General features: G+C 42.8%; 320 protein-coding genes, 2 tRNA genes and 1 other RNA gene (1 of these 323 only partly in view). 127 read left to right on the top strand and 196 right to left on the bottom strand.

The genetic code is table 11. The features are described from left to right. The 5 genes in view from FHW89_RS28610 to FHW89_RS01590 are tightly spaced (at most 36 nt apart) and all read left to right on the top strand, a layout consistent with a single transcriptional unit that may run on beyond the window. Positions 1-281 carry the 3' portion of a glycosyltransferase gene (locus FHW89_RS28610; protein WP_216650443.1) on the top strand. The gene continues 925 nt to the left of window position 1, outside the view, so only the last 281 of its 1,206 coding nucleotides appear in the window; the start codon falls outside the window, past its left edge; its stop codon occupies positions 279-281. A 36-nt stretch (positions 282-317) separates the two neighbouring features. Beyond that, on the top strand, positions 318-1,601 hold the full coding sequence (locus FHW89_RS01605; protein WP_172333257.1) for a condensation domain-containing protein: 1,284 nt from the start codon (positions 318-320) through the stop codon (positions 1,599-1,601). Beyond that, positions 1,598-2,878 (top strand): condensation domain-containing protein, encoded by a 1,281-nt coding sequence (locus FHW89_RS01600; protein ID WP_172333256.1) that lies wholly within the window; start codon positions 1,598-1,600, stop codon positions 2,876-2,878. The genes FHW89_RS01605 and FHW89_RS01600 overlap by 4 nt, the downstream gene beginning before the upstream one ends. Continuing rightward, on the top strand, positions 2,875-4,149 hold the full coding sequence (locus tag FHW89_RS01595) for a condensation domain-containing protein (protein WP_172333255.1): 1,275 nt from the start codon (positions 2,875-2,877) through the stop codon (positions 4,147-4,149). The genes FHW89_RS01600 and FHW89_RS01595 overlap by 4 nt, the downstream gene beginning before the upstream one ends. Continuing rightward, a complete protein-coding gene (locus tag FHW89_RS01590; RefSeq protein ID WP_172333254.1) occupies positions 4,142-4,663 on the top strand; it encodes a hypothetical protein in 522 nt (173 codons plus the stop codon). The genes FHW89_RS01595 and FHW89_RS01590 overlap by 8 nt, the downstream gene beginning before the upstream one ends. 6 nt (positions 4,664-4,669) lie before the next feature. Here the strand turns inward: FHW89_RS01590 and FHW89_RS01585 are convergent, their stop codons facing one another. The 11 genes from FHW89_RS01585 to FHW89_RS01535 all read right to left on the bottom strand — a co-directional run bounded on the left by FHW89_RS01585 (position 4,670) and on the right by FHW89_RS01535 (position 23,938). Next, positions 4,670-7,954 (bottom strand): GH92 family glycosyl hydrolase, encoded by a 3,285-nt coding sequence (locus FHW89_RS01585; RefSeq protein WP_172333253.1) that lies wholly within the window; start codon positions 7,952-7,954, stop codon positions 4,670-4,672. 17 nt (positions 7,955-7,971) lie between these two features. Continuing rightward, positions 7,972-9,099, bottom strand: coding sequence for an acyltransferase family protein (locus FHW89_RS01580; protein WP_172333252.1), 1,128 nt, complete (start codon positions 9,097-9,099; stop codon positions 7,972-7,974). Between the two features lie 15 nt (positions 9,100-9,114). After that, positions 9,115-12,060, bottom strand: coding sequence for a beta-galactosidase (locus FHW89_RS01575; RefSeq protein ID WP_172333251.1), 2,946 nt, complete (start codon positions 12,058-12,060; stop codon positions 9,115-9,117). A 3-nt stretch (positions 12,061-12,063) separates the two neighbouring features. Continuing rightward, positions 12,064-14,265 (bottom strand): alpha-N-acetylglucosaminidase, encoded by a 2,202-nt coding sequence (locus tag FHW89_RS01570; RefSeq protein WP_172333250.1) that lies wholly within the window; start codon positions 14,263-14,265, stop codon positions 12,064-12,066. Positions 14,266-14,401: 136 nt separating this feature from the next. Continuing rightward, a complete protein-coding gene (locus FHW89_RS01565) occupies positions 14,402-15,886 on the bottom strand; it encodes a RagB/SusD family nutrient uptake outer membrane protein (RefSeq protein WP_172333249.1) in 1,485 nt (494 codons plus the stop codon). A 4-nt stretch (positions 15,887-15,890) separates the two neighbouring features. After that, on the bottom strand, positions 15,891-19,100 hold the full coding sequence (locus FHW89_RS01560) for a TonB-dependent receptor (RefSeq protein ID WP_172333248.1): 3,210 nt from the start codon (positions 19,098-19,100) through the stop codon (positions 15,891-15,893). Between the two features lie 361 nt (positions 19,101-19,461). Then, positions 19,462-20,535, bottom strand: a complete 1,074-nt coding sequence (locus FHW89_RS01555) for a FecR family protein (RefSeq protein ID WP_172333247.1) — start codon at positions 20,533-20,535, stop codon at positions 19,462-19,464. A gap of 87 nt (positions 20,536-20,622) precedes the next feature. Then, entirely contained in the window at positions 20,623-21,162 is a 540-nt protein-coding gene (locus tag FHW89_RS01550) for an RNA polymerase sigma-70 factor (protein ID WP_172333246.1), read from the bottom strand. Positions 21,163-21,351: 189 nt separating this feature from the next. Next, the gene (locus FHW89_RS01545) at positions 21,352-22,080 is read right to left on the bottom strand and encodes an esterase family protein (protein ID WP_172333245.1); all 729 of its coding nucleotides are present in this window, start codon (positions 22,078-22,080) and stop codon (positions 21,352-21,354) included. Between the two features lie 32 nt (positions 22,081-22,112). After that, the gene (locus FHW89_RS01540; protein WP_172333244.1) at positions 22,113-22,724 is read right to left on the bottom strand and encodes a GDSL-type esterase/lipase family protein; all 612 of its coding nucleotides are present in this window, start codon (positions 22,722-22,724) and stop codon (positions 22,113-22,115) included. Positions 22,725-22,846: 122 nt separating this feature from the next. After that, complete coding sequence (locus tag FHW89_RS01535) at positions 22,847-23,938, bottom strand: phosphatidylinositol-specific phospholipase C1-like protein (protein ID WP_172333243.1); 1,092 nt, start codon at positions 23,936-23,938, stop codon at positions 22,847-22,849. Positions 23,939-24,193: 255 nt separating this feature from the next. On the opposite strand from FHW89_RS01535, the gene FHW89_RS01530 reads away from it, so the two are divergent. Then, complete coding sequence (locus tag FHW89_RS01530; RefSeq protein WP_172333242.1) at positions 24,194-25,066, top strand: nucleoside phosphorylase; 873 nt, start codon at positions 24,194-24,196, stop codon at positions 25,064-25,066. Between the two features lie 20 nt (positions 25,067-25,086). Here FHW89_RS01530 and FHW89_RS01525 read toward each other — a convergent pair whose 3' ends face one another. Further along, positions 25,087-25,716, bottom strand: coding sequence for an HAD family phosphatase (locus tag FHW89_RS01525; RefSeq protein ID WP_172333241.1), 630 nt, complete (start codon positions 25,714-25,716; stop codon positions 25,087-25,089). Positions 25,717-25,780: 64 nt separating this feature from the next. Here FHW89_RS01525 and FHW89_RS01520 point away from each other — a divergent pair. Further along, positions 25,781-25,854, top strand: a tRNA-Ile gene (locus tag FHW89_RS01520). Between the two features lie 64 nt (positions 25,855-25,918). On the opposite strand, the gene FHW89_RS01515 is transcribed toward FHW89_RS01520, so the two are convergent. Further along, on the bottom strand, positions 25,919-26,269 hold the full coding sequence (locus FHW89_RS01515; protein WP_172333240.1) for a hypothetical protein: 351 nt from the start codon (positions 26,267-26,269) through the stop codon (positions 25,919-25,921). A 283-nt stretch (positions 26,270-26,552) separates the two neighbouring features. Here FHW89_RS01515 and nirB point away from each other — a divergent pair, with 283 nt between their 5' ends. The 6 genes from nirB to FHW89_RS01485 all read left to right on the top strand — a co-directional run bounded on the left by nirB (position 26,553) and on the right by FHW89_RS01485 (position 37,891). Continuing rightward, a complete protein-coding gene (gene nirB, locus FHW89_RS01510; RefSeq protein ID WP_172333239.1) occupies positions 26,553-29,042 on the top strand; it encodes a nitrite reductase large subunit NirB in 2,490 nt (829 codons plus the stop codon). 51 nt (positions 29,043-29,093) lie between these two features. Further along, positions 29,094-29,444: a nitrite reductase small subunit NirD gene (gene nirD / locus FHW89_RS01505; RefSeq protein ID WP_172333238.1), complete on the top strand. Its 351-nt coding sequence runs from the start codon at positions 29,094-29,096 to the stop codon at positions 29,442-29,444. Between the two features lie 574 nt (positions 29,445-30,018). Beyond that, positions 30,019-31,560, top strand: coding sequence for an alginate export family protein (locus FHW89_RS01500; RefSeq protein ID WP_172333237.1), 1,542 nt, complete (start codon positions 30,019-30,021; stop codon positions 31,558-31,560). A 24-nt stretch (positions 31,561-31,584) separates the two neighbouring features. After that, complete coding sequence (locus FHW89_RS01495; RefSeq protein ID WP_172333236.1) at positions 31,585-32,880, top strand: MFS transporter; 1,296 nt, start codon at positions 31,585-31,587, stop codon at positions 32,878-32,880. Positions 32,881-32,885: 5 nt separating this feature from the next. After that, complete coding sequence (locus tag FHW89_RS01490) at positions 32,886-36,419, top strand: nitrate reductase (protein ID WP_172333235.1); 3,534 nt, start codon at positions 32,886-32,888, stop codon at positions 36,417-36,419. A gap of 2 nt (positions 36,420-36,421) precedes the next feature. Beyond that, on the top strand, positions 36,422-37,891 hold the full coding sequence (locus FHW89_RS01485; RefSeq protein WP_172333234.1) for a rubredoxin domain-containing protein: 1,470 nt from the start codon (positions 36,422-36,424) through the stop codon (positions 37,889-37,891). Between the two features lie 35 nt (positions 37,892-37,926). Here FHW89_RS01485 and FHW89_RS01480 read toward each other — a convergent pair whose 3' ends face one another. The 20 genes from FHW89_RS01480 to FHW89_RS01385 all read right to left on the bottom strand — a co-directional run bounded on the left by FHW89_RS01480 (position 37,927) and on the right by FHW89_RS01385 (position 70,184). Then, on the bottom strand, positions 37,927-38,571 hold the full coding sequence (locus FHW89_RS01480) for a response regulator transcription factor (RefSeq protein WP_172333233.1): 645 nt from the start codon (positions 38,569-38,571) through the stop codon (positions 37,927-37,929). Between the two features lie 65 nt (positions 38,572-38,636). Next, positions 38,637-41,741 carry a two-component regulator propeller domain-containing protein gene (locus FHW89_RS01475; RefSeq protein ID WP_172333232.1) on the bottom strand — a complete coding sequence of 1,035 codons (3,105 nt, stop codon included), beginning with the start codon at positions 41,739-41,741 and terminating at the stop codon, positions 38,637-38,639. Between the two features lie 187 nt (positions 41,742-41,928). Further along, positions 41,929-42,813, bottom strand: coding sequence for a hypothetical protein (locus tag FHW89_RS01470; RefSeq protein ID WP_172333231.1), 885 nt, complete (start codon positions 42,811-42,813; stop codon positions 41,929-41,931). Between the two features lie 14 nt (positions 42,814-42,827). Next, complete coding sequence (locus FHW89_RS01465) at positions 42,828-43,106, bottom strand: hypothetical protein (RefSeq protein ID WP_172333230.1); 279 nt, start codon at positions 43,104-43,106, stop codon at positions 42,828-42,830. Positions 43,107-43,182: 76 nt separating this feature from the next. Next, a complete protein-coding gene (gene soxC / locus FHW89_RS01460) occupies positions 43,183-44,463 on the bottom strand; it encodes a sulfite dehydrogenase (protein ID WP_253952133.1) in 1,281 nt (426 codons plus the stop codon). After that, positions 44,441-45,058 carry a c-type cytochrome gene (locus FHW89_RS01455; RefSeq protein ID WP_172333229.1) on the bottom strand — a complete coding sequence of 206 codons (618 nt, stop codon included), beginning with the start codon at positions 45,056-45,058 and terminating at the stop codon, positions 44,441-44,443. The genes soxC and FHW89_RS01455 overlap by 23 nt, the downstream gene beginning before the upstream one ends. Before the next feature lie 12 nt (positions 45,059-45,070). Beyond that, entirely contained in the window at positions 45,071-46,324 is a 1,254-nt protein-coding gene (locus tag FHW89_RS01450; RefSeq protein ID WP_172333228.1) for a YeiH family protein, read from the bottom strand. Between the two features lie 42 nt (positions 46,325-46,366). Then, positions 46,367-47,986 (bottom strand): hypothetical protein, encoded by a 1,620-nt coding sequence (locus FHW89_RS01445; protein WP_216650442.1) that lies wholly within the window; start codon positions 47,984-47,986, stop codon positions 46,367-46,369. Positions 47,987-48,010: 24 nt separating this feature from the next. After that, entirely contained in the window at positions 48,011-49,372 is a 1,362-nt protein-coding gene (locus FHW89_RS01440) for a DoxX family protein (RefSeq protein ID WP_172333227.1), read from the bottom strand. A 29-nt stretch (positions 49,373-49,401) separates the two neighbouring features. Continuing rightward, positions 49,402-49,472 (bottom strand) — tRNA-Cys (locus FHW89_RS01435). Positions 49,473-49,486: 14 nt separating this feature from the next. After that, a complete protein-coding gene (locus tag FHW89_RS01430) occupies positions 49,487-50,377 on the bottom strand; it encodes a cyanophycinase (RefSeq protein ID WP_172333226.1) in 891 nt (296 codons plus the stop codon). 19 nt (positions 50,378-50,396) lie between these two features. Continuing rightward, complete coding sequence (locus FHW89_RS01425) at positions 50,397-51,740, bottom strand: RagB/SusD family nutrient uptake outer membrane protein (RefSeq protein ID WP_172333225.1); 1,344 nt, start codon at positions 51,738-51,740, stop codon at positions 50,397-50,399. A gap of 18 nt (positions 51,741-51,758) precedes the next feature. Next, complete coding sequence (locus FHW89_RS01420) at positions 51,759-54,866, bottom strand: TonB-dependent receptor (RefSeq protein WP_172333224.1); 3,108 nt, start codon at positions 54,864-54,866, stop codon at positions 51,759-51,761. Between the two features lie 679 nt (positions 54,867-55,545). Further along, positions 55,546-56,499, bottom strand: coding sequence for a family 43 glycosylhydrolase (locus FHW89_RS01415; protein WP_172333223.1), 954 nt, complete (start codon positions 56,497-56,499; stop codon positions 55,546-55,548). Between the two features lie 190 nt (positions 56,500-56,689). Next, a complete protein-coding gene (locus tag FHW89_RS01410) occupies positions 56,690-58,135 on the bottom strand; it encodes an SGNH/GDSL hydrolase family protein (RefSeq protein WP_172333222.1) in 1,446 nt (481 codons plus the stop codon). Between the two features lie 176 nt (positions 58,136-58,311). Further along, positions 58,312-60,045, bottom strand: a complete 1,734-nt coding sequence (locus FHW89_RS01405) for a glycoside hydrolase family 71/99-like protein (RefSeq protein WP_216650441.1) — start codon at positions 60,043-60,045, stop codon at positions 58,312-58,314. 309 nt (positions 60,046-60,354) lie between these two features. Further along, positions 60,355-63,981, bottom strand: coding sequence for a glycoside hydrolase family 2 protein (locus tag FHW89_RS01400; protein WP_172333221.1), 3,627 nt, complete (start codon positions 63,979-63,981; stop codon positions 60,355-60,357). An 89-nt stretch (positions 63,982-64,070) separates the two neighbouring features. After that, positions 64,071-65,201, bottom strand: a complete 1,131-nt coding sequence (locus FHW89_RS01395) for a glycoside hydrolase family 99-like domain-containing protein (RefSeq protein ID WP_172333220.1) — start codon at positions 65,199-65,201, stop codon at positions 64,071-64,073. Positions 65,202-65,215: 14 nt separating this feature from the next. Then, positions 65,216-66,943: a SusD/RagB family nutrient-binding outer membrane lipoprotein gene (locus tag FHW89_RS01390; RefSeq protein ID WP_172333219.1), complete on the bottom strand. Its 1,728-nt coding sequence runs from the start codon at positions 66,941-66,943 to the stop codon at positions 65,216-65,218. Positions 66,944-66,947: 4 nt separating this feature from the next. Beyond that, positions 66,948-70,184, bottom strand: a complete 3,237-nt coding sequence (locus FHW89_RS01385) for a SusC/RagA family TonB-linked outer membrane protein (RefSeq protein ID WP_172333218.1) — start codon at positions 70,182-70,184, stop codon at positions 66,948-66,950. Positions 70,185-70,591: 407 nt separating this feature from the next. Between FHW89_RS01385 and FHW89_RS01380 the strand changes: the two genes are divergently transcribed. Further along, positions 70,592-73,201, top strand: a complete 2,610-nt coding sequence (locus FHW89_RS01380) for a galactose oxidase (protein WP_172333217.1) — start codon at positions 70,592-70,594, stop codon at positions 73,199-73,201. A 68-nt stretch (positions 73,202-73,269) separates the two neighbouring features. Here the strand turns inward: FHW89_RS01380 and FHW89_RS01375 are convergent, their stop codons facing one another. From FHW89_RS01375 to FHW89_RS01345, 7 genes are all read right to left on the bottom strand, one after another. Next, positions 73,270-74,553 (bottom strand): glycoside hydrolase family 71/99-like protein, encoded by a 1,284-nt coding sequence (locus tag FHW89_RS01375; protein ID WP_172333216.1) that lies wholly within the window; start codon positions 74,551-74,553, stop codon positions 73,270-73,272. Positions 74,554-74,653: 100 nt separating this feature from the next. After that, entirely contained in the window at positions 74,654-76,201 is a 1,548-nt protein-coding gene (locus FHW89_RS01370) for a RagB/SusD family nutrient uptake outer membrane protein (RefSeq protein WP_172333215.1), read from the bottom strand. 37 nt (positions 76,202-76,238) lie between these two features. Continuing rightward, positions 76,239-79,265 carry a TonB-dependent receptor gene (locus FHW89_RS01365; RefSeq protein ID WP_172333214.1) on the bottom strand — a complete coding sequence of 1,009 codons (3,027 nt, stop codon included), beginning with the start codon at positions 79,263-79,265 and terminating at the stop codon, positions 76,239-76,241. 343 nt (positions 79,266-79,608) lie between these two features. Then, entirely contained in the window at positions 79,609-82,665 is a 3,057-nt protein-coding gene (locus FHW89_RS01360) for an efflux RND transporter permease subunit (protein ID WP_172333213.1), read from the bottom strand. Further along, positions 82,662-83,738 carry an efflux RND transporter periplasmic adaptor subunit gene (locus FHW89_RS01355; protein ID WP_172333212.1) on the bottom strand — a complete coding sequence of 359 codons (1,077 nt, stop codon included), beginning with the start codon at positions 83,736-83,738 and terminating at the stop codon, positions 82,662-82,664. The genes FHW89_RS01360 and FHW89_RS01355 overlap by 4 nt, the downstream gene beginning before the upstream one ends. 5 nt (positions 83,739-83,743) lie before the next feature. Next, positions 83,744-85,123 carry a TolC family protein gene (locus FHW89_RS01350; protein ID WP_172333211.1) on the bottom strand — a complete coding sequence of 460 codons (1,380 nt, stop codon included), beginning with the start codon at positions 85,121-85,123 and terminating at the stop codon, positions 83,744-83,746. Between the two features lie 144 nt (positions 85,124-85,267). After that, the gene (locus FHW89_RS01345) at positions 85,268-85,879 is read right to left on the bottom strand and encodes a TetR/AcrR family transcriptional regulator (RefSeq protein WP_172333210.1); all 612 of its coding nucleotides are present in this window, start codon (positions 85,877-85,879) and stop codon (positions 85,268-85,270) included. A gap of 422 nt (positions 85,880-86,301) precedes the next feature. On the opposite strand from FHW89_RS01345, the gene FHW89_RS01340 reads away from it, so the two are divergent. The 13 genes from FHW89_RS01340 to FHW89_RS01280 all read left to right on the top strand — a co-directional run bounded on the left by FHW89_RS01340 (position 86,302) and on the right by FHW89_RS01280 (position 103,583). Then, a complete protein-coding gene (locus FHW89_RS01340) occupies positions 86,302-86,889 on the top strand; it encodes an RNA polymerase sigma-70 factor (protein ID WP_172333209.1) in 588 nt (195 codons plus the stop codon). Between the two features lie 107 nt (positions 86,890-86,996). Then, positions 86,997-88,124 carry a FecR family protein gene (locus FHW89_RS01335; RefSeq protein WP_172333208.1) on the top strand — a complete coding sequence of 376 codons (1,128 nt, stop codon included), beginning with the start codon at positions 86,997-86,999 and terminating at the stop codon, positions 88,122-88,124. A 252-nt stretch (positions 88,125-88,376) separates the two neighbouring features. Beyond that, entirely contained in the window at positions 88,377-91,850 is a 3,474-nt protein-coding gene (locus FHW89_RS01330) for a TonB-dependent receptor (protein ID WP_172333207.1), read from the top strand. 27 nt (positions 91,851-91,877) lie between these two features. Next, positions 91,878-93,803 (top strand): RagB/SusD family nutrient uptake outer membrane protein, encoded by a 1,926-nt coding sequence (locus FHW89_RS01325; RefSeq protein WP_172333206.1) that lies wholly within the window; start codon positions 91,878-91,880, stop codon positions 93,801-93,803. A gap of 35 nt (positions 93,804-93,838) precedes the next feature. Next, entirely contained in the window at positions 93,839-95,068 is a 1,230-nt protein-coding gene (locus FHW89_RS01320) for a DUF5000 domain-containing lipoprotein (protein WP_172333205.1), read from the top strand. A gap of 53 nt (positions 95,069-95,121) precedes the next feature. Continuing rightward, positions 95,122-96,336: a DUF4998 domain-containing protein gene (locus tag FHW89_RS01315; RefSeq protein WP_172333204.1), complete on the top strand. Its 1,215-nt coding sequence runs from the start codon at positions 95,122-95,124 to the stop codon at positions 96,334-96,336. A 265-nt stretch (positions 96,337-96,601) separates the two neighbouring features. Continuing rightward, positions 96,602-96,967: a transmembrane 220 family protein gene (locus tag FHW89_RS01310; RefSeq protein WP_172333203.1), complete on the top strand. Its 366-nt coding sequence runs from the start codon at positions 96,602-96,604 to the stop codon at positions 96,965-96,967. A gap of 102 nt (positions 96,968-97,069) precedes the next feature. Next, positions 97,070-97,900: an EboA domain-containing protein gene (locus FHW89_RS01305; protein WP_253952132.1), complete on the top strand. Its 831-nt coding sequence runs from the start codon at positions 97,070-97,072 to the stop codon at positions 97,898-97,900. A gap of 89 nt (positions 97,901-97,989) precedes the next feature. Next, positions 97,990-98,895: a TatD family hydrolase gene (locus FHW89_RS01300; protein WP_253952131.1), complete on the top strand. Its 906-nt coding sequence runs from the start codon at positions 97,990-97,992 to the stop codon at positions 98,893-98,895. Positions 98,896-98,902: 7 nt separating this feature from the next. Beyond that, a complete protein-coding gene (gene eboC / locus FHW89_RS01295) occupies positions 98,903-99,787 on the top strand; it encodes a UbiA-like protein EboC (protein ID WP_253952130.1) in 885 nt (294 codons plus the stop codon). A gap of 42 nt (positions 99,788-99,829) precedes the next feature. Continuing rightward, complete coding sequence (locus tag FHW89_RS01290; protein ID WP_172333200.1) at positions 99,830-101,014, top strand: 3-dehydroquinate synthase; 1,185 nt, start codon at positions 99,830-99,832, stop codon at positions 101,012-101,014. Then, a complete protein-coding gene (gene eboE / locus FHW89_RS01285) occupies positions 101,011-102,222 on the top strand; it encodes a metabolite traffic protein EboE (RefSeq protein ID WP_172333199.1) in 1,212 nt (403 codons plus the stop codon). Before FHW89_RS01290 ends, eboE begins: the two co-directional genes overlap by 4 nt. A gap of 11 nt (positions 102,223-102,233) precedes the next feature. Continuing rightward, on the top strand, positions 102,234-103,583 hold the full coding sequence (locus FHW89_RS01280) for an alkaline phosphatase family protein (RefSeq protein ID WP_172333198.1): 1,350 nt from the start codon (positions 102,234-102,236) through the stop codon (positions 103,581-103,583). A 31-nt stretch (positions 103,584-103,614) separates the two neighbouring features. On the opposite strand, the gene FHW89_RS01275 is transcribed toward FHW89_RS01280, so the two are convergent. Together FHW89_RS01275 and FHW89_RS01270 are read right to left on the bottom strand one after the other, a co-directional pair. Beyond that, the gene (locus FHW89_RS01275; RefSeq protein WP_172333197.1) at positions 103,615-105,000 is read right to left on the bottom strand and encodes a DNA/RNA non-specific endonuclease; all 1,386 of its coding nucleotides are present in this window, start codon (positions 104,998-105,000) and stop codon (positions 103,615-103,617) included. A gap of 344 nt (positions 105,001-105,344) precedes the next feature. Then, a complete protein-coding gene (locus FHW89_RS01270) occupies positions 105,345-106,547 on the bottom strand; it encodes a proline dehydrogenase family protein (RefSeq protein WP_172333196.1) in 1,203 nt (400 codons plus the stop codon). A 58-nt stretch (positions 106,548-106,605) separates the two neighbouring features. Between FHW89_RS01270 and FHW89_RS01265 the strand changes: the two genes are divergently transcribed. The 9 genes from FHW89_RS01265 (at position 106,606) to FHW89_RS01225 (ending at position 116,027) form a co-directional block, all read left to right on the top strand. After that, on the top strand, positions 106,606-106,812 hold the full coding sequence (locus FHW89_RS01265; protein ID WP_172333195.1) for an RNA-binding S4 domain-containing protein: 207 nt from the start codon (positions 106,606-106,608) through the stop codon (positions 106,810-106,812). A gap of 2 nt (positions 106,813-106,814) precedes the next feature. Beyond that, complete coding sequence (aroB, locus tag FHW89_RS01260) at positions 106,815-107,873, top strand: 3-dehydroquinate synthase (protein ID WP_172333194.1); 1,059 nt, start codon at positions 106,815-106,817, stop codon at positions 107,871-107,873. Between the two features lies 1 nt (position 107,874). Beyond that, positions 107,875-108,798: a sterol desaturase family protein gene (locus tag FHW89_RS01255; RefSeq protein ID WP_172333193.1), complete on the top strand. Its 924-nt coding sequence runs from the start codon at positions 107,875-107,877 to the stop codon at positions 108,796-108,798. 70 nt (positions 108,799-108,868) lie between these two features. Further along, positions 108,869-109,735: a hypothetical protein gene (locus FHW89_RS01250; RefSeq protein WP_172333192.1), complete on the top strand. Its 867-nt coding sequence runs from the start codon at positions 108,869-108,871 to the stop codon at positions 109,733-109,735. Positions 109,736-109,996: 261 nt separating this feature from the next. Then, complete coding sequence (locus FHW89_RS01245; protein WP_172333191.1) at positions 109,997-110,905, top strand: prephenate dehydratase; 909 nt, start codon at positions 109,997-109,999, stop codon at positions 110,903-110,905. A gap of 81 nt (positions 110,906-110,986) precedes the next feature. Beyond that, positions 110,987-112,114: a chorismate mutase gene (locus FHW89_RS01240; RefSeq protein WP_172333190.1), complete on the top strand. Its 1,128-nt coding sequence runs from the start codon at positions 110,987-110,989 to the stop codon at positions 112,112-112,114. A 12-nt stretch (positions 112,115-112,126) separates the two neighbouring features. Then, positions 112,127-113,431 carry a 3-phosphoshikimate 1-carboxyvinyltransferase gene (gene aroA, locus FHW89_RS01235; RefSeq protein ID WP_371742415.1) on the top strand — a complete coding sequence of 435 codons (1,305 nt, stop codon included), beginning with the start codon at positions 112,127-112,129 and terminating at the stop codon, positions 113,429-113,431. Positions 113,432-113,574: 143 nt separating this feature from the next. Then, positions 113,575-114,669 (top strand): chorismate synthase, encoded by a 1,095-nt coding sequence (aroC, locus tag FHW89_RS01230; RefSeq protein WP_172333189.1) that lies wholly within the window; start codon positions 113,575-113,577, stop codon positions 114,667-114,669. Positions 114,670-114,791: 122 nt separating this feature from the next. Next, positions 114,792-116,027: an MFS transporter gene (locus FHW89_RS01225; RefSeq protein ID WP_172333188.1), complete on the top strand. Its 1,236-nt coding sequence runs from the start codon at positions 114,792-114,794 to the stop codon at positions 116,025-116,027. On the opposite strand, the gene FHW89_RS01220 is transcribed toward FHW89_RS01225, so the two are convergent. Continuing rightward, positions 116,024-116,539 (bottom strand): DinB family protein, encoded by a 516-nt coding sequence (locus FHW89_RS01220; protein WP_172333187.1) that lies wholly within the window; start codon positions 116,537-116,539, stop codon positions 116,024-116,026. The genes FHW89_RS01225 and FHW89_RS01220 overlap by 4 nt on opposite strands. A 934-nt stretch (positions 116,540-117,473) precedes the next feature. Beyond that, positions 117,474-118,985 carry an alpha/beta hydrolase-fold protein gene (locus FHW89_RS01215; protein WP_172333186.1) on the bottom strand — a complete coding sequence of 504 codons (1,512 nt, stop codon included), beginning with the start codon at positions 118,983-118,985 and terminating at the stop codon, positions 117,474-117,476. A gap of 303 nt (positions 118,986-119,288) precedes the next feature. Between FHW89_RS01215 and FHW89_RS01210 the strand changes: the two genes are divergently transcribed. Beyond that, positions 119,289-120,833, top strand: coding sequence for a L,D-transpeptidase family protein (locus FHW89_RS01210; RefSeq protein ID WP_172333185.1), 1,545 nt, complete (start codon positions 119,289-119,291; stop codon positions 120,831-120,833). 26 nt (positions 120,834-120,859) lie between these two features. Here FHW89_RS01210 and FHW89_RS01205 read toward each other — a convergent pair whose 3' ends face one another. From FHW89_RS01205 to FHW89_RS01195, 3 genes are all read right to left on the bottom strand, one after another. Continuing rightward, positions 120,860-121,645 (bottom strand): murein L,D-transpeptidase catalytic domain family protein, encoded by a 786-nt coding sequence (locus FHW89_RS01205; RefSeq protein WP_172333184.1) that lies wholly within the window; start codon positions 121,643-121,645, stop codon positions 120,860-120,862. A 490-nt stretch (positions 121,646-122,135) separates the two neighbouring features. Beyond that, a complete protein-coding gene (locus tag FHW89_RS01200) occupies positions 122,136-122,717 on the bottom strand; it encodes a nitroreductase (RefSeq protein WP_172333183.1) in 582 nt (193 codons plus the stop codon). A 267-nt stretch (positions 122,718-122,984) separates the two neighbouring features. Beyond that, on the bottom strand, positions 122,985-125,417 hold the full coding sequence (locus tag FHW89_RS01195; RefSeq protein WP_172333182.1) for a thiamine pyrophosphate-dependent enzyme: 2,433 nt from the start codon (positions 125,415-125,417) through the stop codon (positions 122,985-122,987). 158 nt (positions 125,418-125,575) lie between these two features. On the opposite strand from FHW89_RS01195, the gene FHW89_RS01190 reads away from it, so the two are divergent. Continuing rightward, positions 125,576-125,974 carry a DUF1573 domain-containing protein gene (locus tag FHW89_RS01190; protein ID WP_172333181.1) on the top strand — a complete coding sequence of 133 codons (399 nt, stop codon included), beginning with the start codon at positions 125,576-125,578 and terminating at the stop codon, positions 125,972-125,974. Positions 125,975-126,108: 134 nt separating this feature from the next. Further along, positions 126,109-127,335 (top strand): pyridoxal phosphate-dependent aminotransferase, encoded by a 1,227-nt coding sequence (locus tag FHW89_RS01185; protein ID WP_172333180.1) that lies wholly within the window; start codon positions 126,109-126,111, stop codon positions 127,333-127,335. A gap of 103 nt (positions 127,336-127,438) precedes the next feature. On the opposite strand, the gene FHW89_RS01180 is transcribed toward FHW89_RS01185, so the two are convergent. Further along, entirely contained in the window at positions 127,439-128,359 is a 921-nt protein-coding gene (locus tag FHW89_RS01180; RefSeq protein WP_172333179.1) for an NADP-dependent oxidoreductase, read from the bottom strand. A 273-nt stretch (positions 128,360-128,632) separates the two neighbouring features. On the opposite strand from FHW89_RS01180, the gene FHW89_RS01175 reads away from it, so the two are divergent. Then, a complete protein-coding gene (locus tag FHW89_RS01175) occupies positions 128,633-131,032 on the top strand; it encodes an ABC transporter permease (RefSeq protein WP_172333178.1) in 2,400 nt (799 codons plus the stop codon). Positions 131,033-131,052: 20 nt separating this feature from the next. Here FHW89_RS01175 and FHW89_RS01170 read toward each other — a convergent pair whose 3' ends face one another. Both FHW89_RS01170 and FHW89_RS01165 read right to left on the bottom strand, forming a co-directional pair. Continuing rightward, on the bottom strand, positions 131,053-132,237 hold the full coding sequence (locus tag FHW89_RS01170) for a DUF1624 domain-containing protein (RefSeq protein ID WP_172333177.1): 1,185 nt from the start codon (positions 132,235-132,237) through the stop codon (positions 131,053-131,055). Positions 132,238-132,444: 207 nt separating this feature from the next. Further along, positions 132,445-133,197: an SDR family NAD(P)-dependent oxidoreductase gene (locus tag FHW89_RS01165; protein WP_172333176.1), complete on the bottom strand. Its 753-nt coding sequence runs from the start codon at positions 133,195-133,197 to the stop codon at positions 132,445-132,447. A gap of 110 nt (positions 133,198-133,307) precedes the next feature. Here FHW89_RS01165 and FHW89_RS01160 point away from each other — a divergent pair, with 110 nt between their 5' ends. From FHW89_RS01160 to ssrA, 3 genes are all read left to right on the top strand, one after another. After that, positions 133,308-133,670 carry a helix-turn-helix domain-containing protein gene (locus FHW89_RS01160; RefSeq protein WP_172333175.1) on the top strand — a complete coding sequence of 121 codons (363 nt, stop codon included), beginning with the start codon at positions 133,308-133,310 and terminating at the stop codon, positions 133,668-133,670. A 104-nt stretch (positions 133,671-133,774) separates the two neighbouring features. Next, positions 133,775-134,836: an acyltransferase gene (locus FHW89_RS01155; protein ID WP_172333174.1), complete on the top strand. Its 1,062-nt coding sequence runs from the start codon at positions 133,775-133,777 to the stop codon at positions 134,834-134,836. Between the two features lie 86 nt (positions 134,837-134,922). After that, positions 134,923-135,291: a transfer-messenger RNA gene (gene ssrA, locus FHW89_RS01150) on the top strand. A 113-nt stretch (positions 135,292-135,404) separates the two neighbouring features. On the opposite strand, the gene FHW89_RS01145 is transcribed toward ssrA, so the two are convergent. The 4 genes from FHW89_RS01145 to FHW89_RS01130 all read right to left on the bottom strand — a co-directional run bounded on the left by FHW89_RS01145 (position 135,405) and on the right by FHW89_RS01130 (position 142,153). Further along, entirely contained in the window at positions 135,405-136,319 is a 915-nt protein-coding gene (locus FHW89_RS01145) for an AraC family transcriptional regulator (RefSeq protein WP_172333173.1), read from the bottom strand. A 30-nt stretch (positions 136,320-136,349) separates the two neighbouring features. Beyond that, entirely contained in the window at positions 136,350-137,387 is a 1,038-nt protein-coding gene (locus FHW89_RS01140; RefSeq protein WP_172333172.1) for a hypothetical protein, read from the bottom strand. Positions 137,388-137,495: 108 nt separating this feature from the next. Next, a complete protein-coding gene (locus tag FHW89_RS01135; protein ID WP_172333171.1) occupies positions 137,496-139,040 on the bottom strand; it encodes a RagB/SusD family nutrient uptake outer membrane protein in 1,545 nt (514 codons plus the stop codon). 26 nt (positions 139,041-139,066) lie between these two features. After that, positions 139,067-142,153 carry a TonB-dependent receptor gene (locus tag FHW89_RS01130; RefSeq protein ID WP_172333170.1) on the bottom strand — a complete coding sequence of 1,029 codons (3,087 nt, stop codon included), beginning with the start codon at positions 142,151-142,153 and terminating at the stop codon, positions 139,067-139,069. Between the two features lie 681 nt (positions 142,154-142,834). Here FHW89_RS01130 and FHW89_RS01125 point away from each other — a divergent pair. From FHW89_RS01125 to FHW89_RS01115, 3 genes are read left to right on the top strand one after another with little or no spacing between them, the layout of a single operon-like run. Beyond that, positions 142,835-143,647: a phytanoyl-CoA dioxygenase family protein gene (locus FHW89_RS01125; protein WP_172333169.1), complete on the top strand. Its 813-nt coding sequence runs from the start codon at positions 142,835-142,837 to the stop codon at positions 143,645-143,647. Positions 143,648-143,684: 37 nt separating this feature from the next. Next, positions 143,685-146,186 carry a hypothetical protein gene (locus FHW89_RS01120; protein WP_172333168.1) on the top strand — a complete coding sequence of 834 codons (2,502 nt, stop codon included), beginning with the start codon at positions 143,685-143,687 and terminating at the stop codon, positions 146,184-146,186. Further along, a complete protein-coding gene (locus tag FHW89_RS01115; RefSeq protein ID WP_172333167.1) occupies positions 146,183-147,037 on the top strand; it encodes a sugar phosphate isomerase/epimerase in 855 nt (284 codons plus the stop codon). The genes FHW89_RS01120 and FHW89_RS01115 overlap by 4 nt, the downstream gene beginning before the upstream one ends. Here FHW89_RS01115 and FHW89_RS01110 read toward each other — a convergent pair. Then, positions 147,024-148,472, bottom strand: a complete 1,449-nt coding sequence (locus FHW89_RS01110) for an arabinose isomerase (protein WP_172333166.1) — start codon at positions 148,470-148,472, stop codon at positions 147,024-147,026. The genes FHW89_RS01115 and FHW89_RS01110 overlap by 14 nt on opposite strands. A gap of 440 nt (positions 148,473-148,912) precedes the next feature. On the opposite strand from FHW89_RS01110, the gene FHW89_RS01105 reads away from it, so the two are divergent. The 16 genes from FHW89_RS01105 (at position 148,913) to FHW89_RS01030 (ending at position 174,693) form a co-directional block, all read left to right on the top strand. Continuing rightward, positions 148,913-150,487: a family 43 glycosylhydrolase gene (locus tag FHW89_RS01105; protein ID WP_172333165.1), complete on the top strand. Its 1,575-nt coding sequence runs from the start codon at positions 148,913-148,915 to the stop codon at positions 150,485-150,487. 178 nt (positions 150,488-150,665) lie between these two features. Beyond that, on the top strand, positions 150,666-151,607 hold the full coding sequence (locus tag FHW89_RS01100; RefSeq protein WP_172333164.1) for an AraC family transcriptional regulator: 942 nt from the start codon (positions 150,666-150,668) through the stop codon (positions 151,605-151,607). Positions 151,608-151,678: 71 nt separating this feature from the next. Next, positions 151,679-152,260, top strand: coding sequence for an RNA polymerase sigma factor (locus FHW89_RS01095; RefSeq protein WP_216650440.1), 582 nt, complete (start codon positions 151,679-151,681; stop codon positions 152,258-152,260). A gap of 61 nt (positions 152,261-152,321) precedes the next feature. Then, complete coding sequence (locus FHW89_RS01090) at positions 152,322-153,437, top strand: FecR family protein (protein ID WP_172333163.1); 1,116 nt, start codon at positions 152,322-152,324, stop codon at positions 153,435-153,437. A 258-nt stretch (positions 153,438-153,695) separates the two neighbouring features. Then, complete coding sequence (locus FHW89_RS01085) at positions 153,696-157,271, top strand: SusC/RagA family TonB-linked outer membrane protein (protein WP_172333162.1); 3,576 nt, start codon at positions 153,696-153,698, stop codon at positions 157,269-157,271. An 18-nt stretch (positions 157,272-157,289) separates the two neighbouring features. Beyond that, on the top strand, positions 157,290-158,858 hold the full coding sequence (locus FHW89_RS01080; protein ID WP_216650439.1) for a RagB/SusD family nutrient uptake outer membrane protein: 1,569 nt from the start codon (positions 157,290-157,292) through the stop codon (positions 158,856-158,858). A 73-nt stretch (positions 158,859-158,931) separates the two neighbouring features. After that, positions 158,932-159,834 carry a substrate import-associated zinc metallohydrolase lipoprotein gene (locus FHW89_RS01075; protein WP_172333161.1) on the top strand — a complete coding sequence of 301 codons (903 nt, stop codon included), beginning with the start codon at positions 158,932-158,934 and terminating at the stop codon, positions 159,832-159,834. 68 nt (positions 159,835-159,902) lie between these two features. Next, positions 159,903-161,204: a DUF4302 domain-containing protein gene (locus FHW89_RS01070; RefSeq protein WP_172333160.1), complete on the top strand. Its 1,302-nt coding sequence runs from the start codon at positions 159,903-159,905 to the stop codon at positions 161,202-161,204. Between the two features lie 232 nt (positions 161,205-161,436). Continuing rightward, positions 161,437-162,153, top strand: coding sequence for a hypothetical protein (locus FHW89_RS01065; RefSeq protein WP_172333159.1), 717 nt, complete (start codon positions 161,437-161,439; stop codon positions 162,151-162,153). Between the two features lie 675 nt (positions 162,154-162,828). After that, the gene (locus tag FHW89_RS01060) at positions 162,829-163,944 is read left to right on the top strand and encodes a FecR family protein (RefSeq protein ID WP_172333158.1); all 1,116 of its coding nucleotides are present in this window, start codon (positions 162,829-162,831) and stop codon (positions 163,942-163,944) included. Between the two features lie 158 nt (positions 163,945-164,102). Further along, complete coding sequence (locus FHW89_RS01055; protein ID WP_172333157.1) at positions 164,103-167,438, top strand: SusC/RagA family TonB-linked outer membrane protein; 3,336 nt, start codon at positions 164,103-164,105, stop codon at positions 167,436-167,438. A gap of 12 nt (positions 167,439-167,450) precedes the next feature. Next, a complete protein-coding gene (locus FHW89_RS01050) occupies positions 167,451-168,893 on the top strand; it encodes a RagB/SusD family nutrient uptake outer membrane protein (protein WP_172333156.1) in 1,443 nt (480 codons plus the stop codon). A 95-nt stretch (positions 168,894-168,988) separates the two neighbouring features. Beyond that, a complete protein-coding gene (locus FHW89_RS01045; protein WP_172333155.1) occupies positions 168,989-170,167 on the top strand; it encodes a TlpA disulfide reductase family protein in 1,179 nt (392 codons plus the stop codon). A gap of 8 nt (positions 170,168-170,175) precedes the next feature. After that, entirely contained in the window at positions 170,176-170,700 is a 525-nt protein-coding gene (locus FHW89_RS01040) for a hypothetical protein (protein WP_172333154.1), read from the top strand. Then, entirely contained in the window at positions 170,700-171,884 is a 1,185-nt protein-coding gene (locus FHW89_RS01035) for a TlpA disulfide reductase family protein (RefSeq protein ID WP_172333153.1), read from the top strand. The genes FHW89_RS01040 and FHW89_RS01035 overlap by 1 nt, the downstream gene beginning before the upstream one ends. Positions 171,885-171,897: 13 nt before the next feature. Next, positions 171,898-174,693 (top strand): pitrilysin family protein, encoded by a 2,796-nt coding sequence (locus tag FHW89_RS01030; protein WP_172333152.1) that lies wholly within the window; start codon positions 171,898-171,900, stop codon positions 174,691-174,693. A gap of 92 nt (positions 174,694-174,785) precedes the next feature. Here FHW89_RS01030 and FHW89_RS01025 read toward each other — a convergent pair whose 3' ends face one another. The 20 genes from FHW89_RS01025 to FHW89_RS00930 form a co-directional block, all read right to left on the bottom strand. Next, complete coding sequence (locus FHW89_RS01025; protein WP_172333151.1) at positions 174,786-175,367, bottom strand: RNA polymerase sigma-70 factor; 582 nt, start codon at positions 175,365-175,367, stop codon at positions 174,786-174,788. A gap of 216 nt (positions 175,368-175,583) precedes the next feature. Further along, entirely contained in the window at positions 175,584-177,695 is a 2,112-nt protein-coding gene (locus FHW89_RS01020; RefSeq protein WP_172333150.1) for a glycoside hydrolase family 97 protein, read from the bottom strand. A gap of 163 nt (positions 177,696-177,858) precedes the next feature. Further along, the gene (locus tag FHW89_RS01015) at positions 177,859-179,697 is read right to left on the bottom strand and encodes a RagB/SusD family nutrient uptake outer membrane protein (protein WP_172333149.1); all 1,839 of its coding nucleotides are present in this window, start codon (positions 179,695-179,697) and stop codon (positions 177,859-177,861) included. Positions 179,698-179,707: 10 nt separating this feature from the next. After that, a complete protein-coding gene (locus FHW89_RS01010; protein ID WP_172333148.1) occupies positions 179,708-182,851 on the bottom strand; it encodes a SusC/RagA family TonB-linked outer membrane protein in 3,144 nt (1,047 codons plus the stop codon). A 423-nt stretch (positions 182,852-183,274) separates the two neighbouring features. Continuing rightward, a complete protein-coding gene (locus FHW89_RS01005) occupies positions 183,275-184,876 on the bottom strand; it encodes a DUF6377 domain-containing protein (RefSeq protein ID WP_253952129.1) in 1,602 nt (533 codons plus the stop codon). A 234-nt stretch (positions 184,877-185,110) separates the two neighbouring features. Beyond that, positions 185,111-187,267 carry a GH92 family glycosyl hydrolase gene (locus FHW89_RS01000; RefSeq protein ID WP_172333147.1) on the bottom strand — a complete coding sequence of 719 codons (2,157 nt, stop codon included), beginning with the start codon at positions 187,265-187,267 and terminating at the stop codon, positions 185,111-185,113. Positions 187,268-187,472: 205 nt separating this feature from the next. Continuing rightward, positions 187,473-188,570 carry a bile acid:sodium symporter family protein gene (locus FHW89_RS00995; RefSeq protein ID WP_172333146.1) on the bottom strand — a complete coding sequence of 366 codons (1,098 nt, stop codon included), beginning with the start codon at positions 188,568-188,570 and terminating at the stop codon, positions 187,473-187,475. A gap of 39 nt (positions 188,571-188,609) precedes the next feature. Further along, on the bottom strand, positions 188,610-189,533 hold the full coding sequence (locus tag FHW89_RS00990) for an RraA family protein (RefSeq protein WP_172333145.1): 924 nt from the start codon (positions 189,531-189,533) through the stop codon (positions 188,610-188,612). Continuing rightward, positions 189,530-190,840 carry an amidohydrolase/deacetylase family metallohydrolase gene (locus FHW89_RS00985; RefSeq protein WP_172333144.1) on the bottom strand — a complete coding sequence of 437 codons (1,311 nt, stop codon included), beginning with the start codon at positions 190,838-190,840 and terminating at the stop codon, positions 189,530-189,532. Before FHW89_RS00985 ends, FHW89_RS00990 begins: the two co-directional genes overlap by 4 nt. A gap of 104 nt (positions 190,841-190,944) precedes the next feature. Further along, complete coding sequence (locus FHW89_RS00980) at positions 190,945-192,156, bottom strand: aminotransferase class V-fold PLP-dependent enzyme (protein WP_172333143.1); 1,212 nt, start codon at positions 192,154-192,156, stop codon at positions 190,945-190,947. 12 nt (positions 192,157-192,168) lie between these two features. Continuing rightward, a complete protein-coding gene (locus FHW89_RS00975) occupies positions 192,169-192,624 on the bottom strand; it encodes a RidA family protein (protein WP_216650438.1) in 456 nt (151 codons plus the stop codon). A gap of 51 nt (positions 192,625-192,675) precedes the next feature. Beyond that, positions 192,676-194,208: a SusD/RagB family nutrient-binding outer membrane lipoprotein gene (locus FHW89_RS00970; RefSeq protein WP_172333142.1), complete on the bottom strand. Its 1,533-nt coding sequence runs from the start codon at positions 194,206-194,208 to the stop codon at positions 192,676-192,678. Positions 194,209-194,226: 18 nt separating this feature from the next. Further along, the gene (locus FHW89_RS00965; RefSeq protein ID WP_216650437.1) at positions 194,227-197,475 is read right to left on the bottom strand and encodes a SusC/RagA family TonB-linked outer membrane protein; all 3,249 of its coding nucleotides are present in this window, start codon (positions 197,473-197,475) and stop codon (positions 194,227-194,229) included. A 321-nt stretch (positions 197,476-197,796) separates the two neighbouring features. Beyond that, positions 197,797-198,762 (bottom strand): FecR family protein, encoded by a 966-nt coding sequence (locus tag FHW89_RS00960; RefSeq protein WP_172333140.1) that lies wholly within the window; start codon positions 198,760-198,762, stop codon positions 197,797-197,799. A gap of 208 nt (positions 198,763-198,970) precedes the next feature. Further along, the gene (locus FHW89_RS00955) at positions 198,971-199,540 is read right to left on the bottom strand and encodes an RNA polymerase sigma factor (protein ID WP_172333139.1); all 570 of its coding nucleotides are present in this window, start codon (positions 199,538-199,540) and stop codon (positions 198,971-198,973) included. A 407-nt stretch (positions 199,541-199,947) separates the two neighbouring features. Continuing rightward, positions 199,948-200,517 carry a DUF6620 family protein gene (locus FHW89_RS00950; RefSeq protein WP_172333138.1) on the bottom strand — a complete coding sequence of 190 codons (570 nt, stop codon included), beginning with the start codon at positions 200,515-200,517 and terminating at the stop codon, positions 199,948-199,950. Between the two features lie 11 nt (positions 200,518-200,528). After that, positions 200,529-201,362: a hypothetical protein gene (locus FHW89_RS00945; RefSeq protein ID WP_172333137.1), complete on the bottom strand. Its 834-nt coding sequence runs from the start codon at positions 201,360-201,362 to the stop codon at positions 200,529-200,531. Positions 201,363-201,365: 3 nt separating this feature from the next. Next, positions 201,366-201,614 carry a hypothetical protein gene (locus FHW89_RS00940; protein ID WP_172333136.1) on the bottom strand — a complete coding sequence of 83 codons (249 nt, stop codon included), beginning with the start codon at positions 201,612-201,614 and terminating at the stop codon, positions 201,366-201,368. A 12-nt stretch (positions 201,615-201,626) separates the two neighbouring features. After that, the gene (locus FHW89_RS00935) at positions 201,627-202,568 is read right to left on the bottom strand and encodes an SPFH domain-containing protein (RefSeq protein WP_172333135.1); all 942 of its coding nucleotides are present in this window, start codon (positions 202,566-202,568) and stop codon (positions 201,627-201,629) included. A 67-nt stretch (positions 202,569-202,635) separates the two neighbouring features. Further along, positions 202,636-204,915 carry a hypothetical protein gene (locus tag FHW89_RS00930; protein WP_172333134.1) on the bottom strand — a complete coding sequence of 760 codons (2,280 nt, stop codon included), beginning with the start codon at positions 204,913-204,915 and terminating at the stop codon, positions 202,636-202,638. A gap of 417 nt (positions 204,916-205,332) precedes the next feature. Here FHW89_RS00930 and FHW89_RS00925 point away from each other — a divergent pair, with 417 nt between their 5' ends. From FHW89_RS00925 to FHW89_RS00895, 7 genes are all read left to right on the top strand, one after another. Continuing rightward, the gene (locus tag FHW89_RS00925; protein WP_172333133.1) at positions 205,333-205,995 is read left to right on the top strand and encodes an adenylate/guanylate cyclase domain-containing protein; all 663 of its coding nucleotides are present in this window, start codon (positions 205,333-205,335) and stop codon (positions 205,993-205,995) included. A gap of 551 nt (positions 205,996-206,546) precedes the next feature. Further along, the gene (locus FHW89_RS00920) at positions 206,547-209,627 is read left to right on the top strand and encodes a TonB-dependent receptor (protein ID WP_172333132.1); all 3,081 of its coding nucleotides are present in this window, start codon (positions 206,547-206,549) and stop codon (positions 209,625-209,627) included. A gap of 19 nt (positions 209,628-209,646) precedes the next feature. Then, a complete protein-coding gene (locus FHW89_RS00915; RefSeq protein WP_172333131.1) occupies positions 209,647-211,269 on the top strand; it encodes a RagB/SusD family nutrient uptake outer membrane protein in 1,623 nt (540 codons plus the stop codon). Between the two features lie 407 nt (positions 211,270-211,676). Then, positions 211,677-212,687, top strand: coding sequence for a winged helix-turn-helix domain-containing protein (locus FHW89_RS00910; RefSeq protein WP_172333130.1), 1,011 nt, complete (start codon positions 211,677-211,679; stop codon positions 212,685-212,687). Positions 212,688-212,698: 11 nt separating this feature from the next. Then, on the top strand, positions 212,699-214,297 hold the full coding sequence (locus FHW89_RS00905) for a solute:sodium symporter family transporter (RefSeq protein ID WP_172333129.1): 1,599 nt from the start codon (positions 212,699-212,701) through the stop codon (positions 214,295-214,297). Positions 214,298-214,367: 70 nt separating this feature from the next. After that, positions 214,368-215,831: a hypothetical protein gene (locus tag FHW89_RS00900; RefSeq protein WP_172333128.1), complete on the top strand. Its 1,464-nt coding sequence runs from the start codon at positions 214,368-214,370 to the stop codon at positions 215,829-215,831. Between the two features lie 33 nt (positions 215,832-215,864). Next, entirely contained in the window at positions 215,865-217,916 is a 2,052-nt protein-coding gene (locus FHW89_RS00895) for a hypothetical protein (RefSeq protein WP_172333127.1), read from the top strand. 254 nt (positions 217,917-218,170) lie between these two features. Here the strand turns inward: FHW89_RS00895 and FHW89_RS00890 are convergent, their stop codons facing one another. The 20 genes from FHW89_RS00890 to FHW89_RS00795 all read right to left on the bottom strand — a co-directional run bounded on the left by FHW89_RS00890 (position 218,171) and on the right by FHW89_RS00795 (position 252,113). Further along, the gene (locus FHW89_RS00890) at positions 218,171-220,651 is read right to left on the bottom strand and encodes a mechanosensitive ion channel family protein (RefSeq protein ID WP_172333126.1); all 2,481 of its coding nucleotides are present in this window, start codon (positions 220,649-220,651) and stop codon (positions 218,171-218,173) included. 113 nt (positions 220,652-220,764) lie between these two features. Continuing rightward, positions 220,765-222,909: a TIM-barrel domain-containing protein gene (locus FHW89_RS00885; RefSeq protein ID WP_172333125.1), complete on the bottom strand. Its 2,145-nt coding sequence runs from the start codon at positions 222,907-222,909 to the stop codon at positions 220,765-220,767. A 4-nt stretch (positions 222,910-222,913) separates the two neighbouring features. Continuing rightward, positions 222,914-225,493 carry a glycoside hydrolase N-terminal domain-containing protein gene (locus FHW89_RS00880; protein WP_172333124.1) on the bottom strand — a complete coding sequence of 860 codons (2,580 nt, stop codon included), beginning with the start codon at positions 225,491-225,493 and terminating at the stop codon, positions 222,914-222,916. A gap of 1 nt (position 225,494) precedes the next feature. Next, the gene (locus FHW89_RS00875; RefSeq protein WP_253952128.1) at positions 225,495-226,337 is read right to left on the bottom strand and encodes an ATP-binding protein; all 843 of its coding nucleotides are present in this window, start codon (positions 226,335-226,337) and stop codon (positions 225,495-225,497) included. Between the two features lie 20 nt (positions 226,338-226,357). After that, on the bottom strand, positions 226,358-228,415 hold the full coding sequence (locus FHW89_RS00870; RefSeq protein WP_172333123.1) for a hypothetical protein: 2,058 nt from the start codon (positions 228,413-228,415) through the stop codon (positions 226,358-226,360). 21 nt (positions 228,416-228,436) lie between these two features. Next, a complete protein-coding gene (locus FHW89_RS00865; RefSeq protein WP_172333122.1) occupies positions 228,437-230,044 on the bottom strand; it encodes a glycoside hydrolase family 28 protein in 1,608 nt (535 codons plus the stop codon). A 2-nt stretch (positions 230,045-230,046) separates the two neighbouring features. After that, positions 230,047-231,264, bottom strand: coding sequence for a glycoside hydrolase family 105 protein (locus FHW89_RS00860; protein WP_172333121.1), 1,218 nt, complete (start codon positions 231,262-231,264; stop codon positions 230,047-230,049). A gap of 35 nt (positions 231,265-231,299) precedes the next feature. After that, complete coding sequence (locus FHW89_RS00855; RefSeq protein WP_172333120.1) at positions 231,300-231,737, bottom strand: cytochrome c; 438 nt, start codon at positions 231,735-231,737, stop codon at positions 231,300-231,302. Between the two features lie 8 nt (positions 231,738-231,745). Further along, positions 231,746-233,029 (bottom strand): sorbosone dehydrogenase family protein, encoded by a 1,284-nt coding sequence (locus FHW89_RS00850; protein ID WP_172333119.1) that lies wholly within the window; start codon positions 233,027-233,029, stop codon positions 231,746-231,748. A 95-nt stretch (positions 233,030-233,124) separates the two neighbouring features. After that, on the bottom strand, positions 233,125-234,834 hold the full coding sequence (locus FHW89_RS00845) for a RagB/SusD family nutrient uptake outer membrane protein (protein WP_172333118.1): 1,710 nt from the start codon (positions 234,832-234,834) through the stop codon (positions 233,125-233,127). A gap of 11 nt (positions 234,835-234,845) precedes the next feature. Continuing rightward, entirely contained in the window at positions 234,846-238,250 is a 3,405-nt protein-coding gene (locus tag FHW89_RS00840; protein WP_253952127.1) for a SusC/RagA family TonB-linked outer membrane protein, read from the bottom strand. A 137-nt stretch (positions 238,251-238,387) separates the two neighbouring features. After that, on the bottom strand, positions 238,388-239,266 hold the full coding sequence (locus FHW89_RS00835) for a FecR family protein (RefSeq protein ID WP_172333117.1): 879 nt from the start codon (positions 239,264-239,266) through the stop codon (positions 238,388-238,390). Between the two features lie 107 nt (positions 239,267-239,373). After that, positions 239,374-239,910, bottom strand: coding sequence for an RNA polymerase sigma factor (locus FHW89_RS00830; protein WP_172333116.1), 537 nt, complete (start codon positions 239,908-239,910; stop codon positions 239,374-239,376). 37 nt (positions 239,911-239,947) lie between these two features. Beyond that, positions 239,948-240,754 carry a DUF4350 domain-containing protein gene (locus tag FHW89_RS00825; protein ID WP_172333115.1) on the bottom strand — a complete coding sequence of 269 codons (807 nt, stop codon included), beginning with the start codon at positions 240,752-240,754 and terminating at the stop codon, positions 239,948-239,950. A 20-nt stretch (positions 240,755-240,774) separates the two neighbouring features. Continuing rightward, entirely contained in the window at positions 240,775-242,643 is a 1,869-nt protein-coding gene (locus FHW89_RS00820; protein WP_172333114.1) for a glycoside hydrolase family 97 protein, read from the bottom strand. Between the two features lie 60 nt (positions 242,644-242,703). Beyond that, a complete protein-coding gene (locus FHW89_RS00815; RefSeq protein ID WP_172333113.1) occupies positions 242,704-244,236 on the bottom strand; it encodes a RagB/SusD family nutrient uptake outer membrane protein in 1,533 nt (510 codons plus the stop codon). A gap of 17 nt (positions 244,237-244,253) precedes the next feature. Further along, positions 244,254-247,667: a TonB-dependent receptor gene (locus FHW89_RS00810; protein WP_216650436.1), complete on the bottom strand. Its 3,414-nt coding sequence runs from the start codon at positions 247,665-247,667 to the stop codon at positions 244,254-244,256. A gap of 258 nt (positions 247,668-247,925) precedes the next feature. Further along, positions 247,926-249,110 carry a FecR family protein gene (locus FHW89_RS00805; protein ID WP_172333112.1) on the bottom strand — a complete coding sequence of 395 codons (1,185 nt, stop codon included), beginning with the start codon at positions 249,108-249,110 and terminating at the stop codon, positions 247,926-247,928. Between the two features lie 286 nt (positions 249,111-249,396). After that, on the bottom strand, positions 249,397-249,957 hold the full coding sequence (locus tag FHW89_RS00800) for an RNA polymerase sigma factor (protein WP_172333111.1): 561 nt from the start codon (positions 249,955-249,957) through the stop codon (positions 249,397-249,399). A gap of 314 nt (positions 249,958-250,271) precedes the next feature. Further along, positions 250,272-252,113 (bottom strand): alkaline phosphatase, encoded by a 1,842-nt coding sequence (locus tag FHW89_RS00795; RefSeq protein WP_172333110.1) that lies wholly within the window; start codon positions 252,111-252,113, stop codon positions 250,272-250,274. Between the two features lie 364 nt (positions 252,114-252,477). Here FHW89_RS00795 and FHW89_RS00790 point away from each other — a divergent pair, with 364 nt between their 5' ends. From FHW89_RS00790 to FHW89_RS00780, 3 genes are all read left to right on the top strand, one after another. Further along, positions 252,478-252,990 (top strand): hypothetical protein, encoded by a 513-nt coding sequence (locus FHW89_RS00790; RefSeq protein WP_172333109.1) that lies wholly within the window; start codon positions 252,478-252,480, stop codon positions 252,988-252,990. A 52-nt stretch (positions 252,991-253,042) separates the two neighbouring features. Then, the gene (locus tag FHW89_RS00785) at positions 253,043-253,615 is read left to right on the top strand and encodes a Crp/Fnr family transcriptional regulator (protein ID WP_216650435.1); all 573 of its coding nucleotides are present in this window, start codon (positions 253,043-253,045) and stop codon (positions 253,613-253,615) included. Positions 253,616-253,680: 65 nt separating this feature from the next. After that, complete coding sequence (locus FHW89_RS00780) at positions 253,681-254,040, top strand: DoxX family protein (RefSeq protein WP_253952126.1); 360 nt, start codon at positions 253,681-253,683, stop codon at positions 254,038-254,040. Between the two features lie 354 nt (positions 254,041-254,394). Here the strand turns inward: FHW89_RS00780 and FHW89_RS00775 are convergent, their stop codons facing one another. Next, entirely contained in the window at positions 254,395-255,018 is a 624-nt protein-coding gene (locus FHW89_RS00775; protein ID WP_172333108.1) for a CGNR zinc finger domain-containing protein, read from the bottom strand. 101 nt (positions 255,019-255,119) lie between these two features. Between FHW89_RS00775 and FHW89_RS00770 the strand changes: the two genes are divergently transcribed. From FHW89_RS00770 to FHW89_RS00760, 3 genes are all read left to right on the top strand, one after another. Beyond that, positions 255,120-256,049 carry an EamA family transporter gene (locus FHW89_RS00770; RefSeq protein WP_172333107.1) on the top strand — a complete coding sequence of 310 codons (930 nt, stop codon included), beginning with the start codon at positions 255,120-255,122 and terminating at the stop codon, positions 256,047-256,049. A gap of 122 nt (positions 256,050-256,171) precedes the next feature. After that, on the top strand, positions 256,172-258,088 hold the full coding sequence (locus FHW89_RS00765) for a twin-arginine translocation signal domain-containing protein (RefSeq protein ID WP_172333106.1): 1,917 nt from the start codon (positions 256,172-256,174) through the stop codon (positions 258,086-258,088). A gap of 412 nt (positions 258,089-258,500) precedes the next feature. After that, positions 258,501-259,799 carry an NAD(P)/FAD-dependent oxidoreductase gene (locus FHW89_RS00760; protein WP_172333105.1) on the top strand — a complete coding sequence of 433 codons (1,299 nt, stop codon included), beginning with the start codon at positions 258,501-258,503 and terminating at the stop codon, positions 259,797-259,799. 372 nt (positions 259,800-260,171) lie between these two features. Here FHW89_RS00760 and FHW89_RS00755 read toward each other — a convergent pair whose 3' ends face one another. From FHW89_RS00755 to FHW89_RS00745, 3 genes are all read right to left on the bottom strand, one after another. After that, entirely contained in the window at positions 260,172-261,419 is a 1,248-nt protein-coding gene (locus tag FHW89_RS00755) for a hypothetical protein (protein WP_216650434.1), read from the bottom strand. A 225-nt stretch (positions 261,420-261,644) separates the two neighbouring features. Next, the gene (locus tag FHW89_RS00750; RefSeq protein WP_172333104.1) at positions 261,645-262,295 is read right to left on the bottom strand and encodes an HD domain-containing protein; all 651 of its coding nucleotides are present in this window, start codon (positions 262,293-262,295) and stop codon (positions 261,645-261,647) included. 68 nt (positions 262,296-262,363) lie between these two features. Next, complete coding sequence (locus FHW89_RS00745) at positions 262,364-263,227, bottom strand: helix-turn-helix domain-containing protein (protein ID WP_172333103.1); 864 nt, start codon at positions 263,225-263,227, stop codon at positions 262,364-262,366. 165 nt (positions 263,228-263,392) lie between these two features. Between FHW89_RS00745 and FHW89_RS00740 the strand changes: the two genes are divergently transcribed. Beyond that, on the top strand, positions 263,393-264,661 hold the full coding sequence (locus FHW89_RS00740) for an FAD-dependent monooxygenase (RefSeq protein WP_172333102.1): 1,269 nt from the start codon (positions 263,393-263,395) through the stop codon (positions 264,659-264,661). Positions 264,662-264,685: 24 nt separating this feature from the next. Here the strand turns inward: FHW89_RS00740 and FHW89_RS00735 are convergent, their stop codons facing one another. Beyond that, the gene (locus FHW89_RS00735; RefSeq protein ID WP_172333101.1) at positions 264,686-265,051 is read right to left on the bottom strand and encodes a response regulator transcription factor; all 366 of its coding nucleotides are present in this window, start codon (positions 265,049-265,051) and stop codon (positions 264,686-264,688) included. 211 nt (positions 265,052-265,262) lie between these two features. On the opposite strand from FHW89_RS00735, the gene glgX reads away from it, so the two are divergent. Next, complete coding sequence (gene glgX / locus FHW89_RS00730) at positions 265,263-267,413, top strand: glycogen debranching protein GlgX (protein WP_172333100.1); 2,151 nt, start codon at positions 265,263-265,265, stop codon at positions 267,411-267,413. 329 nt (positions 267,414-267,742) lie between these two features. Here the strand turns inward: glgX and FHW89_RS00725 are convergent, their stop codons facing one another. Next, positions 267,743-268,360: a TetR/AcrR family transcriptional regulator gene (locus FHW89_RS00725; protein WP_172333099.1), complete on the bottom strand. Its 618-nt coding sequence runs from the start codon at positions 268,358-268,360 to the stop codon at positions 267,743-267,745. A 176-nt stretch (positions 268,361-268,536) separates the two neighbouring features. On the opposite strand from FHW89_RS00725, the gene FHW89_RS00720 reads away from it, so the two are divergent. Further along, a complete protein-coding gene (locus FHW89_RS00720; RefSeq protein WP_172333098.1) occupies positions 268,537-269,640 on the top strand; it encodes a mechanosensitive ion channel family protein in 1,104 nt (367 codons plus the stop codon). Between the two features lie 80 nt (positions 269,641-269,720). Here the strand turns inward: FHW89_RS00720 and FHW89_RS00715 are convergent, their stop codons facing one another. From FHW89_RS00715 to FHW89_RS00700, 4 genes are all read right to left on the bottom strand, one after another. After that, positions 269,721-273,140: an efflux RND transporter permease subunit gene (locus FHW89_RS00715; protein ID WP_172333097.1), complete on the bottom strand. Its 3,420-nt coding sequence runs from the start codon at positions 273,138-273,140 to the stop codon at positions 269,721-269,723. Positions 273,141-273,164: 24 nt separating this feature from the next. Further along, complete coding sequence (locus FHW89_RS00710; protein WP_172333096.1) at positions 273,165-274,271, bottom strand: efflux RND transporter periplasmic adaptor subunit; 1,107 nt, start codon at positions 274,269-274,271, stop codon at positions 273,165-273,167. Between the two features lie 35 nt (positions 274,272-274,306). Next, a complete protein-coding gene (locus FHW89_RS00705; RefSeq protein WP_172333095.1) occupies positions 274,307-275,656 on the bottom strand; it encodes a TolC family protein in 1,350 nt (449 codons plus the stop codon). A 91-nt stretch (positions 275,657-275,747) separates the two neighbouring features. Beyond that, on the bottom strand, positions 275,748-276,359 hold the full coding sequence (locus FHW89_RS00700) for a TetR/AcrR family transcriptional regulator (RefSeq protein WP_172333094.1): 612 nt from the start codon (positions 276,357-276,359) through the stop codon (positions 275,748-275,750). A 257-nt stretch (positions 276,360-276,616) separates the two neighbouring features. Here FHW89_RS00700 and purB point away from each other — a divergent pair, with 257 nt between their 5' ends. Together purB and FHW89_RS00690 are read left to right on the top strand one after the other, a co-directional pair. Then, positions 276,617-277,963 carry an adenylosuccinate lyase gene (gene purB / locus FHW89_RS00695; protein WP_172333093.1) on the top strand — a complete coding sequence of 449 codons (1,347 nt, stop codon included), beginning with the start codon at positions 276,617-276,619 and terminating at the stop codon, positions 277,961-277,963. 193 nt (positions 277,964-278,156) lie between these two features. Beyond that, complete coding sequence (locus FHW89_RS00690; protein WP_172333092.1) at positions 278,157-278,708, top strand: NifU family protein; 552 nt, start codon at positions 278,157-278,159, stop codon at positions 278,706-278,708. Positions 278,709-278,799: 91 nt separating this feature from the next. Here FHW89_RS00690 and FHW89_RS00685 read toward each other — a convergent pair whose 3' ends face one another. The 6 genes from FHW89_RS00685 to FHW89_RS00660 form a co-directional block, all read right to left on the bottom strand. Beyond that, on the bottom strand, positions 278,800-279,591 hold the full coding sequence (locus FHW89_RS00685) for an inositol monophosphatase family protein (RefSeq protein ID WP_172333091.1): 792 nt from the start codon (positions 279,589-279,591) through the stop codon (positions 278,800-278,802). Further along, positions 279,569-280,042, bottom strand: a complete 474-nt coding sequence (locus FHW89_RS00680; RefSeq protein ID WP_172333090.1) for a GtrA family protein — start codon at positions 280,040-280,042, stop codon at positions 279,569-279,571. Before FHW89_RS00680 ends, FHW89_RS00685 begins: the two co-directional genes overlap by 23 nt. Further along, a complete protein-coding gene (locus tag FHW89_RS00675; RefSeq protein WP_172333089.1) occupies positions 280,035-281,204 on the bottom strand; it encodes a prolipoprotein diacylglyceryl transferase in 1,170 nt (389 codons plus the stop codon). Before FHW89_RS00675 ends, FHW89_RS00680 begins: the two co-directional genes overlap by 8 nt. 29 nt (positions 281,205-281,233) lie before the next feature. Continuing rightward, complete coding sequence (mtaB, locus tag FHW89_RS00670) at positions 281,234-282,553, bottom strand: tRNA (N(6)-L-threonylcarbamoyladenosine(37)-C(2))-methylthiotransferase MtaB (RefSeq protein WP_172333088.1); 1,320 nt, start codon at positions 282,551-282,553, stop codon at positions 281,234-281,236. A gap of 316 nt (positions 282,554-282,869) precedes the next feature. Beyond that, the gene (locus FHW89_RS00665; RefSeq protein ID WP_172333087.1) at positions 282,870-283,304 is read right to left on the bottom strand and encodes a carboxymuconolactone decarboxylase family protein; all 435 of its coding nucleotides are present in this window, start codon (positions 283,302-283,304) and stop codon (positions 282,870-282,872) included. Between the two features lie 87 nt (positions 283,305-283,391). After that, positions 283,392-284,888 carry a PLP-dependent aminotransferase family protein gene (locus tag FHW89_RS00660; protein ID WP_172333086.1) on the bottom strand — a complete coding sequence of 499 codons (1,497 nt, stop codon included), beginning with the start codon at positions 284,886-284,888 and terminating at the stop codon, positions 283,392-283,394. Positions 284,889-284,934: 46 nt separating this feature from the next. On the opposite strand from FHW89_RS00660, the gene FHW89_RS00655 reads away from it, so the two are divergent. Both FHW89_RS00655 and FHW89_RS00650 read left to right on the top strand, forming a co-directional pair. Next, the gene (locus tag FHW89_RS00655) at positions 284,935-285,576 is read left to right on the top strand and encodes an FMN-dependent NADH-azoreductase (RefSeq protein ID WP_172333085.1); all 642 of its coding nucleotides are present in this window, start codon (positions 284,935-284,937) and stop codon (positions 285,574-285,576) included. After that, positions 285,577-286,479 (top strand): DMT family transporter, encoded by a 903-nt coding sequence (locus FHW89_RS00650; protein WP_172333084.1) that lies wholly within the window; start codon positions 285,577-285,579, stop codon positions 286,477-286,479. A 12-nt stretch (positions 286,480-286,491) separates the two neighbouring features. Here the strand turns inward: FHW89_RS00650 and FHW89_RS00645 are convergent, their stop codons facing one another. The 3 genes from FHW89_RS00645 to ppk1 all read right to left on the bottom strand — a co-directional run bounded on the left by FHW89_RS00645 (position 286,492) and on the right by ppk1 (position 290,164). Beyond that, a complete protein-coding gene (locus tag FHW89_RS00645) occupies positions 286,492-287,058 on the bottom strand; it encodes a UbiX family flavin prenyltransferase (protein WP_172333083.1) in 567 nt (188 codons plus the stop codon). Positions 287,059-287,238: 180 nt separating this feature from the next. Next, a complete protein-coding gene (locus FHW89_RS00640) occupies positions 287,239-288,114 on the bottom strand; it encodes an ethanolamine ammonia-lyase reactivating factor EutA (RefSeq protein ID WP_172333082.1) in 876 nt (291 codons plus the stop codon). A gap of 4 nt (positions 288,115-288,118) precedes the next feature. Next, positions 288,119-290,164, bottom strand: a complete 2,046-nt coding sequence (ppk1, locus tag FHW89_RS00635) for a polyphosphate kinase 1 (RefSeq protein WP_172333081.1) — start codon at positions 290,162-290,164, stop codon at positions 288,119-288,121. A 313-nt stretch (positions 290,165-290,477) separates the two neighbouring features. Between ppk1 and FHW89_RS00630 the strand changes: the two genes are divergently transcribed. Next, positions 290,478-290,969, top strand: a complete 492-nt coding sequence (locus FHW89_RS00630; protein WP_172333080.1) for a YajQ family cyclic di-GMP-binding protein — start codon at positions 290,478-290,480, stop codon at positions 290,967-290,969. Positions 290,970-291,154: 185 nt separating this feature from the next. Here the strand turns inward: FHW89_RS00630 and bioB are convergent, their stop codons facing one another. From bioB to ribD, 5 genes are all read right to left on the bottom strand, one after another. Continuing rightward, entirely contained in the window at positions 291,155-292,159 is a 1,005-nt protein-coding gene (bioB, locus tag FHW89_RS00625) for a biotin synthase BioB (RefSeq protein ID WP_172333079.1), read from the bottom strand. 186 nt (positions 292,160-292,345) lie between these two features. Beyond that, positions 292,346-293,701, bottom strand: coding sequence for a magnesium transporter (gene mgtE, locus FHW89_RS00620; protein WP_172333078.1), 1,356 nt, complete (start codon positions 293,699-293,701; stop codon positions 292,346-292,348). A gap of 155 nt (positions 293,702-293,856) precedes the next feature. Continuing rightward, entirely contained in the window at positions 293,857-294,471 is a 615-nt protein-coding gene (locus FHW89_RS00615; RefSeq protein ID WP_172333077.1) for a YigZ family protein, read from the bottom strand. Positions 294,472-294,573: 102 nt separating this feature from the next. Further along, entirely contained in the window at positions 294,574-295,443 is an 870-nt protein-coding gene (locus FHW89_RS00610) for an EamA family transporter (protein WP_172333076.1), read from the bottom strand. A gap of 114 nt (positions 295,444-295,557) precedes the next feature. Then, positions 295,558-296,604, bottom strand: a complete 1,047-nt coding sequence (gene ribD / locus FHW89_RS00605; protein WP_172333075.1) for a bifunctional diaminohydroxyphosphoribosylaminopyrimidine deaminase/5-amino-6-(5-phosphoribosylamino)uracil reductase RibD — start codon at positions 296,602-296,604, stop codon at positions 295,558-295,560. Positions 296,605-296,637: 33 nt separating this feature from the next. Here ribD and prmC point away from each other — a divergent pair, with 33 nt between their 5' ends. Then, positions 296,638-297,516, top strand: coding sequence for a peptide chain release factor N(5)-glutamine methyltransferase (prmC, locus tag FHW89_RS00600; protein ID WP_216650433.1), 879 nt, complete (start codon positions 296,638-296,640; stop codon positions 297,514-297,516). Between the two features lie 67 nt (positions 297,517-297,583). Here the strand turns inward: prmC and FHW89_RS00595 are convergent, their stop codons facing one another. Both FHW89_RS00595 and xerD read right to left on the bottom strand, forming a co-directional pair. Continuing rightward, complete coding sequence (locus FHW89_RS00595; protein ID WP_172333074.1) at positions 297,584-297,922, bottom strand: hypothetical protein; 339 nt, start codon at positions 297,920-297,922, stop codon at positions 297,584-297,586. A 152-nt stretch (positions 297,923-298,074) separates the two neighbouring features. Then, complete coding sequence (gene xerD, locus FHW89_RS00590; RefSeq protein ID WP_172333073.1) at positions 298,075-298,974, bottom strand: site-specific tyrosine recombinase XerD; 900 nt, start codon at positions 298,972-298,974, stop codon at positions 298,075-298,077. A gap of 41 nt (positions 298,975-299,015) precedes the next feature. Between xerD and aroQ the strand changes: the two genes are divergently transcribed. Then, on the top strand, positions 299,016-299,435 hold the full coding sequence (aroQ, locus tag FHW89_RS00585; RefSeq protein ID WP_172333072.1) for a type II 3-dehydroquinate dehydratase: 420 nt from the start codon (positions 299,016-299,018) through the stop codon (positions 299,433-299,435). 142 nt (positions 299,436-299,577) lie between these two features. Further along, entirely contained in the window at positions 299,578-302,124 is a 2,547-nt protein-coding gene (locus FHW89_RS00580) for a mechanosensitive ion channel family protein (protein WP_172333071.1), read from the top strand. On the opposite strand, the gene FHW89_RS00575 is transcribed toward FHW89_RS00580, so the two are convergent. After that, positions 302,093-303,178, bottom strand: a complete 1,086-nt coding sequence (locus FHW89_RS00575; protein ID WP_172333070.1) for a glycosyltransferase family 2 protein — start codon at positions 303,176-303,178, stop codon at positions 302,093-302,095. The two genes, FHW89_RS00580 and FHW89_RS00575, sit on opposite strands and share 32 nt — an antisense overlap. Then, on the bottom strand, positions 303,175-304,059 hold the full coding sequence (locus tag FHW89_RS00570; RefSeq protein ID WP_172333069.1) for a lysophospholipid acyltransferase family protein: 885 nt from the start codon (positions 304,057-304,059) through the stop codon (positions 303,175-303,177). The genes FHW89_RS00575 and FHW89_RS00570 overlap by 4 nt, the downstream gene beginning before the upstream one ends. A gap of 14 nt (positions 304,060-304,073) precedes the next feature. Here FHW89_RS00570 and FHW89_RS00565 point away from each other — a divergent pair, with 14 nt between their 5' ends. Then, positions 304,074-304,715, top strand: a complete 642-nt coding sequence (locus FHW89_RS00565) for a WbqC family protein (protein ID WP_371742414.1) — start codon at positions 304,074-304,076, stop codon at positions 304,713-304,715. Then, positions 304,716-305,840, top strand: coding sequence for a magnesium/cobalt transporter CorA (corA, locus tag FHW89_RS00560; RefSeq protein ID WP_172333068.1), 1,125 nt, complete (start codon positions 304,716-304,718; stop codon positions 305,838-305,840). It begins immediately after the preceding gene. A gap of 107 nt (positions 305,841-305,947) precedes the next feature. Here the strand turns inward: corA and msrA are convergent, their stop codons facing one another. Continuing rightward, positions 305,948-306,592 (bottom strand): peptide-methionine (S)-S-oxide reductase MsrA, encoded by a 645-nt coding sequence (msrA, locus tag FHW89_RS00555; protein ID WP_172333067.1) that lies wholly within the window; start codon positions 306,590-306,592, stop codon positions 305,948-305,950. 81 nt (positions 306,593-306,673) lie between these two features. Then, positions 306,674-306,922 (bottom strand): putative quorum-sensing-regulated virulence factor, encoded by a 249-nt coding sequence (locus FHW89_RS00550; RefSeq protein WP_172333066.1) that lies wholly within the window; start codon positions 306,920-306,922, stop codon positions 306,674-306,676. 175 nt (positions 306,923-307,097) lie between these two features. Here FHW89_RS00550 and FHW89_RS00545 point away from each other — a divergent pair, with 175 nt between their 5' ends. Continuing rightward, the gene (locus FHW89_RS00545) at positions 307,098-307,331 is read left to right on the top strand and encodes a hypothetical protein (RefSeq protein ID WP_172333065.1); all 234 of its coding nucleotides are present in this window, start codon (positions 307,098-307,100) and stop codon (positions 307,329-307,331) included. Positions 307,332-307,382: 51 nt separating this feature from the next. Here FHW89_RS00545 and FHW89_RS00540 read toward each other — a convergent pair whose 3' ends face one another. The 8 genes from FHW89_RS00540 to FHW89_RS00505 form a co-directional block, all read right to left on the bottom strand. Continuing rightward, positions 307,383-308,690 (bottom strand): MFS transporter, encoded by a 1,308-nt coding sequence (locus FHW89_RS00540; RefSeq protein ID WP_172333064.1) that lies wholly within the window; start codon positions 308,688-308,690, stop codon positions 307,383-307,385. A gap of 131 nt (positions 308,691-308,821) precedes the next feature. Beyond that, positions 308,822-309,481 (bottom strand): bifunctional 4-hydroxy-2-oxoglutarate aldolase/2-dehydro-3-deoxy-phosphogluconate aldolase, encoded by a 660-nt coding sequence (locus FHW89_RS00535; protein WP_172333063.1) that lies wholly within the window; start codon positions 309,479-309,481, stop codon positions 308,822-308,824. Next, positions 309,478-310,518 carry a sugar kinase gene (locus FHW89_RS00530; protein WP_172333062.1) on the bottom strand — a complete coding sequence of 347 codons (1,041 nt, stop codon included), beginning with the start codon at positions 310,516-310,518 and terminating at the stop codon, positions 309,478-309,480. Before FHW89_RS00530 ends, FHW89_RS00535 begins: the two co-directional genes overlap by 4 nt. Then, on the bottom strand, positions 310,518-311,927 hold the full coding sequence (gene uxaC, locus FHW89_RS00525) for a glucuronate isomerase (protein WP_172333061.1): 1,410 nt from the start codon (positions 311,925-311,927) through the stop codon (positions 310,518-310,520). Before uxaC ends, FHW89_RS00530 begins: the two co-directional genes overlap by 1 nt. A 138-nt stretch (positions 311,928-312,065) precedes the next feature. After that, positions 312,066-313,265, bottom strand: coding sequence for a mannonate dehydratase (gene uxuA / locus FHW89_RS00520; RefSeq protein ID WP_172333060.1), 1,200 nt, complete (start codon positions 313,263-313,265; stop codon positions 312,066-312,068). 243 nt (positions 313,266-313,508) lie between these two features. Next, positions 313,509-315,209 (bottom strand): sodium/sugar symporter, encoded by a 1,701-nt coding sequence (locus FHW89_RS00515; protein ID WP_172333783.1) that lies wholly within the window; start codon positions 315,207-315,209, stop codon positions 313,509-313,511. Positions 315,210-315,261: 52 nt separating this feature from the next. Beyond that, positions 315,262-316,590 carry a xylose isomerase gene (gene xylA, locus FHW89_RS00510; protein WP_172333059.1) on the bottom strand — a complete coding sequence of 443 codons (1,329 nt, stop codon included), beginning with the start codon at positions 316,588-316,590 and terminating at the stop codon, positions 315,262-315,264. Positions 316,591-316,694: 104 nt separating this feature from the next. Then, entirely contained in the window at positions 316,695-318,173 is a 1,479-nt protein-coding gene (locus tag FHW89_RS00505) for a xylulokinase (RefSeq protein ID WP_172333058.1), read from the bottom strand. Between the two features lie 130 nt (positions 318,174-318,303). Here FHW89_RS00505 and FHW89_RS00500 point away from each other — a divergent pair, with 130 nt between their 5' ends. From FHW89_RS00500 to FHW89_RS00490, 3 genes are all read left to right on the top strand, one after another. Next, a complete protein-coding gene (locus FHW89_RS00500; protein ID WP_172333057.1) occupies positions 318,304-319,335 on the top strand; it encodes a LacI family DNA-binding transcriptional regulator in 1,032 nt (343 codons plus the stop codon). A 251-nt stretch (positions 319,336-319,586) separates the two neighbouring features. Then, the gene (locus tag FHW89_RS00495) at positions 319,587-320,894 is read left to right on the top strand and encodes a cytochrome ubiquinol oxidase subunit I (protein ID WP_172333056.1); all 1,308 of its coding nucleotides are present in this window, start codon (positions 319,587-319,589) and stop codon (positions 320,892-320,894) included. 12 nt (positions 320,895-320,906) lie between these two features. Then, positions 320,907-321,935: a cytochrome d ubiquinol oxidase subunit II gene (locus FHW89_RS00490; protein ID WP_172333055.1), complete on the top strand. Its 1,029-nt coding sequence runs from the start codon at positions 320,907-320,909 to the stop codon at positions 321,933-321,935. Positions 321,936-322,046: 111 nt separating this feature from the next. Here the strand turns inward: FHW89_RS00490 and FHW89_RS00485 are convergent, their stop codons facing one another. After that, positions 322,047-323,705: a glycoside hydrolase gene (locus FHW89_RS00485; RefSeq protein ID WP_172333054.1), complete on the bottom strand. Its 1,659-nt coding sequence runs from the start codon at positions 323,703-323,705 to the stop codon at positions 322,047-322,049. A gap of 171 nt (positions 323,706-323,876) precedes the next feature. Between FHW89_RS00485 and FHW89_RS00480 the strand changes: the two genes are divergently transcribed. Further along, a complete protein-coding gene (locus FHW89_RS00480; RefSeq protein ID WP_172333053.1) occupies positions 323,877-324,905 on the top strand; it encodes a GntR family transcriptional regulator in 1,029 nt (342 codons plus the stop codon). Between the two features lie 82 nt (positions 324,906-324,987). Here FHW89_RS00480 and FHW89_RS00475 read toward each other — a convergent pair whose 3' ends face one another. The 4 genes from FHW89_RS00475 to FHW89_RS00460 form a co-directional block, all read right to left on the bottom strand. Further along, complete coding sequence (locus FHW89_RS00475) at positions 324,988-325,809, bottom strand: alpha/beta fold hydrolase (RefSeq protein ID WP_172333052.1); 822 nt, start codon at positions 325,807-325,809, stop codon at positions 324,988-324,990. A gap of 318 nt (positions 325,810-326,127) precedes the next feature. Next, on the bottom strand, positions 326,128-327,492 hold the full coding sequence (locus FHW89_RS00470; protein ID WP_172333051.1) for a DUF1080 domain-containing protein: 1,365 nt from the start codon (positions 327,490-327,492) through the stop codon (positions 326,128-326,130). Between the two features lie 71 nt (positions 327,493-327,563). Next, positions 327,564-328,892, bottom strand: coding sequence for a Gfo/Idh/MocA family protein (locus FHW89_RS00465; RefSeq protein WP_172333050.1), 1,329 nt, complete (start codon positions 328,890-328,892; stop codon positions 327,564-327,566). 224 nt (positions 328,893-329,116) lie between these two features. Beyond that, positions 329,117-329,935 (bottom strand): peptidoglycan-binding protein, encoded by an 819-nt coding sequence (locus FHW89_RS00460; protein WP_172333049.1) that lies wholly within the window; start codon positions 329,933-329,935, stop codon positions 329,117-329,119. 310 nt (positions 329,936-330,245) lie between these two features. On the opposite strand from FHW89_RS00460, the gene FHW89_RS00455 reads away from it, so the two are divergent. Next, positions 330,246-330,962 carry a hypothetical protein gene (locus tag FHW89_RS00455; protein ID WP_172333048.1) on the top strand — a complete coding sequence of 239 codons (717 nt, stop codon included), beginning with the start codon at positions 330,246-330,248 and terminating at the stop codon, positions 330,960-330,962. Positions 330,963-331,063: 101 nt separating this feature from the next. Here the strand turns inward: FHW89_RS00455 and FHW89_RS00450 are convergent, their stop codons facing one another. Together FHW89_RS00450 and FHW89_RS00445 are read right to left on the bottom strand one after the other, a co-directional pair. Continuing rightward, positions 331,064-331,420 (bottom strand): MmcQ/YjbR family DNA-binding protein, encoded by a 357-nt coding sequence (locus FHW89_RS00450; protein WP_172333047.1) that lies wholly within the window; start codon positions 331,418-331,420, stop codon positions 331,064-331,066. Between the two features lie 115 nt (positions 331,421-331,535). Continuing rightward, positions 331,536-332,567, bottom strand: a complete 1,032-nt coding sequence (locus tag FHW89_RS00445; RefSeq protein ID WP_172333046.1) for an aldo/keto reductase — start codon at positions 332,565-332,567, stop codon at positions 331,536-331,538. Positions 332,568-332,879: 312 nt separating this feature from the next. Here FHW89_RS00445 and FHW89_RS00440 point away from each other — a divergent pair, with 312 nt between their 5' ends. Together FHW89_RS00440 and FHW89_RS00435 are read left to right on the top strand one after the other, a co-directional pair. Then, positions 332,880-333,104 (top strand): CDGSH iron-sulfur domain-containing protein, encoded by a 225-nt coding sequence (locus tag FHW89_RS00440; RefSeq protein WP_172333045.1) that lies wholly within the window; start codon positions 332,880-332,882, stop codon positions 333,102-333,104. A gap of 633 nt (positions 333,105-333,737) precedes the next feature. Further along, entirely contained in the window at positions 333,738-335,048 is a 1,311-nt protein-coding gene (locus FHW89_RS00435; protein WP_216650432.1) for a DEAD/DEAH box helicase, read from the top strand. Here the strand turns inward: FHW89_RS00435 and FHW89_RS00430 are convergent. Further along, a complete protein-coding gene (locus FHW89_RS00430) occupies positions 335,045-335,266 on the bottom strand; it encodes a VF530 family DNA-binding protein (RefSeq protein WP_172333044.1) in 222 nt (73 codons plus the stop codon). The two genes, FHW89_RS00435 and FHW89_RS00430, sit on opposite strands and share 4 nt — an antisense overlap. A 224-nt stretch (positions 335,267-335,490) precedes the next feature. Between FHW89_RS00430 and FHW89_RS00425 the strand changes: the two genes are divergently transcribed. Continuing rightward, positions 335,491-339,804, top strand: a complete 4,314-nt coding sequence (locus FHW89_RS00425) for a hybrid sensor histidine kinase/response regulator (protein ID WP_172333043.1) — start codon at positions 335,491-335,493, stop codon at positions 339,802-339,804. A 153-nt stretch (positions 339,805-339,957) separates the two neighbouring features. Here the strand turns inward: FHW89_RS00425 and FHW89_RS00420 are convergent, their stop codons facing one another. Then, positions 339,958-340,617 carry a YceH family protein gene (locus tag FHW89_RS00420; protein ID WP_172333042.1) on the bottom strand — a complete coding sequence of 220 codons (660 nt, stop codon included), beginning with the start codon at positions 340,615-340,617 and terminating at the stop codon, positions 339,958-339,960. Between the two features lie 109 nt (positions 340,618-340,726). On the opposite strand from FHW89_RS00420, the gene FHW89_RS00415 reads away from it, so the two are divergent. Continuing rightward, positions 340,727-341,545: an MBL fold metallo-hydrolase gene (locus FHW89_RS00415; RefSeq protein WP_172333041.1), complete on the top strand. Its 819-nt coding sequence runs from the start codon at positions 340,727-340,729 to the stop codon at positions 341,543-341,545. A gap of 262 nt (positions 341,546-341,807) precedes the next feature. On the opposite strand, the gene FHW89_RS00410 is transcribed toward FHW89_RS00415, so the two are convergent. Further along, on the bottom strand, positions 341,808-342,578 hold the full coding sequence (locus FHW89_RS00410; protein ID WP_172333040.1) for a zinc-dependent peptidase: 771 nt from the start codon (positions 342,576-342,578) through the stop codon (positions 341,808-341,810). 68 nt (positions 342,579-342,646) lie between these two features. Further along, a complete protein-coding gene (locus FHW89_RS00405; protein ID WP_172333039.1) occupies positions 342,647-343,354 on the bottom strand; it encodes a DUF92 domain-containing protein in 708 nt (235 codons plus the stop codon). Positions 343,355-343,637: 283 nt separating this feature from the next. Between FHW89_RS00405 and FHW89_RS00400 the strand changes: the two genes are divergently transcribed. Both FHW89_RS00400 and FHW89_RS00395 read left to right on the top strand, forming a co-directional pair. Further along, positions 343,638-344,327, top strand: coding sequence for a bifunctional 2-polyprenyl-6-hydroxyphenol methylase/3-demethylubiquinol 3-O-methyltransferase UbiG (locus tag FHW89_RS00400; RefSeq protein WP_172333038.1), 690 nt, complete (start codon positions 343,638-343,640; stop codon positions 344,325-344,327). Positions 344,328-344,639: 312 nt separating this feature from the next. Next, a complete protein-coding gene (locus FHW89_RS00395; RefSeq protein ID WP_253952123.1) occupies positions 344,640-345,644 on the top strand; it encodes a pirin family protein in 1,005 nt (334 codons plus the stop codon). Here FHW89_RS00395 and FHW89_RS00390 read toward each other — a convergent pair. The 10 genes from FHW89_RS00390 to FHW89_RS00345 form a co-directional block, all read right to left on the bottom strand. Continuing rightward, positions 345,641-346,144: a cupin domain-containing protein gene (locus FHW89_RS00390; RefSeq protein WP_172333037.1), complete on the bottom strand. Its 504-nt coding sequence runs from the start codon at positions 346,142-346,144 to the stop codon at positions 345,641-345,643. The genes FHW89_RS00395 and FHW89_RS00390 overlap by 4 nt on opposite strands. Before the next feature lie 11 nt (positions 346,145-346,155). Beyond that, positions 346,156-346,572: a VOC family protein gene (locus FHW89_RS00385; RefSeq protein ID WP_172333036.1), complete on the bottom strand. Its 417-nt coding sequence runs from the start codon at positions 346,570-346,572 to the stop codon at positions 346,156-346,158. A gap of 82 nt (positions 346,573-346,654) precedes the next feature. Further along, positions 346,655-347,236, bottom strand: a complete 582-nt coding sequence (locus FHW89_RS00380; protein ID WP_216650431.1) for a Crp/Fnr family transcriptional regulator — start codon at positions 347,234-347,236, stop codon at positions 346,655-346,657. A 64-nt stretch (positions 347,237-347,300) separates the two neighbouring features. Beyond that, entirely contained in the window at positions 347,301-348,125 is an 825-nt protein-coding gene (locus FHW89_RS00375) for a DUF4097 family beta strand repeat-containing protein (protein WP_253952122.1), read from the bottom strand. A gap of 13 nt (positions 348,126-348,138) precedes the next feature. After that, entirely contained in the window at positions 348,139-348,987 is an 849-nt protein-coding gene (locus FHW89_RS00370) for a hypothetical protein (RefSeq protein WP_172333035.1), read from the bottom strand. 9 nt (positions 348,988-348,996) lie between these two features. Next, positions 348,997-349,812 (bottom strand): zf-HC2 domain-containing protein, encoded by an 816-nt coding sequence (locus tag FHW89_RS00365; protein ID WP_172333034.1) that lies wholly within the window; start codon positions 349,810-349,812, stop codon positions 348,997-348,999. Between the two features lie 11 nt (positions 349,813-349,823). Then, entirely contained in the window at positions 349,824-350,375 is a 552-nt protein-coding gene (locus FHW89_RS00360) for an RNA polymerase sigma factor (protein ID WP_216650430.1), read from the bottom strand. 428 nt (positions 350,376-350,803) lie between these two features. Then, positions 350,804-353,488 (bottom strand): glycoside hydrolase family 2 TIM barrel-domain containing protein, encoded by a 2,685-nt coding sequence (locus FHW89_RS00355; protein WP_172333033.1) that lies wholly within the window; start codon positions 353,486-353,488, stop codon positions 350,804-350,806. A gap of 13 nt (positions 353,489-353,501) precedes the next feature. After that, positions 353,502-354,599 (bottom strand): alginate lyase family protein, encoded by a 1,098-nt coding sequence (locus tag FHW89_RS00350; RefSeq protein ID WP_172333032.1) that lies wholly within the window; start codon positions 354,597-354,599, stop codon positions 353,502-353,504. A 3-nt stretch (positions 354,600-354,602) separates the two neighbouring features. Then, positions 354,603-355,814 (bottom strand): glycoside hydrolase family 88 protein, encoded by a 1,212-nt coding sequence (locus FHW89_RS00345; protein WP_172333031.1) that lies wholly within the window; start codon positions 355,812-355,814, stop codon positions 354,603-354,605. A gap of 284 nt (positions 355,815-356,098) precedes the next feature. Between FHW89_RS00345 and FHW89_RS00340 the strand changes: the two genes are divergently transcribed. The 6 genes from FHW89_RS00340 (at position 356,099) to FHW89_RS00315 (ending at position 367,220) form a co-directional block, all read left to right on the top strand. After that, positions 356,099-357,136 (top strand): LacI family DNA-binding transcriptional regulator, encoded by a 1,038-nt coding sequence (locus tag FHW89_RS00340; RefSeq protein ID WP_172333030.1) that lies wholly within the window; start codon positions 356,099-356,101, stop codon positions 357,134-357,136. Between the two features lie 581 nt (positions 357,137-357,717). Next, positions 357,718-360,879, top strand: a complete 3,162-nt coding sequence (locus tag FHW89_RS00335) for a TonB-dependent receptor (protein ID WP_172333029.1) — start codon at positions 357,718-357,720, stop codon at positions 360,877-360,879. Between the two features lie 25 nt (positions 360,880-360,904). Next, positions 360,905-362,362, top strand: a complete 1,458-nt coding sequence (locus FHW89_RS00330; protein ID WP_172333028.1) for a RagB/SusD family nutrient uptake outer membrane protein — start codon at positions 360,905-360,907, stop codon at positions 362,360-362,362. Between the two features lie 6 nt (positions 362,363-362,368). Beyond that, positions 362,369-363,565, top strand: coding sequence for an alginate lyase family protein (locus FHW89_RS00325; protein WP_172333027.1), 1,197 nt, complete (start codon positions 362,369-362,371; stop codon positions 363,563-363,565). Between the two features lie 16 nt (positions 363,566-363,581). Further along, entirely contained in the window at positions 363,582-366,041 is a 2,460-nt protein-coding gene (locus FHW89_RS00320; protein ID WP_172333026.1) for a glycoside hydrolase family 2 TIM barrel-domain containing protein, read from the top strand. Between the two features lie 3 nt (positions 366,042-366,044). Further along, the gene (locus tag FHW89_RS00315; RefSeq protein ID WP_172333025.1) at positions 366,045-367,220 is read left to right on the top strand and encodes an alginate lyase family protein; all 1,176 of its coding nucleotides are present in this window, start codon (positions 366,045-366,047) and stop codon (positions 367,218-367,220) included. A gap of 60 nt (positions 367,221-367,280) precedes the next feature. Here FHW89_RS00315 and FHW89_RS00310 read toward each other — a convergent pair whose 3' ends face one another. The 20 genes from FHW89_RS00310 to FHW89_RS00215 all read right to left on the bottom strand — a co-directional run bounded on the left by FHW89_RS00310 (position 367,281) and on the right by FHW89_RS00215 (position 389,542). After that, complete coding sequence (locus tag FHW89_RS00310; RefSeq protein ID WP_172333024.1) at positions 367,281-367,754, bottom strand: hypothetical protein; 474 nt, start codon at positions 367,752-367,754, stop codon at positions 367,281-367,283. Between the two features lie 66 nt (positions 367,755-367,820). Beyond that, complete coding sequence (locus FHW89_RS00305; protein WP_172333023.1) at positions 367,821-368,639, bottom strand: MBL fold metallo-hydrolase; 819 nt, start codon at positions 368,637-368,639, stop codon at positions 367,821-367,823. A gap of 23 nt (positions 368,640-368,662) precedes the next feature. Further along, positions 368,663-369,106 carry a carboxymuconolactone decarboxylase family protein gene (locus tag FHW89_RS00300; RefSeq protein ID WP_172333022.1) on the bottom strand — a complete coding sequence of 148 codons (444 nt, stop codon included), beginning with the start codon at positions 369,104-369,106 and terminating at the stop codon, positions 368,663-368,665. A 104-nt stretch (positions 369,107-369,210) separates the two neighbouring features. Next, entirely contained in the window at positions 369,211-370,428 is a 1,218-nt protein-coding gene (locus tag FHW89_RS00295; protein WP_172333021.1) for a DUF2264 domain-containing protein, read from the bottom strand. Between the two features lie 10 nt (positions 370,429-370,438). Beyond that, positions 370,439-371,806, bottom strand: coding sequence for a sulfatase (locus tag FHW89_RS00290; RefSeq protein ID WP_172333020.1), 1,368 nt, complete (start codon positions 371,804-371,806; stop codon positions 370,439-370,441). Between the two features lie 223 nt (positions 371,807-372,029). Beyond that, on the bottom strand, positions 372,030-373,607 hold the full coding sequence (locus FHW89_RS00285) for an arylsulfatase (RefSeq protein ID WP_253952121.1): 1,578 nt from the start codon (positions 373,605-373,607) through the stop codon (positions 372,030-372,032). A gap of 128 nt (positions 373,608-373,735) precedes the next feature. Beyond that, complete coding sequence (locus tag FHW89_RS00280; protein ID WP_172333019.1) at positions 373,736-374,473, bottom strand: thioredoxin domain-containing protein; 738 nt, start codon at positions 374,471-374,473, stop codon at positions 373,736-373,738. Positions 374,474-374,644: 171 nt separating this feature from the next. Then, the gene (locus FHW89_RS00275; RefSeq protein ID WP_172333018.1) at positions 374,645-376,519 is read right to left on the bottom strand and encodes an arylsulfatase; all 1,875 of its coding nucleotides are present in this window, start codon (positions 376,517-376,519) and stop codon (positions 374,645-374,647) included. A gap of 77 nt (positions 376,520-376,596) precedes the next feature. After that, complete coding sequence (locus tag FHW89_RS00270) at positions 376,597-378,477, bottom strand: arylsulfatase (RefSeq protein WP_172333017.1); 1,881 nt, start codon at positions 378,475-378,477, stop codon at positions 376,597-376,599. A gap of 26 nt (positions 378,478-378,503) precedes the next feature. Continuing rightward, complete coding sequence (locus FHW89_RS00265; RefSeq protein WP_172333016.1) at positions 378,504-378,914, bottom strand: rhodanese-like domain-containing protein; 411 nt, start codon at positions 378,912-378,914, stop codon at positions 378,504-378,506. Positions 378,915-379,271: 357 nt separating this feature from the next. Further along, the gene (locus FHW89_RS00260; RefSeq protein WP_172333015.1) at positions 379,272-379,748 is read right to left on the bottom strand and encodes a hypothetical protein; all 477 of its coding nucleotides are present in this window, start codon (positions 379,746-379,748) and stop codon (positions 379,272-379,274) included. Positions 379,749-379,862: 114 nt separating this feature from the next. Further along, entirely contained in the window at positions 379,863-381,419 is a 1,557-nt protein-coding gene (locus FHW89_RS00255) for a RagB/SusD family nutrient uptake outer membrane protein (protein ID WP_172333014.1), read from the bottom strand. 10 nt (positions 381,420-381,429) lie between these two features. Next, a complete protein-coding gene (locus FHW89_RS00250; protein ID WP_172333013.1) occupies positions 381,430-384,516 on the bottom strand; it encodes a TonB-dependent receptor in 3,087 nt (1,028 codons plus the stop codon). Next, entirely contained in the window at positions 384,513-384,686 is a 174-nt protein-coding gene (locus tag FHW89_RS00245) for a hypothetical protein (protein WP_172333012.1), read from the bottom strand. Before FHW89_RS00245 ends, FHW89_RS00250 begins: the two co-directional genes overlap by 4 nt. A 268-nt stretch (positions 384,687-384,954) precedes the next feature. Beyond that, complete coding sequence (locus FHW89_RS00240; protein WP_172333011.1) at positions 384,955-386,106, bottom strand: formylglycine-generating enzyme family protein; 1,152 nt, start codon at positions 386,104-386,106, stop codon at positions 384,955-384,957. Positions 386,107-386,219: 113 nt separating this feature from the next. Further along, positions 386,220-387,185, bottom strand: a complete 966-nt coding sequence (locus FHW89_RS00235) for a sterol desaturase family protein (protein WP_172333010.1) — start codon at positions 387,183-387,185, stop codon at positions 386,220-386,222. Between the two features lie 11 nt (positions 387,186-387,196). Then, positions 387,197-387,385: a hypothetical protein gene (locus FHW89_RS00230; RefSeq protein ID WP_172333009.1), complete on the bottom strand. Its 189-nt coding sequence runs from the start codon at positions 387,383-387,385 to the stop codon at positions 387,197-387,199. Continuing rightward, the gene (locus FHW89_RS00225; RefSeq protein ID WP_172333008.1) at positions 387,382-387,555 is read right to left on the bottom strand and encodes a hypothetical protein; all 174 of its coding nucleotides are present in this window, start codon (positions 387,553-387,555) and stop codon (positions 387,382-387,384) included. The genes FHW89_RS00230 and FHW89_RS00225 overlap by 4 nt, the downstream gene beginning before the upstream one ends. 1,211 nt (positions 387,556-388,766) lie before the next feature. Beyond that, positions 388,767-389,096, bottom strand: coding sequence for a hypothetical protein (locus FHW89_RS00220; protein WP_172333007.1), 330 nt, complete (start codon positions 389,094-389,096; stop codon positions 388,767-388,769). Positions 389,097-389,104: 8 nt separating this feature from the next. Beyond that, the gene (locus FHW89_RS00215) at positions 389,105-389,542 is read right to left on the bottom strand and encodes a hypothetical protein (protein WP_172333006.1); all 438 of its coding nucleotides are present in this window, start codon (positions 389,540-389,542) and stop codon (positions 389,105-389,107) included. Between the two features lie 54 nt (positions 389,543-389,596). Here FHW89_RS00215 and FHW89_RS00210 point away from each other — a divergent pair, with 54 nt between their 5' ends. After that, entirely contained in the window at positions 389,597-390,199 is a 603-nt protein-coding gene (locus FHW89_RS00210; protein ID WP_172333005.1) for a trans-aconitate 2-methyltransferase, read from the top strand. A 272-nt stretch (positions 390,200-390,471) separates the two neighbouring features. Continuing rightward, positions 390,472-391,245 carry an HAD-IIA family hydrolase gene (locus FHW89_RS00205; protein WP_172333004.1) on the top strand — a complete coding sequence of 258 codons (774 nt, stop codon included), beginning with the start codon at positions 390,472-390,474 and terminating at the stop codon, positions 391,243-391,245. 280 nt (positions 391,246-391,525) lie between these two features. Here the strand turns inward: FHW89_RS00205 and FHW89_RS00200 are convergent, their stop codons facing one another. The 7 genes from FHW89_RS00200 to FHW89_RS00170 form a co-directional block, all read right to left on the bottom strand. Continuing rightward, positions 391,526-393,061: a DUF5689 domain-containing protein gene (locus tag FHW89_RS00200; protein ID WP_172333003.1), complete on the bottom strand. Its 1,536-nt coding sequence runs from the start codon at positions 393,059-393,061 to the stop codon at positions 391,526-391,528. A gap of 39 nt (positions 393,062-393,100) precedes the next feature. Beyond that, on the bottom strand, positions 393,101-394,591 hold the full coding sequence (locus FHW89_RS00195; RefSeq protein WP_172333002.1) for a SusD/RagB family nutrient-binding outer membrane lipoprotein: 1,491 nt from the start codon (positions 394,589-394,591) through the stop codon (positions 393,101-393,103). An 11-nt stretch (positions 394,592-394,602) separates the two neighbouring features. Then, positions 394,603-398,052, bottom strand: coding sequence for a SusC/RagA family TonB-linked outer membrane protein (locus FHW89_RS00190; RefSeq protein WP_253952120.1), 3,450 nt, complete (start codon positions 398,050-398,052; stop codon positions 394,603-394,605). 6 nt (positions 398,053-398,058) lie between these two features. Next, positions 398,059-399,027 (bottom strand): FecR domain-containing protein, encoded by a 969-nt coding sequence (locus tag FHW89_RS28755; RefSeq protein ID WP_172333001.1) that lies wholly within the window; start codon positions 399,025-399,027, stop codon positions 398,059-398,061. A 144-nt stretch (positions 399,028-399,171) separates the two neighbouring features. Next, positions 399,172-399,759 (bottom strand): RNA polymerase sigma factor, encoded by a 588-nt coding sequence (locus FHW89_RS00180; RefSeq protein WP_172333000.1) that lies wholly within the window; start codon positions 399,757-399,759, stop codon positions 399,172-399,174. Between the two features lie 149 nt (positions 399,760-399,908). Further along, a complete protein-coding gene (locus tag FHW89_RS00175) occupies positions 399,909-402,485 on the bottom strand; it encodes a BamA/TamA family outer membrane protein (RefSeq protein WP_172332999.1) in 2,577 nt (858 codons plus the stop codon). Positions 402,486-402,628: 143 nt separating this feature from the next. Continuing rightward, positions 402,629-403,255: a hypothetical protein gene (locus FHW89_RS00170; protein ID WP_172332998.1), complete on the bottom strand. Its 627-nt coding sequence runs from the start codon at positions 403,253-403,255 to the stop codon at positions 402,629-402,631. A gap of 541 nt (positions 403,256-403,796) precedes the next feature. On the opposite strand from FHW89_RS00170, the gene FHW89_RS00165 reads away from it, so the two are divergent. Then, complete coding sequence (locus FHW89_RS00165) at positions 403,797-404,123, top strand: YegP family protein (RefSeq protein WP_172332997.1); 327 nt, start codon at positions 403,797-403,799, stop codon at positions 404,121-404,123. Between the two features lie 89 nt (positions 404,124-404,212). On the opposite strand, the gene FHW89_RS00160 is transcribed toward FHW89_RS00165, so the two are convergent. The 5 genes from FHW89_RS00160 to FHW89_RS00140 all read right to left on the bottom strand — a co-directional run bounded on the left by FHW89_RS00160 (position 404,213) and on the right by FHW89_RS00140 (position 417,750). After that, on the bottom strand, positions 404,213-408,298 hold the full coding sequence (locus FHW89_RS00160; protein ID WP_172332996.1) for a hybrid sensor histidine kinase/response regulator transcription factor: 4,086 nt from the start codon (positions 408,296-408,298) through the stop codon (positions 404,213-404,215). Between the two features lie 89 nt (positions 408,299-408,387). After that, on the bottom strand, positions 408,388-409,851 hold the full coding sequence (locus FHW89_RS00155) for a hypothetical protein (RefSeq protein ID WP_172332995.1): 1,464 nt from the start codon (positions 409,849-409,851) through the stop codon (positions 408,388-408,390). A 434-nt stretch (positions 409,852-410,285) separates the two neighbouring features. Next, the gene (locus FHW89_RS00150; protein WP_172332994.1) at positions 410,286-412,547 is read right to left on the bottom strand and encodes a glycoside hydrolase family 2 protein; all 2,262 of its coding nucleotides are present in this window, start codon (positions 412,545-412,547) and stop codon (positions 410,286-410,288) included. A gap of 109 nt (positions 412,548-412,656) precedes the next feature. Then, positions 412,657-414,423 carry a RagB/SusD family nutrient uptake outer membrane protein gene (locus FHW89_RS00145; RefSeq protein ID WP_172332993.1) on the bottom strand — a complete coding sequence of 589 codons (1,767 nt, stop codon included), beginning with the start codon at positions 414,421-414,423 and terminating at the stop codon, positions 412,657-412,659. Positions 414,424-414,441: 18 nt separating this feature from the next. Then, positions 414,442-417,750 (bottom strand): TonB-dependent receptor, encoded by a 3,309-nt coding sequence (locus FHW89_RS00140; protein ID WP_172332992.1) that lies wholly within the window; start codon positions 417,748-417,750, stop codon positions 414,442-414,444. Between the two features lie 411 nt (positions 417,751-418,161). Here FHW89_RS00140 and FHW89_RS00135 point away from each other — a divergent pair, with 411 nt between their 5' ends. From FHW89_RS00135 to FHW89_RS00110, 6 genes are all read left to right on the top strand, one after another. After that, positions 418,162-419,094 (top strand): ketopantoate reductase family protein, encoded by a 933-nt coding sequence (locus FHW89_RS00135; protein ID WP_216650429.1) that lies wholly within the window; start codon positions 418,162-418,164, stop codon positions 419,092-419,094. Positions 419,095-419,402: 308 nt separating this feature from the next. Continuing rightward, positions 419,403-421,109, top strand: coding sequence for a ribulokinase (locus tag FHW89_RS00130; RefSeq protein ID WP_172332991.1), 1,707 nt, complete (start codon positions 419,403-419,405; stop codon positions 421,107-421,109). A 4-nt stretch (positions 421,110-421,113) separates the two neighbouring features. Then, positions 421,114-421,812, top strand: a complete 699-nt coding sequence (locus tag FHW89_RS00125; protein ID WP_172332990.1) for an L-ribulose-5-phosphate 4-epimerase — start codon at positions 421,114-421,116, stop codon at positions 421,810-421,812. An 8-nt stretch (positions 421,813-421,820) separates the two neighbouring features. Beyond that, positions 421,821-423,191 (top strand): glycoside hydrolase family 27 protein, encoded by a 1,371-nt coding sequence (locus tag FHW89_RS00120; RefSeq protein WP_172332989.1) that lies wholly within the window; start codon positions 421,821-421,823, stop codon positions 423,189-423,191. A gap of 54 nt (positions 423,192-423,245) precedes the next feature. Continuing rightward, positions 423,246-424,736, top strand: coding sequence for an L-arabinose isomerase (gene araA, locus FHW89_RS00115; protein ID WP_172332988.1), 1,491 nt, complete (start codon positions 423,246-423,248; stop codon positions 424,734-424,736). Positions 424,737-424,830: 94 nt separating this feature from the next. Beyond that, positions 424,831-426,537 carry a sodium/solute symporter gene (locus tag FHW89_RS00110; RefSeq protein ID WP_172332987.1) on the top strand — a complete coding sequence of 569 codons (1,707 nt, stop codon included), beginning with the start codon at positions 424,831-424,833 and terminating at the stop codon, positions 426,535-426,537. A gap of 94 nt (positions 426,538-426,631) precedes the next feature. On the opposite strand, the gene FHW89_RS00105 is transcribed toward FHW89_RS00110, so the two are convergent. Together FHW89_RS00105 and FHW89_RS00100 are read right to left on the bottom strand one after the other, a co-directional pair. Next, positions 426,632-427,477 (bottom strand): family 16 glycosylhydrolase, encoded by an 846-nt coding sequence (locus tag FHW89_RS00105; RefSeq protein ID WP_172332986.1) that lies wholly within the window; start codon positions 427,475-427,477, stop codon positions 426,632-426,634. 14 nt (positions 427,478-427,491) lie between these two features. Then, positions 427,492-429,324: a beta-galactosidase gene (locus FHW89_RS00100; RefSeq protein ID WP_172332985.1), complete on the bottom strand. Its 1,833-nt coding sequence runs from the start codon at positions 429,322-429,324 to the stop codon at positions 427,492-427,494. A gap of 299 nt (positions 429,325-429,623) precedes the next feature. On the opposite strand from FHW89_RS00100, the gene FHW89_RS00095 reads away from it, so the two are divergent. Then, a complete protein-coding gene (locus FHW89_RS00095) occupies positions 429,624-429,893 on the top strand; it encodes a CHC2 zinc finger domain-containing protein (protein WP_172332984.1) in 270 nt (89 codons plus the stop codon). Between the two features lie 74 nt (positions 429,894-429,967). On the opposite strand, the gene FHW89_RS00090 is transcribed toward FHW89_RS00095, so the two are convergent. Next, entirely contained in the window at positions 429,968-430,534 is a 567-nt protein-coding gene (locus FHW89_RS00090) for a thioredoxin family protein (protein ID WP_172332983.1), read from the bottom strand. Between the two features lie 334 nt (positions 430,535-430,868). On the opposite strand from FHW89_RS00090, the gene FHW89_RS00085 reads away from it, so the two are divergent. The 8 genes from FHW89_RS00085 to FHW89_RS00050 all read left to right on the top strand — a co-directional run bounded on the left by FHW89_RS00085 (position 430,869) and on the right by FHW89_RS00050 (position 445,937). After that, entirely contained in the window at positions 430,869-434,951 is a 4,083-nt protein-coding gene (locus FHW89_RS00085) for a hybrid sensor histidine kinase/response regulator transcription factor (protein WP_172332982.1), read from the top strand. Positions 434,952-435,211: 260 nt separating this feature from the next. Continuing rightward, positions 435,212-438,397: a TonB-dependent receptor gene (locus FHW89_RS00080; RefSeq protein WP_172332981.1), complete on the top strand. Its 3,186-nt coding sequence runs from the start codon at positions 435,212-435,214 to the stop codon at positions 438,395-438,397. 18 nt (positions 438,398-438,415) lie between these two features. Further along, positions 438,416-439,885 (top strand): RagB/SusD family nutrient uptake outer membrane protein, encoded by a 1,470-nt coding sequence (locus FHW89_RS00075; RefSeq protein WP_172332980.1) that lies wholly within the window; start codon positions 438,416-438,418, stop codon positions 439,883-439,885. Positions 439,886-439,896: 11 nt separating this feature from the next. Beyond that, the gene (locus FHW89_RS00070) at positions 439,897-441,330 is read left to right on the top strand and encodes an agarase (RefSeq protein ID WP_172332979.1); all 1,434 of its coding nucleotides are present in this window, start codon (positions 439,897-439,899) and stop codon (positions 441,328-441,330) included. Positions 441,331-441,512: 182 nt separating this feature from the next. Continuing rightward, on the top strand, positions 441,513-442,385 hold the full coding sequence (locus FHW89_RS00065; RefSeq protein ID WP_172332978.1) for a hypothetical protein: 873 nt from the start codon (positions 441,513-441,515) through the stop codon (positions 442,383-442,385). A gap of 287 nt (positions 442,386-442,672) precedes the next feature. Beyond that, positions 442,673-443,641: an NADP-dependent oxidoreductase gene (locus tag FHW89_RS00060; protein ID WP_172332977.1), complete on the top strand. Its 969-nt coding sequence runs from the start codon at positions 442,673-442,675 to the stop codon at positions 443,639-443,641. A gap of 5 nt (positions 443,642-443,646) precedes the next feature. Further along, complete coding sequence (locus FHW89_RS00055; protein WP_172332976.1) at positions 443,647-444,564, top strand: AraC family transcriptional regulator; 918 nt, start codon at positions 443,647-443,649, stop codon at positions 444,562-444,564. A gap of 263 nt (positions 444,565-444,827) precedes the next feature. After that, complete coding sequence (locus FHW89_RS00050) at positions 444,828-445,937, top strand: XdhC family protein (RefSeq protein WP_172332975.1); 1,110 nt, start codon at positions 444,828-444,830, stop codon at positions 445,935-445,937. Positions 445,938-445,969: 32 nt separating this feature from the next. Here the strand turns inward: FHW89_RS00050 and FHW89_RS00045 are convergent, their stop codons facing one another. Continuing rightward, positions 445,970-446,335 carry a helix-turn-helix domain-containing protein gene (locus tag FHW89_RS00045; protein ID WP_172332974.1) on the bottom strand — a complete coding sequence of 122 codons (366 nt, stop codon included), beginning with the start codon at positions 446,333-446,335 and terminating at the stop codon, positions 445,970-445,972. Between the two features lie 262 nt (positions 446,336-446,597). Between FHW89_RS00045 and FHW89_RS00040 the strand changes: the two genes are divergently transcribed. Then, positions 446,598-447,074, top strand: coding sequence for a group II truncated hemoglobin (locus FHW89_RS00040; protein ID WP_172332973.1), 477 nt, complete (start codon positions 446,598-446,600; stop codon positions 447,072-447,074). A 121-nt stretch (positions 447,075-447,195) separates the two neighbouring features. Here the strand turns inward: FHW89_RS00040 and FHW89_RS00035 are convergent, their stop codons facing one another. Beyond that, positions 447,196-447,588, bottom strand: a complete 393-nt coding sequence (locus FHW89_RS00035; protein WP_172332972.1) for a hypothetical protein — start codon at positions 447,586-447,588, stop codon at positions 447,196-447,198. Positions 447,589-447,637: 49 nt separating this feature from the next. Further along, entirely contained in the window at positions 447,638-449,845 is a 2,208-nt protein-coding gene (locus FHW89_RS00030; protein ID WP_172332971.1) for a TonB-dependent receptor domain-containing protein, read from the bottom strand. A gap of 463 nt (positions 449,846-450,308) precedes the next feature. On the opposite strand from FHW89_RS00030, the gene FHW89_RS00025 reads away from it, so the two are divergent. Both FHW89_RS00025 and FHW89_RS00020 read left to right on the top strand, forming a co-directional pair. Then, positions 450,309-451,778, top strand: coding sequence for a hypothetical protein (locus FHW89_RS00025; protein ID WP_172332970.1), 1,470 nt, complete (start codon positions 450,309-450,311; stop codon positions 451,776-451,778). A 37-nt stretch (positions 451,779-451,815) separates the two neighbouring features. Next, positions 451,816-456,378: a molybdopterin cofactor-binding domain-containing protein gene (locus tag FHW89_RS00020; RefSeq protein ID WP_172332969.1), complete on the top strand. Its 4,563-nt coding sequence runs from the start codon at positions 451,816-451,818 to the stop codon at positions 456,376-456,378. Positions 456,379-456,593: 215 nt separating this feature from the next. Here FHW89_RS00020 and FHW89_RS00015 read toward each other — a convergent pair whose 3' ends face one another. The 4 genes from FHW89_RS00015 to FHW89_RS00005 all read right to left on the bottom strand — a co-directional run. Further along, the gene (locus tag FHW89_RS00015) at positions 456,594-458,174 is read right to left on the bottom strand and encodes a glycoside hydrolase (RefSeq protein ID WP_172332968.1); all 1,581 of its coding nucleotides are present in this window, start codon (positions 458,172-458,174) and stop codon (positions 456,594-456,596) included. Positions 458,175-458,184: 10 nt separating this feature from the next. Continuing rightward, positions 458,185-460,050, bottom strand: a complete 1,866-nt coding sequence (locus FHW89_RS00010; protein WP_253952119.1) for a TIM-barrel domain-containing protein — start codon at positions 460,048-460,050, stop codon at positions 458,185-458,187. 115 nt (positions 460,051-460,165) lie between these two features. Beyond that, on the bottom strand, positions 460,166-461,032 hold the full coding sequence (locus FHW89_RS28750) for an alpha-glucosidase domain-containing protein (protein WP_253952118.1): 867 nt from the start codon (positions 461,030-461,032) through the stop codon (positions 460,166-460,168). Positions 461,033-461,068: 36 nt separating this feature from the next. Beyond that, on the bottom strand, positions 461,069-461,373 hold a 305-nt coding region (locus tag FHW89_RS00005; RefSeq protein WP_172332967.1), incomplete at its 5' end, for a winged helix-turn-helix domain-containing protein.

Here is a 461,373-nt window from a genome sequence, read left to right as displayed (position 1 = left end):
TTATCAATGGATTACCTATGCTGATCACCCCTATCGCTTATGATCATTTCCACACTGCAAAACTGATCGAGAACTCAGGTGCCGGTGTGAGTATACGGTATAAGCGCTTGCGTATTGCTGATCTGCGCGATACCGTTTTTGAGCTATTACAAAACCCGAAATACCGGGAGGCTGCCATAAAGGTAAATGAAACCTTTGTAGCCGCCGGTGGTAATGATAAGGCTGTACAGCTATTGGAAGATTTTGCCGCGGCAGAATCTGTCCTGGCGCCTTTGAACTAACCACCAACCTAAACCTTTTATCACAATTTGTTGCCTATGAGAAGAAAATTACTTTTGATTGAACGCGTTATGCATGGAGATGGGAACTACGTATTTAACGCGCTTTTACCGGTACGAGTACGCGGTAATTTTTCAGAAACAGACATCCGGCTTGCGCTGGCAAGTCTGCAAAAAACACACGCCATGCTGAATGCGGTGGTGAAAAATGATAAGAATGGAGAGCCCTGGTTTGTAGTTGATGACGAACACCCGGTTAATATCCCACTACGTATTATGGAACGTATAGACAGTGATGATTGGCAAACAGAATCGGTAAAAGAGTGGTCGGTACCTTTTAACAGCTACCAGGAACCGCTGATGCGCCTGGTATGGATCAAAGGCGAACCGGTTTCAGAATTTTTGCTGGTGATGCATCATTGTCTTTTTGATGGCCGTTCGGCATTGGTTATGCTCGAAGAGTTTTTACAATTCCTGGATGATCCTGATGCCCGCATAGCTGTCGAAGTCCCCATAGCCGATATTGGAGATATTGTTCCGCCGGCGATGCTGAATAATAAGATCCACCAGTTTATGGCCAAATTGCTGTTTGGTATGGCTTCCATAGCCTTATCACTCATACCAGCTAAGGATAAACCGGTAGAGAAAAAAAGAGATTTCCTGATCCATTGGCGACTGGATAAAGAGCTTAGCTCGGCCCTGCTGGCCTGCTGCAAAGCCGAAAACATCAAGGTAAACACCATCATGTGCGCTATTCTCTTAGATTCCTTTAAGCAGGTTCTGCCCAAAAAAGCGCTTAACAAGATCATGTGTCCGGTTGATATCCGCAATTTTAACCCGCAGATAAAAAAGAACAACATCTTTGCCTTTCCTTTAATGATACTGGTAACCACTTTTCCGGGTCTCGACTTTTTCAGCAACGCGCGGGCTATGCAAAAAGATATCGAGCACAAAATGACCAAGCTTGATCCGTATAAACTCATTATGCTGTTAGAGGCGGCCCACGGATCTTTACGTAAAATAATCAAGTTTCTACGTAATCAAAAAGCCAATAAAGATTGCATGTTTTCTAACCTGGGTAAGCTGGACATTCAGCAGCATTATAAACAATTTGAGGTGGAAACCATATTTAGCCCATCGGTTATGGTCCCTGAAGGGCACGCTACAGCGTTTACCACAACCACTTATAGCGGAGAGATGGATTTTTCGTTCATCAGCAATGAAGGAAGCCTGACATATGAAGACGCGATGGCTATCAAACATAAAATGATGGAAACAATTTCAACATTAACCGGAACAACGGAAGAACTTAGTGTGGCATGAGAAGAAAACTACTATTTGGCGAAAGAATGTTACATGGCGACGGTACGCTGCCTTTCAATGGTGTTATACCATTCAGGCTGCGCGGCGTTTTTGCAGAGGCCGATATACATTTCGCTTTAGGAAAAGTACAGGAAAAACATCCCTGGCTAAATGCCTTTGTGCAAAATGATAGTAAGCAGCGGCCCTGGTTTATTATTGATGAAACCAAACCAGTTAAGATTCCGGTAAGAATTGAGAACCGCTTAAGTGATAACGATTGGCAGGCAGAATCAATGAGGGAATTGCTTACGCCATTTGATACGGCCAAAGGTCCGCTTTTACGTGTAGTATGGATAAAGGATGAAACCGTATCTGACATGATCATTACCATTCACCATTGTTTATGCGATGGTGGCTCGGCCATGAGCATATTAGCCGAATTGCTGCAGATTTTGGATGATCCGGCTGCAGATATCGGCAAAGAAGACCCGATAAAAGGTGTAGAAGATATTATTCCATCGGCTATTTTAAATAACAAAACCAAACAATTAAAGGCTAAATTCATTGGTGGCCTTGCCGCTGTAGCGCTGAAGCTGATACCAGTGAAAAAAAACGGCATCGACAGGAAAAGGGATTATCTCATACATTGGAAATTTGATGAAGCGATCAGCAAAGAGCTGATAGTTTATTGTAAATCGGCAGGCATAACGGTAAACACCATGCTTTCCGGGGTATTGTTGGATGCCTTTAAGCAGGTAAGAAAAGACCAGGCGCATAACAAGGTATCATGCCCGGTTGATATCCGCAGATTCGCTCCCGAGATCAAGAAAGACCAGATATTCGCGTTCGGTTTGATGATCGTGGTTTCGGCTCATGCTGGTTTGAGTTTTTTAGATAATATTAAGGCTATGCAGAAAGATGTTGATCAAAAGTCAGCCAAACTTGATCCTTATGCTACGATGATGATGATGGAATCGGCACACTCTGCGATGGATAATTTTACCAACCTGCTAAAAAACGGAAAATCAACTAACGATTGTATGTTTTCTAACCTTGGTAAGGTTGATATCCCGCATCAATACCGCTCGTTTGAACTGGAAACTATATTCAGTCCGGCGGTGATCGGTCCATTGGGTAACACAACCACCATGGTAACCTCTACTTACCGCGGCCAAATGGATTTTTCATTTATTGCCAGCGAGGGCTTTGTTCCTTACGAAGATGCCCTGGCTATAAAAGATAAAATGATAGCCATGATCAAAGAACAGATTAATCATATAGCGGTAGCCGTAGCATGAAGAGAAAACTAATGATGGTGGAAAGAATTATGCACGTAGATGCTTCTACGCCGCTTAATTGTGTGTTTGCCGTTAAAATAGCCGGGAGCATCAATCCCGAGAATCTGCATACCGCCCTGGCAAAGGTTCAGCAAAAACATCCGTTACTAAGGGTAGGTATAGACGAAGAACAGGAAGGCGGCCCCTATTTTGTTACCAATGAATATGTACGATCGATCCCGGTACGTATAGCTGAGCGCCTTACCGACAACGATTGGCTAAAGGAATCGGAAACAGAATGGTATAAGTTATTTGACGGCGACAATGTACCGCTGGCGCGCGTGGTATGGATAAGATCAGCTGCTGTATCAGAGCTTTTACTGGTGATGCCGCATTGTGTTTGCGACGGAGGCACCTGTGTAGCTTTGCTTAGCGAGATATTAAGCCTGCTGGATAACCCGGCACAGGAATTGGATACCTATATACCATTCAATTCGGTACAGGAATTAATGCCCGATAGCTTTGATATCGCTAAAAACAAACGCAAAGGCAGGATCTATTCGTTTTTAGGCCGGTTATTTTTTCTGCTTAAGAACACCCGTAACAAATTTGGAACCGGCAGAAACTACGCCATACATTGGAAAGTGGATGAAGAACAAACTCTTGCCATAGCCGAAGCTACTAAAAATGCAGGTACATCAATGCACGCGGCTTTATGTGTGGCTTTTCTCAAGGCATTTCAAAAAGTAAGAGGAGCTAAGGCCCGCGGTAAGCTGATCAGCCCGGTAGATATCAGGCGTTTTATACCCGAGATAAAAGCGGATACGATGTTTGCCTTTGCGCCTATTGTGGAGTTGACTATTGATAAAAAAAATCCCAATATGGATTTTTGGGAACAGGCTCGTAAAATAAAAACTGATCTGACTGCCAAAATCGAAACCATGAACGCCTATGAAATGTTATGGATGGGCGAATACATGCACAAAACAGTGAACAGGATGGTGAAATTTTTAAAGTCCACGGATGGATCGCACGATGTTACGCTATCAAACATGGGCAGGCTTCCTATTGCAGAGAAGTACCAGAATTTTGAAGTGGAAACTATTTACAGTCCAACGGTGGCATTTCCATGGCGCAATCCTAATACGTTGGTAACAACCACTTTTAAAAACAAGATGGATTTTACTTTTATGTCAAACGATAATTTCCTGGAGGAGACCGAAGCATTGAAAATAAAAGATGCCGCAATGGAACTATTATTTGCCAACTTACAGCAATTAACGCATGCCTGAAAAACCAATACAAAAAACTACCTTACGACGGTTTGTACAAAAGAAACTGCTGCAATACATCATTCCTAATATTTTCTTCAATACCATCATTGCTTATGCCAGCTTTGCCAAATTAGGCTATACCCATCTGTTTGAAGGCGAACAAAGTATGGCGAGGCTTACACTGCCCATGTCGTTATTTTTACCCTTTATACTCAGCCTCGATATCCTCAAAAAAACGATCCTGGCCGTTGAACAAGGAGTGCTTGACCTGACAATTAGTGACGATCTGAATAAAAACAGATTTGCCATGCAAACAGCCATTATCAATGGCGTTGGTAGTTTTCTGATTGTTTTAGCTGTAATGTTAATAGCACAAGTAAGCTTACCTGCTCATTATAAATTCAACGGACCAATAATGGCCTATCTGGATGGTTCGCTGGCGGCCGCCTATTCCATCATCTTTACTTATTTCCCGATCAGGAAATTAAGGAAGTATATGTCCAAACAGGTGGAGGTTCCGGTATCGGCTTAAATAGGTTCAGTTTTCAGGCTTGTCTTTATAAAGACTTTGCTCCTTGTTAAAAATTTCCTGGATTCCGGCGGTTGAAAGCGGTTGGGCAAAAACTTTGATACCGTCCATATAGCCATGAAATATCCGCTCTGACGGAAACTCTTCATTCCGTCCTATCTGCCATTTATTGGCCACAGATAGATTCACTGGCCCTTCTACCGTTGACATACCTACCAATTTACCATCAATGTAGAGAAACAAAATATTACCATTGCAAACACCTGCTATATGGTGCCAATTCTGTTTCCAATTTGCAGGTAGTTTTACTGTACAATCGCCGCGTCCCCAGCCACCGGCAAAAAAGGTAAGCGTTTCGTTATTATTCATTTGTAAAACATGGGTATCGCCTTTGGTAAGCATATCCGTAAGCCCAGTTTCTTTTCCTTCGGGATAAACCCAGGTCATCATGGTAATAGTTTGCCCAAGCTTATCCAGGCTCGGCGCATTAGGTACTTCAACGAAGCGATCATCACCCAGCAGTAACCTTTTTCCTTTTCCGATTTCCACGCGCTTGGGCTGAATGATATGCGCGTTGTTCTCAAATCCCGAATGATCTGCAATAAGCTGATCATTATCTTTTGCAACGAGCGTAAGATCAAGCAGCAGCGAACCCGCATCATCACTAAATACTTTATATATTGATGATATATTGTTGATCAGCAATATTTTAATACCATTTACTTTATCTTCAAACTGATGATTCTGCATCTTACTTTCTCCTGGGGCAAGCTGTAGATGATCAGTATATAAAAGAGAGTCATTCAACTTTACAGGGATAGAAAATGATTGATCCCTACCAGTCAGATTTTTAATGGTGTAACCGATCTGCTGCTGGCTGTCGCGATGTATCAATGGTTTAGCCTCGATTCCTGATATTTCAAAAGGATGTTGTACTTGTTGTTTAGGTTCAATAACCTCTACCATATCATCGCCTGCCTCATTCAGGCTCACTTTTGTTTTTCCTAATCTATATAATCTGCAGCTGATAGAATCAGCGACTGTGCTTCCTTGCGGAATAAGATAGTTTTTGCTGGCGACAACCCTTCCATCAGCATATATCCTGATATTCTTAGTACCGGCCGAGCCCCTGTTTTGCACTGTAAACCGCAACCATAACTGCTCATTCGGTTCGACTCTTGTTTTTTGCAAGTTATAGCTGATAATTTTTATATCCGATGCCGTTTTAGTCTCCGATAATATGATGGGATTTTTATCGGCAGGCCATTTTTGCAGCTTATCGCTCATAGTAAACTGCATTGCTCCGCCACCGGTAATTGTCGCGTGGGGCAAAACCAATTGTTCATATGCCTTACCATTAACAATTAATGAGTTTACATATTTGTTGCCAGCCGATTGTTTTTTAGCCTCAATTGTCCATGTTTTATGATTTGCCAAATGCAGGGTTACCGATTGAAACAAGGGCGCGCCAATAGCATATTCCGGTTTGCCCGGACTCATGGGAAATATCCCCAATGCATTAAATATATAAGCGCTCGACATCGCTCCAAGGTCATCATTCCCCGGCAACCCTTGCGGATTATTTTGATAACGTTTCAGCATAATATCCCGGCACCAGGCTTGTGTAAGATCGGGCCTGCCAGCTGCATTAAACAGATAAGGAACATGTATAACCGTTTCATTATCAAACAATATTACATCATTCCTTAAAGCAGAATCTAAACAATTGGCAAAGGCATTATTACCGCCCATCAGGTTAACCAGGTCCTTGGCATTGTGAGGTACAAAGTATGAGTACACCCACTTGTCGCCCTCTTTGTAGCCAGACATGCCCGGGTTCACCTTAAAATCATTTCCAGCCCGGGGTAACATAAACAAATCATCAGGATGAAACAGGTTCCGGTAATTGAGACCTCTTTGTTGCAAAAGCTGATAGTCTGCCTCGTTGTTCATGACCAGTTTGGCATATTGCGATAGTGCCCAATCATCATAAGCATACTCTACCGTACGGGTAACCGATTCTGAATTGGTATACGGCACATAACCTAAACGGTGATATATGCTCATATCCTTCTGCACAAAAGGCGAATCAATAATATTACTATTCATGGCTTTATAAACCAACGCTTTATCGTAGCCGGTGATACCTTTTAAATAGGCGTCTACAATAATGGGGATCGCGTGGTTACCGGTCATGCTTTCGGTGGGTAAATGGCCGGTTTGCTTATAAATATCCAGCATGGACAAGATGACGTCCTTCTGCTTTTCGGGATACAATAAACTCAACAAAGGGTGCAGCGACCGGAAGGTATCCCATGGAGAAAACCCGCCGTATTGATACTTACCCGAAGCATGGTGAACAACACCGTCCTCACCCCTATAATTCCCATCCACATCAGAAATTACCCAGGGAATCAGTAGCGAATGGTAAAGGGCTGTATAAAATATGGTCTTATTGTTTTCGTTGCTATCTATAATATCAACAGTAGATAATTGTTTACTCCAATCACTGGCCGTGCGTGCAGCAAAGGCCTTAAAACTGAGTTGAGCTATTTCTTTATCGATATTGTGTTGAGCACTCGCGAAGTCCACTGTTGATGTGCTCAGCTTTAACTCAATAACTTTTGCCAAGGCAGTTGTTTTAAAGGTAAATAGGTAACCGTCTTTTACTTGCTTCTTTTCATTAAAAGCTTCACTAAAATTGATCACCGTATTCAAAGCAGCGCCATGTATAATTTTTCCGGAGACAACGTTTATATCCCCTGTATTACCTATAAAGATCTGTGCTTTTGTTTTAGCAGGGAATGTAAACCGCAGTATACCTGTGCGGGTAGATGTGCTTGCTTCGGTTATGATATGATTATTGGTGAATTTTACCCGGTAGTATCCTGGACTCGCGATCTCATTCTGGTGCGAGAAACGGCTCTTATAAATGCCCGGTTCAAAACCTTGTCCGGCTATTATAGGCATAATAAATAAACGCCCCGCCGAACCTTCGGGAAAACCACTATGGTGGCCTAAACAGCTGAAATAATAAATGGATGAATCGGCATAGTTATACCCTCTTGCTCCGCTAACCCGTGTTTCCGGACTGATCTGGATAAATCCTGATGGAGATACTGCGCCAGGATACGTACCACCATCACCACCCCAATGGGTAGGTACACCACTTTTGGTAGTGCCGATGAAAGGGTTTACATATGATAAATTCGACTTGTTTTGCGCTTTTGTATTGGAAATTAAAACAAGCGATAGCAACAGCAGTCCAACGACCTTTTTTGTTACGAGGGGCATTTTAAACATATGTAAACTTATATTTTGATATAGATCTTTCTTTTATCCATCACATAACCAACAAACCAGCAAAGCATCATATAACATAGGGCAAAAACCAGCGTACCAAATGCACCCGGAAAAAGCGGCTGATAAAATACCTGGTTCACCCAATCATAAAAGCTGAGGTTTGGCTTCACCCAAACAGTTGAAATAACGGTAAATAGCAATTCCGACAACAGGTATATCGCCAGCGAATTCCGGCCAAAAACCAGGAAAAAGTTGGTACCCCGCTTGATATTCTTTAGTTCGATGGCGTAGATCAATACACCAATAATCACCAGGTCGATACCGGTGGTAAGCAAGGTAAATGTGCTTGTCCATAACTTTTTGGCCAATGGGAAAAACTGAGCCCAGAACAAGGCTATCCCAATGAGGCAAACCCCGGCTATTAATAGCTTTGCTACCGATTCATAGTTACGTCCCTTGCGTTGTATGTATGCCCCTGCCAGGTAACCTGCTATTACATTTACAATGGCAGGTAAAGTGCTCAGCAACCCTTCCGGGTCAAAAGCTATAGGGCCGCCTTTATCATGGTATAAATGCACGTTGCCCATAATTAATATATCCAAACGGGTGCCCGCATTGCCCAGCATGGTCAACTCTTTGCCCGGTTCGCCGAGCAGCAGTAAAAACACCCAGTATCCCAATAAAAGTAAAACGGAGATAATAACAGCCGTACGCTTGGAACAATAGTGCACGATAAGCGAGCCAAAAAAGTAGCAAAGCGCGATACGCTGTAACACCCCCATAATACGGGTATTGCCCAGCGGATTAAATGCCCAGCCACCGGCTTCGCGGTGAAAGAAGGGAAACCAGTACATCAGGTAACCCAACAAGAATATGATGAACGTACGTTTGCCTATTTTACGCAGAAAAGCGCTGTTACTTTCAAATTTATTTTTAGAAAAACTTAAGGCGTTGCCCACTGCGAACAAAAAAGACGGAAAAACAAGGTCTGTTGGTGTAAAACCAAACCATGCTGCATGATCCAGCGGCGCCCATTGAACCGCGCCAGAACCGGGAGCATTTACAATGATCATGAAGCATATGGTCATGCCCCTGAAAATATCGAGCGTTATAAACCTGTCTTTTGCTAAAGCCATATCTTTTTAATTTTATTATAATTTTCCCTGAAGTATATAAGTTACCCTACCGGCCTCTTTCTCTGATCTGATGCTTACCTTATCTGGCCGGTTACCATTTTCGTCATAAATTACCACTTGATTGATGCCAGCTTTTAACCAGCATTCGGGTATGTACATGCCAATATTGCCCACCTTTTCGGGGTAACGGCCCAGGTTATAGCCATTCACCCAAACAGAACCATAACTCAAGCCATCGGTATAAACCCGCCATATCAAATGTTTACCTTTTGGTTGTGGCACAGTAAATTGTGACCGGAAAAACTGTGGACCTGCGAATGAGGTTTTAAGCACTGGTTTATTCCAGCCATCAACAGCATCCGGATTGCCCGGCCCCCCAAACATTTTCCAATTATTGATGATCATAGCATCACCTATGCTGTTTATTTTTACAGGCTGATCAATACCGCCTTCGTTGGAGTAGTTTTCGATGAATAGTGTAAGCATGATCGGCTTTTTAAGCGTAGCGGTATCATTAATTTCCACAGCAAATGGCGAGTTCCAGCCTTTATGTTGTGCTACCTGCTTACCGTTGATAAATACGGTGGCGTCTTCGTCCACACTTCTGAAATTGATGGTAAGCTTATTAGGATTGCCTGCCTGAACCGGGATAGTAGTTTGAAACCAGCCAAAGCCCTCCTGCTTGTTAAATACATCATCACCAATTTTATATTTTTTCCAGCTGATAGTGTCAAAAACCGGGATGTTGTTTTTTACATCGATAGCTTTTTCGGCTTTGGTAAAATACCAATTGTTGATAGCAGATATAAATGGACCACCCTGTTTGAGCTGAACCTGACCCGATAAGCCTTTCTTATCCACATCAGTTATCGAACCGATGTATGCAGCCAGCTTATCGCGACCATCGTGCGCAGTAAATACAGCCAGTGTGTGTTTGCCTTTTTCCAGATCAAATGTCACCTCGCCGTCCCTAACTTTCCATTGAACAGTCTTCCTGCCATCAACAAAAGCTGTAGCCCTGTCTCCGCCATCAACCTGCATGGTGTACTTTCCCGATACCGGAACATCTACCCTGGTACGATACCAGGCATCGGCAGTCAGGTTGCCATCAGCGCCCATTTGTTGAGGATCGGCGGAACTAAACCAGTTGGTATCATTATAAGCTGGCGCCGCATAAACAGCCCCATCTTTGTTTTGCCATGGAGATAAACTTATGTTTAAATTATATTTTATATCATGCTGATATACAGATTTTAAAAGAGATGAACTATTATTTTGATATAACCAGATCTGCCCATCTTTTTTACCTGTTAAAGGATATTCGGCAGTGGCTTGTAACTGGCCATTTTGCAGTTTAACATCGGCCAGGTAAGATACACCGCTGATAATAGCATTTGAACCCGCCTGCTCTACTATCCAGGTTTTATCCATTGTTTTGGCATCCATGGTTAAAATACGAACACGCTGCCCACCTACTTCAAATGAATATTCGCCTGGTTTGTCTGACTGAGTAGTTAACAGATCGATATTACCATCGCTTACTTTAAATCCGGTTGTTCCTTTAGGTACGATCGCTTTTCCTCCCACCTTAAAATAAAGCGCTACAGGACTGCCTTTTTCGGTTTCGGCCAAGATGGTTGTGGTATTACCTTGCTTTACCAGCCCATATATACGTGTAAACGCCCAATTAAGCGTTATCTGGTTATTGATGATGTAATTGTGCACCAAAGGATATATCTCACCCGGAGCCAGCATTACAGTGGCTACAGGTATGTTATTATCAACTTTAACAACCGCTTTGAGTGCCTTCTTACCTTGATTATCTAAAAAGACCAGATCACCAATATCGGCCGATCTTGCGGTAACTTTTAAACTGCCGTCTGTTGCAATATCTTTATAGGCGGCAGTTGCATCGGTACAATTTTCCAATACATCCTGAAAACTACGGGCAAAAAAGGCCGCTCGTTTAAAACCGTAATAGATGGGCCTTAGATCGCCAGCCTGCCCAACTGCCGAACCGTAATCGTAGGATGCTGCATCTTCATCATTATTGGTATAACCGAAATTTGAGCCCCCATGAGCCATGTAATAGTTATATCCGCCACCACCGTGCGTTATTATTTTCCAGGTACGCCGGGCATACACCGCCGAATCTGTTGGCTTAGCGCCATATTGAGAGTACCATACACTCCAAAACTCGGTTGAAAACCATGGATTAGGTCGTTTTGGGTCATCCAATGTACCATCGCCTGCAGGGTCACTGGCATGGTGCAGGCCGCTAAAAAAATACGGCACTTGTAAACCTAAACTTAGTGCCTTGCTTTGCAGATGTTTAAAATAATTATCGGGCATTACCGTTCCCCATCCATTATTATGCTCATTCTCCAGCTGCACTAAAATTACCGGGCCGCCTTTGTTAATCTGCTGGTTAAAAACAATGGGTAATAACTTATCAAAGAAACGGTCAACGTATTTCTCAAACTCCGGGTTATCTTCCCGCACACGGAGGCCTGGTTTAAATTTCAACCATAATGGATAGCCGCCCAGATCCCACTCGGCACAATAGTAGGGTCCTACCCTAACTATGGCATACATACCCAGGCTCTTAACCGTAGTTAAAAATGCGTTCAGGTCATGATCGCCTGCGAAATTGAATTTACCTTCCAGTGGTTCATGAAAATTCCATATCGTGTATACTTCCACGCAATTAAAGCCGGCCCTCTTTAATCGTAACAATCTATCATACCATAGCTGCCGTGGAATACGCGCGTATTCTAAGCCTGCCGATGCCAGGAAAGTACGTTTTCCATTTATTAAAAACCCTTTACTATCAAAATTGATGAAGGGCTTAGCTGTTTCCTGCGCAGGAAATATATGATCATTTATAGCCTGGCTGTAACCCCGATTGCTTCCAGCCAGCATTGCAACAACCAAAAGCGCGGTATAAAAACGTTTGTTCATTATTTACCGTTGATAAGCTTGCTGAATTATAGGGCTATATTTCTTAAATAATTGCTTGGCTTTTTCTACAGAATTACCGCTGATAGTATTTGGATATGCATTATCGTGTTTGTTTACCCATTGCCATTCCCAGTCTTTTACCTGCTTGTCAAAAGCAAGCTCATCAAATTTACTGCCCGAAGCCAGTGATTTATTTAACTGGTCAAAAAACAGAACCCAACGCTGTTTATAATATCCGTTGATCAATCCAGCCCATTGACGGTTGGAATATTCTCGCAAGCCACTTTCTTTATCGCCCCAAAGTGTAACCAGATCGCGGGCGTTAAACTCATACAGGTTCTTTTCTTTTTCGGTGATGCCGTTAGCTCTGGCTTCAGCTATCCATTTACCCAACAGGAAATCTTTACGGGTACTCAACAGCGCATCCATATCATCCATGAGTTGTAAAAACTGGCTGCTGTATAACTTAAATTGTGCCTTATCCCCCGTATGGTATGCCTTTACCATTTGCTGTTGCAGCGGACTTGCATAGTTGGCCAGCACTTGTCGCGTAATATCAACCAGATCATATTGAAAGCCATCGCTTTGTTTTAGACTGTCCGAAGCGTTGATGAACAGCCCCCAGGCTTTAACCAGTTGCGCAGGGTCATAGTCCAGTTTGGTTAGTACCCTATCGATAGTTTTCTTAAAGGTAGGCCGGGCCACGATAATAGATTCCGGGCCACCTTCTGTTAGGCCCCCGGAATACACGGTATTTAATAATATTTGCCAGGCTTCATTTACCTGTGTGTTGCTTTGGCCATAACGTCTTTGCGCGTAGTTAGTCAACCATTTATCCGCATCAATCGGGGTATCAGTCCAAACATTTTCCAACATCAGGGCAAACAGCGCTGGGTTTTGCTCGATACCTTCGGGAGTAATGCCTATGCCCCGCATATTTTTTGATTCGGGATCATGCAGGGCTATCGCCGGATCGGCCGCCACATGGCGCATACGACCAAACAGACTGATATTGCCGCCAAAGTTTTGCAGCATGCTCCAGATCCATGGTTTGCCGTAATATGCTTCGGTACGGTTCCAAACCGGATGTGCGTCGCTATACAGATCCAAAACGATCATTTGTTCGTTAGGTACCGCGTTTAGCAGCGCCTTGATCTGCTGGGGCTGCCAGAATTTGTTGTTATAGTGGAACATCCAGCCTTGCATCACCCAAATTGCTTTGGGATCAGCTGCGGCCATGGAATTAAAAACCTTTTTACTCATGCCATCCAAGTAAGTAGAATCATTTGTTGGCGGCACGTTTTCATTAAAAGTATCGGCAGAGTACAGGTGATCTGTACCAAACTCTTTGGTTTGCGCCTCTATATATTTTTTACCGATGGTTTCAAACATCGGATCGTCGGGGTCGAGTATATAAACATCCGGAAAACCGGCATCCCAGTTGGTTTTTTTAACCTTTGCATCGGGGAATTTTTCTTTAAAGGATGGCGGAACGTGTCCTGTAAATGAAGACAGTACAGGTTTCATACCAAAGGAACGTTCACGCTCCAATATTTTCTTTTGCAGCTCTTTGTGGGAGTCCATCCAATGCTGTGGCAGCGGACCACCCCAGGCATCAATGTTACCCATCCAAAACCAGGCAAAATAAGCAGGACCGCTAAAAAACTCATCCAGTTGTTTATCGGTAAAGCCCATGCTTTTGTATACGTTTTGCCAAACGGCTTCTTCGCCGGTAATGGCCAATGGCAGATTGATGCCGTTTAGGGCCATCCAATCAATTTCTTTTTGCCAGCGGGCCCAATCCCACCAGGCCATGGAATAATTGTAGGTACAATAATTTAAATAATAGCGATATTGATATGGCGTGGCTTTCTGTACCAGTCCCTTTACTACAGGCAGTGTCGCCGGTAAATTCAGGTTGGTACCATTCCACCCGATATCACTAAAACAATAAGTTTTAAGATAGTAGTTTAATGCCGAGGCTACGGACAAGCCATTATCACCCCGTAAAACTATTTTACCATCCTTGTTGTCAAGTTCAAAAACATTTTTACCATTTTGCTGTGGAATAGCCTCGATAATAAAGGAACTGCTTTTGCCGGGAATAACCCGTTCTATAAAGGCATACAGTGCCTTTTGATCAACCTGGGCACTAACCTTAAAGGCAGATGCCATAACAACGAGTACAAGTAAATACTTTCTCATTTAATAATTTTATTGAATAATAATCGTGATGATACGAGAATAACGTAGATGTGTTTTATAAAATGCCGGCAACCAAAATAAAAAATCCTGCGGGAGACTCCTTATCCTGATTACCGGCAATTTATACTATCATCTTTTAGAAATTAGGATTTTGTTTCAAAACACCTTTACTCTTGTCAATTTCAACCTGAGGAATTGGGTAGTAGTAATGTTTCGGCCTAACAAAAATTACATTCTTATTTTGATCGATTGGAGCTTTAGATATCGATAAATTGTAGATAGCGGCAATATCAACTATTTTGTCTTTATCCCAACGCATCAGGTCCTGGTGACGCTCGCCTTCGCCGGCAAGTTCCACACGACGCTCATGGATCAGTTCTTTCATGCCCGCGCCTGATACCGGTTTTAGCAAAGGCGATGCGCGATGCCTCACCTGGTTGATCAGGGCATCCCCTGCCCCTGCTCCTTGCGTACGGATCAAGGCTTCGGCAACCAACAGGTAAATATCTGCAGAACGCATTAATGGTACGGCAAAAGAGTGATCAACACCACCACCTGCCGTTGCACTGTTAAATACCGCGTATTTACGGAAAACATAACCAGTGGCAGAAAGATCTGACGTAAATGTAGTCAACCCTTTACCATCACCAATATCAATTTGGTCACCAACCCCTAAAAGCGTTGCTTGCTTACGTGGGTCATTGGCTTCAAACTCATCGGCCAGTCCTTGTAATGGCTGACTAAAGCCGTAGCCGCCCCATGGACGAGGAATGTAATACACGGTAAAGTCGTTTTGTATTACATTTTGAATGGCTTGTATGGACAATAATAATTCTGTGTTATTGGCAGGAAGTTCATTGGCACGGGTAAAATTCGACTGGTAATTAGCAGCTAACGCATAGTTAGGATTGCTTACCACTTGTTGCCCGGTTGCTATAGCTTCCGGGAATTTTTCCCAGTACATATACAATTTGGTTAACAGACCAAGCGCTGTGCCCTTGTTTACACGACCGCGATCGGCCGGGCCGTAGCTTTCGGGCAAATTGGCAATAGCGAGTTTCAGATCTGATTCAATTTGTTTGCGTACATCCTCAATAGGCGATTTAGGCACATTGAAGTTTTGTTTGGTGTAGTCATCCTCGGTAATAATGGGTACATCGCCATAAATTACCATCAAACGCCAGTAACCAAAAGCCCTGAAAAAATATGCTTCGCCCATGCTGCGTGTTTTGATGGCAGGGGTTATATTGGCGATCTTAGGGATATTGATGATACAATTGGTAGATCGGTTGACTGTTTCATACTTCCATTTCCAGCTATAGTTAACCTGCGCATTGGAGGCATCGTATGTTAAATTCTCTATAGCTTCGTCCTCACTGTGGTCACCTGAGCGCCAGTAATCATCAGAGGCCACATCAAAAGTAGTTTCGGCATGGGCTATATAATCTTCTCCCTCCAGTAAACTGTATATACCGGTTATAGCGCTAACCGCCTGTGCTTCGTTCTGGAAATAATTATCGCTATTGTAAGCACCTTTCTGATTCAGGTCAAGTGCTTTTTTACAGCTGCTTGTAAATAACAGTGCCGCTGTTGCTATATATAATATGTTTTTTGCTTTCATGAGGTTATAGTTTTGCGGTTATACCAAATGTTATTGTGCGTACTGCCGGATACTGGGCCACATCAACCCCTCTTTGCAGGTTACCACCATTGTTGTAACCCAACTCAGGCGTATAACCGGAGTATTTGGTGATGATAAATACATTTTGACCCGATGCATATAACTTTATACTGCTAAAGGTTGCCTTTTTGCTCCATTCTGCTGGCAGTGTGTAACCGAGGGTTACATTTTTAAGCGAAAAATAGTTACCACTCTCAACAAACAGATCAGATGTACGATAGTTATCATTTGCACGATCTAAAGACATGCGGGGGATAGTATTGCTGGTACCCGGTCCGGTCCAGCGACCCAACGTTGATGCGTACATATTAAACGGATAGGTTGGGTCAATACCCTGCATCCTATCGGCATTGTATAAACTAACACCAAAAACACCCGTAAAATTTGCCGACAGATCAAACCCTTTGTACGATAAGCTTCCCTGCAAACCTGCTGTTACATTTGGATTTGGATTGCCCAGGTTGGTACGGTCGTTACCATCAATCAGCCCATTGCCGTCCAGATCCCGGAAACGTACGTCGCCTGGTTTAATATTTCCTTTACGCGGGTCGTTTTTCAGGGCCGGATCATTGTCGATATCGGCCTGAGTCTGGTATAAGCCATTGGTTTTCCAACCATAGAAAGACGCGATCGGCTGACCTTGGTAAGTTCTGGAGATCTCCTGATTAGAGCGTCCGTAAAGAACCGATCCAATATATGAACCCTCGCCATCAAGATGGGTAACCTTGTTTTTAATAAATGATGCGTTAGCACCAACACTAAACTTTAATTTGTTACCGCCCTGATAATTTGCTTCAACCTCAATACCCTTGTTATTCATGGAACCAACATTTTGGCTCGGAATATTAACAAGGCCAAAAGTCCCTACCGTAGGCGGAGAGTAAAGCATGTCGCTGGTATTTTTATTAAAATAAGTAATGGTGGTGTTAAGCTTATTGTTTAAAAAGCCCGCTTCCAAACTTACATTGGTCATGGCGGTAACCTCCCAATGTATGTCGGGATTGGCTATCCGGGTAACGGCTCCTCCGCTGGCGCTTGTTCCGCCAAAGGCATAGCCGCCGTTGCCATAGGTATTGTTAACCTGTATTAAACTTAGGTACTGAAACGTATCGACACTTTGGTTACCCAAGCGGCCATAGCCTCCGGTTAGTTTCAGGTTACTGATCCAGCTGATATTTTTGATAAACTCCTCCTGTGATAAGCGCCAGCCCAGTGAAAAAGCCGGAAAATAACCCCAGTGATTGGTAGGTCCGAATCTTGATGAGCCGTCAGCACGGAATGTCGCGGTAGCTAGAAACCTGTCATCGTAGTTATAAAAAGCCCTTCCAAAAGCCGATTGCAATGACGATTGATCGGGTGGCAAAGCTGTAGCAAACTGATCTTGACCCAGGTAAAGGTACCGCTGATCGGGTGAAGTATCATCAAACCCAATCCTTTGCGCGGTAAAGCCGTTATTGGTATTAAACTTTTGGTACGAATAACCGCCCGTAACCGTTAGGTGACTTTTTCCGAAGACTTTATCATACGTAAGAAAAGCTTCCAGCAATTGGGAATATTCGTCTGTTTCAGATTGCTTTAGTGAAGAACTGTTGGTAGGTCGTGCCTGGTTAATATCCTTAATATCAAACTCATACTGACGGCCTATATCGCCATCAAAGGCATAGTTGACACGCAATTTCAGATCTTTGATAAACTGCACTTCGGCAAAAGCGTTTGCTAATGTCCGGTATTTGCGTTTATAGGCGTCCGTTTCCTGAATGGTTGCATACGGGCTATTGATATCGCCCAATTGATTGGCAAAATTTCTTGATGTTCCAAAGCTGCCGTCAGGATTTACCAATGGTATAGCCGGATTAAAGCGAAGTGCCGAGAAAACCAAACCTGTTTGTGAGCTGTAAGTATCATACCCGTTATTATCAGTATAAGTTAACTGTATGTTTTCGCCCACTTTTAACCATGGTTTCAGTTTATGCTCAGAATTGATCCTTACGCTGTAACGCTTAAAGTCGCTTTTGTCAATGATCCCCCTTTCATCGTAAATAGAGGTTGAGAAGTAATAGTTTGATACCTCATTACCACCATTTATATTGATATCGCCGCTGCTTACATGGCCTGTTCCCATAATAGCGCGTTGCCAGTCGGTTCTTTGGGTGGCATAATAACTATCATTCCATGGCGCGTCAATAGCAACACCATCATTGGTATAACGTTCTCTTTTCAGTTTATACAAATCAGGGGCTGTGAGTAGGTCCAGGTACTTAACCGATTTTGAAAAGCCGTTATAAAAATTAACTGTAGTGCTTAGTTTCTGGTTATAAGTACCTTTTTTAGTAGTTACCATCACCACCCCGTTTGCCGCCCTGGTACCATAAATAGCGCTTGAAGATGCATCTTTCAAAACGTCAACGCTGGCAATATCATTGGGGTTAAGATCGCTAAATGCATTAGGGTCAAATGTAGGTACACCATCAATTACAATTAATGGATTGGCGTCATTGATAGTACCAGTACCGCGAATACGAATACTTGGGGCTGCTCCCGGTGAACCATTGTTGCTTACAATGTTTACACCGCTGGCACGGCCATCCAAAGCCTGTGCTGCCGAAGCTACCGGCAAATTTTGAATATCACTACCCTTAACATTGGCTACTGAACCTGTAAGGTCTACTTTTTTACTGGTACCATATCCAACCACAACCACCTCATTTAGGGCTGATGGCAAAGCATCCATAGTAATAGTTAAGCTTTTGTTGCCGGCAATGGGTACTATTTTTTTGGCAAAGCCGATATAAGTTAGCTCCAGCGTACCATCGTCGGGCGCGTTGATACTGAAATTGCCATTCACATCTGATGTTACACCAATATTTGTTCCTTGCAACTTAATGCTTACACCAATTAAAGGCTCGCCTGTTTTATCAACTACTTTACCTTTAATAATAGCCTGACGATTGGCATCTTCCTGGTTGGATATGATAATCACATGATCATCCGCCATTTTGTAGGAAAGTTTACTATCAATAAGGCTGTTCAATATCTGATCTATCGTGGCATCTTTTACATCCAGATCAACCTTGCCCAATTTTTTGATGGCCGAGTAGTTGTAAAAGAAACGATAATCACTTTGTTTTTGAATCTTGGTTAAAATATTGCTCACATCGGTTTGCTTTACGCTGAGTGTAAACTTTTGTTGAGAATACACTGTTGCCGAAACTTGCATGCATGTAACCAGAATTAGGAGGAAAACTGCTTTCATCAGCAAAATAACTTTTAGACATACGGGAGCCCCCTGAAGCGGAAATACCCTTCTTGTTTTTTTCATTACATTTGTTTTGAAAATTAAATGGATAGAGTAAGCACTGTGTTACAATACCTTACTCTTGTTAATAAGTCCTATTTGTTTTTACAGGGAGGAGTGCCAGCTCTTCCCTTGTTATTTGGAGATGTCAGGAATCTGATAAGTAATTTTTCAATGTCATACGCGTTAGTTTTAGGGGTTAGTTAAATTGATTTTGTTTTTATTTTTTTGACAAGTAAACCATCTTCCCATCCATGCGGTAATTGAATGGGGTTGTTATTTCAATGATCCTAAGAGCATCCTGTAATGATTCTTTATCCAACAGACCACTTATTTGTTCTGCTTTAAGTACCTGGCTTTCAAACACAATCTGTACATTATATTTTCGTTCTATCTGTTTAGCAACATCTTCAAACAGCTCATTAGTAAATAATATCCGGTTATCAAGCCACGCGGTTTCTTTGATCTCATCGACCTTTACAATGGGCAATGTAATTACCTGGTATTCTATTTTGGCTTCCCTGAGATCACCAGAACGCTGTGAATTAGTTTGTGGTTGATTAGCTACCAATAGCTTTTCGTTGGGTAACAGTACTATATTCTTCTCGGGGTTATTTTTCAGTTCAACCTGTACTTTACCCTTGAGCAATGTGGTCTCGATGTTTTTGTCGTTATTATAGGCTTTAACATTAAATACTGTTCCCAGTACTTTTATAGTTAGTTTATTGGTATGTACAAAAAATGGCCGTTTAGCATTATGGGTTACTTCAAAAAAGGCCTCTCCAGTCAGGCTCACTTCCCTGGTATTTTTTGAGAAGGTTTCGGGATAAACCAGCGTGCTTCCTGCATTCAGCATAACCTTAGTACCGTCGGGCATTATTAACTTTTGAGTTTTGCCATAGGGAACGCGTGCCTCATGTTCAACCAGTTTTGCAGCCTCATCTGTTCGGTTAGTGTTCCGGGTATACCATAAACCACTTACGATACCTAGCACAACTACAGCCGCTGCTGCCCACCGCCAATAAAACAGGAATCTTACTTTGTTTTTAAGAGTGCCGGAGTTTTCCTCGGTGTTTTTTATTTTATACCAGAGCTCTTCAAGTTTAGTGCTGATATCTTTCTGTTTTGTTGCGTCGGCTTGCTTTGTGTTGCCTTTTAAAGCATCAGTTACCTGGTGCAGTTTTTTAGACTCCGGAAATTGTTCAAGAAATGTGTTAAGTTCGGCTAATTCTTTAGCAGTGGCGGTTTTGCCCATGCTTTTAGCCATTAACTCAATAAACCTGGATTTGCCCATAATAATTAGTATACCCCGTAAGGACACACAACTCTTAGGTTTTTCCTAAAAGAAATAAAAAAAAATTGAAGAAGACATTTTAGAATATTATTTACCCCTAAGCGCGTCATCTAACTTTTTAAGGGCGATGGCCAATTGCGCAAAAACAGTTTTATTGGAAAGGCCAAGAATATCGGCAACTTCATTGCAGGACAAATCGTCCTCCTTAACCATTTTAAATATAAGTTTGCAGCGCGGCGGTAATTGATTAACAGCATTTAAAACCCGGGCCTCCAATTCCTTGCTGATCAATAAATGAGAAGGATCAACTGATAATCGAAAATAATAGGTTTCAACAAGCTGAAGTTCTTTTATTTTTTTTGTAGATGTGTTGCGCAGGTGATTCAGACAGGCATTTTTTATTAATACATACAGATACACCTGCACATTCCGGATAGTATCCAGATCTTGACGACCTATCCATATTTTCAAAAATGCATCATTTACAATTTCCTGTGCAACTTCCCGATCGCCAAGAATCGAATAAGCAAATTTATTAAGCCTGGATTCATTCAGTGTGTACAGCTCACTAAATGCAGTCTCGTCTCCATGAATCTGAATACGACGAATATGTTCCTGTGTATCCACAACAGACGACATTTTTAACAGGGGCTTAATTAATTGAGAAATGCTTTTACAAGCAAAAGTGTAAATTTATTATAACATAATAATGGACTATATTGGCATATTTATACATCAAGCAAAATATAATCCATCATTTTATAATAATTAGGTAACACGCATGTGGGTTGGTATGCTCAGCTAAATTTAGGCGCATCATAAATAGTTGGCTACCATTTGTCGCCATGCACGAGCCTGATGTGCTTCGTTATCCCATATGTACAAGGAATTGCTAATCCCTTTACTTGTTAGCAGATTACTTAAGGTTTGATTATTATCTAATAAAACATCTGCATTTCCAACAGCCAGAACAATGTACAGTTGCCTTAATATTTCAAGTTTGCTTTCATCTGTTAAATTGGGGATATATTGTAAAGGCATGTTAAAATATACATTTTCATCCCAATACCCCTCTAACAGATCTTCGTAATGACCTATCTTGCTGGCAAGATCATACCTCCCGCTCATGCCAACAACCTTATTAAATACCCCGGGATGCCTTAATGAAATATTTACCGCATGATATGCGCCCAAACTACAGCCTGCCGCTATTTTAAAGGAGTTAGGATTTTTAACATCCATGTATGGTATAACTTCCTGGAGGATATATTCTTCGTATTGAATATGCCTCGATATTTTCACTGAGGGATGAAAGCCAGTGCTATAAAAGCTTTCGGTGTCGAAACTATCAACACAATAAACCTGGATATATCCGTTTTCAATTTTAGGCCTTAGTGCTTCGATCACGCGCCAGTTCTCATAGTCATAAAACCGCCCCATTCTTGCCGGAAAAAACAAAACAGAAGCTCCGCCATAGCCAAATATCAGCATCTCCATATTTTTTTGAAGAACCGGGCTATACCATTGCGTGTATTCTCTGTCCATACCTTATGCAAGATGCCTCTATGGTGTGATATTTATATTAATTCTGCATGAAAATTCTCCGAAAGCCTGGCATAAATTGCTTGTTTCCATAAAGCATAGCCCTTTTTACTTAGATGGAGTCCGTCTGACTGAAAATATTCTTTATCAGGATACCCATCTTTATTTAACATTTTATGATATATATTGATAAATTTCCAGTTATCATCACGTTTGATGATCTCATTTTCAATAATATTATTGGTGTATCTGAGCGAATTAATCAGATCCCAGCGGGCTATGCTAGGTTTAATGGATACATAATAACAGGGTATAGTCCCAAATCTTTGTGCTATTTGATTGGCAAGTTGTTCAAAAAAAATAAATATTTCTTCCGGATGCCTTCCATCACCTAAATCATTATCCCCCGCATAAATTACTATGGATTTGGCATCGTAAGGCGCAACAATGCGATCAAAGAACCAGGAGCAGGCAGCAAGTGTTGAACCTCCAAAACCTAAATTAATTGGATTAAAGGATTTAAAATCGTCAAATAAAGTATCCCATAACCTTATAGATGAACTTCCATAAAACAACGTCGACGGCTCATGGGTTAGTTTTACCCTTTCTTTCTCAAGCCCCTTAACCTCATCTTCATACCAATACATACACTTAGCTATAATAATATAGGGATAAAAGTATAAAATTACAGCTAAATGCCAAGATGTACCGCGTTGTTACTTTGTATTTACTGTCTTTGATCAGATCAGAAACCTATTACAAGCCAGTCTTATTTTCCGGTTCCGTTGTTTTGCCTGCTGCTATTGAATGCAGGGTTTAAACGAAAATATCTATTACCCTCGTCAAAATTCACCACATAATCAGATCTAAAATGCGTACTTTTTAGATAATAATCGGTAGTGATGATTTGCGCTCCTGAATTACATGCTGCAATAAAATTGCTTTTATCGTTTGCACGGGCCTGTTCCGTATCAGAATCGGCACGAGTGCGGATGATATAACCTTTTTTAACCAGCTCCTTAATTTCGGGATCATTGGGGTTGTTTCTGATCATCATAGCAGCCTCCGGATTACCTGGATCTGTATTGGTAAACAAAACTCGGCCCTTTAAGGATGGATGGGCTTGAATATACAAGGTTCTGTCCTCCTTGGTGTTATCCATTATAAAGACAAACTTCCCCCGGGCGGCTTTTAATATTGGCCAATTGCCATGTAATACCGCTGCTTCAAGCGTTGCATACTTACCCCTAACCATATCCGGAGTAATCAGGCTGTTACCTAAACCATCCCTGATATCTTTATCTAACTCATCGAGGGTTTGCTCAGTAAATTTTTCAGGGACAGTACGATTAGGGTCTTTCGGCGTTTCATCCTTGGGCTCCAAAGTAATAAAAATTGGGTTGTGATCAGGGTGCGCATCAGACCATGTTTTTAATTGCTTTAATCCATCTTTAAACGTTAAGCAATGGCTGCGAAAATCGAGATCAATAATGTGAAATACCTTAAAGCCCGGTTGTTTCATCTCACCGTTAGGGTCAAAAGATGGTTGATCTTTAACCCAATCTAAACCCTTAGGATGCGCATATTTACCACCTTTTGAGTCTGCATAAATATCGATCTCTAAATTCAACAATCCCATATCCAATTGATCCGATAAACCAATATGTTCATAATCGATCTTATCGGCTGCTTCAGGATTCTGTTGCTTAAAAGCTTTAAACAAAGTAGGATATATAGCTTCCTTATAACTATTGTGCGACCCTATTACCTGTATTTTATTCATAGGCACATTATCATCACCATCACTCCACTGGCGCAGAGGTAAAATCAGTATCAGGAATACGCTTAAAAGGGTTTTCATGTTTATTATAGAGTTGTTACTTAGTTTAGCAATTTACAACTATCCACTTTTATTGTGGTGTTGTAATCAAAATTAAAAATTGTGTCAAAATTGCCCCTCAAATGTTTAATTGAAGTTAACTGTTCATTAAAAATGATAATTGTTGAAATTACAATATAAAGTCTATTCAATAAGGATAATTACATCGCAACATCCGGTATTTCAAAACCCATTGATTTTATTTGATTAATTTTATATCAACCAATAATAAACCACGTGGAAAGAATTTCAGAAACCGATCTAATTTTAAATAGTGATGGCAGTATTTATCATTTAAACCTACTTCCCGAAGATATAAGTGACACCATTATCCTGGTTGGTGATCCGGACAGAGTGCCCCGGGTTAGTAGTTTTTTTGATCATATTGAATTAAAAAAAGGCAAACGTGAGTTTATAACCCATACAGGCTGGATTGGCAACAAGCGACTTACGGTTATTTCCACAGGCATAGGCACTGATAATATAGATATTGTGCTAAATGAACTGGATGCCCTGGTAAATATCGATCTTAGCACTCGCCTATTCCACCCTCAGTTTCGCAGTATCGATATTATTCGCATCGGTACTTCCGGTGCCTTACAAGCAGATATCCCCATCGATAGCCTTTTGGTATCGTCCGGGGCTTTTGGTTTAGATTCCCTTATGCATTTTTATGAACACCAACTAAATAATAACGATGAGCAACTTTTAAAAGAATTCCATGAGGTGATTACCTCTCACTTCAATCTTAAACCCTATTATGCACCTGCTGGAAAAAAATTGCTCGACCTGCTCGGCAATATAGCTCCACATGGAATAACCCTTACCGCTCCAGGGTTTTATTCCCCGCAGGGCCGGCAGGTGCGTGCAACATCATCTACTCCTAACCTTCTATCCAGGCTTTCATCTTTCAAAAGCTCCAACGGCTCACAAATTACTAATCTGGAAATGGAAACCGCAGGAATATATGGTCTTGCAGCCTGTTTAGGACATCAGGCACTTTCCTGTAATGTTATTCTTGCAAACCGTTCTACAAATAAATTCAGTAATGATCCGCTTACCACAATGGATAATTTTATAGCGTTAATATTAGATACCATCAGCGGGTAAATCTAAATCGTTTACTGAAATTAAAGTTTCTCTCTTTTAAAAAACTGTTGTAAAGTATCGGGCGCTGTCATTAAAAACGTTTGTATACCCAGTTTTTGCGCAGTTGCCAAATGCTGAGGGCTATCATCAATAAATAACGTTTCGGATGGATTAAGATTATTTTCATTTAATACCATCTCAAAAATCGCAGGATCGGGTTTACGCTTACCTGTTAAATGGGAATAGTAAGTTTTTTCAAAAATGTGATCGTTACCATCATACCCGAAATCATTTTTCAGATAGTTCATGATATACTCATAATGGATCTCGTTGATATTACTGAGCAAAAAGGTGCGGTACTTATTCTTTAAACGCAGCAATAATTCATGGTTCCCGGACTCAATTCCGAGTAGCATACTGTTCCAGGCTGCATTAATTTGATCATTGGTTAGCTCAAGATTGCCGATCTTTTTCCTGACATAGTCTCTGAATTGATCGGCAGTGACTTCTCCCCTATCAAATTTATCAAAAATTTCATCCTGCTGTTTATGCCCAAAAAAATCCGCGGGATTATTGATTCCCAACTGTTTCCAGGCGGCTTGCCCTTTCAAAAAGTCGAGACTGAATATAACGTTACCATAATCGAAGATGATATTTTTAATGTTTTCCATAAAAGCGTTTTGTAATTTGACGGCAAATATGTAAAATTGCACCCGCAAACAAAAACAAATAACCGCGCCTATAGCTCAGTCGGTTAGAGTAGAAGACTCATAATCTTTTGGTCCCTGGTTCGAGCCCAGGTGGGCGCACAAAAGGCCTTAGCATCCGCTAAGGCCTTTTTTATTTCTTATACAACTACCAATTTCTTTCTATTTAACAATGTAATAAAGGATTAGGGTAGTTATCACTTTGATCTTCGGCTACATTATCTAAACATTTAAAATCTTTTTCGATGAGCAGGTGAAGCGGCGCAATGATGTCTTCAAATCCTACCTTATCTGTCGTCACCCAACTTTCAACCATAGTATCTGGCATAAAAATGGTTATTTTATTATCTTCAAAACTCGCCGAAAGCTGATTGGAGTCAAAAACTTGCAAAGCGTAAGTTAATACACCATTACCAAAAACCGTTTGCTCTTGCAAATATCCATTATTCGAAAAACGTTCCACATCGGTTTTAGTGAGCCGATAGCGTATTGAATTTCCTTTTATTCTAATTTTCATATCCTAAAAAACAACTAATTCAAACAAAAATTCAAATTTCTATCAATTATAATCAATTTAAACTATGCAAAAACGACCAAAATCATAAAAAAATTCAATTTTAAAAATAAAAAAACATTTAAATATTATAAATATCATAAAAATGTTCAAAAAATTAATTTTTTACCGCCTAAAAAATTGAAATATTAATTTAATTGGTTAATATTGTTATCATAATGCATTAAGGTCGCAACTACAATGCATTATAGATACAGTTTTTGCTTTAACATTTAAAAAAAACATTATGTTTCAACCAACCATCGTAGTTGTTGGCAATGGAATGGTGGGTTACAAGTTTTGCGAAAAATTATTAACCCGATCATCTCATTTCAATGTCATTGTTTTCGGTGAAGAGCCCCGTATTGCTTACGATAGGGTGCATCTTAGTGAGTATTTTAACGGCAAAACAGCAAGCGACTTATCGCTATCTACTAGCTCATGGTATACCGACAACAATATAGAACTACATCTTAATGATCCCGTTCAGGAAATAAATCGCTCAGAAAAAACAATCCACTCCCTCAAAGGACTTACCATCAAATATGATTATCTGGTATTAGCCACGGGATCATCAGCTTTCGTCCCCGACATCCCGGGTGTCGAAAAAGAAGGCGTATTTGTTTACCGTAGCATTGATGACCTGGAACTGATCAAAACTTACGCCACCAATGCTAAAGTTGGCGCCGTAATGGGCGGAGGGTTATTAGGCCTCGAAGCAGCAAAAGCATTGATAGATCTTGGCGTCGAAGAAACACACGTAATTGAATTTGCCCCTCGCCTAATGCCCCGACAAATAGACTCTACGGGCAGCGGGATGCTTTTATCTAAACTAAAAAACCTGGGTTTAAATATCCACCTCAATAAAAACACTGCAGCATTTGTTGGAGACCACAAAATTGAAGCGCTGAAATTTAATGACGATACCAGCCTCCCCATTGACATGATGGTCATCTCTGCTGGTATCCGTCCCCGTGATGAATTAGCCAAACTAGCAGGCCTGCATACAGGTACCCGTGGCGGAATTATCGTTAACGAAAAGATGCAAACCAGCGACGAGCACATCTTCGCTATTGGCGAATGCGCCCTTTACGAAGGTATGATATATGGCCTTGTTGCCCCGGGTTATGAAATGGCTGATGTGGTGGCCTCTTATTTAACAGGGCATGAGAAAGGATTTTACGGCTATGATATGAGCACTAAGCTCAAACTGATCGGGGTTGATGTAGCAAGCTTTGGCGATGCTTTTATCACAGAGCCAGATTGTCGTACCATCATATTTGAAGATACACACAAGGGTATATATAAACGTATCAATATCAGTAATAATGGCAAATACCTACTGGGTGGCATTTTAATTGGCGATGCAGATGCCTATAATATGCTGCTGCAAACCGTTAATAATAAAATCACCCTGCCGCCCAATCCGGAGGATCTAATATTGGGCTCCAGGGGTACTGAGGATAGCGAGGGTACTGGTGTAATAAGTTTGCCTGATGATGCATTGATCTGCTCATGCGAAGCGGTGAGTAAGTCGGCTATCTGTTCGGCAGTTAATGATGGAGCCTGTAGCATTGATGATATTAAAAAATGCACTAAAGCAGGTACGGGCTGTGGTGGCTGTGTACCATTGGTAAAAGATCTTATAGCCGGCACTATGAAGAAAAATGGTCAATATGTTAAAAATGTAATATGCGAGCATTTTGAATATTCCCGTCAAGAATTGTTTGATCTGGTTAAAATAAACAAAGTTAAAAATTACGACCTAGTACTTGACCATTTCGGCAAAGGAGATGGCTGCGAAATCTGTAAACCCGCCGTGGCCAGCATTCTGTCAAGCTTATGGAATGATGTAATCGTAAAGCAGGATACCATCCAGGATAGCAATGACCGCTACCTGGCCAATATACAAAAAGGCGGCACTTACTCGGTAGTGCCTCGAATCCCCGGCGGTGAGATCACCCCTGACAAGCTGATCATAATCGGACAAGTAGCTAAAAAATACGGTCTTTATACTAAAATAACGGGCGGCCAACGTATAGATATGTTTGGAGCTCACTTAAATGACCTGCCCGAGATATGGAAAGAACTAATAGACGCCGGCTTTGAGAGCGGACACGCCTACGGCAAGGCACTACGAACTGTCAAAAGTTGCGTGGGCAGCACATGGTGCCGATTCGGCTTACACGACAGCGTATCCTTTGCTATTGAAATTGAAGAAAGATACAAAGGCATCCGTGCCCCCCACAAGATCAAGGGTGGCGTAAGCGGCTGCATCCGCGAATGCGCTGAAGCACAATCAAAAGACTTTGGCATTATAGCTACCGAAAAAGGCTGGAACCTATACGTTTGTGGCAATGGAGGCTCCAAGCCGCAACATGCACAACTACTGGCCACAGATATTGACAGCACCACCTGTATCAAATACATAGACCGGTTCCTGATGTTTTATATCAAAACCGCCGACCCGCTAACCCGTACTGCTACCTGGCTCAATAAAATGGAAGGCGGCATGAGCTATCTCAAAAATGTGGTAATCAATGACAGCCTGGGTATTGCCGAAAAGCTGGACGAGGAAATGCAACAACTGGTTAACACCTATCATTGCGAATGGAAGGAAGTTATTGGAAGCCCCAATCTGCGCAAGCGCTTCGCTCACTTTATCAATGCGCCCGAAGAAAAAGATCCTTCTATAAAATTTGAAGCCATGCGCGAGCAGGTAAAAGCGCAATGGTAAATATCATAAATCTTTAAAAAAAAACAAACTTCCGGACTAAAGAATACTATCATGGAAACAGTAACAGATATTGAATGGATATTAGCTTGCTACACAGATGACGTACCCGAAAACGGGGGTGTATGTGTAAAACACGGCAATGAGCAAATAGCGTTATATAATTTCTCCCGCAGGGGAGAATGGTACGCTACACAAAACCTCTGCCCTCATAAACAACAGATGGCGCTTTCGCGCGGGATGATTGGCAGCACCGGTGATGATTGCAATCCCAAGGTGGCTTGTCCGTTTCATAAAAAAACATTCTCGCTTTTAACAGGCGAGTGCCTAACAGATGAAGACTATCAAATTAAAACTTATCCCGTAAAAGTAGATAACGAAAGGGTCTATATTGGCATTATTTAGCTTAAATTTACTTGAAATTCAAATCACTTCTATCTTTTACAAATAAAAATCCCTCAAAGTTCGAATTTTTTGAGGGATTTTTATTTTAATCTATTTTTAAGCCACAAAAACAATACAATTATCGATATAAATCTAATTTTATTGAAAATAACACAAATTTAAACACAATTAATCAACAATATTAACAATTCATAATAAATTAAATCAAAAAAACACATTATTTATTAAATAAAACAAACATAATGATGATTTTTATTTAACAATTATGAAATTATTATTATGAAAATGTTATTTACATGATTTTTACGATGTAATAAATTGATAATTTTATAAAAAAATTAGTTTTTATGATTTAAATCATAAAAATTTCAAATTAACATTATAAAAATTGATACATAACATCAATTTGGATATATTTATGACAATTAAAATTTAAAAAAGAAAGAATAGCAAAATAAATGCCTATGGATATAAACATTTAGACACAAAACATAAAAAAGCCCTGCCGGGAGGTCGCATTCCCAGACAGGGTTAAACAGTTTTCATTGCTTTAACAAATAAAAAACTATCTCAAATGTACAAAAATGTATTAAACCAATACACTATTCCTGCTATTGCATTTTTCTTAATCTGTTTTTCTTTTTCTGATGCAAATGCACAGCTATCGTTCGCGGGGCAGTTACGCACCAGGGGCGAATTCAGGGATGGGTACGGTACCCTGCAAACCAGCGGGTACAAAGATGCAGCGTTTGTTTCCCAGCGAACGCGTTTAACGCTTGATTATAAATCGAGCAAACTTATTTTTCACACCTCGGTTCAGGATGTCAGGCTATGGGGTCAGGATGCATCTACCATAACCCCTGCTGATGGCAATAAACTAAGTCTGCATGAAGCCTGGGCCGAAATTATTTTATCCAACAAAAAAGACACTTCCTTTAAGATCTCCCCAGTTGATTATTTTGCCATCAAAGCCGGGCGGCAGGAACTGGTTTATGATGATGAACGCTTGCTGGGTAACCTGGATTGGACACAACAGGGACGGCGCCATGATGCCATTGTATTAAAATTATTGCAAAATGGCTGGCAGCTTGATCTTGGTGCGGCATTTAATCAAAACTCCGATGCTATTAATTATAATGGTACCTTTTATACTCCCGCAAATATCCCCGCTACAGTAAAAGACAGTAAAGGGAATCTGGTCAATACCCCAGCAAACCTGATCCCGCTGATCAACAGTGCCGGACTGAGCGCTAAAAATGGCAGCCCCGCTTATTTAAACTCTCCCGGCAGTAACGCGGCAACTCAAAACTATAAAGCTTTGGAGTATTTGTATGTGGCCAAAAAATTCAGTAAAACCAAAGTGTCAGGTTTGTTCCTGGCCGATCAGTTTAGTAAATACATACTGGATTCGGTTAAAAATACTTCAGGTACCGATGTGGGTTATGTATATGGTAAACGTTTTAACCAAACGGGTGTCAATACCCGTTATACCACCGGGCTGTTAATCAATCCGGCCTTTGGCGATAAAAATCAGCTGGCATTAACCGGCGGGTTTTACTACCAGGGCGGTCATGATCGCGATGGATCGGAATTAAGCGCGTATACTTTTACGGCTTCGGTGACCTATAAACCCAATGTGTTAAGCTATACGGCTGGTTGGGACTATCTTTCTGGTAACGATGCTTTTTCTACTTCAAAAACCAACCACCGTTTCGATCCCTTGTATGGCACGCCCCATAAGTTTTGGGGATACATGGATTATTTTTATGCGGTAAGTGGTTCGCCAACGGGTGGTTTGAGTAATCCGTATTTAAAAATAAAGTATACCTCATCAAACAGTAGGTTTACAACAGAGTTGGCCAACCATTATTTTATGCTGGCTAAAGATCAGAAAGACATTAATGGCCAACCGGTAAGTAAATACCTCGGTACTGAGTTTGACCTCACTACCGGCTATAAGCTCAATAAGTTTACAGGAATCGACCTTGGCTTTTCCTACATGGCGGCTACCCGCAGTATGGAGTACGCCAAAAATATCACACCCGGCGCCGCTAATTTAAAACCAGTATGGGCCTACCTGCAGCTTAACATCAAACCCGAATTTTTAAATAAATAACCCCTGCTTTTAAAATTCAGAATTATGGAAAATCAACTTACTAAACTCAATATATTCTCAGTAAAAGGCGTGCAAATGCGCACATTCCACATTACCTGGCTCATGTTTTTTGTGTGCTTTTTTGGCTGGTTTGGCCTGGCTCCGCTGATGCCCACCATTCGCGCCGAACTACATTTAACCAAGGGCCAGGTGGGTAATATCATCATCGCTTCAGTATCGGCAACTATTATAGCCCGTTTGATTATTGGTAAACTTTGCGATACCTGGGGGCCGCGTAAAACCGCCATCAGGTTATTGCTGGTGGGTTCATTGCCTGTATTTTTTGTAGGGCTCGCACACGATTACACCACCTTTTTATTGTTCAGACTGGCTATTGGCATTATCGGAGCCTCATTTGTGATCACGCAGTTTCATACCTCTATGATGTTTGCACCACAGTTAAAGGGTACGGCAAATGCGGTAACCGGCGGCTGGGGCAACCTGGGCGGAGGTGTAACCAATATGGTGATGCCGTTAATATTTGCAGCCATAGTGGGTTTTGGCTATACCAAGGCAGAAGCCTGGCGATATGCCATGATCGTACCCGGAGTAATGATGCTGGTTATCGCCTACCTATATTATAAATACACCAAGGATACCCCCAATGGTAACTATGATGAAATTGGATATACCCAAGGCAAATCAACTAAAACCGACTGGAGGGTATTGGCCGACTGGCGTATCTGGGCCCTGACCATGGCTTATGCTATGTGTTTTGGTATGGAGATCACTTTTGATAACGTGGCCTCCCTTCACTTTGTAGATTCATTCCACCTGTCGCAAAGCCAAGCCGGTTTTTGGGCGGGCATATTCGGCTTTATGAACCTGTTTGCCCGTGCATTGGGTGGCATTGTATCAGACAAGGTTGGTCGTAAGTTTGGTATGCGCGGCAAAGGTTTGCTGTTGGCCGGTGTATTATTGTTTGAAGGCCTGGGCCTGACACTGTTCGCGCAATCGGGCACCTTGCTGGCGGCTATCGTTTCCATGTTATCATTCGCGCTTTTCCTTAAAATGGCTAACGGTGCTACCTATGGTATAGTGCCATTTGTAAATACCAAAAATGTGGGGTTGGTAAGCGGCATAGTTGGCGCCGGAGGAAATTTTGGAGGAATGCTGTTCGGTTTCCTGTTCAAATCTAACGCTATTACTTATGTGCAGGCATTTACCTATATCGGCTACACGGTTATTGCTGTGGCCGTAATTGTTTTCATTACCCGTTTTTATAAACAAACTATTCCCAGTACAGAAACTGACCCGGTAATAGCGGGCAGTATGGCATAAACATAATGAGCGTAAAAGCATCATCATCAAAAAACAGGTTAACCGTCAATGCCGTAACCTCTACCTGCTGTTATTGTGGGGTGGGTTGCGGCGTTGTGCTGAATAAAGAAAAGAATGGCAATGTTACACTACAGGGCGATAAAGATCATCCGGTAAACAAGGGGATGCTTTGTAGTAAGGGCATGAACCTGCACCATACCGTGAATGATAAAAGTGACCGCCTGCTGTACCCCCAAATGCGTTACAATAAAAGTATGCCCATGCAACAGGTAAGCTGGGATGAAGCGCTCGATCGCACCGCTGCTGTTTTTAAAACTTTTATCGATAAATATGGCCCTGATTCAGTTGCCTTTTATGCTTCGGGTCAATGTTTAACCGAAGAGTACTATGTGATTAATAAACTGATGAAGGGTTTTATCGGCAGTAATAACCTGGATACCAATTCGCGTTTATGTATGAGCAGTGCTGTAGCCGCTTACAAAATTGCTTTGGGCGAGGATAGCGTACCGCTTTGTTATGATGATATTGAACTGGCCGATTGCTTTTACATAATGGGCGGCAACCCGGCCTGGTGCCATCCCATTTTATGGCGCAGGGTTGAGGCCCACAAAGCCGCCAATCCCGATACAAAAATCATTGTGGTTGATCCGCGCGCTACGGATACCTGCGCCATTGCCGATTTGCATTTACAGATCAATCCCGGAACCGATATTACGCTCAATCACGCCATTGGTCGCCTGTTGATCGAAAATGGAGACATCGACATTAATTTTATAAATAATCACGCCGAAGGTTTTGAACAATATAGCGCCATTGTTTTTGAAAGAACATTGACCGAAGCTGCCCTTATTTGCGGATTGAGCGAAAGCAGCATCCGCCTGGCTGCAAAATATATTGGCGAGGCCAAAGGCTTTATTACCATGTGGACGATGGGGCTTAATCAAAGCGCTATAGGGGTAAATAAAAACCTGAGTTTGATTAATCTAAACCTGATCACCGGGCATATTGGTAAACCCGGCTCTGGCCCCTTATCATTAACGGGGCAGCCCAATGCTATGGGGGGCAGGGAAGTTGGTGGATTGTCCAACATGCTCCCGGCCCATCGCAACCTGGCTGATCCGCTACACCGGGAAGAAGTGCAAAAATTTTGGGGTGGTACAACCATTCAACCCAAACCGGGATTAACAGCAACTGAAATGTTTGAGGCCTTAAACGATGGCCGCTTAAAAGCCATCTGGATCATGTGCACCAATCCGCTTACCAGCCTGCCCAACGTTCGCATGGTCGAAGAAGCCTTAAAGAAAGCGAAGTTTGTGGTGGTACAGGAGATCAGTAACAAACCCGAAACGCTGGCTTATGCCGATGTAATTTTGCCAGCTGCTGCCTGGGCCGAAAAGGAAGGTACCATGACCAACTCCGAGAGGCGTATCAGTTATTTAAATAAGTTAATTGATCCCCCCGGTGAAGCCCTTCCCGACGCCGAGATCATTTGTCGTTTTGCCCGCAAAATGGGTTATAAAGGTTTTGATTTTGAAAACCCGGCAGCTATTTATGCCGAACATGTAAAGCTTACCGCCAAAACCAATATCGATATCAGCAGATTGAGTTACGAGATCCTGAAAGAACAAAAAACAGTGCAATGGCCTTATAAAAAGAAAAGCCCGGTCAAAGGCACAACACGTTTATTTACAGATCATATTTTTTATACCCCCTCAACAAAAGCGGTGATCAGTCCGGTTGCAGATACTTTAACCAGTGAAGCACCGGACGTTGATTACCCCTTTATCCTCACCACGGGCCGCATCCGCGATCAATGGCATACCATGAGTAAAACGGGCAAGGTAAACAAGCTTAATCAGCACTATAAACAGGCTTTTTTAGAGATCCATCCTGATGATGCAGCTGCTTTACAGCTTAATGAAGGTGATATTACTGTGATTACCTCTCGCCGTGGCGAGGTACGCGTACAAGCCCGGTTAACCACGCAGATAAAGCAAGGTGTGGTCTTTTTGCCCATGCATTGGGGTAAAATTTTAAATAATGATTTAAACCGGGCTAATAATGTCACCAGCGATCAGGTTGATCCCATATCTAAAGAGCCCGATTTTAAGTACTGCGCCGTAAATCTTAAAAAGTATAAGAAACCTTTTCAGCATATTGTGGTGGTGGGTGCTGGTGCGGGGGCCTATGGCTTTGTAAAATCGTACCGCGAGCTAAACCCCGACGATGAGATCACCATATTCAGTAAAGAAAACCACCCATTTTACAACCGGGTGATGTTACCCGATTACATCAGTGGTGAACAATCCTGGGAACAATTGATAAAAATGAAAGATTCGGAAGAGCCTGCCTATAACATTAAAATGCTGCGGGGTGTAAGTATCGAGAAAGTTGACCGTGCTACTAAACAAGTCATCGATTCGCGTGGGATTAAAACTTCATATGATGTGCTGTTGCTGGCTACAGGCAGTCGGGCATCAGTGCCCAAAAATGTGCCGTCACTGCCAGGCATATTCACCATGCGCAGCCGTAACGATGCCGATGGCTTTATAAAACATGTACCGCAGGGTGGCCATGTGGTTATTGTAGGTGGCGGCTTACTCGGGCTGGAAATGGCTGCGTCATTGCGCGAAATTGGTATGCGTATCACCATTGTACAGCGGGTGTCGCGCTTTTTAAACCGGCAGCTGGACGTATTGGGTAGCCAGTTATTGGCCGAAGAAATGACCGACCAAGGTTGCGATATTTATTATGATGATGAAGTGCAGCTGTTCTACGGTCGATCGAAATTAACCGGGGTGGGCCTAAAAAGTGGTAACAAAATAGATTGCGATGCCATGATCCTGGCTATAGGAACCACGCCCAACCTCGAAATAGCTAAGGATTGCGGTCTGGAATGTAAACGTGGCGTTATCGTAAATGAACGCATGCAAACCAGCGATCCTGACATTTATGCTATAGGCGAAATAGCCGAATTTGAAGGCACCATGTACGGCATTACCGCCGCCGCCGAGCAACAGGCCGAAGTAATGGCCAAATACATGAATGGTGACATTGCCAGTTATTACAAGGGCACACTGTTTATGAATATCATCAAAATTCATGGTTTTGATCTGTGCAGTATCGGCTTATCTGAGCGCCCTGATAATCAACACTATGAAGAGATTGTATTTATTGATAAAGCCAAGCGGTATTATAAAAAGTGTATCGTTCACCAGGATAGATTGGTTGGCACCATCCTCATAGGTGATAAAAGTGAATTTCTGGAATTTAAAGAACTGATAGCCAACAAAACTGAACTTAGTGAAAAACGCATCCAACTGTTACGCAGCGGCAACAAGGCCGAGCCGGTACTGGGTAAGCTGGTTTGCAGCTGTAATAATGTGGGTAGCGAAAATATCCAGAACAAAATAGCCTCAGGCTGTAATAATCTAAAAGATCTGTGCGCAGCTACAGGTGCTGGGACGGGTTGTGGATCATGTCGCCCTGAAGTAAAACGCTTACTGGAAGAAATGCTTAAAGATGTTTTGGTAAAATAACCATGGACGAGAAAGAAACTTATTGCATCAAAGTAAACCTGCCTGGTGGTGTAGTATCTGCCGGCGATCTTTATGAGCTTTTGTTGATAGCCGAGAATGCTGGTTCACAGTCTATTCGTATCGGAAACAGGCAACAGTTATTTTTTTGCATCGATGCAAGTCAACTGGAAGATCTGGAAATGGATATGCTGCGGGCCGAAATCAGTTATGAAATAGATGAAGATGAGTTTCCAAACATCATTAGCTCCTATGTTACTGACGCTATTTTCAACACAGAAAGCTGGATGAAGGAAGGTGTTTATAAAGATATATTTGACCTGTTTAATTTTAAACCCCGATTAAAGGTCAACCTGGTTGATCAGCATCAAACCTTTGTCCCTTTTTTTAGTGGCAACTTCAATTTCATTACCTCTACAGTAAGCAACTACTGGCACCTATATATCCGTTTCCCTAAAACAACCGATATTTACTGCTGGCCATCGCTGGTTTACTCGGACGATATTCCTGTATTGAGCCGGATAACCGAAAAAACAATCATGGACCATAAAGCATTGTTTTATGACCGGCAAAAGATCAATCATCAAAAATTCCACAACCTTGTTATCGCTCAGCAGGCTCTGGTTACCCAACCCATCACAGAGGCATTAAAACTCCCGGAGTTTCAACTCCCCTACTATGAAGGCTTTAACCGGTATGCGAACAATAAACACTGGCTGGGTATTTACCGGCGCAATGAACTGTTCCCACTGGAATTCATGAAAGATATCTGTACCATATGCCTTAAAAACCGAATCGGGCAGGTGTACACTACACCCTGGAAATCGTTACTGATCAAAGGTATCAGCGAAAGTAACCGTAAAGATTGGGGCATCATCCTCAATAAATACCGCATCAATGTACGCCATGCATCTAACGAACTAAACTGGCAGCTCGAAAACCTGAATAGCGAGAGCCTGGAGCTTAAACGGCAGCTTGTACGTGAATTTGAAGAATATGACTTACGCACCCACCGGCTTTGTTTTGCCATCAAAATGCAGCCCAAAACAGGGTTAACCGGTGCTATCATTATCAAGAAAAAGGAGCCCGGTGTTTTTGATATTTTACATACACGGGATTTTAACCCGAACTCGAAAGATGATGTTATTTACAAGGAAAAAGTACCGATAACCAACCTTGGACAATGTTTAATAGAGCTATGCAACTACTTTTATGGCATTTTAATTAATGACAACATCGTACTATCCGTTACTGAAAAGGAAGCTGAAGAAAAACCCGGCAAAGAAGCTCCCCCCGTCTATCAATGCAAAAATTGTTTCAGTATATATGACCAAACCTACGGCGATGCCGTGAACAATGTTGCTCCCGGAGTAGATTTTGAATCATTAGCGAATTATTCATGCCCTATTTGTGAATCATCAAAAAGCAGTTTCAATCGTATTGAAAAAAGCTTTAATCCTAACCCATTGAACTAATGTCAGTTCTTTTAAAGTAGCAGGCTCGTAAATAATTAAACTATGTTTTGATTAATAGCTTTTGCAACAACCTCTGTAAGCGAGGCTACATGGAGCTTATCATATATTTTTTTGATGTGGCTGCGTACCGTTTCATAGCTGATATTCAACTCATATCCAATCATTTTATAACTCAACCCATTTACAATACCACTTAATACTTCTTTTTCACGTGCGGTTAGGTTGTATTCTTCTGATGGCACTTTTTTATTTTGATACCCCTGCTGCAGCATGTTTAGCACACGCCTGGCAATAGAAGGACTCATGGGCGAACCACCTGTTTGCAATTCTTTAATAGCGTCTGTTAAAGAACTGTTTAACTGATTTTTCAAAATATAACCAGAGGCGCCGGCACATATCGAATCAAAAACACGTTCATCATCTTCAAATACGGTTTGTATCAGGATCTGGATATGAGGAAACTCCTTAGTTAGAATTTTTACAGCTTCAATGCCATTTATACCGGGCATTTCAATATCCATTAAAACCACATCGGGTCTTGAGGTTATTACATTATCAACGCAGTGTTGAGCATCACTAAAAGTACCCACTACTTCAAAAGCCGGGTCGGTGTTTAACAACAATATTATGCTGTTACGGATGTTTTTATTATCATCAAATATGGCTATTCGAATACTCATTCTTTCGATTTATTTTATGATTATTAGGGTAATTATAAAATTCAAAAACATTTTTAGTATGACTTTTAGAGGATACTAAATGCCAGGCTCACTTTAGTACCTTGTATTCCACTATCTATTTTAAGCCGGGCATTCAATTCATCGGCCCGCGACTTAATATTAAATAAGCCATTGCCCCCTGTGGTGCTTCCTCCCTCGGCGTCCTTTCGTGCCAGATCAAAGCCTACACCGTCATCTGTTATTTGCAACTCAATATCGTAATTAGTTAGCCGGATATCAACTGTTAAATTTTTACAACCGGAATGCTTTATAGCATTATTCAACGACTCTTTAAGTATCAGGAAGAAATTTTTCCGGGCAGCCATTTCAAGCGTAAGTCTCAATAACTTATTATCACAATTAAAGGCAAAATGGATGTTTTGAGCCACACAAAGAGGCTGGGCATAAGATCGTATCTTCTGCACAATACTATCCATGTGATCGTTTTTTGGATTGATAGTCCAGACAATATCCGACATTTCACTGATGGTTTCATTTGCGGTATCACCTATAGTATTTAATAACTCACTCAACTTATCTGCTTTTTGCTGTTGCTGGTAAATTTTAGCTACCTGACTATAAATGGATATACTACTTAGCGTTGATCCTATATGATCATGCAGATCCTGGGCTATACCGTTCCTGATGGCCTGCCTTTTCATATATTCATTGATACGGTAGCGGTAAAGGAAATAACCAATTGGCACTATAGTAATAATTATCAGCAGGTAAAACCACCATTGACGCCAAAATGGAGGCCTTATGATAATGGTAATACATGTAAATTTATTTACTACATTACCCTTCCAGTTGCAGGCCCTTACCTTGAACAGATATTTACCGCCGGGCAGATTGGAGTAGCTTGCAAAGTTACGTTTGGTAGCCTCGATCCAGCCCTTGTCAAATCCCTCCAACATGTAATCATAATGCACATGGTTGCTGCTGTATTCGGGAGCTGAAAACTCCAGCGAAAAATAGTTTTCGCGATAATTTAGTTTAATGGTTTTATTTTCGAGCAAATGACTAAAAGAGGTATTGAATATCTTAAAATCGGTAAAGTAAACATCTGGGTCGCTGGTTATTTTGTGGATATTGGCAGGATTAAATTCAATATAAAAATTTGAGCCGCCGGCATACATGTTATTGTATTTATCAGTATAAACATAACCTTTAACGCCGCCATTCTTTTGAAGGTTGGGCAAATCGTAACAGCTATATATACGTGTAAGTGGGTTATATTGATGCATATGCCCGTTACATATCATCCAAACATTACCGCTCGGGTCCGATTGCATACCCTCGGTTAAGTTACTCGATTCTTTGATATGGGTAAACTTACCATCGACGGTATTAAAATAATTAAGTCCGCCGCCGTAGGTACTTATCCAGAGATTACCTTTTTTATCTCCCTCAATATCATAAACATCGTTACTGCTAATAGAGGTATTATCACCACGGTCAGCAGTAAAATATTTAATGGAAGGAATATTTTGCGACCAGTCACCCAAACCAAATTTATTAGTGGCCAGCCACAAACCACCTTTTTTATCCTTGTAGAATTTTTTGATCAGGTTATCCTTGATATTTAGTTTACTTATAATTTTTTTTACCGAATCAACTCTTGAAATCCATTTTTTATCAGTAAGGTCATAATAAGTGATGTAATGCCCGTAGGGTGAAACCACTAGTACAGGGTGAGCATCAATCGTATCGCGAACAATGGATACTATGCGCGAGTTGATGAGCCTTTTCATCACCACATCGGATGAAGTGTTGGGCAAAAGAGTTACCCTATTGCTTATCGCGTCATATGTAAACAAGGTATAATCGGTACCTAAATAAAACGTTTTATCTTTATCAATAAAAAACTTAGTTACAGCCAAGGGTTCCCCATCAAAGGATAATTTACGGTATTCAAATTTTTCTGCTCCGGGCAGTTTGGTAAATATCCCACGGCTGGTAGCTATCCATAGCTTATCATGCTCATCTTTATAAAAATCATAAACAGTGGCATCCTTATCGATGGGTAAATAATATTGCTTAAACGGCGAATAAACCGGATCATGAATGCTTACGCCATTATTGGTACCTATCCATACAATACCGCTGCGGTCAATAAAAACGGTATTTACATGATTATCAATCAGTGATCCATCCGTAAAACGATCATGCTGATAGCTGATAAATTTATGTTCGGGCATATTATAAACCAGAACGCCCGTATTTTTACAAGCCATCCAGATGTTTTTATGCTTGTCTTCGGTAAATGAGGTTACCTCATCCTGAGATAAGGGAGTTGATCCTATTACCGGTTTGATGTTTTTTTCGATGTGCGTTACCGGGTCGTAATGATATAATATGTTGTCCCAATCGCTAAACCACATATTATGATTACTATCCTGGAAAATAGAAGAGATAGAGGTATGTGGCATTTTGGTATAATAATTCTTATAATGCTCATCAACCTTATATTGCAGCGTATGGACATTAATTTTCAAAAGCCCACCACCAGCGCGGCCAACCCAAAGCGTATCAGTGCCCGCCATAGCCAATGATAAAATACCGCTGCCACCTTTTTTTACCGGGATATCAAATTTTTCTGTTTGTTTATTAAACCTTACTGCATAATTATTGCCCGTTGCCAGCCACAAATTACCTATTCCATCGTCTGCTATTTTGCTAATGCCATTATCAGGAATGCCGTCGGGTTTACGTGGATTATACTTAAACTGTTTAAACTGCCTGGAGGCAGATAAATGATAATTATAGCAGGTTAATCCACCATCAGAGGTGGCTATCCAGATAATGTCGTTTTTATCTTCGTGCATATCAGTAATGATATTGCCCGAAATGCAGGTGGTATCATTAGGCTGGCTTTTAAATATGGTGACGTACTGACCGTCATACCTGTTTAAACCATCTTCGGTGCCAAACCATAAAAAACCGCGTTTATCCTGCATTATGCAATTCACTTTATCATGTGACAGGCCATTATCTGTCCCAATGTTTCTAAAAAAAGGCTTCTCGGTTTGTGCTGAAGCTGTATTAATTAATAAAAAGATGGTCAGGGATAATAAACTGATACAGTTGATGATCAAACTGATCAGTCGCGGAGCGGAACGATGTTTCATTAAAGCCAGGGGTATTATGCTATTTCGAAATAGGTGTATATTTTACTTCTATCACGTAATCGGCAAAGATATAGTTGCCTGCGACTTTAATTTATATTATCTGCTTTTTTTACAATCCCTGAGTTTAAATAACAATACAGGCAGTTAATAAACCAGCCTGTATTGCTATTATAAGTTAAAAAAGAGATTAGTTTGCTGGTGCCGCTGCTGTAACAGTATTTTCAACAGGCCATGTACCCGGACCTACGCTAACACCTTTGTTGTTTCCTTTTATTCCGCCATCGGCGCCAAAGAAATACATTGGCCAGCCTTTAAAAGTTAACTGTGTTTTTCCAAAAACAGTAATTGTTCCAAACTGTGATTTATCCAAAATTGAAGGCACGTTTAAAACTTTAGCGATTTCGAAAATAGGCCAAACACTGTTGTTTGAAAAATCAGCTTTGGTGTAGGTATTGGTATTGGCTTTGTCTTTTTTAAAGCTGTATAGCGTTCTGCCTCTGTCGTCAGTAATGTATTGCACAACTTCGGTTCCGGCAACGTATTGACTGGTGTACTGAACGCCGTCATTTCCGGTTAGCTGCTCATTAGCCAGCATTACAGTATAATCGGGTTTTGATACAAACCAGGTTTTACCAATTCCATCGCCATTGGTATCGCCGGCTTTGGTGTCACCAGAGTAATAATATAGTGGCCATCCTTTGTAGGTAGTTTGTTTACTGCCATCGGCACGGGTGATGGTACCAAAATCGGCAGTATTAAGGCCTGTCGCTACCGAAGCATCGGCGGCGTTAAAGGCAGGCCAGGTAACCGCGCAGTTACCGTTACAGTTTGATTTATCTGCTGCATCAACAGCAAAACTATATAAAGTACGACCGCTTTTATCGGTTAATATGCTGCCGAATTTAGCATTGTTAGCTAATTGAACTGTAGCTGCTGGCTGATTTTGTGGCTGACTTGGTGGAGGATTACCCTGGTTGTATCCGTTGTTGTTATTATCTTTTGAGCATGAAGCCAGGCCAACAACCAGTGTTAAGGCAAAAAAGGTGCTTGATTTTAATAAGTTAAGTTTCATGGTTAAATGGTTTTTCAAATTATTTTTTTTTCTGCTTGATATAAAAATTCTTGCTGGCCAGCCTGATCATTTTTATGTTCATATTTAGTTACTCCAAGCTCGTTCTTATAAGGGTAACTTTTGTTAATTATTACATCACAAAGGTGGCTCATTATCCCTATCCCTACTGCCACCAATTCAGGGGCATCGGTATCACCACAATTAGGGATACATCCCCCAAAATGGGGATGCTTATTAACCAGGCTCTTTAAAACAAAACCTGCCCGGTATAAAATACCAAGGCAGGTGTACACGCATAGATGTGTTGTTATCAATTTGCCTATTGCAAAATGCAGGTCATGAGGGTATGAAATTTAGAGCTGGAAATTTTTAATTTATGTACTTAAACAATACCCGGCCATCACGTTTGATCTGCCAGGCGGTTATTGGGTTCATATGATACCCATTGATCTGGGATCCCCTGGCATCAATTAGCTGTTGAAGTGTTGGTTGAGTATAATTAGTTTCGTCAATTGCCCGGCTCATGATCTCTGTTTCATCGCCTTTCCATTGCCATAAATAACGAAAATATGTGTGGGCTTTATCCAATACCGGTTCCTGCAGCCGGGCGGCATTCCAGGTTTTACCAGCATCGGTACTTACCTCAACCTGAACCACCTTACCCCTGCCCGACCAGGCTATACCGCGTATCTCTACCCACCCACGTTCCAATTGATTGGGGTATGCCGGATAAGTAATGATGGAGCGTGCATCCATCTCGAAACTAAACTGGCGTATACGGTCTTTTACCGGGTAAGTATATTTTGAGGTTTCTTCCCGGGTCATGAAGGGAGCGTCAGACAGTTCCAATCTGCGTAACCACTTGATGCAGGTATTCCCCTCCCATCCTGGCAATAATAAACGCATGGGATAACCTTGCTCCGGTCGTATAGCCTCACCATTTTGTGCATAAACAATCATAGCGTCATCAAAACCCTTTTTTACGGGGATGCTGCGAGTCATCACTGCTGCATCCGAGCCTTCAGCTAAAAACCAGGTGGCTTTGGGCTGCACGCCTGCCTCGCGAAACAAAGTGGAAAGCATTAACCCTGTCCACTCACTCTGACTTGTAAGACCACAGATCTCCTGTGGGTTCATCGTTTCTTTACCCGACCGAAAATTACCTGAACACTCCAGAAAACAGGTACGCGTTACAGAAGGGAAACGTTTCAGATCGGTCAGCTTAAAAACCATGGGGTTATCGACCATGCCATGTATCAACAATTCATGTTTTTCCGGATCGATAAGTGGCACACCCGCGTGATGACGTTCATAATGCAGATCGGATGGGGTTAACGAACTGTACAGATCCTGCAAAGGTGTACGTGATGATGTATCAGACTTTATACGCACCGGATGCTCAAATGGTGAGCGTTTGCCTGCCACACTTGGCCCGGGCCCTATTCGTTTAGTAGGGTCATCAATTTTTAATAATGGTTGCTGGGCCGATACCTGTATCCACTTACCCAATGAGGACTGCATAGCTACAATGGCCGTGGTTGCGGCCCCGCCCAATAGTAAGCGCCGACTTATCTTTTTATGGGTAAATGGTTGATCTTCTTTCGCTTTGTTGTCCTGACTTTCCATATCAACGTACTTCGGGGCCGCCATGACGGTCGTCATTAATAAACAATTGCTGAGCTGGCATTACTATCTGCGGCAGGCTTTTAGCATCAAGCATGGCATCAGCCTTAATAATTTTATTGGCGTTGAGCAAATATGCGGTTACACTATATACCTCATTATCTGTCAACGAGCCTGGTAAATTGTAAGGCATAGCCCGGCGGATATAATCAAATACAGTACTAGCGTAGGGCCAATAATTTCCTATGGCCTTTACCTTTGAAGTGCTATCACTTACCAAAACAGGCGCAGGTAACTTCGCGTCTGGTGGTAAAGCTTTTTCTAGCGATCCATGACAGGCCATACACTTAGTATTATAAATCACTCTGCCTTGAACTACAGTACCTGATCCCGGAGGCAGGCCCAATCCATCTGACCTCACATCAATATCCCAAGCCATTATTTGCTGCTGGGTAGCTGGTTTACCAAAGCCAAAGCTGGTGGGCCATTGTGTAGTATCAGCCCCAAAACCGGAGACGTTTACAGTCGCCAGTTTATTATTGTATGCCCCAAGTATGACAATAACACACAAGCCCAGGGCAATTGCCAAAAATGTATTACCAATATTAAACCGCTTTGGCATAATTCATTGACATCAGAATAAGATAAAGGCGATAGCCAGCGTAATAAATATATTAAAGGTTTGTGCTATCAAAAAAGCGTACAAAGGCTTTTTACTATTTTGATCAAACAGTTCTTTAAAGTTGGTTTCCAGGCCAATGCTGGTAAACGCAAGCGCAAACCATAGACCTTGTAAGTTTTTTAAGCTGTCTTTTACATGGGCGCCGGTTTCCGGCGAAATAAAGAAGGAGAATAATAGTGATGCGCTAATAAAGCCCAAAACAAACTTGGGGAAACGCTCCCAGATCACTTTTAGCGTAGGCTTTTTATCCGGATCAGTACCAGCAGGATGTTTGGTATATGTCCAGTAGATGGAGATAGCAAAAGCAGCCAAACCTAAAAGCACATTTTGTGAGAATTTAACGATGGTACTTATCTTCAAAGCTACTTCGCCCACTAATGATCCTGATGCTACAACGGCCCCCGTGGTATCAATACTACCGCCCAGCCATGCACCGGTTACTTCATCCTTAAAATGAAAATAATGGGCGATCATCGGCATAAATATCATCATAGGTACCGCCGTAATAAGTACCATAGATATTACATACGATAGCTTTTTGGAATCACCTTTGATAGCTCCGGCCGTGGCAATAGCCGCGGATACACCGCAAATAGATACCGCGCTGGATATCATCATGGCTATTTCATCGTCGACCTTAAGCTTTTTACAAACCCAGAAAGCGAAATACCAAACTGAAGTTACCACCAATAAGGCTTGAATAAGCCCTAATGAACCAGCTTTTAATATATCTGAAAAGATAACGCTGGTACCCAACAAAACCAAACCTATTTTGACGTAAAGCTCGGTTGACAAAGCCGATTTAAACCAATCGGGCAGCTTGAAGAGATTGCCAATGAGCAATCCGATCACCAGGCTGAATATCACAGCTTCCAGTCCATAATATTTGATCTGTTTATTACCCGCTATAATTAGTGCAATAATGGTAAGCACGTAAACCAAAGGAAACATGATCAGGAAGTTTTTGAGCGATTTGCCCATAATTAAAGCACCGACAGCGGCGATCACAAAAACAAACAGGAATTGAACGCCGACAGCACCCAGATTTGCGGGCTTGAGCACATCACTAAATAGCTGATCGGTAGTGGCCCAGCCAAATTTGGGCACAGTTAGAGTAAGGCCGCCGATACTAAGCAGGATGATCAGCGAGCCAAGGATTACTACCGTCCAGTCTTCGTGTAAGGTTATTTTTTTGGTGGATGACATAAAATTATTATAAGTTAATTTGGTGCTAATTAATTGACAGGTTTAATATTTGCCTGCCTGCAATTTACTATCTTTTAAAGCATAAGGCCTGTTCACTTTATCAAGCACTACATAAATGGAATCCTTACATTCATTGATGCCTTTTAAAATAACATGACTGCCATCGGTAGTAGTGTAGCTCAATATCATGTGATTTCGCTTACGTTTGTCTTTTAATTCTTCTGCAATGCCCAGGGTACGACGGTTGGAGAGAGCAATTTTATCAATAGCTGTATTTTCATCGCGAATGTTTACCCGGGCTTCCTTAGGTATCCAGTCTTTTTTATCGCCTTTACCTTTTTTCCCTTTTGCACTGGCTTTATCCCATTTTCCCTTTCCCTTTTTCCCCCGGTTTGATGCTACATATTTATCCTGTAGGTAAAGCACGTGATTTACAGTATCAGCCTCATAATAAAACACCCGCTGACCACCGGCTACACCCGTAAGTTCAAATGTCCGGTTAATATCTCGCATGGGTGAACCGCCTCCATTCGAAAGATCAAGAGGCACAGGCCTATTGACTTTAAATGTGAGTGTAGACCAGTTTTCAAACGTAGCTTCACTCCATCGTACAGAATCCAGTGGTGAATAAGATATCTCCTGATTATTGATCTTAAATGTACTTACCTCATAATTACCTCTTAATTCTTTTACCCCTGTTGTTGCGGGTTGTTTGTAAGGGTCATATCTGAAGTTGATGTACTGGATATAAAACAACACAACCAGGAATATCCAGATGGTGGCTACCTTTAAAACTACGCGGGTATATTTCAACCACTTTTGAGAGATGACCGGGTAAAAATTTGTTGGTATTGTGTCTCGTTCTAATATCAGCAGATTATATAGCTTCGGTACATCGTAAATAATTAAGAATGTCGCAAACAGTACAAAATACGAAGCATAAACATGTACGCCTCCATCATAAGAAAAGTTCACAAAGGTAATATCGCCTAAAGCACCGAAAAGCAATATAGCGCCCAGCAAAGTGGTTTTTCTGAAAAATAATAAAGCACCGGCCAATACTTCAACCACGCCGGCGAATACCTGGTACCAAGGTACAATGCCGATAGACAGCCAATATATTTTTTGCGCCGTCAAATCGCCAAAATTGGTATTCAATATACCCAGCGAAGGATAAGGTAGCTGCACCGGGAATAATTTGGTAAAGCCAAAACCAATAATGCCAATACCTGCCCGGTAACGTACAATTACCCGCAGCCAATAATACAAAGTTTCATAGTTTTTGGTTTTACCACGATCAATAGCTGTCCATATCAAACCGCCAACAATACCTATAGCTAATACAGCCAACCAATCGGCATAGCCCATCAAATTATAGGCCGGTGTTTGGAAACGCACCAATGAAGGTTGGAAACGGGCAATATCATACAGATCCCGGTAATGCAAATGAAACCAGTTGATCCCGATCAGGTTCTTATACCATTCGCTCGTCATAGGGATACTCATGAGCACAAAAAACACAAAGGCAATACGGAATAGCACTTTTTGATATGGCTTCCATACTTTCTTTACTGTCTGTGCCGAGATAGTTGCAGATGCTGTCTGATACCGCCCGGATACTTCTGAAATATTGATATCGTTTGATTGAATTTCTACTGACATGATAAATTCTTTAAATGGTGGTCATTAAAGTTTAATTGCCCGGTTGCGGCCACTTGCGGCTTCCTGCAAAAGATATTTTTTATTGATCTTATGAAGTACTGCATAAATTGTATCGCGTCCGTCGACGCCTGTTAATACCAGACTTGAGGTATCAGGCCTGGTATAGTTCAATACCAGCTTATCATTAGGATAATTGTGGTTTTTATTCTGCAGAACAAGCTGCTGTTTGGCTGCATCAATCTGATAACTATAGTATTGCCTTCCGATGGAACCCGCTTCTTCATATCTGCGGTCGGCATCTTTATCATTAACTTCCTCTGTAACAGCCGAATCAATTTTCACCTGTTTATTGGTACCGATACTGATTGTTGCCCATTTTTCAAATACCACATTCTTCCAGCGGCTGGTATCTGTTGCCGAATAAGCTAATACTTTACTGTTTACTCTAAACTCGCTTACATCATACAAACCGGCAGCATCTTTTAAACCCGCTGTTTGCGGATACTGGTAAACCGACTGATGATAAGCAGACCAGGTTTTATAGCCGTATAAGAACACAAAAAAGAAAATGAATGCTGTTTTGATTACTAACCGGTTGCGTTTCCAATTGACTGATAATTCCAATTTAAAATGATTTGCCTTTACCTTCTTTTCTAAACCTATCAGCACAAACAATCTGATTATATCAAAAGCCAGCAGGAATAGTCCCAACGTGATCAGGTAAAGGCTATAAACAGCCTCTCCCCCTTCATAAGCAAGGTTTGACATAAACACGTTACCCGTAAACACTACTACTATCAGGGCACCAATAGTTGATGTTTTGCGGAACAATAGCAGCCCGCCTGCCAGCAACTCAACCAAACCCAGGAATGATTCATAATTGGGTACAATACCCAAGCTTAACGAAAATAACTTCCAGCGACTAAATTCGCCATAATGGGTATTCAGGTTGCTGATAGAAGGATATGGCGATTGCAGTGGAAAAAACTTAATAAAACCATAGGCAATGATCCCTATAGCCAGGCGATAACGTACAATAACTCGCACCCAATAATAAAGGCGGTCATAGTTTTTTACATTTCTATCGCGGTAATTCCATATAACCGCACCAATAATGGCAATAAGCAATATCATCAACCAATCAGCATAAGAGTTAAGCCCCCAGCCAGTTGTTGTACCATTCCCGAATATTTGCGGCGTATACCGGCTGATATAAAATATATCACTAAAACGCAGGTGCAGCCAATTGATGGAGAATAGATTACGATAGTACTTCCAGTCGAGCGGAACAGCTTGTAACAGGAAGTAAATTGAAAAGATGCGAAAAGCCCATTTCTCATATCCTTTCCAGTCTGTTTGAGGTAAGCCCCCTTTTAGTGCATTCATGGTTATAATTTGCTTTGGTAGTTTTGTAGACGCCGGAGGCAGGTTCGAACTGCCGTTAAGAGTTTTGCAGACCCTCACTTAGCCACTCAGTCATCCGGCTATTATGTCCTGTTATTATTGATTGTTTGCTGTTTTAGTTGATGCTGGTGAGGGCAATATGGCCTTGCGGTTTAGCAGGTCGAATTTTTCCCCTTTTTTGAGATAGTAGAAAGGTCCGTTGTTGCCCGAATCACTGGATGGATTTTTTACCGCCCCGGCAAAGTTGCGGGCATCATAGATTCCGACATAGGATACGCCAATCACTTCAAAAGTATTTTGATGCACCACGATGGCTGTACTTTCGTCAATACCAATACCCAGCAGATCGGGGCGGCTTTTGATAAAACTCAACAGATCAAACTGGCGGTTGCGTTTCAGGATATGCTGGTCGATAGCTACATTATGGATAAAATCCAGGCCTTGGGTATGATCACCCACTAATATTGTGTTCCCCTTGGTATCGCCCCTGAATAGGTACGAACCCTGTATGGTGGCCCCTGCTGAGGTACCGCCGATAACACCACCACGATCCAATAAAGCTTTAAATTCTTTTTGGGTCAATGTTCCCAGATATGCATCCGCGATTTTCCATTGACGACCGCCCTCAAACCAAACACCAGTGGCCTGGCGAATGGATTCTACAAACTTTTCGGTATTGGCCACTTTCGGATCGCGGGTATGCAGCGTGGTTACATTTTTAACACCGAGCTCCTGAAGTTTTTTAACAGTTTTATCGTTCTTTACTACGGTGGAGTCATCACCCGCGGTAGGCACGTAAATGATATTTGCATTGGCCCCACCGGCCAGCTCCACAAACCTGGTCCAGATCTCCGGACCAACATTACCTCCACCTACAATAACCAACGAGCCTTTTTCGGGACCAACAGGGTTGGTTTTGTTTTGTGCTAATACACTAGCTGCGTTAAAAAATGCCAGGGCTAAGAATAAATTGATGATCTTTTTCATTATAATAATGTTTTGATGATTAATATCCAGGGTTAGGTGTCAGATCGGGATCGGCCAATAATTCGCTTGCCGGTATCGGGAACAGGTATTTGGTTTGATCGGTAATACCCAATACTGCAGCCACACGATTGGTACGCACCATGTTAAACCAACGATCGGTCTCGAATGGAAATTCTACTCTCCTTTCCGCTTCAATAGCCAACAGGATATCAGCTTGAGTAATTGCAGTAGTAGCAGCCACTCCAGAGCGATCACGAACGGCATTCAGATCCTGTAAAGCACCAGAAAGATTTCCTTGTTGTGCACGGGCTTCTGCTCTGATCAGGTAAACCTCGGCCACACGAATAATATAGGCCGGGTCTGTTCCCAAAGGATTGCGATAATATAACTTACCATACCATAAGTTACCCGGAGGCGCAGTTTGTGCTATCAAAGCGCTGCGTCCGCCGCCTATAGTTGGATCATTCAATAAAGAAACCAATGTGCTTGATGGCGCCCATTCCCTGCGGCCGCCCAATGCCGGTGGCAAAAACCATACGCTATGGCCATTTTTGAAGGAGGTACTATAAGCGATCTCAAAAACTGACTCCGATGTAGCGACAGCATTATTGGCAAAAAACGCGCTGTATGGTTTCAATAAATTGTAATTGGCATTATCACTAATGATCTTGGTAGCGTATTGCTCAGCCAGATCCCATTGTTTATTGTACAGATAAAATCTGGCCTTTAAAGCCCAGACGGTTTTCTGTGTAAAGCGGTTGCGGTTGGTAGTAGCCGGCAATAACCCTTCGGCTGCATTAAGGTCTTTTAAAATCTGGGCATAGGTATCAGCCAAACTACTGCGTTTAATCCCGGTATGATCTGACGGTGTATGCGTTGGCGTTAATATCAATTGTACACCGCCCCAGCCACGCGCCAGGTCAAAGTACGATAATGCCCTAACCGCATATGCTTCGCCAAGGTATTGATTTTTGGTAGCCGTGGTAAACAGCGGATCAGTAACCTTTGGAACTGCTTCTAAAATATAGTTGGCTGATAAAATAGTTTTGTAGATGGCGCCCCAGGCATTACCAATATAGCTGTTAAAAGCGGTGGTTTTATGCGCCGATATTTCCTGTGGCGCCGCTTGTGAACCCGTCCATACCACATCACTGCCATACAAGTAAGATATAGCCGGAAAGTTAGAACCATAATAGTTATCGGTCCCCAAGCTGTTGTACATGCCATTAACCGCAGTACCAGCGCTACCGGCATCAGTTATGGCCAGCGATTCATCCACCTGTTGCTGTGGCTGCACATCCAGGAACTTTTTGCAGGATGAAAATATCAGCAAAATGGGGAGTATATAAAGTATTCGTTTCATGTCTTATTCATTAATTCATTAAAAGGTGATATTAGCGCCAACTTGGAGTGTACGCGGAATTGGCGGTGTACCCAGATCGTACCCCTGCACGTTAGGATCGGCCGTTACATTGATCTCCGGGTCAGGGCCTTTGTAGTGTGTTAACAGCCACAGGTTCGACCCGCTAAAATAAATGCGCACCGATGCGGCTTTGATCCGTTCGGCAACAGTTTTAGGTAAGGTATAACCCAGGTTTACATTGCTCAATCTCAGGAATGATCCATCCTCGATAAAACGGCTCACCGGACTTAAAGTATAATTAGAGCCCAGGGCAGTTAAGCGAGGCACATCGGTAATATCACCCGGCTTTTGCCAGCGTTTAAGCTGGTAAGTATCCATAGCCCGACGGTCGTCACGTGTACCTCCGCCCTCCAGAAAGTAAGCGTTGTTATTATATACCTTGTTACCGGTTTCAAAATTGAAGAAGATGCTCAGGTCAAATCCTTTATAAGTAAAAGTATTGTTGATACCGCCAAAGAACTTAGGTAAGCCGCTACCATCAAACACTTTGTCAGCAGCAGTTACGGTTGGGCCGCTGGTACCATCAGCATGCTGATAAATAGCATTACCTGTTTGCGGATCAACATACAATTGCTTATATACATAAAAAGAGTTCATGGACTGCCCCTGTTGCATCCGTATAGCCGCGTACGAAGCATCGATAGGAATAGGTAGCTTTTCAATCTTGTTGGCATTGTGCGAGATATTGAAACTGGTTTGCCAGGTAAATCCCTGGTTCTTGATATTGACGCTGTTAATAGCCAGTTCAAAACCTTTATTGCTCATCTCCCCCGCATTTTTGGTTATGGTAGCAAAGCCCGAGCTTTGAGGCAGTGGCAGGTTTAATAATAAGCCGGTAGTATATTTATCATATACATTAAATTCCAGGCTTAAACGATTATTAAAAAAGCCTGCATCCACTCCAACATTGATCTGACGGGTACTCTCCCATTTCAGATCGGGATTGGCTAACTGGTAAGGTACCGTACCGGGGTTGTCCTGATAGTTGGAGCCTGCCTGCCATAAGCCGCGTGATGCAAAATTGCTGATACCATTCTGGTTACCGGTTAAACCGATACTACCACGTATTTTCAGGTTACTAAGGAAATTGACATTCTTCAGAAAATCCTCTTCCTTTGCCTGCCAGGCAACACCTGCCGACGGGAAATATCCCCAGCGATGATCTGCACCGAATTTGGAAGACGCATCTGCACGGAAATTACCTTCTATAAAATATTTACCGGCGTAGTTGTAGGTAATCCTGGAGAAAAAGGACGAGAGGTTGTATTTATTTTCTGTTGATGAGGCTGTTGTAGTAGCAGCAGAAGCGATCTGCTGGAAAGAATCATTAGGGAAGTTTGTTCCTTGCGCAAAGGTTTGGGAATTCACACTGCCTTGCAGCGTATTACCAATCAGCGCGCTGAAAGCATGTTTGTTGGCGAAAACTTTATTATAGGTAAGCGTTTGTTCATTTGTCCAGATAGAATTGGTACTGATACTTGATGTACCCAAGTTATGATTAGCCGCCCCCAGGTTGGTCAGGCTGTTCCAGTATTGATATTCGTTGTAAGTGTTATAATCCACGCTCCAACTGGTGCGGAATTTCAGGTCGGGTGTAATATTGGCATCTGCATAGATATTACTGATCAAACGATCACTTTTGGAGTGCATGTTAGTATTATTGATCAGCACATCCAGGTTGTCAAAACCTGCCCATTTAGCCGGACTGCCATCTGCATTTACTTTTGGCAAATAGGTTGGTGTATGCAAGGCAGCCTGTAAAATTCCTCCCTGAGGCCCATCACCTACACGGGCGTTAGTACGATAAGTTTGTGATAATAAAGTACTGGTGCCGATACTAAAAACATTGCTTATTTTTTGATCAAGATTGAACTTAAAACTCCCGCGATTAAAATCGTTGGTTTTCAAGTCGGCCTGTTGGCTGTTATAACCACCGCCTACATAATATCGTGTTTTGTCGTTACCACCGGAGATCGAGGCGTCATAATTTTGCAAAAAACCAGTCCGGAACACATCATGCAAACGATCATAAGTAGGTTGATCCTGTGGTAATCCACGCGGAGCAGGCGAAGCGCCAGGGTTATCTGTTAGTGCCCTAAAAGGTTGGTATTTATAAGTAGTAGCTGCCGATGTATTACCCGTGGCAATAGCATCAGCCTCGGTATTGCGGTAAAGTTCGTTTACCAGTTCCGCATGTTCCGGACCAGTTACAAGGTCCCACAGTTTAGGGGCTTTAGCAAATCCAAAATAGGTATTGAAGCTCACCTTTGGAGCAGTGTTGTATTTACCCCGTTTGGTAGTGATCAGTACCACGCCGTTAGCCGCACGTGCGCCATAGATTGCAGTAGCATCGGCATCTTTCAATATACTGATGCTTTCGATATCAGCAGGGTTAATGTCTGACAACGGATTATTAGCCTGGCCCTGGGTAGTAATCTTTTGTAGCGATTGATTATTGATAAAAACACCGTCAATAACATACAAAGGATCATTACCGGCATTGATAGATGTACTCCCTCTGATTCGGAAAAACAAACCATCACCGGGAATCCCGGTGCCGGCAGATACCTGTACACCTGCCGCCTTACCTTGTAATTGCTGATCAAAACTGGCTACTGGTTTGTTACGTACCTCATCGGCACTAACAGTGGATACTGAACCTGTTAATGATTTGCGGCTTTGAGTTCCATATCCCACCACAACCACATCATTTAATGCACGCACAGATTGCTTTAAAAGTATAGTAACCGGGCTGCCATTTGCTGTAACTTCTTGCTTATCATATCCTATATAAGTAATTATAAGTGTGTACGGAAATTTCTGTCCGGTTACAAAAGAGAATTTACCATCCCTATCTGTCGCTACCGAATGTGTTGTACCCAGTATCAATACTGCCGCACCGGGTAATGGTTCACGGGTAATAGCGTCAACTACAGTACCGTTTAAATGAGAATTGATGGTGGGTTGCTGTTCTGTTTGCGCAAACGATAAAACGGGGATAAAGAAGAGTAGAAGTAACTTAAAGAGCTTTTTATAAAATGATTTAGCATGGATATATATTTCCATATATTTAACAGGTTTTATTAATAATTTAATTATTAGGTGAAACTTAGCGGAAGGGTCAGTAAGTGATTGGCGTTACGTAGCTGATCTTTTCCGGAAAAATGAACCGGCGAGGCTTCCTTGCCGGTTTTTCTGTTGTTTTATAACTTCATCTGGAGATTTTTTTGCATAGTTATGCACTCAAGGCAACTTGACCTTAAAAGCACATTTAAGTGTTTTTTATCAGGAAAAAAGTATTAGTTGAAAAAGTAATTACCAGCAACAACAACACATGACCAGCATTGCCTTATGGTAGCTCATCATCATTTTTGAAGTATGTACCAGTGGTCTGTTTGAAGACGTTAACATTACTTATGTTTTTAATTTGACGCGACAAACATAGAAATTAATTTAAATACTACAAAATCTATAGATAAAATATAATTTATGTAGAAGATTTGTTACATAACAATATTAAGCGTTCAACAGATCTTTGCTCAACTACACCAATGCTTAGCATTTAATTAAATCCTAAGAAATAAAGTAGATTAAACTACTCTGAGGCGTAAAAGAAAAGCCTGATACTGTGTTAAACAATATCGGGCTTTTACACTATCTATAAAGAAATTGTACAGGCAACGTTGAAATAGTGAAGATCATGACGAAACATAAGCCACAATTCGCCCGGAAATAAAAAATACAATTATTGGCTTAACATGCCCGTTTGAATTACTTTTTGGATTGATCCATCTTTGTTAAAATACAACTTATCAACACAAACCGACCTGAGATTCCCACGACCGGAGATAACGCTATTGTGATAAAAAGCATACCATTGGCCTTTATACTCCACTACAGAACCATGACTGGTGTCGCAACCCGTTGGGTCAAGATAGACGCCTCCATAAACCCAGGGTCCTAAAGGGCTTTTGCTTGTCGCGTAATTCAGTCTGTTGGCTCCTTTGCCATTTATCGTGTGATTATCCGCATAAGTCAGATAATAGATTTTATTTCTCTTGAATATCCAGGTAGCTTCATGAAAATCCTTTAATCCATCCATTGTCTTTAACGGCTCAGCTATTTCCGTCATATTGCTTTTTAATTTCGTGCCGACACATCTACCGCCTCCGCCGTAATAAAAATAAGCTTGCCCATCGTCATCAACAAATACACATGGATCGATCATAGAGCGGCTATCATCACCCAGATCAAGGTATCCTTGCGAAACAAAACCCTCAGCAGGCTTTGAACTGGTAGCAATGCCAACTTTCCAGGTTTTATTCCAATCGGTTCCACTGGGATGCGGAAAATAAAAATAATACTTATCGTTTTTATAGGCACAATCCGGCGCCCACATAAAACCACCCTCCTTTCGCCCCCAAGAGACATCACTTGCGCTAAGTATTTCACCATGATCTTTCCAGTGTACCATATCATCTGTCGAAAACACATGGTATTTATCCATCAGGTCGCATCCTCTTGGAGGGTCGACATCATGAGATGGATAAACATATAGTCTTCCGTCGCTCCAAACATGCGCAGACGGATCGGCTGTATAAATGTTCCTTATAATTGGATTTTGTGCCTTACCGGTCAAAGGAAAAAAAAGATAAAAAGTTAGGAATAGCCCAACTAGCGTTGTTCTGTTTATTTTCATATTGTATCACTTGAGCTTAGCTCATCCAGCTTGTTTGTTATTACAGGTTAATTGTATTGGAGCCAAATGATCTGGCCACTCGTTTCATGAGCAAATAACCTTCAGCTAATTAAAAAAAAGTTAATATTCCCTTAATATGAAGGCTTATCAGGTAATAAAACACCTTTTAATACCTGTTTTCGATAAAGTATTAATGCAATATTTGTATAGCATCTATCCTGGTAATAACGCTACCTGTTTTGGCATGATAGATACGGAGCCAGTTAATAGCATTCAGATTTGGCGTACCGCCTGTTGTACCTGCGCTGGCGAAAGTTTTAGTGATCAGATTCCATCCATTGTTTAGCGGACCAATATCCCAATTATATTCGTTAACATCGTTATTGCCACCACTGCCTAACTCTACCTGATTATTGGAACCAAGCAAACTGGCATCAGACACATAATACCAAAATCTGATAGATCCATTAGTTATTGCAGCACCGGTATTTATCGGCGTAAATACTTTTTGAAAATCAAGTATGCTGCTTCCAACTGCCTGTAGTGCGCCACTCCCCTCTTTTTTATCCGAGGTATTTAAACTCAAAGTGTTTCCAGATGCCCATCCACTGATGGCATCGCAATGGTCAAGGTATACCGAAACGGGCGGTGTACCGCCTGTTAAATATGGCGCTAAAATGGGTTTTAACAAATTGGCTACCTTAATATGACCGTCTACACTGGGGTGCACGCCCGAGTTTCCGGTATAGTCGGCACTATTGGGAGTTAACCAACCGTTAGTATCAATATAATGCAGCCTGGTATCGCCTGTAGCTACCCTTGCGTTCACGGCGGCCAAAGTTGGGGCCACTTTAACGCCCGCAAGTGTACGCATCACAAATATTTCGGCATTGGGGAATTTTGCACGTACATTGGCCAAAAACGATATATAATCAGCCTGGAATGTATCGTCTGGCACACTCGTGCTATTATCATTCTGCCCCAGGTTAATTACGATTATCTTCGGTGTGTATGTGCCGAAATCCCATGCAGGCGAATTTGCATTTGCCAGTGAACGTGCTTTAAAATACTGTAAATCCATGCCTGTTTTATCAGCATTTAAGCCAAACCCATTTACTAAAGCAATACCAGGATAGGCTATCTGCGTATGTTCGGTACCCAGGGCTTCGGCACAAACCCAGGCGTAGTCAGATACGTTAGCCTGCGGGTCGGTATATCCTGCTGTAATGGAATCACCAATATATTCTATCAGATCGGTACCAGTTGATGGTGCATTGGTAACCGCCCCGTCATCCAATATCAAACCTTGAAAGTTGAAGACGTAACTGTAATCTTTACCTTGTGCCACGCTGAGCGTATGGGTCCCAGCCGCTAATGGTGTGGATGTTAAATCAATAGTTCCGCTGGCACCAATATAGCTTACCCATGGACCATTATCAATCCGGGCATAGTAGTTGGTGGTATTACCTACTTTAAACTTCACGGTAGTACCGGTAAAATTCACCTTGATGTAGGCTCCCCCCCAATAACTTATATACTGTGTGGTGCTGCTAAAATCCCAACGGCCAAAATATTTAATATTAGTGTCGCCAAGAGAACCATTGCCTGGCACCACATTAATGGCTACATTTTTCATTATTGATGTACTCTGCTTATGCGATAAAGTCAATTCTTTTTTTGCACAGCTCATGCACAGATAGCCAATTACAACTAAAAGAGTAAGTGTTATTTTTTTCATTATTGAATGGATACCATAAACAGGAAGAACCGTTTCCGGTTCTTCCTGAATTAGATTTTTATGTTAATAAACTATTAGTGTATAACTGTTACAGCATCGACATGGGTAGTAATACTGGCTGTTTTTACATGATAAATGCGAAACCAGTTGATAGCTGCCAAATTAGGCGTTCCTCCTGTTACAGTAGCCGTATTAAATGATTTGGTGATCAGATTCCAGCCGTTTACCAGTGTACCGATGTTCCAACTGTATTCATTTACATCTGCCGCGCCACCGCTGCCCAATTCTATCTGGTTGTTGGTGCCAAATTGACTGGCATCAGATACATAATACCAGAACTGGATAGACCCATTAGCTGCCGTTGCGCCCGTGTTGACCGCAGTGAAGCTTTTCCTAAACTCATCTGTTCCGCTACCAACCGACTGTAAAGCGCCAGTTCCCTCCTTCTTGTCTGTAGTGTTCACCGAAAGTGTGTTACTGGATGTCCAACCAGTAGCAGTATCGCAATGATCAATAAATACAGTGGTTGTTGTACCGCCTACAACAAAAGGTGTAGGATGTGTAAAAGTAAGTGGTATCTGGCCCTTGATCATCTTGCCCCCATCATTGGTAAGCCGCAGATAATAATCGGACGATACATGTACACCATCGGCATCAAGCGTTAAAAAATATTGGTTGGTTGGTATCATCGATGCATCCTCAGCAGCTTTGGCGATGGCTGTAGCTTCATCGTACTCATCAAACATACCTACATATACATTGCCTATACCTTGATTGCGAACGTTGGCAAATTGCTCCCACATCAAGTCGCCATGCTGGCGAGGGATCTGGTTTTGCGCACCGCCGTTCCAGTTTGACCATGAAAAACCAGGGAATACTTCTGCCTGATAGTCTATACCGTTTGTGTTACAATAGGCAAAATCAGCACTTAATGTAGGCACATAGGAATCAGCCCCGGCAACATCCCCAAAAGTACCGGTAGCCCAGGGCATAATCATATTGGCCAGATTAAAGGCAGGCAGATTAGCAGTTTGTGATCGCCAATTGCGCGGCCCCCCAATAATAACATAGCAACCCAGATTTTTAAAGTAGTTGATCACATCGGTATAAGAATTCACGTCGCCTGGCCGCCCGGATACGCCAAAACCCCAAATACAAATCACCGGCTTGCCATTTTGCATGGCATAGGCAGATGACGAGGTAAGATGGAGCGTACCTACAATATCATTTGTCCAATCGGTTTTTATTTCGGACTGGAAGTTAGTCCAGCCAGAGATATCATACATCACATAAAATTTGCGACCATAGGTTTGAGCTGCATTCATTACCCGGGTGGCAATACCATCCAACTGTGCGTTGCCTTTGCCAAAGCGCTGCAGGGCGGCACAATCAATACCATATTGCTGCATCCACGAAAAGTGTGTATTTACCGTTTGCACATCCCATGGCGAAAACAGCTTGGCTGGCTGCCCGTTGCCCAGGTTGGCATATCCTGTTTGATAGGAGTTGGTATATTCGCGCATGTCGGGCCAAAGCTCAAAGGTTTGGTGCCCGGGTGATGGTGCCGCTCCTCCGGCATTACCAGCCCAGTGCACCCAATGGTTATTAGGCGATCCATCTCCGGTAGCCGAAAACCAGCCCTGATAGCCTACCACCAGTTTACCTACTACGTCGCCCGGAGGCGATCCTTGAGTGTTCAGTTTACCCGATTTTGCAGCATTAAGCGCATCGGCGGGCGCGTTTTTTTTAGTACAGCTAACGGACAGCCCCATGATGGCCGCCAGGCATAAAATGTTCATTTTTCTCATTTGGTTTGTATTTATTGGTTAGTAAATGCAAAAGATTATTCCTATCGGTAAAGCGCAACACGATCTTAAGACCGGAGGCCACTACCAATCACGTACATAAACCACCATCTTCACGACGGGAAGTAGAACAAACACTATTAATTAAGGTTAGCACACGCTGTCAAGGTATCATCACAGACAGCATAATAATTGGTTATAACTGCTAATTTCTTTTAAAACATTAATCAATACTTAAAAAAATCTTAATAAGATATATGATATAATAAATTTCAATATTATTTATTTTGAGATTTAGATGCCCCAATGTGTTTACCTGGTTAAATCAAGCAGCATATTGATCAACAGCCTACCTGCAACAGGATCGGTAATCGCCTTATCAAGTCTTATCTCGGACAATAGCACTGCTCCCTTGCCGTCGTTGATTTTAACAATCGGAAATCCTTTGATCTTATCAAGCGCACGCATTCTTTCATTAACATTACCCGAGAGATAACCGTGTATTTTGATGAATGATGCCAGTGCCTCCACATGCGCATCACGATTAATCCGATAAGCACCTGATATCACCGACGGACTTTCGGGCTGGTTATTATTCAGATAACGTATTTCCAAAGGTTCAATGCCATCAAATATGGAAGACTCGGGAATATCTATATTGGTGATCTCGCCTTTCTCTTTAAGCAAACTCCTGATATATTCCGGATATAAAATGTGCGCCACACTACCCGAACCAGACAGCAAAACCTTCCGTCCGTTATGAACCAACTGCCTGATCTGTTCAATATCAGACGTTGTGGTGCTCAGCGAGTCAAGTCCGGAGAGTAAGTATACATCCGCCTTTTGTTTCAGCACATCTGCCAACGTGGGTAAAGCCGTATACTGAATGCCTAAATATTTCAACACAGTAGTTATGTTGCTAAAGGCATCAAATACAACTATTTTTTTATCTGCCAGTTTACGAGCCTGCAGACTGGGTTTCGCCGCCAACAAAACTTCATAACTGTTTACTGAAACAGTTTTATCATTGACTATTAATTGCAGTTGTAGTTGGGCATTTTGTTTTTGCTGAGGCAGTTTATCTGGAATATCGATCTGCGGCTCTATCCAGTGACGGCTATAATGATCAACCTGTAGCACAGCTATATTTCCACTCGCTAATACAGCATCCTTGTCACCCATAAGCTTCCATTGCAGTGTTGATGCGGGCAATACAGAACCATCCTCCTGGTCGTTTATAACACAAAAGCGTACAGGCAATTTTGTACCAGCGTAAAAGTGCCGTCCCCAAAGCTCAGCAGATACCAGCACAGGCTGCAAGGCCTTTTGCATATCGTAAAATACCGGGAACGGCTTGATATGATCATGCTGATAAACATTGGTAAACCAGGTGATCAAGGCGAAATGCAATATCCCGGCAGAACGGTCATCGCTACGGCGTAAAGCTTCAGCCAGTTCTTTGGTAATAAAGGCCTGCGGTTTCATGAAATAAGCAGGATCGCTATATTCATAAGTAAATTTGCCAGCCAGCGACTCCGGGTTTTGGTGAACATAGTTATAAAAACGCGTGGCATGACCGGTTTCATCCGTATAACCGGTCGACATTTCCTGGCTGATAAGCGGACGGCCGCTGTTTTTGTACTTTTGTTGCCACTCGCCTTTAAAATAATCGAATATAGAATAGTCGTACCAGTTGAGATAGGCGTGTTGATCATCGATATCACCGTCATCAATATCTTTATAAAAATCGTCACCAAAACGTTTGGTATTGCGATGGTAATTAGAGTCAAATACTATTGGGCGTGTAGGGTCAATCTGCCGCATATGTTTTACCACATCAGAGATGATCTTCATTTTTACTTTGGCGCGCTCCGTGTCGGGGTCGTTATCATAAAACTTCATTTCATTATTTACCGTCCAGATCCATAAGGAAGGATGGTTGCGATATTTTTTTAACAGATCATAAAATTCCTGTTTCCACAGATCGATAAGATTTTGTGAAGGCATACTGCTACTCAGAAACAGCCACGACCAAGTACCCTCATAACTTACACCAATACCATTTTTATCAAAGGCATCCATCCAGGTTTCAGTACCGGGTACAGTATGCGTACGGGTAACCAGCATATTGCCTTTATTCATGAGTTTGGTAAAGGTATCTGCCAACAAAGTGTCATTGGGGGCTAATCCTAGTGGTGTTTGATTAGCACCCCGCAACCAATAGCGCTTGCCGTTCAGGTATAAGTAATCACCTTCGGCCTTAAACACGCGGAAGCCGGACCGGATAACCTTCGAATCAGTTTCATGACCATCGGCCGTTGTAAGCTTAAAATTAAAATCATACAGGTCAGGATGTTCTGGCGACCAGATTCTGGGTTGTAGCCCCTTTATGGTTGCGGTAAAAGTCCGTTCCTCGCCTGGTTGAAGTTGCTGCTGATCAAGTATGGTATGGTTATATAATGCATCTTTAAGCGGCACACCATGTATATCAGCGGCAACTGAAAACGGCACCGCCTTATCGGTGTAATTTTTCACCGTGATGTCCATATCAGCACCACTAAGATTGGGTTTAATAAACACATCCTGTATCCGCATCGGATCGCTAATGATCAACGATACAGGTTGCCAGATACCGGCGGGGTCATCGCCAAAAAACCCATGTGCCAGATCCTTCATCATTTTTTGGGTAACAGGTACGGTAACTGCGACGTCCATTACTTTATCTGCATCTTTAATGTCCTTTACATAATCCCTGATTACTTTTACTGCCACCAGGTTTTTCCCCGGTTTAAATAAACCCGTACCATCTAATTCAAAATTGCCAAACATACCAATGTGGCTTCCGGACTTATGTCCATTGATATATACCTCGGCTACTTTAGATACCGCATCAAATGAAAGCTGCAGATTTTTGGCATCGATATCGTTTGGCAGAGTGATCCATTGGCGGTACCAACCTACATTTGTTTTTTTATAATCAAATGTGTAAGCCTCACAACGGGCAGTTTCTTTTTGATAGTAGTTATCGGCCACACCTTTGCTGTCATTATTATATTTTTCTCCGTGAAGCCAAACGCGGGTGGGGTTCCAAAAATTGGGAACGGTTAATACATGCCAGTTTCGATCACTTTCTTCGGGGTCTACTGCTTTAGTTTGTTCTGTTGCTTCATACCCCGGCGAAAACAGCCATTGACCATTAAGAGAAACAACCGTACGACCACTTTTCATCTGTTCAACAGAAATCGGTTTATAAGTACTGCGCTGTTGCCGACGTAATACCTCTTTGTTTTTTACGGCTACTGAATATTCCTCTATACGCGTATTTTTTAACTGATCTTCCCCTAATGGTTTAATCACCAGATCATCAAACTCATTGGTAATCCAACTGCCACCTAAGGTTACCTGCCCTTGTGGCGATAAATAAGCTAATGAATCGGCAATATCAATACGCGGCAAATTTTCGTTGTTTAAAAACACTCTGATACGTTTGCCGCATGCCTGTACTCTGAAATTATACCATTTTCCCGGTTCAGGGTGAAAATCCAATCGGCGCAGGGCCAGGAAGTCATCACTACCCATATAACCCAACCGGGCGAGGTAGATATCCTGCTGAATTCCTCCTTTGAGCATGAGTATATACCAGTCGTCGCGGTTACCGGCCCGAAATCCTGCACATATCTGGACATGTTTTACCGTATCGGGTACCCTCGCTCTGAAACTGATCTCATAATTTTTCCAATTGGCATCGCCAAAACTCAGGTAGGCATCTTTGGTGGTTAATACCCCATTGGAGATACGACATTCCCCCCGACCTGTTTTTTGATAGTGATGACCGGGGTTTTCAAAGTTTTCAGTTAATGTATTATCCTGTGCGTATAATCTACTGGTAGTTAAACCCAGCAATACCAGCGTGCTTAAAGTTTTTGTAAGTACATTCATTAGGTAGATATATTAATGTTATTGCAGCTCTCCGGATGCTATGAGCAAGAAGCAGACATGCTAATAGCATGCCTGCTTCTTGCTTTATTTTAGTTCAATTTAAAAGCCTTTCGAGTAATATCCAGGTAAGTGTTACCGTAAGCTTGTGTGGGTTCAATTTGCGAATCGACCGAGAAATTATTGAACGAGTCGACAAAAATGAGCCTGCTTTTAGAGGCGTTACGTTTGGCTACATTGGTAAATGTTTTGTACCAGCTACCATCAGCGGTACGTTGAACGCTGAGCTGATTGGTAGTTGGATTATTGATCTGGTAATTGTAACCGCCCATTACGCAAGGCACAAATTCCATGTTCCAGGCCTCGATGGTCTTTTTCCAGTAAGCCCAGTTCTGATCGGTATATTGGGGAAAATTCCAATAACGGTCATTATCTCCAGCCACATCACCCATGTTGGCCTCATACATAGCATCCGTACAGTTTTGAAAACGATAATAATAACGCTCAGGCGGCGACCACCGGTTTTGCATCCCTACGATGTACAGATCAAAACCCAAGATCGATAAATTAACCCGGAGTTGTTTATACAAAGCCACGTTATCTTTGGAATTCAGATCCTGCGCATTGTTGATGATCAGCAGATATTTTCCGTTAACTTTTTGATAATTAGTTTTGCCAAGAAAAAAGGCCAACCTTTTAAAATCATTATAAAATGCAGCCAGTTTTACCGGGTCAGTTTCGATGGTTACGCCATTACCCGTAGTACCACCAGAATTGGTAATACCCAGCAGCCCCGTATTGAGGTTATAGGAAAGTGCAAAGTTTATGCCCGCACTGTTTGGAGCTGTTAAAAATGCGTTCACTGTGGTTGAATCAACCAGGTAGTTTTTGTTATCCAATGTAGGAGAGCGTACCGAAAATATAAAATAATCAATTTTAGCTATTCCCGCATCGGCTATATGTTGCTGCATTATTCCGGCAGGCGGCAAGCCGTTGGTATAGCCATATTTGCCAACCGTTGGTATCTGCGTAACATTGGCATTAAGTGTAGTAAAGGTGTAATAGAACGCCCCTACCGTATAATTGGAAGTTACAGGAACATCGGGTATCTGATAGTTTAAAAAATTATCTTTTACACTGGGATCGTTTTTTTTACAGGAAAATAACCCTGCCGATATTAACAATAGCAGCAGACTGTAGCGATATATGTGTCTCTTTTTCATTTTATTATCATTGATTAGTAAGTAGATAGTACAGTGTATTTGATACCTGCCGCGGTAAGATCTTCAATGTTGTTGCCATACCATTTTTGCACAAAACTCAGATCTACAAACGCATGCGCCTTCGTCCAATCAGTTGGAGTGTACTGTGGTTCTATCTTCAAGGGAGTAAATACATAATCGCCGGCCCCCCCCAGTAACTTTACACCGTTGGCATAACCTATTGGATTATTCTGCACTTCATTCTTTATAGGATAAGCCCAACGATCGTTCAGGTTAGAGTAAGTTGTAAGGACGTTAACGCTACCTGGATTGGTATGCGGTGGCAGCACTAAATTGCGTGTGCGACGCTGTAATACCCAGGCCTCAAAAGCTTCATCGTCAAAAAAGTTTATCCACTCCTGTATCCATATTTTGGTCAGGTTATCGGCGGGAATACTGGTATTGATAAAACCCAGATCATAGTTAAACCCTTTACCCGCGGTATTCCATTTAATACCATCCTGCGCCTGGTAGGCGGCAGCCTGAGCTGGCGTTAATCCCCAAAAGGCAAAGTTAGCGTTGATGCCAGCATAGTAATACTGATCGGCGGTTTGCGAACCTCCGTATCCGCGCTGGGCTGCTTCGGCTTTCATAAAGCAAACCTCGGCATAGGTCATCATATAAAACGGCCTGGTTGCAGCCGTCAATGCTGCTGGCAGCGTGCTAAAGTTAACCGGCACCGTAGACCCGGCAAAAGGCGGATTTTGAAGTCCCCATTGGCTTAATAGCGCGAGTGATTTAGGTTGCCCCAGGTGCGGAATAGGATAAATAACCACATAATGCAGGTTGTCATTTTTACTGGTCAGCGTATCCTGGATATTAAAAGGTGTTGCAGCCTTGTTAAAATAAGCATCCAGACGCGGATCATGATAGGAACGGAAATAAGTGAACACATAATCGCTCATAACGGGCGTAGCCGTACCTTGATAAGATGTGCCCTGAACCAACATCACGTTATAAGGCGATTGGCTACCTGTAGCTGTGCCATAGGTTAGTTTAGGATCATCAGCCTCTGAACTAATCAGCGTGCTTTCATTACCCATCAGTTCTTTGATGTTAGCAGCAGCCACATCGGGCAGATTATTTTGTACCGTTAAAGCTATCCGTAAGCGTAGGGTATTGGCAAATTTTATCCATTTGGTCATATCGCCGTTGTATATCACATCCGGATTAAATTTATCTCCGGAGGTGTTGATGGTTGCAGCATCAGCTTTAAGACGGGCAAGCAGCGAAGTATAAATACTATTTTCATCGTTGTATTCCACATCGGTGTTGTCTGTTTTACCTGCATTATCATAGGGTATCGGGCCATAACAACCCACTAGGTAAGTGTATACATAACATTCCCATATATCGGTGATAGCCATGCGATTGGTATAGGCCGGATTGCCCTGGTATAGTTTTTTTAGCTGACGTGTAGAACCTAATACATTGGCATAAAATAAGGTCCAGGTGGCGCCACCACCATCATCACCACCAATATAGCGACCAACAGGATCGATCAAATGGGAATATTCCCATAGATAAACCACATTGTTGGATTCAAACTTATTGATAGTATTTACAAAGGCACTGGTTAAAACAGCTTCGGGTGCTGCTGATGTGAAACTGGCCGGGTTTGTATTGATTTTGGTAAAATCCTTGGTACAGGATACGGTAAAGGCAACAAGTAATACCGTTAAATATATGATGATCTTTTTCATGATTTTATAGCGAAAATTTTAAGTCGGCACCATAGGTTGCATAAGGAAGCGATCCACCCACTTCAAGTCCCTGGGCGTTGCCCGAATAAGCAGCGGATTCCGGATCGATACCGCGCGGCGTTTTCTGGAAGATTGTCCACAAGTTACGCCCTACTAATGACAGCGTAGCCAATCGGAACGGCGTACCCCTGAGCAGTCTTGCTGGCAATGAGTAGCCCACAATTACTTGCGATAACTTCACATAGGAGGCATCATAGGTGTATAGATGCGATATATGATTAGTTTGTTGCCAATAAGTTTGTGGCGAGATATATTTGGTATTTGGTGCTGACAAGTTAGCTACGTAATTACCGTTGGCATCCACAATAGGCTGTCCGTTACTACCCAATACAGGATAGTAACCAGGGTAAATGGAACCTTTTACACGACCAGCTGCCAGATATGGCAGGTTATATATACTGGTTATACCCGTTTGCTCGTTGGCATTTTCACCTAACACGCCATCGCTAAATAGCCAGGCATCACGTCCGCCCAACGTTTGTGTCGCCACACCAGATATGAAGTAACGATATCCCGTTCCGGAAAATAATGAACCACCAATACGGCTTGACACCAGGAAGTTAAACGAGAAATTCTTATATCTAAAATTTGATCCAAATGACATCAAAGCACGCGGACTTGCGTAGCCTACAATAGGATTTATAGAAGTAAAATAAGGTATCCCTGTGGTTTGATTAATGATGGCATAACCATCTGACGAATAGGCCTGATCCTGCGCCCTGATTACACCTATGGGTTTACCAACCTCGGCATAAACACCTGCAGTAACCGCTCCACCCAGGTATACAGATGGTATACCCGGAGTTAAAGACTTAACCAGGTTCCGGTTGAGCGAGAAGTTGTAGGTAGCATCCCAGCTAAAGTTTTTGGTGCGGATGGGGGTTCCGGTGAGCGTAACTTCCACACCCTTATTTTGAATCTCGCCGGCATTTAATATTTGCGTAGTAAAACCAAACTCGGGTGGAGTGTTACCGGTAAGCAATTGGTTTATAGTTTTTGATTTATAAACATCGGCATCAATGCTAAGGCGATTATTCATAAAGTGCAGCTCCAGCCCCAATTCGGTTGAGGTAGTGAGCTCCGGTTTCAGGTTTTTGTTTTTTAGTTGCGACTCAAACGTCATATAATTAATACCGTTAAAGTTGCCTGAGTTTACAAAAGCGTTATACAAATTGTACGGACTTGTGTCATTACCCACACGTGCTATAGACGCCCTAATTTTACCAAAATTCAAAAAGTTAGGTGATATACCTTTCCAAAGCTCCGTAAATACAAAGCTGGCGCTTGCCGATGGATAAAAGAACGATGCGTTTGCAGGAGGCAGCGTTGACGACCAATCGTTTCTGCCGGTCAGGTCAAGATAAAGAAAGTCCTTATACCCCAAATTGGCGGTGCCATATACGGAGTTTACCTGAGATCTTAAAAAAGATTCATTAGCCGTAATAATACTGGTAGTATTGGCCAAACTGCGAACATCATGAACCGCCAGCGATGATGTACCAGCGCTGGTATTGTAATAATCTGTTTTGCGTAGGTTGCCACCCACATTAGCTACAATCGAAAAATCGGAGATCCGTTTATTGTACATCAACAAGCCTTCGGTATTCCATACCCTATTATTTTGCTGAAATTCGTTATATGATCCGTTAATGTTGGACAGTGAGCCTTTCTGAATAAAAGTATACCGGTTGCCCCACAATAAATTACCTGATTGCTGTGCGCGAAATTGCAAATCTTTAAAAATCTTAACCGTAGCAGTTACCCCGCCGATAATGGTATTGTGCACATCCTGGTTACCATTCTCATTGATATCCCAATATGGATTTTCAATCCCTCCGTTACCACCTCCGTTAAAAGCATTTCCATTGGCATCTTTCCAGGGGATCAAGCTGCTCAATGGTATGCTGGTTACCGCGTTGATCAGATAATTTAGTGGGTTTGCCGGATCCTCATTACGATAGGTACGGTTGGTTACCCTTTCCTGTATATATTGGAGGCGTGTTTCGATCTTAATAAATGGGGTAAAATCTTTGCTGGTACTTAACTGAAAATTATTCTTAGCCACCTGGTTTTGCTTTTGCACCACATCATTAGCATCATACCGGGTATAAGAAAAACGAATAGCTGAATTATCAGTAGCGTTACTGAAAGCCACGTTTTGTGATGATGCTACTCCCACCTTATACAACCCGGTAACCGTTTCTGGATTTGGCGAGTAGGTGGTTTGTTTACCGTCAAAAGTTAAATATGGTTGCCCCAGCATGGGTACCCCCCAGTTACGACCGCCACCAGTACCGGCTTGTATCACACCAGATCCTAATGGCCCTACCAACGTACCTGATAACCGGCCGTTCCCCCCTTCGCCGTAAACATTCTGAAATTCGGGAAACTGCAATACCCTTGACGCCATGTAGTTGCTGTTCACTGAAATGCCCATGCCAGCATTTTTCTTGCCTTTTTTTGTGGTGACCAAAATAGCTCCGTTAGCGGCTTTTGAACCATAAAGCGCCGCGGCATTCGGGCCTTTCAGCACCTCGATGCTTTCAATGTCATCGGGGTTAAGGTCGGCTGCATTATTGCCATAGTCAAGGTTACCTACCTGGCCATTGGAGTCATTGTTGTCGATAGGGACGCCGTCAACCACCCACAACGGCTGGTTATTACCTGTAATGGAATTAGCACCACGAATCTGTACCCTTGTTGATCCCGTCGGCTGGCCACTGGTTGATATCTGTAACCCGGAAACCTTGCCGTCAAGCAGATCGGCAATATTGCCCGCGCGAGCCTCTGTCATCTCGTTTACGTTTACACTTTGTTGCGCAACACCTAATGATTTTTTTGCCCGGGGAATGTTTAGCGCGCTGATCACCACCTCGCTGAGATCTTTGGAATCGGGCAGCAGCTTAATGTCAATTACCGTTTTCCCAGTAATACTTACTTCCTGGGTCTGGTAACCTACAAATGAAAATACCAGCACATTATTGTTAAGAGTTCCCAAATCAATGGCGTAAATACCGTCTTTATCGGATGCCGTACGGCGTTGGGTTTGTTTGAGGGTGACAGTAACCCCGGGCAAGGGAACCCCGGTTTCATCAATCACCTTTCCTTTAATAACATGGCTTTGTGCAAAACTGCTTAACGCAGACCATGTTAAACACAGAATACATAAAAGTTTCTTCATGTTTAAGATTTAATAGGTTTAAAATTGGACTAATTGGTGTCGCTAAATAAACCGCAATCCTTAATGAAACCTTAAACATTCCTTAACCAGCAAAAAATCACAATAATATTTCACTTTACATAAAACAAAGGCAATCAACACGTTACAACACAAAGCCAGAATTTAAAACCTCAACAAACATTAATCAAACAATATAACTCACTGATAATAAGCGCATGTTAGTGTACCGGATGTATTAAATTGCCATTATTGTAAATATGTTCGCTACGTTGTGATTGTGAGTTTATACTTTTAATTTTGAGTATATAGATTCTGCGATATCTAAACCTAAGGGAAGGTCATTTTATCTGACTTAAACTTTAAGGAAAAATTTAATAAACCAATTAAAATTGTTAATATAGTTATTAATGAAACTCCCCTCTTATTGCTATAAGTTTACCATTTCCTGTTTCTTAATAATTATACTTTGCCACTTAAAAATCTGGGGGCAACAATCTTATGGTTTAGGCTTTTACAGTCATGAGGTAGTAGCCGATCAACGTACCAGCCTTGATCTTTTCCCCGGACAAGGATTTACCCCCACACAAAACTTCCGGTTATCTTTTGAGATCTCTTTTTTACCTGATCAGATCGATTATTTCGGATATATCTTTCGTATCATCGAAAACAGCAACCGCAATATTGATCTCATTTATAACAAAAGGGATATGGTGGAAGATGGTCCTGACACAGACCATAATCACTTTAAATTAGTAGTTGACGATCGTTTCACTAAAATTGGATTTGATATCCCCCAAAAGCAACTATTAAGCCAATGGAGTAAAGTGGTGCTGGAGTTTGATATTGATCATGATCAACTATTGCTTAATGTAAATGGACATACATATGTAGAACCTAATGCTCACCTTAATAAAAAGGACATTTATAAACTATGCTTCGGTATTAATAACTATCCTAATTTTAAAACCACCGACGCTCCCCCATTCAAGCTCAGGGATATCAGGATCGATGTTGGTGGCGAACCTCGCTTTCACTGGCCCTTAAATGAGGCGCAAGGATATATAGCGCATGATATATTAAACAATCAGCAAGGCATTATAAATCACCCGCTTTGGATCAGGGCCCAGCACCACAACTGGGCACAGATAAGAACCGTAAAGGCACAGGGTATGGCCAGCATGGCCTTTAATCCGTTAACTGCCGAAGTGTATGTGATAGGCAGCGACTCCTTGTGGAGCATTTCGGTTAAAAATGGCAAGCAAACTGCTACTGCCTACGGTAACGGCCGGTTTAACCTCAAACCCAGTAATGAGTCGGTATATAACATATATGACCACAGGCTGTATAATTACTATATCGACCGCAAAAATGCCACTGTAGCAACCTATAATTTCAATACGCATATCTGGAACAGGGACGAACCCTATTTTCCCATCATTGATTACTGGCACGCCAATAATTTTTTTTCTGTTGCTGATACCTCCTTATATGTAGTTGCCGGATACGGGCAGCTTACCTATAAAAATAATGTACACCGCTATCATATCCCCACGGGGAAATGGGCTGAGGTAAATACCGGGGGCGACAGCTTTTGCCCTCGTTATTTGGCTGCTTGCGGAGTTACAGACAGTGGTCGCTACGCTTACTTTTTAGGTGGGTATGGCAGTTTAAGTGGTCAGCAAATGTTAAACCCAAAGAATATTTACGACCTGGTAAAATATGACGTAAAAGCCAAAACTTTTAAAAAGATCTATACCCTTAAAACGCCTGATGAAGATTTTGCCCTGGCCAACTCCATGATCATCGACGAAAAAGCGCAAACCTATACGGCACTGGCCTTCTCCAACCATAAATATAACACCTATCTTCAACTGATGATCGGTTCATTGAACCAGCCCTCCTACCACACTATCAGCAGTAAAATACCCTTCAGTTTTTTTGATACACATGCGTTCGCCAATTTGTACTATAGTCCTTTAACGCAGCAATTTGTTGCCCTGACATTAGCCCGGTCTATGGATAATGTATCCACCGTGAGTGTTTTCACGCTGTCGAGTCCTCCTGATGCGCAACCGCTGGCCATAGTTCTGCCAACAAATAAATCCGGTATCAAATACTATATAGCCGGGTTCTTATCGATCATCATCGCGGTGGCCGGCTTTGTTTATTATAAACGACGCAAATCCATATTACAGCCGGAGATTTCGGATACAACCGGAAAAGTTAATTCAGAAGAATACTTAGCACCTACGAAGCTGCTTCAGGAAATTACTGCGACAGGTATTACTACACCCCCACAAAGAACCATCCTGCTTTTTGGTGACCTAAAACTTTATACCCTTAAAGGCGATGATATTACAGGGCAGTTTACCTCGCTGATAAAAGAGCTATTCTTGGTTATTTTGATTTATAGTTTAAGATCTGGTCGGGGTATTAGTCCTGAGAAACTGATTGAACTGCTTTGGTTTGATAAATCGGAAAACAGCGCAAAAAATAACCGCTCGGCAAATTTATCCAAACTCAGGAGCCTATTAACCCAAATAGAGTATGTGCACCTATCAAAAGAAACCGGTAACTGGAAAATAGAAATTGATTTTAATGAGGTTTACGTGGATTACTATAACTATTTGCAGTTAATGGCTAATCGCAAACCGATAAATGAGGAAAAAATAACAGCGCTGATAGAAATTACACAACGCGGCGGCTTTTTACCCAGCGCTGATTACCCATGGCTTGACCAGATCAAATCTGATCTATCTAACGAAATTATTGATATCCTGCTGCAATATGCAAGCCAGATAAACCTGGAAAACGACCCGGAAATGCAGATCAAACTGGCTAATTGCATATTTAATTTTGACTTGGTGAATGAAGAAGCTATGACCATGAAGTGTAAAGCCCTATCGTTCCTCGGTAAACACTCCTTGGCCAAATCTACCTTTCAAGCTTTCAATAAAGAATATTTAGCCCTGTATGGCGAAGAATTTAAGAAGGATTTTCATTCGATAGTTACGTAATGATAAATGATACTGCTTTGGCAATATCATTTATCAAACATTATTAATTAATCTTTGGGGTGTAATGATTAATTAGCGCGTACTGGCATGGTATAGCTTAACGGCTTTTCATTACGCAACATTTTAGCGGCTTCGCCGGTTAGCCATAAATAATGATCGCTGGGTTTGCCATCCATATCAATAAATTTGGCACTGTTACTTACAGGTGGTTTATCAGTTACTTTAAATATCGCGGTACCTTCATTAACCTCATCAAACATCGCTACATAAAGCATGGATGCACCGGCCTGCAAAGCGGTAGATATCTGCTGCCAATAAAAGCGTCCTCCCTGCCTTGGTATAGATGCTACAGGTTTTACATCATCCGGAAACTCATAGGTACTGAGGTTATGCCAGCTAAAGCCAGGATAAACACAGGGTACATACTCTAAATGATTGGCTTTGCACCATTGCATATCACCCATCATCAAGTCGCGGTAGCGATCCATATCGTTATGCAGTAAGGGCGAAAAACGCTGTACTGTCCAGGGTAAAACGATATCTGCTTGTTTGATTACCTCATGCAAGAAAGGGTCGTTCAAACAGTCGGCATTCAGATCTCGCCAAAAAGTTGGCACACCCAGCATCACCGCGCAACCACCATAAACCGGATCATTCTTCAAAAAATCTATCAACTTCAGGATACCAATATTGCGGGTATTATACGGCCTGTCCGGAAAGCCAAGGCCCCAGATAGCCACTACAGGTTTACCATTGTTATTCAGATATGTTTTATTACCGGGCTGGTTGGTCACCTTTAACGAATCAACCAGGTATTTCCAGTCGGCTATAATAGCCGAACAATCTTCGCCTGTAGCATTAAGTCCAGAAAGATCATACATAATAGCAATGGCTCTGTTATATTTTGAAGCGGCATCCAGCGCATTCTTAATAACCACACCTGTTTCACGACGATCTTTTACGTTTTTGGCATAGCCCATGAAACGCTGCATAAAAACACCATCAACACCATATTGCTGCATCCATTTAAAATGCAGATCAACTGTACTTTTATCATGAGAGCTAAATAACTTGGCGTTACTGCCATCGGCAAGCTTAAATGGTGTGGTATAAGTATTGATATATTCGGTTACATCGGGCCAGGCATCAACACCGCAATGGCTTTCAGATGCAAAATAGTGACTGAAAGCCGATTTTGTGCCATCACCCTCGGCCCTAAACCAACCCTGGTAGCCGGCCATCACCAGACCATGATAAGTAGGATAACGAGTAACTTTTGAATGCCTGCTTTGCGCGTAGACGGCTACATTTAACATTAAAAAACACATGACTACAAAGGGTATTTTTTTCATAATTGTATGAGGTTTATTAGGTTATTGTTTTAGTATTCAAAATGCTTGTCCATGTTTTTCGCACGAACAAGCATTTTTTATAGTGATAAGGTTTGCGTGATCAATAACCCGGGTTTTGTGACCAGGAAGGATTGATGTACATATCGTTTTGAGGTATTGGCGCCAGATAACGCTGGGTTATATCGCCGGTGAAGTTGATAGGATTTTCATTAGTGGTTGCCCGTGCTGCTATAACTTCCGAAAGCAGTTGTAATCGCACAATATCAAACCAGCGTATACCAAACTCACCAGCAAATTCATAGGCGCGTTCATTAACTACGGCTTTCTGAAAGTCGGTTGCTGATAATCCAGTTTGCAGATTAGGCAGACCCGCTCTCGTCCTCACCTGGTTAATTGCCGCGTAAGCTGCTGCCGATGGCCCACCAGCCGACATGGCTTGTGCTTCAGCATAATCCAGTAACACTAATGGGTATCTGATAATGTCAGTAGTTTTATTGGTACTCGGGTTAATGGATTGCAGTGTGGTTGCTGTTTCAACTACCCCATCGCCCAATGCTGCCCTGAATTTTTTGTAATACGGGTGACCAGCATGCGTTTCGGATGAGTTCCATGGCACCAATTTAAAGGTAACGTTGCTACCGGATCCCTGTCTTAATTTAAGCGTGGTATAAAAAGTAGCATCAGTACGGACACACTTGGGTGCGTTAAGGAAGAAGTTTATTTCCGGGTAATAATCATCCCAGCCACTTGAGCCATCGGCAGCCACTTCATCTAAAGGTACACTTGATGCTCCGTAAGTACGATTTGGTGAACTACCACCGACATTAAACTGCAACCCGAATACAGACTCGGAGTTATTGTTTGTTGTAAACACAGATGCATAGTTGCTCATCAACGTATAGCCGCCGGATCGGATAACAGTATCAGCCTCAGACGCTGCCAAGGCATAATTGGCTGTTTGCTTTAGTGGCCAGCCGGCCATAGTTAAATATACATCAGCAAGCATAGCCCTGGCAGCCATTTGGTTAGCCCTTCCTATCTGTTTAGGATCGTTGTAACTAACCGGCAACCAGCTTTTCGCTATCTTTAGATCGCTTACAATCAGATTATAGATATCGCCTACGCTAGCACGTGGTGGCCTGTCGTTCACAGAGATCAACTTATCAACCAAAGGAACACCGCCAAAGGTACGCACCAGGTTGTAATATCCCCAGGCGCGCAAAAAGTAAGCTTGTCCTGCCGCCTTACGCTTCAGGTCATCAGTTGAATTTACCTGTGCGTAATTGGTAATTACGTTATTAGCCTGGTAAATGGCCGTCCACGGGCCATTCCATTGAGCCAGCATACTGGAGTTGGTGCTGCTGCCGTTTAGTTGATCAAAGGCTCGCATATCACCCTTATTAAGTCCGGGATCGGTTGTTAAATCGTCGGCTCCGAAATAGGAAGTACTTTTATTGGTAAATGCATAAGCGCCATCCACCGCATATTTGGCATAAATAGATGCTACAGCCGCATCCAGGTCTGCCTGTGTTTTGAGGTAATTAAGCGGTGTAAGATTACCTTTGGGATCTTCGGTAAGCTGTTTTTTGCATCCGAATATGTATGTCGCCAAAAATAAAACTACCGTTATGGAATATCTTGTTTTCATCTTTTATAATTTATATAGAAAGCAATTGGTTAGTGAATTATAAAGTGGCTCTTAAACCCAATGTATAGGTCTTGGGGTTGGGTATAACACCTGTTTCCAAGCCTTGCGTAATAGCATTGGTTGAGTTAGAAACTTCCGGATCATAACCCGGGTATTTGGTGATCGTCCAGATATTCTGTCCGCTCACATAAACTTCAACACTTTTAAATCCTGCGCGACTTAAAACGTTGGTAGGTATAGTGTAGCCTAATGACAGGTTTTTGAGCTTGATATAGCTTGCATTATAAACAAAGCGACTGCTGTTGATAAAGTTCTGGCTGGTACTACTGAATGTGGGGTTGTCCGTTTGATTTGTCGGTGTCCAGATATTTAATGCCGTTGTTGATGTAGCATTACGGGCATCACCTAAACCGCCTAAAGTATAAGGAATGGTACCACTATAGATCTGGTTGCCATGCGTTCCCTGGAACATAAAGCTTAAGGTAAAATTACCATAGCTTACATCATTAATAAAGCCAAAACTGTACTTAGGTGTACCATTACCAATAGGCATCAAATCGGCGCCAGTATATTTATGATCTCCATTAACATCGGTGTATTTGGCATCCCCTGGTTTCATACCAAATTGTGCAGCTTGTGCAGCTTCGTTTGTTTTCCAGGTACCTAAAAATTGATAGCCATAAAACTCGCCCAATGGCATGCCCACTTTTAATATGGATACACCAGTTTGTGCCGAACCGATGTTATTTACCACAATATTATCATCGCCACCTAAACTGGTTATCCTATTTTTATTAAAGGAAATAGTAAAGTTAGTTGACCAACGCACTTTACCGGCTAAGGGAGTTCCGCCTAAGGCAAACTCGATACCCTTATTGTCCAAACTGCCTATATTAGCCAGATAGGTGCCACCGCCATCATAGGACGGCACTTGTTTGGCGTACAACAAATTGCTGATTTTTTTATGATAAGCATCAACCGTAAATGTTAAACGGCCCTTAAAAAACGACATATCTAAACCAGCATCCGTGGTAGTAGTAGTTTCCCATTTCAGCGTGTTAGATACCGGTGTGCCTAATGGTGTCGTGATAGATGAGGTTGTGCCATCAAAATAATAGGCCGGTCCACCTGTTACGTACTGCGGTATAGTAGCATAGGGAGCTACGGCCTGGTTACCGGTTTTACCCCAGCTTGCACGTAATTTCAAGTCGGAGAAAACGTTCCATTTTTCAACAAAACTTTCCCGGGCTGCATTCCAGCCCAAAGCTACAGAAGGGAAAGTACTATATTTTTGAACAAGGTGCGACGAACCATCGGAACGTAAACTGGCAGTCAGCAGATACTTATCTTTATAAGTATAATTTACTCTACCCATGAATGATTGCAAGGCGTCCTGGTAATAACCAGATGTGGTGAGCTGGGTGGTACCTAAACCCAGGTTATAATAACCCAATGCATAAGTTGACAGATTTTTTGATTGCGCATTAATATTGGTGTTCTGATGATTCTGAAACTCATACAGTGCGGTAACCGTTAATGAATGATCACCCAGTTTTTTCTTGTATGTTAAGAAATCACTGGTTTGATAAGCACGGTACCGGCCGGTTGCCGCGGCAGCATAATCACCATTGGCCAAACCTAAGCCAGTTTGTGGCCCATACAGCGTTTGGGTTAACTGTGATTGATTTTCATAGGTATTATTAGATGTAAGCGTCAGATCGTTGGTGATGCGGTAAATAAACACACCGGTACCTGTGATATTGGTAGTATTTACATCAACCAACTGGTTATTAGCCTGGGCCACAGGATTTATTTGAATGGACCCATATTGTGCCCGTAAAATATAATTACCATTGGCATCACGTATGGGCGATGTAGGATCCCACTGGGTAGCCTGCGCAAACGGATCAGTGATATCTCCCGAATAACCGGTGTTACGACTTTGTGGTAATAAAGCGGTCAGGTTTACTTTAAGGTCCATCCTATCGTTCAATTTGATACCCAGGTTGGCACGCAGTGTGGTTCTTTTGTAATACTGGTTCAGGATCAAACCCGGCTGATCAAGATGATTGAATGATACCAGGTAATTCACATTTTCGCCACCACCTGATATATCACCCTGGTAACTCCTTATCCAGGGCTTTTGCTGTACTGCTTTTTGCCAGTCGGTACCCGGATTGTTTTTAAAATTATTCAAAGCGTCATCAGAAAACGCGGGAGGGTTTCCTGTTGTAGCAAATTGTGCGTTTACCGTCCGGGCAAAATCGTAGGCATTCATCAGGTCAAGTTCTTTGGGAACACTTGCCTTACTAACCCAGGTGTTGATGTTGATAACCGGCTTGCCTATTTTACCGGTTTTGGTAGTGATCAAAACCACGCCATTGGCACCTCGTGACCCGTAAATAGCTGTCGCGGATGCATCTTTCAATATCTCCAGTGACTGAATATCACTCGGGCTTATAGATTCGATATTACCTCCGATATACCCATCTATAACGTACAAAGGTTCTGTAGAGCCGGTGATAGAGTTGGCCCCGCGTATTTTCACACTCAAGCCTGTACCGGGCTGACCGCTGTTACTGGATACGGTTACGCCTGCGGTAGTACCTTGCAAGGCTTGTTCAACCCTAACCAGGGGCCGCTTAGCTATCTCTTTAGATGTAACCGTACTGGTCGCTCCGGTCACGTCTCTTTTTTGTTGAATACCGTAACCTACGGCTACTACCTCATTTAAGCCTATGGTTTTCTCTGCCAGGGTAATATCCAAAGTAGTTTGGCCATTCAAAACAACTTTCTGGTCTTCGAAACCCACATAGGTGAATAATAACGTAGCACCAGCTGGCGCATCTATCTTAAAACCCCCATTTACATCGGTTAAAGCCACAGTATTGCTTCCCTCTATTTTTACCGATACACCGGGTAGCGGTACGCCTTTACTGTCCTTAACCTTACCGCTGACGGGCGCAGCAGCTATGGTATATTTATTACCTTTTAAGTGTGTGGCCGTGGCATAACTGCTCCATGTTATACAACATACCAACAGCATACAGAAAAATCTTTTCATGCTCTATTGAAATTAGGGTTATTGAAAATTGGTTTATTTAACTGGGAGTAAATAACCTCTCGGGCATTAATAAAATCTTAATAACAGATTAATGTAGCGATAACAGAAAAGCAATAAACACAACGCACTTAAATTCAAATATTTATATCACTAATAAATTTAGAATTTACTTTAAATGCTTCTGCCGGGCATTGACATATCGTTCTATTTTTGTAAGAGACTATTGGCGATAAAGCTTCGTGATCAAACCTATTTAGACAAAAAAGATATATGAAACGACAAAGGGCACAATAGTTTTGACTATTGTACCCTCATTAGCTTTCAGATTTATTTATCTTCAGATCTATTTGTCTTTAACCCCATCTATCGCCGGCGGGATCAGTTCGTAAACAATCGGTGTTACGATCCGGGATAGCAACGTAGAACTTATTAATCCACCGATAAGCACTATAGCCAATGGGGATATTAAAGGATTGGTGGATGTGGCAATTGGGATCAGCCCGCCTATCGCGGTAAGAGATGTCAATACAATAGGTAAAAACCGCACCTCACCAGCTTCGCGGATGGCATCCTGCAATCCCTTACCCTGCTGTCTTAACTGGTTGGTAAAATCTACCAGCAGAATCGTGTTCTTTACTTCGATCCCAGCCAGGGCTATTAACCCGATGATAGCCACAAATGACAAAGAATTACCCGTAACCCAAAGCGCTACCGCCGCTCCTACTACTCCTAATGGTATCACCGAAAGGATGATCAGCGTACTTTTAAATGTTTTAAATAATAGTACAAGAACCGCTATAAATACAAATACCGTAACCAGGATAATGCTCATAAAACCACCAAAGGAATTGTTTTTTGATTCTACTTCACCTCCCATTTCATAGCTGTAACCAGCAGGGAGCTTTAGCTTATCCATGTTTTGAGTTACATCATCTATAACACGGCTAACCAGAAAACTTTTCTGCACATTGGCCTGTATGGATACAACCCGCTTTTTTTCCTGGTGATTAATAACCGCAGGCGAAGCTTCCAATTGCAGATCGGCAATTTGCTTCAAGGGTAAAGCACTCCCCTGAGCGTTATTTACATACAGATTCCGGAAGGCATCAATACTTGGGCGACCTTCTTTTATCCGGGTAAGTAAAACAGTGTAACCGTATTTGTTATCGTTATTGTAATATGTCCCCATATCCAAACCGGTAACCGCCAGTCTGGCAATCTGATCTACTGCTAAAGAATTTACGCCCAGTTGCTGGGCTTTCTCCTTGTTAACCGCTATACGTATATCACTTTTCAATAAACTTACCGGATTATTGATATACATGGTACCTGCTGTTTGGTGTAGCAATTGTTCAACTTTTAAGGAGTAGGCCCGAAGCGTATCCAGGTTATCGCCAAACAAACGTACTTCTATAGGGGCCACCACCGGTGGCCCTTGTTCAAAGTTCTTCACTTCCACTTTGGCGCCCAGGTAATGCGCCCATCTGTGCTGTAAGCGCTGAATTAAGGCTAATTTTTGATCGGGCTTGGTATCGTTGTCGAACTGTACAAAAAGCTGGGCAAAATCGCTACGGTTATTTTCTGCATTTACATTATAGTAAATACGTGGGTTACCATGCCCTACGTTAGTAGCATAATATTGAATAAGCGGTTCTTTTTTTAACTGCTTTTCAATTTCCCGAGAAACGCTATCTGTATAAGGCAAATTGGATTGATTAGGCGTAGTAATATTGATCAGGAATTGCGGCTTTTCTGACGACGGGAATAGGCTGAACCCAATAACACCAAACAGATAGATGGCAGATACAAACAAAACAACCGCTACACTTATGGTTAAAAATGGGCGTTGAAGCGCTTTATCCAGCAAACGGGCATAACTTCCATGGATCAATCTTTTCAAAGCGCGCATCAGGAAGTTTCCCTCGGGATTGCCGGTATGATTTTTTAATAACCTGCTTGATAAAAACGGAATAATGGTTAAGGATACCAGCATAGATGCTAATACACAGAAAATAACAGCCAATGGCAAACACCTGATAAAATCTCCCGATCCTTCGGGTAAAAATACCAAGGGCATAAACGCGATGATTAGGATAACGGTACACCCCACTACGGCCTTCCCTATTTGACCGGTTGCCTTCAAGGTCGCTTCCAAACGGCTATGGCCTTCCAGCATCCAGCGCTCTATATTTTCTACTACCACGATGCTGTCATCAACCAGAAGTCCCAAGGCAACCACCAAACCCACAATACTTAACTGGTTTAAATTAAAGCCAAACAATTGTAAAAGCACAATGCCAATTGCAAGTGAAAGCGGAATAGAGATCATCACAATAATCGCCGGACGGATACCCAGAGGCAACAAAGTAACAGCCACCAGTAAAATAGCGATAATAAAATCATGGCTCAAACCGGTTAAGCGCCTGCTTACATTATCCGCCTGATCAAAATTTTGTACCAGATCGATATTGGCGGGTAATAACTTTTTGAAACTAGCAAGCACCTTACTATAATCTGCCTGGGTTTTATTGATATTTTCGCCATCCTTCTGGGCCGCGGTTACAAATACACAGCGATGCCCATTCAATCTGGTGATATGCTTTTCTTCACCATAGCCATAATACACGTGGGCAATATCTTTTAGTAGAATATTTTTACCATTCGCAGCATAAACAATCGTACTGTTTACCGCGTCGAGTGTACGATAATCATTACTCTTAATATTAAAGGTAAGATGGGCAGCATCGATACTACCACCAGGAACACTGGCCATTTCACTGTGTAAACTGTTAATTACAGCACTTACAGGTAAATGCATTTGAGCCATTTTTTCGAGATCAAGTTCTATCCTAACCTGTTGCCCCGGTAAACCAAAGATAGACACCAGTTTTAATGAAGATACCTTTTCCAATTCGTCCTGCAATTTCTCGGCAAAATGCTGCAATAAGCTACGGGGAGCATTTTCTGATACCAGGGCAACCTGTAATACATTTACATCGGTTGGCTGTTGTTTTTGAATCTCAATACTGGTAATATCGGCGGGGAGCTCACTTCGTTTATTATTTACCTCCCGTACTATCTCCTGGTATTTAGAGTCGATATTACTACTATACTTATATTCAATCCTTAATACAGCAACCCCGTTGGAGATATTGGTACGGATGCGTTTAATATCATCTAACCCTCCTATCGTTTTTTCTAATGGTGTTACCACCCTATCTTCAATATCACGCGGACTTGTTCCCGGATAATTAACAATAACCAAAAAAGCAGGCGGATGCATCTCGGGGTCTTCCGACCGGGGCATATTTAACATGGTGGTTATCCCCAAAGCAATAATCATAATAAAGATCACCAGCGTAAACTGGCTGTTCTTTACAGCATATTCTGATATTTTCATTTGCTTGCGGTTTTAGGTGATTGAACAACAATAGCACCGTTATCGGTAAGATAAGCCGAACCTGAAATAATCAGCGCTTTAGCATCTTCCAACCCGGCGCTAATGGTAACCGTGTTTTTATTGATTCCGGCAATAGCTACTTTTACCTTGTGCGCTGTTTTATTATCGTTGGTAATAAATACATAACCGGCGGTACCATCTCCATCAAGCAATGCCTCGTAAGGAATTTGCCACTCACTTCCACCCACCGTTGTTCGCGACGGTGTAATGACGGCTTTACCAAACATACCTGCCGCTATCCCTTTAACTTTTTTACCGTCGAGCGTAATATCGGCGCTAAAAGTACCGGTAACGGCATCAACCCCTTCGGATTTACGACTGATTGCTCCCTGAAGCATTTGGCCAGGTAATGCCGTGGTTTGAATCTGGGCACGATCATTCAATTGCAGTCTTGCCCATTCATTATCGCTAATACCGACACGTAATATCCATTTACTGGTTTCTGCGCCGTTGGTTTGCAAAACGGCTGTTCCTGCAGCTACCAATTGCCCGGCATTAGCCAGTTTACGTAATATATAACCATCCTTGGGCGCGTGTATTTCTGAATATTGGCGATTGTATTTAGCCATATTCCATTGCTGCTGTGCCTGTTGCAACGTGGTTTTACTATTTTGTAGCTGCTCCAACGTGGCTACACTATCCTTATACAAATTTTGTGTGCGCTGATAATCGCGCTGTGCTTTTTCAACAGAAAGACTTGCCTGTTGTACCTGTGCATCAATTTCGGTAAGATTTAGGGTGGCTAGCAGCTGGCCTTTTTTTACCGCATCGCCTTCTTTAACATTGAGGCTATTAATAATCCCTCCTGTTTTAAAAGATAGCATTACTTCATCATCGGTAGTGAATTGCCCGGATACATTCATAGCAGCATTATTATTCTGTTGCTTTAGTGGTAGAGTTTGCACGGGGATAGTATCAGTTCCTTCATTTTTATTTACGAATGCCGGGTGCGATTTGCAGGCATACATCAAAGGAATGCATAATAATAAACTGGTGTATTTAAAGGTTTTCATATACTTTATTGCTGATTAGGATTGTTAATGGGATAAGTAGCCTGCTCGCGTTCAAGTTCGGCAAGGGCAATTTGTACGTTAGCTTCCGCGTCTGCCATTTGCAGGCGTGCATTGGTTAGTTGATCTTGCGCATCTACCAGTTCCAGGTAAAGCAATTGCCCTGCCCGGTAGGCTTTTAACTGATCGTTATAGTATTTGCCTGCAAACAAGAGCTGTGCAGTGATACTTTTATAAGTCGCTATGGCAGATTGATAGTTATTAAAGCTTTGATCAAGTTGTAATTGTAAAGATTGCTGGGTTTGATCGAGCTGGGCAGTTGTTGCATTTACATTAGCTCTTGATTGTTCGGCACGATATTTACGCTGCCCACCGGTAAAAATATCCCATTGCAGATTTACACCCCATAAATAATACCGGGTTTTGTTGTTCACATTAAAATCATTTCCCTGTGAACCGAGGTCTATAAAAGTACTAACCTTAGGTATAAAACCTGATTTCTGCAAGCGATAATCAAGCGTGTAAACCTGCTGCATGGTACGTAGTTGTTTTATTTCCTCACGACGACTGGTACCAAGGGAAGTATCGGGTATCGCAACTACAGCTGTAACCATTTTACTTTCTATAATTATAGAATCCTGTAACGGGCGATTGAGTAGAAAATTGAAATACAATTTCGCATTTTGCATAGCATGCTGCGCCTGTATCAAAGCAGCATTGTTTTTTTCCTGTTCGGTTTTTGACCGCAATAATGCAGTGCCGTTACGAACACCATTTCGTAGCATGCTTTCGTTTTCCCGGATGTTTTCTTTTATCAATAACATAGCGCTGTTATAGGTAGCAATACTCTGTAATGATTGATAGTACCGGTAATAAGCGGTCTTAATATCCTTTACCAAAGCCCTTTTATAAACATTTACAGCCGCTTGCTGACTGGTGATGAGCTGCTGCTTAATCAGCTTATTATAGCGGATCTCCGCATTAATAAGCGGCAACGAGGTACGCACCTTGGCATCGTAAAAGTTGTTGGGGCTTAGCAGAAAAGACTCATTTTTAAGTTGAGGGAATCTGGTTGAATTGGTTAACTGATTGAGCGCGGTGTAAACCGGATTTACCAGATCACCAACCGGTACATCTATGGTACGCCCCCCTGCCGACTTGGTATAACTTCCAAGTAAACTTACGGTTGGCAAATACATAGCTTGCGCCTCCTTTAAGGCAAACATGGCTTTGTCCAGATCAAACTGTTGCTCTTTTAGTCCCTGATTTTGTGCGAATGCTATATTCACATATTCGTCAAGTTGCCGATGATCGCTTTGGCCAAATGCACTTATATGGCATAGCGATAAAAAAACAGGAATTAATCCTTTTATGAACCTCGTATACATAATGAACTATGTTTAGTTAAAAAGTAAAAAAATTATTAAATATTACTTGGTATGGTGTTTCACATACTTTTATTCTATCAACTTATTTTAAAAATATTCAATGTTTATATAATGAACACTGTTTATTAATAGATTAAAAAAAATCTATTTTGTTACAGCCGCTAAATAATCTTCCATCGTTTTTATTAATACCAGAGGCACAGCTTCCTCCGATTCGACCATAATTTTTAAACGGCAACGTAAATTAAGGGATACCAACCCGTGTACAGTACTCCAAATTTGTAAAGTAGCTTGTTGCACATCGGTCATACGAAGCAGATCTTTATTAATACAATCTGTAAGGCAATCGATCAAAAAATTCAGACAGTTCGCTCCATTAACTTTGTGAAGTTCCTCGTCTACGTTCATCGGAGCACGAATGATAAACATCAAATCATAAAGTTCGGGGTTGTTTAACCCAAAATTGATATAGGCACGGGCAAGCTGATTGAGTTTTTCAAGCGGATCGGTGCTTGTTGCTTCTTTTTTAAACACTTCAAACAAACGGCCATAGGCATCAGCTTGTACTTCATACAATAGCTCATCCTTATCTTTAAAATACAAATAAATGGTACCCGGACTATATTCTATTGCATCAGCTATGCCCCGGATGGAAGTTTTAGCATAGCCATCCTCCAGGAACATTTTCATGGCTGCAGCTGTGATCAGCTCCCTCATCTCCGTTTTTTCCCGTTCTTTTCTTTCTGTAACTCCCATGAATGCTAAAATGTCGCGCAAATATACTGAACGTTGTTCATTATCCAAATAATGGTTTTTTCTGCTTTCATTCTGTTCATCATTTAAAAAACGATTATGATTTCCCGAATTTTACTATATTAGCCATCTGACTTGTTCGTTCATAACCAATTTTAAACCATTACAAGCAAAAAGTAATTAGCTCATACATAATCAATAAGTTTGAAATTGCTTTGGAATTTTAATTTACTACTCAGGTAAAATCATCTTGATAGTATAATTGCCATTACAGATGCAGATATAATTATATTCACCCCTAATAAAAATTATGATAAAACTTTTACTTGAAACAAAAAGCGCTATTTATTTGAATGCATGGAATGTTATGCCATCTTTAGGCTGTTAGGTACTCTTTAATGTCTCTTAATTAGAGTTGTACTTTTATGCCAGATTATAGCACATACAGCGATGAAAGATTAGCCCTTTCCTTAAAAAAGGATGGGCAGGCCGCGTTTACCGAAATTTATAATAGATATTGGAAACAAATGCTGGCCATTGCATGGAATCATTGTAAGGATAGTACTGTTTCTAAAGATATTGTACATGATGTGTTTATTTCATTATGGGAAAAACGTCATCTTACCGATATTCAAAACCTACCCGCTTTTTTGGCGGGCTCCATTAAGTTAAGTATATACCATTACTATCAGAAAGAGCAACGACGGGCTGCGCTTGCCAATAAAAATATTGAATTTGAACTTTTCACCAACGATGAACACAAATTAGACGCGCGCTTTTTGCAGCTATACATTGATAGTATAGTGGAGGAACTTCCTGAAAAGTGCCGGATTGTATTTCGGTATAGTCGCGAAATTGGCATGAAGAATTCAGAGATTGCCATCCAGATGCAAATTTCCGAAAAAGGTGTCGAAGCCAATCTGACCCGGGCTCTCAAGATTATCCGAGGTGGACTCAAAAAATACGGCATATTAGCATTGACATCTATTCTATTATACCGTTCCCTCCTTTAAGACTGCCATTTTAACATCACTCCTCAAAATTTTTAAATTTATTTTATCACCGATGTAGGGTAACGCCCTTTTCATGTAACATACCATTATATAAAGCGCAATACCAATTGAACCGCGAAACCATTTATAGCTTAATACAAAAACACCAGCAAGGGATAGCCACGGATGCCGAAAAACAGGCGCTGGCAAACTGGTATAGTTCTGTTTCCAGTCAGGATTCAGAGTTCCCTGAGGAGGAAGACGATGTTCACGAAGAAATATTGATGCGCCTCCTCGATGAGATAGATTTTCAAAAAAAACGCTCCGTTAATTATAAGGGATGGGCCGTTGCGGCATCGCTGTTGATTATGCTTACTGCAGGTACTATTTTATTTTTTAATAAATACAAAACAGCCCAAAACCAGACGATAGCACAGGAACATCCTATTAGACCTGGTGGCAATAAAGCCATTTTAGTATTGGCAAATGGATCTAAGGTGCTTCTGACCGATGTAGCAACCGGTAAAATAGCGCAACAAAGTGGAAGCCAAATCACCAAAACAGCCGATGGTAAACTGGTTTATAGCGCCAACCCCAATGCTGTTAAAAATACCCTTCCGCAGTATAATACGATGCAAACCCCCAAAGGTGGCCAATATCAATTGCTGTTATCAGATGGCACGCGGGTATGGCTTAATGCGGAATCATCAATAAAATATCCGGTAAGTTTTGACTCGTTCAATGAACGCAGGGTTGAGCTTACCGGGGAGGCTTATTTTGAAGTAGCACATAATAAAGCTCTCCCGTTCAGGGTAGTGTCCAATAAACAGGTAATTGAGGTTTTAGGAACTCATTTTAACGTAAATGCCTATCCGGATGAGCAAAACACCACAACCACACTTTTAGAGGGGGCTGTTAAAATTATAGCAGGAGATAAAAATGCAACATTAAAACCGGGGCAGGAAGCTGATCTTACAACAACGTTTAAAATATCAACAGTTGATCCACGTGAAGCCATAGATTGGAAGAATGGTAATTTCAGGTTTAATGAAGAGCCGCTGGAAAGCGTCATGAGGCAGATAGCCCGGTGGTACGATGTAAAAATTGTATATGAAGATGAAAGTGTAAAAAAAGAAACGATCGTTGCGGTTACTACCCGCTTTGCTAATCTATCAGCCTTGTTAAAAATAATGGAGCAGATCACAAATGACCGGTTCATCATTAGCGGATCTACAATCAGAGTTGCTAAAAAATAAATAAACCAAATTAATTATAAACTTTTTAAACCATTTAAACCGAGAAGAAAATGAAAGATTCCAGCTAATAAAAAGGAAATAGTTTAAAAGCAGGACCAGAGACACTCGCGATGTCTCTGATCTTAAAGCTTATTAAACTAAAACGCTATTGGAGATAACAATTTTAACATTAACCAGCCTAAACAAATGTACAAAAATTTTACTACAAACATTTGTAAGCCTTCGTGCTACACCAAGAAATTCCTTCTTATAATGAAAATAACGAGCCTTATACTCCTGCTTGCATTTATGCAGGTTAGTGCATCGGTCTTTTCACAAAAAATAACTTACAAACAAAACGATGTCACATTAAAACAGCTATTCAGTGAAATAAATCGCCAAACTGGGTATAATGTATTCTGGTCGCCCAAAGGGCCTCAAAAGAACTATACACTGAGTGTCGACTTTAAAAACACATCTCTTGAAGAAGCGTTGAACACTGCTCTGAAAACCTTCCATCTCTCTTATATTATTGATGGCAAATCTATCATCATTAAAGAGTCGGCAGTAGCAAAACCAACAGTTACACCAGCTTTAATTGTTGCCGACGTAACCATAACAGGGACGGTCAAGGATAACAAGGGTGTACCGCTGCCGGGGGTGAGCATTTCGGTGGTTGGTAATTCTAAGCTGGGTACAGTGACAGATGTTAATGGTAAATTTATTTTAGATGTAAAGGACAATGCTGTAATTAAAATAACCTTTGTTGGTTTTAAATCACAAACGCTCACAGTAACCCCACAAAATAAGGTGTTTAATGTAGCGCTGGAAGAAGACGTACAAGCCGCTGACGAAGTGGTTGTAACCGCTTATAGCCGAAAACAATCACGTGAGGCCATTGTAGGATCTGTTACTACAGTAAAACCCGCCAATTTAAAAATACCTGCAAGTAACCTTACCAACGCGTTGGCAGGCCAGGTTGCAGGTATTATAGCCTATACACCTAGCGGGCAACCGGGACAGGATAACGCGCAATTTTTTATTAGAGGGGTAACTACATTCGGATATCGTCAAAGTCCTTTAATACTGATTGATAACGTGGAGTTAACGTCAAATGATCTGGCCCGGCTAAATGTGGATGATATTGAAAGCTTTTCGATATTAAAAGACGCGAGTGCCACCGCCTTATACGGTGCCCGGGGAGGTAATGGTGTTATTCTGGTTAAAACAAAAGAAGGTAAAGCGGGTAAAGCACAAATTAATGTCAGGGTCGAAAACGCCAGATCGCAATCTGTAAAAAGCATTGAGCTTGCCGACCCCATCACTTACATGAAACTTTATAACGAGGCTACCATTACCCGTAATCCATTAGCCGAACGCCCCTTTACGGCAAACAAAATAGCCAACACAGAGGCAGCTATGAGAGGCGATCCAGGAAGCAACTCCTTTGTTTATCCTGCTGTCGACTGGCTCGGTTTGTTATTTAAGAAACATACAAATACGCAGCGTGCCGATATGAGTATACAAGGCGGTGGTGGCGCAGCACGCTACTATGTTGCCGGATCATACAGCAATGATAATGGTATATTAAGAACCGATATCAGGAATAATAATAACAATAACGTTAAGTTCACCAATTATCAGCTGCGTTCAAATGTAAATATAAACGTAACCAATAAAACCGAGCTTGTTGTTCGTCTATCAGGCACATTTAACCAGTATAATGGGCCGCAAAGTGCCGACGGAGGCTTTTCAACCGACCTTTATAATGAGGCCACACACACCAGTCCAGTTTTATTTCCAGCCTATTTTGAGCCGGATTCTGCAAACCTTAATGTTAAACACATCCTTTTTGGTAATGTTCCGGGAACAAGCCCCAATACCACACAAACCCGTAATCCTTATGCCGACCTGTTAAGAGGGCACAAAAATTCAAACGAATCAAGACTTCTGGCTCAATTGGAGTTAAATCAAAACCTCGATTTTGTAACCCAGGGATTAAATTTTCATGCCATCTTCAGTACAAACCGTTATGCTTATTTTGAATCAAGCATGGCTTATAACCCTTTTTATTACACAGTGGGCAATTATGATAAAGCATCAAACCAATACACATTGCAATGGATAAACTCCCAACCTGGTCAAGCTCAGGAATATCTGAATTACAACCGGGATCCAGGATCAGATAATTTGCAAACCCAGCTTTATCTGCAGGGGGTATTAGAATACAACAAAACTTTTGGCACTAATCATACCATAAGCGGAGCATTAATTGGCACCCGTCAGCAACAAGTATATTCAAATAATAAAGATCCTGATCTTAATCAATATACGCTGCAATATTCATTGCCTTACCGTAATCAAACACTTGCCGGCAGGGCAACCTATTCCTACAAAAGCAAATATTTTCTGGAGTTTAACTTTGGGTATAACGGCTCCGAAAGATTTTCAGATAACCACAGGTTGGGATTTTTCCCAACTATCGGCGCATCATGGATCCTTTCGGAGGAGAAGTTTTGGGGAGACCTGTATAACGTGTTTGACCGTTTTAAACTGCGTGCCAGTTACGGTTTAGTAGGTAACGACCAGATCAGTAACCGTAGATTTTTCTACTTATCTGATGTGAATCTTAATGGCGGCGGTGGCGCATCCTTCGGCACCAATAATAGTTATAGCCATGGGGGCGTTAAGATCAATAACTATGAAAATGATGATGTAACCTGGGAAAAATCCAAACAACTTAACCTGGGTGTGGAATTCACTGTTTTGAAAAGCTTCAATGTAACTGCCGAGGTTTACAAAAACGATAAATATGATGTACTGCAAAACCGGAACAATATTCCTTCAACCATGGGATTGGAAGCACCCATAGCTGCAAACATTGGTAAAGTAGAATCAAAAGGAATTGATATTCAGATTGATGGTAAAAAAAGTATTGGTAATGGAGGCTTTTTATCAGCACGAGCAAACTTTACTTATACCGCAAACAAATATGTTCAGTATGAAGAGCCCGCTTACAACGAAAAATACAGGCTTTTAACCGGGCAACCACTTAACCGTAATTATGGCTACGTAGCCGAGCGCTTATTTGTTGATGATGAGGAAGCACGAAACTCGCCAACACAAATTTTCAGTACAAACGGCTTCCCGCCTCAGGGAGGTGATATTAAATACCGCGACCTCAATGGTGACGGTAAAATAGACGGCGCCGATCAAACATTTTTGGGCGATCCGTATATTCCGCAAATAGTGTATGGTTTTGGTGTAAGCGGAGGCTGGCATGGCTTTGACCTTTCGGCATTTTTCCAGGGACAAGCCAAGGTTTCCTTCTTTATCGACCCTGCACGTACCAGCCCTTTTATACAAAGTCCGGATAACTATTACAATGGCAATACACAATTACTAAAAGCTTATGCCGATAATCACTGGTCAGAAGATAACCAGAATTTGTATGCCTTATATCCAAGATTAGGTATTAACGGCGCTCAAATCGAAAACAACAGGCAACAGAGTACCTGGTGGATGCGCGATGGTAGCTTTTTGCGCCTCAAATCGGCCGAGATCGGTTATACCCTGCCTGATAGAATTGCTAAAAGCTTAGGAGTAAGAAAAACCCGCGTATATTTTAATGGATTGAATCTGCTAACCTGGAGCCCTTTTAAAATGTGGGATCCTGAATTAGGTGGTAATGGTTTTGCCTATCCTATACAAAAGGTATTTAACGTAGGTATAAATGTTAACCTATAATCATTAACTGACTACTAGTTTAAGAATATGAGATCATATTACAAATATTTACTCGTGATAACACTGGCCATGGTGGGTGTATCATGTAAAAAGTATCTTGACGTTGTACCTGACAATGTCGGCACTATTGATTACGCCTTCAGAAACCGTAACGAGGCCGAAAATTATCTTTTTGGATGTTACAACGCGCTGCAAAACTTTGCTGACGTAAAAACCAATGTAGGCTTTGTAACTTCGGGTGAAGTTCTTTTTCCTAATGACCTTCAGGATAACAATAGCGTTAACCCCATTGGTTTTAACCTTATCCGCGGAACTCAAAGTGCTCAAAATCCAGCACTTAATTATTGGGATGGGCAGAATAGCGGCCAGGCATTGTTTGTAGCCATCAGGAAATGCAATACCATGCTCGAAAATATTAACAAGCCCATTGATCTGAGCCCGTCTGAAAAGGAAAGATGGATTGCTGAAACAAAATTTTTAAAAGCTTACTACAATTACTACCTGTTCAGGATGTATGGCCCAATCCCTATTATTGATGTAAACCTGCCTATTACAGCCACTACAGAAGAAACAAAAGTAAAAAGGGCGCCTGCCGATTCTGTAGTAAATTACATAGTCAGACTGCTGGATCAGGCTATACCTGGCCTACCTCCAATTATCCAGAACCAGACAGAGGAATTGGGTCGGATAACCAAAACAATTGCCTTATGCGTAAAGGCCGAGGTTCTGACAACCGCTGCCAGCCCCCTGTTTAATGGTAATCCCGATCTGGCATCATTAAAGAACAAAGATGGTCAGGCGCTTTTTAATGCGGCTTATGATGCTACAAAATGGGACAGAGCGGCCACAGCATGTCTGGATGCCATTAAAGCGGCAGAGGCAAACGGATACAGGCTGCATGTACCGAGTGATCTTACAGCTAACATTCCCGCAACCCTTACCGATTCATTAAAAAAAGTATTAAACCTACAAACTACCATTACCGATAAATGGGAAACAAACCCCGAACTGATATGGGCATTGAACGGGCATTTCGGGTTTGGTAACCAGGAGTATTTTATGCCGAGGCTAACAGCCGGAGCAGCAGGTAATTTAATCGCCCAGGGCACAATTGCAGCTCCAATAAGCCAGCAGGAACTGTTTTATACCAATAATGGGGTACCCATTAATGAAGATAAAACATGGGATTATGCAAATCGGTATGACAAACAAATCGGCAACGACGCTAATAGATTTTACATCCACAATGGTTACGAAACCGTAAAAGCACATTTTAACCGCGAACCCAGGTTTTACGCTGATTTGGCCTTTGATGGCGGCGTATGGTATGGTAATGGAGTTTTAGGAGATGGTGAAAACGCCTTGTATGTTGCAGGCAAAGGCCCATCATCATTCGCGGGCCCTAAAGATAACATAAGGATAAATGTAACAGGATACTGGCCCAAAAAACTGGTTAATTATTTAACAGTCTATGATAAAACCATGACCTGGGAAGATTTTCATCTTCCGGTAATAAGGCTTGCTGGTATGTATCTGCTCTATGCCGAAATACTAAATGAGCAGGGAAAATCATCTGGAGAAGTTATACCCTACATTGATAAAGTTAGAATCAGGGCAGGTTTACCGGGTGTTGTTGAGGCGTGGACAAATTATTCCAAAACTCCAACTAAGTTTACCAATAAAGATGGTTTACGTCAAATAATACACCAGGAAAGACGTATTGAGCTGGCCTTTGAAGCGCAAGCCGGATGGGACCTGCGCCGTTGGAAGGAATTACAAAATGTAATGACCAGGCCCCTGCAGGGATGGAGCGTTTTTGAAGAATCATTTGTAAACTATTACCGTCCGCGTACCATTTTAACGCCTGTTTTCAATAACAGGAACTACATGTGGCCAATAAGGGCTGATAACCTGATAATTAATAATAACCTCGTTCAAAATCCAAACTGGTAGGCCTACAAAGGATTTCAACAGATAATTGAAAAGTCATGAAAAATATAAATAGATATTCGTTGCAGCTCCTTATGGGTTTGCTAATGATAGGTATAATTTCCTGTAAGCGAAACGATGGATTTAATACCGGCCCCATCTCTACAGATAAAACAAAACCCGGGGTAGTTACCAATATTAAAGTAGATAATTTTAATGGTGGTTCATACATAACATATAACCTCCCAAATTCAGAAAACCTGCTTTATGTATTAGCCAAATACAGCATAAGAGATAAGGTTGCCAGGGAAACCAAATCATCATACTATAAAGATACGGTGGAAGTTAACGGTTTTGCCGAATCAAAGGATTATCAGGTTACCCTTTATGCTGTAAGCAAAGCAGAAGTAATGTCCGATCCGGTTACGGTTACCGTACACCCTAAAACCCCTGTTTATCAATTAGTAAGACCAACCGCAGCTATATCGGCAGACTTTGGTGGGGTTAATGTAAAAGCATTGAATCCGCTAAAAAGAGATATCGGTATAATAGTTACCGCTTTTGATGACGTAACAAAATCAATGGAGGTACAGGAGCAGCATTTTACTAAGGGCGATACCATTGATTTTTCTATCAGGGGCTTTAAATCAACTCCAAGAAATTTTGGTGTGTACATCACCGATGAATGGGGTAATATCTCAGATACTTTGAAAAAGAATTTGACCCCATTATACGAAGAGTTACTGGATAAGGGGCTGTTTGCTACCTATGCGCTGCCAAGTGATGATGAGCTTTATGAAGGCGGAGGCTGGACGGTGAACAAATTGTGGGACGGTAGTTTAGATGACCCCGGATGGCACACCAATTCAAATTCAACACCACCTTTTACCTGTACTTTTAGCGTAGGTAAAACCTATAAATTAAGCCGCTTTAAGATGTGGGGGCGCAAAGGTTTTGAATATGGACATGGTAATCCGCGTGATTTTAGTATCTGGGGCTCCAACAAAACCTTACCTGCCGATGCTGTACTACCAATTAGTGCTCCGGTAGGAACGGTTATAGGCGACTGGACAAATCTGGGTAATTACCACTGGCCGGCACCTCCATCGGGTTTACCACCAACAGCTGTTAACCAAAGCGATAAGGATTTCTTTAATCAGGGTGCGGAGTTCAATATTCCATTTGATGCTCCTTCAGTTAAATACTTACGTATCTCTATAGCTAAAACATGGTCAGGCGGTACGCTTGCACATATAATTGAAGTATCATTTTATGGTAAACCTGATTGATATTCCGGCTTAAAAAAGCAGGAATAAATTAATTACTTATTAAAAATAAGAGTATGAAAAATCTTCTATATACGCTGTTTGGCTGTATATTATTAATAACAATATACGGTTGTAATAAAACGCAAACAGATTTTAAAAAATTTCTGGGCAATCAGGAAATTGTTTATACAGGAGCGGTGGGCGCTGTAATTACGCAGCCCGGAGATCTGCGGATAGGCCTTAAATGGAAATCAAGCTCAGACCCAAGCATTGTTAAATATGTAGTATACTGGAACAATAAAGCTGACTCTCAAATAGTTAAAATTTCAACTAAAACAGATAGTGTACGCACCACTATAACGGGGCTTAAGGAGTTTGTTTACACTTTTACCATTTACTCATTTGATGCAAAAGGTAATAAATCAATTCCGTTCGAGGTAAATAACGTGAAGGTTTATGGCCCTGTTTATGCCAGCACCTTACTCAACAGGGCCTATAACGGAACACGCCCGTTTAAAAATAATGCCGACGGATCAGTAAACCTGATTTTTAATAGCCCTGATACCATCAATATAAATACAGTGATCAGATATACCAACACTTCTGGTGAAACCGTTTCCATGAACCTTTCGCCCGATAGTAATTCTATCACGCTTCCCCATTATAAGCAGGGAACCAAGATTCAGTACCAATCATCATATATACCCGAAAGAACAGCTATTGATACCTTCGCAGTTGACAGGTTTGATGATTTTCCGGATATCACGTTGCTTTACGTTCAATGCGATAAAAAATTGTTTAATGAAAATTCACTCCCTAATGATGTGGGGACTTATGAGGGGCAGACAAGTATAAGTAAACTTTGGGACGGAAGCGTTGGCCCGCAATCTTATCCGAATATTTTCCATAGCGATGGCGATCACCCCTTACCGCATCACATTACATTTGATATGGGCGCCATTTATACCAATTTAGGTAGAATTGAAGAAACAGGCCGAAATCAATCTCACAACCCCATCGACTTTGAAGTATGGGGCATTGCAGATATTAAAAATGCTGCTACAACTTTAAAAGGAAATGATCCGGGCTGGGAAGCGGAGATGGTATCAAAAGGCTGGACCAAGCTTAAGGAATGCGTAAGGACAGACGATGGTCAGCAAGCCATGAAGTTTGATCTGAAAAGCAATCCGCCGCCGGTGCGTTACATCAGAATAAGGATCTTAAAAACAGCAAGCGGCGATCCTAACTATAGCAACATGAGTGAACTAACTTTTTGGAATATAGAGTAAGTATGGTATGAACTAACAAAAAAGGTTCCCGGGAATGATTTCCCCGGGAACCTTTTTTGTTTTATTGAATCATCATATTTTCCTTTTAGAGGATACTAAGGAGCCCGAAAAATCATCTTTGATTCCAAGTAAAAAAATTGAAATTTTCTTTTCAGATTTTTTACTCTCATATTAGCTTTTGCAATCGATAGCAAGATGGATCTCACAGCATTTAGGATGCATGGTTTCCAGCACTGTAGTTGCATACCGCATTAATTCAAATTTTATGATCCTAATTATTTTAAACATTTTTTTTTGTTTATCATTTCTGGTATTTGCATACCTTAATTTAAATGATGTTGACCCCTGGCTTTGGGTGCCTATCTACCTGAGTGCATCTGTTAGCTGCGGACTGGTTGTCTTTGGCAAATACTATCCTACCATATGGCTTTTATTAATAGCTTTTTACCTGATTTATGCGATAATCCTGTTTTTTGCGAAAGATGGCGTACGTGATTGGATAACAAAATATAAGAAACCAAGCCTGGTTGAAAGCATGCAGGCAACCAAACCTTACATCGAGCAAACGCGCGAGTTCTTCGGACTATTGATCATTTCGGCAGCTTTGCTGATCAATTATTTTATTGCATGAGTACTTCATGGGCTTTTTTACACACCCTCAATATTTCATTACGCTCATCCCTTGATTTGACTTTTTATGCTTGTTTATGATATAACAAAAGTGGAAGCCTCTATGGCTAATATTATCGGGGCTAATGTTTCATCGGATACCTGGTCGTGGCTTCAACAATTCCATGAGTTGCCCAATAATTATTCGGCTCTGAATACAGGATTTATGATCATTCCCAGAAAAACTGGAAAATCCACGATTACAATAAACAATCCACAATCCGCCCCGTCTACCGAAGTAACTACAGGCCCATTTACAAATTGGACTATTGACAGGTTATGTCGGGTATGGTTGCTTTTGCAATGGGACACATCAGATAAAGACAAATATTATCAAACCATCGAAAATCTGTTTTTATCGGCCGAAATGAATGAGGCAGTAGCATTATATTCAGCTTTACCTTTTCTTGCTTATCCCGAGATGTGGACGAAGCGATGCGCCGAAGGCATCCGCAGTAATATCGGCTCGGTTTTAGAAGCCATTATGTATAACAATCCGTATCCATCACAATACCTGGATGAGGCCGCCTGGAACCAACTGGTGCTAAAGGCCTTCTTTACTGAAAAAAATATACCATCAATAGTTGGTTTGGATGAACGGACTAATAAAGAGCTAGCTCTGGTATTGAGCGACTATGCCCGTGAACGTTGGGCTGCCGGGCGCAAAGTAAATCCAGCATTATGGCGATTGGTATCGGGATTTATTGATGAGAAAATTTTTGAAGATATTAAAATAGGCGTCGCCCGCGATGATATGATAGAAAAAGAAGCTATAGCGTTGGCCATTTCAGAATCCAGATTTGAGCCTGCAAAGCAATGGTTAAGTAATATTCCTGAGCTAAAGATGGTAGTTTTTGATAAAGCATTAAATTGGACTAAGGTATCTGTAAATTAAAATATATTATGTGTTGTAGTCATTCGATAGAAAAAGATAAGGAGGAGAGAAAAACTCTTGAGGCATTTGATTTAAATTCGGTAAAAGGGATGAAGTTTTTTGACCCACATGTCCATATGACTTCCCGCACTACCGATGATTATCAGGCTATGGCCGATGCCGGTGTTGTGGCTCTCATTGAGCCGGCGTTTTGGCTCGGTCAACCGCGCACCGGGCTGGACAGCTTTAGAGATTATTATAGCAGCTTGATAGGTTGGGAAAGATTTCGTTCATCTCAGTTTGGCATCAAACATTACTGTACAATCGGGTTAAATTCAAGAGAAGCAAATAATGAACCTTTAGCCGAACAGGTGATGGAGCTTTTACCATTATTTGTTTACAAAGATGGCGTAGTTGGTATTGGCGAAATAGGTTTTGATGATCAGACTGCAGCCGAAGAAAAATATTATCGGCTACAATTAGAGCTTGCTAAAGAAGCTGGTCTGCCTGTACAAATTCATACCCCGCACCGCGATAAAAAGAGAGGCACGCAGCGCAGTATGGATATTGCCCAGGAACATGGCCTGGATCCGTATATGGTGATTGTTGATCATAACAATGAAGAAACCGTTAAAGAAGTGCTCGACCGTGGCTTTTGGGCTGCTTTTACCATCTATCCATTCACAAAAATGGGAAATGAGCGCATGGTTGACATCGCCATCCAATACGGACCGGAGCGTATCATGATCAATTCAGCTGCCGATTGGGGTATTAGTGATCCGTTGGCAGTGCCTAAAACTGCCGCATTGATGAAAATGCGGGGCCTGAGCGATCAGGATATTGAACTCATAACCTATCGCAATGCCATAACCGCATTTGCCCAAAGCGGCCAGATCGACGAAGCCGATTTCACAAACCAAAAAAGCATCGATCAAAGCGGAAAATTTGAGGGAAATACCATTTTACGCGGAGGGCAGCAACCACGTATCGATAAATCTTCTATTATCATCAGTTAAAACGGCGTTGAAAAAGTTATTCATTTATTTACGGATGATGAGGCCTGCCAATATCGTCACTTCGGTGGCTGATATATTGGCTGGTATTGCTATTGCCGGTGTGTTTACAGCTACGGTTACAGATCATTGGCTTTCCATAGTATTGTTGTGCTGTTCAACAGCCTGTTTATATGGTGGCGGGATAGTTTTCAACGATGTTTTTGATGCCGATTTAGATCGTATAGAACGCACTGAACGAGCCATCCCAAGTGGGCTGGTAACTTTAACAGAAGCGGCGCTACTCGGTACAATATTGCTTTTAACAGGCGTGATCCTGGCAGCACTACATAACTTAACATCAGGTGTGCTTGCTCTCGCTATCGCATTTTTTGCTTTATTGTATAATAAGGTCGGTAAGCATCACTCCTTTTTTGGCCCATTAAGCATGGGAATCTGTAGAGGTTTGAATCTGTTACTGGGCGTAAGTATCATCCCCGCCATGCTCTACAGCCATTACTGGCTTGCCTTGATACCCGTTATTTACATATTCTCTATCACCATGACAAGCCGGGGCGAAGTGCATGGCGGTAACCAAAAAAACCTGTATATAGCGGCCTGCCTTTACGCACTGGTTATAGGTTCCATTCTGTATTTTTCCTTTATCAACCAACAATGGTTATGGTCACTTATTTTTCTGTTGCCATTTGCATGGATGATATTTAAGCCCCTTAGCAAAGCCATACAGCAACCTATTGGTAAAAATATAGGCGCGGCAGTTAAAGCAGGGGTTATATCACTCATATTGATGGATGCTGCCTGGGCAGTTACTTTTAGTTCCATCTACCCGGCTTTAGGCATCGCTGCCTTATTACCGGTATCTATGTGGTTGTCTAAGCTTTTTGCTGTTACCTAATTTCATAATGCTCATTAATAATCATTCCCAATACCATACTATATGGATACGCTACACCAATCATTTACGGTAAAATTTAGTTACAACGTCTTTTTCACATCGGCACTTTTTGATCCTGCTAATAAACTTATTAATGACTTTTTAACGGGTAACAATCCTTCCGTTTCTGTAAAAAAGATACTTTTTGTGATTGACGAGGGTGTAGCAAATAATCATCCTGCTTTAATTGGCCAGATAAAAGACTATTTTATTCAGTATAACCAAACGCAGTTAGTGCAGGATATATTGATTATTCCGGGTGGCGAAACGGTAAAGAACGATACCTGCTATTTGGACCTGGTTCTGGAAGCCATTAACAGCTATAGTATAGACAGGCATTCTTTTGTTGCTGCAATTGGAGGTGGTGCCGTACTGGACATGGTTGGCTATGCGGCTACTATTAGCCACAGGGGCGTTAAGCATATTCGGATACCCACTACCGTTCTGTCGCAGAATGACTCCGGTATAGGGGTTAAAAACGGCATCAATTATTTTAACAAGAAAAACTTCCTGGGTACATTCTCCCCTCCTGTCGCGATTTTTAATGATGACCTGTTTTTGGAAACACTATCCGATCGCGACTGGCGATCGGGCATAGCTGAAGCCATAAAAGTCGCCCTGATCAAAGACAAAGTTTTTTTCACTTGGTTAGAAGAAAACGCCACCTTATTAGCTCAGCGAGACCGGGATGCTATGAACTATCAAATATGGCAATGCGCCAAATTGCACCTGGAACATATCCGCAGTGCCGATCCTTTTGAAAGCGGCTCTTCACGCCCGCTTGACTTTGGGCATTGGAGTGCACATAAATTGGAGTACCTCACCAATTATGAGATCAGGCATGGTGAAGCCGTGGCTATGGGGATCGCTTTAGATACCGTATATTCCAATTTATCAGGTCGTTTATCAAGCGATGAATCAGACAGAGTACTAAACCTGATCCAAAAGTTAGGGTTTGAACTTACCCACCCTTTACTTCAGGTTGAACATGATAACAGCCCTATATTATTAGGTTTACAGGAGTTCCGCGAACATCTGGGCGGGCAGCTGACCGTCACCTTACTGACAGCTATAGGCAAAGGCGAAGAAGCTCATGAAATTGATGCCGCGCTGGTTAAAAAAGCAGGTGAAATTTTATTTGAGCTCAACCAGCAAACAGCGCACAATCTTTCATCTTCTGTCTTATGAAATTAAATTCAGGCCATTTAACTTTCTGTACAAACATCTACGCAGGTGAAAGCTGGGCCGCGCATTTTACCCTTTTAAAAGAAAGTTTTCCGATAATTAAAAAATCGCTATCTCCCCATGAACCCATGGGAATCGGTTTGCGTCTTTCTAACCAGGCCAGTGTAGAAATATTAGACGACGGTCATCTTGAAGAGTTTAAACAATGGCTGCAAGTTGTTGGTGGCTATGTTTTTACCATGAACGGCTTTCCCTATGGTGGCTTTCATCATACCCGGGTTAAAGATCAGGTACATGCGCCCGATTGGACTACGAAGGAACGCATGGCTTATACCATCCGGTTATTTAATATACTGGCAGTGCTATTACCCGAGGGAATGGATGGCGGCATTTCAACCTCTCCCCTTACTTATAAGCCCTGGTTTACAACCGCCGAAGAAAGTGAACAAGCTAAAAATATTGCCACACAAAATATTCTGTCTGTTGTAGAAGCGTTACATTATATCTATGAATCTACCGGTACTTTGTTACACCTCGATATTGAACCAGAACCAGATGGTTTCCTGGAATCGGGACCGGAGTTTATTAACTGGTTTGAAAACGATCTGCTTGCGAAAGGTAAAATCTACTGTTCGGAAAAGTTGGGCATAACCCAAGATGAAGCAGTGGAGCTACTGAAAAGGCACGTTTGTTTATGTTATGATGTTTGTCACTTTGCTATTGGTTATGAGCCGCACACAACCATCATTGAACAGCTCAGGACAAAAGGTATTAAGGTCGGCAAAATTCAAATCAGCGCGGCATTAAAAGCACAGCTTCCGGAGCTGTTAGAAGAAAGATCGAAAGTAACCAATGAGCTTTCAAAATTTGACGAGCCAACCTACCTCCATCAGGTTATCGCTAAACGCAATGATAGCTCATTGATACGCTATCCTGATCTTTCAGAAGCATTAGCTGATGCTCCTGATCCTGAAGTTACAGAGTGGCGGGCTCATTTTCACGTGCCTATCTTTGTCGAAGACATGGGCCTGGTTAAATCTACCCAGTCAGATATTACAGAAGTACTTTCGCTTCAAAAAAGCAGCCCTTTCACCAACCATCTGGAAGTAGAAACTTATACCTGGGAAGTTTTGCCTTCGTCGTTAAAAGTCCCTCTGAATGAATCGATCATCAGGGAGCTGGCGTGGGTTAAAACAAAACTATCATCATAAAAACAAATACCATGAATAAAACAGTAGTGATTGATATTGTAGGATTATCATCTTCAGTAATAGGGCAACACACTCCTTTTCTTCAAAAATATATTAGTCAAAGGCATCTTACTACCATTGAGCCGTTATTACCTGCAGTTACCACCGCGGTTCAATCCAGCTATTTAACAGGGAAATTCCCCTCAGACACGGGTATTGTGGGTAATGGCTGGTATGATCATGCCGATAGTGAGGTAAAATTCTGGAAACAATCCAACAAACTTGTTCATGGCGAAAAAATATGGGATAAAGCCAAAAAAGAAGATCCGTCTTTTACCTGTGCCAATATGTTTTGGTGGTACAATATGTATTCGTCGGCCGATTATTCGGTAACCCCACGCCCTAATTACCTGGCAGATGGACGTAAAATACCTGATTGTTATTCCCATCCCGCTGAACTACGCGACCAATTACAAAATAAACTGGGACAATTCCCCTTATTCCAATTTTGGGGACCCGGTGCCAACATTAAATCAACCCAGTGGATAGCGGATGCGGCCATGATGAATGAAGAGTTGAACAACCCTACACTTACATTGATCTATCTCCCCCACCTTGATTATTGCCTCCAGAAATTTGGGCCTGATCTTTCTATGATCGGTAAAGAGCTGCAAGAAATTGACGCGGTAGTTGAGCAACTGGTAACCTTTTATCAGAATAAAGGAGCCCGTATTATCCTGCTTTCTGAGTATGGCGTTGCCCCGGTAAATAATCCCATTCACCTTAACCGCATATTGCGGAAACATGGCCTTTTACAGATCAGAACAGAACGAGGTTTAGAGTTATTGGACGCCGGCGCATCCAAAGCATTTGCCGTGGCCGATCACCAGGTAGCCCATATTTATATCAATGACAAAACAGTAACCGAACAGGTAAAAACATTATTGCAAAACATATCCGGTGTAGAGTTGGTGCTAGACAAATCTGCACAGGTTGATCATCATATTCAACACGAGCGTTCAGGAGATCTGGTACTGATGGCTGCCGAGAACAGTTGGTTCACCTACTATTTCTGGTTCGATGATGCCAAAGCACCCGATTACGCACGGGTGGTCGATATCCACAAAAAACCGGGCTATGATCCGGTAGAGATGTTTATGACCTCAAAGCTAAGAGCCGGATATAAACTTTTAAGAAAAAAAGCAGGCTTAAGATATGTAATGGATGTAATACCGCTTGATGCCACTTTAATAAAAGGCTCACATGGCCGAATTGGTATTCCAGAAGCTTATAAACCCGTTATTATTACCGACAAGGAAAATGATATCAAAAACATCAATGCTGCTGATGTTTTTGATATCATATGGCAGCACCTGCATTAATCAGGGGATTATTTCTGATTAATGCAGCTTATTAGTTAGCCGTACCGGCATCCCGTTTTGTTTCAAGCGCGGTACGTATACTGGCCGGTAAATTAGAGAACAAAGTGTAACCAGTAGCATTCTCAATATCTTTTACCGTAGTAATATACTGACTCCAGTCGGAACTGATCGAATTGATGTTTGGCGTATTTACGGCTATCACGCGGGTATCAGTGGTAATACGGCTAAGGTCGTTATTGCCATTAGGTATAACCACAATCACTTTCCAGATATTGGAAGGCACAACCACATGGCCGCCATCAACGGTGGTAGCAGAACCACTGGAACCCGTACCACCCGAACCATAACTGCCCATCACTACATAGATCTCGTTACCTGCATTGACCAGCGATCGGCCGTAAGCTTCCAGATTAGCCCAGGTGTGCTCATTATTATTCGGGGCTTGTGGAATCATATTATCCATTAAAAAGGTAGATTGGTTAGCCGCCGTAGAAGACGTACGGTCGGCACTCGGGCAATTATGCCCACGGTCAAAACCCGAACCGGAATAGCTGGTATTGGAAACTTCATACCAACCGGCTGGTAAATTGGTATCTGCACGAAAATCATTCGAACGATCTATAGCACCCAGAGAGGTACTACCTACATACCAGCTTACCCAATTGGGTACACCTTTATCCCGATTATAACTTTCTGTATAATAAGTCTGATCGATCAGGTAATTATCCGCGTTAGCAGTATTGTTTGTAGCACCCGTCGGGTTACCTAACAATAAATTTGTATTATCAGCGGTTGAACTTCCCGATCCGCCACCTGTTCCACCGCCGGAACCAGAATCAAAGCTGTTAATAATAAAGTCGTCAATGTTGATCCGGTTAACGCCGCCTGAGGTCTTTCTCAATTGAAAACGTAAAGAACCAGATTGGTTAACAGTAAAAGTGACAGTATTTAAAGTGGTGCTTGATGCGGTTATCTCAATAGAGCCAACCTGTGTATAACTGCTTCCCCCGTTAGCCGAAACCCACAATTGAAATGCAGAAGAGCCATCGGTGCCATAAACCCCGTAATTCATGGTAACGGTCGAGGCACCAGTACTCACATCAAAACTCATACTTAAAGTACCTGTGTTACGGATGCGAACAGAGCGGCTACCGTTTTTCCGATCAGAGGTACTGGTTCCGATCAATGCATCGTCAAGATTCCAGGAACCGCTATTCAATGAAACATCAGCCGCCGCATACCCGGTCTTTGATCCGGACTCAAAATCTTCATCAAAAGTTTGTACCACAGCCTGAGTTTTTGCTTTGGTACCGATCGTTGCAGGATCCGTTGGAATTGGGCTTACTAATGATTTCTGGCAGGATATCAGTAGCAATGATGAGATAAGGAGAACAAATGAGGACCGTTTTAATTGCATAATATTAAATTTAGTTTATAATGCAATAAATTTAAACCCGGCAATATTAGCCCTTGATTAAATGATTGTTCTTTAATTATTAAGAAAACGAGATGACATCTCAATAAAATTATCTCCGATTCAACAGGCGCTTATATACCCAAAAACACGGTTTACACTTTTCCAAGGAAATAAAACATAAACAATTGATTGATAGAAATTTAACATCACGTTGACCATAAAAAGTGTAAACCATGTAAACCCACTTTTTTGTTAATGGAGTATTGATGACGCTATTTTTAATGACAATAAAAAAGCCATTCCCTTTTAAAGAAATGGCCTTTTTGATATTGTCGTAAACGTAGTTACTGTTTCCGTCTTTTCCGTTCTTTCACAATCAGGCTAAGCTCGCGGCTCATTTGACCGGCTATAGCTGTATTTTCCTGGGCCCTTCTGAATAAGTACGGCAATACAGCTTTAATCGGGCCATACGGAACATATTTGGCTACATTATATTGAGCATCGGCCAGGTTAAAGCTCAAATTATCGCTCATCCCTAACAGCTGCGAAAAGTATACATGCGGGTGTTTGTGGTCGATACCTTTACTGTCTAAAAGCTCGGCCAGTAAACGGCAGCTCTCCTCATTGTGGGTACCGGCAATAAAGGCAATTTTATCGATATGGGTGGTGCAGTAATCCAACGCGGAATCATAATCCAGGTCGGTAGATTTTTTATCAGGCTGAATAGGTGATGGATAACCATTTTCCTCGGCACGTTTACGCTCTTTTTCCATGTAAGCACCACGCACAATCTTAGCTCCCAAAATAAAGCCTTCACTAACGGCTATTTCATGATCGTTCAATATAGATGCCAGCTTATCATGCCTGTACATTTGGTAAGTATTATAAACTATGGCAGTTTTGGTATTAAAACGGCTCATCATGGTTAAAGCCAAAAGATCAATGGTTTCTTGTATCCAGCTCTCTTCGGCATCAATCATCACGGGTACATTGTTAACATGAGCTTTATCACATATAGCCAATACCCTATTTTGTACCCTTTGCCATTCTTTTTCTTCTTCGGCATTAAGAGCCAATTTAGCATCCAGTTTTTCCAGTAATGCAAAACGGCCAACACCGGTTACCTTGAAAACAGTAAGTGGTACAGCCTTATCTGAAGTTGCCCGTTCTATAGTACGGATGATCTCATCACGTGTGCTGTCAAAAACAGCCTCGTCATCCTCTCCTTCTATCGAGTAATCCAGTATGGTACCTACTCCGCCGCTGTTTAAATTTTTAATGGTATTATTACACTCGTTAATAGTTTCACCGCCGCAAAAGTGTTTAAATATGGTAGCCTTGATCAGGCTTTTAATAGGTAAACCTATCTTGATAGCAAAATTAGTTACCGGGGGACCTATCTTTACTAAAAAGTTAACATTGATTATCCTGAATAACCAGTAAGCCCGGTTAAGATCAGCATTGGATGAGTGACGGAAAGCGATTTCGGTATTTTCAAAAGAGGGCTTAACCTGTTTGGATTTGTTGTTCGTTTCGTTAGAAAGCATCTGCAAAATTATAAAATGATATCTCAATATTCCATGAATAGTTTATTTTTGCCGCTCCATGACAGAATTTAAATTAACAGGCGATTATATTCCGATGATACAACTGCTAAAAGCTACCAATCTGGTATCAACCGGCGGAGAGGCTCAAATAGTTGTAAGTGAGGGCGAAGTGAAATATAATGGCGAGGTTGATTATCGAAAACGCCTTAAAGTTAAGCGTGGTGATACCGTTGAATTTAGGGGAAATAAAATCCTGGTAATATGACAATGAATACCATCCAAAGCGACAATTACCCTATATATTTCAATAACAGTATTGATGAGTTAGCCGATTTTGTAAAAAAAGGCGCCTATTCTAAATTTTTTATTTTAACCGACGAAAATACCGGCGTTCACTGTTTGCCTCTTGTAAAAAGTAAATTAGACGTACTTGGTGATTACGATCTTATCGAAATAAACGCTGGCGAGGAAAGCAAGGATATTGATTTTTGCATCGGCGTATGGAAAATGTTGATAGATTTTAGTGCCGACCGCAAAAGTTTAATGATAAACCTTGGAGGTGGCGTTGTGACCGATCTGGGTGGTTTTGCTGCTTCGACATTCAAAAGAGGGATTGATTTTGTACATGTACCTACTACCCTGTTATCACAGGTAGATGCCTCCGTTGGCGGTAAAACAGGTATCGATATTGATAGTATCAAAAACATTGTGGGTACTTTTACTCAGCCCAAAGCTGTATTTATTGAGTATGATTTTTTAAAGACCCTGCCGCCTCGACAAATACTTTCGGGTTTAGCAGAAATGCTTAAGCATGGCCTTATTGCCGACGCCGCATATTGGGAAGAGCTAAAATCAAGCGATCTGAAAAACCCTTCGGTGCAGTTGGTTTATCGTTCTGTAGAGATAAAAAACGTGATCACCATTGAAGATCCTACAGAAAAGGGTATCAGGAAAGCATTAAATTTTGGCCACACCATTGGTCACGCTATTGAAACCAATTCGTTGATCAATGATACTGACCCACTATCACACGGCGAGGCCATAGCCATCGGCATGATCTGCGAATCATATCTTGCATACAAAAAAACAGGTTTAAGCGCAGAAGAATTAAGCGAAATAACCCGCGTGTTCAACGATCTTTATCCAAGATACACGATCAAAGAGGATAGTTTTGATACCCTGTTTGCCATTATGCAAAAGGATAAAAAGAACCAGGATAATAAAATAAATTGCACGCTGCTGAATAAAATCGGGGAATGCAATATTGATAATATCTGTACAGAAGCCGAACTTCGTGAAAGTTTAATGTATTACATTAATTTGTAAAATGTCTGCTTTAGATCCCCGGAATAAGGCCGCCCTGGTGCTGATGGGTTTGCTGGTGGTATTAACCATTGTGGAGATGGGTTTAAGCTACTGGGAAAACCGCAAATATTATGAAAAGCGCGATACCTTTAATAATATTTACCTTACATCATTAGCCGTAGTTACTAACCTTATAGTTAAGGCCAGCACATTTTTTATGCTGAGTTTTGTCTATCAGTTCAGGCTTTTTCAGATCCACAACGTTTATCTGTATTGGATTATATTGGTTGTGGTGCAGGATTTTTTATACTGGGTGCTGCACTACACAGGGCATTACTGCAGGCTTTTTTGGGCCATGCATGTAACGCACCACTCGTCTGAGCATTTTAATCTAACCACAGGATTTAGATCGACAGTTTTTGAGCCTTTTTATCGCACTTTCTTTTATCTGCCACTGGCATTGATGGGCTTTAATGCTCTTGATATTTTATATGCCTATCTCATTACCCAACTTTACGGCAATATTGTACATACGCAGTATAAAGTGTCACTGCCCAAATGGTATGGATGGCTGTTTGTAACACCAGCACATCACCGGGTACACCACGCCTCCAATATTCCATATTTGGATAAAAATATGGGCATGGTATTGATCATCTGGGACAGGATGTTCGGTACTTTCCGCGATGAAAATCTGCCCGAACCAGTTAAATATGGCCTCACCAAGCAGCCCGAAGATATGGGCCCTGTGAATATTATCTTTCACGAGTGGAAAGCTCTGATCCATGATGTTAAACTTGCTCCGGGTTTCAAAAACAAGTTGGGGTATTTGCTAAATCCACCCGGATGGAGCCATGATGGTAGTTCGCAAACCGCGCGTGTACTGCAGCGGGAATACGAAAACCAGCAACTTACCTTACCTGAAGAACAGAAACATTCTGCTTAATTAGGAGTATACTATCTATTTAGGGTAGTATATTTGAATGCAGGCAAACTAATGCCTGTACTTATACCCTATGCCACAATTTGTATCAAAACTTCAGCATAATACCTACGAAAAAGGTGAGTTTTCTGATGAGCAGCCAAGAAACTTTGATAATACGATAGACCTCATTAAAAACTTCCCCTGGGATCAGGAACGTTCATTAACCGATATACAGTTAACAGGCCCCTCTGTAACCATTCAGGATAATGATCTGAACTATTTAAAACTAGGCTTATATTTTGGCGGTAAATTCTGTGTGTATTACCTGGATAAAGGCAATCACCTATATGAATACCACACTCCTGATCTTGATTCAGTGAGTACTTTGGTCAGCGATTTCTTTACTCAAAAATTGGATCTGAAATTATTTGAAAAACATTTCTTTAATGTAGGTAACCGGGCGCATTTTATAACTAAAAATTTCATTTACAGACTAAGCACCTGGTATTTCCTTACATTGATGTCCCTCTTTTTTATTTACCTGTGCATAATTTTACTATCCTCTATTAATAAAAATAATAGTGGCTCATTATTCCTCCTCTGCTTAACGCTATTCATATTTGGATCATTCCTGCTATATGCATCATCCCGATATTTTAAAAACCGGCAACAATACCTGCAAATATCCAAAGGCAACAACCGGTTTTCTTTTGGGTACAATGACCAGCAAATTGTAACCTATAATAAAAGCGACGTTCAACAAATCATATATTATGCTGGCAAGGGCAACAGCAGCCGTAATTTAAGTGACGATGTAGAAGTGTATTTTAAAGATGGCAGCGCTATTAAAATTTCAAATATGCTCATTTCGGCTATCGATCTGCTAGCAAAATTCAAAGACCCGGCAGATAATTATACCGTGCCTGTTAATTTTAAAACCAAAAACTTGTTCAAATAGCCGTAAAATCAATTCAAACAGAATAAAGTTTTGTTCAGCCTGTTTATTTTACAAAAAATAAAATTTTCTATTGACAAAAACATTTTTTACCGTACATTTACAGCGTAATAAAAAACAAATGAAATTTACAAGCGCATATTACTTCGGTTACTACTTTTACTTTAACAGTATGAGCCGGGACTAATATGTACTTAACACACACATAAAGAACTTAAAAAGTCCCGGCACAAAATGCCGGGACTTTTTGCTTTAACAGGGGTTATGAAAATAGAAAGACCAAGAGTTGCAATCCAGGGAATACGTGCTTCTTTTCACGAAGAAGCTGCCTTAAAGTATTTTGGAGAAAACACGCAAACCATTGAATGCAACACATTCAAACAAACTTTTGAGACCCTAAAAAACAGGGAGGCCGATTATGTGGTGATGGCTATTGAGAATAGCATCGCCGGAAGTATATTGCCTAATTATACCCTGTTGCTTGATTATGGCTTCCCGGTAGTTGGCGAAATTTACCTGCCTATTCAACTGCATTTAATGGCATTGCCCGGTGTAAAGTTCGAGGATATCAAATATGTAACCTCTCACCCTATCGCCCTACGTCAGTGTGTTGATTTTTTTGATGAATACCCTCACCTTAAAATTGTAGAAAGTAATGATACCGCGGCCTGTGCCAAACGTATCAGAGAGGAACAATTAACCGATACCGTTGCTATTGCTAATGCCCTTGCCGCTAAACTTTACGGATTGGATGTGTTGGAACGCCGCATAGAATCAAACAAAAAGAACTTTACCCGTTTCCTGATCCTTACCCATCATGATAATGTGGAAAAAAAGAACTCTAATAAGGCTTCGCTTTGTTTCCAGGTAAGCAATAAGGTTGGAGCATTAGCCAAAGTACTTAATATTTTTGCCGAGGAGGGCGTGAATATGAGCAAAATACAATCTATGCCTATCCTGGGTAAACGTAACGAATATAACTTTTACGTAGACATTGAATGGGATGAGCCAAAACAATACGATATATCGATAAGGCAAATACTTAAATACACGCATAACTTTAACATACTTGGTGAATATGAAAGACATGATGATGAATTAACAACCACACCCCCCAAACCCCAAAAAAACGACCGCATAAGGAAGTACATCAATATTCGCAGGAATATTTGACCCTCTTAATTAACAACTGAAGATTTAAACAAAATATAAAACACACCGGCAAAACAAAATACCGGACAAACAACAAAAACGATGAAATTGAATTTGAACATACAGCCGCTTCACACCTGGATCAAAACCGGAAAAGAACCATTGGTAATAGCAGGCCCCTGCAGTGCAGAAACCGAAGATCAATTAGTAGCTACGGCTCATTTATTAGCTCAAACCGGTCGCATTTCTGCATTACGTGCAGGTATATGGAAACCACGTACCCGTCCAGGTGAGTTTGAAGGTATTGGCAGCATAGGTTTAGAATGGCTTAAACGCGCAAAAGAAGAAACTGGCTTACCGACCGCTGTTGAAGTAGCAACTGCAAAACATGTGGAAGAAGCATTAAAAGCAGGTGTTGACATTTTATGGGTTGGCGCACGTTCAACCGTTAACCCTTTCACCGTACAGGAAATTGCTGATGCTTTACAAGGTGTTGATGTACCAGTGATGGTTAAAAACCCGGTAAATCCAGATCTTTCTTTATGGATAGGTGCTTTGGAACGTATCAACAATGCTGGTATTACTAAACTGGCAGCTATACACCGTGGTTTTTCATCTTACGAGAAATCAGCTTTTCGTAATGAGCCAATGTGGGATATTGCCATCAACTTAAAAACATTGGCCCCTGAATTGCCTATCATTAACGATCCAAGCCACATTTCGGGTAACCGCGACCTGATCGGTTACATCTCACAAAAAGCATTAGACCTTGACATGCAGGGCTTAATGATCGAATCGCATATCGATCCAAGCGTAGCCTGGACAGATGCCAAACAACAGGTTACCCCTGCTGCCTTAGCTGATATTATCGATCACCTGGCTTTACGTAAACCAGAGATCCGCAATGCTGAGTTAAATGACAAGCTTGCCGAGCTACGCAGCCAGATAGATAAAATTGACGACCTGGTTATCCAGAAAATTGCCGAGCGTATGCAAATTGCCGAGAAGATCGGTAACTACAAAAAAGACAACAACATTACCATTTTGCAGGTAGGCCGTTGGGATGAGATTGTTCAAAAACGTACCAACTACGCGAAAGCCTTAAAATTAGGATCTGAATTTACAGAGAAACTGTTAGAGCTTTTACATAGCGAGTCGATCCGCAGACAAACCGAGATCATGAACACCAATGAAGCCGGACAAGCTGCAGAAAAACTTACCCACGTATAATAGAATATCCTGATGCAAAACGTCATCCTGACAAGGAATAATAAGCAAGTAAACGGCACGGTAAATCTCACAGGCTCAAAAAGCGAGTGCAATCGTGCATTAGTGATCGAGGCTTTAAGCAATGGTAAGGTTAAGGTAGAGAACGTATCCGATGCCGCTGATGCGGTGTTGCTGGCGGGTATATTGAGAAAGAATCAGGAGCCAAGAATCAAGAATCAAGAAATTCTTGCAGGCGGCGAACCATTCACCACTCACGACTCACAACTCACTACCGTCGACATCGGCCCTGCCGGTACGGCCATGCGTTTTTTAACCGCCTACTTTGCCATACAGGATAATGAAGTCATATTAACCGGCAGCCAGAGGATGAAAGAAAGACCGATAGGTATATTGGTCGATGCGCTGAGAGAGTTAGGTGCCCATATTGATTACGAAGAAAAAGAGGGCTATCCCCCTATAAAACTAAAAGGCAGTTTCGCACAGCTAACTAGTAAGATCAGTATTAAAGGTAACATTAGTAGTCAGTATATTACTGCCTTGTTGCTCATCGCTGCACGGCTGCCTTTTGGTTTGGAGCTGCACATACAAGGAGAGTTAACCTCTCGGCCTTACGTCGAAATGACGCTGGCTATGTTGACCTCAACAGGCATTCAGCACCGATGGGAGGATAATGTGATCTCCATTGCAAACCAGGAATTTTCCACTACCTCCATACATGTTGAACCGGATTGGAGCGCGGCATCATACTGGTATGCCATAGCAGCACTTGCGGATAAAGCAGAGTTATTCCTGACCGGCCTTACCCCGTACAGCTTACAGGGCGACAGCGTGATCACCGAGATCATGGCCAATTTTGGCATCACCTCGCAGTTCAAAGATGGCGGTGTTCAGCTAACCAAAGAAAACAAGCCTTTTAATCACAAGGTGTTCGATCTGAAAGAGTGTCCCGATCTGGCTCAAACCATTGTTGTGGTATGTGCGGCTTTAGGGCATGAAACAGCTTTTACCGGTTTGGAAACGTTAAAAATTAAAGAAACTGACCGTATTTTAGCATTACAGACCGAGCTGGCCAAAATGGGCGTAAAACTCATCGAGAATAACGAGGTATACCAACTGGATTGCAGTGGCAAGTTTATTCCGGAGCGCATGTTTATCAATACCTATCACGATCACCGTATGGCTATGGCATTTGCCCCACTCGCGCTTATCGTTCCGGAATTGGAGTTTGAGAACGGGCCTGTGGTTGATAAATCGTATCCCGCATTCTGGACCGATCTGGCTAAACTTGGCTTCAAGGTTCAGGAAATAGAGGCATAGCACTAAAAATAACCACCAAGCGTCATTGCGAAGCCGTTCTGTACATCATAAAGATTACTTCGTACCTCGCAATGACGATTTAAATAAATAGATTTGTGGTGAGCCGTCTCAAATCTCATATCTAACATCTCATATCTAAAATAATGGCAGGCAACTCATTCGGGCAAATATTCAGAATAACCACCTTTGGCGAATCGCATGGCGAAGCAATAGGGGTTATTATTGACGGTTGCCCAGCGCAATTAACCGTTGATCTGGATTACATTCAGGGCGAACTGGATAAACGCAAACCCGGTCAGTCAAAAATAACTACACAACGTAAAGAAAGTGATACCGTAAAGATCCTATCAGGTGTATTTGAAGGTAAAACTACAGGAACGCCTATAGCTATGCTGATCCCCAACGAAGATCAGCGCTCCAAAGATTACAGTCATAATGTGGACGTATTCCGCCCCTCCCATGCCGACTATACTTATCAAACTAAATATGGTATACGCGACCATCGCGGTGGGGGCCGGTCATCAGCCCGGGAAACCGCGGCACGTGTTGCTGCGGGTGCTTTGGCCAAGCTTTTGCTCAAAAGCCAGGGTATCGAGATAGCGGCCCATGTAAGCAGTGTAGGTACTATTAACGCCCCTAACGTAAGTATCAACAACGTACAGGAGTTTATTGACGAACGTGAAAAAAACATCGTACGCTGTGCCGATCCGGCCACTGCCGAGGAAATGATCGCCTTTATTGACAGTGTGCGTAAAGACGGCGATACTGTTGGCGGTAAGATAAGCTGCCATGTAAAAAATTGCCCTGTAGGTCTCGGTGAGCCTGTATTTGATAAGCTTCATGCCGATCTGGGGAAGGCGATGCTAAGCATCAACGCCGTTCATGGCTTTGAATTTGGCTCGGGCTTTGCCGGCAGCGAGATGCGCGGATCGGAACATAACGACATCTTTGTAAAATCACATTTAGGCGATATTAGCACCATTACCAATTTTTCTGGTGGTATACAAGGCGGTATCAGTAATGGTATGCCTATTGAGTTTAAAGTAGCCTTTAAACCGGTAGCTACCATCATGAAAAATCAGGCCACTATTGATAGCGAAGGCAATGCGGCCGAAATATCAGGTAAAGGTCGTCATGATCCTTGCGTCGTCCCTCGTGCCATCCCTATTGTTGAAGCCATGGCCGCACTGGTCCTGGCTGATCATTGGCTCCGGAACCGAAACTCTATTTTAAGCTAAAAGCTCAGGGCACAAAGTCCTGAAGCCATTTAAATAGTTCGAAAGCCCGAAGCCATAAAAAGCTTCGGGCTTTTCCATTTTAGCTTTCTGCTTATAATTACCTTTGCAAACCATAAAAACCTATGTTAACCTCTGTCATCCAATTATACAAACAAGCTTATAGCGGACTATCAAAAAACAGCTGGTACCTGAGCATCGTAATGCTCATTAACCGGAGCGGCACTATGGTGGTACCTTTTATGAGTATTTATACCATTCAGCAGCTGCATTTTACCATTGTGCAATCTGGCTGGGTGATGGCGTTTTTTGGCATTGGAGCTATATCGGGCGCCTTTATCGGGGGCAAACTAACCGACAAGATCGGTTTTTACGACATTCAGGTGGGCGCATTGTTTATTGGCGGTATATTATTCCTGGTGTTGGGCTATCAGCGTACCTTTTTAAGCGTGAGTATAGGTACTTTCATACTCAGTATCTGCAACGAATCATTTCGTCCGGCAAACTCCACAGCTATAGCTCATTACAGCAACGACGAGAATAAGACTCGCTCCTATTCGCTCAACCGCCTGGCCACCAACCTGGGATGGGCCTTTGGAGGCGGCTTAGGTGGTTTCCTGGCCTCGTTCAATTACCATTTACTATTCTGGGTGGATGGTTGCACCAATATTTTTGCCGCACTTTTACTATTGAAATTGATGCCGCGCTCAACTATCAGGAAAACAGTTAAAGACCTGGCCGATAAAGCCATAGCATCAACATCAGCCTATAAGGATGGCGTTTACCTGATATTTATCTTATTGAGCACCTTGTTTGCCACCTGCTTTTTCCAATTCTTTATTATGCAACCGGTATTCTATAATATCCAGTGGCATTTCAACGAACGCTTTATAGGCTTTCTATTAGCACTGAATGGCATCCTTATCGTATTGGTAGAGATGATCCTGATTCACAAACTGGAGGGCAAGAGAAACCCACTTACGTATATCTGCATGGGTATTATTATAGCAGGCGCCAGCTTTGCTATGTTAAATTTATTGCCACATGCCGCATGGGTAGCCATTTTGGTGGTGGCAATGATCACCCTGGGCGAAATTATGAGTATGCCATTCATGAACGCCTACTGGATAAATCGAACCACTAATGGTAATCGCGGCGAATATGCTGCACTCTATAGTATGTCTTGGTCGGCGGCGCAGATCATTGCCCCTGCGGTTGGCAGTCAGATCATCGCTCATGGCGGTTTTTCGATGCTATGGTGGGTTTTAGCTTCGGTATGCCTGCTGTCCTCTACGGGCTTTTTTGTGCTGAAAAAATTGAGCCCGCACGCTAAACCAATTATTATTGAAAATGTAAACTAAACGCTGTTTTTCAGCACCTTAATTGTTACTAAAAGCTGCCCCAGATGCCTCATGGTATGCTCGGCCGAATGCACGTACAGGCCCATTACGGTTGAGGGTAGTTGCGCCCGCCCTACTCCGCGGAATTGCTTCAAGGTCTGCTCATCAGTTGTTATCAACTGGGCAATAGCTTTATCAACCTCACTATCAAATCGTTGTAGAAGGTCGGCTATGGTTATATTTTCAGCTGCTTTTCCTTCACCCGACAGATAGTTAAGCTGTTCTGCTGTAAGTGCTTCTCCCCTGGCATAAGTAAACAGCCGGTTAAGTACACCCGTTAAATGTTGCAGATGGAAGCCAGGGGATGCCATCCCTGCTATCTTTTGCCATAAAAGTCCATCCGGGAAATCAGCCATTAATTCGTTTAGCTCCTCTCTGGCTTGGAGCAAGGCGTGGGCTACCGGTTGGAGGAGTGCCGGCACATCATCCATAGGCCCGCGGAGCCAAACTTCAGTTTTATTTTTTGCTGTCATCGTTTTTAAAAAATTGGCTTGATTTTGTGTCCTTAAAACTTTTTAAACCTTAAATTTTAACACTTTTTTAGTTAAAAACAGGACAAAAACGCCTCACTTTTGGCCGCTTTAACTAAATTTTAACGCCATTTTAACACTTTTTAACAAATTTTAGAGGGGTTTTTAAAGATTTAAAAAGTATTAAATAATTGATATTCAAAATAACTAAATATCAAACGATCGATATTCGTGTCTAATTTCTTTTAACCAAACAGCCCGGTTTTCTTTTACAAAGAAAACCGGGCTGCCGATATATACAAATATACGAATTTAAGCCGGAAGTATAAAGCCCGGTGTGGTAAGTTCGAGTTCGGTATAACCTTAAATCTTCAGGATAAAACAACGGTTTTGTCATCTCACGGCAAACCGCGGTATTAATAAACAGAGCGAACAACAGATCTATATAATACATTATTTATCGAGGTTAAAAAATATAAAACTTATAAAAAATATTTATATTAGTGATATATAAAACATAATTACCTGATAAATAAAACCATATAATAAAATCCCAATTTATTATATACCTCAACAGGCATCATAAACTGAACCAATTATATATTATTAAAACAATGAGAAAATCAAATTTAACTTCGTCATTGGGCAAATTGCTCAATCGCGACCAGATGAAAAATGTAAAGGGGGGCGCAAGTGCCCAGGTGTACTGTCAGCGCACGATGTGTGAGGGTACCGACAATCAAGGTAATTATTCTTTCGGGTCATGCAATTTATATTGTACCTGTATCTCGTATGACGAAAACCACAACGTTGTTGCCCTGAATTCATCTGACTGTGGGCGATAATTTAAGTCGACAGTCATAAGCTCTAAGTCTTAAGTTTCAGATCCTGCTCAGAACTTGAGATTCAAGACTTAGATCTTTTCTCCTACGGGCAATTATTTCGCATCCCCGTAGCGCAGTTCCAGAGGTATAATGCCACCGTCGCTATTTTCAGGAGCGTAGAGGATGTCGAGTGCTGGCTTGTTCTGCTTCGCCAGGTACTCCACCTTCATGCTGTAAAATCCTTTTTGCAGAGGCAATACGTACGATTGAATACCCACTGTTTGCTGGTTAAGTATTAATTGATTGTTGATATACATGGTCGACACGCCATCGCTGCGTAAGCCAAAAATGTAATAGCCCGTTTGTTTTATCTCCAACTGCCCGTTGAACACACAGGCAAAGTTTTGCTGTTTGGGTAACTTGCCCAGGTCGAAGTCTTTATCGGCCCAACCCTTTTTTAAAGGCTTTAGCTTTTTAAAATCGGGTAGCGAGTTCCAGCTACCCTCATAGTAAGTATAATTCCAACCACCAGGGGTAAAATTTTTGATTTGAGAACCGGCCGGCAGGGTACTGCCTATAGTAAAATTCGCGCTCACCTGCTGCTCGTATCCCGGACGATAGGTAAGCTCTTTCAAATTCAATTGCTTTGTATTAAGAAGTGTAAATTCATTGCCTTCTATTCTCGGAGATGCCATCGTTGGCTCACTCCCATCGGTGGTATAATGCAGCTCTTTTACAAAATCGCCCAGAAAATGCATCTTCAAAGGCTTGTCCTTCAATAATACACCGTTCATCGGGTAAAAATTCAAACCCGGTTTGTTGTATCCATGGTAGGTTAACTTTAAGCCATCATATACCGTACGGAAGATCATGCTATTATGTGTTTCGTCGTTATACAACATCAGCTTATAATGAAAACCTGCCGGAGCCGCCTGTCGGATTATCGAATCCATGACGATTACCCGCTGTTCTTTTGCGGGCTCTCCCTCCCGTCCGGTCACAAGCAAAGTGGTATTGTTTAAGTCGATCTTGCCTATGCTATCCCTTACCAGTTTGGGCAGATAATCCTTATCCCACCAAAAGCTCGGATCGGCCAGCAGGTACGATTGAAAGAGCCGGGGTTCCTTCATCAGCGTATACATGCCAAACAATCCGCCCAACGAGCCACCGTGATAAGTATTCATGCCCGTAGTGTGGTATTTTTTGTTGATGTAAGGCATCAGCTCGGTCTTGATAAAGGCAATATAATTGGCAGCCCCACCAGATTGAGGGTCACCCCCAGTGCGGGTGGGCGTAAGATCGCGCCCGCGCATGTTTTGCCCTTGCAGCATAGTATTGGGCAGGCTCACCATAATATTTGCCGGGATAAACTGGATCTCCAGAAACCGCTCGATATTAGCTACGATCTGCGTATTCCATTCACCATCTGTAATATAGATAACATCATATTTGGCAGCGGTAGTATCACTATATCCCACCGGCAGAACAATCTCGATCGATCGCTTTTCTTTGAGTGTATTGGAGTAAATACTATCGCGAATAATATTTAACGGTTTCACTTGCGCAAAAGCGCTGCTTATTAAACAAACTAACAGGGTAACGATCTGGGTGAAAGTTTTTTTCATACGGATATAATAAAAGCTAACATTAAGGTAGCAGCTACTGGTAAGACTACACCCAGTTATAAAACGTTACAGTCAAAAGGCCATTTAGCTTTGCACAGGAACTTCCCGTCCTTTACCGTATCTTTGTATGAAAATATAGAAACGGCAGGTTTAAATGGTACACCTTATGGGTTATGTATAAGCATATCCTGATTAACTTTCTGCAGTTTTGATATAAAACAGCGGTTTTAAAAAATAATCGTTGTCATTTTGCTTTGTGGTATGGCTATTGCTAACACAAGGAATATTAACTATACTTTTATCATGATTTTTGCCTCTTCAAAAAAGACCTCCGTTCCACTGTTTATATTGGGTCTTTTTGTATCCCTGTTTGCTTTGCAAAGCTGCAAGAAAAAGCATTCAGCCATAGCCGATCAACTTTTTAAAATAACCCAGAATAAAATTTACCAGGACATTGACCCTGATACGCTGGCTGCTACACTGAAAAAAGAATTAGAAAGTCAAAAATCAAAGATCGCTAATGAATCGGTAATCGATTCCTTTATCAGAAAAAATGACTACCAGCCCGTTCTGGTGATGAACCATTTATTTAATGGCGATTTGGATATACTGCCCGATTATTATGACAAGATCACCGAACATGGACTGAGCAAAGCTCCCTATCATATCAGGGCCATCAAAACGCTTGTGGCTAAATTTCATGACAAAAATGGCATCCTGACAACCGACGAAGCCTATCATGAACTGGCCCGGCTTGAATTGCTTACCGCAAGCTCGCTCATTAAATATTCCAATGCATTGCAATATGGGGTGGTGAATCCCCGGAAAATATTTTCCCGCTATTTTACAGCCACCAAGCGACCAGATAGCATCAGCATGAGAAATGTACTGTTGGTAAAAGATTTAAAAAGCTACCTGGATAGTATACAACCGGCCGATCCGCAATACAAGATACTGCAAAAAGCTTTTGTGAATAATACCGTAATAGATGGTTTATCTGCCGAAGAATCCAAACGGTATTTTTTGGTGAATATGGAGCGCTTGCGCTGGAAGAATAAACCTACCGAGCAGAAATACGTTATCGTGAACATTCCCGATTTTAAACTGGATGTGATAGAAGATGGTAAATCGGTTTTAAACATGAAGGTTTGTGTTGGCCAGGGGCGCAACATGGACGGGCATGCCAGCCTGATATCCTATGTAGACAGCGACCGATATGACAAACCCTTCCCACGCGAAACACCGCAATTGAGCAGCGTGATCCATAGCGTTGAAGTAAACCCTACCTGGAACATACCACGAAGCATAGCCACCAAAGAAATTATTATTGAGGCAGCCGAAGATCCTTACTATTTATCGAATAAAAATATAGACGTTTATAAAGACGGGAGAAAAATTGAAGACCCGGAGACGATAGACTGGTCGACGGTTACAGCGGATAACCTGCAATATGATTTCAAACAGCGCCCGGGAGAAGATAATTCATTAGGAAAAATAAAATTTCTGTTCAAAAATAAAAGCAGCGTTTACCTGCATGATACACCTGCGAAATCGGCTTTCAGAAAATCTATGCGTGCAGTAAGCCATGGTTGTGTACGCCTGGGCGACCCACAAGGACTTGCTAAAAACCTTTTTGGCGAAGGGGAAAATTATGATACCATAGCCAAAGATATGAGCGAGGATAACCCCGAACCTACCAATATCGGTCTGCCTAAAAAAACACCAATATACATTACTTATGTTACCTGCTGGGCAGATGACGCAGGCGTATTACAATCGCGCCAGGACGTGTACGGACTGGACATTGTACTGTACGATCATTTAAAACCGTTGATGGGCGTTAATTAGTATCAAGTAGCTACTTGATACTAAACTTATAGTCTTGCTAAATCAAAAGCGGATGTATCGGCCGCTATAAAATTGAGCGGACCGGCCTCGTCAAGATACTTGGAAGTATACCTGTCATCATTGCCATTGATAAATATTACCGTTTTGCCTTTGATGGTATTGATCACGGTGTTGGCAAGCCGGGCCGGTACAGCAGGGCAGCCGAAGCTACGCCCAAGGTATCCCTGGTGGTTGATGGCGGCCTGGCTTACGTAGCTGGCACCATGAATTACAATATCACGCATACGGGCATTGCCGTTAAAACCTTCGTCAAGACCATCCAAATGTAAAGAACGGCCATGTTTGCCCATATACACATTGTCGGTAAGGTAAAAACCCAAACTGCTTTGATGCGAGTCGTTCCTGTCAGAAAAATTGGTAGCCATTTCTTCGCCACTACCCTGTCCGTGGGCCACCCATGTGTTAAGTAACAATTGCTTACTGAAAAGATCAATGATCCACATACGTTTTTCCCGGCTCGATTTGGTAAAATCGACCACTGTTAGTACAGAACTGCTTTGTGGCAATAAATGATTGAGCTTTAAATTGGTATAACCAGTAACCGCTTTTTCAAATACATCAAATGCCAAACCGGTTTGCTGTAGGCTGGCCGTTTGGTATAAACTATTTACATACTGATTAAATAATTCTTTTGCATTTAGAGTAGAATTTACTTTTCCGTCTGATTTGTTTGCACCTGCGGATCTCCAGCTGATAACAGTTGTAGCTAAAAATAAAACCGCGAATGTGACACACCATAAGTGTTTCCTCATACTTTTTGTGTTGAGTTTAATTTTAAACAATAATTTAAATTAGCAACAGGTTAAGTCGGTAACTGACCAGAATTAGGAGCCGGCCAATTACAAATGTATAATTTTTTACTTAAGTCAAAATCATTTCAGGGTATTTTTTATTTACTAAAATGAAAATAAATTTAAGATAAAGCAATTAAACACTAATTTATACGGAGAAAAACGGTAAAAGGTTAAGGATTATTGTAATGAGGGAGGAAAATAAGTGATTGGATGAAGGAGGGTTGAAAATATCCAACAATGAATTTTGAATAATGAAGTTTGCTATTGTAACCACAAGGACGCATTTGAGATATCCACCGGAGCCTCTCCCATATTTGTCATTTCGAACGAAGAGAGAAATCTTCTGCGCCTAATATATCCCGCGTAAAAGATTTTTCGCTCCGCTCAAGAGATAGTTTCTCCTCGTTCCTCGTCGAAATGACAATGCGTTTTAATATCTAAAAAAGAGTTACTTCACCCAGTTGATCTTTTCTTCGAGCGGTGTATTTCTCCGGCCTTCGGGATATTGATCGGCGTAGCCCAGGTATAGCACACCAAGTACGTTATCTTCTTCGCGCAGTTGCAAAAACTCTTTCATGCCGGGTTTTAATATTGCACCGCCGGTACTCCAGAACGAGGCGATATTTAAAGAAGTAGCGCCAAGCAATATGTTTTGGATAGCGCTTGAAACCGCCGCGATCTCTTCAAAGGGAGGTATTTTTGGCAGGTCGCCACGTTTCATGGTTACAATGATCACGTGTGATACCTTATCGCCCTGGTGTTGCAGATTATTGTAAGTCAACTCGTTAAAATCTTCTAACTTAACTCCTTGTTTATATATTTCGGCATGCTCACGGCAAAAGTCAGCAGGATTTTCATATACAATAAAGCGCCATGGTTCGGTATAGCCATGGGTTGGCGCCCAGTCGGCCAGTTCCAGCAAGGCGGCAACCTGCGCATTAGGTATTTTTTGTCCGTTCATGGTGACCGGTTTAATCGAACGGCGTGTTTTAATGATGTTTGATATGGTGGTGAATGTTGTTGAATCCATAATGTGTGTGTTGTAGAATAGAATGCCCGCAAACTTAAAGATTAAGCGCGAAATTGAACACAAGAAAATGTATGGGCAGCAAAAATAATATTCAGCTGAAAGCTGAAACTATGTGACTCACGAGCTGAAAGAGATTATTAAAAAATGTCATCTCGAATGAGGAACGAAGAGGGATCTTATACAATTGGATAGCTTCACGTACAAGATTTCTCCTCGTTCCTCGTCGAAATGACAACGTTTTTATTCACTAATTCACTAATCCACCAATTAAAATATCGGTGGATATTTAGCGGGATTAGCTTCATTCATCATGGCGTAAACCGCTTCGATCACATCATCAACAGATGGTTTGCTGAAATAATCACCATCGGAACCATACGGCGGACGGTGTTCTTTAGCGGTTAATGTTCTGGGTTGTGCGTCAAGCGAATAGTAACCATTTTCGGTTTCTACAATCTTTTGAACAATGTAGGCTGATGCCGCTCCCGGTACGTCTTCATCAACAACCAATAATTTGCTGGTCTTTTTTAAGGAAGTACCACAAACATTATCAATATCAAAAGGATACAGGGTTTGCGGATCGATAATTTCGATATTGATACCCATTTTATCGAGCTCTGCGGCAGCTTCCTGCACAATACGCAGGGTTGATCCATAAGAAACAACGGTAAGATCGCCGCCTTCTTTCAATATCTCGGCCTTACCCAGCGGAACGGTAAATTCGCCCACGTTTTCCGGAAGCTTTTCTTTCAGGCGGTAGCCGTTCAAACTTTCGATCACGATAGCCGGTTCATCACCCCTTAACAGGGTATTATACAAACCTGCGGCCTGAGTCATGTTACGGGGCACACAAAGATGGAAACCACGCATGGAGTTAACGATCATGCCCATCGGTGAACCTGAATGCCAGATCCCTTCGAGCCTGTGGCCACGTGTGCGGATAATGAGCGGCGCTTTTTGACCACCTTTAGTGCGGTAACTTAAACTGGCTATATCATCGCACAAAACGGTCATGGCGTAGATGAGATAATCGAGGTATTGGATCTCGGCAATAGGGCGTAAACCACGCATAGCCAGGCCCATGCCTTGGCCTATGATGGTAGTTTCGCGGATACCGGTATCGGTAATGCGCAGATCGCCGTATTTGTTTTGCAAACCGGCAAAACCCTGGTTCACATCGCCAATAGCGCCTACATCTTCGCCAAAGGCAACAATGCTTTTGTCGCGCTCAAAGTTGGCATCAAAACAGGCGTTCAATATTTCGCGACCATCTAAAAGGCGTGCTTCTTCACTGTAGATAATCGGCACAACAGGCACATTTAAAGGAGATTGTGGTGTTTCTGAAAATAACTTAGAATCGTAACGCTCCTTATTTTTAATGGTCTCTGCTTTTAGCCAATCTAACAATACCTGTCTTTCAGTTACCGTTTCATGTACTGTAAGGCGGAGGGCTTTACGCACGGAACCTACGGTATCTTTCCGGCCGGCATCATAACTTGAACGCAGTTCGGTAGCGATACCGGTCAGCTCTTCTTTAGCAGCTACGGTATAGGCCAGGTTGTCAATTAAGCGCGCGGTTTCTTCAACTTCAACTTTAATGATATCCCCCAGTTCGGCGGCGGCTTCGCGCTGGCATTCCCGTACATATTTTTTGGCTGCTGTTTCCAATTCATCGAGCTCTGCTTCCGTGGCAATTGCTGAAGAAAGCATCCACTCGCGCATTTTCAACAGGCAATCATGCTCATCTTCCCAGGCCAGGCGGTCTTTTGATTTGTAACGTTCATGTGAACCCGAGGTAGAGTGGCCCTGAGGCTGTGTCATTTCCACCACATGGATGAGTACCGGCACATGCTGCTCGCGACATATCGTTATAGCGCGTTCATAAGTTTCGCAAAGAGCGATATAATCCCAGCCCCTTACTTTAAATATTTCATAGCCATTGGAGCCATTTTCACGTTGAAAGCCTTTAAGTATCTCAGAAATATCTTCTTTGGTGGTTTGCAGTTTTGCTGGTACGGATATAGCATAGGCATCATCCCAAACCGAGATGGCCATGGGCACCTGCAGTACACCTGCCGCGTTAAAGGTTTCAAAAAACAAACCTTCGGATGTGGAACCGTTGCCTATAGAACCAAAGGCAACCTCGTTACCACCCAGCGAAAACTGTTTCAGGTATTCCAGCTCTTTATTTTGACGATATAGTTTGGAAGCATAGGCCAAACCGAGCAAACGGGGCATATGACCACCGGTGGTTGATATATCTGAGGAGCAGTTCATGGTTTCGGCCTGGTCAACCCAGCTGCCGTCGGGGTTCACAAAGCGGGTGGCATAGTGACAGTTCATCTGCCTGCCACCAGATGCAGGATCTTTTTCGATATCGGGGTTGGCATAAAGCTGTGCAAAAAACTCCTTGAGGTTGCTCATGCCAGTGGCAAACATAAAAGTTTGATCGCGGTAGTATCCTGCGCGCCAGTCGCCGGCGCGGAAAGCTTTGGCCATGGCCAATTGGGCAACTTCCTTACCATCGCCAAAGATGCCAAACTTAGCTTTGCCCGTTAAAACCTCTCTCCTGCCTATTAAACTTGCCTGACGACTTTCGTAACCAATACGATAATCGTCAATCACAATTTTTTTGAAATCATCAAAACTCAGTTCTGCAGTATTAAATTTACTGGTTGCACGTAAGGTAGATTCGGGCATATATAATTTCGTTTAGACGGTAAAATTATAAAATTCTATTCTGTATTTTGCATACTGACAATAAAACATGGAGTTTAACTAATAGTTTTTAATTTGGGTTAAACCTTATATATTTGTTTTACGTTAAACCTTATATATTTGTATTAATCAAACAAAGTATGAAAAAAATATTAATGATTTGCGCAGTAGTTTTAGGATTTGCCTTTACTGCATCGGCACAGGATAGCCAAAAAGCGGAGTTTAAATTCAATGAAGAAAAACACGACTTTGGCAAGATACCTCAGGGTACTCCTGTAACTACCGTTTTTGAATTTACCAACGTTGGTAAAGAGCCTCTTATTTTGACAGAAGTAAGACCAACCTGCGGTTGCACCATTGCCGATTACACCAAAACTCCTGTAAAAGGTGGTGAAAAAGGCACAATCAAAATTACTTATAATGCTGCTGCCGCTGCTCCTTTCAACAAAACCATTGTTGTAAAATCAAACGCGGTTACGCCAGAAAAGTACCTGAATATTGTTGGCGAAGTTGTAGCCAAGCCTGCATCGAGCAAATAATTACAGCAAGTTGCCATAGCCCTTGCTGAGCAGGGGCTGATTAAAAAATATAAAATAAAAGACCCTTTTTGAGGGTCTTTTTTCGTTTGAGGAGGTATATAACAACAATACTTTCTTTTTTATTAATTTTGCACATGCCAAAAATATCTCAAAAAGGGCAGCGAATGCCCGCATCGCCTATACGCAAGCTAACTCCCTTTGCTGATAAAGCTAAGCTGGATGGCAAAAAAGTGTATCACCTGAACATCGGCCAGCCTGATATTGAAACCCCTGAAGGCATGCTGAATGCCATTAAAAATATTGATTTTAAAGTTTGGGCCTATACCCCGTCTGAAGGAACGCTGGTTTACCGCCAAAAGCTTACAGAATATTATAACAAGCTGGGTTACAACATTACGCCCGACAATATTATTGTAACCACTGGCGGTTCTGAGGCTATTACCATATCCATGATGGCCTGCCTTGATCCGGGTGATGAAGTGATCATCCCGGAGCCTTTTTATGCCAACTACAACGGTTTTGCCAGCCAGAGCGATATTGTGGTGAAGCCGATACTTTCTTTTATTGATAACGGTTTTGCCCTACCCCCTATCAGCGAGTTTGAAAAGCTGATAACTGATAAAACCAAGGCTATCATCATCTGTAACCCCAACAATCCTACAGGGTATTTATATTCTAAAGAAGAATTGGAAGCCTTGAAAGAACTGGCCCTTAAGTATGATCTGTACCTGTTTTCGGACGAAGCATACCGGGAGTTTTGCTATGATGGCCGCACCTTTATTTCGCCTATGCACCTGGAAGGATTAGACGAAAATGTGATTGTGATGGACACCGTAAGTAAGCGCTATAGTGCCTGTGGCGCCCGTTTGGGTTGTTTAATCACCAAAAACAAAGCGGTTTTAACTGCTGGTTTAAAATTTGCCCAGGCCCGCCTGAGCGCAGGTATGGTTGAACAGATTGCAGGCACTGCTGCCGTTGATACTCCCGACAGCTATTTTGAAGCCGTAAATAAAGAATATACCAGTCGCCGGGATACCCTGGTGAGCAAACTGAACAAAATAGATGGCGTTTACTGTCCAAATCCGGGTGGCGCTTTCTATGTGGTAGCTAAATTACCTATTGATAACGCCGATAAATTCTGCCAATGGATGTTGGAAGTATTCAGTCATGATAACCAAACAGTGATGATGGCACCTGCAACCGGTTTTTACAGCACTCCCGGCGCAGGATATAACGAGGTGCGTATGGCCTATGTATTAAAAAATGAAGACCTGCAAAACGCGATGATATGTCTGGAAGAAGCTTTGAAAGTTTACCCGGGTCGTGTGGTAAACAATGAACAGCTTGCCGAAAGCAGGTAATCAAAACACAACTATTGCATAAACAAGGAAACCCGACTTTGAGCCGGGTTTTCTTGTTTTATAGATCTGATTAAGCTAAATCTTTAAATCTGGCCCGGAATTATTAAGCTATCTGTAAAATCACTTTTCCATTAAGGCCACCGGCTGTAACCAGGTCCTGTGCCTCGGCGGCGGCTTCCAGATTCAATACTTTGGCTATATGTGGGGTAATTTTATTTTCCTCAACTAATTTTTTGCCAAATGCCAATTTCTCCAATTTTGGGGCCGAATTGATAAATTCGGCACTGATACCATATTTTTCCGCTTCTTCATTTGAAGTAGGCATAACTATGCTAATTAATTTACCGCCTTTTTTTACTACCGCGTATGATTTCTGCTGCGTTTCACCCCCTACTCCATCTATAACCAGGTCAACATCATGTACCAATTGGCCAAAATCTTGTGTTTTATAGTCGATCGCCTCATCAGCGCCTAATGATTTGATAAGATCCTTGCCCTTCGCCGAAGCTGTGCCGATAACATAAGCGCCCAATGCTTTGGCCATCTGAACCAGCGCGATACCAACAGCACCCGCTGCTCCATGAATCAATACCTTTTGACCAGCTTGCAAATTCGCGCCTTCTATCAACACACTGTAAGCGGTATTCAGCGGAACAGCAAGGGCTGCGGCTTCATTCAGGCTAACATTATTCGGAATCAAAGAAACTTTTTTTTCATCCATCACGATATATTCAGCATAGGTACCGCCAAATGTGGTGGCAAAAACCTTGTCCCCTTTTTTTAAGCGGGTTACATTCTCGCCGGTCTCTTCTACCGTTCCGGAGAAATCAGTACCGGGAACGAATGGAATTGGAATGGGTATAAATTGCTTCATTGCACCTGAGCGAATTTTCATATCGAACGGATTAATGGTTGTAGCCGCTATTTTGATAAGCACCTGGCCGGTAGCAGGTACAGGCTGAGCTATGTTTTCTATTTTCAAAACGGACGAATCTCCGTATCCTGTCATTTGAATTGCTTTCATATTTTTTTAGTTATACACAAATGTAACCGATTGGCATTCATGCAACATCTTTTACAGGTAAATAAAAACCAGCCAAAATGTTTTTAAATAACATAATATTTTTTGTGCCCGACCTATCCGTTTTTGATACACAGCAAACAATATCATGTACGTTTTTGATACAGCAGGATGGCGCATTATATATTTAACTAATTAAAAATCAAATATTTAAAAACATGGCATATATTTTAACGAATCATTTTAGTTTCCCTAATCCATTAGAACTTTAAACCGATGATCAAGAACTACTTTAAAATAGCCTGGCGCAACATCTGGAAAAATAAAGCTTTCTCAGCCATCAACATTGTAGGCCTGGCTGTGGGTATGGCCGCATTTATGGTGATCATGATGTTTGTTGCCTATGAAAAAAGCTTTGATAATTTTCATACCAAAAACATTTACCGGTTAAATGAGGTGCAGACAGTTGGTCAGGAAGGAACAACGCAAAAGGTTGCTTTATCCATGTTTCCGATGGGGCAGGCCTTAAAAATGAAGTACCCGGAAATAAAAAATTTCACGAAGATAAAGTGGAATGAAAAATACCAGATGACCTATAACAACGAGCGCATATTTTTGCCACAAGCATTTGCTGTCGACTCCACCTTTTTCCAGATGTTTGATTTTAAACTAATCAGTGGCGATAAAAGAACAGCGCTCAGCAAGCCCAATAGTATCTTACTTACCGAAAAAACGGCCAAAAAACTATTTGGCGATGCCAACCCTATCGGGAAAACAATAACCCATTATGGCAGCGATACTGTTTCCTTCGCTGTTACGGGAGTACTTGCCAATGTGCCCCAAAACTCACAATTACAATTTGATGCCCTGTTCTCATTCAGCAGTATTTATAAACCCTGGATGTTTAAAAACTGGGGCGGCAACTGGTTAAATACCTATCTTGAACTTGCGCCCGGCACCAACCAGGCATTGTTGGAAAAGAAATTCCCTGCCTTTATTACAGAGCATCTCGGCAAAGATGGTACCAAATATATGAAGCTGTTTCTTCTGCCTTTGAAGGACGTGCATGCCAACTCGGCGGATATTGGTTTAGATTATATCAATTATCAAAAATTTGATAAAAAATCGACCAACCTGTTTGCTATTATCGCGCTGATAGTACTGATCATAGCTTGTGTTAATTTTATTAATCTTTCAACAGCGCGCTCTGCAGAAAGAGCCAAAGAAGTGGGTATTCGTAAATCCATCGGAGCCCATCGTTTTCAATTGGCCTTTCAATTTTTGGGCGAAACCATCCTGATCTCTTTTATAGCATTGGCGCTTGCCATTGGCCTGGTTGAACTAGCCTTGCCTTATATTAATAATCTGAGCGATAGAAATATCAACTTCAATGTATTTGGTAGTTTGGGAGCCATAGCCTTTATATTTGTGGGCACGGTTCTTATCGGTCTCCTATCGGGCATCTACCCTGCTATTTACCTATCTTCGTTCCAGGCCGCCAAGGTTTTGAAGGGATCTATACAAGTTGGGAAAGATAAAGGCCTGCTCCGGAACATATTGGTTGTTATCCAGTTTAGCAGTGCCATCTTTTTGATGATAGCCACCGTATTTGTGTTAAGGCAACTCAGGTTTATGCAAAAGCAGGATCCAGGGTACAATCGGGAACAAATAGTCAATATCCCCCTGGATAGGATCACCACCAAAAAATATGAGCTTTTTAAGGATCAATTATTGAACAGTACTTTAGTATCGGGGGTAACTGCCTCGCAGGATATTTTAGGGAGTCATTTGGATCAGACAGGGGTATCTTTTAAACCTGCGGATGGACCAAAGCAAGATTTTGGCACAACCCTTTTGGTGGTAGATGACAATTACCTTGATCTGTATAAAATAAAACTGGCTGCCGGTAGTAATTTTTCTCCGGATAAAAAACTCAACGGACGTGAATATATTGTTAATGAAGCCCTGGCAAAATCGCTGTTAAAAGATCATCCTAAGGCCCCTCTATCTTCGCTGATAGGCTTGCAATTTGGCTTTGATTCATTAGGCACAATAAAAGGAGTTGCCAAAAACTTCAATTTCAATTCCTTACAATACAAAATTGAGCCCATGTTTATGGTGTGCGCACATAGCTGGGATTTCAGAAATATTTCTGTTAAGATAAATGGGAGCAATACTACGGCTGCTATAGCATTTATCAAATCAAAATGGGATGGCTTATACCCCAATTATCCGTTTGAATATCAATTTCTGGACGACCACTTTAACGAGGTTTACAAAGCCGATAACCAGGTAAGCAAGATAGTAGGTATTCTGGCTGGTCTCGCCATTTTCATCTCTTGTTTGGGGCTGTTTGGCCTGGCGTCGCATTCGGCCGAAAAGAGGGTGAAAGAGATCGGGGTACGGAAAGTGCTTGGGGCATCTGTGCAACGCATTGTGCTGCTACTTTCAGGAAATTTCTTAAAACTGGTTCTAATAGCCAATATCATCGCGTGGCCATTAGCCTGGTATGCTATGCACAAGTGGCTATCTGGTTTTGCTTACCGTATTGATGTTACCTGGATAACTTTTGTTATTGTTGCGGTTGTATCTGTATTGATAGCGCTGATTACCATTAGCTTTCAATCCATCAAAGCAGCAGTTGCAAGTCCGGTAAAAAGTTTAAGGAGCGAATAGCATCGGCAATTGATCAAAAACTACAAATAACTTAGCCACCATTTTTGTTTGTTGGCCTGTTTGTATGCATCATAACGTTTACATAAAGGATACAGGGCTACTATAATGGCTATCCAGATGAGGTAAGCAACAGGTAAAGAGAATCCATAGCCTTTAAGATCTGTAGTGAACCAGATAGGCTTTGTGAGGAACCATAATTTCCAGTTTTGGCCGGGGATAAAGACCGATGCGATAACGGCTATCAAATGTATTACATAGATATGGATAAGATAATAAAACATGGGTACCCTGCCATATACCGAAACTATGTTTACAACTCGTCCTCTTAGCTTTTCGGTAAATGAAAGAAACAAAAACGCACCTCCCAGTGTCACCAAAAGATACAATAAGGATGGTGGATATTTACTTACTTTAATAAACGAAAGGAAAGTAAAGAAAGCATCTTTTTGTACACTCCATTTTACCGGGTCGCCGTACAGGTTGGTATAGCGCAACGCTATAAATAAAACAATAGCAAAACTGCCGAGGATCAATAAATTCCGTTGCCTTTTATTGATATCATAACCAGTAGCATACCATGTGCCTAAGCAATAACCTAAAGGCATTACCGCCATCAGCGGCACAATAGGATAACCTACTAAAAATATCTCTTGATGCCAGGTAAAAAATCGCTGGTCATGTATCAGCGCCCATCCAAACCCTTGCAAAGTATTACCCTCCACATGAACATTATCCAACAGGTTATGCCCGGCTACTATCGCAATACAAATAACCAGGATCAGCTTCTTGGGCAAGTGTATAAACGCAGCCAGTATAATCATACTTAGCCCTAAAGCCCAAATAGTTACAAAAAGAAACATGGGAAACGTAATATTAAAATTCCAGGCAAAATTAACCACTATCATTTCCAGAAAGATGAGCCATAATCCTCTTTTTATGAGGAATACGGATAGCTCCGTTTTGGTTTTCTTTTGCCCTATAAGATAGGCCGACGTTCCGGCAAGGAGCATAAATATCGGGGCGCAAAAATGCGTGATCCACCGGGTAAAAAATAATATACCGCTTGTTTTTGAAAGGTCGAGCGGATCGAACAAAAATGAACCTGAGTATAAGTAATCTCTCACATGGTCAAGCGCCATAATGATCATAATAGTGCCACGAAGGAAATCAATAGAGGTTATCCGGTTCTTTACAATAGTGCTCATTCGGTTTGGTATGAGCATAAAGATATCACTTTAGTTAAGTGAATATTAAAAAATGTTTGATCATTGACATTGATATGAAAAAAGTATAAATCCAAATAGAGGATTAGCATTAAAGTAAATTAACATACAACAAGTATGATCACCACATCACCCATCACCTTCTGGCTTTGACGCAGATGTGATGATAATACTCTTTATAAGAAAAGATCAGAAAGCATAATGGCGCATTCCGCCATCAACGACACCAACGGTACCGGTGATGTATTTTGCACGTGGCGATACCAGGAAAGTGGCCATATTGGCTATATCCTGCGGTTCGCCAAAATCGCCCAGGGGGATTTCGCGGGCTGCAAATTCCTTACGGGCTTCGGCAGTAAAGCCGCGGCGTACATTGGCTGTATCAAGCAGGCCAGGCTGTAAACAGTTGATCCTGATACCATATTTACCCAATTGTCCCGCCAACTGTTTTGACCACATAGCAATGCTCGCTTTGGCAACAGCCGAAACATTTATGCTGCGTAACTCATAAGTACTGGTGATGTTTAAGATCGAGCCCTGCTTACGTTCCATAAAATGAGGCAATAATTGTTGAGTCAATTGCCGGTGACGGTCAAAATCCATCGTCATCGACGCGCTCCAGGCCTCCTCCTCTCCAATAACATCCAGGGGCTGGCTGCGACCGGTATTGTTGATCAGGATATCAACCTGACCCAGGTTTAATAAAGCTGCTGCCGCGATTTTCTGCGGCCCATCTGGTGCAACAAAATCTTGTATCAATATAACCGGCTCTACACCTCCTGCAGCTACTACTTCTTCCTGCAGGCTTTTTAGTAATTCCACATTGCGGGCGGTAGCTAATACTTTTACACCTTCTATAGCTAATTCTTTGGTGATAGCTCGTCCAAGTCCCTGACTGGCTCCGGTTACTACCGCGGTTTTTCCTTTTAAATACAGATCCATAATTTTTATACTATTATTTTTTGTCAAAAATTTCTTTGGCAAAATTAGTTGGCAACGTTAAATTTACACGGTAAGTAATTAATTGTATGGTACTAACAAAAAAGTAACTAATGGCCGGCAGAAAGCAAAGTTCAACCTATACCCGTAACGAAGTGTGTATTATTGATTGTGACCTTACCTATGCTGTTCATAAGCTTGGGGGCAGGTGGAAATTATTGATACTGGATAAGTTATGCAAAAGAAAAATGAGATTTAACGAAATCAAAAAAGAGTTTTCCTATATATCTGAACGCATGCTAACCTTGCAATTACGTGCCCTGGAAGAGGACGGCCTGGTTAAACGAACCGTTTTTGCTGAAGTACCGCCAAGAGTTGAATATGAACTTACCGAGATGGCGCTGGAACTGGGCCCTATCCTAAAACAGCTGAGCGACTGGGGTGGGAAACAGCGGAGCTTTATAAAGAAAGATTAGTTTTACACTGGCTCTTCAATTTATAATCTTCCCTTCTTATATTTACCGGTATTTATAAAATATAATACATCCCGCCCTTAAACCAGGTACTACAGTGCTGACAGATGACATTTAACCAGGATAACACTCAGGATACGCCACAAAACATAACCTGGATAAATAATTTACGCCTGATTGCCATGTTTGCGGTTGTGATATTGCACACAGCTTCACCCCTGCTTTTTTATCATAAAGGAAACTCCATGAAAGATTGGCTCGTAGCCGATATTTACAATGCCCTGGTGCGCTTTGCCGTACCCGTTTTTGTAATGATAACCGGCGCATTGCTGCTTCACCGGGATTATGAGCTGGGCGATTTTTTAAAGAAACGACTGAGCCGCTTAATATTACCTTTTCTTTTCTGGAGCACCGTTTACATCCTTTACCGATGCTACAACGAGGAGTTCGTTTTTACAGACGATATCTGGGCAAACACCAAACTGATCTTACTCCAATTTCAAACGGGCGCCTATTATCACTTGTGGTATGTGTACTTGTTAATAGGCTTGTATTTGTTCATCCCCATCCTGGGTAAATTTGTAAGGCATGCATCAGAAAAAGAGCTTTTATACTTTCTCTGCATCTGGTTTTTAACTGTACTGATCAGCAAACCCTACTTAAGCAGTTTTGATACAGCTATCGACCTGCATAACTTTACCGGTTATATAGGCTATCTGATTCTGGGTTATTATCTGACTTACAAAAATTTCCATATTCGTGGTCTGGTTTATATCGCTGCAGCGACGTTTTTGGTAACAGCACTGATCATTATTGCGGGTACGCATTACCTGCTATTAAAAAACCATGAAATAAGTACTTTTTTTTATGAACCGATAAGCCCGTTCATCATTCTGCTTTCGGCAAGCGCATTTTTGACCGCTAAACATACAGTGGTAAGGTTAAGTCCTGCTTTGAATAAAATAGCTCAAAATGCTGGTAAATTCACTTTGGGGATCTATTTCAGTCACGCGTTGATATTAACTCTTTTTGATTTGACAGATATTAACTACACTATTTTTAATCCGATATTTAGTATTCCTGTTATCGCTTTGTCATGTTTTTTACTATCGTGGCTTTTAGTTTATATAATGAGCAAAATACCATTCATAAAACATCTTGTTGGATAGAAGATATTAGTTAACTGCAAACTATTTTCCGTATATTTGAACCCTTAACTGCAAACTGCTACCGGCTTATGCAGCTCTAATAAAATGGGGTCGACCGGAATTGACAGGATGGAGATAAGTAAGTAAGCATGCAGCGCGTTGGGTGAATTAGCGCTTAAATCAGAACGCTCAAACTTACAAATGGCGAAAATAACTACGCCTTAGCTGCTTAATTTAGAATTAACTAGCTTTTGTCCCGCTGGTTTTCCGTTCTGTTGAATCGGCAATAGGGGCATCGAAAAACGGAACTGGCCAGCTTAATGGTGTGCATAGCAGGCGAGATAAAGCACCTAAGGAAGACGGTACAGGTAAGCGACTGACCTTCCCCTTCCCTACAATTAAACAGAAGCTAAGCATGTAGAAAGCTTACCTTATACCATGTTTGGACGAGGGTTCGAATCCCTCCGGCTCCACTAAAAAAACCTTGTAAATCAATTATTTACAAGGTTTTTTTTATTCATTCCTAAACTACTATACAAGAATGGGTGAGCCGATGAATTAGTCTGGATATTTTCTTTACTTCCTACAATTACTTATCTGACATATTAACACTATCCTTAACATTATTCTCCTCACTACTACGATAATGCTTAGGCGACACTCCATTCTTTTTTTTGAAGAGCTTGGAAAAATAAAATACCGATTCGAAGCCGGTTTGTTCTGCAACTTCATTGATATTTAATATCGTTGTGTTCAGCAAATTTTTTGCACGCTCAAGGCGAAGGTTAAGATGATATTGATTGGGCGATTCGCCGGTGAGCTTTTTAAATGATTTGCGAAAAGATGAATATCCCATCGGTATTTCGCGCGCAAGTTTCTCCATGTCCAGATTATCTTCAAACGATTCCTGAATAATAAATTTGGCCTTAGCGATGAGTTTGCCTATCCGGTCGTCAGGAGATTCATGATGAAGCATAATGGTGTTTATCAAGCCCAAGATCTGCATGGTGATCCCGGCAATTTGTTGAGGATAGCCAGGCAAAGCCACTTGTATGGTTTCCAATAAAGTCGTAAAAAGAACAAGAATATCTTTATTCAGTCCTAAAAAAACAAATGGGTTTTGCCGATCAAAAAATTCCTGCTGCATTAGGTTTTGAATGTAGTACCCATTAAAGCCAACCCAATATTCCTCCCATCCCACTTTCGGATCGGGTTTATAGCGGTGTAAAACCCCGGGAAAAAGGAAAAAGCAGGTGCCTGCTACTACCTCAAAAGGTTTGGTTGAATCTGATGCATAAACACCTTTTCCTTTTGAGATAAAAACGAGGTAAAAATCATTCAGTATCCGCCCCCTGTTCCAGGTTAATTCATGACTTTGCGGATGCTGCTGGTTGGGATAATGCTCATTGGCATCTACTTTTGAATATCCTGCTGTGGTAACATACATCCCCCATCTCTCTTCAAGAGCATTAATAGTCAGGTATTTAAAATAACTCTTTTTCAATTACAAATCTGTTAAATTAAGTGCAGCCCCCTATTTAGTATTCTTGGTTTTATTAACCTTTATAGGCAAAGATATCCAGGCTAAACCAATATCGCGCCCCATATGACCAATGCTGTTCCCGGCAGATGCGTCATACAACATGGCTAATTTGCTCCCTGCTTTTATTACGGTTGGCATCCCAATTGCTCCTTTTGCCCAGCTGCAATTGGTAGCATCGAGCACAATTGCCTTGTTATGGGTATCCCATTTCTCGAGGTCTTTTGACCAGTAAACCCAGATAGCATCGGTATATTCGTCACCAGCATCGTTGATACCGATATGATTGGTAAACAGGTACCAGGTTTTACTGCTATCATCAAAATATAATGAGGAATTTTCGACCTGCTCTGTCAGTGGAAAAATCGGCTTGGCCGACAATTGCCAGGTGGCGTTCAGATCACTGGTTTTGGCCAAACCTAATGAACGTTTAGTGCCCGAACTATCCTGTGTGGCCGCGCTGAAAAACTGCAAAAACCGCCCCTTATATTTCACAATAAACCCAGGGCTTGACGTTACAGAATAATAACTATGCTCTTTTTGCGGAAAAGGGGTAACATCATATTGTTTTTTCCACGGCCCCGACAATGACGCCGAGCGAGCTTTCATAGTTAGATAAGGAAAGGCCGGAATACGATCCGGGGCTGGCGATGTATGAGGCGTTCCCAGGTAAAACATATGCCACACGCCATTGTCTTTAATTACCCACGGTGCGGAGGCACTTTTGGAATCTGGCTTTGTGCTATCACCTAAGGTTAAGATCGGGCCTTTTTTTGTCCATATCTTTAAATCTTTACTTACAGCCAGGCATGCAAGCCAGCCCGTCTTACCAGCGCCGTCATAAAACAAGTAATAATTGCCGTTATCTTTGTTCACTATGGCCTCACGGGCACCATAAGTATCGCAGCTATCTGCTCCGTCACCATGCTTTAGTACCACGCCTTCATCCACGCAGCTTAACCGGTATGTGGCATTGGGACGGCCATCTATATATCTTTTTTGCGCCGGTACCGTACAAGTACTCGTAATCATAATCGTTAACAACAGTATTAAAGTACGCGGATAATTCATCATATGATCATGTTTAAAAATCAAATAAGGCAGGTATCAACTACCTGCCTTATTAAATAAAAGTACAATTTAATAACCCGGATTTTGAGTAAGTTTTGTATTTATCTGTAACTCGCGGAAAGGTATAGCATAAATAAACCTGTTCTGCGTAATGTTAAAAGTACTTGGCAATAGCCAACCGTACAATGCTTTAAGCCGTACACCTTTAGCAGTAAGTACATCAATAGCCATGTTATTGCGAATAAGGTCTGTCCAGCGGTGATTTTCAAATGCCAGTTCATGGCGCATTTCGTCGGCTACGTTTTGTTTGGTTGCGGCTGTAATATTGGCTAAACCGGCTCTTTGCCGTACCTGGTTTAAATAGGGCAAAGCATCAGCGGCTTTACCCTCGGCAACAAGGCACTCTGCCAATAACAGCAAAGCTCCTGAATATCGGTAAACCGGCCAGTTATCATCGGTATTGTATTCTACCTGAAATGGCGGGTGCAGGTATTTTTTTATGAAGTAATAATACCCTAAACCAACGGTAGGCTTGTAATCAACCGGGCTTTTTACGGCAGTAGTTGTTAGTACCTCATTGGTAACCGTACCCTCGGCCACCGCAATCGATGCAGGTAGTCTCAGGTCGCCTTTTTCGTAAGAATCAACCATTTCCTGTGTGGGTACATTCCAGCCACCGCTGGCCAGGCCGCCACGGGCATTGGTGCCACGTAAACCTAATATCACCTCGGAGTTGGTTGTTTTAGGAATAAAGCGCCAGATAAAATCGCTTTGCTGCCCGTCGTTACCCATTTTATATTGTACCTCAAAGATCGATTCCTTACTGTTTTTATTGGCAGGGTCAAATACAGCGGCATAATCGCTCAATAAACCATAATTCATTTTTGTAATATCCAATAAAGCGGATTCGGCTTTTGCATACTCTTTGGTTGCTTTTGACATATAGCTGTAGGCCAGTAACATTTTTGCCGCGCCTTGTGTTGCCCTGCCTGTTTGCGGAAAAGTTTTGGCAATTGGCAGCACTGGTATAGCGGTATTAAGGTCGGTGATAATCTGGTTGTAAACCTCATCGGCTGTATTGCGGGGTAAAAACGCGCCGCTTACATCGGTTACCTCTGTTAATTGCAAAGGCACACCGCCGTAATGCTGTACCAGATCGTAATAATAAAAGGCCCTTAAAAACAAAGCTTCGCCCGAGATCTGGTCTTTATCGGCTTTTGCTAATGTTGATTTATCAAGCCGTGTCAATATTGTATTTACCTGGGCTATTCCCGAATAATCATTACCATAGCGGTTACCAGGATTATTGGGTTCCTGGCTGCTGATATTATTATCAATAAACTCGGCCATAGCCTCGGCACTGGTTGAAGTTCCTCTATCGGCAGAGTAAAGCGTAAAAAATGTATTGTCAGATCGCATTTCGTCCATATAAATGCCGGTAAATGCTACCGTACGTAAATTGTTGTATGCGCCGGTAAGAGCTTGGTTGTACTGGGCAGCATCTTTAAAAAACGATGCCGAACTAAGACTGGTTTGAGGTACAAGGTTTAGCGTTTCTTTTTTACAGGATGCCAAACCGAGTACGCTTAATATGATGATAGCTGTTTTTTTCATTTTGTTTGTTATTAAAGTAATCAATATCAAAAACCTGCATTTAAACCAAAGGATATGGTTCTTGGAATTGGGTAGCCTGTAAAGTCGCGGCCTTGGTTTAATCCGTTCAGACCCGCAAAACCTGCTTCCGGGTTAAGACCGGGGTATTTGGTGAAAATAAATAGGTTTTGTGCGCTTATATTTGCACGCAGGCTTTTTAAATATTTGTTGCTTTTTACAGGGAAAGTGTATCCCAGGGTGATATTTTTTATAGCGATATAATCGGCTTTAAATACCTGGCGACTGGTAAAATTCCTGAAATCGGCAGTGGTACCGGCTCTTGTTCTGGGATATACGCCATCGCCTGGATCCTGTTCTGACCGCCAGCGGTTAGCCACTCCTTTCCTTACGTTGAATACACCATCCAGGTTTTCTGTTGATTGAAACGCATCGTCAGCGATATCATTCCCCACCGACCCGGCAGCTACTATACTTAAATCGAAACTTTTATAAGAAAAACTATTGGTGATACCATATACAAACTTGGGGTTTGGGTTGCCTATAAATGTACGGTCGTAGCTATCAATTTTACCGTCTGGCACACCATTTGGGCCGCTTACATCTTTAAAGCGCGCGGTACCAACCATAGCGGTTGCATCATGCGGTTCGGTATCAAACTGTTGTTGGGTCATGTAAACACCCGTGTTGATGTAACCGTAAAACAAACCTATTGGGTGCCCTACCGCGGTTCTGTTATCATCCCAATATTCGTTGTAGCCGCCAATGGGTGCATTATTGGTGCCCAGGCTTTTAACAATATTTCGATCAAAGGATATATTGAAATTGGTATTCCATTTAAACGCACCTACCAGGTTTTTGGAGCCAATGGTAAACTCATGTCCCCAAAAGTCAAATCGCCCAACGTTTGAGGTGATGGTAGAAAATCCTGATTGTACCGGAATGTCAATGCCGTATAGCAGACCATCAGTTTTTTTCCAATAATAATCATAAGTAAAAGTAAGACGACTGTTAAACATTTCCAGGTCGAGCCCAAGATCGTAGCTTGTGGTGGTTTCCCAGGTCAGGTTATTGTTGCCAATACCGCTAAGTGTTTTGCCCGGTACCACCTGGTTGCTAAAAACGTAGTTACTGGTATTAACAGAGGCCAGGTAACTGTAATCGCCAATGTTATTGTTACCTACTTTACCATAATTGGCCCTTACTTTTAAAAAGCTGATGTCCTTAATGTTTTTCAAAAAGCTCTCGTCAGATATAACCCAACCTACTGATACGGAAGGAAAATTACCATACTTGTTATTCGGGCCGAATTTTGACGAACCATCCCGGCTATAGGCCAGCTCCAACAGGTATTTAGAATCATAGTTATACCTAAAGCGCCCCACATACCTGATTAGCGACCATTGTGTAGCACCAACATTACCCAGCTTGGTGGTGGCAGCGCTTATCCACTGAACATTATCATCCGGAAACTGCGTGCCGTTGATATTACTGTTTTCAAACGAATACTTTTGGGCTGTATAACCGCCAAGCAGGTCAAAATTATGCTTCCCTCCTAATGTTTTCTGATAGTTAAGGGTATTTTCGGTAAGCCATGTTACAAAACTGCTGGTGTTGTAACTGCCTGTAGCCGGTTGCGGTGGTGCGCTGCCCAAGCCACCCTGCGCTGTTGATGGTGTAAACTGACGGTTAATGGTATTATCGGTATTAACATTTACAGTCGACTTAAACTTCAATCCGTCAATAATCTTCACTTCGGCCCAGGCGTTTGCGAGAACCCTTGCCGCTTTGGTTTTATTTACACGCTGGGTAACCACCAGGTAATAGTTAGGATTGGGGAACATTCCTGGCTGTGAAAACGAAACAGGATAGGTCCCATCAGGATTTTTATAATTCAGCGTAGGATCCATCAGGTAAGCGTTTTCGATAATGTTACGGCCGTTATCAAGTCCGGGTACTACCTGGTTATTACCATAAGATAATTCCAGGTTGACGCCCAGCGTTAACCTGTCAGACGCGGTGTAGATATTGTTAGTACGCCCGGTAAAACGCTCATCCTGCGAGTTAAGCACCACGCCTTGTTGTTTATTATAGTTTAGGTTCACCACCGTTTTAAGATCTTTATTACCTGCGCTGTAAGCGAGGTTATAATTCTGCGTAACCGCTGTGCGCAACAAAACATCAAACCAGTTGGTGCCAGATGTACCTGCATATTGGGCAGGGTTTTGGTAAACCGAAGGTACACCGCCCGTATAACCTTCATATTTGGCAGCATCCTCGTACCATTCCTTTTTATATTGAGCAAATTCCTGGGCATTCATCAGGTCGGGTTTACCACGGTCTGGCACCGATTGAAACCCTGTGTAAGCGCTAAAATCAAGGCTTTTTTGATCAAGTTTAGCCTGTTTGGTAGTTACCAGTACAACACCATTGGCTGCGCGTGAACCATATAAAGCCGCCGAAGACGCGTCCTTTAATACCGATATAGACTCAATTTCATCCGGACTTAAGCTTTGTAATCCACTCACGGTAGGGAATCCGTCGATCACAATAAGCGGACTGTTACCCGCGTTGATTGATGCCGCGCCACGAACCCTAAAAGACATCTCGGCACCCGGCGTGCCCGAATTTTGATTGATCTGCACACCGGCCAGTTTGCCCTGCAGTTTTTGCCCTATGTTTGCCACGGGCATGTCTTTAACCTCTTTGGTGTTTATAGAACTTACAGCACCGGTAATTTCCCGCTTATTTTGTGTACCGTAACTCACTACAACTACTTCTTTCAAATTTTGCGAGAGCGAGGCCAATCGTATATTAATAGGCTCTGCATTTTGAACCGTAAATTGTTGTTCTTTGTACCCCACATATCGGAAAACTAAAACACTACCAACGGTAGCAGTAATTTTATACCGACCGTTCACATCTGTTTGTGTGCCAGTTCCTGTGCCCTTTACAGATACCGTAGCGCCAATGATCGATTCGGAATTTACGGAATCTTTTACAGATCCGGTTACGATGACCTGGGCCTGCGAAAGAAGCGGAACGCAGAGCAGCAACCCAAAAATGAGCCGCAAGCTGTACTTCCATGGTTTAATAAGTAAAAGTTTTCTTTTCATAATTTTAGTTTGATTATAATGTTGATTAATTAGACAGCTTAGAGCATAGCGATGCCAGGCCAAGGTAAAATGGCTGTTTTAGGCAAGTGCATTAATAAAGTCTGGGGATCTGTATTTCGGAAAATTAAGCCTGTGCAAAATATCCAAAAGGACCTATGGGCTTATCAGGGACTGTTTGCTTGATCCTCTAAGGGGAAAACTGCAGCTTCCGCATGTATCATAGCCAATTGCACTATTTTAAATAATACAGTTTTATAACATGAAGTCATTTTTTTACCATGATAAAAAGGTTAATTAGTTTGTAGAAATAGTAAAATTTATAGATATGCCTTAGCCGGCAACGGCAAATAATTGTTATATCAAACTTATGCCAACTGTAAAGGCTTTCAAATACACAATTTGAATTATAATTTGTACTTTTTGGCAAATTTTACGGGTTCATCATTTCCACCCGATCGCCCAGACACAAACTATTTACCATCGCACATTAACACAGCACTTTAGATTATGGGGAAGTTTATAAATTTCAAACCGCATAAGATGGCGGTGTCCCACATAATTATTTCTTAATCGAGATAAGAATTTACCAAAAAGTACAAAAAAAAGCGATTTCTGTATTAAAGGCTATGTTTCATTTTGCCATACTTTTGATCATTACAAACCTCAAATTTCTTAAAGTAGATGAAAAACGAATTGTCGCCGCAAGCTATTGCGCAATACCGTCGTGACGGATTTTTAGTGATTGAAGATTTTTTATCCCCGGGAGAACTGGAATTTTGGCGACAAGCGCTTGATGAAGCAGTGGCAAAAAGGAACGGCAATAAAATGCCCGATCGCAAAGAAGTATACGGCAAAGGCGATGATGCGGATAAATCGTATTATGATAATGTTTTTGACCAGCTCATTAATTTATGGCAAGACAACGAAAAAATAAAAAAGATCATGTTAGATGAACGGTTGGGAAAAATGGCCGCGCAGCTTTGTGGAGCACAAGGCATCCGTATATGGCATGACCAGGCACTGATCAAAAAGCCATGGGCTAATCCTACATCATGGCACCTGGATACGCCATACTGGTCATTTAGCGACAGGCGGGCACTATCTATCTGGGTAGCCTTGGATGATGCTACTTATGAGAACGGATGCCTGTTTTTTATCCCGGGATCTTATCACAATACCACTTTCGAAAATCCGGGGATCGGCAAAAATATGGGGGCGATATTTACCACCTATCCCGAATTTAAAACAGCCAAATCAATGGCAGCGCCCATGAAAGCTGGAAGCTGTTCATTTCACAACGGCCTTACCATTCATGGTGCGCATGCTAACATGACACCTGGTTACAGGCGTGCCATGACCTGCGCTTATATGCCCGATGGTAGCACTTTTAATGGCATACCCAATATTTTATCGCCCGAAGAAATTGCCCGCCTTAATTTAGGTGATCTGTTAAATAATGATACGCTTAATCCTTTGATTTACCTGGAATCTTAATTTTACCTATCGCCAATAGTATCCAATTTCATAAAATATGAGCCGAAGATTAGTTACCAGTATTATCATCCTGATCCTATCGTATCAGCCGGTTTTTTCTCAGATCGGCTATAGCAAGGGCATCCGGTATAATGTTTCAGCCAAGACCATTACTATCACCGTACCGGATAACAAGTTGTCTATCGTTATTGATTACTCCTCCGGTTGCCGCATCAGCCAACTAAACGTCAAGGGACGCAATGTGCTGTCGGCATCGGGTGTTAAAACCGGTATACAGACTAAAAGCGGCAGTTATTTTTCTGATAAACAGGCTGGCGCTATTAAAATTAACAAGAACGGGAATCATATTATTCTTAGCGGCATACATTATGGTGATGAACATGTTATTGTTGATGAAACCTGGGGTTTTACAATCAATGGTGACAAAGTAGATTGGAATATCAGCCGGGAGTACAACAACACAACCGAATTAGAAGACAGCGCTTTCCCAAAATGGAATTTTTTGGGTCTTAACACCTGGAAAGGTGGCATTTTAGATAACGGCGGGATGGTATGGTGCAAATATCTGAAGAATGTAAATGATATTTACGGCGTACATACCGGCGGCGTAACCTTCTGGAATGTAAACACTGGCGACGGACTAAAAATAACAGCGAAAGCCGGCCCCGGGAGTGTAATTGCAACCAAATACTCACAAAGCGATAAAAATGAATTTACATGTCAGCAAATAGTAAGTAACGAGCCGCTAAACCAGCGCTATGACCTCAGTCGTTTTGTATCCCAAAAAGCCGATGTATTCGCACCTTTTAAAATCAATAAGGGCAGGATAACCGTGCAGTATGAATTGAGTTACGAGGATTATTTTACCAAATATTCCAGGGGTAGCCTCGCAGGGATCGATGCCGCATCTGTGCGGGAACTGCTTAATACTACCGGACGGTATGGCGTGGTTGATAATAATGTTGTTGGTGGTAATGGCTGGTTAACCAACTGGAAATGCATGCATGAGCCTTTCTTTGCCCAGATCGGTCTGGCGGTAGATGATGAAAATTACACCCGTAACTTTTCGGCCACGCTTAACCAGGAACGCGATGAAGCTATGCTTGCCGACGGCCGTGTTTTATCTCGCTGGCATAACGCGGCGGGCGATGAAATACCCGGCACTTATAACCCTAAAACAGGCTATTACGAAGCTATGTGGGGATACACGGTCGATTCGCAAACCGGCTATGTAATTAACACCAGCGAACAATTTGACATTAATGGCGATATCAAGTGGCTAAAATCACACCAGACAAGCTGTGAACGGGCACTGGAATGGCTGATCAAGCGCGACTGTAACCACAACGGTATTTTTGAGATGGTAAACAACAATATAACCGAAAAAAAAGCCAGTGACTGGCTGGATATTGTGTGGGCTAGTTATGAAAATGCCTTCGTAAACGCACAGATGTATGAAGCACTGAACCTTTGGGCAAATTGTGAAAAGGTACTAGGAAACTCCCAAAAGGCATCATTTTATACAACAACTGCCGAAAAACTTAAAACCGCTTTCAATAAACCGGTGAGTGAAGGCGGCTTTTGGTTGCCAGCTAAAAAGCAATACGTTTACTGGCGAGATAATGACGGTACTACCCATGGCGATAATCTGGTTACACCGGTTAATTTTGCAGCCATAGCCTTTGGCATTTGTGATGACCCGGCCAGGATAGCCCAGATCCTTGACCAGATAGAACAGCGTACTACCAACGAACACTTATTTCACTGGCCTTTGTGCTTCGATTCATTCACCAGGGAAGAAGTATCCGCCGGAAACTGGCCTTTCCCCAAGTATGAAAATGGTGATATTTTCCCAACATGGGGCTACCTCGGTATCAGGGCGTATGCAGGCTATGATAAAAAAATCGCACTTAAATATATCCGCAACCTATTGGAACAATATAAAAAGGATGGCCTTTCATCGCAACGCTACAGCAGGGTTAGCCAACTGGGTCTTGGCGAAGACATTCTGGCAGGGATATGTACCACCATTACAGCTTTATATCGTGATATTTATGGCATCCGCCCCAAATGGAACCGCATGGGGCTTGAACCCCATATGAGTGATGTGTTGAATGGAACCAGGTTTTCGTACACACTGCGCGACACCGTTTACGACATCAGTTTGAGCACAAATAATTATACTATGCGCACCAAAGGTTTTTCTGTCAGCAGCAATGAAAAATTTGGTGCATCAAAAACAGAGAATAGGCTAACCTACTACCATCATAACCAGGATAGCACACAGTTACAGGTAAGCCAAAAATCGACCCATCCGATTGCGTTGACTATCAGTTCCTGGATGCCGCAAAAAATTTCATGGTCTGTCTCCTCGCCCGATACTTATGAGTTTGCCTTTACACAGTTACAACCGGAAACTAATTATGAGTTGATTATTAATGGAAAAGTGAAACACCTTACGGCAGATAAAAAAGGTCAACTGAGCTTCCGGCAAACTTGCAAGTCAGCTGTTACTTTCATTATAAAAAAGGCAGCGTGACAATCCGTAAAATGGAGATCAAAATATTAAGCCCGCAATGGGGCCATGAACATTTGCCGTTGACCGATTTCCTGGATAAGGTAAGGCTTTCGGGATACGACGGTGTAGATACCTGGATCCCCCTTAACAAGGATGATAAGCGGCTTTTATTCGATTATCTGCAACAGCATCAGATGTACCTGGTAAGCCATCAACACCGTGCCGAAGGCTGTACTTTTAAAAAATTCAGAGCGTCTTTTATTGAAAACCTGGAGGAGTGTGCCGAACCCAAACCCTTGCTGATCAACTCGCATACGGGTCGTGACTACTTTAGCTTTGATCAAAACCTTGCCCTAATAGATACCGCGCTTGAATTTTCGGCAAAAACCGGCATCCGGGTAGTTCATGAAACCCACCGGGGCAGATTAGGCTATTCGCCGCAGATGCTTACAGACTTTTTTGCCACCCGACCGGATTTCAGGATCACAGCCGATTTTTCGCATTGGGTTTGTGTTACCGAAAGCATGCTCGAAAACTTTACGTTGATTATGGACGAAGCTGTTAAACGGAGCATACATATCCACGCCCGCGTTGGTTTTGAACAAGGTCCGCAGGTAGCAGATCCGCGGGCACCAGAATGGGCTTATGCACTTCATCAATTCCTGGGATGGTGGGATAAGATTATCTCCGTTAACAATCAATTGGGTATACCCCTATTTACTATAACTACTGAGTTTGGCCCTGAACCGTACATGCCTAAAGTTCCCTTTAGCAATAAGCCCATGGCTAATCAGTTTGAGATTAACACTTTTATGAAAGATCTGCTATGTAAAAGATATAATACCCCCTCATCTGCTTTTAACAAACCTTAATAGTTTGTACGTTAAGGATTTTGCCCAGCTTCTCTATCTTATATGCTATATGCCCCCGCCCTATGGCGCAATGATGGGCAGGCCCATAGGAATTCCAATCTTCTACAAATTTTCTTGCGCCTATCGGGAAACGGTACCTGCTGTTGGTATTGCCAATTTCAAGAATAGGCCCAGCAACAGATTCGGCCTCGGCTACCAGGAAAAGAAGTTTACCATCTATTGTCTCCACGACAGCAAGCAGGGTGACAGGGCCGTGCTTTACCGACATTTCTACGGATAAACCCCTGCCAACTTTACCATGATAAACCAATAATGGCCGTACCTTTATTTTCCCTTCGGCCAAGGCGGGATGACAAGGGCCATCGTGCCCCATCAACACTACATCATCATTAAAATCCATTGCATAATACTCCGTGAACGATCCACCCGCGCCAAAACTATCCATAATCTTCATAGCCTGGGCATTCTTCACTTCGTATTCGCCTGCTGCAGGTATACCATTGGCCGTAAGCATGGAGTTACCCAAAATCACCGAGGTCATGGTGTTGTGATTCGCTTCGTTCCCGGTACCCTTATGGTAATAGGCCATGGAGCCTAATTGATATTTCTGAACAAGCTTATCGAGCGCCACCGCTGTCATGGCGGCGCGTGATAATTCGTCGGCCGGGCAGTCATTTTGCACTTCGAAAATATTATGAAACGCGCTTATTTTTTCGAGGGTCTCTTCGGTTGTAACGGTAGCCCGGATAGCCGAAAGTTCATCCACCTCAATAACTTCAATATGGCCGCCAAAAGTGGTACAATGGAGGGTAAGATTGGTATAAATATCCAACATTCCGCTATAGTAGCTACCCATAATTCCCAACCGATTGTAATACATAACATGGGCTACCTTTGCTGCGGCAATCCACTCCTCCACCTGCTGCCAAACCTCAGGATCATTATCCAGCATACCGGTAACCTGATAAAACGGAATATTAGAGCGGTTAAACACATTGGCAATTTCCGGTACCGGGCATGCCGAGCAATAAGCCAGCCATTCACCAGTCATATCGGTACGGTTCGTCATTTTATTAAAAGCCGTGTAGTCAATAGCAGCGGCAGGTGACAGGTTAAGCACAATAACCGGTACTTTTGCCTTTTTTACCACAGGTAATACTGTTGATGATAAGGCATAAGTGGTTACATACAAAAATATCAGATCCACATCTTCCCGGCGAAAACTGCTACCTGCTTCAAAAGCCTTTTCAGGCGTATCTATAAGCCCCAAATTAACAATTTCAGCATCATAGCTTTGCAGCCTGTTACTTACAACCTCAATATAGCCGGTAAGCCGTTCTTTTAGTCCTTCAAATTGAGCCCAATATGCTTCAAGGCCAATGCCAAACAAACCTATTTTTAAACCAGATGAGCTTTTGTTATCTCCAGGTACCATTTTTAATATTTATATTCTTTTTGCCCTTATCTATAACCGCCTGGTATAACAGTACATCGTCATGCCAAAGTTTAAATTACTACTCACGGCAGCAATACACTCGGCTTTAAACTAAATTAATATTTAACAAGTTTAACAAGCGCGTTACATGCCATGTATGCGTTTGTATAAATCGGTTGATAAAAGTATTTTAATCCTATCAGTCCCTCATACAGGTTTTGATATTTGGTTTATAGTTTTTGACAACGGATTATTAAATAATTGATAAACAATTTTTTATAACAAAATTCAAATACATCACAAAAAATACAGTATGATTACTAAAGGCTAAACATGTTTTATAAGTACGGTATCATAAAGAACAAATTATTTGTCAAAATATATAAACACGCCAGGGTTGCTGCAGTTAAATTAGCAACTACAAACCATATTAAACCTGCATGAAAAAAATAAACTCGCGCCTGGTAAACAGCTATGCATCAGTAATACTATTTGTGGCAGCCTGCTGCTTTTATTCGCAACAGGGTTTAGCACAGCACAAAGCAAAAGTAAACTTAGCCACTGTTACTAACTTTGATAAGAGCGGGCATCAGATAACCCGTTTTAGCACTTTAGGTGATGCCATAGATGCGCATGATGGCGAAATAGCGCTTTTTAACGGCGTTTATTATCTGTATGGCACCAGTTATGATTGCGGTTTTGAATGGGGCAAGAAAGATGCGCCTTTTTGCGGCTTTAAAAGCTATTCATCTACAGATATGGTTAACTGGACAGACCGCGGTTTTCTTTTTGATGCCACAACCCAGGTTTGGCAAACCCGCTGTAATGGTAATACCATCGGCTGTTTCCGTCCACATGTTATCTACAATAAAAAAACGGGATTGTACGTGCTATGGATAAACACTTATGATAATGTATCGGGTTATCACGTGTTTACAGCAAAATCTCCAACCGGACCATTTACAGAGGTTGCCGAACCTAAACTTGCTGTTAATGCAAACGCTCCTGCCGCTACTTTAAATAATGGCGATCATGATACTTTTGTTGACGATGATGGTACAGCATACTTAGCCTATACCGACTGGCACACCAAAGGCACTATAGTAATAGAAAAATTAAGCGACGACTATTTGACAGGTACGGGTGAAGTTGCAAAAGGCATTACCAAAGGACAAACCGAGGCGCCGGGTATGTTTAAGCGCAATGGTATTTATTATGTAGTTTATTCCGATCCCAATTGTGGCTATTGTTCTGGTACAGGGGCATCATATAGTATGGCTAAATCGCCTTTGGGACCATGGTCTGAGGGCCGAAAGATCAGCGATAACTCTTGTGGGGGCCAGCCATCTTTTGTGTCAACCATCATATTGGGTACTGGCCCTGTTTTTTTGTTTGGCAGCGATTTATGGAACAATGCCGCGAAAAATGAGGCTTTGGCAAATTATTACTGGGCACCGCTCAGTTTCGAGGCCGATGGCTCCATAAAACCCATGACTTGTGATCAATCATTCAAAATTGCTACTTCTGATAATAAGCCTGCAAAAAACATCAATTTAAAAGAATATCGTACGCAACATGACATCAGTAAGGCGATGCAATGGGCACAAACCTTTAAGGCCAGCTTATCAGGTGTATTAAGTACCCTGCGTTTTACCACCTTTAAAATAGGATATCCCGATGCCACACTTCAAATTGCCGTTTACAGGGCCGACAAAACAGGTAAACCAACCGGCAGCCCCTTAAGCACTCAGAATCTGGATGCAGGCGTTGTGGGCTGGTCGGCAAAAAGGCTTACCGTTCGGCCTAAAATAAAAATTGAGGCAGGCATAAATTATTGCGTTGTTGTAAAATCGGCAGCAGTTACCGGATCATACGGTTTTGCTTATCAAACCGCGGAGGCAACTTCTGTTTCGGCTTTTTATAGCGGCGATGGCGGCAATACCTATACTGCAGATAATAGTAAAATAATAAAGTTTGATATGCTCGATTCAAGCGGGAAACAACTTAATAAATAGCCAGATAAACAATTAATATTTAGTGGTGTATCTGTACTTTTTGAAATCCAACTTGTGACAGACCTATTTATTGTTATTTTTAACTTCATATAAACCTATGTCTGCGTCAATTGGTATGGCTTTTAATCTACCTTTTATATAAACATTACCAAACTGTTTATTAGTAAATGCTTTTTAAATGATCAATTATTACAAATACCTGCCTGTAAGCCGCGAAGATGAAAATTGGGGGCTGTGCGTGCTTAATGCTGGTTGTACCCATATTGAACCTACCGGCTTATATCCGGTAAAAAATCATCCGGCACATCATTATTTTAGCTGGAATATAGGTAGGGTTTTAAATGAGTACCAGGTTATTTATATCACAAGAGGCAAGGGTGTTTTTGAATCTGATAACTGCACACAACGTACTATTACCGCTGGAACAGTGATCATACTGTTCCCTGGCGAGCGCCACCGATATAAACCCAATAATGAAACCGGCTGGGACGAATATTGGATAGGAGTTAAAGGTGATATTATTGACAGATTGGTAAAAAATAATTTCCTGAGTCCGAAAAACCCAAGTATGTACATCGGTTTCAACGAAGGCATTTTCAATTTATTTAACAACATCATCGAAAATACCAGGAACGAGAATACAGGTTACCAACCCCTCATATCGGGTGCGGCTTTACATTTGCTGGGTTGCGTACATGCTGTCATTAAACAAAACGATGTGGAGTGCGAAGACAAAGAGATCATTGTGAATAAAGCCCGACTGTTATTCCGTTCCAATATCGTAAATGATTTTTCGCCCGAGCAGGCTGCCGATGAATTACAGGTAGGCTATTCGTGGTTTCGGAAACTATTTAAAAGTTATACCGGATTATCGCCCGGCCAATATTATATCCAACTCAAAATTGAGCGCGCTAAAGAGCTTTTAAACAATCCTGATATACCCATAAAACATATCGCATACGATTTGAAGTTTGACAGCTATTTTTATTTCTCGCGGCTTTTCAAAGAAAAAACAGGTATCACTCCTATTGATTATCGCAAACGGGCAACAGAAAAAACAACCGATTTTGATGATCAAATGCGTTTTAAGGCGGCCATAAATACTCTTAAAAAGAAATAAAAACTTTAAAGAAGAAATATAAATTGATTTATTTTTATATTGGCTCTTGAAGAATAGCATGATATAGAATCTTGAATGATACTGAATTAATTAACTTACTTAGATCAGGAGATCAGGAAGCTTATACCGAAATCTATCGCCGTTATAGAGGTATCTTACTCATTCATGCTTACAAAAAGCTTGGAAATTTTGAAGAGGCAAAAGATATTGTACAGGAAACCTTTTCATTTTTATGGAAAGACAGGCATGAAATACCTGATACAAAAAATCTTGCCGGCTATTTATATACCATTATCCGTAATAAAATATTAAATCATATAGAGCATAAAAAGGTTGAATCGAAATATGCTTCTTCATTTATACAATTTGTTGCCCAAGAAGATCATGTAACTGATTTTTTAATACGGGAAAGAGAATTGGCAGCCCGGATAGATAAAGAGATCAATGCACTCCCTGAAAAAATGAAGGAAGTTTTTGTTTTAAGCCGAAAAGACAATCTTTCCCATAAAGAAATCGCAGAAAAATTAAATATTTCTGTTTTTACGGTAAAAAACCATATCAAAAGCGCCCTAAAAGCACTACGCCCCAAATTTGAGATGCTGATTATAGCTGTAATTTTGCTGAATTTATATTTAATGTTAAATTTTTATTAAATCGACTAGCCCCTGGGTAGGCACATAACTGTCTTACAGTTATATTTTATATCAGCAGGGAATGAGCACCGAGGATTTTAAAAAATTATTACACCGATACAATGCCGGAAAATGTACCCAAGCTGAAAAAGCATTGCTTGAATCCTGGTACAAAGAATTTGAATTCCAAAAATTGCCTGAACTGACTAATGATCAATTAGCCGAGATACTTTCTATTCAAACACCACCTCCTCAACAAAAAATCAAATCGTTAATTCCGTGGATATCCTCGGCTGCCGCAGTTTTGTTACTTTGTTTATCTGCAGGGGGATATCTCTTATGGCATAAACACAGTTTACCCCAGGCAGCAGAAAAATATACTTACCAGGTACCGCCAGGAACAGACAAAGCCATTTTAACACTTGCGAATGGAAGAAAAATGGTCTTGTCGGGTAATCAGGCGGGGAAACTGGCAGAACAGGGCGGTGTAACTGTGGACAGAACAGCCGATGGAAAAGTGCTTTACAGCTCATCTGAAAAGCAGAATCCAATGGCTACCACTTTATATAACACGCTCAATACGCCACGTGGAGGGCAATATAACCTGGTATTGTCTGATGGTACAAAAGTTTGGCTAAACGCGGCTTCATCTATAAAATTTCCGGTAGCGTTTAATGGTAATGAACGGAAGGTTGAAATTACCGGCGAAGCTTATTTTGAAGTAATACATGACGCTAATAAACCTTTTAGAATCATAGCCGGAAATGAGATTATTGAAGATCTGGGCACACAATTTAATGTTAACAGCTATACTGATGAACCCCTTGCAAAAGTAACACTGATATCTGGAAGTGTTAAGATCAACGGCAACACAAAAAACATCACCCTAAAACCAGGCCAGCAATCACAATTCGCAGGTCAGGGTTTTAAAATTACAGATAATGCCGATGTAGCAGAGGCTGTAGCCTGGAAAAATGGACTATTTAAATTTCACAAAGCCAGTTTACCAACAGTAATGCGCCAGCTTTCGAGATGGTATAATGTAAATTATGAGGGCAAGATACCTGACGTTGAGTTTTCTGGCGAAATCACCAGGAATGTTAATATGTCGGAAGTGCTGGATATATTAAGCTATTTAAAGGTTCGTTTCAAAATGACACAAAACAACCAGAATATAATAATAGAGGGTACAGAATGATCAGTTAATTTATTTAAAACCTAAACCTTAAACATCTATGGAAAAATAACTACCAAAACTCTCCCCAGAAAGGTGATCAAAAGAAACGCAGAAGTGTTGGAGCACTCCTGCGTAATATTTGGATTAACCCTCCCTAACGGGAAAAAGAATTGTTTCGCTATTCCATGTATTAACCCAAACCAAACAAATGTAATGAATTTTTATTCGTTTATTCTTGCCGTGCCCAAGGCATGGTATTTCCGCAAATTTTTAAAAGTTATGAAATTAACCACCTTTTTGATGGTTATTACGCTTCTTCAGACGAGCGCTAAAGGATTCAGCCAGATCAACCTGCGGGAGGTTAATGCCCCGCTTGAAAAAGTATTGAGATCGGTCAGCGACCAATCTGGTTATCATTTTTTTTATAATGAAAAGGAACTGGGAGACAAAACAATAAGTATCAGTTTAAAGGATGCGACTATCGAAAAAGCTTTACATGATTGCTTCAGTAAACTATCGCTAACGTTTAAAGTCATTGGCAAAAATATCATTGTTACATCTAACACTTCTTTAGGGCAGGATGAATTAATTACGGTGAAAGGCACTGTGCTTTTACGACGGCAAAATGGCAAGGACGAAAAAAGCGCGGGCGTAACCATTACAGAAAAAGGCCTGAGTAACGGAACCCAAACTGATGCTAACGGACAGTTTACGCTCCGGGTACACAAGGGAGCTAAATTGGTATTTTCGATGCTGGGTTATAAAAGGTTAGAAATAGAAGTTTCGGCAGAAAACCCAACGCTATCTGTCAAACTGGAAGAAGACGCTGCCAGCTTGAAAGAGGTAGTAGTAACCGGTTACCAAACCCTTGATAAAAATAAGTTTACCGGTGCCGCGGCCAGATTAAAGGCCGAAGATATAAAAATGAACGGTACAACTGATGTTAGCCGTTTGCTGGAGGGTAAGGTAGCCGGTGTTTCCGTACAAAACGTATCGGGCACATTCGGATCGGCTCCTAAAATCAGGATCAGGGGGGTAACTTCACTTACCGGCGCCAATAAACCTTTATGGGTTGTAGACGGGGTTGTGCTGGAGGATGTAATCAACGTTACCAACGATCAGTTATCCAGCGGCGATGCCTCTACCCTTCTGGGTTCGTCTGTTGCCGGTTTAAACGTTAACGATATTGATGACATCTATATTTTAAAAGACGTAGCAGCTGCCTCACTATATGGGGCGAGAGCTATGAACGGAGTAGTTGTTATTAATACCAAGAAAGGTAAAGCAGGTTCGCTGCTGGTGAGTTATACTGGCAACTTTAGCTCTTCGTTGCGTCCAAGTTACAGCAATTTTAACATTATGAACTCGGCCGAACAAATGAGTGTTTACTCAGAAATGTACGGCAAAGGACTGCTCAATGTAGGCGATATCGGCAATAATCCGGATCGGGGCATTTATGGCAAAATGTATGATGCCTTACAGTATAATCCGGCCACAAAAACCTTTGGTTTGGCCAATACGCCCGATGCCCGTAATGCCTTTTTAAAACGTTACGCCGAAGCTAATACCAATTGGTTCAAAATACTTTTCCGTAACTCTTTAGTACAGGAACACGCGCTCAGCTTTTCGGGCGGTTCTGATAAAGCCCAATCCTATACCTCTGTAAGCTTTTTAAACGATAACGGGTGGACTATAGCCGACAGGGTAAAACGTTATACGGTTAACTCTCAAAATAATTATACCATTTCAGACAAGGTTAAGGTTGGTATCATAACCACAGCATCATTACGGCAGCAGGACGCGCCAGGCACAGTTAACCGTGCATCCGATCCGGTTTATGGCCAGTTAACCCGCAGTTTTGATATCAATCCATACAATTTCGCATTAACTACCAGCAGGGCTGTTACGCCATATGACAGCCAGGGAAATCTGGAGTATTTTACACGCAATTACGCTCCTTTTAACATTATCAATGAGTTGCAGAACAACAAGATCAGGCTTACTGCTCTTGATGTTAAACTACAAACCAATTTGTCATACCAGATAAGTAAATATTTAAGATATGATCTTCTGGGTGCTTTCAGATACGTAAAAACCACCCAGGAAAACCTGGTAAATGAAAACTCTAATCAGGCCAATGCGTACCGGGCCTATATCAACCCAACCATAGCTCAGGGCAATAGCTTCCTTTATAAGGATCCTGATCATCCTAATGACGAGCCTGTGGTGGTATTGCCATCAGGAGGTCTTTACAATCGTACCGATAATTCATTATCGAGCTATGATATAAGGAATCACTTATCTTATGTGAGGGATTTTGGTAAGAGTAACATTAATATACTAATAGGGCAGGAAATAAAATATGCCGAGCGTCAAAACGCTTTCAACAATGGCTATGGCTATCAGTATGATTATGGAGGTACTGTTTTGGTCGACTCGCGTATTATTAAGAAAGGCACAGAGCAAAATGATCCATATTTTGGCATGAGCTATACCTATGATCGCTTTGCATCCTATTATACCAACATCAATTACACTTATAACGACCGTTATACACTAACGGGATCTGTAAGGTATGATGGGTCAAACCAGTTTGGCATAGGAAGCAACCTGCACTGGCTGCCTACCTGGAGCGTGAGTGGTGCCTGGAATATCGATAAGGAGGACTTTATGCAAAACGTATCAAGCGTGAGCCTACTTAAATTAAGGGCAAGTTATGGCTTGTCAGCCGCCCCTGGAGTAGCAACAAACTCTTCGGTTGTTTTGCAAACCCAGAACACGCTCCGGCAATATACCCAGGATATTGAATCGGGTATTTATATTAAAGATCTCCAAAATTCTGATCTTACCTTCGAAAAACAATATTCCGGCAATATTGGTGTAGATGCAGGCTTTTTTAACGGGAGGCTTACCCTTACCGCTGATGTATACCGCAAAAGAGGGTTTGATCTTATCGGGCTCATCCGCACAAGTGGTATAGGTGGTCAGGAAATAAAACAAGGTAACTATGGTAACATCAGCTCGCATGGGTATGAATTTACCATTGGCGGTGATATCATTAAAAAACAAAAATGGGGATGGAAATCAACCTTTATATTTAGTTACAACACCAATAAAATAACAAATTACAAAAACACCCCCATTATTTTTGATCAGTTAGCGCCAGCCGGAGCTAATCAGTTAGGCTATCCGGTAGGTTCCCTGTTCTCATTGGATTTTAAAGGGCTTGACCATTATACAGGTATCCCCAAATTTGTGAATGAAGCCGGGCAAACGGGCTACGCTGTTAATTTACAATCAAACGTAACCAAGTATCTGAAATATGAAGGTCCGGTCGATCCGCCTTATACCGGTGGTTTTACCAATAATTTCCGCTACGGTCCCGTTTCATTAACTGTACAGCTCACCTATCAGGCGGGTAATAAAATACGCTTAAACCCTGCATTTAAATCCAAATACACCGATCTGGATGCCTTCCCAAGAGAATTTAACAACAGGTGGGAAGTACCTGGCGATGAAACGAAAACCAACGTACCGTCCATACTTGATGCAGAAACTTTTTACACGGTAAACCAGGATGCATATCCTTATAACAATTATAACTTCTCATCGGCAAGGGTAGCGAATGGTGGGTTTGTCAGAGTAAAATATGTGGCTTTCACCTACCAGCTTCCTGTTGATTTTGCCAAACGAATAGGCATGAACAACGCTTCGGTAACCGCCTCGGGTACAAACTTATGGCTCCTTTTTGCTGATAAAAATCTTTATGGGCAGGATCCTGAGTTTTTTAATGCCGGCGGCGTGGCCCAGCCATTGCAAAAACAGTTGGTACTTTCTTTAAAAGTTGGATTTTAAAAAGACACATCAAACACCATGAAATTAGTTTTAAAACAATATATACCAGTTCACAGAACCTTTGCCCCTACGCTATCAAAAGCAAGTGGCAAAAAACCGATAGGGAAATTACCTATGCTAATTGCCGCATTGGTAAGCACCATGGCATTAGCATCATGTAACAAATACCTTGATAAACAACCCGATAACCGCACTACGCTGGATAACCCTACCAAAGTATCGCAATTGCTTACTTCGGCATATCCCGCAGCTGATTACATCAGTTTTTGTGAATCGTTATCTGATAACAGCGGCGACAGGGGTTATGCCACCCAAGGTTCGCTTGATCCGTTGATAAACGAAAATGCTTATAAGTACATTGATTACCCTTCCAATATTTCAGGATCATCAGATAATTACTGGTTGGGATGTTATAACGCGATAGCCGCTGCTAACCAAGCGCTTGACGCCTGTAATAAGGCTGCAAATCCAGTAGCCTATCAACCGTATAAAGGTGAAGCCTTGCTGGCACGCGCCTATGCTCATTTTATGCTCGTATCCCTTTATGCCAAAACCTATAACCCCGCTACGGCAGCAACAGACCCGGGAATACCTTACGTAACCGAACCTGAAACCCAGTTACTTAAAAAGTACGATCGTAAAACGGTAGCTTATGTTTATGACATGATTGAAAAGGATATACTGGCAGGCATGCCACTGCTGGACGATAATGCTTACCAGGTACCGGCTTTCCGGTTTACAACAACCGCGGCCCACGCGTTTGCCGCCAGGTTTTACCTGTTTAAACAACAATATGATAAAGTGGTTCAGCAAGCAGATCAGGCTTTTCCGGGTAGTACTACCATTACCTATTTAAGGCCCTGGAATACGGTTTACAAACCAATCACCGACCTTGATTTTAGGGCTTTATACACAAAATCAACACAAAAGGCAAACCTGCTATTGGCCACTACAGCTTCATACTGGGCCCGGGATTGGCAAAATTTCCGTTATGGCCTAAACGCAAAAATCAGGATTGATATCGTTAAAATACCCGGAATTGTAAATGGCTCCCTCGCAGTAGATATAAGAAGCTACGGCGCGTCCGGACAAATGAAGGGGCTTAACAAGTTTTTGGAAAACTTCATTTTTGTTCAGGGGAGTACTCAAATAGGCAACGGCTATATATATATTCCTTTATTGAGCAGTGGCGAGGTCTTGTTTAACCGGGCCGAGGCATTGGTTATGCAAGGTAATTATGATGCCGCTGTTAGCAGTCTGAATACATATTTAAGTACCATCATTAATAATTATGATCCAGGCACCAACAACCTTACCATAGCAAAAGCGCTGGCATACTATAAAACAGGCTCTACCAAAGATGCCCTGATCAGCACTATTCTTGACTTAAAACGCTATGAATATGTAGATGAAGGAATGCGTTGGTTTGATATTTTGAGATATCATCTGCCGGTAACACATACTATACTTGATAATGCAGGCAACGAAGTTGATCGTTACGAACTTAAAGCCGATGACCCGCGTAAGGTAATGCAAATTCCGCAAACGGCGCAGAGCCAGGCCGGTCTTGCACCTAACCCGCGTTAATACCGGGTAATATTCAGATGATGACACTTAGAATATTGAACAATATTTAATTCTAATAAAAAATAGTATTAAGATGAAAAACAGAAAATACTTAATCCTTTTTTTGCTCACGTTTTTTAGCTTTTCGTGCAAAAAGGATAATAAACTGGTATTGCAAGACAATTACTTGGGTAACGAAACCGCCGGTAAAACAGCTATTGATACCTATTTAAATACACAGTTTGTAAAACCCTATAACATTGATGTTAAATACAAATGGGATCAATCACTATTTGACCAGCAATATGTTCTGGTACCACCCCAGGAAACTAACATTATGCCTTTTATGGAGGGCGTTAAACAAGCATGGCTTGATCCGTACAATGCCGAAACCGGTAGCGATGTGTTCATGAAAATATATACACCGAAACAGATAATCCTGTCTGGAAGTGCCGAAATCAACACCGATGGCACCGAGGTACTAGGCGAAGCTTCCGGAGGGCTCACTATTTTACTAACCAATGTTAATGGTACTGATTTAAAAGATGAGGACGCGGTAATACAATTAGTACATGTAATTAATCACGAATTTACCCATATCCTTAACCAGAAAAAGGTGATCCCTGTTGAATATGCCAAGGTATCTGCCGGCGACTACAGCGGAAATTGGGCAACCGCCTCAGAGATTCCATTGCAATTAGGCTTTATTTCGAAATATGCAAGGGATAAGTATACTGAGGATATTGCCGAAATGGTTTCATGGATGCTTACCTGGGGTAAGGATGGGTATGAGGCTTATTTGAACAAAACTATCGTTGACCCAACCGATCCGGCGAAGAAGCGACTTATCCCTGATCCGGCTTATGCTGCCGGTATTGCTAAGATGAGGCAAAAAGAAGCCATTGTGGTTGATTACTTTAAGAAGAATTTCAACATTGATTTTTACAGTTTACAAACACGGGTTCATGCCTCTATTGCTGCTATAAGCAATAATTAGATGATAACCGGTTTTAATAACGCGCAACGCGTTGAGTGTAACGTAAAATAAATTAATTAAGACATACAATGAAAAAATATACTTACCCGGCATATTTATTATTACTGCTGATAACAAGCTTATCTGCATGTAAAAAAAATGATCCCGATTATTTTGGCAAAACCCCTACCGAACGAAGCACAGAAGCGCTTAGTAAATATCAAACGCAGTTAACAAGCGCTCCCAATGGCTGGAAAGCTATTTTATACCCCAATGGCGGCGGTGTTTATCTGTTTTCTATAAAATTTGGAGCCGATAACAGGGTATCCATGCTTTCTGATATAGACGAGGAAACATCAACCACCCCGAACGAAAGTGCTTATAGCTTAAAGCAATTACAGGCGCCGTCACTGCTGTTTGATACCTACTCCTATATACATTTACTGTCAGATCCCGATCCAAATGTGCTTGGCGGAGATTCGGGCATTGGCTACAGCTCAGATTTTGAATTTTCATTTGATAAAATGAGCGGCGATACCATAACCCTGATAGGCAATAAAAAAGGAAGTAAACTCACCTTAGTAAAAGCCAAAACAACAGCCGAATACACCTCTTTTACAACAGGCACCACGGCTGTGTTTACGACATTGAACGCTGTGCGCACTTACTTTAAAAGGGTAACTATAGGCACAACGGCTTGCGAATTGAATATTGATAAAGGAAATAAAATACTAAGCCTCTCTTATCTGGAAGGTGGCACCAATTTAAAAACAGTTTCCAGTGGTTTTTATATTGATGGTTCAACCAACAGCATCATACTTGGCACCCCGCTTTTGATCGACAAAACCTCGATAACCAGTATAGGAAAAATAGCTGGTGACACAACTAGTCATACGGTAAGTTTAACTGTAAATGGCAGTGCTACACAAGTAAAAGAAGCTATTACACCCTTAAAATATGATCTAACAGCAGCTAAAGCATTTCATAATAATCCGGCTAATAGCAATACGTATTGGGAGTCCAATACCGGTTTTACTGTAGATAATGTTGTGGATGCTTTTAACTTACGTTCAATATTTAGTGAATTTGTGTACCGCTTGTACAGCTTTGACCAAGGAACTACTTATGACAGGTTGGGTTTTTTTACCGACAATGGTTATAGTGCTGGGGATCCTGCGGTTATTGCAAAATTTCCTGCTAGTGGAACAATCGTGTTTACGTACTTTGGAAGTTTCAACGGTGCTGCCCTGCCAGCCTCTGCAAAACCAATAGTTACAGCAACAACAAATAAGTTTCTTGATCCTAATGGCTTCTACGTCATCCAAACCGGGGCTAAGACCTACGATTTGGTTAACGCTACCAATGCCCGGGCCTGGATGAGCTTCTATTAGTACCGACAAGCCGTATAATCACTAAGGCTCTGTCCCGTAAATGGGATATCCTTAGTGATATGTATGGTTTAGAGGGGCTATTAAAAAACAAGATGAGTCATGCTAATTAACACGACCCATTTGAATAAAAAATAAACATTGGCTAATAGCACATTATACAAAGTTAACGGATTTGTACTTTCACTTTTCTGACCGAAGTACAAGTAAATAACAATTAAAAAAATCAAAACTCATGAAAAAAGCATATTATTTTTTTGCTGTGATTGGGACCATATTTTCTATCACCATAACAGGATGTAAAAAAGATCAGGCTAGACAACAAACTAAACCGGCCATGGCTGCGTCTGATAATAATTCTTCTCTTTTATCCATATCGTCCACCGAGCCGCCAAGTAGCTCATCTACAAGGGGCTGCAATAGTCAATTTAGCAATGATATCGGTAATCTTAGTATATCCCCTGAAACAGCTGCAGGAAACTATATAGCTTGTATGTTAGTCGCCTTTCCTGATGGTGGTACCTCGGGTTCAGGTAACTCAGGAATTGGGATTGCACACCTCCAGTCAGTAAGCAGCAACTCGAACGTAACTCTGCAAGAATTCTTCAGGGATGGAAATGTGAATAATCCCACAGATGTTGCAAAGGTGAAAGCCTATTTCGCCCCGTATATCTTCCTTATTAATGATGCATATAATGCGTATAACTTATATGAGGCTCACTCCAACTTTGACCACTCTGAGCTCAATGTAGCAAAAGTAATGAACGCTTTGTGGTATAAGCACTACGTAGACCAATATGATCAGTATCAATATCTCGCAATTGTGAATGCTTACTTTAATGGTATTAGTGCCGGGGGATGGGAAATGCGGAATGATCCATTATGGAAGGCCGTAGGATTTGACCAATTATTTTTTGTGAGTATCGGCCCTGATCTTCCGGTTCAACCTTAATAGGATATACTTAACAACGATTTGGTTAATGCTACCGATGCACGAGCCTGGATGAGCTTTTATTAGTACCGACAAGCCGTATAATCACTAAGGCTCTGTCCCGTAAATGGGATATCCTTAGTGATATGTATGGTTTTAGAGGTTTATTATAAAACACAAAAAGAAGTCCCGCCAATTAGCGGGACTTCTTTTTGTTTAGTGAGGTCGTCTAATTCTATTGCCAATATTTTACATTTATTCCTCACATCGGATTCACATTACCCTGATAGTCCCCAATAACCTATGACGAGTATTTACATATATTCAATAATCAATTGATTATTAATCACATAAAAACAAACCATAAATTAATGTAAAAGCTGATCGATGTAAATTCAACTAAAAACTGGGTTTACATGTAAACCCAGTTTTTAAGACATAATTATATTTAACTAATTAATTATCAACAATATAATACAATGCAAACCATAAAAAGTGTAAACCATGTAAACCCACTTTTTAACAAACCTGTGGCTTGTTCAGCGTAGTTTTGTTCATCAATAAACTGTTTACAACTGGTGATAATGGATACTTGTTAAACCAATGTTTAAAAAAGTTTAATTTTTTAAACATCGGCATACCCCCACTGATATTTTCAACCGTAATACCTAATATACAAGCAAGTAATAAGCCACCATGACTAACCAGGAAAGTAAGGATCTGCTAAAAAAGTACATCGAAGGAAAATGTGATCAGGAAGAGACCGCCTGGGTTGAAAGCTGGTATCTTAATGCAGCCAATGATGATGCAGTACCATCACCAGAAGAAATTGAAGCAGCCTACAGTCATGTCAGCGCAAAATTGCCTAAAGACGAACGTCTTGCCGTGAAAAGGTTTTATCTTTCCATTGCCGCTACCATCCTTTTATGCCTTTCTATCGCTGCATATTTTACGTTCCGCCAATCCTCATCAAATTCAGAAAATACAGCTTCCATAATTAAACAAAATGATCTCCCACCGGGGAGCAATAAAGCTATACTCACGCTTGGCAACGGTCGGCACATTGTTTTAACAGGTGCCTCTAACGGAAAAATAGCCCAGCAAGGCAATATGGCTATAAGCAAAACAGCCGAGGGGCAAATAGTTTATAATGGAACTGATAATGGCACAGCTGCGCCGATATATAACACCACAGCCACCCCACGCGGTGGAGAATATCACCTGACATTGGCCGATGGCACCAATGTATGGCTAAACGCGGCATCATCCATAACCTATCCAACAGCGTTTACCGGGCATGACAGAACGGTTCAGATAACCGGTGAAGTTTATTTTGAGGTCTCCCATGATCAGCATAAACCTTTCAGGGTAATTTCCCGTGGTCAAGCGGTTGAGGTATTGGGTACTCATTTCAATATCAATGCTTATGATGATGAACCCTCTATAAAGACAACACTCTTTGAAGGCGCTGTAAAGGTTAGCCGGGATACAAAATCGGCTATACTAAAACCAGGAGAACAAGCTGTCGATAATATCAACAGCTCATCTATTCACGTAACCAATGATTTTAACAGTGAAGAAGTGATTGCCTGGAAAAACGGTAAGTTTTATTTTGACTATACCGATATCAATACCGTTATGCGCCAGATTGCGCGCTGGTATGATGTTGACGTGGTATACCAGGGAAAAATTCCATCCAAACGGCTTTCCGGCTCATTCACTAAATATACCAACGCATCAAAGGCTTTATCCATATTGGAATATGCAGGTATCAACTTTAAAATTGAAGGAAGGAGGATTATTGTAAAATAATTACCCCTTAAATAAAAGCGGTTGCCAGGCTTCCGTCCCCTTTTGTTGGCCCAAAAAAAACCGGAGAGTGGTGACACACTTCCCGGCTAAAAGTTTGGGTTAACCATAATTTATTTTGAACTAAACAAGGTACTTACAAACCCAAACCATACAAAAGTATGCAAAATTTTACTTTAAGTCCTTTCTTAAATTATAAGAAAGGACTTCACAAATTTTTCCTGGTTATGAGATTGACCACTTTAGGAATTCTGCTTTGTATTATGCAGGTAAGCGCCGCTACTTTTGCGCAGCGTATAAACCTCAAGGCAAAAAATATATCATACGAGAGGCTTTTCAAAACTATTGAACAACAGAGCGGCTATACGTTTGTATATGACCCAGACGTGCTCCGCACTTTTCCAAATTTCAACATCGAGATTAATGATGCCAGCGTTACAGAAGTAATGGACAAGTCATTGGCCAATAAACCGCTTAATTATAAGTTTATTGATAATACCATAGTTGTACGCCTTAAAGAAACAGCTACACCACGTGATCTTATTTTTATATCAGGTAAAGTCACGGGACAAAACGGCGGCCCATTACCTGGTGTTACGGTGAAAGTAAAAGGATCCAGCATTATAGCCGGCTGGGTAACAAATGCACAGGGCCGGTTTAATGCTTTGGTCAATTCAAAAGATGTGGTTTTGGTTTTTTCCTATGTAGGCTATCAAACACAGGAGATCCGGATTGAGGACCTTAAATCGCCATTTACAATACAGCTTAAAGAAGATATCAGCAAACTGGATGAGATACAGGTTATCGCTTACGGTCAGACAACTAAAAGGCTTAACGTTGGCGATCAGACTACTATAACTGCTAAAGAAATTGAGAAATACCCAGTGGGTAATGCTTTAACCGTGTTACAGGGCACCGTTCCGGGTATGGTGATCAGCCAGTCTACCGGGCAATCCGGCAGTACTTACAATGTCGTGATCAGGGGGCAAAATGGATTAAACACAAGCTCAGCTCCGTTATATATTATTGATGGCATCCCTTATAACGGCGGTAGTTATTCATCTCAAAAATCCAATTATTTAGGATCGAATGGCCAGGCCTACGATGCATTAAGTTTAATTAATCCTTTAGATATAGAAAGTATTAACATACTAAAAGATGCTGACGCCACATCCATTTATGGTTCAAGAGGTGCCAATGGCGTTATATTGATCACCACAAAAAAAGGTAAGCAGGGCGATACCAGAATTGATGTAAATGTTTTCAGCGGCGTAAACCAGGCCATTGCCACACCGCAACTATTAAATACGCAGCAGTACCTGCAAATGCGCAGAGAAGCCAAGAAAAATGATAACGCCGCTATACTACCTACAGATTATGACATCAACGGAACCTGGGATACAACACGTTATACCGACTGGCCAAAAATGTTTTTAAAAGGCACTGGCTATACCACTAATGCCCAGGCCAGCATATCCGGTGGCGGTAATAATGTTTCTTATCGGGTAAGCGGTAATTACAGGCGTTCAACAAACGTTCAGCAATTGGTTGGGGGATCAGATCAAACATCTTCTTTAAGCTTCAACCTCAACTCTACCAGCAATAATAAAAAATTCAACATTCAATTCTCGGGGGGATATACTTACGATTTTAACAACATTCCATCGGTCGATCTCACCAGCAGCGCCAATCTTGCGCCTGATGCTCCTGCGCTTTATAATGCCGATGGTACGCTGAATTTTCAAAATAACACTTTTATAAATCCATTATTATCAACCAAAACACTGGCCCGGACTTCTTTATCAAATTTAACCAGCAGTATGGTTGCCAGTTATTTACTGGCTAAGGGTTTAAAAGCACAGGCAACCATAGGCTACAATAAACAATCACTGGTTGAGTTTCTGGCTAACCCCTTAGCCTCTATATTACCAACCTACGTAGCCCTTGGGTCAAAAGGTTCCGCCAATTATAGCTGGAACAATAAAAGCTTCTGGAGTATAGAACCACAGATAGAATATAATCGCGGCATAAGCAAAGGTACACTGGATGTTCTGGTGGGTGCCAGTTTGCAAAAACAATTGGTTGACGCGACACAACTGGTGGCTAATGGATATAGTAACGATCTGTTGATCAATAACATTGCGGCTGCAGCCACCATCACTGCTTTTGGCCAGGGATATAATGCCTATAATTATAAATACAGCGCGTTGTATAGCCGAATCAATTACAATTGGCAAAATAAATATATTGTTGATCTTTCTGGCCGTTATGATGGTTCCAGTAAGTTTGGTCAGAATCGCCAGTTTCACTTTTTCTATGCTGCCGGCGGTGAATGGATATTCAGTTCGGAGAAGTTTATTAAAGACGCGCTTCCGTTCCTGAGCTTTGGTAAATTAAGAGGAAGCTATGGTACTACCGGTAATGATCAGATAGGGGTTTATCAGTATTTGGAAAACTTTTCGCCGGTAACTTCAGTAAACCCATACCAGGGTGTACCCGGCATTACACCAACCAACCTGCCTAATCCCAATTTAAGCTGGGAAACTACAACCAAAGCAAATATTGGTTTGGAGCTGCAGTTTTTGAAAGGCAGAATCAGCTTACAGGGAAATTTATTCAGAAACCGTACAACAGATGTATTATCATCCGTCCCGTTGTCATCAACTACAGGTGTTAACTCCGTAACTCAAAACATTGATGCTAAAGTTCAAAATAAAGGCTTCGATATTACACTCAGTACTATTAACATTCAGTCAAGAGATTTTACCTGGTCAACAACGTTTATGATCAGTAAGCAGCGCAATGCTTTGCTGGCCTTCCCCAATGCTAACACACTTACATTACAGGAGTTGAATCAATCGGTTAATACCACATTTGTTAACCGTTACGCTGGTGTAGATCCGCAAACAGGCCTCTATCAGTTTTATGATAAAGACGGCAAAATTGTTTCCGCGCCATCAAGCTCAGGTTCAGATCAAGTCAAAACAATCAATACCGATCCAGGTTATTTTGGTTCTATCTCCAATTCTATCAGCTTCAAAGGCTTTACACTTAGTTTCCTTTTTCGCGGCATAAAACAAACTGGCCGGAGCCCTTTCGGACAGATCCTTGCTACCAGTTTTGTGCCCGGACTTTTTAATACCAACTATCCAACGGCCATTTTAGATCATTGGCAAAAACCGGGTGACGTAGCCAGGTTTGGCAAATTTAGCAGCACCTTTGGCCCAACACTTTTTAATGCGTTAAACGCCAAAAACATGTACTTAGATGCCTATTACAGCGATGCATCTTACATCAGGCTGCAAAACGCATCGGTCAGTTATCAGTTCGATAACGAAGTAACCAGGAAATTCCATCTGCATAATCTGAAAATTTATGCATTAGGCGAAAACCTGGCCACCATTAGCGGTTACAATTTCTCGGATCCTGAAACTCAAAGTTACCTGAAAATGTCTCCGCTTCGAACTATCACTTTTGGTATACAAGCATCACTTTAAAAAGAAGGAATCATGAAAATTAAAAACATATATTCTACAGCGCTATACATAAGCGTATTGGCCATCCTGTGCATATCGGGCAGTGGCTGCAAAAAAGCTATACAGGTGGGGCCGTCGCTTGTTGCGGCTAATAGCAGCAATGCATTTTCCTCAAACAGTGCCGCACAGTCGGTGGTATCGGGTATATATACCAAAATGTCTTCCGGATCATTTTTCCAGGGCAGTGCCGGTGTTAGTTTAACTATGGGGCTGGCGGCCGATGAATTGATAAACATAGGTTCCAGCAACTCCTCATTAGGTACGTTTTATTTAAATAGCTATGGCCCTATAAATCCTCCTCCCTTCTGGTCAGAGTTTTACAGACAATTATTCTATTGTAACACGGCTATTAATGGTATTTCAGGCTCTGGGGCTATTACTGATGGTGTTAAAAAGCAGCTTGTTGGCGAATTGAAGTTTTTACGCGCCTATATTTATTTTTATGCGGTAAATCTTTACGGCACCCCACCATTAACAACCACTGATGACTATACCATCAATAACGTTCTTCCGAATAGTACTCCCGATGCCATTTACAAGCAGATAGTACAGGATTTGGCCGATGCCCAGGCAGCACTGGCCGATAACGTATATGTAGATGCCTCTGGCAATGCGGTTACCGACAGAATAAGGCCCAACAAACAAGTAGCAAGTGCTATGCTGGCAAGGGTTTATCTCTATCTCAAAGATTGGAAGAATGCCGAAACTCAGGCCAGCTCCGTGATCAGCAATGCTAATTACACCCTTGTAGCCAACCTGAACCAGGTTTTTTTAAGGGCTAGCAAGGAAACCTTGTGGGCATTGCAACCCGTTTCGCAGCTTTATTTAAACACTATTGATGCCAACTTCCTGATAGTTAATGCAAGTTATACCATAGCAACACAATTACCGCTGAATAACAACCTGGTAAAGGCTTTTGAAACCGGTGATGCCCGTTTGGCCAACTGGGTTGGTACCTTCACAACTACAACCACTCCCATAACCACATATTATTACGCCAATAAATATAAAGTTGCATCATTGAGCTCGACCATTGCCGTTACCGAATATCCGATAGTGATGCGTTTTGCCGAACAATATTTGATTCGCGCAGAAGCACGCGCTCAGCAAAACAACTTGTCTGGGGCTGTTGCCGATATCAATATGATTCGTTCAAGAGCAGGATTACCCAATTCGACAGCAAACTCACAATCAAACATACTTGACGCGGTTGCACATGAACGCCAGGTAGAGCTGTTTAGCGAATGGGGCCACCGGTGGTTTGATCTGAAACGTACCAACAAGCTCGACGCGGTTATGAGCGTAGTAACGCCGCAAAAAGGTGGTACATGGGCCAGCTTCGAGCAATTTATGCCTATCCCCCCTGATGACATCAGGGCTGATCCTAACCTGAAACAAAATCCTGGCTATAATTAAAAATACACCTCTATTGAAATAACACTTCAGCAGGGCCCAACCCGGCCCTGCTGGGTTTATCGATCCTTCTTATTTTTTTAATAACAAAATTCATCATGAAAGCAAAGATCATCGCTCTGTTTACCACAGGCTTGTGCATAGCCAATTTACAAGGCATAGCACAAACCCAGCCATTCATTATTAATGGCAAACTACAAAACCTCTCCCCTGCACCCACTAAATTGTATTTGACAGAACTTTTACCCGGAACATTAAGAAAACACATAGATAGTACCGAGGTAAAAAACAACGGGTATCAGTTTAAAGGGCAGCTCACCGTTGATGAAGCCGTAGCGGTAACTATTAGCACTGCAATTAAAACAGATCCAACCAAAGACCTTACCCTTTATCTGGACAAAGGCGAACTGAATATAGTTTCAGATGGCACACTTAAAAAGTTCACTCTTTCCGGCTCGGCTGCTGCGGCTCAAAATCAGGTAATTGAAATAAGCAATGGTGTTGTAAAGGAAAAAGAAGAACTCAAACGGATAGCAGCCAGTGAGGAATACAAAACCAACGAAACGCTGCAGGCCGATGTATTAAAAAGATCCCGCTTATTAGGGTCTAAGGGGTTAATTGACATGTACACATTTGTTAGAAACAACCCGAATAACCGGGTAAGCCCCTTTACTACTTATGCGCTGTTGTTATCTGGCTATGTAGGCGGCGCGGCTCAGGACACCCTGATACAACAGTTGCCCAACCACGTTAAAACCGACAAGTTAGGTTTGGCCATTGCCCACATACCTGTAACGCGCGACTCGATGATGAAAGCGGCCCTGGCTAAACAAAAAGTAGAAACGGGCAAGATACCTGTAGGTAGTAAAGCACCTGAGTTTACCGAGAATGACATTCATGATAAGCCAGTTAGCCTGTCATCATTTAAAGGAAAATACGTACTGGTTGATTTTTGGGCCAGTTGGTGCTTACCATGCCGGCAGGAAAATCCGAACGTTTTGAAGGCTTACAATAAGTACAAAGACAAAGGCTTTACTGTATTAGGTGTTTCTCTTGATTCAGAATCGGCCAAAGCCAGCTGGCTCAAGGCTATCGCAAGTGATGCCCTGCCATGGACACAGATATCTGACCTCAAAGGATGGAAAAACCAGGCTGCACAATTGTACGGCGTGGGTTCTATTCCGCAAAACTTCCTGATCGACCCTAACGGCGTTGTTATTGCTACCAACCTGCGCGGCGAAGATCTGCATACCAAATTAGCTTCCATCTTAAAATAATAATGACAATGAAAATCATCATAAAACACAAAGGTCTAACAGCTTTAATATTAATGGCTTGCCTTTCCCTGATAAATTATAGCGCTTCAGGGCAAACCAAAAAAGCAAATTTTGCAGGTATGTGGCATTTAAACGAAAATAAAAGCGACTTTGGTCGCTTAACCGCCGCGAGCGCTAAAAAAGTACAGGTACTTACTATTGATCAAACAGCCAACGAGCTCACGATCAAGAGTGGTGATTCAACCGAAAGTACTAAGGCTATCATCCGGTTTGATGGAAAACCTTCTCAACTAAACAGCAATGCGGTCATCAATGAGATTCCTACTATATCCAGGAGCGAATTATCTATTCAATGGATAAACGACCATACCGTTACGGCTACTCTGGATAACCCAAAAGGACTGATGCCGCCAAGCGTTAAAACCTATACCATCTCGCCCGATCTGCAAACTTTTACCATTGATTATAAACTCAAATTCGGCGAATCGGAGCTAACCGGTAAACTGGTATATGATAAACAAAAAAGCAATTAATGTTACCTATTGATCGCTCCGTAATCAAAAACTATCATGAAAAACTACTTGGAGTGCTGCTTATGGCGGCCCCTTTTTTGGGCCTGGCCCAAAACAAAACCAACTTTGAGATCAAGGGAAAACTGGACAGCATTGATGTACCAATGGTATACATTGTGCATTCACAAGGCTTTAAACAGATTATCGACAGCGCCGAAGTAACCAACCATGCTTACCGCCTGAAAGGTTATTTAGAAGTGGGACAGCCAACCGTGCTCATGACCTACAATATGAGAACAACAAAGCAAATACAGCCTGATGGCATAGCCTTGTTGTTCCTATCACCGGGAACATCAATGGTAACACACACTAAAAAGTTTCATGATATCACCATAAGCGGCCCTGCCGGGTATAATGACTATAAAACATTAACCGCAACAGCTAAACCTTACGAGGATAAAAACCAGGCACTTAAAACTAAAGCTTATGAATTACTGAAACAAAAAGATACCATTACCGCCAACAATGTCTACGCCAAGCAGTATGCTTTTGAGCAGGGCTTTATGGATAAAATATACGGTGGCTTTATCAAGCAACACCCCAAATCTCCGGTGGCATTTTTCGCACTTCAGAAGTTAGCTGGCACCGGTCATAGTATTGATGGCCAGAAATTGAAACCTTATTTTGATATGCTGCCCTCAAATATTAAAGCAAGTGAGGATGGGCAGCAGTTTAACAAAAGGATAACAGATGCCATTACCTTTAATACCAAGGGCGCTATCGGTAGCCTGGCTACAGACTTTACCCTGCTGGACACGGCCGGTCATGCCGTAAAACTATCTGACTTTAAAGGCAAATACGTATTGCTTGATCTGTGGGCAAGCTGGTGCAGCCCCTGCCGTGCCGACAATCCGCATTTAGTGGCAGCGTACAATACATACCACAAAAAAGGGTTTGAGATATTGAGCGTTTCGCTGGATACACGGCAACGCGAGAAAGCCTGGCATAACGCCATCAACCATGACCACTTAACCGCGTGGGCACATGTTGCCGACCTTGATCATGAAACCAATAGCGTGGTAACCTTATATGGTGTAAGTGGTATTCCGCAAAACTTCCTGATAGCCCCGGATGGTAAGATCATCGCCCGTAGTCTTCGTGATGGAGACCTCGAAAAGCAACTCAGCAAAATACTAAATAATTAAACGCCTCCTCCCCATGGATATTAAAAAACTGATACTAATCACCGCTCTCAGCTTTACCGGATACGCAACCTGGGCGCAATCCATTCCCTTAGATCCGGCTGTGCGCACTGGCAAGCTAGCCAATGGCTTTACTTATTATATTCGTCATAATGAGCAACCCAAAAAACGCGTAGAATTATACCTCGTTAATAAAGTAGGTTCAGTGCTCGAAGACGACGATCAGCAGGGTTTAGCTCATTTTATGGAGCACATGAACTTTAACGGCACCAAAAACTTTCCGAAAAATGATCTGGTTGATTACCTGCAAAAAGCCGGCGTTCGTTTTGGCGCTGATCTGAATGCCTATACCAGTTTTGACGAAACAGTTTACCAGTTGCCCATCCCTACCGATGATCCTGCCATGTTTGGTAACGGTATGCGCATAATGCGCGACTGGGCGCAGGAGGCTACTTTAGATCCTACCGAAATTGAAAAAGAACGAGGCGTTGTATTGGAAGAAGAAAGGTTGGGTAAAGGTGCTAAGGACCGTATGTCGAGACAATACTTGCCCATGTTGCTGAACCATGCCCGCTATGCCGACAGGCTACCCATAGGTACCGACGCGGTATTAACCAAATTTAAACCTGAGGTGATCAAACGCTTTCATCATGACTGGTACCGTCCCGACCTGCAGGCACTGATCATTGTAGGTGATGTAGATCTAAACGAAGCCGAAAAGCTGGTTAAAGAAAAATTTGCCGATCTTAAAAATCCTCAGAATGAAAGGGCGCGTACGCAATATGATGTCCCCTTAACCGGCAAAAGCCAGTTCATGATCGTTACTGATAAGGAAGCAACTACAACCGATCTGGAGATCATGATGAAACACCAGGCCCCGGAACTAAAAACCGAGCAAGATTATATCATCTCGATCAAACAAAACCTGTTCAACCAATTGCTGAGTAACCGCAGACTGGCGGAGTTAAGCCGCGAAAGCAACCCTGCCTTTACCGGTATGAGCGCGGGCATTGGCGGGGTATTAAAAAATGTGGACATGCTGAGCTTTAGCGTATCAGCTAAAGATGGCAGGTTGGAGCAAAGCTTTGCACAAACCTGGCGGGTTATGGAAAGAATTAAGCGTTATGGCTTTACAAAAACCGAATTTGACCGTGTTAAACAAAGCTATCTGCGTGGTCTTCAAAACAGCGTAAATGAACAAGGCAAAACTCCTTCAACCAGCTATGTAAAGGAATATCAGCGTTTATTTTTAAATAGCGAAGCCTCACCAGGTATTGCTTGGGAATATCAATTCACCAAAGACCATATCAATGCCATTGCACTGGATGATATCAATACGCTGATGAATGCGTATTTAGCATCAAAAGACGTGGATGTACTGGTATCAGCCCCAGAAAAAGACAGGGCCTCCCTACCCGATTCTGCTACCGTGCAAAGCTGGATAACTAAAGTAAGCAAAGAAAATCTTCAACCTTTTAAAGAAGATGAGATAACAAAGCCATTGCTTTCTGTGAAACCCAAAGCTGGTAAAGTAATTAGCAAACAAAATATTACGCAGCTCAATATTACCAAATTAACCCTCAGCAACGGCGTAAACGTAATCCTGAAACCTACCGATTTCAAAAATGATCAGATCATTTATGGAGCATTTGCACCCGGTGGCACATCACTATATGAATATACCGACTATGATGTGGCATCAAATGCGGGCGGCATCATGAACAGGATGGGTTTGGGTGACTTTAGCATGATACAGCTTAATAATCTTTTTACTGGCAAAGTAGCTTCATCATCAGCTAACATTATAGGTCGCGCATCAACCATCAGGGCAGGTGCTGCGCCTCAGGATCTGGAAGCCGCTCTGCAATTAACTTACCTACAGTTTACCGCCCCCCGTAAGGATACACTGATGTTTAAAAACACTATTAATAATGCCATTGCCGGTTTAACTAATCGCTATGCCAGTCCGGCAAATGTATTTGCAGATACCGTTAGTTATGTATTAGGCAATTATAATTACCGCTCGGCTCCACCAACCGCAGACCGTATTGGTAAAATCACCTTGCTGCGCGCCTATGATATTTATAAGGAGCGTTTTGCCGATGCCTCCGGATTTACGTTTGTTTTTGTTGGCAACTTTAAACCAGAGAGCATTATACCACTATTGGAGCTTTATTTAGGTTCGTTGCCAGCTACGCATCAGCATATCAAACCCCGTGATCTTGGCATTCATATCCCTACCGGGTTTATTGTAAAAAAGGTATACAAAGGCACCGAGAATAAGGCTACTGTACAACTGGTATTCAGCGGTGATTATACGTATAGCCCACTGGCCAACCTGCAGTTAAAAGCTTTAGGAGATGTATTGCAGATCAAAGTGTTGCAACAGCTGCGTGAAGCCGAAGGCGAGGTGTACAGCCCGCAGGTACAAACCAGCTATAACAAATATCCGCATAACCGCTTTGCCCTTACGGTAGCCTTTGGCTGCGCCCCGCAAAATGCCGACCACCTGGTAAACATGGTTGAGCAGGAAATGAATATTCTAAAGGAGAAAGGTCCGGATGCAGAAGATGTACAAAAATTTAAAGCCCAGTATGAAAAAAATGTGGAACTGGCTTTAAAGGACAATGGTTTCTGGCTGAATTACCTCCTCAACCAATATGAAAACAATGAAGATGTGCTCCAGGCACTCGATACAGATAAACTCCTGCAAAAAATAGATGCAGCATCATTAAAACAAGCCGCACAGGTATTTCTATCAGGCACTAACATGATCACATTTCAGTTACTACCGGAAAAAACCGCAGAATAAAAGCTTTTTTGTCCCCTTCTACTTTAACCCGATAGCGCTGTGCAAACAGCGCTATTCTTTTTTCAGATATTTTCAGGATATAGAAAACGCTATTATTTAACGCCTATAAGCATAGCAATAAATACCACCAGCCCAAGCCTGATACGTAGAATTTTAAGTGCATGCTTTACCTGGGTTTTAACAGTAAGCTCAGACAGATCAAGCTGTTGGGCGATTTGTTTATGGCTGAGATTTGCCCTGCGACTTAAAATAAATATCTCTCTCATTCGTGGAGGTAAGGCATCAATTTCACGTTCGATGATAGAGGCCAGCTGTTTTTCACGAATAGCATGATCCGTAATACAAGTGCCTGTTTCATAAAATGCCTTGAAGGAATTAATGTGTTTGGAGTTTACTTCCTGATGGGTAAACCAGTCGATAACTTTGTTGCGCATGGCCGCGTAGAGATAACCGGCGATACTTTTCTCCGGATCAAGATATTCCCGCCTGTTCCAAAGATTAATAAACGTTTCCTGGACTATGTCCTGCGCATCTTCCTTGCTGGCCGTCCGTTTGCACGCGTCAATGAACATTAAGCCAAAATAACGCTTGTAAATTTCATTATAAGCTTCATGACTACCCGATTTTAACAATTCGGACAAAGAATGGTCAGGAAAAGCACTTATATCATCCATGGCATAATCAACAATGCTAAAAATAACTAAATATTTTGTTAAATCGTTGTTAATTATCCGCAAATAATGGCATTCTTATATTTTTCCCTCTAACAAATCTTGTTTTCAGGAAAGCTTTGATACTTTCCACATGGTTTAATACCTTGTCTGATTTTCCTGACCTAAACTTCGATATCAACACGAATGTCTTATAATCGGCTGTGATGATGGAGATATCTACTTCAGCAACTTAATACTAATGGCCGCTCCCCCACCCGGAGCCAGTTTTATATTTAATTTTGAATTGGAATCCACTCTTATCTTTTTTATCTGATAAGCCTCGGGTTTGTTTTTCCAATCGGCATTGGCAGCATCGGCATAAATGATACACTCATAGCTCCGTCCTTTATCCAAAAAATTAAGAGGGAATGCGGTACTGCGGGCCTGTTCATCAGTTATGGCTCCTATAAACCAATCACCAGTTCCCTTGGCTTTGCGGGCTATAGTGATGTAGTCGCCAGGTTCGGCTTCTAATATCCGGGTATCGTCCCAATCAACCGCCACATCTTTAATAAACTGGAATGCATCCATATGTGCCTGGTAGTTTTCGGGCAGGTCGGCTGCCATTTGCAACGGACTATACATGGTTACATAAAGTGCCAATTGCTTGGCCAGGGTTGTATGCACCTGCCTTTCGGGGTTAGAAGAGTAATTTTTGAGTTTAAAAATACCAGGTGTATAATCCATGGGGCCACCCATTAATCGTGTGAAGGGCATAATGGTTTCGTGCTCGGGTGGGTTGCCGGTACTAAAGGCGTTGTACTCATTACCCCGGCCGGCTTCGCTGGCTATCCAATTTGGATAAGTACGCTGCACGCCTGTAGGTCGCATTGGTTCATGAGCATCAAGCATTACTCCATGATCGGCCGCTTTTTGTGCCACACGGGTGTAGTGCTGCACCATCCATTGCCCATCATGATGCTCGCCCCGCGGAATAATCCGGCCAACGTAACCTGTTTTTACTGATGTGTAACCAAACTTATTCATAAAACCAAATGCGGTATCCATGCGGCGCTCATAATTGGTGGCCGAACCCGATGTTTCATTATGCATGATCATCTGTACACCTTTTGCCTTTGCATAAGCTTGAATATCCGCCACATCAAAATCGGGATATGGGGTCACAAAGTCGAATACATCTTCCTTCCAGTTACCAAACCAGTCCTCCCAGCCCACATTCCAGCCCTCAACCAATACACCCTGGATTCCATTCTGCGCGGCAAAATCAATAAAGCGTTTTACATTAGCCGTATTTGCCCCATGCTGTCCGCTCGGGATAAGTTTACCGTTCGCATCTTTATCATCGGCATTTTTGGCATAGCTCCATGTACTTTTTCCGGTTTGCATTTCCCACCATACACCCACAAATTTCATAGGTTTTATCCACGATGTATTGGCAATGCGCGATGGCTCATTCAGGTTGAGGATCATTTTTGACGAAAGGATATCTGCCGCTTTATCACTCACAATAATAGTGCGCCAGGGGGTATGATCAGGTGCTTTTAAATAGGCTTTGTTGCCAACCGCATCGGGCACCAATGCCGAAGTTAGTTTGTAAGTAACGTTATCCACATGCAGTTGCATAGCGCTATAGTTCATCAATCCCGCTTCGTGGATGTTAATGTAAAGCCCATCATCACTCTTCAGCATCAATGGAGTTTGTACCGCTTTAGCATCTGGAGCTGTACGAACAGCAATATCAGTGGCATTTTTTACAATCTGCGTGTTATCCACCTGACTGATCTTTGATGTGGTGTACAGATATTCGTTGCTGTCATAATCGCCCGGTATCCAAAACGCTTTATCATCGCCAGCAAGTGCAAATTCGGTACGCTCGTTTGTAATAATAAAATAACCGAGATTGGGCTGTTGCGGAAATTCATATCTAAAACCAACTCCATCTGCAAACACCCTGAACACAATATCCAGCAAACGCTGTTGCCCACCCTGATGCTGTAAATGTACAGTCAGTTGCTGGTAGTGGTTACGTATCTTACTCACCTCACCCAAAACCGGCGACCATGTTTCGTCTACCTGTTTGGTATCACTGCCCAGCCATTTAAAATTCTTGTAAAAGGTACTATCATCGGCCAATTCAAAACCCAGGCCCGATGTTTTGATGAATTGTTTGTTGTTATAAATCACATCATATGTTGGGCGCCCATCATTTTGCATCTGCACATGCAACTTCACTTTGTCCATAGTGGCTTCTGCCATTTTATCTTCCTGTGCAAAGGTTATATGCTGCATCAGCAACAGGTAGGGTATACAAATAAATATTCTTTTCATTAGTTTTTTATTTAGTGATCAGGCTTTCCAACAGCAAGATACGTGCGGTCATTAACCACAGTTCATAGATGGTGCTTTAGGATACATCACTTGAAATTTCGACAGAAAGTTTTTCCAAAAAAGGGGAACAGGTTGTAGGCCCCGCCCCCCTATCAATTGATTATTAATAGCCCGGGTTTTGTTTTATTTTGCTGTTACTGTTAATCTCGGCCAGCGGAATTGGCCATGTGTACGATTTGTTATCGTCCCATTTGATAGCTCCGTTCAGATTAAGTGCCGTACCGTAATAAGTCGCTTCCGATTTACCAATGCGCCAGCGGCAAACGTCAAACCACCAGTAGCCCTCGTTAAACAATTCGGCGAAACGCTCGTAGTAAAGTGGATTATTGCCCAATACCGGGTCGCCGATGGCTGCGGTAGGGGCTGAAAGTGATGCGTAATCTACGGGTGAAGCGCCATTGATAGGATAACTGTAAGCACGGCGTTTTACTTTGTTCAGATATTCCAGCGCATTAGCATTGTCGCCGCCACCTTTACAGGCTTCGGCATATAGCAGATAAACATCGGCCATACGCAGCAGGTAAATATTCCAGGCATCGGCCGGGCCGCTGGCACTGGCATTGCCCAGTTGCGATGGGCTGTTAACATTATAATTTACCGGCGAGTATTTGCGGAAGCTAAAACCATAGGTATTTACCTGCCCCGCATAAAAATTAGGTTTTGAGGCTGGGTAAACCGTAGAACCATTGGGCTTCACCTGATCTATCCATGGTTCTACAGTGTTTACAAACAACCGCGGGTCGGCAGTTTTGTTGGCGCGCACAGCCAGGGCCTGTGTACGGTAAGCCGGATCCATCACCTGTTTAGGATTATTATAGCTGGCCGGTTTTGAGTTATCAAATGCAGGATTATTAACCAAATTATAATAACCTATGCTGAAACCAAAACGAGGGATATTACGGTCGTGAACTACTTCGTTACCATAGCCCAAAGGCTGCGCGGCACCTTCGGTACCATCATCGCCCAATGCCCAGGCAGGCCATATGAGGCCGTTAATGGTGGTGGCATTAGCCGCCTTACCGCCGTAAATACCGTAATCATTACCCTTGCCATCAGGGTCAACATTTAATTCAAATAGCGATTCCTCGTTAAATTCATTAGCAGGGTTGCCATCAAAGGAGTCGGCATATTTGGCAAAGGGCATCAGTGTTTTACCACTGTTCTGTATTACATCATTCAGTGTGGTTTTGGCATTCGCCCAATCCTGTGTGTATACATATGCTTTGCCCAGTAAACCTTTTGCGGCCCACTCAGTAGGACGACCTACATCAACACCAGTCCAGGTTTTACCTTTCAGGAGTGTCGCGGCCTGTTTCAGGTCACTTTCTATAAAATCCCATACCGCACGGGCTGTAGCGCGGGGTACCTGAGTTTCGGCCAGGCTGGCTGGAATACCGTTGTAGATAGGCACGCCCATTTTATCGCCGCCGGCACTGGGACTAACATAGCTTTCGCCGAAGAGGCATTCCAGCCACATATAGTAAAATGCGCGCATAAAATATGCCTGACCGCGTATGTAGTTCACATTGTTTGCATCATCGGACGAGAGGCCGCCCTTCTTGGTCAGCAAATCGGCGCCAGCCAGTGTAACATTGCAATTTTTCACACCGGTGAACAGCGAGGTATATGCGCCGGTGGAGTAAGAATTAGTAACACTGAGGTTAGTATTGGCCATCTCGTTCCAGCCAGCATCACCACTATAAGCTGAATTGGCGGTATGCGTAGCGTTCGAAAGTGCCTTTGGCAACAGGTTGAAACCGAACAGGTTCTGATCGCGCAGGTTTGAATAGCTGGCTGCCAGCACACTCTGCAGGTCGCCAACCGATGCCGGGTAATTGCTTGTTGAATATTTTGACGGGTCGCTTGCGTTAAGCGGTGCCTTTTTGCAGCCTGCTGTAAGAGCCGCTGCCAGTAATATGGATAGATATATTTTCTTTGTCATGACTCTTCAATTAAAAATTAACATCAAGGCCTAATGAATAGATACGGGTTTGCGGGTACTGTGATACTGCGTCTACGCCGCGCGTAGTAGCACCAGAGTAACCAAGCTGAGAGGCTGCGAAACCCAATTCGGGATCAAGGCCACTGTATTTGGTAATGGTGAACAGGTTATTCCCCATAATAAATACTCTCGCACTCTTAATTTTCAGCTTGCTTAATAAACTATTGCTAAATGTGTAGCCCAATTGCGCGTTCTTTAGCTTCAGGTAACTACCGTTCTCCACAAAATAGCTACTCACGGTTTGGTAGTTTTTATTAGGATCGAGCGTGAAAGTGCCGTCAGGATTCTTTACGCCAAGACGTGGCTGACTGGTTAACCCGTTTGATCCCAGATACGAGGCATTAAATACCTGGCGGGTAGTATTACCATCAGCAAACGGAAACTGTTTATACGCATTAACCCCGTTAAACAGATCTATGCCTTGTACACCGTTGAATAACAAAGCAAGGTCTAAGCCCTTATAATTAAACCGGGCACTGACACCGTAAACCAATTTCGGATTAGGATTACCCAATACCTGGCGGTCATCCGCAGTGATCTTACCGTCGTGGTTAAAGTCTTCATATATCAAGTCACCGGCTTTAGCAGTGCTTCCCTGCGGACTACCAGCAGCTTGGGCATCTGTTTGAAACATGCCCTGTACTTTGTAACCATAGAATGACCCAAATGGCAGACCGGCTTTGGTGATGGTTAGATTTTGGTTAGGCATCATGTTAAAGCCCGCATCACCTATACTATAGTAGTTAATACCATCATAAATAGCGTCTGTTGCCAGGCCGCTCAGGCTAACTACTTTGTTTTTGTTGAAACCACCGGTTACGCTAATGTCGTATCCAAATTTACCGGAGGTATTACGATAGCCCAGTAAAATATCCCAACCCCTGTTGTTTACCTTGCCCACATTGGCAATGTATGGCGCGGTAAAACCCGTGCTTAAGGGCAGATTGATGTTGTACAACATACCATCGGTGTTCTTATTATAATATTCAATGGAGTAATATATTTTACCGCCCAGGGCCTCACCATCTAAACCGATGTTGGTTTCACGAATGGTTTCCCAATGCAGATCGGGGTTGGGAATAGCGTTCACCGAATTGGCGATGATCAGCGGACCGCCCTGCGAGAAGTTCTGCGCACCAGAGGCAATACCATTGGTAGCATTAAACTGGTTGTAGGCCGATACGTATAAGTATGCAGGAATGGTACTGTTACCTAACTCACCATAGCTACCACGTAATTTCAGGTTATTAATTACCCGTAGTAATGGTTTAAAAAATTCCTCTTCACTAATGTTCCATCCGGCAGAACCAGCGGCGAAACGACCTTTTTGCTTATCGGGGCCAAACACGGTATAGTTGGCATCCTGGCGGATAGATCCCGACAGATAGTAGCGACTATTGAAGTTATAGTTTAAACGGGCGAATTTCGAACGGATGAGACCATTGTTATCCGTTTTACCGGCGATAGAAAGGTTTGAGCCTGATGTTTGAATAAACGAGTAACCCGGTAAGCCGATAGAAGTTTCGGCGGCGTTAACCATGTTATACTTATTGTCGATCACTTCGTAACCGACTACCGCGCTCAGATTGTGCTTACCATAACTTTTATTCCAGCTCAGCACATCATTATTGAGGAATTGTGTGCTTTGGATAAAATATTTGGTAAGTGAATTAGTTGATGAACTTGTTTTACCAATGGTAAACGCGTCCTGGAAATAATCCTGGTTTTCCAGGTAGTAATTGTAGCTAAAATTACTCCTGATACTAAAACCATACGGCAGGGTAATTTCGGCGTATACGTTTGATTGAACATTGTTCTTTTGGTTATTAGCTGTAGCGTAGAATGCGCTGCCTACAGGATTAGGTCCACCAAATTGCGATAGCTGTCCGTAGCCTTGAGGTACGGTGCCAAATTTGCCAAAACGATCCTTAATGGGTATTACAGGTAATGTGCGGAACGGCGCGTTATGCAACTGAGCCTCGGTACCTACAGGTGGCGATGTGCTGCGCTGCGACAACGCCAACTGTTCGCCTACTTTCAGCCAGCTGGAAAGTTTCAGATCGGTATTTACACGTGCACCACCAATGCGCGATGAGTTTTTGATGTAAATACCCTTCTGATTGTTATAAAACCCCGATACCAGGTAATTTACTACAGGAGTAGATCCGGCTACCGAGGCGTTATAATTTTGCTCGTAAGCATTATCATATATCGCTTTTACCCAATCTGTATTGGCCAATGTATCAATACCTGGTCTTGGGGTTCCGGGAGATGTTTGGAAATAAGTTGGATTGACAATATTTTCCAGCTTAATGAAATCATTTTTATCCAATAGCTTGATCAGCTTGGGTTTGGTAATGCCATAACGTGCAGAAAAATTAATGGTAGGCGTACCCGAAGTGCCTTTTTTAGTGGTGATCACAATAACACCACCGGCTGCTGCAGCGCCATAAATAGCGGCTGAGCTGGCATCTTTAAGTACATCAATAGTAGCAATATCCTGTACATTGATGTTATTACCATCGGGTACACGCACTCCATCTACAATGTAAAGCGGCGCAGGTTGGTTAAGCGATGCTAAACCGCGGATCACAATGCTGGGCGTAGCATCAGGCGCACCTGAACTTTTAACGATATCGACACCTGCTATACGCCCCTGTAACGCATCTGTAGGATTTGTAATAGGCTGGTTCTTGAACGCTTCGCCTTTTACCGATCCTACAGAGCCTGTAAGGTCTTTACGGCGCTGGGTACCATAACCCACCACCACTACTTCGTTAAGGCTGTGTGGATCTGGTGAAAGCTGTATGCTGATATTGACACGATTGCCAACCGTTTCTTCCTGTCTGCCATATCCTATCATAGTGAACACCAGTACATCCCGATTGCCGGCTAATATGGTGTAGTTACCTTCGGCATCGGTTAGGGTGCCCCGCGTAGTGCCCTTAATAGCTACAGAAACCCCGGGAAGCGCCAGGCCCCTTTCGTCTGTGAGCTTACCTTTTATTGATATGCCCTGCGCCATTGCGGCTATGCAAAGCAACACAAATAAGGGGCTGATAAGCAGTTTTTTGAGTAGTTGTTTTTTATACATAATGTTTGGGTTTAAGGTTTGTGCTCATTGGAATTAATTAAGGATAAATACTAATGGGGTTCGCTTTATTTTATGCAGATGACAGATAGGCGGACGATATGGCCGCATACCAATGCTTCGGAAACCAGCATTGCAAAATTGAGTACGCGCAGCTGCCTAGCAGATGTGTTGTGCCTTTATGCATGTTCATGAAATTGGTTTTTAAATTGGTGTATGCAGACGGCATATTAGCGCCAAACACCATTGCCGGTCTGCCGATTCAAAGAGAGGTAGTATTTGCGGTCAAAGCAAGGTACTGAACTACGAATATAAACCCTTATTAAGAAAATATAATTATAAATTACTGACAATCAGATATATTTATAACATACAGAGTAGTAAAAATATAAATGAGATATAACGAAATGCAAGGTATTAAAGCCCTTACACCGCGTTAATGCCCATGATGTGAGCTTCGAAACCATCGGGATCGTACGATTTGTTTTTGATGCGGGTGCGGTAATTGTAAATAGTATTGAGTGAGTACTCTAAGATCCGGGCTATTTTATCGGTATCGCTAATACCCAAACGCACCAGGGCAAATATCCGCAGATCGCTGTTTAAAAGCTGATCTGGCAGCAGATGGGTTTGATGTTCGGTAGGGAAAAGGTTATTAAATTCCGTTACAAAATTGGGGAAGAGCTTTAAAAAAGCCTTATCGAAATTACTAAATAGCTCCTCGCGCTCTTTTTTAAGGTTGATGTTACTGATTAGCAATTTTATATCATCAAATTTACGCGTGGTAAGTCGTTGTTCGATGGAGTTTTTAAAACGCTCCAGCTTGTTCATATAGTCGGATATAATGTTAAGATAATACCCGATGTATTCCTCCTTGATCTTTTCCGCTTCATTCAATTTTTCGATGGTGTGCCGCAGATTAGCATTGGCCTCAACAAGCAACTTATCCGTCGCTTTTATTCGCTTTAATTGCTTGGATATGATCACAATAAAAACCACCACCACTACCGCAAACAGTGTTAACAACAGGGAGTAGAACATGAATGCTCGTTTCTGTCCCTGTTCAGAAAGGATGCGCGCGCTGGCAATAACCGGTAAAATAGCACTTACCTGAACCTTGCGCTGGCGGGCACCATAATAAACGGCATCATCCATTGCCTGTTTAATAAACAGGTATGCATCATCGGTATTACCCCTTTTATCTAACAACTGGGCCAGGTTGAGCATGGCGGCTGCTTCCTTGGTTGATGATTTGATATCGGCAATTGCAGCCCCTATCAGTAACGCTGCAGCGCTATCGGGTTTGTTATGCTGAATGTAAATATCGCTAAGCGTAGATGTGGTTACCGCATACTGGTGATCGGACAGGTGGTGATGATCAATCAGTAAACGCAGATTTTGCACGGCTTTTTTCAATTCGCCCGATTTAATGTACTTCAGTCCGTTATAATAAATATACTCGAACGAAGTGTGATCACATAAGCGGGTGGCCGAATCAATATACTGGTTACCATTGCTGTTGTAAATACTGGTGTAAAAGCTATCCCGGTCAAAATCGGCTAAATCATAATAGGTACGGGCTGTAAGCAGGTAATATTCTTCTTTAACGGACCGAGGCAAACCAGCCAGTTTTACAGACCTTAGTGTATCAAAAGTTTCCTTAAACATGCCCGATGATAATAGGATAAACCCCATTTTTACCTTGGCGTATGCTATTTTTGTAGGATCATTAATAGCGGTACCCATCTGCTGCAACTTTTGGGCATAGTTAAAGGCTTTGCCGTAATTAAAGCTTTTATACTCATCATACAGTTTGGAATAAATATCAAACCGCAGCTGCAGATTAAGTGGGGCCGCTTTATCGAGTTGTACCTGCAATTCATCTATTTTTTGCTGCTTGCGGGCATCATAAACCGTTTTTTGATCGATATAATTTTTTAAGCGGGCTATCTCGGGATCAAGTTGCTGCGCCAATGCAGCGCTTATGCCAATAAGTAAAAGCCATGCATTAACAATAAACGCCTTCATTTTAATAAGTTTAAGAGTGACCAGGGTTGGTTATAATTAGTTGAACTATAAATAGCAGACTAATATAAGTAAGCAATTACTCACATCCTTATCAAAAAATGGAAAAAATCAATCAGGCACAAAAGGTAGGTCACAATTATTAGAAAAACCGCCCCGTTGTCAAAGAATGGGCTTAACGAAAAAAGGAAATATCCAGTGCTGAATATTTCCTTTTTTCATCAATTCAATTTACCGTTATTTTGTGATCACATTGATATGACCACCATTGGCAAACAAACTATTGGGCACAAAGTAGCCTTTATTTTCCTTTCCGTTTATTTTTATAGATGTTAAGGCTCTCCCCTTCCCTGGTTTGGTTATCGTTACTATTTTCCCCGTACTGGTTTTCCATTTTATTTCATCAAAAAGCGGTACAGTCACAATATATTCCGGATCGGTTGCCGAAAATGGATAAAGCCCCAATGCACTGAACACATACCAAGCCGACATTTCACCTGCATCATCCATGCCGCTAAGCTCCAATCCATTACTACCCATGCCATATAAATTATTCAGTATATGGTCAATGATCTTTTGTGATTTCCAGGGTTTGCCAACAAAATAATAGGCAAAAGGCGCCTCGTGGTCGGGCTGGTTACCCTGGCAATATTGCCCTACCATAGTTTCTACATTCCGGGCAATGTAATGAGGGTTCCATGGCACGGTAAAAAACGAATCCAGTTTAGCTTCAAAATTCTTTGATCCGCCATAAAGCTTAATCAAGCCCGGCATGTCATGAGGAGCGAAGAAAGATATCTGCCAGGCATTTGCCTCCCTGTACATATATTCATAATAAGGATACTGAGGATTGAAATTCTTTACCCAATCCCCATTTTCTAACCGTCCCCTCATAAATTTCGTTGATGGATCAAATACATTTTTATAGTTTTTGGATCTGGCCATCAATATTCTGTAATTAACGGTATCGCCCAATTTTTTGGCGATCTGGGCAACAGAATAATCATCATAAGAATATTCTAACGTTTTTGATACGCCGGCTTTGCCCTTGGTTTCTACGTTAGGTGCAGCGATGTCCGGGTCGGAGATATATCCCTTTTTGATATATTCAGTTATAAACGGGCGGGTTCCACCCTCTACATTAGCATTTCTTAACAGTAACTGGTAAGTGCCTTTAATATCAAAATCATCAATACCCCGTAGATAAGCTCCTGCGATAGAAGACGTGGCATGGTCACCATGAAAAAAAGTGGGTATAAAACCTGTTTTATCGCCTTTATCTTTCAGTGATTTAATAACATTAAGCGTAACATTTGGGCTGATAAGCTCTAACAGCACATCCTTATTTCGATAGGTATCCCATAACGATGGTTCAGTGTAATAGATAATGCCCGTTTTTACGATATTATTTTTGATATCCTTAAACTCTCCGTTTACATCACTACGTAATGCCGGCCACAGAAATGACCGGTACATGCAAGAGTAAAACATCTGCCTTTGTTTATCAGTTCCGCCTTTTACCTGGATGGATGACAATAGAGTTTCCCATTGCTGGTTTGCTTCTTTCCGAACAGCTTCAAATGTTTTACCGCCTATTTCTTTTTCCAGGTTTTGTTTGGCGTTTTCGACACTTACAAATGACAAGCCTATTTTAAGTTCAACCGAACCTGTGTTACCATTAGCCAAATGCACTATGGCGAAACCTGTACGCTCGCCCTCATCCTTCTTTTCTAATTTTTCAATTTTGGTATTCAGTATAGCATAAAAATAAACGTTTTCGCCGCCCTGAAAACCCTGTAAAGCAAAATCTCCAACCTGTTCAATTTTCCATGTTGACGGGTGACTAAGCGCTTTGGACAAGTCAAAAAGTATTTGCCTGTTGGCATTGTTTTTATACTCGTACCTATGATAGCCGCACCTTAATGTAGATGTTAAACTTACATTGACATGGTAATCATCCAGGTATACCTGGTAAAAACCGGGAGAAGCACTTTCCTTTTTGTGTGAAAACCTCGAACCAAATTGCCCCCCCGGATTTGAAAGCGGCAGAATAGGAATATTGCCCAAATTCCAATGGCCTTTATTGGTATGCGTAAAGCCCACAATAACCGAATCTTCATATTCGTATCCGGCACCGGCGGGTTGAAACTTTGTCATGGGACTCAATTGCACCATAGCATTAGGCAACGAACTACCTGGAAAGGTAAGTCCCGACCAAGCTCGCCAACCCTTTGGCAACTCATAACCCAGTATCTTAGGGTCGGTAACTCCCTCCGAACCGATAAATGTATTTACATACTTTGTGTAAGTCGTAGTTGTTTGACTTTTACTAACAGAAGATGCAAGCGGTATGATCAGTATTACGCATAAAAAGCTTTTAGCAAAATTTCTCATTCTTTTAAAAATAGGTAGACCAGATGAATAGTTTAAAGTTGCAATTATTCTTTTACATGAAACAATAATATATGCATCTTCTTCCTTTATCTTTTAATATTAGCTTTCTTTGAATTTCGAGCTGTGCTATTTAAAGGTCAAATAAAAAGCCTGTAATTAAAATTTACAGGCTTTTATTTTCGATCTGATTGGAATATTTAATGGATCAAACAACCACTGGTGTTTCTTTTACGGCTGATGGCGCGATTGGTTTACGGTGCCAGTAATTAGCCAGTAAGGAGCCGGTAATATTCATCAACGGACCAAACACTGCCGGTGCCAGGCCAACCGTAGCTATCTTACCCATTTCTTTCGCCAGTCCTGATGCGAGTCCACCGTTTTGCATCCCAACTTCAATGGCCATGGTACGGCAGTCGCGTTCATCCATTTTAAATAGGCGGCCGGCCCAATAGCCCAGCGTATAACCCATCAGATTATGGATCAGCACCAGCAAAACGAGCATAAAACCGATGTTGAGCAAACTGCTCCTGCCCGCAGCCGTGATGATCACGATGATGAAGGCTATACCGAACATGGATACCATGGGCATGGCATATTCCAACCATTTGGCTCGTTTAAGCAGGTATTTATTAAACAAAATACCAGCACCTATAGGTAGTATGACCATTTTGGTAATATCCCACATCATTTTGTACATATCTATCTGGATAAAGGTACCGCCTAAAAATTTCATGAGCATAGGCGTAAAAAACGGCGCCAGCATAGTTGAAACAGCCGTAATGGTGATTGACAAGGCCAAATTAGCTTTTGCCAGGTACGATATCACGTTGGAGGCCATACCATTGGGTGAGCAGCCAATCAAAATAATGCCTGCTGCAATCTCTGGCGGGAAACCGCTTAGTTTAGCCAGGGTGAAACCCAGCGTAGGCATGATCAAAAAATGGCTGAATACCCCAATAAATACCCCCTTGGGCATTTTGATAACACCGGCAAAATCCTTGATGCTCATGGACGTACCCATACCAAACATAATGAGCTGTATAAGCGGCGTTATAAGGGCAGCCAGTTTAAACCCGCCTACCTGTATAAAATGCTGCGGGTAATATAAAGCCGTGGTAACCGCCGCGAAGATGATGAGCGTATAAGAAAAGCCTTTGAGCTGCTTAAAGCCCCGGAACGAGATGGCTAGCGTCACAAAAAACGCGATCAGGAAAGGGCCGGATTGTTCTATACTTCCACGAAAAAAAAGTGTGGCTGATATAAGCAGGCATATCACTGATAACCCCGCTATAATTTTATACATATTAAAATTATTCAATGTATTTCGATTTAAGGTGTATCATTACCAGGTTCTTTTCTCCATAAAGACATCCAGTTGCGCCCGGGTCATTTTTACTTTGCTGCCACTTTGCGCAAGCCACTTCAAAAATGCCTCCCTGATGGCTGGCGTCCACTGGCTGTCAATTTCACCCGTACTATATGTACCCGCTTTCAGCATGGCATGCCCAAAATCATCGCGCAGGGCGATAAATTCGGACGTAGCCACCACTTTCTCGGCTAAATGAGCCGGGATAAACAATACGCCTTCTTTTTCGGAAAGAACCAGGTCGCCGGGTAATACAATGGCATGCCCTATTCTAATAGGCGTATTCAAGCCCATCAACACCATCTCTTCCAGATACGATGGATCAAAATCACGCACAAAGGCATTGAACCCGTGAATACTTTTTAAGCCCTGCAAATCGCGGGCTGAACCATCAAAAATCACCCCGTTACCCGATTTGTTGAATATGGAATTGCCCAGGTTATCGCCTATCAGTGTGCCGCCTTTTATTTTACCAAAACCATCAGCTACATATACATCACCTTTTTTGAGCACATCAATTGGCCAGGCATTGGTATTGCCTTTCCTGCCATCCTTTACTCCCTGTGCCTTGATATTTTTTTCGATATCGGGTCTGCTGGGCATAAACATGGCGGTTACCGCCCTACCAATTACGGGAACATCATCATTCACTAATTTCCAGTTGCCCTCAAATTGGTTGTTATAGCCTTCGTTCCGTAACACGGTCCAGGCTTCTTCAATGCCGATATGTTTGGCCCGTTCCAGCAAATCGTCAGGTATTTTTGGCCGGCCATCCTCAAAGCGTTCACCTTTCCATTCGGAGGTGTAAAATATCAGTTGTTCTTTCGATATGGTTTGGGCCCTGGCGCTAACTGCATAAAGCAACAATACCGGAAAGCAGATCTTTAAAATGTTTCTCATTTATTTATAGGTTTATTATTGGTTACTGAACTCTCTCTGGCAAGCGGCCTGTTATTGGGTATCCGCGGCGCAATTATTGGTGTAGCAATACCGTTTAGGTCATACACTATTCTACCGGCCCTTACGGTCATTTCACATTCCAGCTTTTTATCGGCAGCAATTTTATACCCGGTATAGTCAAACAAACCAAATTTACCTTTCCTGATACTTAAAATAGCAATATCGGCATCTGAGCCTACAGAAAGGTTGCCCAGTTCTTCATGTTTAATTTCTTTGGCCGGATTGGAGGTACTTACCCGTATCACCTCATAAAGGTCCATCCCGATATTCAGGAATTTAGACATAGTGGTAAGCATATCCTTCATGGCATTGTTCATGCTACCAGTATGGATATCCGTGCTGATGGAATTGGGATAAAACCCATCCTTTGCAGCCGGGATAGCCTGCGAAAAGGCAAAGCTGATACCACCATAACCCACATCAAAATAAATACCGCGCTTACGGGCTTCCCATACAAAAGGTTTTACTTTTTGGGTAGCAAGGTCAACAATATATTCCCGGCTATCCAGTTGCCCAAAACAGTGGGTAAAAATATCGCCCGGGCGCAGATGCTTCATAAACAGTTCTTCGATAGATAACGGCGGATTGCTGCCGCCAAAATCAATCATTACCGGCAGGCCACCGGCCATGTTGCCAGCTTCCACCGCATGATCAACCGGTGTCCATTCATGACCCTCATAGTGCGCCACTTTAAATCCAACCACAATGTTCCGGTAACGGCGGGCAACCAGCGCCGCCATTTTGGAGTCCATATCATTGGCGTTTTGCTCATAACCGGCACGCATGCCTTCGCCCACGATATTGATGAAGGCCAGCACCCGCGTTTGCGACTGATCAATAGTTTGCGCCTTAAATGTGGAAAAGGTGCGCCAGCCCGAGCTACCGGCGTCCACCACGGTAGTAACCCCATTGCGAAAGGTAAAACCATCCGGTGGCAAGGCCAGGTTGCCATTCTCATACTGATGATCGGGCTCGGTACCATAAAAATTGTGGGTATGAATATCGATGAGACCCGGTGTAACATACATACCGGTAGCGTCAACAACCTGCAGACCCAGTTTAGGGTTGATATTTTGGGCCACCAGCGCTATTTTGCCATCTTTTACCGCTATATCCATTTCGGCATCGATGTTGTTTTTAGGGTCCATCACATGGCCTCCTTTGATAACTACATTATAGGATTGTGCTTGTATTGTTGTAATAGCTAAACCCATGGCTGCTATTACCAGGAATATTCTTTTTTGCATTTCAAATCAATTTTAATTCATTAATGCAGGAAACCTGGGGCAATAGTTATCCTGTCGGAGCAGAAATACCTACTCCGTAAAGCAATAAATAATTGTAAGTTGGCTTAAACTGCCTGTTGTAAAATGGCCTTTACGCGGCTGGCAACTACATCGATCTGGTCGGGCCGTAACAGCACCACTCCAATGATCAACGTATCGTCATGCCGGTTGGCAACTATACTTGGCGTACCGCTTTTAAGGGCGACGAGTACATCTTTAGGTTTGGTTTTTATTTTGGTTTGATCCCAGCTTACATACAGGCTCGGAAAAGCATTGGCCGGGCCGGGGTTCACAACCACCTCGGTTTTTACCGTCGAAACTGTTTCCAACGTGCTGCCGATACGCTCTGCCCGTTGCAGCCAGTCGTCCCATTCTTTATGATGATCTTTTTCCAGGTATGCTTTTAGGGCCGCGTACATGCCAAACATTTCTTCCTTGTTCACCTTCATAGGCCTGCCGATGGGTGCTTCATTCGGACTATGGTTAAGCCGGGCCGCGGTGATCAAATCTTTCCTACCAAATAATAAACCCGCGCTTTGCGGCCCGTGAATCATTTTACCGCCCGAAAAGGTAACCAGGTCAAACCCCATCTTTTGAAACTTAAATAAGTTCTCAACCGGCGGCACGTCTGCCGCGGCATCAATAAATGTAGGGATGTTGTGTTTCTTAGCGATGCGTACAAATTCCTCATGCGTAATGCTGCTTTTCTTTTCGCTGGCGTTAAAAAACAAGGCCATTACCGTATTGCTGTTGATGGCATTTTCCATGCCCTCGGATCCATCAACCTCAATAATTTTGGCACCGGTTGTGCTTACGGCCTGGTCGAACAGGTAGCGATGCGTTTTCTGCATAATTACCTCGGGTCGTGGGCCTGGCAAATTGGGCAGTTGCTTTATTTTCGATTGATCGGTGCCCGTTATAGCCGCCGCCGTACCTAAAACTATAGCACATGATGCGCCTGAGGTCACCATAGCTGCTTCTACATGCAGCATTTCGGCTATCTTACCTCCCACCTTATCCTGCAGTTCGTACATATTGGCAAAATCATGCGAGGTTGAATTGATAGCCTCCAACACTTCCGGCAACATGAGTGAGCCTGATAAAAAGGTCATGGTTACCCCGGCGTTTATGACCGGGGTAACATCAAGTTCCTTAAAAAAATCGCGTTTGGGCGCGGGTTTTGGTGTAGGTATAGTATGTAAAGCGGCCGCTCTGCCTATTAATCCGCTGGTTAGCGGGAGTATAGTAAGGCCTTTTAAAATATCTCTGCGTTTCATATACTGGTATGGTTATACGTAAGCGATACAATCCATCTCGACCAGGGAGTTTCCGGGTACGCCGCCTTTGGCAACAGCAACGGTTGTACGTACCGGCGGATTTTTACCAAACCGGCCCTTGTACACATCATTCATGCCCTGGTAATCGGCAATGTCATTCAGAAAAACGGTAACTTTTAATACTTTTTCCATGGATGAGCCCGCTTTTTTGAGCTCCTTCTCCAACTCCTGCAATACTATTTCGGTATGCACCTTGATCTCGAAAGGTTCCACGTGAGCACCTTTGCCGGCTATAAAAATCATATTGCCCAATTTGGTTGAACCCGAAAACAGGGGTATATCCTGGTGTTTGGTTATGTTGTTTACTTCTTTTTCATCGTTGTTTACAACACCGGCTTTTGCAAAGCCAAATAGTGAAATACCTGCCGCCGAAGCCAGCAGTTTTTTTAAGATCGATCTTCTTTCCATGATTATGTTATTTTTAGGTTATGTATATTTTTTATCAGATGATGTAAAACATTAAGGGCGATCCCACCACATGCGGGTCAGGAACTCATCAGGACCCTGGCGGGCGATGGCCGCGTTATAGTTAGCCTTGTTTAAATTTTGCTCTGTTGTAGGATACAGCATCCGTCTGAATATTTTACCGCCTGTTGCGTTGCCTACATAGTTATTAGGCACCAATGCCGGGTAACCGGTACGCCTGTAATTGGCAAATACTTCCTGCGAGTTAGGAAATACCCCTACCCAGAATTGCGTATAGATCTGCTCCATTTGCCCGTTAAAAGAAGCAGTGGAATTGAACCGGTGATAACTGAGGTAAGTTTGGATCTGGTTGCTGCTGATAACACCCTGCGAACCAAACAAGGCCCATTGACGCATAGATGCGCTGATGCCATTTTCATATAAAGTGCTTACGCTTGGGCCGGTGTACCAGCCACGTAACGCAGCCTCGGCCAGCAAAAAGTTGGTTTCGGAATTGGTAAGTAACAGGTACGGACTATTGAGTTGTAAAATAGTATTGGGGTTGGGCTCTGAATAGGTTACAAACACAGCATCGGCAGGTTTCGCACTCAGGCTTGATGACATGCCTTTTTGAATGGTGGCGGTGGTATCGGCATTTTTATTTAACCAAACCACAGAAACGGCTGCTAAGCGTGGATCCTTATTGGTTTTTAAATAGTCGATAAACACATCCTGGTATTTACCACCTTCAGGGTTGGATGTGCCATTTGCACCTATAAAATCGGCGTTAAGCATATTGAGAGCAAGCGGGTTTTTGTTAATATCCTGGCCTGCGGAAACATAGCCATTCACCTTGGCGATATCGGCATCGGCAGTAATCACGCCACCGGCGATGGCTTTTTTTGCCCATGTTTCGGCACCGGCAATATCAACCTTGGTCATGCGCATGGCGCAGCGCAGCATCAGGGAGTAGGCAAACTTTTTCCATTTGTCTACATCGCCATTATAGATCAGATCGGCAGCGCCAAATGTTGGTTTAGCGGCGTTAAAGGAGGTAGCAGCCTCACTCAACTCCTTCAATATATCGGCATAAATATTCTTTTGCTCATCATATGCCGGCATGTAAATCCCATCGGTAAACCCTTTACCAGCTTGTGAATATGGGATATCGCCATACAGATCGGTGATGCGGCTAAAACAATAAGCACGCCATATTCTGGCCGCCGATAATAAATTCACCTGATCTGGTTTACCGGTAACCGAGGTGATTACCTGGGTAATCTCATTGATCTCTTTAGGATAGGCGGTGTTAAACACCACCCATGATTGTGAGCTTTGGCTCAGCACATACTTTGCGCCAAAACCGGCTACATCATTATAACTGGTGGTATATTGCATGGTGCCCTGCAACAGCACCTGAACGTCGCCTGCTCCATCGAGCACAGCTTTGGTAAATACAAAAGCCGGTGTGGGATTGGCCGATGAATTGGGATTGGTGTTGATAGCCTCAAAGTTTTTGTCGCATCCTTGCAGGCCGATACAGGCTATGAGCAGGGTTAACAATTTGGGAATAAAATATTTTTTCATGATGGTGGTTTTTCTGAATTAAAATTTAACCATGAGATTTAATCCATAGCTTCTTGTTCTGGGCAGACCGAACGACTCGAAACCCTGACTCGAGCCATTGGTAAAGCTCGACTCCGGATCGAAATTGTCCGTCTGTTTATAAATAGTCAGCAGGTTACGTGCTACAAATGAAACAGAGGCGTTTTGTACGTTGACAGCCTTCAACCAATCGGCCGGAATGTTGTAACTGAATATTACCTGGCGAAGTTTTACAAAGCCCCCATCGTGCAAAAACAGCTCGGAGTACGATTTATAGTTATCATAATAGCTTCGCAGATTGGATATAGGTACTGTTCTGGAATACGGATTACCAGCCTGATCAACACCACTCAGCTGCAAGCCATTTTCCCTACCCGGCAAGGTTGTTTTCATTAAGCCTAAGCGGGTGCCATAAACCTCCATCAAGGAAAATATCTTATTGCCGAATTTACCATCAACCAGTACATTCAGGGAGAACCGCTTGTAGCGGAAATCATTTGACCAACCCATAGTTATAGGCGCTACGCCCTTGCCCAAGGTTTGTAATCCGGTAGCTACGGGTAAACCTGTGGTAGCGTTAAATACAGTTTGGCCATTAGCGTTTTTCAGGATACGCGTACCCACTATAGAGCCGTATGATTGGCCAACAATATTGTTGATATACGCCCAGCCGTTAACCGATGAGGCCATCTGGATCTGATCAAGACCCGCAGCCAGCCTTACCACCTCATTTTTGTTGTAGGCGAAGTTGTAACTGGTATTCCAGCTAAAGCTGCCTGTTTTTACCGGTGTTCCGCTTAACAGTAACTCAATACCTTTGTTGCTCAGTTCGCCTACATTTAAAACCACATTATTATACCCTGTAGTTCCTGAGATGGCGGTAGAAACAATATCATTGGTGGTTTTTCTGTCGTAAAGGGTTACGTCAAAACTTAAGCGGCTGTTAAATAATTTGGCCTCGATACCTGCCTCTGTGGTGGTTGATGTATAGGGCCTTAAATTGGCGTTAGAAATGGTGGTACTCGATACATTTTGTATGGGCTGGCCTGAACTTGGCACCATGGTAAATGCCTGGTTAATTTGGTATGGGCTCGGCGCCCCACCGCCTACCTGCGCATACGAAGCCCTTATTTTAGCGTAGCTGATCACCTGCGGCAATTTAAATGCCTCGGACAGTACAAAACTACCACCGAATGAAGGATAGAAAAGGCTGTTATTTTTAGGGCTCAGGGTTGAAAACCAATCCTGGCGACCGGTCACGGTTAGATAAGCAAAATTCTTGTAGGCAATATCGGCCGATCCCATTAATGAATTGATGGCCGTTTTGTTATTGGTTGGTGTTGTAGAAATGGTTGATAGATTGGTGGAGCTATAGAAGTAAGGAATAATGTAATTGCTGCCCGTGATATTGCTTTCGTTATAAACAGAACGCTGCTGATTACCGCCAACAAAAGCGGTAAGCGCAAAATCCTTGTTTAGTTTCCCGTTATAATTTAGCGTTAATAATCCGTTGGTTTCAGAAGCATCAACTTTCAGTTCGCTGTATTGTCCGTTGGGTACATACAAAGTACCCGTTGGTAGGATATATTTGTAGTTGTAGTAATAAAAATCGCGGCTTACAACGCCTTTTAAAGATAGATTTTTGACAATTTCATAGGTAAGGCCAGCCTGCCCGATGAACCTGTTCTTGATATCATTCTCCTTAAACTTGTTCACCACAAAGTAGCTGTTTGATGCAATGGAGGCATCGTTCCAGGCTATTTCGTTTCCATTGGCATCATAACCGGGTTTTAACCACCTGATATCTGCGGTATTGGCAATCATGTAGGGTGTCCAGTTGGGGTTTCCCAAAGCATCACCCGCAGTGGTTCTGTTATGCGCGTTTTCAACGTTGTACTGCGCCAAAGCTTCCAGGTTTATACGTTTACCCAGCTTACTGTTAATGCTCAGGTTGCCTGTTTTACGGTTATAATCCGTATTAGGGAGTACACTTTTACTGTTCAGGTCCGAAGCGGAGAAGCGGTAATTAATAGCCTCTGTACCACCTGTAAAAGCCAATGTGTTGGTAAATGTAGAGCCCGTTTGATAGAAATTTTTGATGTTATTTTTCTGGGCGCTGTAAGGATGTGTCAATCCATCGGCAGCAACATAGGGTGAACCGTCAATTTTTGCACCGAAAGAACGACGGCCTGTTTGTATGGCTTCGCCCTGGGTTGTAGGTTTCACGCCATTATCGCCCTGGCCATATTCATATTGCCAATCCGGAAAAACAGCGGGTGTTTCCATGGTATAGGATGAGTTATAATCAACACCTATACCTTTTTGCGCACGCCCTTTTTTGGTGGTGATCAAAATAACACCGTTTGCAGCCCTTGCTCCATAAAGCGCGGCTGCTGTACCTCCTTTTAGTACACTGATGGATTCGATATCATCGGGGTTAATACCGGCAATACCATCACCCCGGTCAACGTTACCGGCGCTGCCGTTTGTTGTGGCACTACCGCCCGGTACCGAATTTTCCAGGGGCATACCGTTAATTACATACAACGGCTGGTTACCGCCCGACAGGGAGCCGTTACCTCGGATAATAACCCGGCTTGACCCACCCGGCCCTGTTGATAGCCCTGTGGCATTTACACCAGCAACTTTACCCGTAAGCGCATTGGCCACGTTATTTTCGCGGGCCTGTGTAAATTCATCACCCTTTACTTCGGTAACAGAATAAGCCAAAGCTTTACGCTGACGCGATATACCCAAAGCGGTAACAATTACCTCGTTGAGTTTGCTGGATTCTTCCTGTAACCGTACATCAATGGTTTTGCGGTTACCTACCGCAATTTCCTGGGTAAGGTATCCTATTGATGAAAACACCAGCACAGTATTACCATCAGGTACGTTAATACTGTATTTGCCGTCGGTTCCAGTACTGGTTGCAATTGACGCACCTTTGATTCTTACGGTTACCCCCGGCAGCGAACCACTGTTATCCGTAACCTTACCCGTTACCTGCAGCGCCAAAGTTTTTTGCATTACAGGTATAGCTGAGGTATGCTTTTTTTCGATCAGGATCATATTGCCTGATAGTTGATAGTCCATGCCCAGGGGATCAAATATCTTGGACAGTACCAGGCTCAGCTTTTCGTTTTTTACATCAATGGTTACCGTTTGGTCTGTAACTATTTCGTTACTAAACACAAAACTTAGCTTAATAGCCTTGTTTATTCGCTTTAGTACATTTTTTACAGGCATGTTTGTCACTTTTAGTGATATTGGAGTGTCTAAGTCCTGTATGGAGCGAATAACCGCGCTGGTTTTGAAGAAACAGATAGATAAAAAACCGGTGACTATGACTATCCTGTTTACAGCTTTGCGCAGCCGATTAGAGGACAATATGTTTTTTGTCATATATTTGAAGAAAATTTATAGTTAATAAATGCCCTTGCGGGAGCTATGAATTATCTGAGCCTTGGCTCGGTAGGGTTGGATGTGCTGGAATCACATTCAACCTTTTTTATGTCGTCATTGTATATTTCTATAGGCAATCGGTTTTAAAGGTTATTATTCTGTTTATTAAAATAAGGTGTATACATTCCTATCAACCTGGTATTTGGCGTTCGTGAGCCTGGTAATACCCTTTAAAATATCGGGCAGGGTTTGATTCTGGAAAATAGCGGTAATATGCCTGGATGCTATACGCTCATTATTGATCACCACGTTTACTGCATATTTATTACTTAGCGCAACAGCTACATCGGCCAGGGTGGCATCCTCAAATATCATCTTATCATCCATCCAGGCAATGGCATCCATAGGGTCGGTCATACGGCTCACCTTCAAGCTCTTACTTTTTTGATCGGTTACGGCACATAATCCGGGGGTAAGTATAGCCTGTGCCTTATTAGTTTGATCAACAACCCCAACTTTACCGGTTAAAACAGTTACTTTTTGAGGTTTTTGCTCATTATAAGCGCTAACGCTGAAGGTTGTACCTAAAACTTGTGTTCTTAAAGCGCCTGAATAAATGATAAAAGGTTTCTTGCTATCATGTACTACTTCAAAGTAAGCCTCACCTTTTAAATAAACAATTCTTTGTCCGTCGCTGAATTTTTCAGGGTAACGTAAAGAACTGTTGGCATTTAGGGTAACATGTGTGCCATCTGCCAGGGTGATCACCTTGGTTTTGGCAGGTAATGATTGAGTAGTTAAATACTGTGTACCGATATCCCTCTTTTTATAAAAACTTATGGTACCTATCAGCAATGCCAGGGCAAAACAGGCGGCATATTTCAATAATACACGGGTATTGTAACGTTTAGGTTTATTTTCTTTGATACGGGCAGAGATATCGGCCCAGCTTAAATTATTTTCAATCGTCGAATGCGCCGACCTTTCCCAACTGCGTTTTAATACTTCATCAAAATCCTCATTATTGGGCGAAGCTTTGATAGCCGACATCAGCTCTTCAAACTCCTCGGGAGTGCAGGCATTATTGATATATTGATTTAATAAGTATGTTTTTCTTTCGGTGTGATCCATCCTTAACTGTGTGATTACATTAAAGACACAGCAAACCCACAAACAGACTAATACAAAATGAAAATTTTATTTTTTTTATTACAACATTCTAAAAATGTTATTCCACACCCAATTAAAATACAGAATATAACCTATCAATAACTATCCTTTTATAAAATTAAAAAACCACAACACTATCAAAAAACATACTCCTTTTGATAGCTATAGCTTAATGGTTCTTAATAATTATGAAAATAAGGATGAGTGTTGGATCGATACCATGCTGGGTAAGGTACCCTTTAATAGATGCCAGGGCAGAGAGCAAATGATTTTTAACCGTATGCTTTGATAAGTTTAACTGCGAAGCGATATCATCATAACTCAGATCGTTATTTTTGCTCAGCTCGTACACCAGACGGCGCTGTGGCGATAGTTTGCATACCGCCGCATGGATGAGTGTTTTATACTCAGATAATTGCACGGCCGATTCTGTATCATTATAGCCGGTAACAGCTATTTGCATCAAATGGTTAGTAAGGCGCATATCGCTTGCCGCCTTCCGTAAATAGTTTAAGGAGTAATTACGAACAATAGTATATATATACCCGTCCAGATTTTTTACTTCACGTAATGCTTCGCGGTTCTGCCAGATCTTGATAAATATTTCCTGGGTAATTTCCTCTGCTGCGTAGTGCGATTTCGCTAAAGTATAAACCTGGGCATATACCTGGCGGTTGTATTGCTCAAATACCCGTCTGAATTCAAACTCTGAATATATTTTCGGGATATCGCTTTTCATTCAATCAGCAACAGCGTTTTATGAGGTTAATAGTGATAAAAATTTGATCTAATATAATGAAGGTTTTATTCATTACAACAAATCATCACAAATTTCCTAACCTTTTGATGATGTTATATTAATAATTAAAACAGAGTATCTTTTTATCCCGGCTAATTATGATTTGATAGATGCAAAATTCGATGCATACTGCGCTATAGCTATTACTTATGAGTGAAGTGGTTTTAACGGAGGATTCGACTGAGCCCCATCGCGTGTTGTATAAACATAGAGATTGAAATTGATTTCATTTGGAAAAAAAACACCGGCTTTCAATAGGGATCATATCGAAAGCCGGTGTTTACTAATACTTCCTGGCTACCGCCAGTAAGATGGTATTTAATTATTCCCTACACTCGTGCAAGAGCTTAAAAATCAATATCGTCGGCTACGTTACCGCCCTGAGCATCGGCAAATAATTGTTGATATTTTGCTCTGTATGCATCCTGGCGTTGATTATATCCTTGATAATTAGCCTGAATATCCTGGTGGATCTGGTCACTCCATAAAGAAGCAGCGATCTGGAAATCACCGAGCGGGATACCATATTTATCCAATATCCATTGCGCACCGTCGAGCCCGTATTCATAGGCAACCTGCCTTGCAACCTCCAGCTCCTGATAAAAGTCCTTATCAGCTTTAATTTTTTCGACATTACCTGATCCTTCCGTTGAAGCAGCAGGTTTTAAGTTACTAAACTTGGGATGCTTATCAGCGGCACCAAAATACTGACCAAAAAGCGTTACAATATGGAATGTAGAATCCTGTTTCATACGCTCGGGCCAAAGCAGGTTTGCTTCCTGCCATACAGGCACCTCCACTCCTAATGCTTTCGCGACATCTGCTTCGCTTAATCCGCTTCCTATTTTTGCGCACGCGGCACTGTAATCTTCTAAAGTAATACCGTGAATGGGTTCTAATAATGAATTTTCAGACATGTGATTATTATTTAATAATGATTAATTGAATTAGTATGATCATGCAGCATACGCTGGTAAAATTTCTCATTTTCGGTGGCCATATCCGGCACTATTTTATTCCACTCATCAAACATGGAACGTAAATATTGCTGATATAGCTGCGAGTTCTTAGGCTTGCTTGCTTCATAAGCCTTAAGCAAATGGGCTGTACGCTGCTCTGCCAGGCTGCGGGCCTGATGCAGTACCATTTGCGCACCAGTAGAGGGCGTAAAGGTATTTTGGGTTTGACAAAACGGACAGGTAATGTAAGTAGCAATAAAAAATATTTTGGCAATGGCTATGTTCCCACCGCACTGCTTACAGATAAATTTATTCCGGATATCTTCAAAAGCGGCCAATTGCTCCTGGTAAAAAGTTTCCAGGTCCTGTTCCTCAACAGCATTATTCAGCATCAGGGTGTACCAGGCAATTTTTTCTTCAAAAATATTGTGCCTGTTTATACAATCAAGTCTGAAAATGCGGAGCTTGTCATGATACTCGCGGCCCGCTGAGGAAATAAAATCAGGGAGCTGGGTTGTTGCCCTATCAATAAAGTAAAAAATGCTTTCTTCTTTTGTTTTGTTTGCTTTTTGCCGCATCTGGTTAATCTGTCCGTGCAGGCCCATTAACATATGCCCATGGGCACGTTTATAGGGGTCGGTATCCTGGTTAAAAACCTCTTTGATCTCGGGCACCGCGGCTGTGCACATTTCATGCATCCTGTTTTCCAGCTTATCCAGAAAAGCAAACCAGCGTTCCTGTGTATGCCCTATCATTTCAAGTAGCTCAGGGTTATGATATTTTTTATCAAATAAGCCAAACATCAGTTATGAATTATTTTCTTTCTTAATATGAACCCCATCGGTAAGCCGGGTATTCATGAACTTAAAACCACAATACGCGCAGGCGGTAAGTCCCTGGCGAAAGGCCCTGCCCGCCCCACATTCCGGGCAATCCCGTACTTCCATTTTCGCCTCTTCTGCTTTTACTTCGCCTCCGTAATTTTCCTGGCTGATGGCTTTTTGTTTCAGCCGTTCCAGGTAGGTTAGCGTTCTTTTTTCTTTATCCTCCCCCATTGATAATTATGATTACAATAGCTTTAACAATTCCTCTTTTTTAGCGGCATATTCGGCCTCTGTGATCAGCTGTGTTTCAAAAAGCTCTTTTAATTTTTTGAGTCGTGTAGGTATATCTTCTTCCGGGGCAGGTGCTGCTGGTTTCGCCTGGTTCATGATCATGCCTATAGCCACGGCTTGCCGGGCAGCATCGCCCATGGCAGCGTTTTCTTTATCCATGGCGCTGGCTACGCTAAACTGGGAGAACTTATTGATGTCGGTTACCATATTCATGCCGGTTACCTGATCGTAATGTTTAAGCACCTCGTCGGGCAGGGTAACGCTGGTAATGGTAAATTGGGTTACTTCCAAACCCAGACCAGTAAAGTATTGCTGAATAAGTGGTTGTATTTTTTTATTCAATTCAGAAATATTGCCCGCGGCATCCATTACAGCTATGTTTGCCTGTGCCAGCACTTCGGCAAATTTGGGGGCAATAAAATCGCGCAGCTGCATTTCCAGTTCAACAATGTTTAACCTGGGATAGGTACCTGCGTACTCGCTGAAAAACCGCCGGATATCGGAGATACGGATATTGTAAGTACCGAAAGCGCGTATACGCACCTGTCCAAACACTGGATCCCGCATCAAAACAGGGGCTGGTGTACCCCATTTAAGATTAACGAACTGATGGGTATTGAAAAAATAAACATCCGCTTTAAATGGGCTTTCAAAACCATATTTCCACCCTTTAAGCCGGGTTAATACCGGGATATTCTCTGTCTTTAGTGCATATTTTCCGGCTGTGAATGTATCTGCCAACTTACCTTCATTCAGTAATAGCACAGATTGGCTTTCCCGCACTATTAACGCTGCCCCATTCTTTATTTCCTTATCTGCATCTGCAAATTTCCACATCAGCAAATTAGGATCGGGGGTTACAGATTCAATGATCTCAATAAAAGGTAATGTCATGTTTCAGCGGTTTAAATAGTTGTAATAAAAACGATAACTCATTAAATATTTATTGGTTTAATTTTTATCATCTTTTAAAAAAAGAGAACAAACCACCCGATTTCCATTCCCGTTTTCTTTGTAAGGCTTCCTCATTTTCGGGTGCCACTTTCAAAATATTATTCACGGTATCCATCGCGGCATCGGTTTCACCGGCAACTTTACAGGCATCCGCGTATTGCAGCGCGGCTTTTATCCATGTTTCATCCCATTTCCATCCATTTCTGTCGTAACAGGCTGTCGCCGCCAATGAAAAATCCATACAGTCGTCCCATTGGCGCAAAGCATAACTGCATTGCGCCAGGCTTATATTGGTATCACAAATGATGCTTTCGTCATTTTCATTTCCCGGCTGGCAGTTATCAAGCAGGATGAGCAGATTTTCTTTCGCAGGGACATAATCTCCCAGGTATAGGTATGACATACCCCGCATATAATACACCTTTTGAACAGACTCAATTGTGATCGCCTCGCCCTTTACCGACTGATAGTTATTGGCGCAGGCAATACACTGGTTATAATCTTCAAGCTGATAATAGTTTTGCATCAGCATGTACCATGATGAGTTGTCGTCAGGATTTTTATACAACTGATTTTTCCAGGCTTCAGTAGCCTCTTCCAGGCTCACTTCTCCTAACAAGTCCTGGCGTATGTTTTGAACCACAATGTATCTTTGGCTTAATACAAACAATTCCTCCTCATTCAGCTCATTCCCGTAGCTTTCAATAAAGCTGTTATACTCCTCTTCTATCGCAGTTAAAAGTTCCCTGGCCTCATCCTTTCGGCCCAGGTCATAGATGGCTGTCAATTGTTTTCCCTTCAGATCGATATAATCTTCGAACCTTAAATAATCGCTGCTGTAAGCGGTTGCCTGTTCCACTACCTCTATAACCTCTTCATATCGATGAAGGGCGAACAGCGCGGTTGCCAAACTGGATAATTGCTCCCAAAAAGGTGATAAAGCGTAACCCAGTTTATGTACTTCAACCGCGGTTTCATATTCCCCCAGTTCACTCAAAGCTATGCCATAGTTATTGCAGCACATCGCGAAAATATGCGGCTCATTATCCGCGCCATCCCTTTTATCATTATAGAAGTAATCGTAAAAGCTATCGTATGAAATTTTATAAAAATTTGTCCTTATCTGCAGCAGCTCCCGGGCAATACCCGCATTGCTGATGTTACTTTCCGATTCATAGAAAAAACTCACGCCGGCATTGTAATACATCACAGCAGAATCATGGGGCCATCTTTCTATGGTAGGTAGTTGGCCATTTACCCGGTACGATACCTCAATAAAGCGTTGTAAGCCGAGGGCAAGTCCGCCTAATTCTATGCTCTTTTGTAAATATGGTAACGCTTCAGTATAGCTTTCCACCTCATACAATGTAGCACCGGCATAATGATACGGGATAAACCAGTCAGGATATATTTTGATATAGTGCCGCGCAAAATTTAACAGTTCAACCGTATCACATTCCAACCGCTCGGGGTATATTTTTCGGGCGATCAACATGGCGTATATGATAGATGTGTTGATGATATCCTGCCGGGTAAGTTCATCCAACCTATGGTACAAGGTTATCAGATCCTCATCGGTATCCGCATCCGCGCTGCCCGAAAACATGGCTACCTGCGCTGCTTCTCCTCCAAATTCATAATCCTGATGATCAAGCGCCAGATTAGCGATCAAGGTATAGATGTGTACATCTTTATACCGGTGTATCAACCCTTCTTTAAAGGTTTCAAGTGCTTTAGCAGGATCATTTTTATGGTATAGGTAAAGGTTTGCTTTTTTAGCATACAATAAGCTCTGCTCATGGTCGGCCAAACTACGGCTCTCCACTGTGTGAGCCTGGTTTAATTTGATCAATATATCCAGGTCCTTCAAAGCATTGTCTACATCGCCCTTTTGATAATAGGCTTCCTGCCGGTAAGTAATCGCTTTAGTCCTGGTGTCTAAAAGGATGGACTCCGTCAGCCGGTCACAGTATGTTATGGCCTCAGATAAGTTGGCGCCCGTTATAAAAATGTTGATATAGGCCAAATACAACATAGCCTCTTCATGATCTGCCGTTAACCGCAGCAATTTTTCAAAACCTCTAACCGCCGATACTAACAGTTCATCGGCATTTGGACTATTATAAGATAGCTGATACTCGCACTTGGCTTTTAGTAACAGACCTTCCGGGTTTTGAGGGTTAAAAAGCAGAAAAAGATTTACAGCTTCGAGGCATGCCGGATAATCGCCTGCGTTATAAATTGATTGTAAGTGTTCAACGTCTGCTATGCTTTGTTCTTGCTGCATATGATTTTAATTGAGTATAAAGTGGAAAATATACCGATTTGTTATTGCTAATTCGGCAATTACTACTTCTACAAAATTGCAAACAACTACAGCAGAATATCTAATTATAACATGCTACAAAGCGTCTACTCGTCTACAGGCAAGCGTCTACAATACATCTACAAGTTTGTAAACCCCTATTTTCATACCATAACCTGAATCAATAAAATATAGCCCCTCTTATATAATAAACCATCAACACTCTTGGTGTTCCTATAAAGTTTACCGCTCATAACAGGGCGTTTACCGAGTAACCAACCCGCTTCCCCGTTTTTAACTGGTTACAACAATGTCGAGGTAATAGTTTTGCTACATTATCAAACTGGTCATATTTTATAATTGCTTAAAATGTTTTAAACGCTTAATCGTCGTACTATTATGGAAAATAATCACCTTATACTAAACCCAACCCTTGGCCCGCCAGACCAGGAGCGGGAACTGGCTATCTTATTTCTGGATATCCGGAACTTTACCGGTTTATTGGAAGCACAGCCAGGCCAAACCGTTATACAGGTGGTTCGTCGTTTATTCACGGCTTTTAATCAGATTGTCAAAAAATTTGAGGGTAAAGTGGTTGAAATTGCCGGTGATAGCTTATACGCCGTGTTTGGCTTACAAACAGGGTTAAAAGAATCGGTAAATAATGCCTACCAGGCCTCTAAAGTAATGTTTCAAACGGTTACCCTGTTTAACGATGCTTACGCTGAACCCTATTATGGTGGGCCATTACAAATTGGAGTGGGACTACATGCCGGAAAAGTATTTATAGGCGAGTATGGCCTGGATAATGCACCACAATTATCTGTTATGGGTTTACCAGTTAACATCGCGTCAAGGCTTCAGGCTAAAACTAAAGAGCTGAACAACGATATGATCATTTCTGAGGATGCGTACCAATTGCTGATCGATGACGGAGCCATTGCCCTGCACCAAACGGTAAAGTTACAGGGCATTAGTGAAGGGCAGCAGATCCGTTTGGCAGGCAAACCCTACCGTACTGCTCACCCGGATCTGGATTATTTACTAGCCATTTCGGGTTAAATACAAATAGTTTAAGCGGCTGTCATTTAGCATAATAATATTCATTAGCATAATTTGGTGCCAATTCAGCGACACTCATTAAAAAGGTATAGTAATTTTCCCCGTGCACGAGACAATGTCATTAAATTAAGCATACTCCGTAGGAGTAAAAGCTTTGTAGCAAACAAATAATAAGCATTGTGCATGCCGTAGGTGTGCAACTTGAGTACAGTACCTACGGCACTGAATAGGAATCGGCTTTTTTCTACAAAGCTTCAACCCCGATGGGGTTTACAAAACCCCTTAAATAATAGCATTACCTGCCGGAGATAGGTTACCCCTATTCCTTATTTGCAATTTTCATAACCCTCCTTTCTATCTATAGGGAGAATTTGCTATTTGCCCCTCTCCCTTCTTTTTTTATATACTTCAATCCTTGCTTCCTGGCGCTATTTCGGCCATAAAGTCCAATGCAACTCCCTGTTATGTAAAAATAAATTTGTTTGTATTCAAAAAGTTACTACTTTTATTTTTAGAATAGACCAGAATAGACCAATTAATTTAAATCGATTATGAGAAGAAAAGTACCTAAAACCCTGGGACTTGTTATGCTTTGCTGTATGTTACTGCTAAGCGTTCAACAATCTTTTTCCCAACAAGTTAAAACCATTTCGGGTCGCGTTAAAGATGAGCAGGGCTTGCCTATGCCAGCTGTCAGCGTGAGCCTTGCCGGCACCCAGCAAGGCACAACCACCGATGTTAATGGGGCATACAAAATCAACGCGCCCGAAAATGCCACCCTGGTGTTCTCCTTTTTGGGTTATGAAAAAACAACAGTGAAGGTTACCGCCAGTTGGGACGGAAATGTAACGATGACGCCGGATAAAAAAACCAGAAACCTTAGCGAGGTAGTAGTGGTAGCTTACGGAACTCAAAGAAAAGCAAACCTTACAGGTTCTGTAGCGGCAATTGGCGCTAAAGAGCTTCAGGACCGGCCGGTTACCAACCTGAATGATGCCTTACAGGGCACCATGGCCGGAGTTACTGTTACCACCACAGGTGGCCAGCCCGGCTCAACAGGTGCCATTAATGTGCGTGGCATTGGTACATTGAACAACAGCAATCCCATGGTGGTGATTGATGGTATCATCGGCAATCTGTCAGACGTAAACCCAAATGATGTACAATCGGTTTCTGTGTTGAAAGATGCGGCTTCGGCGGCGATATATGGATCACGGGCTGCCAACGGAGTGATACTGATAACTACCAAACGTGGTAAAAGCGGCAAAATGCAGATAAACTATACCGGCTATGCGGGCAAGCAAAAGCCAACCCATCTGCCCGATTTTTTACCTTCATGGCAGGCTGCTACTTTATACAACCAGGCATTAGCAAACGAAGGTCAGGCTCCATACTGGACAGACAATGACATCACTTTGTTCAAAAATCAAACCGACCCGGATACGCATCCCAATACTGATTGGCAGAGCTTTTTATATAAGGGAAGCGGTTTTCAGCAAAATCATGCTGTTAATGTCAGCGGCGGTGATGATAAAACCCAATATGCTTTTTCATTGGGGTATTTTCAACAGGACGGTATCATACAAAAATCAAATTATAAAAGATATTCTACCCGAATGAATATCAACTCGGCCATCACTAAAAACTTTAGTGTAAACGCAAACCTTTCATTTTTATATGCCCCTACGGAAGCCCCGGACGGTTTGGGCGGTGGAGATATAGGAGGTATTATTGGTACAACGGCCGCTATGAGCAGCACGGTGGTAAATCAATATAAAAATGGTGTTTACAATTATCTTTCTTTTGGCAACCCCATCTCCTGGCTTAATTCACCAGGCTATAATAACAACCAGAACTCTCTTTTCACAGGCAATGCGGGAGCTGATTGGGAACCAATCAAAGGGCTGCATTTTAAACCGTCATTCGCTTACAGGTACAATGCAAATCCTTCGCAGGAGTTTAAACCCGCCGATACTTATTATGATCCCAAGAACCCAACTACAGTTTTAACAACTATAAGTCAAAGTTCAATAGCCAATGCCAATTCTACCAATAATTACTATAATCTGCAGGCATTACTGGAGTACGACAGGCATTTTGGCAAACATAGCATCAACATATTGGCCGGTAGCTCGCAGGAGTTAACTACGTACCGGTATCTGTATGCTTACAGGCAAAATTTCCTCAACAGTTCCCTGTCAGAAATAAACGCGGCACCGTCATTGGGGCAGCAAAACGGCGGTACTTCCAGTCAGTTGGCGCTGTTATCCTATTTTGGCCGTGCCCGGTACGCCTATGATGACAAATATCTGTTTGAGGCCAACCTGCGTGATGATGGTTCATCAAGGTTCATACAAGGCCAGCGATGGGGGCTTTATCCATCCTTTTCTGCCGGCTGGAACATTTCGAAAGAGGCCTTTTTCAGCTCTTTATCAAATGCCATTCCTATGCTTAAACTGCGGGGTTCCTGGGGTAAGTTAGGTAATCAAACGCTGGGCTCTCCGGGCGGCCTCAATATCCCGGCTGCATATCCCGGAATTTTGGTTATATCGAGCGGGCAAAATTATTCCTTTAATCAAACTCTTGCGCCTGGTATAGCGCTAAACAACGGCGCCAATCCAAACATTACCTGGGAAAAAACAACTACTACCGATGTAGGTTTGGATATGGAGCTATTGAATAGCAATTTGACTTTTACAGCCGACTATTTTGTAAAAAACACCAACGATATATTATTGCAATTACCGGCCAGTAATGTTTATGGTTTTTCAACACCTTATCAAAACGCCGGTGCCGTGCGTAATTCGGGCTGGGAATTCAGCGCCGCGTACAGAAACAAGATCGGTAATGTATCTTATAATATCGCTGTTAACGCTTCATTCATCACTAATAAAATTACTGATCTGGCAGGTACCGGCTCCATTTCCAGCGGAAGAGTGGTGGGTTATCCGCTCCAGGCATTTTACGGATACCAGGTAGAAGGTATTTTCCAGACACAACAACAGGTAACTGACCACGCCAAACAAAGCGGCGGTGTTATTGGCCCCGGCGATTTGATGTACAAAGACATCAGCGGCCCCAATGGCAAACCCGATGGTGTTATTGATGGTAATGACCGTGTGTACCTGGGTTCGCCTTTCCCTAAAACTACCTTTGGTTTTACACTGGGTGCAGGCTGGAAAGGATTTAACGTGAGCGGCTTTTTCCAGGGAGCATTGGGTGTGAAGAACTATGTTCAGGGTTTTGAACTGGGTTCATTACAACAAGCCAACATTGGTAACCCTACCACTGCCCTGCTTGATGCCTGGACACCAACCAATACCTCGGCTACATTCCCGCGCTTGTGGTCAACCTATACACAAAACAATCCGCAAAGCTTTGTATCATCTTTTTGGGTACGCAATGCCTCTTATTTACGATTAAAGAATTTACTGGTGAGCTATACCCTGCCTGCTAACACTCTCGCCAAACTGGGTGTAAAAGGTGTTAAGATCTATTACAGCGGGCAAAATATCCTCACGTTCACCAGCTTTTACAAATGGGTTGACCCCGAAACCACTACAGGGAACAACGCTTACGGATCATACCCGCAGCTAAAAACAAATACCCTTGGTCTCGAGGTAACATTTTAATGATTAAAAAAATACTTCAATGAAAAATCTATTCATAACCTTAATTATTTTAGCCACGCTGGCATCATCGGGCTGTAAAAAAGATTTCCTCGACAGGGCTCCTTTAGATTCGTATACCAATACCGTGCTCTGGAAATCATCTGGCGACGTACTGGCAGCCCTCAACGGCTGCTATTCAAAATGGGGTGGCGGTAATAATGGCTATTACGGAGTTTTTGCCGATAACAATTCCGATAATACCTTTGACCAGTTTCCATGGGAAAATTGGCTGGCCCTATCAGCCGGTATTGCCACACCAACCAATCCCGGGTATACCAAATGGAATTACAGCTGTATACAAACCTGCAACTGGTTTTTAGATAATGTAGGCGGTGCCAGTATGGATGCCACACTCAAAGCCAGAACAATAGCCGAAGCCCGTTTTTTGAGAGCCTATGAGTATTTTACGTTAAGTCAATTGTATGGAGCTGTACCACTGGTTGAGCATAACCTGACAACTGATGAAGCCAATAAAGTAACACAAACACCAAAAGCTGATGTGGTGACATTTATATTAAAAGAGCTTACCGCGATAGCTCCCGACCTGCCTGTTAGCTACTCTGGTTCGGATGTTGGGCGCGTTACCCGTGGTGCCGCCATCGCTTTAAAAGCAAGGATTGAGCTGTTTAACCAAATGTACACACAATGTATAGCCGACTGCCAGCAACTGATGACCGCTCCTTTTACCTATAGCATATACCCAAGCTATGTCAATCTGTTCCGTCAGCCTTTTGCAGATAACCAGGAGGTAATACTGGATGTGCAGTTTAAAGCCAGCGACAATAATTTTGGATGGGCCCGAAACATGACCATCAACTCATTGGGTGGTTATAATTCCATTGCCCCTACCCAAAGTTTGGTTGATGCCTATGAAACAAGCAATGGTAAAACTATTGACGATCCGGCATCGGGTTACAACCCGGCACAGCCTTATCAAAACCGGGATCCACGGCTTAGCGCAACTGTTTTTTATCCGGGCGCGCAATACAGTAGCAAATTGCCTTATGGCTTTTACTATGATCCTATTTCGAGCAGTCCGAAAACTTTAGATCATTGGGGCGATAACAACTGCAGCCCTTCGGCTTATGGCCTGCGCAAATACACGCCGGTAATTGCCGATTTCCCAAATATGGACCAGGTAGGTATGGACGTGATCCTGATACGTTACGCGGAATTAAAACTCATGGATGCAGAAGCTAAAATCGAGAGTAATAAAATAGATGCCTCGGTTTATGATGACATCAACGCGGTACGGACAAGAACAGGCGTAAATATGCCAGTGGTTGATCAGTCAAAGTACAACGATCAGGCAAGCCTTCGCACCCTGTTGCGCAGGGAAAGAAGAGTAGAACTGGCTGTAGAAGGTCTTCGCTGGTTTGATATACAACGCTGGCAGATCGGTCAGCAGGTGATGAATGGACAGGTGACCGGAAGTTTACTGGGTACGGTTAACCAAACAACCGGCACGGTTACCTTAACCCCGGGAACAACCATAAAAGTGGGGACGCCCCGCGTGTTTGACGCTGCCAAAAATTATCTGTGGCCAATTCCGCAAACGGAGATTGACCTGAATAAAAGCCTGAAGCAAAACCCCGGCTATTGATTTAATGTAATAATCTATCATACGACTTCAGTTGTAACACGGGCAAATATCTCGTATGTTTTATGAATCAGGCAGCCCGGTTCTCCTTTAACAAGAGAAGCGGGCTGTTTAGTTAAGTCCAAAACAGGACTAAAACCAGCGTTTTAAATGTCAAGTACTTCATACTTTTTAAAGTTTTCAAAACCCCTCAAAAACGTATTAAAAAGTGTTAAAGTGGCATTGAAACTTACTTAAATTACCAAAATAGAAGCGTCTTTATCGAGTTTTTGACTAAAAAAGTGTTAAAATTAAAGGTTTAAAAAGTTTTCAGATGAGCTAAACTTAAACCTAAGCAATCAAATTAATAAAGAAAACGGGCAACTGCTTGCTGCCTTTTTTCTTACTTTGTCTAAAATCTACAAGTGAAAATGGATAGAATTTTTCAAGAGATAAAAAAACTGACAGATATACCATCTTATTCCAAACATGATCGTTTTGTGCAGGGAATCATCAACGCCATTAACGAAAAAGTGATCGGGCAAGATGAAATGCTCCCATCGGTAAACAGGTTGATCAAAGAATTGGGGTTTTCGAGGGAAACGATCATCAAAGGTTATAAAGATCTGATCAGCAGGGGTATAGTTGAATCAAAAAACAGGCTGGGGTATTTTGTAGGCAACGGCAATACGGAGCAAACCTTAAATGTGGCCCTCCTCATGTATAACCTGGATACTTTTGAAGAGCAATTCTATCGCAATTTCCGTCATGAATTGGGGCAAAACATCCGTTTAAATCCATATTTCCATCACGGTGATATCGAGATATTTGAAACCATCCTTACCCAGATCAAAGGAAAGTATGGCATGTACGTGATTGCGCCTATCCCCCATTCCAAAACCAAAGAACTACTGGAGGCTATCCCGCGTAATAAACTCCTGATGTTTGACCGGTATGAACCACTGGAAGGCGATTTTAACCATATAACCCAGGAATTCGGCCAATCTTCTTATAAAATATTCTCCCAATTAGCGCCTAAAATAAGCCGGTTTGATGAAATGATATTTTATCACTCGCCCGGTTCGTTAGACCCTAAAGAGATCGTTAAATCGTTCAAAAAATTCCTGAAAGATTTTAATATCAAGGGCCGCATCATCAACGAATACACCCCAGGCACCGTTGAAAAGGGAAAAGTTTATTTTACCCTCGACAACTTTGCGCTATGGCAGATCATGCGCGATTGTAACAGTCAGAAACTGATCCCGGGCAAAGACCTGGGCATACTTTCGCACAACGATGAGCCGGCTAAAGAGATCATCGGGATCACTACTTTCTCTGCCGATTTTTCGAACATGGGTAAACTGGCCGGGCAAGCTATACTGAATAAAGAAAAAATCAGTTTAACGGTACCGATGCTCCTGTTTGAACGGAATACGCTTTAAATCATACAAAGGTGAATTGGGTTATTTTTATCAGCTTTCTTTTTTTTACCGGCATCGTGGGTTTGGTATCCTGGTATAAATCAAGAAAAAGCAAACTCAACACCCTGAATGGTTTATTCCTGGCCGACCGCAGTTTGAGCTTTTTACTGGTAGGCGGCGGCTTGCTATTTACCAATATCAACACGGCCACCATTATAGGCGAAAACGAATTGACCTACACCCACAACATGTCGGTAATGGCCTGGGGCATAACCTCCGTACTGGCCATGCTGCTGGTTTCGGAGTTTTTGATGCCTATGTATCTTAAACTGGGAATATCCACCACACCCGATTATCTCACAGCCAGATATGGCCAGGGTATGGGAAAACTGGTTTCCTTTATTTTTTTGATCAGCTACATTATTAACCTGTTACCGTCAGTACTGTACAGCGGGGCGGTTGCCTTTAACGGGCTGTTTCATTTTTCAGAGATCTGGCATACCGATTACTGGACAACCATCTGGATACTCATCTGGGTAATGGGTACTGTTGGCTGCCTTTACGCACTGCTGGGAGGGTTAAAAGCTATCTCGATTTCGGATACCCTGCTTGGCCTCGGTATTTTTGCAGGGGGACTTTTACTGCCATTTTTCGGGCTCAGGTACCTTGGGCAAGGCAGTATTATGCAGGGTTTGCATATCCTGTTGAACACGCATCGGGAGCATCTGAATAGTATAGGTTCGGCCTCAGATCCTATCCCCTTTGGTACCCTGTTTACCGGTATGTTATTGGTGAACTTATATTATTGGGGCACCGAGCAATATATTGTTCAGCAGGTGCTGGCTTCAAAAGACCTTAAAAACTGCCAAAAAGGAATAGCGGTAGCCTGTTTTGGCAAACTGATATCACCATTACTTTTAAATGTGCCCGGTTTAATAGCGGTACATATTTTTACGCATCTGGATAACACGGCCGAAGTATTTCCAAAACTGGATAGCTTGGTGTCGCCGCCTTTTATAGCCGGTTATATCGCCGCTATCATCTTTGGCGCAGCGCTTACTACATTTAACGCGGGGCTCAACAGTTCGAGCACGTTGTTTGTACTCAACATTTATAAGCCCTGGAAGGAAAAACGTTCCGGGCAAACTGCCGAGAAAGACCTGATCATAACAGCAAAAAGGTTTGAGATCATCATTTGCTTAACCGCTATGCTCATCGCGCCATTTATCATTTTTGTTAAAAATGGCTTTTATACCTATGTACAAATTGTGAACGGATTTTTTAATGTGCCCATTTTCACCATTATGTTTATGGGTTTTGTGACTAAGCGAGTACCAGCTATTGCGGCTAAAGTGGGTTTGGTGTTTTTTATAGTAACTTATGGCCTTACCCAGTTGGTATTCGATACGCACCTTCATTTCCTGCACATTTTAGCCATTTTATTTCTGATAACCTGCGGACTCATGCTGCTTATCGGCAAGATCTATCCGATGCCTGTACCCTATCAGCAAAAGCTTAATACTGTGGTAAATATGACTCCATGGAAGAACCGGCACGTTTATAATGGCATCCTGTTACTTCTCATGATCCTGATGTTTATTTTGTTTTCTCCGCTGATACTTGCAAAATAAGTTTGGACAATAAATAAAAATAATTATTTTTATAAAATAGACCAGAATAGACCAGAATACTTGATTAAATATGCGTATAATTATTTCTTTAGCACGCCGGATATTTGCTCCTGCAGTGATACTTGGCACCATTTCTTTTTCAGCTGCTACGGCCCAGGATAATGGTGTAACTTTTTCCTCCTCGGATAAAAAAGTAGAGCAGGCCTTTGTATGGGCCAAAAACATGGCTTTGCACTATAAAGGTCATGTGAATGATCCTGTAGGGCCATGGTACGAATCGGCACTACCTCCCCGCGACGCGTTTTGTATGCGCGATGTATCGCACCAAAGTATCGGCGCCGAGATATTGGGTTTAAAAGAGCAAAACCGAAATATGTTCACCTTGTTCGCAAGCAATATATCGGCGTCAAAAAACTGGTGTTCCTACTGGGAGATCAATAAAGCGGGGAAACCTGCTCCGGAGGATTACAGGAATGACCGCGAATTTTGGTATAACCTGCCCGCCAATTTTGACGTGTTATGTGCCAGCTGGCGACTTTATTTATGGACGGGCGACAAATATTATATCAACAACCCCGCGTTTGTACATTTCCAGGAAAAGACGGTAAACGATTATATAAATGCCTGGGTGCTGTCGGCCGACTCTATGTTAAACCGACCGGCCCATCCCAATGCCCCGGTGCCTTTTAATGAAAGCGACTCATTTCATCGCTGCCGAGGCTTACCTTCTTACTCAGAAGGAATTGCCAACTTAAAAACCGGTGCCGATCTGATCGCTGCCTTGTATAGGGGGTTACTCACCTACTCGGCCATATTAGCAGAAAAAGGCAAACCAAAAGAAGCAGCCTTATACAGCCTGAAAGCCGAGAAATACCGCCAACAACTGGAGGCCCATTGGTGGGACGAAAAAGATAAATTATACTATACTTATTACAGTAATGACAACCGTTTTGGAAAAGATGAAGGCGAAACCTTTTTGCTTTGGTTTGATGCACTGAAAGATCACAGCCGTGTAACTCAAACATTAGCCCACATTAGTTCCAAAACATGGAACGTAGAGAATACTTCGTACTTACCGCTGATATTTTATAACAAAGGTTCATGGAACAAAGCAAGGGATTATATCCTGTACCTATCTGACGAAAGTACGGCAAGAAGGGAGTATCCGGAGGTTTCTTTTGGTGTGATAGAAGGCATTGTTCAGGGCTTAATGGGTATTGCGCCCGATGTACGCCAGCATAGCATCAGTACTATTTTTAAAACAACCGATAACGGTAACGCGGCAATCCGTAACCTGCCATTACTGAATACTTTAGTAGATGTGACTCATCTTGATACTCGTCAATCCTCATTAATCAACCGCGGGAAACAGCCGCTGAAATGGAAAGCTATGTTTTACGGCAGGTATCATCAGGCTTATGCTGGCGGTAAACCGTTAACCATCAAACAAGAAAAGGATTCGCAGGGGAAGGTCATATCCTTTGCAGAAGTGATGGTTAAACCGGGGAATCAGGTAAAAGTCAGCGTGAAATAATAAAAGCATCCATCGTACCATACAAAACATTTAATGAAACCTTACTTTCATAAACTCCTGCTCACCGCATCAGCATTCCTTGTACAATGCTCCTTATCTTCCGCTCAAAAGTTATCGTTACCGCAACAAAATGACAGATGGCGTTTACAAGCAGATGGCAGCATCACCTGGAACATCAAAGACCGCCTGCCCCATGCCGATCATATAGAAATGTCTGGCGAGAAGGTATCCTTATGGGTTGCCTATAATGTAGATGCATCTAAAATCAGCCACCTTACCCGTACAGTGGTTTTTCCTACTTTTCGTATGTTGCCTGATGATACCCGTAGCCATATCGCTTATACATTTGATGATAATGCCTTACCGAGGATGTATATAGACGGCAAACTATTGCGACCCTCTTTGTCGGAAGGGGATGTTAGCGTGTTTACCAAAAGCGTTACTCAACATGGCATTATGCGTATAGAGGAGCTGTTTGGCAATCCCAATTCGGTTAAAATAGAGCGTGCACTTTTTCCATCCGTAGATAAACCGCTCGCTATAGAAAAGTATACATTCACCAACATCAGTAATAAAGCGGTAACGGTATCTGTAGAGCATTTAAAACGAGAGGTAACTACCGATACCCTGAGAAGTAAAGGATCCCCCCATACGGTGATCATGCAGTCGGTAAATGATGGCAGCCGGGTATTGCAACCAGGACAGGCATACACATTTTCCGTTTGTTACCGCGCTACTGATCATCCCTCATCTCTCCCATCTGTTGACCCCCAATTGGAAGAAAAAGCACGTCAAAACCGGATAGCCGAAATTGAGGCGCCTTTGCAATTACAAACACCAGACAGTATCCTGAATGCGATGTTTGCTTTTGCCAAGATCAGGGCTACAGAAAGCATTTTTAAAACAAAGGGCGGGTACATGCATGGGCCGGGGGGGCTATCTTACTATGCCGCTATCTGGGCCAATGACCAGGCTGAGTATATCAATCCTTATTTTGCTATATCTGGCGACAGGCTAGGGAACCTTTCTGCCATGAATGCTTACCGGATGTTCGCTAAATATATGAATCCGGATTATAATGCCCTTCCAAGTTCCATCGTAGCCGAGGGTGATACGGTTTGGAAAGGCGCAGGCGATCGCGGGGACCAGGCTATGATAGCTTATGGCGCATCCAGATATGCGCTTACCTATGGAAATGCCGACTCCGCGAAAGTGCTGTGGCCGCTTATTTCCTGGTGCCTGGAGTATAGTCGCAGGCATATCAATGATCAGGGTGTTGTAGAATCAAAAAGTGATGAGTTGGAGGGCCGGTTTCCATCAGGTAAAGCCAACCTGTCTACCAATTGCCTGTATTATGACGCACTGGTATCAGCAGCATTGCTTAGCCGTCAATTGCAATTGCCTCAACAACAAACTGAAGGGTATACTCGGCAAGCGGCTCAGCTTAAAGTTAATATTGAAAAATATTTTGGTGCCGATATAGCCGGATTCCATACTTACAAATATTACGAAACCAACGATGTACTGCGTGCCTGGATCTGCATACCACTCACCATGGGCATATATGACCGGAGTAAAGGCACTATAGACGCCCTGTTTTCGCCGCAATTATGGACAGCCGATGGTTTAGCCACACAAGCCGGACAAACTACTTTCTGGGATCGCTCCACCTTATACGCGCTTCGTGGCGTACTACAGGCCGGGGCAACAGAGCAAGCCATGACTTTTTTGCGCTACTATTCACGTCGCCGACTTTTAGGCGAACATGTGCCCTACCCTGTTGAAGCTTACCCTGAAGGCAACCAAAGGCATCTTTCGGCAGAGAGTGGCTTATATTGCCGCATATTTACTGAAGGATTGTTTGGCATCAGGCCCACGGGGTTCCGTTCCTTTACGCTAAGTACCCGATTGCCAAATGGTTGGAATTTTATGAACTTAAAAAATGTTAAAGCCTTTGGCCGTTCATTTGATATTGCAGTAACACGGCAGGGCGCCGGTGAAAGAGTAACAGTTACACCAACCGGAGGCAAAACCATCCAAAAAACATGGACAGGAAAAACTCCGTTAACATTTAAGCTGGACTAATTTCGTGCACATATGAATTGATCTTTAGCCGACGATTTTTATACAAAAAGTGGGTTTACACCTTTTTGACGTAAAAATTTATAATTAATTGATTATCAATAAAATAACTCAATATCAACCCCAAAAAATGTAAACCCATGTAAACCCACTTTTTGTTAATTGAGCCAACCTGTCCAATCTAAGGCTGTATAAATAAAAAAGAGGCTGATCATGATTAATGATACAGCCTCTTTTGATTTCAAGTCCTGTTATTCCTATTTCGTATCGGTGTCTTTGGAATCTGGTTTTTCATTTAGAAAGACGTATATTTCTTTCTTCTCCGGTTTAATGACCATATTTACTGCATTCAGTTTTTCATGCAGTAAAAGCAGTATCTCACTTTTTGCTTCACCTGATTTGGACATGTCGCTGATCCAGAAGAATGCCTTTACATCAAATCCATCATCATTTACTTTGATAAATAAGATCTGTGGCTCACGACTTTGATAAACGTATTTTGAAACCAATATCGCTTTTTTGATAGCTGATGAAACTACTTCCATATCTGTACTGCCGCCAACAGCGATATCCATTTCAATGCGTCGCTGGCTATTGGAGAGTGTCCAGTTTACAATCTTTTGCGAAAGTATATCACCATTGGGAATGATCACTTCTGCCCCTTCTGATGTTAATAGCGTACTGGAACGTAGCCCTATTTCTCTCACTTTTCCGGCACGGTCGCCTATTTCCACCACATCCCCTATTTGAAGCGGTCGGTCAAAGATCAGCACAATACCGGATACAAAATTATTGACGATATTCTGTAAGCCCAAGCCTATACCTACACCCAATGCGCCAATAACAATGGTTATCTTATCAACCGGTACACCCGAAGCAGCCACGGCCAGTAAATATCCCAGGCAAAGTAAAATAAGCTTGGTAACCAACAACCTGGAACGTTGCCCTTTGTCATTGATATCCTCCTCTGTATCCGTATCGCCTAAAAAATAGCCCACATAACGCTGCAGCAAGTGCGCAACCCAAATGATGAAGAAAAAGAGCAGTATACCACCGATAGTAAAGGAAGCATTGCCTATACTACGGCTTGCTTTCAGAAAATCGGTCAGGCCACCTAATAACGAAGTATAGATATTCAAATTAGTGGTAAATACTATGAGCCACAAAACAACCACCAGGAAAAGAATAAGCCGGCGGAAGCTTTTTAGCACATGCTCATATTCAAAAGCACCTGTATGGCCTCTTTTAACCCGACTGGCTACAATCTGCAGCAATATAGCCTCTACACAGATCTGACTAAACACAGCCAGTCCTATGGCCTGCATAAAGGAAAATATAGCCGTATTGCCTAATATTTGTGCCAGCGAAACCCTTCCCCATATATTGAAGATGACGGCCAGCACATTCATCACATTATGCAGGATGATCACAAAACGTAAAAAACCTTTCAAATGCAGATGTTGCCGCATTTTTGAAAGAAAGAGCAAACCAAAAATAAAGGAAAACACGTTGAGTAATATCAACAGGAACCGTTGCCAGAATCCGGGATCGGACAGGTGGTGGGTAAACGAGAAACAGAGATAAAGTACTACCATCACTATCCAGTACCTGAATAATTCGCGGGGCCATTTTTTCCAGCAGATCACCGTAAGGATGATCATCAGGAAAAACTGCATAGACTCGATATAAGTTGAAGGGGCATGGAGATCAAACAAGGGCGCAATGGTGAACATGACCACAAATGCCGAAACAATATACCCGGAAGGGAGATAGATGAAATTCATCTGACTAACACTTTCTACAGCATTCCTTTTTTTCAGTATGCGGATGTTACGATAGATCCACACAAAGAATAATGTGCCGATGAGCAATAGGAATAACCGCTTATTGCCGGTGTCTTTGAAATAATAATTCAGCGCTTTCTTTTCTCCCTGATAGGCTTTACCAAATGATGAACGGGCATTTGCAGTTAAGCTGATGGTATCCTTTTCCCACAGATAATTATATTCTTTACCAAAAATGCGGATCGAAGATGTCGTAAGCAGATTATTTACCTTATCCAGCAACTGCACCGTAGTGATCATACTTGACGAGGTATGCGTTTGCAAGCGATTTATGATCCCCAGGCTTTTTTTCAGCGTTCCGGTACTGCTTAGCCATACGCCACGCAGATCTTTTAACTGCGCCGCGAATTGCTTACGAATTACCGAATCACGGATCAACTGCCTCAATACGGTGTCGTTCCTCAAAACCTTCAAACTGCCTTTAAGGGCGGTTAGTTTATTATCGGTGCTATCCAGTATTGTTCGGTGTTCCTTAAGATCTGTTTGGATGTTCTGAAGCAGGGTGCGGAATACCTGTAGGTTTCGCAGATTTAGTGCCCCGCTGTTATTAAGCACATTATCTTTCAGTACAAATAGTATGGAGTCGGCATCTTTCAATTTCATCGTGATGGTATTGATCTGCAGGCCCAATTCACCCTTGTTCTCTATATTATTGAGAACCATATACGTATTTTCGATGTGCTCCTGGTAATCGCTGCTGGTAAGCTTGGCAGAGTCAGCGAATAAACTTGATACACGTCCTCCTTTATTTTTTCCGGGCACATCCTGTGATTTTTTCACCGAATCGGGCTGGGCCTTTTTTAATTTAAGGTGTGTGTTATCCTGCGCTACTGCCACCATACAGGATAATAATAGCAAATAGGATAAAAGTACTCGGTGCTGCAAGTTCTTCATAAAGATGTTTTTTACGTTAGTATCCGCGTAATGGCATTGATATACCACACACAGTAAATGTAAAAACTTCTTTTTTTACCCGAAGAAATAAGTTACCCGTTGTTATATAAATATTACATCGTCATCGCTTTGAAAATTACTTTACCAACATTATCCGGTTTGCCTTTTGCTGCAGGTGTAATGGAGCCTTTTATTTTCCCGTTTACTTTTTGCACTGCGATTTTCCTGAAGCTATAGTTGCCTTTTTCATAATCAAAGGTTTCGCCGTCATCATCGTATAAAGAATAATTACCGGGTTTATCACCATAGTATCTTACTTCAATATCAACCTTCTGCCCCGATTTGGGGGCGTGCAGCATTACCGGCATCATGGGTATTACACCACCATCTTTAACATAAACCGGGATCTTATCCAAGCCAGGTTCAACATTGATCACTTCTCCATCCCCGGCATATTTCCCGGTATAGAAATCGTACCATTTACCTTTGGGCAAAATCACTTTTCTGCTGGTTTGCCCGGCAAACATAGGGGCCACCAGTAAATACTCCCCGGCCATATACTGATCTTTAACCTCTTTGGTTACCGCTTCTTCGTATGGATTTTCTTCCAGGCTTTGTTTCTTATTCTCTGCTTTAACATCAGTGTTAAAACCTTCTTCCAGGTACATGGCCCTGAAAGGCGGAATGCCCTCAAAATGATATTTGGCAAACGCACTGTACCAGTAAGGCATCATTTGCATACGCAGGTTAGCCATTATCTTTACCTGCTCGGCAACTTCAGGAAACGACCATGGTTTGGTGCCACTGGCCCAGGCATTGATCATGGCCATGGGCGAAAATACATTGGATTGGAACCTGCGCAACCACTCTTCGCCTGTTTTAGATGAGCGTACTTCCGGTGTCCATAAAACCCCGGCAAAGCCGCTATTCACTAAAGCAGTTATAAAGTCGCGGTGATCATAGTAATCGTTATAGATCACGTAAGGGAATGATGAACCGCCGCCATTTGAGGCACGAACCAATCCAAATGTGCGCTGGTTACGCTGGTGATAAATTTCGGCGGTGTAGCGCTGCATCATTAAGCCATAGGTTTGGCGCATTTGCTCGGCATCATGTCCCGAGGGGAAAACAGCCACATCGGGCCATAAATAATTATCTCCCCCATCAACCTCATCCATTTTATAGCCACTGATGCCGATATCTATCTTACCTTTTTCCAATTCGCCAAAAAATATCTTCCGTGCTTCGGGCATGCTGATATCGGGTACGATGCCGTTCCAAACAGTGTGCGAACCGCTGTAAGGTAAAATATCTTTATAAACGGGAGCCGCGGGCGATACGTAGGGGTTTGTCCATAAATTGAGCCTGATATTCTTTTTCAGCATATCCTGCACCAGGATTTTAGGATCGGGGAAGCGGGTTTTGTCCCACTCAAAAGTGCAAGGGTACGATTTACTTTGCCAGCCGGGTTCAAGACCAATAAAATCTAATGGATAACCTTTTTCTTCGAAAGCCTGTGCTTCGGCTGCAACACCATGGGCATCGGTTAAACGCTGCATTCGCTGGGTAAAGCCAAGCCCCCAGCGCGGTGGCAGGCAACCGCCGCCATTCAATAAATTATAGCGCCGTATAGCATCTAAAGTTGTCGGGCCAGCAAATACATATATCTCTACCCCTGCCGCTGGTATCAGCATTTCCACGCCGTCTGAGTAAGGGTGTGAGCTCCATGTTTTATCCAGATTCCTGTCTTTTACTTCAGGATCTATTTTACTATCTCTTCTTACAGCTGTACCGGCATACACATTGATATACCTGGCCGAATTGATAAATATGCCATACCCGTTAGATGATACATAAAAGGGCGTAGGCCCATGCGTACGACCATTATCCTTACCTGCATAATTATCTACATGCAGCGTAAGCACTTTACCACGTTGAAATACGGTTTGAAAGTTTAAGCCAAAGCCAAATATCTGCTCCTTTTTTTCCAAAGGGAAGCGAAGATAGGTTTTACCATCCTGAACACGGCCAGTGATTTCGCTCTGTGCCAACGGAAATATTGCCTTAGGCATTTGCTGCAAACCTGCATGATATGGCTGCGCTCCTGCCACTTTTAACAGGTCAAACTCTTCGGGCTTGCCGATGACGCCTTTCCATATTCCTGGCTCAACTTCTGTCCAGGTGATGGATTGTGCCTTAAGTATCTCTGTGGATATGAAAACCAGGCAAAACAGTAAAAAACGCTTCAAAATCTTCATCTTATTATTGAGGTATAATGGTGTAGCTTTTGCCTTTTTCGGTGGCAAAATCAATTACATAACCTTTATTAAAGCTGATATCCGCCAGCTTAGCGTCGTCAACTTTTTGGTATATTGGTTTAGTAGGTGGAATGTTCAATATATTTTTATTAGTACCAACAGCACGCTTGCTGCTTACTTCAATCACCTTTACGGGAACAGGTGTGCGTAACCGGCAATTTCCGCCAAGGTTTGATTTGAGTAATGCTTTAGTCAGTTTACCTTTTTTCCAGTTGATAGCTATTTCAAAATTGCCACGGGCTTTGATGCCTTTAATGCTGCCATCGGCCCAGGCATCCGGCAGTGCCGGCAAGAGTTCTATTTCGCCGTTCTGGCTTTGTAGCAGCATTTCGGTCATACCGGCCGTGCCGCCAAAGTTCCCATCGATCTGAAAAGGTGGATGTGCATCGAACAAATTAGGATAAGTACCTCCTCCGCTCATCTGTTCTTTCTTCTGCACCGGATCCATATAGTTAAATGCTGCGCCTAATATCTTGTAGGCGTGATTTCCATCGTGCATACGCGACCACCAGTTCACTTTCCAGGCCATTGACCAGCCTGTGCCTACATCTCCGCGGTATATCATAGATTGTTTGGCGGCAGCGGCCAGTTGTGGCGTATTAAATACCGAGATTTGCCGGCCGGGGAACAAGCTAAACAGGTGCGATATATGTCTGTGTGTATCCGCGGGGTCATCCCAGTCTTGGAACCATTCCTGTAATTGCCCGTGTTTTCCTATATGAAAAGGATATAACTTATCATAAGCGGCTTTTACCTGAGCTGCGAAAGCCTTATCAGTACCCAATATTTGTGCACTGCTGATACAATCCTGGAATAATTCACGAATGATAGACATATCCATAGTAGAGGCCATGCTTACCAAATACTCCTTACCATTAATTTTGATGGTATTTTCGGGAGATGTGGAAGGATTGGTTACCAGATAGCCTGTTTTGGGATCACTTACGAGCCAATGCAACATAAATTGCGCGGCACCTTTCATAATGGGATAAGCGGTTTTACTTAGAAAGGCCTTATCACCGGTAAAAAGATAGTGATCATAAAGGTGCAGGCTCATCCAGGCTCCGCCCATTGGCCAGGCCGACCATTTCACCGAACTCTTGGGGTCATGATCATAACCACCCACAGTGGATGTTTTGGCCCATATATCGCTGTTGTGATGTTCAACCCAGCCTTCGTTGATGTCATAACTTTCCTTAGCGGTAATGGCCCCATTTACGGTAAGTTCTTTCAGAAAATCAAACAATGGCTGATGACATTCTGATAGATTGGTATTTTCGGCCAGCCAGTAATTCATCTCGGTATTAATGTTGGTGGTATAATTACTACCCCATGGTGGTGATACCTGATCGTTCCAGATGCCCTGTAGATTGGCTGGGGCGCTACCCGGTCTTGAGCTGGAAATCAGCAAATATCGGCCAAATTGATAATACAATGTTTGTAGTTGCTTATCAGGATTGGCTACCTTGAAATTTTTCAACCGCTCATCTGTTGGCTGTTTTATCATTACAGCGTCGACGCCTAAATTAAATTCAACCCGTTTAAACAAACGCTGATAATCGCTTACATGCCGTTGTTTCAATTGTTCATACGTTTTTTGAGATGCAGCAAGCAAACCAGCGTTGGCTTCAACAGCAGGATCCTTACCCTGCAGTCCGGACGATTTATTAAAGCCATTAAAACTGGTGGCTTCGGTTAGATAAATCAACACTTCATCAGCTGCGCTAACTTGTAAAGTATTATTCAAAGCCGTTATGCTCCCTCCGGTATTCCTGATTTTCAGGCCGATTTGAAAATTCATGCCTTCGCCTTTGGGTTCATCATAGATCACCTGCCGGGATTCGTAATCGCGATTAGCCACATAGCTCGGGGCCTTGCCATTTAATATCAGCTTACTGTTGCCCTCATTCGCTACCGTAAAATGCAGCTTGCTTTGCAGACCGGCTGTAAAATTGATCGCACCTTTTTTATCGGCAGTGATATAGATCATCATTACCTTATCCGGGTAACTAATAAACGTTTCGCGGGTATAATGAACTCCATTTGCTTCATATTTCACGCTTGCAACGGCATTATTCAAATCCAGATCTCGATAGTAATGCGTGCTATCCTTCAAGTTAAAATCCAGCAGCAGATCGCCCAGTGGCAGGTAACGGGCTGTATACGGGCCCTGCAAATGCTTTTTCCACAGGTCGGCGGCCTTTTCAAAGTCACCATCAAATACAGCTTTGCGTACCTGAGGCAAGTATTCAGGTCCCTGATGATTATTTCCTGGTTCCGGAAAACCCGACCATAAGTTATGATCGTTCAATTGGTAACGTTCATGAGTTACACCGCCAAAAACCATGGCCCCCGTTGTGGCATTGCCCAAAGGCAGCGCCTCTTCCCAGGCGGCTGCAGGTTTGTTATACCATAATTTTAAATACGCATCATTACTGCGTGTTTGGGCAGAAACCAGGCTTGCCCCCGCTATGCCCGCCAGGATCAGGCAGCTTTTAAGAAACTGAATTTTAGTAAACCCCATATTATTTGGTAGTTATTAATTTGTAAGCGATCACTTTTTTGCCCCAGAATGTAGGCACATACAGAATGTGTTTTACCTGATCATAAGCCAGATCGGCAGTATTTATCTTTTTATCCTGCATATCCAACAAGGCTTCAATTTTACCATCGGCAGTTACATAAAATATATGGCCCGACCAGCACGTGATCAAGAAATCACCATTACCAACAGCCTCCAGTCCATCGCCACCACAACTAAGTGTAGTAATAGATGTTAAATTCCCTTTATTGTCCGATTTTATAAATTTTTGCCCCCCGAGGATATAAAGATCAGGGCCTACAGCTTTAAGACCATTTACGCCCCCTATGTTTGTTAAAAAGGTGCTTACTTTTCCTTTTTCAATCCGGTGGATCTTTTTGGTTTTACTGTCGGATACATAAACTATTCCTTTATCATTAACTGTAATGTCATTTAAGGCTTTAGCGCTGTCGATAGCGATCTTGTTTTTTACCTTACCTGTGTTGATGTCGATAACTACTACTTCCGACAGATCGGCCACATACAGTACATTGCCAAACCTTCCCAATCCTTTCGGCGCGTTTAAACCCATAGTGAAATCCAGATCGATGATCTTGCCATCCAAACCAATTTTAGCCACACCGCCCTTACCATCCACTGCATTGGGGTTTCCGTCGATCTCGGATACGTACAGAATACCTTTTTTCAGATCGGGCAAAACAGATTCGGGCACCCTTACCACCGTATCGGTTTCCCAAAGCTTTTCCAGCTGGTGAGTTTGAGCAAACGTATGGTGTATAGTGATGGTAGCTACAACAACCATCATATATTTAAAAAATGGATTCATAGGTTTTAAATTATTGGTAGTTATAATTGAACAGCTTGTGTACCGCCATCATTTATTTTATATTTTATTACTTTACTCCCTTCTGTAACAGTAATTAGCAGTTTATCCTTGCTTTGTCTGGATATGGTAAGATCGAATATATGGCCGAAAGAATGTATATTATTTATTGCCATTTTATTCCATCCAATTGGCAATCTTGGAGTGCAATTAAAGGTAGTAAAGCCCGTTGGCCGCATGCCAAACAAACCCTCAGTGTAAATACGGCAATAGAGACCACTCTCGGCCGATAGGTGTCTTTGATTACCCTCGGGATATGCTTCTACCGGGTAAGGCACATGTTCGCCCAAGAGCCGCCTGCGTGAGTAATAACGGAGATAATCCATAGCCTTTTCGGTTTTGCCGGCCTGTAATACACCACGAAGCGCATATAAGGTCGACCGATCCCAGAAGGTTTCTTTACCGGCTTGAGTGGATAAACCATCGGCTGTCCATAATTTGGGCGAGAACAGGGCATTGATGGTTCCTTCGCTCCTGTCAAAAATGCCCATGGTAAGCGGCAGACAGATCCAGGCGCGCAGCACATCATTGGTTTCGTAATATTTATAAGTATCGAAACCGTCTATGTTCGCCCCAAAATATTTTTCGATATTGCCTTTAAGCTCGGCGGCTTGTTTCAGGTACTCGTCGGTTTGTGATTTGGGTTGATGCAATTGCTTGCCCAGATAGACCGCGGATATCAGCGCGTCATAATACAAACTGTTTGTCGACAGATTGGCTTTACCCGCCGGGAAGCGACCTTCCAGCTCATCATGATCGGAGTTAACCACCCCCTGATCATTCAGTTTCCTGTGGCTGTATTCCAGGCACCAGGTAATCAACGGCCATAGTTTTTTGGCAGAATCAGGCTGACCGCAAGCTAAAGCATAGCGCGAAGCTCCATAAGCGATCATGGCCTGATCGCCACGGTCACCAGCGCCTTTCCATACCGCGTCGCCCTCAGCTACTATAGAGCTGGGAATGGGTTTGTACTCAGGATTCATATATTTAGCAAATAAACGATAACAGTTCATGGCCGAAAGGTTACCGATGCTATCACCCGAAAACGCGAAGAAAGGACTAATATATTCGGCCTGATCATTGGCCCAGATAGCGGCATAATAAGCCAGCCCACCCGGACCGTGCAAATAACCTACCTTGGTTTTGTAAATACTCTCTGTTCCACGGATCTTGGCAAATGCGAATGCGGTATTCAATAAAGTATCCGGTGTTTGTAACTGCAAGGGCGTTAAAATGGTATTTATTCGTTTTTCACGAGCCTTCTCTTCTGCATCAGGATTAATTGTAATTGGCTGAGCGGGAAAATCTGTGGCCAGGTAATAAACCGAGAAGCTAGTATTTGCACCGGGCTGTACCATCCTGCTGCCATGATCGACCGTCCCCATGATCACGGTGTGCGGCCGTACCTTGCTTTTGGCGCTATCGGTTCTTTCCTCACGTCGTAGGTACTCCATAATAATATTCATCGGTTTATCGGTAATGTTGGTGAACACAAATTTCTCCACCACCATAGATTTATCCACAGAAGGGAAAATACTGCGATCGATTTTTACCAATGCCGGATTGCCCGAAGTGGCGGCTATACGCATAATGCCTTTATGACTGATGCTTTTGATATTATAGGTCAGATCGCCCGATTTTTTGCCTGTAGCCAGATCAGTTTTCAGTTGCCGGTTATTGATCAGAAAACGGGGTAACTCATTATCACCAAAGGTGTAATCAATATGAGTACGTGTACCATCGGGCAACATCCTGAATGTAGGAAATACTACCGTGCGGGAAATAGATGATCTACCTGCGCTGTCAATACCATACAACACCCAAACGGACACTTTTTCGCCCGACATTTCGATATGATCTGTATGCGGAAGACGATTATTGACCGTCCATTTAATACTGCCGTCTGCCTGGATAGCCCAGCGATCTGTTTGCATGGGTAAAACAGTTTGCTGGGCAGAAACTAAAGCAGGGAGCAGCAAGCTCAAGAAACCTAAAAGTATTTTGTATGTATTTACCTTCATATTAGGCACATTAATTATTTATTAATCGTGATCCGAAATAGCTGCATTAGCTTTCACATCAGCAGACAGTTCCACTTTTTTTGATATCCCGGATAGTTTGTTTTCCAGAACATGTATATCGCGGCTTGCATTGCCTTCCACTCGTACAAATACATTAGCTGAACCGCTTCCAGTATTATTGTTTATACGAGCTCCGGCTACATTCTCCAATCTGATAATAGCTTGCGCACCGGTAGTTTCAGGAATCGTCCAGTTAATTATCTCAATGTTTTTACCATCATCGCCAATGAAAGCCGGGCGAAGGTCATTATGACTCAGCGTAAGCTTTACATTTCTAAGCTTTAAGCCATCCACATGCCTGGCCCAAATGCCATAAGCCGGTACCAGCGGGCCAAAGGTTTTTACTTCCGGATATGTATCAATTGCCTCAGGTACCACCTGCCGGGCATTTTCGGCAGTACCGTCGCCGGCTAGGTTGATCTCGATGTTTTCCAAAGTCAGATTTTTGATGGGATGATCAGGGATGCCTGTTATCAGGATACCGGACGGTGGCATGAGTTGCGCGTTATCGGCCGCTTTGGCCTTTACATTTCTGATGGTTACGTTTTCCAATGCCCCGATCGGTTGCTGTATGTCCTGATCCTTCCGGAACACGCTAAGCCTAGCACCTAAGCGAATAAGCATAGGCGTTTTTACCTCTACCATAGTAATATCACTGATATCGATATGATTGATCCGGGCTCCATCAACCGAAAGCAGTTTAATACCACCATTGGTAGTATCATAAATATAGCATTGCGATATTTTGATATTTTCAAACGCTGCCATGGATTCGGTGCCGATCTTGATAGCTCCCTGGCCACTTTTTAAGCGCAGGCCGGATATCACAATATTCCTGCAAGCCATTTTGCTTGATGTGGTTTTAAAACAAAGGGCATCATCACCACTATTTACGTCACAACCCTTAATGGTTACATCCTGACAGCCATCTATATCCATACCATCGTTATGTGCTACTCCCCTGCTCACAATCTTTACGTTTTTGATATTCACCTGTTTACATTGAAAGTAGTGCGATGTCCAGGCAGCTGAATAATTGAGCGTAACACCTGTTACCGAAACATGCTGACACCGCACCACCCGTAACAAAAACGGGCGTCGGCCCCAGCGTTGTGATTCCGGGCGGGTATCGGTTTGTATCTGCTGTGCTTTTAACTTTGATCCCTGTCCGTCAATAATACCTTCGCCCTCTATAGCTATGTTCTTTTTATCAACAGCAACCACCAATGCCCAGCCCACGCTTATGCCCAGGCCATCCACAAAAGGGTCAAGGTTTTTATAATCGTTAACATCCGTACTGCCGAGTATAATGGCCCCTTTTTTTAGTTGGAGTGTGATATTATCATTCAGCGCGATGGTACCGGTTAAAAATGTACCGGCCGGAACAATAACTTTACCACCACCGCTTTTATAACAGGCATCAATAGCTTTTTGAATAGCATCGGTATTAAGCGTGGTACCATTGCCCACCGCACCATAGGCCGTAATATCCACATCGGCAGCAAATGAATTTAAACTACTGATTACGATAGTGAGCATAACCAGCAGGAGCCTGATCGATCTGTACATATTTATTTTTTCCTTTCCACTTTAAGCATCTCAGTACCTGCCAGTAAAAATGCGCCAATTCCATGTGTGTCATTGAGCTCGGTTGGACGGGTATAATAAAACTTAATAGCCGTATCCATATTGGTACCTATGCAGACATCCTGTAATTGACCGTCAGCTGTAACTTTGGTTAACAAGCCCTTCCAGCCCTCACGTGCTATAGAAATATATTGATCATTGATCCAACCCTGATTCACAGCTCGGGCCACGGCATAGGTAAACATGGCTGTAACTGAAGTTTCCAGGTAAGAGTCGGGTTTATCCAGCAACTGGTGCCACAAACCGGTTTGATCCTGGTAGCGGGCGTAACCTACTATTTGTCTCAACAGTAATTTGATTAATTCGGCGCGTTTTGGATGATTAGCGGGCAGATTATTAATTAACTCGGTAGTCGCCATAGCTATCCAGCCATTGCTGCGGCCCCAATGGCCAACGCCGTTTGTTTGATCATCTGAGTAGTAGTTATGGAAGAAAAGACCTGTATTAGCATCGTACAGGTATTTGTTGAAATTTTCCACCTGTTTTATCGCGTCATCGAAATATTTAGTGTCGCCGGTTTGTTTGCCCATGCGTGCCAGAAAAGGGATGCTCATAAACATATCATCGGCCCAAAGGGTCATATTCCGTGGATTGGGGCGCGAAAGCGTGCCGTCGGGCAGACGCATTTGTTTGTTGAGAATATAATCTGCTGATCTGCTTAAATAAGCTTTGTAATCTTTTCTGTTTGCCAAGGCATCCACATCAAATAACCCAGCCGACATGGCTCCGCAAGCGTCCAAATTATTAATACTAAAAACTGCACCATACTCCACCTTGGGTGCCTTGGCTTTACGTAAAGTTTCAAAATAACCCAAATTATCAAAAATGAAGGCAAAGTTGCGTTGGGAGTAATCAGCATATTTTTTATCACCCAACACATCTGACATTTGTACCATACCAATGGTCAACACGCCATTTACGTACATCCATTTGTTATACTTGCTGTCAGCTTTAACATCCGGTGACGAAGCCAGCCCTTTGGTAGAGTCGTATTTTTCTTTGGTGTTGGTATTGATAAATTTAAAAGAGGTATTCTGGATCACATTATCTGCAACTTTTCTGATTATTTCTTCGGTATTGCCGCTTTGTCCAAATACATTGGTAGAGCAAAGTATCAGCAACAGATATAAAAATCGTTTCATATTTTATTATTTAACTGTTAGGTATCTGTTTTAAACTATATTTTCTTTTTATTGGTTGCCCTTACCGCTTTTACCTGTGCCGTAGTAATTGGCCCCGCCTTATTGGTAAAATTTTTCCTGACGTAGGTTAACACAGCGGCGATTTCTTGGTCTTTCAAAAAATCATGCGAGGGCATCACGTTGGAGTACGATTCACCATCGATATCCACATTTTCTGAAAAACCATTGAGCACTACCTTGATCAGCCGGGTTTTATCGCCCAGGACATAGGATGTTTTAATCAGCGGGGGATTCATATTCGGCACGCCACCGCCATCCCCCTGATGGCAGGTTAAACAATATTTTTCGTATATGCCTTTACCATCAACCGCAGCTAGCCTCGCGGCAGGTTTTGGTTTTGCTTTGGTTTTAATCTGGGCCAATAACGGAGCGCAACAAAAAAGGCAAGCGATGACCAGAATAGGTTTTTTCATTGTAACCATTATTTTTTAGTGTAGATGATACGATAAATGGTTCCTTTTGAATCGTCGGTAACATACAGGGAACCATCGGCACCCTGGGCCAGGCCGCATGGGCGATGATCGGCACGACCGGCAGCAGTCTTTTCAGGTGAACCGGAAAAACCATCAGCAAATACCTCCCAATCGCCCGCAGGTTTGCCGTCTTTAAATGGCTGAAAAACTACAAAGTAGCCAGCTTGCGGCTCCGGAGCACGGTTCCATGAACCATGGAATGCTATAAAAGCCCCGTTTTTATATTTTGTAGGAAACTGGTTACCGGTATAAAAAAGCAAACCATTTGGCGCCATGTGGCCTGGATAAGCAACTGCCGGGTCTATATATTTAGCATCAGCTTCTTTTTTACCATCGCCGCCGTACTCAGGAGCTTCTATCTTTTTATGCTGAATCTGGTCGTAATACATAAAAGGCCACCCAGCGTTGTCGCCCTTTTTTAGTGCATATAAACACTCTGCTGGTAATTCTGCCGATTGTTTAGTGGTATACAGTTCAGGCCATGAGCTGTTCAGATTATCGCGACCGTGTTGCATTACGAAAAGCTGGTTATCCTGCTGGTTCCATTCCATACCCACCATATTTCTTAGCCCGGTAGCATAGCGTACACCTTCACCATAGCTTTGGTTTAATTTATCAGTCCTGAACTGCCAAACACCACCCATGGAATCCAGTATAGGACAACCCGGTATGCCCGGCGAATGCAGGCCCCTGTCTTTCTCCTGACAGGAGTTAAACCAGGCGCCTATATTCACATAGATATTGCCATCATTATCCAGTGCAAATGATTTGGTTTCATGCTGACGGCCAGCCTTTAAACCGGTAACTATTTTCTCGGGCTGATCGGGGTTGATCACCTCATTTTTGTCATTCACTTTATACTTAAAAACTTCGGTGTTTGATGAGGCATACAGATAGCCTCCTTTTAACGCCACCTCCGTACCACCATAAGTTCCAAAGCTCGATTTAAGTTCAGCCTTGCCATTTGAGGCTTCATGTAATACTAAAATGCCTTTACCTTCTTTGTTGGGTCTGGCCAGCTTTACATAAATATCGCCCTGTGGCGTAACTACCAGGTGCCTTGCTTTGGCACCTGTTTCGGCTACTTTTAAGGCACCAAAACCATCCGGCAGTTTCAATCCCGCATTATCTGCATCGGGTACCACTTCTGAGCCTGGCTTTAACGCGTATAACGATACACTTACCGCAAACCCGGCCATCAACACCAGGTATTTGTTAAATTTGTTTTTCATATATAATTATAGTTCTTTTTTGTTTACGCTCGATAGCTTAACATCTGTAACCAACTGATTATTAATGGCCGGATTGTTTTATATTATCGCCACTTTTACCACCCTGGATTTTGTGTATACGGCGTACCAGTGATAGTTGCATCGATCTGAGCTTGTGGAATCGGGCGTAATACCTGAAAAGGTTTGATATTATTCTTTCCATCAGTATTATGCAGCTTTACCCGCTCCAAAAGTTTGCCGGTTCGCACTAAATCTGTCCAGCGCATCATTTCGCCGCATAGCTCCCGCGAACGCTCATCCAGGATAAAATCCAATGTAAGCTGACTGGCGGTGACATTCATTACTGAGGGATTGGCCGACGGGTAAGCCGCCCTTTCCCGTATGGCGTTTACATATTGTACGGCATCGGTCGCCCTGCCATCCATTACCAAAGCCTCCGCTGCTATCAAATAAGTTTCTGCCAGGCGATATATAATGATAGGCCTGCTTGATGGCGAGTTTTGATCTGGCCGTTTGGTATCAAAATACTTGAACATGGCCGGTGATAAAGCTATACTGTATTTACTTGGCGGAATAACCTGGTAACGGTATTTGGCAATCTGGGCTGCGGTCATTTCATAACCGGGCATCCATATAGCGGTATCCCCTACAGTAAACTTAGGTGCACCGGGCTGAGCTCCTGCCGGTGCACCTGCAGGCAGTGGGTTTGGCCAATTAGGCACCGAAGCAGCGTTATTGCATAACCAGGTTGTTTGAAACGTTTTGTTATAGCGCTTGTCGTTCACCCTTTCTTTAAACACAGTATCGGTAAGCCAATGGGTAGGTACTACACGTATGTAAGGGCGACCATAAAGTGTGCTGCGCTGCATACCTGGCTGCACTTCATATTTTGGAGCAAATAAATGGCAAAGCAAATTATCCGGACCGCTATTATTTTGGGTAGGCGAGCCATTGTAAGCCAATGTTGGAGTATGTTGAACCGACCACAATACTTCGCTGTTTGCCTCGTTGCCTTCTGCATATACACTTGCAAAATCCTGCTGCAACTTTAAGCCACCTGCAGGAGCAACATTATTGATCAGATCAAGCGCTGTGGTGTAGGCATTTTTATAATCGTCGGCTTGTTTGGCTGATGAACCTGCTCTGGTCAGGTACACTTTTGCCAATGCGTGCATAGCCGCTGCTTTTGTGGCCTTGCCCGGGAGCACACCATTGGCTAGTGGACTGGCCGGAAGAACCGCAATAGCGTCTTTAAGATCCTGGATAATAAAAGTGTAAACATCAGCCATTGGCGACCTTGTGGCCGAGGTTGTTGGTGTAGCCTGAAATGTTTTATTTAAGGTTACATCGCCCCAGGATTGTACCAATATAAAATAATAATTGGCCCGCAAAAATTTGGCTTCACCAACGAGGCTTGCGGTAGTTGTGGCATCAAGACCCGATGGCGGATTACCAATTAGTCCGTTACAGGTATTAATATACGTATAGCAATTTTTCCATATACCGGCAACAATACCGTCAGACGTGTTAAAGTTACTGTTGTATTTTACCAGGCCGTTATTACCGTCGTTACCCGCAATAAATTCATCGGTGCCGGGTACAACCATTTCAAAATAACTGTCAGGCCCAAAAATAGTCCTGAAACCGGCATAGGCCGCCGTAAGGCCTGCCTGAAAACCTTGTGTGGTGGTAAAAAAGGCAGGAGTAAGTGTTGATTTTGGGTCTTCTACCAGTGCTTTTTTACATGCTGTGGTTAAAAGACCTAAAACTAAACAGGTGTATAAATATATAGATATCCTTTTCATCTTATTTCAATTTAAAGTGTCATGTTAAGACCGAATGTAAACGACTTGGTAGGCGGCGTATCCACATTTAAAGCCCCGGCTGTTTCCGGGTCAAGACCATGGAATTCGTTCCGGTAAGGCGAGAAAAGTATAAATGGATTTTGTGCCGTTGCATATATCCTTAATGACCTGGCCTTAATTCGCTTGGTTATCGACTCTGGCATATAGTATCCCAAAGTAAGACTCCGGATCTTTAAGAACGTACCATCAAAATAACTCAGCAAAGAAGAATACGGTGTATTTGTTGATGCTGAGTTTGGTTTAGGATAGTAATTCTGATGGTTGGTGGGCGTCCAGTAATCTTCATTGATGTTATTGTAATTACCCTGAAAAGTATTGATAAAACTGCCGCTTTGGAATACTTTGGAAGTTATTGTCCCTCCCACCCGGTAAACGCCAACCACAGTAAAATCAAAACCTTTGTAAGCAATACGGTTGGTAAAACCACCTGTATATTTGGGCTGATCGGATCCTAATATGATCCTATCATTGGCGTTGATCTTACCGTCCTTGTTCACATCCTCAACCCTGATGGTTCCGATAACAGAGCCTGTGCCTGTAGTAGTTAAACCCAGGCTTTTAGCCAAGGCCGAATCAGCTTTGGTGTTTTGCCATATACCGATCTTTTTATAATCAAATATCGCATTGATGGGTTGGCCGACAAATAACCCATTGGTGATATCCTGTGTAACGCCGCTTGCCAGCTTGGTAACTTTGCCGCGGTTAAAAGTGATATTGAAATTGGTTGTCCAGCTAAAAGTATTGCGACCGTTACCGGCTATATTAATAGAGCTTAGACTGATCTCTAAACCCTTATTTTGTGTTTGCCCAACATTGGTTAAAATGCTGTTGGGTATGCCTGATGTTGGTGGTAATGATAGTGGTAATAGTAATGACCGGGTGTATTGATGATAAGCGTCAACCGCGCCTGTGATCCGTCCGTCTAAGAAGCCGAAATCAAGTCCCAGGTTTAAAGTAGATGTATATTCCCATGTAAGGTTTGGATTAGATACACTGGTGGGATAAGCACCCGTTAAATTGGTTGAACCAAAGTTATAGTTTACCGACGATAAGGCTCCCAAAGTTTGGTAAGGGTTAATAGCCGTATTACCCACGGTACCGTAGCTTGCTCTCAGTTTCAGATTTGTTAATACCTTTGAATCCTTCAGAAAGGATTCCTGGGTAACATTCCATGCCGCGGCGGCAGATGGAAAAACATGATATTTATTACCCGGTGCCAGGCGTGACGATCCGTCTGAACGCATGGTTAAGGTAAGCAAGTATTTATTGGCATAACCATAGTTTACCCTGGCCATATAGGATATAATATCCCACTTAGAATATGAACCCGATCCGTTTAAATTTGAACCGTACTGTGGGTTAAAGTATTGGATACCATCAGACAGGATGTTGTTATAACTAAACGAGTTGGATTGCGACTGGCTTTCCTGCAAACTGTATAAACCGGTAAAGTTTATATGATGTTTTTGCGCAAATGTTCTGTCGTAAGTTAAAATATTTTCAAGGGTGTAGTTGTAGCTATAAGTACTCTGGTTATTTGCGGTAGATGCTCCGCCGAGATTATTGGTAGTAGCACTGGCATAGTAATTACCATATATATCGGGCCTTACTTCGGCACCGCCGTTAAACCTGTATTTTAAGCCGGGTGCTAAATTCACTTCTGCATAGGCCGTTGTAAACGTTCCGAATCGTTTGCGGGTTTCAACTACTGCTCCGGGAACAAAATTGGCCAATGGGTTCCATACCTGGTTGGCACTGCCTGCTGTAAAACCTACCAGTTTACCGGTAGCATCATCATATGGCGTTGAAAGCGGGCTTGCCCTGAGTGCCTGACCAAGCGGGTTGGCATTTTCGCCATTGGTATAGCTCAAGGTGTTTAAAGCACTTAAACCAATCTTTACATTTTTGCCCAGTTGCTGGTCGACGCTCAATTTAAGCGAGTAACGAACAAATGACTGACCAAAGTAAATACCGGTTTCGTTATAGTACCCTCCTGATATAGCGTATTGAGTCAGATCAGTTCCTCCAGAAACACCTATTTGATGATCGGTCACGAAACCTGTTTTGTAGATGAGTTTTTGCCAATCGGTACTGCGGCCACTTTTAATGGAGGCTACTTCCTGTGGAGCAAATGAGCCATCGGTTAAAAAGGCAGGATCATCAATACCGGTGTATTTACCCGGGTTTCCGTTGATAAGGCCCCATTTTTTCAGATCCTCAAATTGTGGCCCATTCATGATATTGTAGTTCCCTAAAGGCTTATTAAAGCCGGCATAACCGCTATAGCTGACAGTTGTCCCACCTTTTTTTCCACGGCGGGTTGAAACCAGCAGAACGCCGTTAGCACCTCTTGAACCGTAGATGGCCGTTGATGACGCATCTTTTAATACTTCTAAAGAAACAATGTCATCCGGGTTGATATCATTGAGGCTGCCGTTAAAAGGGATACCATCAACTACGATTAATGGCGAGTTCGAAGCATTTATGGAACGGGTTCCCCTGATCAGGATAGATGGTGTTGCGCCGGGATGACTGTTACCGCCGCTTTTCTGGATATCAACACCTGCTGCCTGTCCTTGTAATGCCTGCCCTATATTGGAAGCCGGAATATCACGAAGTGCTTGCTCATTTACAGAAACGATAGAGCCGGTTACATCAGATTTTTTCTGAACACCATAACCTACTACGATCACATCATTCAATGATTTCAGGTCAGACACCATCACTACATTGATAACCGTTTGATTGTTAACCGGAATCCGCTGCTTTTTATAACCAATTGATGTAAAGGTAAGCACTGCATCAGATTCCACTTTAAGCGTGAAGCTACCACTTGCATTGGTAATAATGCCTTTTGTGGTGCCTTCAACACCTACAGAAACACCGGGCAGGGGGCCATTCGAATCCGATACTTTTCCGGTAACCGTAATTTCGGCGACGGATGCGTTATTCATATCCAGCGTCACCGGTTTACCGATCAATAAGTTAGCTTTTGACGATTCAGATTTGTCGTAGATAACAATTCCCGAATTGATTTCTTTGAAGGATAAATGGGTTTTAGCAAACAAATAATTTAAAACCCTGCCCAATGGTTCGTTCTGAAATTTACGCGGCGTTACACTGTAGCCTTTCAAATCGGCAGGGTTATAAGAAAACTTTATGTTTGATTGTTTTTCAAGCTTATCCAGGGAGTTTTGTAATGACTCGTTACCGAATGCAATTTTAACGGGCTGATCCGCTATCTGATCAATCAGGCCATTCGCATGCAATAGCTGGCTAAACACCAATGAGCTGATCATAACCAGCATGAATACCTTCCTGAAAAAAGTAAATAATTTAGTATGATTTTTTATCATCTTTACGTGGTTTTTTGGTAAAAAAACTAGCGATGAATTATTGGATTAGCTTGGAACCTGCCAATAACTCATTATTTTAACTCTGGCCGATATTACCGGCATTCAGCGGGTGATATCGGCTTATTTGGCTTACTGATTCACATTTTCTTCAGATAAACCTCCTTTCCTTTTATATCATAATCCAAATGATGAATGGTTTTAATGATATCCAGTACATATTGTAAAGTATTAGTTCTTGAAAAATGGATGGTAGTTGTAAGATGATGTATCCGGCTGTGATCATAATTGATCTGCACGTTATAATTGTTTTCCAAACGCATTATCAGTTCATCAAACGGGATAGTGTACAGGTTGATCTCGTTTGATGTCCAGGCAGCCACTTTTTCAGCATCAATTAATCTAACCCGATGAGTGCCTGCTTTTTGATCGTAAATAACCTCTTTACCTAAGGTGATCACGCCAAAGCTTGATGATTGCTTGCCTACTTCTACCCTGCCGCGGGTAACAGACAAGCGTACATCGCTAATACTTTTATAGAATTTCACATTAAATGCAGTTCCCAATACGCGTGCATGTAAACGGCCATAATGAACCGTAAATGGAGATTGATCATCATGCTTTATATCAAAATAGGCCTCGCCGTCAAGCAGTTCTATTTCCCTGGTTTTGCCAAAGTGATCGGGAAATTTCAGTACAGAACCGGAATTTAACCAAACCGTTGACCCATCAGGAAGCTGAATGTTTTTGATGCTGCCTTTGGGTGCGGCTACTGTTACCCAGCTGGCTTCTCCATTGGCAGATAATTTTTTGTACAAAAGTCCCGAACAGCACATCAGCAGTAAAGAGGCCGCCATGGTATATTTAGCCGTTGTAGTTTTCAGAAAATGCCATCTCCCCAAAATTTCTTTATGGATATTATGGAGCATTTCTTTTTCCACAGCACGCATAGCTTCCTCGTCCCGAAGATGTTCTTCCCCAATTTTATCATTGGGTTCAGGCTTCCGCCATAGCATCATGATGATCTGTTTTAAGTTTATAAACTGTTATTTAAACAGTTTTTGGTTTTGATAATATATACAAAGCATAGACCATCTGGTACCATATTTATTTTTATAAAAAATGACTAAAACATACCCAATTTTGTACGTAGTATTTTCAAGGCATTGGAAAGCTGGTTTTTAACTGTGCGGGGGGTAATGTTAAGCGTTTCGGAAATTTCATTAACAGAAAGATGCTGCCTGCGTGATAAAATAAAAACCTCCTGCATTTTCCGGGGCAGTTCTCTGATCTCTCCATCAATTACGATCGAAAGCTCTTTAGCCATTAGGTTATCTTCGTTGGTGTATTGATTTACCTCATCCAGATATAATAATTTTTCCAATCTTTTTCTTCTGGCCGAATCTTGCTTATAAAAATTAATAATGTTGTTTTTCAGTATCTTAAAAAGATAAGAGGGCGTATAAGCATCGGGGTTAAGGTTCTGCCTGCAATTCCATAAATTTATGAAAACCGTTTGCACAAGATCCTTCGCATCCTCCTGTGAGGATGTTGAACGATAAGCCGTTTGATACAAAACACGCCAGTTTCTTTTATAAAACTCATCAAAGGCGCGGATATCCCCTTTTTTAATTAATACGATCAATTCAATTTCTGAAACCATTGCTTAGCACTGAGATGATTGATTATTTATCCTCTTTTTACTTTCCCTTTGCAGATACCTGATCTAACAACCACTTGCTCAGATCATCTGCCGCCTTATCATTGTCAAAACCCATAGCGGCAGGTAATCTGCCATTAGTATATTCATTGTACAACCACGGATCGCCAACGGCCACTACCCTACCTTTTCCATATCGGGCACTGCCAACAATTACATGAGCATCATCAATAAGCAAAGGTTTAGCCTGGGCTGATAGTTGAAGTGTGGCGATATCTTTCAGATAAACTTTTTTAGCGGTTTTAAATACCGGATCATTTGCGGGGATATTAATGGTCCCCATTTCAAACTGAGTACCGATCACATGTTTATACAGATCATCATTGAAATGGATCCCAAATTTTGCAGCCAACACGTTTAGATGTGGTAATTCAGCATTAGCACTATCGTTAGCCATTAAAACCAATACACCACCTTGCTTAACCCAGTCAGCTATAGCTTTGATATGTTGGGATTCGATATAATGAGGATCAGGGGTTTCTTTTTTAGTATCCGGGTCAACAATAATATAAATGTCGGTTCCCTTTAAATTATCAGGAGTTGGTTCATTTTCAAGACTTTTTAAACTGGCTCCGTTCTTCTTAAAAACATCACCCCATATAGAAAAACCACTGCTTTTAGTATCCTCCCAGGTATAGTGATACCTCTCCTGCTCCCCGGCTTTGTTTTTCCGGTATTCATTATTAAAATAATAATCCAATGTAACCGTTTTTTGCTGCGCCCTTAATGCAGGCGATATCATTAAACCAATAACCAATAGAATGCTGTAAGCAGTGATCTTTCTCATATTTTTTAATTTGTGATCAATTATTGCAGATTAAACCTGGCCACATATCCGCCCCCTGTACCTAAGCTCAATGATACTACGTCGGTAGGTTTTACTACTGAGTTTTGCGTTTTTAAAGCTCCTGTATTATCCGGATCGTCAGTAAGGCTTGAGCATTTAGCCGAAGCTTTCAAAAAGCTAAGTGATATTTGAATATTTTTTGGCTGGGCTCCGTTCATAACGGCTAAAAACCAGGTATTGCCTTTTCTGCGGGCAAAAACGGCCAGTTCCCCTATTGCCGATGGCTGCAACACAATGGTTTCATTCCAGGTGGATGGAATACTTTTGATGATATCCCCTCCGGGGTTCTCCAGCAAATGCTGCGGACTGGCAGCATAGGTTAATACCGGGGCTGTTAAAATAACAGCGCTTGCAATCTGATTTGTCCAGGTGGTGTTTTTACGGCGCTCTCCAAAATGCACAGGTGTATACTCCGCCGGTCCAGCTAAAAAACGCGTAAATGGTAGCGTTGTGCTATGCGTTGCCCTATCAGCCAGTCTGCTCGATTCCATACCTTTGACTGCTTCGCGTGTCAGTTCATTTGGCCATGTACGTAGCTGACCGGTTGGCTTATTGGATCCATGAAAATCAACCATTAAATGTAATTGCGCGGTCTCCATTAAGATATCCTGGTACAAGTCGACTACTTCTTTAGCTTCGTTATCAAAGAAATCGATCTTTAATCCGCTGATACCTAAATCATGACAACGTTTGAACTTCGCCTGTCTTAACGAGGCATCTCGAAGGTCTTTGGAGTGCATCCATACCCATATGTCCACTCCTTTTTGTTTGGAATAGCTTGTCAGGTCTTTGATTTCATCATCGCTCCATTTTTCCCAAAAACCTTCGAGTATATTATGTTCAAAACCCAGTTCGGCTGCCAGGCGTGAATATTCTTTCATGTTATTCACAGTTTTATCGCCTGCACCATCCAGGTATTGCCATACGGCTCGCCCCGGTTTTATCCATGAGGTAAGGATTCCGTCGGGAAAGTATTTTTTATCAGGCGGCGGGCACAAATTATGTACGGCATCACAATTAACCAGCGTATTCAGATCTGAGCCTATCATAACCACACGCCATGGCGTAGTAATGGTACCGTTGATTGCCGCCGGTTTGGACACCCGCGCTATATCGTCTTTACTATACCTCAATTCATAAGGATGGGAGATCGGGTGATGATCTGCCAGTTGTAAAACCAGTTTTCCTTGCCCTGCCGATTGCAAAGCCATACCTGCATAGTTTTTCAGATCAGCTTCGGTAATAGAAGCATAACCTGCATTACCTGGCAGTTTAAAAGTAGCAGGCGGCGCTATCCATTGCCCGGCACTTATCGAATCTATAGATTTTTTTGTATGCTGCCCTTCATAATGACCGTTCAGATCATGATACCAGATGGTACTACCGGCAGGCACATTAAACTCTGTAGTTTCATCAGGGATACGCTTATCATTTTTATTCCCCGGTATAATAAAGCTAAAAGCAGCCGCATCATTAAATACCCGAACATCAAGCTGATAGCTGATCTTACCATGCTGGAGCTTTATTTTTGCACCATTAAAATGATTAACAGCTAAGGAGTGTGCGCCATACCATGGATAGCTTTCATTTATGCTGTATGTGGAGTTTCCGGTAATGGTGGCATGGTTAGTGAGCACGCTTTTATCAACACTGATATGTAAAGCTGAAGCATTGATAACCGCTTTGTTTTTGTATTGAATATTATAAGATAAAGCCCCTGCTTTATTAAATACTTCTAAACGCACCTGCTTATCGGGACTATAAACAATAACATTACCCAGGGCAAACAATACAGGGGGGCAAGTTATAAGCAGGATTATCAGGCTCATAACTATTTTAAATTGATATTTAGTTGTCATTGATGTTTTCTGATGATAATTGTATCTGGGTTAATAGCCTGGTGTTTGTTTAAATGCCGTATTACCCACCGCTTTGGCTATATCTATCTCGGTTTGTGGCACCGGCCATATGGTATCACGCAGCGGGAATGTGCGCTGGGCTGCGTTGGGGTCTTTGATGGTTGGTATGATTACCCTGTCGAGCCCCCATCTTTTCAGATCGAAATACCGCTGACCTTCCAAAGCCAGTTCAATCCGCCGTTCATGCCGTATGCGGGTACGCATGTCGGCCTGTGAAAGTCCATTAGGTATAGCAGGCATGTTTACGCCAGGCCGTGTACGAACAGCATTAATAGCCGCATAAACACTGGCATCAGGACCTGAAACCTCATTTTTGGCTTCGGCATACATCAGCAAAACATCGGCATATCGAAGATACACCCAATCCTGGTCGCTTTGTGTACCGATAACGGTTGCCCGTGTTGAGTCAACACCTTTTTTGTTCAGGAATCCGGCCGTAGCGCCTATGGCAGCAGGAACAAAGGGTATCCCTCCCTTGTACAAAACACCCGGAGTTAATATGGTAGCGAGTAACCGTGGATCGCGATTGGCATATGGTGTTGCCGGTTTATATAATGGTGATGTGCTAATAGGCAAGCCGTCTGTGCATTCATAATCATCAACCAGATAGCCCAAAGGCTGAAAACTGGAGCTGTAGGTGTACAAATAATCAGCCGGGCTAAATGCAGTAGGAACCTGGTATCTGCCCGAAAACATGATCTCGGGATTGTTATTTTGCCCTGGTTTTAAGAACAAACCCTTATAACCACCGGTATAAATGCTGAATTTCCCGTCAGCTATGATCGCATTGGCAACAGTAGCAGCCTGCTGGTATTGGCGATTCGCCATGTATACCTTTACAATATAACCCAAAGCCGAACCTTTAACCGCATGGCCGCTATAAGCCGTATTGGGCAGGTTATTAACGGCAAAGTTTAGATCGCTGAGTATGGTATCAATCACTACAGCTTTAGGCGTTCTGCCCATTTGTGAATTTGCCGGGTTAATGTTTATCTGGTGGGTAGACAGTACCACATCGCCATATAACTGGGTAAGCAAAAAATACCAGTAAGCCCGCACAAACCGTACTTCGGCTATGTATTGATACAGCGTTTGCGATGGCAGATTGATTTTCCGCACATTATCCAGAAAAGTATTACAAGCCTGTATAGCCCGGTACGATGTGGTATAGGCATCGGATTGCAAACCACCTACGGTTGGCGTAATAGCCCCCTGAGCAATATTAGAGTATGCGCCGCTATAGGCATTGTCGCTCAGGCTTTCCCAGTAAGGTGTACCTGCTCCAAAACCCTGACCCGTATTGGTTGAAGAGGTGTAATTAAAGCCCTGTATAAAAAAACTATAAATACCCGATAGCGCAAGATCGGCGTCGTTCTGTGTTTTCCAGTATACCCCGCTGCCTATGTCTGCAGGAGGGTTCTGATCTAAAAGGTTCTTTTTACAGGCAAATAATAGGGTTGCCATCAAAAAGATCATCAAATATTTTACTGCTGTTTTCATCATTATTTTGATAAATAAGTTTAAAATGTAGCCTTTATCCCAAAAGAATAAACCTGGTTTTGCGGGTGCGTAACAAATCGTGTGTTGGAAGCCACCCTCTCCGGATCAAGCCCAGGGAACTTGGTGAACGTAAACAGGTTATCCCCGGCAAAATAGATGCGTAAACCTGACATGAACAGGCGGTTAGCAAAATTCTTTGGCAGATTATACCCTAACTGAACATTCTTTAATCGCAGGAAAGAAGCATCTTTTAAATAATAGGTAGATGCTGTATTGGCATTACTGCTGATATTACCCTGACCCAATACATAAACCATAGGCATAGTGGTACTGTGGTTAGTGGGTGTCCAGGCATTCAGCCACTCGCTTGGCGGCGGCGAACCCTGGTTAAATGGTTGTATACCCCACCCATTTACATATAGCTTTTGACCATATGAACCATAAAAGAAAACGGTCAGATCAAAATTATTCCAGGTGGCACCAGTGTTAAAAGAATAATCAAATTTGGGATAAGCGCCTGGTACAATTACACGGTCATTATCATCAACCTTGCCATCGTTATTGGTGTCGGCATATTTGATATACCCCGGTTGAGGATTGTATTGTTGCTTAGGTGAGTTGGCGATCTCTTCTGCCGATTGAAATATTCCCACATACTTTAGCATATAAAAACTCCCATAAGGTTGGCCTTCCTGGTTAATGGTATTGGTACCGGTGTTGATAGCAGGAGCACCATATGATACCAACGTGTTTTTATTAGCTTGTATAGTTCCGCCAAAGGTGAAACCGACCTTACCAAATCGATCATTATATTGAAATGAAGCCTCAATACCGGTATTTTTCATTTTACCATAATTGATGGTCGGTGCGCTCAACCCGAAGTATAAAGGGGTAAGGGGTGCGGCATTTTCGAGAATACCAGAGGTTAACTTGTTATACCAATCGAAGGAAAAGCTCAGCTTATTGTTAAACACTGCTATATCGGTACCCAGATCAAATACACGGGTTGTTTCCCATTTGATAGCGGGGTTGGTCAATGAGTTATTAACTACGCCGCTGGTAACCGTGCTGCCCGAAAATGGATAAGCATAGCTGGTTTTGTTATTGTAATAGCTTTTAAAGTTATAGGTTTCCTGGTAAGGATAATTGCCGATATTCTGATTACCGAGGTTACCCAAAGAAGCCCGGAGTTTCAGGTTGCTTAACCAGGTCACATTGGTCAGGAATTTCTCTTTGGTAGCCACCCATCCTACAGACACCGACGGAAAAAATGCCCACCTGTTATTCGCTGGAAAACGCGATGAGGCGTCATAGCGGGCATTGGCCTCTAACAGGTATTTCTCCTGGTAATCATAGTTAAACCGGCCATAGTATGAGTGCAGGGCGTAAATATTGCTGGTTCCGTTGTTTAGCTGCGAAGCAACCGGTCCGGCATCAATTTCCTGCAGCGTGTTGGTAGCAAAAGGCAGGTTGCGGATACCTTCTAAATTTTGTGATTTGTTATACTCTACCTGGGTACCAGCCAGCAATTTGAAATTGTGTGAATTATTGATCGATTTGCTATAGGTAAGCTGGGTGTAAGCGATTGGGTAAAAGGTATTATTATCGGTTACATCGATACCCTGTCCGTTTACGTCAAGTGTGCGCTCGGGGGCATCAGTGGGCTTGGCAAACCAATTGTACTGATTAATTACAGGTTTAAAATCGGTGGTTTTGTTAAAATCAAAGTTAAAACCCGCGTTGGTACGCCATTCCAGGCCTTTTAATAAGCGTATATTGAGGTAGAAACTGCTTTGTACATAATAATCATTTTGCTTATTAATAGCGTTCTGCGCAATTGCTATCGGGTTTTTATTGGGGGTTTGTACGCTTGGGAATACCGAATTGGTGTAACGTCCGCTGCCATCAGGCAAAATGGGGCCGTATAATGGTGTTTGTGATAGTGCCGACAGGAATTGATCCTGACTTCCTCTTGAGGTATACCCCCGTTCGCTATAGTTTAAAGTAATATTTGATCCAAATGTTGCCCATTTATTAAGTTTAGAATTCAGGTTAGCCTGTAAATTGTATTTTTTATAATAGTATCCCAGCATGACATCGGGCTGGTCAACAAAACCTAAGCCCACGTTAAAGGTTGTGCCGTTGCTGCCGCCGGTTATGCCAATGTGATGTGTTTGTACGTTTACGGTTCGAAAAATAGCATCCAGCCAGTTATAGTTAGGATACAATTTAGGGTCTGAAGGATTTTGATACAATGCTATCTGCGCATCGGTAAATTTGTTGGGGTAGTTTGAATTGGTAGCGGCCTGATTCCATAAGGTCATGTACTGCACCGAATTATAGATCAGGTTTTCGGGCAAAGCCGTTGCGCGGGTTATCCCCAGGTTATAATCATAGGAAAGCTGCACTTTACCTTCTTTACCTTGTTTGGTAGTAACCAATATCACACCGTTGGCCGCACGGGTACCGTAAATAGATGCAGATGCCGCGTCTTTCAACACCGTTACCGATTCAATATTTTGCGGATCAAGGGCGGTTAGGCTTCCCGGTAAACCGTCAATAATAACAAATGGCGCATTACCCGCACCGCTAAAAGTTCCGTTACCCCTTATCCGCAGGGTTGTACCCTCATTACCAGCCTCACCAGACCCCTGCACAACAGATAAGCCTGGTAATTTACCTTGTAAGAGCTGGGTTGGATCGGTAGCTACCCTTTTGTTTAGCTCCGTACCTGTAACGGTGGCCACCGCGCCGGTCAAATCAGCTTTCTTTTGGGTTCCGTATCCAACTACTACAACCTCGTTCAGGTTATTAGTAGCATCTTTCAAAGTAATATTGATGGTTGTTTGGCTGCCAACCGTTATTTCCCTTGTTTCAAAACTAACATAGGAAAATACCAGCACCGCCTGCTCATCTGGTACTTTTATAGCATAGTGCCCCTGCACATCGGTTATAGTACCAGTTACTGATCCTTTTACTTTTATGTTGACACCAATTAAGGGTTGTCCTTTATCATCAACAACCTTACCCTGAACATCAATGCTGACCTTTATATCTGTTTTAGCCTCGGCTTCTTTTTGCTTGATTACAATGGTGCCCTGGATGATCTTATAAGTGATGGGCTGATCCTTAAAGCATGTATTTAAGGCGTCCTCCACCTTTACATGTTCCAGGTCGATATTTTTTATGTGGATGCGTGCTATATCCTGTTTTACGTTTACATAGATCAGCTGATAGCCGCTTTGCTTTTCAATAGATTCCAGGACGGTTTTGATGCTTACATTTTTTTCGTGCAGCGTTACAGTTTGGCTCAAACTTCTTGCGCTTACACTGGTAAAAAAGGCAATCATTATAATGGCAATCAGTTTCATAACCAATAAAATTTTAGTTATAGCCGGCCACTTGCCCGGCGTGGACTTAGAAATGAATTTCATACTTTTGTACAGTTTGGGTTAGACTCGAATTTTCAATTATGCGGTCAGCAATAATTGGTTTGCCCAGATATAACCGGGTGAGTGTTCCAGCACTCTCCGGTTTTTATCATCGTTAAAAATGTGTGAAACGGGCCGCGTAACTGTGCCCTGTATTTCTTAAGGTGTAGCAGGTATTTGTTCGTTCATCGTTCTTAATTTAAGTTGAATAATTGGTTAAATGCTCTCGTAAACAGATCTGTCTTCTCACACACCGATCTGTTATTTAGTTATGGTTACGGTTTTTCCTTTGATATTGAAGTGCAGGCCTGCGTACTTTAGTATGTTCACAAACCCATAAAAATCAACCTTACGCGACATTTTGCCGCTAAACTGAATTTCCGGGATATCGCCCTCGTAAACCACATCCAGATCATACCACCGGGCAGCCTGTTGCATAATCCCTTTGATACCGGCATCTTTAAATATAAAGAAGCCATTTTTCCAGGCCATTTCCTCTTCTATATTGATATCGCTTGTTATTTTTTGCTGGCCCTGGTTATTTATGATTGCCTGTTGCCCCGGCTTGATCACATTAACACCAGATGATGATTGAACCCTTACAGATCCCTCTAACAAGGTAGTTTTACAATTAAGCTCATCGTCATAAGCCATTACGTTAAAGTGTGTACCTAAAACCTGTACATCGGCCTTATTTGTTTTTACAATAAATGGCATGGCAGTATTTTTTGCAACTTCAAAATAAGCCTCGCCGGTTAAGTAAACTTTGCGTTCTTTTCCAATGAAAGTAGTGGGATATTTCAGGGTAGATGCCGAGTTCATCCAAACCTTTGAACCATCGGCCAATATCAGCTGGTACTCTCCGCCCCTCGGAACCATAATGGTATTGAATGCAGGCGTTTGCGCAGCATCAGCATCACGGCCATTTTGTTTGTAGGTAAGCACATCATTTTGATTAGATACGGCTGTACCATCTTTTTCGCTCAGCGATATATTTTGGTGTTTTTTAAGGGTTACTTTTTGACCATTATCCAGTATCAACATAGCATGATTGCTTCCGGGATTAATTGGGGTTTGTGCTATTTTATTAACCTGCTTTTTCTCTGACCGCTCATTTCCCCGGTATAATAAAAAGGAAACACTAAGCAGCAATAACACTACAGCTGCATATTTCAGTAGCGACAGGTATTTAAAACGCCGAGGTGTTTCTATTACATCCAGCTTTCCTTGTAGCTTTTGCCATGCCGCGTTGTTATCTATCGTATTCCAATATTTCAGTTGCTTCTCCAGGTGATCAGGATCGGTCAGCTTATTAAACAGTTCACGGTTATCTTCGCTTTCATCCATCCAATTTTCCAGCCACAGATGCTCATCTGGTGAAATATCACCATTTAGCAATTTGCCGATAAGCCCGGCAACATAAATATCGCGTTCGGTTTTTTCCATTGGTTACTATACAAACACCTATGGCTACGCAACGGGTGACAGCTTTTCAAAAAAAATTATTTAAACGTGAGTCCAGGCTAAGAAATGTGATCATTTTTTGACAAAAGTGGGTTTACATGGTTTACACTTTTTACGGCTTACATAAATTTAACTAATTGAAAATAAGATAGTTAAATATGAAAAACACATTAAATTGGGCAAATAGTGTAAACCCACAAATAAAGCATTCGGGATACCATTAAGTAAGGAGAATACCTATTCAAACCTCACCATATTTCATACTGACTCACAGTACTTTATGTATCAACAATGCTATAGCAGTTGGCGAGTGTTTTAGTATTTCGCGCAGAATACGCAGGCTGCGTACTTTTTGAGTTTTTACGGTATTGATAGAAACCTGCAGGTAATCGGCTGTTTCCTGGTTGCTTAGTCCTTCAAAATAACTGAGATAGATTACCTTACGATAGCCTGGTGGCAATTGTTCGACGGCCCGCTGCACCTCTTCCAGTACCTCCGCTTCAATGAGTTGATGGATGATATTGGGTTGTTCAATAGTTTCTACTAATGCGTTTTCAAATTTATCAACCACCTTTTGGTGCCTGTAGGAATTAATGCAGCTATTTTTGGTAGTTAAATATAAAAAGGCCTTTATCACATTCAAGTCGGTAAAATTCCCCCGGCGTTCCCATAATTTTACAAAAGCATCCTGAACAATATCTTCAACGAAATTTTCATTAACGATCCCGGCGGCAAAGAAACATACACGTTTGTAAAAAAAGTTAAAAACGTGATTGAACGCTCCCATATCACCACTTTGAAATGCTGTTATCGAAAACTTTTCGGGCATAAATATCAATCTTAGTTTTTTAGGTTAACCGTACCGACTGTAACTCTAAAACCGGGCTTAACCAGTTTGTTTAGACTGCCTTATTTTTGCAGTCAGGAAAGGTCATGATCAAGCGCTATTCGCGGTTATAATTGGTTAACTAAATTAGAGATAAATGCGAACAGAAGAACAGGAAGTTTAGCTAAAAATGCGCAAACGTTTCCGGAAAGCTAAGAACAGGTAAATAACAAATGGCACTAAACGAGCAAAAAACGCCTTAAGTAATTCATTAAGGCATTTTTTGTTCCTGGTTCAGGAAAGTGTCTTTTTTACGCTTACTTGGCCTTGATGAGGGCTAATATTTTGTTAAAAATATCGGTATTCTGGTACACACCTCTAAAATCGCCGGCATGCGGACCGTAGGCAAACACCGGAACCGGAGTACCCGTATGGTCATTGGTACTGAAATCGCCCCACACATATCCGCTTTTAATATTGCCATCCAACAGGGTTAAGCCACCTGTCTCATGATCGGCGGTAACAATTACCAGCGTTTCACCATCCTCATCGGCAAAGCGCAGCGCATCACCTACTACGCGGTCAAAATCGCTGTTTTCGGTAATTACCTGTTTCAGATTATTGCTGTGGCCGCCATGATCAATCTGTGAGCCTTCAACCATCATAAAAAACCCCTGTGGATTATTTTTAAATGTGCTGGTTACTTTGTTAAAGGCCTGTGGCAAATAATTTCCCCGGCCTTCCATTTTTGGACGGGTTACGCTATCATCAACCAGGGCCACTATTTTAGGCGCTTGTGAGCTTAAAAACTCATCAAAATTGCGGATAATGGTATAGCCTTTTTGCTTCATTTTATCCAGCGGAGTTTCGCCATTCACCTTTTCTGTAAAATCCTTATAGCCCGAACCCAATAAGATGTCAATTGGTGTAGATACCATATCATTAGCAATGGCGGCAGCGCTTGAGCGCTCCGACTGATGAGCATAAAAAACAGCCGGTGTGGCATCGGTTAATTCACAGGCAACAATATCGGCAGTTTTCTTACCGGCCTCTGCGCTGTAAACAGCCAGGGATTTCAATGGTTTACCCGATGGATCAACCCCTACCGCACGGTCGTCTGTCTTTTGTCCGGTTGCAAAGGCGGTACCACCAGCAGCCGAATCGGTGATATAAGCATCAGCCGAGTAAGTTATCGAGAACCCTATATTTTGCATCTGGAATATATTCAACTCACCACGATTGGCCGTGTAGGTTGAATATATTTGTGACAAGCCCATGCCATCACCAATACATAAAATAATGTTTTTGACCTTTTTCTGTGAACCATCTGATTTATAGGTTGGATGGTATACCGGGTAAGGTGCCGGTGCTACATATTCGCTGCGCGGTTTTTTATTCAGAAAATCACCAAGTTCTTCTATTTTATCAGTACCTATTACATCAACGCCCAACCTGATCAGCGCAAGCCAGCTGCTTTTGGTATCGGGTGTTTCCCAAAAACGGATCATTTTGCCCGCTCTGTGCACACTATCTATGCCTGCTTTCACCCTGCTGATCTCCTCTTTGTTCAGTACACCCTTACCGTTCCATTTCAGATATTTACCAAATGGGAAGCTCACCAGTCCTATCTTTTTCCATTGCTGCGCGTTAAAGCCATCCATATGGTCAACATCAAAGGAGATCCAGTCCGGATAGTTATTCATTTCTGCTGCAGGCGGTACGGCACCGGTCATCACGATAGATAAGCGCCCCGGATGCCCCTCATAGGAAAAATATTTTTCAAGCGGCTTTAACTCTTTGATCACTAAGGGCAAAACGGCCTTATGATCTTCTTTGATCTCGATGAGTAAACGCAGTTTCCGTTCCGGGTCAAGGCTAAATTTCTCGATCAGCGGATCGATGTATAGAATTTTTAACGACCGTTTGGCACTGATCTCCTTTTTATCGTGAGCCACCATCAACTGACCGTTAACGGCATAAACATCAGCCTCGATAGATCCAAAACCTTTTTCATATGGCCTCAGAAAAGGGATATTATTTTTATAATCATTATGCGAATGCGCATCGGCAACGGTATAGGTTTTGATTTGCGCACCGGCACTGATACCGGTAATTGTTAAGACTCCTAAAATGGTAACTGCTTTTGTAAAATTATTCATGCGGATATTGTTGATGTAAAACGGCGGTGCAATATAGCCCCTGTTTTAATTTGCGCCAAAGAAACTGTTATCTTGTTAACATAAATTAAACTGAATGTTAACCTCATCTTTTTCGTGATACCTATCCGCTCCAAAACTTTTTAAACCCTAAATTTTAACACTTTTATATACAAAACGGATTAAAAAGAGCCGCAAACTATTCGAAAAACATTGATTTCAATGCGTTTTAACAAATTACAACCTGTTTTGGAGCCCCTTTTTAAATTTTAAAAAGTATTAAATAACTTACTATCAGTGTTGCTTTGTTTAGCTGCTAATTACTTATATTTAGTACACAAACTGTTAACCTTAAAAAATCACCATTATGCCTAATCACCTTTCTGTACTCGGGATCATCCATACCATTATCAGTGTGCTGGCCATTATTGCTGCTGTTGTCGCTTTATTTCGCCATGGGAAAATAAACCCTGGCTATGGCGCTGGTCGCTTATATGTTATTTTAACCATCATTACCTGCCTTACCGGGTTCCCGATCATGAAAACGGGGCATCCCTCTGCGGGGCACGCGCTTGGGGTTATTATCCTGGTGATATTGCCCATTGCGGTTTATGCCAGGTCCATCCGTTTTTTTGGCAAAGCGGCCGATTATATACAGATCATTCTGCTATCGTTAACGCTCTTTTTTTCGATGATCCCAGCTACTGTCGAAACCCTCACCCGCTTGCCTATCAGTCAGCCAATCGCCAGCGGTCCTGATTCACCCACGGTAAAAATGTGGCTTGGTATCTGGTTTCTGTTGTATGTTACAGGGGTTATTTACCAGATTGTTAAACTGCGGAAGCAAAAAAGTGCCACACTTCCGCCGGCCGTATCGTAATTTCGGGGATATCAAACAGCTTATTTTATCTTAGATCATTATTTTTGATCTGATGAGCGAACTCCTGTTAAAACATATCCATCAGCATGCCGATCTTTCTGCCGATGATGCCCGGTTGGTACTTTCTAATTTTAGATCCATCCACATCAAAAAACACGAATATTTGATCAGGGCGGGCGAAATATGCCGGTATGAGAGTTTTATTGTGAAAGGCTGCCTGAAGGCTTACACCCTGGACGAGCAGGGAAACGAGCATATCGCCTTCCTGGCTGTAGAAAACTGGTATGTTGGCGATCTGTACAGCTTTTTAACCGGGCAGCCGTCAACGCTTTATATATCGGCCCTGGAAGATACCGAAGTGTTACAAATAGATAAGCACGCGCTGGATAAGCTGCTCATTGCCGTACCGGCTATGGAAAGATATTTCCGGATCCTTTTCCAGAACGCATTTGTGGCATCGCAATCACGGGTGATGGAAGCGATAAGCTATACGGCAGAGCAGCGTTATGACATCTTCCTGCAACGCTATCCTACCCTGCAACAACGGATACCGCAGTACCTGATAGCATCGTACCTGGGCATAACGCCGCAGTTTTTAAGCAGGATCCGCCGCAATAAGCTATAAAAGCAGGGCCCAATTTATGAATGTAGTTTCATAGACAGCATTCCGGAGCTGCCGAAATTTGTTTCATGGAAAATATCAGAAATAAAATTTTTAGTACCGCGGGCAACTGGCCTGCTACTATCAGCAGGCTTACCTTAGGATTTATATTATTACCCCATGGCGCCCAAAAGCTACTGGGGCTTTTCGGCGGCTTTGGTTTTACACATACCATGCAATATTTTACTAACGTTGTACACCTGCCCTGGCTTATCGGCTTCCTGGTGATCCTGATTGAGTTTGCGGGCTCCATATTATTGATACTCGGCTGGGCTACGCGTGTTATTGCTGCCCTGATCATTCCGCTGTTTATCGGCATTATTATTACCCATCACTGGCAGGCTGGCTTTTTTATGGATTGGTTTGGCGCAAACCCAAAAGGCTTTTAAGGCTTTGAGTTCGATCTGCTGATGATCGGGCTGGCCATATCGCTGGTGATAAGCGGGGGAGGTAGGTTTTCTGTGGATCACCGGTATTTGAATGCCCAGCAGGGGCTATAACAACACCTCGCCTATTTATTGTCGCCACTTAAATACTCAAAGTTCAAACATCTACGCTCGAACTGGCGGAGAGTTGCTTCGTAGGAGTAAAAGCTTTGTAGAAAACAAACAACACACATGTAGCAGTACCTACGGCACTGAATTGGGGGTTGGCTTCTTCTACAAAGCTTTAACCCCGATGGGGTTTGCAATTTTTTTAACTGATTAACATTACATGTATATCTGCGGAAAAGAAACTTTTTATCAAATCTTAACTTTCTGCCGCGCATAATAGCGCTTTGTTTTTTGTGCATTACCACAGGATTCCATAGAACACCATTTTTTTCGGTGATTTTTGGTTTGATCCATAAATAGCCAGGCACAGCGCTGGCATTGCTTCAGGTTATGTAAATCGCCACTCTTTAGGAGATCATAGGCCGACAACAGCAGCCTCCATACCGGAGCCATCAAATCGCCGGGGGCTGCCCGAAAAGAAAACTCAACATCTTTGCCATTTACAGATAAAACATCAAACCGGTGTGCTTCCGCAAATAATCTATTGAGATCAGTAATTATTCCCTGATCAGCTTCTGCGATATTTTGCGGCGCTATTCCGGAAAATAAGCAGTATAACTTTTGCCGTATATTCCGGGCAAACATCAATGCTTCTGTAGCCAACTCCGGCGATTGGCGCGCTTTGCTTTTCAACGTATCCAGGTAATTTGTATCAAAAAGTTGCAAACGCTCAATCAGTATCATCAAATCCTCATAGGAGTTTAACCTTTCTGTTACTACACCATACTCCCGGTCGTAACCCGAATTTACAAAATCCAGACAGGCTACGCCGCCATCCAATGTCATTGTATTTACTGTCGATATCCTGTACATCTGTTAAAGTTAATAAAATTCACACTGTTAAAACAATTATTGACGGTTTTGTTTTATATATTAACACCATTAAAATATATTTTACCAGTAATAATTAAAAAATGAATAATTTAAAAAAAACGTCGCCATTATTACTGCTGCTTGCATTCATTGCTGTGTATTTTATATGGGGCACTACTTACCTCGCCATAGTTTATGCGTTAAAGGGTTTTAAACCCTTCACCATTTCTGCCTTGCGCTACCTGACGGCTGGGCTGATCCTGACCATCTGGGTTATGATCAAGAAAATAGGTTGGCCAGAGAAACGGGATCTGAAAGTTCTGATTATTAGCGGCATTCTGATGCTTAGCGGTGGTTCGGGACTGGTTGTAGTTGGTGAACAATATATCAATTCGGGCTTTGCCGCGGTAATTGTTGGTACCGAACCCCTTTTCTTCGTGCTGCTCGATCGCCAGCGCTGGTCTGCTTATTTCTCCAGTAAATGGATCATTACCGGCCTGCTGCTCGGGTTTGCCGGCATCGCCTTGTTCGCTCATTTTGCACCGGCCGGGTCAACACTTGTTCAGGGGCATCCGGTAATCGGCACTATTATAACGTTGTTAAGCGCGGTATCATGGGTAACCGGCGCATTGTATGCCAACCGCAAATTACCTGCAAAAAGCGACAACCTGGTTAACAGCACTGTACAGCTCCTGGCAGCCGGTCTTTTTTCGGGCTTAGTTGCTTTTGGTAAGGGCGAGTGGTTTACATTGTCCCCCACTACGATTCCGTTAAGCGCCTGGGCTGGCCTGGCTTACCTGGTGATAATGGGGTCGTTGGTTGCTTACTTATCTTTTACCTGGCTTATCACTGTGCAGCCGCCCGCCATAGTGAGTACCCATACTTATGTAAACCCGGTGATCGCTATTGTTATGGGATGGTTGCTCGCAGCCGAGCAAATCTCTTTTAAACAAATAATTGCGCTGGTGATCATTATGACCGGGGTGATCATCACCCAGCTGAATAAGCAAAAAATGGTAGCTCAATCATAAAGTATTTTGTAAGATAAGGAACCGCCCAAACATGGTAAAAATGGCTATTACATCGTTGTAGTTGATTTTTTCGATCGATAATCATCTATCAATTACATTTGTGATCCATACCTGTTATAACCATGACATTATCCAGAAGAAGTTTTATCAAAACCACCGCTATCGGAACGGCTGGCCTTATCGGCGCGGCACCATTGGCCAATGCTTTTGCCTTAACCATTCCGCCTGTTGCTGATGATCTGTACGCCCTGAGTGATCAGCTGATGCGGCAATGGGCCAAAGGTTTACTGGCGCTGCAGGTTCTGGATAAATCAAATACCGATAACTACGGTGGTTTATATTGCCCGGCCAACAAGACAGTGCATGGCCGTGGTAGCGACGCTATTTACCCCTTCTATCACCTGGCTCAAAAAACCGGCGATTCCAAATACACTGATGCCGCCGCATTACTTTATAACTGGATGAAAACGCGGGTTAGCCAGCCCGATGGATCCTGGCTCAATGAGCCGGTAAAGGGCTCCTGGAAGGGTACTACCGTATTTTCGTCTATAGCATTGGCCGAAACACTGAAAAACCATGGCTCCATCATGGATAATAGTTTTAAAACCGAACTAACCGATCGCTTACAAAAAGCGGCCGACTATGTTTACAGCAATTTTTCGATGGAGTATGGTAATATTAACTACCCCGTTACTGCCTCATACGCGCTATCGCTGATAGGCACCATGCTGGATATACCCAAGTATAAAGACAAAGGCCGGGAGTTTGCACACGCCGCTTTAAAATACATTACACGTAAGGACGGTTTTATTTATGGCGAGGGCCATCCAAACGACAAGGCAAGTCCGAAGGGATGTTTTTCTGTCGACCTGGGTTATAATGTAGAAGAATCATTGCCTTCATTGGTGCTTTATGGCTTATTGACAAAGGACGAAGAGGTATTAGACGCCGTGACCCGTAGCCTGCGCACGCATATGGAATTTATGCTGCCCGATGGCGGCTGGGATAACAGCTGGGGCACACGCAATTATAAATGGACCTACTGGGGCAGCCGCACCAGCGATGGCTGCCAGGCGGCATACACGCTGATGGCCGGGCGCGATCCGAGGTTTTATAAAGTAGCCCTCCGGAATACGCAATTACTGCAAGCGTGTACCAAAGATAATTTACTGTATGGCGGCCCGCATTACGTATCGCACCAGGTACCTGTTTGTGTACACCATACTTTTTGCCATATCAAAGCTTTGACTACCATATTAGATCATGAGCACCAACCGGCGAAAGTAAATGTCGATAGTATCCAACTACCCCGTGAAGAGGCTTATGGCATCCGGCCTTTTAGCGATATACAGACCTGGCTGGTGGCCAAAGGAAAGTTCAGGGCGACCATTACCGGGTACGACAGGCAATATAAGGAAACCAGCGACGGGCATGCTACCGGCGGTGCCCTTACCATGCTCTGGCACCCAAAAACAGGTCCTATATTTGCCGGCAGCATGAACCAGTATCAATTGCTGGAGGCCGATAACATGCAGCCCGATACCGACCCACTATCCATGACGCTAACGCCACGTATAGAGCTCCGGTTAGGTGGTGATACGGTATTTACAAACATAAACGACCTGGGAGCCCAGATTGAGCGCGGAGACATCAGCGGGCAGGAGGTGATCAAAACCCGGTCAAAACTGGTAGACAAAAACCAGCAAAACCCACCGGCAGGCGAAGTGAACTGCCAGGTAACTTACCAGTTTACAGGCGAACGGGTCATCATCAGATACAACATCGAAAAAAGCGGTTACGACGGGCAAACCAGGATCATCCTGCCGGTAGTTTCCAGATCAACAGAGAAGTTTGTGTTCGAAGAAACACTGCTACGTGTAAACAAGAATAAAACCACCTTACAAATAGCATCAAGCGCTAAGTTTACAGCGATGCCTACTACCAGTAAAGGCAGGGTATTTAACTTTGTACCGGGCCTGGAGGCCATCCCCCTGAGTATTGATCAGAATGAAGCGACTATTGTGATTGAGGTGGTGTAATGAAACTCTTCTCCAAGCGTCATTGCTGCGAAGTACGAAGCAAAAGCCCCCTCTAAACCGATAGCTATTGGATCTCCCCCAAAGGGGAGACTTCAAAAAAAGAGTTTTAAAGCCCTCTCTCCCGATAGCTATCGGGATGGAGAGGGTTTGGGTGAGGCTCTCGCTTCGTACCTCGCAATGACGCGCGGAGGCTTTATATGACAAGTACCTACACTCAAAACGCCCCGTAACCGCTCGTTTAAGCGGAGCATCTTCAATCTTAAAACACCCGTGCTTAGTGTAAAAAATACACACTTAATCATCCTATTGTAAACACTTTCATATCAGCTCTAAATAACCGCTCAAAAACGAATACACTCGATAAAATAGAGGTATATTTGTGTATAAAATACACTATCAAATAATTGATAAAATGAGCACTCCTAAAACTACACCAACAGCTACGGGCAATGTCCAAAACGCTGTTAAAAAGATTGTTATTGTTGGAGGTGGATTTGCCGGGATAAACCTTGCTGAACAAGTAGCCAAAAACAGAAACTACCAGGTTATTTTGCTTGATAAAAACAATTATAACTACTTCCCTCCACTGCTTTACCAGGTGGCTACCAGCTTTTTGGATCCATCAGATATCAGTTACCCATTTCGTAAAATGTTCCGCAATAAACGGATCAGTTACCGCATGGCCGAAGTAGTAAAGATCGATCCTTCATCACAAACCGTACACTTAACCAACGAAGAACTTACCTATGATTACCTGGTGTTTGCATCAGGTGCCAGGATAAACTTTTTTGGGATGGAAAATGTTCAAAAGAATGCCATCCCCATGAAAACTATTGATGATGCCCTGCACATGCGTAATGCCCTGCTGCAAACCATGGAACAGGCAGCCATGACTAAAGACCTGACCGAACGGAAAAAACTGTTAACCATTGTAGTAGCCGGCGGTGGCCCTACCGGGGTAGAAATTGCCGGTATGCTGGCCGAAATGAAAAAGAACATTTTCCTGAAAGACTATCCGGAGCTGAAAGGCACCCCGGGCGGTATCTATATTGTTGATGGCGGCAAAAACCTGCTGGGCCCCATGAGCGAAAAAACACACCAGGAAGCCTACAAGGTACTCTCTGAACTGGGTGTAAAAGTAAAATTGAACACACAGGTTAAGGATTATGATCAACATGAGGTCACGCTGTCAACCGGGGAAACTATTGAGGCCGGAACATTGATCTGGGCGGCCGGTATTACCGCCAATACTTTTGAAGGTATACCGGAAACCAGTCTGGGTATTGGCCGCAGGATGATCACCAATGAATATAACCAGGTAATTGGCCTGGAGAATGTATACGCTATTGGCGATGCCAGCGTTCAGATAACAGACGAGCGTTATCCTAAAGGTCACCCGCAACTGGCGCAGGTAGCCATACAACAGGGCCGTAACCTGGCCAAAAACTTTATAGCCATGCTAAAGGGTAAGCCGCTAAGCGCTTTCAACTACTTTGATAAAGGCGATATGGCTATCATTGGCAGGAACAAGGCGGTTGTTGACCTGTTTAAGAATAAGCTGCACATCGGCGGTATCATGGCCTTGTTTATGTGGTTGTTTATTCACCTGATATCGCTGGTAAACTATCGTAATAAATTAAAAACCCTGTATAACTGGGGTACTGCATATATGTCAAAAGATCAATCATTAAGGATGATCTTCAGGTCATAAGGCATTCAGGATAATCTTCAAACCGGGGCAGGCAAACGGTCGGGTAGGCAAAACTTATCAGGCCGTTTTGTTTTTAGGAACGGCTGTCACCCTGAGCTCCGTCGAAGGGTAAAGCGTAGAGGCCCGCCCACCATGCTTCGACGGTGCTTAGCATAACATCCAGCCAAGAAGCCAAAGCCCGGTGCGATTCCTTCCCTCGGGAAGGGGAAGAAGGGGTTTATGGATTAGACAAATTATCGCGCGTAGAAACCCCTCCCTGCCAATACACCTGCCCAACACACCCCTCCCGTGGGGAGGGAATTAAAAATGGCTTTCTTAATTAAAACCTTTTGTTTTTATCATAGAAACCAGCATGACACCACCCTGTTTATCCTATTTCCCCTTTCCCCATATATCCCGAATAGTATCCTCATCTCCATGACCATCGGGTACGGCATTGCCGGGATTATTGGCATAGTACCAGCGCTTTTTATCCAGGGGAGATGTAGTTTGCCTGCCGCCCGGCATTTCGAGGTGGCCATTCGGATCTGTTTTCTTTAACCAATCATACGCGTAATGCAGCCATTGCGTGCGGTAGGCTTTATTCTGATGAGCGAACCAGCTGATCTCATCATAGCCCCAAACCCAAAAAGGGATGTCGCCCACGTTTTCCTGTCCGGGCTTTTTGCTTACGCCGTAGTTATCAAATTCCACCAGGTATGGCAGATGCTCACAAGTCCAGCCGCTGGGTGTAATACCGCCTTTGCTGCGCAGGTAAAGGGCATCGGTATGGCCAACCTGTAGTGTTGCTTCCTCGGGCTTGCCCGGGGTTTCCATAATACGGAGTGGAAAGGCGTGAACATCCATCAATAGTTTACCATTCCGCACAAAGCCCCCGCTGGGTACGTGCGAATCGCAAATGATCATATGCCTGCGGGCATGTTTACCGGCATACTCCCGGATGAGGGTGAGTATCTGGGCGTAGTTATCCAGGTTAGGATCATTTTTATTCATGAGCTCTACTTGCCCAAAATGGATGCCTTCGATACCCGCGTCGATATATGATTTGGCCAGGAAATAGAAGAATAGTTTGGTTTCGGCACGGCTTACATCTGGTACGGAACCCCTGCCCCATTGATTTTTAAATTTGCCATCGGGGTACAGCATATCCGCATAATTAAAATTCCGTTTTTGTACGGGCATCCCTAAAGCTTCAAATGCCCAGGCAGGTATAGGCAGTTGCTCCACTTTAGGCGTTACGATCTCGAAGATGCAGGCTTGCAAAACAATGTCGGCATCGGCCGTATGCACCCTTGCAGCCAGTTCCTTTTCTTTGATCAAATTCTGGGTGATCTCATCTTCCTGCCCCCATTGGCAAACGGCCCGGCCAATGAACTTGGCACCTATATTTTTGATCATGCGCAGGTTGTCGTCAAAACTACCCTGGCCAACCAGCAGGCTTTGCATGGTAATGGAACGGTCGAGATAATTCTCCAATACCTTGCGCGATATTTTTTTGTCGAATTGATAATCGCCACGATCGGGCAATGGCGAGGCTTTACTAAAAATACAGATAAACAACAGCGCGACTGCCATAGCGCAGCCATAAACTCTTTTTAGAATTGATACAAGTAGATTCATTATCCAGGTTTTTAAACAGGTTTGCGAAGCGGGGTATGCCACAAATCTATTGTCCTGGATAAATATTTTATTAAAATATCATTAATGGTGGGAAGAAAAATGTCATTTCGAACGAAGTGAAATACTATCTCTTGAACGGAGTGAAAAATCTTATGCGCGCGATTAGTCCGGCGCAAAAGATTTCTCCTCGTACCTCGTTCGAAATGACAGTTGGGTTTATCTCCCTTATTCACTCCATGGCGAGTGCAAAATACAATCGCAGAAGTTTTTGCGGTGAAAGTTCGGGATCATGTAAGCACATACATCGGCTTTGATATTGCCAAATGTGGTTTCTGTTTTATGCTCAAAACCACTGAAGAAAGTTGGGATAATGTTTTTCTTAAAATCGTTCCGAGGAAACGCGTGGATGATCTCCTCCCTGTTTTCGGCGTTCAGGTTTTCATACCCCTCACCCATTACATCAAGGCCCACTCCAGAATACATCAGGGCAACTTCGGGTTCTTTGTGCTCGGCGATACCAATGGTAGTGTGCAGGGCTATGGTATCCCAAACCAGCTGTAATGATTCTTTTGGCAGTCCGTGGCTTTTCAGAAAATCACGGGCGGCATTGGCACCGTCGACTTCAAAGCGCAGGTCGGGGCTGCTGTAGTGTTTGGTTAAACCAAGGTCGTGAAATACCGAGCTCACGTATAGCAATTCGGCATCATATTTTAAATTGTTGCGTTTGCCGTTCAGCGATGAAAAAAGAAAAACCCTTAAAGAGTGATTATAGATAAATTCGGTACCGTGCTCCAATAAAAGTTCGGTGGCCTGGGTGGCGATAGTGCTATCGGGGATGGTGATCCCGGCAATGGTTTTTACTTTATTTACAGACATATTTTGTTGATTTTATATCAGCAAAATTAGCTGTGGCGGCATACCCGGTAAATGTTAAAAACGGCCAATCACATGCCAATATTTACAAAGCGACCACGGTAATCATTAGGTGATATCAGGGTATTTTTCTTAAAAAAGTGACTGAACTGATCGGGTGTAGAAAAGTTAAGGTGATAGGCTATCTCCTTAACCGGTTTGGAGGAGAATTGCAGGGAGCGTTTAGCTTCGGCGATGATTTGTCCGTTGATAATATCCTTGGCTCCCTTACCGCTGCACCGACGGCACAGATCAGATAGTTTACGGGCTGGAATCCCTAACTGACGGGCAAAATCGGCCACCTCATGCGTGGTTTGATACTGGCTGCTCACCAGTTCCAGGTATTGCCGGTAAACCTGGTTTTCGTAACTGTCGTATCCGCGGGCAAGCAAGGCGTTCACGTTGGCTATCTTGATCATGATGATCTTTAAATAGGCGGCCATAGCATCCAGCTTATTGGGGTAATCATCTTTTATATATTCCTGGTGAAGCGTTTGAAAAAGATTATTGAGCTCAGATTGATCGGCATTGTTCAATGGTAATTGCTGATTGTCAACGGCATTATTAAACAATACCGCCTTGCAATTGCTGGCACTGCCGGGTGCTTTTTCCCAAAAACAATCGCCAAAGGAAAGCTCATAGCCGGTTATCCGGCTCTCATCCTCAAAAGTGTATAGCTGACCTTTCGCTAATAAAAACAGTTCGTTACCCGAAATTTGGTGGTTGCCGTCATCTATCTGGATAGCGCCGCTACCTGCCTGAATGATAAAAATGCGATGGTAATTAATCCTGCTAACGGTTTGCGCTTCAAAAACATGAGCATGCAGATAATTAATGGCGAAGGAATCCTTTAGTTCCCTGTCAACCTGCATCCATGAAACGTCATGCTTCTCCATTGTGATAACAAACCTATAAAACCGTGGCGACTATACCGTCATCCCTGTTTCAATAATTTCAATTTACTTTCTCCCGCATTCACCGACAATTTAGGGTATTTGACCGAAATCCATTAAAAAAAACTTCGCTGCCACTCCATATTTGACCTGTTATCTGAACGACCAATGATACGCAACGACATATACAACAGGAATATTCTGATCTCAGGCGCAAGTATTGCCGGCCCGGCCCTGGCCTGGTGGCTAAACCAATACGGGTTTAATGTTACCATAGTCGAAAAAGCCCCGGAACTGCGCAAAGGCGGTTACCGCATCGATCTTCGTGGCGTGGCAACCGATGTGGCACAGCGTATGGGCATCCTAAACCAGGTAAGAGAATTGAACACCGCCATGCGTGGCTCATCCATGATCAATGCCGAAGGTAAACGATATGCCGACCTGAACGATCCTAATATATTTGGCATGCGGCAGGATACAGATGTAGAGATCATGCGGGGCGAACTCTCGGGCATACTCTACACCAAAACAAAGGATCAAACAGAATATATTTTTGATAATTCTATAACAGCTTTAACCCAAACCGATAATGGTGTAACCGTTACTTTTAAACATGGCGAACAGCGTGATTTTGACCTGGTTGTAGCAGCCGATGGCTTACGCTCAAATGTACGCGGACTGGCATTTGACCAGGAAAAAACATCCATTGATCACCTGGGATATTTTATATCTGTTTTCAGCGTCCCGAACGATCACAACCTCGACCATTGGGAGCTCAACTACCCGGCGGTTGATAAGATCATCAATATATACAGCACAGGCAAAAACAGGGAGGCCAAAGTGATGCTGATGTTTGCCGCGCCGGCTGTTGATTATGATCATCGCGATATAGCCCGACAGAAACAAATGGTAATAAATCATTTTAAACATGAAGGACCCGTAGTTTCAACAATCCTGGAAGCTATTCATGATACACCCGATTTTTATTTTGACGCCATAAGCCAGGTAAAAACCGAAAACCTTTCCAACGGTCGTGTAGTATTGCTGGGCGATGCAGGCTATTGTCCCTCTCCTGCCTCCGGTCAGGGAAGCAGTTTGGCTATGGTTGGTGCCTATGTGCTGGCTGGAGAATTGGCCGCTGCATTTGGCAATCATCAAATAGCATTTGCCAATTACGAGAGCCAGATGCGGTGGTTTGTGAAAGCTAATCAAAGGCTGGGGGTCACCGTTTTAAAGGATATGGTGCCTAAATCAAAAAAACAGCTCTGGCTGCAAACTGCCATGCTGCGCGTGATGCTTAAGCTACCCGGAAAAGAAAAGCTGTTAAGAAGTTTTCTGAAAGAGATGCAACGCACCGTTGATGAAGCCGCCAACGCCATAGAGCTTAAAAACTACGATCATTACAAGCTGCAGACAATAAATAGTGATCTGTTTTAATCCTTGATCTTTCTTAATTTATAATTAAACCAGGTGCCTCAGGTGTTTATCTACAGCCTCAAGCAGCTGGTTCATTTCAAAAGGCTTGCTTAAATAAGCATCGGCTCCGCAATCACGGGCGGTATCTTCCAAATTTGCCCATCCCGACATTAATACTACTGGGATATGGCTGGTTAAGGGATGATTTTTGATAGATATACATAGCTCACTGCCAAAGCCATCTTTCAACCTGTTATCAACCAATACCAGGTCGGGCATGTGCAGTATTACGCCCTTTATTGAATTTTTATCCAGCGAAGCAGCGGTATCATACCCTTCTTCGCGCAGGATTAGCTGTATGGCTTCAGACAGATCGGCGTCGTCCTCCACAATAAATATTTTCTTATTCATAGGTTTACTGGTGTAGATAAACAAATTTACATAGCACAGTATTAACAATCAATTACTAATTAAGTTATTTAAAAATAAAGCAATCCTTTTTACGCTGTTTTTACATTGCCATGTTTAATAGCATAAATAGAGTTGCGTATAAAACAATTTTCTTTAATTTCAATTAGTGAGTTTGTACCGACACTAAGAACATAATTTATCTGAACACCAAATGAAGATAACAACATATCCCGGACAACCATTCCCACTTGGCGCTACCTGGGATGGTGAAGGGGTTAATTTTACACTTTATTCTGAAAATGCTACCGGGGTTGATCTTTGTTTATTTAACACTATCCACGATGAAGTTGAATCGGCACAGATACCGTTTACCGAGTATTCTGAATTGATATGGCATATTTATATACCAGGTTTAAAACCCGGGCAGCTATATGGCTTCAGGGTTTATGGCCCTTATGAGCCTGAGAATGGCCATCGTTTTAATCCCAACAAGTTATTGGTTGATCCTTATGCCAAAGCCATTGCAGGCACAATTGACTGGAACGACTCCCTGTTTGGATACGAAGTAGGCAACCCGGAGGCAGATCTCAGCTTCAGCAAAACAAACAGCGCGGCTTTTATACCCAAGTCAGTTGTTATTGATCATAATTTTGACTGGGAAGAGGATAAAAGCCCCAATATACCCTATTACAAATCGATCATCTATGAAGCTCATGTAAAAGGGTTCACCAAATTGCATCCGGAGATACCTGAAAACATCAGGGGAACCTACGCTGCTATCGCCCACCCGGCAGCTATTACCTATTTAAAAGATCTGGGTATCACCGCCATTGAATTGATGCCGGTACATGATTTTCTATCCGACAGGCATTTGGTTAATGAAGGCCTTAGCAATTACTGGGGTTATAATACCATAGGTTTCTTTGCTCCCGATGCACGCTACGCATCCTGTAGTGTACTTGGCGAGCAGGTGAAGGAATTTAAAAACATGGTGAAGGAATTGCATAAGGCAGGTATCGAAGTTATTCTGGATGTGGTATACAATCATACCGGCGAGGGCAGTCACCTGGGTCCAACTTTATCCTTCAGGGGTATTGATAATGTATCTTACTATCGTTTGGTTGACGACGACAAACGATATTACATGGACTACACCGGCACAGGCAATACCCTGAATGCCAATTTACCCAATGCACTGCGGTTAATGATGGATAGCCTTCGTTACTGGATAGAAGAAATGCATGTTGATGGCTTCCGTTTTGATCTGGCGGCTACACTGGCCCGCGAGCTGCACGAAGTGAACCGCTTGAGCGCGTTTTTTGATATCATTCACCAGGACCCTACCATATCACGTGTTAAGTTGATAGCTGAACCCTGGGATCTGGGCGAAGGCGGTTACCAGGTTGGTAAATTCCCAGCCGGCTGGGCCGAGTGGAACGGTAAATACCGCGATTGTATCCGCGATTACTGGAGCGGTGCCGAAAGTACCCTGGCCGAATTTGCCAACCGTATCACCGGCAGTTCAGATCTGTATAAATCATACCGAAGACCTACCGCCAGTATCAATTTCATTACCGCTCATGATGGTTTTACCCTAACCGACCTGGTATCCTACAACGAAAAACACAATGAGGCAAACGGTGAAGACAATAAGGATGGGGAAAGCCATAACCGGTCATGGAATTGCGGAGCAGAAGGCCCAACGGATGACGAGGCTGTTAATAATCTGCGTGCCAAACAAAAAAGGAACTTTTTAATAACACTTTTTCTTTCGCAGGGCGTGCCCATGATTGTTGCCGGTGACGAAATAGGCAGAACACAGCAAGGAAACAATAACGCTTATTGCCAGGACAATGAAATTTCATGGATAAACTGGCAAAACATGGATAAGGAATTATATGCTTTTACCTGTAAACTCATTAAGTTACGAAAAGAGCACGCTGCTTTTTCGCGTAAAAACTGGTTCAACGGGCAACCGGTTATAGGTAACGGTATTGCCGATATAGCCTGGTTTTTGCCCGATGGATCTGAAATGAACGATGATAACTGGAGTCATGATTTTGCCAAATCAGTAGCCGTATTTTTAAATGGCCTGGGCTTGCACAGTGTTAACGCCGAAGGTGATAAAGTGGTTGATGATAGCTTTTACATTATTTTTAACGCCCATGATGAACCGCTGAACTATAAACTGCCGTATGCAGAATACGCTTTGGACTGGGAACTTCTGATCGATACAGCCAACCCGGATGACAACGGCTCTATCAGAACATTTAAAGCTGAAGATACTATCCAGATAGACGGCCGTTCTGTTGTATTGCTTCAACACCAGCTTGTTCATGATATGGGCACAAAGCAGCAGTAGCTTATTTGGACACTCGTTGTCTGTGTCCTGACAGACAACGAGTATGGACAAGAGAAAAGGAAATTGCCTGTGAGGACACAGGCAATGGAAAATTTATTTAAGCCCTTTAAACATAAAAAAGCAGAATGGATATGCTCCATTCTGCTAAATCACTCTAAAACAATCACCTCTTATTAAATAGGAAGTTTCTTTCAATAATCCGGGCATTCATTAAATGCCACTGGTTATTTGTACAAAACAAAGTTATCTATAATAAAATTTGTGATTGATCACTTGCTTGTATTTTGACTAATAACTGACAGTAAATCAGCTTCATTAGTTAAGGATGACTAATACATCAATCCTTTTATAAAAATATCTATCAGCAATAATCTTTTGGTATGAATTTCGTCCAGATGCTCTTTACGAGGGAAGTTTACTTTCTTTTGCGATACAGCGCTCACTTTAATACCATGCAAAGCATCTAATAACAGATCGATAATTTCTTCCGGGTTTTCAACGGGTTTGATGGCTCCCCGTTCTATTTCGGTTTTTATGGCTCTGCTTAATAAATTCAATTCGGCCAGGTGCACCTGCTCCACAATCTCCCAAATGGTATCCGGAAGGTTTTGTTCATTCAGCCTGAAAAAATCAAAGAAATTGTAGTTGCTTACAATAAAATCGTGGTTGGTATTGATCTGAAAAACAAAGGCGTCTTTTAAGTTAGCAAAAGTATCAATATGCTCTTCCAGGTTTTTGATATAATCATTGGCCAGTTTACGCATTACTGCAATGTACAACTGGCTTTTATCAGGAAAATAATAGTAAAGCAAAGCCTTTGACATAGACAGGTCTCCGGCAATTTCATTCATGGTAGTTTTTGAATAACCATAATGTAAAAACCGTTGATGAGAGGCTTCTAAAATTTTTTCCCGCTTTATATCCTGATGGTCATTGACTGCAGCCATTTGATCTATAAATTATATAAAACCCTAAGCCAGATCAACATTCCTGACTTTTTTAACAAAACTATCAAAAATTCTATAAATATAACTATCAACACACGCTGCCCCGACTATTGCGAAAACAATTTTACATTCCAACTATTTTTAAAGTAGATTTTATAAACATATATGCTATCAATATGGAAAATAAACTGCCACCTGGTTTGCTCGAGTTGTCACAACGCGTTCCCGCTGTAATATGGGACCTTGGGATTGCTGTAATAGCTATTTTAGTAGGGCTCATTATAAAATTTATAGTTACCCGTCTTTTCCGGCTATATGCCAAAAAAGAAACCTCCTATTCGTTTTTCAGATCTGTGATCATTAACCTGGGCAGCGCCATAACCTACTTCATCCCGCTATTTCTGCTTAATTTATTTATCCCCTTTATGCGAATGGATAAGGTTTATATAACCCCACTCGATAAAACTATTGAAATTTTGTTGACCATCTCCTTTGCCGGCATACTGGTTCGTTCGGTAAGGATACTGGAAGATTATATTTACCATACCTATGATCTGAACAAGGCTGATAATTTAAAAGAGCGAAAAATACGCACCCAGATACAGTTTATGCGTAAGCTTATCGTAGTGGTGATTGTTTTTGTAACCATAGCCATCATCCTGCTGAGTTTTGAGAGTATGCGCAAGATAGGTACAGGACTATTAACCGGTGTTGGTATAGGCGGTATTATTGTGGGTTTCGCAGCCCAAAATTCGCTGGGCAATTTGCTGGCGGGATTTCAGATCGCGTTTACACAGCCCATACGCATTGATGATGTGCTGGTGGTTGAGGGCGAATGGGGCCGGGTTGAAGAAATTACCCTTACCTACGTTGTTTTAAAAATATGGGATGAGCGCAGATTGATCCTGCCTATCAATTACTTTATACAAAAGCCCTTTCAAAATTGGACACGCACCTCGGCCGATATACTGGGCACCGTGTTTTTATATATGGATCATACCGTGCCGGTAAACGCCATAAGAGAGGAATTTGAACGCCTTATTTTAAAAACACCCTTGTGGGACAAGCGGGTAAAAGTAGTACAGGTAACCGACGTAAAGGAGCGCGTTATCGAGATCAGGGTATTGATGAGCTCAAGAACATCGTCAGACGCGTTTGATCTTCGTTGTTACATCCGCGAAAATCTCATCACCTTTCTTCAACAGAATTACCCGGGCAGCTTACCCAAAACCAGAAATGACCTGGGCGACCTTGAAAAATATGTTCAGCTAAAAAATTAAAATTAAATCGACTATTTTAAACAAAAAAGAGGCTATCTCATTATTGATGAGACAGCCTCTTTTTTTGCTTTTATATTTAATTAAACCGTTTCAGTTTCCAAAAGCTCTTTATGAGGCTCAACGGATTTTTTACCAAAGAAATATTTTTTCAGGTTGTAACGGATAATGTACATACACGGAACCAATATCAGGGTAATGACGGTTGCGAACCCAAGTCCGAATATCATTGTCCAGGCTAATGGCCCCCAGAAAGCTACGTTATCACCACCAAAATGTATGTGTGGTTCAAAGTGAGTAAACAGGCCCACAAAGTCGATATTGAAGCCTACAGCCAGTGGTATCAAGCCCAATATAGCTGCTGTAGCGGTTAATAATACCGGGGTCATACGGGTATGTCCGGCTTCTACAACTGCATCATGCAAATTGGCGCCCTGGTCAATGAGCATATCGGTAAACTCAACCAGTAATATACCGTTACGTACCACCACACCCGCAAGGGCAATAATACCGATACCGGTCATTACGATAGACATAGTCATACCAAAGATACTTACGCCCAGGAATACACCTATGATACTCAGAAAAATCTCACTGATGATGATGAAGGTTTTACCAATAGAGTTAAACTGGATCATCAGGATGATCAATATCAACCCAAATGATGTAGCTAATGCTCCTAACAGGAAGTTCATAGCCTCCGCCTGATCTTCCTGCCCACCACCCTGCCTGATGCTTATATTATCAGCTTTTTTAAAGTTATTAATAGCCTGTAAAATATTGGCATTAACCTCATTGGCATTGTATGGTTTAATTACATTGGAACCCAAAGTAAGTACCCTACGCTGTTGCTTGCGCTTGATATTACTATAGGTAGTAGTATAGCGTATGTCTGAAAACGCTGAGATTGGTACCTGACGGATAGCACCACCGGTAGCCAGATCCCGATAGGTTATTTTTAAGTTACGCAGTTCGTCAAGATTACCTCGCTGACTTTCCAGCGCCCTTACCTTTATCTGATAATCATCCTCTTTCGTGTTTCTGAAGTCAGCGGCTTTCCAACCTAATACCGCGGTAACCAGGTTCTGCGTTATTTGGCCAGATGTTATGCCCTCACGGTTTGCGCGTTCACGGTCAATGTCAAATACAACTTCCGGTTTATCACTTTGCACGTCAGCAACAAGGTTTTCTATACCGGCAATATTTTGTTTATTCAAATAGGCTTTTAAACGGTTACCGGTTGACACCAGCGTATCCAGGTTATCGCCAATGATTTCAATACTAATATCCTTTTGTACCGGTGGACCGCTGGCTTCCTGAGCTACAGCAATTTTAACACCAGGCAAACCTTGTACCGCTTCGCGTATTTTGGCTAAAGCTACTTTAGTATCTTGCCCATTTCTTTTTCCAAACTCCACAAAGGCAACAGTTACCTTACCTTTATTCTCATAATCGCCCTGATCCTCATCTGAAGGATCTGTTACGCCTTTGGTAACATTGGAGATAATGGATGATACCATGCCCTTGTAAGGTTCAACTACTTTGGCTACGCGTTCTTCAATTTTCCTGGTTACCTCATTGGTTGTAGCCTGGTCGGTACCAATTGGCATAGTGATATATACGTAGGCAAAGTTAGGGTCGCCCGAAGGGAAAAACTCCGGCGTTTTACCGATAGTTGCCAATAGAACAATGGATAAGACAAACAAGCCAACTGTTCCCATGAGCATGGTAACAGGTCTTTTAACTGCCTTTTCAAGCCATCTGGCGTACCAGTCTTTAAATTTTGGCCAGGCATTCTTCTGAAACCGGTCTATCACTCTTAACAACACGAAATGGTTCAACAGATACAGCGCCATTATAAATACCACCAAATTGCCAATACCTATATTCATCAGATAGCCCAATACCGCGGCTATAGCCAGATATATAAGCGCTCGTCTGGTTGGTTTATCAAATTTGGGGTTATCGTGTTCACCATCATGGTGCGGTTTCATAAAATCAACCGCGAAAACGGGGTTAATAATATAAGCCACAACTAAAGATGCCAGCAAGGTGATGATCAGTGTAATAGGCAAAAAGAACATAAAGTGCCCGATAATACTATTCCAAAACGCTAAGGGTACAAACGGTGCCAGGGTGGTCATTGTTCCTGAAAACACAGGCAAAAACACCTCGCCTGCAGCCATTTTCGCGGCCTCTTTAATAGGCACCTTACCGTTAGCGAAAATACGGTGCGTATTTTCGATCACCACAATGGCATCATCGACCACAATACCCAAGGCCAGCAGGAAGGAGAACAACACGATCATGTTCAACGTAAAACCGATCGCCGGCATCACCAAAAACGCGATAAAACACGATAGCGGAACCGAAAGTGCCACAAATATGGCATTGGTGGTACCCATAAAGAACATAAGGATCACCGTAACCAATATAAAACCGATCACAATGGTATTGATCAGATCATTGAGCGTGGTACGGGTTTTATCAGACTGATCGCCGGTTACCACAATATCCAAGCCTTTAGGGAATACCGTTTTTTGTTTCAGCTTGATCAATTCATTAATTTTATCCGAAGCCTGAATCAGGTTCTCACCTGCCCTTTTACTTACATTGAGCGTAATTACATTTTTAAATTTGGGGTTATCGTTGGTTTTTAAACGGGCATAACTTTCCTGCTCTAAAAACGAATCCTTAACTTCGGCAATATCTTTTAAATAAACCGCCTGCCCTTTCGGATTACGGATCACCATAGCAGCAACTTGATCGGCGTTTTTAAAATCCTGCTTAATATCTATACTCCGGCGTACGCCATCAGTTTTAATAGTACCTGCCGACTGTAATATATTTTCGTTACCAACGGCCTGGGTAATATCACTAAAACTTATTTGTGCCGCCGCCATCTTATTCAAATCAACATTAATCTGAATTTCGGGCGTTAAAGCTCCCACTTCATCAACTTTGGATATTTCCTTGTAGCTTTCAATCTCATCTTTTAAAAGATCGGCATACTCTTTTAGCTTTTTCAGATCATAATCGCCGGAGATGTTGATATATAAAATAGGCTGATCGGCCACGTTAATGTCTGATATGACCGGTTCTTTATAATTATCATCATTTTGGGGCAAATCCTGCTTAGCTTTGTCTACAGCATCCTTAACATCTATCTTGGCATCCTTGGTTTTTACATCAGTATTAAATTCGGCCGTAATAACAGATACGTTTTGTACCGAATTCGAAGTAACCTTTTTTAATCCTTTCAAAGATTTTAACTTCTTTTCTATCTGCCGGGTCACCAGATTTTCCACGTTTTGTGGCGACTGGCCTACAAACGTTGTAGTTACATAGATCTTAGGTATCGCTATATCCGGAAAGTTTTCCTTGGGTAAGTTGTTGTAGCTTATCAGTCCCAGTACCGTAATCATAAATATGAGCACGTATATGGCCGTTTTATTGTCAATGGCCCAACTTGAGGGCCCAAATTCTTTTTTCAGATCTTTCATAATCAACAGATCAAACGTTTATAATTAGTTAGCAGACTGTAGTACCTTGATTTTATCACCATCCTCAATTTCGGTAGCGCCTTCGGTAACCAACTGATCCCCGTCTTTCAATCCCGATAATATTTCGGTATTCCCACCATAAGTTGTACCAGATTTAACGTTCACTTTTTTGGCAATTCCGTTTTGGTTAACATACACATAATCACCGTTTTCTGATTTCAGGATAGCTTTAACCGGAACCACAATAGTATTAGCCTTAGAGTAATTGGCTATCTGGATAATGGCGGTCATGTTTGGGCGAAGGCTTTTACGCACCGGCAATTTGATTTCCACACCAAAACTGCGTGATGTAGGATCAATTACCTTAGCGGCAAATGTTACTTTAGTAACCAGGGAATCATTAGCATCAGGTACTGATATTTTTACCTGGTTGCCGGTATTTACACTGCCTGCATATGATTCTGGTACATCGGCTTTTACTTTTAAAAGATCAGCATTAACTACCCGGATACCTGTTTGGCCTGGTGATGCTGCTTGCCCTAACTTAAGATCCATCTGATCAACTGTTCCGTTAATGGGAGATACAATGCGGTATTGGCTGGCTTGCTGTTTCAATCCAGCTAAATCTTTTTTAGCGGTTTGCAGTGTTGTTTGCGCCTGTAAAAACTGCACCTCGGTACCTATTTTTTGATCCCAAAGATTTTTTTGACGATTGAATAAGGTTTGGTTCAAATCAACCTGGGCGGCACTTTTTGCAATATTTTGTCGCAACACGTTATCATCTAATTGGGCCAGTGTTTGTCCCTTGCTTACATGCTGCCCAACTTTTACATATATAGCCGTAATAACAGCCGAAGCCTGCGGGTAAGCTGTTACGTTATCCTGAGCGTCAATTTTACCTTGTATTTGTACATAATTGGTAAACGGGGCCGGCTTTATAACAATTGTACTTACATCGGTAGATTTGGTTGAATCTGTTGAACCAACCTCGGCCTGCAGCTTAACAATCTTTGCATTCAGTTCGGCCTGTTGTTTTTTCAGATCGGCCAGTTCTGCGGCTTTATTTTTGGGTTGTTTACTGGAGCAAGCCGCTAAAAAAATGAATGCCGGGATATATAATATTCTTTTCATGTCCTTTTTTATATAGTAGTAGGTTTAGTAATTGTTTATTTAATGCGGCCATATGCCTTATCCAGGTCAACTTTGCTTATTAAGGCATCGTAGAGTCCCTGTATATATTTATCATTTGCATCATCAAGAGATGTTTGGGCCTGTGTTACCTCGATGCTTGAACCAACCCCTTGCTGATATTTTATTTTAGAAACACGTAATACCTCTTCGGCCAATTCCCGGTTCCTTTTTTGGTTATTGAGGCTTTGCAGTCCATTAACATAGGCAACATTGGCTTTATTAGCTTCCAGTTTTAGTCCGTTTTTTGAATTCTCTAAATCATTCTGTGATTTTAAAACCGCGATTTTTGATTGCCTTACCTGGTTTAAGCGCTGCCATCCATTAAATATGGGAACATTGAGTGTAAGCCCGATGTAGCTGGATGGAAAATTCATTTTATACAAGTTACCAAAATTATTATTCTGGTAAGATGACGTATAAGATGCATTGGCCTTTAGTGTTGGTAAATACTGTGATTGCTGGCGCTTCAGATCAAGCTTCTTCAGGGCTATATTTGTTTCTGATAAGCTATACTCAATGCGGTTATGGTAAAATGAGGTATCGGCTGCCAGATCGGCGGTATCGTCCAGTTTAATATCCTCCAACTTATCCTTTAAAGAAAGCGCGCTTTCTATAGGCATTCCCATTTGAAATTTTAAAACCTGGTAATTTAAGGCGAGTGAGCGAATAGTATTTTCGCGGGTGGTTACTAAGTTATTATACTGAACCGCTATACGGTCTACGTCTATCTTTTCAACGGTACCCTGTTTGTTTTGCGCTACCGTTTCATCATATTGCTGCTTTAATTGTTTAAGATTGGCATCTGTTAATCTTAACTGTTCATTGCTCACCAGCACCTGATAGTAGGCCTTGGTCACCGATACGCTAATTTGGATCTTATTACGGGTCAGAGTCTTCAATGAAAGTTCTTTATAAGTTTTAGATGCTTTTAAACCCACCAGATAACTACCATCAAAAAGTATCTGATCAGCAGTTGCACCAATACTTGACTGGTATTTAACCCCAAACTTTACCGGAATAAAAGTACCAGCAGGCTGACCAAATACTTCGCCGGGCAGCAGGGTTGTCGGGATTTTCAAATAATCCTGAAAATTAGCCGTTCCGCTTATCTGGGGTAAACCTATACCTCTTGTTTCTTTAACCTTATATTCCGCGCTTTTAACATCAAGCCCGGCGTTTACAACAGAATCCTGATGCTCATAGGCATAATTTATACAGTCCTGTATACTAAAGTTGAAGGATTGGTTATTAGGTGGCGCCTCTTGCGCATAACTTTTAAAAGCTATGGCGCAAAACACTGTTGCCGTAAAAAGTAAATATTTCATTTTTATATAGTATGGTTGGGGTTATTATTCTGTTTTATTCTTATTTGTTTAAAGATTATACCGTTTACCGGTAACCTGCCGGGTGATAATTTTATTCTTCGTGTATGTTTTTATATTGGTTTAGCAACTTGTATCCTTTAAGGGTGCACACGCCGTAATTAAAATGCTCTTCGAACTGTACCTGTACCTTCCAGGTATTAAACTCTCCAATTGGAAAAATTTCGGTATTGAAACCCAGCTCTATCTGGCTCACCCGCATCCTTGCCATTATTTTTACGTCGATATCCTGACGGATGTAACCTTGCTTCATTCCTTTTGTTAAAAGCTCCTCCAGGGTACTGATCAATACTTCGGCTTTAAACTTTTGAAATTCGGCCCAGGCTTCAGGATGATATTTTTGCATATCATGCACCGCGGTAGGGTTCATCTCCGCAAATATTTCTTCGGAGCATTTCATCATATTGATCATCGCTTCTATTACATCGTTTGATTTACCGATGATATCGTTGATTTGCTCTTCATCTTCTTTCAACTGAGCTTTAAGTACCGCGGTAACCAATTCGTTTTTGTCTTTAAAGAACTGGTATATGGTTTTTTTTGACATGCCTATATGCCTGGCTATATCATCCATCGTAATACTCTTGATCCCTGCCCTTAAAAACAGTTCCAGGCTTCCGCGTAATATTCTTTCTGTTTGACTCATTGACTTTCCGGGTCAAAACTAAGGAAACATTTTTTGATTTCAAAGTTTCCGTTAGAAAATACAATTACCTGACAAAGTACTTTAACATACTGATATCATGCTATTTAATTTGAATACCTTATTACTTTTAGTTTATAACAATTGATAATCCTAAAACAGGACATCGGATCATAAATATTTTAGAGCCTCCATTTACCCCTCGACATATGGAGCATCTGCGCGTCTATTTTCTTACCTTTGCCAAAATTTTAAAGAACATGACGTTTTCTCCGCTTTCAGCAATTTCGCCTATTGATGGCCGCTACCGTAATACGACCGCTGAACTTGCCAATTATTTTTCGGAATACGCCCTGATTAAATACCGCGTATTTGTTGAGATAGAGTATTTTATTGCCTTAACGGAAATCAATCTACCTCAATTACAACATTTTGATGCCGGTGTGGTTGAAAAGTTACGCGATATCTATAAAAACTTCAGCGAGGCCGATGCCGAAAGCATCAAAGAGATTGAGAAAACTACCAATCACGATGTAAAAGCGGTTGAGTATTTTATAAAAAAAGAATTTGATAAATTAGGCGGACTTGAACCTTATAAGGAGTTCATCCATTTTGGCCTTACCTCCCAGGATATTAACAATACAGCCATACCTTACACCTTTAAACTGGCGGTAAATAACACCTACTACCCCGCTATTCAAGAACTGGTTAATACGCTGAAAAACTACGCGCGCGAATGGGAGCAGGTACCTATGCTGGCCCACACGCACGGACAACCGGCTTCGCCAACACGCCTGGGTAAAGAAATCCAGGTTTTTGTGGAACGTTTGGAGGCTCAGCTCGAATTATTGACTACCGTTCCTTATTCGGCCAAGTTTGGTGGCGCTACGGGCAATTTTAATGCCCACCATATAGCCTATCCATCAAACGACTGGAAAGCTTTTGGTAACCACTTTGTTAACGATATATTAGGCCTTAACCGCTCGCAATTCACTACGCAGATAGAGCATTATGACAATTTCGCGGCACATTGCGACGCCCTGAAAAGGATCAATAACATTATCATGGATCTGGACCGCGATATGTGGACCTACATATCCATGAACTATTTTAAACAAAAGATAAAAGCAGGCGAAGTGGGCTCATCGGCCATGCCACATAAGGTTAATCCCATCGACTTTGAAAACTCGGAAGGTAACCTGGGCATTGCCAATGCTTTATTTGAACACTTGGCCGCTAAATTGCCGGTTTCCAGGTTACAACGCGACCTTACCGATTCAACCGTTCTTCGGAATATCGGCGTTCCTTTGGCGCATACACTGATCGCTATCAAATCAACCATAAAAGGTTTAGGTAAACTACTGTTGAACCAGGATGCCATTAATGCCGATCTGGAAGCTAACTGGCCGGTTGTGGCAGAAGCCATACAAACCATTTTAAGACGCGAGGGCTATCCTAATCCATACGAAGCTTTAAAAGACCTTACCAGAACCAATCAACAAATTAACGGGCAAACAATAGCAGCCTTTGTTGATACGTTAAATGTAAATGACGCTATTAAACAGGAATTAAAACAGATAACACCGTCAAATTATACGGGAATCTGATGTGCAGATGTGCGGATTTCAGATGTGCAGATTATAAGACATTTAAAACCTTAATCATTTGCATATCTGCACATTTTCACGTCTGCATATTTTCACGTCTATCATTTATGTGTCATAACTAATTAATAGCTAACTTTAAATCAAAAAGCTACTTAAATTTGTTAATTAAGATTTATTAAAAATAGCAGAAGAAATGAATATCAACGTATATACAGAGTTAACGCCAAACCCGGCAACCATGAAGTTCATTGTGAACAAGTTGCTTATTAATGGCAGTGCCGATTACGCCACAAAAGAAAGTGCAGAAAAGTCGCCTTTTGCTAAAGAGTTATATAAATTCTCTTTTGTTAATGGTGTTTTCTTCGCCAGTAATTTTGTTACCATTACTAAAACCGAAGGCAGCGAATGGGATGATGTAGAGCCTATTATGAAAGAGTTTGTAAAAGGCGCGGTTGAATCTGAACTCAAAATACAATTAGAGGAAGAAACTGAAGCAGCAAACTTTGAAGGTTCTGAAACCGAAGTAAAAATACAACAGATATTACATGACTACGTTCGCCCGGCTGTTGAACAAGATGGCGGCGCTATTTCATACCGTTCATTTAACGAAGGCGTGGTTACCGTTGAACTGCGTGGTTCATGCAGTGGTTGCCCTTCATCAACTGTTACCCTGAAAGCCGGTATCGAAAACCTGTTGAAACGTATGGTTCCTGAAGTTACCGAAGTGGTATCAGAAGCGCTATAAATATTTAATTACACAGATTATTTAAGATTTCACAGATCTCATATTGTTAATCCAATTGAGATCGTGAAATCTTTTTTATTTCAGTGAAATCCTAAACGAAATATTTCTGGATATACTGCACCAATTCCCCTGTTATTTTTCCGTTAGTTGCCACCACTTCTCTTGCTTCCAGTACATCGCTGCCACCGCTAAAGGTTACTACTTCGCCCCCGGCCTGCCTTACGATAACTATACCGGCAGCCACATCCCAGGAGTTTAAGTTGTATTCGTAAAAAGCATCAAACCTGCCACAGGCCGTGTAAACCAGGTCGACAGCGGCAGAGCCTAAACGTCTTAGGCCATGGCAATTCTTCATCAAATCGGCAAACAGGGCTATATAAGCGTCTTGTTTTCCAAAATCATAATATGGGAACCCGGTTGCTAATAAGCTGTTAGCTACGGTTTGATTATTACTCACCCTGATCTCGGTACCGTTAAAATAGGCAGGGCCATCTTTCCAGGCATAAAAGCATTCGTCAAGGTTCACTTCGTATACTACACCAGCCACCAGTTCATCATATTCTTTAAGTGCTATACTTACCGAAAATGAAGGTATGCCATGTATAAAATTGGTGGTACCATCCAAAGGGTCGATGATCCAGTTATATCTTTCGCCAACGGTGGTTGTAGTTTTTTCTTCGGTAATAAAGCCCGCCTCGGGTAATATCTTTTTCAGACCTTCAACAATCAGTTTTTCGGCAGTTTTATCTACGTAGGATACCAGGTCGTTCAAGCCTTTGTATTCAATTTTATCAGCGTTAAAGGTTTTACGCTCCTGTCTTATAAAATCCCCGGCTTGTTTTGAAACCTCAATTACTTGTTCAGTTATGTTTTTGAGTTGCATGTTTGCGTAATGATAAGCTGAATGAAAATGCTTTATGTACAAAAAAGCTCGCGAAGAACAAGCTTAACGCGGCTCCTATCCGGGCCACCGGCGGATATATGCCAAAGTCCTGTATCAGTATTTTGATGACCGCTAAATTGGCGAAAAAGCCAAGACAAGCCACGGATGCAAAGCGAATAAACTGCTTATAAGCTGATAGCTTCGACTCCGTAAAAACCATATACCTGGTTATCAGGAAATTCACAATCACACCCATAAAAAACGACAGTGCCAGGGATAGAGTAGAATTACGAACCGTGAATGAAAATATCTGGTAAGTATGCCTCACCAATAAGTTATGGTAAAATAAGTAAAAGGCAGAGACATCAACTAAAAAACCTGCCCCTGCAGAAATAACAAATCTGAATACCTGGTTGTCCAGTAATTTGTTGGCTCGCTTAGTATTAGCCATGCTTTAAAACAGCTGATTTTTTATCCTTATTTAACCCATTCACAATCAAAATGGCTCCGCCAACAACCATCAGCAACGAAATAAATTCGGCCTGGGTAAAGCTGATACCGGCAACATGGTATTTTGTATTTACCCGTATCAATTCAATAAAAAAGCGTTCAACACCGGCTAATATCATATAGATGCCAAACATAACGCCTGCACGCTTTATACGGTCGCGGATGCTCCACAAAAGCCAAAATAGCAGCAAGCAAACAATCACTTCATAAAACGATGTAGGATAAACAGGGTAAGCCAATTCATGGCAAAATTTGCCCACACAACCCGGAATAGCCACACCTTCATCATTCACATTATGCGGAAATTTAAAGGCCCACATCCAATCAGGGGCCCAGCTCAGCCAGCCCGGTTTTGGGGCGGTATTGGTTATCCCCCAATCTCCATCACCAGACATTTGGCAGCCTACCCTGCCTAAGGCGTAAGCCAGCATCATACCCGGTCCGCCGATATCCAGCATATCCAGCGGCTTAATATTATGTTTATTGGCGATATAAAGCACGGCGCCACCGCCGCATATTAAACCACCATAAAAGGTAAGTCCGCTGAAGCCAACCAACATACCTACAGGGTCTTTCATGAATTCGCCCCAGTTTTCCAGCGCGTTAAATAGCTTAGCTCCGGCAAAACCAAAAATCGCAGCCCATAGCAAAATATTACCCATGAGCTCATGTGGATGCACGGTTACCTCTTTGGTTACTGGCTTGGGTTGTTTTTGTTTCTCGGCCTCATGATAAGCCCAATAAGCAAATGCCGCGGCCCCAATAATTCCGCCTATCCAACTGCCGCGTAAGGATAATAAAAAATCCTGCGGGCTGTCTAAAAGCATGCGGTAATTCAATATGCAATCAACCAGTTTATAGCCTAAAACAAAGCCAAAGACACCATTTCCTACTAATTCATTAACCGAGGCTGGTTTGCCTACAGTAACCGTTTTTTTAAACGAATGAATGATGCCTAATTTCTCCTTCCGCTTAAATTCCTGTGCAAAGGCCCAATAGGCACCCATAAAAGCAATGGCTACAAAAAACCCGAAGGTTTGAACAGGCAAAGGGATATTTATACCGAAAAGATACTGAAGAAGCGATGTAATGGTTGGAAACATAGGTTATAGTTTGAAGCGAATATAGTATTTTAATGCACTAATATTTCTTCGCTTTCTGTTATATCGACATCACCATCAGGTGAAATATTTGTTAAGTGTACCTTTTTCAATTCGTTGATCAGCACGGGGTCATACTTGGTGCGTACTTTTACATAGTTACGGGTGAAACCATGCATATAGCCCTCTTTGATATCCCCTTCAAATAAAACTTCTTCTGTTTTACCTATCTGGCTTTCATAAAATGCCCGGCGTTTTTTGTCAGACAGGATATGCAGCATTTTACTGCGCTCGCCACGGGCCGAACCCGGTACAGCGCCGGTCATCTGGCTGGCCAGGGTATTTTCCCGCTCCGAGTAGGTAAACACATGCAGATATGAAACGTTTAGCTCATTCAGAAAATTATAGGTCTCCACAAAATCTTCACGGGTTTCACCGGGGAAACCAACAATCACATCTACCCCGATACAGCAATCCGGCATCAGTTCTTTGATCTTGGCTACCCTGTTTATATACAGATCGCGTTTATAGCGACGGCGCATCAGTCCCAGTATTTTATCTGAACCTGACTGAAGCGGGATATGAAAATGCGGCACAAAACGTTTGGAAGTAGCCACAAAGGCAATAATTTCGTCGGTTAGCAGGTTGGGTTCTATAGATGAGATCCGGAAACGATCTATCCCTTCTACTTCGTCCAGGGCTTGTACCAGGTCGAAGAATTTATCTTCACGTTTGCCATTCCTGATGCCAAAATCGCCCAGGTTTACACCGGTCAGTACAATTTCTTTTACGCCCGATGCGGCTATCTGGCGGGCCTGCTCCAGCACATTTTCGATAGTATCACTGCGGCTGCTGCCACGGGCCAATGGTATAGTACAAAAGGTACAGGAGTAATCGCAACCATCCTGAACTTTTAAAAATGTACGGGTACGATCGCCAAAAGAATAAGCGGGTACAAACTCGTTAGCCTCACTTACGGGCTGGTTATATACTACCGCCTTAGGCTTTTTGGTGAGATCGGTGATGTGATCAATGATCTGGAATTTTTCGGCAGCGCCCAGTACCATGTCCACACCCGGTATTTCGGCTATTTCCTGGGGTTTTAGCTGAGCGTAGCAACCAACAATGGTTACATAAGCGTTTGGCGATATTTTAAGCGCTTCCTTAACAATCTTCTTGCACTTTTTATCCGCGTTTTCGGTAACCGAACAGGTGTTGATCACAAAAACATCGGGGGTATTCGTAAACTCCACCGTATCGTAGCCGGCCTGGTTAAACAGGCGACCTATAGACGAGGTTTCCGAATAGTTGAGCTTACAGCCCAGCGTATAAAAGGCAACTTTCTTATTCATCCTAAAAGGCGCAAAGATAGTTAATTATTGATTTAGTGAGTTAATGAATTATTGAGTTATGACAATGCATTAATTATTGAATTAGTGATTTATGGAGTAATGGTGCCCCCCTTCATACATTACCATCAACTTACCGATACTCCGCAGAAGTAAAATCTTTAACCCCGATGGTGTTTATAAAGTCTTTATTGTAATTAAATTATCCCCGGAAGAAGGCATAGCACTATATCTGTTTTTATCTGCCTTCAAGACAGCAGCGGATAAAGAAAAAAAAGCCCTCCAATAAGAGGGCTTTCATCGTCATTATATGGCAGAATTATGCCGGTATTAAGTTAGTGGTGATGCCGATCCTGTTCCAGGTGTTAATGGTGATAATAGCCAGGATCACCTGTGCCAGGTAGGTTTCATCCAATAATTTGGCTGCCTGCTCGTAAGTTTCATCCTTTACATGGTTGCTGATCAGGGTAACTTCTTCGGTGAGGGCCAATATCGCGCGTTCTTCTTCTGAGAAAAATGGGGTATCGCGCCAGGCGTTAAGGCCATATATACGCTGTTCTGTTTCGCCGGCTTTACGGGCATCCAAAGTGTGCATATTGATACAAAAAGCACATCCGTTTATTTGTGACGATCTGATCTTGATCAGGTCTTTATGCGTTCTTGTTAACGATGTGCTTTCAATGAACTTTTCGAGGCCAAGAATTGCCCTGTATCCTGCCGGCTCTATTTTGTCAATTTTAATTCGTGTTTGCATGTCTTTATGATTTATTTACCACAAAGTTACTCCGATGATACGGGTGTTAAATATGCCAGTTAGCAGATAAAGGGTGGCCCAGCAAACTCAGCGAATTATCGTTTTCAGGATGCCGAGGGCTTCTATCATTTCATTTTCTTTTAGCGAGGCAAAGCCCATCCGCAGGGCATTGGCCGCAAAAGATTCGTTCTTATAAAAACTACCATTGCCAATGTAAAGCCCTTTTTTGGAGGCTTCTTGTGACATTTTGGTCATGTCAATCTTTTCATCAAAAACTGTCCACACGCCAAGCCCTCCTTCCGGGATCTTGAATTGTATTACGTTTTTAAAATCGGATTGGAGTATATCGCAAAACAAGTTCCTGCGCTGCTTATAAATTTTTAATGATTTGCGGAAATGCCTCTCCATTTCTCCATCATCAAACAGTACCGCGAATGCTTCTTCCAATAGGGTATCGCCTTGTTTGTCTATCAGTTGCCGTAATGATGTCCCATCTTCCACAAAAGCTACCGGCCCCGTCATAAATCCGATACGTAAAGCCGGGGCAAACGTTTTGGAGATAGAGCCGATATAAATCACATTATGATTATGGTCGATACCAGCCAGCGGCAGATAAGGTTTATTATCGTAATGGAAATCAAAATCATAATCATCCTCAATAATGGCGAAATGGTATTCCCGGGCCAAGTTCAATAGTTTTAACCTGCGTTCCATGCTCATGGTTACCGTTGTAGGGAAATGATGGTGCGGAATAATATATACCGCCTTTATTTTTTTGTGCTGTAAAACCACTTCCAGCTCATCTACATCCATTCCATTATCATCAACCGATATCCGTAACAGGTTGGCGCCTGCGTATTTAAAGGTCTCATCGGCGGAGCTATAGTTTGAAATACCTACCGCAATGTTATCGCCGTTATTGAGCAGCAATTGCGCGGCTAAATAGATGCCCATCTGGCTGCCCTTGGTAATGAGTATATTTTCGGCAGCGACAATCAGACCCCGGCTATGGGAAAGGTAATTGCAAATAGAATGGCGAAGGTGTTCCGACCCCATGGCACTACCGTACTTCAAAAAATTGCGGCCGTGAAACCGTCGGGAAAGGCTCCGGTATTCTCTCATCAATACATCTACAGGAGCCAAACGTACATCAGGGAAACCGTCGTCAATGGCCAACATGGTTTGTTGTTGTAAATTTTCATTGGGTGCAGTCTTCCCCAGCTTTTTCCATGAGAAAGATTCTTTGGAAGTATTGTTTTTTTCCTCCTCGGGTAATACTGTTTTGGAACGACGTATAGGAAGCTTGGAAAGTACAAACACGCCCTTGCGCTCCATAGATTCGGCCCAACCCTGGCTGATCAGTTCTTCATAAGCCAGTTTTACCGTATTTCTGTTGATGCCGATCAGATCTGCCAATATCCTCGAACTCGGTAATAAATCAGCGGGCTGCAGCGTGCCATTAGTGATCAACGCTATAAAACTATTACACACCTGGATATGTAACGCTACGGAGGCATTTCGCTCAACCAGGATCAATGATTTGTAAGGCAACATCTGGGCTGTAGTTTTTATAAAAATTGGCATACAAATATAACCCAACAGCCCAATACTTTTGTATAAAATTATCGAAATGAAAAAAGTATTAGTCATCAATTCAAGTGCCCGGGCGCTCAGATCGCAAAGCAGAAAACTGACAGAAGTATTTATCGATCATTGGACAAGCATCCATGGTGATGCCATGATTACCACCCGGGAATTGGGGAACATCGATGTACCCCACATGAACGAAAACTGGATAGCCGCGGCTTTTAAGCCTGAAGCGGCGAGGTTGGCCGAGGAAATGGAAACATTAAAAACAAGCGATACCTACATTGCCGAGTTAAAGGAAACTGATGTGATTGTATTAGGCTCGCCCATGTACAACTGGTCAATCCCCAGCGTGCTTAAGGCCTATATCGACCAGATTATAAGGGTGAATGAGACTTTTACCTTTAACCGGGCCGATGTACAGAACCCTTATACCGGACTACTTGAAAATAAAACGCTGTTTCTTTTGCTTTCAAGAGGCGAACCTGGATACGGCAAGGGAGATTATAACGAGTACATGGATTTCCAGAGCACCTATTTAAAAACAGTATTTAATATCATAGGCATCAGCAATATCCACATAATCACTATTAACGGGTTATCCTACGGGCCGGAGAAAGCTAAAACATCCATTGATACATCGCACCAGGATATCAGAGACTTGATAGAGAGGGAACTGGTGTAAATGAAAAACAATGTATTCAAAGGGAGCATTCTCATTGCGCTGGGCGCTGCAAGTTACGGAATGCTGGCAACCTTTGTAAAAATGGCCTACCGTGAAGGATTCAGCACCGCCGAGGTAACACTTTCGCAGTACATGCTTGGCGTCGCAGGGTTATTTATTTTAACCTTACTGCGTAAACGGGAGCCTGCACCGGCAACAAAATCGACAGGCATAAAGGGTGTATTTAAGCTGATCATAGCGGGGACATCATTGGGGCTGACCAGCGCTTTTTACTATTTCTCCGTACAATACGTACCGGTAAGTGTTGCTATTGTGTTGCTGATGCAAACCGTGTGGATGGGTGTTATTGTAGAAACAATCCTGCATAAAAAATCGCCCGGCTTAAGTAAAATAATATCCATCGTTATTATCCTGACCGGCACTGTATTGGCTACCCATTTGCATAGCCAATCTGTGCGTATCAACTGGACCGGATTTGGCTGGGGACTAATGGCAGCGCTTTGCTATACGGCAACCATGTACTCTTCGAAAAATATAGAGCTTCATGCTCCTCCGTTAAAACGAAGTCTTTACATGATATTGGGTGGATTGATCGTGATCATACTCATTTTCCATTCATCACTCAACCACGAATTCTCCTGCGGGATATTCCTGCGGTGGGGTCTTCTCCTTTCTTTATTCGGGACCATCCTTCCTCCGCTGCTATTCACAAGAGGAATGCCGCTAACGGGCATGGGACTGGGAGCCATTATTTCATCTATAGAAATACCGGTTTCTGTATTGATGGCAAATTTGTTGCTAAAAGAGCCCGTGAGCTTTTTACAATGGGCAGGCGTTATCCTGATCCTGCTCGCAGTTGTGCTGATGAATATCGGAACGAATAAAAAGCATCAGCTGCCTTAGTAATCACAGTTATTATTGTCCTTCATTCCAGCGGTAACTTTCGTTATCCAGGCCGATGAGGTCAATGACGCGGTTTATTACCGTCATGGCCAGCTCTTCGATGGTTTTGGGTTTGCTGTAATATGAAGGAATGGCCGGGCAAATTATGCCACCCGCTTCGGTCACCGTTTCCATATTGCGGATTTGGATAAGGTTTAAAGGGGTATCGCGGGCTACCAGAATGAGTTTGCGGCGCTCCTTAAGTATCACATCGGCGGCGCGGGTGATCAGATCATCAGAGATCCCAGCAGCTATACGGCCCAGCGTGCCCATAGAGCAGGGAACCACAACCATGGTATCAAACCTTGCCGATCCGGAGGCAAAGGGGGCCATAAAGTCATTCTTGGTGTAAAAGTGATAGTCGTACTGGCTAAAATCCTCGTTATCGAGCTCAAAACGCCAAACATCCTTGGCATTATCAGACATCACAACGGCTACTTCTTGTATCTGGTCTTTTAGCTGGCTTAGCTTTTCTAACAAAAGGCGGGCGTAAATTGCGCCGCTGGCACCCGTAATGGCAACTACGATCTTCTTCTTCATAATTAATCCTTCATCAACAACGCAAACTTACCAAAGTTACGGGCATAAAAAAGGGTCGAATAACAAGTACCCGACCCTACATCTACCTATGAAAAACATGCCCTTGAGAGGGCACTACAAATATAATAAGAGTTTTTAAATTACTAAACAAATTTGTAAAAATAATTTTACGTTAAGTTTTTATAAATTCTTCTCGATAAGTAATTGAATAATACCATCAACCATACCTACTCTGGGCACATAAATACTCTTAATACCGGCATTTTTCATCACGGTAAGATATATTTCGCAGGCGGGTATAATTACATCGGCGCGGTCCTGATTAAGGCCCAGCACGTTGATGCGGTCTTTAAGGGAGAAGGACGTAAGATAAGTATATAGCTGGCGAAGCTTATTAAAGCTCAGTGGTGCTTCGTTCTCTTCTTCGGAGAGTTTATATAGCTTGTTGATGTTACCACCGGTGCCAATACCTGACAATTGTTTAAAACCACGGGTATGCTCACGTATAAAATCTTTCATCTCGTTCCAGGTTTCTTCGGTATCCTGGTTATCGAGTATCCGGATGGTACCGATGTTGAACGATTTGGATGCCATGAGCTGTCCTGTAGAAAACAAGGAAAGCTCGGTACTACCACCGCCTACATCGATATAAAGGTAGTTTTTACTTTTATCGATGTTTTGATCAACATGACTTGCGTAAATCACTTTGGCTTCTTTCGAGCCATGGATGATTTCCAGATCGATATTTGCTTCCTGTTTGATGAGTTTAGCCACCTCCTCTCCATTCTCGGCCTCACGCATAGCCGATGTGGCGTAGGCCAGGTAATCGGTCACCTTATACACATCCATCAGGTTGCGGAAGGCCTGCATCGCCTTTAAAAGATCATTGGTTTTACGTTCAGAAATATGGTGCTGTATAAACGCGTCATCGCCCAGGCGCAAAGGCACCCTGATCAGCGTATTCTTTTTAAAAGAAACCGAACCATTGTTTTCAATAATATCAGCAATCAGCAGCCTTACTGCGTTTGAACCTATGTCTATAGCGGCGTATCTCAATTTGTTATTTATTTTTAGCTTTCAGATAATTATATATTTCAATCTGCGCACGATGCGACTCGGCGGAGTGAGTTTTGTGGTACTTGTTGTTATTATGGCTGTTTATTTCTCGGGCCTTAGTATTATCATGTAACTGGATATCAATAATATCCCTGATCTCTTTGCGCAATTGTTCATCATACACCGGGAAACCTACCTCAATACGGTTATCAATGTTACGGCTCATAAAATCGGCCGATGTCAGGTACAGCAACTCGCTGCCTCCATTGCAATAAATATGCACCCGGGCATGCTCCAGGTATTTATCAACAATACTGATCACCTCGATATTGTCACTATACCCTTTTACGCCAGGTATCAGGCAACACATCCCCCTAACGATCATCCTGATCTTAACACCGGCATTGCTGGCCTGGTACAGTTTATTGATCAAATCCTCATCGGCGAGGCTGTTCATTTTTAGTATCATGTATGCCTTTTTACCAGCCTTGGCATTCTTGATCTCGTTATCGATCAGCTTATAAATAGCCGGCCGGGAATCAATGGGCGATACGATCAGATTTTTAAGCCCTTTTGGCAACGCGTTTTTATATAAAGCCTTGAACACTACTACCAGATCGCCTGTGATTTTTGGATTGGCCGTAAAAAGTGTGTGATCGGCATAGATACGTGCTGTTTTCTCGTTGAAATTACCGGTTGACAGACAAGCGTAATAAGCCAGTTTTCGTTTTTCGATACGGGTAATCAAACATATTTTGGAGTGCACTTTGTAGCCAGCCACGCCGTACAATACATTAACGCCCTCTTCTTCGAGCCTGTTGCTCCAGAAAATGTTGTTCTGCTCATCAAACCGCGCCCGAAGCTCTACAAGGCAGTTCACCTTTTTGCCATTTTTGGCCGCGTTGATAAGGGCGTGTATCACCTGCGAGTTTTCGGCCAAACGGTATACCGCGATGCTAATTTCCCGTACTTTGGGGTCAATAGCCGCTTCGCGTAAAAAATGGACGATATAATCATATGACTGGTAAGGTGTGCTCACCAGGTAATCGCGCTTGGCGATCAAACCAATCAAACTTTTACCAAATGAGATATCACCAACAGGTAAAGGTGGATACTTAGGATATTCCAGCTCGGGCCGGCCTACGTTAGGGAACGAGATAAAATTTTTAAAGTTATGATACCTGTTGCCGGGTATTAAACTTTCGCCGTGCAGCCCCATCCTGTTCACCAGATATTTTAACATATCCAACGGCATTTCGCTATCATACAGCAAACGCATGGGCTTACCCTTTTTGCGTTTTTGCAGGCTTTTAGCCAGCGAATCGATGAATTTTTCACTTACTTCCTTATCCAGGTCGAGCTCGGCATCACGGGTGAGCTGTAAGGAATAAGCCTCGATAGTATCGTGGTTAAAAATGAAGAATATGTCTTCCAAACTGTACCTGATGATATCATCCAGCAGGATAATAAACTTCAGATTGTTGGTTTCGGGCAGGGTTACAAACCTTGATAGGTTATCCGGGAACTCGATAAGGGCAAACCTGGTTTTATTGTTCTTGGTTAGTTTTACAAAAAAGTAAATGGCCCTGTCGCGCAGCTCGGGTAGCGGCATGGTATCATCCAGCATAATGGGCACCAACGTTGCCAATAGCTTTTCCCTGAAATAGGTTTTGACGAAGGCGCCGCGGGTTACGTTAAGCTGTTTATCGTTCAGCAAAAAGATCTTTTCTTCGGCGAGCTCCTTTACAATGATGTTTTCATAAAGGTTATTGAACTTGCGCTCCTGCTTTACAACCAGGTTTTTGATCTGGTTGAGGATCTTTTTGGGATTATACCCCAGTATTTCCTTCGATTTTTCATTCAGGTTGGCCAGGCGGCTCATGGTAGCTACCCGTACACGATAAAATTCGTCAAGATTGGATGAAAATATGGCTAAAAACCTTACCCGTTCAATTAGCGGAACAGTTGGGTCGGCAGCTTCCTGCAAAACCCTATCGTTAAAATATAACCAACTTATCTCTCTGTTTATTAAGGGAACCTGTTTATCCATATAAATTGCCCCCTGGGGCTCACTTTTACAAAACTGCTTATTTATTTGTTAACTTAATATTAACTCATTAGTATTTAACGAGTTTTTATTCACACATAGTTCATGGGGTACTGTTCATAGGTGGTAATTCATGGTTCATAGATGATGGAGCATAGTTTATTGCTGTATATTAACCATAAAGATTGGCAAATTCAATACACTATTGATTCTTAACAATGAACCATGATCTATCATCCATAAACCAACAACTATACACTATAAACTATAAATTACTTAGTTTTGTGCACACTTATAAAACTAAAAACATTTACTTATGCCCACATTTGATATAGTAAGCAAGATAGACGGACAAACGCTTGATAACGCGATCAATACCGCAAAAAAAGAAATTTTGAACCGTTACGATTTTAACGACTCGAAAAGCACCATCGACCTGGATAAAAAAACCAACGAGATCACCATTGTTACCGAAAATGATATGCGTTTAAAAGCTATCCAGGATTCCATCATCAGCCGTATGGTGAAACAACATCTAGACTCCAATGCCCTTGATTTTGGTAAAGAACAATATGCATCGGGTAACATGATCCGAAAGGAAATTAAAGTGAAAGAAGGCATCGATAAAGAAACAGCCAAAAAGATTGTTAAAAAGATCAAAGACAGCGGCCTTAAAGTACAAGCATCTATTATGGACGACCAGGTGCGTGTGCAAGGTAAAAAAATTGACGATCTGCAGGCGGTGATCAGCCTTTGCCGTGGTGATAATTTCGGTCAGCCATTGCAGTATATTAATATGAGGGACTAATACCCGCTCCTATTCCAATATTACTTGAACGTCATTGCGAGCGCAGCGTGGCAATCCCCGACATACGGAGCGGCTCTGCTAATTAGGGATTGCCACGCTGCGCTCGCAATGACGCTTTATTTATAAAAAGAGAAAGAGCCGCAAATTGCGGCTCTTTCTCTTTTATGGTATTTGAATAACAGGACTTACCCTGCTACTTCAACCTCTTCTTTAACCGCATTAGGACGGCCGTTTTTGAATGCCTTACGTGGCGACAAGCCCAGCAATTCAAACATAGCCATATCGGTATCAAATGATGGGTTTGGTGTGGTCAATAATTTCTCACCGGCAAAAATAGAGTTGGCACCAGCCATAAAGCAGAAAGCCTGTTCAACTACGCTCATTTCTGTACGGCCTGCTGACAGGCGTACTACCGTTTTTGGCATAATGATACGGGTGGTAGCTATCATACGTACCATATCCCAAACAGATACCCTTGGCTGATCGGCCAGTGGCGTACCTTGTACAGGCACCAATGCGTTGATTGGCACTGACTCCGGATGCTTAGGCAGGTTTGACAATGTTTTCAACATCGATATACGATCTTCCACCGTTTCGCCCAGGCCGATAATGCCACCGCTGCACACAGTAATTTTTGCTTTACGCACATGCTCCAATGTTTGCAGGCGCTCATCATAGGTACGGGTGGTGATGATACGCTTATAATCTTCCTCAGAAGTATCCAGGTTGTGGTTGTAGGCATACAGGCCCGCATCGGCCAAACGTTGCGCCTGGCTTTCGGTAAGCATACCCAGGGTACAACAAACTTCCATATCCAGGGCATTCACGGCTTTTACCATATCTATCACCTTGTCAAAGTCGCGGTTATCGCGTACCTCGCGCCAGGCAGCACCCATGCATAAGCGTGAAGCACCACCGGCTTTGGCTTTTTCGGCCGCGGCAATCACTTCATCCTTAGGCATAATGGCATGCACATTAACACCGGTATTGTAACGCGCTGCTTGCGGACAATATGCGCAATCTTCAGAACAGCCACCGGTTTTTATCGAGATCAGCGAGCTGATCTGCACTTCGGCGTAGTCCTTATTTTCACGGTGTATGGTTGCGGCCTTGTAAACAAGGTCAAGCAGTGGGGTATGGTATATTTCAGCGATTTCTTCTTTAGTCCAGTTGTATCTTACCTCGGTCATTTCTGTTATGATTTTGATGGGTCAAATTTAAAATAATTAGTGATTTAGTGAATTAGTGATTTAGCGATTTATTTGTCTTGGATCGGAATTTACAGAATTAAAGAATTAACAGAACTTTAATAATTTAATAACTCACTAACAATCAGACCATTCTCCCAATCACTAAATCAATAATTCAATAATTACCTAGTGGTGTAACAAAAGCTTTGTGGCCAGCCAAAGCGGTAATAAAAAGCCTATGCAATCTGTAAACGTGGTAATGATTATAGACGACGCTACCGCCGGATCGATCCCTACCCGCTTTAATATCAGCGGAATAGACGCGCCTGTTAAACCGGCTATGATGAGGTTACCTGTCATGGCTAAAAACAGTACCAGGCCCAGCATCGGGTTGGCATCATAGAAAAAAGCCACCGTAAAAACAATCAAACCATTTGCCGCGCCATTGATCATCCCTACCAAAAACTCTTTCAGCACGGTGTTATAGGCCTGTTTATCGCTCAGATCGTTCAAGGAAATACGCCTTACCGTTACCGCCAGGGCTTGTGTTGCGGCGTTACCGCCCATACCCGCGATAATGGTCATATAGGCCGAAATAATAGAAAGCTTGGCCACCGTCGAATCGAAATTACGGATGATGGATGCCGCCAGGAACGCCGTACCCAGGTTGATAACCAGCCAGGGTAAACGACTTTTTACCGCGTCTTTCCAGTTGCCGCTCAGCTCTTCGTCCTCAGATACACCCGATATTTTCAGGATGTCCTCGGTATTTTCTTCCTCCATCACGTCGATGATGTCATCCACCGTAATGCGGCCCAGCAGTTTCATGTGTTCATCAACTACCGGGATATTGGTGAGGTTGTATTGCGATATTAAACGGGCCACTTCCTCCTGGTCAACATCGGCCTTTACATACACAAAGGTGGTTTGCACCAAATCGCTTATCCGCGCGTCGGCTTTAGCTTTAATGAGTTTTTTGATGGAGAGTATACCTTTCAGCGTAGCCGCGTCATCAACCACATAAATAGTATATAGTTCCTCCATCTCTTCCGATTGATGGATGATCTCGTCGAGCGCGTCCTTCTTATCCAGGTTGATATTTACCCGGATAACCTCGGAGTTCATCAAACCACCTGCCGTATCCTCGTCATAACTGAGCAGGGCGCGGATACTGCTGGCATCCTCCTGGTCAATATCTTTCAGGATCTCATGCTGCTGCTCCTCATCCAGTTGCGAGATAATGTCGGTAGCATCGTCATAATCCAGCTCTTCCACAATCTCGGTACGCTTATCCGGGTCGAGGTTCACCAGCAGTTCTTCCGGGTGATGCTCCTCGTCCATTTCCGAAATTACTTCAGATGCGATGTCGGTTGGCAGAATATTGATGATGCGTTCTTTGGCTTCCTGCGGAAGTTTTTCAAACAGAATAGCAATCTCAGAGGCATGGTATCCCTGCAGAACTTTCTCTAACTCAACATCATCGCTTTCCAGAGCAGCTTTAATGCGGAGCAGGTCGGTTTTATCGATTTCAAAAGATTGCATATTCGACTAAAATAGTCATTTATGCCGGGAATTATAGAACCAAGAGTAAGGAAAAGAAAGTCTGTTTTTTAAACCAGAGACAAGAATCAAGAGCCAAGAGTCAAGACAGAAAAAAAACACCTTTATCTTGATTCCTGGCTCTTGACTCTTGCATCTTACAAACTGTGATCATATTTCGCCACGGCGCCACTTACCTTGCTGATCTTAAACAGGGTTTGCTCCACCTGGGTTTTGCGGATGGAAACCTGTATGCGGCAATCATTGTCAAATTGCTGATGGAGAATGGCCAGGTTATCGTCTTTAATAACACGCATTACGTCGTTCATCTGCAGGTAATCAAAGCTGATGGTATATATATCGTTAACGGTTTTATGGATGATGGTCGCCTGGTTCAGAGCTTCTTCTGTTGCTACTTTGTAAGCATTGATCAAACCGGGAACACCCAGTAAGGTACCGCCAAAATAACGTACTACCACAACTATTAAGTTGGTCAAATCGTGCGACAGTAGTGTATTGAGTATCGGCCGACCGGCGGTACCGGAGGGCTCGCCATCATCATTAACCCTGAACACTCCCCTATCAATACTCAAGCGCATGGCCCAGCAATGGTGATTGGCTTTGGGATGTTCAGCCTTCAAATTGGTGATAATTCCCTTAATATCATTCTCTGAGTTGATTGGATAGGCATAAGCCAGGAATTTGCTGCCCCGGTCGCGGAATATACCTTCAGTTGGCTGTTCTATAGTTTTATAAGTATCGTCAAAAAGCATGTTTTTCAAAACGGAAAGCAGAAGGCTCAAAGCGGAAAGCTAAAAACCGACAACTCATTTAAAAATTCAAATAATTCACTAAATCACTAATTCAGTAATTCACTAACTAAAAAGCTGTGGGAAATAAATGACCACAATGGCCAGTATAGCTACTACAATACCAATTTTGTTGAGCATACTCAGTTTTTCTTTAAATATGAATATCCCGATAAAAGTCCCCACTATAATTACACCGATGTTCATGGATGAGAACACCGCCGAAGGACTATTAGCCAAAGCCTGGTGAGCTTTTAAGTAAAACAGAATATTGCCAAAATTAGCTATCCCCAGTATCCACCCAATGAGGATATGCGGCCAGGAGAATTTTGTCTTTTTGGTAGCTACCTGGTAAATAAGTCCGATCATGGAAAGCGCGAAGGCCAATATAAAGATCACAAAAATGGCCGAGGTAAACGGCACTTTGTTCAGCTTGGTTATCTGTTTCAAAAGCACATCAATAATACCAAAACCTAAAAAAACGACGAGTAAATAGATCCAGGAAACTTTAGCGGCCTTATCACGTGAAGCCTTTTGCCAGGGTATAGAGCATATGATAGCGATAAAAGCCAATACAATGCCGATGATCTTTATGGTATCCTTAGCCTCATTAAATATAAAAAACGCCGCGAAAATGGGAATGAACAACGATAGCCGCTGCGCCACATCGGTGCGTACAATACCCGCCAGCCGCACAGAAGAGGCCATGACGACAAATAACGAAGGAAATAAGATCCCGAGCGCTATATAATTATAAATTGGTGCATCCGTAAAATTGATGCTAAGCTGCGGTTTAAAAAATATCCAGGTAAGCAATATAGCCATAGAGTAGTTCCAGGTGATGGCCTGAAATACATCGATATGGTAGCGTTTAGCCAGTTTCAATAGCACAGAAACTACAACGCTGCAGCAAATACTTAAAAAAACGTAGAGCATGATATAATTGGTATCAAGTAGTTAGTATCAAGTAACAAGATTTTCATCAATTAAGTATCCAGTTTTCACAACCCGTTTTTCTGGTCGTGATACTTGATACTAGCTACTTGATACTTAAATGTTATGTATTATCGTCAGGCGATCATCGCCCGATGATAATTCTTCTGCAATTATACCTGTTATTTGCGGTGCTTTTATACCCTTTGTTAAAACAGTTTTACCGGTAAACACGCGGGCCTCATCCCATAAACCTGCTTCTATAAAACTTTCCAGCGTGCGGGCACCACCTTCAATAATAACCGACTGGATATCCTGCAGATATAACTGGTACAAAATATACTGGGGCACATAACGGTCAAAATCCTCCAGGGCTATGTATTTATTCTTGCCGTCGGCATCAAACTTAATCTCATTAAATATGAATGTTTCAACCGATTGATCAAACACATTCAAGTTTTTATCTAATTCTAGTCTTCGGTCTATCACTATACGTTTTGGCGATTTACCCTCCCAATAGCGTACATTAAGTTTAGGGTTATCAATGGCGGCCGTATTTTTACCCACCAGTATGGCATCTTCTTCACTGCGCCATTGGTGCACCAACCTGCGCGATTGTTCGCCGGTTATCCAAAGCTGGCTATTATCATCAGGAGCAAAAAAGCCATCATTGGTTTGTGCCCATTTTAATATAATGTATGGCCGGTGTTTTTGTATCCGGGTAAAAAAACGGCGGTTAAGCCATTGGCATTCTTTTTCGAGCACACCCGCTATCACCTCAATACCGGCAGCTTTTAGTTTAGCTATCCCTTTGCCATCCACCTGTTCAAAGGTATCGCGGCAGCCCACTACCACCTGTGGTATCTGGTGTTTGATGATCAGATCGGCACAGGGTGGGGTTTTGCCATAATGTGCGCAAGGCTCTAACGAAACATATATAGTTGATTGCTTTAACAACTCAGCGGCGTTATCAAACCGGGAGATTACCTGGGCAATGGCATTCACTTCGGCATGGGCCTCGCCATATTTTTGGTGATAGCCCTCGCCTATTATTTTATCATCATGAACCACAACTGCCCCAACCATTGGGTTTGGACTTACCAGCCCGGCACCCAGTTGGGCAAGTTCCAGGCAGCGCTGCATATATTTTTCATGTTTAAGCATGCTGCAAAAGTAGCTTTTATGTTACTTTGTTGCATGATTACAATAAAGGATGTTTTTGAAGATTACAAACAGCTGAACAATATATACCATAGCACGGAAACGGAAGCCCTTACTTTATTGGTCATCAGCCAAATAATCAAACTATCAAAAGCATCCATCAAAGCGTTCCCGGAACGGGAATTAAGCGTAGAACAAAGCGATCAACTCAAAGATGTACTCCTCCGCCTTCAAACCGGCGAACCTGTACAATACATTTTAGGCGAAACGGAATTTTATGGTTTACCCTTCAAAGTAAATCCATCGGTATTGATTCCCCGCCCCGAGACAGAGGAACTGGTAGAGTGGATACTGGAAACCTGCGGCGGGTTATTTGCCGAAAACAGCGAGCATTTTACAGGCAGCATCCTTGATATTGGCACAGGCAGCGGTTGTATCGCTATCAGTATTAAAAAAAACCTGCCTAATGCCAAGGTTTCGGCAGTTGATATCTCGGAAAGTGCGCTGCAAACAGCCCGGAAGAATTCCGGTTTGAACAAAACCGATATTCATTTTATTCATAATGATATTTTGAATTGGCAGGCGCAAACGGCAAAATTTGACTTGTACAATTTAATAGTCAGTAATCCTCCATATGTTACACTTCTGGATAAAAAGCAGATGCATGCTAATGTGACAGATCACGAGCCACACAGCGCTCTATTTGTACCTGAGGATGATCCCTTGCTATTTTATCATACCATTGCCGATTTTGCCCTGGCTAAACTACCTGCAAATGGCCTGTTATTTTTTGAAATCAACGAAAACTACGGGCCTGAGACTGTTGAAATGCTGCGCAAAAAGGGATTTACAGACATTATTTTAAAACAGGACATGAGCGGCCGCGATAGAATGGTAAAAGCCGCGAAATTATGAGTTTTCGCGGCTTAATGCCCTGGAATAAACCTGGTGCACTTTATAGAAACAGTTAATTAAGGGTTAATCAATTATAGTTGATCTGTTGGATCATTTTGTAATGTCCATAGCGACTCAGATCGCTGTTAACAGCAACTTTAAGCTTAAACTTATTTATCTCAAATATCAGTTTCTTTCTTACTGATGGTAATTCGTCGTTCATCAATACGCTAAGCTCATTTTCGGCTTCCAGAATGGTAGCTACCGAAGACTGGAACACCTGATCATTCATACAGTATAACTGTTCAACAACGCCATCATAGCGTTCTAAAAGCACCTGAAGCACGTAAGCATTAATTTTCGAATAGTTGCCCAGGCCGTCAAACAACTCCTTTAGCTCATTTAATTCTTCTATATAATCTAACATGGTATTAATCTTTAATTAACCCTATGCAAGCTAAATGCCGAAATCTACTTAAAGTCAGTATCATGTATGTTAATTAAATTTCGCAAAACAAGCTGGGTAAATCCCGCCACAATCGGGGAATTAGCATACCATCGGGCCATATTTTTTACCTCTTAACTACGCGGATGAAACTGACTGATAGTGCTTTTAAGGTATTCACGATCAAGATGGGTATATATCTCGGTAGTGGTGATACTTTCGTGCCCGAGCATCTCCTGTACCGCCCGCAGATCGGCCCCTCCTTCTACCAGATGGGTGGCAAACGAATGCCTGAAAGTGTGTGGACTGATAGCCTTATTCAACCCGATACGTTCGGCCAGATCCTTAATCAGCAGAAAAATATAAACCCGGCTTAAGCGGGAACCGCGCCGGTTCAAGAAAACAATGTCCTCTTCCCCTTTTTTTATAGCAATATGAACCCGCACATGTTCAATCCACATTTTTATTGCCTTAATAGCTTCGGCGCCAATAGGTACAAGGCGCTCTTTATTCCCTTTGCCGGTTACTTTTATAAATTCAATATCCAGGTACAGGTTGGAGAGCTTGAGCTCGGTTAGTTCAGACACGCGCAGGCCACTGCCATACAGGGTTTCCAATATAGCCTTGTTACGCATACCTTCTGGTTTCGACAGATCAATAGCCGCTATGAGCCGGTTAATATCCTGGTAACTTAATGTGTCAGGTAGCTTACGCGTTATCCGGGGCGATTCCAGCAACTCAGATGGGTCTGTTTTGATGATGTCCTCCATCAGCAGGTATTTGTAAAAAGCCTTGATGCCCGATAATATCCGGGCCTGCGATGAGGGGATCATGCCCAGTTCATTTACCCAGGTTATAAACAATCGTAAGTCGCTTAACGTAATAGTTTCCGGTTTTAGTTGGGCTTGCTGCGCATCGGAAAACTGGAATAATTTTTCAATATCGCGACTGTACGACTCGATAGAATTATCGGCAAGCGATTTTTCTAACTTCAAATAGGCCTGAAAACCTTTTATTGCCGAACGCCACTCCAATTTGTTACTTTTTTTAAATGATTTATTTTAAGTTTGAACTAATGAATATACAAATTATAAACGGCCCCAATTTAAACCTGCTTGGCGTACGCGAAAAGTCGATTTATGGCGATACCAGTTTTGAGACTTATCTCGACGGGTTGCGTAAGCGCTATGCAAACATCACTATTAATTATTATCAAAGTAATGTTGAGGGCGAAATTATAAACAAACTACATGAAATTGGTTTTTCGTATGACGGAATTGTACTGAATGCCGGCGCGTACACCCATACTTCCATAGCTATTGCTGATGCCATCGCGGCTATCAATACACCGGTTATTGAGGTGCATATTTCAAACGTACATAAACGTGAAGCATTCAGACATCACTCTATGCTGGCAGCGAGCTGCAGAGGGGTGATTGCCGGTTTTGGTATGGACTCATACCGCCTCGCGATTGAAAACCTGGTGGGTTCTTAAAAACAGGAATCAAGAAGTAAGAGCCAAGAATCAAGACAGGAAACAACCCGTCTTAATTCCCAACGCTTGATTCCTGATTCTTATATCTTGCATCTTTTTTAAAATAAAGTGTTAACTCATGGCGTTTAGCGTATTTACCCCTATGCATAAATTATACAGAATTACCGCGTACTGCCTGTTGCTTATCACCCTTTTTTCCGGTGCGGACGCCTTGGCCCAAACCAAAAAGAAAAAAACACGATCGGTAAGAGATTCGCTCCGGGCGGCTATCCTCTCTCGCGACTCAATGATGCGGGCGCTCAAAAGATCGGACACATCAACAAATAATTTACTGCAAAAGGTAGAATATTATACATCGGCCTTTAACCAGATCAAATCAAACCTTTCCAAAAAGATAGACACGATCGACATCAGCGCGCAACTACCCCGGTATGAAAAAAGCGTAGGAGTCATCAAATCGTTGATCGATAACGATAAATCGAGCACATTGCGTTACTTATATACCATACGCGATGTTTTAACCCGCCTGGGCGACAAGTTGGATGGATGGCAGGATCAGCTTGCCGACATCAACTCCAAAATGGTCCAGAATCAAACCGATCTGAATGCCATATCCAAGGATAGCACCTTGAAGATCCTTCCGTCTGATAGTTCGTTAGCCACCACTTTCCTGATTCAAAAAATAGCAATCGACAGTAAATACCACCGGTTAGATACCGTTAACAAAAAATTAATGGTAAAGGTAGGCTTGTTGCAAAACCGAACTTCGTCGGTATATATAGCCATACTTGATCTCAAAGACCAGATAGATCAAAAAATAAGAGACTTTGGCGAAAGAGCGTTATCGGCCGAATACAGCAATATTTGGAATATGAAAGCCAGCGAGGGTATCGATTTTAAGGAGGCGCTTTCCAAAACCACTTCAATGAATTCCAAGCTTTTCAGCTTTTTTATCGGTCGTGATATATTAACTCATCTTTCCGGGCTGCTGGTATTGGTGGGCTTCCTGGCCTGGATTTATTCGAGCCGTAAAAAGATATTAAAAGCCAATGATACGCCTGATGCGGTATTTACACAGGCCAATTATGTGATCCTTTATCCAATGGCCTCGGCAGTGATCATCGCTTTTACCCTGGTTCCGAATTTTTATGATCATCCGCCGGTAGTTGTATTGGAAACATTTTTTGTGATTCTGATAACTGGCATATTATACATAACCTGGAAAACCTGCCCTAAACCGCTGTTCAATTATTTGCTGCTGCTGTTTATCATCACTAACTTCTATTGTATCAGTAACCTGTTTATACAGGTAACCAATGCCGACAGGGTTGCGGTGCTAATACTCGGGCTGGCTTCTGGCTATATCAGTATCAGGCTATTGCCGGTTATTAAAAAGTCGCCTGAAGGCTTTTTACCTTATAGCAGTATAGTGCTTAAAGTATTTATTGTGCTTGAACTTGCCTCGGTTTTGTGTAATATTTTCGGTCGTTTTAGCTTGGGTAAAATAATTGGGGTAACCGCAGTGCATAACTTATGGTTGGCTATAGCGATGTATTATATTGTACAAATGTTCATGGAAGCTTTGTTTTTACAACTGGAGGCCAGTAAGAACAGCAATAATTTCAGCTCATATATCGACTTTCAGTTACTCAAAAATAAGTTCAGGAGCGTGCTTACTGTTTTAGTCAGCTTGCTTTGGATTGTGATGCTTACTCAAAACCTGAGTGTTGAAGATACCGTTTTTGACCACATTGAAGCATTTTTAACCACTAACCGCAGTATTGGCGGCACCAATACGGTGTTCACGTTTCAAAGTGTTATCATATTTATCGCGGTGATCTGGCTATCGTCTATCAGTTCCAAGATCATCAGTTATCTGTATGATGTATCGGCCAAACACAGGCATGATATGGATGTACTGAAAAAGAAAAACCGCACCTCTACCCTGCTTATCCGTATTGGCGTTATTGCTGTGGGCTTTTTCCTGGCGGTTGCCGCATCAGGCGTACCGATTGATAAGATAACCATCATTATCAGTGCTTTTGGTATTGGTATTGGGTTTGGTTTGCAAAACATTGTCAATAACCTTGTTTCGGGGCTGATACTAGCCTTTGAAAAACCAATACAAGTGGGTGATATTATTGAGGTCGACAGTCGCTCGGGTACTATTCTGGATATTGGCATCCGGGCCAGTAAAATAGCCACTGCCGATGGTGCCGAAGTGATTATTCCCAACGGCGACCTGATATCCCACCACGTAATTAACTGGACACTGAGCAATAATAACCGCCGCGTAGAGCTCATTATTACCGTGGCCTATGGCGCTGACATTGAAAAAGTTAAAAGTTTACTGAAGGGCGTATTGGATACGCATAACGATATTATGCAAGTACCCGAGCCATCGGTATTGCTGCATAACCTCACGGCAGGTTCGGTTGATTTCAGGGTACTTTTCTGGGCTGCCGACATCAGCACCTGGGTTGGCCTTAAAAGCCAGATACTGGCAGATATTTATAACGTACTAAATAAGGCAGGGATTCAACTCCCTCAACAGGATGTGCATTTAATATGGCCGCCTGAAAGCCTGGTTATCAGCTCTACTGACAAAGAGAAAGCTCCAAAGACCAAGCGGATAAAAGAAAGCGGCGCGGATGATGCTAAATCAGATCAGTCTGGTCAAGATCAGTAAACCTGGTTTTCTTTTTAACGAAGAAAGCCCATACAATACTGCCTTTGTACATGCCTTTAAGATTATGTACTATCCGTTTTGATTTGTGCGTTTTAGGCGACAGCTTATTTTCGCCATTGCCCAGGTCTTTAACACCATAACCGGAAACATGTATCCCGAAAAGCCCCAGTACAAAATTCTGATGGGCCCGGCTAACCGCCCAGGCATCCTTACGTTTGCCTTCGGCAAGGAAACGGAATATGGCCAGCAGATCCATGCAAAACCGTATGCCAATCACAAACAGGGCTCTCCAAAAAGGCAGGTTCTTTTTCAGCAGCAGCAGGTTATTACGGAAATTGAGATAGGTTTTAAATGGATTTTCTGCATTCAGCGTGCCGCCCCCCACATGGTATATGGTTGATTGCGCGCAGTACATCACCTTATACCCCAGGTTTTTCAATCGCCAGCAAAGGTCAATTTCTTCCATGTGGGCAAAAAAGTGCTCATCAAAGCCACCTGCTTCGTCCCAATATTTCTTTTTGATAAATAAGGATGCACCAGATGCCCAGAATACCTCGCCCGATTGTTCATACTGCCCCAGATCGTGCTCCAGCTCATAAAACATACGGCCACGGCAAAATGGGTAACCAAAGCTATCAATAAAGCCACCGGCAGCCCCGGCATGTTCAAACTGATCTTTTTGCGCGAACGATAACAGTTTAGGCGCGGCGGCGGCAATCTGCTCATCGCTTTCCATTAAACTGATCACCGGTTCTATCCAACCGGGTGTTACTTCCACATCAGAGTTGAGCAGGATATAATAGTGGGCATCAACCTGGCTCAGCACCCGGTTATAACCGCCGGTAAAACCATAATTCTTATCGTTTTGAATAATCCTGATAGCCGGGTAGTTTTCTTTTATGAAAGCGATGGAATCATCTGCAGAGGCATTATCACCTATCACTATCTCCAATCCCGGCCAGGTGGAGGCTAATACCGATGGTAAAAATTGTTTAAGGTATTTAACGCCGTTCCAGTTTAATATAACTACAGCAACTTTGGGTGTGTTGATCATTTATGTATGTCCTCCGGCTTAAATTTCCACCTTCGGTGCGACCATAGCCAATATTGCGGTTCCCGCCTGATCATCCCTTCCAGGTATTGCACATGCGCATCGGTAATTTCGTGCTCGGCAGTTTGTTTAGGATTTTCTGTTAAGGGAACCAATGTATAAGTGTAATAACCTCTTTTTACGCGTTTCATATCGTAAAACACCACGGAGGCATCAATAGCCTTTGATATTTTTTCGATGCCTAAAAATACGGCTGTAGGTTGATTTAAAAAATTAGTAAAGTAATTTACTTCGTGCATTACCGGTGTCTGATCGCCCACCAGTACACTTACGGTAAGTTCGTTGCGGTATTCAACCATCTTGCGCATGGTTTGTTTCATGGCTACCGGCTGCCCGCCAAAGCGAGACCGTACCTGTATAAAAAATTCGTCAAATGTAAAGTTAGACAGTGGTTTATACACAATCATGAACCTTTTATCGGTAACAAAATTAAAGTTGAGCGCCGCCATCTCCCAGTTGCAATAATGCCCGGCCACAGCTATAATGCTTTTACCTTTGGCAAAATACTCATGCACCAGTTCTGAATTGGTAGCTACTACCCTTTTTTGGATCTGTTTTTCCGACACGGTGATCATTTTAACTGTCTCCACAATCAGATCGGCCAGGTAACGGTAGTATTTGAATTCAATATCACGGCGTTCTTTAGCCGTTTTTTCGGGGAAGGAATTGGCCAGATTTTGCTGCACCACATCCCTGCGGTACCGCACCAGGTAATAGATAATAACAAACAGTATATCAGACAGGATGTACAAAAACCAAAAGGGAAGTAACGATATGAGGTACAAAAAAAATATACCTAACCTCAAAAACCCTTTTTTTATCATTATTTTAACCAATTTTGAACACAAACATAAAATATATGATTGAAAAAGGCGCTGTGTTCCCTATGTTTTATCTTCCGCCGGTTGAATATTTCGTACAGTTAAACACGTATAAACCTGATATTCTGATAGAAAGAGAAGAGCATTTCCCTAAACAAACCTACCGCAACCGGGCCAATATTTACTCGCCCGATGGGCTGCTGGCCCTCACCGTTCCGGTCATTAAAGGTTCAAAAAATCATACCAAGGCCAAGGATGTGAAGATCAGTTATGACTTTGACTGGCAACGCCTGCATTGGCAAAGCCTGGGGGCCTGTTATCGCCGTTCGGCTTATTTTGAATATTACGAGGATGATTTTGCCGCGTTCTATCAAAAGCAGAAACAGGTACCCTTTCTTTTTGACTATAGTGAAGAGCTTTTGCAGCTGCTGCTGAAATTCATTAAAATAAAAGCCGATATAAAATACACGGACGAGTATCAACCCGAATATCCGTCATCCGTTGCCGACCTGAGAATTTCTATCCATCCAAAAAAAGAAACGGAACTGGAACAAAAACCTTATTTTCAGGTTTTTGAAGATCGGAAGGGTTTTCTGAAAAATCTGAGCATTGTTGATCTGTTATTTAACCAGGGACCGCAAAGTATTAATTATTTGTAAATGGACAGCAGGATAAAACGGGTACGCTATAAAGTAAACAGGCACCAGGGCAATGTTGGCGACAGGCCAGGAACAATTGTACTACCTGAGGGCGCGTTGAAACCGCATATCGCTATGTTTTCTTATAATGAGCACGAGCTGGTTACCTCCGAAGGGAAAGACATTAAAGTAATTTTAAACCAGCTAAAAAAATGCGATAATCATACGCATTGGATAAAGATTAACGGCCTGGGCAACGCAACCTTGATTGAAGAAATAGGCACCCACTTAAACATTAACCCATTGGTGCTGGAAGATATAGCCAATACCCACCAGCGCCCCAAATTTGATGAATACGATGATTATGCTTTTTGCACCAGTCGTATGGTTAGTTTTAACAAAGAGGACGAACTGGTGAACAACCAGTTTTCGGCCATTCTTAAGGACAATTTGATCATCAGCTTTGAAGAAGATCGCGAAGAATTTTTTGAAGCGGTAAAGGCACGACTCAAGGCGGGTAAAGGTGCGATACGCACCGCAGGACCGGGCTATATGTGTTACGCCCTTATTGATACCATTATTGATAACTACTTTATGTTGCTGGCACTCATCGGCGATAAGCTGGATGCCATTGAGGATAAGGTTTATAACAGTGCAGATAAAAGCATCATGTTTAATTCGCAGCAGATCAAACGTACGCTGATCATCATACGCAGAGCAAGCTGGCCCGAGCGTGATAAGATCAACGACATGATCCGCTCGGAGTGCCCATTGATCACAGCAGAAGTAAAGTTGTTCCTGCGTGATGCTTATGACCATTGTATACAGGCCATGGATTTGATTGAAAACTACAAAGAGGTAACTTCCAGCATTATTGATCTGTATCTATCAATGGTAAGCAACCGGATGAACGAGATCATGAAGGTGCTCACCATCATTTCAGTGATATTTATCCCCCTCACTTTTATTGCCGGCATTTACGGGATGAACTTTGCCCGCCAGGACGACAAAGGCCATGTTATTCCCGATAACATGCCCGAACTTTACTGGCAGCACGGCTACGTTTACGCCATTGTGCTTATGTTTGCCATAGCCATTATACAGGTATTTGTATTTTGGAAAAAGGGATGGTTTAATAAGTTGTAGGGAAAATATAAGTTTGTCATCCTGAACGTAGTGAAGGATTTGTTATTGGACATGCAGATCGTAGAATAGATTCTTCACTACGTTCAGAATGACAAAATAAAAAGGTGTTATTTAAACTCCGGCTTCAATTCTGCAGTCATAGCTTTTCTGAATTTCATTACTTTGGGTTCCGATACCGACATGATGTATGGCTGGTTTGGATGGCTCCTGTAATAACCCTGATGATATGTTTCGGCCGGATAAAAGACATTATAAGGTACCACCTGTGTCACTATCGGGTTCTTATAATGCTTTGACTCATTTACTTTTTTGATGGTAGCCAGCAGGGTATTCTTTTCCTCGGGGGTACGATAAAAAGCAATAGACCGATAATCGGTACCTTCGTCAGGCCCTTGTCTATTCAGGGTTGTAGGGTCATGGGCAAAGAAAAAGGCCTCGGTCAGTTGCGCGTAACTGATTACTTTAGGATCATAGATTAAATCGACTGTTTCGGCGTGATTGGTGCTTTGTGAACTTACCTCCTCATAGGTTGGGTTCTTGGTGTTGCCACCAGCATAGCCTGAAACAACACTTTTTACCCCTTTCAGCTCAGATAAGGCCTCACTCATGCTCCAGAAACAGCCCCCGCCAAAAGTGGCTTCGGCCTCGCCGACTTTAGGTTTTGGTAACGCGGCAAATTTATTGGATGACTGTCCGTTGGCACAACCAGCAAACAGAAAAACTCCGACTATATATAAGATCAACTTTTTCATATCACAATGATTTTAGTTCTTTAGTCGTATATACGCCCGAAACCTTTCGGTTGGATGGTCATCGATAAGTAATAAATCCGGTTATCGGTTTCCGCTCTGACTCAGTGATTTTCTTACCATAAAAAGAATTTCGCCCAGTCCATTGGTCTTGATCTCAAAAGTAGTTGATAATAGCATTCCCATTTTATCCTTGGTAAAACCCTTACCAGCCATCCATTCCAGGTAACTTATCGGAATATCTGCTATAATGGTTCCTTTATATTTACCATAAGGCATCCGGGTTTGTACGATATCAATCAATATTTTGGGGTCGGGTTGTAAATTTTGCACGGCATAAAGTTAGTAAACATCTGAACCATGATGAACAGGATTTTGTGATTACCTCATAATCACAAAAACAAAATATAAATCAAGAGAATCCTTTAATCCAGTTAATCCTGGTTCAGAAATCTTTCTTCAACAAACACAAACACCAAAACAGTGTTAGTTAATAAAATATACACCTATGGAACAATTTGAAGCAACACTCTCGGGTACCGACAGTACAATTGACGGTATCGCCCAGGGGATTACATATCCTAACTTTACAAACGCTTACGAGTTTAAATCAACTGACGGAACACTACACTTGATTATAGCCAAAGATGCCGAAGGTGAGTGGATCAGGCTTACAGGCACTGAGCCCTTCTTATCCAGCTGGATAGATGAACTGGCCGAGCAGGTTGAAAGCAGACTTTAATAAAAAAAAGCCCCTTTACAGGGGCTTTTTTAGTTGATCAATGTATGTATTTTATAAGTTGATGGGCTTCATTTTAGGCACAAGCAGGTGCATAATAAACCAGGCCAGTATATAGGCGCTGCCGCAAACCACAAACATGATATAATAAGCAGTTTCTATCTGGTGAATTGCCCTGTAATGTACAAACAGGTTTTTTTGTACCAATAGTGATAAAAATACACCACCAATTGAACCAAACATGCCGCCAATACCGGTTACCGATCCAACTGATCTTTTTGGGAACATATCAGATACTGTAGTGAAGATATTGGCGCTCCAGGCCTGGTGAGCGGATGCAGCGATGCCGATCACAATTACTGCCAGCCACATATTAATACCTCCCAATACCTGTGCAAACACAATAGGGATCACGAATAAGGCGTAGATAAACATGGAAGTTTTGCGGGCTTTAAATACCGGCCAGTTGTTCCTGATCAAGCGCATAGGTATCCAGCCACCACCAATACTGCCGAATGTAGACATGGTATAAACCAATGCCACAGGAATGGCTATTGCCGTACCTTTTAAATTATACTGGCTCTCCAAAAAATCGGGCAGCCAAAATAAATAAAACCACCAGATAGGGTCGGTTAAAAACTTACCGATCACAAACGCCCAGGTTTGTTTAAACGTTAACAGTTTGCCCCAGGATATCTTTTTGCCTGCTACTACTTCCTCTTTCTGACCCAAAATTTCCTGGTCGCTGTTGATGTAATCGAGCTCGGCCTGGGTCACTTTTTTATGTTTGGCAGGTGTTTCATAAAACAGGTACCAAAGCACCAACCATATAAAACCAATAGAACCCGTAACGATAAACGCCCAGCGCCAGCCCCAGGTTACCGCGATAAAAGGTACAGTTAAAGGAGCTACAATAGCGCCGATATTTGATCCGGAGTTGAAGATCCCGGTGGCAAATGCCCGCTCCTTTTTCGGGAACCATTCGGCTACTGTTTTAATAGCTGCCGGAAAATTCCCCGCCTCGCTGATACCTAAAGCCGAACGTACAACGCCAAAGCCAAAGGTGCTGCCCACAAAAGCGTGGCACACTGCAGAGATGCTCCAAAAAAGGGTTGATAAAAAGTAACCCAGCTTGGTGCCTACCTTGTCAATAAAACCTCCGGCTGCCAGCAGGCCCAAAGAGTAGGCTATTTTAAATGCTATTTCAATATTGGCATAATCTCCGTCGTTCCAGTTGAATTCCTTGGTCAGATCGGATTTTAAAAGACTGATCACTGCCCTGTCCAGGTAATTTACCGTAGTGGCAAAAAAAACCAGCGAGCATATGACCCATCTGTAATTCCCAACTTTAGTTTCTTTCATTATGATTGGTTTTTAATTGGTTGTTGTTCTATTAGTATCAAGTAGCGAGTATCAAGTATCAAGACACTCTTTGGTATATATCTACAAAGCATTTAAATCGTGATACTCGCTACTTGATACTACATTGTTATTTACTTGATACTTGACACCAGTTCACCGAGTTTGATAGTGTCTGCGTAAAGTTGCTCATACAAGCGGTCGTCCAGTACTTTTTTGCTGATGAGCTTACTTCCCATGCCCACCGCGCAAACACCGGCTTTGAACCAGGTACTGATGCTGTCGATATTCAAGTCAACCCCACCTGTTGGCATGAATAACTGACCTGCAAACAGATCTTTGATAGACGACATAAACTCTGGCCCCAAAATATTAGCTGGAAACAGCTTAATCAATGCCGCGCCATGTTGCTGGGCGGTATTAATTTCGGTCGGCGTCATACACCCGGGAATCCATAACAGATCATGTTGTTTGGCTATAGCCCCTACTTCGGGGTTGATTACCGGCGCTACAATAAAATCGGCTCCGGCAGCTATAAAAGCGGTTGCTTCGGCAGCGGTTTTTATGGTACCAATACCCAATTGCAGATCGGGCATTTCTTCCTGCTGCGCCTTTTTCAGCACAATAAAATTGGCCAATGCCGCGGTGCCGCGGTTGGTATATTCAAATACCCTAATGCCCGCCCTGTACAAGGTTCGGGTTATCTCCAGGCTTACTTGCGCATCTTCATAAAAGAAGAGTGGCAATGATCCCTGGTTTAATATGGCATTCAGTACAATATCTTTTTTGCTCATGGTTTAATAGCGTTTATGATTTGTTGAACCGTTTTATGGGTTGCATCACCTTCTATAAATAATTTCTGATAGGCAGCTGAGGTGGCAAATTCCAGTGTCTCCAACGGATCAAGATCACTGTAAAAGCCATAGATGAGGCCAGCCATAAAACAATCGCCGCTGCCCACCTTATCTACCACCTTATCGGTATCATACTGTTTGGAGCTGTGCAGTTTATCACCATCGTACAAAGCCGTGTAGTAGTTTATCCCCTCTCCAGCATCAAAACGGAATGTATTGGCTACGGCTTTACATTTTGGAAATTGCGCGATAATGGTTTCCGACGATTTTTGAGCCTCCTTCAGGTAAATACTTTTTTGACCCGATTCGGTTACATTGGGTTCAACCGGTATGCCCAGCATCCGTTCGGCAGCCCAGATGTTGCCCATGATCAGGTCGGCATATTTTACCAGTTGTGGCATTACGTCGATAGGTTGTTTACCGTATTGCCAAAGGCGCGCCCTATAGTTAAGGTCGACCGATATGGTGATGTTTCGTGCAGATGCCGCTTCCAGCACCTCGGCGCAAACATCAGCCACATCCTGACTAATAGCCGGGCAGATAGCGCTAAAGTGAAACCAGCTTACGCCATCAAGCACCTTATCCCAATCCACCTGTCCGGGTTTTAAACCGGCAAAGGCCGAATTAGCCCGGTCATAGATCAGCGCATTGTTCTTGATATCTTTTCCGCGGGTTAAATAGTACAGCCCTATCCTATCGCCACCCTTATAAACCGGCATTGTATCCACATTTTTATCCTGCAGGTAATCCAGGATCTGTGTGGATAAAGCATTATCGGGCAAAGCCGTAAAATAAGCCGATGGCAGCCCCCATAAAGCTAAAGCAGTAGCCACATTCAGCTCGGCACCGCCTACAAAAAATGGCAACTGGTTTTCGTGCAGCCATTCGCCACCCGCGTCCGGGCATATCCGGAGTAGCAATTCGCCAAACGAAAGTATATTGCCTTTAGCTGATCCGTTATTGAAAGAATTACTCATTACTGCTTATCGAAATTAAAGTAGTTTTTAGCGTTATAATAGCAAATGTCCTGCACTATCTTGCCAGTCCATTCTATATCGTTTGGCAGTTCGCCATTCTCTATATCTTCGGCAAACAGGTTACAAACCAGGCGGCGGAAATACTCGTGCCTTGGGAAGGATAAAAAGCTGCGCGAATCTGTAAGCATACCCACCATCCTGCTTACCAGGCCGATGTTTGACAGCGCGTTCAGTTGTTTGATCATCCCATCCTTTTGATCCAAAAACCACCATGCCGAACCGAACTGCACCTTACCGGCAACGGAACCATCGTTAAAGTTACCCGTCATCGCGGCAAACAACTCATTATCTGATGGATTTAAGTTGTACAATATCGTTTTCGCCAGCCTATTATCAGCATCAAGCCGGTTTAGAAACTTGGATAAGGTAACACCTTGCTTAAAATCGCCAATGGAGTCCCAGCCTGTATCCGGGCCGGAATTGGCTAAGCCACGGGTATTGTTGTTACGCAATGCACCCAGGTGATATTGCTGCACCCAACCTTTTTCATGATCCCACAAAGCAAATTGGTACAGCATAGCCGATTTAAACTTGGATATCTCCAATGGTAATAAAACTTTTTTACTCCTGATCTTTAAAAAAATCGTGGCTATTTCAGCATCAGTATAATCATCAGCATCAATATGCGATAAACCATGGTCTGACAATGTGCAGCCATTAGCCGCGAAATAATCATGACGGATCTTCAAAGCTTTTAAATAATCGTCAAAGTTTGAAATATCAACATTACTAACCGCTTGCAATTGATCGATATATTGATTCAGCGCGTTCAGATCATCAGCATTCATCGCTTTATCTGGTCTGAAAGCCGGAAGTACTTTTATTTCGAAACCATCTTTTTTGATCTGCTGATGAAAGGCCAGATTATCCAGCGGATCATCCGTAGTACAAACCACTTCCACATTCTTTCCTTTCAGGATATTGCGGATGCTGAATTCAGGAGTTTTCAGTTTGGCATTACACTCATCATATATCTGCTGAGCAGTTGCCGGTGAAAGCAGGTCATGGATACCGAAATAGCGCTGTAATTCCAGGTGTGTCCAGTGATATAATGGATTACGCAAAGTGTAAGGCACTGTTTCGGCCCATTTTGCAAACTTTTCCTGGTCGCTTTTATTACCGGTGATATAAGCTTCATTAACACCATTGGCCCGCATAGCCCGCCATTTGTAATGATCACCGTAAAGCCAGGCATGCGTGAGGTTATTAAAATTAATATCCTGGGCTATCTGGTCGGGCGGTAAGTGACAGTGATAATCAATAATAGGCAGCTGGCTGGCATATTCATGGTACAGGCGCTGCGCCGTTTTGGTATTTAATAAAAAATCCTGATCTAAAAAATTCTTCATTAGTAGCTAAGCAGGTAAACTGCTTTTTAAGTTTATAATTATACCTTATTTAACCTCACCTAAATCCTCTCCAAAGGAGAGGACTTTAACTTCACTTTCGAACCATCTCCTTTGGAGAGGGCGGGGTGAGGCTATAAATTATGCTTTATCGAACAATGAGCGTTTTACTCCCATTTCCAATCCCCTCAGTTCGGCAAGCCCTTTTAACCTGCCAATGGCCGAATAGCCGTGATAGGTTTTATAATTAAAATCGTCCAGCAGTTTATGACCATGATCCGGGCGCATGGGTATAGCCACATCTGCGCGGCCTTGTTGCTGGCGTTTTTGCTGTTCTAAAACAATATTTTTCATCACGGCGTACATATCTGTACTGCCGTTCAAATGCTCCGCCTCGTAAAAGCTGCCATCATCCTCGCGCTGTACATTGCGTAAATGCAAAAAGTGGATATGCTCGCCTAACCTTTCTACGATGCCTGGCAGGTCGTTATCAGGTCTGGCACCCAATGAACCACTACAAAAGGTTAGGCCATTACTTGTCGATGGGCTAAAATTAACCACATCCACCAGATCCTGTTCTGTGGAAACCACACGTGGTAATCCCAGTATCGGGAACGGCGGGTCGTCCGGGTGGATACACATTTTCACTCCGGCTGCTTCGGCGCCGGGAATAATGCCCTTCAGGAAATAACCCAAATTGGCTTTCAATGCAACAGCATCAGTATTGGCGTAGCGTTTTAAATGCTCTTTAAACTCCGGGATAGTTAATACTTTATTGGTACCCGGTAAACCAGCCATCAGGTTATCGATCAGTTGGGCTTTTTCTTCGGCGCTGATGCTGTCTAAATATGTTCTTGCAGCTTGCTGTTGTTCGGCAGTAAAATCATTTTCGGCACCTTCACGTTCCAGGATATACAGGTCAAAAGCGGCCAGTGCTTTGGCATCGTACCTCAGCGCGGTTCCTTTGTTGGGTAACAGGAAATCCAGATCGGTACGTGTCCAATCAAGCACCGGCATAAAATTGTAACATACAATATTGATACCTGCCAGCGAAAGGTTTTTCAACGTACTTACATAGTTCGCAATGTATTTATCTCTATCGGTCGAGGCTGTTTTGATACTCTCGTGAATATTAACGCTCTCTACTACCGACCAGGTAAGCCCGGCATCTTCAATAATATTTTTGCGTTGGTTGATCTCGTCTAAACTCCACACCTCGCCAACCGGGATGTGATAAAGCGATGTAACTATGCCCGTAGCACCAGTTTGCCTGATAGCTGTTAATGTAACCGGATCGGAAGGCCCAAACCAGCGAAATGTTTGTTCTAAATTATTAACCATGGATTGATGGTATCGTATATAAAAGGTTTGTTGTGACCGGCAAATTACACATCATTTTGTACAAGTTGGAACGGTTAATCAAAACAAATCCACGCAAACGTTTTCGGATGCGGCTTATTGGCAAGATACATTTAACCCTTAACTAAATTATATAACGTTTTAGCTATTAATAAAACTATTTAAGCACAAAAGGCGGCAGATCATCTGATCCACCGCCTTTTACCATATGTTGAAAAATAATTTCTACCAGAAGATAGAGTAAAGCGCTATTACAATACCTGTAACTATCAAAGCGCCAGCAGTAAACGCACGGGATGTTTTAAACATCGATCCATCAATTTCCAGGCCATTGGTTTTAACACCGCGGGCGCCGTCAATTTTTGAGATGATATACATACCTACAACGCAAATAACAAATACAAAACCCATACGGTCAAGGAACGGTATCTCATAAAGCTTGGTAACCTTATCGTCCTGCAGGGCCAGTTTCGAGAAGCCATAAGGCGACAGGAAGCTCAGATCGGCAAAACGCGGTAACAGTTTAAAGAAGCACGACATGATAAAGCCGCCAATAGTAGCGAACATAGCCGCGTTTGATGTCGCTTTTTTCCAGAAGAAACCCAGAATAAACATGGCAAATATACCCGGAGATACGAAACCGGTATATTCCTGAATGTACTGGAAGCCTTGTTTGCCTTCGCCCATTAAGGCGTTACCGATCACCTCTGATAAAAGTATACCCAAAAACATAGCTACCACTACCGACCATTTACCCAAGTTCACTAATTTTTTATCATCAGCTGCCGGGTTAATGGCTTTTTTGTAGATATCCAATGTAAATATGGTGGCAATACTATTTGCTTTACCAGCCAGGGAAGCCACGATTGCTGCCGTTAAAGCGGCAAAAGAAAGTCCCTTTAAGCCACTTGGTAACAGGTTTAGTAAAGAAGGGTAAGCCTTATTAGGGTCGGTTACACCAGATGCACTCAGCATTTCCTGGTGAAACATACCTTTTTGATAAAGTACATAAGCCGCGATACCGGGCAATACTACGATAACAGGCATCAGTAATTTCAGGAATGCGGCGAATAAGATACCGCCACGGGCTGTTTTAAGATTTGCGCCCAATGCCCTTTGCGTAATGTACTGGTTACAGCCCCAATAGTTAAGGTTGGTGATCCACATACCGCCAATTAACACGGTTAAACCCGGCAAATCCATATAGTTAGCGTTATCCTTTTTGAAGATCATGTGGAAGTGATCATTCGCCTCGCTATACATCGATTTAAAGCCGCTTATAATTCCAGGTGTATTGGTAAAAGTGCTTAGTTTATTAAGCGCAAGGTAAGTTGCAACCAACCCTCCCAGTATCAATACAGCAACCTGTATAACATCGGTGTAACCAATTACCTTCATACCGCCCAGGGTAATGATCACCGCGAATATAGCCAGCAACCAGATACACAAATGGATATCCAGACCAGATATACCGCTGATAGCCAAAGCGCCCAGATACAATATCGACATCAGGTTAACTACGATGTACAGCAACAGCCAGAATATGGCCATTACCATAGCCACCGTACCGTTATACCGCTGGTGCAGAAACTGCGGCATGGTGAATATCTTGTTTTTAAGATATACCGGGATAAAAAATACCGCTACAATGATCAGTGTAATTGCTGCCATCCACTCGTAAGTTGATATGGCCAAACCCATCTTGAATGCCGATCCGCTGGTTCCGATAAACTGCTCGGCAGATATATTGGAAGCGATCAGCGATGCACCGATAGCCCACCAGGTCAGTGACCCTTCGGCCAAAAAGTAATCTTTTGAAGTGGCATCGGCGTTGTGTTTACGCTTATATACCCACCAGCCATAGCCGGCGACTAATACAAAGTAGATCAAGAATACAGCATAATCGCCGATCGAGAGGGTTTTCAGGTTCATTGTTTTGGTTAAGTTGGTTTTAATATGTTAGATTGACAATTATAAACTATATATAGCGATTTATCAAATTTTCTAAATATTCTTGTTTGCCGCTGATGGTTTTAGGCTCACCATTAGCAATGGCATAGTTACGCAAATCCTCTAAAGACAGCTTTCCTGTTTCAAAATCGTTACCAGAACCGGTATCGAATGAAGCATATCTTTCTTTGCGGATCTTTTTATAGTCTGATTTTTGCAAAATGTTATCAGCAGTAACTAAAGCCCGTGCAAAAATGTCCATACCACCAATATGCGCGTAGAACAAATCAGCCGGATCGGTTGAGTTACGACGGATCTTTGCGTCGAAGTTGATACCACCGCCCTGGAAACCGCCTGCTTCCAGGATGATCAGCATACATTCGGTTACCTCATTAATATCATTCGGGAATTGATCGGTATCCCAGCCGTTCTGGTTATCACCCCTATTGGCATCTATCGAACCTAACAAACCCGAATCGGCAGCCACCTGCAGTTCATGCTGGAAAGTATGCCCAGCCAATGTAGCATGGTTAACTTCCAGGTTCAGTTTAAAATCGTTGATCAGGTCGTATTTCTGCAAAAAGCCCAATACCGTAGCCGCATCAAAATCATATTGGTGCTTGGTTGGCTCACAAGGTTTTGGTTCGATAAAGAAAGTTCCTTTAAAGCCTTGTTTACGGGCATAATCTTTAGCGGTATGTAAAAAACGGGCAAAATGCTCCTGCTCGCGTTTCATATCCGTGTTCAGCAGGCTCATATAACCTTCACGACCACCCCAGAAAACATAGTTCTCACCACCTAAAGCAATAGTCGCATCAATAGCAGCCTTAACCTGTGCGCCTGCATGAGCCAGTACATGAAAATCGGGATTGGTAGAAGCACCGTTCATATAACGCTTATGGCTGAACAGGTTTGAGGTACCCCAAAGCAGTTTTACGCCGCTTGCGGCTTGTTTTTGTTTGGCATACTCCACCAAAGCTTGTAAACGTCTGTCGTTTTCATTTACGTCGTTACCATAATCAACCACATCCACATCATGGAAGCAGTAGTACGGCAGGTTCATTTTGGTGATGAACTCAAAAGCGGCGTCCATTTTATCTTTAGCACGCTCAACCGCGTCGGCTTTTTCATCCCATGGAAATACGTGGGTCGGACCGCCGAACGGATCGGCACCGGTACCGCAGAACGAATGCCAGTACGCGCAGGCAAAACGCAGATGATCTTTCATGGTTTTACCGGCCACTACCCTATCCGCATCATACCAACGGAATGCCAGCGGATTATCCGATTGCGTTCCTTCATATTTGATCTGTCCTATCTCTTTAAAAAACTGTTTTTCTCCGGTTACGATGCTCATATTTTTTTAATTATTGAATTACTGATTTAGTGAATTAGTGAGTTATTAGTTATCGATTTACTGAATTATTGATTTACCGAATTTTTCTTTTTTAGCTTTTGGCTTTATGCCTTCAGCTTTAAGCTTAATAGTTCCTTCCATTCCTGGTAAATGGGTTCAAATTGTTGGGTTGAGGGTTCAATCAATTGTATAGCTTTGGCATTGCTGAAAGCTTCAGCTGGCGATTTGTATATGCCTGCACCGATACCAGCGCCTAAGGCTGCCCCCACGCTACCATCGTTATTATACAGTTCTACGGGTACGCTGGTGGCGTTGACAAATGTTTCCGTGAACAGTTCGCTCAGGAACAAGTTGCTTTTGCCCGCGCGGATAACCGTTGGATTCATGCCGTTGCTGCGCATGATATCCAGGCCATAACGAAACGCGCTGGCAATGCCTTCCTGCACTGCACGGAAAATATGTGCTTGTGTATGCAGGTTCAGGTCGATATTTTGGATGTGGGCGCCTACCTGTTTGTTGTTCAGCATGCGTTCGGCACCGTTGCCAAAAGGTAATATCTGTAAGCCATCACTGCCCAGCGGTGCTTTTTTGGCCTCGTTGTTCATTTGGGTATAGTTTAGTCCTGTCCCAAAATTGTATTTGGCCCAGCGATATAGGCTGCCTGTGCCATTGATACACAACAACACACCCAGGCGTTTTTGCTCTTCGGCATAATTAACATGGGCAAAAGTGTTGATACGCGATTGCTGATCATAGGTTAGTTCGTCGCTCACACCATATATCACGCCCGAAGTACCTGCTGTAGCTGCCACCTCACCCGGATTACGCACATTTAAGGACAGGGCATTATTAGGTTGATCACCCGATTTATAAGCTACCGGAATACCAACTTTCAATTTCAGTTTTTCTGCCACAGCGGCCGATAAGGTGCCATGCGAAGAAAATACAGGATTGATCACCGGGAAAAGACTTTCATCAAAACCAAAATAATTGATGATCTCTTTAGAAATACCATTAGCTTTGAAATCAAAAAATACACCCTCCGATAATGCCGATACCGAAGTGGTGATCTCGCCAGTAAGTTTCATAGCGATATAATCGCCGGGAAGCATGATCTTATCTATCTTACTGTAGATCTCGGGCTCATTTTCCTTTACCCAGGCCAGTTTAGATGCCGTAAAGTTACCGGGCGAATTGAGCAGGTGCGATAAAGAATACTCCTCTCCTATGGCGGCAAAAGCTTTATCGCCAATTTCAACGGCACGGCTATCGCACCAGATAATGCTATCGCGCAATACATTTTGATCTTTATCAACCAGCACTAGGCCGTGCATTTGGTAGGCAATACCAATGGCGGCAATATCTGCCGGGTTGTAGGCATTTTTTGCATGGCAGCGTTCCAGGGACTGCTGCGCCTGCTCCCACCACATTTGCGGCGATTGTTCGGCCCAGCCTGGGTATAAAGCTTTAATGGGCGATTCTTCATCCGGGTATTGCGCCGAGGCCAATATTTTTTGGGTGGCCGCCTCAACAACGCTCACCTTAACCGAAGACGTACCTATATCGATGCCTAATAGCAACATACTTTTAGATGGTTATGACGTGAATAATTAGGGTGTGTTTATTTTTTGGTAACTTAACGAGACGAAATTAAATAAATATTTAAAATTACAATCGATTGCGTAAAATATTTTTTCCAACTTGCACTTTGTAATGAAGAAAGTAAAACGTACCACCATTTATGATATTGCCGAAAAACTGGGCATTACCGCTTCTTCCGTTTCCCGGGCACTGAATAACAGCAGCCAGGTGAACGAAAAAACCAAGGAGCTGATCATTAAAACAGCCGACGAGCTCAATTATAAGCGGAACACGCTGGCCTCTAACCTGCGTAAGGGTCAGTCAAAAACCATTGGCGTAGTGATACCCCGCATTAACCAGAATTTTTTCTCGAACGTGATTGCTGGTATCGAAGAAATCACCTATCAGAAAGGCTATAACCTGATTATTTGTCAATCGGACGAAGATCACGACAAGGAGGTGCAGTGTGTCAATACGCTCATCAATCAGCATGTAGATTGTATCGTGATATCAGTATCGGCCGATGGTAATGATTACCAGCACCTGCAAAATGTGTTGGATCATGGCATTCAGCTTATCCAGTTTGACCGTGTGGCCGAAGAGCTGGAAACCCTCAAGGTGATCAATGATAATGTTCAGGCCTCATACGAAGCGGTATCCCACCTCATTGAAGGTGGTTATAAAAGAATAGCCCTGCTGGAAGGACCTCAAAATCTGAGCATTTTTAAACAACGTAAGGAAGGCTACCTGAAAGCATTCAAGGCATACAATGTACCCGTAATAGAGGAATTGATTGTGGAAAATGCATGGACAAAAGAACTGGGCGCCCTGGGAACCCGCAAACTGCTGAGCCTGCCCCAGCCACCGGATGCCATATTTGCCTCCACATCCGATTTCTCGGCATTAGGTGTATTGGACGTGGCCAACGCCATGGGTATCAAAGTACCATCGGAGCTGGGTATATGCGGTTACGCTAATGAAAGCTTTTCGGAGATTACCAGTCCGTCCATAACCACTATCGATCAGTTTAGTATTTATATGGGCAATACCGTGGCCAATTTGTTTTTTCAGGAAATAGGCAATAACGATACCACCACCAAACCAAAGATCATCAGCATCAAACCGGAATTGATCATCAGGGGATCGACGAAACGGAACGGGTAAACACCCTTCTAAATCTCCCCAAAGGGTCGACTTTTAAAATCCTACTAATTCAGTTAGGTGCTTTTATGGGGCACTATGCTAATCAAAAGCCCTCTCCAAAGGAGAGGGCTAGGTGAGGTTTACTAAATTTTACGCACTAATCCAACCAATTACACTTAAAAAGTATATTTTATATTTAATATCAATTAGTAAATCTTCACGATTTTGTTACATTATAGCTTTAAATTCAGCCATTATTTAGTATTACGCATATGGATGATTTTATTGCAGCAAGGTCGCAGATGGCCTTATCGTTAGGTTTTCATATCATATACTCCTGCATCGGTATGGTGATGCCCGTTTTTATGGCCATATCGCACTACAAATGGATCAAAACCCACGATCCGGTTTACAAAAACATTACCGTAGCCTGGAGTAAAGGAGTAGCTATATTTTTTGCTACAGGCGCTGTTTCGGGCACTATGTTATCCTTTGAGCTGGGCCTCCTTTGGCCGGGTTTTATGAAACATGCAGGCCCCATATTCGGTATGCCCTTTTCGCTCGAAGGGGTAGCCTTTTTTATCGAGGCTATAGCCCTCGGCTTTTTCCTTTACGGCTGGAACCGGCTCAATGCCTGGTTCCATTGGGTTACGGGCATTGTAGTAGGCATCAGCGGTATAGCATCGGGCATACTCGTAGTATCGGCCAATTCCTGGATGAACAGTCCCTCTGGTTTCGATTTCGTAAATGGCAAATACCTTAATATCGACCCATTGAAAGCCATGTTTAATGAGGCCTGGTTCTCTGAGTCGCTTCACATGACCATCGCCGCGTTCTCAGCCACGGGTTTCGCGGTTGCGGGTATCCATGCCCTCATGATCTATCGCAAGCGTAATGTGCATTTTCATAGCAAAGCCTTTAAAATAGCCATTATATTTGGTGCCGCGGCAGCCATTTTACAGCCTTTAAGCGGTGATATATCTGCCAAGGGCGCCGCCAAAAGGCAACCCGCCAAACTGGCCGCCATGGAGGCTTATTTCCATACACAAAGCTATGCACCTTTGGTTATCGGCGGCATACCGGATACAGCGGCTAAAAAAGTAAATTATGGGATAGAGATACCTGGTTTACTGAGCTTCCTGGTGCATGATAATTTCAAGGAACCGGTTAATGGCCTGGATAAGATCCCTGTTAAAAACCAGCCTCCTGTAGCCGTTACGCACTATGCATTCCAGATCATGGTTGGTTTTGGTATGCTGATGATGCTGATCGGGGTATTGTATTTTATTGCCTTATGGAAAAAGAAGGACTGGTTTACTAAAGGCTGGTTCCTGAAAATGTTTATCTGGGCTACGCCTGCCGGTTTTATCGCCCTGGAAGCCGGATGGACGGTGACAGAAGTGGGCCGCCAACCCTGGATAATACAAGGGGTTATGCGTACCAGCGAGGCGGTTACGCCGATGCCGGGTATCCAGTACTCCTTTTACCTGTTTACCTTTATTTATTTTACGCTGAGTGTATTTGTTATTTTCCTGCTGAAAAGACAAATACAAATGGTGCCCGAATTGTATGACCGTTAAGCCCATAAAGATATGTTGTACGTAGTTATTTTGTTTTTATTTGCCGCCATTACGCTGTACTTTCTGTTAGGCGGGGCCGATTTTGGCGCGGGTATCATCGAGCTTTTTACCTCCAATGATAATAAACACCGTACCCGCAAAACCAGCTACCAGGCTATCGGTCCCATATGGGAGGCTAACCACATGTGGCTCATCATTACCGTAGTGATCCTGTTTGTGGGTTTCCCTACTATTTACAGCGAAATGTGCGTTTACCTGCACATCCCCCTGCTCATTATGCTATTGGGTATCACAGCCCGCGGAACGGCATTCGCTTTCCGGAATTATGATGCCATTAAGGACGAGAAAACGCAGGGCTTTTACAATCATATATTTGTTTACTCCAGCTTTGTTACGCCCATGTTCCTGGGCATCATCGCGGGTAGTGCCCTATCCGGCCAGATAGACCCCACAGCAAAAACATTTGCAGGTGTCTATATTTTCAGCTGGTTGAACTGGTTCTCGGTTTCGGTCGGACTTTTCACCGTAGCCCTCTGCGGCTTCCTGGCTGCCATTTACCTCATTGGCGAATGCCCCGAAGTATATGACGTGAAACGCTTTATCAAAAAAGCCAAAGCCATGAACATAGCTGCCGTGATACTGGGCGCATTGGTATTCCTGGCGTCGTATGTAGAACATGTGCACCTGGCCGACTGGATATTTGGTAACCTACTGAGTCTGACGGCTGTTATCGCCGCTACGCTATCGCTGGTATTATTATGGTTTATTATCTCCGACAAAAAGAACAAACAATGGATCAGGGTGCTGGCCGCGTTCCAGGTAAGCATGATCCTCATTTCGGTTGGCCATACCCGTTTCCCCCGTTTTGTGATCTTTAAGGATGGCAGTTCCATGTCGCTGCTTACCGATCACGCCACAGGCAAATCTATCGACGACCTGGGCGTAGGTTTGCTTATAGGCAGCCTATTCATACTCCCGGCGTTGGGATATTTGTATTATAGTTTTAAGAAGAAAGGCAATGAAACTGTTGAAGAACATTAATTTCTCTTAAACCTGTCATTCTGAGCGCAGCGAAGAATCTAATAGTCGTCATGCACGTCTAAGAATAGATTCTTCGCTGCGCTCAGAATGACAAAAAGAAAAATCAGCAGTCTAGCGCTGAAATATCTCCGGATACTTTCGGATAAAGTAAACCGGGGTGCAGCTCCAGGCATGACAATAACTGTTTACCGGGTAAAAATTATACGGCGATTTCAGCTCATCCTTCGGATCATACACTTCCCAAAAAGTGTCAGCTCCTTTTTTAACCATCCCGCCCCAATAATTTTGCAGCTCATCCTTTGCCTCAGACTTTAAACCACTTTCAATAAGAGCGGCTATATAGTAATGAAACATATAAGGTGCCCCGGGATGTACCGCATCCTTAACAGTGGTTAGCGCTTTTAAAGCCGCTTGTGCTTCCTGTTTGGAAGCCACCCCGCTCAATATCATCCAGGCTTGTGAACCATAGGAGATCTGTTTATTTGTACCGCTCACAAACAAGCCCGATTTTGGATCATAAAGGTTTTTATAGGCAGCGGCCTTTAACTTTTTGGCTAAAGATTGTATGTCATCCACTTCGTTTTCCTTGCCCAATAACTTCGCCAGCGTGTAGGTTTGGTTCAGGGTATAAATAGATAGTCCCTGCAAACAGGCTTGTTTGTCCAGGCCGTCCTGCCAGTCAAAAAACACCCACCACTCCTTACCGGCCTTTTGATAATTCATCATACCATCGGCACCGGCGTATTTACGGATGATATCCAGCTGCTTTTTGGCAACAGGCCATAGGTCAAGTCCGGTTTGCCTATCATCCGTGGCTGTAACATATTCTTTTAGCGCCACATTGTACAACAGGCAGTAATCCAGTAAGCGGCTCCGTGCCTGGGCATGGGGTTCGGGGTTTTCAAATACATTGGCGAGCAGAATGCCATCATCGGCAGATAAACCAGCCAGCAGATAAAGGCAGCGCTTGGTGAGTTGGTTGTTTTGGTAAGAAAACTGACCGGCTAATGATTCCAGGTACAGATCGCCTATCCAAAGTCGCCTATCGCGTTTGGGGCCATCCTCATATACAGTTTGCATGCATTCTTTTAAGGTGGCGAGTCCTACACGGTCAATGTCGGCTATAAGTTGGGGTGTAGTGGCGGCCAGAAGTGGTGGTTTAAAGGCTACAGACGAACTTGCCTTAAACACTATATTACTGATATGGAAATCAAAATTAGGCGAAGCGCCCAACAGTTCGATCTTTGCATATCGTCCTGAAAGGCGGCGTGGTATGGTAACCTCTGCGGGCATTTCGGTAACAGTAACGGTTTCGTCTTGCAGCCAGGCCCGGCTCAGGGTTCCTTTGTAAGGATCAAAAGGTACAGATAGTTCTGCGGGTACTTCACCAAAGGTAAATTTTAGCCTCACAGGGCCATCGGGCGTTCCTTTGAGCGATTTTATGAAGAAGGTCAGGTACCCGGTTACATGTTCGCCAAAATCAACCACAACGCCGTTTTGCGTTTTGAACGAAGTGTTATACAACTTGCCTACACTATCCGCAGGCACAGCTTTCCAACCCTGGAAAGCTGCTGGGTCTTTCTCCATACGTACCAGGCCAATAGGTTGCTTTTCTGTCTCGATAAGTTTGGGTTTATTATCTTCTGCCTTTTTGAGCCAATCCTGCCGGTATGCCTGATATGGATCCTGGGCCTGAACGCCACCGGCAAACACCACAATTAAAAAAAACGATAAAAGAAGAAACTTTGGGTTAAGTAAATTTAATACCATAGGGGAATAGTTTAATTAAGTTTTCAGGGTTCCGGTAATTGGTTGTACCGGAGGTTGTTAATTGGTTATAACAACATAAATATATACATTTTCGAACTATCCCCTACCATCTTTTTCATGAATAAAATGCGGTTGTGTAATAGTACATTTGTACTGATCCAATAATAAACTGTGAAGAATTATCTGAAAATATTATCGATAGATGAGTACTCTATCACGCCCAAATATCTGCAGCTATCCAATGCCATTATCCGGGGTATCGAAAGCGGTGATATTGTTAAGGATGATATGCTTCCCTCTATCAATGATCTGAGTTTTGCGCTGGATACCTCGCGCAATACCATTGAGCGGGTTTACAAGGAATTGAAAGATAAAGGCATTGTAAGTTCGGTACCGGGCAAGGGTTTCTTTATCTCCAATACCGATTTTCAAAAACCGATCAAAATATTCCTGCTGTTCAATAAACTGAGCGCGCATAAAAAGATCATTTACGACGCTTTTGTGGATACCATTGGCGAAAAAGCTACGGTCGACTTCTACATCTACAATAACGACTTCCATTTTTTCAAGAAGATCATTACCGAAAGCGCCCAAAATGATTATGCCAAGTATATTATTATCCCGCATTTCCTGGATAATGAAGCCAAAGCACACGAGATTATCAATACCATCCCCAAGGATAAACTGATTCTGCTGGATAACCTGGTACCCGGAGTAAGCGGAAAGTTCGCGGCGATATATGAAAACTTTGCTACTGACGTGTACGAAGCCCTGAAAAAGCTCATGGATAAGCTAACTAATTACCATACCATTAAGCTGATATTTCCGGGCAAAACCTATCACTCTAAAGAGATCATGAAGGGTTTTTTAAATTTTTGCCGCCAATATGCTTTTGAATATGCTGTAGTCGATTCCTTATCGGCAGAAACCATCCAGCCGCAAACGGTCTATATCAGCCTGACCGAGGACGACCTGGTTGAACTGATCAAAAAGATCATCGCGTCTGATTTGAAAGTAGCTCAGGACGTGGGCGTTATATCTTATAATGAAACCGCCCTTAAGGAGATCATCCTGGATGGTATCACCACCATATCAACTGACTTTAAGCTGATGGGCAGCAAAGCCGCAGAATTTGCCCTGAGTAACTGCCACGAACACTTCGCGGTACCGTTTCATGTAATGGTGAGAAGCTCGTTGTGAATTGTGATGTGAAAGAATTAAAAAAGCTGTCAATCATTTACTATTGACAGCTTTTTATATTTAACAAAAATAACTTTTTTATTTACGATTGGATAAACGCCAAAAGATCTTTGTTTATAGTTGCAGCTTCTGTTGCCGGCATTCCATGAGGGAAGCCTGGATATGAAATCAACTTTCCGTTTTTTAAAAGTTTTATTGCTTTTGCACCTGATATAGGGAATGGAACGATCTGATCATCCTCACCATGCAAAACAAGCACCGGAATATCTACACTTTTAAGGTCTTCTGTAAAATCTGTTTCGGAAAAAGCCTTAATACCATCATGATGCGCTTTTACCCCGCCCATCATTCCCTGGCGCCACCAATTATCCCTGATCCCCTGGGATATTTTTGCGCCTTCACGGTTATAACCGTAAAACGGGATGGTAAAATCTTCAAAATATTGGGCCCGGTTAAATGCCGTGCCCTCACGTATTTCATCAAATATAGCCATGGGCACGCCATCCGGATTGGTGTCAGATTGCACCATGATCGGCGTAACCGCGCTTATGAGCACCACTTTAGCTACGCGACCTTTACCCAAATTAGCAGCATAATGAATGGCTTCGCCACCGCCGGTTGAGTGACCAATATGTACGGCATCTCTCAGGTCAAGCGCTTCGGTTACCGCAGCCACATCAGCGGCATAGGTATCCATATTGTGCCCTTCTGAAACCTGGCTTGATCTTCCGTGCCCGCGGCGATCATGGGCAATCACCCGGTATCCCTTTTTCAGGAAAAACATCATTTGTGCATCCCAATCATCTCCGGATAAAGGCCAGCCATGATGAAAAAAAAGTGGTTGCCCTGTTCCCCAATCCTTGTAATAAATCTCGGTTCCGTCTTTTACTGTGATCTTACTCATTTCTGTTAATTATGATTATGGTGATTAATAAAATGCAGGAAACATGCTCTTTTAAATAGCGTGATGTTAGACAGGTCTAACAATTAAAAATAGCAAATAAAAGCGCTGATTGATGAATGGATCAATTAAAATCTAATCAAAATTTATACACATTAGTTAAGTGCTTCTAATCGAAGGGAAAATAATTTCCAGATATGTTCAATGAGAGTTTTCTTAGAAGGAAAGCTTTAAAAAAAATCATCCTGAACAAAAGGGAAGAATCTACTTAGCGGATTCTCCCCTTTTGTTTAGGATGACAAATTATATAGGTTGAAGTGATTACTTCAATACTTTGATCTTGATATTCCTAAAAAACGCTTCATTGCCATGATCCTGCAATAACAGGTGACCTTCTTTTGCTTCGCCGAAGTTTTTCCAGATGGTGTATTTGCTGATAGCTACCAAGTCGCGGAATTCTTTTGAGCCGCGCTCGTATTCCAGCACTTTAACACCATTCAGGTAATGTTCAACGTGGTTATTTGGATAAACCACTATACGACCGATGTTCCAGCTGCCAATCGGGTGCACAAAACGTTCCTGCTTGTTGGCTTTAATCAGATCGTATAAAGAGGCCAGCGTACGATCGCCATCACGGCCCAGTTTGGCATCCGGGTGCAGCTTGTCGTCCAATACCTGGTATTCCAATCCTATGGCTGAGCCTTTCGTCACTTCGCTCAGGGTTACAAAATATTTAACCCCGCTGTTGGCACCGGGCGTTAGCTTAAATTCAAATGAAAGGTCAAAGGCGCTATACTGATCGTTGGTCACGATATCACCGCCACCAGATTCTTCTTTTCCGGCTGATGGCAGCACATGCATGGTTCCATCTTTGTACTCCCAGCCAAAAGTTGGGAAAGTTTTCAGGGTAGCACCACGCCAGCCGGTATTGGTTTTGCCATCATACAGCAGTTTCCAGCCGGCAGCTTTTTCGGCCGGGGTAATGCTGTTGGGCTGCAGGTTTACCACATAAACATCTTTTGGAAAAGGTGTTGATTTTAAGTTGGTAGTTTGCAGTTTAAGGTTTTTAAAATATACTTTTTTACCAGCCTGCTCCTCTTTACTCACCGCGTGAACCTGCAAACCAATAAATCCTTTACGGTCAATAGTATCCACTACATCGGCAGTAGGGACGCCATTAATCCAGGTTTTCATTTCGTTGCCGATACATTCAATTTTGATGTGGTTGAACTCACCTACCTTAAAAGCATCTTTTGCTTTGGCGTTCAGATCAAGCGGGTAAAGCCAGTCGCGGCGGCCTTCGTCATAAATACCACCTGTCCATTTACGATCAGACGGATCAATTTCAAACTGACGGCCATAAACCTTTCCCTTACCTTCATGACCGGCAGGATCATAATGGCTACGAGTTTGCACACCAGAATTACTCAGCTTGCTTTCTATTTTGGCATCCAGTTCCAATATAAAATCACCATACTCCTTTTCGGTAACTAAAAATGAGTTGCCCGAATTTAAAACGGTGGTACCTACTATTTGTCCGTCTTCTACCTTATAATCGGCTGTACCGGCCAGGCGTTTCCAGCCTTTAAGGGTTTTACCATCAAATAAGGTTTGAGCGTTACTTTTAACAGGCATTAAGGCCGCCACAGCAAATAAGGCTATGGCCGGGTAGATGATTTTCTTCATGTGTAGTTTTATAATGGTTTTTATTTAGGATTTTTCAAGTTTACGCAAACCTGCCGGAAAGTGAAAAACGTTTATACGTTTACCTCCCAGCCTTTTTCATACTCCCTGCTCCATAATTTGGTAGCCTCCGGATCATTCAGGATATGCCCGTTGGCCGGATCAACATGCAATACCCTGTCAACACGATAGGATATATTACCCAGTTGAGGCAGCAATGTCGACTTAAATCCGATCTCGATCGGGCAGTTTAAGGCTGCCTTGCCACGTATTGCGTCAATAAAGTTTTGCATATGGAGGCCATCAAGCGCTTCGGTAGGACTTACTTTATTGGTAGCATCAACTTTGGTATCGTCCTTCACATCCTTTACCAGTTTATTATTTTCATCATAAACCTGGTAGCCATTGCCGCCGCCATAAAACACGGTTCCTTTATCGCCATAGAAAATAACACCGCGGCTTAATTTTTCGATGCCAAAGCCATTGCAGCTGCGGCTTTCCCACTCGGCAGCGGTATTGTTGGGGAAATTAAACAGGATATTCTGTGTATCAGGTGTTTGCCAGTCATCATTAAAATGAAAACGACCGCCGGTTGATACTACCTTGTTCGGAAAATCGACACCCAGGCCCCAGCGGATCACATCCAGCTCATGGGTACCGTTGTTGAGGGCTTCGCCGGTTCCCCAGTTCCAAAGCCAGTGCCAGTTATAATGGATCAGGTTGTCCTTATAGGCTACCCGTGGCGCGGGGCCCTGCCAAAGATCATAGTTCAGGTTTTCGGGAACAGCGGTTTCTTTACCGCGGCCCATGGTTGCCCGGTGATTGGTGTACCAGCCTTTGGCATAATAAGCCCTGCCGATAACGCCATTATGTAATTCCTTTACCATCGCCTGCACATTATTAAATGACCTGCGCTGACTACCCATTTGCACCAAACGGTTATATTTTTTGGCAGCAGCAACTGCCATCTCGCCCTCATGCGGGTTATGGCTGCAAGGCTTTTCTACATATACGTGTTTACCCGCCTGGCAGGCCATAATGGTGGCCGGGGCGTGCCAGTGATCGGGAGCGGCAATAACTACCGCGTCAATTTCCTTGATCTCGAGCATTTTACGGATATCGGTGATACCCTGCGGCTTTTTACCGGTAATTTTAAATATTTCGTTGATGGTTTTATCAACCACTTTGGAGTCAACATCACATATATATCCTATTTCAACATTGGGTATACGCGCAAAGCTTTGAGCCAGGTATAAACCCCGGCTGTTGGTTCCCATCATCCCTAAAACCACCTTATCATTTGGCGATCCATCAAAAACCCCGGCTTTTGATAGCTCTGGTGTAAGCAGGAAGCAGGTGCCTGCTAATGAACTTGTCTGGATGAACTTTCTACGGGTAATCATATCTAAAACGGTTAATTGGTTTATTACCTACTACTTGTATAAGCAAAGATGGCAAATTACCTAAGTTTTAGAAAGCTTTAAAGAAAATGAACAACTTTTTTTAAAAATGAACTGTAACTTAACTGTGACTTAAATCTGCCTGTAAAACAATCATTTAAAGAAAATACAAAAATAAAGGGGCCTGGTTATGGAGCCCCTTTAAATTCACGGTTAAATATATTTTTTTAAACTAAGCCTTGTATCGAAAATACATCAAGTTTGGATGTCTGAAAATTACGCACCCGCTTATACACACCATTACCGTTGCTACTGCCATCAGTATTGGTATTACCCTCAACAGTTTCGAACAAATCGCCATGAACAGCAGTGATAAACCCGGTATGAACCCAATCAAAACTGGTTTTCTGCAATAGGAAAATATCGCCTGGCTGTACAACCGACGGATTATTGCGCACCGCCGCGTAACGGGTGAGGATGCCTTTATTGACACCTGTTGTACCAATGGTATCGCAACTATAGGATAAAGGCATCAGCGAACGAAAATCTTTTCCTAATTGGCTGGCAGCCTGGTCAACAATAGCTTGCACAAAGCCCATGCACCAAAACCAGGAGGTACCTTCTGAGCCATCCATATAGCTGCGTACCCACGGGCCACAGTTACTCTGCCCTTTAACAGTAAGTTCAAAGGGAGCATTGCTTAGATGCTGAAGCGCGGTATTAACAACAAGCGTGCGTAAATCGTTGCCTTTTACCGGGGTGGTAAACGCATTGGAGAGCGGCCTGGATAACTCGGTAAACAGGGCGCCATCAACAATGCCGGTTTGCGGCAGGCTTTTTGCCTTTTGAAAGGCTTTTACCGCGGCTTCGGTAGCCGGACCAAAGTCGCCATCGATACCTGTAGCGGTACCCGCAGCCGGTTTAACCATGGCGTACAAATTAAGCCAGCTTTGTACTTTGGTTACATCCTTTGAGGTGTTGGTGCTTCCGCCCCGTTGCTGAGTGGCGGATATGGTAAGTTCTTTCAGGTATTGTTTTTTAACCATGACAGGTAAGGTTTAAAGTGATAAGATTTAGGTTTGACCGCTGCTATTTTTAAGCCCGTTGAGCAGCTATTAGCCGCGATCATTTACTATATAAAGGTAAATCATAATTTATCATTTTTCGCAGGTAATTATACCCTTTTACGTACGTAATTTTACGCATAAAGTTGCCTGAACATCAATGCTGATAAGAATATCTAATGGCATACTTAATCCCCCTTGTTTTCAAATACCGTGTTTTCACCTATTGCTGCCGTAAAATATTAGGCAGATATTGATAACAGTATTTAAACATCAAATAAACACCTAAACCATGTCAAAAAAATACTTATCATCGCTGCTTGCGGCTGTTTGCTTAATTACTGTTGTAATTAGTAGTTGTAAAAAAGGTTCGCAAATCACCCCGCCTGAAAAGGATAAATCTGTAGTACAAAACGATGGAACCGAATCTCCGAAACCAAGGGATATAATCTTAAACACCATCCCCGAAACCCAAACTATCCAAAGCGGACAGCCAATTCCGCAAGGGTGGATAATTACGGGCAAATCAGGAAGTAATGTAACCATCACCAAATTTGACGGACTGCCAACAGGTTATCAGCTTACCATTTTAGGCGGACAGGTTACCCCTACCGGGTGGATTGTTACCAACACAACAGCCCTGGGCGATGTTAAAGTAATTACCATGATACAAGGCTACCCTACAGGAACAAAAATCAACATCATAGGCGGTCAGGGCACACCTGCCGGGTGGATTGTTACCAACACCAATGCGCTGGGAAGCATAAAGGAGATCACCATGATACAAGGCTATCCTACGGGAACAAAAATCAACATCATAGGTGGTCAGGTAACCCCTGCCGGGTGGATTGTTACCAACACCGATGCATTGGGAAGTGTAAAGGAAATCACCATGATACAGGGTTATCCTTCGGGCACACAATTAACCATAATCAGCGGCCAGGGTACACCTGTCGGCTGGGTGATCATTTCCAGTACTGGTAATACTGTAGTTATTAAAAAATTATAAATAAAAGCTATTGGCTGAAGCGTAACTGGTATACGCATTTAGCAAAAAGCCCGCCCAGGTGGCGGGCTTTTGTTTTACTTCCGAAGATGCAATTCGGCAAATCACTGCAGCAACCGCGCCTCATATTCCCTGATCAGTTTTTGAGTAGCCCGGTTTCGCCATGCAGTGATCAGCAGCTTTTTCAGATCATCTGGCTTTACAGTTTCCAGCCGTACCGCCATATATTTGTAGTTGCGATAATGATCGGTAATAAAAAAGGTATCAGGATCAATAGCCATCCACTTTTCACGTTCCAGGGTATGCACGGCTACCAAATCGTCTTTTAGCTTTACATTGGCCATTATTTTATTATTTACATAAAATGCGGGATGTTCAAAGTGCATTTTTTCGGTTACCCCCGGCAGCGACAGCAGGGTAGCACGCATAAACTGCATAAAAGTAAACATGTCTGTAGCCATAGTTGATAGAGTCAAGAGGTAAGAGTCAAGAATCAAGATAAGGGTTTCCTGTTAAAAGAAAACATTTTATCCTGACGTTTTTCTTGATTCTTGACTCTTACCCCTTGATTCTCCATTAATACTGTATCGGCAGCGGATTTAAAGTGGTATTCTGGCGCTGATGCCAGTACGGATAAATAGGATCCACATCACTGGCAGCATCCAGTTTTTTAACCTGCTCGATAGTCAGGTTCCAGCCAACAGCTGCCAGGTTTTGTTTCAACTGCTCTTCATTGCGGGCTCCTATAACCAGATTGGCTACGGTTGGTCTTTGTAACAACCAGTTAAGCGATACCTGCGCTACCGATTTACCGGTTTCTTCGGCCACCTCGTCCAACGCTTCAACAATATTGTATAAACGTTCCAGGTTTGTTTCCGGACCATGGCTGCCGCCTTGCGCCCTCCTGTTATCTTGCGGAATAGGCTGCCCCCTGCGATATTTACCGCTTAACTGGCCAGATGCCAGCGGACTCCAAACTATGGTACCCACTTTTTGGTCGATACCCAGCGGCATCAGTTCCCACTCAAACTCACGATCAAGCAATGAATAATAAGCCTGATGGCCAACATACCTGCTCCAACCATAACGCTCAGATACCGAAAGCGATTTCATCAGGTGCCAGCCCGAAAAATTAGAGGCCGCGATATAACGGATCTTACCGCTGGTTACCAGGTCGTCAAGGGCACGCAGGGTTTCTTCAACAGGTGTGGTACCATCAAAACCATGCATATGATAAACATCAATATAATCGGTATTCAGGCGGCGCAGGCTGGCTTCGCATTGCTGAATCAGATGGAAACGAGATGAGCCATAATCGTTGGCTCCATCGCCCATAGTAAAAGTAGCTTTTGACGAGATAAGTACGCGGTTACGCAAACCTTCCAGCGCCTGGCCCAATATTTCTTCTGATAAGCCACGCGAATAAACATTGGCCGTATCAAAAAAGTTAACACCCGCATCCAAACATAAGTTGATCAGCTTTTTAGCCTCATCAACCTGTGTATTTCCCCAGGCTTTAAAAAACTCGTTGCCGCCGCCAAAAGTGGCCGTTCCAAAACTTAATACGGGTACTTTTAATCCCGATGCTCCTAATTGTCTGTATTCCATAGTGTGTGTTTTTGATGCATATGAGGGAAAAGGTTAAGAATCAAGAATAAAAGAGTCAGGAATCAAAATAAAATAAAAATTCAGCGATGATACTGGCCGCCTTCACTTTTGCTCTTGATTCCTGACTCTTTTATTCTTGACTCTCTTCCCCATATATAACAAAGCTAAAACTTATGTGTTTCAACATTAAGTTTCGTACATCATTCATTTGTCATTTGTAGCTATTTTTACCGTAATCCGGAACAACTCTAAATAGCAAATAGGCCATTTACAGGTACCGCTATTGGTTAACTTTGCGCAAAAAATTAACACATGGAGAAAACCAGACTTACCATTAATAATAACGGCTCTGTAAAAGTTGACGGCGATTTTGAAATTGTTGACGCGCAAGGAAATGTATACGGTTTACAAGGCCGCACCGTACTATCTATCTGCCGCTGCGGCCTGTCGGCCAATAAACCATTTTGCGATGGTGCCCACAAAGGTCATTTTGAACATAACGCAATAGCATTTGATCTGCCGCCTAAAAAAGTTTAAAACACAGGTTACATTGATCTGTATACCCGTAAAAGTCTCCGTTTGTATACAACGGGGACTTTTATTTTATACGACTCACCCCGACATCGCTACGCTCGTCACCCCTCTCTCCGCTTCGCGCATAGAGGGGATGAATGGATCAATGATTTTTAGATCAAAGAGCAAGGATAAAGAAATAAAGAATCCCAGCAGTCGCTCGGCTCCGGCCCACAGGTGTTGGGAAGAGATAATGTTATCGATCAAGCTCCCCTCTTGAGAGGGGGTGTGTAGACTTGTGCAGTGGCAGGGGTGTGCTCATGAAGCGGAAGGACACACCCCTCCACCCCTCTCAAGAGGGGAATCGCACTGTCTTCCACTCTTTTTCCGTCTTCCCAACACCTGTGGGCCGGAGCCGAGCGACTGCAAATATCTTTGTTCCTTATTACAAAAATCTATGCTCCCATCTTTCCGCCGCAGGCGAAGAGAGTGTGGTCCAGCGAAGCGTAGACCAGGTGAGTCGATACCGCGTTTGATGCTCACAACCATCCTTTTCAGTAGCATTTATTTCTAAACACCACCTGAATTCATCTTTATAAAAAATATGAGCGGTTAAATTGGTAATTTTGCCCTCTTAAATATTTAATACAATTTTTGATGGTGTGGTTTGAAAAATTAAAGCTGAATAAGCAGCTGGTTAGATCGGTAAATGAAGCAGGTTTTACAAACCCTAAAGAATTGCAATTAAAAACGCTTACCCGTATAGTTGGCGGTCAGGATATTATTGCCATAGGTCCAGAGGGAAGCGGCAAAACCACTACTTATGTTCTGGGTGTTTTAAACCGGTTCAATTACGCCCCGGAAGGTGTTCCGCGTGTGTTGATCCTGGTACCAGAAAAAGAACAGGTAATGGCCGTGATTGAACAATTTGAATTGCTCAACAAAAATAAATCCATTTCGATTGTGGGCTTATACGTTGCCCCCGGTATTGAAGCCCAGATGGATGCTTTAGCCGATGGAGCCGACATTGTGGTAGCTACCCCCGACAGGGCAAGAGCCATTTACCTAAAACTGGCGCTTAACCTGAACAAGGTTGATCTTTTGGTAATTGACGATGCCGATCTGATAGTTAAAAAAGGTTTGCAGCTGCCGGTTGTGGAGCTGGCTAATAGTATAGGGCGTGGTCAACACCTGGTATTTACCGAGGTAATGCATAGCCGCCTGGAAAAAATGCTGGAACCTTTCATGAATCAGCCGGCCATCATTGAGGTGGACGAACTGGAAGAACAGCCGCTTCAAACACATCCCCAATTGCTTTATAACGTGCCTAACTTTGGCACCAAGCTCAATTTGCTTAATTTATTCCTGTACGACGAGGAATTGTTCACCAAGACAGTTGTGTTTGTAAACACAAAAGTCACTGCAGATAAACTATATAAAAGCCTTCACTCCCGTTTACGTGATGCGGTAGCTTTTTTGAACCCGCAGTTTTTTGATACCAATGGTTTTAAAAACATCGAAGATTTTAAGACGGCCGAAAATTCAAGGGTTTTGATCGTAACCAATGAAAATAATGAGACTATCGATTTAAGCGGTATCCCATTCCTCATTCATTTTGATCTGCCCCAGGAAAAAGAAACTTTCACGGAGCGCATCATCAATCACGAACCCGACAGTGAACAGGAAACCCTGGCTATTACCTTTGCTACCGATCTGGAACTAAGCCAGGTTAAAAAGATAGAGCAAGCCATCGGCAAAAAGACCCCCACAGCAGAGCTGCCCGAGGAACTGGTTATCGAAAAGGAGATAAAAGCAAAAAAAGAGGAAGCGGATAAAAAACCGGCCAAATCAAACGCCGATGCCCCTGTTGTTGGCGCCGCTTTTCATGAAAAAAAGGCCGCTAATGCAAAAACTTACAACTACAGTTCGGGCCAGAAAGCAAAGATGAACAACAAACGTAAGCACTAAGCCTTTACGCAGCTGGCTATATACAAATCCTCGACCTTTTTACGTGCCCAGGGGGTTTTACGCAAAAATTTAAGGCTTGACGATATGCTGGGGCTATCATGAAAGCAATTAATACGGATACGCTTGTCTAACTCTTCCCACCCAAACCGGGCCAAAAGCTCTTCCAATATTACCTGTAATGTTTTACCGTGCAGCGGATCCTTGCTTTGTTGTTGCATAAGGCAAAAATATGGTTATTGAGCCATTATACATACATGGCCTATTTATTATATACTTTGGCTAAACAACTAACTGCACCTTTACTCTACAATACAACCAGTTATCATTTTCTTGCGTTTAAATAGTCATATGTAAATACTGTTTATTTAAGCGTATTTTAGTAAATTAGATAAACATTTCATGTAATTATTCACTACCAATAAGTCATAATTCATTTGATATAATGAGGGGTTGTAAGCTTTATTTTATTTTACTTTTCCAGGCTATCTCATTATATGTGTTCGCGCAAAAGCCGCCTTTGCATTTTCAGCGCATAGGTAGTCGCTCTAATTTATCAGAACTCAACGTTAATACTATTTTCCAGGGTAGCTATGGTTTTATATGGGTGGGCACCCTTGATGGTTTAAACCGTTTTGACGGTAATAAATTTAAAGTTTTTCAGAACAATATCGCGGATAGCACAAGTCTTAGTAATAACTATGTAACTCATATTGCCGAAGATAAGAACAGAGACCTTTGGATAGCCACTATGGGTGGGGGCCTTAATAAATATGATCGTAAAAAAAACCGGTTTTATCATTATCTGCATAGTAGAAAAACTGCAAATACCGTAGCAAGCAATAACTTAACAGGGCTTGTTTTTGATAAAAAAGGCAATTTATGGATCAGCTACCAGGATGCGGGCTTTGATAAATTCGAGATCGGCAAAAATAAGTTCACCCACTACAAACACAGTGATGCTGATCCTAATACCCTAAGTGATAATAACACCAGAACAATTTATCTCGATAGCCGGAACAATTTATGGATCGGGACAACATCCGGTGGGTTAAGCCGCTTTAATATCCAAACCAAAAACTTTACCTGTTTTAAACACAATGATAAGGTTGCCGGATCGGTATCATCCAATTACATCACCGCTATTTTTGAAGACAGCCACCAACGTTTATGGATAGGTACCTGGGATAACGGCGGTTTAAATTTGTATGACGACCATACAGGCACTTTTAAAAACTTTAAAAACATTCCGGGTAACAGCAACTCGCTTTCGGGCAATTACATACAAGCCATTGCCGAAGATAGCGATCAAAACATCTGGGTGGGCATTAATAATGGCGGGATAAGTATATACAATTACGCCGAAAATAAATTTACAAACCACTATCATGATGATATCGACAACACCACTATAGCCAGTAACTCTGTTGATGCCATATTAAAGGATAATATCGGTAATATGTGGGTTGGCACTTTTTCTTCGGGCATTAACCTATACAGAAAAACCACCGAGAACTTTTCATACTACAAACACAGCTCTCTGCCCGAAAGCTTATCAAACAACTATGTATTAAGCTTTTACCAGGATAAAAAAGGCGGTATATGGATTGGCACCGACGGCGGGGGATTAAATTTATTTAACCCTGATAATGGGATTTTCACAACCTACAAACACCGCGAAAACGACAAAAGTGGCATATCCGGGAATTATATTCTGGACATGCAGGACGATGATAACAACAACCTGTGGATAGCCACCTGGGGCAACGGCGTTAGTGTCATGAACATGCAAACCCACCGGTTTAAATCATACACCCATAACCCTGATGATAGCAGCAGTTTATCCGGCAATAACATATACGCCATTACTGCCACACCCGATCATAAAATATGGATAGGTACATTTGGTCAGGGGCTCGACCTGTATAATCCTAAAACCAATAAGTTCATCCACTATAAACATAACCCCAATGATCCTAAAAGCATTAGTGATAACATTATCAATTCATTGTTGGTCGACTCCAAAGGCAATCTGTGGATAGGCACCGGCGAAGGAGGTCTTAACCGTTTTGATCAGCAAACGGGTACTTTTACCTCTTACAAGCATGATGAATCAGCAAACAGCATCAGCAACAACAAAGCGGTCGATCTGTTGGAAGACCTTAACGGTAATATATGGGTATGCACTTTCGACGGACTAAATCGTTTTGATCCCAAAACCGGCCGCTTCACCGTTTTTAAAACAAAAGATGGCCTGCCCAATAATTACACTTATGCTATTAAGGAGGACAATCGTGGCAATCTTTGGATAAGCACCAATAAGGGCATATCCAAATACAACCCCATAACCAAAAAATTCAAAAACTTCACCGTTGACGATGGCTTACAGGCTGATGAATTTAAAGCGAAATCGGCTTTAAAAACCAGGGATGGCCTGCTGTACTTTGGCGGTGTTAACGGCTTTAATGTATTTAACCCCGAAAAGATCGACTCCTATCACTACAATCCGCCTTTGGTTTTAACCGACTTCCAGATCTTTAATAACTCCATACCGGTAGCTAAAAATGCTCAAGACCCCTCGCCGCTCAAGCAAGATATCACAGTCACCAATGCCATCACTTTACATTACGACCAATCCGTAATTTCATTTGAATTTGTATCGCTGGATTATGCCTTCTTAAACCGTACCGTTTATGCCTATCAATTAGTGGGTTTTGATAAAAGTTGGAATTATGTAGGGCGTAAAACCTCGGCAACCTACACTAATTTACCCGCCGGCCATTACCTTTTTAAAGTAAAAAGCAATAACGGCGATGGTGTATGGTCAACCAGGGAGCTGAATTTGGAGTTAACCGTTCTGCCGCCATTTTGGCTAACCTGGTGGTTTATTATCCTGGTAACATTTTTTGTTTTTGCTGTTATATATAGTTTATACCGCTTAAAAGTAAATGCTATTGTTAAACAAAAAGCTTTATTGGAGCAACAGGTAACCGAACGTACTGACGAGGTTTTGCAGCAGTCTGAGGAATTAAAAAAACAATCAGTCGATCTGCAGGGGCTCAATGCCGAATTACAGTCGCAATCAGAAGAGCTGCAGGCGCTGAACGAAGAACTACAGGTACAATCTGAAGAATTAGAGCTGCAGCGCCAGCAGGAGCGGCAGGCCCGTAAAGAAGCCGATAAGGCCAACAAAGCCAAAAGCATATTCCTGGCAACCATGAGCCACGAGATACGGACGCCCATGAATGGTGTGATCGGGATGGCTTCACTTTTGAGCGAAACAGAATTAAACCCCGAACAACGGGAATATACCAACACCATTATAGCCAGCGGCGACAACCTGGTGAATGTGATCAATGACATCCTTGATTTTTCAAAAATAGAATCGGGTAAAATGGATATTGAACAGGACGACTTTGACCTGCGTCACTGTATTGAGGAGGTAATGGATCTTTTTTCGCAACAGGCCTCGCAACAAAACCTGGAATTGGTTTACCAGATAGACCCTGCCCTACCCACACAAATTATTGGCGACAGCCTCAGGCTTAAACAAGTAATTACCAACCTAACCGGCAACGCTTTAAAATTCACACAAAAAGGTGAGGTATTTATCAAAGTATTCCTATCCAAAACCTTTAAAAATGGCGATATCGAAATAGGTTTTAGTGTGATGGACACCGGGATAGGCATTCCCGACGAAAAGCTCCCGGGTTTGTTCAATGCCTTCTCGCAGGTTGATTCATCAACTACCCGTAAATATGGCGGCACTGGTTTGGGCCTGGTGATCAGCCAGCGCCTGGTAAAACTCATGGGCGGCGAAATATGGGTAGAAAGTGTTCACAACGAAGGGTCTGTTTTTGTATTTACCATCAGGGTGCCTATCAGTAAAAAGCAATCCAAACATATCCCGGTAATCTTAAATCCGGCCGAAATGGAAGGCAAAAGGATTTTGGTGGTTGATGATAATCAGACCAATCGGTTTATCCTGAAAACCCAGTTAGAACAATGGGGAATACTTACCCTATCTGCCGCATCGCCCGTGGAAGCGCTTGACCTTTTATCAGAAGGCGAAAAATTTAACCTGGTGATAACCGATATGCAAATGCCGGATATGGACGGTGTCGACCTGGCGCGGGCCATTAAAAGAAATTATAAAAACCTGCCCGTGATTATGCTGAGTTCCATTGGCGATGGTTCAAAGAAAAAATACCCGGGCTTATTTTCCGCTATACTCACCAAACCTGTTAAACAAAACCAGTTGGGGAAAAGTATACAGGCAGAGTTTCAAAATCAGCCAGCCACAGCTGCCACAGAGCCCAGATCTCCTAAATTATTTGATGAAGACTTCGCAACTGAGTTTCCGATGCGCATTTTGGTGGCTGAAGACAATCTGATCAATCAAAAACTGGTTGATAAGATGCTCACCAAGCTGGGCTACAAATTCATCATGGCGCCAAACGGGCTTGAGGCTTTAAACAAGTTAAAGTTAAACCCGGTTGATGTTATATTTATGGATGTGCAAATGCCCGAAATGGATGGATTTGAAGCTACACGGCACATCCGCAAATACGCCTTTAAACAACCTTATATCATAGCTATGACCGCCAACGCCGGCCCCGAAGACCGCGAGCTTTGTTTAGCAGAAGGCATGGACGATTACATAGCCAAACCCATGAAAACCGAAGATTTGGTAGCAATATTAAAAAAGGCCTATGAAGCTGTGAAAAAAAAGAGTAAGGATAAAGAGAGGTATAGATAAGATAGGGATGTAGTTGCGGTTACAGTAACTAAAAAAGAAATCTCCCCACGCGTCATTGCGAGGAGGAACGACGTGGCAATCCCCTACTTACAGAGAGGCTCTGCCTATAGGGGATTGCCACGCTGCGCTCGCAATGACGTGAGGGCGATAATTTTATTCCCCCACTCCTAGTTCCTGCATTAATTTCACTAACTTCTCCTTCACTTCGGCCAATTCATTTTCCAGCTGGCTTACTCGGGCTTCCAGACCGCTGGTTGAGCGGCTGCCTGCTTCTTCGATGTCATCATCATCGCTTATTTCAGGTGTACCGCCTAATAAATGAGCATAACGGGCTTCTTTTTGCCCGGGGCGTTTGGGCAATTGCACTACGTAAGGTAAAGTCGGGTCGGCCAGTTTCTCCAGCATTTCCTGCACTTCTTCTATCGTTTCAAATTCATATAGCCTGCCCGAGTTGGTATTCAATTCACCAGGCGTTTGTGGCCCTCGTAATATCAGCAGGCAAAGCAAAGCCACCTCGGCAGGTATCACCGGGAAAACAATAGCAAAATTATGTTTGTATTTGATGTTACGGATAGAGCCGCCGGTAACGGTCGAGATCAGTCCGCGTCTTTTAAGCGTATTTAATGTTTCGGTAACCGTGCCTTCATCGTAATTCACAACGGGCTTACGCGATGTTTTCTGGTTACAGGCCGCGGTTAAGCCATTCAGCGTCATGGGATAATAATCGGGCGTGGTTTTGCTTTTTTCCATCAGCGAGCCCAACACGCGCAGCTCTGTAGCATTAAGTACCGGTAAAGTTTGGGGTGAATCCATGGCTAAATATAAGCAGCTTTTTATAGCCGCAAAATTTTAACGATTATTTTTAAACACGTTGCGTTAAGCAAACATAAAATTTGGCTTAAATCCGTTACTTTGTATTTACATGTCATTATTCATCACATCACTAAATTCGGGCAGTAACGGCAATTGCTATTACGTAGGGAACGAGCGGGAGGCTATATTGGTTGATGCCGGCATATCATGCCGCGAAACTGAAAAACGCATGGCCCGCCTGGGCTTATCCATGCAAAAGGTAAAAGCCATATTTGTATCGCATGAGCACTCAGATCATATCCGCGGCATACCCGTGCTGGCCAAAAAGTTCAATTTGCCGGTATACATTACCCCTGGTACCCTTTTGCATTTAGGCAACAGTGTAGATGCACAACAGGTACATCACCTGCGGGAGTTTGAAACCGTGAATATCGGTGAATTGCAGGTTACCTCGTTTCCCAAAGAACATGATGCCACCGAACCGCATAGCTTTTTTGTGAGCTGCCGCGATATCAACGTGGGCATATTTACCGATATTGGCGTAGTGTGCGACAGGCTCATCCGCTACTTTAGCCAGTGCCATGCCGCTTTCCTGGAAGCCAATTACGATGACGATATGCTGGATAACGGCGGCTATCCCTACCATCTTAAACGGCGCATCCGCGGCGGCAAGGGTCACCTGTCAAATAAACAGGCACTGGCCTTATTTACTACGCACCGGCCCGCACACATGACCCACTTACTGCTCTCCCACTTATCGCACAATAACAACAACCCCAAACTGGTTGAAGATTTGTTTATGGCCTGTGCCGAAGGCATCCATGTGGTTGTAGCCTCCCGGTTTGAAGAAACCCCGGTTTATCATATTGGCGAGATGGACAAAATAACATCATTTGCCGGACAGCTTGATCTTGGATTTAATAATTAGTTTAAGTAGTTAGTATCAAGACATTGGAAATACCCTTTTGTCATGCTGAACGAAGTGAAGCATCTATTATGTTTGTCATGCTGAACGAAGTGAAGCATCTATTATGCTATATGCCTATTTACGAATAGATCCTTCGTTCCTCAGGATGACAAACTTTTTAGGTTACAGATATATGCAAAATCGTGGTAATCTTTTAATCCCTTCAATCATGGTTCAGACAAAGTCTTGATACTTGATACTAACTACTTGATACTAAAGAACCCTATCGCCTCACCCGCATAAACATCATAAACAGCATTTCATACAGCTCCGGATGTTTGTGTTTGAGTTCTTCGGGTTTCTGAAAAAAATATTCAGCGGCTACGGCAAAAAACTCGGCTTCGCTGGTGGCAGCATAGGGGTTGATGTCTGACCGGCCTTCCTCTATTTTATGGATCTCGTGGTGGATCATTTTTAACCAGGGCAGCACATAATCATGCGCCAGCAGGTTTTCGGGGATGCCATCAGTAGCACCGTCAGATTTATCCAGCAGGTGTACAAACTCATGTATAGCGGTATTCTCTTTACCAGCCGAACGCGAAAAACCCTTGGTAAGGGCCGCCCGCGACAAGATCATTTGTCCGTTCATGTAGCCCGAACCCACCATGCCCATGATATTCCGGCCTTCGCCCTCAAACTGAAACTCAGTATCAAAAGTATCAGGATAGAGTATTACATTGGTGAGATTACTGTACCGCCAGTTATCCAGCCTGAAAATGGGGATCACCGCGCTCGACGCGATCATTACGCGGTCAATATCTTCAATAGCTGTGCCTACCCCTTCTATGGTAATACCTTCCTGAAAGCCAATTACCTTTTGCTCAAATAAAAGTTTATCAGTATTGTTCAGGGCCTGATAAAACGGTATATATCTTTCCAGGATGGCCTTATAAACCGTATTGGCGGGTGTCTTTTTCAGCTTACTCTTTTTAGTCGAAAAGTAGTATCCGATAATGGCAACAACAACAAGCAGGAATATAATGGTTGGTATCATAAGGGTAAAAAATCAACGGAATCAACGGAATCAATGTAATCATTCACATCAATGGTCAAATATCAGCATTAAATCAGGTAAAACAATACCATTATAAGGGCCGCTACCAGCGTATTTAAAAAATTCACCGCGTTATTGCCTATGTATCCCCGGCGTTCCAATAAGGCGCCCAGTACCGAATCGGTTAAATTACCTATAGTTCCGGCAACAATAAGCCAGATCAGGCTGTTGTTCCACCCAAAGCCAACGGCATAAACTACGGCTATCACCAAACTGCCGCCAATACCCATTAAAGTACCTTCTAAACTAATCACGCCATCCAATCCACGCTGATCGGGTTTCAGGGTAATAATATTGAAAAAACGACGGCCATAAACCGTGCCCAGTTCGGATGACAGTGTATCGGCCGTTGCCGATGCAAAGCTTGCGGCCATCATCAACACCCATAAGGAGTTATAAGCAGGGAACGATAAAACCAGGATCCCGGTAATGGCCCCCACACCCGCGTTGGCCAATACCTGCGCTGCGCTTCGGCCGCCCTGATGTTCTTTAATATCGCCAAAACTTTGCTTTTTGTGTTTCTGCCAGGAAGTAGCCGCCGAACCTAAAATAAAAAAGATGGTCATCATGGCTACACCCGTATATCCCGCCCCGGCAAAAACCAGGCAGGCCACACCCGCGCCCGTGATGGCTGCTACCGGTGTTAGCTTACGGGCCGATATGCTGTAAACAACGCCCGCGATAAGGATAAGTACCAGTAAACCGTAATGAGCCATGATAGAATCAAGAAATTAAGAGTCAGGAATCAAGAGGCAAAAGTCGAGAATCAGGAGACAAGAACCAAGAAATTAAAAGTCAGGAATCAGAAGAGACAAGAACCAGGATGCACGAGCCAAGACACACCAGTTTTTTATTAGTGTTCAGGTTAATATCAATTTCTCCGCGTTTTTTATGATTCTTGTCTCTTGATTTTTGTCTCTTGATTTTTGTCTCTTGATTCTTGTCTCTTGATTCTTGTCTCTCTTGTCTCTTGACTCTTTCTTACTATTTTTGCGCCGAATGAAAGATATATTAGGACAGGCCATACATGATCATTATCATCAGCAACAGGAGCATCAGCTCTGGATCAATAACCAATATGGGCCGCGCGAGGAAATGCCGGTAGAGGCCTATTTCCGTGAGGAAGACGATATGCCCGATCTGGAATGGCTGGCCTTAAACGAGTGCCGGGGCGACGTACTGGATATCGGTGCAGGTGCGGGCGCGCACGTATTGATATTGCAGGATCGCGGTTTCGAAGTTACCGCCCTGGATATATCCAAACTGGCATCAGACATCATGAAAGCGCGCGGAGTTAACAAAGTACTTACCGCCGATATTTTTGAATATCAGGAGCAGCAATACGATACCTTGCTGTTGCTGATGAACGGTATTGGCCTCACGGGTACCCTGCTAAAGCTGAAAACCTTTTTACAGCATGTAAAGCAATTGCTTAAACCAGGCGGGCAGCTTTTGTTCGATTCTTCTGACATTGCCTATTTGTACGAGGGTAAGCTTCCCGAAAACGGACCATACTATGGCGAAATTCAATACCAGTATCAATACAACCAGCAAAAAACCGACTGGTTCCCCTGGCTGTACATCGACGAACAAACCCTCACTACCATCGCCCAGGAAATGGGCTATAACATGGAAGTACTGCTCGAAGACGAGTTTAAACAATATCTGGTAAGACTTACTTTAAAATAAATATTAGCACCGTGCCCTATTGCGGCTTTTGAAAAATTTCGGTATATTTAAGAATATCCAACCGTCAGCCCTGCTTGTTTGAAAAACATAAGCAGGGCTGTTTAATTAATGGCAAAAAAGGCTTTAAAAAGCAGTTATTTTCACACAAAAAACTAAAAATCAATACATTAAAACTTTTTAAACTTTTCAAAACCCGTCAAAAATTTGTTAAAAAGTGTTAAAATGGGTAGCTCAGTAACGTTTTTAGGCCTTTTTGGTACCATTTTGGCCCAATTTTGATCAGAAAAGTGTTAAAATAAAGGTTTAAAAAGTTTGGGACTGTTTGAATTTCATAAGTTTGGTTTCGAAGCGACTAAAAGATGGAATGATAAATTGATCCGGAACCGGAACGAAGATTTTGACAGTCGGGAAACCTTAGGCTTATTCCGTTTTTCTATCTTTAAAAAGTTTTTGTCTTACGCCATGAAAAAAACCATCGACCATATACTGGAAGCCCGCGAGAAAAAAATAACCGAGGAAGATGTTGTGTTACAGCCCCTGCCTCATCAGCAATTCCGCTTTGCCAACCCTTTTATTGTTTTGCACCATATGAGGCCGCTTGTTATTAAACCAGGACAGGCTTCAAGGATACATCCCCACCCGCATCGCGGTTTTAGCCCATACACCATTATGCTGCAGGGCGAAGGTTACCACCGTGATAATGCAGGCAATGATAAAGTGATCAAAGCAGGCGATGTACAGCAAATGTTCGCCGGTAAAGGCATTTTACACAGTGAGGGCCCTACCCCGGAGCTTTTAAAGACCGGCGGCACACAGGAGCTTATACAACTCTGGATAAATGCCCCCAAAGCCAATAAATGGGACGAACCTTTTTACCAGGCCGCTACTAAAGAACAGCAACCAAAAGTATTAGAGGACGATGACCTGAGTTTCCGCCTGCTAAGCGGCGACTATGAAGGTAAAACCGGACCTATTAAAAATTTCACACCAGTGATCTCCATAGTTGGCGAAATAGCTGCGGGCAAAACAGCCCATTTTACCGCGACGCCAGGTTACTGGACCTTGCTATATCTTATCCATGGAGATGTGGAGATAAACGATACAGCGGTGTCTGCTCATAACCTTATCGTATTCAGTAAAGAAAATGAGGATATCGCCGTAACAGCTGCTACCGATGCGCAGGTATTATACCTGTCGGCAGAACCAATTGAAGAACCTGTTGCCGCTAAAGACAACTTTGTCATGAACACACCCGAAGAAAACGAACAGGCCATTGCCGACTATAAGAATGGCCTGTTCGGGACTTTAAGTTTTTAACCAGGTAATATATTTTCGGTATTTACCGGGATACTATCATACTTGTCATAAAGCTTTAAAAATTTATGTGGGTCGATAGGTTGTTCGGTGAGTATTTCTTTTAAACCCAAAAAGAAACCTTCCCGGCTTTGGCCCGGGTTAAATATCAATGTCGCTGTAACATCCAGATCGGTTGTATTGCGAAAACCATGAGGCGTAAATCGGGGAATGTAAACTACCGAACCCTCAACGGCATCTATCATCTTGTCTGATAGCTGAATGGTTAGGGTGCCTTTGTTTACAATAAAGGTTTCGTCCATATAACGGTGATAGTGCAGCTGCGCGCCAACGGTACCTGGCTGCAACAGAATTTCATATACGCCCATTTGATTATTGGATATCTCGCTGGTTACCTTCAGCGTGATCTTATTATCGGCTACTGCCAATATTTCCCCTTCACCGGGATTAAAGACAATAACTTCGTTTTTTAATACGTCGGTATAATAATTTGGAGTATTCATGATGTTGTACATTATGCTTTAGTTTTAACTTCATAATTCAAATACCAACCAAAACCAAATCGATCGGTGATTACCCCAAAGGCACCCCAGGGTGTATCCTGTAACGGCGAAATAAAGCGAGCCTCTACAGAAAGCTTTTCAAAAAATGTTTTAACCTCTTCTTTATTTTCACTGTCGATACATAAATAAACAGCATTGCCCTGGGTGATACCTTGCGGCTCGGTCAGTTCTGAAGCGAATAAGGTGATGCCACCACTAATTAAACTGGCATGCATAATGGTATCCGGAGATTCAAGCGGCATAAATTCGGCCATTGGCGAGTTGCCAACGGTTTGCAGGGTTAACTCCCCGCCAAAACAATTTTTATAGAAAGCCATCGCCTCGCGACAGTTTCCATTAAACTTTAAATAGGCATTGATTTGTGTCATTGATAATTTGTTTTAATTGATAAAACAAATTTCCATAACCGCCTGAGTAAAAACGTTTACAAATGTTGAGACCCTAAAAAAATTATAATTCTGCCCTGATGCGGCTTAATTGTGTGGGCGTTATACCCAGGTATGCTGCTACTTCATGCTGCTTTAACCTGGGCTCCAATGTGGGATAATCTTTTAAAAATTGTATATACCTGGTTTTGGCAGTATCTGACCGGAAAGCTATTTCCAAAGGTTCCTTTTCGATGATCCAATGCAGTTCCATATACCGGATATACATAGCCGCTATGTCGCTATATTTTCCTGTTAACTGTTTAAAATCGTTAAAGTTATACTCCAGCACCACGCTTGGCTCCAGCGCCTTAATGGTAAACATGCTTGGCCCCTTTAATAACAAGGCGCTGGTTGAGGCCACAAAATATCCTTCGGGGAAAAATCGCTTGATGATAGTATCGCCATCTTCAGAAGTGTAGCTTTGTGCAAACAGCCCTTCGCCAACAAAGGCAACAGCCCGGGGGATCTGTCCCTCCGCTAAAAAAAGTTCATTTTTGCTGTATACCTTTCTTTTTAAACCCTTCTCCCAGGCTATCCGGCTTTCATCTGATAGCCTGGTATAGTTGTTTATCCTTTGCCAAAATTTTTCCAGTATATCTTCCAATGTTCAACTTCTAAAGTTAAACACCAAGATAAACTTTATATTTTTATTATGGCAACCAGCCTCCTTATTTGGCTTTGCGTATGTAGATATTACCGTTCATATTTTTCATCAGCATTTCCGGACCGCCACCATCAATTTTACCATAAACCCAATCGTCAATTTTGAGGCTGTACATACCGTTTTTATTGGTTTTTGTAACCGCCGGTTTCTGCACGGTATTCACTACATCAAAGTCGGTATAAATATCCCCGCGATCTGATTTGAGCTTAACATTCGCCTTTAGTGTGATCGGGAATGTTACATCTACATTGCCATTCAATGTAGTGAAAGCCATGGCTGCTTTAGGATCAATAGATCTGAACGCAACCGTCACATCACCATTAATGGTATTGGCCACTACAGAACCAGAAACACCCGTTAGTTTAATATAACCATTCACATTAATGACCTCCAGTTCACCGCTTACATTGGAGAGATTTATATTACCGTCATTCACGGTAGATAACTTTAGTTTAGCGCCATTGCGGGGCACTTTAATAGTTAAATTAACCAACTTGCCGGCACTTCCACCTACATTCACTTCATTATTTTTTTCTTCGGCTGTGATATCCAGGTTATTGGTGCCTATCAGGCGTTTCATGCCGTTACCTTCTTCTTTAACATGACCACGCCTGTCCTCTCCCTGGGCATCTATTACAATGTCTTTACCTTCATAACCAGTCACTGTAATTGATCCCCGTACCAGGCCCGCGCTTAGTTTATAGGGTTTACCCGGGTCGCTCAACGGAACAACCAATTGCGTGGAACCGCTTTGCGCCCAACCACGCGTGTTTAATAGTAAAACGGTTAAGAGTACTCCTGTAATTTTTATAGCTTTTATCATTTTCATGTCGTTCAATTTATTATTGTTTTTTAATATAGATATCCCCGTTGAGGGTTTCAAACTTGAATAATTTACCGCCTGCCCCTATCCTCACATGGGAGTTTTTGCTGAGCTTGTAAGTGGTACCCTTACTATTTTTTGACTGGGTTGTGATTACCTTACTGGGCATTACTTCCGCATTAGGAAAGTCGGTATAAAACTGCCCGTTCATGCTTTTAAATTCCAAATCAGCAGCCAGATTTGCAGGGTACGTGATCTTCACCTCCCCATTTATCGTTTTATAGGATGATGCATCTACAGGAATTTTCAAATAACTGGCCGTTACCGCACCATTAACTGTATGCGCATCCGTTGGACCTTTTGCGTTTGCAATATCAATCGGTCCGTTTACATTACTTACTTTTAGTACCCCGTACACATCCTTAACAGTAATATGCCCGTCATTTACGGTGGATATGCGCAAATCGGAGTTATATGGTACTTTTACGGTAAACTCAAGAGTATATTTATACTCAATATGTCGGTCTTCATCCCTGTTATACCAGCGATGTGGCCTTGAATCATGGGGTTCGGCTATGTAGGCCATTACCGTATCCTGTTTCTGATCGAACCCGAGCTTAAACTCTTTTTTTCCCTGCTCCAATGTCGTCTGGTCATCGGCCGAAATAGTTTCATCAATCTCCATGATCACCTTATCGCCCGAGTAGCCCTCTACATTAATGGAGCCGAAGATATTGTAAATAGCCACTACCCCTTTTTGCTGTGTAAACTGCTTGCTCACATGCTGCTTAAATTCCTGGGCCGAGGCCGAAAATTGGGCAAAACAGAGCCCTGCTCCCGCCAAAACGGGGATCCATAATTTTTTCATAAATTGGTTTTAAATAAGTTGTGTTATTGTTTCCTTGATCTTTTCACGCACACCGCGATCCAGGTCTTTTTGTTTTAATAATTCTTTAAATGAACCTATCGATCGTTTCTCCTGCAGCTTAAGCATCACATCGGCTATAGCCGACTGCATTAAAGGCGAGTCCTGGTCTAAAATAGAACGGATAAGCCCTTCCCTAACTTCTGGATGATCAGACAAATGAGTCAGCGCATCTAAGGTACTCAGGCGCACATTTACATTAGGATCGTTATTTAATGTGGCCAGCAGCGCGTTGATTACCTGTTTATCGGCATGTTTTATCTCGCTGGTATAACTTACTCCTCTCATCCTTTCCGATGCTGACGGATTTTCCAATAGGGCTAACATCATCGTTTGTCTTAGTTCATGTACCTGCGATGAAAGTGCCTGCAGCTGTTCATCTTGTTTACTACTCCGGCCGGAAGAAAAAATCCAATATCCACAAGCAAAACTGATCAGCACTACGATCATACTATAAGCCATTGGCAAACGGGGCTGTAATTGCCATAACCGGTTCCAGTTATCCGCTATCTTATCCCAAAAGCCCCTTTTCTCTTCGGCCGATGCTGTGAAAGTATCCAGCATAGCATAAAACTTCACCTTTACATTTACCGATGGCTCCGGTGTTTCCAGATCGCCCAATTCATCCCATAGCTCTTTCATAGCTGTCAACTCCTGCGCACAAGCATCACAACCGGCAATATGCTGTTCCAGTTCTGTTTGTTGGGTTAAGGTTAACTGTTTATTCATATAATCTGTAAACAGCTCCTGGTATTGCTCACACTTCATCTTATTTCTGTTTAACGTTTTCTTTTTAAATAAACCTGTTTTAACTCCTGCATGGCCCGATGTGCCCTTACTTTAACAGCACCTTCGGTAATTTGAAGAATCTGCGCTATTTCCTGGTATTTTAATTCATGCAACCGACTCATGATCAAAACCTCACGGTGATCATCACTCAAATTCTTCATGGCTCCATGAAGCTGCGTTCGCGTTTGCCTGAGTTCGAATTGCTCGTCAGCAGCTGTACCTCCATCTATCTGATCGGCAAAGTCGGCAACATCATAGTGAGTAATCTGCTGAGATTTCTTTTTATAACTGTCTTTTAATACGTTACGGGCTACCTGGTACATCCAGGCCATAAACTCGCCATCGCCGGTAAAGCTGTTGCGGTATTTGAGCATCTTGTAAAACACCGTCTGAACCATGTCTTCACTGCCTTCCCGGTTATAAGTCATGTGAAATAAAAAGCCATATAAAGCCCTGTGGTACCGCTCAAAAAGCAGTCCCATTTTTTCCAGTTCCCCGGTTTTAACCCGGAGCATGATGGCATTGTCACTTAGCGTATTCAAACAGGTTTAGTATTTTATTTACATTGGAGACTCCCGGTAAAAAAAATGGTTACAGGATATTTAAGAAATATTTCAATTTACTGATGATGAGGGAAAAATCAGTAAAAAAAAGAAGGCCTCCATGGTGCATGTCGGCCTGTCTTTTCTCGGGATAAGGTAGGTATAAAATCTTTGGCGCAAATTTAGTCTGACCTGCAGAAAAACCAGCTTATAGCGTCAGATGACATGATATGTCCCTGAAACTTATTGTTATTACTTGCTTCTGATTTGTAAATAGTCGGAGTGAATGTGAACCATTCGCTCAATTAGTCATTATCTTTCATTCCCGACTTAAACACTGGACGTAAAAGTCTGAGTATAGCCTGTTACTAGCAAGAGTACAAACACGCTATCAGTATGCGGTTTTTACGCATTTGCGCAAAAAATACTTACATTTTCCGGAGTTGGATAGCGTTCAAGATAGCTTCGCCTTTAAGTGGTTCAAACGCAATCATTATTCCTTTGCCACCGGTAACAATCATTTGTATTTTTTCCTGGCCCGCGGTAAGTGTACCATAAGTATTTGCCGGACTAAAGTTTTTCAGTATACTTTGATTGTTTACCGTCACATTAAAAACGCGTTCTTCGGCTTTTTCTTTTTGTATATTGTTAGTGAGATTATAAGCCAATGCTTCTTTGGTTTTATTGGTGGTGAGCTCCGCGAAATGCAAAACCAATTCGTACTCTCCATCGGGTACATCGAAACGATATTGTTGTATACCTACTTGTTGAGTTTGGTAGATGGGGTCGTTATCTGTATTCAGGATATTTTTGTTGGTACCATAGCTTTGCTGCCCGTTACCAGGCATGCTAAAGGGATGGCCTCCTACATAGCCAAAATTACCCGTACGATAAGGCTGATCAGGCATCCATACCTGGTGTTGTGCCTCGTCAACATAAAAACGTTTGGCGCCTAGCAATACATTGATGTTTAATAAAGGATCCCGATCATTTTTAAGATCGCGGGATAAAAGGTTAAAATTCACATCCTGTATATCGGCGTAGGTTTTGCCATCAACAGTAATTAACGCTTCTACCCTGTTTAAACCTTTGATAAATGGTACCTGCCAGGTAGCTTCGCCATCTTTTACCTGCTGATCAGGCAAGCGGGTTCCGTTAACCGTTAACTGTATAGTGTGCTCATTGGTAAAAACGCTTATGGGTTGTGTACAAACCGAGCTGTTTAAACTATCGGTAATACCAGCGCGAATGTTCCAGTTGGATATTTTTATAAAAGGTTTATTTAGTAAATAGGCCTGATAAAGGCTGTACACATCTTTTGGTTTACGATCCTGGGTAAGCAAGCCTTTGTTGTTGATGTGCGGCATGGTTTCTTCACGGGTTTCTGAATTAAAGTCGACAAGATTCCAAACCGCTGCAGCAGCTACAAACGGACGTGCTTTGATCGCATTGAGATATACCTGGTGAAAGCCAACCGCATACTCTAAACTTTTGTCAAAGCGTTCGGGTTGTGATGAGCGGATGCGGGGATCTGCATCGGCGCCAAATTCGGTTACCAGCAATGGTTTATCCGGAAACTCTTTATGATGCTTGTCTAAAAACTCGGCAAAGCCGGCTGTTGTACCACCGTACCAGCCCTGGTAAAGGTTCCATCCCACCAACATCGGGATCTGGATCAGGCCTACCTGTTTGTATCTGTTAAAATCGCCGTGATTAGCGATCATGGTATAACGATTAGGATCCTCTTTACGGGTGACGCTGTCAAGTTGCCCGGCCAGTTTAGCGATATTGGCAAAATAAATCTGTTGACGTGGCTTATCATTGTTAAACTTGGGCCGTAACAATACCTCGTTCATATAGGCCCAGATAACCACACTGGGATGATTATAATTTTGGCGGATCATCTCCACCTGCATATTTTTGCAATTCGCCGTAAACGCTGCCGACTCGGTTATCGCGTTGACTACCGGTATCTCTACCGACGCCAGTATACCCAGCTTATCGCACATTTCTAAAATCATGGGATCCTGCGGATAATGGGATACACGTAAAAAATTAGCGCCCATGGCCTTCAACAGCTCCATATCGTGGATGTGATAACTATCGGGCAATGCATTCGCCAATTCTTTAAAATCCTGATGCCGGCTGGCACCCATCAATTTGAGTGGCTTACCATTCAGGAAAAACCCTTTTTCTCCATCAAACTTAAACCATCTTAAACCTAATGGATTGGCTACCTCATCTATCACGTCCCCACTTTTGGCATCGACAATCTTGGTAATAACAGTATACAGATAAGGATCATCCGTTGACCATAAATGCGGGTTGCTAATTATAGGCAAATCTTGAGCAAAGTTTAGCTCCGTATTATTTCCACTTAAAAAAATCTTCTTGTCGGCAACCATTTTTGATGACCGGTCAAGAATGGTGGTAACTATTTGTAATTTTTGCTTGATATCCGACTTTGTGGTTATTTGTCCGTTTATCTTCACCAAAGCGTTCGTGGCCGACACAGTGGGTGTGGTGATATAAACCCCGGTTGAAGCATGGCTCAGATCAAAATGTGTTTTATTACAGATCACCAGATTTACATCTCTGTAAATTCCTCCAAAGAAGGTAAAATCGGCTGTGAGTGGTGGTATATTTTCATTGAAACTATTATCAACGCTTACCGCTATCTCGTTTTTTGCACCTGGTTTAAAATCAAGAAATTGACCGATCTCTATACAAAAACGGGTGTACCCGCCAGTGTGTTCACCTGCTTTGTGCCCGTTCACATAAACTGCCGTTTGTTGGTTGGCCCCTTCAAAAAATATAAACACCTTTTTATTTTGCCAATCGCTGTTTACTGTTATCGCTTTTTTATACCAACATAGTCCTCGATAATAACCTGGGGTGTCATCATCTACATCATCCTTATTCCAACTATGCGGTAGTGATACGGTTTGCCATTTTGCCGATGCTGTATCAGCAGAACCTGGCGTATAAGTCCCTTTACTAAATTGCCAGTAACCATTTAGGCCAATCACATTACGCCCCTGCGAAAAAGCCGCTGAAGCAGCAGTGATAAACAGAATAAAAAAACAGAATAACTTATGGAGATTCGCAGACATCGGGATGGATTGATTAGTTATTGCTGACGGGCTTTATGACCTGATCAAGGGCAAGCTGCCAGTTAAATTTTTGTTTAACGCTATTAACTTGCTGTATATCTTTGATATAAGCCGGGTTAAAATAAGCAGCCAGCGAAAGGGTATAAATACCATTTACAGGTTCAAACAAAGTGCCGGCTTCATATCCTTTTTCGTGATTTTCGGCACGTTTTTTATCAAATGATACTTTGCTGTTTACAAACTCGCCATGGGTTTTAGCGCCTGTTACAAATGGCACCAAAAAATCAACCGACTTTTGGATAGATGCTCCTTTTTCTGACTGATAGGTAAAATAGTTTTTACCTGTGGCACGGTAAATAACCATGCTGGCCCGCAGTAATGGTTCCAATGTATACGTATGATAATGCAGGGCATCTCTTTCCAAAAAATCAAAGCCGCTGCCATCGGCGTTCAGATTAACATTGATCTGCTTTTCAAGTTCCTGGTAAATGCGCGATTCATAGCCTGTATTATGCAGTGTAAATGCAACCAGGGTAAGGGTTTTGATACGATGCGAGTTCCAGTTATTAAAGCTGGTTGTTCTGCCTGGTTTGGCAGATGCGCTGTTGAGTTCCGCTTCGCCAACTTTGACTACCCACGCATCAATCTGCTGTTTTGATTCTGCCGAAATATCGTTCCTGATCAGGTCATAGCCGGTTATTATATCTTCCAGCTTGGTTTCATTGATCGGGTCGCCGTTGGGTTTATTAGTATTTGCCCAGGCCAACAGAAAATCCTGCGCTTTTTGTAAATAGTTTTTTTGCTGATACAATCTGTAACACAAAGCCAGGGCATAAATTTTATTACCATCTTGCAATGATTTAAGGCTGGCCGTTTTCGCGGGGTTACCTGCCAGCACCCCTTGAGACACGATTGTTTCTATAGGGTTTGGCTGCTCATTCAGGGCTTGTTCGGCAGTTTGTTTGTAAGGCGTAAATGCTTTTTTAACGTCACCCTTACTTTCTATATCCCTTTTCAATGCCTTGATTTCAGCATCATTTAAACTCACATACTGCGCCCTGGCATATACCCCGGCAACAAGAAAGCTTATTAATAAAACTACTTTTTTCATGGATCAGTTACGGTTAATTACAGGTAGCCCCTTGTATAATTGTTGTTTGCGCAGTAAAGCTTCCAGATAATAGTAATCCGCGTAAATGATAGGCACATCAATCTCGGTACCGGCGGGTTTATGACCTGTACTGTGGATCAATAAAAACCCCTTGCTGCCACCTGCTTTTGCCTGGTATTTTCCGCTTAGGGTTTTAACGATCTTATCGGCAATTGAGCGGTATTCCTTTGCATTTCTGCTATAAGTACTTAACTCATACAATGCCGAAGCAGCTACTGCCGCAGCCGATACATCTCGCGGAACATTGGGTATGGCCGGATCGTTATAATCCCAGTAAGGTACCAGATCGACTGGTAAATTGGGGTTACTGAAGATGAATTTGGCAATATTCTCAGCTTGTTTCAGATAGGCTGGGTTGTTCGTCTCGCGGTAACACATGGTGTAACCGTATAAACCCCATGCCTGCCCGCGTGCCCAGGCCGATTCGTCGGCATAGCCCTGGTGAGTTTGTTTGTGCAGTACTTTGCCGGTTTCAGGATCGTAATCAATAACGTGATATGAGCTATAATCGGACCGGAAATGATTTTTCATAGCAGTATTGGCATGTGTTACCGCGATTTTATAAAAAGACGAATCACCGGTTAAGCGGGTGGCTTCAAACAGCAGCTCCAGGTTAAGCATATTATCAATAATAACCGGAAATTTCCATTGCTTGCGGTTATCCCATGATTTAATAGAACCCACAACCGGGTTAAACCGGGTGGATAGTGTTTTGGCAGCTTCAATAAGTACTTCTTTATAGTGCGCGTCTTTGGTTAAACGATAGCCATTACCCACGCTGTTATATACCTTGAAACCCATGTCATGCGTAATGCCGTTTGTTTTCTCGACCTCAATATTGGCAGTAAATTTTCTGGCCAGATCTGCCCACTTCTCGTTATGGGTATACTCATACAAAAACCACAATTCGCCAGGAAAAAAGCCGCTACACCAATCTTTTGAAGCCACCATAACCAATTTCCCATCGGTACTTAAACTACGTGGTGATACCAGAGCAGAGTTTGTAGCATCTGATTTTACGGTGTCAACTTCCTTCAGCAGTAAAACGGTTTGGTTTTGCGCGAATGATAAAGCTTTGGCTACATCGGTTTGTGAAAATGCCTTTGTGGTTAAAAGGGAAAGCACAAAAAATACGATCAAGTTTTTGGTTCTCATGGGTTTTATAAAAGTTTATGATCAGCTTGGTTCGTCCTCAATTCAGGGGGTAAAAGACACTGATGATGAGGCCAATATTACGACGTATTCCCGCCAAAATAAAAGCATGGCTGGTTAATTTTTACGCAAACGTTTGAGTTGACGCTATGCAAGCAGAGCTTCAACTCATTTTTGATCACATTTTTTTAGAGAAAGCGAGTGTAAAAATGCTGTTTAGTCGATGTTTTTATCTAATTTTAAGAAAATACTCATATACTTGTTGAGTCGCCGGGAGAGAGCCAATTATGAATTTTGACGCTATTACTATAAGGGATATTGCTAGGGAATTACACCTATCTGTGTCTACGGTTTCTAAAGCACTGAGAGACAGCTACGAGATCAGCGAGAAAACCAAAAAACTCGTCATGGAGTTTGCTCAAAAACACAATTACCGTCCCAATCCTATGGCCCAGAGTCTTAAAAAAGGGCATAGCAAATCCATCGGTATCGTAGTTTCCAGTATCGACAACCAGTTTTTTTCACAGGTTATTAATGGCATGGAATCCGAAGCTTACAGTCAGGGTTATAATGTGATCATTACCCAAAGTCATGAATCCTATGACCTGGAAGTACAAAATGTTGGGCACCTTATCCATAGGGCAATTGACGGCCTGCTAATTTCCATTGCTACCGAAACTGCCGATGTTGAACATCTCCGGAGGCTACAGCAGCAAGGCTTGCCGATTGTTTTTTTTGACCGGGTTAGCACCGAAATAGAAACACACAAAGTAATAGTTGATAATTTGGGCGGCGCCTATCAGGCTACTACACATCTGCTCGATTCGGGTTATAAAAATATTGCGCATATCACCAGTTCTGTTACTTCGTCCGTTACCAAACAGCGATTGGAAGGCTATGTAAACGCCCTTGTAGAAAGAGGTATCGAAGTAAAGGAACGATACATTAAATACTGTCTTCATGGCGGCCTTAACCTGGATGAGTTAGAACAAGCTGTTGATGAATTATTAGCGTCAGAACCGCGTCCCGACGCCATCCTGACGGCCTCCGATCGCATCACTACATCTACCATGACCTTGTTGCACAGAAAAAACATCAGGATACCACAAGATGTGGCGTTAGTTGGTTTTTCTAATACCGTGCTGGCCGATGTATTAAACCCTTCACTTACATCGGTGCATCAGCCAGCTTTTGAAATTGGCCGAAAGGCAACCGAAATGTTACTGAGTATCATCAACAGCAAACGCCCTGTTACCGAATTTGAAAATGTGATATTGCCTACCGAGCTATTCATAAGAAGCTCATCTGCAAGCAAACACAAATAACCTGTTTTGTAATTTCCAAAAGCGGCCAGGCTATTTTAAACAGCAATTCACCTTGCTGAAATACACCTTAGTGTAAGGATAATTTTACATTACCTGTTTTTTCGAAAACGATTGCGTAAATAAAATTGAGGCAAAGTGTAAAACACCGTATCAAATGTAGGTACTTTTGATATGTGCCATCTGCCTGAATAAGGCTGTCACCCATTTATAAACCCCTGTATTAATTATTAAAGTTTGCTGTATGTATTTGGTTGTACCTTCATATTTTGTAAATGCTATTGATCAATCATCAAACATAGTAAGTGTAACCAATGCTCATTTGCGTTAATGACAGAACAGCTGCGTACGGTCATGAAATTTATTGACAGTGTAATAAAACGTATTAAAAACCACCTAAAAACCAATAAAACCAGTGCTTACTAAAATAAAAGTGAATATGGAAGAATAACAGACAAAACCCGTCTGGAAACAGACACCCTATCCCCCTCATCAAGGTTTCCTTAAAAAAATTAAGCAACGAAAGTTGTACAGGGATCCTATTGCCAATTTTTTAAACCTAGTTAATACAATAAACAAAGAATATGAAGAGAAAAGCTTTATTTTTTAGCGTATTCAGAAGCACATTACTGCAATTAGCATTTACTTGTTTTTTGCTAACCAGTGCTTTTGCAAGCGTTGGCGCTAAACCTGGTGCTGCGCCAATAAAAACTAATAAATCAGCCGGTAGCTTAAAAAACACGGCTGACATAAAAATAACCGGTCGTGTTGTAGACGAGAAAGGACAGCCGCTTCCAGGTGCAAGCATACGCGTAAAAGGCACCAAAGCAGGTACTACTACAGATATTAATGGTAAATACGCTATAACAGTACCAGATAATAATGCTGTTTTGATATTTACAACGATTGGTTATGCTACCCAGGAGATTGCGGTTAGCGGCCGTACTACCATAGATGTAAAATTGGTAAACGGCTCCAAAGATCTCAATGAGGTGGTTGTAGTGGGCTATGGAAGCCAAAAGAAACGCGATGTTACAGGTTCTGTATCATCGGCAAACTTAGGTAATGTCGACAAAACACCCGTATTTGGTACAGCTCAGTTATTGCAAGGCCAGGTTAGCGGGGTTCAGGTTACACAAACTAATTCACAACCAGGTGCAAGCTTCAGTATACGTATCAGGGGTACAAACTCCATTAGTAACAGCAGCGAACCACTATATGTAGTTGATGGTTACGCTGGTGCCGATATAACAGCTCTTAACCCCAATGACATTGCCACCATGGATGTATTAAAAGATGCATCGGCCGCTGCAATTTACGGTAACCGTGGTTCAAATGGTGTTGTTATCATTACTACAAAAACAGGTAAAGCCGGCCAAAGCAATGTTTCGGCCGATGTGTACTCAGGGGTACAAAGAGTAGGAAAAATGCTGGATATGATGAACGCCACTCAGTTTGCCACCTATCTTGATTCTGTAACCTCTTTCCTGAACAGAAGTTCAAAAACACCAACACCGCTACCCTTTACTACCGGCCAAATAAATGCTTTAGGTGAAGGTACTAACTGGCAGAAGGAATTATTCAGAACAGCCCCAATCACCAACGCCAACGTATCTATCAATGGCGGTACTGATTTAACCAAATACCTGGTTAGTTTTAGCTATTTCAACCAACAGGGTATCATTATAAATTCGGGCTATAAACGCGGTACACTACGTTTTAACTTCACACATGATATCAGTAAAAAAGTACGGTTTGGTATAAACTCCCAAACCTCCTTTGATCAGCAAAACCTGGCCAACGTAAACACCAGCGGTGGCTCCAATGGCGGTACGCTGCTTGATGCCTTGCGTATAAGCCCTACCATTCCGGTTTATGATGCTCAAGGACAGTTTACCTTCCAAAACGGGCCTCTCGGCTATACCAATCCGGTAGGTAACCCCATAGCCGCGGCTACTTTAAACACAGATATTGATAATGCGCTACGCTTATTTGTTAATACTTATGCGGAGTATGATATATTAAAAAACTTAAAGTTCAGGACAAGCTTTGGTACTGACGACCGCTTTGAGAAGGAAAAGATATTCCGGCCGAGCACTACTTACCTTGGCACAAACCTTGGCGGTGGCTATGCGCAGATCATCACGCCAACTAACCTTAACTGGTTAAATGAAAACACCGTTACTTACAATACCACCATAAATAAAATACATAGTATTACCGCTTTAGCAGGCTTCACCTATCAAAAGTTTTATTTCAGAACAAATTCGGCTACAGCAACCGGATTAACCACCAATAACCTGGGAACTGATGGCCTGGGTGCCGGTTCAAGTGCAACTGTTTCATCAAGCGGTAACGGGCGCAAATTAGCCTCCTTTATCGGCCGTATTAACTATAGCCTGATGGATAAATATTTATTAACAGTTTCTGTTCGCAGAGACGGTTCTTCGGCATTGGGTGCAAATAATCAGTGGGGTACATTCCCGTCAGCTGCACTGGCATGGAGAGCTGGAAGTGAAGACTTTATAAAAAATATAAAGGAAATCAGCGATCTGAAACTTCGTTTAGGGTACGGTATAGTGGGTAATGCCAATATACCTGTTTATTCGCCCAATAAGCAGTACTCATTAAATACATATATGCTTAATGGGGCTCGTATTGTAGGCTTTTCACCGGGTAATATACCTAATGCTAACTTACAATGGGAACAAACCCGCTCATACAACCTGGGGCTTGATCTCGGTTTATTCAACAACCGTATCACCTTTAACGCCGATGTTTATGATAAAAAAACAACCAAATTGTTATTTGCCCGTCCTGCCCCTTCAACAACCGGATTTTCAACAATACAAGACAATCTTGGCGGTATAAGCAACCGCGGTATTGAGCTGGCTGTAAATACCATCAACATCAGCAGTCCACTTGTAAAATGGTCAACAGGGTTAAATTTTTCCAGAAATATTAACAAAATACTAGACCTGGGCGGATCTCAAAATGTGTTAACCGGTAACGTAAGTTCAAGCTTATACCCTGGTGGTCAAAACTCAGCCATATTACAGGTTGGCAAACCTATCGGATCATTTTATGGCTATGTGTATGATGGTATATGGCAATCGCAACAACAAATTGCAGCAAGCGGCATCACCAATGCAGTTAATCCGGGCGATCCACGTTATAAAGACCTCAATGGCGATCACGTGATCAACGCGTCTGACCGTACCATTATCGGCCAGGCCCTGCCAAAATTCACCTATGGCTTTAACAATAATTTAACGGTAGGTCCATTTAACCTGTTTGTATTGATACAAGGCGTTTATGGTAACCAGATCATGAATGAAAACCTGATCGAGGGTGAAAACGGTACGCTTAACGATAATAAGCTGGCACATGTATTAACCCGCAGCTTTGGCATGCCTGGTTCTGACAATACGTTACCAAGCGTGGGCAGTACCTTACGCCGCAGCCTTGGCCCTACCAGCGATATATTGGAAAGCGGCAGCTACCTGAGATTTAAAACCATCACCCTTACTTATAATCTGCCATTACCAAAATGGAGCAAAGTATTTAAATCGGCATCTATATATGTAACCGGTCAAAACTTGTTCACCATTACCAAGTATACCGGGTATGATCCGGAGGTAAATACTTATGATACAGCAAGCGGCAACTATACTTCTTTGGGTACCGATTATAATCCGTATCCAAATGTTAAAACATACACTATGGGATTAAAATTGGGTTTATAAACCATAACTCTAAATAACGATAACGATGAAAAAGATATATATACTATGTGCTTTGGCAGGTTTAGGATTGTCTTCCTGCAAAAAGCTCCTGGAAGAAAAACCTGTTGGCATTTTAACCGATCAAAACTTTTACCTTAATGCCGCCGATGCACAATCAGCAGTAGTTGGGGCCTTGAGTCAACTGCAACCGCAAGCGTACTATCAGCGTACGGTTTATATCATGGGCGAGCTATCGGGCGATGGCCTTGTGCCCCTGCTTACCCAAAACCAGGAACGTATTGACATGTATAAACTAACCTATACGGCTCAAAATATTGAGATCAATAATTGGTGGGTAAATAGTTATAAACTGATTAGCAGGGCTAACGATATTATTGCAAACGTACCCAAGATCAGTATGGATGCTGCAGCCAAGAACAATTTATTAGGAAACGCCTATTTTTTACGCGGACTGGCCTATTTTGACCTGGTGCGCAGCTTTGGCGATGTGCCATTGATCACTCATCCTATTACCAGTAAAGATGACCCAGATTTTTCTCCATCAAGAACCGCTGCCAATAAAATATACGCGCAGGTGGTATCCGATTTACAATTTGCAGAAACTAATTGTTTAACCGAGGATAAGATAGCGGCAGCCAACAAAGGTATGGTATCATCAGGCGCAGCCTCAGCTATGCTGGCCAGGGTTTATTTACAAAGGGCCAGCACCACATTTGCAGATCCGGCCGATAACCAGAACGCGCTTAATGCCTGCAATAAAGTGATTAACTCAGGTATTTATAAACTGATGCCTAATTACAGCGATGTATTTAATTGCGATCTTAAATATTTCCCACAGCAAACCGAACATATTTTTGATGTGCAGTTTGGTAATAACAATACCACTACTCAAAACATCATTGTACGTATGTTTACGCCTAAAAACGGGTCCGGATCATTCCTTGCCAATCCATATATGGCCAACCAGATTTATTTTGGCGCCGATAAAAGAAAGGCCTGGAATATATCAAATACCGTTGTTGATGCCAAAGGCGTAGTATCCTCTGTGCCTTTCTATATCAGCAAGTTCCGTGATCCGCAGTGGGTATTAAACTCCAATAACTCGCGCGTAAACTGGCTTGTATTACGCTATGCTGATGTATTGTTGATGCAATCTGAAGCAATGAATAACCTTAATCCAAGTGATCCGGCCAAGTTTAATGGCATGAATACCGTACGTGACAGAGCTGGCTTAAACGCCTCCCATTTAGATCTTACCAACACCCCTACACCATCGGCTTTTATAGATACATTGGTTAAAGACCGTGCCCGTGAATTGTGTATTGAAGGACATCGTCGCTGGGATCTGATCCGCCTGGGCAGGTTTAAACAAGTAGAGCAACAAGTAAACGGATTTACGGCCCAGGACTTCCAATTACTGTTACCCTTACCGCAACCTGAACTTGACGTAAATAAAAACCTGAAACAAAATCCTGGTTATTAACCCATCATGACATACAGATATATTACCCTATTTCTGTTAATACCCCTATATTTTACCGGCTTTGCACAACGCAAGGCCGGTAAAACTGTTTTTATACTGCTTGATGAACAAGCCATTGAGCAATGTAAACAACAGTACCAAAATAAAGACACAGCCATGGCGGCACAGGTAAACAACCTGATCGCCCGCGCCGATACCCTGCTGAGTGCAGCCCCCTATTCAGTAACATTTCACAAAACAAAACTCGCTCCAAGTAACGATAAGCACGACTATGTAAGTCAGGCGCCCTACTGGTGGCCCGACTCTACTAAAAAAGATAGCAAGCCCTACATCCGCAGAGATGGCCGGCGAAATCCCGAAATTTATTTATTGCATGATGGAAGTCAGATGGGCAACTTATGCAATAGCGTAGAACAACTCACGCTGGCCTGGTACTTTACAGGCAACGAAAAATATACACAGAAAGTTAAAACTTTACTACAAGTTTGGTTCATCGATCCGGCTACCCGGATGAACCCTAATTTAAACTACGCGCAATATATTCCAGGGCTTAATGACGGCCGGGGTATTGGCATTATTGAAACTACGGGTTTAACCGTTATACCTGATATGCTCACTTTGCTGCAATCAAGCAAAAACATCGACAACAGTTTGATCAGTGGTATAAAACAATGGTATAAGCAATACCTGAACTGGCTGGTAACCAGCAAAAACGGTAAATCGGAACATAGCCAGATCAATAACCATGGTACCTATTACGACCTACAGGTGGTTGATTTTGCTTTATTTACCGGTAACCCGGCTTTAGCCAAACAAACCCTGCAACAAACCACCATCGCCAGGATCGATCAGCAATTTACACCTGATGGCGCTATGCCGCTGGAACTTATCCGCACCAAATCATGGGGTTATGCCAATATGAACCTTTGGGGCTGGTGCCGCCTGGCTAAAATGGCAACATTAGTGAATGTTGATCTCTGGCATGAGCAAACCATCGATGGCAAAGGCATTAAAACGGCTATCAATTGGCTCATGCCGTACGCGTTGAAGCAAAAAGCATGGACTCATGAGCAAATTGAACCTTTTACCTACGGTACGTTTACACGCATTGTTCATGCCGCAGCCGCTGTTTATCCAGACGATAACCTCAAACAATACTTAAAAGAGCATCCGCTAAAAAGTCGCTTAAACGATATCAATTAGCAGGTTTTATATACTTATGAAAAGATCCGTATTATTCTTCCTAACCCTTCTTTCAGCGTTTAGCCAGTTGAGTTATGCCCAGCAAAAAACAAGGCTTACCGGCAATTGGGAATTTTTAAAGCAGGACATCGGCGGCGTATGGGAAGCTGTGCGACCAGTTACTCCCGGTAACCCCGAAAGTGTCCCGGTTTGGCAAAAGGTGACTCTGCCTCATTGCTTCAATGCCCGCGACGCAGTTGATCCGGATGTAAATTATTACCAGGGCCCGGGTTGGTACCGCACCCAGTTGGATATCAAAAATCCATATACCAACGGCCGCACTCTACTCCATTTTGAAGGTGCCGGGCAAAAAACCGAGGTATATGTATACACCACCAAAGTAGGCGCTCACTTAGGCGGCTACGATGAGTGGACCGTAGATATAACCCAGGCCATAGAAGATTTTAAGAAAACAGATGTCTATCAAAAAAGATTTAAAGGCCGTATCCCGGTGGAGATCAGGTGTGACAACTCTCGTGACCTGGAAACTATTCCTTCACAATTGTCTGATTTTAACGTTTATGGGGGTTTGTACCGTTACCTGAACCTGGTTTACACTCCTGCTGTTTCATTGGATAAGATATTCGCTTCGGCACAAACCAATAAAGAAGGTAAAATGGGTGAGCTACAGATTAAAGCACGGTTTTATAACCCAGGCAATAGCTCTACTGCTGATTGTTTGATCAAATTGATGGATCCGCAGGGCAAAGTTGTTACCAGCAAAACTTTTCAGCTTAACAGTTTAACCGGTGATGTTTCGATTGGTTCATTTCAGATAAAAAAACCAAAGTTATGGTCGCCTGCTGATCCTGCTCTGTATACGGTTGAAGTATCTGTAAAAACGGGCGAGCATGTTGATGTACAAACCGAAAAAATAGGTTTCCGCAATTTTGAATTTGCCGACAACGGGCCGTTTTACCTGAATGGAAAACGACTACTGCTCCGCGGTACGCATCGCCATGAAGATCAGGCTGGTGTTGCCGAGGCCATGACCGACGACATGATGCGACACGAAATGCAGATGATGAAAGATATGGGTGTCAATTTCATTAGGCTTGGCCACTATCAGCAATCCCGTACCATATTGAATTTATGCGATAGCCTGGGCATTTTGGTTTGGGAAGAAGAGCCCTGGTGCCGGGGCGGTCTTGGTGGTGAGAGTTATCAGAACCAGGCCAAACAAATGATGACCAACATGATTGAGCAGCATTTTAATCACCCGGCCATTATTCTGTGGGGGTTGGGCAACGAGAACGATTGGGAAGGCGATTTCCCGGTGTTTGATAAAGAAAAAATTCGGGAATTTATGAAAGCGCAAAATGATCTCGCCCATCGGCTGGATCCTTCACGCAAAACTACCATCAGGCGCTGTGATTTTTGCAAGGATATCCCCGATGTGTACTCCCCTTCTATTTGGGCGGGCTGGTACCGTGGTTTATTTACCGAATACAAAGCCACATCCGAAGAAGAATTTAAAAAAGTAAAACACTTTTTCCATGCCGAATGGGGTGGTGATAGTCATGCCCTGCGCCATTCCGAAAACCCGGATAAAGCATTGAGCAATATCAAGGCCGGAACAGGAACTGATGAGCGCCTGGGTGATGCTTCCCTGTACGGCGGAGCAGCCCGTGCTTCCAAAGATGGCGACTGGAGCGAAAGTTATATCTGTAATTTGTTCGACTGGCACCTGAAAGAACAGGAAACCATGACTTGGCTTACCGGTTCGGCGTTTTGGGTATTTAAGGATTTCTCCACCCCTATCCGTCCTGATAACCCTATCCCCTATATGAACCAAAAGGGTGTGGTTGAACGTGATCTTACGCCTAAGGAATCTTATTATGTATTTCAATCTTACTGGACAGATAAACCGATGGCTCACATTTACGGACACAGCTGGCCCGTACGCTGGGGTGATGCAGGTGAACAAAAGATGGTAAAAGTATACTCTAATTGTGATAATGCCGAACTTTTTGTAAACGGTAAAAGCTATGGCGTAAAAAAACGCAACAGCCAGGATTTCCCGGCAGCAGGTTTGCGTTGGATGGTACCATTACAGGCTGGCAATAATGATATCAAAGTAATCGCTCACAAAGGCAAGCAAACCGTTACCGATCAGATCAGTCAGCAATACCAGACCGAAAAATGGGGCAAACCTGCCAAAATCGTAATTGAAAAAATAAAAGATGAAAATGGCGAGGCCACCATACAGGTAAAATTGCAGGATAGCAAAGGCATACCATGCCCCGACGCTGTAAACTGGATCGCTTTTTCGCTAAGCGGCGACGGTACCTTGATAGATGATCTGGGTACATCAAGAGGTTCGCGCAAGGTGCAAGCTTATAATGGCCGCGCATTGATCAGTATAAAAACAAACAATGGTAAAAGCGTGGTGGGTGTACAATCGCCGGGCTTGCCAACCGCATTTATTAATTTATAAGCTATGTTTAAAATACGCTATATATTATTGCTTTGTTTGCCCCTGCTCTTATTAAGCTGGCAAACAGACACCGTGCTGCCCGTTAAACAACAGGTAACGGCTACTTTAAAGGCCGATATATTGAAAGAAGCCGCCTGGGCGCTTAAACAGAACCCGGTAACGGTTACCGCCGAAACCTGCCCGCGCAGTTCGGGAGGCAAACATGATTTTTACTCCGAAGGCGATTACTGGTGGCCCAATCCGCAGGATCCGAATGGGCCATATATTCAAAAGGACGGGCTCACCAATCCGCAGAATTTCACAGCGCACCGCCTGGCCATGATCCGCTTTAGCCGGATCATCGGGGCACTGGCATCAGCTTATCAGATCACAGGCGACAAAAAGTACGTTAAGCAAGCCCTCTGGCACCTGAAAGCCTGGTTCATCATCCCCGAAACCAGGATGAACCCCAACCTGCAATATGCACAAGCTATCAAAGGTGTAGCCACCGGCCGGGGCATTGGCATTATTGATACCATACAATTAATGGAGGTGGTTCAGGGTTTGGAGGCGATGCAAAACTCACCTTTGATTGATCAGCAAACAATGGCGGGTATCAAAGGATGGTTTAGCCAATATATTACCTGGCTTACTACCCACCAGTATGGCAAAGACGAAATGAACGCCAAAAACAATCATGGTACCTGCTGGGCTATGCAAACCGCTTGCTTTGCCAAATTTACGGGTAATAAAGAGGTGATGGATTTTTGCCGCAACCGTTTTAAAGAAGTATTACTACCCAGTCAGATAGCCCCAGATGGCAGTTTCCCGTTAGAGCTTAAACGCACCAAACCTTATGGCTATTCTATATTTAACCTGGATGCCATGACCACACTTTGCCAGATACTCAGCGATAAAAATGATAACTTATGGACCTATCAAACACCCGATGGTCGCACTATCAAAAAAGGGATCGAGTTTTTATATCCCTTTTTAAAGGATAAAAATACCTGGCCCTACGCGCATGATGTAATGCACTGGGAAAGTTGGCCGGTAGCCCAACCGTCCCTGATATTCGGCGCCGCAGCCTATGGTAATGCCAATTGGCTCAATACCTGGAAAAAACTGGATCATGCTCCCATGGACGAAGAGATCATCAGAAATTTACCGGTAAGGCACCCGCTTATCTGGCTTAATTAAAACCACAAAAAAGGCCGATTCAATAGAATCGGCCTTTTTTGTGTACTACATGGTATATTATCAATCTGGCAATTGCCGGTAGAACTTAGTTTCGGTTACTACCGGTGAGTCGGCAGGATAGGTAATATATTTTAATGTTAATAGGTTTCCGTCAAGCTTAAATGTGCTATTATCATAAAGTTTAATATTACTTGCCGTTTTAACCGATGGCTTATTTGGATCTTGTTGAGTCATTTCTTTGATCGTAACCTTTAAACTATCACCTTTAGTAAGATAAGTCCCAGTATAAACCGTATAAGAAATTTGTCCTTTATCATAATAGGACAATGTTGTGCTAAATGTGCCATCACTACCAAAATTTAAACTGCGTGAAAAATTAGCATCGGGTATCGTGACAGACCAGCTTCCAAAAAGCGTTTTAGCAGGCTCCGGCACCGGCGACTTCTTATCCTTTTTGCATGCTCCGATAATTAGTATAGTGCAAATCAAAACGCCATGGAACGCGCCGATAAAATTTGGTTTAAGTGATTTCATAAAATACAGGTTTTATAGCCATTACGGCACACTAAAACATTTCGATACAATCACTTATCATTTTTATCAATATACAGGTTCTCCTATACTTATACCATATCGCTTTACAGACGACCTGAAGATCTCTTTAGCTACCTGCGTTAGATTCTGCCATTCAAAACCACCATAAATACTATCAAATGATATTTGTTCAACCCGCCTGATCACCCTTGCCAACTCATTCTCTGGTAAAGGAATAACATTGGGATAGCTGTACATAAAAGCCAGATGTTTTTTGCTTTTGGCTACATAAATGCTATCGCCGGTGAGTAATGTCCCTTCTGCTGATAGGCCGGGTACCCGTAACACGCTGCTACCAGGGAAATGCCCACCGGTATTGATGATAGAAATGCCATCCCATAGCTGCCGTTCGGTTCCCTGCCAAAACCTGATGTGTGAACCTTTGTTAAACATCCATTGGTCATCAGCAGCATGGATATAAACCGGGCAGTCGAATACCTCTGCCCATTCGTTCACATTGCTGTAAAAGTGAGGGTGCGAAAAAGCTATGGCCTTTATACCACCTTTTGACCTGATAAAATCAATGATCTCCTGGTTAAGCAACGGAATGCAGTCCCACAGAATATTGCCACCTGGCGAAAGTGTTAACAAAGCCCTGTTCCCCAGCGCAAATAATGGCGTTACCTGTAAAGAGAAAAGCGAGGGACTAAGCTCACTGATCAATACCCGGTGATTAGCTGCTATTTCGTTTGAATTAGTCCAGGTTTGGCCATTTTCGGTCAGATATTGCCTGTCGTCATTACATATCGGGCAAAATTCGGGCGATGATAGTTCTGCTTTATATTGTGTACCACAGGTGCAGCAAGTGTTTTTTATTGGTTCCATAAGTTTTAATGCTTTTATATTATTTAGTCCTCTCCTGCAACCAGGTGCATAGCAATAGCTATCCGGTTCCAGCTGTTGATGGTTGTGGTTACAAAAATCACTTGAGCCAGTTTTTTCTCACCCAACAATCGCAATGCATTTTGATAAGTTTGATCGGATACACCGTGATCGGCAATACGGGTTACTTCGGTAGCCAATTGTAGAATGGCTTGCTCTTCTTCGGTAAAAAATGGAGTTTCCCACCAGGCGGCCAGTGCAAAAAGTCGTTGGGTAGTTTCGCCAAGGGCGAGGGCATCCTTGGTATGATAGTCGATACAATAACCACAGCCGTTGATCTGGGATACCCGTATCCTGATCAGTTCCTGTAAGCGGCGCTCGAGGTCAAACTGTGGCAGATAGTTATCGGCCACAGCCATGGCCTTGTAAATACGGGGCTCAGCCTCGTTAATATTCATTCTGCGTTTCATGTCTGCTTAGATTAATTATGATCTAATTTCAGACATTATTGGACTATTCAGCTAGTCCAGACATGACAAACAAAATAGTCCAGAATGGTAAATTAGCTATGGAATCAATCAATAGCATGATCGGTTTCGATATCCTCCCCTTTCCACACTTTTTTGGCGGTCCAATCCTCATCGGCTTTTTGCCAAAACTCATCAGATGGCGGTAAACCCAGTACCAGAAAAGCTTCGGAACAAAGGTAAAGGCTTCCCGTCGATATGTACCCTTCGCCAATATCGGGCTGATGTCCGTACAAACCAACCCGCAGCCAGCCCTTATCATCAAAAGTCCCGGGGGCCTCCAGTTGCCGTTTGATCAGCGTATACAAAGCCGCCCTTACCTGCTGCGGTTTCACAGCATCAGGTAAAGCGTGCATTAAAGCCATTTTTGACAACAATTGAAAAGCGCCAAAACGATAAGCCAACGAGCGGCCAATGGGTGGATAGGTACCTTCGGGAGATATCAATCGTTCCTGAATTGCCGCATACCTTCGGGCACGTTTCAACGCGGTATCGTAAGTTGTTTTTTGGTCAACGCCGGCGTCCTGAAGTGTTTGCAGAACCTCCAGCAGCATGGGCTGTATTACAAAACTGTTGTAATAATCCCAATGAAAATCGGCACCATCGCCATACAGGCCATCACCCTTGTACCACAATTGATGCTGTTTGATAGCGTAATCCATCCGCATCCTGTCTCCATAATTATCAAATTTCAGTAAAGCGGCTTCAATGGTAGCGCTAAACAGCAGCCAATTATTATAACCCGGCGTAATAACCCGCGACGATTTAAACGCGGTAATAATATTGGCTTTGGTTGCGGCATCCAGCGGATCCCACAATTGATGCGGCGCACGCAGTAAAGCCTGGGCCAAAAAGGCGGCATCAACCACGGGTTGAGCACCTTTGTTAAAGTTCATAAAATCGGCACTGTTGGGGTCGGTAGCGTTATGAAGAGCCAAACGCGCCAGGGTGATATACTTTTTGCGTAGTATGCCTTCCGGGGTTTGCGCGGGGCCTAATTCCAACCAAGGCGCCATGCCCGCCAGTAAGCGACCGAATGCTTCCAGATAGGTATAATTTTTACGATCACCGGTTTTGGCTTCCACCGGCATTTTCTGTTTGAGCTCATTTTTACTCAGGGTGATCAATACCGGATCGGCTATTTTCACCAGTGATTTAATCAGGTATTCCCGTTCCTTTTGACCAACATCATTATTGGCTGGCGATTGCGCCATTACCGTGCCTGATAAAGGCAAGAATAATATTAAACAGAAGAGTTTACGCATTTACAGGCAATTAATTTTCAGTTTTACCGGGGAACTTATCGAACAAAGCTTTCAGTTCCTTTGCTTTTTCGGGATATTCCTGGATAACATTGGTTCGTTCGCTCGGATCATATGACAAGTTAAACAATTCTATCTTGGATTCCTGTGCTTGACTTGATATTCCCGTATTGGTATTGGCCGATTTTACCTCCCGGTATTTCCAATCGCCCTGGCGTACCGCTTCGCAAATACCGTTGTTTACATAATAGATCTCCCGGTGTTTAGGATGGCGACCGCCTTTGCCCAACAATACATCCGAGATAGATTGACCATCGAGCACCCTCCCTTTTGGCAAAGGCGCATTTACCCATTGTGCCAGCGTTGGCAATACATCCAGATTGCTCACCATGCTGGTAATGGATGCGCCAACCGGAGTATGCCCTTTCCAGTAAACGATAAAAGGTTCGCGTACGCCGCCCTCATAACTTTGCCCCTTGCTGCCACGAAAAACGCCTGCCGTACCGGCATCCCAGGGTTTGGTGGCCCCATCGCCCGACATACGCGACGGAAACTCGATCCAGGGTCCGTTATCGCTCGAAAACATAAATATGGTATTATCGGCAAGGCCCTGTTTCTCCAACTGCGCCCAAACCTCGCCCAGGCTGGCATCAAGCTGCTCCACCACATCACCCAGATGACCGCCATCTGAGCGGCCTTTATTTTTTTGCGATGAAGCAAAGGCTACCGGCAAATGCGGTACATTATGCGCCAGGTACAGGAAAAACGGTTTGCCTTTCTTTTGTTCTTTGATGTACCGGATAGCCTCATTCTTATAAAGATCGATGAGGGAGGAATCTGCCGGTTTGATCACCTCCGGTTGATGTCCCCTGAATATTTTAAGCGTGGTATCGGTTTTAACATAAGGATACTTATAATCATGGCTGTACAACATACCGTAATAGGAGTCGAAACCTTGTGCCATGGGATGGTTATAGGGTTTATGATCGCCCAGGTGCCATTTACCAATCATGGCGGTTTTATAACCCACAGCCTTCAACATTTCGGCAATGGTCACTTCCTGATCAGGCAAACCTAATTCCGACCCCGGAGGTATGGGGTAAGGGAGGTTCATCCGCGAAGCATAACGACCTGTTAACAACGATGCCCTTGACGGCGTACAGCTTGGACTGGATACCACATAGTTGGTTTCACGAACACCTTTTTGGGCCATTTTATCCAGGAACGGCGTTTTGATAACCGGGCTTCCATAACAGCTCAGATCGGAATAACCCATATCATCGGCCAGTACAAAAATGATATTTGGCCGTTGCTGCGCTTTGGCTCCAAATGAAACCAATAACAGGATCAATAGCGTTAGTCTATTAAAATATTTTTTCATTAAAAATTTATACTGGTTTAATGTTTATCAAAGTAACCGGTTACACCTTATGTTTGCAAACTGATAACCGTTATTATTTTGTTACAAAAGAGAATCTCAAATAAAATCACACAACTTGTCATTTCGAACGAGGTACGAGGAGAAATCTTGTACTATTGACTTATCGCTTATATAAGATCTCTCCTCGTACCTCGTTCGAGATGACAGGGTTGATAGTTTATTTCTACAATGATTGGATCTTATTCCAGTCAACCACCCCTACTTTTCGCGCCCATTGCAGGTATTCTGCTTCCATGGCTTTTACTTTATCGGGATATTTGGCGGCAAGATTGTTTGTTTCGGAGCGATCGGCATCCAGGTCGTATAGTTCCCAAGGCTGGTTAATTTCGGCAACCAGTTTCCAGTTCCCTTTTCTGATGGCGCGGCTACCTTCGTGTTCCCAGAAAATAGCGTTGTGGCCATTCCAGGGTTTGTTGAGCAGTACGTTTTTCAGGCTGGATCCTTCCAGCGGTGTTAACTGCCTGTTTTTAAATTCCTGCGGATAGGTAACGCCCGCCAGATCAAGACAGGTAGGCATCAAATCGATAAAATGTGCGGGCTGCGTGTTGGTACTGCCAGGTTTGATAACACCCTGGAACCAGGCGATAAAGGGAGTGGCGATGCCGCCTTCGTGCGTATTTCTTTTAAACAGCCTGAACGGCGTATTACTCACATTGGCCCAGGGAATTTCATAACTATCAATAGAATTTACCGAACCGGGAGTACCGTTCTTTTGTATTACTGTCGATAAACTTTTCACCTCATCGGCGCTGCCGCCATTGTCTGATGCAAAGAGCACGATGGTGTTTTTATCTTTCCCCAGCTGTTTGAGCTTAGCCATGATCTCGCCCACACCGACGTCCATCCTATCGATCATGGCCGCATAGATAGCCATGCGGGTATCCCATTTTTCTTTCTCTTCGGGCGATAATGAATCCCAGTCGGGCACCCGGCTATCGCGATCAGATAGCTTCCAATATTTTTTGATGATACCGCTGGCCACCAGTTTTCCGTAGCGCTGTTTGCGCAGCTTGTCCCAACCCTTCAGGTATTTGCCTTTGTAACGGGCAATATCTTCAGGCAGCGCCTGGATGGGCCAATGCGGGGCGTTGTAGGCTACATATAAAAAGAACGGCGACTTATCCTCTTTAATTTGCTCTAATGACTGTTTAGCGAAATCGGTAATAGCCTGGGTGAGGTATTTGGAGGTATCATTCCTCGTAATCTCCTTATCGTTTAGCATAAAGGTGATCTTGCTGCCATCGTTATACAACGGGGCCGAATTAAAATAACTGCTGCCATTATTCAACATAGTGAATGATCTGTCAAACCCTCGGTTAAAAGCTAATGCTGATGGCTGCAATCCTACGTGCCATTTGCCCGATACAATGGTATTATAGCCCGCTTGGTTCTTTAATAACTCGGCAATGGTAGCGCAATGATCATTCAGATAACCCTGGTAAGCTGGCGAACCTTTATATTTCACCATGTCGCCCACACCGGCCTGATGCGGGTATAAACCGGTTAATAAGGCTGTTCGCGATGGGCAGCACCTGCCGGCATTATAAAACTGGGTCATTTTTAAACCCTCGCGGGCCAGTCTGTCAATATTGGGCGTATGAATCTCCGAGCCAAAACAGCCCAGATCGGCAAAGCCCATGTCATCGGCTAAAATGACGACGATGTTGGGTTTGGAGGGTTGCTTTTGTGCGAAGGTAATGCCCGGGAGCAGGCATAAAATAAGGAATAGTAAACGTTTCAATGGTGGTGGTTATTTGTTTACACTAAATGTCATTTCGAACGAAGAGAGAAATCTTATACACCGGGATATAATAGCGTAAAAGATTTCTCCTCGTTCCTCGTTCGAAATGACAGAAGGAAGGGTGATGACTATTTGGTTTTCGCGATGCTTGAGGTGGTCTGTGCCACCGCTGCTTCAACCTGGGCAACTGATGAAAAACCTTGTTTTTTCCAGACTTCTTTTTTATTTTGGTATAGTACCAGGGTTGGCAGCACATTTACTTTCAGTTCTTTAGCTAGGGCGGTATTATCATACACCTCGATGCTGATGATCTTCGGGGTAAAACCTGTTTTGGCTTTCAGCGAATCCAGTACAGGCACCAGTTTTTTGCAGGCGCCGCAGTATCTCGAACCAAAATCAACCAGTACTAATGGTGATGAACCGGTAAGCTCGGTAAATTGTGCTTTGGTTAAAGAAACGCCTTTTTTGGTAGTCGAAATAATGGGATAACCAGAACCGATCCAATTGGCTAATCCACCCGGCAGCTCTTCTACATCTTTAAACCCTTTGGCGCGCAATTCGTTGGATAAAACCTTGCTGCGGCCATTGGCAATGGAGTAAACAAAGGTTGGCTTGTCTTTGGAAAGCGCATCCAGGCGCTGCTGATAGTCGGCGGCTTTGGCATCTACATTAACAGCGCCTTTGATGTGGTTCTGCACAAATTCCTCAGCCGAGCGAGCATCCAGCACCTGTGCATCTTTAGATTGCTTTAGTTTGGCGGCAAAGGCCTCCAGTGATAACAGGGGTTTATCGGTTTGGGCCTGCGCATTAGCAATCCCCGTGGCGGTTACGATTACCGCCAGCAAAAAACTCTTTAATTTTTTCATATTTTTAGTTTAGTATCTATTTAGTATCAAGTAATTAGTATCATGTATCAAGACAGAAATTTATAAAGGCGAATAGCCAGCCTTACGAAGTTTTTAAAACTTCGTAAGGCTTTAAGCGAGCGACAAAACTCAAACTGACCACTCACCATTCACTACTGCCCACTCAGCACCTTATTGGTTATTTTCCAGATGATGGATCCTTTTATTGTTGATGTCATCGCGATCTATAAACGGGTAGATATTGTTCTTTTTGGCTTCGGCATCAAACAGATCTTTTAACTCTTTGAGCTTTTCGGGATATTTTTTGGCCAGGTCAATGCGCTCATTAAAATCATCATTCAGGTTGTATAGTTTCCAAACGTCCTTATCATAGTTGCGCTCAGGCGGTGTTTTACCTTGCGGGAAATTGAGCAGATCGATATTGTCCGGGCGGTGCGCAGCTTCGGCTTTCCAGCCATCTTTATAAATGGATCGGGAAGTGAAGATGTAATAGTATTGTTTGGTATGTAGTGTTGGAGCCTGCGCGTTATTAAAGGAGCTGAACAATGATTTACCCTGCAGTGTATCCTGCTTAATACCTTTAATGTACTCCGGTAGTTTTAAACCCGCGGCCTCAATGGTTGTTGGGAATATATCCGAAACGTGGCCATACTGTGTACGAATGCTGCCTTTCTCTTTGATCAATTTTGGATAATAAACAATCAGTGGATTATGTGTACCACCTTCGGCATCGGCATCAGATTTCCAGTATTTGAATGGTGTATTGGCAGCCTGCGCCCAACCCAGCGGATAATTGGTTGAAGCCTGTGGTGTGCCAATGGATTCGTAATCACTTTCATTTTTTTGGATATAATCGGCCTCAGGTGTAGTGAGCGCTGAGTTTTTAGGATTGATCACTCCGTGGAAAGTGCCCTCCTTACTGGCGCCATTATCCCCTATCATCACAAACACAAGGGTGTTATCAAACTGACCAGATGCCTTGAGGTAGCTAATCACCCGACCAACCTGGTGATCGATGTAGGTAAGATACCCGGCATAAACTTCCATAAAACGGGCGTACAGTTTCTGCTGATCGGGCGGCAGGCTTTTCCAGGCCTGGATGCGCTCGTTACGCTCGGGCAGCTTGGCATAAGCAGGGATATAACCTGCCTTCTTCTGGTTTTCAAAAACCTTTTGGCGATATACGTCCCAGCCCTCGTCAAATTTACCTTTGTACAGGTCGCTCCACTCCTTGGTTACCTGGTGAGGCGCGTGTGTAGCGCCTGGGGCATAATACAAAAAGAAAGGCTTGTCTGGCGCGGCTTTGTGGGCGGCATCAATATAGGCAATCGCTTTATCAGTGATCACCTCGTTCAGGTTACGGCCATCGGGTTTGATGTGGAAATTATCCTCCACCAAATGCGGCGGATTATACTGGTCAGTAGCCGATTCCAGAAAACCGATGTGGTGATCAAAACCCTTACCGGTTGGCCAACGATCAAACGGTCCAACAGCTGTGGTATCCTCATCGGGTGTTATGCCCCACTTGCCAACTGCAAACGTGCTGTAACCGTTTTCACGCAGGTTTTCGGCAATGGTACCTTTGTCAGCCGGGATACGGCCATCGTAACCTGGAAAACCTGCCGCGGTTGAGGCATGCGAAAAATTACCTACATGCACGTAATGATGGTTACGCCCGGTTAATAATGACGACCTTGTAGGCGCACAAATACCTGCTGTATGGAAATTGGTATAACGCAAGCCGTTATTGGCCAGCGTATCAAAATTTGGCGTATTGATCAATCCGCCAAATGTGGCCGAAGCACCAAAGCCAACATCGTCCAGCAATATCCAGACAATATTGGGTGCGCCTTTAGGAGCCTTAAGTGGTTTAGGCCACCATTCTTTTGATTCGGCCAGGGTTTTGCCTATAACTCCTTTATAGGTTGCGGGGGTTGATGGCGGTATATTGGCCGGAGCTACGGGTCCGTATTGCGCCGCGGCCGGCAACGCAAAACCCAGGGCAATTACCATCGCCACGAGCGTTTTTTTGTGTGTTTGTTTCATATGGATAGGTTTTATATTGATTTATGTTAATAACCTCACCTAAATCCTCTCCCAAAAGGGGAGATTTAGAGGGGGTTCTATTTCTTATAATTCTGATGTATCCTCCTATGATAAACATCGTACCAATCGATAAACGGATACAGGTTATTTTTTTGAGCCTGCTCCTCGAATACCGCTTTCAGCTCTTTTAACTTTTCGGGGTATTTTTTGGCCAGATCAATACGCTCGTTAAAGTCATCATTCAGGTTATATAGCTCCCAAACATCATCATCAAAGCTGATATCGGGAACATTTTTGCCAACGGTAAAGTCGTTCAGCTCCACATAATCCGGGTGGTGTGCCGCCTCGGCTTTCCAGCCATCGCTGTAAATGGAGCGCGAGCCAAATATGTAGTAATGCTGTATCTTATGTTTGTTGGCCGCCTCGGGATGATCAAATGAATAAACCAGCGATGTACCTTGCAGCGTATCCTGCTTAATACCCCTGATATACTCTGGCAATTTAATGCCGGTGTACTCTAATGTAGTTGGCAATACGTCGATCACATGGCCGTACTGTGTGCGGATGGTTCCTTTATCCTTAATACCTTTTGGATAGTAAACGATAAGCGGGTTACGGGTACCACCTTCAGAGTTGGCATCCTGTTTCCAGTATTTGAATGGCGTATTGGCCGCTTGTGCCCATCCCAGCGGATAATTGGTAGAAGCCTGCGGCGTGCCGATATCATCAATATCCTCGATATTGGTTTTGAGGTAGGGAGCCTCGGCAAGCACCCTGGAAGAGTTCTTTTTGGGGTTGATCTCGCCGTGCAGTGTGCCTTCCTTACTGGCTCCGTTATCACCAATGATCACAAATACCAGGGTATTATCCAGCTGACCGCTTTGTTTCAGGTAATCCAACAAACGACCAACCTCGTGATCGGTATAGGTTAAATAACCGGCATACACTTCCATAAAACGGGCGTATAGTTTTTGCTCGGCCGGCGGAAGCGATTTCCAGGAAGGGATACGGGTATTGCGTTCGGGCAATTTAGCGTAAGCAGGTATAATGCCCAGTTTTTTCTGCCTTGCGATCACTTTTTCGCGAAAATCATCCCATCCAGAATCAAACTGACCTTTGTACAGATCGCTCCACTCCTTGGCTACCTGGTGCGGCGAATGGGTTGCTCCCGGCGCGTAATACAGGAAGAAAGGTTTATCAGGCGCTACTTTATGCTGACGGGTAAGATAAAAGATAGCCTTATCGGTGATCTGCTCGTTCAGGTGGCGGCCATCGGGTGTTACGTGTGCGTTATCTTCTACCAGGTCAGGTTTGTACTGATCTGTTGCCGAACCCAGGAATCCGAAGAAATGATCAAAACCTTTGCCCGTTGGCCAGCGGTCAAAAGGGCCGGCATCGGTAGCGTCTTCATCAGGTGTTAAACCGTATTTGCCCACGGCAAAGGTGTTGTAACCGTTCTCTCTTAATATTTCAGCAACCGTTCCTTTATCAGATGGTATGCGGCCATCATAACCGGGGAACCCGGCTGATAAAACCACATGCGAAAATCCGCCCTCGTGCACATAATGGTGATTACGCCCGGTAAGCAGAGCTGAACGTGTAGGCGCGCAGATACCTGCCGTATGGAAATTGGTATAACGCAAACCATTGTTGGCCAGCGTATCAAAATTGGGTGTTTTGATGATGCCGCCAAAGGTGCTTGTAGCGCCAAAGCCTACGTCATCCAGCAATATCCACAACACATTTGGCGCACCGGCAGGCGCTTTATGAGGCTCGGGCCACCACTCCTTTGAATCATTAAGCGTTTTCCCTACAGTGCCGCCAAATGGCTGGGTATTTTGAGCCTTTACACTTTGCAAACCGAGTATGCTGATAAGCACGGCAACAGGCCATATTTTACCGCCACCCGGTTTAAAATACCGGGGTGGCTTTGGGGTGAGTACTTTTAAATGTATCATGATATGATTTTATTTTTAGATGTTAATTATTGTACCGGGAAACCGGCTTTAGTTAAACTGTCAAGCGCCCCGATGTTATAGCTCAAATGATAGCCCAGTGTTTGCAGGGAATCGGCTGCCCGGCCGCTCCGATTCCCCGAATGACAATAAAGATAGATGGATTTGTTTTTATCCAATTTCCTGATCTGGTCGGCAAAATCGGCCGATTTGATATTGATATTTGCAGCGTATTGCAGATGTTTCTGATTGTATTCCTCGGGAGTACGCACATCTATCAGGTAGGCTTTGTCTTGTGCCACGTCATCGAGCAGTTTTCTTTCTACCGAGGGTGTTACCGCAATCTTATCCGACTTTTTTTGCACATATGCTAACTGTTGCGCCCGTAAAGCGGTATTTGCCGAAAACAGCAATAAGCTGATGATGATTAACTTTTTCATATATATTTTTTCATGTGATCAATTAAAAAGGATGTCATGCTGAGCTCCGTCGAAGCATGGTGGGCAAGCCTCTGCGCACGCCCCTTCGACAAGCTCAGGGTGACAGGCCCCTTGTTTAGGGTAATAAGACATCTGGTTCCAGAATCGACTCACCCGGTCTACGCTTCGCTGGACCACCCTCTCTTCGCCTCCGGCGGAAAGAGGGTAGAAAAAAAGCTTACCGCAACCCTCTTTCCAGCGAAGCTGAAGAGAGGGTCGACAAGCGTAGCGATGTCGGGGTGAGTCGACATCGCGTTTAAGGCTTGCTCCATGTCTTGTCATAGGCTGTTCCTCTTTTGATATTCTATTTTTTCAATACTACTCCGCATAACTTGATCTGAACTTGATACCCCATTTACCATTTTCTTTGGTAAGGATATATAATGACTCGAAATGACCTATCAGGCTGCCATCAGCCCGATACCTTGAAAACTCTGTATCCACATGCACCTTATCTGCCGAAGCCTGAATAATGTTGCGGTGATCCCATTGGCTATGATCCCAGCCGGTCTTTTTCAGCTCGCCAAACACTTTGGCCGAGTCACGAAGACCTGCTTTTTCCAGTACCGACATTTTGCCGCTGGCCAACCGGTAATGCGGGAATTGATAGGTACGTTCCCAGCCGGCCAGGTCTTTAGCATTAAAAGTGGTCATGTACTCATCAAGCACCTGCAACACAGCCACGCTTACCCTGGGGTCAACCTCGTGCGAACCCTGACCCGTTGCCGGCGACTGTGCGAAGACCGTGGTTAATCCGCTGATGAACATTACAAAAACGACAATTATTTTTTTCATAGCATTGATATTTAATCGTTTAACTATTCAGAGCCTCACCCTGCCCTCTCCAAAGGAGAGGGTTCTGAAATCCTGTTTTAAAGCCCTCACCTTTGGAGAGGGTTGGGCGAGACTTTACTGCCAGCCCGGGTTTTGTGTAAGCTTACCGTTACTATTATCAATTTCCTGCTGTGGTATTGGGAACAGGTAAAATTTGCCTGCTACCCCTTTAGTCACATTAGTTTTGCCCACTTTAAGCAGGCTGGCTTCCAGTATACCATTGCCGTTGGCGTCACGCTCACGAATCAGGTCGAACCAGCGCTGGTACTCGAACACAAATTCAAGGCGTCGCTCCAGGTAAACCGCATCACGGAATTGCGCCTGTGTCAAACCCGAAAGGTCATCCAGTCCGGCGCGTTTGCGCACCCGGTTAACAGAGGTATATGCTTTGGTAGTTGGCCCGTTTAGTTCATTTTCTGCCTCGGCATGGATCAGCAATACTTCCGAAAAGCGGATAATCGGCACGTTAGCACCCGACTCCGCCTCGTTGGCCACCACATTGGGATCGTAATATTTATTAAAGAATGGTGTGGAATCGCCGGGGATGGTATTGTCATTCAACTTACCATACCAAAGGTTAGTGCTGGGGCTCTGGAAACGGGTCACAAAGCTTATGCGCTTTCTTTTATCATTGGCAGAGTACAATTTATAAATGCTGAAGAATTTATCTACCCCACCTGGTTTGGTAGCATCAGGCACAGAATAAAACACCACCTGGTCGGCGTAGCTGCTTACCATACCGGGTATGGCGTTCAGGATAGCCCGCGGCGCCTGGTTATTGCCTTGTCCCTGCGAGTTGGCTTTGAATTGAGCCGAAAATATATGCTCTTTACCATTTTTGGAAGCCGGCAAAAACACATCTGCATAATTGGTGAACAAATCATAACCATACGGGCCATTGATCACCACTTCGGCCTGCGTTACGGCTTTGGCCCATTGGCGCTCAGTTAAATAAACTTTGGCCAGCAGTGCATTAGCGGCTCCGGCGGTTGCCCTGCCCAGATCGGCTCCGGTGTAGGCGTTTGGCAGATCGGTGGCTGCCGCCGTCAGATCGGTTTCTATTTGCTTGTAAACTGTAGCGACAGCCGTTCTGGGCACCTGCAGATCAGACAGATTAATAGAAGTTTGATCATGCAGCACCAGCGGTACATCGCCATATAAACGCACCAGGTTAAAGTAATACAGGGCACGTAAAAACTTAGCTTCAGCCACCAGTCGTTTGTTCAGGGTAGCGTCAAACTGAATATGCGGGATAGTATCAATAGCGATATTGGCTTTCTTGATAGCCGCGTAATGCTGCTGCCAGATCTGCAGGATGCGCAAACCCGATGATGCATGCCCCAGCACAGCCTGTGAACGCACATCGGCATTGGTAGCCCCCGGACCAGGTCCTTCGTCATCGGCCATAAAGTTCATGCCTGTATTAAACAGGGTATTGTATGGTGTTTGTATGGAGTTGGAGCCCGCGTTTAACAACGAGTACGCGGCAGTAACCGCGGCCACCGCGTCGGCCTGTGTTTTATAGAACTGGTTTGCCGGAATGAATGATCGCGGATCTTCATTCAGCTTGGCGCAGGATGTGGCGCCAAAGGCAAGCAGTATGATGAGATATTTAATGTTATGAAGTTTCATATTGATCATATTATAAGGTGATACCTAACCCGGCAATAATGGATTTGCTGTTGGGGTAAGCCCCGTTATCGACACCAGAGGTAATAGCCGATTGCTCGTTACTGCTCACCTCCGGATCGTACCCGGTGTATTTAGTCCAGGTGGCCAGGTTTTGCGCGGTAAGGAATATCCTGATCTTTTTGATAGGCGATTTGGACACTACTGATGTTGGGATGGTGTAACCCAGACTCAGGCTTTTTAAGCGCAGGTATGAGCCGTTTTCGATAAATCGGTCAGAAATGGTTGGCGCCGGATCCTGGAACGCGCTGTGCACGTCGGTATTGGTGTTAGTGGATGTCCAACGGTTCAATAAGGCAGTAGTGGCATTGGTATAGCCCGTGCCCAGTTCCAGTACGTTGCGCTGCTGGTTGTATATCTTGTTACCATATGACCCCTGCAGGAAGATGCTCAGGTCGATACCTTTATAAGAGAAGGTGTTGGTTAAGCCACCGGTAAATTTAGGCTGCGCGTTACCCAGGATCACCCTGTCGGCTGATTGCGTGATCTTGCCATCGCCATTAACATCCACATAAGCCTGCCCACCCGGTGAGGTATTGGCCGCCGGGGTTAATGCCGGGCCACCCGCCTTGATCAGTCCGTTGGTTTTGTACCCGATGAATGAACCGATAGGCTCCCCTACTTTTAAAATAGATGGCAGCGACGAATCCGGGATGAATTGATTTACCCCATTACCACCCAAACTCAGCACTTTATTGCGGTTCACCGCGAATACCAGGCTGGTGTTCCATACAAATGAACCGGTAAGGTTATGCGAGTTGACACTCAACTCAAAGCCTTTATTTTGCACCGAACCCACGTTTTCATACTGCTGCGGATTGGTGATAGCGGTATTGGTAATAATGGTAAGTCCGCTGGTAGCCGGCAGCGGCAGGTATAACAGCAGGTTGGTTGTCTTTTTGTAATAGATATCGGCGGTAACGGTGATCCTGTCTTTCAGCAGGCCCAGGTCGAAGCCAAAATCATATTGGCTTGTTTTTTCCCAGGTAAGGTTGGGATTGGCCAAACTGTTGGGCGCAAAACCAGCTACGGTGGTGTTACCAAAGTTGTAGCGGTAATAACCCAGTTGTGAGAATGACTGGTATGCCGGGATATCACTGTTACCGGTTTGCCCGGCACTCAACCTGAATTTAAGCTGACTGATCTGCTCCACATTTTTCAGGAAATTTTCGCTGGAAGCATTCCAGGCGATGGCGGCCGACGGGAACGATGCCCATTGATGCCCCGGTGCAAATTTGGAAGAACCATCGGCACGTAAGGTTAATGTTAACAGGTATTTGCTGTCAAAACCATAGTTAACACGGGCCAGGTATGATTTTAAAGCCCAGATATTGGATGATGATGATGGCGCAATAGCAAAACCACCGGCCGAAATGGAGGTGATACTCCCCGAACCCAGGTTGTTGTACGCGTCATAATCGCTCACGAAACCCGATGAACCGGTAATGGCACCTTCGGCTTTAAATTTCTGCTGAGTGAAACCTGCTAATACGGTTAGATTATGACGATCCAGCTTTTTGGTATAGGTCAGCGTGTTTTCGTTAAGCCAGTTAAAGGAATTCAGCGTACCTACTTCGCCGATGCCTGAGTAGCCTGAACCTTCGTACACCGTGGAGGGCAGGTAGCGGTTCTGTTTGTTGTCGATCAGGTCGATACCGGCTAAAACACGCGCAGTAAGGTCGGTAGTGATCTTGTAATCACCCGCGATATTACCTAAAACCCTGCTGGTAGTAGTTGTATTGAGTTGATTATACAGCGTATTGATGGGATTGCCATAAGTACCCTCAAATATGTTTTTCATAAAGAAAGATCCATCCGCATTGTATACCGGCGTGGTGGGCGTCATCAGCAATATGGCCGGGACAACTCCTGCCGGCGCTACCTGCGCGCTGATACGGCTGCCGGTGATATAGGATGATATTTTAAACCTGTCGTTATAATCATGCTCCACATTCACACGACCGGCAAAACGCTCAAAATTGGTATTTTGCAGTATACCGTCCTGCTTCATGTAATTGCCCGAGAACGCCAGGCGGGTACGGTCTGTCCCCGAAAGGATAGACAGGTTATGGTTTTGCGTATTCCCTTCCCGGAAGGCAGCCTTTTGCCAGTCGGTATTCACATTAAAAGGATTGAGTTGGGCGGCAGTTTGTGGTGATTTGTTTGAATTAACCAGGGCGTCGTTACGCAAGCCCCCCCATTGATCGGAGTTAAGTAATGGGATAGTCTTGATCACGCTTTGCCAGCCGTAGCTGCCATCGTAATTGATGGACGATACACCCGATTTACCTTTTTTGGTGGTGATGATGATCACACCATTAGCACCACGTGTTCCGTATATGGCTGTCGCCGAGGCATCTTTCAGCACCTCGATGTTTTCAATATCAGAAGTACTCAATGAAGCCAAAGGATTGATCTTAGGGCCATTGGTTACACCGGCATCGGTAAGGGAATTACTGTTTGAGGTTGGGAAACCGTCAATAATATACAGTGGTTCAGCCACCGCGTTAATGGAGTTCACACCGCGGATCTGTACCGTTACCCCTGCTCCGGGTTGCCCGGTGGCCTGGGTTACCTGTATGCCCGAGATGGTACCCTGCAGGGCCCTATCCAACGAAGGAATGGGCTGTTTGAGCGCCAGTTGTGGTACTGATGCCACCGAACCGGTGATGTCCTTACGTTTTTGAGAGCCGTAGCCCACCACAACTACCTGGTTCAGCAGGCTTTGCGCGTCTTTCATCCGGATCTCTACGGGACTGCCATCGGCAATAAACGACTGTGTTTCGTAACCTATAAAGGTTATAATAAGTTTGTATGGAAACTTCTGACCGGTAACAAAACTAAATTTCCCCTGAACATCTGTCGAAACAACGTGTGTTGTCCCCTCTATACGTACTACCGCGCCGGGCAATGGCTCTTTGGTGGAACCATCAATTACCCTGCCTACCAGTTTTGAATTGATGATAGGCTGTGTTTCCTGGGCAAAAACAATAATGGGGAGCAGTAAAGCTAATGCTGAAATAAATAAGAGTTTTTTCATATCGCCTGGTAGTTTAAGTTGGTGAATAAACCAGACGATAAAGCGGCTTTTGATATAAGCCCGCCACCGGCGTACCGGTAGTAAATACCTGCGGCTATGGCCGTGACCAGGTGAACAAGCCGGGGTTGGGGCAATAGAAAGCCCTGCCCAACTTTTGCAATATTTTGCATAAATTTGAATAGTTTAAAATGACACCATTGAAGCAGGCTCAACGCCAATCGATCCCTGTTTCGTTGTTTTAATTCTGGAGGGAAAAGCGATTGCTTTTCCCTTATTTATGTTATGTTATTATTTTTTCATATGCCTTTGTTCTTTAATGTTTATCAATTCCCTCTTGAGAGGGCAGGGTGTCATGCTGAGCTCCGTCGAAGCATGGTGGGCAGGCCTCTGCGCTCTACCCTTCGACGGAGCTCAGGGCGACACCCTCACTTTTTATTACTAATTTTTCACGCACCTGAAACCCAGGTGCTCCATCCCACTGTCTTCGGTGGTTTTCATCCTCCGGGCTACCCTGAAACCCGAGCAATAGCTATCGTTACATAAAAACGAACCACCTCTTACTACCCTTTTTATTGCGTAAGGCTCATCTGGATCGTATGATTTTGATGGACCTTCGGGATTTTTCACCCCCTCGGGTTTGTTGATGGTATTGTAATACCGGTAGTCATACAGATCGGCGCACCATTCCCAAACATTGCCGGCCATATCGTACAAACCATAGCCGTTGGCGGCAAATGAACTTACCGGCGCTGTATAATAGAACTTGTCGCGCTGGGTATTCCGGTATGGAAAATCGCCCTCCCAAATATTGGCCTTGGGCTTACCATCGGTCACTTTCTCGTTTCCCCATGGATATATGTTATCATTCAACCCACCCCTGGCGGCGTGTTCCCATTCCGCTTCTGTCGGCAAGCGTTTGCCAGCCCACTTGCTATAGGCTACGGCATCATAGTATGACACCTGTGTTACCGGGTAATTGCCTTTGCCCTTGATATCGCTGCCCGGGCCATGCGGATGTTTCCAGCTGGCGCCTTTTTTCCAGGTCCACCACTGGCTGTAATCACTTAGTGATACGGGTTGTTTCGAGGGCACAAATACCAACGATGCAGCCACCAGCAAACTATCCGCCGGTTTTTCGGTACCGGGGGGCAATTGTTTTTTAAGCACGTTCCAATCCGGTTTTTGTTCGGCCGTGGTTATGTAGCCGGTAGCTTTTACAAATTGTTCAAATTGCGCGTTGGTTACTTCCGTCCTATCCATCCAAAAGCCATCCACAGTAACTTTATGTTTTGGATATTCGTCCTTTTCGGCCTGGCTGTTGTCCGCCCCCATCCTGAAAGTACCTGCCGGTATCCAAACCATCCCACTGTGACTGGTATCGGGCCCGTTCATCACAGCCGCCCCCGCTAAAGGGGTTGGTTTAAACCGGCTGGGAATGTTCGATTCGCAGCATATCGCCTTCTTTTTATTCGACGCTGCGCTGTCGGTTGTAACAACAGCTTTAGCCTTGTCTTTTTGCTTACAGGCCGAAAACAAAATCGAACCAGCAATCACAACTATCAGTACCTGGGAAATTCTTTTAAGATTCATATTTATTATAGAGTCGAGATATAAGAATCAAGAGTCAAGACAAAACAAAAATCACTTGATCGCCAGGAAATTTTTCCTATTCTTGATTCTTGACTCCTATATCTTGATTCTCTTTAAGCTTTTACCGGCTGTAAGTTATATGTTTCTTCAGAAATTTCCTGCTCCACGTTCTCTCGTTTTTCGGGACGATATAACTGATGTTCCTGTAAGGGCACATCTTCCCTAACCATTTGGCCATCGGCTGCCAACTCGCTTCCGGCTACTTTTGATTTAAAAATAGGCCATAACAGCTGCGCATACCATTGATCGCCTTCATAGTGCGATATACCATAAGCTTTTGGATACTGACGCGAAATATGCGCCGTACCAAATATCACATCCCATAAAAAAAACATATTGCCAAAGTTGCCTTTGTAATAGCCCACGCCATCATCGGTAGTAGCGGCATGGTGCGCATGGTGCGTTGCCGGCGTAGATATGGTACGCTCCAACACCCAGGCCAGCGGGTGCAGCACTTTGTACTGATAAAAAGGCTTATCCCATGGAATACTGGAATGTGCCAGCGTGGTAATAGTACCCTTGATGCCTTTTACTACGATAGCCGGAATGCCCAGGCCCAGATAAACCAGCGCGGTAGTTAAATAAGTTTGCGAAAAAAACAAGGTATAGATCACATTTTGCCTGCTGGCCATAGCCATCCCCATGTACGATGCCGAGTGGTGCGTACGGTGAAAACGCCACAACCATGGCACTTCATGATGTAGCCGGTGGTACCAGTATTGGGTCAGGTCGTCGGCAACGGCTATAATGATGAAACCCCAGAAAAAGGGAACCCAGTCAAAAGCGTTTTTGAAACCAGGTAGCAGAAACGGCAAAACTTTCAATCCGTAATAAGCTACTACCGGTTTAACAATCAGTTTGGGGATGGTAAAGCAGGCAATATCTACCCAGCGTTCGTTCTTGTTCCAGCGTTTTTTATACAGGCCAAACGAAAACTCCAACACCCCGAGTACCAGCACCAGAACGGAAAAACCGTATCCGTTCAGGTTATCAATTACTTTTTTTATCAGTTCAATCATGGTATTTATGTTTAAGGATTTTCAGATTTAGTTTTTTCGGCAGGCTGGGCTGTTTTTTGCACCTGTTTTTTCTTTTCCCATGGGCGCTGCCCGGTAAAGTAAAAAGTAACAAACATGAGCACTAAAGGCAATGCGTACAGTGCCAGGCTCAGCAGGGCATTTTTAATAATGCGTGTCTTTTTGGCTTCTTCCAGTTTCATGATGCGGTTGATTTAGTTTGTGTTGTGGATGCCGGGACAGATTTATGATTATCAGACAGCAGCTTTTGCGTAAGCCATAATCCGCCAAAAATGATCACAAAGGGAATCAGGGTGATGATCACCCCTACCAGTATCTTTTTTCCCAGCAAGGAAACGTCGTTAAGGGTCATAATAGTAGTATTTTTTATATATGGTTATTTAAAAAGCAGGTAAAAAGGGCAAAGCCAATCATGCACAGATGGTCATGCCGTATATAAAATGGTATAAGAATAATTTGTAGAAATCAGATCATTACCGGCAGGCAACAATCGCAGAGAAAGACAGATCCTCTAACGCCTGGATCAACAGCAACAACAAAAACGACGGAAAATAGCAGTTTGCATTTGATAAGCAGCAAAGCCGGAATTGGTGGTTGGGTCGGGTTGCATTTTCTGGAGCTTTTAAAACAGTTTTACGTTGTATTTTTTTATCTCTCCGGCAAATGTATATAATTGTTTTTTAAATAACTACTAATTCTATAGAATTTATGTATAAACTATACATTTTTATGAATTTCGTAGTGTTTTTACAAAAAACATGGCAAAAATCATGTTCTAAAGTGTTTAAAACCCATGAAAATTAAGTATTTGTAAATGGATTTATGAGGGGTTTTAATTATTGAATTAGTGATTTAGTGAATTATTGATTTCTTTTCCCGTTCAGCAGATAAGCTTTGGGAGAAAATCTGAACCATGATTAATGGATTTAAAGATTAGCTTGATCTATTGTCATACCATCTTACAAGTTTGTCATCCTGAGGAACGAAGGATCTTCTTCAATATACACGAAGTACAATAGATACTTCACTCCGTTCAGCATGACAAAAATGCGGGTATTTTTAATTATTGAATTAGTGATTGAAGCCCTTCCCCGTCAGCAGATAAGCTTCGGGCGAAAGCGGGTAGAACGATGGTGGGCGGTGCAGCTGCGGGGCATAGCAAGTTTTTGCTGAAGCGTGGGGAAATGTACGAACGAAGTTGGGCAAAATAATTGCAGCCCTGGTTCTGCCCTATTTGCCGGGTAAAGGCTATGTGCGGCAAAGAAGCATTTCTGCTGAAGCCTTTTTGGTTACTTTTGTGGCGACATACGGCGAAGCCTTCTTGAGTACCAAAAAAAACAAACCACAACGAAAAACGTGACTGGCCCTCCCGCGGCCAAGAGCGGATATACGCCATACATTTACGCTCTGTACAATATGCGATTGCCACACTGCGCTCGTAAAATGACGCGTGGAAATAATGCGGTCTACGATAGGCATTATTCGCTCTGTATAGTATGCGATTGCCACGCTGCGCTCGCAATGACATGTTTTTTGAAGAACTGCAATAGATTTGAGAATCTATCACGGTATCAATCCTACAACCGTATTAATAATCAAATTAAATACATCGCTTTTAAACTGGTCAACAGTAACTTCGGCAAGGCCGGCTTGCTTCAAGGCTATCATTTTTATTTCATCGGCCTGGCCCAGTACCAGGTCGCTGAAATCGTCTTTGCTGATGTCGCCATTGGCTAACTGTTTTGTCCAGGTCTTCAAGTCGTCTTTCAGATCGTTCAGGATCGCCTGCCCATCGGCTGTTGCCTGGGTGATAAATTCCTTTAAACTGTTGCTCGCCAGGTCGGCTATACCCTGCTTAAGCGTAGCCAATACGTTTTTAAAATTTATTGCCATAATTCAATTTATTGGGTTACCTGCGCAGGTTTTATCTTTTTACTTTCCAGTTCGGCTATCTGGTCAAAGGAGTTACTGATCTGTTTCTTTTTATCAACGATGTAAGTCGCGTTGCATTTGCCATCCTTTTTCCATTTTACCAGGAAACCGCCAAAAAGGTGCCCCTGGGGGTCGTTTAGGATAGTCCACATTTGTGTAGTGATCTCGTTATGCGGGCGGTGCTTATCGTATTCAATGGCCTTGTCAATATTCAGCTGAAGCGCTTTTACTTCGCTTTCATGACTTGTATAATTTTCGGTAGCTTTATCCATCAGATCAAGCGCATCCACTTTTAAGGAAGTAACCTGGGTATAAGCGGTTTGATCAAAGGTTGATATGGTTGAACTGCAGCCAAGAAACAGGCAAAGCGGCAATAAGAGCGTGAGGTAAAGGCGTGTGATCTTCATAGGTAATGTTTGAGTAAAAGTAAAAAGAGTTTTCGATATAATTAAGTAAAGTTCATGAGTATTTCGCCCGATTCTGCAGCTGTGTTTGGCTACCACCGGTATATGATTGCCCTGCATGACAACCGAGGCCCCGAGGCCCTGGGCTGGCGCGATACCGAAAGCCAGATTATCCGTTTTGATGTACTGGCTCATATGACCGATCTGAACGGCCATTCTGTACTGGATGCCGGGTGTGGCCATGGCGACCTCCGCTCCTACCTGCACGAATTGTATCCCGATATTGTTTATTATGGCATGGAACAGATCCCGGAGCTGTTTGACGAAGCTACGCGCAGATTTCAGGACTGGGAAGCCACCGCTTTTATCCGCGGCGATTTTATGACCGATGATATACCTGTTGCCGATTATGTAATGGCCAGCGGATCACTCAATTATTACAATGCCGACCCTGATTTTATTTTCAAGGCCATTACCCGTTTGTATGACCATTGCAGAAAAGGCCTTGCCTTTAACCTGCTGAAGCATATTATTCCCAACGGCTTGTTAGCGGCCTATAACCCAGATGTGATCATGACCCATTGCCGGCAACTAAGCCAACGCGTGGTACTAAAAAATGATTATAGTAATGAGGACTTTACGGTTTTTATGTACCGGTAATCATTAATACAGTAAAACTTTTTAAACTTTTAAAACCCGTTAAAATCAGGCGGAAATTTGTTAAAAGTATTAGAATCGATATTTTTCGAATGCTTTTAAATCATTTTCGGTGTTTTTTTGGCTCAAAAAATGTTAAAATTCAAGGTTTAAAAAGTTTTTGATCCAGGCCCCGCTCTTAGAATATGTTCTGCAATTTTTATTCGATCATTAAACATGTTAATATTACATTTGATTTTGTTGGATAAACCTAACAAGCCTATAATCTTAAAAAAATGAAACAAGGACTGCTTATTGATATGGATGGTGTAATATACAGCGGTGATGAGCTGATATATGGTGCCGATAAATTTATAAACCACCTGCTTGAAAAGGGCATCCCCTTTGCCTTTATGACCAACAACAGCCAGCGAACCAGTCTGGAAGTGGTTCGTAAGCTGAAGAGGCTGGGTATAACCGTTGAGGCTAAACATGTGTATACCAGTGCTATGGCTACGGGCAAATTCCTGGGCGATCAAAGTCCGAATGGTACTGCTTACGTACTTGGCGAAGGCGGTTTGCTCACCAGCCTGCATGAAAACGGCATAACCCTGGTTGATACCGACCCCGAATTTGTGGTTCTGGGCGAGGGTCGCAATTTTACCCTGGAAATGGTTCAGCGCGCGGTAGATATGATACTGGCGGGTGCCAAATTCATCACCACCAACCGTGATCCATCACCAAAAAAACCCGGCTGGAACAACCTGGGTATAGCGGCAACAACAGCTATGATAGAAGAAGCAACCGGCCGTAAGGCATTTGTAACCGGCAAGCCAAGCCCGGTAATGATGCGCTCGGCCCGTAAATTCCTGGGGCTCGAAACCGCCGAAACCACCGTAGTTGGCGATACCATGGAAACCGATATACAAGGCGGCGTGCAAATGGGTTATAAAACTATACTGGTGCTTTCCGGAATATCATCCAAAGACCAACTGAGCCACTACGCCTTTAAACCCGACCTGGTTGTGGGCTCGGTTGATAAGATCGAATTCCCGCTAAAATGGTGGTAATAAAAAGGTGATGTGTCATTGATGAATTGAAATTTAGCCGGTAATAAGTATACAAAAGTGGGTTTACACTTTTTTTAGGATAAAATATTTAATTTATTGATTATCAAATAGTTAAATCAATGTAAACCCTGAATTATGTAAACCATGTAAACCCACTTTTTGTCAGTTAAGTTAAGCCGGGCTATACATCAGTTCATGATGGAGTATCCGGATAGATCAAATAAAAAAAGAGGCTGATCATGATGATGATACAGCCTCTAACACAAATGAAGTAACTCCGCTATTTGAGCCTGGTAGCTTTGTCGCCTTCAATATCTGTAATCACCGAACTATTGGATAGTGGTAAATTGGTAGTGCTTCGGCTAAGCGTCCACCGGCCTATAGCCGGGTTATATTCCCCACCCAACTGGGCAAAACTACCCGATACCGGAAGCGTACATGCTGCGGTATTGGTTCCCTGCCTGTTAAACGGCTGATCTGCCTGGGTTACGGGATTCTTTACATCGTAAAAATCGTTGTTGGTAATGCGGTAGCCTACATTCGCGCTGGCATCATATAAATTACCACCAGTTCCGTAAAATATCACGTCAACAGGTTTACTGGCTGCCGTAATATTGGTACCGGTAAATACGGCAACACCCGCTGCGTTACCACTGTTAGCTAATAGATTACTGGTTTTGGTACCAAATGCCGATGATGGATCGCTATTAAAATTTGGGCTGTTGGCCGTTGAGTAATTGAACGCTCCTATCCAGTTGGATGAGCTTATATCAGTTGACGCTGAACCATCTATTTTTTTACCTGTTCCGCCAACATAAAAATAAGTACCCTTTGTTACTTTACCAGACTTGAGCTCAATTTTGTAAGTTCTCAGATCGCCCATGGCCCAGCCATTCACCGGGTAACCCGAAGGCGTTGATGCGCCTGCATTATTAGTAGTTACTACGGTAAAGTTCTCCGTCGAAAAATCAATATCGCGGGTAGCCAATAGCTGTATGTACTCATAATTGGCATCGGTACCCGCCGGATCGGTCAGGAAACCACTAATCACCATAGGGGCAATGTCGGTTGCCAGTATAAATGCGTCGTCAATGGTACGCATACGCAGCTGTGGAATTACTGTACTGATGCTGCTATCTGCACCAAATACAATAGCCGCGAAGTTGGCACTTAGTGGTAAGTTTTTACCAGCAAATGCAGCCGAAGCTTCTGTATGCAGGGTAACTTTACCATAACCATCGCTTATCACCTTATCTCCGGCATAAGTATCTGTTGATGTGGGCAATGGATCAAAACCGGCTTTAGATATAGTAACCAGGGTGCTTTCATAATTATCCAGACTTGCCCTCAGTGTATTGGTTGCCACCTTCTGGCTGGCTATTGTGTTGTTTGAAGAAACCTTTGTAACCGCAGCAGGCTGTATACCGGTTATCTGCAAAGTGCCGTTAACCCGCTTTAGTACCCCTCCGGTTATATCTATCAGCACCGAGTCGCCGGGTGCATAGCTGGAAGCCGCGGCGCCTAAAGGTATGGATATGCCTCTTAGCTTTGCCCTGCGGTTGTTTTGTACCACCAGTAAACCTGTGGGCATATTACCTCCTGCCGCATCCGAAATTACAATACCAGTCATTTGGTGCGCGCCGAACAGATTTTTGGTATCGAGGGTAACATCAGCCCCTTTATATATAGTTCTGATGTCGGCTACAGCTATAACCGAGGCCAGTACCCCGCCAGGGTAATTATTTGCCTTGGTACAGCCCTGCATTAGTATAGCTGAGCAAAGCAGCAACAAAGTGTAAAATAATATCTTTTTCATTTTCAATGGATATCGTGATAAATCATTCAGTTAAAACAATTAGGGCTTTTGCCACCAAACTTGCGTATTCAGTAAGTCTGGTCCCTGTGACGCCACTGCTGCTTTATAATTTGTTGGATTGGCCGATTGTACATAAACCGGATAAACGATACGGGCAGGCATTACACCACCATTTAGCAAACCCGCTCCCTTTGGCAATACCGGGTGACCAGTGCGGCGATATTCAAACCATTGCTCAAAATCGGTCCAGAACAGGGTGTAATACTTTTGAACATGTATCATCTCCATTTTATCGTCAAGTGATGCCGAATCGTTCCAGGTGATATCTGCGGTAGCTTCATAGGTTGCTACAGGTATGTTAAAAGTAGGTATCCAGAAAGTAATGGCATTAATAACGCCGCTATCATAATAGGTTTGCGCAGATTTGGATATCCAACCTTTGGCAGCGGCCTCGGCCAGTATAAACTGCAGCTCGGCATAATTCATGATATTACCCATTAAAGGTTCATTCATGAGCGTTTTGGCAGAGGTGGTAGAATAGAAATATGATTTCTTGATTGGCGCATTACCAGGTGCATAGCCACTGGGTACACCCACATATCCGCCACCATAAGTAGCGATTGCCCAGCTATTCTGAAATAAACGGGGATCAGACCATTTGGTTAAATTATCAATAAAGAATGAGCATAAAGACGGCGCTGTAAAGTCCTGCGCCCGAACCCCCGCAATAAACGGCGAAGTTAAGTAGCCTGAACCTGTCCACTTCAAAACAGCAGATTCGGCATTACTGGCCATGATGGGATAAGTGCCGGGGTTATTATCCACAATATCTTTAATTTTCGCAATACAGTCCGCAGCAACCTCGGCCTTACCCGAAATACGCAGCAATAAGCGCAGGTATAATGAATTGCCAAATTTACGCCACAGGGTGGTATTGCCGTTAAAAACCGGGTCACTTGAAGATGCCACATTTGCCGCACCATTTAATAGGGTATTGGCGTCTTCCAACTGTTTAAATATACCTAAGTATATATCCTTCTGTTTGTCAAATGCAGGCTGAAAATTCAGGTTACGGCCTTGGTTTGACTGTGAATAAGGCACATCCCCGAAAGTATCAGTAAGCATGGAATAGATCCAGGCCTGGCAGATGAGCGATATACCCTGGTAGCCTTTATTTAAGGTAACGGTTTGCCCGGCTATGTCATATATTGATTTAAAGTTGGTTAACTGCAAATACCAGTTGTTCCAGGTATAATCGCCCCAGGTATTTTTGATATCGTACCGGAAAACCTGGCCTTCAGAGTCACTTTGATTTACGGTGACCTGCATCAGTTCGTTATTATAAGTACGGCTGCGTAGCATATTGGTAGTTAACACATTTACCAATGCAGGGGCCAGTAATTGCTTAGGCGTAGTTGTTGGCGATGCATTCGGGTCGGTATTGATGGATTCAAAATCCTTTTTACATGATGGCTGAACCGCTGCAAAAAGCACCACCGCACAAATAACTTTATAAATATTCTTTTTCATTGTTCTGCTAATTAAAGTGAGATAACGAGGTTTACGCCCATTGTTCTGGTTGAGGGGAACTGGCCAATTTCAAAACCCTGTGTAATATCTGAGCCGCTGAGCGTACCAAACTCTGGATCAAAACCCGGCCATTTTGTCCAAATGAACAGGTCACGACCGTACACGCCAATTGTAGCCCGCTGTATACCCAACCTGGAAGAAAGCCGGGCTGGCAATGTATAGTCAAACCTGGCTTCCCTGAGTTTGATAAAATTGGTGCTATAGGTGGCTCCTTCGGCATTGTTGGCTCCAAAATTGGATTGATAATACTGGTCAATATCGAGAGCCACTACATCGTTTTTACGGTAGCTTCCATCAGGGTTTTGTACCACACCATTACCAATGATACCATTATATCGGCCTGGAAGGGTATTGGTTGTTTTACCTTGTTCGGCCAGTTTATACGATGTAAGCGAGTACGCCACAGCACCATATTGAGCATCAAACAAAATGCTGAAATGAAATTGTTTATACCTGAAATCGTTACTCAAACCCATTTTCCATTTGGGTGAGGTATTACCGAGATATACCAGATTGGGAGAGATAAGCGCGAAACCTGTTTTAGGATCAAAAACAACCTGCCCATCCGGAGACCGTTGATAACCCCTTCCATACAGGTCGCCCATGCTGCCGCCTACTTTGGCTACTATTTGTCCGCCCCCTGTGGGGCCGTTTTGCAATACAACGGAACTATCTGAAAGTTCTTTTATCTTGTTGCGGTTAGCCGAGAAAATAAGGTTGGTTGTCCAAACAAAACCGCCTTTAGGATTCGATATCGGCGTTCCGTTCAGGGCTACTTCAATACCTTTATTGGCAACCTTACCAATATTAATAACCGCACGGCTGTAGCCCGATGAAGCATCTACAACGCGGTTTAATATTTGATTTTTAGTAACGCCCGAATACAAGGCCAGGTCAAACCCCAAGCGATTTTTGAACAATTGTACGTTTGAACCAACTTCATAAGTATTGGTACGCAAAGGTTCAAGGTTTACGTCGGGCAATGTTGTCGGGTTTTGTGCTCCGCCAGAATAGGTACTCCCGGCTGAACCATAGGAGTATGAAGTTCTGTAGGGCACTGTACTACCACTACCAACACTTGATGCTGATACCCTGACTTTAGCAAAGCTGATGGCTGTAGGCAGCTTAAAGGCATCAGATAAAATAAAACTGGCACTTGCCGACGGATAAAAGAACCCAACCTTATCTGTTCTTTGCGGAGTAGCTAAAACGCTGTTCCAATCCTGCCTGCCGGTAAGATCTACATATAGGAAGTTTTTATAACTGGCCGATAATAAACCATAAAAGCTATTGATAGCATACTTACTACTATAAGGTAAAGTGATAAGCGTACCAGCGGAATTGGCCATGGTATATATCCCAGCTATATTAAGTGAGTCGGCCCTTACCTCATCTACACGGTAAGTATTACGTAGCATACTGCCACCGGCTGTACCGGTTAAGGTGATGTCTTTATTTATGGCTTTATTATATCGCAACAGGAAATCGCCGCTTACCTCCTGCGAAAAAATGTTTTGGGTGCGATAAGAGCCTTTAGGATATTTAGTTCCGGCATCATACGGACGCTCCTGCGCACGCTGCTCATAGCCCATGTCCAGAGAAGTTCTGACCTGCAAACTCAGTGCCTTGGTAATATTATAGGTGGCCTGAACATTCCCGGTTACCGCATTACGGTTTGATTTATTAATAAACTCATAGGCTACCGCGTATGGATTTTCTGGATATGAACTGAAAGGATACTCAATAGCGAGGTCTTTTTGTCCCAGTTTCCAGTAGTTTTTGAGCCAATCAATGTCGGCACTGGGTTGCCAGAAGATAAACCAATACATAAGCGATTGGTTACCATAACCTGCTCCAGGTAAGTTATCGCTGAATTTGTTCTGATAATTTACTTTTGAGCTGATGGTCAGCTTATCATTGATCTTGGAATTGACAGATAAGGCCACTGTATTACGGCCATAACCTGTATTTGGAACAATCCAATTGTTCTTAACATTAGTAGCCGAAAACCGGGCTGTGGTTTTATCCGACCCGCCGTCAATGCTTACCGAGTTGGTAAAGGTTTGCCCTGTATTAAAAAACTGGTGAAGCTTATCTGTGTAAGGCACCCAGGGAGTCCTAACGGTGGATTGCTTTTGGGTTACCGGATCAAACTGGTAAAACATTTGGCCGTCAAACCGGGGGCCATAAGCAGAACTCGTTCCACTGGTACTTGCGCCATCTGGCCCGGCTCCATATGAATAATAGGATGCGCCGGCTAAGCCCTGCCCATATTCAAACTGAAGATCGGGCCAGCGGTTTACTTTTTCTATAGATGCATTTGAGTTAACCGTTATACCCAAACCATGCTTTTTGGCGCTGCCAGATTTGGTAGTGATAATAACCGCGCCATTGGCACCGCGCTGGCCGTACAAGGCTGCGGCGCCCGGCCCTTTTAATACCGATACGCTTTCAATGTCTTCGGGGTTAATATCATTGATACTGCTGCCATAATCGGCAGGCATATTGTCGCTTCCAGTACCATAAACAGTTTCTCCGGAAATACCTGTACGCCGGCCGCTACCATTATTGATCACTACACCATCAACCACAATCAGAGCTTCATTATCGCCGGTAAGGTTGTTTTCTCCACGTAATATGATCTTATTTGATCCAGTTGGGCCTGAATTTGATCTCACCATATTCAAACCAGCCACTTTGCCCGAAAGCGCGTCACTCCAATTACTGGAAAGCGCATCCGTAAGCTGTTTTCCCTGTACAACCGTGGCTGCATAACCAAGTGCCTTTTCATCACGCTTAATACCCAATGCGGTAACTACTACTTCGTTCAGCGTAGCGTTTGATTTATCCATGGTAATGGTTATGCCTGCTGTGGCCTTACTAAAAACCTGGCTCTGTGTGGCAAAACCCACGGTAGAGAAATTTAAAGAGCCGCCGCTCGATACCAATGCAGAAAACTTACCATCATTATTGGTAAAGGTCAACAACTTTTTGTTTTCGTCGGTTACGCTAACGCCGGCAAGGGGCAGTTTATCTTCAACAGATATTACGACGCCGCTTACAATAACCATATCCAACTTTTTGATCACCAGGTTGCCATCGATATTTTTTAAACCAATACCTGCCTGTTGTTGCAATACTTGTGCGAGCCTGTCAAAAGGTAAATTTTCATCGGGCAGTGTTACCATAATGCCCATACTTACATTGGCATCAAAAGATATCTTATAGCCATATTTAGCTTTGAGTGTGTTTACAATGGCTTGTACGCTAATACGTTTTTTTTCAAAACTGTACTGACCTGAAGTACTTGTCTGTGCCTGTATTGCTACTGAAAAAAGTAACAAAAGCAAAAACAGACAGAGTTTTTTCCGGACAAAAAATGAGCGTTTTAGTTGTTTCATGCTTAATCAGAATATTATAATAGTGTGAGGGTTTTTATATCGGTATTTAAGGCCGGTGGCATAGCTCAGACCTGGTAAAAGATTGCCAATACCATTATCTTTCATTTCGCCGCTAAAACGGGCTCGCTTACGGGCTGATGCTTGTACTTCGATTTTGATATTATACCAACGTTGCAATTTTTCGGCTATCTCATCGGCATTATTATTATCAAAAAACAGGGTTTGATTTTGCAGGGATGAAGCATCGTGTGCATCTACTTTCGCGATGGCTACCTGGCGGCTTTTTATCTCATAAGTAAGCTGTTGACCCGCCTTTAAATAGCTGGTTTTATTATTTGCAGTAACACCCACCAAACCAGTGGCTACCTTAACTTCGATATTTGTTTTGGGACGCGAGTAAACATTAAAAGATGTACCCAATACGGTTACCGCCAAATGATTGTCTGTACGAATAATAAATGGCTTGCGAGCATCATGTTTTACATCAAAAAAGGCTTCTCCTGCTAACTGAATCTCCCGTTTATCAGTACCAAATGTATTTATATAGCTAATTTTTGAATTCGGAGCCATAAATACCAGGGTACCATCGGGTAAAGTAAGCCGACCGCCTACATTCTGTGCGCTTTGCAGAGTTTGCAAATCATTGCCAAACCCTTGTTTAACTTTTTGCACGTAAAACCAGCCTAAAAAGCAAAGCAACAGTAAGCTGGCTGCAATACCAGAAAACCAATAAGGCCGTTGTTTGCCCTTCTTATTATCGGACTTTGACAGTTCAAATATCCGATCAAGCAAGTGCAGCCATTGTTCATCAATGTCGCTTTGTTTTAGAGGCTGCTCCCGTTGCTGTTTCCTGCGCTCCAGGTAAGTAAGCAGATAGCGATGTTCTGTTTGCTCATTGGCCCAGTCAATAACATCCTGAGCTTCATCAGGCCCGCATTCGCCGTTTACATAATTGAGTATCGTTTCCCAGTTCACGCTTTTTAATTTTATTTAAAGAGCGCGGCAGGGGCAGTTTCCACCTAAAGAAATAATTACCTATTTGTTAAGTTTTCGTTAAATACCATAAAACAAAAAAAGCCGGATCTAAAACCGGCTTACTTTTACATTTTAGTATTAAAACTAACTGACAGTTACTGTAAGTATCAGGTTGATCAGCATCAATCCACCAGCAATGGTAGCTTTATCAAAATTACCGTTGTGGATAGCATGGCCAAGCTGCTCAATAGCTTCACGCATGTGATATTCAACCTTCCTCTCCGTAATATCAAGCACCTGGGCTATTTCCGCATTCTTAAGGCCAAGCAGTCTCAACTCGATCATCTCTTTCCGATGGGTAGGCAACTTATTGATCAGCTCCTCAACAATTTTGATAGACTGTTTGGCTACAAACTTTTCAAATGGATTGTAGGTATTCTCGGGGATATTAAAAGCATCATTGGGTAATTCTGAAATCTGATAGCGGGATGACAAAGCCTTTAAAGCGCCATTTTTCGCGGAGCGGAATAAATAGGTCTTCAGATCATTAATTTGCAACTTATCTTTGTGCTGCCATAGATTGAGGAAGAGGTCGGAGAGCACATCTTTAGCCAAGTCTTCATCATTGATCATGGAATTTACATAGCCGAACAAAGGAGCATAATTCTCTCTAAATATGCGTTCAAATCCATCCAATGTATGTAATAGGGGCATATTTACTGTTTCCATCATTGGATTGCAAATTAAGCCCGGGCATGTTTATATAACAAAACATCCACGTTAAATTTATATTAACAACATGTATTTAAAGGAAAAAGCCTGTAATTTATTTTCAAAATCACAGGCTTTTTTTTTCTTAGCTAGTAGAATGTCTGGTTAAGTTATATTCTAAAATTTAAAGAAAAATAAGGATACCAGCCTTCATTAGAGTGCCCGGCAAGTAACTGTACAATAGTTAAACCAGCTGGCGAAAAATACAAGCCGCCACCAACGCCCTGATGCCAGGTGGTTGAGTGCTCATCTTTTATCCATACCCTGCCTGCGTCATAAAATCCGGTTAAGCCCAACTCACCTGGTAATATATAACTGGCTATCTTAGCCACCTTTACCCTACCCTGCAAATTGTTGAACACCATTTGCTGACCGGCAAACCTGTTTTGAAGAAAGCCTAGCAAATTCCCTTGCCCACCCAGGAACAGGGATTGATAAAATGCAGGGTCACCTATGGTTACGCCACCACCAACACGATCTGATAATACAATCGTGCCCTTGGAGTTTAACTTTTGATAATAGGTAAACTCTGGCTTGATCTGCATAAATGATTTTGAATAGCTGTTAAGCCCTGTATATCCCTGAACCAACACATTGAAGTAAAAACCAGCTGATGGCAATATATAATTGTTGCGCTGGTTGCTGACATAATTCAAAATCAGGCCCACATGCGCTTTATTTTTATTTAAAGTAGTGCTATCGTATGAATTAGTATGTGTTGTTGGCAAACTGATAAACTTTCCAATATTATCCTCTGGATTCATATGATAATATTGTAAAGACGGTCCTGCGCTAAATGTGCTCCCCTTACCGGTATGCCAGCGTAACGCAGGGTCAAACTGGTAAGTATCAAAACGGGCACGGTAAAACCGGCGATATCCCGAAAATTTGGTAAGCTTGGTTTCATTACCTCTGCCAAAAAAGTTCATCGTATTATCTGGTGCCTGGATAAAAGCCTGCAGCGTAAAATCGGCCTTACCTATAGCCTGAATCCATTCCCCGTTATATTTAATCCTGAAGGCATCGGTAGCAAACGAGTGCGTAATCATTACCTGCTGTATGGTGGAATATGGCAACTTCCTGAATCCATCCACGCCTTTATATCTAAAACCAAGCCCTAATAAAAACCCGTCATCGGCATTTATAGCAGCTGTTGCCAACGGCATCCAAACATTGTACGGATTGGCAGGCACAAACCGGCCATTTAGCGTATCGGTTGAAAAATGTTTACTTACCCTGTTCACATCACCTGTAAAACTTGTGTTGTCTTTTGGCCCGTAAACTTTTATGCTGCTATTGGCCTGTTTTACATCAAAGGTTTTATCGTCAACACTATCAATAATACGCAGCTTAATTGGCGATGAAGCATTGTTAACCACAATATGATCGTTACCTGCCCCAGTATATAACCTTAATTCATGGGTTATATCTGGTTGATAAGTCATGTCCCATATCTTATTTTTAGCTTCCCCTTTTTTGTTAAGGCTTTCAACCGTTACATGCAAAGCCTTGTTAGGTGCATCACTAATAGTAATTTGTTCATCCTTATCGGTAGTGTGCAAGTCAACTATCCTGTTTATAAAACGGTAATACTCGGCCGTGGCAGCCGGTATATTATCTCTGCGCTTTTTTAGTATAGATAATAATTCCTGATGCCTAAGATCATAAGTTTCTTTAGGCAAACGTTTTAAACCGGCTTCTAAAACCTCATCCGTTTCGACCTTAACAAAGTCGTTGGCAATCCGCATCCAATCATCATAACTTATCTGCGCATCAGGAAATTGTTTCATAAACCTTGTTTTAAATAAGGAATATTTCGCGCCAGAGAGATCACCCTTAAAATTCCCCAACAAAGGATCTATCCATGGCAATGCTGCTATAGAGGGAAACAAACCCTGATTAACATGGAATACCTGGTCACGGTCACGAGGTACGGCCACATAATGCCTTGCTTTATCGTCCTTGGTTACTGCCCAACGCCATTGATCCTCGTGTCTGTCCCAATCGCCTATTAACAGGTCAAGCATACGAGCCCGTAAAAACGCCTCCCCATCAAGCCGGTTATCATAATTTTTGGTTAGCTCCCGCTGCATTTTGAACGTATTATCAGATTCACCTATGGGTTCGCGTTCTTCCAGTAAGCATACCATATTTGTGAATATTTTGCTATACTCGCCCAAGGCCGGATCATCAGCAACTACACCAATAACCGGGTTAGCATGAGGTACTTTTGCAGCTGCAGCCAATGGCGGGACGATAAGCGCGGAATATGGATGCTGCGCGCTAAATTCATCTGCCACCCAATCAACTGCAAACGTGCCTTGTAAACCCTCCGGTAATAATTTATCAGGTACTTTCTCTACGCTCCTTAATACCCATTCCCTGCCCGTTTTATCTTCAAGTCGCAATGATTTTGACTGCATACCTCCACCCTGCTTTAGCGTTGTTAAGCCTCCATTAACCTTTGACAACCTGATCACGGGTAATTTAACAGGTATGGCCCATTCTTTACGAAAATTGGTTCCAAACAGCCAGCGATGTACGCCAGTCACATCATTGTAAGAAGGGTGAATTTTAACAACAGTACTATCTGGGAATTTTTGCCACGAGGATGGCGCTATTTCCTGTGCATGAAGAGGAATTACAAACGCTAAACAAACAAACAAAGAAGGTATCTTTTTTATCATAGGTTGATTTTTGTACTTAATTTAATATCTACGACGAATTTAGCTTAAATTAAACTTAATTAAAAATTACAAACAGCAAAAGCAAGCCCTGTAAATTCTTTGATTTACAGGGCTTGCTAACGAACCTTTCTATTTAAGAAAACTTACTCTGTTTTTTTGATATACTGTTTGTTGCCACTTGGAGACAAAGTATATTTACCGCCTCTTGGGCCTAAATAAATAGTTCTGCCTTTGTCGTCTTTGCCAATGGCCTTATCTTCAGACTTATTTGCGGCTTCGGTAACGGTTTTAGTGACTTTCGCTTTTTTAGTACTAACAGCTGCAGTAGCCTCATCTTTAGCATCTTTTGCTTTGGCCGCGGTTTTATCCGCTTTATCTTCTGCTTTTGCCTTAGTATCTTTTGCTGTTGCTACTTTATCATCGGCTTTAGACTTAGTGTCTTTTGCTTTTGCAATTGCTTTGTCAGCTTTATCTTCTGCCTTCGCTTTGGTGTCTTTTGCGGCTGCTACTTTATCATCAGCTTTAGATTTCGCCTCTTTTGCATTTGCGGCGGCCTTGTCGGCTTTTGCATCGGCCTTGGCTTTTGCCTTTGCAGCGGCTTTATCGGCTTTGTCGTCGGCTGTTGCTTTCGCTTTATCGGCTGCTTTCTCGGTTTTATCGGCAGCTTTCTTTTTAGCTTTTTTCACGGCAGCATCAGTTGTCTGTGCAAACGTATTGGTACCTACCAATAATACCGAGAATGACAATAATAATACAAGTAATTTTTTCATGTTAAAATAATTTTAGTTGTAACGATCGAATTGAAAATTGGTTTAGAAGTTTAACGGTTTTGACTTGGTACTATATCAATAGGTTTAAACCAACCATTCAGTTTATTTTCCACGATATTAAAATATTCTTTAATCTATGAACAAACTCCCCGAACAGATGATTAATTATTTTGTCGCGATCCCATAGATAATTTACTTATAAGATGAGATATAATAATTCAGGTCTCTCCTTTTGTCAGGTCTGTGGAAATGATTGCGTTTTTGTTGATACCTCTTGAGTGAGTTCTTCCATAATAATAGATTTTAGGTTCAGTAATGATTATCTAAATTTAAAAAAAATAAATAAAGAATTAATTGTTTCTATTTTATTATTTCAACAAGCTGAATCTTGCATAACGTTTTAAATAAACCATCCTGAAACCTTAACATTATTACCTCATTAACAAACGTAATTAGTTCGTTTGTTATTAAATACAAGCCTTATGATTTATTTCATTTATTCAAAAAAATGTATATTCGTGTAAATCAAAAATCTACAACCATGGGAAAATTTGCAACTAAAACAGGTAAAGACGGACAGCATTATTTTAACCTTTTAGCTACTAATGGACAGGTTATTCTTTCCAGCGAAGGGTATACAACTTCAGCAGCCCTGCACAATGGTATCGAATCTGTAAAAAAGAATGCTCCTGACGATAAACATTATGAAAGAGCGGACTCTAAAAACGGAAAGTTTTATTTTAACCTAAAAGCGGCCAATGGCCAGGTGATAGGTAAAAGCCAAATGTATGAAAGTGTGGCCAGCCGAGATAACGGAATTGAATCTGTTAAAAAGAACGCGCCTGATGCTCCAACTGTTGAAGAATAATTTCTTATTATTATCATATTGAGCAACCAACTCAGTAAGTGTGCCCTGGAATAAACCCAGGGCATTTTTATTTTATTTCACTAAGCAAATCAAAGCATTTCCATAAACTCGCTCGGCGTTTTTCCGTACTGTTTTTTAAATTCTTTACTAAAATACTTACGGTCGCTAAACCCAACCATGTAGGCTATCTCATTGATAGTATATCGTTTACTTTGCAAAAGAATGGTAGCGTTGTTCATTTTAACGGATTTGATAAACTCATTGACAGACATACCTGTAAGCGCGTTTAACTTTTTATACAATATCGGCTGACTCATCGCTACCGCTTTTGCTAATTCGGGCACACCAAATTCCAGATTATCGATGTCGGCCTCGATTATCCTGATCACTTTGCTCAGAAACTCATTATCAATTGAATCAACCAGTTTCTTTACCTTTTGATCATTGTTCGGGTGCAGGATAGTATCACTTTGTTCGATTTCCGGGACGGGTTTAAACTGGCGGTTAAAGCTTTGGCGGATCCTTTCACTGGCAGCCAAAAGATTATTTACCTGCAACAGCAATATCTCAATACTGAATGGTTTGGACAGGTAAATATCCGCCCCCATCTTTAATCCTTCCACATGACTTGAATCAGAAGCCCGGGCCGTTAACAAAATAACCGGGATATGATTTGTTCTGTCGTCTGATTTTAGTTTATTACATAACGTAAAACCATCCATTACGGGCATCATCACGTCGCTAATGATCATATCCGGGATATGTTCTTTTGCCAATTCCCAACCTTTAAGCCCGTTATCACCCGTAACCACTTCATAGTGATCCTGCAAAAAGCCACTTATAAATAAACGCACATCCGGGTTATCCTCCACCAATAAAACAAGATATTTTTTGTTTCCTGTTGATTGCCTATCAACCGGAACATCGGTTATAATAACATCAGTATTTATGGCAAATTTTACAGTTTCTGATTGATCCTCCAGTTGTTGCCTGCTCAGGTCTGCCGGGTTAAAGTGGCCGGCTCCTTTACCTAAGCTAACCGAAAAAGCCGTCTTGTTGCCTTCAGGCGATAATCTGCTATCCACTGTAATACCTCCCCCGTGTAACTCTACAATACTTTTCGCTAAGGCTAAACCAATGCCATAACCCGTATTTTGCTTTCCCTGGTCATTTTCCTGAAAATAGTTTTCAAATAAGTTATTGAGGTTTTCGGGAGCTATGCCTTTGCCATTATCGGCCACAGTAATAGTAACTTCATCCTTCTTTTCTTCTATAAAAACCCCAATGTGTCCCCCATAATTGGTAAACTTAAAGGCATTATAGATTAAATTGTAAAACACCTTTTCTAACTGTTCTTTGTCAAAATAAACCCTGATATCATCTGAAGAAGGTATCAGATCAGTAGTGATGTTACGTGATATGGAGTGATCATCAAATGAGATCAGTATCTCCCTCAGGATGTTTACGATATTGTATTCAGCTACATGAAGTTTAAGATTACCGCTTTCGGCTTTGCGGAAATCCATTAGTTCGTTTACCAGTTGAAGCAAACTATCCGAATTCTTCTTGACGATCTGCAATTGTTTGGTATTTTCGGTATCTCCCTTACCAAACAATACTAATTTTTCCAAGGGTCCCAATATCAAAGAAAGATGCGTACGGATCTCATGCGATATGTTGGTAAAGAAATTCAGCTTTAACTGCGTGAGTTCTTTATCCTTGCGTAACAATGACCGGAGAATAAAAAAGCGGGCTATTAAAAATACCAGACCACCTATAAACAGCACATATAAACAATAGGCCCATATGGTTTCCCAAAATGGCGGCAGCACCTGTATATGCAAAACCGCGGCCTTTCCCCATACACCATCGTTATTAGCCCCCTTGGCCAAAAATGTATAACTACCGGCAGAAAGATTGGTATATGGAGCTGATGGTATATCGGTATGAACCCAATCGTTATCAAAGCCTTCCAGTTTATAAGCATACTTATTTTTTTCGGACTTGATATAGTTTAACACCGCGAAATCAACTGTGAACACATTTTGCGCATGTGTAAAGGTTATTTTAGGGGTTAAACTGATATCCTTTTTTAATAATCCATCAGATTGACCAATTCCTAATGGCTGATTAAATAATTTTAGACCAGTTATGATAACCGGCGGAGCGATATTATTGTCTTCAATTTTGGATGGAAAAAAACTGCTCAATCCGTTATATCCACCAAAAAGCATTTCACCATCAAAAGTTTTATAGCAGGAATTGATATTAAAAGTATTGCCGCCTAAGCCATCGCTTTTATTATAATTTTTAAAGGTTTGGGAGGCAATATTAAATTTGGATAAGCCATTACCCGTACCCATCCAAAGGTTATGGCTGGCATCTTCTAAAATACTTTGTACGTTATTGTTTGCCAGTCCTTCTTTTTCTGAATAGGTTATAAATCTCTTCCCATTACTATTATATCGGGCCAAGCCACCATAGTACGACCCTACCCATATATGCCCATTGGTATCCTGATAAATACAATTGATGTCGTTGGATCTTAAACCATCATTAGTAGTAAACAGCTTTAAAATGCCATGTCCATGATCTAACAGATACAAACCATTGGCTGTAGCTATCCAGATGTGCTTATCCTTATCTTCAAGTAAAGCCTTTACCGATTGTTTACCAATTTTATTAATAACCGGCTTATCAGTTGCCTGTAAAACAGTATTATTGCGCTTAAAAACAAGCAGGCCATTTTGGGTACCTACCCAGAAATTACCCTGGAAGTCTTCCAAAACAGTCAGCACTTCTGAACCTAATGTCACCGGGTCATTTTCTTTGTATAGATATCGTTTAAAGTTGCGGGTAGCGGGATTGAACAGATTTAAGCCTCCGCCATGGGTTCCAGTCCAAACATTACCGCTCCGGTCGATATATATCATCTTAACCAGATCAGATCCCAGGGATGAGGGATCGCCTACTTTGTTTTGGTAAGTGGTTACCACATCGGCTTTACGATCGAAATAATTTAACCCTCCTCCTTCCGTACCTATCCATAAGTTATGCCTCTTATCTTCCCATACTGCGCTCACCACGTTGTTATTGATATTGGAGTGGTACCGCGCTGTTTGAAAAGTTAAAAACGTGGTATTGTGACCCGATACCATGTTGATGCCGCCCCAATAAGTACCTATCCATACCGTGCTGGTATTATCTATAAACACACTGTAGATGGAATTCTGACTCAGACTGCTTTTATCCTCCGGATCATGCTTATAGGATGCAAATTGTTTTGTTGCAGGATCAAGAATGCTCAAGCCTCCCTGTGTACCGATCCATATTTTACCGGAGCTTGCCGTTTGCAATATCCGTATATTGTTATTAACCGGTCCGCTTGTGCCACTATTGCTTAAAAACCGGGTATAGGTATTGGTGTTTTTATTATACAGGTTGATACCTCCGTGTAGGGTACCTACCCATAAGTTATCCTTCAGGTCTTCGGTAATAGTGGTCACGGAATTATCGCTTAAACTATTGAAATTTCCTTCTACATGCTTGTACATTCGGTATCGATACCGATTACCTTGCTTTTGCATTTTAGTAAGTCCGGCCGACGAGCCTATCCAATAAACGCCCTCATGATCCTGGTATATAGTATGCACGTTGGTGCCATACAAACCCGCAACCGAATCAGGAACAGCAACCTGACTGAACTTACCAGTTGTTTTGCCAGGCAGCATATGCAAGCCATTTGATGACCATATCCAGATGTTTTGTTGCCGATCCTGGTAAACCGAGCTGATAATCTGGCTACCCTTTGATAGAGGGTTTAGCTGAACCCGCTCGAAACTATCCTTTTCGGGATTGTACCTGTTTAGCCCGTTGCGGGTGCCAATCCAAAGCGTTTTATTCGCATCAAGCAGCAGGCAGGTAATATAATCTGAGGAAAGACTCGACTTATCTGCCGGATCATTTTTGTAGATCTTAAAGCTCCGTGTATTGTACTTATTAAGCCCGTGCTGGGTACCATACCACATAAATCCCCGGCCATCCTGAACTATGGCCAGTACCGAATTTTGCGATAAGCCATTATCAACCGTCAAGTTCTCAAACGCGATACGCTGACTATAGGCAGCCGAATAGCAAACTATGGAAAACAGGAATATGGTAATAGCTAATTTCATTTGATCGACCGGTCAAATAAAACTAACAAAATTCCGGTTAGGTTAATAGCTTTTTTTCCGCAGATCCGTTTTAAAATAATGACCTGTATTTATTGCGCTGTAACTGACCGGTATAAATCCTTCGGAAATTGCTGCGTTGTACTCTTTAGCTTTACCGGCATAAAATTCCAGGGGAACTGTGGCTTTTTAGGATACTGCTTTTGCCCATTGGCGGCTACAGCATCTTTCCGGTTGGGTAAGTTATCCAGTCCGACAATATTTCCGATGAAAGCGTTATTGATAAAATTTACATGACCATATTGCTTGGGCGATTTGCTAAATACCACTGGAGTCTTTCCTGTGTACACAAAATAATTATCCTCAAAAACAACATGCTCAGGTATCCCGCCCTCAATATCAACTGCTTCCATGGTGAATGATTTTGGCGCGTTGTTATAAAATATATTGCCTTTAACCAGCGTACTGTCGGTTACTCCCGCGAAATTGAAAAGCCGTTTACGGTTGATGCCATCATTTACGCTGAGGTTGTATTGGATGATATTTCCGTTGGTTTTCACATTGTCTTTATTAATGAGGTCTGATATCACCAGCATAAAACCACCTTCGTTATCATGGCTGTAGTTGTATTGGATAATAGTATTGCGGGAGTTACCATCGATATCAAAGGATTGGCCGTCGTTAGCCCAGTTATCGTTTTGGGTATAGCCAACCTCATTGTACTGAATGGTGGTATGATCACTGCTATGCGGCCACACGGCAACGGCATTATCCTTTGCCCGGCTGCGGATATGGAATAGTTTATTATGCTCCACCATGGCCGTATCAAAGGCTTTTACTACAATACCATCACCGCCGATATCTTCGAGCTGACAATTGCGGATCAGCAGGTACTTGTTCGGGAGCCAGTTGGTGCGGAAGGAGAAAGTACCATTACCACGGATGCCGTTACGATCAACCCGCTCCACCTTGCAATTTTCGATGATCAGATGTTCAATATTGCTTGGCTTGGGGCCCCGGCAATCCCAAAAGATGCCGCAGCCCTCGGCGGTACCCTTTTTGTTATCGCCATTGATATCATGGATATACAAATTAGCCAGCCGGATATGGTGCAGGGTGCCAATATTTTCAGCCATCACGCGAACACCGGTAGGACCCGTTTTCTGGAACTCTACACTGCTATCCAGGTTAGAGGCCGCCAGATACTCTACCACAATATATTGCAGGTTGCGTAGCAGTATGGCATCCCGGAAATGGCCGCCTGCTTTTATTTCGGGCAGGGCGCCAGAGCCATAGGCACTAAACACGATGGGAGCCTTTGCATCCCCCGAACCCAAGGGGGCCAACTGCCCTTCCCAAACACCGTTACGGGCAAATAGCATACTATCGCCAGGCATAAACCTATGTTGATTTACCGCAGTCAATGACCGCCAGGCCTTGGTGGGGCTAAGTCCATCGGAAGCATCATTACCTGTTTTGTTGTTGATATAGTAGGTGCCGGCATAGGTGTATAATGCGGCACTACTTGCAATTAATAATAGTAATATTTTTTTCATTCGTTTTATTGATGATGACAGATGACCGATGGGGCATCTGTGGTTCAAAAACTTTTTAAACCTTAAATTTTAACACTTTTTGAGTCAAAAACAGGGTAAAAACGCATCACTTTTGGCTTGTTTAACTAAATTTTAACGCCATTTTAACACTTTTTAACAAATTTTTGAGGGGTTTTGCAAGGTTTAAAAAGTATTAATTTATTGATATTCAAATAACTAAATATAAATCGATCGATTTTTTGCCCTGTTTTCCTTAACCAAAACGGCCCGGTTACCTTTTTTCAAGAAGGTAACCGGGCCGTTATATATACAAATATACCGAAATTTTGGGGCATTAAAAAGCGATTGGGCCGTTAAAATGTGCTTAAGGGAATAGCTACGAGATTGCTTCGTGGTTCCTCCTCGCAATGACATGGGGTTTGAATCCTTATCCATTAATTGCTTTTTGTTATGCCGTTTCCATCTTCCAGTATCCACTCACATGAGTCCTGTAACGTTTTTTCGCCCGTGCCAACGCTTACCTCAATTTTGTTTTTTCCCTTGCGCAGCGGCACATTTTCCCAGCGGATGATGTGAAACTCGTCGGGCTCGCCATTGGTTATGTCCTTTCCGTTTACTTTTAGTTTTACATGCGCTAAGGTGCTGTATATTTTTACAGTAATAGCCTGTTGGGTGCGCATTGTATTCCTGCGGTCGGTGATGTAGAGCATGGGTTCGGGGTTCCAGTTGGCTTTGTAAAAGTAGAATGCGTCTTTTTTCACCTTCCTGTCGTAAGTAACCAGGCCTTTATCATTGATGCCCGAGGTATCCCCTTCGGTGCGGATGGAGGAGCCAAAATCGGCCAGGGCCCATACAAATTTGCCCCAGACGAAAGGTCTTTTACTCAGTTCCAGCCAGTTCATTTCGTGGTAGCTGGTTTGCCATTCTTCGGGGTGAAACCTGCTGTCGGCATCAGGCTTAACATTATTTTCGGTATGCTTAAACGGGCTGCCCCCTGCCCCGTATTCGCTTACGGCAAATGGCTTTTGCGGATAGTTATGGTGCGTTTTATCGGCCCAGGCACCTATCTGCTTAAATTCACCGGCATACCAGCCGTAATACTTGTTCCAGGCAATCAGGTCGGATACCTGGTTAAAGCGGTCGCTATCTAAAAAAGTAGCGCAGGTGGTTGGGCGGTTCGGGTCTTCCTTTTTTGCCAAAGCATTCAGCTCTTTGATAAATGGCACAGGATCATCATGATCCAGTTTCAGCTCATTGAATAATCCCCAGAAACAAACCGATGGGTGGTTATAATTTTGGCGGATCATCTCGGTAAGCACCTGCATGGCCTGTTGCTCCAATTCGGGGTTCTTTAAATACCCGGCACCGGTATAGCCGCCGGGGCCAACCAATGGAATCTCTGACCATACTACTAAGCCGTTCCTGTCGCACAGGTCATAAAAATATTTACCATGCGGGTAATGGGTTAAGCGAAGGGCATTGGCTCCTATCTCCCTGATCAGTTGCATGTCCTTGTCGTAATCAGCGATATCCAATGCCGAGCCTTTACCTTCTACATCTTCATGGAAACCAACACCATGCAGATCGAGGTATTTACCATTCAGGGTAAACCCTTTATTGGCATCTACATGATAATATCTTAAACCCAAAGGCTGTATCACCTGATCGATCACCTGTCCGTTTTTGAGCAAGCTCACCTGTACGCTATATAAGTAAGGATCGGCTTTCCCATTCCACAAATGCGGTTGTTTGAGGCTGATGGTTTGCACCGCATTCCGGTTATTGCTTACTACGTTGGTAACCGAAGCAACAACGTGCTGTCCGGCATCAACAAGCTCCGACCTGAGCTGTAACCCGGTTGTTTCCGCCACCGAAAGTTTAGTTAATACATTCACCGTAGCCGATTGCGCAGATACCGAACGGGGCGTTAAATAAACGCCGGGCGACGCATGATCCAATGGCGAGATACAATCCTTTGCCGTAACCAATAAGGAAACCGGCCGGTGAATGCCACCATACACGTTAAAGTCGCCGCTTAAAGGCAGTACATCCGCGCGGGCGGCATTGCTCACCTGCACTTCCACCTGGTTTGCTTCACCGGGCTTCACCAGATCCGTGATCTCTACACAAAAAGCGGTATAGCCGCCCTTATGTTCGGTCACAAAATGCTTGTTTACCAGCACGGTTGCCACCGAGTTTACGCCATCGAAATACAAGAACAGGCGTTTATTTTTCCAGGCAGAATTTACAGAAAAAGCTTTTTCATAGATGCCGCTTTCCCTTTGGTAATTACCGTTGCCCGATAGAACGTCTTTGGCGTTCCAGGTGTGGGGCAGGGTTACGTTGATGGTTTCCGGTTGTTTACGTACATCGTAGGCCAGGTGGAATTTCCAGCCGGTGTTAAAGCTGATGGTTTGGCGGGGGACTTGCACTGCCGCTTCTAGACGACTCACCCCGCCTGCGCTTCGCTGGGCGACCCTCTCTCCGGCTACGCCGCATAGAGGGTGGGGAAACTTTTTGTTTTTATTTTTTTCAAATTCCCTCTTTCCGCCGAAGGCGAAGAGAGGGTGACCGAGCGCAGCGATGGTCGGGTGAGTCGAATATGCGATATGATGAACCGCACCCGAAGATGAGGCTTCCCGACCAACAAACAGGAGCAAAAAGAGATAAAAATATCCCGGTAGTAATTTATTCATATAAGATGTAGAGAAGATAGAGTCAGAAAGCAAGAGTCAAGATCATTCACTGTTTTAATATCAGCTTTTATTTTTCTTGATTCCTGACTCTTATCTCTTGATTCTCTTTTTAGTTTATCCAACCAGCATTTTGCTTTAAGTTGGGGTTTCTTTGTGTTTCTACCAACGGAATGGGCCAGGTATAGATGTAATCGCCCTGGAAAGAATAGGTATACACGTTGGCGCCCCAAACTTGTTTTACGCCATTGCCTGAGTAAAACACTTTATCTTTCCATGATTTCCATCGCAACTCATCAAAATAATTGATGCCTTCATTCGGAAATTCTACACGGCGCTCATTGCGTATACGCTCACGCAGATCGGCCTGCCCGGCAACGGTGGTGGCAGTGTTGGAGTTTAATAGCGCCACTCCTGCCCTGGCCCGCACCTCGTTAACTTTGGCAATGGCATCAGCAGTAGATCCCTGCTCGTTCAAAGCTTCGGCCCACATCAGCAGTACATCGGCATACCTGATCAGCGGGAAATCGGTAGGACCGTATGACCTATTAATGATCTCGGCATTGCCTTCGTACACAAATTTCCGGTACAGGTAATAAAAATAGCTTTGGGTATCGGTACGCAAATCACCACCCAGGGCGGCTTCTCCGCGGTATGGCCAGCGTGATGTCACCGTAGCGTTTACGGAGCCAAATACACCATTATAAGTAGCATACGGGGTGATCACATTGGCAGCCAGGCGTGGGTCGCGATTGGTGTAGGCCTGTAATATGCGGGCCTCGTTGCCTGTTGGTAAATACAGGCTCATTTGCGCGCCACGGGTTGTAGCGGCGGCAATTTCTTTATCTGTAAGATTATTCCGCAAGAAAAACACCTCCCGCTGGGCGGGGGTCATGCCGGAGTAACCCGGTAAAACGTTATCCCAGTTAAAAGGTGAACCATCGGCATTTTGATAAAGATCAACCAGATTGGGCGATACCAGGTAATCGTTCCAGCAGGAACCAAAAGACGAGCGCGTACCGCAAAACCATTGTGTGGTTGAACCATAGCCGGTGGTACCACCGCCGGCAACAGCTACGTTCTGGATAGAAAATATCATTTCGCTGCATTGCTCGTTAGCAGCTTTAAACAAGGTAGTATAGTTAGCAAAAAGAGCGTATCCGGCCGACTTTACCATGGCAAAATCAGCAGCCGCCAGATCCCATTTCTGCAGGTACATATAGGCTTTACCACGCAGCGCATAAGCCGCGCCTTTGGTAACGTGACCATAATTGGCAACACCAGCGGCATAAATATTGGGTAAATTGGTTTCGTTGATGGCATCTGTCAGATCGGCCACCACCTGGTTCCATACATCTGCTTCGGACGATCTTGCTTTGGTAGCCTGATCGGCAGAAAATGGCTCCAGGTAAATAGGTACACCTTTCCACAGCTGGTTTAAGCGCAGGTAAAAATAAGCCCGCAAAAACTTACACTCGGCCACATAACGGGCCTTTTTGGCTGCGTCTGAAGGTGATTTTAACGGGATGTTTTTGATGGCATCGTTGGAACGCTGCACACCCTCGTATAAATTTTGCCATATGCTGCTGTAAATTCCATTGCCGGTAGTTATGGTACCAGACAGCATGGATTCCTGGCTGCGGGTTTGGCCGGTAAAGCCAAACCTATCCAGCATGTACAATTCCAGACCGGAGTCGCCGCCGGAATTTTCGCCTAAGCGCAGGGCCTGGTATACACCGGTAACACCCAGATCGGTTAAATTATCAGTTGTCCACATATTGGATGACGCAACGGACGAATATGGTGTGGTATCGAGCAGATTTTTCTTGCAGCCGGTTACTATGGCTACAGTTAATATCAATATAAATATCTTCTTCATCGTATTTTTCATTTAAGCTTAAAAGGCAGCATTTAAACCAACAGAGTACTGACGCATGGTTGGGTAACCCACACTCGGACCTATCTCCGGATCAAGTCCCGGGTATTTGGTGATGGTGAACAGATTTTCGGCAGCCATGTAGATCCGCACTTTACTTAACGACCATTTCTGGGTTAAACTTTTTGGCAGGGTATAGCCCAGTTGCACGTTTTTCAGTTTCACGTAGGATGCGTTATACAGGTAGAAATTGCTGGCTACCGCGGCGTTCTGTACATCTGATGTGTTTTTAAGGCGCGGATAATAACCGTGGATATTATTGGCCGGATCTGATGGGTTAGCATCGTTGTAATAATAGTGATTATCGGCCACCAAAGTGCTCACCGCGTTGCCCAAGGAAACAATGGAGTTATTATACCCGATGTCGTTCCAGTAGTAATACATCCCAAAGCTTCCGGCCCATATCATAAAACAGTCGAACCCTTTGTAGGATACATTAAACTGTAAACCGGCATTATATTTTGGTGTGGATGATTTATTGCTGAGCTGGGCGTCATAGCTGTTGCCGTAGATGCCGTCGCCATTGGTATCACCATAAATGAGGTCGCCGTAATAGATCTTGGTTTTACCGATACCATTGGCCGGTTGAAACTGGTACCCGGCAGTCATCATGCTCTGCAGCCAGGCCATATCCTGTGGTGTACGGATCATACCATCTTTAGGGCCGCCGTTCTTATTTACCGAACCATCGGCATTATAATAGCTTCCGTTGCCCTTGTATACCGGGGTTAGATAATATTCATTAATCACATGTCCCTGGATAACCCTGGTGGTACCACCACTGGAAATTTGCCCGATGTTGGATGAATACACGCGGTTTCCGCTGGCATCGGTGGTGTAACCTTCCTGCAGAATGCCTTTGTATTTTTCGACCCGGTTAAAGTTGTAGGCAAAATTACCGGACACGCTATAGCTTAAACCACCGGCCTGGCCACGGTAGCCCAACGTTACCTCGATACCTTTGTTGGATACCTCGGCAATGTTTTGTGTAGCTGCCGTAGCAGTACCTACGGTTAGCGGTATGGTTGGCGTAAATAAGATGCCACTGGTATATTTACGATAGGCATCGATCTCAAAATTCATTTTGCCTTTAAACAAGGTTCCATCCAAACCAATATTGCTGGTAGTTGTGGTTTCCCACTTGAGGTTTTGGTTGGCAAATTTGGTTTGAGCCAGACCAGTTACCGCTGCCCCGTTGTAGGAGTAAGCCGTTGGACTGTAAGTAGCCAGGTAATCATAATTACCCAATGACGCGTTTGAGTTCAGCACGTTATTACCCGTTTGTCCCCAGGAAGCCCTCAGTTTTAAGTTGCCCACATATTCATTTACGTTTTGCATAAAGGGCTCTTCAGAGATTCGCCACCCCGCGGCAAAGGCCGGGAAAAAGCCCCAGCGGTTAGCCGGCGCGAACTTGGAAGATCCATCATACCTGAACACGGCCTCCAACAGGTAGCGTGATTTATAATCATAATTTAAACGCCCAAAGAACGACCGCAGGGTATAATCATAGGCATCGCCGGTAGCGGCAGTTGGTGTAGTTGCCGAACTTAAGGTAGTAATTGCAGGGTCGATGAGGCCTAATTTGGTGGCGTCGAAATAGTAGTATTTGTATTGATACTGATCATAACCTACCAGAGCGCCCATAGTATGATCTTTGGCAATGGTGGTATTGTAACGTAAAACAGCATCGAGCGTAATGAGGTAATTTTTATTAAAATCATAATAAGTGCTCAATTGCGATGGCGCGGTAGCGGCCTGCTTTAGCGTATTGGTCGAGAAATCCCATTTTTCAAAAGGAATGGAGTACGAATTATTCTCCTCGAAACGGGTCTGGTAATTGAATTTGGTTTCGAGGGTTAAACCCTTGTACAGATCGATGTTGGCAAAAAGCGTGGTATTGATCCTGGATTCCTGGTCGCTACCGCCGGTAGAGGTTAAATAGCTCAGGATGTTATTAGCTGTGGATGATTCTTCGGGAGCCGAAGGGAAACCATATTTACCATTGTAATAAGGATAAACACCCGGCGTGGTTTGCCTTAAAAAGTTAAAAGCAGTGCTGGTACTGGCCAGTCCAAAAGTTTGCAAGGAGGCAAATGTTTGTGTACCTACGGTTAAAAACTTGGTTGGCTTAGTCTGCAAATTCACCCGGAACTGGTATTTGTCTGATCCGGTATTTTGCATAGTGCCCGGGTTACCGGTATACCCTGCCGACAGCAGGAACTGCGTGGTTTCATTCCCTCCGCTGATAGACAGGTTATGATCCTGCAGGATATTATTCTGAAAAATAGCTTTGGCCCAGTTGGTGTTTGGATAGGCGATATAATTGGGTACGCCTATAGAGTTTAACCCATTCGGATCGGCATCGGCTTTTTGCCATTGGGCTATAGTAGCAGCGGTATAAACCGGTGTTTGACCCAGGTTTTGGTAACCCTCGTTCACCAGCTGCATGTGCCGCACATAATCCGTCACAAATGAAGGCAGGTTGCTTGGATTGGTTTTGGAGGTGATACCCGTATAGGTTACAGTGGTTTTATTTTTGCTCCCTTTTTTGGTAGTTACCAAAATAACACCGTTTGCCGCTAAGGAGCCATATATAGAAGCCGCGGCAGCATCTTTTAATATAGAAATGCTTTCCACATCATCGGGGTTCACGGCATCCAGCGTACCTTGTATACCATCTATGATTACCAAAGCATTATTGTTATTCAAGGTACCCAGGCCCCTGATACGGATAGTAGCGCCATCGGCACCGGGCTTGCCCGAACTTTGCATGACCGATACCCCGGCACTCAAACCCGTTAAAGCAGATGACACGTTGGTTACCGGCCGGTTTTCCAGATCTTTTGCGCCAATGGTAGCTACCGAACCGATGAGGTTAACTTTTTTCTGGGTTCCGTAACCTACAACCACCACATCGTTCAGGCTGGTGCTTTGTTCTGCCAGGATAACATCCAGTACCGACGCGTTACCTGCTGGTTTTTCCTGGGTTATAAAACCGATATAGGAAAACACCAGCGTAGCATTATCAGGCGCGCTGATCGTATAAGTGCCTTTCGCGTCGGTAACCGTACCATTCGCGGTGCCTTTTAATTTAACGCTTACGCCAGGCAGCGTCTCCCCTTTGCTGTCTTTTACAGTACCGGTGATCTTACGCGTTTGAGCGTAGGTACTGCCTATAAACAAAGTAAGTATCATGAGGGTGGCGAGGAGGTTTTTAAAACACTTTACCATGCGCGCACCCTGGCAACTTAATAAGTAAATTTTATCCATCTTAATTCAATAAGTTTTAAGTTTTGTTGGTGTATGATCATTTAAAAAAGGTACGTCTGCACCTATGCTCAGTTCCCGATTACTGACCGGCGGGAATAAAAATGGCATGAAGCCGCGAACCCGGGAGGGCTATTGAAATGTCTTTTCTTTCATAATTTGTTTTAGAGGTTTCAACAAATTTGATGTTATTGACCGCGGAGGAAGGGGTAAAATCCTAAGGAAATGGGGGTAAAATTCTAAATCACCCTATCGATAAGACTTATAAGACACTTATTCATGGAGGATTGTCGGATTAATTTTTAGTAAGTCAGGATCACCAAACAGTAAATAATAGATTATTCCGTTTATAAATTCGCAAACATCTGCGGGGTTCTCTAACTTCGGCCCGTCATCATTCTTTGCTTATTTATCGTGAAAAATCATATCAATAGTGTTTATATTCTTGGGCTCGGAGCAATGGGTAGTATGTACGCGGCCAAACTGCAGGATATTAACCCCAGTCTGGTCAGGATCATCGCCTCGGCCAAACGCATCAAAAGTTATCAGAATTCCGCTATCAAGGTTAACCGGAAGCCCTATCAATTCAATTATGTTCAACCGGGCGACAGTTCCTGCCCTCCTGCCGATCTCATTATCGTTGCAGTAAAAGCGCCTCAGTTAGCGACGGCTATAGATGATCTGAGTGGTTTTATACACGATGATACTATTGTTATTTCATTGCTCAACGGCATATCCAGCGAAGAACAGATAGGCGAAAAGATCGGGATGAAGCACCTGCTTTTTGCTTACGGTGTTGGCATGGATGCTGTTCGGGATGGCAGCCAGGTCACTTATACTAACCCCGGCCGGATAGTTTTCGGCGAAAAAGACAATACCATACTTTCGGCAAGGGTACTGGCCATAAAGGATCTGTTTGAGCAGGCAGCCATACCTCACCACGTACCTGCAGATATGTACAAGGCGCTATGGTTTAAGTTTATGATGAATAGCGGCATTAACCAGGCATCTGCTGTGTTGAAGGCTCCATACGGGCAATTCCAGCAAAATCAACAGGCCCGCAGATTGATGCTGATGGCAGCCGAAGAGGTGATTACCTTATCTCAGCAAATGGGTATTTTTTTGGGTCGGGATGATATAGATGAATTTACCCGGATAGTTGACGGGCTGGGCCCTGAGGGAAAAACCTCCATGCTACAGGATATTGAAGCCGGCCGTAAAAGCGAGGTGGATCTTTTTGCCGGTATGGTTATAGAACTTGGCCGGAAATATCAGGTGCCCACCCCTGTTAACGAAACTTTATATACCATTATCCGTGCTTTGGAAACAAGCAATGGTGTAACGTAGAGATACATCACATGTATCTCCTTTTGACAAAATCTAACATATAAGCTCACCCTTTACAATTGGAGACGCATGTGATGCGTCTCTACATTTTGATAACCTTATTTTAAATTTTGTTTGTGTGAAACTTTTTATACATTTGTTTTAGTGTTATATTAACAATTAATATACCACAACCAGTTATAGCTATTTTATTAACCGTTCTGCCGTTTTGTTTTCAATATTGTATCATTAAATGATCATCAGAATACATCTACCAGGCGTTATTATCATATCAATTAAAATAAGTGTTATAAAAACACTAATTATATATGAATAAAACTCAATTAGTGATCGGGGTTGATTATGGATCAGATTCTGTACGCTCCGTTCTTGTAAATACCGCCAATGGACAGGAAATAGCCTCATCGGTATACGAGTATCCGCGCTGGCGCGATGGCCTGTTCTGCGAACCGGGCATCAACCAATTCAGGCAGCATCCGCAGGATTATATTGATGGCCTGGAAGCTACCATAAAAGATTGTATAGTACAGGCTGGAGGTTCCAGCATTGTTAATTCCATAAAAGGCATCTCAGTTGATACAACAGGCTCCACTCCGGTAGCGGTTGATGATTCGGGCACACCGCTGGCTTTAACATCGGGTTTTGAAAATAACCCCAACGCCATGTTTGTGCTTTGGAAAGATCATACGGCCGTTAAAGAAGCGGCCGAGATCAATGCCCACGCAGCCTTGTTTGATATCAATTACCTGCAGTATGTGGGCGGCATCTACTCATCTGAGTGGTTTTGGGCCAAACTGCTGCATGTTTTAAGGGTTGACGAAACCGTGAGGAACGCGACGGCCTCATGGGTGGAGCATTGCGACTGGATCCCCTTCCTGCTCACCGGCGGTACCGATGCTAAAGCCATCAAACGCGGGCGCTGCTCTGCCGGGCATAAAGCCTTATGGGCCGAAGAATTTGATGGTTTGCCACCGGATGAATTCTTCTCTGCACTTGATCCGCTCTTAAAAGGCTTTACGCAAAAACTATATAAAGATACGTATACTGCCGATCAGCCAGCAGGTACGCTAAGCCCTGAATGGGCACAGCGCCTCGGCTTGTCAACCGAAGTTGTAGTAGGTACCGGTGCTTTTGACGCGCATATGGGGGCGGTAGGCGGACAAATTGAGCCTTATTATTTAAGCAAGGTAATGGGTACATCCACGTGCGATATCCTGGTTGCCCCAACCGCCAACATGCAAGGCAAATTGGTGCGCGGTATATGCGGACAGGTAAATGGTTCGGTTATTCCGGGCATGGTGGGCTTAGAAGCGGGGCAATCTGCCTTTGGCGACACTTATGCCTGGTTTAAAAGCATTATTTCATGGCCAATTAACCACCTGTTATCCAAATCAACAACAATTGATGAGGATACAGCCAGGGCACTAAAAGCGGAGTTAAGCGATCTGATCATACCTGAACTGAGCGCACAGGCCGCTTTGATCCCGGTTGATGAGCTTAATGAATTGGCTGTGGACTGGCTTAACGGGCGCCGTACACCCGATGCCAACCAGGAACTGAAAGGGGCCATAACCGGTTTGAGTTTGGGAAGCAACGCTCCCCGTATTTTTCGCAGCCTGGTAGAAGCTACCTGTTTTGGCGCCAAGAGTATTGTAGACAGGTTTGTTGCCGAGGGTATCCCGGTTAAAGGAATTATAGGTATCGGCGGGGTGGCCAAAAAATCACCCTTTGTGATGCAGATGATGGCCGATGTACTGGGCATGCCTATCCGTATCCATCAATTTAAACACACCTGTGCCCTCGGTGCGGCTATGTTTGCAGCGGTAGTGGCTGGCATATACCCCACGGTTGAAGAAGCCATGACGGCAATGGGAGGCGGTTTTAATGAGGAATACAACCCCAACGCCGGCCTCACCGCAATTTATAACAAACGCTATGAGCAGTATCAGCATCTCGGGGAGTTTGTAGCCGGGCAAACAGGTAAAACCATAGCAGCCGAACTTCAAAACAGTTAACTACATGAGTAAGTATCAACATATTAAACAAACGGCTTACGAGGCTAATATGCAACTACCAAAACTTGGGCTGGTACTGTTCACATTTGGTAACGTAAGCGCGGCCGATAGAGATTCGGGCGTCTTCGCCATCAAACCCAGTGGCGTACCGTACGATGAGCTAACGCCCGAGAAAATGGTGATTGTTGATTTTGATGGCCATACAATAGAGGGCGATCTGCGTCCATCATCGGATACCAAAACACACGCCGTTTTGTATAAATATTGGGCGGGCATCAACGGCATTGTGCACACGCATTCCACCTACGCCACTGCCTGGGCGCAAGCGCAACGCTGTATCCCTATTTTCGGCACAACCCATGCGGATCACCTGACTACCGACGTCCCCTGCGCACCACCAATGAATGACCAAATGATAACCGGCGATTATGAATACCAAACAGGTCTACAAATTGTCGATTATTTCAAGGAGAACAATCTGGATTACAAGGAGGTTGAGATGATATTGGTGGGTAATCATGCACCCTTTACCTGGGGTAAAACAGCTGATAAGGCGGTTTACAATAGCGCTGTTCTGGAGGCTGTCGCGCACATGGCCCATTTAACAGAACAAATAGACAATTATGCTCCCCGTTTAAAAGATTCGCTCATCAAAAAACACTACGAACGCAAACACGGGCCCGATTCTTATTACGGTCAATGATACAATCCATGAAATTACCTTGTTTAATCCTATTTGCTGCAGGCGTTCTACTGTGCATCCAAACATCTGCCCAAATAAAAATAGCCACCACACCACCCATGGGCTGGAATAGTTATAACTGTTTTGGCTCGGCCGTTCACGAAGATGAGGTTAAGGCCAATACCGATTATATGGCCCAATACTTAAAACCATATGGCTGGCAATATATCGTAGTCGATTTTTTATGGTCGTATGATAACCCTCCGGGCAGTAACATTGGCAATCCTTTTCAAAAACGGCTGGAAGATGGTTCATACATCCCCTGGTTAACTATGGACAAATGGGGGCGCTTAACACCACAGCCCAACAAATTCCCATCGGCGTTGGGGGGCAACGGCTTTAAACCACTTGCCGATTATGTGCACGCCAGGGGTTTAAAATTTGGCATCCATGTCATGCGCGGTATCCCACGGCAGGCGGTATGGGCAAAATCTCCGGTAAAAGGCATTAATGGTGTCACGGCGAATATGATAGCAGATACCAATTCCAAATGCCCCTGGATGAACCATATGTACGGCCTCGACATGAAAAAGCCAGGGGCGCAGGAATACCTGAATTCGCTATTAGTGTTATATGCTTCATGGGGTGTAGATTTTATTAAGGTTGACGACCTCTCGCGGCCATACAGCGCGGCCGAAGTAGAAGGCTACAAAAAAGCGATCGACCAATGTGGCAGACCCATCGTTTTAAGTCTGTCACCTGGCGAAACACCGCTTAACCAGGCTGCCCATGTCACCCAATATGCCAATATGTGGCGCATGGCCGACGACTTTTGGGATAACTGGAAAGAAGTGCTGCACATGTTTGATTATGCCAAAAGTTGGGAAGGCGTAGGCGGCCGTGGCCATTGGCCCGATTGTGATATGATACAGATAGGTAAACTATCCAAACGCGGCCCGGTTGGTGTTGAACGATATAGCCGTTTTACCGAAGATGAGCTATATACGCATATGACTTTCTGGAGCATATACCGTTCGCCCCTGATGCTGGGCGGCAACCTTCCTGAAAACCGCGAACTGGAACTGAAGCTATTTACCAACGATGAAGTACTTGCCGCCAACCAGACAGGAGAAAACCCGAGGCAATTGTATAAAAAAGATGGCGCAATGGTTTGGTACTCGCATGTACAAGGTAGCAAAGACCTGTATGTAGCCTTATTCAACGTCGGGGATGATCTAAAATCAATATCTGTAGATTTTGCTTCGTTGGGGCTAAAGGGCAAAATAAAGGTGCGCAACCTATGGAAGAAGCAAGATCTCGGGCAGTACAAAGCAAACTACCAGCAAAGTATCAATGCACACGGGGCAGCCTTATTCAGATTATCACCTGATATCAAATAATTAAAAAAGTCGTGAATCACTAATTCACTAAATCAATAATTCAATAATTAAAAAATGATCGACCTGAAAACATTTGAAGTTTGGTTCATTACCGGGAGCCAGGATCTGTACGGAGAAGAAACACTAAGGCTGGTTGCCGAACATTCGCAACAAATCACCGCCGGGCTCGACAGCTCGGGTAAAATCCCCGTACGCGTGGTTTATAAACCCATTGTAAAAAGTACCGACGAAATATATACCACGCTGCGGCAGGCAAATGTAGCCGAAAATTGCATAGGCGTTATCACCTGGATGCACACTTTCTCTCCTGCTAAGATGTGGATACGGGGGTTAAGTATCTTGAAAAAACCGCTATTACACCTGCATACTCAATACAACCGCGATATCCCATGGAGTTCTATCGACATGGATTTCATGAACCTGAACCAAAGCGCCCATGGCGACCGGGAATTTGGTTTTATAGTATCGCGGATGCGCATGAATCGCAAGGTAGTAGTTGGGCATTGGCAGGACCCAGAAGTTTTAGAGCAGATAGAAACCTGGACACGCGCGGCCGCTGGCTGGCACGACTGGCAGGGAGCAAAATTTGTTCGCTTTGGTGATAACATGCGTTTTGTTGCAGTTACCGACGGTGACAAGGTAGAAGCCGAACTAAAATTTGGTTTCTCGGTAAATACGTATGGTATTGGCGACCTGGTAGCGGTGATTAACTCGATAACGGAAGCTGATATCAATACGCTGACAGATGAGTACGAAGCTACATACACAATGGATGCTTCGCTCAAAAAAGGAGGCCAGAAATATGCATCAGTTTATGAGGCGGCAAGGATAGAATTAGGCTTGCGCAAGTTTCTGACCGACGGCAGCTTTAAAGGCTTTTCAGACACCTTTGAAGACCTGCATGGTATGATACAATTACCGGGCATTGCCGCCCAGCGCCTGATGGCCGATGGCTATGGCTTTGCAGGCGAAGGCGACTGGAAAACCGCTGCCCTGGTACGTGCTTTTAAAATAATGGGAGCCGGACTAAAAGGCGGCAACGCTTTTATGGAGGACTATACCTATCATTTCGATCCAAACAACGCGCTGGTACTGGGCTCACATATGTTGGAGGTTGATGCCTCTTTAGCCAATGGTAAAGTAGCATTGGAGGTTCATCCACTGGGTATAGGCGGTAAAGCCGATCCGGCAAGGCTGGTATTTAATGTAGCCGGTGGCTCTGCGCTTAACGCTGCCCTGGTTGATATGGGAAACCGTTTCCGTTTACTTATTAATGAAGTAGAAGCTGTAGAGCCAGAGCACGATTTACCTAAGTTACCTGTTGCCCGGGTGTTATGGAAGCCCTATCCGGATATGAAAACAGGCTGCGCTGCCTGGATCTATGCCGGCGGAGCTCACCATACCGCCTACAGCCAGAATTTAACGGCTGAGCATCTGCAGGATTTTGCTGATATGGCAGGTATCGAATTTTTACGCATCGGAAAAGATACCCGTATAGACCAGTTTCGCAATGAGATCAGGTGGAACGAGGTAGCCTATAAATAAATTATCCCCTATTAAAAACTGATCTGGCGGCTATTGATGGGTAATAAGCCGCCGGATCTTTATATCAACCCCCAATTAAAATTCAAACCAAATTATGAGTAAATTCTCCACTATTGATTATATCGTATTCATCATCTACTTTTTTGTAGTTGCCGGATATGGTTACTGGGTATACAGCCGTAAGAAAAAAACCAGTATTTCCGGCAGTCACGATTTCTTTTTGGCAGAAGGTTCCCTTACCTGGTGGGCTATCGGGGCATCGTTGATAGCCTCTAACATTTCGGCAGAGCAATTCATTGGCGCCAGCGGTCAGGGCTTTACCGTGGGTATTGCTGTAGCCGCGTATGAGTGGATAGCTGCCATCGCGCTTATTATTGTAGCGGTGTGGTTTATCCCGGTATATCTCAAAAACAAGATATTCACGATGCCTCAGTTCCTGGAAACCCGGTATAATCAATCGGTGAGTTTAATCATGGCTATTTTCTGGCTGTTTTTATATGTTTTTGTCAACCTTACTTCCATCCTGTTCCTGGGCGCATTAGCCATTAACAGTTTAGCAGGCGGCGATCCTGCTACTTTTCACTGGATCATCATCGGACTTTCTATTTTCGCGCTGGTTATTGCCTTGGGCGGTATGAAGGTTATCGGTTTTACCGATGTGATACAGGTTTTGGTACTGGTGATCGGTGGACTGGCTACAACTTACATCGCCTTAACACTGGTAAGTGAACGTTTTGGCTTGGGGAAAGATGCCTTAGCAGGTTTTACCGCCATGCTCAAGGACTCGCCCGAGCATTTTAAAATGATACTGGCCAAACCGGGGCCGAATGCATCTCAGGCCGATATCGATAAATACCTGCTACTACCAGGTATTGCCATGTATTTTGCAGGACAGTGGATAGTGAATTTAAATTACTGGGGTTGCAATCAGTATATCACTCAAAGGGCTTTAGGTTCTGATCTGAAAACCGCCCGCACGGGCATCCTGTTTGCAGGTTTAATGAAACTGGCTATGCCTATCATTGTGATCCTGCCGGGTATAGCAGCCTATGTTTTATACAAGAATGGTGGCTTACACCATGAGATGAATTCAGGCGGACATTTAAATGCCGATAATGCTTACTCGGCAGTATTGGGCTTTTTGCCTAGTGGTTTAAAGGGGCTTTCCATAGCGGCTTTAACCGCGGCCATTGTAGCCTCGTTGGCAGGTAAGGCCAACAGTATATCCACCATTTTTACGATGGATATCTACAAAAAATACATCAAAAAAGATGCTGACGAAAAAAGTATGGTTAGGATGGGCAAGATCATTATTGCTCTGGCGATGTTACTATCCGTTCTGTTAACATGGAAGGACCTGTTAGGCATTGGCGGCGAAGGCGGGTTCACTTTCATTCAAAAATATACCGGCTTTATCAGCCCGGGGATATTTGCCATATTCATATTGGGATTTTTCTGGAAACGAACCACCGGTCCGGCGGCTATCGTAGGTATCATCACCGGCTTTCTGATGTCGGTGTTGTTTAATAACTATGCGCCGAAATTGTTTGGGCACGAAACCTGGCTTTACACCGCCTTCCCGAACGGTCATGGGGGTTATGAAATCCCCTTCCTCATTTGTATGGGCCTGTCATTCCTGTTTACCGTTATTGCCATAGTTATGGTAAGCTTCGCCGGACCTAAGATTAATCCCAAAGCCTTTGTGTTAGATAAAACCATGTTTAAGATTGAGTCTTCCACATTGGCGCTCATCATAGTTACCTTATTGCTGCTAACCACACTTTATGTGAGGTTCTGGTAAATACAAAACCGATCAACTAATATCTCATCATTAAGAGCCCCGGTACAATATTTGTATCGGGGTTTTTATATTCGGAATCTAAAATCGTTTAATCCTATTTCTTTTGATAAACTCTTACGTAATCCACCTCAAAGCGGCGGGGAAACTTTGTTTGGGATGGATCGCTACCATTATCACCACCCAATGCCAGGTTAAGCAAAATATAATGCGGCTGCATAAAAGGGTTAAAATTACTGCCGTCGCGATTTATCAGATCCTTGAGTTCAACCTGGTTCATTAACTGATCATCTACAAATAAACTGATCGCGTTTTCGTCCCAGTCCATACGCCAGATATGAAATTTCCGGCTCCAGTTTTTGTCAAAGCTTGTGAGCGGTTTTGTATTTCTATACCATTTGGCTTTAAAAGGCTCAGCCGTTCCAAAGCCTATATTAGCCAGGAGTTTACCACGGTAATATTCCATAATATCGATCTCACCATTGGAAGGCCAGGGCTTATCTATACCCAATGTCCAAAAGGCGGGCCATATCCCGGCATCAACATTAATCCTCGCTCGCATTACAAAACGCCCATATTGCCAGCTGTGTTGCGCGCGTGTATTCATGCTTGAGGAGGTGTATTCTATAAACTCCCGATTGGTCTTCCAGTTATCGCTTCCAGCTACATAGCCGGGAGCAGGCAAATGCTCTTTTTTAGCTTCTATCACCAATAAGCCATGATGGCAAACCGCATTTTGGGGCTGATACCATTGCAGCTCATGATTGCGCACAAAGCCCTGCTCAAATTTCCAGTTGGTGGTATCCGGCGCGCCTTCCTTATTAAATTCATCAGCCCATACCAGTTTATAGTTACCAACGGTATCCGCTTGTTTAATCTGACATTTGCCTGCAAGACTACCGCCTGCAAGAAACGCTATCAAAACAATCAGGGAATTTTTCATTGGTATTATTTAAATTATTGCAGCTGATCTAAAATAGGCTTTTCGGCTGTTTGTAACAAATTTTGTTCTGGCTTAAGCATTTCTAATACAACAACTTCGTTTTGGCCTTTTTTAAGCCACTCAGCCGGCAGATATAGGGTTTGCTGTGGGCCAATGCTCCAGTATTTGCCTAAGTTATGGCCATTTACCCACACCATTCCTTTACCCCATTTGCGCATATCCAGATAGGTATCGGCTAGTTTATTCAGCGTAAATGAACTCTTTTTAATAACCGGCGCTGATCCCCTGTAGGTTACGGGTTTATATTTTATTCCATTCAAATTATTGAAAGGTAAGCCATACATTTTCCAGCCTGTAAGCTCTTTCTGATTAAACAATACCTCTTGGGTAATACCTTTTTTGTTTTGCAAAAGGTATTTGCCAAAATTAACCCGGCCCAGGTTTTCGACCAGTATATCCAGCGTAACATTACCCGCAGGTAAAGTAACCAGCAAGCTATCCTGTTTTAAACGGCGATCAAGCGTTCCTGTGTTTTTGCCGTTAACCATAATAATAGCATAATCTCTTAACTCCTTCAGTTTCAACAAACCTTTTATACCGCCTTTTAATGTGGTACGGTATAACACAAAGCCATAATCCTGGTTCAGATCTTCAAAGGTTAGTGATTTCAGATTGATCTTAGGTATTGGTAAATTCTGCAACAGGCCCCCAGCCTGCGTAAGCTTTATGGCTGGGATCTGCATGGCTGGTTTAGCAGCCGGAACCTGCGGTAAATGGACACCTGCCGGCAAATGTTTTTCAATCACATTTCTAAATGCCATAAATTTTGGTGTAGCGTTACCGGCTTCATCCAACGGGGCGTCATAATCATAACTGCTTATCTGTGGTTCGTAAGGCGTTTCATCTTTAAAATTGGCCCCGTTCATAAATGCGCGGGTAGTGCCACCGTGAAACATATACATGTTAATAGAAATACCGGCCGCCAAAACCGAATCGAGCCGACCGCTGTACTGCTCCGCTGGTACCGTATGGTGTTTTGTACCCCACCAATCAAACCAAGCCGGATACCATTCGGCTATATAATAAGGGCCTTTGCCCCCATGATTTTCATTGACGATCTTTTTTACTTTAGCAGGATTATCCACACCATTTATTGCAGGCAACAATCCAGGTAAATGACCATTCACCAGATCAGGGGCGGGATCACAAGTGTACAACAAACCATCAAAACCCGCTGCTTTAAACAGTTTCTGATTAATCTGCAGGTATTCTTTATCGTTGCCGTATGATCCATATTCATTCTCTATTTGCACCATAAGGATGTTACCACCATGATTAATCTGTAAAGGGGCCAACTGTTTACCCACCTCTTTAATATATTTTTCATACTCTTTCAGGTATTGCTCTTCCTTGCTGCGAACCACCAGTCCCTTTTCGTTTTGCAGCCAATACGGATAACCACCAAACTCCCATTCGGCGCAAACATATGGGCTTGGCCGAAGGATCACCCAAAGACCCTCCTGCTGAGCAATTTTTACATACTCGGCCACATCATTATTTCCGCTGAAATCGAACCTGCCTTTCTGAGGTTCGTGCAGATTCCAGAAAACATAAGTACCTATGGTATTTAAGCCCATGGCTTTGGCCATTTTCATCCGGGCCCGCCAGGCCTCACGTGGTACCCGGGGATAATGCATCTCACCGCTGATCATCTGAAAAGGTTTACCATCAAGCAGAAAAGCGGTATCTGATAACGTAAAAGAATGTTTGATTTGTGCCTGGGTATATAAGGCCGCTAAAATTAAAATACCCGAACACAGAGCTCGTAATTTGTTTCTTAAAAGCATAAAATTAATTGGTGGTATTATTTTATTAGGTTGTACACGCTAAATACAGGCTTTTTCTGATAAAATAAAGGGGGTAAAATCGTCAATTACAGGGGATATTTTCTTATAAAAAATTAAACATTTGGAGCAATAGTGTTAATGAAAATCTATCTTTCTTTCAGAATTCAGGAAAAATAATTAATTCTATACCGATATCATCTTTTAAACTCCCTTAATTATTTTTCAACAATGGTGTAGGGAATCTTTTAAAAAATCGCTTAAAATGTATTTTTGCCCGCTGTAAAACAGAATACCATTTTATGTCTGCTGAAGATACTTATTCCCGAACCGGGGCCGACCTGGTCAGCATTGCTTCTAAATATATTTTACTTGCAGAAAGCCGCAAAAATTTAAAAGGCCGTTGCCCTTTCCATCCCGATCAGGGAACCTCATTTATGTTATCACCCGAAAAAAACATCTTCAAATGTTTTGGCTGTGGCAAAGATGGCGGCCCGATAGAGTTTATCATGTATATAGAGGGCAAAAGCCGGGAAGAAGCTATACAACAATTGATAGGGACTGGAAAATAAAAAAGTATCTCATGGTACAATGTAATACCTTTTTAAGATATGGATATCAGAATAACAGGCTTGTATTCTTGTATTTATTTATGGAGTATAGTTAAAAAAACCACAAGAAGCTCATTTTGCAAGCTCACGCCCTTATCATCATTATACCATTTTTGTAAGGCGATCTTTTTTTGCTCCATTTCAACATGCTCTTCCAGCAAGCGGTTGTACAATAGCTGGCACTCCGCTGGGCGTGATCCCCAAACGGCAAGGTCATTCTTTTCATGATCTGCGATGATCAATTTGGGTATGGTTTTTTTACCATTGGAGAGATAAGAATCGATCAAAAATGGTTCTGAGTCCCTTAACTGGTAGTCTACCTTTATCAGTGGATTTAGCTCGGATAACCTATATATAAACGGTAAAGAATGGGCCGCGTCGCCACACCAGGGTTCGGTGATAATCGTCCAGAATTGTTGTTTTTTGATACTTTGTATTACTGTTACCAGCTCATCATTCAATACACCAACCTTTAACCACCTTTGTTGCCGCGACCAGTTTAGCCTGGTGTAATTCAGGTAAGCAGGGTCATGATATGGGGCAGGGGGATTGGGACTATCTAAAATGTTTTGAAATACCTGCTGATAAGCTAAAAAGTCCATTGATTTCACTTTTATTATTAAAAAAAGAGGTAAAACCGGTCCTTTTTAACCAGCTTTACTATGACAGGTAATTTACAAATGATTAATTTAAAACAGGTCAAATTTTTGTCCGAAAGTCAACTTATCATTTTCTAAAATCATTTCTTCAGCTTCATCAAAACAAACCCCATCCATTAGGTAAGTGCTCCGAATAACCCTAAGGCTTCATCCCTTATGGCTGCGCGGTTTCAATAAGTGGCTTTATTGCTATATCTTTATCGCTCCTGAAACAATGTATAAACCATAATTTGTTCCGCTATTTTACCTAGTAATAATTTGATTAAGCCAGCTTCTGATGAAAGCAAGATTGATATTCATTTTACTTCTATTAGCCACCGTATGGCTACCAAATAGCGTAAATAGTCAGCAATTATCTATTCGGTTCAGGCACATTAGCTATAAAGATGGCCTGGTACAAAGCCCTATTGCCACGATGTTGCAGGACAAAAGTGGATACATCTGGATTGGCAGTTGGAGTGGTTTATCAAGATACGACGGTACTGCCTTTAAAAACTTCAGACCTGATGATACTAAACCAGATCAAATCAGTCATAATCGTATTAACCGCCTATTTGAAGATCGCCAGGGACGTTTATGGGTAGGTACCGGCGGAGGTTTAAATCTTTACAATAAGCAAACTGAGCATTTCCGGCATATTGGCTTATCGGCTGCCAAAGGTGGTGGCAATTTTATTACGGCTATTGAACAGGATCACTCGGGCAAAATATGGGTAGCCACGTTTAAGGGCATCAAAAGCGTAACGCCGGATGCTAAGTCTTTAACTGTTATAGCTGATTGGAAAAACACAGAACCCCAATTGTGCCAAGGTATTGTTTATTCACTTCTTGAAGATATTCAGCAGACTATTTGGGTAGGTATTGAGCAGGGCTTAAAAAGATTCGACCCTAAAACAAATACCGTTATCCCTTTACCCGAGATATTACGGCAGAATAAGGCGCTCAGTATTGCCAAAATTATTGTTATTAAACAAGATAATGAAGGTAACATTTGGTTCGGGACCGAAAATAGTGGCATTTTCAGGTATAGCCCGCGCTTAAACTCCTGCATTCAATATCTAAAAAAGGCAAATGATCCTCATAGTTTGCCGTCAAACTGGATAAACGATCTCCTGATAAAAGATGGCCGCCTAATGGCTGCCACCCATAACGGACTGGCCATATTTGATCCCATAAAAAACACCTTTGCCAACTATACGCATGATCCTAACGATTCGCGAACACTAAGCGATGGTTCCTTATGGAGCTTAATGACCGACCATACCGGCAACGTTTGGATGGGTACTTATTCGGGCGGTATTAATATCTTTTATCCGGGTAATTCTAACTTTTATAATATTGGAGAGCAGATTGGTAAAAGTATCGGTCTCAAAAAACCATTGGCCGAGGCAATAATAGGTGATGCAGACGGTGGTTTATGGATTGGAACATTCGGCGGCGGGCTAAACTACATTAACCGCAAAAAAGAGGTTACAGCCGTTTATAGTATATCAGATGAAATCAAAGCACTGGTAAAGGACTCAATAGGCGATATATGGACAGGTACTTTAGATGGCCTGTACAAGTTTAACCGCAGTAAAAAAACTTTCAGCCCCATCAACCTCCAAATTATCAATAACAAAACTACAGCTAAACTCATTAACTCACTGATAGTTACCAAAGCCGGGATCTGGGTTGGCACTAACGGGGCTGGCCTTAAATTAGTGGATTATACAGGAAAAGAATTACTGAGTTTAACAAATAAAACCGGGCTGGTAGATAATTATGTTAACGCTCTTTACAGCCGGGGCGATGAACTGTGGATAGGCACACAAAATGGACTGAACAAATACGATTTAAAAAATCATACTTTCAAAACCTATCGCAGAAAAACAACCGGGTTGGGGAATAATAATGTGTTATCACTCTACACAGATAGTCATCAGCATTTATGGATAGGTACAGATGGTGGCGGGCTAAACTACCTGGACGAGCGAAATAACAGGATTTACCCCATTCGGCAATCAGATGGCTTGGCCGATGATGTGATCTCGGCTATTATTTCTGATCATGAAGGGGCCTTGTGGGTAAGTACTAATAATGGCATTTCGCGACTCACATTTGGAGCAGCAACTTTCCCTTTATCCAAAGGCAATTACCAAATTGCCAATTATACGGCAGCGAACGGTTTACAAAGCAACCAGTTCCTGGTTAACTCTGCGTACAGAACAACTGACGGGGAGCTCCTTTTTGGCGGAATGAACGGGGTGACTACTTTTTTTCCTGACCGTATCATCAAAAATAAATTCAGGCCCGAAATATTATTGACCGACTTTTTGGTGAATAATAAAGATGCACGTATTGGAAAGAATCCGGTTCTTCAAGCACCGGTAAACGAAACAACCCGGATTACCCTGCCCTATGATCAAAACAATTTAACGATTAAATTTTCAGCGCTTAATTTCATTAATCCCGAAAAAAACAGCTATGCCTATAAAATGGAAGGGCTTACTAATAACCAGGGCTGGCTATCAACCGGTAATCAAAAAGAAGTGAGTTTTAACAATCTTGCGCCGGGCTATTATGTTTTTACCGTAAGAGCCGCTAATAACGATGGTTACTGGAATACAAAGGGTCGTACATTACAAATAGATATCCGTCCACCGTTATGGGAAACGTGGTGGGCTTATCTTTTATACATTTTATTAGCCGCATTTTTATTTTATAAGGTGATCCGCTTTTTCCAGGTTCGGGCACGGTTAGAGCAGGATTTGTATAACGAACACCTGCAAAATGAACGCCAGGAAGAGTTTTATAAAATGAAGCTGGACTTTTTCACCAACATCTCCCATGAGATCCGCACCCCGCTTTCCCTGATCATTGGCCCGGTAGAAAATCTGTATAACGCCACACTTGAAAATCCCGGCATCAGCCGGCAAGTACTACAGGTTAAAAATAACGCCGAACGCCTACTCCGGTTAATTGGTGAGCTAATGGATTTCCGCAAGGCCGAAACCGGCAATATGGTTTTATATGTGCAAAGGCATAATGTAGCTGCTTTTATTAAAGAAATTTACCTGTCATTTAACTCATTAGCAGAGAGTCGTCATATTACCTATGATTTTAAAACCAACGACCCTGAAATATATCTAAACATTGATCAGGATCAGTTGGAGAAAGTATTCTTTAATCTCCTGTCTAACGCTTTCAAATTCACACCAGATCATGGCCGCATCTCGGTAACCATCAGCAACGACACTGGTACCGGCCTCAGAATTACTATTGCTGACAATGGTAAAGGAATACCGGTTGAACACCAATCGAAGCTGTTCACCAACTATTACCAGGTTCATGACCAAAAATCAAACGCCGGTACAGGCATTGGTTTAGCACTTTCAAAAAGCATTGTAGAGCTGCACCAGGGCAGCATCTCTTTTAAAAGTACGTTGCAGACAAGCGAACGCAAAGGTTATACCGAATTTACGGTATACCTACCTAATGAACTGAAAACAGCAAAAAATGTACACTTCATTAATAATACCTCCGGTTTAGAAAGTATCGCCTCCTTTAGGCGACAGGCCGAGATAGATATAACACACCCGGCTGAAATTCAGGCATCCTTTAGCGCAGAGGGCTCCATTGTACTGGCCGAAGATAATGAAGAGTTAAGAAAATTCCTGGTAGATTCTTTACCGGGATACCAGGTAGTGGCTTTTGAAAATGGTTCGGCGGCTTTTAAATATGCTGTAAGTCAGATACCGGACCTCGTCATTAGCGATGTGATGATGCCGGTAATGGATGGGTTTGAGTTTTGCCGTAACATTAAATCGGATGAGCGTACGAGTCATATCCCGGTGATATTGTTAACCGCCTTAGCTACGCACATTCACCAGGTTAATGGTTTACAAACTGGCGCCGATGTTTATTTAACCAAACCTTTCAGCACCAAACTGCTGCAATTAAATGTGCATAACCTGCTCACTTCACGCGATAGGATGCGCAAAAAATTCAGTCAGCAACTGATCCTGCAACCCAGGCAGGTTTTGTTGAATAACCCCGATGAGCATTTTATACAAAAGCTGATGAATATTATTGAGGAGCAAATGGAGAACCCCGAATTTGGGGTGGTAAGCCTGGGTACAGAAATTGGTATGAGCAAAACTGTTCTGTACAAAAAGATCTGCGCGCTTACCAACCTATCCCCTGCCGACTTTATTAAATCCATGCGTCTCAAAAAAGCCGCCGATCTTTTACGGCAGCAGCTATTATCAATAAATGAGGTTTCTGTGATGGTGGGCTTTAATGATCGTAAATACTTTAGCCGCGAGTTTAAAAAAATGTATGGCATGTCGCCTTCGGATATGAACACGCCAACATCTTAGTTTTTTCTCCCTTTACTTTATAAAATTCAGCTTCAAAATTAAAAGAAGTCATTTTTTACCCCTAAAAAAGTCTTTTTTTAACCCGGTTTCCCTCCCGCGATATTCATTTTTGGCCATCCAGTTATAACGGGCCAATCCCGCAATTTATTTAGCATTAACCCATTTAATCTTATAAGCATGAGGAAACTTTAGCGCGCAACAAATTCCCGTACCTGTACGCATCTACCCCTATAATTTTTACCTGATTAAACCCATAAACTATGAAGTTACTATACGCAAAACTTTCAAAACAGCTTAAACACTCATGGGCAACTAAAAGCTTCTGCCTGTTATTATTTGCTGTATTTTTCCAGATCTCTACACTCTACGCGCAAACCATCACCGTAAAGGGAAAAGTTACTGATAATAAAGGGTTGCCCCTCCCCGGTGCCTCGGTTAAGGTAAAAGGCACCACCAATGGCATCCTCACCAACGCCAATGGCGATTACAGCATTACTGTGCCTGATGGAAACGCTGTACTCGTTTTTAGTTTTATCAGCTATCAACCGGCAGAGCGTGTTGTTGGCAGCAACACCCAGATTAATATTACCCTGCAGGACAATGTATCTTCTTTAAACGAAGTAGTTGTTGTGGGGTACGGCGAAACAAAGCGAAAATTACTGTCTACCGCAGTAAGCAGCGTAAACGCCCGTCAGCTGGAAGATCGCTTGGTTGCCACACCCGGCGAAGCCCTGGTTGGCCAGGTATCGGGTGTGCAGATTTCGCAGGCCCTGGGCGATCCGGGGGCCGCACCGGTCATTAACATCCGCGGACTTGGCTCTATCGGAGCGGGCAATAGCCCCTTATTTGTAGTGGATGGTTACCCGCTAAACAGTGCCGATGATTTTAATAACATCAATCCGGCAGATATTCAAACCATACAAGTATTAAAAGATGCCGCGGCTGCCGCCATTTATGGTTCGCGTGGTGGTAATGGTATTATCATTGTAACCACCAAACGCGGTAAAGCGGGCACTACTAAGTTCAATTTCACATCTAACACCGGTGTTGCTAATGCATCAAAGGAAGTAGCCGTATTAAACAAAGATCAATATGTTGATTATGTAAAAGATGCCTTTGCTAATTCCAACAAAACACTGCCAGCCATTTACAATGATCCGTCAGCATTACCAAATACCAATTGGCAGGATCAGATCTTCCGCCGGGGCTGGACAAGCGCTTATGCCCTATCGGCTTCCGGGGGCTCAGATAAGGTTACCTTTAATGTAACGGGATCATATTATAAGCAAACAGGCATCATCAAGAACACCGATTTTAACCGGTATAATTTACGGGCCAGCATGGATGCTCAACTGAGCAGGAAGTTAAAATTCAACTTCAATGTAGCACCATCGTACGCGATTAACGATCAAACAGCTACTGGTGGTGGTCTGAACAACGCGCTCATTAATGGTATTGGTGTTAACCCGTCCGGAGTAGGCGGCACAGTGATCAGCGCACTATTACAACCACCCATACTCCCTGTAAGACAACCGAACGGAGATTATTCAAACGCTACGGCTGTACTTTCAGGTGCCGGACAAACCTTTAACGGTAACCCTTATAACCCTGTGGCGGTGCTTGATTTGTATAAAGACAGGACAACCACCGGGCGTATGCTGGCAAATACCGGCCTTGAATATCAAATTATAAAAGGCTTAAGCTTTAAAAGCACATTTGGTTTCGAGGCGATAATCAATAACCGCAGCTGGTTTGTACCCGCTACCCTGCAATCAGATAATGGCCCTACCGCTAATATCAACAATCCACTGTTAAGCAATGTAAGAGCGAGAACTACACAGGGAACAAACTACAATTATGTATCAGAAAACACACTGAATTATAATACAAAATTTGGCAAAAACCATAGTCTGACTTTATTGGCCGGGTATTCATTCCAAAAAAACACGTACACCGAAAGCAGCCAATCGGGCCAAAGCGGAACAACCACCAATTCCATAGTGCAAAATCCCAATGATGCCGGCATTATTTTAGGTACTTATGCCAATACAGCCAACGCCTTGATATCGGCCTTTGGGCGTGCCGATTATAATTATAAGGATAAGTACATCCTGTCGGGATCTTTACGTACAGATGGTTCATCGCGTTTTGGATTGAATAAACAGTATAGTACTTTCCCTGCCATTTCGGCCGCCTGGCGCATCACAGAGGAAAGCTTTATGAAAAATGTATCAGCCATCAGCGAGCTTAAGCTTCGGGGCAGCTATGGCGTAAGTGGCAACAACAACATTGGCGACTATAACTCCCAAAGCTATGCCACACAGGTAAATTATGTTTTTGGCGCTAATAATGCCACACCTGTATTTGGTTTCTCGCCGAGCTCGCTGGCCAATGCCAATTTGACCTGGGAAACCAATAAACAAACAGATATAGGCCTGGAAATCGGCCTTTTAAGTGATCGTATATTCTTTATAGCTGATGCTTACCACCGGGTAACCAGTAACCTGCTCCTGAGCCGGGGTGTACCTGCTATATACGGTTTCGCTACCTCCATATTTACCAATATCGGATCGGTTGAAAATAACGGGCTGGAGTTTTCGATAAGGTCAGTTAATCTTAAGAGTAAACTGAAATGGACAACCGATGCCAATATATCCTTTAACAAAAACAAAGTGATTAAACTAACCGATGATGGTTCATTTGTTGGCTATGATGCTGCCTTTGGCTATACCAATTCCATTCGCATAGTACCGGGTGAATCGATGAGCAGTTTTTACGGTTACAAGCAAATAGGAATATATAAGGATGCCGCGGATGTAGCCGCCAGTCCAAAATGGGCCTCTGGTGGTTCTGTTCCCGGCGATGTAAAATATGCCGACATCAACGGTGATGGAAAAATTGACGCCAGTGATATAGTGAACATAGGCAGTCCATTGCCAAAATTTACTTATGGCATAACCAACCGTTTCGATTATAAAGGTTTTAATTTCAGTTTCCTGTTCCAGGGTGTTTATGGCAACAAGATCCTAAACTCAGCCGACAGGTATACCGACTATTATAACGGATCATTCAACGTGCGTACAAATGCTTTGAACCGCTGGCGATCGCCCGATAACCCGGGCGATGGAATGACACCCCGTGCGGCGGTAACTAACCCATCCTCCACCACAGTTGTATCTACCCGTAATATTTTCGACGGATCGTATCTGCGTTTGCGCAATATCACTTTAGGATACTCACTTACCGGACGAGCCCTGAAAGCTTTAAACATCACCAGCGCCCGGGTGTTTTTGACGGCCGAGAACGTGGCAACCTTCACCAAATACTTTGGTTATAACCCCGAGGTTAACGTTTGGGCGGGTTCGCCGCAACCACGCTATGGTGTAGATCAGGGTACCTATCCCCTGCCGCGTACATTTTCGCTGGGCTTAAACATTGGTTTTTAATTAAATAAAAAGATAACGATGAAAAAATATATCATACTGCTAATGATGCTTTCATTTGCCGGCGCATCATGCAAAAAGAGTTTTATTGAGTTACAGGACCCCACCAAAATATCAACTACCGATCTTTACAGCGACGCCAATGGATTGAACCTGGCTGTGAATGCGGCTTATGGTACCCTACAGGATATTTATGGCAAAGGCACCAGCGGCACGGGTATGTATCTGTTTACCGATGTACCCTCTGATAACAGCAACAGTCTGGTATCAGGAGCCGGACTTGGCGATTTTGACCTGTTTACCGTAGCACCAGAAAACGTAAACTTATCAACACAATGGCAAAGCTTTTACAGATGTATTGCCCGTTGTAATGCCATTATCTCACGTGCCCCTGCTGTGAATATGACAGCCGCCCTACGCGATCGCTATATTGCGGAGTGTAAGTTTTTAAGGGCGCTGTGTTATTTCAACGCGGTACGGATCTGGGGCGGAGTTCCCCTTGTGACAAAAGAAATAGCATCAGTTGACGAATCATTGAGCTATGGCAGGGAATCCGTTACGAATGTTTATGCCCAAATCGAGAAGGACCTGACCGAGGCTGAAGCAGTACTCCCAGCCACCTATGCAACCACCGACCTGGGTAGAGCTACGAGCGGTGCTGCAAAGGCCATGCTGGGGAAAGTGTACCTGACCGAGGGTAAATTTGATAAATGCAAATCAGAATTGACCCCTTTACTCCCGAGGGCTTCCAATGTCTGGGGATATGATCTACTGCCGAATTATGGTGATGTGTTTTTGACCACCAATGAGATGAATAAGGAGATCATTTTCGCTGTGCGATATACCAAAGGTGGTTTCGGTACGGGTAGTCCATTCTTTAACTGGTTTATACCTAATCAAAGTGGTTCAACCATAGCTACCATTGGTGGCGGATCTGGCTTTAATACCATTATGCAGGATCTTTACGATGCTTTCCCATCTACCGATCCGCGCCGGGCGCTTTCTATCGGCACCTATGTGGGTGGGGGGATTAATTATTATTACACTAAAAAATATACCGATTTACCCGCGAATGCCAACGACAGTAATAACGATTGGATCGTTATCCGTTATGCCGATGTATTGCTGATGTACGCAGAAGCCGAAAATGAGCTCAATGGCCCCGCAAACGCTATTAGTTATGTAAATGATGTCCGCCGCAGAGCTTATGGTAATACCAGCAATGACCTTAACGATGAACAGACCTCATCCCAGGCCAGTATGCGCCTGGCTATTGAAACCGAACGCAGGCTTGAACTCAATATGGAAGGGCACCGCTGGTTCGATTTGCTAAGAACGGGCCGCGCCATCACAATTATGAACGCCTCATTCGCCAAATATCAAACTAAAAATGGAGCCAATGTTATCCAGATATCTGCTCCACACAATCTATTGTTTCCTATTCCACTAAGAGAAATACAGCTGAATCCAAAACTTACCCAAAAACCTTAAAATAAATTTAAATGATATCTGTGAAACATATTACGTTATACCTTATTCTATTGGCCAGCACCAGCACAGTATTGGCTCAAACCGAGAACGAATACACACTAACGGTAAGTGCTAAAATATCCAACCAGGGAACCGGGCAAAAACCCGGTTTCCGGGAATGGAAAGATTACTCTACCCGCACCATAACCACCTTAAATGGCTACCAGGCGGTAAATGACAAAGATTTGAATACTTATGGATCAGCTTTGGCGCGTAAAACAGAGGCCACCGGTTTTTTCCATGTTGCTTTTGTCAATGGCCGCTGGTGGTGTATAGATCCTGACGGGTACCTTTTTATTAATAAAGGGATGAACGATATCAACATCGGCCCGTCCGATAATAATAAAGCGGCTTTTAGCAAAATATTTAAAAGTCAGCAAGATTGGGCGTTGAAAACCACACAAATGCTCCGCGACAAAGGTTTTAATGGGGCTGGCGCATGGTCTGATTATACCCTTTTAAAAAACCTGGATAAAAAATCCCAGCCCCTGGCCTATACCGTTATGCTGGATTTTATGGGCAGTTATGGGCGCACTAAAGGCGCTTACCAACAATCAGGGCATCTGGGTTATCCCGACAACGCCATTTTTGTGTTTGATCCCGAGTTTAAAAAATACTGCGATACTTATGCTAAACAGATCAGCATTAACAAAAACGACAGGAATCTTTTCGGCTATTTTTCGGATAACGAATTGCCTTTTTATCATAAATCGCTGGATAATTTCCTGGCTAAAAAAGATCATACAGACCCGGGTTATATCGCCACCCAAAAATGGCTGAACGATCATCATTACGATCAAACAGCTATTACCGAACAAATGCGTCACGAGTTTTTAGGATTTGTGGTAGATCGTTACTTAAGCACAGTATCCGGTGCCATTAAAAAATATGATCCGAATCATATGTATATCGGCTGCCGTTTTAATGGCTACGAAAAAACAGTTAAAGAAGTAATAACCGCAGCCGGTAAATACCTGGACCTGCTTTCCATTAACTATTATGACCACTGGACTCCCGATACAGGTGATATGCGCAACTGGACGGCATGGTCGGGCAAACCCTTCATTATTACCGAATGGTATGTAAAGGGCGAAGATTCGGGTATGGGTAATTACTCAGGTGCCGGCTGGGTGGTAAAAACACAGGAAGAACGGGGTATGTTTTACCAAAACTTTACACTGGGTCTCCTGGAATCGGGCAACTGCGTAGGCTGGCACTGGTTTAAATATCAGGATAACGACCCTACCAACAAAAATGTCGATCCATCCAACACGGATGCCAACAAAGGTATTTTAAATAACAAATACCAACTGTACAATGGCCTTGTCAATAAGATGAAAGAACTAAACCTACAGGTTTATCACCTTATTGATTTTTTCGACAGCAGGAAAAAAGCACAGAATTGATCATGGGCAGAGATGGGGCTGCTCAGATAATAACCCACCGGTTTTCCGGGCGTATTGGCCAGTATAATAATTTTATGCTGGCTGATAAATAATCATACACAGGTGTTTTTAGGTGAGGGAGATAAGGTGGCAAACTGAAGTATTGCAATTAACCAAATACCAAATTATAAAACCAAAAAACCATGAGAAAGAGAACTACTTTACAGGCCTTCGGCCTCGCTGCAAGCCTATTGATGTTTGGCTGCGGCAAACAAATGTCTAAACCAATTAATGACACCGGAAAAGCCGACGTCCCGGGATCCACGTTAAAAACACAAAGTGTTACTACCGAATGTGTAAACACGCACACCATTACGGTTGGCGCATCTTACGTGTTAAACAATAACATTTGGGGGGCAGGTACCAACGGTGCCGGTTCACAATGCGTATGGTATGATAATTCAAGTCAGTCATGGGGTTGTAATGCCAGTCACACATCGGGTACCGGCCAAAACATCAAAGGCTACCCTGCGCTTGTGCGTGGCTGGCTTTGGTTTAACAGCAGCGGCAGTATTTGGGCATCGCCATCAGATACTTCCTTCCCGGTACAAATGAGCCATTTGTCAAGCTTCCGCAGTAACTGGTCTATGACCGTACCCACAAACGGCGAGAAATATAATTCGTCTTATGACATCTGGCTGGACGTCTCTAATAACCCTGCTTACAAAGCAAAGAAAGAGGTTATGATCTGGCTCAACTACAAAGGCCCAGCCTATAATGGTTCGGATTTTGTACCTGTTGGAGGTATTCCAATCCATACCAATATCTCCATAGCAGGTAGTACCTGGAATATATACGAAGGCAACAACGGCACTAATGATGTGTACACATTCAGGCGTACCACCAATACAAGCTCGGTTAGTAACCTGGATATCAAAGCTTTTTTAACTTACGCCCAGAATGATGATTTCTTTTCATCTTCGTACTATTTGTTAGGCGTACAGGCTGGTTGGGAAATAGTAGCCGGAGGCGCGTTTACTACCAATAGCTACACCAGCACCATTGTTAAAAATTAATAGATATTTTTAACAATAACAGGCCAGATCTCTCATTAAAGTGATCTGGCCTGTTATTCATTCTTCGTTTCTCAGTCATCTCCAGGATGTCTACTTCTTTTCAACTCCGTACCGCTTGTATCTTATTTTGAACATATCAACTGCCATAACCAGTGCCATAAAACGGATGGTTTTTCAGAGACTAGTTCTGTTTGTATTATAAAGTCGCCGCTTTGGTTAAGACAAAGGGCATTTGAGTTAAATATGCCATCATATTGTTGTAGACCTTTGTAAAAAAGAGAAAAACTATGAAAGCAATCAGAATTAATGAGTTTGGCGGACCGGAAGTGATGAAAATTGTTGAAGTTGAAAACCTTCTTTCTGCAGCAGATGAAATCTTAGTAAAAGTTTACGCCGCCAGTGTAAACCCGGCAGATTACATCATACGCCAGGGTGGAAATGAAGGTTTAAAACCATTGTTGAAATTGCCTATGGGATTAGGTATTGATGCGGCAGGAATTGTAGAAGAGGTTGGAAGCGAGGTGGCTGAATTCAAAAAAGGAGACCGCGTATATGGTGTTCCCAATTATTTAGACGGCAGCTATACCGAATACCTTGCAGCAAAAGCCAACCAATTCGCCCTTATGCCACAAACGATCAGCTTTAATGAAGCCGCTTCGTTACCCGCCTGTGCACGTATGGCCTGGAGCGGTATGGTAGAGAAGGCAAAGGTACAACCAGGCCAGCGAGTATTGATCCATGGTGCGGCAGGGGGTATTGGCAACCTGGCATTACAGTTTGCCAAAGCCTATGGAGCATATGTTATTGGTACAGCATCGGCACATAATGCCGATTTTTTAAGAAAGTTGGGCGCCGACGAGGTAATTGACTATAACACACAAAAATTTGAAGATGTGGTGAGCGATATGGATATTGTATTCAATGCCACCCCAACTACTACCGTTGATGAGGCGTTACGTTTAAGATCTGTTAAAGTTTTGAAAGAAGGCGGTATCTTTGTATGTACACATGGCGTGTGGCCCAACGAGGAGTTTAAGGGATTACTGGCCCGGAAAAATGCAACTGTTTCCATGGCTGGTGTTGATATTAATCACCAGCATTGCTTCACTGAAGTGGCTAAATTGATTGACGCAGGCAAAGTGAAACCTATTGTGAGTAAGGTTTATATATGGGAACAAGCGGCCGAGGCACATCGCGATAGTGAAACAAAACATGTCCGTGGAAAAATTGTACTTGAAATTCGTAAAGAAGACTAAAACATATGGTGCATTACAAAACTATCAGCGAATGGTTCCGGGCCTGGCAACTGCCAAAGCCCGAACACCCGCTTATCAGTGTAATTAAGGTAGATGTTGCCAGAATGATGCGCAGTGGTGATACGTCGACATCCTTTTGTGATTTCTACTGCATAGCTATTAAGCGGGTTACAGGTGCCGAAGATCTCAAATTGAAATATGGGCAACAACCTTATGATTTTAATGAAGGGATCATGTCTTTCGTATCACCCGGCCAGGTAACAAGCCTTGTCGTCGAAAAGGACGTCGAAGTAAAGCAATCGGGATGGTACTTAATCGTTCATCCCGATTTCCTGTGGAACACAACATTAGCTAACACTATCAAACGATATGAGTTTTGGGATTATGCCGTAAACGAATCCTTATTCCTTTCTGAAAATGAAGAAGAGATTATCGTCGGTATCATTCAAAATATCCATCGCGAAACACACAATAATATTGACAAGTTCAGCAAACAGATCGTTATATCACAATTGGAAAGCTTGCTTAATTATGCCGAGCGGTTCTATAACCGCCAGTTTATTACGCGCGAAAAGGCCAACCATAAAATACTTGACCGCCTGGAAAAAGTATTGAATGCCTATTTAAGCAGTGGGCAGCCGGCAAGTAAAGGTTTGCCTACTGTAAACGATATTGCGGCCATGCTTTATATCACCCCAAAATACTTAAGCAGCTTATTACGGATGCATACAGGGCAAAACACTCAGTACTATATCCACGAAAAACTGATTGAAAGAGCCAAAGAAAAAATATCCACCAGCGAACTTTCTATGAGCGAAATTGCTTACGAATTGGGGTTTGAACATTTGCAATCTTTTAGCCGGTTGTTTAAAGCTAAAACCCAGCTTTCGCCTATGGAGTTCAGACAGTCGTTCAAAAATTAGCAATTGCAATTGCCAGATGATAAAGTAGTCTTTTTTGCAATGATTCAGGATTCGGACCTGCCCCCCTCTCCCATTTTCGGTTTTACAATACTTACATCACTCAAATCATTTTTTTCGCTGTTATGAGTATAAATCAAAATATCCACCGATATTTATATAAGTATTTCGAATAGAAGCACAATAACTTTAACCGACATCTAAATAACCTTATTAGCTTGTACCTGTTTATCAAAAATATAAACAGTGGACAAGCTGGTTTACCTATGAAAGAAATTATTGATATCGTGACAGCTTACGAAAAAGCTGTGAATGAACAAAAGAAAACCGCGTTAGCTACCGTAGTGCTTGTGGAAGGCTCTGCCTATCGCAGAGCAGGCGCCCGGATGCTAATCACTGAAGACGGGCAATTGACCGGGGCTATAAGTGGTGGTTGTTTGGAAGGGGATGCCTTACGCAAAGCCAGAATGGTCATATTACAGCAGGAACCGTTGTTGGTTACTTATGACACGATGGATGATGACGATGCAAAACTTGGTGTTGGCCTGGGATGTAACGGCATTATTCACATTTTGATCGAACCGATCAATGATACACAAACCAACCCTATAACATTATTGAAAGCGACAATAAACTCACGGAGCCATTCAGTTTTCGTTACCATATTTTCCCTTGAAGACCGTAAGGCACCACAGCCAGGGTCATGTTTATGCCTCACAGATAGCCAAACGCTTCGGAATGGTTTGGAAATTCTACCTTATAAAAGCGAGCTATTGGATGATTCAAAAAATGCACTGGATAATCAAAGTTCAACTATTACAGCTTACCATGGATACACTGCGTTTGTGGAGTGCATAAAACCTTTAATCTCTTTGATTATTGCCGGCGCTGGAAATGACGCTATCCCATTAACCAGGATTGCCGCTGTATTGGGCTGGAATACTACACTTATCGACGGGCGGCCAAATTATGCCACTATTGAACGCTTTCCGGCGGTTAAAAAGATCCTGATTACTAAACCTGAAGGCGCTTTAGATAACCTGGAAATAAATGACTGGACGGCCTTTGTGCTGATGACACATAATTATAATTACGAGATTGCCTTGTTAAAAGAGCTTTTGCCCTTACACCCTCCTTATATAGGCATTTTAGGACCCAAGAAAAAGCTGGAACGTATGCTGGATGAGTTAGAGGTGAATGGCAACGTTATAACCGAAAAGAACCAGAAAGCAATTCACGGGCCTGTTGGCCTGGATATCGGGTCTGAAACATCAGAAGAGATCGCGCTGTCTATCATTGCAGAGATAAAAGCGGTATTTTCTGAACGAAATGGAAGATCATTGAAATATAAAACCACTGTTATTCACAACAATTAATAAATAACCAATTATCCAAAAGGCAGGCTAAACTATTTGTAAAGATGCTGGTCTTTGATATAATCTATATTATTTTCCATCAGGTAGTCAATTCCCCATTTACTGATAAACTCATACAAAGGACCGAGCGATTGTCCCCTTGCCGTAAGAAAGTATTCTACACGGTTCGGTTTTACGGAAAGCTGATTTTTGGCTATTAATTTATCCCTTTCCAACTCCTTCAATTGCTGTGATAACATTTTTTCAGAAATACCAGGAAGATTCGCCTTAAAATCACTGTAGCTTTTTTTTGCAAAATGGTGTAAATGGAACAAAATGAGCAATTTCCATTTACCACCCATTAGCCCCAGTGTTACGTCAACCGGACATGTATATATTTTTTCGTTTAATACTATCATAATCAATCATCTATAACGCCCCTATGCAATTAAAAGGCAGGTGTTTTACATCCCGTTAAATTTCCTGCCAAAATTTAATCCTGTCAAGTACAGCAATATAAACGTAGCTCATATAATTTTTAATGTGCCACTTTGCCATATACAAAAGATCCTTCCCAGACAATTCACCGCCCGTAACAACCTACTTTTTAGTTAGTTATTGACTTTATATTTTGCATAGAATACATTTGGTCAGCATTAAAGATGATTAAATATAACTCCTATGAACAACAATAAATCCGTTCCTTCACTTTATGAATGGGCCGGCGGCATGCCGGTATTCGTAGCACTATTCGATCAGTTTTATGATAAAGTATTGGTAGATGACCTACTACAGCCAATCTTCAAACAAATGTCGCCGCAACATAGGCTTCACGTTGCTCATTTTATTGCCGAAGTATTGGGTGGCCCAAAATTGTACAGCGAAAACGAAGGCAGTCATTTCGAAATGATCCGTCACCATCTTTCCAAACACCTTACCCAACAGCATCGCCAACGCTGGATGGACCTGCTCCTGCAAACTGCCGACGAGCTGAAACTACCCGACGATCCTGAGTTTCGCTCGGCCTTCCTGGCTTACCTTGAATGGGGAACGCGTATAGCGGTTATCAATTCAAACCTGGCGAGTATCAACGAACCACCAGACATACCCATGCCGCATTGGGACTGGGGAGTGCCCGGTGGGCCATTTCAGGGATAGACTTCGATTTACTAAATATCAAAATTAGACTTATGCCGTTATTCTGAAGAAATCAGCGATAATCTATTATTACTTAATCTATTACTTAATCCTTCTGAAATGCCTGTTATAGTAAATATGCTTATTTACCATCACCTGTACTTTTTAAGGCCCAATAAACAAGAGCTGGTTGAAATAATAAACGGATAAATCTCTTGGCATCTGTATCCAATCCAAATGAACTTCTTTTATGCGTATATTGAGCAATATTGCCTGGAAAAACAGCAACAAAAAAAGCAGCCGCTATTTTTCCCACACCCGCCCTATAATTTTTTGGTGCTAATGCTATTGCACAACCTAAGCCTATTTCAACTATTCCTGAATACACTACGGTATCATCCTTTTTTAAAGGAACCCAATTCGGGACCTGGGCCCTAAAAGCTTTCCTTGCGAAAGTCAAATGGCTGATGCCTGCAAAGATCAGGTTAGCGCCCAGGAAAATCCTGGCTGCATTTTTTATATTATCTTCTTTCATCAATAGCTAATGGCAACAACCGTTCCATATCACATGGCAATACATTCATTTATACTTTTATGCCGAACCCGACATTGAAGCCAATACCATCGGCCGGTAAAATACCAGGGCCAGGCAAAATGGTTATCCTTCGCGTAAAATATTTAGCATTCAGCACATTATTAAGGTTGCCAAAAATGTGATACTTCCGCAAAAAGCTATAATTGAACGACAAGTCAACAACGTGATAAGCAGGCACAATACCACTTAAACCGGTTGGGTTAAAAATGGTATTATTTGCATCTGTAAAGTTTTTACCAACATAGCTAAATTGTACGGTGGTAGTAATGTGCTTATCCAAATAACTTAAACCGGCACGGTCTATCCAGGTCGGTGTCCCTTCCAGCCAGTTACCAGCTAAGCTGATATTAGTAGCCCCCGCGGTAATTGATCCGCTGGTATAACGGGCATGGTCATAGGAAAAAGAATTGAATAAACGGATATCGCCAGAAGCTGAACGGTCAAATGCCCGCCATAGAGAGACTTCTGTAAAAACTTCGGCACCTTTTGCAACCCCGTTTCCGATGTTAGTGGTATAAATATAGGTTTGTTTCGCGTCATTCACTTCCGTAAGGTTACCTATCCGTTTGCCGTAATAAACATAGTACAGATCAAAATCATAATTGAATATAGTACCAATGTTTCCCCGGTAACCCAAATCAGCACTGTAACCCCGGCTGTCCTTCAGATTGGGATCTACAACAGCCAAATCATTCCCCGGGATAATATTAGCGTAAGCAAACGGATGATATGCCTGGGCGATATTTCCATAGATCTGACTATTATGGGTAACCTGGTATTGAAGCCCGGTACCAAACAAGGGGAAATTGCGTTTGTTGCCATAGGATACATGATCTAACCCATTATCTATTACACCGTTAAGACTGGTATTAATAATCTCAAAACGGGCTCCGGGTGTTATGGTAAATTCAGGGGTGATCTGGAAAGTATTTTCTGCAAAAGCAGCATAATTACGTGTGCTTAAATGCAGATCGATACCGTAGGGTTTAACAACGGTCAAGTCGTAATCAGAGCCGGTAGTTCCCGTTGCTTTCTGTCTGCGCATGGTGCGTTCTGTAAAATAACGCAAACCAGATGTGAATGTGCTGTACAAATCGCCCAGCTTGTATTGGGTAAGCAGGCGTGCTTCGGTGGTAAACCCGTAATAATAATCTCGGTCGACCTGACGGGGATTATAACTATTCAACTTTTTATTTACGGTATCCGCTACGCCGGGATTATTTAAAAACTGCACACTGTTACGCTGACCAATGATACCGTGGGATATCACTTCGAGTTTGGTACGTGTACCTAATTTGTAATTAAATAATAGCGCCGGGATATTAATTTCAGGATCAAAATAATTACGGGTACGGGTTGACTGGCGGTTGTTGGCATTAAACTGTGCATCGGTTAACCCACCTGCATCCTGCTCAAAAAAATTAACCCTGGAGAATTGCAGGGCAATACTTCCATTATCATTAAACTGGTATTTTAAATTAGCATAAAACCATTGCCCGTTAAAACGTGAGTTATTCCGCCACCCGTCACCGGATCGCTGCGCATAGTAGGCATAATAACTCCATTTACCGCTACGGCCACCCACAGAATTAAAAGAGTTGAAATAATGATTAGATCCTGCAGTTTGTTCGCTTTCCGCGCCGAAAACTTTTGTACTGTCGCCCTCCTTTATCTTATAATTTACCATCCCGCCAAACTGGCTTCCAAACTGCAGCGCCGACGCCCCGCGTACAATCCGGATCTGACTCACGGCATTAAATTGAGGTACGTAATGCGCTTCGGGGTAACCAAACAGGTCGGAATTAGTGTTATAACCATTCTGGCGTACATTCGTTTCATTTGAGCGATGGGTGTCTGTCCCCCGGGTTCCAATATTTACCTGGAAACCATTGCCACTCATTTCCCAAACATTTACACCCGGAATGGTAGCAAATATGGTACGAATAGTGCTATTAGCCAGATTGGCCCTTCCGGTTGCCGGCGTAATGGAAAAGGTCTTTTTCCCGGCGAACAGGTAAGTTCCTTCAACATCAGGCAGGTGTTTGAGCTTGCTATCTCTTATCACTACGCTATCAAGCGTAGTTGTGTCTTTAGCAACAGATTTTGCCTGTGGCGAATTTGCTTGGGCATACAGGCGTGAAATACAGAAAATACAACCTAATAGTGTGATGGATTTTTTTTGTAGAGTTTTTTTCATTGGCTAAATCAAGGTCATTATATATTTTAAAATATATCGATACAAACAATAAAATATTCATGTTTATTTTATCTATTTATCCCATCCATAAAAGATCAATATCAATTTCTTTGGAGCGATTAGTCGCTCAAGTGCCAAATTCCGCAATTAATAAATATCATCAACGGGCTACTAAAATTAAACACCTGGAATTCAATTCCTTAAAATATACCTATACAATATTGTAAAATATACAGCAATATTTTAATACTATATTTTATTAACTCCCAGCATCATTAATATCATAAATCTAAATTTATTTACCCCCAGCGTCGTTATGTTTTTATTAGCATAACGAAATTATATTAATTTTTAATTCATTTTATTCATATTAATTAAAAGTATTATGAAAACATAATTGATATTTATATTTATATAACAATAATTAAACATAAATATTTAAACCTGCCTAATCCTTTAAACTATGAACAAACACCGTATGTTATGGATCGTCGTATCCATTTTTATGATCACCATTATTGTCCGTTGTTCTGCCCCGAATGATCACAGGAACGGAGACTCCGAAAACCAGGAAGAAAGCAAAAACACCTTCCCTGATTTTGGCGCCATGATCCCGATAAACCAGTTTTTAAAAGAATACCCCGGCCAAAAAGTTTTTAAGTTGAGCCAGGACTATCCCAAAACGTTGCCTGCTGAAGATAAAATCCCTGATTTTTTTAAAATACCATTTGATGATAAAGCCAGATGGAAAGAATGGCTGATGGCCGCCCGCGACTATTGTTTTGATGGCATGATTGAGGCTAATTTCATAGCACAGGATAACAAAAAGCGCAGCTGGTATCATATGCCATGGTTACATTATGGCCCACTTGCATCCGAGGGTTTTAACGGCTTGGCCAAAGAAGCTCCCATTAACCCATATCAGTTATCTCCTCAGCAAAAACATCCCGGACAGGTATATGCCCTAGGGTTCTATAATGATTTTGCCGGCCACGTGCTTTACAAAATGTGGGATACAGCTAACGACCCGGATCCATTCGTTACCCAGGGGCCTAAAGGTGGTTTCCCGGAAGGTACCGTGATATTTAAATTGTTGTATACCGATCTGGATTCTACAGATGTACCTTATCTTAAAGATTCATACGCAAGAACAGCTTACATTACACCAACGTTTGCTGATAGTGTTAACCGCGTTGTAAAAAAAGTACACCTGATACAAATGGATATTATGGTGCGGGATAAAAGAGCCGAAAAATATGGCACCGGATGGATATTTGGCAATTTCTGTTATAATGGCAATCTGAATAATGGCAAAACTATGCGCGAACGGGTAAAAAATCTTGTTCCGGTTGGTATACAGTTCGGAAACGACCCGCAATATAAAACTAATTGGATAAACCCCTACCCGGTCATTAAAACCATGATCAACGATACGCTGAAAGAAACGTTTATTAACACATCCGCCGATCTTCCACCACAGCATCTTGGTTGGGGAGGCAGGCTTGACGGCCCGGTTGATTTGAATACCGCGTCTTGTATGTCATGCCATCAAACTGCCGAGTTTCCGCAAGTGGCGGCGCTGGTGCCTGATGAAGCCTTTATCGGCGACACGCTGGCAAATGGTGCCATGGGCCATCTTACACAAACTAACGATCCGGCCTGGATAAAATATTATCAGAATTTCAGATGCGGTACAGCTTATAACCCTAAACAGGCGCTGTCCAACGATTTTTCTTTGCAAACATCGCTGGCATTGGGGTATTACTGGGATTGGAAAAATAAAAACATAGGTGGCTATTATGCCAATCAGTTCTCTGGTGTTGAGCATGTGGTAAGACGCGGCGGGGTACCATTTAAAAGGGCCAGAATATTGAAAAAAGCAGGCCCAAGACAAAAAGCCAATGTAATTCCTGAAACCCAGGGTAATTTTTAATTCCCCCAATCTGTAATTAATTCAAGCTGATACTACCATGAGTAATTCCATATCCTTCTTTTTGAACGGCAGGCAGGTTGTTGTACAAGATCCGCCGGTTGATACCTTATTAATAGATTATCTGCGCTCGCCGGAGGTAAATCTTGCCGGCCCTAAAAAACCGTGCGGGCAAGGCGGTTGCGGTGGTTGCACCGTGATCCTGTCTGACTGGGATGCGAAAGAAAAAAAAGAGCATCACCGTGCTATCAATTCATGCCTGCGACCACTGATCGCCGTTGATGGCATGGTGGTTACAACCGTTGAAGGCACAGGCGGTGCGCGACGCCCCAATCCCGAATTTCTTACTCACACCCAAGTATCCAGCCGAGCCGGCCGGCCCGCAGATCTGCCCTTGCCTGCCGAAACACAGCAGGCATATGAAGACGCCCAGGCAAAAAGGGCTGAAGTAGCTATGGCTGTTGAAAAGGCAGAAAATGCAGATATTTCACCAAACCTATTACTGCAAACTGCAACTCCACAACATCCCTCAGAGCTCAGTCACCTGGGTATGAACCCGGTGGCACATCGCCTTGCCATGAATAATGGCACACAATGCGGCTATTGTACGGTTGGCTTTGTGATGAACATGTCTGAGTTTATCTTTAATAACCCAAATGCTACAAAAAAAGAGATCGAGGCCATCTTTGACGGCAACATCTGCCGTTGTACAGGGTACAGGCCGATACTCACGGGAATGAAAACCTTTGCATCTGACTGGACGGAACAAGACGAACTGGAACGGATGAAATGCCTGGGCGACGAGGCCGTGCAACAACAATTGCCGGCCCCATTCATCGTTATTCCTTTTCCACCGGAAGCTAAACAGCCTGCCCCAGCAGTATCGGTTTTGAATAATCAAAGGCAATGGCTTAGCCCGGTTTCACTGCGTGAACTGGTTGATTATTGGAAAATTTATAGTGGGCATAAACCTCATCTTGTACATGCCAATACTTCTTATGGAATATACAAACAAGAATTCCTGAATGCAGACAGCTTGATCGATATCAGTCACGTGCAGGAATTAAATTTTGTTCCGGTAGTTGATAAAAAAGGGATAAAAGTAAGCGCGGGCACAACTTACAGCCATCTGATTGATACGCTGGAATTGGCCCTAAAGAAATACCCGGTTAACATACCCGAAGGAAGGGACCGGGAGACTGTGCCCTGGGGGGCGGTACTTTTTATGGCTCAACGTACGGCCGGCAGGATCGTAAGGAATGCGGCAACTGTAGGTGGTAATGCCATGTTGGTTTTCAAACATATTGCTGCGGGAACCGGTGAGCCATTTCCGTCGGACTTAATGACCGCGCTTTTGGGGTGCTATGCCCAAATTGAATACATCGACCCCGAAAACTTCAGAGGACAGACTACTACTGCTTATATAGACGATCTGTCGATCATCATCAAAAATCACCCTGATCTGGCACAAAGAATGATCCTGGTATCTGTTTACATACCTTTTGGAGATAGTAATGATGTTCAGCTGGCACAAAAAGTTGCCCTTCGCGATGTCAATGCGCACAGCATAGTTAACTCTAGTTGTACCATCAGATTAGGCGCCGATCTTAAAGTAACACACGCGGCGATAGTATTCGGAGGTTTGGCGCCGTTTCCATGGCGGGCCGTAAGCACAGAGGTTATGCTGCAAAATAACGTGTTATCGATGGAAAGGATCCCCTTGCTCATCGAAACGCTTAACCGTGAGGTTGGAGTGATATTATCGCAATGGGCTCCCAGAATGAAAGGCCTTCCTGATGAAGGTTTCACGCACGAATATAAACAGCAATTAACCGCTTCCTTTCTTTATAAGGCCATTGTAAAAGCCCTGTTGGAAAAAGGAGGCCCTGTACCACCGCACTTACGATCAAGCGGAGACATTACCTGGGGCAGATGGCCCGTTAGTAATGGCTTACAGTTTTATGCCCCACAGGACTTCAGGGCGCCGGTAGCCCAGCCTTATGTGAAATTTACGGCCATGGAACAGGCTTCCGGTCAGTTACATTACACACATGAACTGCCGGTTCCTCCCAATACGGTAAACGCGGCGCTGGTACAAAGCAGGCGGGCTTTGGCTGATTACCATTTCATTATTCCCGGAAAAAAAGGGCGTGCAAATACTACTGATTTACGCAGTTATCTTTCGCAAACATTTGCAGGTTTTGTTGACATGGTTACCAGTGAAGCTTTCAAAAATGGCGCCAGCAATATGCAGGGCATGGGATCTGATCAGCCTGTTTTTGCCATTGATCAGGTTAACTATGTTGGCCAAACTATTGCATTAGTAGGTGCCAAAACCGAGCTTGAAGCCGCCACAATTGCCGAATATGTTGCAGACAACTGTGTTGCCTATACTCCTGTTCAAATAGATCCCGACCCGAAAAGCTGGAAGAATAAACCTGTTTTAAGTATTGATGATGCGCTTGCTCATGGCAATATTTATCCCGACTGGCCTACAACAGCGAGTTTTATTTCACATATATGGCGCATAACCAGGCCCGGCACTCAATTGGAATGGATCAACGAAAAAGGCGCGCTTGATAAAAACATAATCAACCGAACCGGAACAGTAGATGGCAACATTTGCCAGATTGTTGAAGGAACGCAGCTAACAGGCGGGCAGGTACACTTCTATATGGAAACCCAGGCGGCTATAGCAGAACCTGTAGACGGTGGCAAAATAGTGATCAAATCATCTACACAAAGCCCTATGACTATTCATGGCACTATTGCATCAGCATTGGGAGCTCAATATAACAGCATAGATATACAGGTACCACCCGTAGGTGGTGGTTTTGGTGGCAAAACAGAGCAAACACGCTTTGTGGCTGCAGCGACCGCTGTCGCCGCAAAAGCACTAAAGAAACCGGTCAAGCTAGCTCTTACACGTGAACAGGATACTGGCATGATCGGTAAAAGGCATGCTTATTATGCACAATATCAGGTAGCTATAGATAAAGGCGAAACTACACCGGCGCACAAGGGCATAATCAGAGGCCTGCTGAACCGGATGTGGGGCGATGGAGGCGCATTTTATGATTGCTCGTTCATTGTTTCCAATTGTATCATTACCCGGGCAGATAATGCCTATCGCATTCCCAATTTCCAGGCGCAAATTGATGTTTGCCGTACCAATACAGCTCCTTCTACGGCGTTCAGAGCTTTTGGCGATGTACAGGGTAAAGTAATGATGGAAAATGCTATTGATGATGCCGCATTCTCTATTAATATGACCGCTGAAGAAGTACGCAGAATAAATTTATATGACCGCGGCGACGTTACCCCATTTGGTCAGGCACTTTCCTATTGTTATATGAAGGATGTCTGGAAATATCTAAAAGACGTTTGCAATTATAATATCAAAGTTGCCGCCGTTGAGGAATTTAATCAAAAAAACAAATGGCGTAAGCAAGGGTTAGCTATTATGCCGGTAAAATACGGCTCTGGTTATAACCTTACCATGCTTGAACAAGCGGGCGCTATGATTTCGGTGTATCAGGGGGATGGTAGTATCATTATTCATCAGGGCGGCGTAGAAATGGGTCAAGGTTTACTGACACAGGTGCGCCAGGTAGCCTCCTATATTTTGAATGTCCCAATGACTCTCATCGAAATTGAAAGCCCTAAAACCAGTATCGTTACCAATCCAACCAGTACAGGAGCATCCACCGGAACAACTTATAGCGCAGAAGCCGTTAAGCGAGTTTGCGAACAGCTAAGAAGCCGTATAACTGAATTTGGGTACGAAATGCTCAAAATCAAGGGCGACGACTGGTGTGGAACTCAAGGTATTGACTTTTGGAATTATGGAGCGGCTGGCTGGCAGGCTAAGCCTCTTAAAGGCGGACGACACCCCATCATTTGGCAAAACCTGGTAGCCATGGCCTACCAAAACAGGATTAGCTTAACTTGTAGTTTGAATATCCCCATTCATGGTGGCGAGGTGCCTTTCCCTAATATTACCTACAAAACATATGATCAACAGCCCATCATACCTGGTTATGAGAGCAGCAAGACTGGTGCACCAGGTGAGTTTGATTCCTTCAGTGGATTTACTTATTCTGCCGCTTGCTCTGTAGTTGAGGTTGACATATTAACCGGTGAAACCAAAATATTAAGTTCTGACATTGTGTATGATGCCGGCTGGAGTATGAACCAGGCTATTGATATTGGTCAGGTAGAAGGTGCCTTTGTTCAGGGGATTGGTTATGTGTTATCTGAAAAATTGGTATTTGAACCAGACGGTCCGGATGCAGGACGATTAAACACGTTAAATACCTGGACCTACAAACCACCGGCTACCACCAGCATTCCACTGGAGCTGAATGTGCATCTTTTCCCAAGGGGCTCGGTGAATGTTCCGGAAAATCCAACAGATATTATGTCTGCCAAGGAGATCGGGGAGCCGCCGCTGGTATTGGCAGCATCTGTGTTTTTCGCGGTAAAGGCAGCGATCAGAGCATCAAGAATAGAACGGGGCTTAAGCGGTCTATTTCGGTTTGACTCCCCTGCAACTGTACAAGAGGTAAGCCGTGCTTGTGAGATAGACAATAATTACGTTTAATTACCTATTAACACACCGCTGTTTGGTAACAGCGGTGTGTTATATAATATTGCATCAACTTATATAAATCTCCCGCCAATCACTTCATCTATAGTGGTATTCTGTACATTTTTTTGAAAAAAAATGTTACCATGATTGTTATGCTGCTTCTTTCGACTGCAAAAGATTGTCGTAATATTGTTTCTCAATAATAATTCTTCACTCGGGATGCCTAATTAAAGTTTGATCATACTGATAAAAAAGACGTCATTTTCCCTGATCGGGAGTTTCTTTGAAAATATCCCGGTTGAACTAATAGTGATATTCTCTTTCAAAATGGGGATACCATTATTTTCTTTTTTTAGCAGATCGACCTGTAGTTTACTTAATTGGTCAGGTTTATTGAAGGATAGATAGGTTGTGTAGGGATCGTTTACTTTGTAACCCGTTTGGCAAATCTCTATTCTGTATTTTCCTTTAGGCATACCTGATATAGCTAATTTAACTTCGCCTTTTGATTTAGCAGGCAGATCGCGGGTATAGTAGGATTGGTTATTAACGGAATCGGGCAAGGTGTAAGTATAATCCCATAACAAGATGTGAACATCACCTTTTTTATTTTTACAGGCCCATGAAGACTTGTCCTGATCATCTATTTCGGTTTCGCCCAATTTATTTAAAAAAGAATAAGCAAAGAATGCAGGTTTCTTGATCCCCTGCGTATTTACTAAACCAAACCCACCATGAAAGGGCGTAAATCTTGGCCCCGCTTCCTCAAAAATATCAGTAAACGTCCAGTACGACATGGAGTTGGCTGCAGATCCCGTTTGTTTCAGTTTTTCAAGTATGTATGCTGCTTCATGGTAACTATCATGCAGTGGATCAGCAGGCGTATAAGATGAACTCCATTCTGTGTAATGTAATTCTAGTTTTGGAATTGCGGAATTTTGAATTTGCTTGCGTGAATTCCAAACATCACCGCTAACACTCTCCTTGTTTTTATCGAGCACGGTCCCCGTTGCCCCATACTCATCCAAAAACCCTTGTTTTACCCGGTAAGCGTGTGTGCTGATAAAATCTATAGGGACAGAATTTTTGTTGCAGAAATCTATCATTTCAGGTACCCATGCAGCCCCTGCTGTGGCAGGTCCGCCTACTTTATAGGCCGGGTTTACGCTTTTTATAGCCTGTGCACTATATTGATATAGTTTAAAATAATCGCTTTGAGAGCCGGTCCAGAAACCATCTTTCAGATTGGGTTCGTTCCAAACTTCAAAATACCATGTTTTAACCTCATCTGTTCCGTATCGTTCTGTAAAATGTTGAGTCAGGTTACGGATCAAACCTTCCCATTTCTGATAATCTTTAGGTGGTGTTACGTTACCCCTCCACCAAAAAATTGTTTGGCTTCCGCTTGCCAACGCCGCCGGCATAAATCCTAATTCAACAAAGGGCTTCATGCCTATACTTAGGATATAGTCGTACAAGGCGTCAACATATTGGTAATTATATTGTGGCTTTCCGTTCCCGTCCTCCTTGTAAACAGCCATGTCATCAGTCAGCAAGCCATGCATCCTGATGTATTTAAAACCACACTCCTTTTTCACCATAGCCAATTGCTGCTGCCAGTCAGCCCGCAATCCTTCATTGGCACGACCAGCGCCTACACATTCTTTAAATGAGGTGTTGAGACTTCCTTTTTCTTTGTTAAAATCAAGACGGATTATTCTCTCGGTTTTGGCGAGATTATTATTCTGCGCGAAAACATGACCAAAAAGCAAGCTCCCTACAACAAGTGATAAAAATTTATTTTTCATTAGGGTGAGGTTAAAGCTTAACTGTTACTTTTTCCCCTTTATAAGCTATCTGCTGATCGCTATTCGGCTCAAAATGCAGCGGTACGACTTTATTCCTGCTAATCCATACGATGTTAAACTTCCTGTTGCTTAGCATGCCGGTAAAATTGCCTTTCCTGTCACCAATAGTCAGCGTTTTACTTGTTTTGTTATAGGTAAGTTGTATAGTGCTGAAAGCGCCTTTTTCATAGTTATAATTTGTGCCTTCATCTTCATAAAGGGTAAAGGTGGCGTCTTTGCCGGTATACACATATAGGGTGATCGAATCGGCAGGTTTTTCGCCGGTATATTGTATCTCGGGGCCAAAAGGGATAATTGAACCCTCTTTTATGTATACGGGAATGCGGTCATAAGGTGCATCCGCTGTTATAGTTTGCCCTCCGGATGTATATTTTCCATCATATAAATTATACCAGCCATTACCCTTTGGTAAATAAATGCTCCGACTGGTAGCGCCATAGGTATAAACAGGATTGATGAGCAAAGCTGGGCCAAAAAGATATTCGTCTGCAATATTCTTCACCTTTTCATCCTGTCCGTAATCCATCATTAAACCGCGCATCAGGGTATAGTCATGGTGATAGGCCATGCCTGCCAGGCTATAGATATAAGGCATCAGGCGATAGCGCAGCTTATCATAATAAAGCATACTCTGGTAAGCAGGATGATTTTCGGGCGCTATATTATAAATTTCGCGGTACGGAAACTGACCATGTACCCGAAACAGGGGCACAAATGAACCAAACTGGTACCAACGGGTTATCTGCTCTCGCCATTCGGCCAGGTCTTTTGCGTTTGGTTGCTCGTAACGGTGCTCCACGGCAAAACCACCGATGTCCATAGTCCAATAGGGAATACCCGATAGGGCAAAGTTGATCCCTGCGGGGATCTGGTTTTTCATGTCATCCCAGCGGGCAGCGATGTCGCCGCTCCAGGTTGCTGCCGCATATCGCTGCAAACCTCCATAAGCTGATCGGGTTAACAGGAATACACGTGTATTGGGATTGGTACCGCGCTGCCCCTCGTAAATACCTTTTGCATTTTGCAGCGGGAAAGCATTAAAATACCGTGTAGATGAGCCTAAATAGGTAGGATTCATAAAATCTTTACGGCTCTGTATATTCAGGTTGGAAGTTATGTCTGGTTCTGAAGCATCCATCCACCAGGCATCCACCCCTTTGGCGTATAATTTCTTATTCATCAGCCCCCAGAAAGCCTCGCGGGCCTTCGGGTTGTAGGCATCATAGAAAGTAGAAAAATACCCCTTACCTATCCAATCCCTTTGGCGGTTTGCTATATTACGTTTATATAACCAACCATTTTTATCAAAGTGCTTATAGCTATCAATCCCCTCATAAAATTTGGCCCATACCGAGATCATGAAGTGCATGTGATATTGATCATGTAGTGTACTGATCATTCCGGCAGGATTAGGAAAGCGGCTTTCATCAAATTCCTGGCTACCCCATTGATCTTCCTTCCAGTATGACCAATCTTCCACAATATTATCCAGCGGTATTTTCCTCGCCCGGAACTCCTTTACCGTATTCAATATTTCATCCTGGGTTTTATACCGCTCGCGGCTTTGCCATAAACCCATTGCCCATTGGGGCATTATGACAGCCTTGCCGGTAACAGTACGATATCCGGAGATAACATCGTCGGCATTTTTTCCATATATAAAATAATAGTTGAGCTGATTGCCAGATTCAGAGTCGAACGCATATTTATTTTGTTGTTGCTTACTTAAAGGACTCAGCCATTTTAACGCGATGAATGATTCATCGGCATCAGGGAGCCACTCAATTTTGATGGGATACTTTTTGTCTTTGATCAAATCGACATTCAGTATTGCGGTACCGGGGTTCCAACCTTGACGCCAGCGGTCGGCCAGTAATTTACCATCGATCGATATCTTGGCATAACCTGCATATTTAAGCCAAAATTGGTGATTACCCGTATAAGCCGATGAGATCGAACCTGTCCCAGCTTACTTTACCCTCTCCTAATTTATAACCCTGAGGAAAATTCTTCATGTCTTCCAGAAAAGAATAATCAATATCAGATTCGGGGCGTTGTATAAAAACGTTGGTGGAGTCGGCTTTTTTGGCATAGGTAGCCGTTAGCCAACCCTCACTCCCATCTGCGGCAAATAACTTTAGTCCTGAAATTGATTGTAGGTCGCGGGTGTCGCCAAATTTAGTTAAGGAATAATTATCCCACAGGATACCATAGTTCTTATTGGAAACCAGGAATGGCACCGCTACTTCCGTATTGTTCTGCAGTAGCTCCAGGTGTTGGTTTTTAAAGTTGACAACCCCGTTTTGATGCTGACCCAGGCCGTAGATAGCTTCGTTGGCCGGGCTGTTAAAGTTTTGGATAATATGATAGGAGCTTTCACCATTGTTGGACACAAGCGTAAATGTCCGTTCAGCGTTTTCGCTTAAAATAAGCTTGCCGGCTTTATCGGTAAAACTCACTATACCTTGCGGCAACAATACATGTGCTGTGACTGATGCTGTTGACAGCAATAACTGATTGCCTTTTTGCACAACATTCCAGTTAACAGGTGAATTGATGCGATCTAAGGCCATTAGACTTTTGTTGCGGGGAAAGGAACTTTCAGGAGTGGCCGTTACATGGATAATTTTATCGGAGATCACCTGCAACCGGAGCAGGCGGGAATCCTGCGCTGATTTTTGAGGCAGGCTAACAATAATTCCGTCGGTTACTTTTTTATAAATGCCCTGAGCAGCGGCATGCGTAAACAAAGCAGCCGAAAAAATAGTACAGACATATAATAGTACACGTTTTAGCATAGCATTAAATAGGTTATAATATAGAATTGGTTGTAACTAACAAAAGAGCTTTTTAATATATAGCAAGCGATAAATTCCTGTTACCGGTTTTTGATGGGGGGTATAAATAAAATCAAAATTATCATGCATATCCATTTCATCGCCCCATAAATGTTCAGCTATGGCATTTTTAGAGATAACTTTTCCCTTATTGGCAATGAAATACAATAACATATCATATTCCTTTCTGGTGAGGATAATAGAGGCTTCATTAACTTCAACCGTCCGGCCCTGCACATCGATGGTAATTTCATTAAATATTAACTTATTGTTGGTATTTAAAGCCTTTCGGCGATAAACTG

It is taken from the genome of Mucilaginibacter sp. SG564 (assembly GCF_013149275.1).
Classification (GTDB): Bacteria; Bacteroidota; Bacteroidia; order Sphingobacteriales; family Sphingobacteriaceae; genus Mucilaginibacter.
The sequence above is the reverse complement of the archived record's forward strand: the minus strand, read 5'-3'. Positions and strand labels throughout refer to the sequence as shown.

Excerpts from the sequence above, each read along its gene's own strand:
- FHW89_RS01125 (WP_172333169.1), top strand. The coding sequence starts at position 142,835 with ATGAAAAACGAATTGTCGCCGCAAGCTATTGCGCAATACCGTCGTGAC.
- FHW89_RS00650 (WP_172333084.1), top strand. The coding sequence starts at position 285,577 with ATGAAAAACAATGTATTCAAAGGGAGCATTCTCATTGCGCTGGGCGCT.
- FHW89_RS00035 (WP_172332972.1), bottom strand. The coding sequence starts at position 447,588 with ATGAAAGAAGATAATATAAAAAATGCAGCCAGGATTTTCCTGGGCGCT.
- FHW89_RS00795 (WP_172333110.1), bottom strand. The coding sequence starts at position 252,113 with ATGAATAATTTTACAAAAGCAGTTACCATTTTAGGAGTCTTAACAATT.
- FHW89_RS01065 (WP_172333159.1), top strand. The coding sequence starts at position 161,437 with ATGAAAAAAGCATATTATTTTTTTGCTGTGATTGGGACCATATTTTCT.
- FHW89_RS01390 (WP_172333219.1), bottom strand. The coding sequence starts at position 66,943 with ATGAAAAAGATCATCATATATTTAACGGTATTACTTGTTGCCTTTACC.
- FHW89_RS01375 (WP_172333216.1), bottom strand. The coding sequence starts at position 74,553 with ATGAAAAAAATACCCTTTGTAGTCATGTGTTTTTTAATGTTAAATGTA.
- FHW89_RS00150 (WP_172332994.1), bottom strand. The coding sequence starts at position 412,547 with ATGAATAAATTACTACCGGGATATTTTTATCTCTTTTTGCTCCTGTTT.
- FHW89_RS01080 (WP_216650439.1), top strand. The coding sequence starts at position 157,290 with ATGAAATTAGTTTTAAAACAATATATACCAGTTCACAGAACCTTTGCC.
- FHW89_RS01605 (WP_172333257.1), top strand. The coding sequence starts at position 318 with ATGAGAAGAAAATTACTTTTGATTGAACGCGTTATGCATGGAGATGGG.
- FHW89_RS01600 (WP_172333256.1), top strand. The coding sequence starts at position 1,598 with ATGAGAAGAAAACTACTATTTGGCGAAAGAATGTTACATGGCGACGGT.
- FHW89_RS01315 (WP_172333204.1), top strand. The coding sequence starts at position 95,122 with ATGAAAAATCTTCTATATACGCTGTTTGGCTGTATATTATTAATAACA.
- FHW89_RS00845 (WP_172333118.1), bottom strand. The coding sequence starts at position 234,834 with ATGAAAAGGATATCTATATATTTATACACCTGTTTAGTTTTAGGTCTT.
- FHW89_RS00705 (WP_172333095.1), bottom strand. The coding sequence starts at position 275,656 with ATGAAATATTTACTTTTTACGGCAACAGTGTTTTGCGCCATAGCTTTT.
- FHW89_RS00145 (WP_172332993.1), bottom strand. The coding sequence starts at position 414,423 with ATGAAGAAGATATTTATATTGATATTAACTGTAGCCATAGTAACCGGC.
- FHW89_RS01420 (WP_172333224.1), bottom strand. The coding sequence starts at position 54,866 with ATGGAAATATATATCCATGCTAAATCATTTTATAAAAAGCTCTTTAAG.
- FHW89_RS00180 (WP_172333000.1), bottom strand. The coding sequence starts at position 399,759 with ATGATGGAAACAGTAAATATGCCCCTATTACATACATTGGATGGATTT.
- FHW89_RS01185 (WP_172333180.1), top strand. The coding sequence starts at position 126,109 with ATGCCAAAAATATCTCAAAAAGGGCAGCGAATGCCCGCATCGCCTATA.
- FHW89_RS01100 (WP_172333164.1), top strand. The coding sequence starts at position 150,666 with ATGATCAATTATTACAAATACCTGCCTGTAAGCCGCGAAGATGAAAAT.
- FHW89_RS00900 (WP_172333128.1), top strand. The coding sequence starts at position 214,368 with ATGCGTATAATTATTTCTTTAGCACGCCGGATATTTGCTCCTGCAGTG.
- FHW89_RS00295 (WP_172333021.1), bottom strand. The coding sequence starts at position 370,428 with ATGCGTAAACTCTTCTGTTTAATATTATTCTTGCCTTTATCAGGCACG.
- FHW89_RS00500 (WP_172333057.1), top strand. The coding sequence starts at position 318,304 with ATGAAGAAAGTAAAACGTACCACCATTTATGATATTGCCGAAAAACTG.
- FHW89_RS00170 (WP_172332998.1), bottom strand. The coding sequence starts at position 403,255 with ATGAAAAAATTACTTGTATTATTATTGTCATTCTCGGTATTATTGGTA.
- FHW89_RS00055 (WP_172332976.1), top strand. The coding sequence starts at position 443,647 with ATGGTGCATTACAAAACTATCAGCGAATGGTTCCGGGCCTGGCAACTG.
- FHW89_RS01365 (WP_172333214.1), bottom strand. The coding sequence starts at position 79,265 with ATGAAAAGATTTTTCTGTATGCTGTTGGTATGTTGTATAACATGGAGC.
- FHW89_RS00220 (WP_172333007.1), bottom strand. The coding sequence starts at position 389,096 with ATGGCAATAAATTTTAAAAACGTATTGGCTACGCTTAAGCAGGGTATA.
- aroC (WP_172333189.1), top strand. The coding sequence starts at position 113,575 with ATGGCAGGCAACTCATTCGGGCAAATATTCAGAATAACCACCTTTGGC.
- FHW89_RS01395 (WP_172333220.1), bottom strand. The coding sequence starts at position 65,201 with ATGAAAAAGAGACACATATATCGCTACAGTCTGCTGCTATTGTTAATA.
- FHW89_RS00105 (WP_172332986.1), bottom strand. The coding sequence starts at position 427,477 with ATGAAAAATTCCCTGATTGTTTTGATAGCGTTTCTTGCAGGCGGTAGT.
- ribD (WP_172333075.1), bottom strand. The coding sequence starts at position 296,604 with ATGCTTAAACATGAAAAATATATGCAGCGCTGCCTGGAACTTGCCCAA.
- FHW89_RS00465 (WP_172333050.1), bottom strand. The coding sequence starts at position 328,892 with ATGATTACCCGTAGAAAGTTCATCCAGACAAGTTCATTAGCAGGCACC.
- FHW89_RS01405 (WP_216650441.1), bottom strand. The coding sequence starts at position 60,045 with ATGAGAAAAATGAACATTTTATGCCTGGCGGCCATCATGGGGCTGTCC.
- FHW89_RS01105 (WP_172333165.1), top strand. The coding sequence starts at position 148,913 with ATGAAAAAAATAAACTCGCGCCTGGTAAACAGCTATGCATCAGTAATA.
- FHW89_RS01565 (WP_172333249.1), bottom strand. The coding sequence starts at position 15,886 with ATGAAAGCAAAAAACATATTATATATAGCAACAGCGGCACTGTTATTT.
- eboE (WP_172333199.1), top strand. The coding sequence starts at position 101,011 with ATGAAATTAAATTCAGGCCATTTAACTTTCTGTACAAACATCTACGCA.
- FHW89_RS00805 (WP_172333112.1), bottom strand. The coding sequence starts at position 249,110 with ATGGAAAAAACCGAACGCGATATTTATGTTGCCGGGCTTATCGGCAAA.
- FHW89_RS01330 (WP_172333207.1), top strand. The coding sequence starts at position 88,377 with ATGAAAATAACGAGCCTTATACTCCTGCTTGCATTTATGCAGGTTAGT.
- FHW89_RS00860 (WP_172333121.1), bottom strand. The coding sequence starts at position 231,264 with ATGAAACGATTTTTATATCTGTTGCTGATACTTTGCTCTACCAATGTA.
- FHW89_RS01490 (WP_172333235.1), top strand. The coding sequence starts at position 32,886 with ATGAGCGTAAAAGCATCATCATCAAAAAACAGGTTAACCGTCAATGCC.
- FHW89_RS00595 (WP_172333074.1), bottom strand. The coding sequence starts at position 297,922 with ATGTTAGATTATATAGAAGAATTAAATGAGCTAAAGGAGTTGTTTGAC.
- FHW89_RS01515 (WP_172333240.1), bottom strand. The coding sequence starts at position 26,269 with ATGAAAATTAGAATAAAAGGAAATTCAATACGCTATCGGCTCACTAAA.
- FHW89_RS00160 (WP_172332996.1), bottom strand. The coding sequence starts at position 408,298 with ATGAAATTAGCTATTACCATATTCCTGTTTTCCATAGTTTGCTATTCG.
- FHW89_RS00975 (WP_216650438.1), bottom strand. The coding sequence starts at position 192,624 with ATGGAAAGAAGATCGATCTTAAAAAAACTGCTGGCTTCGGCGGCAGGT.
- FHW89_RS01300 (WP_253952131.1), top strand. The coding sequence starts at position 97,990 with ATGAAGTTTTTTGACCCACATGTCCATATGACTTCCCGCACTACCGAT.
- uxaC (WP_172333061.1), bottom strand. The coding sequence starts at position 311,927 with ATGAAGAATTTTTTAGATCAGGATTTTTTATTAAATACCAAAACGGCG.
- FHW89_RS01170 (WP_172333177.1), bottom strand. The coding sequence starts at position 132,237 with ATGAGCACTATTGTAAAGAACCGGATAACCTCTATTGATTTCCTTCGT.
- FHW89_RS00290 (WP_172333020.1), bottom strand. The coding sequence starts at position 371,806 with ATGAAAAAATATTTTAATAGACTAACGCTATTGATCCTGTTATTGGTT.
- FHW89_RS01495 (WP_172333236.1), top strand. The coding sequence starts at position 31,585 with ATGGAAAATCAACTTACTAAACTCAATATATTCTCAGTAAAAGGCGTG.
- FHW89_RS01415 (WP_172333223.1), bottom strand. The coding sequence starts at position 56,499 with ATGAAAATAAACAGAACAACGCTAGTTGGGCTATTCCTAACTTTTTAT.
- FHW89_RS00225 (WP_172333008.1), bottom strand. The coding sequence starts at position 387,555 with ATGACCCTTAACGACGTTTCCTTGCTGGGAAAAAAGATACTGGTAGGG.
- FHW89_RS01580 (WP_172333252.1), bottom strand. The coding sequence starts at position 9,099 with ATGGCTTTAGCAAAAGACAGGTTTATAACGCTCGATATTTTCAGGGGC.
- FHW89_RS00425 (WP_172333043.1), top strand. The coding sequence starts at position 335,491 with ATGAGGGGTTGTAAGCTTTATTTTATTTTACTTTTCCAGGCTATCTCA.
- FHW89_RS00910 (WP_172333130.1), top strand. The coding sequence starts at position 211,677 with ATGGATAGAATTTTTCAAGAGATAAAAAAACTGACAGATATACCATCT.
- FHW89_RS00775 (WP_172333108.1), bottom strand. The coding sequence starts at position 255,018 with ATGTACAGGATATCGACAGTAAATACAATGACATTGGATGGCGGCGTA.
- FHW89_RS00760 (WP_172333105.1), top strand. The coding sequence starts at position 258,501 with ATGAGCACTCCTAAAACTACACCAACAGCTACGGGCAATGTCCAAAAC.
- FHW89_RS00570 (WP_172333069.1), bottom strand. The coding sequence starts at position 304,059 with ATGATAAAAAAAGGGTTTTTGAGGTTAGGTATATTTTTTTTGTACCTC.
- FHW89_RS00610 (WP_172333076.1), bottom strand. The coding sequence starts at position 295,443 with ATGCTCTACGTTTTTTTAAGTATTTGCTGCAGCGTTGTAGTTTCTGTG.
- FHW89_RS00785 (WP_216650435.1), top strand. The coding sequence starts at position 253,043 with ATGAGCGAACTCCTGTTAAAACATATCCATCAGCATGCCGATCTTTCT.
- FHW89_RS00885 (WP_172333125.1), bottom strand. The coding sequence starts at position 222,909 with ATGAAGATTTTGAAGCGTTTTTTACTGTTTTGCCTGGTTTTCATATCC.
- FHW89_RS01090 (WP_172333163.1), top strand. The coding sequence starts at position 152,322 with ATGAGCACCGAGGATTTTAAAAAATTATTACACCGATACAATGCCGGA.
- FHW89_RS00080 (WP_172332981.1), top strand. The coding sequence starts at position 435,212 with ATGAAGTTACTATACGCAAAACTTTCAAAACAGCTTAAACACTCATGG.
- FHW89_RS00665 (WP_172333087.1), bottom strand. The coding sequence starts at position 283,304 with ATGCAAACACGAATTAAAATTGACAAAATAGAGCCGGCAGGATACAGG.
- FHW89_RS00530 (WP_172333062.1), bottom strand. The coding sequence starts at position 310,518 with ATGAGTAATTCTTTCAATAACGGATCAGCTAAAGGCAATATACTTTCG.
- prmC (WP_216650433.1), top strand. The coding sequence starts at position 296,638 with ATGATTACAATAAAGGATGTTTTTGAAGATTACAAACAGCTGAACAAT.
- FHW89_RS01025 (WP_172333151.1), bottom strand. The coding sequence starts at position 175,367 with ATGGATGATATAAGTGCTTTTCCTGACCATTCTTTGTCCGAATTGTTA.
- purB (WP_172333093.1), top strand. The coding sequence starts at position 276,617 with ATGACGTTTTCTCCGCTTTCAGCAATTTCGCCTATTGATGGCCGCTAC.
- FHW89_RS00025 (WP_172332970.1), top strand. The coding sequence starts at position 450,309 with ATGAACAAACACCGTATGTTATGGATCGTCGTATCCATTTTTATGATC.
- FHW89_RS01035 (WP_172333153.1), top strand. The coding sequence starts at position 170,700 with ATGTTACCTATTGATCGCTCCGTAATCAAAAACTATCATGAAAAACTA.
- xylA (WP_172333059.1), bottom strand. The coding sequence starts at position 316,590 with ATGAGCATCGTAACCGGAGAAAAACAGTTTTTTAAAGAGATAGGACAG.
- FHW89_RS00930 (WP_172333134.1), bottom strand. The coding sequence starts at position 204,915 with ATGCAGCAAGAACAAAGCATAGCAGACGTTGAACACTTACAATCAATT.
- FHW89_RS01275 (WP_172333197.1), bottom strand. The coding sequence starts at position 105,000 with ATGCAATTAAAACGGTCCTCATTTGTTCTCCTTATCTCATCATTGCTA.
- FHW89_RS01165 (WP_172333176.1), bottom strand. The coding sequence starts at position 133,197 with ATGGATCTGTATTTAAAAGGAAAAACCGCGGTAGTAACCGGAGCCAGT.
- FHW89_RS01450 (WP_172333228.1), bottom strand. The coding sequence starts at position 46,324 with ATGTCATCCACCAAAAAAATAACCTTACACGAAGACTGGACGGTAGTA.
- FHW89_RS00545 (WP_172333065.1), top strand. The coding sequence starts at position 307,098 with ATGGAACAATTTGAAGCAACACTCTCGGGTACCGACAGTACAATTGAC.
- FHW89_RS00280 (WP_172333019.1), bottom strand. The coding sequence starts at position 374,473 with ATGAAAAAATTAAAGAGTTTTTTGCTGGCGGTAATCGTAACCGCCACG.
- FHW89_RS01160 (WP_172333175.1), top strand. The coding sequence starts at position 133,308 with ATGGCCGGCAGAAAGCAAAGTTCAACCTATACCCGTAACGAAGTGTGT.
- FHW89_RS01575 (WP_172333251.1), bottom strand. The coding sequence starts at position 12,060 with ATGAACAAACGTTTTTATACCGCGCTTTTGGTTGTTGCAATGCTGGCT.
- FHW89_RS00045 (WP_172332974.1), bottom strand. The coding sequence starts at position 446,335 with ATGATAGTATTAAACGAAAAAATATATACATGTCCGGTTGACGTAACA.
- FHW89_RS01245 (WP_172333191.1), top strand. The coding sequence starts at position 109,997 with ATGAAAATAGAAAGACCAAGAGTTGCAATCCAGGGAATACGTGCTTCT.
- corA (WP_172333068.1), top strand. The coding sequence starts at position 304,716 with ATGGACAGCAGGATAAAACGGGTACGCTATAAAGTAAACAGGCACCAG.
- FHW89_RS01585 (WP_172333253.1), bottom strand. The coding sequence starts at position 7,954 with ATGCCCCTCGTAACAAAAAAGGTCGTTGGACTGCTGTTGCTATCGCTT.
- mtaB (WP_172333088.1), bottom strand. The coding sequence starts at position 282,553 with ATGAATAAGAAAGTTGCCTTTTATACGCTGGGCTGTAAGCTCAACTAT.
- FHW89_RS00445 (WP_172333046.1), bottom strand. The coding sequence starts at position 332,567 with ATGGAATACAGACAATTAGGAGCATCGGGATTAAAAGTACCCGTATTA.
- FHW89_RS01055 (WP_172333157.1), top strand. The coding sequence starts at position 164,103 with ATGCAAAATTTTACTTTAAGTCCTTTCTTAAATTATAAGAAAGGACTT.
- FHW89_RS00715 (WP_172333097.1), bottom strand. The coding sequence starts at position 273,140 with ATGAAAGATCTGAAAAAAGAATTTGGGCCCTCAAGTTGGGCCATTGAC.
- FHW89_RS00300 (WP_172333022.1), bottom strand. The coding sequence starts at position 369,106 with ATGAAACGCAGAATGAATATTAACGAGGCTGAGCCCCGTATTTACAAG.
- FHW89_RS01205 (WP_172333184.1), bottom strand. The coding sequence starts at position 121,645 with ATGAGGAAACACTTATGGTGTGTCACATTCGCGGTTTTATTTTTAGCT.
- FHW89_RS00750 (WP_172333104.1), bottom strand. The coding sequence starts at position 262,295 with ATGTCTGTAAATAAAGTAAAAACCATTGCCGGGATCACCATCCCCGAT.
- FHW89_RS01370 (WP_172333215.1), bottom strand. The coding sequence starts at position 76,201 with ATGAAAACAAGATATTCCATAACGGTAGTTTTATTTTTGGCGACATAC.
- FHW89_RS00820 (WP_172333114.1), bottom strand. The coding sequence starts at position 242,643 with ATGAGCCTGATAATCCTGCTTATAACTTGCCCCCCTGTATTGTTTGCC.
- FHW89_RS00840 (WP_253952127.1), bottom strand. The coding sequence starts at position 238,250 with ATGATAAAAAATCATACTAAATTATTTACTTTTTTCAGGAAGGTATTC.
- FHW89_RS01050 (WP_172333156.1), top strand. The coding sequence starts at position 167,451 with ATGAAAATTAAAAACATATATTCTACAGCGCTATACATAAGCGTATTG.
- FHW89_RS00355 (WP_172333033.1), bottom strand. The coding sequence starts at position 353,488 with ATGTCTGCGAATCTCCATAAGTTATTCTGTTTTTTTATTCTGTTTATC.
- FHW89_RS01220 (WP_172333187.1), bottom strand. The coding sequence starts at position 116,539 with ATGACAGCAAAAAATAAAACTGAAGTTTGGCTCCGCGGGCCTATGGAT.
- FHW89_RS28750 (WP_253952118.1), bottom strand. The coding sequence starts at position 461,032 with ATGCTAAAACGTGTACTATTATATGTCTGTACTATTTTTTCGGCTGCT.
- FHW89_RS01455 (WP_172333229.1), bottom strand. The coding sequence starts at position 45,058 with ATGCCAAAGCGGTTTAATATTGGTAATACATTTTTGGCAATTGCCCTG.
- FHW89_RS00175 (WP_172332999.1), bottom strand. The coding sequence starts at position 402,485 with ATGATAAAAAAGATACCTTCTTTGTTTGTTTGTTTAGCGTTTGTAATT.
- bioB (WP_172333079.1), bottom strand. The coding sequence starts at position 292,159 with ATGACCGAGGTAAGATACAACTGGACTAAAGAAGAAATCGCTGAAATA.
- FHW89_RS00940 (WP_172333136.1), bottom strand. The coding sequence starts at position 201,614 with ATGGGGGAGGATAAAGAAAAAAGAACGCTAACCTACCTGGAACGGCTG.
- FHW89_RS00680 (WP_172333090.1), bottom strand. The coding sequence starts at position 280,042 with ATGGCTAATACTAAGCGAGCCAACAAATTACTGGACAACCAGGTATTC.
- FHW89_RS00210 (WP_172333005.1), top strand. The coding sequence starts at position 389,597 with ATGAGTATTTCGCCCGATTCTGCAGCTGTGTTTGGCTACCACCGGTAT.
- FHW89_RS00495 (WP_172333056.1), top strand. The coding sequence starts at position 319,587 with ATGGATGATTTTATTGCAGCAAGGTCGCAGATGGCCTTATCGTTAGGT.
- FHW89_RS00655 (WP_172333085.1), top strand. The coding sequence starts at position 284,935 with ATGAAAAAAGTATTAGTCATCAATTCAAGTGCCCGGGCGCTCAGATCG.
- FHW89_RS00400 (WP_172333038.1), top strand. The coding sequence starts at position 343,638 with ATGAAAGATATATTAGGACAGGCCATACATGATCATTATCATCAGCAA.
- FHW89_RS00815 (WP_172333113.1), bottom strand. The coding sequence starts at position 244,236 with ATGATGAAAACAGCAGTAAAATATTTGATGATCTTTTTGATGGCAACC.
- FHW89_RS01265 (WP_172333195.1), top strand. The coding sequence starts at position 106,606 with ATGACAGAATTTAAATTAACAGGCGATTATATTCCGATGATACAACTG.
- FHW89_RS00270 (WP_172333017.1), bottom strand. The coding sequence starts at position 378,477 with ATGATACATTTAAAAGTACTCACCCCAAAGCCACCCCGGTATTTTAAA.
- FHW89_RS00450 (WP_172333047.1), bottom strand. The coding sequence starts at position 331,420 with ATGGCTACAGACATGTTTACTTTTATGCAGTTTATGCGTGCTACCCTG.
- FHW89_RS00310 (WP_172333024.1), bottom strand. The coding sequence starts at position 367,754 with ATGAAATCACTTAAACCAAATTTTATCGGCGCGTTCCATGGCGTTTTG.
- glgX (WP_172333100.1), top strand. The coding sequence starts at position 265,263 with ATGAAGATAACAACATATCCCGGACAACCATTCCCACTTGGCGCTACC.
- soxC (WP_253952133.1), bottom strand. The coding sequence starts at position 44,463 with ATGGCGGCCCCGAAGTACGTTGATATGGAAAGTCAGGACAACAAAGCG.
- FHW89_RS00405 (WP_172333039.1), bottom strand. The coding sequence starts at position 343,354 with ATGGCTCATTACGGTTTACTGGTACTTATCCTTATCGCGGGCGTTGTT.
- FHW89_RS00950 (WP_172333138.1), bottom strand. The coding sequence starts at position 200,517 with ATGTCTGAAAATTCATTATTAGAACCCATTCACGGTATTACTTTAGAA.
- FHW89_RS01110 (WP_172333166.1), bottom strand. The coding sequence starts at position 148,472 with ATGGTACCTGGAGATAACAAAAGCTCATCTGGTTTAAAAATAGGTTTG.
- FHW89_RS00275 (WP_172333018.1), bottom strand. The coding sequence starts at position 376,519 with ATGAAACAAACACACAAAAAAACGCTCGTGGCGATGGTAATTGCCCTG.
- FHW89_RS01500 (WP_172333237.1), top strand. The coding sequence starts at position 30,019 with ATGTACAAAAATGTATTAAACCAATACACTATTCCTGCTATTGCATTT.
- FHW89_RS01290 (WP_172333200.1), top strand. The coding sequence starts at position 99,830 with ATGGATACGCTACACCAATCATTTACGGTAAAATTTAGTTACAACGTC.
- FHW89_RS01070 (WP_172333160.1), top strand. The coding sequence starts at position 159,903 with ATGAAAAAATATACTTACCCGGCATATTTATTATTACTGCTGATAACA.
- FHW89_RS01545 (WP_172333245.1), bottom strand. The coding sequence starts at position 22,080 with ATGGACAGAGAATACACGCAATGGTATAGCCCGGTTCTTCAAAAAAAT.
- aroA (WP_371742415.1), top strand. The coding sequence starts at position 112,127 with ATGCAAAACGTCATCCTGACAAGGAATAATAAGCAAGTAAACGGCACG.
- FHW89_RS01480 (WP_172333233.1), bottom strand. The coding sequence starts at position 38,571 with ATGAGTATTCGAATAGCCATATTTGATGATAATAAAAACATCCGTAAC.
- FHW89_RS01280 (WP_172333198.1), top strand. The coding sequence starts at position 102,234 with ATGAATAAAACAGTAGTGATTGATATTGTAGGATTATCATCTTCAGTA.
- FHW89_RS01210 (WP_172333185.1), top strand. The coding sequence starts at position 119,289 with ATGATTTTTGCCTCTTCAAAAAAGACCTCCGTTCCACTGTTTATATTG.
- FHW89_RS01325 (WP_172333206.1), top strand. The coding sequence starts at position 91,878 with ATGAGATCATATTACAAATATTTACTCGTGATAACACTGGCCATGGTG.
- FHW89_RS01535 (WP_172333243.1), bottom strand. The coding sequence starts at position 23,938 with ATGAAAACCCTTTTAAGCGTATTCCTGATACTGATTTTACCTCTGCGC.
- FHW89_RS00945 (WP_172333137.1), bottom strand. The coding sequence starts at position 201,362 with ATGTTTGGCTTATTTGATAAAAAATATCATAACCCTGAGCTACTTGAA.
- FHW89_RS00340 (WP_172333030.1), top strand. The coding sequence starts at position 356,099 with ATGAATTTTGACGCTATTACTATAAGGGATATTGCTAGGGAATTACAC.
- FHW89_RS00915 (WP_172333131.1), top strand. The coding sequence starts at position 209,647 with ATGAAAAATCTATTCATAACCTTAATTATTTTAGCCACGCTGGCATCA.
- msrA (WP_172333067.1), bottom strand. The coding sequence starts at position 306,592 with ATGAAAAAGTTGATCTTATATATAGTCGGAGTTTTTCTGTTTGCTGGT.
- FHW89_RS00685 (WP_172333091.1), bottom strand. The coding sequence starts at position 279,591 with ATGCAACTCAAAAACATAACTGAACAAGTAATTGAGGTTTCAAAACAA.
- aroQ (WP_172333072.1), top strand. The coding sequence starts at position 299,016 with ATGAATATACAAATTATAAACGGCCCCAATTTAAACCTGCTTGGCGTA.
- FHW89_RS00305 (WP_172333023.1), bottom strand. The coding sequence starts at position 368,639 with ATGGAACCAATAAAAAACACTTGCTGCACCTGTGGTACACAATATAAA.
- FHW89_RS00315 (WP_172333025.1), top strand. The coding sequence starts at position 366,045 with ATGTTTAAAATACGCTATATATTATTGCTTTGTTTGCCCCTGCTCTTA.
- FHW89_RS01140 (WP_172333172.1), bottom strand. The coding sequence starts at position 137,387 with ATGATTACGAGTACTTGTACGGTACCGGCGCAAAAAAGATATATAGAT.
- FHW89_RS00190 (WP_253952120.1), bottom strand. The coding sequence starts at position 398,052 with ATGAAACAACTAAAACGCTCATTTTTTGTCCGGAAAAAACTCTGTCTG.
- FHW89_RS00780 (WP_253952126.1), top strand. The coding sequence starts at position 253,681 with ATGGAAAATATCAGAAATAAAATTTTTAGTACCGCGGGCAACTGGCCT.
- FHW89_RS00790 (WP_172333109.1), top strand. The coding sequence starts at position 252,478 with ATGCCTAATCACCTTTCTGTACTCGGGATCATCCATACCATTATCAGT.
- FHW89_RS00110 (WP_172332987.1), top strand. The coding sequence starts at position 424,831 with ATGAGTAAATTCTCCACTATTGATTATATCGTATTCATCATCTACTTT.
- FHW89_RS01355 (WP_172333212.1), bottom strand. The coding sequence starts at position 83,738 with ATGAAAACCTTTAAATACACCAGTTTATTATTATGCATTCCTTTGATG.
- FHW89_RS00245 (WP_172333012.1), bottom strand. The coding sequence starts at position 384,686 with ATGCAAAATATTGCAAAAGTTGGGCAGGGCTTTCTATTGCCCCAACCC.
- FHW89_RS01350 (WP_172333211.1), bottom strand. The coding sequence starts at position 85,123 with ATGTATACGAGGTTCATAAAAGGATTAATTCCTGTTTTTTTATCGCTA.
- FHW89_RS01130 (WP_172333170.1), bottom strand. The coding sequence starts at position 142,153 with ATGAAAAGAAAACTTTTACTTATTAAACCATGGAAGTACAGCTTGCGG.
- FHW89_RS00770 (WP_172333107.1), top strand. The coding sequence starts at position 255,120 with ATGAATAATTTAAAAAAAACGTCGCCATTATTACTGCTGCTTGCATTC.
- FHW89_RS00410 (WP_172333040.1), bottom strand. The coding sequence starts at position 342,578 with ATGATACCAACCATTATATTCCTGCTTGTTGTTGTTGCCATTATCGGA.
- FHW89_RS01385 (WP_172333218.1), bottom strand. The coding sequence starts at position 70,184 with ATGAAGAAACTTTTATGTATTCTGTGTTTAACATGGTCTGCGTTAAGC.
- FHW89_RS00165 (WP_172332997.1), top strand. The coding sequence starts at position 403,797 with ATGGGAAAATTTGCAACTAAAACAGGTAAAGACGGACAGCATTATTTT.
- FHW89_RS00865 (WP_172333122.1), bottom strand. The coding sequence starts at position 230,044 with ATGTACAGATCGATCAGGCTCCTGCTGGTTATGCTCACTATCGTAATC.
- FHW89_RS01570 (WP_172333250.1), bottom strand. The coding sequence starts at position 14,265 with ATGAGAAAGTATTTACTTGTACTCGTTGTTATGGCATCTGCCTTTAAG.
- FHW89_RS00140 (WP_172332992.1), bottom strand. The coding sequence starts at position 417,750 with ATGGATAAAATTTACTTATTAAGTTGCCAGGGTGCGCGCATGGTAAAG.
- FHW89_RS01240 (WP_172333190.1), top strand. The coding sequence starts at position 110,987 with ATGAAATTGAATTTGAACATACAGCCGCTTCACACCTGGATCAAAACC.
- FHW89_RS00990 (WP_172333145.1), bottom strand. The coding sequence starts at position 189,533 with ATGAGAAACATTTTAAAGATCTGCTTTCCGGTATTGTTGCTTTATGCA.
- FHW89_RS00825 (WP_172333115.1), bottom strand. The coding sequence starts at position 240,754 with ATGAGAAAGATCACTGCTTACAGCATTCTATTGGTTATTGGTTTAATG.
- FHW89_RS00925 (WP_172333133.1), top strand. The coding sequence starts at position 205,333 with ATGGAAAATAATCACCTTATACTAAACCCAACCCTTGGCCCGCCAGAC.
- FHW89_RS00710 (WP_172333096.1), bottom strand. The coding sequence starts at position 274,271 with ATGAAAAGAATATTATATATCCCGGCATTCATTTTTTTAGCGGCTTGC.
- FHW89_RS00240 (WP_172333011.1), bottom strand. The coding sequence starts at position 386,106 with ATGAATCTTAAAAGAATTTCCCAGGTACTGATAGTTGTGATTGCTGGT.
- FHW89_RS01345 (WP_172333210.1), bottom strand. The coding sequence starts at position 85,879 with ATGGGAGTTACAGAAAGAAAAGAACGGGAAAAAACGGAGATGAGGGAG.
- FHW89_RS01400 (WP_172333221.1), bottom strand. The coding sequence starts at position 63,981 with ATGAATGTACTTACAAAAACTTTAAGCACGCTGGTATTGCTGGGTTTA.
- aroB (WP_172333194.1), top strand. The coding sequence starts at position 106,815 with ATGAATACCATCCAAAGCGACAATTACCCTATATATTTCAATAACAGT.
- FHW89_RS01305 (WP_253952132.1), top strand. The coding sequence starts at position 97,070 with ATGGCTAATATTATCGGGGCTAATGTTTCATCGGATACCTGGTCGTGG.
- FHW89_RS01030 (WP_172333152.1), top strand. The coding sequence starts at position 171,898 with ATGGATATTAAAAAACTGATACTAATCACCGCTCTCAGCTTTACCGGA.
- FHW89_RS00365 (WP_172333034.1), bottom strand. The coding sequence starts at position 349,812 with ATGAAGTGTGAGCAATACCAGGAGCTGTTTACAGATTATATGAATAAA.
- FHW89_RS01045 (WP_172333155.1), top strand. The coding sequence starts at position 168,989 with ATGAAAGCAAAGATCATCGCTCTGTTTACCACAGGCTTGTGCATAGCC.
- FHW89_RS00085 (WP_172332982.1), top strand. The coding sequence starts at position 430,869 with ATGAAAGCAAGATTGATATTCATTTTACTTCTATTAGCCACCGTATGG.
- FHW89_RS00205 (WP_172333004.1), top strand. The coding sequence starts at position 390,472 with ATGAAACAAGGACTGCTTATTGATATGGATGGTGTAATATACAGCGGT.
- FHW89_RS00540 (WP_172333064.1), bottom strand. The coding sequence starts at position 308,690 with ATGAAAGAAACTAAAGTTGGGAATTACAGATGGGTCATATGCTCGCTG.
- FHW89_RS00455 (WP_172333048.1), top strand. The coding sequence starts at position 330,246 with ATGTCAAAAAAATACTTATCATCGCTGCTTGCGGCTGTTTGCTTAATT.
- FHW89_RS00370 (WP_172333035.1), bottom strand. The coding sequence starts at position 348,987 with ATGAAAAAATTATGGATCCCCGTTTTGGCGGGAGCAGGGCTCTGTTTT.
- FHW89_RS00690 (WP_172333092.1), top strand. The coding sequence starts at position 278,157 with ATGAATATCAACGTATATACAGAGTTAACGCCAAACCCGGCAACCATG.
- FHW89_RS01120 (WP_172333168.1), top strand. The coding sequence starts at position 143,685 with ATGAGCCGAAGATTAGTTACCAGTATTATCATCCTGATCCTATCGTAT.
- uxuA (WP_172333060.1), bottom strand. The coding sequence starts at position 313,265 with ATGGTTAATAATTTAGAACAAACATTTCGCTGGTTTGGGCCTTCCGAT.
- FHW89_RS00235 (WP_172333010.1), bottom strand. The coding sequence starts at position 387,185 with ATGATTGAACTGATAAAAAAAGTAATTGATAACCTGAACGGATACGGT.
- FHW89_RS00505 (WP_172333058.1), bottom strand. The coding sequence starts at position 318,173 with ATGTTGCTATTAGGCATCGATATAGGTACGTCTTCGGTTAAGGTGAGC.
- FHW89_RS00260 (WP_172333015.1), bottom strand. The coding sequence starts at position 379,748 with ATGAAAAAAATAATTGTCGTTTTTGTAATGTTCATCAGCGGATTAACC.
- FHW89_RS00475 (WP_172333052.1), bottom strand. The coding sequence starts at position 325,809 with ATGAGTAAGATCACAGTAAAAGACGGAACCGAGATTTATTACAAGGAT.
- FHW89_RS00920 (WP_172333132.1), top strand. The coding sequence starts at position 206,547 with ATGAGAAGAAAAGTACCTAAAACCCTGGGACTTGTTATGCTTTGCTGT.
- FHW89_RS01155 (WP_172333174.1), top strand. The coding sequence starts at position 133,775 with ATGACATTTAACCAGGATAACACTCAGGATACGCCACAAAACATAACC.
- FHW89_RS00095 (WP_172332984.1), top strand. The coding sequence starts at position 429,624 with ATGTCTGCTGAAGATACTTATTCCCGAACCGGGGCCGACCTGGTCAGC.
- FHW89_RS00810 (WP_216650436.1), bottom strand. The coding sequence starts at position 247,667 with ATGAAATTCATTTCTAAGTCCACGCCGGGCAAGTGGCCGGCTATAACT.
- FHW89_RS00615 (WP_172333077.1), bottom strand. The coding sequence starts at position 294,471 with ATGCTTTTTGACGATACTTATAAAACTATAGAACAGCCAACTGAAGGT.
- FHW89_RS01060 (WP_172333158.1), top strand. The coding sequence starts at position 162,829 with ATGACTAACCAGGAAAGTAAGGATCTGCTAAAAAAGTACATCGAAGGA.
- FHW89_RS00050 (WP_172332975.1), top strand. The coding sequence starts at position 444,828 with ATGAAAGAAATTATTGATATCGTGACAGCTTACGAAAAAGCTGTGAAT.
- FHW89_RS00645 (WP_172333083.1), bottom strand. The coding sequence starts at position 287,058 with ATGAAGAAGAAGATCGTAGTTGCCATTACGGGTGCCAGCGGCGCAATT.
- FHW89_RS00960 (WP_172333140.1), bottom strand. The coding sequence starts at position 198,762 with ATGGATCACACCGAAAGAAAAACATACTTATTAAATCAATATATCAAT.
- FHW89_RS00060 (WP_172332977.1), top strand. The coding sequence starts at position 442,673 with ATGAAAGCAATCAGAATTAATGAGTTTGGCGGACCGGAAGTGATGAAA.
- FHW89_RS00995 (WP_172333146.1), bottom strand. The coding sequence starts at position 188,570 with ATGTATAAAATTATAGCGGGGTTATCAGTGATATGCCTGCTTATATCA.
- FHW89_RS00385 (WP_172333036.1), bottom strand. The coding sequence starts at position 346,572 with ATGACACAAATCAATGCCTATTTAAAGTTTAATGGAAACTGTCGCGAG.
- FHW89_RS00675 (WP_172333089.1), bottom strand. The coding sequence starts at position 281,204 with ATGTTTCCAACCATTACATCGCTTCTTCAGTATCTTTTCGGTATAAAT.
- FHW89_RS00200 (WP_172333003.1), bottom strand. The coding sequence starts at position 393,061 with ATGAAAAAGATATTATTTTACACTTTGTTGCTGCTTTGCTCAGCTATA.
- FHW89_RS01180 (WP_172333179.1), bottom strand. The coding sequence starts at position 128,359 with ATGAAAGCAATTCAAATGACAGGATACGGAGATTCGTCCGTTTTGAAA.
- FHW89_RS00155 (WP_172332995.1), bottom strand. The coding sequence starts at position 409,851 with ATGAAAAAAATATTACTATTATTAATTGCAAGTAGTGCCGCATTATAC.
- FHW89_RS00850 (WP_172333119.1), bottom strand. The coding sequence starts at position 233,029 with ATGAAAAACAAATTTAACAAATACCTGGTGTTGATGGCCGGGTTTGCG.
- FHW89_RS01485 (WP_172333234.1), top strand. The coding sequence starts at position 36,422 with ATGGACGAGAAAGAAACTTATTGCATCAAAGTAAACCTGCCTGGTGGT.
- FHW89_RS00420 (WP_172333042.1), bottom strand. The coding sequence starts at position 340,617 with ATGGATTCACCCCAAACTTTACCGGTACTTAATGCTACAGAGCTGCGC.
- FHW89_RS01590 (WP_172333254.1), top strand. The coding sequence starts at position 4,142 with ATGCCTGAAAAACCAATACAAAAAACTACCTTACGACGGTTTGTACAA.
- FHW89_RS01215 (WP_172333186.1), bottom strand. The coding sequence starts at position 118,985 with ATGAAAAAAACTTTCACCCAGATCGTTACCCTGTTAGTTTGTTTAATA.
- FHW89_RS01225 (WP_172333188.1), top strand. The coding sequence starts at position 114,792 with ATGTTAACCTCTGTCATCCAATTATACAAACAAGCTTATAGCGGACTA.
- ppk1 (WP_172333081.1), bottom strand. The coding sequence starts at position 290,164 with ATGGATAAACAGGTTCCCTTAATAAACAGAGAGATAAGTTGGTTATAT.
- FHW89_RS00470 (WP_172333051.1), bottom strand. The coding sequence starts at position 327,492 with ATGAAGAAAATCATCTACCCGGCCATAGCCTTATTTGCTGTGGCGGCC.
- FHW89_RS00660 (WP_172333086.1), bottom strand. The coding sequence starts at position 284,888 with ATGCCAATTTTTATAAAAACTACAGCCCAGATGTTGCCTTACAAATCA.
- FHW89_RS01360 (WP_172333213.1), bottom strand. The coding sequence starts at position 82,665 with ATGAAAATATCAGAATATGCTGTAAAGAACAGCCAGTTTACGCTGGTG.
- FHW89_RS01470 (WP_172333231.1), bottom strand. The coding sequence starts at position 42,813 with ATGAAACTTAACTTATTAAAATCAAGCACCTTTTTTGCCTTAACACTG.
- FHW89_RS00985 (WP_172333144.1), bottom strand. The coding sequence starts at position 190,840 with ATGCAAAAAAGAATATTCCTGGTAATAGCAGCCATGGGTTTAGCTATT.
- FHW89_RS00725 (WP_172333099.1), bottom strand. The coding sequence starts at position 268,360 with ATGGCTGCAGTCAATGACCATCAGGATATAAAGCGGGAAAAAATTTTA.
- FHW89_RS00030 (WP_172332971.1), bottom strand. The coding sequence starts at position 449,845 with ATGAAAAAAACTCTACAAAAAAAATCCATCACACTATTAGGTTGTATT.
- FHW89_RS01410 (WP_172333222.1), bottom strand. The coding sequence starts at position 58,135 with ATGAAAAATGTAGCCATTAATGTGGTGCCAGGCAATGGTTCTCTTGGC.
- FHW89_RS00720 (WP_172333098.1), top strand. The coding sequence starts at position 268,537 with ATGGAAAATAAACTGCCACCTGGTTTGCTCGAGTTGTCACAACGCGTT.
- FHW89_RS00700 (WP_172333094.1), bottom strand. The coding sequence starts at position 276,359 with ATGAGTCAAACAGAAAGAATATTACGCGGAAGCCTGGAACTGTTTTTA.
- nirB (WP_172333239.1), top strand. The coding sequence starts at position 26,553 with ATGTTTCAACCAACCATCGTAGTTGTTGGCAATGGAATGGTGGGTTAC.
- FHW89_RS01175 (WP_172333178.1), top strand. The coding sequence starts at position 128,633 with ATGATCAAGAACTACTTTAAAATAGCCTGGCGCAACATCTGGAAAAAT.
- FHW89_RS00195 (WP_172333002.1), bottom strand. The coding sequence starts at position 394,591 with ATGAAAAAGAATATTTATAAAGTTATTTGTGCGGTGGTGCTTTTTGCA.
- FHW89_RS01255 (WP_172333193.1), top strand. The coding sequence starts at position 107,875 with ATGTCTGCTTTAGATCCCCGGAATAAGGCCGCCCTGGTGCTGATGGGT.
- FHW89_RS00065 (WP_172332978.1), top strand. The coding sequence starts at position 441,513 with ATGAGAAAGAGAACTACTTTACAGGCCTTCGGCCTCGCTGCAAGCCTA.
- FHW89_RS00215 (WP_172333006.1), bottom strand. The coding sequence starts at position 389,542 with ATGAAGATCACACGCCTTTACCTCACGCTCTTATTGCCGCTTTGCCTG.
- FHW89_RS00390 (WP_172333037.1), bottom strand. The coding sequence starts at position 346,144 with ATGAATACTCCAAATTATTATACCGACGTATTAAAAAACGAAGTTATT.
- FHW89_RS00230 (WP_172333009.1), bottom strand. The coding sequence starts at position 387,385 with ATGAAACTGGAAGAAGCCAAAAAGACACGCATTATTAAAAATGCCCTG.
- FHW89_RS00740 (WP_172333102.1), top strand. The coding sequence starts at position 263,393 with ATGATACGCAACGACATATACAACAGGAATATTCTGATCTCAGGCGCA.
- FHW89_RS01135 (WP_172333171.1), bottom strand. The coding sequence starts at position 139,040 with ATGAAAAAAACAGCTATCATCATATTAAGCGTACTCGGTTTGGCATCC.
- FHW89_RS00855 (WP_172333120.1), bottom strand. The coding sequence starts at position 231,737 with ATGAAAAAACCTATTCTGGTCATCGCTTGCCTTTTTTGTTGCGCTCCG.
- FHW89_RS01595 (WP_172333255.1), top strand. The coding sequence starts at position 2,875 with ATGAAGAGAAAACTAATGATGGTGGAAAGAATTATGCACGTAGATGCT.
- FHW89_RS00375 (WP_253952122.1), bottom strand. The coding sequence starts at position 348,125 with ATGAAAATGATAAAAGCTATAAAAATTACAGGAGTACTCTTAACCGTT.
- FHW89_RS00890 (WP_172333126.1), bottom strand. The coding sequence starts at position 220,651 with ATGAAGAACTTGCAGCACCGAGTACTTTTATCCTATTTGCTATTATTA.
- FHW89_RS00745 (WP_172333103.1), bottom strand. The coding sequence starts at position 263,227 with ATGGAGAAGCATGACGTTTCATGGATGCAGGTTGACAGGGAACTAAAG.
- FHW89_RS01425 (WP_172333225.1), bottom strand. The coding sequence starts at position 51,740 with ATGAAACGAATACTTTATATACTCCCCATTTTGCTGATATTTTCATCC.
- FHW89_RS01525 (WP_172333241.1), bottom strand. The coding sequence starts at position 25,716 with ATGGAAAACATTAAAAATATCATCTTCGATTATGGTAACGTTATATTC.
- FHW89_RS01320 (WP_172333205.1), top strand. The coding sequence starts at position 93,839 with ATGAAAAATATAAATAGATATTCGTTGCAGCTCCTTATGGGTTTGCTA.
- FHW89_RS00630 (WP_172333080.1), top strand. The coding sequence starts at position 290,478 with ATGCCCACATTTGATATAGTAAGCAAGATAGACGGACAAACGCTTGAT.
- FHW89_RS01190 (WP_172333181.1), top strand. The coding sequence starts at position 125,576 with ATGAAAAAAATATTAATGATTTGCGCAGTAGTTTTAGGATTTGCCTTT.
- FHW89_RS00800 (WP_172333111.1), bottom strand. The coding sequence starts at position 249,957 with ATGCCCGAAAAGTTTTCGATAACAGCATTTCAAAGTGGTGATATGGGA.
- FHW89_RS00970 (WP_172333142.1), bottom strand. The coding sequence starts at position 194,208 with ATGAAAAAATATTTTATTCCCAAATTGTTAACCCTGCTCATAGCCTGT.
- FHW89_RS01440 (WP_172333227.1), bottom strand. The coding sequence starts at position 49,372 with ATGAATGCACTAAAAGGGGGCTTACCTCAAACAGACTGGAAAGGATAT.
- FHW89_RS00830 (WP_172333116.1), bottom strand. The coding sequence starts at position 239,910 with ATGGTTTCAGAAATTGAATTGATCGTATTAATTAAAAAAGGGGATATC.
- FHW89_RS00325 (WP_172333027.1), top strand. The coding sequence starts at position 362,369 with ATGACATACAGATATATTACCCTATTTCTGTTAATACCCCTATATTTT.
- FHW89_RS01085 (WP_172333162.1), top strand. The coding sequence starts at position 153,696 with ATGAAATTAACCACCTTTTTGATGGTTATTACGCTTCTTCAGACGAGC.
- FHW89_RS00980 (WP_172333143.1), bottom strand. The coding sequence starts at position 192,156 with ATGAAACGCAGAGATATTTTAAAAGGCCTTACTATACTCCCGCTAACC.
- FHW89_RS00735 (WP_172333101.1), bottom strand. The coding sequence starts at position 265,051 with ATGAATAAGAAAATATTTATTGTGGAGGACGACGCCGATCTGTCTGAA.
- FHW89_RS01445 (WP_216650442.1), bottom strand. The coding sequence starts at position 47,986 with ATGTCAGTAGAAATTCAATCAAACGATATCAATATTTCAGAAGTATCC.
- FHW89_RS01040 (WP_172333154.1), top strand. The coding sequence starts at position 170,176 with ATGAAAATCATCATAAAACACAAAGGTCTAACAGCTTTAATATTAATG.
- FHW89_RS00755 (WP_216650434.1), bottom strand. The coding sequence starts at position 261,419 with ATGAATCTACTTGTATCAATTCTAAAAAGAGTTTATGGCTGCGCTATG.
- FHW89_RS00485 (WP_172333054.1), bottom strand. The coding sequence starts at position 323,705 with ATGGTATTAAATTTACTTAACCCAAAGTTTCTTCTTTTATCGTTTTTT.
- FHW89_RS00100 (WP_172332985.1), bottom strand. The coding sequence starts at position 429,324 with ATGCTTTTAAGAAACAAATTACGAGCTCTGTGTTCGGGTATTTTAATT.
- FHW89_RS00875 (WP_253952128.1), bottom strand. The coding sequence starts at position 226,337 with ATGAATCCATTTTTTAAATATATGATGGTTGTTGTAGCTACCATCACT.
- FHW89_RS00935 (WP_172333135.1), bottom strand. The coding sequence starts at position 202,568 with ATGACATTACCTTTTATTGAGATCATTGAATCTGTAACCCCCGATCCT.
- FHW89_RS00580 (WP_172333071.1), top strand. The coding sequence starts at position 299,578 with ATGCATAAATTATACAGAATTACCGCGTACTGCCTGTTGCTTATCACC.
- FHW89_RS00265 (WP_172333016.1), bottom strand. The coding sequence starts at position 378,914 with ATGAAAAAGTTAATCATCATCAGCTTATTGCTGTTTTCGGCAAATACC.
- mgtE (WP_172333078.1), bottom strand. The coding sequence starts at position 293,701 with ATGCAATCTTTTGAAATCGATAAAACCGACCTGCTCCGCATTAAAGCT.
- FHW89_RS00535 (WP_172333063.1), bottom strand. The coding sequence starts at position 309,481 with ATGAGCAAAAAAGATATTGTACTGAATGCCATATTAAACCAGGGATCA.
- FHW89_RS00130 (WP_172332991.1), top strand. The coding sequence starts at position 419,403 with ATGAATAAAACTCAATTAGTGATCGGGGTTGATTATGGATCAGATTCT.
- FHW89_RS00415 (WP_172333041.1), top strand. The coding sequence starts at position 340,727 with ATGTCATTATTCATCACATCACTAAATTCGGGCAGTAACGGCAATTGC.
- FHW89_RS00435 (WP_216650432.1), top strand. The coding sequence starts at position 333,738 with ATGGTGTGGTTTGAAAAATTAAAGCTGAATAAGCAGCTGGTTAGATCG.
- FHW89_RS00430 (WP_172333044.1), bottom strand. The coding sequence starts at position 335,266 with ATGCAACAACAAAGCAAGGATCCGCTGCACGGTAAAACATTACAGGTA.
- FHW89_RS01195 (WP_172333182.1), bottom strand. The coding sequence starts at position 125,417 with ATGCCCGAATCTACCTTACGTGCAACCAGTAAATTTAATACTGCAGAA.
- FHW89_RS00075 (WP_172332980.1), top strand. The coding sequence starts at position 438,416 with ATGAAAAAATATATCATACTGCTAATGATGCTTTCATTTGCCGGCGCA.
- FHW89_RS01270 (WP_172333196.1), bottom strand. The coding sequence starts at position 106,547 with ATGCTTTCTAACGAAACGAACAACAAATCCAAACAGGTTAAGCCCTCT.
- FHW89_RS00575 (WP_172333070.1), bottom strand. The coding sequence starts at position 303,178 with ATGATCAACACACCCAAAGTTGCTGTAGTTATATTAAACTGGAACGGC.
- FHW89_RS00440 (WP_172333045.1), top strand. The coding sequence starts at position 332,880 with ATGGAGAAAACCAGACTTACCATTAATAATAACGGCTCTGTAAAAGTT.
- FHW89_RS01555 (WP_172333247.1), bottom strand. The coding sequence starts at position 20,535 with ATGGGCAAATCCAGGTTTATTGAGTTAATGGCTAAAAGCATGGGCAAA.
- FHW89_RS00965 (WP_216650437.1), bottom strand. The coding sequence starts at position 197,475 with ATGCCTGTAAAAAATGTACTAAAGCGAATAAACAAGGCTATTAAGCTA.
- FHW89_RS00090 (WP_172332983.1), bottom strand. The coding sequence starts at position 430,534 with ATGGACTTTTTAGCTTATCAGCAGGTATTTCAAAACATTTTAGATAGT.
- FHW89_RS00955 (WP_172333139.1), bottom strand. The coding sequence starts at position 199,540 with ATGAAAAGCGATATCCCGAAAATATATTCAGAGTTTGAATTCAGACGG.
- FHW89_RS00490 (WP_172333055.1), top strand. The coding sequence starts at position 320,907 with ATGTTGTACGTAGTTATTTTGTTTTTATTTGCCGCCATTACGCTGTAC.
- FHW89_RS01380 (WP_172333217.1), top strand. The coding sequence starts at position 70,592 with ATGAAACTCCCCTCTTATTGCTATAAGTTTACCATTTCCTGTTTCTTA.
- FHW89_RS00350 (WP_172333032.1), bottom strand. The coding sequence starts at position 354,599 with ATGAAAAAAGTAGTTTTATTAATAAGCTTTCTTGTTGCCGGGGTATAT.
- FHW89_RS00895 (WP_172333127.1), top strand. The coding sequence starts at position 215,865 with ATGAAACCTTACTTTCATAAACTCCTGCTCACCGCATCAGCATTCCTT.
- FHW89_RS01010 (WP_172333148.1), bottom strand. The coding sequence starts at position 182,851 with ATGTATAAAAAACAACTACTCAAAAAACTGCTTATCAGCCCCTTATTT.
- FHW89_RS01540 (WP_172333244.1), bottom strand. The coding sequence starts at position 22,724 with ATGTATTGGTATGAAGATGAGGTTAAGGGGCTTGAGAAAGAAAGGGTA.
- FHW89_RS00765 (WP_172333106.1), top strand. The coding sequence starts at position 256,172 with ATGACATTATCCAGAAGAAGTTTTATCAAAACCACCGCTATCGGAACG.
- FHW89_RS00250 (WP_172333013.1), bottom strand. The coding sequence starts at position 384,516 with ATGAAAAAACTCTTATTTATTTCAGCATTAGCTTTACTGCTCCCCATT.
- FHW89_RS00880 (WP_172333124.1), bottom strand. The coding sequence starts at position 225,493 with ATGGGGTTTACTAAAATTCAGTTTCTTAAAAGCTGCCTGATCCTGGCG.
- FHW89_RS01000 (WP_172333147.1), bottom strand. The coding sequence starts at position 187,267 with ATGAGAAATTTTGCTAAAAGCTTTTTATGCGTAATACTGATCATACCG.
- FHW89_RS00020 (WP_172332969.1), top strand. The coding sequence starts at position 451,816 with ATGAGTAATTCCATATCCTTCTTTTTGAACGGCAGGCAGGTTGTTGTA.
- FHW89_RS01020 (WP_172333150.1), bottom strand. The coding sequence starts at position 177,695 with ATGAAAAGAATATTTATTTGTATACCCTACCTGTTGCTGATGCAGCAT.
- nirD (WP_172333238.1), top strand. The coding sequence starts at position 29,094 with ATGGAAACAGTAACAGATATTGAATGGATATTAGCTTGCTACACAGAT.
- FHW89_RS00040 (WP_172332973.1), top strand. The coding sequence starts at position 446,598 with ATGAACAACAATAAATCCGTTCCTTCACTTTATGAATGGGCCGGCGGC.
- FHW89_RS00835 (WP_172333117.1), bottom strand. The coding sequence starts at position 239,266 with ATGATGCTATGGCGGAAGCCTGAACCCAATGATAAAATTGGGGAAGAA.
- FHW89_RS01200 (WP_172333183.1), bottom strand. The coding sequence starts at position 122,717 with ATGGATTCAACAACATTCACCACCATATCAAACATCATTAAAACACGC.
- FHW89_RS01250 (WP_172333192.1), top strand. The coding sequence starts at position 108,869 with ATGCCACAATTTGTATCAAAACTTCAGCATAATACCTACGAAAAAGGT.
- FHW89_RS00120 (WP_172332989.1), top strand. The coding sequence starts at position 421,821 with ATGAAATTACCTTGTTTAATCCTATTTGCTGCAGGCGTTCTACTGTGC.
- FHW89_RS01005 (WP_253952129.1), bottom strand. The coding sequence starts at position 184,876 with ATGAAGGCGTTTATTGTTAATGCATGGCTTTTACTTATTGGCATAAGC.
- FHW89_RS00320 (WP_172333026.1), top strand. The coding sequence starts at position 363,582 with ATGAAAAGATCCGTATTATTCTTCCTAACCCTTCTTTCAGCGTTTAGC.
- FHW89_RS01430 (WP_172333226.1), bottom strand. The coding sequence starts at position 50,377 with ATGAAAAAGATCATCAATTTATTCTTAGCCCTGGCATTTTTTAACGCA.
- FHW89_RS01310 (WP_172333203.1), top strand. The coding sequence starts at position 96,602 with ATGATCCTAATTATTTTAAACATTTTTTTTTGTTTATCATTTCTGGTA.
- FHW89_RS01475 (WP_172333232.1), bottom strand. The coding sequence starts at position 41,741 with ATGAAACATCGTTCCGCTCCGCGACTGATCAGTTTGATCATCAACTGT.
- FHW89_RS00460 (WP_172333049.1), bottom strand. The coding sequence starts at position 329,935 with ATGGTTAAAAAACAATACCTGAAAGAACTTACCATATCCGCCACTCAG.
- FHW89_RS00330 (WP_172333028.1), top strand. The coding sequence starts at position 360,905 with ATGAAAAAGATATATATACTATGTGCTTTGGCAGGTTTAGGATTGTCT.
- FHW89_RS01340 (WP_172333209.1), top strand. The coding sequence starts at position 86,302 with ATGCCAGATTATAGCACATACAGCGATGAAAGATTAGCCCTTTCCTTA.
- FHW89_RS00870 (WP_172333123.1), bottom strand. The coding sequence starts at position 228,415 with ATGAAGGTAAATACATACAAAATACTTTTAGGTTTCTTGAGCTTGCTG.
- FHW89_RS00125 (WP_172332990.1), top strand. The coding sequence starts at position 421,114 with ATGAGTAAGTATCAACATATTAAACAAACGGCTTACGAGGCTAATATG.
- FHW89_RS00015 (WP_172332968.1), bottom strand. The coding sequence starts at position 458,174 with ATGAAAAATAAATTTTTATCACTTGTTGTAGGGAGCTTGCTTTTTGGT.
- FHW89_RS00070 (WP_172332979.1), top strand. The coding sequence starts at position 439,897 with ATGATATCTGTGAAACATATTACGTTATACCTTATTCTATTGGCCAGC.
- araA (WP_172332988.1), top strand. The coding sequence starts at position 423,246 with ATGATCGACCTGAAAACATTTGAAGTTTGGTTCATTACCGGGAGCCAG.
- FHW89_RS01075 (WP_172333161.1), top strand. The coding sequence starts at position 158,932 with ATGAAAAACAGAAAATACTTAATCCTTTTTTTGCTCACGTTTTTTAGC.
- FHW89_RS00345 (WP_172333031.1), bottom strand. The coding sequence starts at position 355,814 with ATGAGAACCAAAAACTTGATCGTATTTTTTGTGCTTTCCCTTTTAACC.
- FHW89_RS00255 (WP_172333014.1), bottom strand. The coding sequence starts at position 381,419 with ATGAAACTTCATAACATTAAATATCTCATCATACTGCTTGCCTTTGGC.
- FHW89_RS00335 (WP_172333029.1), top strand. The coding sequence starts at position 357,718 with ATGAAGAGAAAAGCTTTATTTTTTAGCGTATTCAGAAGCACATTACTG.
- FHW89_RS01015 (WP_172333149.1), bottom strand. The coding sequence starts at position 179,697 with ATGACAAAGAAAATATATCTATCCATATTACTGGCAGCGGCTCTTACA.